This is a genomic window from Amycolatopsis thermalba (assembly GCF_023376025.1).
In the GTDB taxonomy this organism is placed as follows: Bacteria; Actinomycetota; Actinomycetes; order Mycobacteriales; family Pseudonocardiaceae; genus Amycolatopsis_E; species Amycolatopsis_E thermalba.
On record NZ_CP091196.1, the window covers coordinates 225,211 to 674,954 of the forward strand.

Below are 449,744 nucleotides of genomic sequence, written 5' to 3' on the forward strand. Positions count from 1 at the left end.
GAACGACACCGTGAACGCCGCCCACAGCACGACCACCGCCTGGCCGGCCCGGCGCAGCAGGTGCCGCGTCATGAGCCCGAGACCCAGGTGTCGAACAGCTGCAACCGCGACGACGCCTCGAAGTTCACCGCGTGCGCGTCCGGGCCGAGCGCCACCACCTGGGTCAGTTCGAACACCGGGATCGAGTACGCGTGGTCGACGATGAGCCGTTGCGCCTCCTCCGCCGCCGGCTTGCGGGCCGCCGGGGCGACGGTGGCGGCCTGCGCGTCCAGTGCGGCGTCGAGCGGGTTGCCCGGCTGGAGCCTGCTGCGGTTGCCCGCCTTGGTGGAGAAGGTGTTGCGCAGGATGTCCGGATCGGCGCGGGTCACGTTGTACCAGAGGAACTCGTAGTTCCCGGACTGCTGGATCTGCAGGGTCTCGGCGCTGGTGCGCGGTTCGAGCCGCAGGTCGAAGCCGATCCGGCGCAGTTGCTGCTGCAGCAGTTCCAGGACGCTCTGGCTCTGGTTGAACACCTGCGCGTACACGACCGTCGCCGCGAGCCGCTGCCCGTTCTTGACGCGGATGCCGTCCGGGCCGGGAACCCAGCCGTCCGCGTCGAGCAGCCGCGCCGCGCCCGCCGGGTCGTAGGCGAGCTGGGCGGACAGGTCGGCGTGCAGCGGGGTGGTCGAGGCCAGGATGCTGCTCGCCGGCCGGTAGTTCGGCGACAGGACGGTGTCGACGACCTCCTGGCGGTTCACGCCCTTGCTCGCCGCCTGGCGCACCGTCTCGTCGGTCAGGACGCCGCGCGTGACGTTGGCGTGCAGGTTGAACACGATGCCCGGGTTGGGCCGGGTCTGCGTGCCGAACCCGCCGCCCTGGAACTGCGCCTCGTCCACCGGCTGCACCTCGGTGGTCGCCTTGAGCTGGCCGGACAGCAGGCTGCCGGTGCGCACGCCGGGCTCGGGCACGATCTTGTAGTCGACCTTGTCGAGGTAGGCCTCACCCTGGTGCTGCCACAGCGACGAGCCCCAGTCGTAGCCGGGGCGCTTGGCGATGATGATGCCGGCGTTCTGCTTGAAGCTTTCGAAGACGAACGGCCCGGAGCCGATCAGCCCGTCGCCCTGGCAGCGCTGATCGGGCGTCTTCGCGTACGCGGCGGGCGCCAGGATACCGAGCGACATGGTCGAGCTGGCCTGCAGGAACTGCGCGCTCGGCGCGGAGAAGTCGATCCGCACGGTCTGCGGGTCGACCACCGTGGCGCCGGTGTACGCGGCGAGGTAGCCGGAGCCCAGCTGCGCCTTCGCGCCGAGGGCCTTGATGCCGTCGAAGCTGGTCTTCACCGCGGCGGCGTCGACCGGGGTGCCGTCGGCGAAGGTCGCGCCGGTGCGCAGGTGGAAGGTGAAGCTCGTGGAGTCGGCGTTGCTCTCCCACCGCTGCGCGAGCCACGGCTCGATCTCGCCGGTGGCCGGGTCCTGGTCGGTGAGGGAGTCGACGAGCTGGCGGCCCACGTTGAGGCTGACGTTGGTCGCGGCCTGCTGCGGGTCGATGCAGTCGGGGTTGGAGCCGACGGCGATCGTCAGGGTGCCGCCGGGCCGGGGCGGTCCCGCGTCCGCCGCCGTCGAGCCGGACGAGCATCCGGCCACGAGCAGCGCGGCGGCAGCGGCGAGGGGCAGGGTTTTCGCGGGGAGGCTGGGAGACACGAGATCAACGCTAGGCACGATTCCAGCGGTCGAACCGTGCTTCCCAGCCGGTGGGCGAAACCGCGGATTCCTTGACTCAGCAGCGATCCAGCATCTCGGTCAGCGCCGCCTTCTCCGCGCTGTCGATCGTCAGCTGCCACTCGTACTTCACGTCGATCCACATCTTCGCGTAGGTGCACCAGTAGCTCGTGAGCGGCGGCTTCCACTCGTCGGGCGATTTGTCGCCCTTCTCCTGGTTCACGTTGTCGGTGACGGCGATCAGCTGCGGATTGGTCAGGTCGTTGGCGAACGCCTCGCGCTTGGCGGTGGTCCAGGCCGACGCGCCGGTCCGCCAGGCGGCGGCGAGCGGCACGACGTGGTCGATGTCGACGTCGGAGGCGGCGGTCCAGGTCGCTCCGTCGTACGGGCTCTTCCACGTGCCGGAGGTGGCCGCGCAGCTGGAGTCGGTGACGACGTTCGTGCCGTCCCGCTTGAGCACGACCTCGCGGGTGTTGCAGCTGCCGCCCTGGTCGTCCCAGTGCGGGAACTTGTCCCGGGAGTAGCCGGTGGAGGTGCCGTCCGCCTTGACGGTCAGTGCCGCCAGTTCGGAGCGGGCGGTGGTCTCGGACGGGATGTTCGGCGGTTCGGCGACCGCGGTGCCGGTCGCGATGCCGGTGGTGAGCAGGGCCGAGAGGCCGAGGACGATCAGCGAGTTTCGGGCGATGCGCATGGTGCCGCCTTCGGGTGATCGGTGCGGACCTCCCGAAGGTCGGACATGAAGATGGCGAAAGCAATACCTGTGGGTGAGTTACCGACGACAGTAGGTCAACGATCAGTGATCGCCAGCAGGTCCTCGGTGTGCCGGTACCAGGTCCAGCGCGACACCGGCCGCGGGTGCGCGACCCCGTTCTGCACGACGTCGACCGGGTGGCAGCCCAGCTGGCAGGCCCGCCCGGACACCTCGGTGACCCGCCGGAACAGGCCCCGGACCACGCGCACGTCCACGCCCTGCTCCCCGGGCCGGACCACGAACGACCGCGCCGAGCCACGCAGCGCGACCGTGTCGTCACAGTAAGCCTCACCGGTGACCGGACCGATCGTCGCTTCACCCACCAGGACCCCGCCGCTGTCGTCGCGCACGAGCACGCGCGGCCGCGGCTCACCCTTGCGGGCGAGCGCGAGGGCCTCCGACGGGTCCGCGGGCAGCCCCCACAGCCGCGCCGCGGGCGAGCCCGGATCGGTGGGCACGTATCCCACCGGCGTGTCCCCCAACCGGTTCTTCCGCATGATTCGCACCACGACCGCGGCCAGGTCCGCATCCGTGCCCACGACGATCAGCGGCTCCCCGGAAGTGGCCTCGAGCAGGGGATCCACGTCGTTCCGGCCGGGCCGCGCGGGCACTTCCCGCACCCCTGGCTCGTTGCGAACGAGTGACGAACCAGACCCGCAAGCCAGCACCGTTCCCCGCGCCACCGGGTCCTCCGTTACGCTCATGCACCGGCATTTGCCTGCGCTGAATTTCCTGTTGCCGAATACCTGGAGTGTCACATGCCGGCCATCGTGCTCATCGGTGCCCAGTGGGGCGATGAAGGCAAGGGCAAGGCGACCGACCTGCTCGGCGACCGTGTCCAGTGGGTCGTCCGCTACCAGGGCGGCAACAACGCCGGTCACACGGTCGTGCTCCCGAACGGGGAGAACTTCGCCCTGCACCTCATCCCGTCCGGGATCCTCACGCCGGGTGTGACCAACGTGATCGGCAACGGCGTGGTCGTCGACCCCGGCGTGCTGCTCGACGAGCTGGACGGCCTGGAGAAGCGCGGCGTGGACACCAGCCGCCTGCTGCTCTCCGCCGACGCGCACCTGATCATGCCCTACCACGTGGCGATCGATAAGGTCACCGAGCGTTACCTCGGCAGCCGGAAGATCGGCACCACCGGCCGCGGCATCGGGCCGTGCTACCAGGACAAGATCGCCCGCGTCGGCGTGCGCGTGCAGGACCTGCTCGACGAGAAGATCTTCCGCCAGAAGGTCGAGGCGGCCCTGGAGTTCAAGAACCAGGTGCTGGTCAAGGTCTACAACCGCAAGGCGCTGGACGCCGACCAGGTGGCCGACGAGGTGCTGGCCGCCGGCGAGAAGTTCGCGCACCGCATCGCCGACACGCGCCTGCAGCTGAACAAGGCCCTGGAGAACGGCGAGACGGTGCTGCTGGAGGGGTCGCAGGGCACGCTGCTCGACGTCGACCACGGCACCTACCCGTTCGTGACCTCGTCGAACCCGACCGCGGGCGGGGCGAGCGCCGGCTCCGGCATCGGGCCGGGCCGGATCACGACGGTGCTCGGCATCCTCAAGGCCTACACCACGCGCGTCGGGTCGGGCCCGTTCCCGACCGAGCTGAACGACGCGATGGGCGAGCACCTGCGCAAGGCGGGCGGCGAGTTCGGCGTCACCACCGGCCGGTCGCGGCGCACCGGCTGGTTCGACGCGGTGATCGCCCGGTACGCCACGCGGGTCAACGGGATCACCGACTACTTCCTCACCAAGCTCGACGTGCTGTCCGGCCTGGAGCGCGTGCCGATCTGCGTCGGGTACGAGGTGGACGGCTTCCGCACCGAGGACATGCCGATGACGCAGACCGACGTGCACCACGCCGTGCCGATCTACGAGGAGCTGCCCGGCTGGTGGGAGGACATCTCGCACTGCCGGACGTTCGAGGAGCTGCCGGCGAACGCGCGGGCGTACGTGGAGCGGATCGAGGAGCTGTCGCAGGCCCGGGTGTCGGCGATCGGCGTCGGCCCGGGCCGCGAGCAGACGATCGTGCGGCACCAGTTCCTGTAACCGGTTCCACGGCCGGCGTGGCGGTGCCGGTAGCGGCCCCCACCACGCTCAACGGACGCGCTTGACGCGACTCCGCCGCTCCAACCCCGCGGCGGTGCGAGCTGCCCGGGTGGTGAGGCGGCTCCGCCGCCGAACTGAGCTGCGGGACGTGCGTGCCGGGTCGAGGCGAGGGCTCCCAGAAGCTGGGACGCGGAATCCACGCCACCCGGCCGCCGTTGCCGGTGATCATGAGCATCGGAGTGGCGCTGGCCGCGGTCGCCGGCGCGGACCCGGTGCCGCTGCTGGTCGCCGCGATGGGGCCCGCAGGCGGCGCGCGCCACCGGTGAACTCGCCGACGGCACCCTGCCGTTCCTGGCCGGGCCGAAGGTCCTGGCCGACGAGATCGTCCCGGCCATCACCGCCGCCGGCGGAAACCCGCGGGTCGTCGCGTTCGTCGCCGGGGTGGTGACCTCCGACATCGACCGGCTGCGCGCGACTGCCCTCGAACGACTGGCGTTCTACGACCGGATCCCGTCCTACCAGCGGGTCATCGGTCTGGCGGGCGCGTCGCGGGCCGGGGAAGTTGCGGTGATCGGCGACGAGGAGACCGTCGCGGCCGAGGTTCGCCGCTACTTCGACGCCGGCGCCACCGAGGTGGTGTTCACCCAGACCGACCTGGGCAGCGCCGACGATCAGCGCCGCACCTGGAAGCTGCTGGGGGAACTGGCCCGGTAGATCACGACAGCCGGGCGGTGAGGGTGTCGGACAGGGCCAGCTCTTCGAGGTCGAGCTCACGCAGCACCTTGCGCAGCACCTCGTCGTCGAGTTTGCCCTCGGCTCGTTGCGCCAGCATCGTTTCGCGCTGGACGAGCAGCAGTTCGCGGCGCGCCTGGACGAACGCGGCGTGCGGGCTGGACTCGCGTTCCTCGGCGCTGAGCGAGATCGCCGCGACCGCTCCCCGGTACCGCGTTTCGACCAGGGCCCGCAGCCGGTTGACGAGCCGTTCGGCCTTCTCCCGCGGGATGTCCAGCCGGTCGCACAGCTCGGGCGTCAGCTGGTCCAGGCGCTTCAGCGCGGCGTGCATCGCCGCCTCGCGGGCGGCCATCTCCTCCTCCGCGTCCTGCTCGGCGTCGTCCTTGTCGTGCACGTCGAGCTTGCGGATCACCGCGGGCAGCGTGAGTCCCTGGATCAGCACCGTCCCGATCGCGACGACGAACGCGAACAGCTGGATCTCGGCCCGCCCGGGGAACGGCTGGCCGGAGTGGGTCACCAGCGGCACACCGGCCGCGGCGGCGAGCGACACCACCCCGCGCATGCCCGCCCAGGACAGCACGAGCAGGTTCCGCGTCGGCGGCCGTTCGCGTTCGCGGCCGAACAACCGGAGGGCGTGCGGCAGGTAGGCGTTGAGGAACACGTACGGGAACCGGATGGCGATGGTGACCGCGAGCACGGCGATCGCGGACAGGAAGAGCTGCCAGTTGCCGCGCGCGTTCTCGTTCGCGCTCTCCAGCACGAACGGCAGTTGCAGACCCATCAGCGCGAACACGAGCGCTTCGAGCAGCACGTCGAACGACGCCCAGACGGACGAGTCCTGCACGCGCGTCGCCGGGCCCGCGTACAGCGACCGGTCGCCGAGGTACAGCCCGGCGGCGACCACCGCGAGCACGCCGGAACCGCTGAAGTCCGCGGAGAACGGGTGCAGGTGCTCGGCGACCACGTACACCGCGAACGGCACGATGATGCCGAACGCCGACTCCACCAGGGGGTCGTCGAGCTTGCGCCGGATGTAGGCGACGAGCACCGCCGCCCCGAGCCCGACGCCGATCCCGAGCACCGCGGCGACGAGGAACACCAGGATCCCGTGGCCGAGCGACCCCGCGGCGCCCAGCACCGCGGCGAGGCCGATCTTGTAGAGCGTCAGCGCGGCGGCGTCGTTGACCAGGCTCTCCCCGGTGAGGACGGTCATCAGGCGGCGCGGGAGGCGCTGGCGGCGGCCGATCGCGGCGGCGGTCACGGCGTCCGGCGGCGAGACGACCGCGCCCAGCACGAACGCCGAGGCCATCGGCAGGTCGGGCAGCAGCAGGTGCACGATGAACCCGACGACGAGCGCCGTGACGACGACGAGGACCACCCCGAGCCCGATGATCGGCCGGGCGGCGGCCTTGAACTGGGCGAACGAGCTCTCCCGCGCCGTGGAGTACAGCAGCGGCGGCAGGACCAGGGTGAGGATCAGCTCCGGCTCCATCTGCACCCGCGGCACGCCGGGGATGAACGAGACGGCCAGCGCGACCACGACGACCAGCAGGGGCGCCGACAGGTTGAACCGACGGGCGATCGCGGTGAGACCGAGCGCACCGGCGAGCACGCCCATCAAGGTCAGCAGCTCCATACCTGATCCTTACCCAGCGACACGCTCCCCACCCCGCGAGAGCGCGTCGTCTCGTGCACGGCCGAGCCGCGCGGCGAGCACCAGCGTGACCCCCGCGTACACGACGAACGGGCTGACGAGCAAGAACCGGCCGGTGATCGCGTCGATCGAGGGCGCCATCGCGACCAGCGCACCCGCCGGAGCCAGCCGGAGCATCGTCCGGTCACCGGTGCGCAGACCGAGGACCGCGTGCACCACGATCGCCGGCGCGAACCACACCCAGTGGTGCGACCACGAGATCGGTGACACCAGCAGGGCGGCGAACGCGTTGAGCACCACCGCCCGGGCCGGTTGACCCTGTGCGAGTACCCGTCTCATCCCGAGCACCGCCACTACGAGCACCGCGATGCAGGCCACCAGCCACACGGTGCTGTCCAGCCACGTCAGGCCGGTGCCCGGCCGTGCGATCGTTCCGCGCAGGGATTGGTTGATGCGAATGCCGAGGGGTCCGATGTGGTCGGTGCGGAAGATCGCCGAGGTCCAGTAGGACATCGAGTCCGCCGGCCGGGCGAGGTACGCGGCGATCGCACCGGCCACGAAGGTCAGCCCGGCCACGAGTGCCGCCCTGCGGTCCCGGTTGAGCAGGAAGAACAGCAGGAACGCCACCGGGGTCAGCTTGATCGCCGCGGCGATGCCGACCAGCAGGCCGCGCGGCCACCAAGGCCGCTCGGCCAGACAGTCGACCAGCACGAGAGCCATCAGCACCATGTTGATCTGGCCGTAACCGAGGGTGTCCCGCACGGGCTGGAGGCACAGCAGCGCCGGCGCGAACACGATCCCGGTCAGCAACCACGCCCACCGGTCGAGGCCGAGCGCCCGAAACACCGTCAACAGGCACAGCGGGAGCGGCGCCACTATCAGCAGGGCGGTGAACAGCAGGCTCGCCACCGGGTAGGGCACCAGCGCGAGGGGAGTGAACGCCAGGCTCGCGAACGGGGTGTAGGTGAACCACAAGTCGTTCACCAGGGTGTCGGCGTAGAGGAGGCCGTGGTTGAGCACGGTCCGCCCGGCCTCCTGGTAGACCGCGAGGTCCCCCTGGTTGCCCGGCTCGGTGGTCAGCACCTGCAGCACGGCGAGCACATCCATGACGACGACCGCACCCACCAGCACCCGCCTGGCGGCGACCAGCTCCGCGAGCAACCGGAGCCCCCACACCGGGGGACGCGGCCCTCGGTCCTCAACCTCGTGCATAGCCGTAGGACGCCGGTTGGCGGTAGCGGTTGTGTGTCAGCGATCATCCGGGACTCGGCACGCACGCGAAAAAGGGCCCCGGAAATCCGGGGCCCTTTCCGACGGTCCACGTCAGTGCATCATCACCGCGGGCGGGGCGCCCTCGGCGGCGTCCTCCTCCGGCGGCAGCGCCGGCTTCTTCGGCAGGAACAGCGCCGGGATCAGGCACAGCGCCACCAGCACCAGCGTCCAGGTGAACGTCGAGGCGAACGCGTCCGCGCTGCCCACCGCCGCCGCGTCGTGCGTCGCCGGGTTCATCAGCGCCGCCGTCGCCGCGAGCTGGCCCTCGCTGGTCGCCACGCCGAACTTCCCGGCGAGCAGGCTGGCCAGGATGATCGACACGATCGCCGACCCGACGGCGCCCGCGGTCTGCTGCACGATGTTCATCGCCGTCGAGGCGCGCGCCACCGTGCGCTGCGTCAGCGTCTGCAGCGCCGCGGTGCTGATCGGCATCATGCTCATGCCCATGCCGAGCCCCATCACGAACAGCGCGCCCATCAGCAGCAGGTACGACGTGTCCGCGCCGACCCGGGTGAACACCGCGACGCTCGCGATGATCAGCAGGATCCCGGGCAGCACGACCTTGCCCGCGCCGATCTTGTCGACCAGCCTGCCCGCGATCGGCATGGTGATCATGGCGCCGATGCCCTGCGGCGCCAGCAGCAGACCGGCCTGCAGCGCGCTTTCCCCGCGCACCAGCACGAAGTAGGTCGGCAGGATCAGCATCGACCCGAGGAAGGCGATCATGAACAGCGTCATGGTCACCATCGCGATGCTGAACGTCCGGTTGCGGAACAGGGTCAGGTCGACCAGCGGGTTGGCGACCTTCAGCGCGCGCACGACGAACGCGACGATCAGCACGATCCCGGCGAGCCCCGGCAGCCACACGTTGGTCGCGCCGACACCGCCGTGGTGCGGGATGTTCGACACGCCGTAGATCAGCGCCGCGAGACCCGGCGAGAGCATCACCATGCCGGCGAAGTCGAACTTCTCCGCCGGGCGCGGCTCGTCCTTGGGCAGCAGCTTCCACGCCAGCAGGATCGCGACCACGCCGATCGGCACGTTGATGTAGAAGATCCAGCGCCAGCTCACCGAGTCGACCAGCCAGCCGCCCAGGATCGGGCCGCCGATCGGGCCGAGCAGCATCGGCACGCCGAGCACGGCCATCACGCGGCCGACGCGGTGCGGGCCGGCGGTCTTGGTCAGGATCGTCATGCCGGCGGGCATCAGCATGCCGCCGCCCAGGCCCTGCAGGACCCGGAACACGATCAGCGACTCGATGTCCCACGCGGCACCGGCCAGCGCCGAGCCGACGAGGAAGAACGTGATCGCCAGCATGTAGAGCCGTTTGGTGCCGAACCGGTCGCACGCCCACCCGGTGACCGGGATGACCGTGGCCAGCGCCAGCATGTAGCCGGTCGCGATCCACTGGATGGTGTCGAAGGAGGTCTGGAACTCCAGCGTCAGGGCCTGGAGCGCGACGTTGACGACGGTGGTGTCGAGGATCGCCATCACGCTGCCGAGCACGACGACAGCGGCGACCTTGAGCACCGCGCTGTCGAGTTTGTCGGCGTCCGCGGGTCTTGGTTCCGAAGCAGTGGTCATGAAGTGGTCCGTCCAAGGTCTACGAGCGGGCAGGGCCGACCGCAGGAGGAAACCCCGAAGAAAAAGCGCAAATCCCCCTCAGTCCACTTCGAGACTAGCCGGGCGACAGGCTATGACGCGAAGACTTTTCACGTGGCCGGGATCACTTCAGCGCACAGCGAAAACGCGGGCACGGCGCGTGGCCGTGCCCGCGTCCATTCAGGACCGGACGGCGACCAGCGCGGTGTCCGGCTGGTCGGCGAACAGGCCGTCGATGCCGGTGGCGAGGAACGCGTCCAGCTCGGCGAACGCGTTTCCCCAGTCCGACGGGTCGGCCGACGAGCGCAGGTTCGTGGGCAGGAAGCTGTTCTCGTTGCGGAAGGTGTAGGGCACGACCTTCAGGCCGGCGTCGTGCGCGTCCTTCACCAGCGTGGTCGGCGTGCCGAGCGCGCCGGCCGCGGTCCGCGGGATGATCTGCGCCTTCTCCGGGCCGAGGAAGTCGGCGTAGGTGGAGATCTCCTTCAGCCCGGCCGGGGTGACCAGGTCGGCGTAGGTCCGCTTGTCACCGGCGGCGACGAAGTCGGCCGGCGCGCCGGTGGCCGAGGTGAGCTGCACCAGCGGCACCTTCACCTGCTTGCTCAGCGCCTTGAGGTTGGCCACCTCGAACGACTGGATGATCACCGGCGCGGTCCGCTTGTTCAGCCCGTTGCGGTTGAGCAGGTCGACCAGCTTCGGCTCGGTGGGGTTGCCGATCGAGGCGAAGTACGTGGAGTGCTTGATCTCCGGGTAGGTGCCCAGCGTGCGGTGCAGCTCGCGGCCGAGGCGCTTGGTGAGGTCCAGCACCTCCTGGTAGGTCGCGATCTGCCACCGGCCGTTGTAGATCCGGTTGTCCGGGCGGATGTCCGGGATGCGCTCGGTGGCCCGCAGCGTCTTCAGCTCGGCGAGGGTGAAGTCCTCGGTGAACCAGCCGGTGAGCGGGACGCCGTCGATGACCTTGGTGGTCTTCCGGTTCGCGAACTCGGGCGGGCGGCGACGTCGGTCGTGCCGCCGATCTCGTTCTCGTGCCGGGCGACCAGCTGACCGTCCTTCGTGGGCACGAGGTCGACGTCGACCCAGTCGGCGCCCTGGCGGTAGGCCAGCTCGTAGGAGGCCAGCGTGTGCTCCGGCCGGTAGCCGGGCGCGCCCCGGTGTCCGACGACCACTGGTTCGGCACGCTCCTTGTCAGCGGGGGCGGCTTGGCTCGCGCTGGTGACGCCGGCGGCGCCGACCAGGAACAGGCCGGACAGCGCCAGGGCGGCGAGTCTTCTCCGCACGTCAACCTCCTGGGGGGACGGAAGGGATCTCCGCGCCACTCTCACCGGCGAGTACTACGGCCGCCACACGGGCGGGGGACGGGTGGCTGGCGGGCGGGTGAACGGGGCGTGCCGCAGGTCAGCGTCTACGCTGAGGACCCGTGCGCGTCCTTGTGATCGGGTCCGGTGCCCGCGAACATGCCCTGCTCCTCGCCGTGTCCCACGACCCGGCCGTCACCGCGCTGGCCTGCGCGCCCGGCAACGCCGGCACCGCGGCGCTGGCCGAGCAGCTCGGTGTCGACGTGGCGGACCCGGCGGCGGTCGCCGAGCTGGCCCGGAGCTGGCGGGCCGACCTCGTGGTGATCGGGCCCGAGGTGCCGCTGGTCGCCGGCGCGGCCGACGCCGTGCGCAAGGCCGGCATCCCGGTCTTCGGGCCGTCCGCCGCCGCGGCCCGCATCGAGGGCTCGAAGGCGTTCGCGAAGGACGTGATGGCCGCCGCGAAGGTGCCCACCGCGCGCAGCGAGATCGTGGACAACCCGGCCAAGCTCGACGAGGCGCTCTCCCGCTTCGGCCCGACCTGGGTGGTCAAGGACGACGGGCTGGCCGCGGGCAAGGGCGTCGTCGTCACCCCGGACCGCGACGCGGCCCGCGCGCACGCGATGAAGCTGCTCGACGGCGGCCACCCGGTGTTGCTCGAGTCGTTCCTCGACGGGCCCGAGGTGTCGCTGTTCTGCCTGGTCGATGGCCGGACCGTGGTGCCGCTGCTGCCCGCGCAGGACTTCAAGCGCGTCGGCGACGGGGACACCGGCCCGAACACCGGCGGCATGGGCGCCTACGCGCCGCTGCCGTGGGCGCCCGCGGGCCTGGTCGACGACATCGTGCGCGACATCGTCCAGCCGGTCGTCGACGAGATGGCCGCCCGCGGCGCCGAGTTCTCCGGCCTGCTCTACGCGGGCCTCGCGATCACCTCCGACGGCCCGCAGGTCATCGAGTTCAACTGCCGCTTCGGCGACCCGGAGACGCAGGTCGTGCTCGCGCTGCTGGCCACCCCGCTGGCCGGGCTGCTGCACGCGACCGCCACCGGCACCCTCGCCGAGCAGCCGCCGCTGGAGTGGCACCCGGGCTCCGCGGTCACCGTCGTGATCGCCGCCGACGGCTATCCGGGCGTGCCGCGCGCGGGTGACGTGATCACCGGCGCCGAGGCCGAAGGCGTGCTGCACGCCGGTACCCGCCGCCGCGACGACGGCGCCGTGGTGTCGCACGGTGGCCGTGTGCTGTCCGTGGTCGGCGTCGGCGAGGACCTCGACGCGGCCCGCGCCCAGGCCTACGAGCGGGTCGCGAAGGTGCACCTGGCCGGCTCGCACCACCGCACCGACATCGGGCTCAAGGCCGCTCGCGGCGAGATCACCGTGCCCGGCGCTTCGGCGAATTCCAGCCCTAGCTGACACCCGGGTTGGTAGCCTTCCTACCGGAACTGGTCGGCTACCGTCCGTACCCGGGAGAGTGCGTTATGGCAGAGGACGACCTGCGTGGCGCCGGCCAGGGCCTCGCGCCCACGCTCGGCGTGCCCTCGGTGCCGCACGACCTGCGGGTGGACCCGGACAAGATGCTGCTGGTCGCGCAGGTGATCAGCGAGCAGGCCGACACCCTCGACGAGCGCATCCGCCAGCAACTGGCCGGCCTCGACATCAGCGCGCCCGCCCAGGACGTGATCAGCACCACGGCGGCCGACGCGTGGAACCGGCTGGTGGCCCGCGGCGACGACTCCTACGCGGCGCGGGTGCAGGCCTACGTGCGGAACCTGCGCGATCTGGCCGCGCAGCTGCAGCAGGCCGCGCAGGCCTACCAGGCCGGCGAGGAGGAGAAGGTCGCCGCGCTGTCCCACCGCCCGAAACGCTGAAGTGAGGTCTGGCGTGGCCACGTTCGACAGCAGCAAGTACGACATCCCGACGCTCGTCGCGAAGCTGCGGGACCAGCGGTTCGACGGCTACCAGCCGGAGCAGCTCGCGCAGGTCGTGGAGAAGTTCCGCGACGGCGCGGGGCCGTCGGGCATCACCGCGGCGGTGGAGGCGCTGAAGTCGATCTCCGGCGCGCTCGCCGAGACCGAAGCGGCGCTGCGGACCCAGCTCACGGCGCTCGGTGTGGAGTGGCAGAGCCGCGCTGGCGGGCAGGCGTCGTCGGTGGTCGCGCGCGAGGCCGGGTTCTCCGGCGAGGCGACGGCGAAGGTCGAGCAGGCCGCGCAGATGTTGTTCGAGCAGGCCGAGGCGTTCACCCGGACGCGGAACAAGCTGCCCGCGCCGGAGGACCTGCGCAAGGCGGGCGGCTACACCTTCGGGGACACGGTGTTCAGCTTGTTCGGGTTCGAGACCGACCACGCCGCCGACGTGCGCACCGCCGAGGAGGCCAAGGCCCAGGCGGTGGACGCGCTGAACGCCTACGCCCACGACACCGGGCACTACCTGGGCTCGGTGTCTACTGTGGACGCTCCGGCGCCGGTTTCGCTGCTGTCGGCGCCGGGGACCGGGGTGGTTTCGGGGGTGGGTGGCGCGGCGGCGCCGGTGCCGTCGCTCCCGGACACCACGCCGACGCAAGCCCAGGGGACGAAGGACACGACCCCGGACACCTCGGGGATGGGCTTGGCCGGCGGCGGGGCTCCGGCTGTGGGCACCGCCGCTTCGACCGCGGGAGGCGCGGGGGTCGCTGGCGCGGCAGGCGCCGTCCGGTCCGGCACGGGCGGGACGACTGCTGGGCACCGCGGTGCAGCCGGGCCTCCCGCTTCCGGCGCGGCCGCTGGACGAGCCGGTGCCGGTGGGGCCACTGGACACCGCGGCGCGGCCAGTGCCGGAGGCGCCGCTGGGCGACCCGGCGCAGCCGGGTTCGCCGATCGCCAGGCGTCCGGCTCCGCTGGACAGCACGGCGCCGGTGCCGCGGGCAGCGGCCGGACGAGCTCCGGCAGCGGATCCGGCTTGACCTCCCGCCCGGGCGTACCCGGCTCCGCCGGGCAACCGGGCACCGGGGAAGCCCACGGCGCTGGAGGACGCTCCGCTGCTGTTCCCGGAGGGAACGCCCGGGCCGGGTCGGCCTCCGGAAGCGGCACAGGCGCCGGGGCCGGAAACGCGGCCACCCCCGCCGAGGAAGCGCTCGGCAAGGGGCGCTCCGCCGGTGCCGCGCCGCCCTCCGCCACGGCTCCCACCGCCGTCGGGCCGGGGTTCGCTGCCGTGCGGGCCCCCTCGGGGCTCAGTGGGCTCGCCGAGGCCGCCCCCGCGCTCGGTGCGGCCGGGGCGAGTGGCGCGCTCGCCGGTGAGGGTGACCGGCAGAGCCGCGTCGGCCGGAACACCGCCGGTCACCGCATCCACCAGATCCCCGCCGACGACCTGCCCGAGGAGGAGGAAGCCCGCCTGGCCCGGCGCGGCGGCCACACCCCGGACCCGGTGACCACCCGCGCCATCCTCGAACCCGCCGCACCGCGCGACGGCGAGGAAGAAGTCCGGCGCTTCGGCGTCGACGACAACGACCTGTTCACCGACCGGCGGGACGTCGCACCGGACACGATCGGCGACCGATGAGCCTCGTCCTGACGACGCTCGAGTTCGACGTCCTGTGGCAGAGCCTGCGCCTGCCGCGCGCCCACCCGGCCCTGCGGATGCCCAGCGCGGGCCCCACCCACACCGAGCGACGCCAACTCGAAGACCGCGCCTGGGAGATGCTCGCCGACCGGGGACTGGCGCGCGGGCGGCGGGCCGTCGGGGAGATCGTCGACATGGCGACCCTGCTGGCGAACCCGCAGGTCTCGATCGACGTGTGGGTGTGGACCGGCCGGGAGATCCGCGGCCTCGCGGCGAGCAACGGCAACCAGGCGCTGCTGGCGGTGGTGGACTCGGGCGAGGTGTGGCTCATCCCGGCGCGGCCGAACGCGCTGGCCGAGTCCGCGGTGTCGGTGGCCGGTGAGCAGCCGGGCGGGGTCGGGCACTCGGTGACCCTGCCCCACGGCACCCTGCGGGCCGCCGACGCGGACGCGAAGGGCGACCCGAAGTCGCTGGTCACCGCGCTGGAGGACCGTGGCGTCGAGCTGTGGGAGGCGCAGGAACTGGCCGGCATGTTGGTGGGGATGACCACGCGCGGGCAGTTCGGCGTCGAGCGGCAGGGGCGGCGCGCGGGCCGGGTGGTGGCGTTCTACGACACCGACGCGGGCCGGTACCTGCTGCAGGTCGGCGGGCAGGGCTGGGCGACGGTCGCACCGGCCGACAACCAGCTGCTGGCGAGCCGGGTCGCGGAGCTGCTCGACGAGGTGTGAACCACCGGATGGTGGAACTTGCCGGAAACCGCGTACGCGTCGCGATGATCGTCCTACAGTGAGCGACGTGCCTGAAAGCGATCCGGACTCGTTGGAGTATGTGGCCGGGCAGGTCGAGGCCATCCACGAGCACTTCAAGAAAGCCAAGGACAAGGTCACGGGCGTGACCGGGGACAACCCGTTCGGCGCCATCAAGCACCCGGACGAGCTGGAGCCGGGCGAGCACCCGTCGGACGGCATGGTGAACGCGCTGGGGACGTTCCGCGACGGCGTGCACAAGCAGTTCGACGCGGCCGCCGAGCTGATGACGTCGACCGGCAGCGCCCTGCGCGACGCGGCGCGGGCGCTGCGGGAGACCGACGACGCGGCGCGTGACAGCGCCACCGTCAAGGACGGAAGCCTGCGGGCCTGACATGGTGGCCGCACCGGGCATGCCGCCCGAATGGAACGATGTGCAGACCCGGGCGCAGCAGGTCGAGAAGCTGAACCCGGCGGGGATCCAGGCCGTCGCGGACCAGTTCACGCAGGCGTCGAAGGACTCGGGGGACCATTCGGCGGCGCTGCGCAACGCGACGGCGGCCCTGGGCGGCGGCACGTGGACCGGGCCGGCGGCTGACGCGTTCTTCGCCTACGTCAAGCAGATCGGCGACGCGGGCGGAAAGGTCAACGACCACCTCGACGAGGTCGCGCGGGAGCTGTCGAACCTGCAGACGTCGCTGGCCGACGTGAAGGGCCGCATCGACACGATCAAGCAGCAGGCGCAGACCGACATCGAGAAGGCCAACGGCGACGCGGTGACCAACGCGAACGCGGCCGAGGCGATGGAACGCGAGGTGCGCGAAGGCAAGGAGGGCGCCACGATGCCCTCACCGACGTCGGCCGAGATCATGGCCGCGAACGCGCGGAAGACCAGCGGGATCGCGGCGGGCGCGCGGGACCAGATCCAGGGCCTGCTCAACGGGGCGAACGAGCAAATCAACCGGGTCATGGCGCTGGTGAAGAAGGACGTCGAGGGCGGGTACGCGTCGGTGCCCCCGCTGGGTAGCAAGCCGAAGACGATGAAAAGCACCGGCGGGCTGCGCTCCGGTGGTGGCGGCGGGGGCGGCGGTGGCGGGGGCGGCGGTCTCGGCCCGAGCGGTGGCCCGCCGAGCAGCCAGCCGCCGGGCAACGTGCGGCAGTGGATCGAAGAGGCGATCCGCATCCTGCAGGCGGCCGGCATCCCGGTCACCGAGGCCGACATCGACAAGATCTGGACGATCATCGAGAAGGAGTCGGGCGGCAACCCCAACGCCATCAACCTGTGGGACAGCAACGCGAAGGCGGGACACCCGTCGAAGGGGTTGATGCAGTGCATCGACTCGACGTTCAACGCGCACAAGCTGCCCGGGCACGACGACATCTACAACCCGGTGGACAACATCATCGCCGGGGTGCGGTACACGTTCGACCGGTACGGCGGGTTCGCCGGACACCCCGGCCTGAAGTCAATGGCCTCCGGCGGCGGCTACCAGGGCTACTGAGCGCGCAGCGCCGTCTTTGAACCCAAGGTAGCTGGGTGGTCATCCCGTCGCCTGACACGTGACGATCACCTTGAGCCAGGGCCGCAACCCGGGCTCTCTCCGGCGGCCGTCCATGCCAACCTTGCGGCCCTGGCTCAAGGTGATATGCACAAACCGGAAGGCGACGGGATGACCACCCAGCGACCACCTCGCCAAGGCGAGACGAGGCACCCCTTGGTCATCCCGGAGCCTGCCCGTCCGGCGAGGACATCTTTTGATCTTTGAACCGGCGGCTTGGGCAGGCGGAGAGCCCGCCCTGCGGGCGGTTAAAGCGCCTCACGGCGCCGGAAGGTCACCTTACGACCACCCCCGCCCCCGATGCCTGATTGTGTTTCAGTCGCCGAGCAGGCGTGTCAAGGCGGGAAAGAGTACCTTGACACGCCTGATCGGCGACCAAAGCAGGCTGTGGATCGGGGGCGGGGGAGGTCTGGTTGGGGTAGTCGGTCCTGCTGCGTTGCCAGGCGGGGGTTGTGCAGGGCTGCCGCACGGTTGGTTGCCTACCCGGTCCACTCCCGTTGCCGGCCGCCGGTCTGCAGGGCTGCCGCACGGCCAGCCGCCTGCCCGGTCCACTCCCGTTGCCGGCCGCCGGTTGTGCAGAGCTGCCGCACGGCCAGCCGCCTGCCCGGTCCACTCCCGTTGCCGGCCGCCGGTCTGCAGGGCTGCCGCACGGCCAGCCGCCTGCCCGGTCCACTCCCGTTGCCCAGCCGCCGGTCACGCGTGCAGTGCCGCCCCGGGCCAAGCCACCCCACCCCCCTCCCCAGGACCAACCTAGGCTGGCCCCATGGTCGTCTCAGCTTCGTTTCCCGGTCCGGCCAAGCGGGCGGACGTCGCGCCCTTTCACGTCATGGAGGTGCTCTCCGCGGCGGCCGCCCGGCAGCGGACGCACGGGGACGTCGTCAGCCTGGCCGCGGGCCAGCCCAGCGCGGGCGCGCCCAAGCCGGTGCTCGAAGCCGCCGCACGGGCGCTCACCGGGCAGAACCTCGGCTACACCGTCCAGCTCGGCATCCCCGAGCTGCGCGAAGCCATCGCCGGGCACTACGACCGTCGCTACGGCATGACCGTCAGCCCGGAGGACGTCATCGTCACCACCGGGTCCTCCGGCGGCTTCATGCTGTCCTTCCTGTCCGCCTTCGACGCTGGTGCCCGCGTCGCGATGGCCCGGCCCGGCTACCCGGCCTACCGCAACCTGCTGTCCGCCCTGAACTGCGAAGTCGTCGAGTTCGCCACCGATGAGCGCACCCGCTTCCAGCCGACCGTCGACCTGCTCGACGAGCTCGGCCCGATCGACGGGCTGATCGTGGCGAGCCCCACCAACCCGGCCGGGACCGCGCTGCCGCCGGGCGAACTCGCCGCCATCGCCGGCTGGTGTTCGGCCCGCGGCGTGCAGCTGATCAGCGACGAGATCTACCACGGCATCTCCTACGGCACCGAACTCGGCTGCGCGTGGCAGTCCACCACGGAATCCATCGTGCTGGGCTCGTTCTCCAAGTACTTCGCCATGACGGGCTGGCGGCTGGGCTGGATGCTCGCCCCGAAACGCCTGCACCGCGCGATCGACGTGCTCACCGGCAACCTCAACATCTGCGCCCCGGCGCTCGCCCAGCACGCCGCCGTCGCCGCGTTCGAGCCGGAGTCCTACGCCGAGCTGGACGGGCACGTCGCGCACTACCGCCGCAACCGCGACCTGCTGCTGGACGGCCTGGCCGGCATCGGGCTGACCCGCGTCGCCCCGGTCGACGGCGCGTTCTACGCCTACGTCGACGTCTCCGAGCACACCACGGACAGCCTGAGCTGGTGCCAGCGGCTGCTCGCCGACACCGGCGTCGCGATCACGCCGGGCATCGACTTCGACCCGGTCGACGGCGGGAAGTTCGTCCGGTTCTCCTTCGCCGGGTCGGAAGCCGACGTCACCGAGGGTGTCGCGCGGCTGGGCCGGTGGCTCTCCGGGGGAACCCCCAGTTTTCCCTGAACGTTGACCAGAACACGGGCGCCCCGGCACGAACCCGTGCGAGGCTGCTCGTAGCGGGCCGAACGAGCCCGCGTGGCACAACCGGAGGGGAATGCCATGTTCTGGAAGATCGTCGGCGCGCTGCTCGTCGCCTGGCTCGCGTTCATGGTTATCGGCTCGGTGATCGGGTTCGTGTTCAAGGCCATCCTGTGGATCGCCGTGATCGGTGGCGTCGGCTTCCTGGGTGCCGCCGCCTACAGCGCGATCAAGAACAACAAGGAGCGCAAGCAGATCCGGCCCTAGAGCACGGCCCGCGCCGCCTCGGCGCCGTCCCAGAGGTGCGCGCGCAGCCCGGCCGCCCGCGCGCCCTCCACATTGGACTGACGGTCGTCGAAGAAGACGCAGTCGCCCGCCGGTACGCCGAGGCGGGCGACGAGCAGTTCGAAGATCTCCGCGTCCGGCTTGGCCACACCCACGTCGCCGGAGAACACCCGGACCCGGAAGTGCCGCATCCAGTCCTGCCGCTCGGCGAACCGGGCGAACGAGGACGGCGCGTTGGACAGCAGCGCCAGCGGCACCCCGGCCGCGCTCAGCCCGGCCAGCAGTTCCAGCGACGACTCCCGCACGTCCGACCAGCCGCGGATGTCGATCTCGGTCAGCTTGTCCGATGTGGACTCGTCGACCGGCACGCCGAGCGCCTCCCCGATCCCGCCCCAGTACTCCAGGTCGGAGCTGCCCCGGTCGTAGGCGTCCCGCAGCCGCCAGTACTGCGGCTCGAACTCCGCCAGCGGCACGCCCAGCGTGGCGGCCAGCTTCGGCAGCGCGGTCGTCCGGCCGCAGATCACCTCGCCGTAGTCGAACACCACCCAGCCGGTCACGGGTGACCACCGGCCTTGATGCGGCGCAGCGCCTCGTCCACGTCGGCGGCCGAGACGTCCCGGTGCAGCACGAACCGCACCTTGCCGGCCATCGGCAACGCGAGCACGCCCTGCGCCCGCAGCGACTCCAGCGTCACGGCGATGTCGGCGACCGGCGCGAGCACGATGTTCGTCTCCGGGGTGTCGGCCTGCCAGCCCAGGTCACGCAGCCCGTCGGCCAGCCGGCGGGCCTTGTCGTGCTCCTCGGCGAGGTCCGGGACCCGGTCCAGCGCCACCAGGCAGGCCGCGGCGAGCACGCCGATCTGCCGCATGCCGCCGCCGAGCATCTGCCGCATCCGGCGCGCCCGCTCGACGAACTCCCGGCTGCCCGCGACGACCGACCCGGCGGGCGCGCCGAGCCCCTTGCTGAAGCACGCGGACACGCTGTCCACACCGACGGTCAGCGCGGCGGGCGGCAGGCCGAGCGCGACGGCCGCGTGCCACACGCGGGCGCCGTCGAGGTGAACCTGCAGCCCGGCCTGGCGCGCGGTGGACAGCAGCTGGGCGTGCTCGTGCGGCGGGATGACCGCGCCACCGGCCGCGTTGTGGGTGTTCTCCAGGCACAACAGCGTGGTGCGCAGCGCGTAGTACGGGCCGCTGCGGGACCCGATGGCCGCCGCGACCGTCTCCGGCTTGGGCCGGCCGGGGCCGCCGTCGTGCGGCAGCGCCTCGGGCATGCCACCGGCGAGCCAGGCGGCCGAGCCCAGCTCGTTGTTCAGCACGTGCGCGTTGTTCGGCGCGAGGAACCGGTCACCGCGCTGGAGGTGGACGGACAGGGCGATGAGGTTGGCCATCGTGCCGCTGGGCGTCCACAGCGCGGCCGGCATGCCGAGGACCGCGGCGGCGCGCTCCTCCAGCTCGCGGACGGTGGGGTCGACGTCGATCACGTTGTCGCCGACCTCAGCGGACGCCATCGCTCTGCGCATCTGCTCATCCGGACGGGTGACGGTGTCCGAACGGAAGTCGATCAACTGGGTGGCTGCTGAGGTCACAGTCAGATCACATCACACCGTTCAGATGATCTTCAAGAAGGTGCAACCCGCCGGGTGGGCGGTTCCGTCTTTACGCCGAGACCGAGGAGCGGAGAGCCTAAACGCGTGGACGAACGCGACGAGCAGGACTTCGCGGAGTACTTCGCGGCCAAGCGCGACTCCGTGCGCCGGACCGCGTACCTGCTCTGCGGCGACTGGCACCGCGCGGACGACCTCGCGCAGACGGCGTTCGTGGCGCTGCACCGGAAGTGGAACCGCATCCGGGACCGCGCCGCGACCGACGCCTACGTGCGGCGGACGCTGGTCCGGGCGTCGATCGACGAGTCGAGACGGCCCTGGCGGAGGGAGCGGCACGTGGCGGAGCTGCCCGAGCCCGAGCCCACCGGATCCCGGCTGGACGAGCAGGTCGCCACGCGCGCGGACCTGCTGGCCGGGCTGCGCGCGGTGCCGGCGAAGCAACGGGCCGTGCTCGTGCTGCGCTACTTCGAGGGCCTGGACGTGGCCGGGGTGGCGAAGGCCCTCGGCTGCAGCGAGGGGAACGTGAAGAGCCAGACCGCGCGCGGGCTGGCGAACCTGCGCGAAGCGTTGGGTGAGGAGGTGGAAGCCGGTGGATGAGCACGAGCTGCGGGAGCTGTTCCGGTCCGCGCCCGGTGAGCCGCCTCCGGCGGGCTTCGACGTGCGGGACGTGCGGGCGGCCTCGGCGCGGGTGACCGCGCGGCGGCGTACGACGCTCGCCGTGGCGTCACTCTGCGTGGTGTTCGCCCTGTTCGGCGCCGGAATCGCCGGATTGGTCCAGTCCCGGACCACCCAATCGACTCAAGTCCAGGGGCAGGAGCAACCGGCGAACGCGCCGGAGCGTCTCCCGTCCGTTGCGCCACAGCTTTCCGGCCCCTCCGCCATGCAGGGAGGAGAGGGCGCCGGGGAGAACGGCCCACGGGCCGACAGCACCTCCGGGTGCGACAAGGTGGACCGGGAGCTCGCCACCGCCCTCGCTGGCGAGCTTCCGGCCACCGGGATCACCGGGCCGCGCGCCGGGGACGTGTGCACCCCGGGGTCGCGGACGGCGAGCTACGGCGTCACGGAGAACGGCCGCACCGGTTCGGTGTCGGCGACCGTGCTACCGCCGGGGGCCAGCGTCCAGCTCGCGAAGCTCGCCGACGGCGCCGTGGTCGACCAGCGGCTGGCCGCGGGCGGCGGGACGGTGATCGTGCTGAGTGTGCCGAACCCGGGCAGCGCCGCGCCGCTGGCGGACGACGTCGCGAAGATCGCCACCGCGCTCGCGCAGAGGTTCTAGCTGGTTAGATGGGCGGCCATGACGTCCGGAGCGAGCACGCCGAAGGGTGAGCGCAGGCGGGCGGCCCTCATCGAGGCCGCGGCCGAGCTGCTGGTCGAGGGCGGCTTCGACGCGATCCGGCACCGCGCAGTCGCCGAGCGGGCCGGGCTGCCCCTGGCGTCCACGACGTACTACTTCGACTCGCTCGACGACCTCATCAGCGCCGCCGCCGAGCACCACGGCCGCACCGAGCTGGCGAAGGGGCACGCGCAGCTGGACGAGCTGCCGACCGCGCCGCGCGGCATCGACAGCGTGGTGGAGCTGGTGCTGGACCAGCTGCTCGGCGAGGACGCGGGGTACGAGGCGGTGCTGCTGCGGTACGAGCGGCTGGTGGCGACCGGGCGGCGGCCGTACCTGCGGCCGCTGATGCGGGCGCTCGGCGCGGAGCTGCGGGAGCTGCTGACCGAGATCTTCGCCCGGTCCGGGCTGGCGATCGAGCGGGACCGCCTGGAGGAGCTGATCGCGCTCGTCGACGGTGCCGTGGTCAACGCCTTGATCGAGGTGGACCCGGATCCGCGGGCGGTGGCGCGGGCGAGGCTCGCCCGCGCGCTCTCTAAGCTTGGGGCGTGACGAAACCGCAGATCCCGAACGTCCTCGCCGGTCGCTACGCCTCTCCCGAGCTGGTCTCGCTGTGGTCGCCGGAGAACAAGGTGAAGCTCGAGCGCGAGCTGTGGATCGCGGTGCTGCGCGCGCAGCGGGACCTGGGCGTCGAGGTGCCGGACGGGGTCGTCGAGGACTACCAGCGGGTGCTGGACCAGGTCGACCTGGGCAGCATCGCCGAGCGGGAGCGCGTCACCCGGCACGACGTGAAGGCGCGGATCGAGGAGTTCAACGCGCTGGCCGGCCACGAGCACGTGCACAAGGGGATGACGTCGCGGGACCTGACCGAGAACGTCGAGCAGCTGCAGGTCCGGCGGTCGCTGGAGCTGCTGCGCTCGCGGGTCGTCGCGGTGCTGGCCCGGCTGGCGGCGCTGGCGGCCGAGCACGCGGAGCTGGTGATGGCCGGCCGGTCGCACAACGTGGCCGCCCAGGCGACGACGCTGGGGAAGCGGTTCGCGACGGCGGCCGACGAGCTGCTGGTGGCGTTCGACCGGCTGGACGACCTGATCGGGCGGTACCCGCTGCGGGGGATCAAGGGCCCGGTGGGGACGGCGCAGGACATGCTGGACCTGCTGGGTTCGGCGGAGACGCTGGCCGAGCTGGAGCAGCGGATCGCCGCGCACCTGGGGTTCTCGCGGACGTTCACCAGCGTCGGGCAGGTTTATCCGCGGTCGCTGGACTTCGACGTGCTGTCGGCGCTGGTCCAGGTGGCGGCGGCGCCGTCGAGCCTGGCGAAGACCATTCGGTTGATGGCCGGGCACGAGCTGGTGACCGAGGGGTTCAAGCCCGGGCAGGTCGGCTCGTCGGCGATGCCGCACAAGATGAACACGCGGTCGTGCGAGCGGGTCAACGGGCTGGCCGTGGTGCTGCGCGGGTACCTGTCGATGATCGGCGAGCTGGCCGGCGACCAGTGGAACGAGGGGGACGTGTCGGATTCGGTGGTGCGGCGGGTCGCGCTGCCGGACGCGTTCTTCGCGCTGGACGGGCTGCTGGAGACGTTCCTCACGGTGCTCGACGAGTTCGGCGCGTTCCCGGCCGTGGTGGCGCGGGAGCTGGAGCGGTACCTCCCGTTCCTGGCGACGACGAAGGTGCTGATGGCGTCGGTGCGCGGCGGGGTCGGCCGGGAAACCGCCCACGAGGCGATCAAGGAGCACGCGGTCGGGGTGGCGCTGGCGATGCGCGAGAAGGGCGCGGACAACGACCTGCTGAACCGCCTAGCCGACGACGCGCGACTGCCACTGGACCGCGACGCACTGGAGCGGTTGCTGGCGGACCGGATCTCGTTCACCGGCGTGGCGCCGGCGCAGGTGGCCGCGGTGGTGGCGCGCGTGGAGGACGTGCTGACGCGGTTCCCGGAGGCGTCGAAGTACGTACCGCAGCCGATCCTCTGAGCTGGGTGGGGTTCGTTCGGGCGGATGGGGTTCGCTGGGTCGGATGGGGCTCGCTGAGTCAGGCGGGGTTCGCTGAGTCGGGCGGGGTCCGCCGAGGCCGGGAGGGCTCGCTGGGTCACGCGGGGTTCGCTGAGTCGGGCGGGGTCCTCCGAGGCCGGGAGGGCTCGCTGAGTCAGGCGGGGCTCGCCGAGACGGACGGGGTTCGCTAGGCCGGACGGGGTTCGCTGGGGCCGGACGGGGTTGGCTGGGGTCCGGCGGGGTCCGCTGGAGCCTGTCCCTGAGCCGGCCGGGCCGGTGTCGTCGGCGCGATGGCGATGAACGGTCCATTCATCGCCGCACAAGAGCGCATTTCGCACGCTCACGAGATGCCCAACGCCGCGCGACGGCGTGAACGGCCCATTCATCGCCGCACGAGATGCGCCACTCGTGCCTCCGCGAACGGACCGCTCGCGCGCTCTGGCGATGAACGGTCCGTTCATCGGCACACGACAGTGCACCTCGTGTGCTCACGACTCGCCCGCTGGTGGCACGCGGGCTGCGCAGGATCCCGGCGGGAACCTATTTTGGTCGGGGGGTAGGAGGAGGAGAGAGCACCGAGCAAGGCGGCCTCATCTCCCACCAGCCGCTCCGTGGTGGGGCATCATCTGGAAGATGCGCGCCGAACGTCTCGTTGCCCTGCTCTTCACCCTGCAGAGCAGGCGTAGCGCGACCGTGCCGGAACTGGCCAAGGCTCTCGGCGTCTCGGAGCGCACCATGCACCGTGACATCGCCGCTCTGCAGGCCGCGGGCGTTCCACTGTGGACGGAGACCGGGCGGTACGGCGGTGTCCGGCTCGTCGACGGGTGGCGGACCCGGCTGGACGGGCTCACCTCGCGCGAGGCCGTCGCCATTTTCGCCATGGGCGTGCCCCGCGCGCTGGCCGAACTGGGGCTCGGCACCGCCGTCTCCGCCGCCCACGCCAAGGTCAAGGCCACCCTCCCCGCCCCGCTGCGCGAGCAGGCCCAGCACCTCGCCCAGCGCTTCCACCTCGACGCCCCCGCCTGGTTCAAGTCCGAAGAAGACGCCGAGCACCTCGCGACCATCGCCCAGGCCGTGTGGGAACAGCGCCGCGCCGCCGTCACCTACCGGCGCGGCGACCAGCCCGTCGAACGCCTCCTCGAACCCCTCGGCCTCGTGCTCAAGGCCGGCGTCTGGTACCTCGTCGCCCGGATCGACCACGCCACCCGCACCTACCGGGTCAGCCGGATCACCGCCGTCGACCTCACCGACGAACCCTTCGAGCGGCCCGTGGACTTCGACCTCGCCGGCTGGTGGCAACGCTCCTCCACCCAGTTCGAGCGCTCCCTGCACCGCCACCCGGTCCGGCTGCGGCTGTCCCCGCGGGGCACCAAACACCTACCCGACGTCGTCGACCCCGACCTGGCCATCGCCGCCCTCGACGCGGCCGGCCCGCCGGACGACGACGGCTGGGTCGAAGTCACCGTCGACCTGGAAGAACCCGACATCGCGGCGAGCATGCTGCTCGGTCTCGGCCCCCACGTCGAGGTCCTCGAACCACCCGCCGTGCGCGCCGCGTTCGCCGACGCCGCACGGCGGATGGCCGATCTTCACCGATAGGCACCCGGGTTCGCGGGCTTGCCCGCGTCCTGGACCTCCACCACATACCGCCAGGCGTCCGGCCGGCTGCCGTCCACGTCGTCGAACCCGTAGATCTTCGCCAGCTGCCCGCTGTTCAACGTCTGCCCGGTGAACCGGTGCCGCTCCGGGTCCGCGGCCAGCGACGCCACCGCCCGGCCGACGAACACCGGCGACTCCGAGATGCCGAAGTGCGGCTCCTTCGCCAGCGCGTCCCGCCAGGTCTCCTCGGTCACCCCGAAGTGGTCCAGCATCGCCTCCGACCGCAGCCACCCCGGCGTCATCGCCACCGCCGTCACGCCGTGCGGCGCCAGGTCGTGCGCCTCCGCCTTGACGATGCTGTGCGAAGCCGCCTTCGCCACGTAGAACCCGATCGACGTGCCCTCGCGGTAGCGCGAGTTGTACTCCTCGGTGCCGTCCGTCATCTCGACGACCAGCCCGCCGCGCTCGCGGATCACCAGCGGCAGCAGGAAGTGGCTGGTGATGATGTGCGCGTCGACGCCCAGCCGGACCGATCGCAGCGCGTGGTCCAGCGGCAGCTCCCACACCGCCTGGCCCCAGCCGATGTACTCGTCGCCGCCCCAGATGCCGTCGACCAGGATGTCCAGCCGCCCCTGCTCCCGGTCGACCCGCTCGGCCAGCGCCCGCACCTGGTCCGGGTCGAGGTGGTCGACCCGGATCGCCGCGCCCGTGCCGCCCGCCTCGGTGATCCGCTCCAGCGTGCCCTCGATCGTCTCCGGCCGGTTCACCTCGGACCGCTGCGCCCCGGAGGTCCGCCCGGTGACGTACACGAACGCTCCCCGGCGCCCCAGCTCGACCGCGATCGCCCGGCTCGCCCCGCGCGTACCGCCCGCGACCAGGGCGACCTTCCCACTCAGTTCGTTGCTCATGCGTCCACCGTCGCGGTGAACCCTGTCAGTTCCCGTCATGGTTGCCGTCACCCGCGGGTAAGGGGCTGGTCATGACGATCTGGTGAGCTGGGTGACATGGACGCCCGTCTGCTGGTCTCGCTGTCCGGCATCGGTCCGCGGACGCTGCACCGCTGCGCCGAACTCGCGGCCGAGCTGGACCGCCGAAACGTCCCCCTGTCCCTCCTCTTCGCGCCGCGCGCCGAAGGGTCGCCGGCCGTCGCCACCTGGGTGCGGGACCGCACCCGCCGCGGCGACGGTCTCCTGCTGCACGGCTACGACCACCGCGTCCCGCCCAGCCACCGCGCGGTGAGCCTGCACCGCAAGGCCGAGTTCGCCGGCCTGCCCGCGCACGAGGCGCGGCTGCGGATGATCGCCGCCAAGGCCGCGCTGGAGAAGCTCGGCCTGGCGGCGGACGGGTTCGCGCCGCCGCGGTGGCTCGCCTCCCCGGGCACGCTGGCCGCGGCCGGGGAGCACTTCGCGCTGTGCGCCGACCTCGCCGCGGTGCACGACCTGCGCACCCGCACCGTCCACCGGTCGCGGGTGCAGTCCTTCGCCGCGCACCACCACCGCACCGAGACGGTGCGGGCGTTCGCCCTGGTGCTCGCGTCGGCGCGGGCCGCACGACGTGGTGGTCTCGTGCGCCTCGGGATCGACGCGGTCGACCTGGCCCGGCCCGGCCTCCGGCAGGCCTTCCTCGACGCGGTCGACGTGGCGCTGGAGAACCGGGCCTTCGGCACCACCTACGGGAGCTTGACGTCCTCGCCGCGCGTCGGCACCCGCACCTCGGTGCCCTCCGGCGCCAGGTTGGTGAACAGTCCGTAGTGCATGGCCGGGTTCGCGAGCACCGCCTCGTGGATCGGCACGGCGACCCGCGGCGCGACGGCCCGCAGGTAGTCCACCGCCTCCCCGGCCTTGAGCCACGGCGCGCCGGTGGGCAGGCCGAGCACCTCGATCCGCTGCTCGGGCACGAAGAACGAGTCGCCGGGGTGGTAGAAGGCGCCGTGGTCGACGACGTAGCCGACGTTCGGGATGACCGGGATGTCGGAGTGGATCACGGCGTGCTGCCCGCCGACGACGTTGACCGCCGCGCCACCCGCCTCGAACGCGTCGCCGGGGTGGACGACCTCGTGGTCGAGGCCGAGCTTCTGCACGGTTTCCGCCGAGCCGGGGTCGACGACCAGCTTCGCGCCCGGGTTGGCCTCGAGGAGTTTGGGCAGCTTCTCGCTGTCGATGTGGTCGTAGTGCTGGTGGGTGATCAGGATCGCGTCCAGCTCGCGCTCACCCTCGAAACCCGCCGAGAACGCGCCGGGGTCGAGCAGGATCCGCGCGTTGTCCGTCTCCAGCAGGACACAGGCGTGTCCGAAATGGACGATTCGCATGTATGTGCTCCTCCGCATGAATGGCAGCCCCAAGCCTAGGCCCGCCGGATTCGCGTCGCCACGATCGCGCAGGGTGACGGCGAGACGGCGAACCACTCTCGGGGTAGTGAGCTCGGCCACCACGTGTGCCATGCTGGCGTTACTGAACAGTAGTTAGGAGGCCAACGATGACCGCCGTGGAGCCGAAGCCGGCCGTCCAGGACACGTTCGACTCGCTGAACCCGGCCACCGACGAGGTCGTCGGGACCCACCCGGTGCACACCGCGGAGGACGTCCGGGCCGCCGTCGCCGCCGCGCGGGCCGCCGCCGGCTGGTGGGCGGGCCTCGGCTTCCAGGGCCGCGCCGAGCGCCTGCACCGCTGGAACGGGATCATCACCCACCGCCTCGCCGAGCTGTGCGACGTCGTCAGCGCGGAGACCGGCAAACCCGCCGGCGACGCGCAACTGGAGGCCGTGCTCGCGATCGAGCACATCCACTGGGCCGCCCGCCACGCGCGCAAGGTGCTCGGCCGCAAGCGCCGCCCGGCCGGCCTGCTGCTGTCCAACCACACCGCGAGCGTCGAGTACCAGCCGCTGGGCGTGGTCGGCGTGATCGGGCCGTGGAACTACCCCGTCTACACGCCGCTGGGCTCGATCACCTACGCCCTCGCGGCGGGCAACGCCGTGGTGTTCAAGCCGAGCGAGTACACCCCGGGCGTGGGGAAGTGGCTGGTCGACACGTTCGCCGAGGTGGTGCCCGAATTCCCGGTGCTGCAGCTGGTCACCGGTTTCGGCGCGACCGGCGCGGCGCTGGTGGGCGCCGGCGTGGACAAGATCGCGTTCACCGGTTCGACCGCGACCGGCAAGAAGATCATGGCCGCGGCCGCCGAGACCCTGACGCCGGTGGTCATCGAGGCCGGCGGCAAGGACCCGCTGATCGTCGACTCCGACGCCGACCTGGACGCGGCCGCCGACGCCGCCGTGTGGGGCGCGTTCTCCAACTCCGGGCAGACCTGCATCGGAGTGGAGCGGGTGTACGTGCACGAACGGGTATACGACGAGTTCGTGGACAAGGTGGTCGCGCTGACCCGCCGCGTCAAGCCGGGCGAGCAGTACGGCCCGATGACGATGCCGTCGCAGCTGGACGTGGTGCGCAGGCACATCGCCGACGCGCTGGCCCGTGGCGGGCGGGCGCTGACCGGCGGCGCGGACGCGGTCGGCGACCGGTTCGTCGAGCCGACCGTGCTGGTCGACGTGCCGGAGGACTCCGCGGCGGTCCGGGAGGAGACGTTCGGCCCGACCATGACGATCGCCAAGGTGCGCGACATGGACGAGGCGGTCGAGAAGGCCAACGCCACGGTCTACGGGCTGGGCTCGACGGTGTTCTCGCGGCGCAACGCCGCACGACTGGCCCAGCGGCTCAAGGCCGGGATGATCTCGATCAACGCGCCGTTCTCGTTCGCCGGGACGGCGTCGCTGCCGTTCGGCGGGGTCGGCGACTCGGGCTTCGGGCGCATCCACGGCCCGGAGGGGCTGCGCGAGTTCGCCCGCTCGAAGGCGGTCGCCCGGCAGCGGTTCGCGGTGCCGATCAAGCTGACGACGTTCGCCCGCACCGAAAAGACGGACAAGCTGGTGAGCAAGCTCGTGACCGGGTTGTACGGCCGCAAGCGCTGACCGGAAACCGCGGGTATTTGTCGCCGGACTGTGTGAACTTTTCGCCAACGGGTAACCATCCGTATGCGAAAGATCATCGGTATCGCGGCCGGAGCGGCGCTCCTGGGCACGATCGGGATCGCCGCTCCCGCCGCGCAAGCAGCGGAAACCCCGTGCAGCGCGAAGGCGAAGGCCTGTCTGCAGCTGCACACGAACCAGGCCTGGCTGACGGACAACGGTCAGGTGACCCGCGGGCCGGTTCCGGTCACCGTGGGCAAACCCGGCTACGAGACGCCGGTGGGCACGTTCAAGGTCCAGTACCGCGACATCGACCACTACAGCAAGGCCTACGACGCCCCGATGCCGTACTCGGTGTTCTTCACGACCACCGGGGTGGCGTTCCACGAGGGCAGCCTGCGGGAGCAGTCGCACGGGTGCGTGCACCTGTCGCACGCCGATGCGAAGGCCTTCTACCAGACCCTGCGCACGGGTGACGTGGTCGAGGTCGTGAACTGAGTCCGGTATTTCGGACGAGGCGGGGTATCGTGCGAGCATGCCCCGTCTCGTACCGGCCGTGCTCCGGGCCGCGGACATCCTGGAACTGTTCCTCGACGAGCAGGTCCGGCTGTCGGCGACCGAGATCGTCGAGCGCCTGGACCTGCCCCGCTCCACCACGCACGAGCTGCTGACCACCCTCGTCGCCCGGAAGTACCTGGACCGCCAGGCGGGCGAGGAGACGATGTACCGCCTCGGGCCGAAGGTGCTCGAACTGGGGGCGCGCTACCAGCAGCGGCTGGAGTTCGGCGTCGAGGCGGAGGCGGTGGCGCGGCGGGTGGCGGCGCAGTGCGACGAGACCGTGCACGTCGCCGTGCTGGACGGGCTCGAGGTCGTGTACGTGTCCAAAATAGACTCCACGCACTCGGTGCGGCTGATTTCCGCGGTCGGCCGCCGCCTGCCCGCGAACTGCACGGCGGTGGGCAAGGTCCTGCTCGCCGGGCTGTCCCGGGAGGAGGTCGCCCGCCGCCTCAAGGGGCACCGGCTGCCCGCGCTCACCGAGCACAGCATCACGTCCCGCTCGGAGCTGCTCGCCCAGCTGGACGCGGTCCGGGTGATGGGTGTCGCGCACGAGCGCAGCGAGTCCAATCCGGACGCCGGCTGCGTGGCGGCCCCGGTGGTGGACTCGCGCGGGGAGTGGGTGGCGGCGATGAGCATCTCGATCCCCACCTCGCGCCACGACGACCAGGCGTGGCGCCGCTGGGAGAAGCTGGTGCGGGAGGGCGCCGCCGAGCTGTCCCACCGCCTCGGCGGCCGCCCTCCGGAGCTGTAAGGCCAGATCATCCGGCAAGTGCGGGCACGCCGCCGGACCAGGCACGCGGGCCGCCACCGCCGAGACGCATTCGCGCCTCGGTGACCACCGGCCCCCGCAGCTCGTGCGGCACGTCCGGGAACACCACCGGCGCGGGACCCGGGTCCCGCCGCCGAGTGGTATCAGCGCCTCGACGGCGTGGCCCCGTAGCTGTTGCCCAGCAGCTAAAACCCCAGCAGCTCCTCCGGCACGTCCTGGAACGCGACCGGGCGCAGGAACCGCTCCACCGCCGCCGCGCCGACCGACGTGTGCAGCGGCGCGGTGGTCGCCGGGTACGGGCCGCCGTGGTGCATCGCGTGCGTCACCGCCACCCCGGTGGGCCAGCCGTTCCACACCACGCGCCCGACGTGCTCCGCCAGCTCGTCGACCAGCTCGGCCGCGACCGGGTCGGCGGCCTCGGCCTGCACGGTTCCGGTGAGCTGTCCGTCGAGGCTCCGGACGACGTCCAGCATTTCGGATTCCGAGGAGTACTCCACCACCAGCGAAGCCGGGCCGAAGCACTCGGTCCGCAACGCCTCGCCGTACTTCAGCACGGCTGCCGCGGTCGTGGCGAGCAGCGTGGGCGCGTCACCGCCGTCGACCAGCGTGCGCACCTCCTCGTGCCCCACGAGCTTGCCCAGCGTGGCGGCGTACCCGCCGGCGATCCTGTCGTTGAGCAGCGGCGCGGCGGTCACCTGACGCACCCGCTCGGCGGCCAGCTCACCCAGCCCGGACCCGGCCGGGACCACGAACAGGCCGGGCTTCGTGCACAGCTGACCGGCGGCCATGGTGAACGAGTCCACGTACGCGGCCGCGATCTCCGCGCCCCGCGCCCGCGCGGCCGCCTCGGTCACGAACACCGGGTTCACGCTGCCCAGCTCGCCGTAGAACGGGATCGGCTCGGGCCGCGAGACCGCCAGGTCGTAGAGCGCCCGTCCGGCCGTGGGCGAACCGGTGAAGGCCGCGGCCCGGATGCGCGGATCGGTCAGCGCGGCCCGGCCGTCCTCCTCGCTGTGGATCACCGCGAACACGCCCTCCGGCAACGCGGCCCGCACGATCTCCGCGGTCGCGGCGGACAGCCGCGGATGACCGGGGTGCGCCTTCAGCACGACCGGGCAGCCGGCCGCGAGCGCCGACGCGGTGTCCCCGCCCGCGACCGAGAACGCGAACGGGAAGTTGGAGGCCGCGAACACCAGCACCGGGCCGATCGGACGACGGGCCAGCACCAGCTTCGGCCGGGGCGCGGGCAACCACCGCGGGTCCGCCTCGTCGACCACCGCGCGCGGCCGGACCTCCTTGGCGAGGAACCGGAGCTGGAAGGTGGTGCGGGCGACCTCGCCACGCAGCCGGGCCTCCGCGATGTGCGTCTCCTCGTGCGCGATCGGCACGAGCTCGTCCGCGGCGGCGTCGATCTCGTCCGCGATCTTCTCCAGCGCGGCGGCGCGGTCGGCGCGGGCCCAGGACCGGGCCGCGCGGGCGGCGGCGTCGAGCGTTTCGTCCAGGGTCATCGGGTCAGCTCCTCGATGCTCAGCGGGCCGGGCACGGCCAGGTCGGCGGCGGGCAGTGTCGAACCCACGGCGTCGGGCGCGTGCCGGTGCAGCAGTTCCAGGCCGATCTCCGCACGACGGACCCGCTCGCGCACCAGCGCGATCGCGGTCGGCGTCAGGTGCGTGCCGCTGGGGTAGATGTTCGGCGCGTTGCGCAGCCCGAACTTGAGGTAGACCGGCGCGGCGACCCGCACGATCTCGGCGATCTCGAAGTGCCGGACGAACCCGCCGAGGTCGTCGGGCGCCTCGATGTAGACGTCCAGCGGCAGGTCCACGGCGGCCCGGATCGCGGCGAGCTGGGCCAGGCTCAGGTCGGTCGGCACGTTGTACGTGGTGGCCCCGGCCTGCTCGGCGAGCCGGATCGACGCCGGGTTCGCCAGGCCCATCTGCACGCTGACCTTGAACCGCATGTCGACCGGCAGCTCACCGGCCGCGCGCATCCGGTCGGCGACCGTCAGCACGCCCAGGTCGGTCACCAGCACGCTGCGGATCCCGGCCTCGGCGGAGCGGCGGATGTCCTCCAGCACGTGGACCAGCTGCTCGGTGCCGCGCGCCTGCGGGGCGAACGGTCCGCCACCGGAGGCGACGGCCGCCGCGCCGGTGTCCCACGCCGCCACCGGGCGCGCGAACAGGCTCACCTCGACCTCGCGCGCCCGCGCGAACCCGGCCATCGCGGCCAGCTCGGCCTGCGTGAGGAGCATGCCGCCGCTGCCCTGCGACACGCGGTGCACCACGACGCCACGCGCGTCGGCCTCGGCGTAGACGGCCTCCAGCGCCTCCGGGCCCTCGACGCTCGGGATCTCGACCCGGTACTGGGCGCCGTCCGGGAAGCGCTTCGGGCTCGTCGGCAGCTCACCCGGGTCGCCGGGCGGCAGGCCGAGGGTGCGCAGGAAGTCGCGGGTTCTGTCCACGGTTCACCACCGTTGTTCGAAATTTCGGATGCGGTACGTAATCCCAGACGACGTTAGGCTCCGCCCGCCCCGCGGTCAAGACGGTTGACACCACCCGGAGGCCAACCTTAGGTTCGACGAGCCGAACGTCATCCGAGATATCGGACGAGCAGACAACGGAGTCACCGTGTCCCCAGCCACGCTGCGCACCACCCCGGACAGAACCGCCCTGCGCAAGATCACCCTGCGCCTGCTGCCCTTCCTCGGGCTGCTGTACGTGATCGCCTACATCGACCGGTCGAACGTCGGGTTCGCGAAGCTGACCCTGCAGTCCGAACTCGGTCTGTCGGCGACCGTCTACACGCTCGGCCAGGTGTTCTTCTTCGTCGCCTACGCGCTGCTGGAGGTGCCGAGCAACCTCGCACTGCACCGCTACGGCGCGAACCGCTGGATCGCGCGGATCATGCTCACCTGGGGCCTGGTCACCGTCGCGACCGCGCTGGTGACCACGACCTGGCAGTTCTACCTGGCGCGGTTCGCGCTCGGCGCGGCCGAGGCCGGGTTCTTCCCCGGGGTCATCTACTACCTGACCCGCTGGTTCCCGGAGAGCCACCGCAGCAAGGCCATCGGGCTGTTCATGCTGGCCGGGCCGGTGTCGTTCATCATCGGCAACCCGGCGATGGGCGCGCTCAACGACCTGCACGGCGTCCTCGGCCTGGAGGGCTGGCAGTGGATCTTCGTCGCGACCGGCATCCCGGCCGTGCTGCTGGCGCCGATCGTGCTGTGGGTGCTGCCGAAGTCGCCCGAAACCGCCAGGTGGCTGAGCAATGACGAGCGCACCTGGCTGACCGGCGAGCTGCGCCGCGAGGCCGAGGCCGCCGGCGCCCAGCCGCACAGCCCGTGGGCCGTGCTCAAGGACTCGCGCGTGCTGGCGATGGCGTTGTTCTTCCTGTGCTTCCCGCTGGCGACCTACGGCCTGGCGTTCTGGCTGCCGACGATCGTGAAGGGCTTCGGCGGCCTGTCCGGGTTCGGCGTCGGCGCGGTGTCGGCCATCCCGTACGTGTGCGTCGCGATCGGACTCCTCGTGGTGCCGCGGCTGGCGAACCGGCGCGAAGCGCCCTTCGGCTGGCTCGCGCTGATGCTCGGCTTCTCGATCGCCGGGTTCCTCGTGGCGGCGACCGCGAGCGCGCCGTGGTTGCAGATGGTCGGCCTGTGCGTGGCGTCGATCGGCGGCTACGCGGCCCAGCCGGTGATGTGGGGCCTGGTGCCGAAGTTCCTCGCCGGCGCGACCGCGGCCGCCGGGATCGCCGCGATCAACGGCATCGGCAACCTCGGCGGCGGCTTCGGCCCGATGGGCATCGCGGCGATCGTGGACGCCACCGGCTCGGCCGCGACCGGGCTGTACTTCCTGATCGGGGTGTCCGTGCTCGGCCTGTTCGGCACGTACGGGCTGCGCCGGGTGCTGCGCCGCCGCACGACGGCCGCACAGTCACCGGCACCGGTCACGCACTAGGTGTACCTGGCCAGGGCGTTGGTGGCGGCTGCCTGGTGTTGACACGGGGAGAGCCTCCGGTTGGGGTGTGGCTTGTCCAGGCCCACACCAGGCCGGAGGCTCTCGTGTCACACCGTGATGCCCGCACGCCCGGACTAGCTGGGACTGGCGTTCCGGCCGGACGGTGTCGCGGGTGCCGGCTCGCCACCAGGTGCCGCCGCTGTCGGCGCTGGACCCCTTGACCGGGCAGGTGGCCGGACGAACGCGATCGGCCCCGCGAGCTGGTGCACACGGACGCCAAGAAGAACGGCCGGATCCCCGAGACGGCGGCTGACGGGCCCACTGCCGCGCCCAGCAGGAAGCCCCTGGCAAAACGGCAAAGTCGAACGCTACAACCGCACGCTGCGGGCCGAGCGGGGCCTACCGGCAGATCTTCACCAGCAACACCGAACGAGCGACCACGCTCGCGCCCGGCTCAAGCACTTCAACGCTCAACGCCGCCGCCACCCACTCGGCGGCCACCCACCCATCAGCCGACTGCCACCGACCCAACGGCCAAGTGCACCTAGAAGGAGAAGCAGCCGAGCGCGGCGTTGCCGTTGCGGGCGGCCGTGGCGAAGAAGGTGCGCAGGGTGTCGTAGTTCTCGCGGAGGTACTCCAGCTCGTCCTCCGCGTGACTGTCCCAGATCCCGGGGTAGACGTTGCGCGCCATCATGTCGGCGGGGTCGTAGTGCGCGGCGAGCTTCTCGAACGGCGCCGCGTCGAGGGCGTCGGCGATGCTGCGGACCAGGTCGGCGTCGAAGCCGGTGTACTCCTCGCCGTCGTAGTCGATGGGCTCACCGTCCATCCGCAGGTCGACGTCCACACCGGCGCGGTCGAGGAGGTACTGGAGGCCGTCCCACGCCTTCTCCACGAAGCCGTTGAGGGCGTCGTCCTCGCTGGCGATCTCGTCGTACAGCTCTTCGGCCTTCTCGCCGTCGTTCAGAACGCCGTCCAGCTGCTGCGGCGTGACCTCGACGTACCCCAGTGTCATACCCATGGGTGAAACGGTATCCAGGTCACACCCGCCACCACCCTCGGCGGGGTGCCGCCACATCACAGCTAGACTCGGGGAGTACCGCCGACCTGCGATTACTGGAGCGACCCGCCGTGGCCCGTGTGGTGGTTGACGTCATGCCCAAGCCCGAGATCCTCGACCCGCAAGGTCAAGCCGTCGCCGGGGCGCTGCCGCGGCTGGGCTTCACCGGGGTCACCTCGGTGCGCCAGGGCAAGCACTTCGAGCTGGAGGTCGACGACTCGGTCGACGACGAGACGCTCGCCAAGATCGCCGAGGGCTTCCTCGCCAACCCGGTGATCGAGGAGTGGACCGTGCGGAGGCTCCCGTGAAGATCGGTGTCATCACCTTCCCCGGCACGCTGGACGACGTGGACGCGATCCGCGCCGCCCGCTACGCCGACGCCGAGGCCGTCAGCCTGTGGCACGGCGACGAGGACCTGCGCGGCGTCGACGCGGTGATCGTCCCCGGCGGCTTCTCCTACGGCGACTACCTGCGCTGCGGCGCGATCGCCCGGTTCGCCCCGGTGATGTCGTCGGTCGTCGACGCGGCCAAGGGCGGCATGCCGGTGCTGGGCATCTGCAACGGCTTCCAGATCCTGTGCGAGGCCGGGCTGCTGCCGGGCGCGCTGGTGCGGAACGAGAAGCTGCACTTCGTGTGCCGCGACCAGTGGCTGCGCGTGGAGAACAACACGACGGTGTGGACCACCCGGTACGAGGCGGGCGCCGAGGTGCTGGTCCCGCTCAAGTCCGGCGAGGGCGGCTACGTCGCCGACCAGTCCACTTTGGACGAGCTGGAGGGCGAGGGCCGCGTGGTGTTCCGCTACGCCGGCGAGAACCCCAACGGCTCGCGCAACGACATCGCGGGCATCTGCAGCGCCAACGGCCGCGTGGTCGGCCTGATGCCGCACCCCGAGCACGCGATCGACGCGCTGACCGGCCCGAGCGACGACGGGCTGGGCATGTTCCTCAGCCTCGTCGACAGCCTGGTCAAGGCCTGATTTCCCGGAGGCATCCGCCTCCGGGAAACCTCAGCCCACATGCGCGGCGGTGACCAGCCGCGAGTAGGGGCCGTCCGCCGCGAGCAGTTCGGCGTGCGTGCCCAGCTCGGTGATCCGCCCGGCCTCCAGCACCGCGACCCGGTCGGCGGCCGCCGCGGTGTGCAGGCGATGCGCGATCGCGATCACCGTCCGGCCTTCCAGCACCCCGCTCAACGAGCGCTCCAGGTGGCGCGCCGACGAGGTGTCCAGCAGCGAGGTCGCCTCGTCGAGCACCACCGTGTGCGGGTCGGCCAGCACGACACGCGCCAGCGCGAGCTGCTGCGCGACCGCCGCCGGCACGGCCAGCGCACCCGAGCCGAGCTTCGTCGCCAAGCCGTCCGGCAGCCCGTCGAACCAGTCCCGCAGCCCGACGGCGGTCAGCGCCCGCACCAGCTCGTCGTCGGTCCAGGACCCCGCCGGCAGCGTCAGGTTCTCCCGCAGCGTCCCGGAGAACACGTGGTGCTCCTGGGTCAGCAGCAGCACCTCGCCGCGCAGCACGTCCTCGGCCAGCTCGGACACCTCGGCGCCACCGATCGTCACCGAACCCGAACCGGGCGCGGCGACCCCGGCCAGCAGACGGCCCAGCGTCGACTTGCCCGCACCGGACGGGCCGACGATCGCCAGCCGCTGCCCCGGCGGCACCCGCAGGTCGATGCCGTGCAGCACCTCCCGGCCGGTCGAGTAGCCGTAGTGCACGTCGCGCACCACGATCTCCTGGCCCGCCGGCTCCGGCCCACCGGCCCGCTCCGCGTCACCGCGCACTCCCAGCACCCGGCGCAGCGCGGTGCCGGAGACCTGCAGGTCCTCGACCCACCACATCGCCTCTTCGAGCGGCCCGGCCAGCGCCTGGACGTAGACCACCATCGTGGTGATCGTGCCCAGCCCGACCAGCCCCTCGCCGTAGGCCCAGCCGCCGAGCAACAGCATCGCCGCGACCGGCGCGACCTGCGCGATCTGCAGCCACGGGATCCAGCCGACCGTCACGCCGCGCAGCCGCTGCTCGCCCCGGATCGCCGCGCCCAGCGTGCGGTGCCCCAGCGCGATGCGCCGCCCGGTCAGCCCGAGCGCCTCCGCCGTGCGGGCGCCCTCGGTCGTCTCGTGCAGGCTCGACTGCACCTCCGACCACTTGTCGAGCATCTCCTCGACGATCCGCGGCGCACGGCGGACGTACCAGCGCAGGGTGAGGGCCACGATCGGCACCGCGACCAGCAGCCCGAGCGACAGCAGCGGCGAGGTGATGATCATCGCCGCCAGGGTCAGCACGATCGTGATCAGCGCGATCGAGATCTCCGGGATCGCGTTGCGGACCGAGAAGTCGATCCGGTCGGCGTCCGTGGTCGCGCGGCTGATCAGGTCACCGGTGCCGGCCGCCTCGACCGTGCCCAGCGGCAGCCGCAGCGCGCGCTCGACGAAGCCCTCCCGCGTCTCGGCCAGCACCCGCTCGCCGAGCATCCCGGCGCGGAACCTCGCGAACCGCTTGAGCACCGCCTGCACCACCAGGATCACCACGAACGCCAGCGCGAGCAGGTCGATCCGGCCGTCCCCGGCCACCGCGAGGTCCACCAGGTGCCCGAGGATCTGCGGCCCGGCCAGCCCGGCGATCGCGGCCAGGCCGAACAGCCCGATCACGACGCCGAACTCACGCCGGTTGGTGCGCAGCAGGTCCCGCGCCCAGCGCCGGGCCTCGGCGCCGGTCGCGAGCACTAGCTTGAAGCGCATGTGGTCACCTCGTCCGCCACCGCTTTCCACAGTGGACTTTCCGTGAACACGACGGTCGTGCGGCCGCGGCGCAGCTCGCTGACCCGCTCGGTGATGCGGGCCTCGGTGTGCGCGTCGACGGCCGAGGTCGGTTCGTCGAGCAGCAGGGTGTCGGCGTCCAGGGCCAGCGCGCGGGCCAGGTTCAGCCGCTGCCGCTGACCGCCGGAAACCTCCCGGCCCCGCTCGCCGATCAGCTCGTCCAGCCCGTTCGGCAGGCCTTCGACGATGTCCTCGGCGTCGGCGGCTCGCAACGCCTCCGCCGCCCGCTCGGCCGGGACCAGCTGGTCACGCAGCACACCGGAGAACCACAGGTCCTGGTTGTGCGCGTAGACCACCCGGGACCGCAGCTCCGCCAGCGCCACGTGGTCGGCGGGCACGCCGGACACGAGCACCCGCTCGCCGGGATCGGGGTCGGCGAACCGGGCCAGCCGCGCGGCCAGCGCCTCCGCCTCGGGCCCGGCGTCCACGACGGTCAGCTTCCCGGCCACCGCGGTGAACCCGGACGTGGTGTCGTGCAGCTCCAGCGGCCCGTCCGGCAGCGCGACCGGCGCGTCCGGCTCGGACAGCAGCGGCCGCAGGCTCAGCACCCCGCACACCTTCTTCGCCGACACCAGCGCCGAGGAGAACGCGGCGGTGAACTCGGTCGCCGTGCTCACCGGCACCACCAGGAACACCGACGACGAGTAGAACGCCACCAGCTCGCCCACGCTGATCGTGCCCGCCGCGACGAACCGCGCGCCCAGCCAGGTGATCGCCACCGTGACCAGGCCGGGCAGCAGCACCTCGGCCCCGACCAGCCACGACTCGCTGCGCGCCACCTCGACCCCGGCCCGCCGGACGCGCTGGCTGGCGTCGCGGAACCGGCCGAGGAACTGCTGCTCGCCACCGACACCGCGGAGGATCCGCAGGCCGGACACGATGTCCGCGGCCAGCGCGTTCACGCTCGACAGCTCCTCGCGCTGCGCGCCCTTGCGGCGCTGCAGCGGCGCGACCAGCTTGCCCATGCTCAGCGTCGCGAGCGGGACCCCGACCAGCGCGATCGTGCCCAGCACCGGCGACATGCCGATCAGCACCAGGCTGACGGTGAGGAAGGCCACCACCGAGCCGAACAGCCGCCCGGTCACCTCGAACACGTTGCCGATGTGGTTGATGTCCGAGGACGACACCGCCATCACGTCACCGGTCCCGGCCTGCGGCCGCAGCGACGCGCCGAGCCGGGCCGTGTGCTCGACGACCGCCCGCTGCGTCGCGGCCGCGCCGTGGATCCACATGGTGTGGGCGGCGAAGATCAACGCGCCGCCGCACACCGCCTGCGCCACGCCGAGCAGCAGGACCAGCCCGACACCGCCGAGCAGTGGCTCGCCCGCGCGGATGTCCTCGACCACCGTGCCGATCACCAGCGGCAGCAGCGCCCCCGGCAGCAGCCAGAGGGCACCGAGGACGCACGCGGACAGCGCGAGCCACGGCCGCGCCCGCAGGAGCGCGCCCAGGAATCGCAGCGGCGTGAGCCGGGAGGGAAGGCGCATGACACCTGACGGTAGGTGCCCCAGCTCACCTCACGCGACCGATTTTCTGCCGGTCAGAGGGCTGCAAGTACCCTGGAGGCCGTGACCGACACCCTGGCCATCGACACGACCGAGCGGGCCGCGGAGACGCCGGACCTCCCGCAGCCCTACCGCGAGCTCGGGCTCGCCGACGACGAGTACGCGCGCATCCGCGAGATCCTGGGCAGGCGGCCGACGGACGCCGAACTGGCCATGTACTCGGTGATGTGGAGCGAACACTGCTCGTACAAGTCGTCGAAGAAGCACCTGCGCTACTTCGGCGAGACCACCACCGAGGAGATGCGCTCGAAGATGCTCGCCGGGATCGGCGAGAACGCCGGTGTCGTCGACATCGGCGACGGCTGGGCGGTCACCTTCAAGGTCGAAAGCCACAACCATCCGTCCTATGTGGAGCCCTACCAGGGCGCCGCGACGGGTGTCGGCGGGATCGTGCGCGACATCCTCGCGATGGGCGCGCGGCCGCTCGCGGTGGCCGACTCGCTGCGCTTCGGCCCGGCCGACGCGCCGGACACCCGCCGCGTGCTGCCGGGCGTGGTGGCCGGCGTCGCCGGGTACGGCAACTGCCTGGGCCTGCCCAACATCGGCGGCGAGGTCGCCTTCGACGCCAGCTACGCGGGCAACCCGCTGGTCAACGCGCTGTGCGTGGGCGCGATGCGCACCGAGGACCTGCACCTGGCGTTCGCGTCGGGCACCGGCAACAAGATCATCCTGTTCGGCGCGCGGACCGGTCTGGACGGCATCGGCGGGGTGTCGGTGCTGGCCAGCGACACGTTCTCCGGTGACGAGAACTCCGGTGGCCGCAAGAAGCTGCCGAGCGTCCAGGTCGGCGATCCGTTCACCGAGAAGGTGCTCATCGAGTGCTGCCTGGAGCTGTTCGCGCAGAAGCTCGTCGTCGGCATCCAGGACCTCGGCGGCGCCGGGCTGTCCTGCGCGACGTCGGAGCTGGCCGCGGCCGGTGACGGCGGGATGCACGTCGAGCTGGACAAGGTGCCGCTGCGCGCCGAGGGCATGACCCCGGCCGAGATCCTCTCCAGCGAGTCGCAGGAGCGGATGTGCGCGGTCGTCGAACCGTCCAAGGTGGACGCGTTTCTCGCGGTGTGCGCGAAGTGGGACGTCATCGCCACGGTCATCGGCGAGGTCACCGACGGTGACCGCCTGGTGGTCACCTGGCACGGCGAGACCGTGGTCGACGTGCCGCCGCGCACCGTGGCGCACCAGGGCCCGGTGTACGACCGGCCGGTCGCCCGTCCGTCCACTCAGGACGCGCTGCAGGCGGACACGCCCGACGGCCTGCGTCGTCCGTCCACTCCGGACGAGCTGCGGGAGACGCTGCTGGCGGTGGTGTCCTCGCCCAACCAGGCGTCCAAGGAGTGGGTGACCGACCAGTACGACCGGTACGTGCGCGGCAACACCGTGCTGTCGCAGCCGTCGGACGGCGGCATGATCCGGATCGACGAGGAGACCGGCCGCGGCGTCGCGGTGTCGACCGACTGCAACAGCCGGTTCGTGTACCTCGACCCGTACGCGGGCGCGCAGATCGCGCTGGCCGAGGCGTACCGGAACGTGGCGACCACCGGCGCCACCCCGCTGGCCGTGACGGACTGCCTGAACTTCGGCGCGCCCACTGACCCGGGCGTGATGTGGCAGTTCGAGCAGGCCGTGCACGGGATCGCCGACGGCTGCGCGCAGCTGGGCATCCCGGTGACCGGCGGCAACGTGAGCTTCTACAACCAGACCGGCGAGACGGCCATCCTGCCCACCCCGGTGGTCGGCGTGCTCGGCGTGATCGACGACGTGCGGCGGCGCATCCCGACCGGGATCGGCGCCGAGGCGGGCGAGACGCTGCTGCTGCTCGGCGAGACCCACGACGAGTTCGGCGGTTCGGCGTGGGCGCACGTGATCCACGGGCACCTGGGCGGGCTGCCGCCGAAGGTGGACCTGGAGCGCGAGCGGCTGCTGGCGGAGATCCTGGTCGCCGGTTCCCGGGACGGCATGATCTCGGCCGCGCACGACCTGTCGGACGGCGGCCTGGCGCAGGCGCTGGTGGAGATGGTGCTGATCGGCCAGTGCGGCGCGCGGGCCCTGCTCGACGAGGACGCCGACCCGTTCGTGCAGCTGTTCTCGGAGTCCACCGGGCGGGTGCTGGTGGCGGTGCCGCGGACCGAGGAGCTGCGGTTCACGGAGATGTGCACCGCCCGCGGGCTGCCGTGGCGCAAGGCCGGCGTGGTGGACCCCGAGGCGGGCGGCCTGGAGATCCAGGGCGTGGCGACCTTCGGTTTCGAGGAACTGCGCGACGCGTTCGAAGGCACGCTGCCGAAGCTGTTCGACTGACGGTTCAGCCGCCGACCCGGATCCGGGCGCGTCCACCGGCGAGCGGTTCGAGCGACCAGGCCGCGGGAAGCCGCACTTCCCGCGCCTGGTCGACCTCGGTGTTGTAGAGCGACACGGCCTCGGCCGCCAGCCGGAGGTCGACGTGGTCGGCGAACCGGGCCCGGCGGAGGTCCACCGCGGCGGCCCTCGTGTCGCGGAACGAGACCGGCCCGTCGAACGATCCGTCCGCGATGCTCACCTCGGCCTCGAAGGTGGCGCCGTCGAAGTCCACCTCGTGCCGCGCGTGCACGCCCTCGAGCTTGACCTTCTGGTGGAACACCGCACCGGCGACGGTGATCGGTCCCCGCGAGTCGAGCGCGGTCAGGTAGACGCGACCGTGGAACTCGGCGTCGGCGAAGCTCGTGCGGTGCAGGAGCTGCGCCTGCTGCAGGTAGAGCCGGCCGACGGCTCGGCCCTTGAGGTGGAACCGGTCCAGCCGGGCGCCGGCCAGATCGAGGTCGTACACGACGGCCTCCGGTCCCCGCGGCGGCAGCAGTTCCTGGATCTGCCGCTGCGCCGCGAGACGCACCTGCTGCTCGCGGCGGGCCTCGGCCTCGTCGGTGTCGTCGCCGTAGCCGGGGTGCGGGAAGGGGCGCCGGAGGTAGGAGCAGAGCACGTCGAGGACCGTCTGGGTGTACTCGGGGTTGCTGCGCGCCAGGCCGGCGAGCGCGTGCAGCGCGCCGACCCGGACCTGGTCGGCCTCGTGGCCCAGGAGTTCCACCGATTTCGCGAAGCGTTCGTCGGTGACGCGTTCGCGGTCGCGTTCGGCGCGGAGCAGCTCCAGCTCGTGCCGCTCCCGTTCGGTCCGCTGCCGGTTCTCCTCCACGCGGCGGCGCCGGTCGTTGAGCCACAGCGCGTACAGCGCGATCACCGCGCCGCTGGCCAGACCGCCGGTGCGCAGCGCGTCCGCCCGGCTGGTCGCGGGGTCGGTGAGCAGCCAGGCGCTCACGGCGATCAGCAAGCCCACCGCGACCAGGATCGTGACGAACAGCGGCCCCCGACGTTCCGGCATGCCCGGAACCCTAGATCAAACTCTTCTGCAACAGCAGCGTGTCCAGCCAGCGCTCGTGCTTGTAGCCGACCCTGCGGAGCACCCCGACGTCGACGAACCCGCGGCGGCGGTGGAGCGCGGGGGAGGCCGGGTTGCGCTCCGGGTCCGCGACCACCGCGATGACCTCGCGGATCCCGCTCTCCCGGCAGCGGGACAGCAGCGCGTCCAGCAGCACGCCGCCCACGCCCCGGCCCGTCGACCACGGCGCGAGGTAGATCGAGTTCTCCGCGGTGCGGCGGTAGGCCGGGCGCGTCTTCCACGGCGAGCAGTACGCGTAGCCGGCGACACGGCCGTCCACCTCGGCCACCAGGAACGGCAGACCGGCGTCCGCGATCGCCGTGAAGCGGCGCGTCCACTCGGCCAGGTCCGGCGGCTCCAGCTCGAACGTCGCGGTGCTGGCGCGCACGTACCCTTCGTAGATCGCGGCGATCGCCGGGAGGTCGGCACCCGTAGCCGGTTTCACTATAGGGGAATCAACCACTACTATAGGATACATGGATCTCGGGGCACTCGGACGGCGCGTTCAGGCCGCTCGGACCGACCGCGGCCTGACCCTGCAGGCGCTCGCGGAGCGGTCGGGGGTCAGCGTGAGCATGTTGTCCGCCGTCGAACGCGGCTCGAAGGCGCCGACGGTCGTCGTGCTGGACCGGATCGCGGACGGGCTCGGGCTGCCGCTGGCGGACCTGCTCACCGAGCCGGCCCGGATGATCGTGCGCCGGGCCGCGGACCAGGACGTCGTCGACGAGCCGGGCGGGTGGCGGCGGACCATCCTCACGCCCGTCGTGCCCGGGGTGAACTTCGAGTGGATCCGGTCGACGCTGCCGCCCGGCTGCGAGGCCGGCACGTACCCGCCGTACGCGGCGGGCTCGCACGAGTTCATCTTCGTGCAGGAGGGCGTCGTCACCCTGACGATCGACGACGAGACCCTGGAACTGGAAGAGGGTGACAGCCTCTACCTCCCGGCGGATGTCACCCTCTCCTACGCCAACCGCGCCGCGACGCCCTGCACCTACTACGTCGCGGCGCTGATCATGCGGCCCAGGCGCCCCGGCCTGGGCCGCCGATCCGGCTAGAACACGCCGAACACCGAGATGCAGAAGCCCTCGCCGTCGAAGTTCTCCGCGAAGAACAGGCCGGTGACCTGCTCGCCCTGCTGGGTGCCGGTGAGGTCACCGGACACCATCGTGTCGGTGGCGCTGTCGTAGGTCGGCGTCACGTTGGCGCGCTTCTCGGCGGCCTCCCGCGCGTCGTCCTTGTTGTCCTGCGTCGCGTCGGAGCAGACCAGCGAGGTCACGCCGGCGACGTCACCCGCGGCCATCTTCGCCAGGAAGTCCTCGACCATCGCCTTGCCGTTGCTGCCCCCGGTGCCGCCGGTGGACGACGAGCTGGACGACGTCGACGTGCGCGTGCTCGTCGAGCGCGAGGTGGACGTGCGGGTCGAGGTGCCGCTGCCGGACGCCCGCGTCTCCAGGTCCTTCCAGCACCACTTGCCGTTCTGCTTGGCCAGCGTGCCGGTGCCGGTGCCCTCCTCGCCGCCGGCGCTCGCGGTGAAGTCGACCGTCGCGGTGTCGCCGTTCTCCTTGACCTGCCCGATCGTGATGCTGTCGACGTCGTTGACGTCGTCGATCGCGGCCTGGACCGACCGGTCGGCGTCCGCGCACTTCAGCGCGGTCAGCGCGGCCTTGTCGTGGTTCTTGATCCCGTCGATCACCTGCTGCGCGACCGCCTGGGGGCCCTCTTCCTTCGAGTCACCGAGGAAGAAGCCCGGCACCCAGAACCCGGTGATGCCCAGCGCCGCCAGCACGACGACCAGACCGACCGACAGACCGATCCACAGGCCCTTCTTGCTGCCGCCACCCCCGGGCGGCGGCGCGCCGTAGCCGAACTGCGCGGTCTGCGGGTAGTTCGGGTCGTAACCCGGGTACTGCTGCCCGTAGCCCGGCTGCTGCTGCCCATACCCGGGCTGCTGCTGGCCGTACTCGGGCTGGCCGTAGGGCTGCTGGCCCGGGTACTGCTGGCCGTACTGCCCACCCTGCTGCGGGAAACCCCCGGACTGGGGGCCGCCCGGCTGCTGGCCGTACGGATCTGGTTGCTGGCCGTAATCCGGCTGTCCCGGCTGCGGTGGGTAGGTCATCGACGTCGCCTTTCCTGGATCGCTACGCCCCGCTCGGACGTATCGACGCCGAACCTGGTTCCCCCACGCCCGGACATCGCACTGATCACGGGCATTGTGCCTGGCGAACCGGGCAAATGCGAAGGAGACTCCCACCACGGACGGCGGGAGCCCCCTTCCGCTCAGCCCTTCGAGGTGGCCAGCACCTGCAGCCGGTCGTAGGCCCCGTTGAAGGTGTTCTGGTCGATCGGCGTCGAGGAGTACTGCCAGAACGTGTAGAAACTCCAGTTGAACGGCAACGTTCCCACGCTCGCGGCGTAGCGCGCGATCCACAGCGGGTTCGTCGCCGCGAACGCCCCGTCGACGCACTGGCTCCACCAGTTCGTGCTCGTGTAGATCACCGGGTACCGCCCGGTGCGGGCGTGGTAGGTGTCACTGAAGTCCTTGATCCACGCGGTCATCGCGCTCTTCGACAACCCGTAACAGGTCGAGCCGTACGGGTTGTACTCCATGTCGAGCGCGCCCGGCAGCGTCTTGCCGTCCGCCGACCAGCCCCCGCCGTGGTCGACGAAGTAGTTGGCCTGCGCGGCGCCGGACGCGGTGTCCGGGGTGGCGAAGTGGTAGGCGCCGCGGATCATGCCGATGTTGTAGGAGCCGTTGTACTGCTGGGCGAAGTACGGGTTGGTGTAGTAGGTGCCCTCGGTGGCCTTGACGTAGGCGAAGCGCTTGCCCTGGCCCCAGTAGTTCGCCCAGTCGACGTTGCCCTGGTGGCCGCTGACGTCGATGCCCTCGACCGACGCCGCCGCGGTCACGTCCCCGGCGGCGATGGCCTGCGTCTGCGCCGTCGAGTGGTCACCCTCGACGCGCGCGATCTGCGAACCCATCGGGTGATCGTAACGAGCGACGTAGTCGTCGACCGACATTCCGCTGATGGTGGCCGGAGCCGCGCCGGCCGGAGCCAGGGCGCCGAGCACGAGCACGGCGACCGACGCGGCGGTGGCGGACGTGGCGAACCGCCACCATCTCTTGCGTGGAGCAGACATGAGCGGAGTCCCTTCCATTGCCCTCGCGGAGGACGGTCTGGTTTGCAGGGAGACCGTCCAGGCCGTGATTCTTGATGACGATCCGCGGCGATGTCACCAAATCCCGTGAATTTCCGATGACCGGTGGGTGATTTGCGCATGTCGCCGGTGACGGACCGACTTTCGTAGTAACCCGACCGGATTACCGCGTCAGCTGTTCGAGGCGAAGGCCTTGACCTGGTCCAGCGTCCCGTTGAACAGGTTCTGGTCACCCGGCAGGACACCCGAGTCGGCGAACTGCCAGATGGACTGGTACGACCACCCGGCCGGCAGCGGACCGACGACCGGCTGGTAGCGGGCGATCCACAGAGGATTGTTCCGCCCGAACCCGGCGTTGTTCCCGGTGCACTTGTTCCACCAGTTCGTCGAGGTGTAGATGACCGGGAAGCGGCCGGTGCGGGCGCGGTAGGTGTCGGAGAAGTCCCGGATCCACTCGCCCATCCGGACCGGATCGAGGCCGTAGCAGGCCTCGCCGTAGGGGTTGTACTCCACGTCGAGCGCCCCGGGCAGCGTCCGCCCGTCCGGCGACCAGCCGCCCCCGTGGGCGAGGAAGTACTCGGCCTGCTGCCGTCCACCGGAGACGTCCGGGCGCGCGAAGTGGTAGGCGCCGCGGATCATCCCGATCTGGTAGGAACCGTTGTACTGCTGGGCGAACCGCTTGTTGATGAACCCGGTGCCCTCGGTGGCCTTGACGTAGACGAACCGGCCGCCGGCCCCCCACGCGCCCGGCCAGTGCACGTCACCCTGGTGCCCGCTGACGTCGTGCCCGATCGCACCGGCGTCCGCGGTGAACCGGGGCGGATCACCCCTGCCCTCGACGGCGGCGATCTGCGATCCGGCGAAAGTGCTTTCCGCCTTCGAGTAGTCCGGTGTGGACGCGGCGGACGACGCCGCGCCGCACACGGCCGTCGTCCCCAGTGCCATGGACACGAGCAGCGTGCCCAGGCGCAGCTTCGAACTCCAGATTTGCACGGCGACTCCCATCCTCCGATGGTCGTCACCATGCCTCGATGGAGCGCTTTTTGCGAGTCGGCTTAGCTCGAAAGCGTGATGCGACTGGCTTAACCGAGCGGAATGTTTAGTCTTTTTGCTCCTGCTCCAGCGCGGCCACCAGGTGCTCGGCCGGCACCACCGCGGTCACCACGTCGTGCGGGTTGATCGCCACCGGGTGGCCCGCGAGCAGCGGCACCATGTCGCGGCCGAGCACGGCGCGGGCGTGCGGCCACTCCGGCGGCACCAGCGACTTCGACGTGTAGGCCGGCACCAGCACGCGGCCGTCGGAGTTGTGGAACCCGATGACCGTGCGCTGCATCGGGGCGAGCGCGTAGACGAACAGGGTCGAGTCGAGGATCACCGGCGGCAGGTCGCTGGCCGGCCGGTGGTTGGTGCGGACCAGCTGCAGCAGCCGCTCCAGGTCGTTGCGCGGCTCCGGGAACCCGAGCGCCTTGGGCGAGGGCCGGTAGCGGTCGTTGGGGTGGAAGTCCTCCACGATGTTGCCGCTGCCGTTGACCGGGTAGGCGCCGACGACCGCCCACGACGGCACCGGGCCGTTGGGGTCGAACGCCTCGTCGATCACGTAGAGCCAGCTGTTCGGATTCGCCCTGGCGTTGGCGCGCATCTCCTCGGTGATCTTGGGCTTGCCCGGCTTGTGCTCGGGCTGAGGATTGGGTAGAAGCCGATCCGCTTCGTCCCGCTGCGCCATGTGCGAACCCCGTGTTTCCGCGTCGCCGTGCTCATGTCTGCTGCAGTGCACTCTACTGTTTGACCATGCCCGCACCGCGTCCGGTTGACCCCGTGGAGTTGAGAGCCGCGCTGCAGGCCGTTACGGCTTGGTTGAGCGGAGAAGCCGACCGGCCGGCCCGGCCCGAGCTCGCCGCGGCCGTCCGGCTGAGCCTGCGCACGCTGGCCCAGGACGCGCCCGGCCGGAGCGTCGAGGTGCGGGTGCCGCCGTTCGCGGCCGTGCAGTGCGTGGAAGGGCTCCGGCACACCCGCGGCACCCCGCCCAACGTGGTCGAGACCGACCCGCGGACGTGGCTGGAGCTGGCCACCGGCCGTCTGGAGTGGACGGAGGCGGTGCGGGAGGGCCGGGTCACCGCGTCCGGGACCCGGGCCGACCTCTCGCACTGGCTGCCGATCGTCCGGCTCTAGTGTCCTGAGTCGTTAATTCGAGTTCAGCTGTAGGGTGCGGCATGCCGAATCCGAAGCTGCCTGAGTTGGCCTTGTCCGTTGATGAGGCACAGACGTTGCGGAACTGGGTGCAGCGGCGGAAGACGGCTCAGGCGTTGGCGTTGCGGTCGCGGATCGTGCTGCGGTGCGCCGAGGGCGGCTCGAACAGCGAGATCGCCGCGGAGTTGGGCGTCGGGCGCGCGATGGTCGCGAAATGGCGTTCCCGGTTCGTGGCCCAACGACTGGACGGCCTGGTCGACGAGCCACGTCCGGGGCGCCCGCGCACGATCACCGACGAGCAGGTCGAGGCGGTGATCACCAAGACGCTGGAGTCCACGCCGGCGAATGCGACGCACTGGTCGACCCGGTCGATGGCTGCGGAGTCCGGGTTGACCCAGACCGCGGTGACCCGGATCTGGAATGCGTTCGGTCTGCAGCCGCATCGCCGTGAGGCGTGGAAGTTGTCCAAGGATCCGTTGTTCGTGGACAAGGTCAAGGACGTGGTCGGGCTTTACCTCGCGCCGCCGGAGCGGGCGGTGGTGCTGTGCGTGGACGAGAAGTCCCAGATCCAGGCGCTCAACCGCACCGCCCCGATCCTGCCGATGATGCCGGGAACGCCGCAGCGTGCCACGCACGACTACACCCGCCACGGCACCTCCAGTCTGTATGCCGCACTGGACATCGCCACCGGCAAGGTCATCGGCCGGCTGCACGCGCGGCATCGTGCGATCGAGTTCAAGAAGTTCTTGATCGCCATCGACAACGAAGTACCCGCGGACCTGGCAGTGCATCTGGTTATGGACAACGTCTCGACCCACAAGACCCCGGTGATCAAACGCTGGCTGGCAGCTCACCCGCGGTTCACCGTGCACTTCACTCCGACCTCGAGTTCCTGGCTCAACCTCGTCGAACGCTGGTTTTCCGAGCTGACGACCAAAAAACTCCAACACGGCAGCCACACCAGCGTCCACGCGCTCAATCGCGACATCCGCGCATGGATCGAGACCTGGAACAACGAACCACGGCCCTACGTCTGGACCAAGACCGCCGACCAGATCCTTGACTCCATCGCACGCTACTGCACGCGAATTAATAACTCAGGACACTAGAACCCCGCACGCAGCTCGCACCGCCGCGGGTTCTCAGCCGTCTCCTCGCGAGGACAGCGCCGACGTGGTGAATTGGCATTCATGAGGAGGCGATCCCACAGCGAGGGGGCGGCTGAGGTTCCGCCACCCGCACCGCCAAGCAAGCCGCAGTCGTAGTTTTACGGGTTTTACGGTTTGCGGCCCACGCCGCCGGCGATGCACTGGCGGACGAGGTTGAGCGGCTGGAGCCGCGGACCGTCCGGCCACCAGTCGTCGCACAGGACCAGGCCCGGCTCGACCATCTCCAGGCCCGGGAACAGCGCCTGGATCTCCTCCCTGGAGCGGAACCGGCCGCTGCCCATCGGGCTGTGGATGAACTTCTCCTCCATCTTGACGGCCAGCTCCGCGTGCTCCGGCGTGCCCGGGTTGTAGAAGTGCGCGATGGACACGTACGAGCCGGACGCGAGGGCGTCGATGTAGGTGGCCATCTTCTCGCCGCCGTCGTCGCCCAGGTAGTGGTGCCACGTGCCGACGTGCAGCAGCGCGATGGGCCGCTCGAAGTCGAGGAAGTCGCGGATCTCCGGGTGCTCGATGATCTGCTCGGGCTGGAAGATGTCCGCCGCGACGAAGTGGGTGTTCTCGTTCTCCTCGAGCAGCGCCCGGCCGTGCGCGAGCACCACCGGGTCGTTGTCGACGTAGAGCACCTTGGCCTCGGGGTTGACCCGCTGCACCACCTGGTGGGTGTTCTCCGCCGTGGGCAGCCCGGAGCCGAGGTCGAGGAACTGGTCGATGCGGGCCTGCATGGCCAGGAAGCGGCAGGAGCGGATCAGGAAGTCGCGGTTGGCCCAGGCGAGGTCGTTCACCTGGGGCGCCACGGTGCGGACCTGCGCCAGCACCTGGCGGTCGATCTCGTAGTTGTCCTTGCCGTTGAGCGCGGCGTCGTACACGCGCGCGATGCTCGCCCTGGTCGGGTCCACACCTACGGGGACTGCACTCGGATAGGGAGCGGTGGCACCGGACATCGCGGTCTCCCGGGCATATCGAATACGAATGAAATTTTCGGACCCCCGTAGGGTAAGGGGCGTACCGCGGCCCGTAAATGCACACCGCACTTGACTGCGGCACACCGCGCTGTAAGTTGGATGGCTGGTGATTTCTGCGAGGAAGGGTCCTTGATGGCTCCCATCGACCTCCCCGGCTCCGAACAGCCCACCGGCCCGACGGCCCGCCGGATGATCCTCGGTACCCAGCTCCGCCGCCTGCGCGAGAAGTCGGGCATCACCCGCGCCAAGGCGGCGTGGGAGATCCGCGCGTCCGAGTCGAAGATCAGCCGCATGGAGCTGGGCCGCGTCGGCTTCAAGGAACGCGACGTCACCGACCTGCTGACCATGTACGGCGTGCACGACCCGGCCGAGCGGGAGTGGGCCGTCAAGATGGTCAAGGAGTCCAACCAGCCCGGCTGGTGGCACCCCTACAACGACCTCGTCCCCAGCTGGTTCGACAACTACATCGGTCTGGAGGAGGCGGCTTCCCGGATCCGCACGTACGAGCTGATGTTCGTGCCCGGGCTGCTGCAGACCGAGCGCTACGCGCGTGCGGTGATCAGCCACGGCGACCCGGACAGCCGGGACGAGGGCGTCGAGCGCAAGGTGGGCCTGCGGATGCGCCGCCAGAAGCTGCTCAACGGGCCGAAACCGCCGCGGCTGTGGGCCGTCCTCGACGAGGCCGTGCTGGAACGCCCGTTCGGCGGCGCCGGCGTGCTCCGGCAGCAGATCGACCACCTGCTGGAGCTGATCGAGATGCCCCACATCACGATCCAGGTGATCCCGTACGACATGAGCGGGTTCGCCGCGGAAAGCGCCTTCTCGCTGCTGCAGTTCGCCGAGCCGGACCTGCCGAACATCGCCTACGTCGAGCACCTCAACGGCGCGCAGTACCTGGAGAAGCCGGAGGACCTGGAGGTCTACGGCCGCGCGTTCGATCGCCTGGCCGTGGACGCGGAAACACCCGATCGGACGCGTCAGATGCTGGTGAAGAAGCGGGAAGAGCTCTAGGCGAAATGGGTGACGACGAGTAGCCGGAACAAGGCCAACCAGGACAGGTTTCATCACCCGATCGAATTACTCTACCCGCGCCGTTACTCACGCTCCGATTTGGGATTAGCCTCGGCCATGCACGTGCATTTACGCGTGCAGTCACCAGTGGTAGCTTGATCGCCACAAGGCCAGTGCACGTGCATTTGCACCACGCAGATGCACTGACCCGGAAGGTTGGGGAAGTATGGCTGAGCACATCGTGAACGGCATGCCCGCCGACGCCCTCACCGGCGCTTCCTGGCGCAAGAGCGCCCGCAGCGGCGCCAACGGCAACTGCGTCGAGTTCGCCCAGCTGCCCACGGGCCAGATCGCCGTCAGAAACTCCCGCTTCCCCGAAGGACCCGCGCTCATCTACACCCGCGCCGAACTGGCTGCGTTCGTCGCGGGGGCGAAGGACGGCGAGTTCGACGATGTCCTCAACTGACGCCAAGACCGTCGACGACCGGCTCCAGGACCTCATCTCCCGCGGCTACCAGTTCGTGCACCCGCGCGACGCGAAGGGCGCCGTGATCGCGGTGGTCGGCGTCCGCGCCCACGACTCCGTGATCGACGTCGTCCGGCTCAACGCCGAGGACGACGTGGTCGCCACGCGGATGCCCGGCGACGAGGAGGACATCCTCGCGCCCAAGACCGTGCTGTGGCGCACCGCCGGTGACGCCACGCCGGTGCTGGACCAGCTGCTCGCGCTGCCGGACGCCACCGCGGCCCCGGAGCACGGGACGCCCGCCCGCGGCGGCTGCTGGGTGCCCACCGGCACCGGCCGCGCCACCTGGCTCGCCGCGAGCTGACCGAGCCGCTCCCATGAGGGGGAGTCGACGCCCGGTGGTCAGTGGCCAGCGCCACTGACCACGGGGCGTCACTTCGATCGGCCACGACCTACACTTGAGTAGGCCTGCCCTCGTCTCCAGGGAGCACTTTCGTGGTTTCCCACCACACCGACGACCAGCCCGAACGCGAGCCGCGAGAAGAGTGCGGTGTCTTCGGCGTCTGGGCCCCCGGTGAAGAAGTCGCCAAGATGGCCTACTACGGCCTGTACGCGCTCCAGCACCGTGGGCAAGAAGCCGCCGGCATCTCGGTCTCGGACGGCAAGCAGATCGTGGTCTTCAAGGACCTCGGACTGGTCAGCCAGGTGTTCGACGAGCAGGTGCTCTCCTCGCTGCAGGGGCACATCGCGGTCGGGCACTGCCGGTACTCCACCACCGGGTCCTCGACCTGGGAGAACGCCCAGCCGATGTTCCGCCACACGGCGACCGGCAGCGGCATCTCCTTCGCCCACAACGGCAACCTGGTCAACACCGCCGAGCTGCGGGACCGCACCCTCGACGCGGGACTCAAGCCGCACCGCGAGCTGACCGGCTCCTCCAGCGACTCCGACCTGGTCGTCGGGCTGCTGGCGGACGCCTCCGCGGACCGGGGCACCGAGGCGGCCGCCCTGGAGCTGCTGCCCACCCTGCGCGGCGCGTTCTGCCTGGTCTTCGCCGACGAGTCCACCCTCTACGCGGCCCGCGACCCGCACGGCGTGCGCCCGCTGGTGCTCGGCAGGCTGGAGCGCGGCTGGGTGGTCGCGAGCGAGACCGCGGCGCTGGACATCGTCGGCGCGTCGTTCGTCCGCGAGGTCGAGCCCGGTGAGCTGATCGCGATCGACGCCGAGGGCCTGCGGTCCTCGCGCTTCGCCAGCCCGGAGCCCAAGGGCTGCATCTTCGAGTACGTCTACCTGGCCCGGCCGGACACCTCCATCGCCGGCCGCAGCGTGCACGCCACCCGCGTGGAGATCGGCAAGCGGCTCGCCGCCGAGCACCCGGCCGAGGCGGACCTGGTGATCCCGGTGCCGGAGTCCGGCACCCCCGCCGCGATCGGCTACGCCCAGGCCTCCGGCATCCCGTACGGGCAGGGCCTGGTCAAGAACGGCTACGTCGGCCGCACCTTCATCCAGCCCTCGCAGACCATCCGGCAGCTGGGCATCCGCCTCAAGCTGAACCCGCTGCGCGACGTGATCCGCGGGAAGCGGCTGGTCGTGGTGGACGACTCGATCGTCCGCGGCAACACGCAGCGCGCCCTGGTGCGGATGCTGCGCGAGGCCGGCGCGGTCGAGGTGCACGTCCGGATCGCGTCGCCGCCGGTGCGCTGGCCGTGCTTCTACGGCATCGACTTCGCCTCGCGCGCCGAGCTGGTGGCCAACGGGGCCGACCTGGAGGGCATCCGGCGGCTGATCGGCGCCGACTCGCTCGGTTACGTGTCGCTGGACAGCCTGGTCGCCGCGTCCGAGCAGCCGAAGACGCGGCTGTGCACGGCCTGCTTCGACGGCCGGTACCCGATCGAGCTGCCCGACGACGCCCTCATCGGCAAGTACGTGCTGGAGGGGCTGGACCCGGCGGATGCCCGGACCGTCACCCAGGCCGGGTACGGTGCTGAGGATGCCGTCCGGCGTCCGTGAGTTCAGTCGAGTCCAGGAGTCCGCTTGCCGTGAGCGAGTCCACGAGCGCCACCTATGCCGCAGCCGGCGTCGACATCGAAGCCGGTGACCAGGCAGTCGAGCTGCTGAAGCCGCACGCCGAGCGCGCGAGCAGGCCCGAGGTGCTGGGCGGGGTCGGCGGGTTCGCCGGGTTGTTCTCGCTCAAGCTCGACCGGTGGAAGGAGCCGGTGCTCGCTTCTTCGACCGACGGGGTGGGCACGAAGATCGCGGTCGCGCAGGCGCTCGACAAGCACGACACGGTCGGCATCGATCTCGTCGCGATGGTCGTGGACGACCTGGTGGTCACCGGCGCCGAGCCGCTGTTCCTGCAGGACTACATCGCCGTCGGCCGGGTCGTGCCGGAGAAGATCGCCGCGCTGGTCGCGGGCATCGCCGAGGGCTGTGTGCAGGCGGGTTGCGCGCTGCTGGGCGGGGAGACCGCCGAGCACCCGGGCCTGATGGGCGAGCACGACTACGACATCTCGGCCACCGGGGTGGGCGTGGTCGAGGCGTCCGAGGTGCTCGGGCCGGAGCGGGTCCGCCCGGGTGACGTGGTCATCGGCATGGGCGCGTCCGGGCTGCACTCCAACGGCTACTCGCTGGCCCGGCACGTGCTGCTGGAGATCGCGCGGATGCCGCTGGAGGGGCACGTCGAGGAGTTCGGCCGCACCCTCGGCGAGGAGATGCTCGAGCCGACCCGGATCTACGCCAAGGACTGCCTGGCGCTGGCCGCCGAAGCCGACGTGCGCACGTTCGCGCACATCACCGGCGGCGGGCTGGAGGCGAACCTGGCGCGGGTGATCCCGGCCGGGCTGCGTGCCGAGCTGGAGCGCAGCACGTGGACGCCGGCGCCGGTGTTCGCGCTGATCCAGCAGCGCGGCAAGGTCGAGCGGGCCGAGATGGAGAAGACGTTCAACATGGGCGTCGGCATGGTCGCGGTGGTGGGGTCCGAGGACGTCGACCGGGCCCTGGCCGTGCTGACCGCGCGGCACGTGCCGGCGTGGGTGCTGGGCGAGGTCCGCACGACCGAGGACGCCGACGCCCCGCGCGCGGTGCTGGCCGGTGACCACCCCCGGTTCTGACCTGCAGGTTTCCCGCCGGCTGGTGATCCCGGCCGCCGAGCTGCGGGAACGCTTCTCGCGCTCGTCCGGGCCCGGTGGCCAGGGCGTGAACACCACGGACTCGCGGGTCGAGCTGTCCTTCGACGTGGCCCGCTCCCCGTCCGTCCCGGACGACCTGCGACCACGGCTGCTGGAGCGGCTGCGGTCGCGCCTGGTCGACGGGGTGCTCACGATCACGGCCGGCGAGCACCGCGCGCAGCTGGCCAACCGCGAGGCCGCGCGCGAGCGGCTGGTCGCGGTCCTGCGGGCGGCGGCCGCACCACCGCCCCCGCCCCGGCGCCCGACGAAACCGTCCCGCGGCGCGAAGGAGCGGCGGCTGGCGGAGAAGAAGCGCCGGGGCGACGTCAAGCGCGGCCGCCGCGGCCGGTTCGAGGACTAGCTCCGCCGAGCCGCGGCCGAGCTCAGTCCAGGCAGAACTCGTTGCCCTCCGGATCGGCCATCACGATGTGCCCGAACCCCAACGGCGGGCTCGGCTCATGACGTGCCAACCGCCTCCCGCCGTGGCCGGTCAGCCGTTCGGCTTCCGCTTCCAGCGCTGCCATCCGCGCGGCGCCCTGGAGGCCCGGCGCGGCGCGCACGTCGAGGTGCACGCGGTTCTTCGCCGTCTTGCCCTCCGGCACCTTCTGGAAGAACAGCCGCGGCCCGTTGCCGTCCGGATCGAGCACGGCCGAGGCGTCGTTGCGCCGCTCCGGTGGCACGCCCATCGCCTCCAGCGCCTGCTCCCACGACTCGAAACCGGCGGGCGGGGCCTGCAGCTGGTAGCCGAGGGCCTCCGCCCAGAACGCCGACAGCGCTGCCGGGTCGGCGCAGTCGAAGGTGATCTGGATTTCGCGGGCCACGTCAGCTCGCCTCCTGTCGGATCCGGGTGTGCAGGTGGAGGTCGCGCAGCAGGCACACCTCCGAGAGGTGGTGGATCAGCTCGCGGTTGATGTGCAGGACCAGCGCGGCCATCGGCCACTCGGCGTACGGGCCCTCGGCCTCGCCGCACGGGCGCGCCAGGCCCTCCTCGCCGAGGGACTCGACACCGGCCATCCACATCGCGTACTCCGCGTCGAGCTGGGCCAGCGCTTCGCCCGCGGTCGGCGCGTAGTCGAACGACTGGTAGTCGGTCGGCGTGCGGCCGAAGTGGGCGGCGTTGCGCATGGCGAGCACGCCGACGATCACGTGCCCGAGCCGCCAGGCGATGGTGGTGACCGGGGCCGGGTCGGGTTCCGGGAACGCGAAGTCGATGGTCATCGCCCCGGAGCCGCCCTGCACCGGCGCGGTGCTCGTGCCGCGCGGGCGCACGTTCCAGCTGCCGGGCGCCGGTTCCCAGAAGTACTCGTCGTCGGTGAGCCCGGCGAGGCGGTCACGCAGCTGGTGGGTCCAGTGCCAGTCGATCTGGTCTCGAAGCAGTCGGTTGAGGTCCATGGCGACAGCATGCAACGGATAGCGGACAGATACGTTCCGCAATCTGTGGAACCATTTCACCCATGAGCGTGGAAGTCACCGTCGAGCGCGTGCTGCGGCTACTGGCGCTGCTGCAGCGGCGGCCGTCCTGGACCGCGGCCGAACTCGCCGCGGAGCTGGGCGTCACCGACCGGTCGGTGCGTCGCGACGTGGAGCGGCTGCGCGCGGTCGGCTACCCGGTGCAGGCCACCGCGGGCGTCGGCGGCGGCTACCAGCTCGGCGCGGGCACGCGACTCCCGCCGCTGCTGCTCGACGACGAGGAGGCCATCGCGACGGCGGTGTCCCTGCGGCTCGCCTCCGGTGGCACGGTCGCCGGGGCCGGGGAAGCGGCGCTGCGGGCGCTCGCGAAGCTCGACCAGGTCATGCCGCCGCGGCTGCGCGCCGAGGTGCGGGCGGTGCACGGCGCCACCGAAACGCTCGTCGCCGGGATCGAGATCGACGCGGAAGTGCTGGTGACGCTCGCCCGGGCGTGCCGGGACGCGGTGCGGGTGCGGTTCCGGTACGCCGGCCGGAGCAGCGAGGACCACGAACGCACGGTCGAGCCGGTGCGCATGGTCGCCACCAACCGCCGCTGGTACCTGATGGCGTGGGACCTCGACCGCGACGACTGGCGCACGTTCCGGCTGGACCGGATGCGTGAGGTGACGGCGACGACCTGGCGCTTCCGGCCGCGAGAACACCCCGACCCGGTCGCGTACGTGCAGCGATCGGTCTCCGCGGCGCCCTACCGCTACCTCGCCAAGGTGCGGCTGCGGGCCAGCGCCGCGGAGGTGCGGGACCTGGTGCCGCCGCAGATCCGCGCGTCGAAGAAGACCGCGACGGGTGGTGCCTGCTCGTCGCCGGGGGCGACGACCTGGACTGGCTGGCCGTGCACGTCGCCCGGCTCGGCTTCGAGGCGGAGCTGCTGGAGCCGCCCGAGCTGCGGGAGGCCGCGGCCCGCCTCGCGCGACGGGTCGCCGCGATGGCCGGAGAAGGTGATCCCGGGTCAGCGGGCCATTGACAGCGCGCTGTCCAGCAGCCGCTGGATGTGCAGGCCGCGGTGGACGTCGCACGGGTGGGACGTGGTGCCGGTGTCGATCAGCGCGGCGAAGTCGTCCAGCATCGCGGTGTAGGACTGGCCGGCGCCGCCCTCCTTGCGGCCCAGCGTGCGGTACCCGTGCTCGCCGTACACGGCGAACTCGACCACCGTCGGCCGCAGCGGCAGCCGCAGCGACAACGTCGCCGAACTGAGCGCGCCGCCCTCGTGCTGGAACACGATGTGCCACAGGTCGTGGGGCCCGCGGTGCGCCGAGCGCACCCGCTCGATCGGGCCGAGCGCGGCGTCGAGCAGGTCGACGGCGTGCGGCCCGACGTCGGCCAGGGTGCCGCCGTCCTCCTGCCGCCACGGCGAGGCCGAGTACGGGCCGCCGAGCAGACCGCCCGACAGCCACCGCACGCCACCGCCGCTCCAGCTCCCGGCGGCGGCGAGGCCGGCCAGCCAGTCCCGCGTCGCGGTCGCGTAGCGCAGGGTCAGCATCACCAGGCTCACCACCCCCGCGCCGGACACGGCGTCGGCCAGCCGCTCGGCGCCCGCGACATCGGCGGCGATCGGCTTCTCCAGGATCACGTGCTTGCCCGCCTTGACCGCCTCGACCGCCAGTTCGGCCTGCGTGGCGGGCGGCACCGCGAAGGCGACGGCGTCTACCTGGCCGAGCAGCTCGTCCAGGCTGGTGCAGACCTCGGCGTCGTAGGGCTCGGCCAGCTCACGGCCGGCCTCCACGCGGCGCGTGAACACCGCGCTCAACCGCGTCGCGGGGTGGTCGGCCAGGCCGGGCGCGTGGACGGTGCGGGCCCACGGACCCGCGCCGACCAGCCCGACGCGCAGTGGCTCGTCCACGATCAGCCGTAGGAGTAGAAGCCGCGGCCGCTCTTCTTGCCGAGCAGCCCGGCGTCGACCATGCGCAGCAGCAGCGGCGGCGGCGAGTAGAGGGGCTCCTTGAACTCCTCGTACATCGACTCCGCGATCGCCTTGATGGTGTCCAGGCCGATCAGGTCGGACAGGCGCAGCGGACCCATCGGGTGCGCGGTGCCCAGCTCCATGCCGCGGTCGATGTCCTCGGCCGAGGCGAAGCCCGACTCGATCATCCGGATCGCCGACAGCAGGTACGGCACGAGCAGCGCGTTCACGATGAACCCGGCCCGGTCCTGCGACCGGATCACGGTCTTGCCCAGCGAGCCGGTGGCGTGCTCGTCCGCGCGCTTGACCGTGTCCTCACCGGTCAGCAGCGACGGCACCAGCTCGACCAGCGGCAGCACCGGGACCGGGTTGAAGAAGTGGATGCCGATCACCTGCTGCGGACGGCTCGTCGCCATGCCCAGCTTCATGATCGGGATGGAGGAGGTGTTGGAGGCGAAGATCGCGTCCGGCCGCTCGACGATCTTGTCCAGCGAGCGGAACACCTCGACCTTGGCCTGCTCCTGCTCGATCACGGCCTCGATCACGAGGTCGCGGTCGGCGAAGGAGGCGATGTCGGTGGTGAACGTGAGCCGCCCGAGAGCCGCGTCGGCGTCGTCGGTGGACAGCTTGCCCGCCTTCACCGCACGCTGCAGCGACTTCTCGATGCGGGCACGCCCGGCGTCCAGCGCCGGCTGGCTCACCTCGGTGACCGCCACGTCCGCACCGGCACGGGCGTGCACCTCCGCGATCCCGGAGCCCATCAACCCGGCTCCGACCACGCCTACTCGCTGGATGTCCGCCATCGCACCTCTCCAGTTCCGGCGCCCGACGACGCATGACACAGCACACGAGGGCGGGTTCCGGTCACGACCGGACCCACCCTCGTGTGCTGGTCAGACGTCAACGACGGTAGTCGTCGTACTCGTCGGCGTACGGGTCGTACGGGTCCTCGTACTTCTCGTCCTCTTCCCGAGGATGAGAATTGGAGGACTGTCCTGACAGCTCGCGCTGAAGCGCAGCGAAATCTGTGTCGGGAGTGCTGTACTTGAGCTCTCGCGCCACCTTCGTCTGCTTGGCCTTGGCCCGGCCGCGCCCCATGGCTCGACCCCCTCGCACAGGGAACGGGGCGGCCGGGGGAATCGGCGGCCCCGCATCGTCTCGACAATTGGTTCCTGGTGACACCGTACCCTGTCCGAGGGGTCCAATGCGACGTGGCTTCGTGTGCTTGTCACGACAGTGTCGGCTGTTGCGCCGGTCGGTGGTCGCGAGCGGGCGGCGACGTGCCACGATTCAACGGTGCTCCGACCGTTCGTGGCCTACCTCCGGGTGTATGAGCCCCTGTCCGCGTTCGGCGACCCTCCCCCCGCGGGGCTGCGCAAAGCCGTCGAGCAGGCCCAGCTGAGCCGCGCGGCGGCCGCCGAGCGGGAACAGCTCATGTGGTTGAAGTCACAGACCACCAGCCCGGTCCGGCTGCTGCCGGGCGAGTTGCCCGGCGGGCGGGCGCTGCCGAACCTGGACGTGCTGGTGCTCGACCCGGCCGACGTCCCGACCGACACCGGCGCGAAGGTCGGGCCCGGCCCGCTCGTGTGCCCGCTGGAGGTACGGGCCCGCTCGGCCGCCGCGCTGGTGAGCTTCCTCGGTGACGCGCACCCGTCGCTGCACGCCGCGGTGCTCGACTCGACCGGGGTGAGCGAGGAGAAGCTGAAGGCCAGGGCCAGCTCCGCGCTCGGTGATCTGCCGCAGGCCGCCGTGCACGTCCTGTCCACCACCTGGACCGTGCCGCTGCCGTGGTTCGCGCTGGTCGACCCGAAGCACCGCAGGCTCAACCTGGGCTCCGGCCCGGACGACCCCGAGCGCGAGGTCTCCTGGCGCGTCGCGATGGGCGACGCGACCCAGCGGGTGGCCGAGGCGCGGGAACTGGTGGAGGAAACCCTCGGCGACTCCGGCCCGGCGCGCATCCTGGCCGAGACCGCCCGGTGGCTGACGAACTTCGACCCGGCCTCGGCGGTGGAGCTGGACTACGGCGGGCTGGTGCAGCTGATCGCCGACCCGGTCCTGGAGTCCGACACCAGCGCCGAGGAGGTGCACAGCATCATGGACGCCCTGCGTTCCGGCGACGTCGAGCAGATCGCCGAGCTGTTCACCGACCTGCGCGACTACTGGAGCGAGCTGGCGGCGCGGGAGCACTTCAACTGATCAGTCCGTGACCGCGCCACCGCTGACGGACAGCCGCACGCCGGTGACGAACCGGGCGTCGTCGGAGGCCAGGTAGCGCACGGCGGCGGCCACGTCGTCGGGCTCGCCGAGCCGCCCCAGCGGCACCCCGGCCAGGTAGGCGGTGCGGTCCACCCCGGCGTGCCGCTCGACCGGCACCCAGCCCGGCGCCACGGTGTTCACGGTGATCCGCCACGCGGCCAGCTCCTTCGCCGCGGCCCGGGCGAGCCCGAGCTGCGCCGACTTCGCCGTCACGTAGGCCGCGGCCCCGGCCGGCGCCGTCCGTTCCGACTCGGCTCCGATGTGGATGATCCGGCCGCCACCGCGGGCTTTCATCCCGGGCAGCACGCGGCGCTGCAGCAGGACCGGGCTCTTGACGAAGAACTCCAGGTGCGCGAGGTAGTCCGGCCAGTCCAGGTCGGACACCGCGGTGTCCGGCTGCGGCCCGGTGGCGTTGCAGACCAGCACCGCGACCGGGCCCAGCCCGTGTTCGACGGCGCTGATCAGCCGGTCGACCTCGGCGGGGTCGGTCACGTCGGCGGCGAAGGCGGCGGCGCGGCCACCGGTCTCGGCGATCTCGGCGACCACCTCACCCGCGCCGTCGTGATCGCTGCGGTAGTTCACCGCGACGGCGAACCCGTCGCGCGCCAGCCGCCGGGCCACGGCCGCGCCGAGACCGCGGGACGCGCCGGTGACCAGGGCGACGTCAGCCGGCATCGTCCGCGCGTTCGGCGGCCAGCAGGTCGTCCACGGAGGCCGAGCCCTTCGCGTAGCGGGCGGCGATCTCGGCGTTCAGCTGGTCGACCACGGCCTGCACCTCGCGCCGCCGCTGGGACACCGAGGACTCCTCGCCGTTGTAGTCCGCGAGGGTCTCGGCGAGCTTGTCGTCGGAGAGGGCGCCCACGTCGGTCAGGTCGGCGTTGCCCACCAGCGCCTCGGCCTGGCGCCGGTACTCACCGGCACGCGAGGGCTCCAGCTGCTGGTACCGCCCCGACCCGCGGGCCGGGCGCAGCGCGTTGTCGGACAGGATCGTGGCCAGCTGGTCGACGATGCTGCCCCCGCCGGAGCGCCGCCGCTCCTGCTCGGCCCGCACGATGTCGATCCGCGCGTGCAACAGCCGCCGCAGGTAGGAGAGATCGGTCTCCTCCTGGGCAGCCTCGTCCCGGCGCTCGCGCAGCTGCTCGAGCGACAGGCCGGCGAGGCCGTGCACGTAGCCGGGGTCCAGGACACGGTCGATGCGACGGCGTCCGCCCGGCCGGACTTCGATCACCGGGACATAGTGCTCCATGCCGGGCCCCGGCGCCAGGCCGGGGCGGTATCACCCGCGCAGGCGAGCCGCGGCCTCCCGGCCCGGCGCGGCGCCCTCGGCTGGCACCGAATCGGGATCGACCGCCGCCTGCACCACCCGGTCCTCGTCCCCGGCGAGCAGCTCGGCGTCGACCGGGGTGGACCGCTTGACCAGGGCCAGCGCGATCGGCCCCAGCTCGTGGTGCTGCGCGACGCTGCCGACCCGCCCGACGACCCGGTCGCCGAGTTTCACCGGATCCCCGGTCTCCGGGTAGATCTCCGGCGAGCCGTCCAGGTGCAGCAGCACCATCCGGCGCGGCGGGCGGCCGACGTTGAACACCTTCGCCACCGTCTCCTGCCCGCGGTAGCAGCCCTTCGCGACGTGCGCGGCGCTGCCGATCCAGTTCACCTCGTGCGGGATCGTCTTCGCGTCGGTGTCCACGCCCAGCCGCGGGCGCAGCGACTCGACCCGCAGCGCGTCGAACGCCCACGTGCCGGCCGGGCGGGCGCCCGCGTCGGTGATGCGGCGCCACCAGCCGGCCAGCTCGTCGCGCGGCACCGCCAGGTCGACGCTGGACCGGCCGGGCCACGGCATGCGCCGGGCGAAGCCGCCGCCCACCGGCACGACGGAGTACGGCTCGGCGCCGAGTTCGATGTCCAAAGCGGACAGCACCCGCTCGGCCTCCGGGCCCAGCACGGTGAGGATCGCCAGTTCGCCGCTGACGTCGGTGATCTCCACCTGCGACCAGAACTTCATCGCTTCGAGGTACTCGCGCAGGGTCTGCTTGCCGCCCTTGGGCAGCGCGCTGGTGGCCTCCGGCCCCGGATCGGTGTCCAGGTACACGGCCTCCCCGGCGTGCGCGAGGACCATGTGCGTGTCGACGTGCCCCTGGCTGTCCAGCACCAGCGCCTCGGTGCCGCTGCCCCCGGCCAGCTCCGTGACGTGCTGGGAGATCACCAGGTGCAGCCACGACAGGCGCTCGGGGCCGGTCACCTTCAGCACCTCGCGGTGCGAGCGGTCGACCACGGCCACGCCGCGCGCGGCGGTGCGTTGCTCGGCGAACGGGTCGCCCCAGTGCCAGGGCACGCCCTGCTCGGGGTGGTCGTCCGGCGGCGCGACGGCGCCCGGCGCGGTGAGGAGCGGAGAAACGAGCGGCATACCCCGATGTTAGGTGAGTACGGTTGGCCCATGCGCGTACTCGCTTTCCTGGACGGGACCCTGGCCGACCCCGACACCCCGCACATCCGGGTCGAAGACCTCGGCCTGATGCGCGGCGACGGCGTCTTCGAGACGATCCTGGTCGCCGATGGCAAGGCGCGCGAGCTGCGCCCGCACCTGGACCGGATGGCCAGGTCGGCGTCCATGCTGGACCTGCCCGAACCGGACGACGCGGCCTGGCAGCGCGCCGCGCGGACGGTGATCGACAACTGGTCCGGCAGCCGCGAGTTCGCGCTGAAGCTCGTCTACACGCGCGGCGTCGACCCGGAGGGTGAGCCGACGGCCTTCGCGCTCGGGATCGAAATCGACCCGAAGGTGTTGCGCGCCCGCGAAGACGGGGTCGCGGTGGTGACCCTGGAACGCGGCATCGACCCGGGGCTGGCCGAGCGCGCGCCGTGGCTGCTGCTGGGCGCCAAGTCCCTGTCCTACGCGGTCAACATGGCCGCCGGGCGGGAGGCGGCCCGCCGCGGCGCGGACGACGTCATCTTCACCGCCAGCGACCTCCACTCGGTGCTGGAGGGCCCGACCTCGAACGTGATCGTGGCGCGCGGCGGCACGCTCTATACGCCGCCGCCCGGGATCGGCATCCTGCCCGGCACCACGCAGGCCGCGGTGTTCCGGGCGGCCGAGCGGGCCGGGTGGTCGACCAAGATCGAGATGATCCGGACGCCGGACCTGTTCAGCGCGGACGGGGTGTTCCTCGCCTCCTCGGTGCGGAAGCTGACCCGCGTGCACACCCTGGACCACCAGCCGCTGCGCGACTCCTCGGCGATCCACGCCGAGCTGGCCCAGGCCTACGAAGACCTCTACGCGTAGGGGCGGAAGCGGATCGTCGTGCCCGGCCGGGCCTGCGCCAGCGCGGGCAGCGCACGGGGCACGACGACGGCGATCACCGGGTAGCCGCCGGTGGTCGGGTGGTCGGCGAGGAACACGACCGGCAGGCCGTTGGGCGGCACCTGGATCGCGCCCGTGATGACGCCCTCGCTGGGCAGCTCCGCGCCCTCGCGCGCGTCGGTGCGGCGCAACGCGGGGCCGTCCAGGCGCAGACCGACGCGGTTGGACTCGCTGGTGACCGTCCACGGCGCGGACAGCTGGTGGGCGGCGTCGCCGAACCAGTCGTCGCGCGGGCCCAGGACGACCGGGACGAGCAGGTCGGGCGGGTTCGGCGGGGCGGTGACGGTGTCGGCGCCGTCCGGGATCCCGCTCGGCTCGCCCAGCGGCAGCACGGCGCCCGGCTCCAGCGGCGGCGGGCCGATCTCGGCCAGCACGTCGCGGGACCGGCTGCCCAGCTCGGGTTCGACGTCGATGCCGCCGGAGACCGCGAGGTAGCAGCGCAGACCGGTGTCCGGCCGTCCGATGGTCAGGGTCTGCCCGGCGGTGAGGTGGACCGGCACGTGTGAGCCGGCCGGGCGGCCGTCCACGGTGACCGCGACGGGCGGGCCGGTGACAGCGACCGTGCAGGACGCGCGGGCGGTCACGGCGAGCCCGCCGAGCAGCGCCTCGATCCCGGCCGCGTCCTCCGGGTTGCCCGCCAGCCGGTTCGCCAGCCGCAGTGCCGGGACGTCGAGGGCGCCGGACGGCGGCACGCCGAGGTGGGCGTGCCCGGGGCGGCCGAGGTCCTGCACGAGCGCGAGCGGACCGGTCGCGACGACCTCCAGCGCGCGGCTCACCGGATCCTCCGGAACCGGACCCGGTCGCCGGGCGCGAGCAGCGCGGGCCGCGACGCGCGGCTGTCGAACAGGACGGCGTCGGTGTGCCCGAGCAGGCGCCACCCGCCGGGCGACGAGCGCGGGTAGACGCCGGTGAACTCGCCGGCGATCGCGACCGACCCGGCCGGGACCCGCGTGCGTGGAGTGTCCAAACGCGACTGCCGGAGCGGTTCGGGCAGGCCGGTGAGGTAGCCGAAGCCGGGGGCGAAGCCGGTGAACGCGACGGTGTAGGTGGCGCCGGTGTGCAGCTCGACCACCTCGTCGACGGTGATCCCGGCGGTGCGGGCGACCAGGTCGAGGTCCTCGCCGTCGTAACGCACGTCGATGGTGATCTCCCGCGACTCGCCGCCGTCGGCGGATTCGAGGCCGGCCGACTCGACGAGCTTGCGCGCCTGGGCGAGCCCCGTGGAGCCGGGCCGCGCGGCGATGAGGACGGTGCGCGCGCCGGGCACGACCTCGACGAGATCGGGCAGGCCCGCGGCGACCACGACGGCACGGACCGCACTCATCTCGTCCAGCGACTCGCACTCGACGAGCGCGGCGTCCGGGCCGTAGCGCAGCCAGCGCACCGGCGCTAGCCCACGACGCGCTTGAGGTAGAGGGAGATGTGCGGCTGCATGGACTGGCCGACCATGGCGCGCTCCTCGACGTAGCCGAGGTCGCCGTTGTTCACCAGGCCGTAGAGCCGCTGCGCGCCGGTGACCTCCTTGGCCGTGGAGGTGCGCACGACCGCGTCGGTGCCCAGCTCCCAGGACGTCTGGGTGCGCGGCTTGCCGTAGAAGACCTCGATGATGCCGGTGTTGTGGGCCAGCAGCAGTTCGAGCGTGTCGTCGGCCTGCGGGCGCCACCAGCCGACCTCGCGGGCGGCGGCGCGGACCACGTTGCCGTCGTCGTCGAGCAGCCAGGAGCGGGCCTCGTGGTAGAGGAACGGGCGGCCGTCGTGCGCGATGGTGAGCTGCTGGGCGATCCGGCGGGGACCCTCGATGGTCGGGTAGTTGACCTCGCCCTCGCCGCGCCACACGCCGACGAGCGGCAGCAGCGCCAGGCAGGCGTCGTTCAGGTTCGCGCCCTCGCGCAGGTTCGCGGTGTCCACCGGGATCGGCAGGTCGTCGAACTGCGGCAGGTTGCGCCCGCGCGTCGACTCGGCCCGCTCGGCGGCGGCCGCGACGGCGTCATCGCCGGAGGTCATCGGTCAGCGCTGGTCGGCGTACAGCCGGTAGACGACGTACACGGTGAACCAGAGGATCGCGATGGCGGCGAGCACCAGCAGCGTCGTAAACAGGATCTCCACGCCCAGCAGGATAGCCGCTGCCAGGGCGTTCATTCGCCCCGCACCCGCGTGGCGAGCACCACGCCCGCGGCGAGCGTGACCATGCCGGCGACGGCGAGCAGCACCAAGACGACCAAGACCGGGGTCGAGCCGGCGAACCCGGCCGCTGACCGCGCGCCGCGGAGGCCGCGGGCGGCAGGAATCAGACACCTCCCGCACGATGGCCCACTCGCGGCCGCGCGAAAGGGCCCAGCCGCGGCCACACCAGAGGGCCGGGCGCGCCCGCACGAGTTAGCCGCTCGTATCCGCACGAGAGGGCCAGTCGCGGCCGCTCTGCACGAACGGGCCACTCGCGGCCCCACGAAAGGGCCCAGCCGCGGCCGCCTGCCGCGGGGCCCTGCAGGTACTGCGAGGGCCGTGTTCTTGAACCACTTCCTGACGTCCCCGCCGAGCTGCTGAAGCTGACCGAAGGCCCACCCGTGGAACGCGGGTGGGCCTTCGGAAAAGGCGGGTGTCAGCCGACCGAGATGGCGACCTGGTGCAGGCCGGGGCCTTCGGCGGTCACCGAGGCCTCGCCGTTGCCCGAGCGGTGCAGGGCGCGCACCGTCCAGGCTCCGGGCGCGGCGTAGAACCGGAAGTCGCCCTCGGGGGAGGCCTGGACCTCGCCCGCGAAGTCGCCGTCACCGTTCAGCAGGCGCACGTAGGCACCGCCGATCGGGCCGTCGCTGCCGGTGACCTTGCCGGCCACCACGACCTGCCCGTTCGTGTCGATGTCCGCGGGCGTCGCCGTCTGCACCGGCGCGCCGCAACCGTCAGCACTCATCGTCACTTCCCCGTTCCGGTTTCGATCGGCACGCCGACCAGCGAGCCGTACTCGGTCCACGATCCGTCGTAGTTCTTCACGTCCTCGAGCCCGATCAGCTCGTGCAGCGCGAACCAGGTGTGGCTGGACCGCTCACCGATGCGGCAGTAGGCGATGGTCGCCTTCGAGGTGTCCAGGCCGGCCTCCGCGTACAGCTCCTTGAGCTCCTCGGCGGTCTTGAAGGTGCCGTCCTCGTTCGCGGTCTTGGCCCACGGCACGTTCAGCGCCGTCGGGATGTGACCGCCGCGCTGCGCCGACTCCTGCGGCAGGTGTGCCGGCGCCAGCAGCTTGCCGGAGAACTCGTCGGGCGAGCGGACGTCGACCAGGTTCTTGGTGCCGATCGCGTCGACGACCTCGTCGCGGAAGGCGCGGATCGAGGTGTCCGGCTCCTTGGCGACGTAGTTGGTGCGCTCGCGCTTGACCTCCTCGGAGGTCAGCTCGCGGCCGTCCAGCTCCCACTTCTTGCGGCCGCCGTCGAGCAGCTTGACCTTGTCGTGGCCGTACAGCTTGAAGTACCAGTAGGCGTACGCGGCGAACCAGTTGTTGTTGCCGCCGTACAGGACGACCAGGTCGTCGTTGGAGATGCCCTTCTCCGACAGCAGGGCCTCGAACCCGGCCCGGTCGACGAAGTCGCGGCGGACCGGGTCCTGCAGCTCGGTCTTCCAGTCGATCTTGACCGCACCGCGGATGTGGCCGCCGTCGTAGGCGGTGGTGTCCTCGTCCACCTCGGCGAAGACCACGCCGGGGGTGTTCAGGTTCTCCTCGGCCCACTGCGTGGTGACCAGGACGTCTTCACGGCTCATGAGAGCACTACTCGCTTTCTTCTTCTCGTGGGTGGACTTGTCAGGAAGCCTGGCTCGGCGCCACGCGCCGGATCAGGAGGTACATCTCGCAGCCGAGGCAGAAGTTGAAGGCCGCGTTGAGGAAGGCCGCGAACAGCGCGAACGCCGTCGCGACGATGCCGAGCGCGGTGACCCCGGTGGCGTAGCCGATGGTGCCGACCAGGGCGAACACGAACCCGACCCCCTGGGCGAACCGCAGCGGCGCCGCGTCCTCCCGCTCGGACGTCGGCGCGAGCCGCGGCGCCACGAGGTAGCGGTAGATCAGCGAGTACGGGGCCGGTTTCAGCCCGACGAACGCACCGATCGCGAACACGACCGTCTGAACGGCCAGCAGCGGCCACCATCCGGTGATGAGGACCACCGCGAGCACGATGGTGGTGATGACGGCCGCGAAACGCGGTCCACGGGGATCGACGGCTGGGCCTGCTGACATGTCACCTCCCTGGCGGGGCGCGCGTGAGCGCGCGTCGGAACGGGATTTTTCCGGCGGGGGAGTGCGGGTACGGCCGAGGCGGACCCGCTAGAGCAGACACAGGCTGCTGCGCACGCGGCAGAAGTCGACCGCGCGACGTTGCGTCAGCAGAGTGAGTGGCAGCCTGCACACGAGCGTCAGGCTACCCGGACGTCCCTGAAAGTGGGAGGGGTGTCCACCCAGTGAGAGCATTCCCACCATCCAGGAAAATAATTTCGCGCAGCTCAGCGGACGTGACGCCATCGGGGCGGGCACCGCGGTCGACTGGAACAGGTTCTAGTTCTGTTGATCCGGCCCCGCCCACTGGCGGCCGCGCCGCCTACTCCGCGACGCGCGAGGGCAGGTGCGGCCGCAGCGCCTCGAGCAGCGCGGGAGCCTTCGGCACGCCGCCGACGCGCAACAGCTCGGTGCCGTCGGCGCGGTAGGCGATCGTGGTGGGCGTGCGCAGCACACCCAGCGCCTGCGCGACCTCCGGCTGGTTCGTCACGTCCAGGTCGACGTGGTTCAGGCCGTCGGTGCGCTCGGCCAGCGGGCCGAGCAGGGCGCGGGTGTGCCGGCACGGGGTGCAGAACGTGGTGGAGATCTGCACCAGGGTGACCTCGGCGCCGGTGTCCAGCGCCGCCGCGACGGGCGCGGGCAGGCCGGCCGCCGGCGCGCGACGAGCCGACCGGACGCGCCCGTTGCGCGCCTTGAGCAGCCCGCCGGCGACGGCCGCGACCACCAGCGTGCCGAGCACGACCCACACGCCCGTCATCAGCGCCTCACCCTCCGGTTGAGCTGGTCGCCCCGCTGAACGTCACGTTCTTGGCCTCGCCCTTGATGGTGACCGAACCGCTGTTCACCTGTACCGCCGTCGGGGTGACCTCGAACGGGAGGTTGCCGGTGTCGATCGTGGCCTTGAAGTTCGGCAGCAGGGCCTGCTGCACTGCTTCGGGAACAACGGTCGTCTCCTTGTCATTCCCGTACTGCAGCCGCTTGGGGACGATGTCGATCGCGGTGCCGTGCAGCTCGATCATGGCGAAGCAGAAGATCTCGATGCGCTGGCCGGCGATCTGCACGTACCCGGAGATCCGAATGCCGGCCTTCGACTGGTCCTGCTCCTCCTCGGTCGTGCCGTCCTGGCCCTGCTGGTCGCCGGCGCCGCTGTCGGTGCCGCTCTCGGCGTCCTGGCCGGTCTCCACGTACTCGATGCTCGACGGCTCGATCCGCAGGTCCTCGATCTTGGTCAGCGGGTCCACCTTGTTGATGTCGCTGGCCTTGATCGTCACCTGGGCCTCCAGGCGGCCGATCCGGATCGCGTCGGTGTTGCCGTTCACCAGGTCCGACAGCGGCGCGGTGACGTCGTAGAGGTCGGCCGTCACACCCACGTCCCGCAGGTCCTTGATCGGCACCCCGGACGCGGACAGCGCGATGTGGCCGTAGTCGCCGCCGATCGCCTGGGTGGTGAACGGGAAGCCGTGGATCGTCACGGACGGGTCGTCGGTCAGCTTCAGCTGTTCACGGGCCTTCTGCGACACCGTGTGCTCGGCGAACGCGGCGAGCCCGAAGTCGGCCCCGACCAGCAGCGCGAGCAACACGACGAGACTGATGACGATGCGCCGGGCGCGGCGTCCACGGCGGCTCGGTCCCGCTGGTGGCACGGCTCGATCCTGGGTCGCAGGTCTGCTCACTCTTGGTGTCCGATCTGTCTCGTATCCGGGTCCTGGACAGCCCGAGGCTATGGGTCACCAGTGTGACGTCACTGTGACGGAGGCTGCAGAGCAGGTGGTTTCTCCCTGTTCACCCGCTAGTCTTGTCCGCTAAGACCAGGGGCGCTCAAGGCTACGGACTAGCAAGAAGGCGGTGTGGCGATGAGCCTGGACCTGCTCGTACTCACTTCCGAGGCGGAAGCCACCGCAGTCCTTCCAGCCCTGGACCTGCTTCCGCACACGGTACGCGTCCGCGCACCGGAGGTGACCGCGCTCCTCGACGCGGGCCACCGGGACGTCATCCTGCTCGACGCGCGCACCGACCTCGCGTCCGCCAAGAGCCTCTGCCGCCTGCTCAAGGGCACCGGCGACGACGAGGGCAGCACCCCGATCATCGCGGTCATCGGCGAGGGCGGCCTGGTCGCGGTCAGCGCCGAGTGGCGCACCGACGACATCCTGCTGCCCACCGCGGGCCCGGCCGAGGTCGACGCCCGGCTGCGGCTGGCGACCACCCGCGACGGCGGCGCCACCCAGGTGGACACCGAGCTGCGGGTCGGCGACCTGGTGATCGACGAGGCCACCTACACCGCGCGCCTGCGCCGCCGCACCCTCGAACTCACCTACAAGGAGTTCGAGCTGCTCAAGTACCTCGCCCAGCACGCCGGCCGGGTCTTCACCCGCGCCCAGCTGCTGCAGGAGGTCTGGGGCTACGACTTCTTCGGCGGCACCCGCACGGTGGACGTGCACGTGCGGCGGCTGCGCGCCAAGCTCGGCCCCGAGCACGAGCAGATGATCGGCACCGTGCGCAACGTCGGCTACAAGTTCGAGCGCCCGGCCAAGGCCGGCGCCAAGCCCGGCGTGACCTCGCTCAACTTCGACGCGAGCGAGCTGTCCACCGAATTCTCCACCCCCTGATCCGGGAGACCGTGCATCCGTGCTGACCGTGGTGTGGGTCGACGAGCTGGACGAGCGGACCACCCGCGAGGTCCGCGAGCTGCTGCTGGCCGCCCGTGAGGTGGACGGACGACCGGACGTGTCCCCCGGCGAGCCGTTGCCCGGGGAGTTCGCGTCCGGGCCGCACCTGCTCGCCCGTGCCGACGGCGTGCTGGCCGGGTACGCCCACCTGGACGTCTCCGGTGACGCGTTCGGCCGCCAGGTGGCCGAGCTGATCGTGCGGCCGGACTCTCGGCGCCGGGGCGTGGGCACCGAGATGCTGTCCGCGCTCGCCGACCGAGCCGGCGACGCGCCCTTGCGGATCTGGGCGCACGGCGACCACCCGGGCGCCGCGGCCCTGGCCGAACGAGCGGGCTTCTCGCGTGCCCGCGAACTGCTGGTCATGCACACCCCGGTCGACCCGGACTGGCCCGAACCCCGGCTGCCCGAGGGCGTCTCGCTGCGCACCTTCGTGCCCGGCCGGGACGAGCAGGCCGTCATCGAGGTCAACGCCCGCGCCTTCGACTGGCACCCGGAGCAGGGCCGGCTCACCGTCGACGACCTGCGGGCCGAGGAGGCCGCGGACTGGTTCGACGCGGACGGGTTCTTCCTCGCCGAAGACGGCGCGGGCAAGCTGCTCGGTTTCCACTGGACGAAGGTCCACCCGGCCAACCCGCGCCGCTTCGGTGGCCGGGAGACCGGCGAGGTCTACGTCGTCGGCGTCGACCCGGGCGCGCAGGGCGGCGGGCTGGGCAAGGCGCTGACCCTGGCCGGCCTGCGTTACCTCCGGGACCGCGGCCTGCCGCAGGTGATCTTGTACGTGGAGGGGGACAACGCGCCCGCGATCGCCGTCTACTCGCGGCTCGGCTTCGCCCGGCACGAGGTCGACGTCCAGTACGAACGGTGATCGCCGTTCCGTTACGTTAACCCTGCGCCAACCTTCCATCACGGATCGCGTACCCGCAGGTCACGGCCCGGACACGACGCCCGTTCGAGTGACGTTGTCCCGCTCACATTGGCGCCCTTGTTCACTTTGCGTTCATCTGTACAGAGGGGCACGTCCACCCGTGCTGCCTAATGTCCGGTTGCGACGAATGGCTTTCAATAGCTGGAGGACATGAAGTGAAGATCATGCGGCCGATGGGTGCTCTCGGCATCGCAGCGAGCGCTGCCCTCGTGCTCGCGGCCTGTGGCACGGACCCGGCCTCGACCGGCAACACCCAGACCTCGGGTGCGGCGACCGCGCCGACCGCGACCGCCAACGTCGAGTGCGGCGGCAAGTCGCCGCTGACCGGCGAGGGTTCGACGGCCCAGAAGACCGCGGTGGACATCTTCGCCCAGCAGTACACCAAGGCCTGCGCCGGCCAGATCGTGAACTACAACGCGACCGGCTCCGGCTCCGGCGTCAAGCAGTTCACCGCCAAGCAGGTCGACTTCGGCGGCTCCGACTCGCCGCTGAAGACCGGTGACGAGCAGACCAAGGCCAACGAGCGCTGCGCCGGTGGCGAGGCGTGGAACCTGCCGCTGGTCGTCGGCCCGGTGGCCATCGCCTACAAGCTGGACGGCGTCTCCTCGCTCACCCTGAACGGCGAGGTCGCGGCCAAGATCTTCAACGGCCAGATCACCAAGTGGAACGACCCGGCCATCGCCGCCCTCAACTCGGGCGTCAACCTGCCGGACAAGCCGATCCAGGTGTTCTCGCGGTCGGACGAGTCGGGCACCACCGACAACTTCCAGACCTACCTCGAGGCCGCCTCGAAGGGTGCCTGGACGCAGGGCACCGGCAAGGCCTTCAAGGGCGGCGTCGGCAACGGCGCCCAGGGCTCCAACGGTGTCGCCTCGGGCATCCGGGCCGCCGACGGCGCCATCGGCTACATCGAGTCGTCCTACGTCAAGGACGGCCTGAGCGCCGCCAAGCTGGACAGCGGCTCCGGCGCCGTCGAGCTGACCCCGGAGAACGTGGCCAAGGCGCTGGACGCCGCCACCTTCCGCACCCCGGGCAGCAACGACCTGGCCATGGACCTCAAGGCCATCTACGCCAGCAACACCCCGGGTGCCTACCCGCTGCTGCTGACCACGTACGAGATCGTCTGCTCGAAGGGCTACGACGCCGACACCGCCAAGGCGATGAAGGCGTTCCTGACCGTGGCGGCCACCACCGCCCAGCAGCCGATCGCCGAGAAGGGGTTCGTGCCGCTCCCGCAGTCCCTGCAGGAGAAGGTGCTGACCTCGATCAAGGCGATCTCCTGAACGATCACCGCAACCCCTGATCGGTTTGCACTGAGTAACTGATGAGCGAGTCACTCGCAAAGGCGGACGCCCACCGGCGACACCGGTGGGCGTCCGCTTGCGTCTAGACCACTCCCGGAGGCCCCCGATTACGGCGCAACCACCGGCCACTGAGCGAACCCCCTCACTGGCCACACCGAACAAGACCGCGAAGGTGCGGCCGGGTGACCGCATCTTCAAGAACCTGAGCACCGGCGCGGGCATCTTCGTCGTCGCGCTCATCGCGCTGATCGGGATCTTCCTGCTGGTGCAGGCGATTCCCGCGCTGGGCGCGAACAACGCCAACTTCTTCACCTCCCGCATCTGGCACACCGGCGATCCGGCGAACCTCGAGTTCGGCATCCTGGACCTGCTGCTGGTCACCATCTACACGTCGCTGTTCGCGCTGGTGCTCGCGATGCCGATCTCACTGGGCATCGCACTGTTCCTCACCCAGTACGCGCCGAAGCGGCTGGCGCGGCCGTTCGCCTACGTCGTCGACCTGCTGGCCGCGGTGCCGTCGATCATCTTCGGCCTGTGGGGAATCCTGGTGCTGGCTCCGCAGCTGGCGCCGATCGCCCAGTGGCTGAACGAGACGCTCGGGTTCATCCCGATCTTCGGCACCGGCAACGTGTTCCCGAACTTCCAGGGCACCATCTTCACCGCGGGCGTGGTGCTCGCGGTGATGCTGCTGCCCATCATCACCTCGCTGTCCCGGGAGGTGTTCGAGCGCACGCCGACCGCCCAGGTCGAGGGCGCGCTGGCGCTCGGCGCCACCCGCTGGGAGGTCATCCGGACGACGGTGCTGCCGTTCGGCAAGTCCGGTTACATCGGCGCGTCGATGCTCGGCCTCGGCCGGGCTCTGGGCGAGACGATCGCGCTGGCCGTCATCCTCTACATCCCGGCGGGCAAGCCCTTCGACTGGAGCCTGTTCGACGGGGGCGCGACGTTCGCGTCGCAGATCGCGGCGAACTACGCCGAGTTCAACAACCCGAAGTCCGCCGGTGCCTACATCGCGTCCGGTCTGGTGCTGTTCGTCCTGACCTTCGCGGTGAACTTCGCGGCCCGGTCGATCATCGGCCAGCGGAAGGCGGACTGATGACCACGACACTGTCCGAGACCGAGCAGCTGGCCTCACCGCCGGCGTTCCAGCACGTCAGCACGGGCCGCAAGGCGAAGAACGCGCTGGCCACGGTGCTCGTGTGGCTGTCGTTCCTGATCGCCGTCGCGCCGCTGGTGTGGGTGCTCTACACGGTGATCGCGAACGGCATCAAGCGCATCCCGTACAGCAACTGGTGGGGCCAGGACTTCGGGTCGGTGCTGTCCGACGAGGTCGGCGGTGGTGTCCTGCACGCCATCATCGGCACGCTCGAACAGGGCCTGATGTGCGCGATCATCTCGGTGCCGCTGGGCCTGCTGGTCGCCATCTACCTGGTCGAGTACGGGCGGAACACGCGGCTGGCCAAGATCACCACGTTCATGGTGGACATCCTCTCCGGTGTCCCCTCGATCGTGGCCGCGCTGTTCATCTACGCGCTGTGGATCACCACGCTCGGCCTGCCGCGCAGCGGTTTCGCCGTGTCGCTGGCCCTGGTCCTGCTGATGATCCCGGTCGTGGTGCGGTCCTCGGAGGAGATGCTGCGGATCGTGCCGGACGACCTGCGCGAGGCCTCCTACGCGCTGGGCGTGCCGAAGTGGAAGACGATCATGAAGATCGTGCTGCCGACGGCGCTGTCCGGCATCATCAGCGGGGTCATGATGGCGCTGGCCCGCGTCATGGGCGAGACCGCGCCGCTGCTGGTGCTCGTCGGTTACTCCGCGTACGTCAACTGGGACCTGTTCGGTGACAACCAGGCCTCGTTGCCGCTGCTGATGAACACCGAACGGGCCACGAACTCGATGGAACCGGGTAGCGTCGGTTTCGACCGCATCTGGGGCGCCGCGCTGACCCTCGTCCTCATCATCGCCCTCATCAACCTGATCGCCACGGTGGTCTCCCGCCTGGTCGCCCCGAAGAAGAAGTGAGCGTTCCGCTATGGCCAAGCGAATCGACGTCAAGGACCTCGACATCTACTACGGCAAGTTCCACGCCGTCGACAGCGTCACGCTGTCCGTGCCGCCGCGGAACGTCACGGCCTTCATCGGCCCGTCGGGCTGCGGCAAGTCCACCGTGCTGCGCACGCTGAACCGGATGCACGAGGTCATCCCGGGTGCGCGGGTGGACGGGCAGGTGCTGCTCGACGGTGAGGACATCTACGCGTCCTCGGTCGACCCGGTGCAGGTCCGCCGCACCATCGGCATGGTCTTCCAGCGGCCCAACCCGTTCCCGACGATGTCCATCCGGGACAACGTGGTGGCCGGGCTGAGGCTCGCCGGCACGAAGAACAAGAAGAAGCTCGACGAGATCGCCGAGCGGGCCCTGCGCGGCGCGAACCTGTGGAACGAGGTCAAGGACCGGCTCAACAAGCCGGGCGGCAGCCTCTCCGGTGGTCAGCAGCAGCGCCTGTGCATCGCGCGGGCCATCGCCGTGCGCCCGGACGTCCTGCTGATGGACGAGCCGTGCTCGGCGCTGGACCCGATCTCCACGCTCGCGATCGAGGACCTGATCGCCGAGCTGAAGAAGGACTACACCATCGTGATCGTCACGCACAACATGCAGCAGGCGGCGCGCGTGTCGGACCAGACGGCGTTCTTCAACCTGGCCGGCGTCGGCCAGCCGGGGCGGCTCGTGGAGATCAACGACACGGAGAAGATCTTCTCGAACCCGAACGAGAAGGCCACCGAGGACTACATCTCGGGCCGGTTCGGCTGATCTCTTTCGACGAGACCCCCTCGGCTGCCTCGCCGAGGGGGTCTCGTCGTGTCAGGGGGTTCCCGCCACCGGCAGCGCGACCGGGTCCGCCGGGGCGGTGAGGGTGGCCAGGAGCTGGAGCGCGGTCGCGGCGTCGGAGCCCGCGGGCGCGCTGTAGATCATCATGGTGAGGTCGGGATCGTCCGGGGCGCTCATCGCCACGTAGTCGAGCGCCAGCTCGCCGGCCCGGGGATGGGCGAACCGTTTGCGGCCGCGGGTCTTGCCGCGCACCCCGTGCCCGGCCCACAGGCGGCGGAAGTCGGCGCTGTGCAGGGAAAGTTCGCCCACCAGCTCGGCCAGCAGGGGATCGTCCGGGTGGCGTCCGGCATCGAAGCGGAGGTTCGCGACGGTGTCGCGCGCCTTGCTCTCCCAGTCGGGGTAGAGATCACGGGCCGCGTCGTCGAGGAAGACCAGCCGGGCCATGTTCCGCTCGGCCGCGGGCAGGGCGGGGAAGTCGGCGACCAGGACGCGGGCCAGATCGTTCCAGGCCAGCACGTCCAGGCGGCGTCCGATGAGGTAGGCGGGAACCGTGGTCAGGGCGTCCAGCGCCTGGCGCATCTCGGGACCGACCTGCTGGCGGCGGGCGGGCCGTTTCCGGGCCGTGGGCTGGGCGAGGTTGTGCAGGTGGGCGGTTTCGTCCGCGTCGAGGTGGAGCGCGCGGGCGACGGCGTCCAGGATGTCGGCGGACACGTTGCGGGCGCGGCCCTGTTCCAGGCGGGTGTAGTAGTCGACGCTCACGCCGGCGAGCAGCGCCAGCTCCTCCCGGCGCAGGCCCGGGACGCGGCGCCGCCCGCCGAAGGTGGTGGCACCGGCCTCCTCCGGGCTCAGGCGGGCGCGCCGGGTCTGGAGGAACTCGGTGAGCTGCTGTGCGCGGTCCATGGTTCCCAGTATCCGCGGGAACGGCGCCGCCGAGCCTGGTTCCGGCAGACCCAGGCTCGGCGAACCGCGGCTGGACGAAGCCCTGGGTCCGGGCGGGCGGGCGCCGCAGGATGGATCACGTTCACCCCGAGAGATCAGGAGTTTCCGCCATGTCGAACACCCTCACCATCATCGCCGGCTTCACCGCCAAGCCCGGGCAGGAGCAGCGCCTGCGCGACGAGCTGACCGCGATGATCGAGCCGTCCCTGGGCGAGGAGGGCTGCCTGGGCTACCAGCCCTACGCGCACCCGGAGGACCCCAGCCGGATGATCATCGTCGAGGAGTGGGCCGACAGCGCCGCGCTCGACCACCACTTCTCGCTGCCGCACTTCGAGCACGTCGCAGGGGTTCTGGAGGAGATCCTCGCCGAGCCGTTCACCCTGCGCCGGTTGACCGGCGTTCCCGCCGTGGACTGACTGGGGACTCCGGGCACGTGAGGCAATTCGATGGGCGCTGTCGGTGGGTGCCGACAGCGCCGCCCGGGTCCTGGAGGACCTCCCGCGGACCGACCCGGGCAGCCCCGCCACGTGCGACGGAACCAGCGGGCACTGTCGGCGGGTGCCGCCTCCTCGCCCGGGCCCTGGAAGACCAGCCTCCCCGCCGCGGACCGACCCGGGTGGCTCCCCACCACGTGAGGCGAAACCGGCGGGCACTGGCGGTGGGTGCCGACAGCGCCGCACTCGACCACCACTTCTCGCTGCCGCACGTCGCGCGGGGTCCTGGAGGACCTCCCGCAGACTGACCCGGGTGCCTCCCGGCACGTGCGACGGAACCAGCGGGCACTGTCGGCGGGTGCCGCCTCCTCGCCCGGGCCCCTGGAAGACCAGCCTCCCCGCCGCGGACCGACCCGGGTGGCTCCCCACCACGTGAGGCGAAACCGGCGGGCACTGGCGGTGGGTGCCGACAGCGCCGCACTCGACCACCACTTCTCGCTGCCGCACGTCGCGCGGGGTCCTGGAGGACCTCCCGCAGACCGACCCGGGCAGCCCCGCCACGTGCGACGGAACCAGCGGGCACTGTCGGCGGGTGCCGCCTCCTCGCCCGGGCCCCTGGAAGACCAGCCTCCCCGCCGCGGACCGACCCGGGTGGGTCCCCACCACGTGAGGGAAATCCGGTGGGAACTGTCGGTGGGTGCCGCTAGCGTCGAGGTCGTGGTTCAGGTTTTCGTGGACGGTGTCGGCGGGCGGTTGCCCAAGCCCCGGGTGCTCGCGGCCGCCGGGCGGGCCCTGGGGGCCATCCCGCCGCCGCTGCAGGTGCTGATCGGGATCGTCAGCGTGCAGGTGGGCGCCTCGCTCGCCAAGCAGCTGTTCGCGGTCGCCGGGCCGGCCGGCACGGTCACGCTGCGGTTGTTCTTCGCCGCGGTCGTGCTGCTGCTGGTGTGGCGTCCGGTGCTGCGGATGGGCCGCCGCGCGCTGCCGGTGGTCCTCGCCTACGGCGTCGTGCTCGGCGTCATGAACCTGACCTTCTACCAGGCGCTCGCGCGGATCCCGCAGGGCATCGCGGTCACCATCGAGTTCCTCGGGCCACTGGCGGTCGCGCTGGCCGGCTCGCGGCGCTGGATGGACGTGCTGTGGGCGATGGTGGCCGCGGGCGGTGTCGTGCTGCTCGCCGAGACGCGGGGCGACCTGTCGATGCTCGGCATCGTGTTCGCGTTGATCGCGGGCGCCTGCTGGGGGCTCTACATCCTGCTCAGCGCGTCCCTGGGCAAGCGCACCGAGGAGGGCAAGGGCCTCGCGCTGGGCATGGCGGTCGCGGCGGTCGCGGCGATGCCGGCTGGCGTGGTCGACAGCGGCACGAGCCTGCTGTCGCCGTGGGTGCTGCTGATCGGGCTCGCGGTGGCGCTGCTGTCGTCGGTCATCCCGTACTCGCTCGAGCTGGAGGCGCTGCGCAAGATCCCGCCGCGGGTGTTCGGCATCCTGATGAGCCTGGAACCGGCCGTCGCGGCGCTGTCCGGGCTGCTGGTGCTGGGGGAGGCGCTGCACCCGCTGCAGTGGCTCGCGATCTGCTGCGTGGTCGTGGCTTCGATCGGGGCGACCCGCTCGATCCGCGATGCGCCCTGATCAACCTCGGTAGGCTGGCCGCATGACCGTGCTCGACGAAGTCGGCCACTCAGCTGCGCTGCTTCGGACGCTCCAGCGCGAACTCATGGTCTACAAGTTCGGCATCGACGAGCTGATGACCAAGCTGCGCATCCTGTCCGAGGAGTTCGACTTCGCCAACCAGCACGACCCGATCGAGCACCTGGCGAGCCGCGTCAAGTCGCCCGAGGCGATCCTCGACAAGCTCGCCCGCAAGGGCATCGCGCCGAGCATCGAGGCGATCCGCGAGCACATCGAGGACGTCGCCGGCATCCGCGTGGTGTGCCCGTTCGTGCCGGACGTCTACCTGGTCGCCGAGATGCTCGGCCGCCAGGACGACGTCGAGATCGTCCGGACCAAGGACTACATCGCCGCGCCCAAGCCGAACGGCTACCGCAGCCTGCACCTGATCGTGCGGATCCCGGTGTTCCTGTCCGACCGGGTCGAGCGGGTCAAGGTGGAGATCCAGATGCGCACGGTCGGGATGGACTTCTGGGCGGCGGTCGAGCACAAGCTGTTCTACAAGTACGCCGGCACCGCCCCGGCCGACTTCGCCGACGAGCTACGCGCCGCCGCGGAGACCGCTGCCGACCTGGACGCGCGGATGACCGCCCTGCACCAGCGTCTGCAGGGCGGTCAGTCCTAGTCGCGTCAGAGGTCCTCGTCGTGGGCGTAGCCGGGCATCTTGCCGGTCGCCACGAACACCATCCGCTTGCCGACGGACACCGCGTGGTCGGCGAACCGCTCGTAGAACCGGCCGAGCAGGGTGATGTCGACGGCGGCCGCGACCCCGTGCTCCCAGTCCTTGTCCATGATCACCGTGAACAGGTGGCGGTGGATCTCGTCGACCCGGTCGTCCTCTTCCTCGAGCGCACGGGCGGCCTCGACGTCGCGGCTCTTGATGACGTCGGCGACCTTCTCCGCCAGGCGGACGTCCAGCTCGCCCATCTCGGCGAAGTACATCCGCACCGGCTCGGGCAGCGTGGCCTGCGGGTGACGGCGCCGCGCCGCCTTGGCGACGTGCAGGGCCAGGTCACCCATCCGCTCCAGGCTCTCCGCGGCGTGGATCACGGCCAGCACGGTCCGCAGGTCGGTCGCGACCGGCGCCTGCAGCGCCAGGAGGGCGTAGGCCTTCTCCTCGTTCTCGGCACGGGCGTCGTCGATCTTCTGGTCGTCGCCGATCACCTGCTCGGCCAGCGACAGATCCGCTTCGAGCAGTGCCTGCGTCGCCTTCTTCATGGCGGCCGCGGCCTGGAGCGACATGTCCGCCAGGTTCGCGGCCAGGTCTTCGAGTTCGACGTGGTAAGCCTCGCGCATGACCTCACTCTACGACCCGTTCGGGGCAATCGCCGCATCGCGAAGTGAACCGGGCATGAACCGGGGCTAACGAGTTGTCACGAGTCCGACGAGGACGAACCGGACGACTTCGACGAGCTCGGCGGCGGGGTCTGGGTCGCGCTCGCGGCCGCCTGCGCGGCCTCGTACTCGGGGGTGCCGGGCAGCGGCTTGTTGTCGATCATGGCCTGGAACAGCTCCTTGGACTTGGTCTCCAGGAGCACCTCGTTGCCGCGGGTGTTCGACTCGCCCGTGGTCGGCACGGTGAGGAACTTGAGCTTGCTGGTGTCCATGCCCTTCATCGACTGGGCCAGCGTGAGCATCTGGTCGACGCCGATGTTGTCGCCGAAGGTGGCGCGCGCGAAGGCGGTCACGAAGTTGGTGAGCTGGGTGGGGTCGGTGATGACGCCCTGTGACATGGCCTTCTGCAGCAGCGCGGTGAGGAACTCCTGCTGCCGCTTGATGCGGCCGTAGTCGGAGGTCAGGTCGCCCTGGACGTGGCGGGCGCGGACGTAGCTGAGGGCCTGGTCGCCGGAGATCGTGACGTCGCCGGTCTGGGAGATCACCATGCCGAGCACGGAGTCCTTGATCGGTTTGTCGACGTGCACGGTGACGCCGTGCACCGCGTCGACCATGTCCTTGAACCCGCCGAAGTCGATGCCCACGAAGTGGTTCACGCGCAGGCCGGTGAGCTGCTGCACCCACTTGGTGAGGCACTTCGGGCCGCCGACCGCGTAGGCGGTGTTGAGCTTGACCTTGGTGGCGGCGCCGACGACCTCGCTGGAGTAGGTGCCGGTCTTGGCGTCGTAGCGCTCGCACGCGGGCCGGGAGATCTCCAGGTCGCGCGGGAAGGAGACGACGACGGCGCGTTTCCGGTCGGCCGGCACGTGCGCGAGCATCACGGTGTCGGAGCGGGCGCCGCCGACCGCGTCCGCGTCGCCCACGTTCTCCTCGGCGGTGGCGCCGGCGCGGGTGTCGGAGCCGACGATGAGGAAGTTCTCGTCACCGGTCTGGCCGGCGGCGTTCTGGATGTCGGAGGAGTTCTCGTCGAGGGCGGCGATCTCGGTGAACTTGCTGTTGAACCAGGTCTTGGTGCCCCACAGGGCGCCGGTGGCGAGGAAGATCAGGCCGGCGAGCACGGCGCAGGTGATGCGGGTGATGCGGATGGAGCGGTCGCTGCGGCGCTGTTTCTTCTCCTGCAGGCGGGTCTGGGGCGCGGCCTTCTCGCCGTCGTCGTCGGACTTCACCGGCGCGACGACGCGCTGCAGGCGGGTGCGGGTTTGCTCGATGAGGGCGACCGGGCGGGCGATGAACCGCTCGCGGCGCTCCTGGCGCTTGGCCTCCTCGGCGGCGAGTTCCTCGTGGGCGGCCGCGAAGCGGGCGAGGGTGTTGTCGATCTTGCGGCGGACCTTGGTGTGGTCGCCGACGGGCTCCAGCTCGTCGGTCATGGTCAGCCGGTCGGCCGGAGTGACCGGCCGAGCCCGCGGCGGTCGGCGGGGGCCACCGGGGCGTTCGACGGGTTCGCGGAGCTGGGTGGCACTCGCGTCGGCGGCCTCGGGATGCCCGGTGGAGCGGGTGGTGTCGGGGTGCCCGGCGGCGCGGCTGCCCTCGGGGTGCCCGGCGGCGCGGCTGCCCTCGGGGTGCCCGGCGGCGCGGTTGGCAGGCGGCGGCGTCCCGCGACGGTTGGCGGGCGGGGGCGTGGCGGGGCCGGGCCGGGGAGGCACCTCGGCAGCGTTCGGCTGCGGCGCCTCGGCGAAGCCGCTGGGGTGGCGGGGCGCGTCGGCGCGGCCCGAGAGCTGCGGCGCCTCCACGAAACCGCTGGGGTGGCGCGGCGCATCGGCGCGGCCGGAAGGCTGGGAGGTCTCCAACGGATTGCCGCCGCGACGGGCGGGCGCGTCGGCGCCGTTCAGCGGCGGAAGCTCGGCGAAGCCGCTGGGGTGGCGAGGGGCCTCGGCGCGGCCGGAAGGCTGCGGCGTCTCGGCGCGGCCCGAAGGCTGCGGCGCCTCCGCGAAACCGCTGGGGTGGCGGGGCGCCTCGGCGCGGCCCGAAGGCTGCGCTGATGCGAAGCCACTCGGGTGGGCCGGCGCTTCGGTGCGGCTGGATGGCTGCGGCGCGCCGGGGCGGCGGGCAGGAGCTTCGGCGCCGTTCGGCGCCGCGGTGAAACCAGTGGGGTGCCGCGGGGCCTCGGCCCGAGACGAGGGCTGCGGTGCCTCCGTGAAACCGCTCGGGTGCCGCGGGGCTTCGGCGCGGGCGGAGGGCTGCGGCGCTTCCGCGAAGCTGCTCGGTTGGCGGGCCTCGGTGCGGGTTGGTGGTTGTGGGGTGCCACCGGGGCGAGCGGGGGCCCCGGTGCCGTTGACGTGGGGGGCGGCATCGGGGTGGCGGCTCGGCGCGGTTGTTCCGTTGGCGGGTTGCGCTTCCGCGAAACCGGTCGCGTGGCGCCCCGGTGCAGCGGCTCGGCTGGAGGTCTCCGGGGCCGCGAAGCCACTCGCGTGGCGCGACTCGCCGCGGCTGCCGCTGGGGTGCGCGGCACCGTTCGACACCTCCGGGGCCGCCGCGAAGCCACTCGCGTGGCGCGACTCGCCGCGGCTGCCGTTCGGGTGCGCGGCACCGTTCGACACCTCCGGGGCCGCCGCGAAGCCACTCGCGTGGCGCGACTCGCCGCGGTTGCCGTTCGGGTGCGCGGCACCGTTCGACGGCTCCGGGGTCTCTCCGAAACCACCCGCGGGGCGGGGCTCCGGGCGTGGCGGGCTCGCGAAGCCGTTCGGAGGCTCCGGTGCCGCGGCGCGTCGTGAGGGGGCGGCTCGGCGGGGTTGCTGCGTCGGCGGGACCGGCGCCGCGGGCGTGCGTCCGGTGGCCGGGGAGCGGCGTTGTGGCGGCGGCTCGGGCGCGCGGGGCTCCGGACGCGCCGGGGGTGCCGTGCGCCGCGATACCGGCGGGACCTGCTCCGGCGGGGCCGTGTGCGCGTTCGACCGGCCACCATCGAACCGGGGGCGGTACCCGGTGTGCTGCGCGACCAGGTCCGAAACGTTGATGCCGCCGTGCGTGTCCAGTGAGCGTCGGCGTCGCCGGCCGTTCGAGGTTGAGCCGTCGTCGGCTCTGTGACCGGGGCCTGCGGCGTGGTCGTCTGGCACCCGGTCTCCTCTCTCGGTCACGCCGGCCCGCCGGGAGGGGACCGTCTCAGTGATGATCGCCGGGACGGCGAGCATCGTTATCGTAGAGATACTCGCCGGTCCTGACGACACCCTCCTGCTGATTTTTTTACATAGCGTGCGCCAAAGCGGGCCGAGTGCGACAAACGGGGTGACGCCGCACACCGGCAAAACGGGGAATCGCCCCCTCGCAATTACTGACAGTGCTCAAGCACGCGGACACCATCGCGTTCCCGGTACGCGACCCGGTTGCGTCCGGCGTGCTTCGCGGCGTAAAGGAGGTCGTCGGCCATCCGCAGCTGCTCCGGCCCGCTCACCGGCTCGTGCGACAGCCCGACGCTGATCGTCACGCCCAGCCCCGGGCAGATCTCTGACCAGGCGTGTTCGGCCACCCGCCGCCGGGCGTGCTCGGCGATCCGCAGCGCCGTCCCCGGCTGGACCTCCGGCAACACGAGCATGAACTCCTCACCGCCGTACCGCGCGCAGAAACCCGGCGCCGGCACGCCCTCGCGCAACAACTCGGCCACCCGCCGCAGCACCTGGTCGCCGATGAGGTGACCGAACGTGTCGTTGACGCGTTTGAACAGATCGATGTCGATCAACGCCACCGCCAGCGGCGTACGCGCGTCGCCGAGCAGGTCGGCGAGCCTGCTGTCCAGGTAACGGCGGTTGTAGACCGCGGTCAGCGCGTCGCGCAGGCTCTCCTCGCGGGCCTGGGCGCGTTCGCGGCGGAGCCGGTCGAATTCGCGGCGCAACTGCTCCGGGATCGGCGGACGGGCGGTGCGCGCGATGCCCAGCGCGGTCCTCAGGTGCTCGTAGGCCGTGCGGAAGTCGCCCTGCGAGGCGTGCAGTTCCGCGATAGCCTCGTGCAGGCTCAGCAGGTCGGTCTCGTCCGGCCGCGCCCGCTCCGAGGTCACCCGTTCCACCTCCGTCATTCAAGTCTTGTCGTCCGGTAAGACGCGCGCCTTGAGCAATCGATACGGGCCAACACGAATATCGCTCAATGGGACGACCGGGGATCGCTCTCCGTGGCGGACGCGTCGTCCGGGCGGCCGAACGACGCGTCCGTTTTCCGCCAGCGGCACCGTCGGCTGATCGTGAAGCTGAACGTGTGACACACGTGGAAATCGAGCCGAACATCCTGTACTTCGGCACTCCGGTGGTGCTCGTCAGCACAACCGGCGACACCGTGAACCTCGCCCCGATCTCGTCGGCCTTCTGGCTCGGCTGGCGCGCGATCATCGGCGTCGGCGCCCGCTCGCAGACCGCGCGGAACCTGCGCCGCACCGGGGAATGCGTGCTGAACCTGCCGTCCGTCCACGAGGTCGACGCGGTGGACCGGCTCGCCCGCACCACCGGGACCGCCGAGGTGCCGGAATCCAAGCTGCGGCGCGGATACCGCTACGAGCCGGACAAGTTCGGCGTCTCCGGGCTGACCCCGGCGCCGTCGGCGACGGTGGCGCCCCCGCGCGTCGCGGAGTGCCCGGTCGCCATGGAGGCCGTGGTGGAGGCGATCCACCCGGTCGCGGCCGACGACGAACAGCAGTGCGGCAACATCCTGTGCTTCGAGCTGCGGGTGCAGAAAGTCCACGTGCACGACGAAATCCGCATGCCCGGCACCACCGACCGCATCGACCCGGACCGGTGGCGGCCGCTGATCATGAGCTTCCAGGAGTTCTACGGCCTCGGCGGGAAACTGCGCCGCTCGGAACTGGCTCAGATCCCGGAAAACTTCTACCGCAGCCCGGACATCGACCGCGCCCGGCTGGAATCCGTCCGCGGCGCGTGACGGTGTGCGGCCCGGGAAAACCGGGCCGCACACCGGAGAACTACGCGACGACGGTGATCCGGTCGGCCGCGGGCGGCGCGACCGGCGAGTGCGCGCCGAAGTACGCGATCAGCGCGTCCAGGTCCACCGGGCCGCCGGCCAGGTCGGTGCCCTTGGTGAACTCGGTGAAGCCGTCCCCGCCGCCGGCGAGGAAGTTGTTCACCGACACCCGGTAGCTCGCCGCCGGGTCGACCGGGACGCCGCCGACCGTGATGTTCTGCACCTTCGACCCGATCGGCGCGGACGCCGAGTACGTGTAGCGCAGCGTCGAGGAGATCTGCAGGATCCGCGTGCCGCCGGCGGTCCACTGCTGCTCGAGCACGTTCTTCAGGTTCGCGCCGGTCAACGTGATCGTCTGCATGATGTTGCCGAACGGCTGCACGGCGAACGCCTCGCCGTAGGTGACCACACCGTCGCCCTCCCCGGCTGGCGAGGACGCGTAGTTGAGGTCGGCGCGGATGCCGCCCGGGTTGGTGATGGCGATCTGCGCGCCGTTGGCGGCGGTCGCCTCGAGCTGGGCGTCGGCGATGACGTCGCCCAGGGTGGACTCACCGGACGGGGCGCCGGCCGCCTTCAGGTCGCCGGTGATGGTGCCGATCCGCTCGTTGGCGATCGGCGCGGCCTTGGTCACGGCCTCGTCGACCAGCTTGGCCACGGCGGGGTCGGGCGTGACGTCGCGGGTGACGATCTCGTTGTGCGCGACGGTGGCGCTGCGGACCACGTCCCGCGTCCGCTTGTCGATCTTGAGGTCCACGACCGACAGCAGACGGCCGAACGACAGGCCCTGGATCACCGGGCGCGGGTTGCCCGCCGGGTCCGCGATCGAGCAGTTGTACTGCTGGTGGCTGTGGCCGGTGAAGATGGCGTCGACGCTCGCCGACACGCCCTTCGCGATCTGGCTGGCCGGGCCGGGGTTGACCGTGCACGAGTCCGGGCCGCCGCCCCGCGTGTTGTCGCCCTGGTGCAGGAGCACGACCTGGGCCTTGATGCCGAGGCGGTCGAGCCAGCCGGCGGTGCGGTTGATGGCCTCGACCTCGTCGCCGAACTCCAGCCCCTTGATCGCCTCGGCCGGGACGACCGTGGGCAGGTCCTCCAGGGTGGCGCCGATGACGCCGATCGGCTGGCCGCCGGAGAACTCCACGGTGAACGGCAGCAGCGCGGGCGCGCCGTTGTCGAAGTACACGTTGGCGCCGAGGAACGGGAAGTCCGCGCCCCGGAACTCGTCCCGGAACTGGCAGCCGTCGGTGGGGTGGCAGCCGCCGAACTGCATGCGCTGCAGCTCCTGGTAGCCCTCGTCGAACTCGTGGTTGCCGACGACGGAGGCCCGCACGCCCATCTCGTTGAGGAACTCGATGGTCGGCTCGTCGTGGAACAGCGCCGAGGCCACCGGCGAAGCGCCGACGTTGTCACCCGCGGACAGCAGGACCGAGTTCTTGACCTCGCTCTCCAGCTGCTTGACGTGCGTGGCCAGGTAGGCGGCGCCGCCGGCGTTCACCGTCGAGCCGTCGGGCAGGGTGACGCGCCCCGACGAGCCGGACGGCGGTTCGAGGTTGCCGTGGAAGTCGTTGAAGGTGATCAGCCGGACGTCGGTGGTGCCGGGCGGCTGGGCGGCGGACGCGGGCGCGGCCGTGACCGTGACGGCGGCCAGCGTCGCGGCGGTGACCGCTACGCAGCGTCGCAGCACGCGAGATGAAGGGGACATCGTTCCTCCGGTAAGGGGCATACCGGCGCGATCTAACCTTCGCTGAGCAACGATCACCAGGCCCGAAAGGTGGAAGCCCGGTGAAAAGTCGGGCACGCGGTCGGCCATTCGACCGGGACGGTGAGCGCGGGCGGGCTTCTCGCCCGATTCGGCGGACCCGGTGGTTCCTCCCCAGCTACCGCACGCCCGGTTCGGGCGGATCCGGGCGATGTTCGGGCCGGCCGTGACGTTCGTGCCGCTGGGGTTGTTCGCGCGGCTGCTGTGGAAGCGCGGGTTCACCGGCGCGGTGCGCTCGGCTGGATCGCCGCGACGCTGTTCCTCGTGCTGCGGTCAGCCGTCCAGCCGGTCCGCGAGCCGGCGCGGCGCGAGCGGGTCCACCTCACCGAGGCGCGCCAGAGCCGCGGCCCGCTGGTGGGCCTTGCGCCTGGCCGCCCTGCGGTCCTCCCAGGTGACGACCACGCCGGCGGCCAGGAAGACCAGGACTACGAGCCCGAGGACGATCGCGAACTCCACGCCGCCTCCTTTGGCGTCGTGCTTGTGTGGCAGATCACATACCGTACCCGGGTTGTGGTGAATGCGCCACCTTCGCCCGATTGGCCGCGAACCAGCGGTGGTCCGGGGTGCACCAGCGGGAGAAGCGCAGGCCCGCCTCGGCGAGGCGGGCGCGCAGCTCCGGTTCGCTCAGCCGGCGGGTGGTGAACGGCTGCTCCCACGACCGGCCGCGCGCCTGGTAGCGGACGGTGGCGCTGAGCAGCGGCCCGTCGCGGACCACGCCGGTCAGGCTGACCAGCACCTCGCCGAGGTGACCGCCGCCCTCGGCGACCGTGTCGAACCAGGACGGCGGGTGCCACTCGATGACCGCGACACCGTCGTCAGCGAGGTGCCGCGCCACGGTCGCCAGCAGGGCGTGGCTGTCCGGCTGGTTGACCAGGTGGCTGGCCAGCAGCACGACCGGGAAGCGCCGCCGGAGGCCGAGATCCTCGATGCGGGCGCGGACCCTCTCGGCGCCACGCACGTGCGCCAGCATCTCGGCGGAATCGTCGACCGCGGTGACGGGGTGGCCCAGCTCGATCAGCCGGTGGGCGATGCGGCCGGTGCCGCTGCCCAGGTCGAGCACCGCGGCGCCGGCCGGGGCCACCCGGTGCACGATCTCCGCCTCCCCCGCCGGAGGCAGCAGGCGGTAGACCTCGACCGGGCAGCCGTCGGCAGTGGTGTCCATGCGACGAGTGTTCGCCGGTCAGGGGTGCAGGCGCCAGAGGGACACCACCTCCTGGGATCGCGCCTTCGCGAGCGGGTCCGCCCCTGGATGCCGCCGGCGGGGTGCGTCCAGGCGGTCCGCCACCGTCAGCCCGGCCGCCTCGAAGCGGGTCAGCAGCTCCGCGCGGGTACGCAGGCCGACCAGCTCCGCCAGGTCCGACAGGACCAGCCACGCCTCGCCGCTGGGAGTCAGGTGCGCGGCCGCTCCGGCGAGGAAACCCGCCAGCATCCGCGAGCCCGGGTCGAACACGGCGGCGTCCAACGCCGACCGCGCCGCGCCGGGGAGCCACGGTGGGTTGCACACCACCAGGTCCGCGCGGCCCGGCGGGAACAGGTCCGCCGCCACCACCCTGACCTGCGGCAAACCGAGGTGCCGCACGTTCTCCCTGGCACACGCGACCGCGGCCGGGACGATGTCCGTCGCCACCACCTCCGGCACCCCGCGGCGCGCCAGGACCGCGGCCAGGACCCCGGTGCCCGTCCCGATGTCGAAGGCCGTCCGGACGCCGGACAGCGGCGCGCGGGCCACCAGCGACACGTAGTCCTGCCGGGTCGGGGAGAACACGCCGTAGTGCGGGTGGATCCGCGCGCCCAGCGCCGCCACCGGCACGCCCTTCACCCGCCACTCGTACGCGCTGAGCATCCCGAGCAGCTCGGTCAGCGGCACCAGGCCCGGCTCACCACCGGCGGCGCGGACGGCGGCCCGCACGTCCGGCGCGCGGGGCAGGTCGACGCGCAGGTCCGGGCCGACCTCGACCAGCAGCATGCCCAGCACGCGCGCCCGGTTCCGGCGCGACTGGCGGTAGCGGTAGAAATCCGGCGAGCGCGCGGGCAACCGCTTGCCCATCGCGGCGAGCAGGCGGCGGGCGGCCACGAAATCGTCGCGCCACAACAGGCGGACGCCTTGCGAGGCGAGCCGGACGGCAACTTCAGGGCGCAGATCGGCGCCGGCTTCGATCGGGGGTTCCACGAGAGGCTCCAGTGCTGGGAGCCGTCTTCGGACGCACGGCCGTCCGAAGACGGCTCGAAGTGGGGGTCACGACGGCCGTCACTCGGACGACGCCCACCAGTCCAGGGCCACGCATACGCAGAACACGCCCGCAGCCTAGCCCGCCTCCCGCGGCGGGAGCACGCAGAATTCGTTGCCCTCGGGGTCGGCCAGCACCACCCACGGCAGGTCCGGATCGTCCGACAGCACGCGTGCGCCCAGCTCCGTCAGCCGCGCCACCTCGTCGGCCTGGGTGCCCGCCACCGGCGCCAGGTCCAGGTGCAGCCGGTTCTTCACGACCTTGTCCTCGCCGACCGGCTGGAACACCAGCATGCACTGGTCGTCGGTCCCGATGTTGACGTATTCCACGCCCTTGTCGTCCTGCCAGCGCCGGATCTCGTCGTAGCCCAGCGCGCGGGACCAGAACCGCGCGAGCGATTCGGCGTCGTGGCAGTCCACGGCGACGGCTAGTATCCGGCTTCGCATGGTTTCCTCCCGGCCCACCAGAGAACAGCTCGCCGCAGCAGCGGGGACGACGATCCCGGACGTGCTCGCACCCGGCCTCGACGTGCTGTTCTGCGGGATCAACCCCGGCCTCTACTCCGGCGCCACCGGGTACCACTTCGCCCGTCCCGGAAACCGCTTCTGGCCGGCGCTGCACGCGTCCGGCTTCACGCCACGCCGCTTCGACCCGAGCGAGCAGGACGAACTGCTCGCACTGGGCCTCGGCATCACCAACGTCGTCAACCGGGCCACCGCGCGCGCCGACGAGCTGACCGCCGACGAACTCCGCGCCGGCGGCGTGCGGCTCGCCGAGAAGGCCGCGGAGTACCGGCCGCGCTGGCTCGCGGTCGTCGGGATCACCGCCTACCGGACGGCGTTCGGCCGCCCGGCGGCGACGGTGGGGCGCCAGTCGCATTCGCTGGGTGAAACACGCGTGTGGGTGCTGCCCAATCCGAGTGGTCTCAACGCACACTGGACGCCGACGACACTCGCAGAAGCCTTCGCCCACCTGCGCCACGCGGTTTACTCAGAGTAGTTCACGACACAAGCGGGTGAACCCGCGTCACGCGGACGGCCCTGGCGGGTCACACAATTGACGGGTGTCGGTCGTGGCCGGTTCCAGCAGGGAGGATCGGGTCGAGGCGCCACAGTAGCCCGGGCGGACGTCGAGGGGGGCGGGCCGCCCGGGCTGTGCGTGCTCCCACGACCGGCCTTGCCGAGACGGAGTTTTGTGATGACGCGCAGTAACGACCCCACGCGGGTGCCGCAGGGACCATCGGCCGGCCGCAGTGTGGGTGTCGCGGCGGTCGACCCGGTGCCCATCTACCGCGAGGGTCTCTCGGGGCTCGTGCAGCGCACGCCGGGGATGCATTGGGCCGGACAGGCCATCAACCCGCACGGGGCGCTGCAGCTGGCCGAGCAGATCCACCCCGACGTCATCCTCGTCGACTCCGGGCTCGACCCGCACGGTCACCTCAGCAAGCTGCTCATCGCCGGTGATCCGGCGCTCATCGTCATCGCGCTGGTGCGCGAGGCCAACCGCACGCCCGCCTTCCTGCACGACGCCATCGCGGCCGGCGTGCACGCCGCGATCCCGCGCTCGGCCGAGTCGCGGCGCCTCGTCGAGGGCATCCGCCGCGCCTACCTGGACCGCCGCTACGTCGACCCGTCGCTGGCGACGCTGGTCTCCGCGGCCCGCCAGTCCGCCAGCGCCGCCGCGGTGCGCCGCGCGCAGATGCCGCTGTCCCGCCGCGAGTACCAGGTGCTGCAGCTCGTGGCGGAAGGGCTGGAGAACGCGGGGATCGCGAAGGTCCTCTACCTGTCCGTGGAGACCGTGCGCACGCACGTGAAGAGCATCCTGCGCAAGCTGTCCGCTCGCGACCGGACACACGCCGTGACGATCGCCTTCCGCGCCGGGATCCTCGTGGCTCAGCCCGACGACGGCCCCGAGCAGCGGCTCACGCCCGGTTCGTCGGCTCCCGGGGTGGTCGAGTACCGCTCCCGGTAGCGCGATCCGTGCGTCACAACCGGCTGGATTCGCTTGCCGCGGTTACCCACAGGTAATATCCTGATGTTACCGGCCAGTAGGGGACCAGCATGCGCCCAGCCGGAAACCCGATCGACAACGGAGCGACGACATGGGCCACTACAAGTCCAACGTGCGAGACCTCGAGTTCAACCTGTTCGAGGTGCTGAACGTGCAGGAGCGCCTCGGCAAGGGGGTCCTCGCGGACTCCGACGAGGAGACCGCGCGCGGCGCGCTGCAGGAACTCAACAACCTGGCGGTCGGCCCGCTGGCCGAGTCCTTCGCCGACGCCGACCGCAACCCGCCGGTGTACGACCCCAAGACGTTCTCGGCCAAGCTGCCGGAGTCGTTCAAGAAGAGCTACCAGCAGCTCTGGGACGGCGAGTGGTGGCGGCTGGGCCTCACCAACGACCTGGGCGGCCTCGGCCTGCCCCCGACCGTGCAGTGGGCGGCCGCCGAGCTGATCCTCGGCGCCAACCCGGCCCTGTTCATGTACATGGCGGGCCCGAACTTCGCGATGATCCTCGACCGCAACGGCACCGAGGAGCAGAAGCGCTGGGCGCGGATCATGATCGACCGCGCGTGGGGCGCCACGATGGTCCTCACCGAGCCGGACGCCGGTTCGGACGTCGGCGCCGGCCGCACCAAGGCCGTGCTGCAGGAGGACGGCAGCTGGCACCTGGACGGCGTGAAGCGGTTCATCACCTCCGCCGACCAGGACATGACCGAGAACATCATGCACCTGGTGCTGGCCCGCCCCGAGGGCCCGGGCATCGAGGCCAAGCCGGGCACCAAGGGCCTGTCGCTGTTCCTGGTGCCGAAGTTCCACTTCGACACCGAGACCGGTGAGCTCGGTGAGCGCAACGGCGTGTTCGTCACCAACGTCGAGCACAAGATGGGCCTCAAGGTCTCCACCACCTGCGAGCTGACCTTCGGCCAGCACGGCACCCCGGCCAAGGGCTGGCTGCTGGGCGAGGTGCACGACGGCATCGCGCAGATGTTCCAGGTCATCGAGTACGCCCGGATGATGGTCGGCACCAAGGCGATCGCCACGCTGTCCACCGGCTACCTGAACGCGCTGGAGTACGCCAAGGAGCGCGTGCAGGGCGCGGACCTGACCCAGATGACCGACAAGACCGCGCCGCGGGTCACCATCACGCACCACCCGGACGTGCGCCGGTCGCTGATGCTGCAGAAGGCCTACGCCGAGGGCCTGCGCGCCGTGTACCTCTACACCGCGTCCTTCCAGGACCAGGTGTGGACCAATGAGGGCGATGAGAACTCGCTGAAGCTGGCCGAGCGGGTCAACGACCTGCTGCTGCCGATCGTCAAGGGCGTCGGCTCCGAGCGCGCCACCGAGCAGCTCGTGCAGTCGCTGCAGACCCTGGGCGGGTCCGGCTTCCTGCAGGACTACCCGATCGAGCAGTACATCCGCGACGCGAAGATCGATTCGCTGTACGAGGGCACCACGGCGATCCAGTCGCAGGACTTCTTCTTCCGGAAGATCGTCCGCGACAAGGGCCAGGCGCTGGGCTACATCGCGAACGAGATCACCAAGTTCATCGAGTCGGAGGCGGGCAACGGCCGGCTGAAGAACGAGCGTGAGCTGCTCAAGCGCGCCCTGGAGGACGTGCAGGGCATGCTCGGCGCGATGATCGGTTACCTGACCTCGTCGCAGGAGGACGTCAAGAACCTGTACAAGGTCGGCCAGCACACCGTCCGCTTCCTGATGTCGGCCGGTGACCTGCTGGTGGGCTGGCAGCTGCTGCGCCAGGCCGAGGTCGCGCTGACCAAGCTGGACGGCGCCTCGGCCCGGGACCAGGCGTTCTACCAGGGCAAGATCGCGGTGGCGTCGTTCTTCGCCAAGCAGGTGCTGCCCGAGCTGACCGCGCGCCGCGCGGTCGTCGAGGCCGCCGACAACGACCTCATGGAGGTCCCGGAGGCGGCGTTCTGATCTCCCCGTAATCCCCTGCGAAAGGCCCTCTCGCTCCGAGCGAGGGGGCCTTTCGCGTGTTCGCGCCAAGGTTTTCGGCGGGTGGTGCCGAAATCGGCGAGGAGACCACGATGGGGAAGTACCTGCGGGCTTTCGCGGACCGGCTGGAGGGGAACGGCGAGTTCGTCGATGGTCAGGCGCCGGCCCCCGGAGGGGGTGGGTGCCGTACGACAGGGAGCGGCGCCCGCCGGGGACGGTCCGGAAGCCGATCCACGAGCGGCTCGAGGTGCGCCCCTTCCTGGCCGCGCCCGCAGCTGGCGCGTCCGGTGGCGGCGGTGGAGGCCGAGCCACTTGTCGATCTCGGGGCAGGCCCTCCGGGCGCAGCGCGTAGATCCGGCGTTGCCCGTCCGGGCGAACTTCGACCAGGCCGGACTCCCGCAGGATGCGCAGGTGGCGGGACACCGCGGGCTGGGTCAGGCCGGGCAGCGCCGCGACCAGAGCGCCCGCGGCCGGCTCACCCTCGGCCAGCAGGTCCAGCAGCGTACGCCGGCTGGGCTCGGCCACCGCGGCGAAGACGTCCACCTGCGGGGTATCACACCAAGCGTATATAAGCGTCCGCAAATATGCGGGTTTGAAAGCGGCGCGGGAAGGTACTCCGTGAGCACACCGAAGCTGAAGGAGTTGCGATGACAATCGGTGGAATCATCAGCGCGATCGTCGTGGGTCTGATCATCGGCGCGCTGGGTCGGCTGATTGCACCCGGCAAGCAGGGCATCCCGATCTGGCTCACGATCATCGTCGGTATCGTCGCCGCGTTCATCGGCACCGCGATCGCGCGGGGCATCGGCTATGCCGACACCAAGGGCTTCGACTGGCTCGAGCTGATCACCCAGGTGGTCATCGCGGCGATCGGGGTCTCGCTGGTCAGCGGCTTGTACGGCCGGCGGAAACTGAGTAGGTAACCGCACACGAACGTGCCCCGGGAAGGTCCGCCCTCCCGGGGCACGTTCGTGTGTCAGGACCGGAACGCGGCGCAGCCCACGGCCACGAACGACTGCTGCGGTGAGCGCCACAGCACCTCGGCCCACCGGTTGTCGGTCAGCTGCTTGCCGTCGGACCCGACGCAGGTGTACGTGCCGCCCTTGACCACCTGCCCGCACGGCAGGTCCCGCTCCGGCGAGTGCACGCACGTCGTGTAGTTCGTGCAGGTCAGCGTGTGCAGCAGCGCCGAGCCGACGTCCGCGCCCGCCCGGATGTTCAGCTTGCAGCTGTTCTGCGTCGAGGCGTGCACCAGCGCCGGCTCGCCCTCCGCGGCCGCGACCGTCCCGGGCAGCACCACCACCGCCGTGGCCGCCACCAACACGGCCAGGGACTTCTTCATCAAGATCCTCCCTCTCTCGCAAACGGTGACGGAGCGTATCGGAACGTACGCGCAGTGATCGCGCCGGTATGTTCCCCCGATGGACCTCGACCACCAGGGCCTCACCCGGCTGCCGGAACTGCCCGCGGGCCTGGAGTACCTGAGCGCCTACGACAACGAGCTCAGCGAACTGCCGGACGAGCTGTGGGACCTGGACCGGCTGGCCGTGCTGAACCTCGCCGCGAACCGGCTGACCACGATCCCGGCCGCCATCGCGCGGCTGACCGCGTTGCACACGCTCGACCTCGGCCACAACCAGCTCACCGAGCTGCCCACCGAGCTGGGCGACCTGCCGAACCTGACCGAGTACCTGTACCTCTCGGACAACCGCCTGACCAGACTGCCGGACGAGCTGACCCGCCTCGGCCGCCTGCGATACCTGAGCGCGACGGACAACGGGCTGGAGTCGCTGCCCTCGGACCTCTCCGGCCTGCGCGAGCTGCGGGAGCTGCGGCTGTACCGCAACGACCTGCGCGAGTTGCCGGACAGCATCGGCGAGCTGAGCGCGCTGCGGGAGCTGCACCTGCGCGGCAACCACCTCACCGAGCTGCCCGCCTCGATCGGGAAGCTGCGCGACCTGCGGTACCTGGACCTGCGGGAGAACGAGCTGCGCACCCTGCCGGACGGACTCGCCGAGCTGCCGCTGGTCAAGCTCGACCTGCGCTGGAACCGGTGGCTGGAGACCCCGCCCTGGCTCGACGACCTCGACGACTGCCTCGTGCTGCGCTAGGTCAGGCGATCACGGCCAGGAGGGTGGTCACGGCCCCGGCGAGGTCGGGGTCGCCAGCGGTGTCCGCTCGCCGGCGGGCCTCCTCGACGGAGATGCCGCGCGTGGCCAGGCGCCAGAAGTCGCCAGGGCGCATGGTGACCGTGGCCGCGGGGTCGCCCCCGTCGGCCATCCGCCACCGCTGTCCGTCCGACCGGGCGTGCCAGGTCCCGCCATCGTCGAGGACCACCCGCACCACCGTGCCCTCCGGTCGCACCACGTCCCGCAGCGTGTGGGGCAGCGCGCGCATGAACGCATCGAGCACGGGACCGACCAGCTCCGGCTGATCGGCGCCGGGGCGTCCCACCGCGTCCCGGATCTGCTGCTGGTGCACCCAGAACTCGGTGTACTCGCGCGCGATGTCCAGCCACGCCGGGCTCGGGCCGTCCCCGGCCCACGACACGTCCAGGGCCGCGGAAGCGGTCAGGTCGTAGGTCTCCCACAGCCGGTCCAGGTCCGGGCCGAGGGCGGTGAGCAGCTGGACGATCAGCTGGGGGCTGCACTGCCGCATCGCCCGGACGAACTCGTCGTTGACCCGGGCGAGGTAGGCGGGCAGGGTCTCGTCGTTGGCGAACTCGGCCCCCGGGAAGTGGTCCCGGCCGCCGGACAGCCGCCGCATGTAGTCGTTGAGGATGTGCCCGGCGACGTCGTGCACGGTCCAGCCGGGACACACCGTGGGCGCCGACCACTCCTCGGCGCTCAGCGAACCCAGCAACGTCAGCAACTCGTGACGCTCGCGGCCGAACAGCGGCCGCACGTCCAGCACCGGACCGAAGATCTCCATGCCGCCGGATGGTGTCATCGCACCCGGCGTCACCGCTACCGAGTTGTCGCGTCCCCCGGCTCGGAACTCACCCCGAACCCGCACACCACGGCCGGTTTCGGCGCGTAGGTGACCGTCCGGGTGTCGCGGCGGACCTCGGCCCCCGTGGTCACGTCGTAGAGCACCCGGGTGTCGCTCGTGGTGAAGCCGGGACGGCCGCTGGACGGGCTGCAGTCCGGGCCGCCGGGCTGCAGCGGCGGCGGCCGGAAGTCCGAGTACGCGCCGGTCGAGGACTCCACGCGGTACTGCTTGGTGCCCCAGATCTTCACCGTCACGCTGCCGCCGGACACCGACGCCTGGATCGCCACCCCGCTGCGCAGGGAGTCGGTGAACTTCAGGTCCACCGCGGACCCGTCGGCGGTGATCGCGATCGCGTCCCGTCCGGCGGGGTAGCGGTCCAGGTAGTAGGTGTGCTCGGTGTGCCCGGCGTCGGTCAGGCCGGCGAGGTACGCCGCGTTGTACAGGGTAGTGGTGAACTGCGACGAGCCGCCGCCGATCACCTCCGGGCCGAACCCGTCCTCGTTCACCGGCGCCGGCACGTACCCCTGCGACTGGCTGCGGGCGCCCACCCGGGCGTTGAGGCTGAACGTCTCGCCGGGCCGGAGGATCGTGCCGTGCACCTTCTCCGCCATGACCCGCGCGTTCGTCGCGGCCGGGCCGGACAGGCCGCCGGTGCTGAACTCGCCGATGACCTCCTTGATGCCCAGCGCGTTCGCGTCCTCGGTCGTCGTCCGCGGGCGGGTCGTCTGGTAGCGCACCGCCAGGTCCCGGCCGTCCGGTTTGGCGAGGACGTCCATCAGCGGGTGGAACGTCCGGTTCCAGTCGATCTTGCGCGTGTCCTCGGACGGCTGGACCACGGGCGCGCCACCGGCGAACACGATCTGCGCGTCCTTGCCGCGCTTCTCCGTGGTCGCCAGCGGATCGCGCACCGCCTGCTGCAGCTTCACCGGATCGGCCTCGACCCGGAGGGCGCCGCCGTCGGCCGGGCTGAACTTCAGGGCGGCGGCGATCGCGCTCGGCTTGAGCACCGCGTCGGCGCCCTCGCCGTGCAGCGTGACCGGCTTGGCGACCGCGGGCACGACCAGCCGTTCCAGCGCCGAGTGCACGCCGGCCGAGGTGACCTTGACCGGCGTGAGCACGACCGGCAGCCGGACGCCGCTCTTGTCCAGCCAGGTCGCGCGCAGGATGTCCCCGGCGCCCTTGACGTCGGCCAGGTCCTGCCCGTTGCGCGGCTCGATCGGGTACGGGTGCACGCCGCCGTCGGTGCCGGGGAGCGTGACGAACCCGATGCTGCCCTCGGTCGGCGGGTGGTTGATGCGCTCGGCGGCCAGGCGCGCGATCGCGGAGTGCAGCTCGTCCGGATCGGTCGCGGTGACCACCCCGACCTCGCGGGTGCGGAAGAACGAGGTGATCCGGTCCACCGGGTCGAGCGGCTGGCGCCCGGCCTGCGCGACGGTCGAGGACCAGTCGACGGACAGCCCGGACTGCGCCGGGTCGAGCGTGGTGCGCACGTCGCCGGCTTCGACCGGCACCGGCGCGTTCAGGCGCGGGCCCAGCTCGCGGCGCAGCTTCGTCTCGGCGTCGTCGCGGCTCAGCCCGCCGACCTCGACCCCGGCGACCGTGACCCCGCGCGGCACGTCACCGGCGCTGACGATCAGGTCCGCGGCGTAGAGGATGACCCCGACGCCCAGCAGGCAGCCCGCGACCATGAACGCGCGCGCCAGGAAGCGCTTGCCCGGCGACGGCGACGCGGCAGGCGCGTCACCGACCTCGAGCAGCTCCCCGACCAGGGCGTCCTCGGTCGCGTCGAGCGGTTCGTCCAGCAGGAACTCGGCGGGCGGACGCGGGCCGACCGCGGTTTCGGCGTCCCGGAGGGAATCGGGGTCCCGCTCCGGCCAGTACTGGTCCTCCCGCCCCACGCTTCCTCCCGGACGCGTTACAAGTACAGGCCCGTCCCGTGGTCCGTGCGCTCGGTGGCCACGGCGTGAATGTCGCGCTCCCGCATCACCAGGTACGCCTCGCCCTGGACCTCGACCTCGAGCTGGTCCTCGGGGTTGAACAGCACGCGGTCGCCGACCTTCACGTTACGCACATTACTGCCTACCCCCAGTACGTCGCCCCACGCGAGACGGCGCGCCACCTGGGCCGTCGCCGGAATCACGATGCCACCGCTGCTGCGGCGCTCACCCTCCTCCGCGGAGACCCGGACGAGGACGCGGTCGTGCAGCATCTGGATTTCCAGCTTCGCCGCGTCGTCCGGCAAGTTCTTGGCTTCCGACACGCCGGTAATGCTACGTGCCCTCAGCGGGCCGCGGAGATCAGCGGTTGCCGTCCACGCAGGGTGAAGTCCCGGTGCGCGGTCCCGCCCTCGCGCACGAGCACGCGGCTCGCGGTCGCCTCGAAACCGGGCGCGGACACCACCAGATCGACGAACTGCTCGGGCAGTCCGGCGACCGCGTAGCGGCCCTCGTCGTTGGCTGTCGTGCGGACGAGCTGGTGCCCGCGGCCGTCCATCACCGTCACCGCGGCGCCCGGCACCGGCCGCCCGTCGTCCGCGTGGACCGCGCCGGTCAGCGTGGGCACCGGCTCGCCGAAGTGCCGGTCGTGCACCGGGACCGCGGTCGGGCGGGGCATCTCCAGGGCCGGGTCCTCCACCGGTGGCTCCTCGACCACGCCGGCCCGGCGGCGCTGCAGGAGGCTGTGCCCGGCGATCAGGACGACGCCGAGCAGCACCCACGCGCACAGCACCAGGATGGGCCGCAACACACCCTTGCCGTCGAAGTAGAAGATGCCGCGCAGGGCCTCGATGAGGTTGCCCATCGGGAAGAACGGGTGCAGCGCGCGGAAGAACCCGGGCACCATCTGGATCGGCACCGCGCCACCGCTGGAGGGCATCGACAGCAGCACGAACAGGCCCATCGCCACCCCCGGGAACCACTGCTTGACCAGCGGCACCAGGCCGAACGAGGTGAGCGAGACCGCCTGCGTGAGCAGGAACGCCACCGGGATCGCGACCGGGTCGTTCGGGATGACGTCCATCGCGACGCCGCCGGCGTAGCCGATGAGGGTGAGCAGGGCGCCGAAGCCGACCAGCGTGGCGACCTTCGCGCGGCGGCTCAGCGTGACCGCCCGCAGCAGCATCATCACGACGATGTAGCTGGGGATGTTCCAGATCAGCACCAGGTAGAACATGCCGGTGCCCATCGTGTCGCCGGACTCGGTGGGCGCGAGGTCGGTGACCGTGAGCGCGTGCCCGGTCTGCGCGGCGATCGGGGCGAAGGCCTGGTTGAGGACCGATTCGAGCATGTAGCCGTCGGCCTTGGCGACGAACAGGGTCGGGTGGACCGGGTCGGCGGAGTAGGCGGCGGTGGCGTCGCGGTCGAGCACCGCCTGGCGGGCCTGCTCGGCGGTGGCGACCGGCTGGACGTCGAAGGCGCCCGGGCTCGCCTGGTTCAGCGCGGCCTCGATGCGCGCCGCGGCGGTCTGGTCGGCGACGGCGACCTCGATGTGGTGCGGGGACGGCGAGTGGAACGCGAGCAGGTAGCAGAAGACGAAGCCGAGGGCGAAGAAGACCGGGAACCACAGGCTTTCGGCCAGGGTGCGGAGCTTTCCGGGTTCTTGTTCCTGGGTGTCGACATGTTCCGCCATGCTGTCAGCTTATCACTTTTTGCAGGCGCTGCAAAAATGCAGTACTGTAAGAATCGTGAGCCCGCCCACCGGTCTGCGCGAGCGCAAGAAGGAAGCCACCCGCGAAGCGCTGCGCCACGCGGCCGTCACGCTGTACCGCCGGCACGGGCCGGACGGGGTGACGGTCGAGGACATCTGCGCGGCCGCCGGGGTGTCACCGCGGACGTTCTTCAACTACTTCGCGACCAAGGACGAAGCCGTGTTGTCGCTGGACATCGCGGCCACCACGCTGGGGCAACGCATCGTCGACCGGCCCGCGGACGAGCCGCCGCTGACGGCGTTGCGGGAGGTGTTCGCCGGGCGGTTCGCCGAGCTGGCCGCCACCGAGGTGTGGAGCGAGCGGACGCTGCTGCTGCGCGAGCACCCGGAGCTGATGCCCCGGGTGGCGCAGGCGAACCGGGCGCTCGAAGAAGCCGTGGCGCAGGCACTGGCCACCCGCACCGGGCTGGCGGCGGACGACCTCTACGTGCGGGCCACGGCCGCGGCCGTGATCGGCGCGAACCGGGCCGCCATCGGGTGCTGGCAGCCCGGTTCGGATCCGGACCTGGTCACGTTGTTCCACCAGGCCATGGACGTGCTGGCGGGCGCCTTCACGCCCCCGCGAGGATCAGCTGGAGGCGGTCCGGCCCGTCCGGCGTGATCCGGATCGGCACGCCCCAGTCCTGCCGGGTCACCCGGCACACCGGGTGCTCGGCCTCGGAGTCGCAGCTCGCGGCCTGCGCCACCACCTGCAGCACGCCCTCGGTGTGCCCCTCGGCGATCTTCAGCGTGCGGGTCAGCTCGGTGCCGGTGCCCTCGCCCTCGGCCAGCAGCTCGGGCGGCGCGGCGGTCACCTGCAGGCGGGTCGACGGGCCGAACCGGTCGTCGAGTTTCTCGCCCGGCGGCGGGGTGAAGACCACGGAGAACTCGACGGTGCCCGGGGCCAGCTCGGTCGGTGGGCGGCGCACGGCGAGCGCGTCACCGGCGACCCGCTGCCCGTCCGCGGCCGGCGGCAGCGCGGTCAGGCGGTGCGCGGCCGACTCGACCACCAGCAGCGCCTCGCCGGTGAGCAGCAGGCCGGACGGCTCGGCGAGGTTCTCCGCGAGAGTGGCGACCTCGCCGCTCGCCGGGTCGTAGTGGCGGACCGCGCCGTTGTAGGTGTCGGCGATCGCGATCGTGCCGTCGGCCAGGACCGCGACGCCCAGCGGGTGCTGCAGCAACGCGTCCGCGGCGTCGCCGTCGCGGTGGCCGAAGGAGAACAGGTCGGTGCCGATCGCGGTGTGCACTTCGCCGTCTTCGACGTAGCGCAGCGCGGAGGTCTCGGCGTCGGCGAGCCAGAGCCGGTCGCCCTGGACGGCCAGGCCGGAGGTCTGCGCGAAGAAGGCTTCGGCGAGCTTGCCGTCGCGCAGGCCCTCGACGGTGGTGCCGGCGAAGCGGGAGATGCGGCCGGTGCGCGGGTCGAACAGGCCGAGCGTGTGGTTGCCCGCCATCGCGACGACCGCGCCGCCCGCGGGCTCCCACCAGACCACGTCCCACGGGCTGGTGAGGTCGATGGACAGCGCGTCGCCGTCGGTGTCGCCGTCGCGCCACTGGGTGCCGGTGCCGGCGACGGTGGTGACCTCGCCGGTGACCAGGTCGACGCCCCGCAGCAGGTGGTTGGCCGTATCGGCGACGAGCAGGTGGTACCCGGCCTGGTCGGCGACCTCGGCGGGCAGCAGCGCGAGGCCGGACGGCTCGGCGAAGCTCGCGACGTCGAAGGCGCCGTCGGCGCGGCCGCGCTCGCCGCTGCCGAAGCGGCGGATCAGGGTCTCGCCGTCGGAGGCGAACTCGGCGATCGAGTGGTTGCCGGTGTCGGCGACCAGGATGCGGCCCTCGGCGGTGGCCACGGCCTTGCTCGGAAAGCGCAGGTCGGCGGGCTGTTCCTCGACCGGCACGTACGGGCTGCCGCCGCGGCGCAGCGTGCCCTGCGCGTCGTGGGTCTCGACCAGCTCGGCGATGACCCGGCGCAGCGCCTCGGCGTGCCCCTCACCGGCGGCGGTGTGCACGACGTAGCCCTGCGGGTCGACGATCACCAGCGTCGGCCAGGCCTTCACGGCGTACTGCGACCAGGTGGTCAGGTCGGGGTCGTTGAGCACCGGGTGGTGCACCTCGTAGCGGCGGACGGCCGCCTCGATGGCCGCGGCCTCGCCCTCGTGCAGGAACTTCGGCGAGTGCACGCCGATCGTGACCAGCACGTCGGCGAACTCCTCCTCCAGCGGGCGCAGCTCGTCGAGGACGTGCAGGCAGTTGATGCAGCCCGAGGTCCAGAAGTCGAGCAGCACGATCTTGCCGCGCAGCTGCGCCAGGGTGACGGTTTCGCCCCCGGTGTTCAGCCACACGTCCCCGGCGAGTTCGGGCGCGCGCACCCGCGCCCGGCGTTGCTCTGATGCCACGCAACGGTTCAACGACCTGCGGGAATCCGGTTGTTCCCCGGGCCGGAGATGTGGAATCTCACAGGGCCGGCTCGCGGTACGGGTCGTGCTCGGCGAGCAGCTTCTCCAGCCGAGCCTGGTCGACCCGGCTCATCAGGTAGCTGCTCTCCTGCCGGTCGCGCACGACCTTCGCCAGCGTGAACGCCGAGGTGATGGCGTAGAGCATCGCGATCGCGAGGAAGGCGCGGACCCAGCCGTCAACGGGCAGGTAGGCGACGCCCACCGCGACCGCGGCGAGCGAGATGCCGAACGAGATCGCCGACTGCGCGAAGAACGCGCCCGTGGTCGGCGAGGTGGTTTTCGTCGTCATTGATCCACGGTCGCGGTTGGCGATCCGGAAGTCTTGAGTGCTTCTACTCAAACCGTTCCAGTGCGGCCGCGATCTCGGCGGGGGCGGTCAGCGGGGCGAGGTGGTGGGCGTCCAGGCGCTGCACGGGCCAGCCGCGTGCGGCGGCTTCGCGGGCCTCCTCGTCGTAGGCGGCGCTGAGCTGGAGGTAGGCGCTGGGTGGGAGGGCGGCCTCGGGCGCGGGTTCGGTGAAGTAGGCCAGCGGGACGCGGGGCAGCTCGGCCAGGAACTCGTCGCGGGTTCGCTGGTCGGGCAGCAGGTCCTCGACCGTGCCCGGGGGGAACCACTCGTGCCAGGGCGGGAGCCGTCCGTCGGTCGCCAGTCCGCGCAGGCGCTCGGCCAGCTCGGGCGGTGCGGTGTCGAACCAGCCGCGGCCCGGGTGCGGCAGCAGGGCGTCGACGAAGATCGCGCGTGGGGCGTGCGTCCGCGCGGCGATGCCGGGCAGCAGCGCTCCGGCGCCGCTGTGCGCGACCAGGATGCCCGGTTCGGCGGCCGCGTCGAAGAGCTTCGGGTAGTACGGGCCCGGTCCGTCCAGCGCGCCGAGCAGGGACGGCGTGGTGACCCGGTGACCGCGCGACCGCAGTTCGGCCGCGACCCGCTGCCAGGTCGCGGGTCCGACGAGCGGGCTGTGCACGAGGACGAAATCACTCATCAGGGTCCAATCAGACAATTCGTTGCGAGCTGCTCCCACACTTCATTGATCACTACCATAAGAGGCATGGACGAGGCGTTGCGCGCGGTCGAGAACAGTCTGGACCGCCCGTCCGCGGCGCGCGTCTACGACTACTTCATCGGCGGGACGACGAACTACGCGATCGACCGGGAGTTCGCGCAGAAGATCCGCCGCAGGCTGCCGTTGATCGGCGAGTACATGAAGACCAGCCGCCAGTTCCTGGCTCGCGCGGTGCGGGAGTGCGCGCGGCTGGGGGTCCGGCAGTTCGTCGACATCGGTTCGGGCCTGCCGACGGCCGGGAACGTGCACGACGTCGCCGACGCGGCGCGCCCGCAGCGGGACAGCCGGGTCGTGTACGTGGACAACGAGCCGGTCGCGCTCGCCCACTCGCAGCTGCTGCTGGCCGACACCGCCGACCCCGCGCGGCACGTGGCGATCGCGGCGCACTTCATGCACGCCGAAGACCTGTGGGAGCGGGTGCTGGACACCGGCATGATCGACGCGCGGCAGCCGGTCGCGCTGGTCATCAACGCGGTGCTGCACTTCATCAAGGACGCCGACGACCCGGACAGCCGCGTCGCCTACTTCCGCGGCCGCCTCGCGCCGGGCTCGCTGCTGGTCCTGTCGCAGATGACGAACGAGAACCCACGCAGCGACGAGGAGCGGCAGGCGCTGGCCGACCTGGTGGAGTACTACGAGGGCACCACCAACCCGGGCCAGCTGCGCACGAGCGCCGAGTTCGCCCGCTTCTTCGGCGACTGGGAGCTGCTCGAACCCGGGCTCGTGTACGCGCCGTCGTGGCACCCGGACCGCGACACCCTGTTCCGGCGGGCGCCGTCGGAGTCGCGCGTCATCGGCGGCGTGGCCCGCAAGCCCTGAGCGAACCCGGTTTCGGGGGCTTCCGGGTCGTGCCAGGTCAGGGGCATGTGGGTGGTGCTCGTGCGCGGTGTGGTGATGAGGGAGGCCGTGGCGGTTCACCCCGCGGCGCGCCGCCCCGACCTCGCGCCGCGCTACGTGCACGACCGCGACCCGGCGACGCGGGGTGCCCTGCCCGCCGCGGAGTTCGCCGCGCGGCAGCGGGCCCTGGTCGCCGGCGAGCGGTGGCTCCTGGACGGGAACTACGGCGGTAGCCTGGAGATCCGGCTCGCCGCCGCGGACACCGTCATCGTGCTCGATCCGCCGCGGCGGATGTGCCTGCGCCGCGCCGTCCTGCGCGCCCTGCGCGACCGGGGCCGGGACAAGCAGGCGCCGGGGTGTCCGGAGCGCCTGTCGTTCGAGTTCCTGGTCTGGATCTGGCGCTTCCGCCGCCGCTCGCGGCCCCTGGCCCTGCGCAAGATCGCCGAGCACGCCACCGGCGCCCGGCAGCTCCTGCTGACCACCCCGCGCGAGGCCGAACTGTTCCTCGCCGCCCTGGCCCGGGAGAAATCCGCCGGTTCGGAACGTTGACCGGGTATGGCTGTCGTGTTGCTGTTGTACATCGTCGCCGAGGTGGCTGCCGTCTGGGCGGTCAGTTCGCTCATCGGCTTCCTGGGCACCCTGGGGCTGCTCGTCGTCGGGGCGTTCCTCGGGTCGTGGCTCGCCCGGCGGGAAGGGGCGCGCGCCGCTCAGGCGTTCCTCGCCACCGCGCGGGCCGGGCGCTCCCCGCACGCCGAGATCACCGACGGCATGCTCGTCGCCTTCGGCGGGTTGCTCATCATGATCCCGGGTTTCCTCTCCGACCTCGCCGGGCTGGCCCTGCTGCTGCCGCCGACCCGCGGCGTCGTGCGCCGGGCGTGGCTCAAGCGCGCCGAACGCCGCATGCCGAACCGGTTGATCGTCGTCGACGGCGAGGTGGTCGACAAGGAGACCACCAACCGCCCGATCATCGAGGGCTAGGCGGCCCCGCTCGCCAGCCCACCACCACCCTCAACGGAGGCGCTTCGCGCCGCTCTACCCGACTCGGGGAATATCGAAGTAACCCGACAGCCGTACCGCGGGCGCGTACTCGCCCTTCACCTTGACCTTCCCGGTCACGAACATCGCCGCCACCGCGGCGTTGCCCGTCGCCACGCGGAAGAAGTCGTCCGGCGCGATGGTGATCGTCGTGTCCGGCTCGCGCCCCAGGTCCGTCCCCGAGTAGCACCGGCCGTCCTCGATCACCGTCTGGAACCGGTCGTAGCCGCCGATGCCGGAACCGCCCGGGAACCGCCAGCACACCACGAGACTCGAGTACCGCGCCTTCTCCGCCAGGAAGTGGTCCGACATCCGGCGGAAGATCTCCTCCAGGAACACCATCCGCAGTTCGGGGTGCTCGGCGATCGCCCGGAGCTGCTCCTTCGACGCGCGGCGCACGACGTCGGCGAGGGTTTCGGTGGACAGCCCGCTCAGGTGCACCCCGGTCTCGGCCGAGCCCAGCATGTGCAGAGTTTCGAGCAGCTGGATGAACTGCTCCGCGGACAACCTGCTCAGATCGATCTGGCGGGCGAACGCGTCGACCACTGTGCCGGACACAGGCGGAGATTCTACCGGCGAACGGGTGAAGAGGTAGCGTTTCGGCGTGACGGAAGACGTGAAGGCCCCGCGCTCGCGGCGGTTGCCCAGGGCCGTGCGGGAACGGCAGATCCTGGACGCCGCCGTCGAGGTGTTCTCACGGCACGGCTACCACTCCGCGTCGATGGACGAGATCTCCGAGGTCGCCGGCGTCTCCAAGCCGATGATCTACTCCTACCTGGGCGCCAAGGAGGACCTGTTCGCCAAGTGCATCCGCCGCGAGGCCGGTCGCCTGATGGAGGCGGTCCGCGACGGCCTGCGCTCGGAACTGCCGCCGGACATGCAGCTGTGGCACGGCCTGCGCTCGTTCTACCGCTTCGTCGCCGAGTACCGGGACTCGTGGACGGTGCTGCACCGCCAGGCGCTGACCGTCGGCGGCCGCTTCGCCGACGAGATCACCGTGCTGCGCTCGCGGGCCATCGAGGTGGTCACCGCGCTCGTGGTCACCGCGGGCATGAAGAAGGGCCTGGGGGACCGGGCCGAGTTCTCCGGCCCGGCCCTCGCCGTGGCGCTCGTGGGTGCCGCCGAGTCGCTGGCCGACTGGTGGCTCGATCACTCCGAGGTGTCGGACGGAGTGCTCGCGTCGTGGCTGATGAACCTGGTGTGGCTGGGGTTCAACGACCTCATCGAGGGTTCGGTGTGGCGCCCGGAGGAGTGATCGTCCCCTCCAGGTGCGGCTTCGGTTTCTTCGCGGCCCACAGCTCGAAGGCCCACCCGTCGCCGGTCTGCCACGACGTGAACGCGACCTTCGCCGGCAGCAGCACGGGCAGCTTGAACTTCACGTCGACCGTGTAGGCCTCCGGCAGCCTGCCCTCGAACGCGGCCAGCACCCGCGCCTTGGTCCACATGCCGTGCGCGATCGCCGACGGGAAGCCGAACAGCCTCGCGGTCAACGGGTGCAGGTGGATCGGGTTGCGGTCGCCGGACACCTCCGCGTAGCGGCGCCCGATGTCGCCGGGCACCCGCCAGATCGCCTTGGGCGCGGGCGCCGCGAGCTGCTCGCGCTTGCCGCCGCCTTCGCCGCCACCGCGCCGCAGGTACGTGCTCACTTCTGTCCAAATCGGACCGTCGGCGGTGGTGTACTCGCTGATCACGTCGAACTGGCGGCCCTTTTCGTGCGGGCGCAGGTTCTCCGCGCGCACCCGCACCGTGCCGGTGTCGGTCAGCCGCACCGGGCGGTGCTGCGTGATGCGGTTGGCGACGTGGACCATGCCCAGCAACGGGAACGGGAAGTCCGGTTGCGTCATCAGCGCCATCTGCAGCGGAAACGCGAGCATGTGCGGATAGGTCACCGGCAGCTCGTCGCCCAGCCGGAACCCGCAGACCTGGTTGTAGGCCGCGACGTGCGCCGGGTCGAACTCGACCCCCGCGCGCACGTATTCGGTGTCCGGCAGGCCGCCGCCACCGCTGTGCGGCAGCAACGCCTTGGCGTACAACGGCGCCAGCTTCGGCGCCTCGCGGAGTTCACGAACGTCACTGCCCGTCATCACGCCCCCAGCAGTGCCTGGCCGCACACGCGGACCACGTTGCCGTTCACCGCGGCCGAGGCCGGGTTGGCGTACCAGGCGATCGTCTCGGCGACGTCGACCGGCAGCCCGCCCTGACCCAGGCTGGACAGCCGCCGCCCGGCCTCGCGGATGAACAGCGGGACCGCCGCGGTCATCTGCGTCTCGATGAACCCGGGCGCGACGGCGTTGATGGTGGCGCCGTACTCGGCGAGCTTCGGCGCGCCGTCGGCGACCATGCCGATCACGCCGGCCTTGCTGGTGCCGTAGTTGGTCTGGCCCACGTTGCCCGCGATGCCGGCGATCGACGAGACGCCGATGATGCGGCCGTTCTCGCGGAGCACCTTCTCGCTCAGCAGCTTGTCGTTGACGGCCAGCTGCGCGACCAGGTTGACCGTGAGCACCGCGTCCCACGCGCCCTCGGTGAGGTTGCCGAGCGTCTTGTCGCGGGTGATGCCGGCGTTGTGCACGACGATGTCCACGCCGCCGTGCCGCTCCTTCAGGTAGGACGCGAGCTTGTCCGGCGCGTCCGCGGCGGTGATGTCCAGCTGCAGCGCGGAGCCGCCGACCTTGTTGGCGACCGCGGACAGGTCGCCGCCCTGCGCCGGGATGTCCAGGCCCACGACGTGCGCGCCGTCGCGGGCGAGCACCTGGGCGATCGCCGCGCCGATACCCCGCGAGGCGCCGGTGACCAGGGCGACCTTGCCGTCGAGGGGCTTGTCCCAGTTCTCGATCGCGGGCACCGCGGGCGTGCCGGTGGCGCCGACGCGGATCACCTGGGCGTCCACGAACGCGGACTTGGCGGACAGCACGAACCGCAGCGTCGACTCGGCGGCCTCCTCGGCGCCGGGCGCGACGTAGACGAGCTGGGCGGTCGCGCCGCGCTTGAGCTCCTTGCCGACCGAGCGGACGAACCCTTCGAGCGCGCGCTGGGCGATCCGCTCCCGGCCGTCGACCAGCTCAGGCGGGGTGCCGAGCACGACGACCCGGCCGCAGTAGCCGATCTTGCGGATCACCGGGTGGAAGAACAGGTACACCTCGCGCAGCTGCGCGGGGTCGGTGATGCCGGTGGCGTCGAACACCAGGCCGCCGTAGCGCTGGTCGCCGCCCGCCTGCTCGGTCAGCACCGTGATGCCGGCCGCCGCGAGCTGGTTCGGCACGGTCTTTTCGAGCCGTCCGCCGGGCGCGGCGCCGAAAAGTGCGGGACCATCGAGCGGGGGCCGGCCGGGGCGGTACCGGCGCAGCACCGGCGGGTTGGGCAGCCCGAGCTTGGGCACCAGGAACTTCCCGATCGGCGTCTTGGTGAACTGCTGATACCGGTCGGCCATGACGTGCCTCCTTACCGAGCTTACCTACTCACGAGTAGGTTACACTGTCATCCGAGGCTCACCACCGCAGTGGGAGGAATTGATGGACGTTCGTCGCGTCGCCATCGTCGGCGGCAACCGCATCCCGTTCGCGCGGTCGAACGGCCGCTACGCCAACGCGTCCAACCAGGACATGCTCACCGCCGCCCTGGACGGCCTGGTGAGCCGCTTCGCGCTGCAGGGCGAGCGCATCGGCGAGGTCGCCGCGGGTGCCGTGCTCAAGCACGCGCGGGACTTCAACCTGGCCCGGGAGAGCGTGCTGGGCAGCAAGCTGTCGCCGGAGACGCCGGCCGCGGACGTCCAGATGGCGTGCGGCACCGGTCTGCAGGCGATCGTCAACGTCGCCAACAAGATCGCGCTCGGGCAGATCGACTCGGCGATCGCCGGTGGCGTGGACACCACCTCGGACGCCCCGCTCGCGGTGAACGACGACCTGCGCCGCATCCTGGTGCAGCTCAACTCCGCGAAGACGGTCGGCCAGCGGCTCAAGCTGCTGACCAAGCTTCGTCCGGGTCAGATCGTGCCGGAGATCCCGCGCAACGCCGAGCCGCGCACCGGGCTGTCGATGGGCGAGCACGCGTCGCTGACGGCCAAGGAGTGGGAGATCTCGCGCGAGGAGCAGGACGTCCTGGCCGCGACCAGCCACCAGCGCCTCGCCGCCGCCTACGAGCGCGGGTTCTTCGACGACCTGGTGACGCCGTACCTCGGCCTGTCCCGCGACCAGAACCTGCGGCCGGACTCGACCGCGGAGAAGCTGGCCAAGCTCAAGCCGGTGTTCGGCGGCCCCGACGGCACGATGACCGCGGGCAACTCGACCCCGCTGACCGACGGCGCGTCGACGGTCCTGCTGGCCACCGAGGAGTGGGCCGCCGAGCGGAAGCTGCCGGTCCTGGCGTACCTGACGTTCTCGGAGACCGCGGCGGTGGACTACGTGCACGGCGGCGAGGGCCTGCTGATGGCCCCGGCGTACGCGGTGCCGCGGATGCTGGCGAAGGCCGGGCTGACGCTGCAGGACTTCGACTTCTACGAGATCCACGAGGCGTTCGCCTCCCAGGTGCTCGCGACGTTGAAGGCGTGGGAGAGCCCGGCCTTCGCCAAGGAGAAGCTGGGGCTGGACCAGCCGCTGGGGCCGATCGACCGGTCGAAGCTGAACGTGAACGGCTCGTCGCTGGCCGCGGGACACCCGTTCGCCGCGACGGGCGGCCGCATCGTGGCGACGCTGGCGAAGCTGCTGCACGAGAAGGGCTCGGGCCGGGGCCTGATCTCGATCTGCGCGGCAGGCGGCCAGGGCATCACGGCGATCCTGGAGAAGTGACCGCGAAGGGCCACCCTCGGCGAGGGTGGCCCTTCGTCGTCACACCGGCAGGACGTCGCGGGCGGAGGCGGCCGTCGACTGGATCTGCTTCGTCGCCTTGTGCGCCTTCTTGCTCGCCTTCTCCGTGGCCTTGTGGGCACGCTTGCTCGCCTTGTCGGCGGCGCGGCGGGCGCGCCAGCCCAGCGACGGCTTGCCCTCGGTGTCGGCGGCCGCGATCAGCAGCCCGCCGGCCAGGCCGGCGTTCTTGAGCAGCTGGATCAGCTGCTGCTGCTTCTCCTGCGGGTCCTTGGCCTCCCAGAACGGGTGCCCGGCGACGGTCGTCGGCACCAGGCTGCCCAGCAGCGCCAGCGCGGACAGCCGCGGGAACTTGCCGAGCGCGAACAGGGTCCCGGCCGCGATCTTCACCCCGGCGTCGATCTTGACCAGGCTCACCGGGTCGGTGGGAACGGCCTCGGGCAGCTTGTCCCGCTGCTCGCCGACCTTGTCGAGCACGGGCTTGACCGCCTCGGCGTGCCCCTCGGGCTGCCTCAGGGCGTTGATACCGCCGTAGATGAAGATGCTCGCCAGCATGGGGCGGGCCAGTCGACGCAAGATCACGATCCTCGCCTTCCTCGGATGCGACATGTCACGTCGAGGATCTACCCATTCCCGCGTCTGTTCATCCCTAAGCTTTTCTAGCTCTCACACTAGAGTAAGCTAGAAAGAGATAGCGACACGCCGATACCGGAATCTCCGCAAATATCGGGGTCGCCCTAGACACGCCGATACGTTGGCAGAGTGGACCCGATCCGCAACCCCTTCGCACCGGGCGCCGGGCAACGGCCGCCGGAGCTGGCCGGCCGTGAACGCGAGCTGACCGCGTTCGAGGTGGTGTTGCAGCGGGTCGCCCGCGGCCGCCCGGAACGCAGCCTCGTGCTGACCGGCCTGCGCGGCGTCGGCAAGACCGTGCTGCTTGGCGAGTTGCGGTCGATGGCCGTGAAACACCGGTGGGGCGCGGGCAAGATCGAGGCGCGCCCGGACGCGGAGCTGCGACGGCCGCTGTCGGCGGCCCTGCACCGCGCGATCCGGGACCTCGCGGTGCGGCACCGGGCGCCGGACCGGGTGGAAGAGGTCCTCGGCGTGCTGAAAGCGTTTGCGCTGCGCTCCAACAAGGCGGACGCGAAGCTGCGGGACCGGTGGCAGCCGGGCATCGACGTGCCGGCCGCGCAGGGCCGGGCCGACTCCGGGGACATCGAGATCGACCTGGTCGAGTTGTTCACCGACGTGGCCGAACTGGCCGCGGACGTCGGCACCGGCGTGGCCCTGCTGATCGACGAGATCCAGGACCTGCAGCCCGACGACGTGTCGGCGCTGTGCGCGGCGTGCCACGAGCTGTCCCAGTCCGGCGCGCCGCTGGTGGTGGTCGGCGCCGGGCTGCCGCACGTGCCCGCGGTGCTGTCGGCCTCGAAGTCCTACTCCGAGCGGCTGTTCCGGTACGTGCGCATCGACCGGCTCAACCGCGCGGAGGCCGACCGCGCGGTGCTGGCGCCGATCGAACGCGAGGACGCCGGCATCGAACCCGAGGCGCTGGACGCGTTGTTCGACGCCTCCGGCGGCTACCCGTACTTCATCCAGGCCTACGCGAAGGCCGCCTGGGACGCGGCACCGGACGACCCGATCACCGTGCAGGACGTGCAGGTCGCCGCCCCCGAAGCCGAGCAGGAACTCGCGGTCGGCTTCTTCGGGTCCCGCTACGAACGCGCCACGCCGGCCGAGCGCGAGTACCTGCGCGCGATGGCGGAGCTGACCCAGGGCCGCGACGAGAGCGCGGGCACCTCGGACGTGGCGGTCTACCTGGGCCGCAAGCCCTCGTCACTGTCCCCGGCGCGGGACTCGCTGATGAAGAAGGGGCTGGTGTACTCCGCGGAGCGCGGGCACATCGCCTTCACCGTGCCGCACTTCGGGCACTACCTGCTCAGCCGAGCCGTGGACTGACCAGCTCCGGTTCCTCCGCGGCGACCCGCTCGTCGTAGGCCGCGTGCGCCGCGGCGATCTCCTGCTGGTGCTCTTCGGTCCAGGTCACCAGCGACTTGATCACCCGGTGCAGCGACATGCCCAGCGGGGTCAGCTCGTAGTCCACCCGCGGTGGCACCACCGGGTAGACCGTCCGGCTGATGATCCCGTCCCGCTCCAGGTGCCGCAGCGTCACGGTGAGCATCCGCTGGCTGACCCCGTCGATCGCCCGCCGCAGCTCGGAGAACCGCATCGTGCGCCGGTCGAGCAACGCGATCACGAGCAGGGACCACTTGTCCGCCACCCGGTCGAGGATGTGCCGGACGTCGCAGTCCGCGCGGGTGTCCCACTGCCTGACCTCGTCGTCTTCGGTTCCCGTGCAGTAACCGAGTGCCTTTGAAGTGCCGTCTTCCACAGTCGTCAATGGTCACACAAGATTCGTCTGTTACCAATCGAAACCTTGGGAGCGGATCTCGTGTCCACCACCGTCGAAGCGCGACCGCGCTTCACGCCCCGAACCTGGGGGATGCTGTTCGTCCTCTGCGGCGCGATCTTCCTGGAGGGCATCGACGTCGCGATGCTGAACGTCGCGCTGCCCGCCATCCGCGCCGACCTCGGCCTGTCCACCGGTGAGCTGCAGTGGGTGGTCAGCGCCTACGTGCTCGGCTACGGCGGGTTCATGCTGGCCGGTGGCCGGGCCGCCGACCTGTTCGGCAGGCGCCGCATGTTCCTGGTCTGGCTCGCCGTGTTCCTGGTCGTCTCCGCCGTCGGCGGGCTCGCCGGCGAGGGCTGGCTGCTCATCGTCGCGCGGTTCGTCGCGGGTGTCGCCGCCGCGGTGATGACCCCGGCCGGCCTGTCGATCATCACCACCAGCTTCGAGGAGGGCCCGCAGCGCAACCGGGCGTTGCTGGTCTACTCCGGCACGGCCGCGGGCGGCTTCTCGCTCGGGCTGGTGCTCGGCGGGCTGCTCAGCGCCGTGGACTGGCGGCTGGTGCTGTTCGCGCCCGCCGTACTGGCGCTGATCATCCTGGTGCTCGGCGTCGCGTTCATCCCCGCCACGCCCCGCGAGCGCACCGCAGACCGGCGGGTCGACGTGCTCGGCGCGGTGACCATCACGGCCGCCATCGTGCTGCTGGTGCTCGGCGTCGAGCGCTCCACGCACGTGTCCGCGGGCTGGACCACCGCGACGGTCGCCGCCGGGCTCGCGTTCGCCGCCGTCTTCGTCCTGGTCGAGCGCCGGTCCGCCGCCCCGCTGGTGCGGCTCGGCCTGCTCCGGTCCGGGGCGCTGGTGCGCGCCAACCTGGCCGGTCTGCTGTTCGCCGCGGCCTTCTTCGGGTTCCAGTTCATCGCCGTGCTGTACCTGCAGGAACTGCGCGGGTGGAGTTCGCTGCAGACCAGCCTGGCGATGCTGGCGATCGGCGCGGACGCCGTCCTCGCCCCGACCCTGACCCCACGGCTGGTCGAGCGGTTCGGCAACGCGAAGGTCATCGTGGCCGGCCTGGTGCTCGCCGTGGTGTCCTACGCGTTGTTCCTGCCGATCGGCACGGACACCGTCTACCTCGCGATGTTCCCGACGATGATCGTGCTCGGGGTGGCGTTCGCGCTGGCCTACGGTCCGCTGACGATCGTCGCCACCGACGGGGTCGCCGAGCGCGAGCAGGGGCTGGCCGGCGGGTTGCTGTACACGTCGTTCCAGTTCGGCGCGGCGCTCGGGCTCGCCGCCTGCACGGCGGTGCTCACCGGGGCGTCCGTGGGCGTGGACGGCTACCGGACGGCGCTGGTGGTGCCGATCGCGGCCGCCGCGGTGGCCGCCGTGATCAGCGCGTTCGGATTGCGGGTGGCGCGATGAGCCGGACCGTGCGCTCCTTCGCCGAACTCGAAGCCGAGTTCAACGCCTACGTCGGCTCGATCGGGTACGCCACCATGGTCACCGTCGACTCGCGGAACCGGCCGCGCACGCGGATCCTCATCCCGGTCTGGGAGAACGTGGACGGGCAGCCGCGCGGGTGGCTGGCCACCTACCGGACCCCGGTCAAGGCCGCCCACCTGGCCCGCAACCCGCACACCTCGTTCTCCTACTGGAAGCCGGGGAACAACTCGGTGGCCGTCGAGGCGGTGGCCGAATGGGTCGACGACCTGGACGTGAAGTCGCACGTGTGGCGGCTCTACCGCAACACGAGCCCGCGCGGCGCCGGGTACGACCTGGGCGCGTTCTGGCGGTCGCCGTCGGATCCGAAGCTGCACGTCCTGCGCCTGGAGCCGTGGCGGATCCAGGTGATCCGCGGCGCCGACCTCCGCAGCCGCATCTGGGAGTCTCTACCGCTTTCTAGTGACCAAGCTAGAAAGGGCGATCTTCCGCAAGATTGGGCTGCGGCCGATGATTCGTAGGCAAGTGCCCTAGGTCACCGGACAATCGTTGGCAACCTTGTGAAAAAAGGTGCATACTGGAAGCACAGCCACCGAGATGCACGAGGGATGCGAACACCGATGAGCAACATCGCCGCCAAGCTCCGAGCCCGCCGCGCCGAGGCGCGCACCCGCCGGGCGCTGAGCCGCGCGATCGACACCGCCGGCTCCGTGACGGTCCGCCAGGAGCTGATCGCCATCGCCCAGGCGCGTCAGTCCAACTTGCGCTGAAGCGTGAGCTAGACCACAACTAGATCAGGTTGTAACGCCACCAGGGGAAGTGGCGATACCCCAGATGACCCCGTGATGCTGGCGGACCCCCGACCTGGCAGCATCACGGGGTTTCCAATTTCCCGGGTCCCCACGGGCGAACATCCCCGCAGATGTCACGGGCACCGCCCTGCCTGACGGTCGCGACACAGTGGCCGTTCTGGCTGAAAACCACCTCGAAAAACCACTTGCGCCCGATCCCGGCGGGAGTAGTGTTTGACTCAGTCAACGAGTTTGTTGAGGTGGTCAATGAGCGACCAGGCACTCCGGGACCGCGTCACGCAGGTCCGCGCCTTCAACCGGCTCTACACCGGTCTCATCGGGGTCCTCGAAGAAGGGCTCGTCGGCAGCGACTACAGCCTCGGCGAGGCCCGGGTGCTCTACGAGCTGGCCCAGGAGGGCGTCACCGAGGTCGCCGAGCTGCGTCGCCGCCTCGATCTGGACCCCGGGTACGCCAGCCGCCTGCTCGCCCGTCTGGAAAGCCGCGGCCTGCTGGTCCGGGAACGCCACGAGACCGACGGGCGCCGCCAGCTCGTCCGGCTCACCGACGCCGGCCGCGCCGAGCAGCAGGTCCTCGAGGACCGCACCACCGCGCAGATCGGCGAGCTGCTGGGCCGCCTCACCGACGACGACCAGCACCGCCTGGTCACGTCCATGCGCACGATCAGCCACCTCGTCGGCGACCGCCAGCCCGCCCCGGCGCTCGTGCTGCGCCCGCCCCGGCCCGGCGACTTCGGCTGGGTCGTGCAGCGCAACGGCGCGATCTACGCCCAGGAGTACGGCTGGGACGCCACCTACGAAGCCCTCGTCGCGCGGATCATCGCCGACTACGTCGACCACCACGACCCGGCCCGCGAGGCCGGGTGGATCGCCGAGCTGGGCGGGGAACGCGCCGGCTGCGTGTTCTGCGTGCGCGGCTCGGACGACAAGACCGCGAAACTGCGCCTGCTGCTCGTCGAACCGCACGCCCGCGGCCACGGCGTCGGCAAGCGCCTGGTGGACGAGTGCCTGGCCTTCGCGCGGGCGCACGGCTACACCGCGATGGAACTGTGGACCAACAGCGTCCTGGTCGCCGCGCGGCACATCTACCGGCGGGCGGGGTTCGAACTCGTCGACTCGCAACCCCACCACAGCTTCGGACACGACCTCGTCGGCGAAACGTGGCGGCGGGAGCTGTGACCCGATGTTCGTCGTCTACTGCGAAACCTGCGACACCCGGACCCTGATGGGGATCGACGAGGTGGAGTGGGTGCACAACCTGATGCCCGGCGTCATCTCGGTGACCACCGCCTGCCCGCGCGGGCACCCGACCGTCGTCCTCACCGGCGACAAGTTCCGCCCGAAGGCCGATCCGCGCATCCCGGACCGCATCCCGCCGCTGTGGGTGCGCGCCTACCGACACCCGGCGAAGTGGTGGGCCCGGCTGCTCGGCCGCCTGCTCCGCAAGTACGAGATCCAGCGCGACCTGCACGAAGCGCTCTACCGCTTCTGATCGCGGCCCATCGTGTAGAACTCCGGGTTGGGCCGCAGCGCGGTCAGGTGCGCCAGCCGGTTGGACATCGCGAACAACGCGGTGATCGCGCCGACGTCCCAGATCTCGTCCTCGGTCAGCCCCGCCTTGCGCGCGGCTTCGAGGTCGGCTTCGCCGAACATTTCGGGCTTGCGAGCCAGCGCGAGCGCCAGATCGACGATCGCGCGGCCCCGCTCGTCCAGTTCGACCTGCCACGGGTTCGTGGCGACCCGGTCGGCCAGCTGCGGATCCTTTGCACGGATCCGCAGGATCGCGCCGTGGGCGACCACGCAGTAGGTGCAGTGGTTCGCCCCCGACGTCGCCACCACGACCAGCTCCCGCTCGGCCTTGGTCAGGCCGTCGGTGCGTTCCATGAGCGCGTCGTGGTAGTCGAGGAAGGCGCGCAGCTCAGCCGGCCGGTGCCCCAGCGCCCGGAAGACATTCGGCACGAAGCCCGACTTCTCCGCGATCACGCCGATGCGCTCCCGCAGGTCCTCGGGCAGGTCTTCCAGCTCCGTGACACCGAACCGGCTGTCCACGTCATCCTCCTAGTGGGCCGCGCCGATGGGGCGCAGGTCCTTGTCGTGCTCGTCGGCGTGGTAGTCGGTGCCCTCGGTGTCGTCCGTGCCGTTGAACACCTTCAGGCTCCGGGCAATCACCGTGACGATCACCGCCACCACCAGGTTCGCGATCAGCGCCACGAACCCGGGGTAGATCTGGATCATCGAGCCCGAGAACGGGTGCCAGCCGAAGATCGACAGCTTGTCCAGCGCGAGCGCGGAACCGCCGAAGTGCGCCTTGCCCGTCTTCGGGTTCGGGATGCCGTAGAGCATGATGATGCCCCACACCATGCCGACGATCCAGCCGGCGATCAGGCCCCACCGGTGCAGCCACCGCGTGTAGAGCGCGATCGCCACCGCGGGCAGCGTCTGCAGGATCAGCACGCCACCGATGAGCTGCAGGTCGATCGAGAACTGCGGGTCGATGAACAGGATGAACGCGACCGCGCCGAACTTCACGACCAGCGACGCGAGCTTGGCCTGCTTGGCCTCCTGCGCCGGGGTGGCGTCCCGCTTCAGGTACTCCTTGTAGATGTTGCGGGTCCACAGGTTCGCCGCGGCGATCGACATGATCGCGGCGGGCACCAGCGCGCCGATGCCGATCGCGGCGAACGCCACACCCGCGAACCACGACGGGAACTGCGTGTCGAACAGCACCGGCACCACGGTGTTGGAGTCGGGGTTGCCGGTGGCGGCGTTGGTGATCGGCTTGACGCCCGCGGTCAGCGCGACGTAGCCGAGCAGCGCGAGCAGGCCCAGCAGCAGCGAGTACGCCGGCAGCGCGATCATGTTCCGCTTGATCACGCTGCGGCCGCGCGAGGCGAGCACACCGGTGAGCGAGTGCGGGTACAGGAACAGCGCCAGCGCCGAACCGAGCGCCAGGGTGACGTACTGCAGCTGGTTGTTCGCGGTCAGCAGGATCGAACCGGACGGGTTGCCCGTCTTCGGATCCGGCGTCTGCAGCTTCTGCTGGCTCACGTCGAAGATGTGCGACCAGCCGCCGAGCTTGGCAGGCAGGTAGAACACCGCGACCAGGATGACGACGTAGATCAGGCCGTCCTTGACGAACGCGATCAGCGCCGGCGCGCGCAGGCCCGACTGGTAGGTGTAGAGCGCCAGCACGAGGAACGCGATCAGCAGCGGCAGGTGACCGGCGATGCCGGCGCCGTTGAGACCCATCGTCCGCAGCACCGCTTCCAGGCCGACCAGCTGCAGCGCGATGTAGGGCATGGTCGCGACGATGCCGGTGATCGCGATCAGCAGCGCCAGCGTCGGCGAACCGTAGCGGCCGCGCACGAAGTCGGCCGGTGTCACGTAACCACGCGAGCGGGACACCGACCACATCCGCAGCGCGGGCAGGAAGACGATCGGGTACAGGATCACGGTGTAGGGCAGGGCGTAGAAACCCAGCGCGCCGGCGCCGAACACGAGCGCGGGCACGGCCACGAAGGTGTAGGCGGTGTAGAGGTCACCGCCGACGAGGAACCAGGTGATCCACGAGCCGAACTTGCGGCCGCCCAGCCCCCACTCGTCGAGGTGGTCCAGCGAGGCCGCCGCGCGCCACCGGGACGCGACGAAACCCATCACGCTGACCACCAGGAACAGCAGGACGAAAACGCTCAGCTCCACCCACTGCAGGCCGCTGCCGGGTGCCTGTGCCAGTGCCATCACTTCTCACCCTCGTCCAGCTCTTCCACGGCGAGCCGGTCCGGCTTGCCCTTCACCACCGGCTTCCCCTTGGTCATCACGTAGACGATCGCCACGGAGACGACCCCGACGAGCACGAAGAGGAACTGGTACCAGTAGAAGAACGGCAGTCCCAGGACCCGCGGCTTGTCGAAGTTGAACCACGGCGTGACGAGCATCAGCAGTGGTAACAGCAGGAGCAGGTTCCACGGGCTGATCTGGAGCCCGGTGACCTTCCCGGCGGCTTTGCCAGACATGTGACCTCACTTGGACGGGACAGGGCGGGCTTGACCTTAAGTGCTGAACCACCCGTCGTCACGCTCCCCGGATATCGATTTGATCAGGGCAACACCCGACGAAGGCAGGTTGCCCGGCTCCGGTGCGGCCGATATGAATGAGGCCGCCGCGGCGTACGCGCGCGGTAGCGGGCAGTGACGAAGGGGCGAGCATGACACGGACGCGCTGGGCGGTGGTGATCCCGGCTCTGGCCGGCACCCTGCTGGCGGCGGGCACACCAGCGATCGCGGCACCGGCCGGACCCGCGCTGAACTCGACCGGCATCCCGGATCGCTACGCACAGCAGGCGCTGGACTGGCACACCTGCACCACGGACGAGCTGTCGGGGCAGACCCCGCCGGCCGGCGCCGAGGGCATCGAGTGCGCGACCTACTCCGCACCGCGCGACTGGTCGTCGCCGAACCAGGGCATCGACGTGACGATCGCGGTCAGCCGGCTCAAGGCGACCGGCGAGGCGACGGAGAGCACGTTCGTCAACCCGGGCGGGCCGGGCGCACCGGGCCGGATGTTCCCGGCGCGGCTGCGCAACCAGACCCAGGTGCGTGAGCACCAGGAGATCATCGGGTTCGATGCGCGCGGCACCGGCAAGAGCACGAACATCACCTGCGGCGGCGCGATCGGCACCGGCGCCGACCTCGACCCGCGGGACCGCAGCCGGGAGAACCTGAAGCTGATCCTGGACGCCACCGAGTACGCGGCCGACTCGTGCCAGGTGAAGTCCGGCGACCTCGGGCCGTTCATCAACACCCGGCAGACGATCAACGACCTCGACCTGCTGCGCGTGCTGCTGAAGCGGCAGAAGATCAACTGGGTCGGGTACTCGGCGGGCACCTGGATGGGCGCGCACTACGCGCAGGCCTTCCCGAACCGGACCGGCAAGTTCGTGCTGGACTCGAACACCGAGTTCACCACCACCTGGCAGAAGTCGTTCGACTGGCAGCCGCTGGGCTTCGAGCGGCGCTGGCGCGAGGACTTCCTGCCGTGGATGGCGAAGTACGACAGCCTCTACCACTTCGGCACCACCGCCGAGATGGCGCGGCAGACGTACGAGCAGGTGCGCTACGCCCTGACGCAGAACCCGGTGGAGGTCGACCGCACGAAGCTGTCGGCCAACGCGCTGGACTCGTTCATCGTCTCCGAGCTGTACAACAAGCGGTTCTTCCCCGAGCTGGCCGACTACCTGGTCAACGTGCGGAACCTGACTCAGGGCACGGCGTCGGCGCAGCAGCAGACGGCGCTGCTGGACCAGGTGAAGACCGTCACCGACGCGGTCGGCCCGCAGCCGCTGATGGTGCCGAGCGACTACGACGACGCCTACGACGCGAGCTTCTGGACGATCCCCTGCAACGAGGGGCCGTGGTTCGGCAACCGCAACACGGCGGTGCGGCAGTCCGCGCAGCTGGGGCCGAAGTACCCGCTGCTGGGCTGGGGCTGGCTGATCCAGCCGTGCATCTTCTGGAACAACAAGCCGGAGCCGCTGCCGGTCCTGGACGGCCGGGGTGTCCCGCCGGTGCTGATGGTGCAGGCGACGCACGACCCGGCGACGCCGATCGAGGGCGCCGAGCGGGCGCACCGCGCGTTCCAGGGGTCGCGGATGATCACCGTGACCGACGAGGGTGACCACGGGATCTACGCTGGCGGCAACGCGGCGGTGGACAAGGTTGTGGAAGATTTCCTCGTGGACGGGGTGGTGCCGCGGGACCAGACGCTGCCTGGTATGCCGCTGCCCGACCCGACCGCCTAGTTCTTGGTCTCGAGGACCCCGCCGGGCTCGTTCCCGGCGGGGTTCTCCGGTTCTCGGGTCAGTTCCCGGAACCGGCCCGTGCAGGTGCACAGGACCAGGTAGACCAGGGTCAACAGGAACATCAGCCCGCCTGCCAGCAACATGACGACCTCCTCTCGGCCAGGTACCACTGAGACGTGCGACACAGCGGATGAGTTGCCGGTCCGGCGGTTTTCTTGCCTCCGTTCTTCTGGTAGTCCCCAGCCTGTGCACAGAGTTGTCCACAGGCTGGGGACAACTGGGCGGATAGACTGTGGCCATGGTGCGAGTCCCGCTGACCGAAGCCGAACGCGAACGCGGCGAGCGTCTCGGTGCCGCACTGCGAGCCGCGCGGGGTCCGCGCAGCATGGCCGAGGTGGCTCTGGAGGCGGGCGTCTCGGTGGAGACGCTGCGGAAGATCGAGACCGGGCGGATTCCCACGCCGGCGTTCTTCACGGTGGTCGCCCTCGCGGACGCGGTCGGACTCCCACTGGACGCCCTCCGCGACGCGATCAGCGGCGTACCGACGGGGTAGCCGAGCACGCACGACGCAGCCCGCCAGAACGCAGAACTCGCCCGCCGGAGCGTGGAACTCGCTCGCCGGAGCGTGGAACTCGCCCGCCAGAGTGTGGGACTCGCCCACCCGAACGTGGAACTCGCCCGCCGGAGCGTGGAACTCGCCCGCCGGAGCGTGGAACTCGCCCGCCGGAGCGTGGAACTCGCCCGCCGGAGCGCGGAACTCACCCACCCGAGCGTGGAACTCGCCCGCCGGAGCGCGGAACCCGCCCACCCGAACGTGGAACTCGCCCGCCGGAGCGTGGGACTCGCCCGCCGGAGTGTGGGACTCGCGCGGCTGAACGTGGGACTCGCGGTTAGGACAGGTGCTCCAGCACCTGAGCGAAGTCAGCCATGCTCCGCTCCAGCACCGACACGTAGGTGATCCCCAGCTTCTCCCGCATGTCCGAGAGCTGGGCGACGATCTCCGGCACCGAGCCCACCAGCAGCGTCGGCAGCTCACCGATCGCCTCGACGCTCATGTCCGGCGCGAACCGCTGCAGGTCCGCCAGCGCCGCGCGCCGGTCGTCGGTCACCACGACCAGCTGCACCAGCACGTTGATCTCCGCCTCGCGCGTGCCGAGCCGGGAGCGCACGAACGCCACCCGCTCCGCGAACGCGTCCGCGTCGGCGAGCCCGACCAGCCCGCCCTCCTTCGCCGTGGGCGCCCCGGTCAGCGCGATCGTGTCGGCGTGCTCGGCGGCCATCGTCAGCATCCGGTCGCCCCAGCCGCCCAGCAGCAGCGGCGGCCCGCCGTCCTGCGCCGGCCGCGGCTGGTAGTCCGGGTCCGCGAACAGCCTGCGCAGCTCCACGACCGTCCGCTCGACGTGGTCGATCCGGCGCCCCGGCCACGGCAGTCCGGCCGCTTCGAACTCCTCGCGCACGTACCCCGCGCCGAGGCCGAGTTCCAGCCGCCCGTCGCAGAACTGGTCGGTGGTCGCGACGTCCCGCGCCAGCACGGCGGGGTGGTAGAAGGGCGCGTTGAGCACGAAGGTGCCCAGCCGCACCCGGGAAGTCGTCTCCGCCGCGAGCGCCAGCGCCGGGAACGGCGCGGGCATCCCGAGGTGGTCGGCCACGGTCACGACGTCGAACCCGAGATCCTCGGCCCGCCGGACCTTGTCCACGAACTCCGCCCGCGTCCCGGGCTCCATCATGTTCACGCCGAATCGCATCCCCAGCATGGTCCGACCATAGGGCCGGAAACGACGGAACGGCCACCCCCGGCCGAAGCCGGGAATGGCCGTTCCACGGGGAAAACTCAGCCCAGGCGCTGCTTCAGCGCCGCCAGCTCGTCGTGCAGGCTGGAGGGCACCCGGTCGCCGATCTTGGCGAACCACTCCTCGATCAGCGGGATCTCCTGGCGCCACTCCTCGGGCTTGACCGCGAGCGACTCCTGGACGTCCTCGAGCGGCTCGGCGATGCCTTCGAGGTCGAGGTCCTCGGCGCGCGGCACCAGGCCGACCGGGGTCTCCACCGCACCGGCGCGACCCTCGAGGCGCTCGACGATCCACTTGAGCACCCGCGAGTTCTCGCCGAAGCCCGGCCACAGGAACCGCTTGTCGTCGCCGCGGCGGAACCAGTTCACGTAGAAGATCTTCGGCAGCTTGCCGGCGTCGGCGTTCTTGCCGGTGTCCAGCCAGTGCTGGAAGTACGCACCGGCGTGGTAGCCGAGGAACGGCAGCATCGCCATCGGGTCGCGACGCACCTCGCCGACCTTGCCGGCCGCGGCGGCGGTCTTCTCCGACGACATGGTGGCGCCCATGAACACGCCGTGCTGCCAGTCGCGGGCCTCGGTCACCAGCGGGACCGTGGTGGCGCGGCGGCCGCCGAACAGGATCGCCGAGATCGGCACGCCCTTCGGGTCGTCCCACTCCGGCGCCAGCGTCGGGACCTGCGCGATCGGGGTGCAGAACCGCGAGTTCGGGTGCGCGGCCGGCTCGTCCGACTCGGGCGTCCAGTCGCGACCCTTCCAGTCGGTCAGGTGCGCCGGCGGCTCCTTGGTCATGCCCTCCCACCACACGTCGCCGTCGTCGGTCAGCGCGACGTTGGTGAAGACGGTGTTGCCGGCCTCGATGGTCTTCATCGCCACCGGGTTGGTCTTCTCACCGGTGCCCGGCGCGACGCCGAACAGGCCGAACTCGGGGTTGATCGCGTACAGGCGGCCGTCCTCGCCGAACCGCATCCACGCGATGTCGTCACCGATGGTCTCGGCGCGCCAGCCCGGGATGGTCGGCTGCAGCATCGCGAGGTTGGTCTTGCCGCACGCGCTCGGGAACGCGGCCGCCACGTAGTAGGCCTTGTTCTCCGGCGAGATCAGCTTGAGGATCAGCATGTGCTCGGCGAGCCAGCCTTCGTCACGGGCCATGACGGAGGCGATCCGCAGCGAGTAGCACTTCTTGCCCAGCAGCGAGTTGCCGCCGTAGCCCGAGCCGTAGCTCCAGATCGTCCGGCTCTCCGGGAAGTGCGAGATGTACTTCGTGTCGTTGCACGGCCACGGCACGTCCTTCTCGCCCGGCTCCAGCGGCTTGCCGACCGAGTGCAGGGCGGGCACGAACTCGCGCTCGGTGCCGTCCTCCTTGACGAACTTCTCCAGCGCCTTGGTGCCCATGCGGGTCATCACCCGCATCGACGCCACGACGTAGGCGAAGTCGGTGACCTCGATGCCCAGCTTGGGGTTCTCGTCGCCGAGCGGGCCCATGCAGAACGGGATGACGTACATCGTCCGACCACGCATGCAGCCCCGGTAGAGCTCGGTCATGGTGGCCCGCATCTCGTCCGGGTGCATCCAGTTGTTGGTCGGCCCGGCGTCTTCTTCCTTTTCGGAGCAGATGAAGGTCCGCTCCTCGACCCGCGCGACGTCGCTGGGGTCCGAAGCGGCCCAGAAGGAGTTCGGCTTCGCCGTCAACGGGACGAACGTGCCGGCCTCGACCAGCTCGTTGTTGATGCGCTCGGCCTCCTCGTCGGAGCCGTCGCACCACACCACTCGGTCAGGGGTGGTCAGCTCGGCGACCTCCCGTACCCACGCAAGCACACCGCTGTGCGACGTCGGCGCCTTGTCCAGTCCCGGGATGGCTACTGCAGTCATTCCTTCTCCTGACTTCGACGGCAGGAACGCCCGCCCGGAATCTGGTCCGGGAAGCGCTCCGTCGCCGGCGACCGAATGGCTTCGCACACCGGCTGCCCTACCGGTGTGCTGGAAATACTGGGATTCCCCGAGGGTAGCCGGATGGACGGCAGGTAACCGAGGCCTGACCTGTCGGTTCTCTCACAAGAACGATCAGGGAATCGATTCAGATATCGCTGAACCGGCGTAGCGTCGAAAGTTCTTCGGCTCGCGCGTGATCTTGCTGATATCCGCGGCGGGGTGATTTGCCCGAAAACGCGGTCGGGCCCCGGCCGTCCGCGGGGACGACCGGGGCCCGTTTCCGCCCGCTTCCGGAAGGTTCAGTTCTGGGAGATCCACTGACCGGTGCCGGAGTCGATCTTGGCGACCCCCTCGACCGCCTGGGCGCCGCCGCCGCCCCAGAGCTGGTCGCTGTCCGGCGGCACCTCGGCGGTGAACCCGCTCGTGGTCTCGGTCCACTCGCCGGGGCCGGTGTGCTGGTAGGTGGTCGTCTCGCCGTCGGGCGTGATGATCGTCTGCACGTCGGCCCGGCCGTCGCCGTCGACGTCGGTGAAGACCCGGGTGTTGCCCTGGTCGTCGGTCACGACCGCGCTGTCGGCGGTGCCGTCGTTGTCGCTGTCCACCGTCGCCGGGCCGACCTCGACCGTGCCGTCGGACATGTCCGCGGTGATCTCGCCGGCGCGGCCGGTCTCGGTGGCGTCCGGCTCGCCCGCCTCGGAGTCGTGGTCGGCCACCCAGTCGCCGGTGGTCTCGTCGTAGCGGGCCAGGTCCACGACGTTGCCCTCGGTGTCGGTGTGCACGTACTGGTCGGCGTGCCCGTCGTCGTCGGTGTCGACGTACGCGGTGATCGTGCCGTCGGCGTTGTCGAGGCGGACCGTCTCGTTGACCCCGTCGTGGTTGAGGTCCATGTTCTCTTCGGCCGTGTAGGTCTGCCCGTCGACCGTGATCTCCAGGTCACCGTCGGAGGTCGTGGCGTCGGTGGGCTCAACCCCGCCGGTCTCATCGATCCACACGCCGAACTCCCAAGTCTCGTACCACTACGGTCACACAGTTGGACTCACGTTATTCCCGTTCGGTTCCCCGGCACAACCGAGCACGTCAGCCCTGCTCACGCAGCGTCCGGATGCGCCCGAGCAGGGTCTCGGCGCGATCCCGGCCGTCGCCGACCTCCTTGAGCCTCCGGCTCACCGCGGCCAGCTTCTTCGCCCGCTCCTGCGCGCCCATCTTGATCGACTTGTCGACCTGCTTGAGCTCGGCCTCGATCGCGTCGATCCGGCGGGACAGGGCCTCGTCCAGCGCCAGCGACAACTGCTGCTCGGCCTCGATCAGCTGCTCGGCGACCAGCTGGTCGAGGATCGAGCGCGCCTCCGCGATCGACTCGACCAGCCACTGCTTGAGGTGCTGCTTGTCCGCGGCGTGCCGCCGGGTGCGGGCCATCCACCAGCCGGCGCCCAGGCCGACGACGATCGTCGCGGGCAGCACCACCGGGTTGAGCAGGGCGACCCCGGCCAGCGGCAGCGCGGCGATCTTGCCGGCGCCGACCCCGCCGGAGATGCCCATGAAGATCAGCAGCTTGTCCTCGGGTGTGGACGGTTTGCGGTCCGGCGGCCGCAGCACCACCTGCGGCCCGCCCGCGCGGAGGAACTGGGCGCGGATCACGTCCAGCTCCTCGGGCGCGAACAGCTCGGCGAGCGCGATCTCGGTGACCCGGTTCAGCCGCTGCGCCATGGTCGCCGACACGCGCTGGGAGATCATCTGCAGCGCCGCGTCCACCTGCTGCGGCAGCTGGGCCAGCTGGTCGCGCTTGGCGTTGTCGATCTGGGCGCGGAAGTAGGACTGGGCGTCGCGGACCTGCCTGCTGGTCTCGTGGCCGAGGTCGACCCGGGCGCGCTGGATCTCGCCGCGCAGCTTGAGCTGCCAGCCGCGGGTGGACGTCTTGCGCTCGGCCGCCAGCTCGTCACGGCGCTCGCGCAGCCGCTCGGCCTCGGCCTCGCCGGAGGACAGGGCCCGCTGCTCGGCCAGCAGACCGGCGTGCACCTCGCCGAGCGCGCTGGACAGGGCCCGCAGCGTGTTGGCCTCGCCGAGCATCGCGGACCGGCCGACGACGAGTTCCTGCAGCGCGGCCTGCAGTTCGATCACGCCGGACCGCTCGCGCAGCATCACCGCGGCCTGCTCGTTGGGCGCCTTCGCGGCCATCTCGAACATCCGCGCCGACACCGGGTGGAACACCGCGTCGGCGAATCGGGGCGCGTGCTCGGCCAGCAGCCGCCGGTCGGCCTCCAGCACCTCCCGCCAGCCGCGGAAGGCGTCCGTTTTGGACAGTGCGAACACGACGGTCTCCACGCGGCCGCCGACGCGGCGCAGGAACTCCAGCTCACCGGCGGTGAACGGGGCCGAGGCGTCGACGACGAACAACAGCGCGGTCGCGTTGGCCGCGGCCTCGGCGGCCAGCTCACCGTGCATCGAGTCGAGCCCGCCCACGCCCGGGGTATCGACCAGCGAGAGCCGCTCCAGGATCGGGACCGGGCCGGTGACCTCGACGTACCGCGGCGGCAGCTGGCCGTCGGGCAGCTCGTGCGTGGCCGACACCCAGCGGACCAGCTCGGGCAGCGGCACGGCAACCGGCGCGAGCTGACCGGGGTAGCAGGCCTGCGCGCCCCACTCCGGGGCGTGGTCGAAGACGAGGTAGCCGGCGGTGGCGACGTCGGCGTCCACCGGGGACAGGCCCGGGGTCGCCAGCAGGGCGTTGACCAGGGAACTCTTGCCGCGGTTGGTCTCGCCGACCACCACGACCTGCGGCTTCTTCGGCCGCGAACGGCGGACCTCCTCGACCCACCCCGCGGCTTTCGGATCGCTCTCGCGCAACAGGGCCAGCAGCGTTTCGCGGGCCTGCTTGACCTGGGTGGGCAGGGACGAAAGCGGCGGAGCGGTCACGAGCGGACCTTAGCGCTTCGTGTAGACCGTCACGACGGGCGCGCGCAGCAGGCGGCCGCCGTCGGTGAACCCGACCACCTCGGTCTCGGCGACCACGCCGTCCAGCGCCGGGTCGTCGGTCTTGATCGCGCCACCGGCCTCGTGCACGGACGGGTCGAACCGCTGCCCGTCCGGCCGCACCGCCTCCACCCCGACGCGGGCCAGCCCTTGTTCGAGGCGCTCGACCACGCCTCCGCTGCGCGCCCGGTCCAGGGCGTAGAGGCAGAGCTGGATCAGCTCCTGCCGGTCGGCCCGCGCCTGTTCCAGCGCTTCCGGGCCGGCGGCGGCCAGATCGGATACACGGTTCACATCGGTGTTGGACGGGGGTTGCGCCGCTGTGGTTCCCTCGACCTCGTCGATGATTTTCGCCAGTTGCGCGCCGGGGATCTGCCCGGTCGGGGAGTCGTCCGCGGACCGGCGCCGGAACCAGGAAACCACGCTCGTCACCCCTCGGTCATCTCAGCTGCTGCCAGATGAGGAAGTACGCCCGGTGCACGACGTGCGCGACGCGGCTCTGCGCCGGCGTCGCGCCGAAGGACGCGAACGACCGCCACCAGCCGGCGCGTTCCAGCGCGTGCGCGGCCAGTTCCGGCCGGGACGCGCCGGGCAGGCCCAGCTGCTCGTCGATGTCGGCGTTGCTGCCCACCCGCAGGACCTCCTCGGCCAGGTCCTCGGGCATGTCGACGGCGCCGGCCACGACCAGGGTGAGCGCCTCCAGCAGCCGCAGCTGGTGCGCCTCGGGTTTGGCGAGCAGCACCTCGATGGCGTCGTGCACGCGTTGCCGCTCGGCCGGATCGCCGGAGGCGTGGGCCAGCGCGGTGACCGACGCGAGCGCGGCCGCGGCCTTGATCCCGTCGGCGCGGGCGGCGAAGACCGTGTTCAGGCGGGCGCGGACGGCGTCCAGCCCGGAGGCGGCGAGCAGCAGCCTGCGCAGCGCGCCCGCGGTGATCGTCTCGTCGGCGCGGATCGCGTCGATGGCGCGGCGGATGCCGTACAGGTCGAGCTTCTCCAGCAGCCGCAACCGGGTGCCGGCCGGGACCTCGCAGTCCCAGCTGGTGAAGATGTCGGCCGCCATCAGCATGGTCTCCCGCGTCGCGTCGTCCAGCGCGGCCAGCTGGCGCAGCGCGTCGGCGTCGGCGGAGGTGAAGTTGCCCGACTCGGCGGACTCGGCGATCAGCCCGATCACCGGCAGCACGTCGGCGACCCGCGGCTTGAGCAGCAGGCCCTGCTTCTCGGCGAGGATCGACGCGGCCCGCCACACGTCACCGCCGGACCCCTCGACGGACTCCGGCGGGATGGTGTCGGCCTTGTTCAGCACCGCGATCGCGTTGACCGGGCCCGCCTCGCGGCTGGCGGTGGCGGCGGTGAACGCGGCGAGCGCCTGCTGGTCGTCGGCGCGCACGCCCTGGGTCACGACGTAGAGGACGGCCTCGGCGCCGGCGACCGCGTTGCGTGAGGTCTCGTCCAGCTCGTCGCCGCCGTCCGCGGACTCCACGGCCTGGGCGGCGCCGAGTAGCTGCTCGGTGCGGGAGACCGACGCGGCGTCCAGCGAACCGAGGCCCGGGGTGTCGATCACGGTCATGTCCTGCAGGACCGCGCTGGTCAGGTACGCCTCGATGTGCGAGACCTTGCTGATGTCCACGCCCAGCTCGGCCGGGATCGACCCGTCCGGCGCGAACGGCAGCACCTGCTTGTGGCCGCCCGCGAACACGACCTCGATGCGGTCCACCGTGCCGTACTGGAAGCGGGTCACCAGGCGGGTGCACTCGCCCACGTCGGTCGGCGCGACCCGCCGCCCGATCAGCGCGTTGACCAGCGTCGACTTGCCGGATTTGATGCGCCCGGCGACCGCGACCTGCAGCGGCGCGCCCAGGCGGCGCAGCACCTCGGCGAACCCGGCGGCGGTGCGGGCGGAGACCTGCGGCTGCAGGCGGCGGCAGAGGTTGGCCACCGACACCGACAGCGGACCGGCCAGGCGGCCCTGATCCGTCGTCGCCGTCACGTCGCCCCTCCCGGTGCCCTGCGGTTGTGCCCTCGAATCCTGCCATGACCTCGGTCCGAAGTCCCACGTCCGGTGATACCCCGGGATGACGCGGAGTGGACCGGCGCCGACCTAGGGTGAACGGTGTGCGGCGACTGAGCTTGTGGATGAGGGCGCACCCGATGGTCGGGGACGTCCTGCTCGCGCTGTTGCTGCTGCTCATGGACCTGCTGACACTGGTCGCGCAGGCGAACCGGTACACGGGGCCGGCGTGGTACGTCGCGCTCCCGCTGGACGTCGCGATGGTGGCCCCGGTGGCGTTCCGGCGCAAGTACCCGCAGGTCATGGCCTACGTGATCCTGGTGATGACGGTGCCGCACAGCGCGCTGCTACTGGGGTTCGGCAGCGCGACGGCGAGCTGTGTCGCGCTGTACACGATGGTCGTCTACGTCGGGCGGCGGCAGGCCGCGGTGTACCTGGTCGCGCAGGCCGTGGTCAGCCTGCTGCAGGTGTGGGCGGGCTGGTCACCGGGCGGCTGGCCGCCGCTGGTGTTCATCAGCCTGGTCTTCGCGCTGTGCTGGGTGCTCGGCGAGTTCGTCGGGGCGCGGCGGGCCTACCAGGCGGAGATGGAGGCGCGGCTGCACCTGCTGGAAACCGAGCGCGACCAGGCCGGGCGGATCGCGGTGGCCGAGGAGCGCGGGCGGATCGCACGGGAACTGCACGACGTGGTGGCGCACGCGGTGAGCGTGATCGTGGTGCAGGCCGACGGGGCGTCGTACGCGCTGCGGTCGAACCCGGAGCAGGCGGAGCGGGCGGTCCGCACGATTTCCGAGACGGGCCGGCAGGCGCTGACCGAGCTGCGGCGGCTGCTGCAGGTGCTGCGCAACGAAGAGGTGGACGGGGAGCCGCGGATCCCGCAGCCGACGGCGGAGTCGCTGGCGGACCTGGCGGAGCGGGTGCGGGCCGCGGGGGTGCCGGTGGAGCTGTCGATCGACGGCGAGCTGGCCGAACTGCCGGCCGGGGTGTCGCTCGGGGTGTACCGGATCGTGCAGGAGTCGCTGACGAACACGCTCAAGCACGCCGGGCCGGGGGCGCGGGCGCAGGTGCGGGTGCGGCGGACTGAGAACCTGGTGGACGTGGAGATCGTGGACGACGGGGCGGGCAAGGCACGGGCGCTGGTGCCCGAGCCGGACCTGCCGGGAGGCAACGGGGTGATCGGGATGCGCGAGCGGGCGCACCTGTTCGGCGGGATCCTGCGGGTGGGGCCGCGGCCCGGGGGCGGCTGGCGGGTGCACGCGAGCTTCCCGGTGAGGCTCGACCCGTGATCCGCGTGGTGGTCGTCGACGACCAGGAGCTGATGCGGGTCGGGTTCCGCATGGTGCTGGGCGCGCAGGAGGACATCGACCTGGTCGGCGAGGCCGGGAACGGGTCGGACGCGGTGTCGCTGGCCGGTTCGCTGCGGCCCGACGTGGTGCTGATGGACGTGCGGATGCCGGTGATGGACGGCGTCGAGGCGACGAAGCGGATCGTCGAGGCCGGCACGTCGCGGGTGCTGGTGATGACGACGTTCGACCTGGACGAGTACGTGTACGCGGCGCTGCAGAACGGGGCGAGCGGGTTCCTGCTGAAGGACACGCCGCCGGATCACCTGGTGTCGGCGTTGCGGTCGGTGGCGTCCGGGGACGCGGTGGTGTCGCCGTCGGTGACGCGGCGGCTGCTGGACCGGTTCATGAGCGGCGGCGGCCCCCCGCGCGACGAGGCCGAGCTGAACGTGCTGACCGAGCGGGAGCGCGAGGTGCTGGTGCTCATCGCGAAGGGCCTGTCCAATGTGGAGATCGCGGACAAGCTGTTCCTCTCGGAGGCGACGGTGAAGACGCACGTGGGCCGGATCCTGGCGAAGCTCGGGCTGCGGGACCGGGTGCAGGCGGTGGTGCTGGCGTACGAGACGGGCCTGATCCGGCCGGGCCAGACCTGAGGCGGAGCCGGAGCAGCGATCGCGGGCGGGAACTGCCTGCTCACGGCGCGCCGGTGAGCTGCTTGGCCTCGGCAGCTTCCCCCACCTGCGCCGGCCACCGATCGGCCCTGGGCGGCCGCCGGGGGCTTGGCGAGCGCGTCAGCGGTAGGGCGCCGGGTCCACCTCCGCCGGGGTCTTGCCCGCCTTGTGCACCTCGGCGTACCAGCGGCCCCAGTCGGGGCGGGTGCCGTCCGTGTCGGTCACGCCGTATTCGTGCATGAGCGTCCACGAGGCGAGCGTCTTCCCCGCGAAGCGCGCCACCTCCGGGTCGGCCACCAGGGCGGCCACGCCGCGGGCCAGGTAGTACGGCGTCTCCGAGACCGCGAAGTCCGGGCCGCCCGCACCGGCCACCGCGTCGCGCCAGTTGGACTCCGTGACGCCGAAGAGGTCCAGCATCGCCTCCGAGCGCAGGAAACCGGGCGTGACCGACAGGCCGACGCAGCCCTTCCCGGCCAGCTCCGCGCCCAGCGCCCGGCCGAGCGCCCGCACCCCGCACTTCGCCAGGTAGTACGGGATGCCCGCGCCCACGTACTCGTCGTCGTCGCCGTCGGTCACCTCGATCACGATCCCGCCGGGGCGCCGCACGACCAGCGGCAGCAGCCGGTGCAGCGCGATCAGGTGCGTGTCCAGCGCGTTGTGCACCAGGGTCAGCGCGTCGTCCAGGCTGGACTCCCAGTACGGCCGCTCGAAGTCGACGAACGGGTCACCGCCCCACACGTCGTCGACCAGCACGTCCAGCCCGCCCGCCTCCGCCTCGACCCGGGACCGCAGCGCGTCCACGTCCGCGACCGACGTGAAGTCGCACCGCACCGGCACGCCCCGGCCGCCCGCCGCGTCGACCAGTTCGGCCGTCTCCTCGATCGTCTCCGACCGCTTCATCGGCGACGCCGACTCGCGCGTCGTACGTCCCGTGACGTACACCGTCGCGCCGCCGCGCCCCAGCTCCACCGCGATCGCGCGACCACATCCGCGGGTCGCCCCCGTCACGAGCACCGTCTTCGCCGTCATACCGGGACCATAACGCCCGACCCCGACAAAACCGGGTGCCGAAGCTCAGGGGCGATTCAGGGTCATCACCGATCGCGCGCGCCCGGAAATCACGGGAGGCTACTACCGCAGTCGGGTGGGAAGTTGCAACCACAGGATGACGCGCACGCGTACCCCGATCGGTCAGCATGAGAACCGCACGGGGAACACAGGCTTTGACCAGCAGGGGAGCAACCATGATCGAGGCACGCGGCCTCACGAAACGCTACGGCAAAACACTCGCCGTCAACGATCTGTCATTCGACGTCGCCCCCGGCGAGGTGACCGGTTTCCTCGGTCCCAACGGTGCCGGGAAATCGACCACCATGCGGATGATCCTGGGCCTGGACAATCCGACCAGCGGCCAGGTGACCATCGGCGGAAAACGTTACACGGAACTGAAGAATCCACTTCGGACGGTCGGCGCGCTGCTCGACGCCAAGTGGGTGCACCCGAACCGCTCGGCCCGCGCGCACCTGGCCTGGATGGCGAAGTCCAACCACCTGCCGATGCGCCGCGTGGACGAGGTGCTCGAAATCGTCGGCCTGACCAGCGTGGCCGGCAAGCGCGCGGGTGGCTTCTCGCTGGGCATGTCGCAGCGGCTGGGGATCGCCGCGGCCCTGCTCGGCGACCCGGAGGTGCTGCTGTTCGACGAGCCGGTCAACGGCCTCGACCCGGAGGGCATCCTCTGGATCCGCAAGTTCATGCACCGCCTGGCCGACGAGGGCCGCACCGTCTTCGTCTCCAGCCACCTGCTGTCGGAGATGGCGCTGACCGCCTCCAACCTCGTGGTCATCGGCAAGGGCAGGCTGATCTCGCAGAGCACCACGACGGAATTCGTCGCGCGGGCCAGCGAGAACACGGTCAAGGTGCGCAGCCCGCAGCTGGACCAGCTGCGCTCGCTGCTGCCGGCCGACAGCGCCACCGACACCGACACCGGCATCCTGGTGTCCGGTTTGGACAGCGAGAAGATCGGCGAGCTGGCCGCGGGCAACGGCATCGTGCTGCACGAGCTGAGCCCGCAGACGGGTTCGCTGGAGCAGGCGTTCATGCAGATCACGGGCGATTCCGTGGAGTACCACACCGGTCTGGCGACCGAGCACCGGCACGCTCTCGAGCCGGCGAACTAGGGGAGACGCGAACATCATGACTTTGCTTGCCGTGGAACGGATGAAACTGTTCACCACCCGATCGCCGTGGTGGTGCGCGCTGGTGGCGCTGGCCACCACGATCGGGTTCTCCGCCCTGATCGTCGGCAACGCCGACGACGGCGGCGAGTTCACCGCCACCGTCGCCTCGACCCAGTTCGGCTACAGCTTCGGCATGGCCGTGATCATGGTGCTGGCCGCGCTCGCGGTCACCACCGAGTACCGGTTCGGCACGATCCGCACGACCTTCCAGGCGGTGCCCAACCGCGCCGCCGCGCTGACCGCGAAGGCGACCGTGGTCGCGCTGGTCGCCCTGGTCATCGGTGAGCTGAGCGCGTTCGGCTCGTGGGCGCTGGCGCTGCTGCTCAAGCCGAACGCCCCGCTCGCGCTGGACACCGGCGCGGACTGGATCAACGTGGCCGGGGTCGGCGTGGTCTACGCGTTCGCCGCGGTGATCGCGGTGGCCGTGGGCATCCTGCTCCGCCACAGCGCCGGCGCGATCGCGCTGCTGCTGATCTACGCGCTCGCCGTCGAGGACCTGATCCGGATGATCCCGGGCGTCGGCGACGACATCTACCAGTGGCTGCCGTTCAACGTGGCGAACAAGTTCCTCACCGGCGACGGCTTGTCGAACGTGGGCCGCAACACCGATGCGGGCGCGCCGATGTCCACCGCCGTGCTGTCGCAGGGCGGGTCGCTGGCCTACTTCGCGGCGGTCGCCGTGGCGCTGCTCGCCATCGGGATCGGCACCGCGCGGCGACGCGACGCCTGACGAAGACCACCACAGGGAAGCTCCGGTGGGGACCGGAGCACGGGGAAGGAACGGCCCGGGCCACCGAATTCGGGGGGTGGCCCGGGCCTTCGCCGTTACCGCACGCGGCGACCGCGGGAAAGGTCGAATCGATTAATCGGATGAGGCCGTTACGACCGCTGGGTTAATTGCGCGTAAAGGGCCTGTGGTCAGGGTCACAGGAAGCGGACGCACTGCCTCTGACCAGGCACTCTGGAATTACCACGTCAGGCGACTCCACGGAGGTGACCCTTGACGGTGGATGTTGATGCCGAAATCGCCGCCCCGCGCACCGCTGCGTATCCGCCCGCTCTGGAACCGCTCGACGCGCTCGAGTGGTCGCAGGCCGTGGAGCTGCCCCGGATCGCGGCCACCGCGACCAGACCGGCCGAGATCCGGCGGGCGTGGATCCATCGCGCCGCCGAGGAGGAAGTGCTCGCGTTGTTCCGCGCGGTGAGCGCCCGGGGCGGGATGATCCCGGCGCCGTGGTGGCTGCGGGCCCTGGCGGAGGGCAGGCTGGACTCGCGGGCGACCGGTTTCCGCATCGAGGACCGGATCGCACAGCTGCTGTCCCGCCGCCCGGGCTGGGAGTACGTGCCGTGGGCCGCCGACGGCGAGTCCGGTTACTGGGAGTTCATGCCGTCGGAGAACGGCCGCTCCGGGCACAAGATCCCCACCACGATCCTCAACACGAGCCGCCACGACGGGTGGATCGACGTGTTGCCGGCGCACACGGGCAGCGCGCCGTCACCGATCGCGGTCGCCGGGGTCGGTGGCCTGCGGTCCCGCTTGGGGGAGTTCGAGGCCGTCCGCTGACGGCGGTTCCACAAGTAGCGGTGCCGCCTGCACCCGGCACCGCTAACCGCACCGCCAAGCAAGCCGTTCCCCCTGCGACAAGTAACTTGGGCGGGTGGAGAGCGAGCACCAACCCCGCCTGCGGAGTGTCGTCAGCTACGTGCAGCGTGGCGGCCGGATGACGGTCGGCCAGCAGCGTGCCTGGGAACGCCAGTGGGCGGACATCGGGCGCAAGGTGGCCGAGCTGCCGCCCGGTCCGATCGACTTCGCCGAGTGGTTCGGCCGCCCGGCGCCGGTACTGCTGGAGATCGGATCCGGCATGGGGGAGACCACCGCGCAGCTCGCGGCCGCCGAGCCGGAGGTCAACTACGTCGCCGTCGAGGTGTACGAGGCGGGTCTCGGGCAGCTGATGCTGCGTGCCGAACGGCTCGGCCTGGCGAACCTGCGCCTGCTGCACGGCGACGCGGTGGTCGCGCTGACCGAGCACATCGCGCCGGACTCGCTGTCCGGTGTGCGGATCTTCTTCCCCGACCCGTGGCCGAAGAAGCGCCACCACAAGCGCCGCCTGGTGCAGCCGGACTTCGTGAAGCTGGTCGCCTCGCGGCTCGCGCCGGGCGGGATCCTGCACCTGGCCACCGACTGGGAGCACTACGCCGAGCAGATGCTCGAGGTGTGCTCGGCCGAGCCCGCGTTGCGCAACCGGTTCGACGACTGGGCGCCGCGGCCGGGCTGGCGTCCGGTGACGAAGTTCGAGCAGCGGGCCGACCAGGAGGGCCGGATCAGCCGGGACCTGATCTTCGAACGCGTGGGCTGACCGGCCGCCCCTCCCCCGACGAAGGGGCGGCCGGACTTGCTCATTCGTCGGCCAGCGGTTCCGCGCGCACCCGGTTCAGGGCCGGCGTGCAGACCGACGCGGCGAGCACGGCCACGGCGAACCCGAGCACCACCGGCGCGGCCAGCCACGGGCTGATCACCGCCGAGGCGGCCCGGGATTCCTGAATGATCGAGAACAACCCGAGCCCGGCGATCATTCCCAGCACCCCGGATCCGATCGTGGCGACGAGCGCGGGCAGTGCGGCCTCCATCCGCAGCGCCCTGGCCAGCAGCCGGGTCGGCGTGCCGGCCGCCATCAGCGCCCCGAACGTGCGGCGGCGGTCCATCACCGATCCGGCGGTCGCGATCGCCGCGCTGCACCCGGCCAGGATCGCCGCGACCGTCACCCCGATGACCGTGACGCGGCGCAGGTCGTCCAGCTGGCTGCGCTGCTCGTCCAGGTACAGCTCCCGGCTGTACACGCTCTCCCCACCGGCCGCGCCGACCAGCGCGGTCCGCACCATCTCCCGGTCGGCTGGGGTGGTGTCGACGGCGATCCGCGCGTACTCCGACACGATCCCGGCCGGCATCACCGCCGGGTCGATCAGCACCGGCGCGTACCCGTCGTCGTCGGTCTGCACCATCGGCTTGACCGTGGTGCCCGGCGCGAACGGCACGCCAGGGGCTTCGTAGGTGCCGGACACCTGGAAGCCGCCCAGGTCCAGCTCGTGGGTGCTGTAGATCCCTGGCCCGGTGCAGGTGGCCGAGAGGCGGTAGAGCTTGATGCCGTCGGCGCAGGACACGACCACGCCCGAGTAGCTGGACCCGTTCACCGACTTCAGCGTCACCTGGGGCATCGACACCGCGCGGGCCGGCAGGTTGTAGCGCGCGAGCGTGGCGTTGGCCTGGCCGGTGATCGCGGCGGACCGCTCACCGTAGGCGTCCATCGACAGCACCGAGTCCCGGAACGTCCCGCCGCCGCCGGTCATCGCGTCGAAGCTGGGCATCAGCGTCAGCGCCATCGACCCGGTGAACACGGCGAGCACGACCCCGGCCGAGGCGCGGTAGGCGCCGCGCGGGTCGTTGCGCAGCCGCCGCCCGGCCAGCAGCGCGGACGGCCTGCGCCACCGGCTCACGAAGAACCCGCCGATCACCGCGGTGACGTACGGCCCGACCAGCATCGCCGAGGCGATCATCAGCCCGAGCCCGAGCAGGACCAGGTTGACGTCGTCGCCCTTCTCGATGGCGAAGAAGAAGAACAACGCCGTCGCGGGCAGCGAGAGCAGGCGCCACCACCGCAGCGGTTTCGGCGTGTGCTGCACGACCGCCCCCACCGGGTTGCTCACCACGCGCCGCAGCCCGAACACGGCGGCCAGCAGCACCAGCGCCGGCACGGCGACCATCACCAGCACGGTGAGCCCGAGCGGCACGCGGAAGTCCCCGGCCAGCCAGGTGCCGCCGTCCCACGGCACGAGCCGGGCCAGCGACCACAGCAGCGGGCTGATCGCCCAGCCGATCAACGCACCCGCGACCGCGGCGATCCCGGTTTCGGCCGCGGTGATCGACACGACCTGCCCCGGCGTCGCCCCCGCCAGCCGCAGGGCGGCCAGCCGCTGCTCCCGCCTGGCCGCGATCAGCCGCGCCGAGGAGGCCACCAGCACCAGGCTCGGCACCAGCAGCACCACGACACCGACCCCGGCCAGCAGGGTCAGCAGCTCGTCCACCCGCGCGTCGGAAGACGGGACGAACCCGGTCCGCTGGTTCGCGGTCACCGGCATCGTCTCCGGCGTGTGCCCGACGAGCGCGACGAGCTGGTCCGGGAACCGCAGGGCGTCCTCGCCGAGGGTGCCGACCACCTTGCCGGGGAACCGGTCGGCCAGTTGCGACGCCGGGATCCGGTGCATCGCCTGGAACAGCTCCGGCGACACCAGCACCTCACCCGGCGCCGGGAACTTCGGCACCCCGGCCGGCAAGCTCACCCCGCCGCCGAGCTGGGCCACGTCGACCCGGTCGATCTGCCTGCCGTCGAAGAAGTCGGTGCTGGTCGCGATCGACAGGGTCGGGGCGCCGTCAACACGCGAGCCGTACGCCTCCTGCCACACCGCGCGCTCGGCGCGGGCCTGCGTGGCGTAGGGCAGGCTCAGCAGCAGGAGCACCAGACCCGTGGCCACCGCGACCCCCACCGCGGTGAGCAGGGTGGCGGTCCGGGTCCGGCGGTCGGCCCGCAGCACCTTGAACGCCAGCTGGACCGGGCTCACGAAAGCACCCCCACCTGCTCCGCGATCCGCCCGTCCCGGATGGTCACCGTGCGCGGCAGCGACGCGGCCAGTTCCACGTCGTGCGTCACGATGACCACCGAGGTGCCCGCGTCCGAGGCCGCGGCCAGCAGGGCGTCCATGGTGTCCTTGCCGGTGCGGGTGTCCAGCGCGCCGGTCGGCTCGTCGGCGAAGATCACCTTCGGCCGGTGGGTGAGCGCGCGGGCGATCGCCACGCGCTGCGCCTGCCCGCCGGACAGCTCACCGGGGCGGGATCCCTCCCGGCCGCGCAGCCCGAGCCGGCCCAGCCACTCCCGCGCCGCGCCGATCGCCTCGCGGCGCTTGGCGCCCCCGAGCAGCATCGGCAGCGCCACGTTCTCCTCGGCGGACAGTTCGGCGACCAGCATTCCCTGCTGGAACACGAACCCGAACTCGGTGCGCCGCAGCTCGCTGCGCTTGGTTTCGGACAGCTGCTCGATGCGCTGACCGTTCAGCGTGATCTCGCCGCCGTCCGGCCGCAGGATCCCGGCCAGCACGTGCAGCAGCGACGTCTTGCCCGATCCGGACGGGCCGACGACCGCGAGCGCCTCCCCGGCGTGGATGTCGATGTCCACCCCGGCCAGCGCGACCTGCTCGCCGTACCGCTTGACGAGCCCCCGCCCGGACAGCACGACGCTCCCTTGTGGAGTCATGAACGTATCCCCTTTCGGTGTTCCCGCACAGCAGGTTCACAGGCCGGGCGGGGTGCCCGGATCGGCCGATCGGCCGATCCGGGGTGGCCGGGCGGCCAAGGTGCGTGAGCTCGCCCAGCCGCTACCGTTCGGTTGTGCCGTTCTCCGATCGCGTCACCTCGGCCTGGCGATGGCTGGGGCTCGAAGGCGTTCTGCTGGTCGCCGCCTTCCTGTGCGATCTGGCCGTCGTGCTGCCGGCCAGTGTGGACTCGGTCGGGCCACACGGCCGTGACCTCCTGCTGCTGCCCGGGATGATCGCGCTGGGCGCGTGCGCGCTGTGGGCGCGGACCCGGCCCGCGGTCGCCGTGTTCGCCGGTGCGGCGACGCTGTTCGCCTCGACGTTCCTGATCCGGGAGACCGACGCGGCGGCCTACACCACGCTGCTGAGCAACGTGTCGCTGAGCGAGACCGTCGCCGGGCTGGAGCTGGTGTTCTTCTGCGTCCGCCGGGTGCGGTGGGCGGAGTCGGTCGTCGGCACCGGCACGCTGGTGCTCGCCGGGTTGTTCGCGGCCGGCTACCGCAACGGCTCGGACGACCGCGGGATGGGCGAGACGCTGCTGCTCGGGATGGTGCTGCTGGTCGCCGCGGTGCTGGCCGGGCTGCACTTCCGGCGCGGCCAGGCCCCGCGCAAGGAGAGCCCGGCGCGCGACCTGGTGCGCGAGCAGTGGCCGCTGATCGGCGGGCTCAGCCTGCCCGTGTTCCTGGAGCTGTACCAGCTGCTGGACGGCGGCATCCGCGCGCTGCCCGCGCTGATCTGCTCGCTGGCCGCGGCCGCCATGACCGTGTACGCGACCCGGCGTCCGCTGCCCGCGGCGCTGCTGCTCGCCGGGATCATCTTCGCCACGTCGGCGGCGCTGTGGGTCGCGCCGTGGCAGTACCAGCTGGGCTACGGCGCGCTGCCGTTCACCGAGATCGTCGCCGGGATCATCGTCGTGGTCCTGCTGGTCCGGTCGGTCGAGCCGAAGCGGGCGTGGGGCGCGATCACGCTGATGTCGGCCGGGGTCGCGTTCACCACGCTGACGAACCTGGCCAGTGGCCGCGGCCGGATGACCATGGCCGACCTGCGGGACGTCGTCATCGCCGCGGTGCTCGTGCTGGGCATCTCGGTGGCCGGCGGGCTGTACCTCCGGGCGCGCGACTCCGAGCGGCGCAAGGTGGTCGAGGCCGCGGTCGCCGACGCGCAGAACTCCGAGCGGATGGCGCTGGCGCGGGAACTGCACGACCTGGTGGCGCACCACGTCACCGGCATCATCGTGCAGGCGCAGGCGGCGAAGGTGATCGCCGACCAGAACCCGAAGGTCGCGCTGGAGGTCATCGAACGCATCGAGGCCGCGGGCACCGAGGCGATGACCGCGATGCGTCGGCTGGTGGGCAGCATGCGCGCGGGCGCGGACGCGGTCACCGACCAGGCCACCATGGACCTGGACGCGGACCTGCGGCGGCTGGTGGAGTCCGGGCACCACGGGGTCCCGGTCGAGGCGGACGTGCGGGTGCCCGCGGACCTGCCGCAGGAGGTGGCGCGGTCGGCGCTGCGGCTGGTCCAGGAGTCGCTGACGAACATCGGCAAGCACGCGGCCGGCGCGACGCGGGCGTGCCTGCTGGCCGAGGTCCGCGGCGGCGAACTGCACATCCGGGTGGCCGACGACGGCCGCCAGGTGGCGGCACGGCCGGCCGGCGGATCGGGGGGATACGGTCTGATCGGGATGCGCGAGCGGGTCGAGCTGCTGCACGGCCGGCTCACCGCGGGCCCGGCACCGGACGGGGGCTGGGTGGTGGAGGCGTGGTTGCCGGTGGAGGAAGAAGCTTGATTCGCGTACTGATCGCCGACGACCAGAGCATGGTGCGGATGGGGTTCCGGATGATCCTCGACGCGCAGGACGACATCGAGGTGGTCGCCGACGTCGAGGACGGCGTGTCGGCGGTGACGAAGGCGCGCGAGCTGCGGCCGGACGTGTGCCTGCTGGACATCCGGATGCCCGGGCTGGACGGGCTGGAGGTGACGCGCCGGCTGGCCGGGCCGGACGTGGCCGAACCGCTGAAGGTGGTCGTGGTGACCACGTTCGACCTCGACGAGTACGTGCACACGGCGCTGCGCAACGGCGCGAGCGGCTTCCTGCTCAAGGACGCCGGCCCGGCGCTGCTGATCGAGGCGATCCGGGCCGCCCACCGCGGGGACGCGCTGGTGTCGCCGCAGGTGACGGTGCGGCTGCTGAAGCACTTCGAAGGCGCGTCCGCCCGGCGGTCGGCGCAGCCGCCGAAGGAACCGCTGACCGCGCGTGAGCTGGACGTGGTCAAGGCGGCGGCGCGGGGCCTGACGAACACCGAGATCGGCGCCGAGCTGTACATGTCCCTGTCCACGGTGAAAACGCACCTGGCCGCGGTGCAGGGCAAGGTCGGGGCACGCAACCGCGTCGAGGTCGCGGCCTGGGCGTGGCGCAGCGGGTTGATGGACTAGCCGCGCAGGGTGCAGGCTTTGCGACCATGAAGCGCAGTGCGGCGCTGGTGGCCGCGGTCGTCGTGACAACCGGTCTCACCGCCTGCTCGACCACGGTCAGCGGCAGGCCGACGCCGGCGCCGCGCACCACGAGTGAGGCGCCCACCCCGCTGGACGCGCTGAACGCGTGCACCCTGCTCGACCAGTTGCTCGCGGGGCAGGGGTTCACGCCAGGGCAGCGGATCGGCGTCCGGAACGAGTGCGGCGCGACCAAACCCGGTTACGGCAGCGTGAGCATCGCGCTGGATCCGGAGCGCGCGGACCCCCCGGGGACACCGTTCGACGTCAACGGCCGGAAGGCGCTGATCGGCCAGTTCACCGGCCCCGGGACGTGCGAGGTCGTGCTCGTCGTGACCGAACACGCCCGCGCCTCGGCGACCGTCGTGTTGCTCTCCGGCGATCTGCAGGACGAAGCGTGCGCCGCGGCGGAAGACCTGGCGACGAGCCTGGAACCGCTGCTGCCGCGGTGACTCACTGCGCCGTCCAGCCGCCGTCCACGGGGAGCAGGGCGCCGGTGATGAAGCTCGCCGCGTCGGAGGCCAGGAACGCGACCGCTTCGGCGACCTCGCCGGGGTGGCCGATGCGGCCGATCGGGTGGGCCGGGCCGAACGAGGCGAGCATCTCGCGACCGTTGTCGACCACGCCGTCCATGATGTCGGTGTCGATGACGCCCGGCAGGACGGCGTTCGAGCGGATGCCGGCCGGCCCGCCTTCGATCGCCAGCACGCGGGTCATCTGGGCCAGCGCGCCCTTCGACGCAGCGTAGGCGGTCTGCGTCTCGAACGCGACCACCGACGACACCGACGCGATCGAGACGATCGAGCCGCCGCCCGCGGCCGCCATCACCCGGAACGCCTCCCGCGCCTGCACGAAGTTCCCGCGCGCGTTGACCCGCAGGATCGCCTCGAAGTCGGCCACGCTGGTCTCGGTGATCGGCTTGTTCAGCGTCCGGCCGGCGTTGTTCACCAGCACGTCCAGCCGGCCGAACCGCTCCACCGCCAGCCGCATCGTCGCGCGGGCCAGCTCCTCGTCGGCGACGTCCCCGGTCAGCACGGCCACGTCGTCGGCGGCCAGGTCGCGCACCGAATCCCGCAGGTCGGTGACGACGAGGCGGGCGCCCCGCGCCCGCAGCAGTTCGGCGCAGGCACGGCCGATGCCGCGGGCGGCACCGGTGACGACGGCGACCCGTCCGGTGAGATCCAGTTTGTTCATGCTCCCGACGGTGGCCCCGACCGGCCGGGACGTGGCAGGGCGCGGTCTTCCTGGGAGCGCTGCACCCAGGTAGCGCCGCCGCGACCGGCTTACGATCGCGGTATGGCACGGTCCGAACTCGGCGAGTTCCTCATCGCCCGGCGGTCCCAGGTGCGCCCGGACGAGGTCAACCTCCCCAGCACCGGGCAGCGCCGGGTGCCCGGTCTGCGCCGCGAGGAGGTGGCGTTGCTGGCCGGCGTCAGCGTCGACTACTACGTGCGCCTGGAACAGGGCCGCGAGCGCACCCCGTCGGCGCAGGTGGTCGACGCGCTGGCGGCCGCGCTCCGCCTCGCCGAGGACGGCCGCGAGCACCTGTTCCGCCTCGCCGGGCTCAGCCCCCGCACCCGGCTCACCGCGGTGCCCGCCCGGGTCGATCCGAGCCTGCTGCAGCTGATGAGCGCCTGGCCGGACAACCCCGCGATCGTCTACAACCTCGCCTACGACGTGCTCGCCTCCAACGCCATCGCCGACGCGCTCTTCCACGACTGGGCCCATTCGCGCAACCTGATGCACGTCGTGTTCACCGACCCGGCGGCGCGCACGTTCTACCGGGACTGGCACGAGGTCGCACGCAACTCGGTCGCCGGTTTCCGGCTCGGCTACGGCAAGAACCCGGACGACCCGCGGGTCCGGCAGGTCCTCGCCGAGCTGCTGGAGCGCAGTCCCGAGTTCGCCGCGATGTGGACCGATCACGACGCGCGTGGCAAGAGCCTGGCGCACAAGGAGTTCGTGCACCGCGAGGTCGGCCCGCTGACGCTGACCATGCAGACCTTCGACGTGCGGTCCAGTCCGGGGCAGGAGCTGGTGGTCTACCACGCCGAACCGGGCTCGCCGAGCAGCGAGGCGCTCGCCCTGCTCGGGTCGCTCGCCGCGACCTCCCGGCGCGCGACCTAGAATCCCAGGATGCCGCATCGTTTTCGCGCCCCCGTCGTCCTGCCCTGCGATCCGGACTGCTCCGTCATCCGCGACGGTGTGGTCGACGTCGGCGACGACGGGCGGATCGCGTTCTGCGGTTCCGCCGCCGAAGCACCCGGCGATCTGCCGTCCACCCACCTGACCGGGATCCTGCTGCCCGGCCTGATCAACGCGCACGCGCACAGCCCGATGACGCTGCTGCGCGGCATGGGCGGGGACCTGCCGCTGCTGCGCTGGCTGCACGAGATCATCTGGCCGGCCGAGGCGAAGCTGCGGGCCGAGGACGTGCGCGCCGGGATGCTGCTCGGGTCGGTGGAGATGCTCCGGCACGGGGTGACGACCAGCGCGGAGATGTACTTCTACGCCGAGCAGATGGCCGAGGCGGTGCTGGAGACCGGGGCGCGGGCGGTGCTCGGCGGGCCGATCATCGACCTGCCCGGCGTCGACTGGCGGCGCATGATCGAGGTGACGGACCGCTGGATCGACACCGACGGCCTGCGGTTCGGCCCGGGTGAGCGGATCGAGTTGTCGTACGCGGCGCATTCGGCGTACATGCTGCCGGTCGAGGCGCTGCGGAAGGTGACCGAGTCGGCGGCGGCGCGGGGCGCGCTGGTGCAGATCCACGTCGCCGAGGCGGCGGACGAGGACGCCCGGCAGCGCGCGGAGTTCGGTTCGGTGCCGCGGCTGCTGGAGGAGATCGGCATGTTGCGCGGGCGGGTGCTCGCCGCGCACGCGGTGCATCTGTCCGATGAGGACATCGCGTTGTTCGCGGCGCGCGGGACCGGGGTGGCGCACTGCCCGGGGTCGAACGCGAAGCTGGCGTCGGGGATCGCGCGGCTGACGGACCTGCGGGCGGCCGCGGTGGCGGTCGGGCTCGGCACGGACGGCCCGGCCAGCAACGACGACCTCGACCTGTGGGAGGAGGTCCAGCTGTCGGCGATGCTGGCCCGGCTGTCCACGAAGGACTCGACCGCGCTGCGGGCGAAGGACGCGCTGCTGCTGGCCACCCGCGGCGGCGCGGACGCACTGGGCCGCGACGACCTGGGCGCGCTGGAGCCCGGCCGCTGGGCCGACTTCGTGCACGTCGACCCGGACGGCCCGGCGTTCGCGACCGGCCTGGACGAGCCGGACGAGCAGGTGATCTCGAACCTGGTGTGGGCGTCGGGCTCCCGGCAGGTGCGGGACGTGTGGGTGGCCGGCGACCAGGTGGTCACCGACGGCGAGCCGGTGCGGGTCGAGCGGAGCAAGGCACAATCCGCCGCGCGCGACTCCGCCGCGCGGCTGCGGGCCTAGCGGACGGGGTCAGCCGGCGAGCCGGTTGCGGGCCTGACCGGACTGGGCCAGCCAGCGAGCCGGTTGCGGGCCTTGCCCACGCTGGACCAGCCGGCGAGCCGGCCGGTTGCGGGCCTAGCGGACCCGGCCGCGGCTGGCGGCCGCCCGGCTGACCGGGACGACACGCGGAGCGGGCTCGCCGGTTCGCTTTGCGACCGCACTGCCGCTTCGCGCGACCGGGGCGGCCGTCGGCGACCCGCGCCACGGCCCGGCGCGCCGCCACCCGAGCGGCCAGCCGGCGAGCAGGCTCGGCCCCGTCCCCGGAGCGCGGCGCCACCGCCCGCCGCGCGCGACTCCGCCGCGCGGCTGCGGGCCTGACCGGGCCGGGCCAGCCGGCAGGCGGGCCGGGCGGTGCGCGCCACGCCCGGCGCCGCACCGCCGTCAGCGGAACAGCTCCGCGTGGGCCACCGCCCACTCGGCGAACCGCATCCCCGGGCGGCCCAGCACGCGGGACACCGTGGGCGAAGCCGGCTGCGGATCCCTGGCCAGTTCCGCGCATCCGTCCAGGTACCAGGCGGCGCTGTCCGCGCCCATCACCGCCGACAGCTCGGCCAGCGCCTCCGCGTGCGAGACCTCCACCAGCGGGATCTCCCGCCCCAGCGCCTGCCCGATCTGCGCCACGAGCTCGGCGCGGGTGAGCGTCTCCGGCCCGGTCAGCCCGTACGCCACGTGCTCGTGGCCGTCCTCCAGCAGGGCCTTCGCCGCGACGGCCGCGATGTCCTCCAGCGCGATCGGCGCGTTCGCCGCCCGCGGGTACGCCTCGCGCACCTCGCCCCGGTCGCGGATCTGCTCCGCCCAGACCGTCGTGTTCGTCATGAACTCGCCCGCCTCCAGGTGGGTCCACGGGATGCCGGACTGCTCGACCGCCTTCTCGATGTCGTACCACCAGCTGCCCTCGGGACCGGCGAGGTCGACGATCCGCGTCACCCCGGCCTCCCGGGCGAGCGCGGTCACCTCCCGCACCGTCTTCGTCAGCGGCGCCAGGTACATCCGGTCCACGCCCGCCAGCGCGCGGGGCAGCGTCTCGACGCGGCCGAGGTAACCCTCGACCACCTCCACCTCGGGTGGCAGGGCCGCCCGGGCCGGGTCCGTGGTCAGCGCCCGCACCTGCGTCGCTCCCGCGGCGAGCAGCTGATCGACCACCAGCCGGCCCACGTTGCCCGTCGCGCCCGTCACCAGTATCCGCATGAGCCCTCCCAGCAATGGAACATCGATGTTCCACAACAGTACTCAAATGCTCTATTTTGGCAAGGCGGTAGTTTGTCCCGGTGAGCACCCGCGACCGCACCCGCAGCGCGATCCTCGACGCCGCCGCGACCGTCCTGGGCCGCGACTACCAGGCGAAACTCGCCGAGATCGCGGACGCGGCCGGCGTCGGCCGGACCACCCTGCACCGCTACTTCCCGGACCGCGCCACGCTGATCGAGGCCACCATCGAGGACTCCGTGGCCGCCATCGAGTCCGCCGTCGGTGACGCGGCGATCGACCAGGGCCCGGCGCTGGACGCCATGCGCAGGCTGGTCGCCGCGATGCTGTCGGTCGGGGACCGGCTGGTGTTCCTGTTCGGCGACCCGCGGGTGCTGGCCGAGCACGACCCGAACGGGAGCCCACCGCCGGACGACCCGCTGATCGCCCTCATCGAGCGCGGCCAGGCCGACGGCGTGTTCGATCCGGCGCTCACTCCACAGTGGATTCAGCGGGTGCTGTGGGCGCTGGTCTACACCGGGTACACCGAGGGCGAACAGTGCGGCGTGCCCCGGCACGGCATCGTGGACACCGTGGTGAAAACGTTGCACAGCGGGATCGGCCGATCATGATCTTCGCGACCGGTTAACCGGCGCTCACGCGTTCGTTCACCTCACGTTCCCGCGCGGTGTCTTACATCGGCGCACGTGTGGGGAGTTCTCGACGCCGAGCCGGCAGGGCTCGGCAAAGCCGCAGGTCACATAGGTGACATACTGACCAAATTGGACAATTCCGCGCTTGCCGGAATCGTCCCGACGGCGGAGGTCTACGGGGACGCCGGCCTGGCGGGCAAGCTCGGCGAATTCGCCGGCCTGGCGCGGATCGCCGCGCGCGTGCTGCGGGAACGGGTCGACCTGACGGGCACCGCGCTGCTGGACACGGCCACGCTGTTCCGCGAGATGGAGCTCGACAACGAGGCCGCCATCCGGCGGGCCGGGCAGTGAGCGCGGAGCTCGGCTCCACCGACGACCCCCGCGCGCTGGTCCCCGGATCACCGGAAACCATCGTCGAGCACGCGCGGACCCTGCTCGACCAGGCGAAACAGTTCGACGGCGTCGGCTCGAAACTCGCCGGGTTCAGCGTCCCCGGCTGGCAGGGCGCGGCCGCCGACGCGTTCGGCGAGCTGGTCGACTGGCTGCCCCCGCAGTGGCTGAAGGCGGCCGACAGCCTGACAGCCGCCGCGGGCGGTCTCGACCACTACGCCGACACGCTGCGCTGGGCCCAGGAACAGGCCCAGGAGGCGATCGAGCTGTGGGACTCCGGCCGCCGTGCCCTCGACCGGGCCGCCGAGCAGGCCGTCGAGGACGCCGCGGAGGAAGCGGTGCAGCAGGCCGAGCAGCTGCGGCAGCAGGGCGAGCAACTCCAGGAGCAGGCGCGGGAGGTGCTCGACCGGGCCCGCGAACAGCTCGCACGCCAGGCCGCCGAAGCCGCGCGGGCCATCGGCACGATCGAGGCCGCGGCGGGCAGCGCGATCGGCGGGCTCGTCGACGCGATCGCCAGCGGCTGGGACGCCACCGGCAGCTCGTCGATCAAGACGTGGGAGTACGGCAACAAGTTCATCCCGCCCGAGCACGGCAAGCTGGGCCGCTACCGCTACTACGCTTACCTGCTGCACCAGGTCGCCGAGGGCAAGCTGCGGAAGGGCGATCTCACGCTCACCGGCAGGCTCGAAACGATGGTCGGCATCGAGACCAACTTCCAGGCCGCGCTGAACAACAAGGGCCTCATCCTCGAGATGGAGACCATCGACGGCATCAAGAGCACCGCGACCGGCCGCGTCGACTACGGCGTCCTCGGCCTGGACGGCAAGGCGGAGGCCATGTTCGGCGTCCGCGGCCGGGCCGGGCTCAAGGCCACCAAGGAGGTGGTCGAGGCCAAGGCGGGGGTGTTCGCCGGGGCGCGCGGCAGCGTGCGCGGCGCCGTCGACGTCGGTGGCGTCGGCGCGGGCGGGACCGCGGAGGGCTGGGCCGGTCTCGGCGCGGAGGCCGGGTTCACCGTCGGCGAGGGCGAGGACGGCAAGTTCCACATCAAGGGCAACGCCGGCCTGGCGCTCGGGCTCGGCGGTGAGCTCGGGTTCGACCTGCAGGTCGACGGCCACAAGGTCGCCGAGACCGCGAAGTCGGCCACGAACGCGATCGGCAACGGCATCGAGGCGGCCGGCGAAGGCATCAAGGACTTCGGCGAGGACGTCGCGGACGTCGGCAAATCGCTCAAGGGGTTGTTCGGATGACACTGCCCGTTTCCGTCCACTTCGGACTGCCGGACGGCTGGGAGCCCGTGCCGGCTCGGGACGCCGCCTTCGCCGCGGTGCGGTCGGACACCGCGGGGATCATGCTGACCGGCGGGATGTGGCCGTCGGCGGTGCCGTTGCGCGAGGTGGCCGCCGGGTCCGCGGCGGACCTGCGCGAGACCGCCGCCGAGGTGACCGTGCTCAGCGGCGACGAGATCGGCGGCGACGGTTTCGTGCAGGAGCTGCGGTTCACGGCCGGCGGCGAAACGTTCGTGCGCAGCGAGGTGTACCTCGCGATGGGCGAGGGGGCGGGCCAGCGCGCCGTCGTCCGCGCGGTGCTGACCTGCACCCGGGCCGAGTTCGACGCGCTGGCCGGCGACTTCCGCGAGTTCGTCGGCTCGCTCGGCCCCGACGACTAGCGCGGGCGGGGCCGGACGGTGACGTCGGTGACGTGCGAGTCGGGGCTCGCGGTGACCGCGGAGAGCACCGCCGCGGCGACCGAGTCCGGCCGCAGGTACTGCGTGGGGGCGTACTCCTTGCCCTCGCCCGCGACGATCGCCTGCTGCATCTCCGTGTCGGTCCGGCCCGGGTAGACCGAGGTGACCCGGATGCCCGGCTCCTCCTCGCGCAGCGCGTCGGCGAACGCGCGCACCGCGTGCTTGCTCGCCGCGTAGGGGCCCCAGCCGGCGCGGGCGGACAGGCCCTGACCGGAGTTGATGATCACGACGTGCCCGTTCGCGGCGCGCAGGGCAGGCAGCAGCAGGCGGGTCAGCTCCGCCACGGCGACGACGTTGACCTCGAAGTTCTTCCGCCACGCCGCGGGCGCGGACTGCTCGACGGTGCCCAGTTCGGCCGTGCCGGCCGAGTGGACGAGCACGTCCAGCCGGTCGATGCCGGCGACCGCCGCGCGCACGCCGTCGAGGTCGCTCAGGTCCACCGGCCACGGCTCCGCGTTCGCCGACTCGGCGGCCTGCTCGCCGAGCGCGTCGACGTCCCGGCCGCCGAGCAGCACGCGGTGGGTGGGGGCGAGCGCACGGGCGATAGCGGCACCGATCCCGCGCGAGGCACCGGTGACGAGAGCGAGGGGATTTTCCGGCATGCCCCTACGTTAGGCGGTTGTTCCCGGCCGGCTGGAGGAGATCCCGTTGTCGCAGTCCCTCGCGTCGAGGCGAGCCCGTCACGAGCGGGTGTCCACGGCGTTGTCCCGGCTCGGCGATGCGAGCGTGGCCGCGTTACTGGACGGCGCCCGGCCGCTGGGCACCGGTATCGGCGGCACGACCTGGCTGGCCGACGTCGAGGGCGTGCCGGTGTTCGTGAAGCGGGTGCCGGTCACCGAGGTGGAGCTGGCGAACCCGCGCTCGACCGCCGACCTCTTCGGCCTGCCGGTCTGGTCGCACTACGGGGTCGGCTCCCCGGGCGGCGGCGCCTGGCGTGAGCTGGCCGCGCACGTCCTGACCAGCGACGACGTGCTGGCGGGCGGCAGCGAGAACTTCCTGCTGCTGCACCACTGGCGGGTCCTCGGCGGCGGCCCGCGCCCGCAAGTGACCGCGGCCGAGCGGGAGGAGTCGATCGCGTTCTGGCACGGCCACCCGGGCGTGCGGCGGCGGCTGGAGGCGCTCGCCGCGGCGCCGGCCGACCTCGTGCTGTTCCTGGAACGGATGCCGCACGACCTCCGCGCCTGGATGCACGAGGGCGCGTGCGGGATGGCCGAGCGGGAGCTGACGGCGATCACCCGGGCAATGAGCCGCCTCGGGTTGTGGCACTTCGACGCGCACTTCGGCAACACCCTCACCGACGGCGAACGGCTCTACCTCACCGACTTCGGCCTGGCGTCCAGCCCGCGCTTCGACCTCACCGGCGCCGAGCGGCGCTTCCTCGCCGACCACGCCACCCACGACCGCAGCTACGTGCTCACCCACCTGGTCAACTGGATCGTGCGCGAACTGGGCGGCATCGCCGACGTCCGGCTGCGCAACGAGGCCATCCGCACCGGCGACCTCCCCGCGCTGCCTCCCGCGGCGGCGGACGTCGTCCAGCGGCACGCCCCGGTCGCCGCCGTGGTCAACGCGTTCTACTTCCGCCTGCACACCGAAACCCGGATGGCGCCGTACCCGCGCAACGTGATCGAGCACGTGCTGCATTGATCTTGACGAACCACCCGTAAGTGGCATGCAATTCGGGGATGTCGACGAGGACGATCGCCGAGGGTGACCGGGTGCTGGGCAAGGTCGCGCTGCGGATCATGCCCTTCCTGGCCCTGCTGTACTTCGTGAACTACCTGGACCGCGTCAACATCGGCTTCGCGGGGCCGAACGGGATGAACGCCGAACTCGGTCTGTCCGCGACCGCGTTCGGGTTCGCCTCCGGGATCTTCTTCCTCGGCTACCTGACGCTCGAGGTGCCCAGCAACCTCGCGCTGCACCGGTTCGGCGCGCGGCGGTGGCTGGCGCGGATCATGGTCACCTGGGGGATCGTCGCGACGGTGCTGGCGTTCGTGCCGAACCCGACGACGCTGGTGATCATGCGGTTCCTGCTCGGCGTCGCCGAGGCGGGCTTCTTCCCCGGCATCATCCTGTACCTGACGTACTGGTTCCCGGCGGCGCAGCGGGCCAAGGCGGTCGCGTTGTTCATGGCCGCCGTGCCGGTGTCCTCGGCGATCGGGTCGACCGTGTCCAGCCTGCTGATCGCGCACGGGCACGGGGTGTTCGGGCTGTCCGGCTGGCGGTTCATGTTCCTCGTCGAGGGCATCCCGGCGATCCTGCTCGCGTTCGTGACCTGGTTCTACCTGACCGACCGGCCGGAGCAGGCGAAGTGGCTCACCGAGGACGAGCGCCGCTGGCTGACCACCGAACTGGACAACGAGCGCAAGGCGACCGAGGCCGCGCACCACTGGCCGCTGCGCAAGGCGCTGACCCACCCGCGCATCCTCGGCCTGGCCTTCGTGTACTTCGCGATCGCGTACGGCCTGTACGCGCTCGGGTTCTTCCTGCCGACGATCATCGCCGGGTTCGGGCAGCAGTTCGGGACGAAGCTGTCGACCGTGGAAGCCGGTCTGGTCACGGCCATCCCGTACGTGATCGCCGCGGTGGTGATGGTGTTCTGGGCGCGGCACGGCGACCGCACGCGGGAGCGGAAGTGGCACGTCGCGCTGCCGATGATCGTCGGCGGCGTGGCGATCCCGATCGCCCTGTACCTGGGCAACCCCTACGCGGCGATGGTCGCGGTGACGATCTGCGCCGTGGGGGTGTGCGCGGCGCTGCCGACGTTCTGGGCGCTGCCCTCGACGTTCCTCTCCGGCGCGGCGGCCGCCGGCGGCATCGCGTTGATCAACTCGCTGGGCAACATCTCCGGTTTCGCCGCGCCGTACGTGACGGGCTGGCTGCGGGACCTGACGGGATCGCAGCGGACCGGCCTGTGGGTGGTCGGGCTGTGCATGCTCGCCGGGGCGTGCGTCGCGTTGGTGCTGGGCGCGCGGCCGAAGCCGGACCGGACTCAAGCGGTCGACTCGCTCCCCTGAACGTGGAACTCGCGCGCGGGAGCGTGGAACTCGCGCGCCGGAGCGTGGAACTCGCGCGCCTGAACGTGGAACTCGCGCGCGGGAGCGTGGGACTCGCGCCGGCATGACGGAGCCCCGGGGAAGCGCGTTCCCCGGGGCTCCGTCAACTCACCTTCAGCGGCGCTTGCGCCACACCGAAACCACCGCCGGGCGGGGCAGGTTGCTGCCGCCGTCCGGCCAGTGCGACTGCGGGTTCGTCACCGTGCCGCCCTCGCCGGGGTGCTGCACCGCGACCGTGACGAAGTCGCTCGTCACGTTGGGGCCGCAGGTTTCCGCGCCGATCGGCACCGTGAGGAACTGCTTGACCTGGCCGCGGTTCGGGCCGTCGACCGGCACCGCGAACAGGCCGTCGTTCATGCCCAGCGCGTTGCCGTCGGTGGAGATCCACAGGTTGCCGTAGGGGTCGAACGCCACGTTGTCCGGGCAGGAGATCGGGCTGACCTGGTCCTTCGGGAAGCCGCCGAAGTAGGTGTCGGCCGTGGCCGGGTCACCGCAGACCAGCAGCAGCCGCCAGGAGAACGTCGTCGAGGCCGCGTCGCCGCGGTCCTCCTCCCACTCCAGCACGTGGCCGTTCTTGTTGCCGACGCGCGGGTTCGCCTCGTCCACACCGGCCTTGCCTGCCGCGCCGCGGTCGCTGTTGTTGGTCAGCGCGGCGTAGATGCGGCCGTTGACCGGGTTCGGCTCGATGTCCTCGGGGCGGTCCATCTTCGTCGCGCCGGCCTTGTCCGCGGCCTGGCGGGTGAAGACGTACACCTCCTCGGCGGTGAACCCGTCCACGAAGGACTTGTCCCCGCTGGCCAGCGGGATCCACTCGCCGCGGCCGTCGAACTCGCCGTCCGCGGGCAGCTTGCCGGTGCCGTCGATCTGGCTCGCCGGGCTGTCGCCGGTGAACTTCGCGACGTACAGCGTGCCCTCGTCGAGCAGCGCCGAGTTGTGGCGGCGGGCGTGGGCGCTGGTGCCCGGCTTGTACTTGCCCTTCGACACGAACTTGTAGATGTACTCGAAGCGCTCGTCGTCGCCGGAGTAGACCGCGACCCGGCCGTCCTTGGTGATCTTGACGTTGGCGGCCTCGTGCTTGAAGCGGCCGAGCGCGGTGTGCTTGATCGGGGTGGAGTTCGGGTCGTTCGGGTCGATCTCGACGACCCAGCCGAACCGGTTGACCTCGTTGGGCTCCCGCGGCACGTCCCAGCGCTTGTCGAAGCGCTCCCACTTGCGGGTCGAGGTGCCCTTGCCGATGCCGTAGCGGGTCAGCCGGGCCTGCTCCACCGGGTCGGTGACCTTCTCCGAGTTGGCGAAGTACTGGTGGAAGTTCTCCTCGCCGGACAGGACCGTGCCCCACGGCGTGACGCCGCCGGCGCAGTTGTTCTGGGTGCCGCGCACCTTGGTGCCGGTCGGGTCGGCGGAGGTCTTCAGGTACTTCGAGCCGGCGGCCGGGCCACGCACCTCGAACGTCGTGTCCAGCGTGATGCGGCGCCCGTAGCGGCTCGGCACGACTTCCAGGCCGCCGTCGCGCTGCTTCTCCACGAGCACGACCGACAGGCCGTGGGCCGCCCAGCCGATCTTGACCTGCTCCTCGGTCGGGTTGGCCGAGTCGTACTGGCCGGCCGGGAACATCTGCGTCTCGGTCGTGTACTCGTGGTTCACGACCATCAGGAAGCGCTTGCCCTGCCGGTCCTGCGGGATCAGCCCGACGAAGTCGTTGTTGTAGCCGAACTGCTTCGCCTGCGCGGCCGCGGTCTGCTTGGCGATGTCGAACTTCGGCGCGCCGGTGACCACCGGGTCGCCCCAGCGGATCACGACGTTCTGCTCCCAGCCGTCCGGGATGACGACCGCGTCGGCCTTGTTCGGCGCGACGGGCGTGAAGTCCGTACCGGGCACGGGGCGGCCGGGGCGGTTGCCGTGGCCGGCCAGCGCGGGCGGCACGGCGGCGGAGGCGGTGGCACCGGCGTTCAGCGCGGCGAACCCGCCCGCCGCGGCGGCCATGACGGCACTGGCCTTGAAGACGCCGCGCCGGGACATGCCCTTGACGACGTCACCGAAGTACTCGTTCGACGACTCGTTGGGCGCCTCGTGAGCACACTGGTTGCCACAACGGTAGATGCACGTGGTCGCGGCTCTGCCGCTCGTGTGGGTAAGGAGGGGCAGCAGCCGCCCGGGGGTGAAGGACACCTGGTCTCCAGTCACTCAGTCAGGGGAAACGCTGGTGACGTTAAGCGACCGAGGCCAGGTGTCCTCAAACTACAGGTGAACGGTAGTCAAAGCTCTTCCCCGACGAGAGCTGCCTCACGCGGCACCCGGTGCGGATCCGCGCTGTTCGTCCGGATCGCGAGGAGCCCGCCGGCCAGCACGCACAGGATCGCGGCGATGACGAACGGGGCGTGCTCCGAGCCGAGCCACTCGGCGACGTGCCCGACGAGGGTGGCGGCCACGGCGCCGCCGAGCCAGCGGCAGAAGTTGTAGCCCGCGCTGGCCACCGGCCGGGGCGCGTCGCTGATCGACATCGCGGTGCCGGTGAACAGGGTGTTCAGCAGGCCGGAGACCAGCCCAGAGGCGATCACGCCGACCACGATCACCGGCTTGCTCGGCACCACGAGCACCACCATCAGCACCGCGTAGCCGAGCACCGACACCACGGTCGCGTGCCGCTCGCCGAGCCGGCCGGCCAGCTTCGGCGCGAGCACCACCCCGGCGACCGCGACGCACAGGCCCCAGCCGCAGAAGATCAGCCCGACCGCGACCGCGCTCCAGTCCAGCACGAACGGGGTCCAGGCCAGCACGGTGAAGAACGCGGCGGTGTAGAACGCGGAGCCGATCGAGGTGCGCAGCAGGCCGGCGTGCTTCAGCGCGCACAGCGGGTCGAGCAGCCGGATCGGGTCCCGCTTCTCGTGCTTGTCCCCGGCCAGGAAGATCGAGCACAGCACCAGGGCGGCGGCCATCAGCACGGCGGTGCCGACGAACGGGCCGCGCCAGGAGATGCTGCCGAGCAGGGCGCCGAGCAGCGGCCCGACCGCGAGGCCGACGCCGAGCGCGGCCTCGTAGAGCAGGATCGCGCCGGCCTGCCCGCCGGTGGCGGCGCCGACGATCACCGACAGCGCGGTGGCGATGAAGAACGCGTTGCCGAGGCCCCACACCGCGCGCAGCGCGACCAGCTGCTCGATCGACCCGGCCGCGGCGCACAGCGCGGTCGCGACCACGATCAGCGCCAGCCCGGTCAGGACCGTCCGCTTCGGACCGAACTTCGCGCTGGCGGCGCCGGTGACCAGCATGGCGATCACCTGGACGCCGAGGTAGGACGAGAACAGCAGCGTCACCTGGGACGGCGTGGCGTGCAGCCCCTCGGCGATGGACAGCAGGATCGGGTCCACCAGCCCGATCCCCATGAACGCGATGACCGCGGCGAACGCCGTGATCCACACCTGCTTGGGCTGGCCCTTCAGCGCGTCCAGCAGGCTCCCGTGACTGTGACTGCTCATGAGAGCAGTTCCTCCTTCTTGACCGGATCGATGAGCCTCCGCAGGGCCGGCAGCGCCGCGTCGATCGCGTCGCGGTCGGCTGGATCCAGGGCGGTCAGGCGCTCGCGCAGGAACTCCTCGCGGGCCGTGATCAGCGCGGTCATGTACCGCGCGCCGGACGAGGTCGCCTCGATCAGCACCGCGCGCCGGTCGTCCGGATCGGGCCGCCTGCTGACCAGGCCGAGCCGCTCCAGCCGGCGGACCAGGTCCGTCATGGACGGCTGACGCACGCCCTCCAGCTCGGCGAGCGCACTCATCCGCCGCGGGCCGCCGTGGACCAGCTCGCTCAGCACCGAGCCCTGGGTCAGGGTGAGCTGGTGCCGCGGGGTCAGCCGCCGGACCAGGTAGTAGAGGCGGAAGACCAGCGGGCGGAGCTCGTGCGCGAGCTCTGCTACTCCTGGATTCACTTAGCTAGCCTAAGCGTTATTGCTTAGGTTGTCTAAGTTAATCGGCTCACAGGGACGCGGACTTCACCAGCCACAGTCCGGTCAGCACGGCGCCCACCAGGGTCACCACCCCGGCCACCACGAAGGCACTGCCCAGCCCCGCCCCGGTCTGGACGACCGCTCCCAGCACCGCCACCCCGAGCACCGCCCCGATCTGCCGGGTCGTGCTGCTGATCCCGGACGCCAGCCCGCCCTCCCGCGGGCTCACCGCCTGGATCGCGGCCCCGGTCAGCGGCGACATGGCCAGGGCGAACCCGACGCCCACCATCGCCAGCCGCCACCACACGTTGCCGTAGCCGGTGCCCGCGTCCACGAAACCCAGCACCAGCAGGCCCAGCCCGGCCAGCACCAGGCCGCTGGTGACCACCACCCGGAAGCCGTACCGCGCGGCGAGCCGGCCGGCGAACGGGCTCACCACCACCATGCCGAGCGTCGCGGGCAGCGTCCGCAGCCCGGCCACCAGGATCGAGCTGCCCTGGACGTGCACGAAGAACTGGGAGAAGAAGAAGGACGAGCCCATCAGCGCGAAACCCACCACGACCATCGCCGTGTTCGACACCGTGAACAGCCGTTCCCGGAACAGCCGCAACGGCAGCATCGGCGCCGCGCGGCGAGCTTCCACGGCGACGAACCCGGCGAGCACCACCACCGCGACCGCGAAGCTGCCCAGGATCACCGGCGAGGTCCAGCCACGCGACCCGCCCTCGATCAGGCCGTAGGTCAGCGCGCCGACGCCCACGACCGACAGGACCGTGCCCGGCACGTCGATCGCCGGCGCCTCCGGGTTGCGGGACTCGCCCAGGACCCGCATGCCGACCACCAGCAGGACCGCGCCGACGGGCACGTTCACCAGGAAGATCGCCGGCCAGGAGAAGGCCTCGACCAGGATGCCGCCTGCCAGCGGTCCCGCGGCCAGGCCGATCCCGCTGAACCCGGCCCACAACCCGATCGCCCGGACCCGCTCGGCCGGAACCGGGTACGCGGCGCTGAGCAGGGCCAGCGACGCGGGGCTCAGCGCCGCGGCCCCGACGCCCTGCAGCACCCGCCCGGCGATCAGCCAGCCGATCGACGGCGCGAGGGCGCACACCACCGACGCGACCGTGAACACCGCCACACCGGCCAGGAACACGCGCTTGCGGCCGAACCGGTCGGCGAAGACCCCGCCGGACAGCAACAGCATGGCCACCAGCAGCACGTAGGCGTCCACGATCCACTGCAGCCCGCTGAGCCCGACGTGCAGGCGCTCCTGCATGTCGGGCAGCGCGGCCCCGACGATGGTGCTGTCCAGCAGCACCATGAACTGGCCGAGGCAGGCCAGCGCGAGCAACGCCGCCCGGCTCACGGCGGGAGTCTCGATCTTCGTCATGCCGCCGACGATAGTTCGATAATCCCGAACTGTCGAACAGTTTGCTAGACTCGGGCCATGCGATCGCTACCCCAGCCCGCACGCGAGTCGCTGACGCTCGCGCAGGTGCTGCACGCGCTGGGCGATCCAGTGCGCCTGAAGCTGGTGCTGCGCGCCTCCGGGGACCCCGAATCGACGTGCGCGGTGCTCGCCGACGGCCTGGACGTGCCGATGTCGACGCTGACCAACCACTGGCGGATCCTGCGGGAGGCGGGGGTGATCTCGATGACCGTGGACGGCAGGCACCGGCGGGTCCGGGTCCGCGCGGACGACCTGGGCGAACGCTTCCCCGGCCTGCTCGGCCCGATCCTGCGCCTGGCCGCGGACGAGTAGGTACGGTCACGGGCATGGACGCGGTGGTTTTCGACCTCGACGGGGTGCTCGTCGACTCCGAGCAGACCTGGGACGAGGTGCGCCGGGCGGTCGTCGCCGAGTACGGCGGCAGCTGGACCGCCACGGCCACCCGCGCCATGCAGGGGATGAGCACCCCGGAATGGGCGCGCTACCTGGTCGAACACCTCGGCGCGCGGCTCACGCCGGAGCGGATCGCCGAGGTCGTGATCGACGCGATGGCCCACCGCTACGCGGGCGGTCCGCCGGTGCTGCCCGGGGCCGCCGACGCCGTGCGCGCGGTCGGCGAGCGGTACCCGGTGACCATCGCCAGCTCGTCACCACCGGTGCTGATCGAGGCGTTCCTGACGGCCACCGACCTGACCGGGCTGGTCGAGGTCGCGATCTCCAGCGAGCAGGTCGCCGCGGGCAAGCCGGCCCCGGACGTCTACCTCGAAGCCGCCCGCCGGCTGGGCGTCGACCCCGCGAAGTGCGCCGCGGTCGAGGACACCACCAACGGGCTCAAGTCCGCGCTGGCCGCGGGGATGACCGTCTACGCCGTGCCCAACCCGCACTTCCCGCCGGATCCCGCCGTGCTGGAGCGGGTGCACCGGGTCCTGGACACCGTCGCCGACCTGCCCGCCGCGCTCCAGGCGTGAAGGAAGGGCCCGGTCCAGGACCGGGCCCTTCCTCGCGGAGAACTCAGCGCTCGATCTCGCCCGCGATGAACTTCTCCACCGAGTCGCGCGCGGTCGAGTCGTCGTACTGCACCGGCGGCGACTTCATGAAGTAGGACGAAGCCGACAGCAGCGGGCCGCCGACGCCGCGGTCCAGGGCGATCTTCGCGGCGCGCACCGCGTCGATGATGATGCCGGCCGAGTTCGGCGAGTCCCACACCTCGAGCTTGTACTCCAGGTTCAGCGGCACGTCACCGAAGGCGCGTCCCTCCAGCCGGACGTAGGCCCACTTGCGGTCCTCCAGCCACTGCACGTAGTCCGACGGGCCCACGTGCACGTTGGCCTTGCCCAGGTCGCGGTCGATCTGCGAGGTGACCGCCTGGGTCTTGGAGACCTTCTTGGACTCCAGGCGCTCCAGCTCCTTCATGTTCTTGAAGTCCATGTTGCCGCCCACGTTCAGCTGCATGGTGCGGTCGAGCTGGACCCCGCGGTCCTCGAACAGCTTCGCCAGCACGCGGTGCGTGATGGTGGCGCCGACCTGGGACTTGATGTCGTCACCGACGATCGGGACACCGGCGTCGGTGAACTTCTGCGCCCACGCCGGGTCCGAGGCGATGAACACCGGGATCGCGTTGACGAAGGCCACGCCGGCGTCGATGGCGCACTGCGCGTAGAACTTCTGGGCCTGCTCCGATCCGACCGGCAGGTAGGAGACCAGCACGTCGACCCGGGCCTCGCGCAGCGCGGCGACGACGTCCACCGGCTCCTCGTCGGACTCCTCGATGGTCTCCTGGTAGAAGCGGCCGAGGCCGTCCATGGTCGGGCCGCGGAGAACCGGCACACCGAGCGGCGGCACGTCGGTGATCTTGATGGTGTTGTTCTCGCTGGCGAGGATCGCGGACGACAGGTCCTGGCCGACCTTCTTGGCGTCGACGTCGAACGCGGCCACGAAGTCCACGTCACCGACGTGGTACTGGCCGAACCGCACGTGCATCAGGCCGGGCACCCGCGAGGCCGGGTCGGCGTCGCGGTAGTAGTGCACCCCCTGCACCAGCGACGCCGCACAGTTTCCGACGCCAACGATGGCCACTCGTACGCGGCCGCTGTTGTCGCCCATGCCGGTTTCTCCTTCGTTCAGTGATGTCTTGCCGATTTCGGATGCGGTCTCAGCTCTGAAGCCCGCGGTTTTGCTCGTCCTGCTCGTGCGCGATCAGTTCGTTCAGCCAGCGCACCTCGCGCTCGCTGCTCTCCAGCCCGAGGCGGTGCAGCTCACGCGTGTAGCGGTCGATCTTCTCCTCGGCACGAGCGAGCGCCGCCCGTAGCCCTTCACGGCGTTCCTCGACCCGGCGGCGCCGGCCCTCCAGGATCCGCATCCTGACATCAGCCGGTGTCCGGGAGAAGAAGGCCAGGTGGACCCCGAACCCTTCGTCCTCCCAGGTCTGGGGCCCGGCGTCGGCGAGCAGCTTCGCGAAGTGCTCTTTCCCCTCCGCTGTGAGCTTGTACACCGTCCGAGCCCGCCGGCCCCAGCCCTTGACGGGCTCGCCGGCTCCTCCGACGTCACTGTCGGCCTCTTCGATGAACCCCGCCCGCTGCAGCCGGCGCAGGGTCGGATACAGCGAACCGTACGAGAAGGTGCGGAACATGCCGAGCGTGTCGTGCAGCCGTTTGCGCAGCACGTAGCCGTGCATCGGTGCCTCGTGCAGCAGCCCCAGGATGGCGAACTCCAGCACGGTGCACCCCCTTTCGAGGACTTCCACGACACTCCGGCAACCTAACGCCCGATTATATCGGGCCGATACATCGAAGTGGTGCAGCCAACACCGATGATCACCCGATGCGACCCGAAACACACCCCTGAAGTTCACCAGAGCGTTATGGAACGTTCGGCGTGTCGCGCGCGTGGTCTACACCGTTAGGCCGCACAGCTCATGGCGCACACACGGCGGCCACGTACTCTGTCACCGTGCAGAACCAGCGACAGGTGGTGGACTACGCCCTGCAGCGCCGCGCGCTGCTGGCCGGCGTCCGCGCCGGTCGTGTCGGCACGCGCGACGTCTGCGACGCCGATCCGTACCTGCTCAGGGCTGCCCGGTTCCACGGCGAACCGAGCGGGGCCCCTGCCCGCTGTGCGGGCAGGACGGCCTGACGAACGTGTCCTGGGTGTTCGGTGAACAGCTCAGGCACGTCTCCGGCTCGGCCAGGACACCGGCGGAACTGGCCCGCCTGGCCAACCTGGTGGGGGAGTTCAACGTCCATGTGGTGGAGGTGTGCCGGGCGTGCCGCTGGAACCATCTGGTGCGTTCGTACGTCTCGGGCAACGGAACCCCGCACGGCCCGTCCCGGAGGACGGCCGGGCAGTGAGGGGACGTAGCGCAGCGCTGGCACTCGATCACAGAACGGCGCCCGGTGTACCGCCGGTCTGGGAGGCTCACTCGTGAACGACCACCGCAATCGCTCCTGGCCCGGTCAGGAGCCCGATGAACCCCGTCGTGCCCAGTGGCCGCGCGAGGGCGGCCCGGCCTGGCCGAGCGGTGACGAACCGCCACGACGTCCCGCGCCTCCCCAGCGCCCGCAGGCCCGCGGCCCGCAGGGTCCCCAGGGCCCCCAGTGGCCCGGCGAGGGCGGTGGCCCGGGCTGGCCGGGTGGTCAGGACCCGGACGCCCCCCGTGGTCCCCGCCGCGTCCCGCCCGCGGGCAACCGCATGCCTCCGCCGCCGCCGCGCCGTCCCGGGCCGCCGCCCGGAGCTCCCGGTCCGCAGAACCCCGCCGACCGGCCGATGCGCGGCCGCTACCGCCCGCCCGCCGGTCCGGCCGCCGCGGCGGCGGGTGCCGGTGCCGCCGCCGGCCGCCGCCCCGGCATGGGTGACTCCGAGCCGGGCCTGCTCACCCACGCCGAGCTGCGCGCCAGCGGGTACGACGACTACGACGACTACGTCGACGAGCCCCTGAACGACTCCGGCCCCGAGGACGACGCGCCCGAGGAGACCGGGAAGGGGAAGAAGGGCAAGGCGGCCCTGACGCCGAAGCAGCGCAAGAAGCGGCGCTGGAAGATCATCCGGCGCACCCTGTACGCCTTTTTCGGGGTGTTCGTCGTGCTGCCGGCGATCGCATTCACGATCGCCTACTTCCTGGTGGACGTGCCGACGCCGGAGGAGGTCCTGGCCCAGCAGGCCCAGGTGGTGACCTACTACTACAGCGACGGCTCGGTCATGGGCAAGGAGATCCCGGACAGCGGGAACCGCCAGCTCCTCAAGCCGGGCCAGATCCCGGACACCGTCAAGCACGCCGTGTACGCGGCCGAGGACGCGACCTTCGAGACCAACAACGGTTTCGACGTGATGGGCATCCTGGGCGCCGTCTACAACAACCTGACCGGCGGCTCCGGCGGTGGTTCGACCATCTCCCAGCAGTACATCAAGAAGGCCACCGAGAACGAGGCGCCCACGCTCACCCGCAAGGCGACCGAGCTGGTCAAGTCGTTCAAGATGAACCAGACGCAGTCCAAAGAGGACATCATCACGGCCTACCTGAACATCGTCTACTTCGGACGTGGCGCCTACGGCATCGAAGCCGCCTCGCACGCGTACTTCAACAAGACCGCGGCGCAGCTGACCCAGTCCGAGGCGGCGCTGCTGGCCGGTCTGATCCAGGGCCCCGGCAAGTCGGAGAACGCCGAGTACACGACGTGGCGCTGGAACTACGTCATGGACCAGATGGTCAAGTACAACTGGCTGTCGGACACCGACCGCAAGTCCGCCCAGTACCCGACGCCGCTGCCCAAGGACCAGACCAAGCCGCAGGCGATCACCGGCAACAACGCGTTCATCCAGGCGCAGGTCGAAGCCGAACTGGAGGCCGCGGGCTACTCCAAGGAGAAGATCCAGGCCAACGGCTACAACGTCTACACGACGATCGACCCGAACGCGCAGCGCCTGGCGGAGAAGGCCGTCAACGACGTGATGCAGGGGCAGCCGCCCGAGCTGAAGAAGGCGCTCGTCGCCGTGGATCCGAAGACCCGCGGTGTGGTCGCCTACTACGGCGGCCCCAACGACAAGACCGACTACATCGACTGGGCGAACACCGCACGGAACCCGGGGTCGTCGTTCAAGACGTTCGACCTGGTCGCGTTCCTCAAGATGGGCAAGGGGCTCGGCGAAACGTTCGACGGCAGCACGCACCGGCAGTTCGGGGTGCTGCCCAACGGCAACCCGCGCTACATCAACAACGCGGGCGCGTCCAACAGCTGTTCGAAGGAGTGCACGGTCGCGGAAGCGACGATGCGGTCGACCAACACGGTGTTCTTCGACATGGTCGCCAACGTGACCGGACCACAGGCGGTGGCCGACGCGGCCAAGGAGGCGGGGGTCACCTCGCTCAAGGCCGTCGACAACAACATCGCGCTCGGCGGTGGCTCGACCATGGCTTCGCCGCTGGACATGGCGGCCGGGTACGCGACCATCGCCGACAACGGCACCTACCTGGACCGGCACTTCGTGCAGAAGGTGACCACGCCCGGCGGGGACGTGGTGTACCAGCCGTCGAGCAACCCGAAGCCGGCCTTCGCCGAGGGTGACGCGAACAAGAGCAAGCAGATCGCGGGCAACGTGACCAACGCGCTCAAGCCGGTCATCCAGTTCTCGAAGCTCAGCTGCCCCAGCGGCCACGAGTGCGCCGGCAAGACCGGTACCCAGCAGTACGACGCCAGCGCCGGCAACGGCTCCGGGTCGGAGAAGGACAACTCGCAGGTGTGGATGGTCGGCTACACGCCGTCGATCTCCGCCGCGTCCTGGGTCGGTAGTGACAAGAACACGCCGCTGCGGGACAAGAACGGCGACGCGGTCTCCTCGACCGGGCTGCCTGCCAAGATGTGGCAGCAGTTCATGAACGACTACCTCAAGGGCAAGCCGAGCGAGAAGTTCCCGACCGTCTCGCCGATCGGCAAGAGCGCGACCGCCGGTGACGACGCGTCGTCCTCGACGAAGCCGACGAGCAGCAGGTCGAGCACGTCGTCCCCGACCACGCCGCCGTCGACCCCGCCGTCGACGCCGACCCACACCCCGGAATCGACGGAACCGACGACGAGCAAGTCCCGGCAAACGCCGACCTTCACCATCCCGGGTGGTGGTGGCGACGACTTCGGGCCGACCACCACCCGCGACAGAGGCTGATCCCCGGCTCACGCCGCGGGCCGTAACATCGCGCGGGTGTCCAGCCCGACCGACGAGACCACCTCGGCCGAACCCGCGCCGGCGTCACTCGACGCCGGTCAGCGGGTCGCGCCGTCCCGGACCGAGCCGCTGGTCGCGGCCGCGAGCAGACCGATCGGCGGTCCGCTCGGCGAGCACGCGGCGGTCGGGCGGCACTGGTTCTGGACACCCCAGCGGGTCGGGCTGGCCCTGGCCACGCTGGCGCTGGTGCTGTGCTGGTTCGGCAAGGCCAGCTGCATCCAGCAGTACGTCGACGACAGCGGGCAGACCCAGCTGGACTGGCGGTCCGGGCGCCCGTACGTGGCGATGTGCTACTCCGACGTCGTCCCGCTGTTCAGCGCCGAGCGGCTCGACCAGCCCGGCACGTTCCCGTACAAGACGAGCTGGATCGACGACGCCGGCACGCCGAACGCGCACGTCCGTTACATGGAGTACCCGGTGCTGACCGGGCTGTTCCAGTGGGCGAACGCGAAACTCGCGCAGGGCTGGAAGGCGATCGCCGACACCGGCTGGCTGCCCGGCGCGCTGCCGGTGGCGATCTACTTCAACATCACCGCGTTCTGGCTCGCGCTCGCCTGGCTGGTCACGGTGTGGGCGGTGGGCCGCACCGCGAACCGCAGACCGTGGGACGCGTGCCTCGCCGCGATCTCACCGCTGGTGCTGGTGCACGCGTTCACCAACTTCGACGCGCTGGCCACCGCGTTCGCCGCGACCGGTCTGCTCGCCTGGGCGCGGCGGAAACCGGCGGTGGCCGGGCTGCTGATCGGGCTCGGCGCGGCGGCGAAGCTGTACCCGTTGTTCCTGCTCGGGCCCCTGCTCATCCTGTGCATCCGGGCCGGGAAGCTGCGGCCGTGGGCGGTCACCGCGGGCACGGCGGTGGGCACCTGGCTGGCGGTCAACCTGCCGATCGCGCTCACGCTGAACGCGGGCTGGCAGGAGTTCTTCCGGCTCAACGCGCAACGCGGGATGGACCCGGACTCGATCTACAACGTGATCTCGTACTTCACCGGCTGGGCCGGCTTCGACGGGCCGCTCGCCGCCGGGCAGACGCCGACCTGGCTGAACGTCGTCAGCGGGGGGCTGTTCCTGGCCTGCTGCGCCGGGATCGCCTACGTCGGGCTGTCCGCGCCGGTGCGGCCGCGGCTGGCGCAGCTCTGCTTCCTGGTGGTGGCCGCGTTCCTGCTGACCAACAAGGTGTGGAGCCCGCAGTACTCGCTGTGGCTGGTGCCGCTCGCGGTGCTGGCGATCCCGCGGTGGCGGCTGCTGCTGGGCTGGATGCTGCTGGACGCGCTGGTGTGGGTGCCGCGGATGTTCTACTACCTGGGCACCGACCACAAGGGGCTGCCGCCGGACTGGTTCCTCGGGTTCGTCACGCTGCGGGACCTGGCCGTGATCGGGCTGTGCGTGCTGGTGGTGCGGGAGATCTACCGCCCGGCGGAAGACGCGGTACGCACGGCTGGCGACGACGACCCGGCCGGCGGAGTGCTCGACCGGGCCCGCGACGTGGTGGTGCTGAAGCGCCGCCGCGCCCGGCACGCGGTCTGAGCGGCGAAACCAGCCACGGCCAACAACCGCCCGTGTTCCCCCTCCAGCACCGCCGCCGCCGCGGGGGTCAGCCCAGCTTCTCCCGCAGGTAGGCGATGTCCTCGGCCTGTCCGTCGGCCGGGGTTTCGACCACCACGGGCGCTCCGGCGGCCGCCGCGACGGCCACCAGCGCCTCCGGGTCGATCGTGCCGCCGCCGTGCACCACGTTCGCGTGCTGGTCGCGTGCGGAGCCGAACTCGTCGCGCGAGTTGTTCAGGTGCACCAGGTCGATGCGGCCGGTGATGGCCATGACCTTGTCCACCACGTCGTCCAGCTCCCAGCCCGCGGCGAACGCGTGGCAGGTGTCCAGGCAGAACCCGGCGCCGAACTCGGCCACCTCGTCCCACAGCCGCGCCAGCACGTCCATCTCCCGCGCCATCGCGCCGTCGCCGCCCGCGGTGTTCTCGATCAGGATCGGCACCGCGAAACCGCCGTCGGCCGCCTGCCGTTCGAACAACTTGCGCCAGTTGGCCAAGCCCTCCGCGATGTCGTCGCCCTTGCCGATGTGACCGCCGTGCACGACCAGGCCCTTCGCGCCGACCTCCGCCGCGGCGGCCGCGTGCTGGGTGACGAGCTTGCGCGACGGGATCCGGATGCGGTTGTTCAGCGACGCGACGTTGATGATGTAGGGGGAGTGGATGAACACCTCCACCCCGGCCGCTTCGATGTCCGCCCGCGGCGGCTGCGCGACGGGTTTCTTCCAGCCCTTCGGGTCGGCCAGGAAGAACTGCACCACGTCGGCCGAGCGCTCCTTGGCCGCGGTCAGCGGGTCGTCGTCACGGACGTGCGCACCGATCTGCATGAGGCCACGCTACCGGCGGAATCCAGTCGGTTCTCCCCAACCGCACCGACGCTATGAAGTACCGTGAGCGCGGTCCGTGACACACCTGAGTGCTGGGGGACGCATGGGGAAGACCGCGCGCCGCGCCGGAGTGGCCGGGTTCGTGCTGACGCTGTCGGCCACGCTGGCCGCGCCGGGCGCGTTCGCCGAGGAAGCCGACCCCGCGCTGGCCGGCAGCTGTGACGCCACCCTGCGCGACGAGCCGGGCCAGGCACTCACCCTCGACGCGGGCGCCCCGCTCGACCAGCCCGGCGTGCTCACCGTCGGCACCGGCAGCGGCTCCGCGCCCACCGGCCCGGACCAGCGCGACCCGCTGCTGCCGCTGCCGGTGGCCGACCTGGCGAAGGCGCTGGACGTGGGCGACGCGCCGGTCGTCGGCGACGTGGCGACCGAGCAGCTCTGCCCCGGCGTGCAGGGCACGGTGAACACGCTGTCCGCGGCCACCCAGAGCCTCGTCTCCGGTCGGCCGCTCGTCCCGCCGTCCACCGGCGACCCAGCTCCGGACGACCCAGCTCCGGACGATCCGGCGCCGGAGGAACCCGCCCCCGGCGGACCGCAGCCCGGCGAGGAGACCCCGGCGCCCGGAACTCCCGTCGCCCCCGCTCCCGGCGCGACCGGCGGGATCGTGCCGGCCTCGTTCGTCACCGGTGGGTTCCTCATCGGTTCCGGGGGCGTCCCGCTGACGCCGCCGCTGTCCGCCCTGATCCGGCCCGGGGTCGTCCCGCCGGCCGCGCCCGGGCTCGTCCCACCGACTGGGACGGAACCGCCGGTGGTCACGCAGAACTCCGGGACCGCCGAGGCCATGCCGTCGCCGACCGCGCCGGCCCGGTTGCCGCTGATCATCGCGGTGTTCGCGCTCGCGATCGTGGCCGCCGCGCTCACCCGGGCCTGGATGCGCCGCGCCTGACGGCTACTTTCCGCCGTGCGGGCGTCACGCACCTGCTCTAGCTTCGTTGAACCAGTAGCGACGCGCTGGAGGACGAACATGCAGGGTCGGACACGCAGGACCGCCGCGGCGGGCGCCGCCGCCTTCGTACTGGCCGGATCGGCCGCGCTCGCCCTCCCCGCGACCGCGAGCGCGGAAACCCACACGGCCCAGTGCGGCGACACGGTCACGGCCAAACCGGGCGACGTCATCAAGACCCCGCTCGGCCTGAAGACCGTCACCGACGGGCTCACCTCGATCGTCGGCGGCCTGCTCGGCGGGCTGTGCCAGATCACCGTCAAGGTCGTGGACACGGTCGTCGAGCCGCTGCCGGTCGTCGGCGCCCCCGCCGCGAGCGCGGTCAACGGCGCCGTCGCGGGCACCACGAACGGCCTGACCAGCACGGTCGACCAGGCGGGCCGGGCGCTCGGCGGGGGTGGCGCGAGCCGGCCGCAGCCGCAGAACCCGCCGGGCACCGGCGGCCACCCGCAGACCCCGCCGGGCGGCACGCCCGGCCGCACCGAGGGCGTCGCGCCCGCCGCGATCCCCGGCTCGACCAGCCCCGTCCTGGCCGGCGACCCGTCGACGTTCAGCCTCCTGCCGTTCGGGTCGGGCAGCGCCTACGCGCCGATGCGCAACTACGCCGGGCTGCCGTTCGCGGTGTCCGCGCTGTGGGCGCCCTCGCCGGGGCTGAAGTACGGCGGGCAGATCCCCGGGTACGCGCCGCAGTACGGCGCGCTCGGCCAGCCCGCGCAGTCCGGCGAGCCGGTGCAGAACGCGGGCCAGGCCGAGGCGCTCCCGGGCGGCTCGGGCGGTGGTGGCAACGTCGCGCTACCGATGCTCATCGCCGTCGTCGCTCTGTCGGGTGTCAGCGCCGGTCTCGTACGCGCGTGGGTTCTACGGGGAGCTACCGCTTAGTATCCTTTGGGTCCGCTCGTCGTTGATCCCTTCCGGGGACACACGCCTGCGATCACTGGAGGACCGCGCTCGTGCGCAACACCAGCCTGATGAAGACCACCCGTAGAGCGCTGACCGTCGCCGCCGTCGCCGCGGCCATCGCCGGCGGCTCGCTCCTGACGGCGGGGACCGCGTCGGCGAGCACCGTGCTGTCGCAGGCGTGCACCGGCACCGTGATCGGCGCCCTCAGCGACAGCGTCGCCGTGCAGGGCAAGGACCTCGCGGGCGTGGTCAAGGCCGGCGCGCAGGAGCAGGAGTGGTTCCTGCACCTCAACGGCGTGGACCCGCAGAAGATCGCGGACACGGTCAGCAAGGCCGGCGCGATCACCGTCGGGCAGATCCCGGCGAACGCGGCCAGCGGCACGATCGGCGGTGACGCCATCGCCACCGCCGTCGCGACCACGCTGAAGAACGCGGGCGACCCGTACGCCGTCGGCCTCGGCATCGGCGCCGACCAGCAGAAGAAGACCCTCGACTCGATCTCCAACAAGGTCGCCGGCAACTGCGGGCTGACCACCTACGCGAACAACTACACCCAGCCCGGCCTCCCCGCCACGCAGCAGCCCGGCGGGGCCACGCCCGCGCCCGGAACCTCGCCGACCGCGACCAGCCCGGGCATCGCGGGCACCGGTTCGGCCACCGCCCCGCCGCGCAACTACGGCAACATCCCGGCCGCCGTCCCCGGTGTGGCCGGCGTCGCGGTGCCGCCGAGCGCGCTCTACCCGTCCTCCGCGACGCTGCCCGACCAGGCGCTGCCGCAGGTCGGCGTGCTGGGCGGCCAGTCCACCTCGGCAGGCGGCCAGGCCGACGTCCGCAACGCGGGCAACGCCAGCGCGATCGGCGGTGAACCGGCCGCGGGCAACGTCCAGCTGCCGATGCTGCTGGCGGTCGTCGCGCTGGCCGGCGTGAGCGCCGCGCTGGTCCGGACCTGGGTGCTGCGCAAACTGTCGTAGCCGCCCCGTAGACTCAACCTCGGCAAACCCTCCTGCCACGGAAAGCCCGTGGCCGTGAAGCCCACAGGAGGTGAGTGGTTGTGTCGCGCCATTACGAGGTAATGGTCATCCTCGACCCCACGCTCGACGAGCGTAAGGTCGCCCCGACCCTGGACACGTTCCTCAACGTCATCCGCACGTCCGGCGGAAGCGTGGAGAAGGTCGACGTGTGGGGCCGTCGCCGGCTCTCCTACGAGATCAAGAAGCACGCCGAGGGCATCTACGCCGTGCTCGACCTCAACAGCGAGCCCGACGCGGTGAAGGAGCTGGACCGGCAGCTGTCGCTGCAGGAGACCGTGCTCCGCACCAAGGTCGTCCGCAAGCCGGTCCCGCGCAAGGCCGCCAAGGCCGCGGCGAAGGCCTGAGGCGAATAGCCCATGGCTGGAGACACCGTCATCACCGTGGTCGGCAACCTGACGTCCGACCCCGAACTGCGGTTCACCCCGTCCGGCGCCGCCGTCGCCAACTTCACCGTCGCGTCCACGCCGCGCACCTTCGACCGCCAGACCGGCGAGTGGAAGGACGGCGAGGCGCTGTTCCTGCGCTGCAACATCTGGCGGCAGGCGGCGGAGAACGTCGCGGAGAGCCTGACGCGCGGTGCCCGCGTGGTCGTGCAGGGCCGCCTCAAGCAGCGGTCGTTCGAGACCAAGGAAGGCGAGAAGCGGACCGTCGTCGAGCTCGAGGTCGACGAGATCGGTCCCTCGCTGCGCTACGCCACCGCCAAGGTGAACAAGGTCAGCCGCGGCAGCGGCGGCGGTGGCGGCGGCTACGGCGGGAACAGCGGCGGTGGTGCCCCCGCCGACGACCCGTGGGGTTCCGCCCCGCCGGCAGGCGACAGCGGCGGTTTCGCCGACGAGCCTCCCTTCTGACCAACCACTCGTACTGAATTCCCAGGAGCATCACCGTGGCCAAGCCACCCATCCGCAAGCCCAAGAAGAAGGTCTGTGTGTTCTGCAAGGCCGAGCAGAAGGGCCACCCGGAACTCATCGACTACAAGGACACCAACCTGCTGCGGAAGTACATCTCCGACCGCGGCAAGATCCGTGCCCGCCGGGTGACCGGCAACTGCAGCCAGCACCAGCGCGACATCGCCACCGCGGTCAAGAACTCCCGCGAGATGGCGCTGCTGCCCTACACCTCGACCGCGCGCTGAGGAGGGACCACATCATGGCGAAGATCATCCTCACCACTGACGTGGCGAACCTCGGCGGCCCCGGCGACATCGTCGAGGTCAAGGACGGTTACGCGCGCAACTTCCTGCTGCCCCGCGGCTACGCCATCCAGGCCACCAAGGGCGCCGAGAAGAACGTGCAGACCATCCGCCGCGCGCAGGAGTCCCGCCGCATCCGCGACCTCGACCACGCTCGGGAGATCAAGGCCGCGCTGGAGGGTCTCGGCACCGTCGAGCTGACCGCCAAGGCCGCCGCGGGCTCGAAGAAGCTGTTCGGTTCGGTCACCACCGCCGACATCGCGAACGCGATCAAGGCGGCCGGCGGCCCGCTGCTCGACAAGCGCGTCCTGGAGACCGACGGGCACATCAAGACCGTCGGCAAGCACGCGGTGAACGCCCGCCTGCACCCCGACGTGCAGGCCTCGGTCCGCCTCGAGGTGAAGGCCGGCCAGTAGGTCGTCACGCAGTACCGACCGGGCAGGTTTCCGCAGCTCGCGGGGCCTGCCCGGTTTTTCCTGTTCGGCCGCGGGAACCGGGTGCGCTGCGCTAGCATCCAAGCGGGCGATCAATGCCGAGGCGAGAACGTAGGGGGTTCCTGGCCATGACCGGTGAGAAGCCGACCGACAGGCTCACGGAGGTACCGCCACCAGCACCGATCCAGGTGGGTGGCAACGGCAGCCCCGGCGGGTACCAGTTCTCCCCGGACGAGGTACGCGGCGTGATCAGCAAGTGGAAAGAGCTGCTGACCGACCTGCAGACGGACCTGTCGAACGCGAACACGATCGCCGAGGTCCGGCCGCCGGGACAGGAGTTCGCCAGCGGCGACTTCATCAACCGCGCCGCCAAGGTCTCCGGCGAGACCCTCCAGCTGCAGCACCAGCGAATGGTCGACTACGTCAAGAACTACATCGACGCCCTGGAGAAAGCGGCCGGGATCGTCGAGGAGCACGAGGACGAGGTCCACCGCAGCGTCGGAGGGTACCGGGCGGTCTGAGCATGAAACGCACCACTTGGCTCGCCGCCGCGCTGGTCGCCGCCGGCCTGCTGACCGGTTGCTCGCAAGGCGGCAGCACCGACGCGGCTCAGACGCCCACCGCCCCGCCGGTCGACCCGGCGCTGCGCGTGCCGTCGCCGCTGCCGTCGGGCACGCTGGTGAGCGACCCCTGCTCGGCGCTCTCGCCGGCCCAGGTCACCGAGATCGGGCTGGTCAGCCCGGGGGAGCCGTACCCGAGCCCGTCCGGACAGGGCTGCCGGTGGCAGTCGCAGGCGTACGACGCCAACAAGATCTTCATCGCCCCGCTCGGCAACCAGCAGACCGGGCTCACCGGTGTCTACGCCAACCGCGCGCAGGACAAGTACTTCGAGCCGGTCACGATCGACGGCTACCCCGCGGTCTTCGCCGCCAACGCCGACCTGCGCAGCCGCGGGACCTGCGCGTTGTGGGTCGGGGTCACCGACCAGCTCGTCGTGAACGTCAACTCGAGCATCCTGGACGGTCCGAACGTGACCGATCCGTGTCCCATCGTCGAGAAGGTCGCCGTCGCGATGGTGCAGCACCTGAAGGGGGCCGCGTGATGCACGTCCAGATCAGATTCGGCAGCAGGAGGGGTTGAGCCATGGTTGACGACTACACGGCGGGGCGCGTCGCATCGGGCGCGGCCGTCGGTGCGGCGATCGGGTCGGTCGTCCCGGGTGTCGGCACGGCGGTGGGGGCCGTCGGTGGCGCGATCGTCGGCGGTCTCGTCGGCCTGGCGAGCACGCCCGAGGCCGAGCACCACGAGGCGAACATCGGTGGCCGCACGATCGACGCGCGCAAGATCTGGGAGCAGATCAGCCCGGGTGACGCGTCCTCGCTCGTGGCCGGCGCCAACGCGGCGAAGAGCCTCAAGAGCGTGCACGAGGAACGCGGACGGCTCATCCAGCAGATCAACGACCTGATGGACAACGCTTGGAAGGGCATGGCCTCGGGTCAGGCGCAGGCGGGCGCGCACCCGCTGGGCATCTGGCTGCAGGACTCGGCCACCAACCTGGGCAAGAGCCACACCTACCTCAACGACCAGGCCAGCGCGTTCGACACGGTCAAGTCCAAGGTCCAGGAAGTGCCAGCCCAGCCGCCGGATGGCAACTTCCTCGACGGCATCAACCCGATGTCCGACGTCGACGAGCAGATCGAGCAGTACAACCAGCGCGGCAAGGCGAACGTCGACGCGTTCAACAACTACTACCAGGCCAGCATGACCAACGCGGGCGGGATGCCGCAGTACACCGCCTGGCAGGGCAACGTGTTCTCCAACGGCGGGTTGCCGGGCGGGATGCCGGGCGGCACCGGCGGCGCCGGGAACATGCCCAGCGCGTCCGGCATGCCCGGTGACTTCAAGCCGGCCAGCACCGGCAACCTGCCGCAGTTCAGCGCCACCGATCCGTCGGCCAACCTGCCGAAGGCGCCTACCGGCCCCGGCTACACGCCGGGCACCGGGTCGGGCCCGTACAACCCGGCCTTCGACGCGACCACCGCGGCGGGCTACACGCCGACCTCCACCAGCGGGTTCGGGCCCGGTAGCGGGGCCGGGTCCGGCGCGGGCGGTGGCGCCGGCGCCGGCGCGGGTGGTGGCGGTGTGGGCGCCGCCGGGTTCGGCGCCGGGTTCGGCCCGGGCGCGGGGATCGGTACGGGCGCGACGGCGGGCACGGGTGCCGGGGCCGGCGGTGCGGGCGCCGGTGGCGCGGGCGGGCGGTCCGCGCGCGGTGCGGGCCGCGCCGGCATGGCCGGGGCGCCGGGCATGGGCGGCCGCGGTGGTCACGCCAACGGCGAGGACGACGAAGAGCACGAGAACAAGTACATGGTGGGTGACGACCCGAACGAGCTGTTCGGCACCGACGAGCTGACGGCTCCGCCCGTCATCGGCGAATGAGGCCCGGGACGATGCCGGTGAGCCGGCCGCTGACGATCACCACCCCGACGCTGCTCAACCTGCTGCAGCGCCGGGGTGCGGAGCCGCACAACACGCTGTCGCCCACCGCGACCTGGTACGACGAGACCGCCCAGCGGATCATCGACCAGCAGGTCAACGCGGTGCTGACGCACCACGGCCTGATGGGGCCGCGGGGCATGGACCGCGAGTTCGCCGCGATGATCGAGTCGATCGCGCGGCCGAACGTGGAGTTCTACGGCTGGTTCGAGGGCACGTTCCCGGACGACGCGCCGCAGAACTTCACGGTCCTCGCCGGCAGCGGCGCCGGTGGCGGGTTCGTCCTGGCCCGCCACATCAAGGAGGACGTGGTGGTGATGCGGCCGCAGCGGCCGGACCAACTGCTCCCGGCGTTCGTGGACCAGATCCCGCGGGTGCCGCCCGGCGGCAGCAGCCCGCTGGTGGCGCCGAAGAGCGAGGTCTACGGCGGTGGCCGTCGGCCCTCGGGCGAGGACATGTCGATCATGCGTGGTGGTGGCGGCCGCTCCGTCGCCGATCCGGGCAAGGAGATCAAGCGCATCCTCGAGGGGCCGCGGGTGGCGGCCGGCAGCCTGTACGCGGCCGCGCGCACCCGGGCGGGCACGCGCAGGCGGTGCGACCGCGCGCTGAACTTCGTCGACACGCCCGACGGCCGCTGGCTGCTGGAGGAGCGGCCGGGCACGGGTGAGTCGCTGATCGTGCTCACTCCCGGTACGCCCCAGGCGATCGGCGAACGACTACACAACGCGATGCGCGCGCTGGGCTGATCAGTGCACCGGACCCCCCGCTCGGCCGAGTGGGGGGGTCTTCTACTGTCCGTAGGCTTGATCCACAGGCCGAGGCCAGCACGAGGCCGCGACACGCCGAAGATCGGGTGCGCGGCGACACGCCGAAGTTTTTTCAGTGAAGTTCTCCACAGGTTACCCACAGGGTTTGAACTGCGGTTTTCCTGCCGGTCAGATGAGTTGCCCCCAGGTTGTCCACAGGGGAAGCCGTACCTGTGACTGGTTCGGCCCGCTCCTCCACAAGCTGTCCACAGAACGGTCCCCAAGCAGGTTTGCACTGGTCCGTCCGAGCGATCTACGGTTCCCGCCGGAGTAGTCGCACTCAGTGGCCGGAAGACACGGTCCCACCGGTGCGGCGGGTCCCACGCTCCGGCCGGAGATCCGGCATAATCGAACTGGTGTTCGCTGTCTGGGAGGTATCCGCGCGGTGGCGCTGACTGACGACCGTGGTCCGGCTTATCCGTCCGATCCCGGTCCCGAGGACCCGGGGCCGCGGTACGGCGAGTTCGACCGTCAGCCGCCCCAGGACATCCCGGCCGAGCAGTCCGTGCTGGGCGGCATGCTGCTGTCCAAGGACGCCATCGCCGACGTCGTCGAGGTGCTCTCGCCCAACGACTTCTACCTGCCCAAGCACCAGGCGGTCTACGACTGCATCCTCGACCTCTACGCGCGCGGTGAACCGGCCGACCCGATCACCGTCTCCGCGGAACTGGAACGACGCGGCGAACTCGCGCGCGTGGGCGGCGCGCCCTACCTGCACACGCTGATCGCGACCGTGCCCACCGCCGCGAACGCCGGCTACTACGCGCAGATCGTCGGGGAGAAGGCCATCCTGCGGCGGCTGGTCGAGGCCGGCACGCGGATCGTGCAGTACGGCTACGGCGCCGCGAACGACGGCGGCGACATCAACGAGGTCGTCGACCGCGCGCAGGCCGCCATCTACGACGTCACCGAGCGCCGCACCAGCGAGGACTACGTGGCGCTGGAGGAACTGCTCCAGCCCACCATGGACGAGATCGACGCGATCGCCTCGCGCGGTGGGGTGTCGCAGGGTGTGCCGACCGGCTTCGCCGACCTCGACGAGGTGACCAACGGCCTGCACCCCGGGCAGATGGTCATCGTCGCGGCACGGCCAGGTGTCGGCAAGTCGACCCTGGGGCTGGACTTCGCGCGGTCGTGCTCCATCAAGCACGGCATGAGCAGCGTCATCTTCTCCCTGGAGATGAGCCGCATCGAGATCGTGATGCGCATGCTGTCCGCGGAGGCCCGGATCCGGCTCGCGGACATGCGCAGCGGCCGCATGTCCGACGACGACTGGACGCGGCTGGCGCGGCGGATGAGCGAGATCAGCGAGGCGCCGCTGTTCATCGACGACTCGCCGAACATGACGATGATGGAGATCCGCGCCAAGGCCCGGCGGCTCAAGCAGCGCAACGACCTGAAGCTCGTCGTGGTCGACTACATGCAGCTGATGACCTCCGGCAAGCGCGTCGAGTCGCGGCAGCAGGAGGTCTCGGAGTTCTCCCGTCAGCTCAAGCTGCTGGCCAAGGAGCTCGAGGTGCCGGTGGTCGCGATCAGCCAGCTGAACCGCGGCCCGGAACAGCGGACCGACAAGCGCCCGATGCTGTCCGACCTGCGTGAGTCCGGCTCGCTGGAGCAGGACGCGGACATGGTCATCCTGATCAACCGCCCGGACGCGTGGGAGCGGGACGACCCGCGCGCCGGCGAGGCGGACCTGATCCTGGCGAAGCACCGCGCGGGTCCGACCAGCACGATCGTCGTCGCGCACCAGCTGCACTACAGCCGGTTCGCGGACCTCGCCCAAGGCTGATGCCCGGGTATGCAGGGTCTCAAATCTGACTTCATTTTTTCACCGGTGATTTCATCTCGGTTTCATTTATGAAGTCTGTTTGAGACTGGGCTGTCTGGATGGTGTCTGCGCCTCGCCTACAGCTACTCGGTCTATGGGAACGGTGATGGCGGGTACGACAGGGCCGGAAGCATTTCGGGTTTCGGGAGTGTTCGGTCGCGGATGCGGAGAAGCTGACCGAGTGGCTGGCAATAGGCTCAGCAGACCCGACATCGGTCAGGAGGCTCGGATATTGCGGCGTACGGCGTCGAGGTAGTCGGTGATGGCCTGGTGGTTCTTGGTGAGGCATTCGATTTTTTCGACCATGCGATCGCGTTCGCGTTCGAGCGTTGCGACCATGTCTGGCGTGACGTAGGGCATGTGGATCGTGCGGGGGGTGTTCAGGCAGGGCAGGATCTGCTTGATGATCCGTGTGGGCAGCCCTGCGTCGAGCAGGCCTCGTACCTGGAGAACCCGGTCAACGACGTACTCCTCATAGTCCCGGTATCCGTTGGGCAGTCGATCCGACGCGATCAGTCCCTGCTCCTCGTAGTAGCGCAGCAACCTCATCGAAGTCCGGGTGCGCGTCGACAGCTCACCGATCCGCATATCCCTCTCCTCGCCCTCTGTGGCTGGCGTTCTGTGACTCGGCAGACACCGAGTTTGACCTTCACACTAATGTCACCCATCGACGATAGGGCTATGACGCGACCAGATACGCTGCCACCTCGCTCAAGAACGAACGCCCGGCTCCCGCTGGCGGGTCTTCTGGCCTTGGCCACCACCGGGTTCATCACGCTCCTCACCGAGACGATGCCCGCCGGGGTGCTTCCCGGGATGAGCCGAGACCTGGGTGTGAGCGAGAGCACTGCCGGGCAGAGCGTCACCGTCTTCGCGATCGGGGCGATCCTCGCCGCGATCCCGCTCACCAAGGCGACGATCGGCTGGCCGCGCCGACACTTGCTGCTGTTGGCGATCGCAGGACTCGCGATCGCCAACAGCGTCACCGCGCTCTCCGAGAGCTTCGCACTTACGCTAGCCGCCCGGTGCCTCGGCGGCATCGTCGGCGGGTTGCTCTGGGCGCTGTTGGCCGGGTACGCGGTACGGATGGTTCCCTCACATCAGCGCGGCAAGGCAATGGCGATCGCGATGGGGGCGCAATCGTTGCCCTGTCCGTCGGAGTTCCTGCTGCGGCGTTTCTGGCCAAGCTCGTCGAGTGGCGATACGCGTTCGGGATCATGACCGTCCTCACGCTCGCGTTGATCGTGTGGGTCATCGCGGCGGTGCCGAGCTTCCCCGGACAGCCCAAGGGCTCACGGCTCCCGCTCACCCGTACCATTCGCATTCCCGGCGTAGCGCCCGTGCTCTTCGTGACCCTCACGTTCGTGCTCGCCCACAGCATCCTCTACACCTACATCGCCCCGTTCCTCACACCGCTCGGCATGGCAGGTCAAGTCGACGCCGTGCTGCTCACCTTCGGCCTGGTGTCGCTGGTGAGCATCTGGATCGCCGGAGCGCTCGTCCATCGGCACCTGCGCCTCCTCATGATCCTCGCGTGCGCGCTCTTCGCGACATGCACGCTGCTGCTCGGCATCTTCTCCGGCGTGCCTTCGCTCGTCTACGCCAGCGCGGCGCTCTGGGGGCTCGCGTTCGGCGGCACCTCCACCCTGTTGCAGACCGCAGTCGCCGAAGCAGCAGGCGACGCCGGCGATGTCGCCCAAGCACTCCTCACCACCGGATGGAACGTCGGAATCGCCGGTGGTGGCATCATCGGAGGCCTCGTCCTCAGCGGATCGGATGCATCCTGGCTGAGTTGGGTCGCGCTCGCACTGCTCGTCCCTGCACTCGCCACTGTGCTCACGGCACGCAAACACGGGTTCACCAAGGGAGAACTCGGCAGCCGCTGAACCACCGCTGCCCGCGACCCGAGAAAGGCCACGGCTTTGAGACTGTCCTTCAGGACCCTGCGGTGAGAGAACGAGCAAAACCGCAGGTCGCTAAAGATCGACATGTCATCGGCGACGGGACCCTACACGGGTACTTCACCGCCCGGGACGGCGTGGAACTGGCCTACCGGGAGGTCGGTGCCGGGCGTCCGCTCGTGTTGATCCACGGCTTCTTCTCCACCTCGCGGGTCAACTGGGTCACCTACGGCCACGCCGAGCACCTCGCGGGGCTGGGCTTCCGCGTGATCATGCCGGACCTGCGCGGCCACGGGGAGAGCGGGAAGCCGCACGATCCGGCCGCCTACCCGCCGGACGTGCTCGCCGACGACGGGTTCGACCTGGTCGAGCACCTCGGGCTCACCGACTACGACCTGGGCGGCTACTCGCTCGGCGGGCGGACGACCATCCGGATGCTGGTGCGCGGCGCCCGGCCCCGCCGGGCGGTGGTGGCCGGGATGGGGCTGCGCGGAATCGAGCACACCGGCGGCGGCAACGCGCACTTCCGCAGGGTGCTGACCGGCCTGGGCACGTTCGAGCGCGGCACGCCGGAGTGGCGGGCGGAGGCGTTCTTCCGGCAGATCGGCGGCGACCGCGACGCACTGCTGCACGTCCTGGACACCTCGATCGACACGCCCCGCACCGTGCTGGAGCACCTGGACGTGCCGACGCTCGTGGTCGCCGGGATCGAGGACCCGCACCACCGGACCGCCCGCGACCTCGCCGAGGTGCTGCCGCACGGCCGGTACGTCAACGTGCCGGGCAACCACCTCAGCGCGGTCGCGCGCCCCGAACTCGGCCACGCGATCGGCGAGTTCCTCACCTCGTAGGCCGAGCAGCTCCGGCCGCTCAGGGCCTCACCCTCCCGTCGCCGCGCGGATGCGTTCGGCGAGTTCGCGGGACCGCTCGACGAGTTCCGGCGGGCCTTCGATGGTGTACGGCACGCCGACCATCGGCAAGGTCATCGCCAGCCACTCCCACGAGTCCACCGGCGTGACGAACCGGCAGCTGTGCTCGTCGAGGGGCTCCAGCGTGCCGGCTTCGGTCATCAGCCGTTCGGCGACCACCGGCGCCGGCGCGTCGAACCGGACGACACCGCGGTGCCTGCTGAGCGGGAAGTTCGCGCTGGACTGCACGAAGCTCACCGGGTCCGGCGGCAGCGGTCGCGGGACGAACGTCGTCCCGGGCACGGTCACGCCGGTGATCCGGTCGATCCGGAAGGTGCGCCAGTCCCGCCGGTCGACGTCCCAGGCCAACAGGTACCACCGCTTGCCCAGCAGCACCTGGCGGTACGGCTCGACCCGGCGTTCGCCGCGCTCCCCGGTCCGCGTCGTGTAGCCGAACCGCACGTCCTGGCGGGCGTGGGCGGCCGTGGCGAGCTGCTGGAGCACCCGCAGGTCGAGCAGGCCCGCCGCCCGCGACACCGCCTCCGTCGAGGCCAGCACCGCCGCGATCCGGTACCGCAACCGCGACGGCAGCACCTGTTCCAGCTTCCGCAGCGCGCCGTCGGCCGCGCCCGTGGCACCGTCGACCTGGGCCAGTGCGGCGAACCGCAGACCGACGACCGTGGCCACCGCCTCCTCGTCGGTCAGCAGCAGCGGCGGCATCGCGCGGCCGGCCACGAGCTGGTAGCGGCCGCCGGGGCCGGACACCGACGACACCGGGAAGCCCAGCTCACGCAACCGTTCGATGTCCCGGCGCAGGGTGCGTGGCGAGACGCCCAACCGGGTCGTCAGATCCGCGCCGCTCCAGGTGCGGCCGGTCTGCAGCAACGACAGCAGCTCCAGCATCCGCGCGCTCGGTCCGTGCACGAATCGATGGTGGCAGGAATCGCGGCCGGAATGTGGCCGCGATCGTTCCTAGCGTCGGGCGCATGACAGAACTACGGGTCGTGGGTGCCCGGGAGCACAACCTCCGGGACGTCACCGTCGCACTGCCGAAGCACGCGTTCACGGTGGTCACCGGGGTGTCCGGATCGGGCAAGTCCTCGCTGGTGTTCGACACCATCGCGGCCGAGTCCCAGCGGCAGCTCAACGAAACGTTCACCACCTTCGTGCGCAACCGGCTGCCCCGCTACGGCCAGCCCGACGTCGACGCGATCGAGAACCTGTCGGCCGCGATCGTGGTGGACCAGAAACGCCTCGGCGGTGGCCCGCGCTCGACGGTCGGCACGGTCACCGACATCTACTCGCTGATGCGGTTGCTGTGGTCGCGGGCCGGACGGCCGTTCGCCGGGTACTCGAACGCGTTCTCCTTCAACGACCCGCAGGGGATGTGCCCGCGCTGCACCGGCCTGGGCACCGCCCGGACGATCGTGGTCGACGAGCTCATCGACCGCGGCCGCTCGCTGAACGAGGGCGCGATCCGGTTCCCCACCTTCCAGCCCGGCGGCTGGATGTGGCGCACCTTCGCCGACTCCGGCCGGTTCGACCTGGACAAGCCGCTCGCCGAGTACTCGACGGCGGAGTGGGACGGGTTCCTGCACGGCTCACCGGACCACGAAGGCCTGTTGCCGCGGTTCGAACGCATCTGGCTGCCGAAGGACGCCGACGCGCTGAAGGGCCGCACCCGCGAGGCGTTCGAGCGGGTGGTGACCGAGGAGACCTGCCCGAAGTGCCACGGCGCGCGGCTGGCCCCCGAGGCGCTGGCGTCCACAGTGGCCGGACGTTCGATCGCCGAGTGCGCGGCGATGGAGGCCGAGGACCTGCTGGCCTTCGTGCGCACGCTGACCGAACCGGAGCCGGTGGTCGCGGGACTGGTCGCGCAGCTGGAGCGGCTCGTGTCGATCGGTCTCGGTTACCTCACGATGGACCGGCCGACCTCGACCCTGTCCGGCGGTGAATCGCAGCGCGTGAAGATGGTGCGGCACCTCGGCAGCAGCCTCACCGACATGCTCTACGTCTTCGACGAGCCGAGTGTCGGCCTGCACCCGGACGATGTGACGCAGCTGGTCGCCCTGCTGAAGAGCCTGCGGGACAAGGGGAACACCGTGCTGGTGGTGGAGCACGACCCGGACGTGATCGCCGCGGCCGACCACGTCATCGACCTGGGCCCCGGCGCCGGGCAGGACGGCGGCCGGGTGGTCTACCAGGGCGCGGTCGCCGGGCTGGCGGACACCCCGACCGGCCGCTACCTGCGGCACCGCCCGCGGATCAAGGAAAACCCGCGGCGGGCCGAACGCTTCCTGGAGATCCGCGGCGCCACGCGGCACAACCTGCGCGAAGTCGACGCGGACATCCCGCTCGGTGTGCTGACCGTCGTCACCGGTGTGGCCGGATCCGGCAAGAGCACGCTGGTGCACGGGTTCGTCCCGGACGCGGTGTCGGTCGACCAGAGCCCGATCCGCGGGTCGCGCCGGTCCAGCCCGGCGACCTTCACCGGGATCCTCGACGGCATCCGGCAACGCTTCGCCACGGCGAACGGGGTGAGCCCCTCGCTGTTCAGCGCCAACTCGGCGGGGGCGTGCCCGCGCTGCCACGGCCTCGGCGTGATCTACACCGACCTGGCCTTCCTCGACCCGATGGTCTCGACGTGCGAGGAGTGCCAGGGACGCCGCTTCGTCGTGGACGTCCTGCGGTACACCTACCGGGGTCGCACGATCAGCGACGTGCTCGACCTCAGCGCGCGGGACGCGCGGACGGTGTTCCCCGACGAGCCGATGCTGGACCGGCTGGTCGAGGCCGGACTGGGATACCTGTCGCTGGGCCAGCCGCTGAACACGTTGTCCGGCGGGGAACGGCAACGCCTGAAGCTGGCCGTCGAGCTCGCCCGCCCGGCCGGATCTACGTCTTCGACGAACCCACGACCGGACTGCACCCCTCCGACGTCGCCGGACTGGTCGACCTGTTCGACCGGCTGGTGGCGGGCGGCTCGACCGTCGTGGTCATCGAGCACAACCTCGACGTGATCGCCAGGGCGGACTGGATCATCGACCTGGGTCCGGGGCCGGGCAGGCACGGCGGGCGGGTGCTGTTCCAGGGGCCACCCGCGGAGCTGGCCCGTCAGCCGCGGTCGAAGACCGGGCGGCACCTGGTCCGGCTGTCAGGGGACCGCTAGGCCGGCCCGCCGGAGCGCCTCTTCCACGCGCAGCCGCTCCACGTCGCGTTCCACGCCTTCCGGCAGCTCGTCCAGCCAGTGCCGCAGGCCGAGCGCCGCGCAAGCCTGGACCAGCAACGCGTCGTACGCCTGGTGGGTGGCGCGGCGGCGCAGCATCGGCGCGTCCGGGGCCAGGTCCGCCAGGCACCGGTGCACGCGGCGCAGGTCCGCGGCGAGCTGCTCGATCGGCGGGCCGGCCGGCGCTGGTTCCGTGCGGCGCCGGAGGGCGGCGACCACCGCGGGGGTCTTGCTCGCGAGCCAGAACAGCACCGGGGGCGTGGCACACACGACCAGGTAGATCGCCACGTTGACCACCATGGTTCAGGATAGGCGCCCGCCGTCCGCGCCGCGCCAGTCTGTACCGGTTCCGCGCCCGGGAATACCCCGCGACCCCGGTGCGTCGGGTACCGTAGTAGTTGAACTTTCAAACATGGAGGCTGCGATGAGTGCGACTCCCGTGCTCTACCTGAGCCACGGCGCGCCGCCGCTCGCCGATGACGCGCTGTGGACCCGCCAGCTGGCCGACTGGTCGGCGAACCTGCCCAAGCCCACGGCGATCCTCGTCGTCTCGGCGCACTGGGAGGAGGCGCCGGTGACCGTCGGCGCGACCACGACGGTTCCGCTGGTCTACGACTTCTGGGGCTTCCCCGACCACTACTACACCGTCACCTACCCGGCACCCGGCGCGCCCGACCTGGCCGCGAAGGTGCGCAAGCTCCTGACCGGCCCGGGCACCGAGGTGCACGAGGCGCCCGACCGCGGCCTCGACCACGGCGCCTACGTGCCGCTCGTCGAGATGTACCCGGACGCGGACGTGCCGGTGCTGCAGATGTCCATGCCCACGCTGGACCCGCGGAAGCTGTTCGAGCTGGGCCGCAAGCTGCGGCCGCTGCGGGACGAGGGCGTGCTGATCATCGGCAGCGGGTTCTTCACGCACAACCTCTCCGCGATGGGCGTCGGCGTGGACGGCACCCCGCCGCGGTGGTCCGCCGAGTTCGACCAGTGGGGCGCGGAAACGCTGCGGGCCAACGACATCGACGCGTTGCTCGACTTCCGCCACAAGGCGCCCGCCGCGACGCTCGCGCACCCGCGCATCGAGCACTTCGCGCCGCTGTTCGTCAGCCTCGGCGCCGGTTCCGCGGACGCCGAGCCGGAGACCGTCATCGACGGCTACTGGTACGGCCTGGCGAAACGGTCCGTGCAGATCGGCTGACCCGCACGCGAAAAACGGGCCCGGGAGCACACGCTCCCGGGCCCGCTTCACGTCAGGGCATCAGCCCTTGATGTTGATCCCCTTGCCGCTGACCAGGTCGCTGACCTGCTCGAAGACGGCGGTCGGGTTGGAGTCCAGCTGCGCGATGGCCGGGACGTCGCCGGTGGGCAGCACGCCCTCGACGCTCGTCGGCAGCTCGGGCAGCTCGGGCAGGCCCGCACCCGGCAGCTCGGCCGGCAGCGCGGAGCGCTCCGCGCGGGCGGGCAGCGCCGGCAGCTTCGGCAGGGCGGTGGCGCCCATCTCCGGCATCGTGATCGGCAGGTCGATCTGCGGCTCCTGGCCGGCGACCGAGATGTCCGTCGCGTTGCGCACCGTCGTGCTGGTGACCGCGATCAGGCCCAGCGGGATGTCGTAGACCTGGGCGACGACGCCGACCGGAACCTGCTTGGTGATCCCGGACAGGGCCTTGGCCGGGCCGGACGTGGTGTCCGTGCCGCCCACGGTGCCGACCGTGGTGTTGTCGGCGAACGCGTGCGCGACCCCGCCCAGCGAGACGGCGTTGCCGAACACCTGCGCCACGGCCGCGGCCGGGACGTCGAAGATGTCGCCGGACAGCGCGCCACCCTCGCCCGAGGTGGTGATGTCGCCACCCGAGTTGGCCTCGGTGCTGTTCACACCGGCCGCGTGCGCGACACCGACCAGGCTCGCGGCGTTGCCGAAGACCTGGGCCACCGGCAGCAGCTGGGCCGCGACCACGTTGCCGGCGATCGAGCCGCCCTCACCGTTGGTCTCGGCGTCGCCGCCCGCGGTCGACACGACGTCGTTGGACGCGACGCCCTTGACCACGCCGCCCCACACCGCGGCGTCACCGAAGACGGTGGCCACGGCGCCGACCGGCGCCTCGACGATGTTGCCCGCGATCGAGCCACCCTCACCGGTGGTGGACAGGTCGCCACCCGCGGTCGAGTCGGTCACGTTCTCCGACTCGCCGAAGCCGTTGCCGATCCACGCCCCGCCGATGCCGTGCACCTGCGCGGGCAGCGACACCGGCGCCGCGCCGATGTTGCCGGACAGGAAGCCGCCCTTACCGGTCGCGTGGCCGATGCCACCCGCCGTCGAGGTGGTGTCGGTGGTGGCCGCGCCGGAGCCCTGGCCGATCCACGCGCCACCGATGCCGAACGCCTGCACCGGCGCCGAAACCGGCACCTGGACCAGGTTCGCGCTGGCCGCGGCGTTGTCGTCCTGGGTGTTGCCGCCGCCACCGGAGGTCACGGTCTTGGTCTCGGACGCCTCCCCGGCGCCCTGACCGATCCACGACCCGCCGACACCGAAGACCTCGGCGGGCAGGGCCACCGGAGTCTGCACGACGTTGCCCGAGCCGGTGGAGTCGTTGCCCTGGCTGCCGTTGTACCCGCCGGCCTTGACGTCCTTGGTCTCGGTCGCGCTGCCCGAGGCGTTGCCGATCCACGAGCCGCCGACGCCGAACACCTCGACGGTGCCCGCGGGCGGGGCGGACACGGTGTTGCCGCCGAGGAACGAGCCGTTGCCGGTGGTGTAGGTGCCCGAGCCGGCCTCGGCCTCGACGTCGTTGTCGCAGCCGCTGGCGTGCGCGTTGCCGATCCAGGTCCCGCCGACGCAGAACGCCTCGACCGGGAGCGCGACGGGCGCGTCGGCGATGTTGCCGGAACCGGCCGCGTCCTCACCGCTGGTGCTGGTGAAGCCACCGGCCTGCGCGTCGCTGCCGAGGTCCACGCCGCCGCCCTGGCGGTCCGCGCCGCCGCCGACGAGCGAGTTTCCGATCCAGGCCGCGGCGTTGCCCGCGACGGTCGCCGGAACCGCGGGCTGCGGCTGCGCGACGTTGCCCGCCAGGAACGAGTCGTCCCCGTCGGTCTGGATGTAGGTCGGGATGTCGTTCATGCCCGGCTTGGTGTCGCCGGCCTCGGCCTCGGTCTCGTAGGCGCCGGACGGGACGTCGGCGTCGCCACCCCAGGAGACGGCGTTGCCGGACACCTTGGCGGGCAGCGCCACCGGGATCCCGGCGACGTTACCGGTGCCCGCACCCTTCGAACCGTGCGTCTCGATCGAGCCGCCGGACTCCGCCTCGCTGGAGCCTTCGAAGTCGGTCTCGGCGTGGCCGAGGAACCAGCCCAGGGCGTTGCCCGACACCTGCAGCGGCGTCGCGCCCTGCGGGGCGACGACGTTGCCGGACAGGCCGCCGTTGGTGCCGTCGGTGACGATGTCACCGGTGGTCGACGCCTCCTGCGTCGCGCTGCCCGAGGTGTGGCCGCTGCCGACCAGGCCGAGCGCGTTGCCCGAGATCTGGATGGGTGCGGCCCAGTCCAGCGCGACGACGTTGCCGGCGAAACCGCCGTGCGAACCGTCGGTGTTGATGTCCGAGTCGTGCTCGTAGGTCTGCGTCGCGTCGGACTCGACCGCCGCGTCGCCCAGCACGCCGAGGGCGTTGCCGCTGATCAGGATCGGCACGGCGATGTTGCCCGAGACCTTGTTGCCGTGGAACGGGTCACCGTTGTCCTGCACCGAGGGGGTGGCGTCCTGCGCCACGGTGGCGCGCTGCGAACCGGGGTGGGTCGCCTGGCCGACGCGCTGCGCCGCACCGCTGGCGGCGTCGGTGGCCTTGGCGATGACGCCGTTGGCGGCGCCCATGGCCGGGGCGGCGGGCTTCAGCGCGCCGGTCTTGGTGACCGGGGCGGCCGCCTTGTTCACCGCGCCGGTGACCGGCTTGGTGCTGATCTCCTTGTCGACCTCAGGGAGGTCGACCTGCTTGCCCAGGGTGCCCAGGGCGTTGTCCTGGACCTTCACCGGGACGCTCAGGTTGACGTCCAGCGGACCGGCAGGACTGTCCGGGTTGATGTTCTCGTCGGCAGATGCGATGCCGGTACCCAGCATCAGCAAGCCACCCGTGACCAGCGCGGTCTGAATTCCGCGCTTTGCCCAGGTCTGCATCGAGGGTTTCTCCTTTTCTTCGGGTTCCCTTGCGGGGCTTGAAGTCGGTGCACTGACAGAGCACCGGGGATCGCGGGCATGGGTGAGGAAGCCCGCGAGGGCTGGAAAAAGCGGGGTGCTCTGGCTGTGCGCGCGACGCCGGTCCGAAGAAGGGGCACGGCGAACAGGGCGGCGCTTCGAGCTACCCCGCGCGAAAATCAGTCAGGAGTGACACCGGGCTGCTCGCCCGGCTGAACCGGCGTGTGCCGGGAAACGATGCGGACGGCACTGCGGTCGTCCACACCACGCACGGCCGGGCCGCCGGCGGGAACGCCGAACAGCAGGCCGTCGATGTGACCACCGGTGACAGCGCCACCGGGGGCGAACGGAACACCCGCGGGTGCGAGCGGTCCGCGCAGCGGCGAGTACGGGAACTGGTCCCGCCGGTCGCCGGAGGAACGGTCGGTGCCGCGGTCGTGCGGACCGACCTTGGACACCACGCCGTGCGGTACGTCCGGCACCGCCTTCGCGACCGGACCCATCACGGGCGCGGCTGCGGGGGCGGGCAGGACGTCGGCCGCGGGGAGCGCGGCCGACTGCTCGGCGTCGTCGAAGCCACGCAGGCCCGGCAGCTTGATCAGGCTCTTGCCGCCCGGGTGCAGGAAACCCCACACCTTGTTGCCGAACTCGGCGACCGCGGGCGGCGGGGTCAGCGCCTGGCCGATCACCTGCGGCGCGTCCTGCGGCTTGCGGCTGATGTGCTCGGCGGTGCCGAGGGTGCGCTCGACCGGACGCAGCACCGCGTCGCGGGTGAACGAGTGGACCGTCTGACGCAGGTCCGCCGCGGCGGCCTCGCCACGGGCCGGGTCCGCCGGGCCGCCGGCCATGCCGTACTTCAGCGCGGTGGCGGTGGCGTTGCCGACCAGGTCGGAGACGCCCCAGGTGAGGTCGTCGGTCGCGGTGACCACGCGGTCGGTGACCGGGGTCGCCTCGTCCCCGCTGGTGCGGGTGTCCGCCGGTGCGGGGGCGAGCTGGGTGGCGGAGGCGGTGGCGTCGCCGATCAGCCAGGCGGCCGTGGTGCCCAGGACGGCACCGGCGATCACGAGCAGGGCGCGGACGAGCCAGCGCACGGCCGAAGCCGTACCCCGTCCCATGGCCGCGTTCGCCTGCAACACCGTCTCCTGTCGAAGAAGTTGATCGCGATTTCCCGGTCGAGCCGTGTCCGAAACGTGCTCGCATTGATGCGGTAATCGCTTGCGCTGTCGAGATAACCAAAACTCGGGGGGCCCTCGCACCCTCGACACGACTTGATCGCACGATCGTGTGAAGAACACCGGGTGTGGCCGGACATCACGGGACGTGATCGGACCGGCCACACCCGCGGGGCGCCCAGAACGCGAGGGATCCTGGGCGCCCCAAGGGAAATCAGCCCAGCGCGCCCTGGACGATCGACGGGATCGCACCCGCCCAGGCGGAGCTGGCGAGACCCGCGGCACCGGCACCGGCCAGCGCGCCGGACTCGTTCCACGCGTTCACGTAGTCCGCACCCGTCGGGTGCGACGGCACCACGACGGGGGCGGTCAGTTCGTCCGCCGACGCGGTTCCACCGGCGAAGGCGAAAGCGCCGAGGGCGATGGCGAGAGCGGCGGCGCCACGCATCAGGGTCCTGCTCATGATCTGCACTCCTTCGTTGTGGGCGTTCGGTTCCGGTGAAAGCGCTATCCGAGCGCGCCCTGGACGATCGACGGGATCGCACCCGCCCAGGCGGAGCTGGCGAGACCCGCGGCACCCGCACCCGCCAACGCGCCGGACTCGTTCCACGCATTGACGTAGTCCGCGCCCGTCGGGTCGGACGGGACGACCACCGGCGCGGTCAGCCCGCTGTCCTCCCGGCCGCTGACCGAACCCGCCGCCCCCTGCACGATCGACGGGATCGCACCCGCCCAGGCGGAGCTGACCAGACCCGCGGCACCGGCGCCGAAGCACGCCCCGGACTGGTTCCACGCGTTCACGTAATCGGCGCCCGTCGGGTGCGAAGGCACCTGCGCGGGGCAGGTCAGACCGGACGGTTCCGCGCCGGTCGCCGCCGACGCCGTCCCACCGGAGACACCCATCGCGAGCAGGCCGGCCCCCACCAGCACCGCCGCGGCCGTCGTCTTGCGGAATTTGCTGAACATCGTCAGTGCACTCCTTTTCAATCGACCGGAAGTTCCACGCACTCCCGTCGCAACTGACGTTAAACGTCGAATGGAAGAATGCGCCAGATCGATTACCCGGAAGTGTGAAGAAAGCGCTTTCGGGCAGCACACAGAGCCGCTCCACTGCTGGTCAGAGCGGCTGTTCAGGGCACAAAGGGAAACGGTTGGAAAAGTCGTGCGGACGTGCCGGGAAATCGATCGGGAAACTTTCGGACGCGTTCCGCCCGGAGGAATCCGCGGTCGGCGGAATGGGATTCCGCGACCACGGCGAACGGCATCGGCGGCGGCGCCGGGCGCAGCGGGCAGACGCCGGCCGCGTCCGTGGCGTGCACCGGAGCCGCGCAGGCGCCGTGCACCGGTGCCGCCGGTTCGGGCGCGCCCGGTCCGGGTTCGACCGGTTTGGGTTCGACCGGTTTGGGCTCAGCGGGTTCGGGCTGCACCGGGGCGGGTTCCGACGCGGGGAGCGGCGCCGGTGAGGTGACCTTCGGCGGAACCGGTGGCGGCTCCGGCACTCGCGGCAGCACCGGAGCGGCCCGGCGATCGGGCACAGCCGGCGGCGGCTTCGGCGCGCTCGCCCGGGTGGTTCCGGCGGCCCGCGGCCGCACCGGTTCCGCGAACACCGGCGTGGTGCCGGTCACCGAAGCGACGATCCGGTCGGTTCGCAGCGGCGGCGCGATGATCCCGGTCACCTGCCGCACGACGTCGTGCACCGGCTCGGTCGTCCCACCGACCAGGCCGAGCAAGGGGGACAGCGGATCCGGCACCGCCTCGTCCGCCGACGCCGACGACGCGACGAGCCAGGACACCAGGGTGACCGCGAACGCCCCGGCGATGCCGAGCAGTACGCGCACCAGGATGTTCCCGGCCGTGGTCCGTCGCGTCATGGAGAAGCTGCCACTCCTCTCATCGCGCTGGGTGGTCAGCGCGATCACGCAGTGTCGATCTTGGTCGAAGATTGACATACCGTCGGAACTTGCGCTGACTCGATGACGGCACTTGCGCCTGATCGTGTGACGCTGCGCCCGCGGCCGCGGCTTCCGCGCGTTGCGCTGCCGTATTCGTCCCGCTCGATAGGGTGGATCCGTGACTGAGCCGCAGCCTCCGAAATACGGATTCCTCAGCGACGACTCGGTCGTCCCGCGCGGGCTCCGGGTCAGCGCCGCGTTCAGCTGGCGGTTGCTCGTGGTGGCCGCGGCCGCCTACCTCATCCTGCGGCTGCTCGCCTTCCTGTCGGTCGTGGTGATCCCGGTCGCGATCGCGCTGCTGCTCGCGGCCCTGCTCGCCCCGGCGGTGGCACGGCTGGTGCAGGTCCGGGTGCCGCGGGGGCTGGCGACCGCGATCGTGCTGATCGGCGGGCTCGCGGTCCTGGGCGGGATGCTGGCGTTCGTCGTCATCAACATCACCGATGGCCTGCCCGCGCTGACCAGCCAGGTCAACAACAGCCTCAACCAGATCCGGGACTGGCTGATCAACGACCTGCACCTCAAGCAGGAGCAGATCCAGCAGTTCCTGGACAACTCGATCAGCTTCCTGCAGGACAACCAGGCGGCGTTCACCAACAGTGCGCTCACCACGGCGACCACGGTCGGCGAGATCCTCACCGGCTTCGTGCTGACGCTGTTCGTCCTGATCTTCTTCCTCGCCGGCGGCGACAAGATCTGGAGCTGGGTGACGCTGGGCATCCCGCAGCGGGTCCGGCGCCGCGTGGACGTCGCGGGCCGGCGCGGGTTCGCCTCGCTGGTCGCGTTCGTCCGCGCCACCGCGGCGGTCGCCGTGGTGGACGCGGTCGGCGTCGGCATCGGGCTGGCGATCCTCGGCGTCCCGCTCGCGATCCCGCTGTCCACGCTGGTGTTCATCGGCGCGTTCATCCCGATCTTCGGCGCGGTGATCACCGGTGCGGTCGCGGTGCTGGTCGCGCTGGTCACCAAGGGTTTCGTCACCGCGCTGATCGTGCTGGCCATCATCATCGCGGTGATGCAGCTGGAGAGCCACATCCTGCAGCCGCTGCTGCTCGGCCGCGCGGTCAAGCTGCACCCGCTGGCCGTCGTGCTCGGCATCGCCGCCGGCCTGGTCGTCTACGGCATCCCGGGCGCGCTGCTTGCGGTGCCGCTGATGTCGATCGTCAACGCCGGTGTGCGCTCGCTGCTGCACGAGGTCGACCCGGACCCGGCCGAGGTCGACGTCCTGCACGACATCGAGGCCGTGCCCAACGCCGATCCCGCCGAGGCGGACGAGGAGCCCGGCGACCCAGGCAAGTCGTGAGCCGCCGGTTCGGGCCCACCGCGCGCGAACCGGCCACCCCGCTGTGGTGGGGCACGATCGGCCTGCGCGTGCTCACGCTGCTGTTCGCGGTCGGCGCGGTGATCGTGCACAACGACGGCTACCAGCGTCCGTGGCTGGCCTGGACCGTGCTCGGCGGGATGACACTGTGGACGGTCGCGACCGCCCTGGTCTACGCGCGGGAGGCGCTGCGGTGGCGGTGGCGGTGGTTCGTCTTCGCCGACGTGCTGGTCACCTGCGCCCTGATGCTGACCTCGCCGTGGATCCTGACCGACGAGCAGAACGCGGCGGTGGCCCCGCTGATCACGACCGTGTGGGTGGCCGGTGCGCCGGTCGCGGCGGGCACCCGCTTCGGCGGGGTGGGCGGGGTCGCCGCCGGCCTGGTGATCGCGGCCGCGACGGGGATCGCGCGGCAGGGGTTCACCCTCGACGTGGCGCGGGACGGTGTGCTGCTGGTCGCGAGCGGGCTGCTGATCGGCATGAGCGCGTCGACCGCGCGCAAGTCGGCGGCCGTGCTCGCCGAGGCGCTGCGCACCGAGGTCGCCAACGCCGAGCGGGAACGGCTGGCGCGCGACATCCACGACAGCGTCCTGCAGGTGCTGGCGCGCGTCCGGCGGCGCGGCGCCGAACTGGGCGGGGAGGCGGCCGAGCTCGCCGAACTGGCCGGGGAGCAGGAGATCGCGCTGCGCGCGCTGGTCACCACCGGGCCGCGGCGGCACAGCACCGGCGAGACCGATCTGCGGGCCGCGCTGCAGCTGCTCGGATCGTCGAAGGTCCAGGTCGCGGCGCCGGCGGGGGAGGTGAACCTGCCGTCCCGGACGACCGCGGAGCTGGTCGCCGTGGTCCGCGAGGCCCTGTCCAACGTCGACAAGCACGCCGGTCCGGCGGCCAAGGCGTGGGTGTTGCTGGAGGACGTCGGCGGTGAGGTCGTGGTGACCGTGCGGGACGACGGCCCGGGCATCCCCGCGGGACGGCTCGCGGACGCGGAGAGTGAGGGCCGGATGGGGGTTGTTCACTCGATGCGGGGACGCGTGGCCGAACTCGGTGGCACGATCTCCCTGGAGACCGCGCCAGGGCAGGGGACCGAATGGGAGATCCGGGTGCCGAGGACATGATCAGCGTGATGGTCGTCGACGACCACCCGATCTGGCGGGACGGCGTGGCACGCGACCTGACCGAGAACGGGTTCGACGTGCGGGCGACCGCGCCGGACGCCGCCGCCGCGGTGCGCATCGCGACCGCGGTGCGGCCGGACGTCGTGCTGATGGACATGAACCTGGGCAACACCTCCGGGGTCGACGCGACGCGGGAGATCACCACGTCGCTGCCGGACACCCGGGTGCTGGTGTTGTCGGCCAGCGGTGAGCACAGCGACGTGCTGGAGGCGGTCAAGGCCGGGGCGTCCGGGTACCTGGTGAAGTCGGCGTCGGTGCCGGAGCTGGTCGAGGCGGTGCGGCGGACCGCGGAGGGCGACCCGGTGTTCACGCCCGGGCTGGCCGGCCTGGTGCTGGGCGAGTACCGGCGGATGGCGGCCGCGCCGGCGGGCGGGGTGGCGCCGCCGCGGCTGACCGAGCGGGAGACCGACGTCCTGCGGCTGGTCGCGAAGGGTCTGACGGCGCGGCAGATCGCCGAGCGGCTGGTGTTGTCGCACCGGACGGTGGAGAACCACGTGCAGTCGACGCTGCGGAAGCTGCAGCTGCACAACCGGGTGGAGCTGGCGCGCTACGCGATCGAGCACGGGCTCGACAAAGACTAGGGATTTTCCCGGATCTCGTCCCGGGGTCGCCGGTCGTAGCGTGGTGGCATGGGCGAGGAGACCGGGACCAAGCCGATGAGCCCGCGCGACCTGCGGGTGTCGGACGCGGAGCGCGAGCACGTCGTGGAGGTGCTGCAGAAGGCGATCGGCCGCGGCATGATCGACCTCGACGAGTTCACCGAGCGGACCGACAAGGCGTTGGCGGCGCGCACGCGGGGTGAGCTGAACGCGGTGCTCGCGGACCTGCCCGGGCTGGTGCACCCGGAGGTGTACCCGGCCGCGCCGGCGGTGTCGTACTCGCCGGACCAGCGGCTGGAGCTGAACGCGAAGTACTCGGCGCTGGTGCGCAACGGCCGGTGGCTGGTGCCGCCGGAGGTGGTGGTGCGCAACCGGTACGGCTCGACGAAGCTCGATTTCAGCGACGCGCAGGTGGCGAGCCCGGTGGTGCGGGTCGAGCTGGACTGCAAGTGGGGCTCGGTCGAGGTGATCATCCCGGACCACGCGGCGGTCGACCTGAACGCGATCACCGAGATCAAGTACGGCTCCCTCCAGGACAAGACGGGTTCCGACGGCAGGCCCGGCAACCCGCGGCTGGTGTTCGCCGGCCGGCTGCACGGAGGCTCACTGGTGATCCGCCACCCGCGGCGGGGGTTCTTCGGCCATTAGGGGCGCGGCTGGGGGCGCCGCGGGGCGCGGGGGCGGCAGGCGCTGGCGGGCGCGCAAGCGCCGCAGCGGTGGCGAACCCGTGCGGACCGGGTACACGTGCGGGAGTGAGGCACGCTCGCCCGCAGGCGCAGAGTCGCGCGACCACTGGTGATCTCGGGCCGCGGGAGCCGCTTGGCCGGGGCGCCCTCGGTCAGCCGTCGCGAGAGATGCGCTCGTCCAAAGCAGGTGCCTCATCCGTGGGTGGGGCGGGCTCCCGGTCAGCCGCGTGCGGCGGTGCGTGCCTCGGCGGGAGTCGGGGCCGCCAGGGCGGCCTCCGCGGCCCGCTGGCAGTCCGCCAGACCCACCTGCGCCAGGCTGGCCCCCACCGTGCGGATCGCGCTCGCGTTCATCGACAGGCTCGTCATTCCCAGGCCCGTCAGCACGCGCGCCAGCAGGGGGTCCGCCGCCGCCTCGCCGCAGACGCCCGCTGGTTTGCCGCTCGCTCGCGCGGCCTTGCCGACCAGCGCGATCAGCCGCAGCAGCGCCGGTTGCCACGGGTCGTTCAAGCCCGCCACCGCCCCCAGCTGCCGGTCCGCGGCGAACGTGTACTGCGCCAGGTCGTTCGTGCCCACCGAGACGAAGTCGACCGCCGCCAGGATCTCCTCCGCCGCCAACGCCGCCGCCGGGACCTCGATCATCACCCCGGCCCGCGTGATTCCCGCGGCCCGCACGCGTTCGGCGAACCACGCCGCCTCCGCCGCGGTCGCCACCATCGGCGCCATCACCGACACCTCGGCGCCCGAATCCGCCGCCGCGCCCGCGATCGCCTCCAGCTGCCGGTCCAGCACGTCCGGCCGGTCGAACGCCACGCGCACGCCCCGCACGCCCAGCGCCGGGTTCGGTTCCGCCTCCGGGGACAGGAACGCGAGCGGCTTGTCCGCGCCCGCGTCCAGCGTCCGCACCACCACCGGCTTCCCCGCGAACGGCGCCAACACCGCGGCGTACGCGGCCCGTTGCTCGTCGACCGACGGCTCGGCCGGGGCGTCCAGGTAGCAGAACTCCGTGCGGAACAGGCCCACACCCTCGGCCCCCGCCTCCGCCGCGGCGGTCGCGTCCGCGGGTGAGCCGACGTTGCCGAGCACCTTGACCCGGTGGTCGTCCGCCGTCGCGCCGACCCCGTTCCACTCCGCCGCGCCCTCGCGCACCGCGGCCACCACCGGCGCGTCCGCCGCGACGACCTCGACCACGCCGGTGTCGCCGTCCACCAGCAGCGCCTCCGCCCGCAGACCGAGCACCCCGCGCACGGCCACCACCGCCGGGATCCCGAGCGACCGGGCCAGGATCGCGGTGTGGCTGGTCGGCCCGCCCTCCTCGGTCACCAGCGCCAGCACCCGCGCCGGGTCGAGGCCCGCCGTGTCGGCCGGTGCCAGGTCCCGCGCGACGAGCACGCTCGGACCGGCCAGGTCCGGCACCCCGGGCGGCGCCACGCCCTGCAGCTCGGCGATCACGCGGTCCCGGATGTCCTCGACGTCGCGGACCCGCTCGGCCATGTACCCACCGGCCGCGGCAAGCGCTTTCGCGAAGCCGTTCGCCGCCTCGTAGACCGCCCGCGCGGCCGGCTTGCCCTCCGCGACGACCAGCCGTTCCGCCTCGCTGACCAGCGCCGGGTCACCGGCCATCGCCGCGGTGGTCAGCAGGATCGTGGCGGCGTCGCCGGTCGCCTGGCCGGCAAGCGCTTCCAGCCGCGCGGCAACCGCCTGCGCGGCCGGCGCGATCCGCGCGGCCTCGGCCTGCGGATCGGACGGCGCGGGCCCGCTCGCGGGCGCGGCGGCGGGTTCGGCCACGGCGACGACCGGACCGCTCGCGCGACCCGGGCTCACCGGCACCCCGGACAGCCTCGTTTCCGACATGGTCTAGACCATACCCTCTCCGGATCCGTACCGGACCAGCGTTTCACGAACCCGCGACTTCCGCAGCCGTCGGGTAGGAGGGCTGCGCGCCGGGCCGGGTGACCGAGATCGCCGCGACCTGCGCCGCCCGCCGCGCCGCCGTCTCCAGGTGCTTGCCCTCCGCGATCGCCGCGGCCAGCGCACCGGTGAACCCGTCGCCCGCGCCGGTGGTGTCCACGGGCGTCACCTTCGGCGCGGCGACCTCGGTGGTCCCGTCGCCGGTGATCACCAGCGCCCCGCGCGCGCCCAGCGTCACGACCGCCGCGGACGGCCCCAGGTCGAGCAGCCGCTCCGGCGGCACCCCGTCACCGAGCAGCCACGCGGCCTCGTGCTCGTTGACCAGCAGCACGTCGAGCGCGGCCAGGGTCGCCGGGCTCACCGCGGCGACCGGGGACAGGTTGAGCAGGCTGCACACGCCCTGCTCGGCGGCGACCGCGACCGTCCGTTCGACCGTCGCGAGCGGGATCTCCATCGACGCGACCACCACCTTCGCCCCGTCCAGCGCGCTGTCCACCACGGACGGTTCGAGCGCGGTGTTCGCGCCGGGGGAGACCAGGATCGAGTTCTCGCCGTCCGGCGTCACGGTGATGTAGGCGATGCCGGTCGGCCGCGCCACCCGCCGCACCAGATCGGTGCGGACACCGGCGTCCCGCAGCGAATCGAGCAGCAGATCCCCGTAGGAGTCCTCGCCGACCGCACCGAGCAGGGCGACCTCGGCGCCGAGCCGGGCCGCCGCGACCGCGGTGTTCGCCCCCTTGCCGCCCGGGGAGACCACCGTGTCGCCGCCCAGCACGGTCTCGCCGGGCCCGGGCCGGCGCTCGGCGGGGACCACGAGATCAGCGTTGGCGGAGCCGACCACCAGAACGTCGCAAGCCATCCGGGCATTCTTTCCTATGCAAACGTGAAGATTCTTGTAACTTCTGGGGCGAATGGTGCGACACTAAGGTGAGCGTCCGCGGCGTTCACCCGATTGGGGCAATCTCGACATCGGGGCGTCCCACCAGGGTTCACGCGGGCTCTCACTTGGCGTCCGGCACCGGTTGCGCCACCGGAGGCCGGGCATCGGGTCGCTGGTACCGATCGCGTAGCCCCCCGAGCGATCGGTACCGGCGGCGCCCGATTCCGCCGGAAATGCGCGCTCACCTTCTAGAATGCCGGAATGGACAAGCCGACCCGACGGGGTCGCGAGCGCGCGGCGACCGATCAGGACATCCGCCGGACCGCACGCAAGCTCCTCGTCGAGCGCGGACCGGAAGCCGTGACGTTGCGGGCCATCGCCCGTGAACTCGGCATCACCGCCCCCGCCCTCTACCGGTACTACGGCTCACGTGACGACCTCGTCGAACACCTGCGCCTCGACGTCGTCGCCGACCTGGCCGCCGAACTCACCGAGGAGATCTCCGGCCTGCCCGACGACGGCGCGGTGCAGCTCTTCGCGATCTGCCGCGGCTTCCGGCGCTGGGCGCTCACGCACACCAAGGAGTTCACGCTGGTGTTCGCGTCGCCGACCGGCGAGGTCGGTTCGGCGGCCGGCAGCGTGGCGACCCTGAACCGGGCCAACGAGCCGTTCGGCCGGATCTTCCTCACCGCCGCCGGGCACCTGCTGGCCAACTTCCAGCTGGAGATCCCGCCGACCGAGGCGGTGCCCGTCGAGCTGCACGACGACCTGACCGCGTTCCAGGACGACCTGCTCGCGGTCCTGCGCGAATCGGGCGTCGACTTCCCGCCGGAGAAGCTCGACCTGGGCACCACGTACGTGATGATCCAGTTCTGGGCGCGCCTCTACGGGCACGTGACGCTCGAGGTGTTCGGCAACTACCCGATCCCGATGTCCAAGCCGGACGCCGTGTTCGACGCGCTGCTGGCCGACCTCGCCCGCGAGATCGGCCTCGACGCCTCCTAGAGCACCACGTTGACCAGGCGGCCCGGGACGACGATGACCTTGCGCGGGGTGCCGCCGCCCAGCAGCGCCACGATCTTCTCGTCGGCCAGGGCGGCGGCCTCGACGGCCTCCTTGGCCGCGTCCGCGGGCACCTGGATCCGCGCGCGGACCTTGCCGTTGACCTGGATCGGGTACTCCACGGTGTCCTCGGCCAGGAACTTCTCGTCGGCGACCGGGAACGGGCCGTGCGCCAGCGAGCCCTCGTGGCCCAGCCGGTGCCACAGCTCCTCGGCGATGTGCGGGCACAGCGGCGCCAGCATCAGCACCAGCGGCTCGACCAGCTCGCGCGGCGTCGACTCGGCGGCGCCGTAGACCTTGGTCAGATGGTTGTTGTACTCGATCAGCTTCGCGCCGGCGGTGTTGAACCGCAGACCCGAGTAGTCGTCGCGGACACCGGCGATGGTCTTGTGCAGGATCCGGCGGTCGTCATCCGTCGGCTCGGCCGCCGACACCCGCGGCTCACCGGTCTGCTCGGACACCACCAGGCGCCACACGCGCTGCAGGAACCGGTGCGCGCCGACGACGTCCTTCGTCGCCCACGGCCGGGAGTCGGCCAGCGGGCCCATCGACATCTCGTAGAACCGGAAGGTGTCGGCCCCGTAGTCCGCCGCCATCTGGTCGGGCGTGACCACGTTCTTCAGGCTCTTGCCCATCTTCCCGTACTCTTGCCTGACTTCCTTGCCCTGGTGGAAGAACTTGCCGTCGGACTCCTCCACCTCCTCGGCCGGGACGTAGAAGCCGCGCTCGTCGGTGTAGGCGTAGGCCTGGATGTAGCCCTGGTTGAACAGCCGCCGGTACGGCTCCTCGGCGCTGACGTACCCCAGGTCGAACAGCACCTTCTGCCAGAACCGCGCGTACAGCAGGTGCAGCACCGCGTGCTCGACGCCACCGACGTACAGGTCGACGCCGCCCGGGTCGTTCACGCCGTGCTCGGCCGGGCGCGGGCCCATCCAGTACTGCTCGTTGCCCGGGTCGACGAACCGCTCGGCGTTGTCCGGGTCGACGTAGCGCAGCTGGTACCAGCACGAGCCGGCCCAGTTGGGCATGGTGTTCGTGTCGCGGCGGTAGGTCTTCTTGCCGTCACCCAGGTCCAGCTCGACCTCGACCCAGTCGCTCGCGCGGGACAGCGGCGGCGACGGCTCGCTGTCGGCGTCCTCCGGGTCGAAGGTGCGCGGCGAGTAGTCGTCCACCTCGGGCAGCTCGACCGGCAGCAGGTGCTCCGGGATCGCTTGCGCCCGGCCGTCCTCGTCGTACACGATCGGGAACGGCTCGCCCCAGTACCGCTGCCGCGAGAACAGCCAGTCGCGCAGCTTGTACTGCACGGTGCCGGCGCCGTGGCCGTTCTCCTCCAGCCAGGCGATCATCGTCTTCTTGGCGTCGTCGACGTTCAGGCCGTCCAGGCTGAGTCCGTTTTCCTGGCGCGAGTTGATCGCGACCCCGTCACCGGTGAACGCCTTGCCGTCGAAGCCCTCGCTCGGCTGGACCGTGCGGACGATCTCCAGCCCGAACTTCTCCGCGAAGTCCCAGTCGCGCTGGTCCTGCGCCGGCACCGCCATGATCGCGCCGGTGCCGTAGCCCATCAGCACGTAGTCCGCGATGAAGACCGGGATCTCCTTGCCGTTGGCGGGGTTCACCGCGTACGAGCCGACGAAGACGCCCGTCTTGTCCTTGCTCTCCTGGCGGTCCAGTTCGGACTTCCGCGACGCGGCGCGGCGATAGGCGGCGACCGCCTCGGCCGGGGTGGCGGCGCCACCGGTCCAGCGCTCGTCCACATCGGACGGCCACGCGTCCGTGGTCAGCTCGTCGACCAGCGGGTGCTCCGGCGCCAGCACCATGTAGGTGGCGCCGAACAGGGTGTCCGGCCGGGTGGTGAAGACCTCGATCTCGTGCTCACCGGCGGCGAAGTTCACGCGCGCACCGTGCGACCGGCCGATCCAGTTGCGCTGCATCGACTTGACCTTCTCCGGCCACTCCAGCCGGTCCAGGTCGTCGACCAGGCGGTCGGCGTAGGCGGTGATGCGCATCATCCACTGGCGCAGGTTGCGGCGGAACACCGGGAAGTTGCCGCGCTCGCTGCGGCCGTCCGGCGTGACCTCCTCGTTGGACAGCACCGTGCCCAGCCCGGGGCACCAGTTCACCGGCGCCTCGGAGATGTAGGCCAGCCGGTGCTCGTCCAGGATCACCAGCTGCTCGGCGCGGGTCAGCTCGCTCCATGCCCGGCCGTCCGGAGAAGGCACAGCGCGGCGCCCTTCCGCGTACTCGGCCTCCAGCTCGACGATCGGCCGGGCCTTGCCCTGCTTCTCGTCGTACCAGGAGTCGTAGATCTTCAGGAAGATCCACTGGGTCCACTTGTAGTACTCCGGATCGATCGTGGCGATCCGGCGGCGCTCGTCGTGGCCCAGGCCCAGCCTGCGGATCTGCCGCAGGTAGGTCTCCATGTTCTGCTCGGTGGTCTTGCGCGGGTGCTGCCCGGTCTGCACCGCGTACTGCTCGGCGGGCAGGCCGAACGCGTCGAAGCCCATGGTGTGCAGGACGTTGCGCCCGATCATGCGGTGGTAGCGGGCATACACGTCGGTCGCGATGAAGCCCAGCGGGTGCCCCACGTGCAGGCCGGCCCCCGACGGGTAGGGGAACATGTCCTGCACGAAGAGCTTGTCCGAGGGAACGCTGGAGTCGGTCGCCAGCGAGCCGGCCGGGTTCGGTGCGTGGAAGGTGCCGTGATCGGCCCAGTAGTTCTGCCAGCGCAGCTCGACCCGACCGGCCAGGTCGGCGTTGTACCGGTGGCCGGGCGTTTCCTCGATTGCTTCACTCACCCAACCATGGTAAGCGGCCCGGCCCACCCGGCTATCGGCGCACCGCGAATGCGATGACCTGCGTGATCTGGTTCGCCGAGAAGTTGTCGTCGCTCACCAGCACCAGGGTCCGCTCGCCACTGGGCAGGCGCGGCCCCCAGGTCATGCCCTCGACGTTGTCGACCTTGGACAGCGGGTGGTCCGCCAGGTCGAGCAGCAGCTTCTTGCGGACCGGCTTGACCTTCGCGTCCGACAGCGAAGCCGTGTGCAGGACGTTGGTCGCGCCGTGGGTGTCGATCTCGTAGATCCGCACCTTGTTGCCGACGCCGGAGACGAACGCGCGCTCCATCACGAGGTAGCGCGACGGGTCGAGCGGGTCGGCGGCCAGGATCGAGGAGACGCCGGTGCTGCCGCCCGCGCCCGGCGCGAACACCGGCTCCTGCGGGTAGGCGTACTGGGCGAGGACCGTGCCGCCGCGGGTCTGCACGGTGATCCGGGACAGCGCGCCCTGCTCGGCCGTGGCCACCGGGCCGTCTTGCAGCAGCGGGCCCTCCAGCGCGCTGACCACCAGCGTGCCGCCCGCGGCGAAGGTCAGGCCCTCGAGCACCAGGTTCTGCCGCGGACCCGAGTCCGGCAGCATCCGCTCGTTGTCCGGGATCGGCAGGTCGCGCACGTGGTCGCCGTCCCGCTGCGCCACCCGGATCGACGGGTCGGCCAGCACGGTCGCGGTGCGGTCGCCCTCCTGGCTCCAGAAGTAGTCGCCGGTCCACGGGTCCGCGCGCAGCTCCTCGGGGTCCACGCCCTGCGCCGGGTAGGTGGTGCCGTCGGCGCGGCGCAGCGGGTGCGTGGCGGTGAAGGTCACCGGGCCGACGCCGGATTTGGTGACGTCGAACCGCGCGGTGTAGAAGCGGGCCGGCTGCAGCGCCGACCGGTCGTCGCTGAGGAACACGTACTGGCCGGTGCGCGGGTCGTAGTCGATGCTCGACAGCCCGCCGACGGTCGTCCCGTCGAACGCGAGCACGTTCGGCACGTGCTGCTCGCCGAGGAAACGGACCGGGGACGGGGCGGCCTCGGCGGGGACCGCGGTCAGGAGGAGGCAGCCGGCGATGGCGCCGGTGAGGAGTCTGGAGGACATGGCGTGCAGCACATCGGATGCGGGTGTCCAGCAGGTAGCGCGCAGATCACGCCTATCCTCGTGAGCGTGCTGGTAGTCGCGCTCATTCCTCTGGTGCTCGGTGTCGTCGTCGGCTGGGGTGGCCTGCTCGGCTGGCGGGAGAAGCTGCCGCGCGACCGCGGCGCCGGCGTGCGCACCGCCGCGACGCTGCGTTCCGACGAAGCCTTCCGGCTGGCGAACCGGGTCGCCGGGCTGCCCACGATGGTGGCCGGGGTGGTCGGGATCGTCGCCGGGATCGCCGGTCTGCTCATGCCGGGCACCGCGGGCGTGCTGATCGCCACCGCGATCGGCCTGGTCGGCATGTTCGCGCTGGTCGCCGGTGGTGGCGCGCTGGGTCACCGGGCCGCGGCGACCGTGCCGCCGCCCGCGCCCGCCGTGCCGGCCGGTTGCTCGGGCTGCGCGTGCGGCGGGTGTGCCGTGCAGGCATGACAGCCTCCGTGGGGGGTGGTGGTCGGGCGAGGGGCTGGCCCTAGTTCCGCTGCAGGTCGCCGGGGTGGGTGGCCAGCAACGCCGTCGGCACGCCCTGACGGCGCAGCACCTGACCCCACAGATCACGCTCCGGCGTGGCCAGCACGTCGCTGGGCAGCGCCGGGACGATCAGCCAGTCACCGCGGTCGATCTCGCCGTCCAGCTGGCCGGAGTCCCAGCCCGCGTAACCGGCGAACACGCGCAGGCCGCGCACCTTCGGCACCAGCGCGTCCGGATCGGCGTCCAGGTCCACCAGCGCCACCGGCCCGCGCACGCCGATCAGCCCGGGCACGCCGGACGCGGTCTCCCCGGCCCGCAACGCGGCCAGGCACAACGCGGTCTTCTTCTCCACCGGGCCGCCGACGAACACCGACTGCGGTTCCACCACGTGCCGCCCCCAGCTGGGCAGCACGTCGTCGACCGGCACGTCGCTCGGGCGGTTCAGGACGACCCCGAGCGTTCCCTCCTCCCGGTGGTCGATGATGAACACCACCGTGCGGCGGAAGTTGGGATCGAACATCGTAGGAGCGGCGACCAGGAGCGATCCCGGTTCAACCTCGGCGTCCGCTGGCACGCCCCCATGATCCCACTCCCGCAAAACCGGGCCACGGCGCCGGGAACAAGGGACGGCCCCCACCCGTTGGACTGGGTGGCCGGCGCACTCCGTGTCCCCCGGGCTCACTGAAGAAAAGCCTTTGTGGAATACCGTTCGGCAGGAGCCACACTGCGCAATGCCGCCGAGAGGCGACCAAGTGCGCCGGCCTCGAAATCCTCCCCTCCTTCCCCGCGTTTCGGCACCGTAGGCTGGTGAGCCGTGACAGCGAGTGCACAGCCCGTCCGGAAGGTCCCGCCGCGCGCGTTCTTCGCGATGGCGGGCTTCCGGACGCTGCTGTTCACCCGCTTCGCCGCCCAGTTCTCCGACGGCGTGTTCCGCGCCGGACTGGCCGGGGCGGTGCTGTTCAACCCCGAGCGCGGCGCCGACCCGCTGACCATCGCCGGCGGGTTCGCCGTCCTGCTGCTGCCGTACTCGTTCATCGGGCCGTTCGCCGGCGCGCTGCTGGACCGGTGGGACCGGCGCCGCGTGCTGATCGTGGCCAACCTGCTGCGCGGCACGGCGATCGTCGCGACGGCGGTCGCGGTCGGGCTCGGGTTCGCCGGGCTCGAACTGTTCGTGCTCGCGTTGATCGTCGAAGGCATCTCCCGGTTCGTCGGGTCCGGGCTGTCCGCGTCGCTGCCGCACGTCGTACCGCCGGGCACGCTGGTCACGGCCAACGCGCTGGCCACCACGCTCGGCTCGCTGGTCGCGGTCCTCGGCGGCGGTGTGGCGATCGGCGTGCGGGCGCTGATCGGCGCCGGGAACAGCGGGTCCGGCTGGACCACGGCCGTCGCGATGCTCGGCACGCTGGTCTCGGCCGCGATCGCCCGCCGGTTCGCCCGTGGCGCGCTGGGGCCGGACACGGTCGACGAGCCCACTGACGCTTTCCTCGCCGTGGCCCGCGGCCTGGTCGACGGGGCCAAGGCCGCGCTGGGCGCGCCCAGCGTCGTCGCCGGGTTCGTCGCGCTGCTCGCGCACCGGGCGTCCTACGGCATCTCACTGCTGATCACCGTGTTGCTGCTGCGGTTCAGCTTCACCGACCACGGGCTGCTCAGGGCCGGGCTGCCCGGGCTGGGGCAGCTGGCCGCGATGGCCGGCGCCGGGATCCTGTTCGCCGGTTTCCTCACCCCGCGGCTGGTGCGCGGCCTCGGCCGCCGCCGCGCGATCCCGGGAGCGCTGGTGATCGCCGCGGTCGCGCAGGCCGGGCTCGGCCTGCCGATGCAGCTGCCGACCGTGCTGGTCGCGTCGTTCGTGATCACCGCGGCCGGTCAGGTGGTGAAGCTGTGCGTGGACTCCTCGATCCAGCACGACGTGCGCGACGAGGCCCGCGGACGGGTGTTCTCGCTGTACGACACGCTGTTCAACATCACCCAGGTGATCGCCGTCTCACTCGCCGCCACGATCGTGCCGCTGAGCGGGCGGTCGGTGCCGCTGCTGCTCGTCGCCACCGCGTTGTACCTGCTCGGCGCGGCCGGATACCTGGTGATCGCCCGGCGCACGCGTACCGAGTGACGGAATTTGCCCGATTACGCCGACCGGACGAAGGCGGCCCACTAGAGTGGCCCGGGTGAGCACCCCGGGGGACGACCGCGCGCAGAAGGAAGCCCGCAACGCGGCGATGCGTGAGACCGTCGACCAGTTGATGGACAAGTTCCAGCAGCAGACCGCGCAGTTGCGGGAGGCGCAACAGGCCGCGTCCGCGCTGACCGCGGAACTGTCCTCGCCGGACGGTCTGGTCAAGATCACCATCGACGCCCAGGGCACGCTCGCCGACCTCAAGCTCGCCCCGACCACGTTCGACCGCACCCGGCCGGAGGCGCTCGCGCGCACGATCAGCGATCTGGTGCGCCGCGGGATGCTGGAGGTCAAGCAGCAGCAGGCCGAGCTGTTCCGGCCGCTGACCGCGGACCTGCCGGACCTGTCCGAGTTCATCGAGGGCGCGCCGTCGCTGGCCGGGCTGATGCCGGACATCCCGGACTTCCTCGAACCCGAACCGGAGCCCGCGCCCGCGCCGGACCCGGAGTCGCAGTCGATCATGCGCCGGGACGTGCCGGCTCCGCCGCCCGCACCGAAACCGGTGGCGCGTCGCCCGCGTCCAACCACCGACGACGACGAGATGCCCGACACCTGGATGACGCGGGGTGACCGATGACCGGACCTGGTACCGGCCACGACATGGACCCGGACACGGTCCGGACCGGCGCGGGGAAGTTCCCGCCAGCCGGCGACGCGCTCAAGGCGGCCGGCGACGCGCTCAAGGCCGCGCTCGACGCGCAGGGCGCCTGCTGGGGCAATGACGAGTCCGGCCAGGCGTTCGCCAAGGACTACGAGCCGGCGGCGAAGAACTGCGTCGCGGCCTTCGGCAACCTCGACAAGGCTCTGAAGGACGTCGCGAAGGCCGTCAAGAAGGCCGCGGACGCCACCGAGGGCACGCACAAGGACGCCGAGAAGGCCGTGCGGAACGCCGCGGGTCAGGTCTAGCCATGGGGATGGAGTTCCCCGAGGACGTCAAGTGGCTGCTGCCCATCGTCGTGGGCGAGCACTGGCCGGAGGGCGACGAGGACAAGCTGCGCGAGGTCCGCGACGCCTGGCTGGCGGCGCGGGACGCGCTCGGGCCCGTCGTCGACAAGGCCAACGGGGCCGCCTCGGAGGTGCTGAGCACCTGGACCGGCCAGCCGGCGGTCGAGTTCCAGAAGATGTGGGACAAGTTCGTCACCGGCGACGAGGCGTACTTCGTCAACCTGACCAAGGCGTGCGAGGCGCTGGCGAAGTCGGCGGACTCGACGGCGCTCGACGTCGAGTACACGAAGTACATGATCATCGCGTCGCTGATCATCCTGGCGATCCAGATCGCCGCCATGATCGCGGCCGCGGTGGTGACGTTCGGCGGGTCGACCGCGGGCATCGTGCCGGCGCAGATGGCCACGCGGATGACCGTGCAGATGGTCTTCCGGCAGCTCGTGCAGAAGATGCTGCAGGAGGGCTTCCGCAAGGTCGCGCTGCAGTTGCTGAAGCACCTGGCCAAGCAGGTCGCGATGAACGTCGCGATGAACCTGGCGCTGGACGTGGGTATCCAGGGCGTGCAGGTCGCCAAGGGTGACCGCAAGCTCGAGGACTGGGACTTCAACAAGACGGCCGGTGCGCTGGCCAGCGGTGTGGCGGGCGGTGTCGCCGGGGCGGCCGGGCACGCCATTCCGAAGGGTGCGACCAAGGGGTTGCAGGACAGCGTCGCGGGGCAGATCGCGGACCGGGCGGTGCGCGAGGGTGCGCGCGGCGCGGTCGAAGGCGTCGCCACGACGGTCGGGCAGGCCGCGCTGACCGGTGACCTCGGCAACCTGAAGATGCAGGACCTGGCGATGGGCGCGTCGGCGGGTGCCGTGGACCGCGCGACCGGGGGCGCCAAGGACCAGATCAACGAGATCAAGAACTTCAACGCCGACGTGCGGGCGGGGAACATCAAGGTCGACGGGTCGCCGGTGGATTCGGGTTCGTCGGATTCCGGTGGGTCGTCGGGTGGGTCGTCGTCGGATTCGGGCGGTTCGTCGCGCTCGGATTCCGGTTCTTCGTCGGGTGGTTCGTCTTCGAGTGGTTCGTCTTCGGGTGGTTCGTCTTCGGGTGGTTCGTCAGCAGCCCGTGAGCCGGCGATGGCGGGCGCGTCGTCATCCCACTCGGACGGTGCGTCCGGTTCGGTCTCGAACGCGATCGCGAACGACCGGGTGAGCGGCCAGTCCGCCGTCGTGGCGGACCGCCCGGCCCCCGGAACAACGGACGCGCCACGGTCCACTTCGGACGGCTCCGGACAGCAGGGCCAGTCCGCTCCGACTGCGCCACCGACCGCGACGCCGAACCAGGCCGGCGGCCCACCAGCCGGAACGGCCGGCGTCTCTTCGGCCGGCTCGGCGGGTTCGGCCGGTTCGGCGGGTTCCTCTGCAGGCTCCGCAGGTTCTTCGGCAGGATCCGCCGGTTCTTCGGCCGGTTCGGCTGGTTCTTCGGCAGGATCCGCCGGTTCCTCTGCAGGTTCCGCCGGTTCCTCTGCAGGTTCCGCCGGTTCTTCTGCGGGATCCGCCGGTTCCTCTGCAGGTTCGGCCGGTTCTTCGGCAGGATCCGCGGCCTCGTCAGCAGGCTCAGCCAGCTCGTCGGCCGGTTCGGCCGGCTCCGCAGGTTCCTCGGCCGGCTCCGCAGGTTCCTCGGCCGGCTCGGCTGGATCCTCCGCGGGTTCGGCCGCAGGTGCGGCCAGCTCCTCCGCCGGTTCGGCGGGTTCGGCCGCAGGCGCGGCCGGCTCCTCGGCGGGCTCCGTCGGTTCCTCGGCAAGCTCCGCGGGTTCGGCCGGATCCCCGGCGAGTTCGCCGCTCGGCTCGAGTGGTGGCGCGTCCGCGGCTTCAGCTGGGACGGCGCGGGGTTCGGCCGGGGCGTCGGACGGCGCTCCGGTGAGCGGCGCGGACCGGATGCCGGTCCCGGCCGGCGCGGGTCCGGTGCAGCCGGGCAGCGGTTACGGGCCCAACGACCCGCCGCCGACGCGTCCGGACGGCGTGACCGCCGCCGGCTACACCCCCGGCGGCTTCGGCCCGACCGGCGGCGCCCCCCAGCAGGGCGACCGAGGGCCCCAGCAGCAGTCGCCGCAGTCGCAGATGCCTCCCGCCGCGCCGATGCAGGGTTACCCCGGCGGCGCGCCACAGGGCTACGGGCCGGGCGGACAGCCACCCCGCGCCCCCCAGTACGGCCCACCGCAAGGCGGCCCCTTCCAGGGCGGCCCCAACCGGCCACCGCAAGCCGGCCCCGTGCAGGGCGCCCCGTTCCAAGGTGGCGGCCCTGCCCAAGGCGGGCCAAACCGTCCGCCCCAGGGCGGCCCCGGGCAGGGCACCCCGTTCCAGGGCGGCCCGGCGCAGCCACCCCAGGGCGGCCCCGTCCAAGGCAACCCCACGCAGGGCGGCCCGGCCCGGCCACCCCAAGGCGCACCCTTCCAAGGCGGCCCTGCACAAGGCGGCCCGGTGCAGAGCGCTCCCTTCCAAGGCGGCCCCACGCAAGGCGGCCCGAACCGGCCACCCCAGGGCGGCCCCGTGCAGGGCGCCCCCTTCCAGGGCGGCCCGGCGCAGCCACCCCAGGGCGGCCCCGTCCAGGGCGGGGCGAACCGTCCGCCGCAAGGCGGTCCCGTCCAGGGTGGGCCGTTCCAAGGGCAGCCGCCGCAGGGCGGTCGTCCGCCGGTGGGCGGTTACGGCAACACGCCACCCGAGGGCCCGCGGGGCCCGATGGGTGCGCCGCCGAACGGTGGTCCGCCGCGACCGCCCCAGGGCGGCTATGGTCCGCCGCCGCAGCAGCAACCGCCGCGAGGTGGGCAGCCGCCGGCGTACGGGCCTCCGACGCCACGCTCGCCGCAGGGTGGGTACGGCCCGCCGCCGCAGCAGGCACCGCAGGGTGGCCGTCCCGGCGCGCCCGTCGATCCGCGCTGGATGCTGGCGCGCCCGCCGGAGCAGCCGGCGCCGGTCCACCAGGCGGGTCCGCCCGCCGAGACGCCGGCACCCCAGCCCACACCGGGCGACACGGCGCTGCCCGCCGAGCGGACCCCCGAAGCACAGCAGACGCCCGCGACCGACCGCGGCCCGCTCGACACGGACCCGCGCCGCGAGGAGGCACCCGCCACCGAGCGCAGCCCGTTCGACCCCGCGCAAGACACGGCGGCCACCCCTGCCCGCGAGGAGACACCCACCTCGGAACGGACCCCGTTCGACCCGGCGCAGGACACCGCCACCCCAGCGCGCGAGGAGACACCCACCTCGGAACGCAGCCCGTTCGACCCGGCGGAAGACACCGCCACCCCACGCCGCGACGAAACACCCACCACCGAGCGCAACCCCTTCGACCCCGCGGAAGACACCGCCACCCCACGCCGCGACGAAGCACCCACCACCGAGCGCAACCCCTTCGACCCCGCGGAAGACACGGCCACCCCACGCCGCGACGAAGCACCCACCACCGAGCGCAACCCCTTCGACCCGGCCGAAGACACGGCCACCCCACGCCGCGACGAAGCACCCACCACCGAGCGCAACCCCTTCGACCCCGCGCAGGACACCGCCGCCCCGGCGCGCGAGGAGGCACCCACCTCCGAGCGCAACCCGTTCGACCCCGCGGAAGACACGGCCACCCCGCGCCGCGACGAAACACCCGCCACCGAGCGGAACCCCTTCGACCCGGCCGAGGACGCCCCGGCCCCGCCTCGCGACGAGGCGCCGCCCACCGATCAGCGCCCGCCCTACCAGGACAGCGCACCCCAACCGGACCGGGCTCCCGACGACGCGACGCCCCAGCGCGACCGTCCGGTGGTCGACGAGCCGTACATCGCGGACCCGAACTTCCGCACCCACGACCGCGCCGACTTCGACGCCCTCGGCGAAGCCCAGCTCGAGACCGGCATCGTCGACGAGCGCACGGGCCGGCTCACCCACGAGCACGAGTTCCTCGAAGCGCTGGCGATGCGCGACCTGGACGCGGCTCTGCGGCACATGACCGACAACGGCGCCTACGCCGTGCACAGCTACACCTCGAGCGCGGTCTTCGCCACGATCAACGAGGCCCTGCGCACCGGCCGGAACCTCGACGAGGTCATGCCGATGGTCCGTGCGCTCGTCTCCGGCCTGAACGAAATGCCGACCCACCAGGGCGAAACCGTGCGCCGGGTCAACGTGCGCGGCGAGGCGGCGGCCATCGTCGCGAGCCGGTACGAACTCGGTGCCGTCGTGGTCGAGTCGCAGTTCCTCAGTTCGAGCCGTGCCGACCTGGGCCCCGCGAAGTGGCCCGGCGACGTCGAGATGATCATCGAGGGCAAGACCGGTCGCTACATCGAGTCGATGGCCTCGAACAAGGCGGAACACGAGGTCCTGTACAAGCCCGGCACCCAGCTCGTCGTCAAGGAAAAGATCGAGGTCGAGACCCCCGGCGGCGGCAAGAAGTGGGTGATCCGGCTCGAGGAGATCACGCCGGACGACCCGCGCTACCTCCCGCCCGAGGCCGCCAAGCAGCACATGGACCGCAACCGCGACCTGGCCGAAATCCAGGCAGCGGAGATCGAGGCCGCGTCCAGGCGGGGCTTCGCGCGGATGGTGGGCGGCGAGGCCGCGGTGCCGGACACCCCGCCGAAGTCCGAACCGGAGACCAGCCCCAAGACGGAGACGCCGGAACCCCCGAAGATCGGCGAGCCGGCGAACGGCTGGGGCGACATCCGCCGGTCGTCCGACGTCGTGGGTGAGCCGGCGATCCACGCGCGCAGCACGGATCCCGTGGATCCGCGCGTCCAGACCACCGGTCCCAGCGCCCCGACCCGCAACGCCCACCAGGAGGTGCGGTTCCTCCGCGAGCACCTGCCGGAGATCGCGGACGTCAACACCCGCGGCTACTACGCCGACGGCATGCCGGAGGCCTACCGGAACAACTCGGCCGAGTCCGTGCTCGCGTTCGAGCTGCGGATGGAAGGCATCGAGGCCGAGGCACAGCCGGGCAGGCCGGATGACCCGCGCGGCAGGGACTTCCTGTCCCGGCAGCTCCGCGGCGAGTTCCACCAGCTGCCGGACTACAACAGCGTGGTGCGTGAGATGGCCGGGCAGCCGGTCGGCTCGCGGGCCGTGCTGTCGGTCGACACGCCGGATGGTCAGCGCGCGTTCAGCGTGGTCAACACCGAGCACGGCGTGGCGCTGGTCGACCCGATGACGAACCGGCTCGCCGACCTGCCGCCGAACCCGTCCGGTGTGCACCTGATGCAGACCCACACCGGGGACGGCACGCCGCTGTCCAGCAAGAGCGAGCCGACGCCGGCCGCCCAGCCGGAACCGCCGGTCAACCGGATCAGCGAGCTGCTCGGCGGGGGACCCGCACGCACCGAGCCGGTCTGGAACGCCGGCGACGGCAGCGCGCTGCGCAATCGGCTGGACGGCGAACGGCCGCAGCCCGGCGGCTGGAACCCGTTCCGCCGCTCCGAGGAACCCCCCGCGACGCACGGGCACCAGCAGCAGCCACCCCACCAGGGCGCACCCGTGCACCAGGCCGGCCCGCCGGTTCAGCACGGCTGGCCGCAGCAGCAGTACGGGCAGGGCGCGCCGCATCACCAGGTGCCGCCGATGCACAACCCGTACCAGCAGCCCGCGCCGACGCACCCGAACCAGCCGCCGCAGCAGGGCTGGCCCCAGCAGCAGTACCAGCAGGGCGCGCCGTACCAGCAGGCGCCGATGCACAACCCGTACCAGTCGGCGCCGCCGCAGCAGTACGGGCAGGGCGCACCGCACCAGGCGCCCGTGCAGAACCCGTACCAGCAGCCCACGCACCCGAACCAGGCACCGCCCCCGCAGCAGTACCAGCAGGGCGCGCCGCACCAGCAGGCGCCGGTCCACAACCCGTACCAGTCGGCGCCGCCGCAGCAGTACGGGCAGGGCGCACCGCACCAGCAGGCGCCCGTGCACAACCCCTACCAGTCGGCGCCGCCGCAACAGGGCTGGCCCCAGCAGCATCAGGGGCCACAAGCGCCCTACCAGCAGCAAGGGCCGTTCCAGCACCCGCAGCAGGGACCGTTCCAGCACCAGCCCGTCCCGCCGGTGCACCAGAACGTGCCGCTGCTGCAGAACCAGCTGGTGCCCTGGTCGAACTTGGCCGGCGCGACGCCGGGGCTGCACAGCCTGCCCGCCATCCACGCCGGCACGGCCGGCCCGCACGAGGGCGCTTACGTCGCGGCGCGGCACCCGGAGTTGCCGAACGTCAACCCGAACCGCAACGTGCCGAACGCCGTCGACAAGGGCTACTGGCACAACTGCAGCCGCTGTGTCGTGGCGTACGCGCAGCGGCTGATCGGGATCGACTCGCAGGCCGATCCGGTTCTGCCGAGGGACCTCGGCGCCTTCGACCGGATGAAGTGGCTGGAGGACCAGCTCGGCGCCAGGTGGGTGGACGGGATCGGCACCTACGACAACGCCATCGCGCACGTGGCGAACATGCGGCACGGCGACCACAGCGTGATCTACGTGTCGTTCAAGCAACCGGACGGTTCGGAAGCGGCGCACGTCGCCCTGGCCGTGAACACGCCCGAAGGCGTCACGTTCATCGACCCGCAGAACGGCGGGCTGATGGAGCTGCCGACCAAGCCGACGAGCGTCAGCCTCCTGCCGTTCGGGTCGCTCGCCACCAGCAACGGGGTCGCGGCGAACCCGCAGATGGCGTTGCCGTACGGGTCGTCGCAGGCGCCGCACACGCCTGCCCCGACCGTGCCGAACCCGCCGGTGCAGCAGATCCCGCAGGTCCACCACACGCCGACGACGCCGCTGCAGCACGGCGCGCCGACGCCGACCACACCGATCACGGTGGGGCCGGTCGCGCCGGTGCATCAGCAGCCGCAGCCGCCGGTGCAGCACCAGCAGCCGCCCGTGCAACAGCCGCCGATGCCCCAGCAGCCGCCCGTGCAACAGCCGCCGATGCCCCATCAGGCGCCGGTGCAGCAGCCGCCGATGCCCCATCAGGCGCCGGTGCAGCAGCCACCGATGCCCCATCAGGCGCCGGTGCAGCAGCCGCCGGTGCAGCAGGCGCCGGTTCAGCAGGCCCCCGTGCAGCACCAGCCGCCCGTCCAGCAGCCGCCCCAGGCGCCGGTGCACCAGCAGCCGCCGGTCGATCCGCGGGTGGCCCATGGGCAGTCGCCGCAGGTGACCGCGCCGGACGTGCCGGTCAACCCGCAACGCCCGCACGCACCTGGCGAGGCCGCGGGGCTTCCGGAAGACGGAATTCCGGACCCCGACCGGCGAGAAACACCGGAGCTCCGGCGCGACGACGCACCGGCGGAACCGGCACCCGCCCGCGACGAGACACCGGCCGAGCCCGAACCGTCGCGCGACGGCACCCCCGCCGAACCCGAGCACACCCGCGACGGCACCCCCGCCGAGCCGGAACCGTCGCGGGACGACGCGCCCGAACCGGAACGGCGCAGCGACGAGCCGGACCGGACCGCCGACGATCTGGCGCCGGGCGATGACACCGTCGTCGTCGACGGGCAGACCATGCGGATCGACGACGCGTTCCGGCGGCTGCTGGATGAGCACCCCGAACTCCGGGACGCCGTCGACAACAACCCGGGCCTCCGGCGCCTGCTGCTCACCAACCTGGGCCTCCTCGTCAACCTGATCACCTACCCGGACGCGATCCCGGTGGTCGAGGAAGCCTGGGAAGAGCAGCTGCCGATGCCGAACATCCCGGACCACGTCCAGGCGAACTTCGGCATCACCCCGGGAGACCACCCGCAGCAACCCGAGCAGCCCCAGCCGGCCGGCTACCCACCGGCCACCCCGGGCAGCCCGGCCAGCACCGCCGGCATCGGCGACCACCTGCAGCCCGGCTTCGACCACTCGCGCGCCGCCGACCCCGCCTACTCCGACGCCTACCTGCGCGATCAGCTCGCGCGGGCCGCGGCCGCCCGGCAGGAGCTGGACTCGGCGCTGGGCGGGATCGCCAACGCGGTCGGGGCACCGCCGTCCCCGCGTCCTCGCCCAGCTGGGACGAGCTCCAGCGCGACCTCGCCGGCTTCGACGGCGACGCCTCCCGCCTGACGGGGCTGGCGTCGGCCGGCATGCAGGTCGGCAGCGCCGACGACGCCTACCGCGCCGCCGCGCAGCTCGCCGGCACCCCGGGTCTGGAGGTCCTGTCCGCCGACGACCGCCTCGCCCAGGGTGGCCCGCTGGACATGCAGGTGCGCACATCCGACGGCACGGTCGGCGCGGTGAGCATGATGCCGCCGCTGCCGGGCATGCCCGCACCAGGCGCGGCCGGCACGAGCCGGGGCGGCAGTCACCGCAAGCTCGACGGGCCCCAGCAACCCCTGGTCGAGGACGTCGCCGAGATCCCGACGCCGCAGTACTTCAAGTGCTTCAACAAGACCTACAAGGTCGACCGCGACGGCGACGGCAACCTCACCGGTTTCCTGCTCAACGTGCGCACCGGCCAGTTCGAGGAGAACAGCGCGCACCTGGAGAAGGTCCTCCAGGACGAGCTGCCGTCGAACTTCCGCGCGCTGACCGAATCCGAGTTCATCGCCGAAACCGAGCGGGAGCGCGCCTTCTACCTGCGGGGCGAGGGCCCGGTGTTCGCGCTGTACGCCACCGTCGACGGGATGCGCAAGCAGGCCAAGGAAGAGGGCCGCTCGCTGACCGCGCAGGAGGAGTCCTTCATCGCCTCGGTGCAGCGGCGCACCTTCGGCATGTGGGAGGCGCAGCAGGCTGGTTTCCCGTGCACCTCCATCCTCGCGTGAGCTGGTTACAGTGAGCGGCACTACGGAGATGCGCAGGGAGGCGACGGCAAGCATGGAGCCGCACCGTCCGTTGCTCGTGCGCGTCGGCACGCTCGCCCGTGCCGACGCGCCGTCCGGATGGGAACGGATCGAGCTGCACTTCCGCCAGGTCGGCGACCACACCGAGCTGGAGCCGATCGCGTTCACGCGCGGCTCCGGCCACGCCTACCCGGCACCGGCCGAGCTGACCGCGGTGTTCGGCGAGTTGCGCGACGCCATGTACGAGCCGGGCGTGGGCGCCTGGCTGCAGGCCCGCTACGCGCTGCACCCGTCCGGCGAGTTCGACCTGGACGTCAGCACCACCGCGCGACCGTGGTGGCAGACCCCGCCGGATGACCTCGCCGCCGCGCTCGAGGCCGAACTGAAAGCGTTTCCCCGCGACCCGGAGCACCTGCCGGACTGGTGGCGCCGCGCCGCCGGACTGCCGCTGGGCACGAAGTTCCGGCACGCCCGCGTGGTCGACTCCTACGCCGACGGTGACGCGCCCGTCATGGGCCGTCCGCCGGTGCCCACGGACGAGGTGCCCGCGCTCCTGCGGTACCTGGAACGCCAGCCCGCGGTGCTGGTCGGCAGCGGTCTCGGGCCGGACATCTTCAGCGGTGGCACCGAATCCGACGTGCCGGAGAGCTACCACACCGACGGCACCTGGATCTGGCACGCGTCGGTGCCGCACTACCTGCGCAAGTACGGCACGCCACCCGAGCCGGACTTCCTCACGCACATCCGCGACCAGGACTTCCAGCCGCCGTACGTCGACAAACTGACCCGGCGCACCGCGGCCGCCGACCTGCTCGGCCGGTCCCGCCCCAAGGCCGATCCCGGCGAAGCGCTGCCGACCACCGGGGACATCGCCGCCGAGCTGGAGACCCGCACCGATCCGGCGCTGGAGGACCCCGCGCTGCTGGTGGTGCTGGCGCAGCGGCTCGCGGAGCACGGCGTGTGGCCCGCGGCCTACCGGCTGGCGTCGCGGGCCGACGGCGCGTGGTGCCTCAACCCGACCGACCGCGGCTGGGAGGTCGCGCGCTACGCCGGTGGGGCGCCGGTGCGCCCGCAGTACTTCGAGCGCGCCGAGGACGCGGCGCAGCACCTGCTCGGCGCCCTGCTGCTGCACCCGGCGCGGATGACGGGCGGTGCCGAGACGCCGCTGGAGACCTCCGCCGAACTGGCGGACTGGCCGATCCAGCCCGCCGAGGGTGACCCGCCGCTGACCCTGCTGCGCAACAAGCGCGTGGTCCGCCTGCCGGCCGGCACGGTCGTGCTGCGCTTCGGCGACGAGAGCGGCAACCTGGTCCACCACGACGAAACCCGCTTCGCCGCGACCTCGCTGCCGATCGAGCGGGATCGCGAGGAGCGGCGCTACCGGCTCCGGCGCACGCTCGCGGTCGTGATCGGCGTGGCGATCCCCTGGGCGAACCTGCCCGGCGGGGGCGTCGCGTACGTCCTGCCGAAACCGCTGAGCGAGCACGTGGCCGACGGAAGCCTGGAAAGGATCGAGTAGTGGAAGCGGCAGAAGCGGTCGCGAAGGTCGAGGAGTGGCTGCGCGAGGTCCACGGGCCGAGCGCGGACCTGCGCGTCGACCAGGCGAACCTCGTCCGGCGCCCGGAAGGCTGGTACGTCCCCTACAACTCGGCCGCGTTCCTCGACGGCGGCGACCCCGGCGAGCGGATCGTCCCGCCCCCGGCCCTGATCGTGCGGGACCCCGAGGGCGATCTGCGCCACGCGTCCCCGATCTTCGGCGGGCTCAGCATTCCCGCCCAGTACCCGGGCCGCGACCACTGGGCCGAGATGGTCGACCCCGAGTACGCCGGCTCCGGCCTCGGCCGCCTCGGCGTGCCGCTGGCGGCGATCATGGGCTGGCGGCGCTACCTGCCGGACGGCACGGAAACCGGCGAGACCCGCGCCAACCCCGAGTACCGGACGGGGCCGAGCCGCCGGGGCTACCCGATGCCGTGGACCACGCTCGACTCCCTCGTCGAGTTCCGCCACGTCGGCTGGCTGGACCAGCGGAAGTTCGTCCTCGGCCTGCTCGAGGAGAGCATGCTGGTGCCGCTGGCCGACGGCCGCGTGCGCCACCAGTCCACAACGGACGGTCGCCGCCGGGTCGAGCTGTGGACGTCGTCGCGCTTCTTCCCGCCGGGCAGCCGGGAGTGGTTCTGGCTGGACCCGGTCACCCTCCTCAGCCACGTACCGGAGGCCGACCTGGTCATCCACGGTCCGTGGCAGCTGCCGGTCGAGGTCACCACCGAGGAGATCCGCGCGGCGCACGCGGAGTTCCCGCGCTACAGCGACAAGATCGAGGTCACCGGCGAGTGCGTGGAGGCCTCGGCGGACCTGACGCGGTGGGCCACCGACACCGCGGCGCGGATCGGCCTGCCCGAGCCCGTCGAGCCGCCGGTGGATGCCGGGGACAGCGCCCGCGCCCACGGCTTCGAGCTGACCGGGGACGAGTGCTACCGGGTGGTCACGGGACGCTCCTGGGTGCGGCGCATGGCGATGGCGCTGCCGCCACGGCCGCCATACGACCCCGCCGCGTTCGGCCTCACCCCCGGGTACGACGACGACGGCAGGCCCACGTTGCGCGTCGATTCGTTCGGCAAGTTCGCCGACGTCGGGCAGGACACCAACTTCAGCTGGCAGCGGCTGCTCGGCGCGTACGTCGGCTTCGCGCTCGGCGAGGCTCTCGGCGCGCCGGTCGACCGCCTCAGCCGCGAGGAGATCGTGCGCGCGCACGGTCCGGACCAGCTGACCGATCTCTCCGCGCCGGGGCGGATCGGCCCGCTCACCCAGCGGCTGCTGTTCCTCACCGAGGCCGTCCTGCGCGGCGGCGCCGACGCGGCCCGCGAGGCGACCACCCGGTGGCTGCACACCCAGGGCGAGACGGTGCCGGGCATCGACGGGTGGCTGCCGAACCTGGACGAGCTGCACGCCGTCCGCGACCCCGATCCGGCCGACCTCCGCTCCGGCCCCGCGGTCCTGCTCGGCGCCCTGCCCGGGGTGCTGACCATCGGCGGCCGGGGCGAGGTGCCCTTCGGCGCGTCCGAGGCGGCGGTCCGGGCCTTCGCGGCGCTGCCGGAATCGGACGAGGGCGACCTGACCTTCGCCGTCTTCCTCGGCCTGCTGTTCGAGCGTTCGCTGGAGCGCGAGTTCAGCCCGGCGTTGTGGGTGTCGGCCGGTGCCGTGCTGCGGGACCGGGAGGGCCCCGGCTGGGACGCGGTGCGTGACCTGGCCGCGCGGTCGCTGATCGCCATTCCGGAGCAGGGGATGTACTACCTCCCCGACCCGGAGGAGGTCGGCGACGGCCGCGACACCCCGTCCGTCCTGGGCCGCGCGCTCGCCGCGGTGACCGGGTTCGAGAACAACCCCGAGGTCGCGCTGCTGCGCGCGGTGAACCACTCCGGGCGCAGCGCGCTGACCGGGGCGATCGCCGGTGCGCTGGTCGGCGCCCGCAACGGCGTGCCCGGCCTGCCGCCGAAGTGGGTGGACCAGCTGGAGCTCAAACCGCTGATCGAGCGGGTCGTCACCGACGTCACCCGCCGGTTCGAGGGGATCCCGGAGGGGGAGGAAGGACAGCGATGGCTTCGGCGCTATCCGGCGATCCGGCCGTGACGGTGCAGCACTTCACCGACTGGAAGACCGTGCTGGACCCCGAGTTCCGGCGCAACGAGTTCCCCGGGCTCGCCACACCTGAGCCGGCGATCGTGCGGTGGATCGAGGTCGACGAGCGCGAGCAACCGACCGGCAACGTCCGGGAGAACCCCGCGCACCGGCCCGGTCCGGAGTGGTTCGGCGGTCCGAAGGCGACCACGCCCGCGGCGAAGCTGATGGGCATGCGCCGGGTCGGCTGGATCGACGACGCGACCCTGCGGCGGCAGCTGCTCGACTGCGAGGTCCTCGTTCCGCTGGGCGGTGACGGCGAGCCCGTCCGCAGCCGAACCCGCGACGACCGGGTCGTCATCCCGGCCTACAGCGCGACGGTCACGATCCCGGCCGGCATCCACCGGTGGCGCCGGATCCGGCCGCGTGACCTGCTGCGGCCCGGCTCGGGAGAGACCCGGCTGGACCTGGATCCCGGGCACGCCCTGTCCATGGCCGTCGACTTCGCGGAGGAGATCAGCGGCATCGAGCCCGAGCCGGGTCGATATGCCGACGAGGTCGCGCCCGAGGTTTCGCCGCACGTCACCGAGCTGGCCACCCGCCTCGGCGCCGAGTACGAGCTGGGCGGCGAACTGGTCGTGAAGCGGCTCACGGCGGTCGCCGGCTGGGCCCGGAAGAACGGGTACGAACTCAGCGCCGACGAGTGCGAGCGCTACGCGCGTGCCTACGCCCGGTGGGTGCGCAACCTGCGGCTGCGCCACGACGGCCAGCCCGTCGAGTGGCCCGCCGACCTCGCCGGGAACGGCCTGGTCAACCACTACGACGACAGCGGACGGCCCGCGCCGCGGCCGTGGACGATGGGCAAGTTCCAGGACACCGGCACGCCGTCGGGGTTGTTCGCGTGGCACCGCGTCGTCGGCGCCTACGTCGGGTTCGCCGTCGGGGAGTGCCTCGCCCTGGGCAACGGTGACGTGCTCGGCCCGATGACCCGGCAGATGCTGCGGCACACCGAAACCGTCCTGCGCGGCCTGCCGTTCATGAACGCCACGGGCGACCTGCCGCCCGGGTTCCCGCCCGCGCCGAAGCCGGACAGCTGGCTCGCGGTCGCGCTCGGGGCCGGTCCGGAGGCGCCGCCGAACCCGCTCACCGCCGTGCTCGCCGCGACCATGACCGCCGGCCTGGAGCTGGAGAGCACCGGCCTGCCGTACCAGCTGACGGTGGCGCGGGCACTGACCGGCGCCGACGGCGAGACCGCCACCGCGATCGAACTCCTCGTGCGGATCCTGAGGAAGGTGCTGGTCAACGGCGAGCCGCCGTGGCCGTTCCACGCCGTCCTGGGCGAGTTGCGGAAGTCGGGGCAGGCGCCGTTCGACGAGATCGCCGCGATCGTCCTCGCGCTGCGCGACGGCCGCGACATCCCGGACGCCGAGCAGATCGAGACGCTCGGCGACCCGGCGAGCCCGCTCGCGGTGGCCGGCCGGGCCGTGTTCACCGCCGCCAAGCGGCACCACGACCCGTTCGCCGCGATCCAGGTCGCCGGCCTGCAGTCGGCCGACCCGCCGCTCACCGCCGCGCTCACCGGAGCGCTGATCGGCGCCCGCGTCGGCGTGCCCGGCCTGCCCGCGGACCTGGTCGGGGCGCTGACGCCGCTGGGGCTGCTGGACAACCTCGCCAACGACGTCTACCTGTACTTCAACCTGTACGGCGTCGCGCGGAGCAGGTCGTTGCAGGAGACCTGGCCGCAGCGGTATCCGAAGGACTGACGGTCGTGCGGTATCGAGTGGAGTTGGCGGAGCGGCCGGACGGGCTGTACGCCGTGTGGCAGGGGCGCGTCTTCCCGGCGCAACGCTCCAGCGCGGACGGCACCGTGCTGCTCGTGACCCCGCCCGGCGAGGACGCTCCGCCGGACTTCGACGAGGAGTACTCCGGGCGCCCGGCGAAGGTCCTGCCGGAGGCCGAGGTCGCCGCGACGTTCAGCCTGCAGACGCACTGCCTGTTCGACGACGACATCTACCGCGTCGCCCCGGGCGAGGGGCTGACGCTGCGCTGGAACGGCACCGACGAGGTGCGGGCGCAGCAGCTCGGCCTGCATGAGTTCAGCGTCGAGGCCACGGAAGCCGAGATCACCGCGATCTGGCAGGAGCGGCACGACTTCGCCGCCGGTGCGCGACAACTCGGCGCCGGGGATCCGCAGGAGCTGGTGCGCCAGATCGCGCGGCTGCTGCGGGACGTCGTGCCGGACGGCTGGGAGCGGATCGCCGCGCAGTTCCGCCAGGTCGGGGACTACGCGGAGATCGAGATCCGGGCGGCCGGCGAAGGCGAGTCGGTGTCGCTGCCCGCGTCGCCGCGGCTCGGGCAGCTGTTCAGCGACCTGCGGGCCGCGATGTACCAGCCGGGCGTCGGGACGTGGTTCAAGGGCACGCTGACGCTGGTCGCGCCCGCCGAGTTCACGTTCGACTACGACTCCGCCGCCGAGCCGAACTGGCGCCAGTCACCGGCGGGGCGTCCGACGGCCCGGGCGTACGAGGCGGAGCTGGAGCACTTCCCACGGGACCGCAAGCAGGTCCCGGACTGGCTCGCGGCGAAGGCCGGGCTGCCGGTGGACGTGGCGTTCCGGCACGCGGCCGTCGTCGACGGGCCCGGCGAGCCGCCCGTGGTCAACCGGCAGGCCCTGCCGCCGGACGAGGCCCGCGCGTTGTTCGACTACCTCTACCGGGCGCCCGTGGCCGTGGCCCGGCCGAACCGGCTGCCCGACCTGTTCGCGCCGGCGATCCCGCCGGACGTGCCCGACGCCTTCCACACCGACGGGGTGTGGATCTGGGCCGCGGCGGTGCCGCACTACCTGCGGAAATACGGTCTGCCGCCGCAGCCGGAGCTGGCCGCGCACGTGCGGGCGCAGGGCTACCGGGTGCCGACCGTGCCGGCGCACGTGCTCGCCGCGGCGGAGGCGGAGCTGCTGGGCAGGCCGCTGCCGCCGCAGCCCGAGGCCGGTGAGGTGGACGCGGTCACGCTGACCGACCGCGGCGGCGACCCGCCGTACGGGCTGCGGGCGTCGGAGGTGCTGGCCGTGCTGGAGCGGCGGCTGGCGGAGTACGGGATCGCGCCGTCGGCGTACCGGATCGGCGCGCGGGCCGAGGGGGCGTGGAGCCTGCGGCGGACGGAGTCGAGCTGGGAGGTCACCGGCCCGGACGGCGCGGAGCCGGCGGCGTTCGCGCGGGTCGAGGAGGCGGCGCGGTTCCTGCTCGGATCGCTGCTGCTGTACCCGGTGCGCGTGGTCGACGACGAGGGCGACTGGCCGATCGCGCCGCTGCGCGGTGAGCCGCCGCTGACCTTCTACCGCGCGAAGCGGCTGATCACGCTGCCCGCCGGAACGGTGTTGGTCCGGTTCGGCGGCGAGGCCGGAAACCTGGTGCACGACGAGACGGCGCGGTTCCCGGAGACGTCGCTGCTGCCGGAGCGGGAGGGTCAGCGGGCGCGGTACCGGGTGACGCGCGCGGTCCGCGTGCTGACCGGCGTGACCCAGCCGTGGGGAACGATGCCCGGCGGGGCGGTGGCGTACTTCCTGCCGCACCCCGTCGGGCACCACGTCGAGACGGGCGGGTTGGAGCGGCTTTAGCGCTTGCTGCTCTTGATCAACGCAGTCAGCTGGTCGAACCTCGCGTTCATCTGGTCGACGACCTGCTCGAACCGCCGGTCCACCTGCTCGAACCGCCGGTCCACCTGCTCGAACCTCGCGTCCACCTGCTCGAACCGCAGGTCCACCTGCTCGAACCTCGCGTCCACCCGCGCGAAGCCCTCGTCCACCTTCCGTTCGAGTCGATCCAACCGAGCGCCCTGCTCGAGCTGGGTTTCGCGCAGCGCGTGGAGCACCGTGATGTGCCCTCTCAACTGAGCTGAGACGTCGCCGACTTCCTTCGAGGCTGCGACGGCGAGCACACGGGCTTCGCGGGCGGTCTCCAGTGCTTCGATGGCGAGCCTCCGGGTGTCCTTCTGTTCTTCGGTCATGCGCGGCAAGTTATCCACCCGGAATCAGCCCCTTTCAGCGCGAGCGCGCCATACCGCGCGATACCCCGTCAATCATCGCGGCATCCAGAGCGTCACGCGAGTTCCGCTGCCCGGGCTCGACTCCACCCGCGCCTGGCCGCCTGCCTCCGCGAGGCGCGCCGTGATCGACTCGCTGATGCCGAAGCCCGGCGGGCGGTCCGCCTCGTCGAAGCCGGCGCCGTGGTCGCGGATGATCACCGCCACCCCGCCGTCCCGCTCCTCGGTCCGGACGACGACCCGGTCGGTTCCCGAGTGCTTCAACGTGTTCCGCAGCGCCTCGCGGGCCGCGTCGCGGATGGCGGCCTGCCGGACCTCCGTCAGGGTGTCCGCGTCCAGCTCCGCCATGACCAGCTGGGCGCGCAGGCCATCGCGGGCCATTTCCGCGGCCAGGGCCGCCAGTTTCTCCCCGAGGGGGCCGCTGCCTTCCGCGCCTTCGATCGTCTGCCGCACCTCGATCGCCTGCGCGCGGGCCAGCCGTCGCACCTCGCTCAACTGGTGTTCGCTGCTGCCGGAGCCGGGCAGGGCGATCGTCTCCAGCGTCTGCAGCACCGTGTCGTGCAGCATCCGGTGCTGCCGCGCGCGCTCCGCCTCACGGCCGTGCCGGATGCCGTACGCCAGCGCCAGCCGCGTGCCGAGGCCGAGCAGCACCAGCGCGCCGGTCGCCGTCACCAGAACGCCGACGATCGTCCCGACCCCGGCGAAGGCTTGTTTCACGTTGAACACGCCGCTGTTGAGCCACCACGCCACCCCGGCGAGCGGGATGCTCACCAGCATCAGCCCGAACCCGTACCCGAGGCCCAACGCCAGCGTCAGCAGCGCCACCCCACCCAGGAGGTGCTTGCCCGGCACCGCCATCGCCGTCGCGAAGGCCGGCGACGGCACCGTCGCCGCGACCACCACGTTGGCCGCGAGGGTGAACACCACGTCGAGCACCAGCAGCCGCGCCGCACCGCGACCGTGGAACGGCGCCGACCGGAACAACCACCGCAGCCCGTACAGGTTCAGGGCGATCGAGCACACCGCGACCGCCACCACCGGCGCCACCCCGCCGTGCCCGGCCGCGAGGAACGCCACCAGCGACCCGGCCACCGCCAGCACGCGGTACACCAGCGGGACCATCGCGACGTACCGGGTGGCGCGGAGCAGCAGGTTGTCCCGCGCCGCGAGGTCGACCGGCCCCGCCATGCGCCGCATCCGCGCCAGCGGGGACACCGGCGCCGGATCGGCGATCTCGTCGTCCAGCCCGCCGGTCGCACCGGCCATCGCGGGCGCGCCGCGCCGCAGCAGGGTGCCCAGGTAACTCGCCGCTCGCGGTGGGGACATCACGACCTCCCGGTCGTCTCGACGCCCCCTGAAGTTACAGCCCGTTCTCCGCGGCCCAGCGGCGCAACTCGGCGACGGCCTCGTCGTGGTCGAGCGGTCCGCGGTCCAGGCGCAGCTCCTTCAGGTGCTTCCACGCCTTGCCGACCATCGGGCCGGGCGGCAGGCCGAGGATCTTCATGATCTCGTTGCCGTCCAGGTCGGGCCGCACCTTGGCGAGGTCCTCCTCGGCCTGGATGCGCGCGATCCGCTCCTCGAGCTCGTCGTAGGTGCGCTGCAACGCGGCCGCCTTGCGCTTGTTGCGGGTCGTGCAGTCGGCGCGGACCAGCTTGTGCAGCCGCGGCAGCAGCTCACCGGCGTCGGTCACGTACCGGCGCACGGCCGAGTCGGTCCACTCGCCCTTGCCGTAGCCGTGGAACCGCAGGTGGAGGAACACCAGCTGGCCGACGTCCTCGATGACCTGCTTCGGGTACTTGAGGGCGCGCAAACGCTTGCGGGCCATCTTGGCGCCGACCACCTCGTGGTGGTGGAAGCTCACCCCGCCGCCCGGCTCGAACCGGCGGGTGGCCGGCTTGCCGATGTCGTGCAGCAGCGCGGCCAGCCGCAGCACGAGGTCCGGCTCGGCGTCCGGGTCGTCCCGGCGTTCCAGCGCGATCGCCTGCTCCAGCACGGTCAGCGAGTGCTGGTAGACGTCCTTGTGCTGGTGGTGCTCGTCGATGGCCAGCCGCATACCGGGCACCTCGGGCAGAACGTGCTCGGCGAGCCCGGTGTCCACCATCAGCTCCAGCCCGCGCCGCGGGAACCGGCCGAGCAGCAGCTTCGACAGCTCGGCCTGCACCCGCTCGGCGGTGATGCGCTGGATCTCGCCGGCCATCTCGGTCATCGCGGTGACCACGCGCGGCGCCGGTTCGAACCCGAGCTGGGCGGCGAACCGCGCGGCCCGCAGCATGCGCAGCGGGTCGTCGGCGAAGGACTCCTCCGGGGTCGCGGGGGTGTCGAGCACCTTCCGGCGCAACGCATCCATGCCGTCGTGGGGGTCGACGAACTGCTTGGTCGACAAGTCGATCGCCATCGCGTTGACCGTGAAGTCGCGGCGCTTGAGGTCACCCTCGATCGAAGCCCCGAAGGTCACCTCGGGATTGCGGCTGACCCGGTCGTAGACGTCCGCGCGGAACGTGGTGATCTCCAGCGTCGAGCCGCGCTTGGTGACGCCGACGGTGCCGAAGGCGATCCCCGCCTCCCACACCCCGTCGGCCCAGCCGCGGACGATCTTCAGGATCTGCTCCGGGCGTGCGTCGGTGGTGAAGTCCAGGTCGGCGGACAGGCGGCCGAGCAGCGCGTCCCGCACGCTGCCACCCACCAGGTACAGCCGGTGCCCGGCCTTCGCGAACAGCCCGGCCAGCTCGTCGGCCAGCGGCGAGATCCGCATCAGCTCGGTCACCGCGTTCCGCTTCGCGGTCAGTTCGTTCACCGGGATCGAACCGCCTCGGGGGTGGACTCAACCATGACAGACACGAGGAACCAGCCTACCCATCGACCAGGAGTGAACAGTCAACTACGCAGTAGCGGCCGGAATCGGCCGCCACGCACTAGCATCGCAGCATGTCTGGATCGGCCGGTCGCTCCGGCGGCGGTAAGCCGCGACGCCGGTCGCGACGCCGCCGCGGCCGGCGGATGACGACCTCCGTGGAGACCTCCGCCGGCGGTCTGGTGGTCGACCCCGCCCGGGAGAACGCGGTGCTCATCGGCAGGCTGGACCGCCACGGCAAGCTGCTGTGGTCGCTGCCGAAGGGCCACATCGAGGACGGCGAGACGATCGAGCAGACTGCGGTGCGCGAGGTGAAGGAGGAGACCGGGATCTCCGCGGACGTGCTGCGGCCGCTGGGCACCATCGACTACTGGTTCGTGGCCGAGCGACGGCGGGTGCACAAGACGGTGCATCATTTCCTCCTGGAAGCCACCGGCGGCGAGCTGTCCGACGAGGACTCGGAGGTCACCGAGGTGGCCTGGGTGCCGATCGCCGATCTGGAGACCCGGCTCGCCTACACCGACGAGCGGTCCCTGGTGCGCAAGGCGCGGGAGCTGTTCGACGACGACACGCGAGCGACAGAAGGAGCGTCGGAGTGAAGCGGTTCGCCGCCACCGGGTTGGTTGCGTTCCTCCTCGCGATGTTCGTCCCGGTCACGGGGAGTGCCCAGACCGAGGCACCCAGTCGGCTCCGGCTCGACGTGGCGCAGGTCAACCCGCGCGTGATCACCATGAACTCGGTGACGCTCAACGTCACCGGCACCGTCACCAACGTGGGCGACCGGCGGATCAGCGACCTGCAGGTCCGGCTCGAGCTGGGCGAGCGGCTCACCACCGAGCGCCAGGTGCGCACCGCGATGAGCGGCGCGGCCGCGGCCGCCGCGTCGAGCACCGACTGGGTGGACGTCGAGCCCGCGACGCTGGATCCGGGGGAGAGCGCCCAGCTCAGCGTCACCGTCCGGCTCGACGGCACGCGCGGCAACCTGCGGGTGAACAGCGCGGGCCTGTACCCGCTGCTGGTCAACGTCAACGGCACCCCGGCCTACGGCGGCGCGGCCCGGCTGGCGTCGATGAGCATGCTGCTGCCCGTCCTGTCCGCGCCGGGCAAGAGCGCGACCGGCCAGAACAGCTCGCCGGCCCCGTTCACGATGCTGTGGCCGATCGCCGACACCCGGCCGCGGATCGTGGCCGCGCCGCTGGGGGGCACCGCGGTGCTGTCCGACGACGTCCTGGCGACCGAGCTGCGTCCCGGCGGGCGGCTGTACGGGCTGGTCGAGTCGGCGGCCGCGGTCCGCGACGACCCCCAGCTCAGCCGCGCGCTCTGCTACGCCATCGACCCCGACCTGCTGGACACCGTGGACGCGATGTCCCGCGGCTACCAGGTCCGCACCGGGACCGGGACCGTCGGCGGAACGGGCGCGGAGGCCGCGAAGACGTGGCTGCGGTCGCTGCGGGAGCTCGTCACCGGGCAGTGCGTGGTCCAGCTGCCCTACGCCGACGCCGATCTGACCGCGCTGACCAAGGTCCGCGGCGGTGACCTGCTGCCGTTCGCGCTGGACACCGGCGCCCGGGTGCAGGAGCTGCTCGGCGTGACGCCGCAGAACGGCGTGCTGTGGGCCGACGGCGCGCTGGACCAGAGCACGCTGACCGCGCTGAGCGCCGCCGGTGTGCGCACCCTGATCACCGACCCGGTCGACTCGTCGACCGGCAGCCAGTCGTCCGGCGCGGTCACGCTGGACGGCACCGCGCTGCGCGCCCAGCAGGTCGACTCGCTGGTCCTGTCCGGGCTGGCCGGCACGTCCGGCAGCACCGAGGTGACCGCCGCCACGCCGGTGGACGACCCGGACATCGCGACCCAGAACGGCCTGGCCGCGCTCGCCTTCCGCGGCGGCCTCGCCGGTGGCACGTCCCGCCCGGTGCTGGTCGCGCCGCCCCGCCGGTGGACGGCGACGCAGGACGAGCTGACCGGCTTCCTGCGCAACGTCGGCGACTTCGTGGACCGGAACATGCTGGCCCCGCAGCCGCTGCCCGCGCTGCTGGCGACCGCGAGCACGGGCAGTGCCCGGATGAGCTACGACTCCGAAGACCTCGCCACCGCGACCCCGACGTCGGTCACCGACGAGATGTCCTCGATCGAGACCACGATGACCGACCTGCAGGGCGCGATGCAGATCGACCCGGCCGCCCAGGTGGAGCCGGCCGAGCTGCTCGAACCGCTGCGGTTCGCGCTGGTCCGCAGCACGTCGGGGGCCTGGCGCGCGTGGCAGGGCGCCGCGGAGGCCTCGGCCGCCGACGCCCGCGCCGAGCTGGACGGCCTGCTCGGCCGCGTCACGGTGGACACCCCGCCGGTGCCGATCTCGATGGCGTCCGGGTCGGCGCCGCTGCCGGTGTCGTTCAACAACCGGCTGCCGGTGCAGATCGCGGTGCGGATCCAGCTGAGCAACACGCCCGGCCTGCGCGTCGAGCAGGTGCCGGACCGCCTGGTGCCGGCCGGCCTCGGCGGCAGCGAGCGGATCCCGGCGGAGGCCCTGCGCGCCGGTGTGTTCAACCTGACCGTCTCGCTGACCACCCCCGGCGGCACGCCGCTGGGCAACCCGGCGCGCTTCGAGCTGCGGTCCAACGAGTACGGCGTGGTCACGCTGGTCCTCACCATCGCCGGCGCCGCGGCCCTGGTGCTGCTCTCCGCGCGGCAGATCTACCGTCGCGTCCGGGCCCGCAAGGCCTGACCGACTACTCTGGGGCACCAGAACCGGACCGGCGAGGATTGGGCGCGCGTTGGACAGAGACCCGGGGTGGCCACCCGAGCGTCCCGCCGACCGCGGACCACGGCGCCCGCCGCCGGATCGCGCTCGGCAGGAGCAGACCCGCCGGATCCCGCCTGCGGCGAAGGGCAAGCCACGGCCCCCGCAGGTGAACCGCCAGCAGGGCCAGCTGCCACCGCCGCAGCCGCCGCAGCCGCCACGCCGTCAGCCACCGCCGCCGGATCGCAGGCAACCGCCGCCGACCGGCCGCCAGGCCCCGCCCGACCGCCGCCAGCCGGTGCGGCCGTGGCGTCAGGAGCGGCCGCGCCACCAGGACAGCATGCCGTTCGGTGCGCCGCCGTTGCCGCCGAACGACCCGGACGCGACCATGCTGATCCCGCGGATCAGCGGCGTGCAGGGCGGCAACCGCTGGCCGGTGGCAGACCCGGACGTGCTGCGCCCGTACGACGCGCTCGCGACGCGGATGATGCCGCGGATCTCGACCTCGCCGTCGACGTCGTTCGGCGAGGGGCCGGGGCTCGACGCCACCGGGTTCATCCCGCCGGTCGAGGCGCCGGAGAAGCCGGCCGCGCCGTCGCTGGCGAGGTCCAGCAGCCGGATCGCGATCGCGTCGCTGATCAGCCGGATCACCGGGTTCTTCTGGAAGATCATGCTGGTCTGGGCGGTCGGCACCAGCGTGGTGAACGACTCGTTCAACATCGCCAACACGCTGCCCAACATCGTCTTCGAGCTGCTGCTCGGCGGCGTGCTGAGCAGTGTCGTGGTGCCGCTGCTGGTGCGGTCGCAGGACGACAAGGACGGCGGTCTGGCCTACACGCAGCGGATGCTGACCGTGGCGTTCGTGCTGCTGGTGATCGGCACGATCGTCGCGGTGGCCGCCGCGCCGTGGCTGACCTCGCTGTACCTGGACGGCGACCCGGGCAAGACCAGCTCCGAGCTGACCACGGCGTTCGCGCGGCTGCTGCTGCCGGAGATCCTGTTCTACGGCCTGTTCGCGCTGCTGTCGGCGATCCTCAACGCCAAGCAGATCTTCGGGCCGCCGGCCTGGGCGCCGGTGGTGAACAACCTGGTCGTGATCTTCACGCTGGCCGTGTTCATGCTCACCCCGGGTGAGATCACCTGGAACCCGGTCGAGATGAGCCAGCCGAAGCTGCTGCTGCTGGGCATCGGCGTAACCATGGGCATCGTCGTGCAGGCCGTCATGCTGGTGCCGCCACTGCTGCGCACCGGGTTCCGGTTCAGGTGGCGCTGGGGCATCGACAAGCGCATGAAGGAGTTCGGCGGGCTCGCGCTGTGGATCCTCGGTTACGTCGCGGTCAGCCAGATCGGCTTCACCGTCAACACCCGCGTGCTGACCAGCGGTGACCCGGGCGGTGTGACGATCTACTCCAACGCCTGGCTGCTGTTCCAGCTGCCGTACGGCGTCATCGGCGTCTCGCTGCTGACCGCGATCATGCCGCGGCTGTCGCGCAACGCCGCCGACGGCGACACCCGCAAGGTGGTCGCCGACCTGTCCTACGCCTCCCGCATCTCCACGGTGATGCTCGTGCCGATCGCCGCGGTGATGTCGGTGATCGGCACCTCGGTCGGTGTCGCGTTGTTCAGCGGCGGGGAGAACTCGACCGCGGACGCGTCGCGGCTGGGCGAGGCGCTGGCCATCTCGGCGTTCGGCCTGCTGCCGTACGCGCTGGTCATGCTGCAGCTGCGGGTGTTCTACGCGATGAAGGACGCCCGCACGCCGACGCTGATCATGGTCGTGATGACCCTGGTCAAGATCCCGCTGCTGTACCTGTGCCCGGTGCTGCTGTCGGACCAGAACATCGTGCTCGGCGCGATGATGGTGAACTCGCTGACGTTCGTGGTCGGCGCGATCATGGGCCAGGTCTGGCTGTGGGTGAGCCTGGGCAACCTGCGCAGCAGGCGCGTGCTCGGGGTCATCCTGTTCACCGTCGTGGCCAGCGGGCTGGGCGTGCTGGCCGCGATCGCGGTCGGCTGGGTGGTCCCGGACCTCGGCGAGCGGCTGACCGCGTGGATCAAGCTGATCCTGCAGGGCATCGTCGGCCTGGGTGTGTCGTTCGGCGTACTCGCGCTGCTCAAGGTGGACGAGCTGGCGCCGGCCACGAAGAGAATCACCCGTTTGATCAAGCGCGGGTAACGAACCACTCACGGATAACCCTGTCTCACCCCACGTGTTCACGTACCCTCGATCTCAGACGCGGGAGAGAGAGCGTGGGGTGAACGAGAAGCGGAGCGAGCAGTCCGGTCCGATCCGGACGGGCGTCCGCGCGAGGGGAGGCTCCCTCGCGCCGGGCAGCGTCGTCGGAGACGGCCGGTACCGGTTGCTCGCCCAGTTCGGCATCGACGAGCGGGCGGGCGCCCACCTGTGGCGTGCGCGGGACGGCCAGCTGCGGCGGGACGTCGCGCTGACGCTGCTCGTCGGCGACCCCGCGGACGCCGAAGCCGCACGTCAGGCCCGCAAGACGCTCGAGCGCGCCACGCACGCGGCCAAGTTCAACCACGAAGCGGTCGCCCGCGTGCTCGACGTGCTCACCCTCGGCAACGGCATCACCTCCGGTGAGGGCCTGCTGGGCGTGGTGGTCACCGAGTGGACCAAGGGCACCGACCTGATCGACCTGGTCGCCGACCGGCCGGTCCAGCCGCTCGCCGCGGCGCGGATGGTGCAGCGGCTCGCCGAGGCCGTGGAGCGGGCCCACCACTCCGGTCTCGTGCTCGGCCTGGACCACCCGCAGCGCCTGCGCCTGACCACCGAGGGCTCGCTGCGCCTGGCCTTCCCCGGCCCGCTGCCGGACGCGACGCTGCGCGACGACGTGAAGGCCATCGGCGGCATCCTGTACCTGCTGCTCACCGGTCGCTGGCCGCTGCCGGGCGGGCCGGCCGCGATCCCGGCCGCGCCGCACGCCCCGAACGGGCGCCTGGTACCGCCGCGCTCGCTGCAGCCGTCGGTGCCGCAGGAGCTGTCGTCGCTGGCGGTGCGCACCGTCGAGGACGGCGGCCCGGGCGGCATCCGCACCAGCGCGGCGATCGTGCGCGCGCTGGAGATGGCCGCCGAGGCCGAGGAGCGGACCCAGCTGATCAAGGCCCAGATGGAGGCCGACGGCGACGGCACGATCTGGACGACGAAGAAGCCGGTCAAGGACCGCGCGCGGCGGCGCAAGCTCGCGCTCGGCGTCACCGTGCTGGTCGTCGCGGCGGTCGCCATCCTGGCCTGGCTCGGCATGCTGGCGATCAGCTTCTTCCAGGACGACCCCAGCTCGGGCGGGCCGCCGATCAACGTGGCGAACCCGACCCCGACGGCGTCCGCGTCGGCGCCGGTCAACCCGTCGCCGAACCCGCCCCCGTCGACCGGTGGGCAGGCGCAGATCGGCGCTGCGGTCGGGCCGGAGAGCGTGACGGTCTACAACCCGGACGGCAACGGCGACAACACCAGCCGCGCCCGCAACACCGTGGACGGCGACCCGGGCACGATCTGGCGGACCGACCAGTACCGGCAGCAGTTCCCGGCCATCAAGGAGGGCGTCGGGCTGCTCGCGAGCTTCGACAAGCCGATCAACCTGGCGAAGATCACGGTGGCCGCGGACAGCCCGGGCACCTCGATCGAGGTCCGGGTGGCCGACTCGCGCAACCCGGAGCTGGCCGACACCCGGGTGGTCGGCACGGCCACGCTGAACGGGCAGACCACCGACATCACTCTTCCGCAGCCCCAGCAGGCGCAGTACGTGATCATCTGGATCACTCAGCTGAGTGACACGGACAAGGGCTACCAGTCCCAGATAGGCGAATTGACCTTCCTGCCCGCCCAGTAGTGTGCTGCGGGTGACCGCAGCTGCACCAACGGACGCCGACCTCATCGCGGCGCACGCGTCGGGCGACCCGCACGCGTTCAGCGAACTGGTCCGGCGGCATCGGGACCGCATGTGGGCGGTGGCTCTGCGCACCCTGCGCGACCCCGAGGAAGCCGCCGACGCCCTCCAGGACGCCTTCATCTCCGCCTTCCGCGCCGCCGCGAACTTCCGCGCCGAATCCCAGGTCACCACCTGGTTGCACCGGATCGTGGTGAACGCGTGCCTGGACCGGGTCCGGCGCAGGCAGGCCCGCCCGACGGTGCCACTGCCCGAGACCGGCGTGAACGAACCGGCGACCCCGCGCGACTCGATGGCCGACCGGGAGACCCGGCTGGTCATCAAGGAGGCGCTGGCGCAGCTGCCGGAGGACCAGCGGATGCCGATCGTGCTGGTCGACGTCGAGGGGTACTCGGTCAGCGAGACCGCGCGGATGCTCGGGATCGCGGAGGGCACGGTGAAGAGCCGGTGCGCCCGGGGCCGCGCCAAACTCGCCAAAGTTCTCGGCCATCTCCGGAACCCGGATGCAATAGCGAACGTCCCAACTTCCGAAAGCAAACGGGAGCGCGGCGGCCGGTCTGGGGCACAGCGCGAGAGGGAGGGACGATGACGGACGAGAGTCGGGGGATCGAGGCCGCCGGCCCGCCCTGGTCTGTCGACCTGCTCGCGGACCTGCACGCCGGCGTCCTGGACGACGACGAAGCCGCCCGGTTGTGGCCGCGGGTGCAGGCCGATCCCGAGGCGCGCGCGATCATCGAGGCACTGGAGGCGACCACCGCCGACCTGGCCGGCTTGAGCGCGGACGTCCCGCCGATGCCCGCGGAGTACGCCGCCCGCCTGGACGCGGCGATCGCCGAGGAGGCCCGGCGGGCGTTCCCGCAGCAGCAGTCCGGCGTGGCGCCGGTGGTGAGCCTGGACGCGGCCCGCCGTCGCCGCAACAAGCGCATCGGCTGGATCAGCGGGGTGGTGGCCGTGGCCGCCGCCGCGGTGGCCGCCGTCGCGATCGCCATCCCGAGCGGCACCTCGCCGTCCCCGGGCGGCAACGTGGCCGCGCCGCCGCCGGGCCAGAGCGACGCACAACCGCCGCTGAACCTGCGCAGCGACCAGACCGCGAGCGCGGTCGGCCAGCTGCAGGGCACCTTCGACTACGGGCCGCTGGGCAACGCCGACGCGCTGCAGGCGTGCCTGACCGCCGCGGGCTTCGCCGACACCGCCAAGCCGATCGGGGTCCGCCAGGGCTCGATCGACGGGCAGCCGGCCGTGCTGACCCTGCTGACCACCGGTCAGCTGGCGAAGTTCCGGCTGGTCGCGTTCGCCCCGGCCTGCGGCGCGAACGACGCCGGGGTGCTGGTGGACAAGGTGATCGGGTAGGCGCGTTTTACGTCACGGGCGACGCGTGTCACCTCGGGAACACCGGACCCTACGATCGTGTTGAGCCTGGTACGCAGGTCACGACGAGCGGAGGTCTACGGGTGGCAGCGGAAAACGTTCGGAACCTCATCATCGTGGGGTCGGGTCCGGCCGGGTACACGGCCGCGGTGTACGCCGCACGTGCCCAGCTCGAACCGCTGGTCTTCGAGGGTTCCCAGTTCGGCGGCGCACTGATGACCACCACCGAGGTCGAGAACTACCCCGGTTTCCGGGACGGCATCCAGGGCCCCGACCTGATGGAGGAGATGCGCAAGCAGGCCGAGCGCTTCGGCGCGGAGCTGCGCGCCGAGGACGTGGAGAAGCTCGAGCTGGAGGGCGACGTCAAGTACGTCACCGCCCACGGCACGCGCTACGCGGCCAAGGCCGTCATCCTCGCCATGGGCTCGGCGGCGCGCTACCTGCACGTGCCCGGTGAGCAGGAGCTGCTCGGCCGCGGTGTCTCCGCCTGCGCCACCTGTGACGGCTTCTTCTTCCGCGACCAGGACATCGCCGTCCTCGGCGGTGGCGACTCCGCGATGGAGGAGGCCACCTTCCTGACCAAGTTCGCCCGATCGGTGACGATCGTGCACCGGCGCGAGGAGTTCCGCGCCTCCAAGATCATGCTCGAGCGCGCCCGCGCCAACGAGAAGATCAAGTGGGCGCTGAACAAGCAGGTCGTCGAGGTGCTGGGTGACACCACCGTCGCCGGCCTGAAGCTGGCGGACACGGTCACCGGCGAGGAGTCGGTGCTCGACGTCACCGGCTTCTTCGTCGCGATCGGCCACGACCCGCGCAGCGACCTGGTCAAGGGCCAGGTCGAGCTGGACGCGGAGGGTTACGTCCTGACCAAGGGCCGCACCTCCTACACCAACCTGCCGGGCGTGTTCGCCGCCGGTGACCTGGTCGACCACACCTACCGGCAGGCCATCACCGCCGCCGGCTCGGGCTGCTCCGCGGCCATCGACGCCGAGCGCTGGCTGGCCGAGCACGCCGGCAACCCCGACGCCGAGGTCGCGCCCGAACTGGTGGGCGGCGGCTACGGCTCCGCGAACTGACCGACCGCAAGCCCGTACCGAACTAGGGAGATGAAATGTCCGACACCGTCAAGGTGACCGACCAGTCCTTCGCCGACGACGTGCTGACCAGCGACAAGCCGGTTCTCGTCGACTTCTGGGCGACCTGGTGCGGGCCGTGCAAGATGGTCGCCCCGGTGCTCGAGGAGATCGCCGCCGAGCACAAGGACAAGCTGACCGTCGCGAAGCTGGACATCGACGAGAACCCGGGCACCGCCCGCGACTACCAGGTCATGTCGATCCCGACGCTGATCCTGTTCCAGGGCGGCAAGCCGGTGAAGCAGATCGTCGGCGCCAAGCCGAAGGCCGCGCTCCTGTCGGACCTGTCCGACGTGCTCGCCTGACGCAGGCAACCTCGACCCGGGGGTGAACGTCTTCTGGAGACGGGCCCCCGGGTTTTTCCATGCCACCCGCCCGGATGACGCACCGACCGGCCCTGCGCGGTCACGGAGAGTTCTCAGGGCAGAATGGGTACCCGAGGCTAGCCCGATATCTGTTTGTGCCGCATCGGTTTTCGATCGATGCCCAAGGAAAGAGCGAGGAGTGCATGCGGGTGCTCCGCCGCGGCGACGTCGGGGACGACGTCGCTGAGATCAGGTCGATGCTGGCCTCGATCGGACTGCTCCGGCCGGACGCCGGCAACCTGTTCGACCACGAGGTCGAACGGGCCGTCCGCGGCTTCCAGCAGCGCCGTGGCCTGCTCATCGACGGTGTCGTGGGCCCGGCCACCTACCACGTGCTGCGCGGCGCGACCTTCCACCTGGGCAGCCGCCCGCTGGCCTACCTGATCTCCTCGCCGGTGCACGGCGACGACGTGTTCGCGCTGCAGGACCGGCTGACCGAGCTGGGCTACGACGCGGGCCGCCCCGACGGCGTGTTCGGCCCGAAGACCGAGCAGGCGCTGCGCAGCTTCCAGCGCGACTACGGCCTGGTCATCGACGGCATCTGCGGCCCGGCGACGGTCCGCGCGCTGCGTCAGCTCTCGCCGCGTGCCCGCGGTGGCCGCCCGGTGCTGCTGCGTGAGCAGGAGCAGGTCCGCCAGTCCGGTCCGCGTCTGCGGGGCAAGCGCATCGTCATCGACCCCGGTCACGGCGGCGCCGACGCCGGGGTGGAGATCGGCGGCCTGCGTGAGGCCGACATCGTGTGGGACCTGGCGCGCCGGCTGGAGGGCCGGATGAAGGCCACCGGCATGGAGGCGCTGATCTCGCGCGGCCCGGACCACGGTCCGGCCGAGGCCGAGCGCGCCGCGTTCGCCAACAACGCGGGCGCCGACCTGTTCCTGTCGCTGCACTGCGACAGCAACTCCTCGCCGCACGCGCAGGGCATCGCGTCGTTCCACTGGGGCAACGGGCTGGGCACCACGTCCACCGTGGGTGAGCTGCTGGCCGGCTACCTGCAGCGCGAGGTGGCCGCTCGCACGGGCCTGCTGGACTGCCGGACGCACGCCAAGACCTGGGACATCCTGCGGCTCACCCGGTGCCCGGCGGTGCGGATGGAGATCGGCTACCTGAGCAACCCGGGCGACCGCGCGAAGCTGTCCGACCCGGCGTTCCGCGACATCGTCGCCGAGGGCATCCTGATCGCCGTGAAGCGGCTGTACCTGCTCGGCGAGGGCGACCAGCCGACGGGCACCTTCACCTTCGCCGACGTGCTCGCGCACGAGCTCGCCAAGGCCGAATAGTCACCGACACACAGGGGTTGTCCACAGGAAGCTGTGGACAACCCCTGCCTTGTGGACGGTTTCTGTGGATAACTCGGCTCAAGCGCGCGCGGTACTCGGCTCCGCGGTCGTGATGGTCACCTGGCCCAGGAGCCGTTCGAGGGCCGCTTCGACGTCTTCCTTCCAGGACAGCGCCGAGCGGATCTCCAGGCGCAGCCGGGGCCACTTCGGGTGCGGCCGCACGGTCTTGAACCCGACCGCGGTGAGGAAGTCGGCGGGCACCACACAGGTGTGCCCGAGCAGCTCGTTGTCGGCGTCGTCCGGGCTCGCGTCGCCGAAGGCCTCGATCGCCCGCACCCCGCGGCGCGTCATGTCCTTGGCGACCGCCTGGACGAGCGTGCGACCCAGCCCGCCGCCGCGGAACTCCGGCAGCACCTGGAAGCTCGTCAGCAGCACCGCGTCCGCGCTGGGCGGCGACGTGGGGAACGCGACCGAGCGCGGCACCAGGTTCGGCGGCGCGTACAGCACGAACCCGACGGGCAGCGAGTCGCTGTAGATGATCCGGCCGCAGGAGCCCCACTCCAGCAGCACCGAGGAGACCCAGGCCTCCTTTTCGACCTCGGTCTGGCCGAACTCCTCCGCCTGCGCGCGCAGGTGCGGCGCGAGCTCCCAGTACACGCACCGGCGGCAGTTCTTGGGCAGGTGTTCCAGGTTGTCGAGGGTGACGCCCACGACTCGACGCGACACCTGATCCCCTCCCCGGATTCGCGGCGGCCGGCCTGAGGTGAGGCAGGGCGTGGCGGATCGCCACAGCCTGCTCGGCCGCATCCGAGGATAGGCGCCTGTGACCCACGCCGAAAGGCCGGGAACATCACAAGGACGAGTGGTTACACTCGGGAAACTGACCATCCGACAGAGCGAAGTGCGATGACTGCGAATCCACCCGAGCACACTGGCCGCCGAGACCTCGATCCCCACCTCGCCCGTTACGCCGCCCGCACGGCCGGCATGACGGCGTCGGAGATCCGAGCTCTCTTCGCGGTGGCCAGCCGCCCCGAGGTGGTCTCGCTCGCCGGCGGCATGCCGAACCTCGCCGCGCTCCCGCTGGACAGCCTGTCCTCGCAGGTCGGGGAGATCATCGCGGAGGACGGCCTGGCCGCCCTGCAGTACGGCTCCGCGCAGGGCGTGCCCGTGCTGCGCGAGCAGATCTGCGAGGTCATGGCGCTGGAGGGCATCAACGCGCACTCCGACGACATCGTGGTGACGGTCGGCTCCCAGATGGGCCTGGACATGGTCACCCGGCTGTTCTGCGACCCGGGCGACATCGTGCTGGCCGAGGGCCCCTCCTACGTGGGCGCGCTCGGCTCGTTCGCCGCCTACCAGGCCAAGGTCGTGCACGTCGTGATGGACGACCAGGGGCTGGTGCCGGAGGCGCTGCGGGAGGCCCTCGCGCAGGCCGAGAAGGCCGGCCAGCGGGTCAAGTTCCTGTACACGATCCCGAACTTCCACAACCCGGCCGGCGTCACGCTGGCGGTCGAGCGGCGGGCCGAGATCCTCGCGATCTGCCGGGCCCACGGCGTGCTGGTGGTCGAGGACAACCCGTACGGGCTGCTCGGCTTCGACGGCCAGACCTACCCGGCGCTGCGGTCGCTGGACCCGGACAACGTCGTGTACCTGGGCTCGTTCTCCAAGACGTTCGCCTCCGGCCTGCGGGTGGGCTGGGTCCTGGCGCCGCACGCGGTGCGGGAGAAGCTGGTGCTGGCGGCCGAGTCGGCCACGCTGTGCCCGCCGACGTTCAACCAGCTGATCGTGTCGCGATACCTCGCCACGCACGACTGGCAGGGCCAGATCAAGACCTTCCGCGAGAACTACCGGGAGCGGCGGGACGCGATGCTGTCCGCCCTGGAGCAGCACCTGCCGGCCGGCTGCAGCTGGACGAACCCGGACGGCGGGTTCTACGTGTGGGTGACGGTGCCGGAGGGTGTCGACACCAAGGCGATGCTGCCGCGCGCCGTCACGGCCCGGGTCGCGTACGCGTCCGGGACCGGTTTCTACGCCGACGGTTTCGGCAGCAGGCAGATGCGGTTGTCGTACTGCTACCCGACGCCCGAGCGGATCAAGGAGGGCGTGCGGCGCCTGGCCGCGGTGCTCGAGTCCGAAATGGACCTGGTGCGCACGTTCGGTAACGTCAGCATGCGCGCGATCCCCGGCCCGGAGACGCCGGCGCCGGACACGGCCTGATCGCCGCGCTGCTGAGTCCTATTTAGACTGTTGATTGAGGAGAGTGCCGGCGTGGTTATGCCGACCGTCGCCGTTCTCGCGGGCGGGCTTTCGCATGAGCGCGATGTCTCGCTGCGGTCCGGCCGCAGGCTGTCCGCCGCGCTGCGGGAGCAGGGACTGACCGTCGTGGAGTGGGACACCGACGCGGGCCTGCTCGACCGGCTGCGGTCCGAGCGGCCCGACGCGGCCGTCGTGGCGCTGCACGGTGGTCAGGGGGAGAACGGGTCGGTGCAGACCGTCCTGGAGATGCTGCGGGTGCCGTACGTGGGCACCAGCTCGCACGGGTGCCGCCGGGCGTGGGACAAGCCGACCGCGAAGGCCGTGCTGTCCGCCGCCGGGTACGCGACGCCGGACTGGGTCGTGCTGCCGCACAGCACGTTCCGCGAGCTGGGCGCGCAGGGCGTGCTGGACGCGATCGTCGACCACCTGGGCCTGCCGCTGATCCTCAAGCCCGACCAGGGTGGCTCCGCGCTCGGCGCCCAGGTCGTGCGGGACGCCGCCGAGCTGCCGGCCGCGATGGTCGGGTGCTTCGCCTACGGCGACACCGTGCTGGCCGAGCGGCTGATCGAGGGCGTCGAGGTCGCGGTGGGGGTCGTCCAGCGGGACGGCGAGCCGGAGGCGCTGCCCGCGGTGGAGATCGTGCCGGAGAGCGGTGTCTACGACTACACCTCGCGCTACACGGCCGGACTGACCGACTTCTTCGCCCCGGCGCGGCTGCCGGAGGAGTCCGCGAAGGCGGTCGGCGAGCTGGCCGTGGCCGCGCACAAGCTGCTCGGGCTGCGGGACATCTCGCGGACCGACGCGATCGTGGCCGCCGACGGCACGGTCCAGTTCCTCGAAGTGAACTCCTCGCCGGGGCTCACCGAGACGTCGACCGTGCCGATGGCGATCGAGACCGCGGGCACGTCGCTCGGGGCGGTGTTCGCCGATCTCGTCGCGCGGGCGATCCGCCGATCCGCCTGAGGCGCTTCCGGAAACCACTGAGGGCCACCTTCCCGAGCGGGAGGTGGCCCTCGGTGTTGTCAGATCAAATCATCACCGTGACGAAACGACCTGGGGTCATTCCTCATCGGTTTTCGGGGCCTGATTTGCCCGATTCGGGTCCATGATCGATACGATCCGCTCCAGATCGTCGATCGAGCCGAACTCGACGACGATGCGTCCCTTGCGGCGGCCGAGGTCGACCTTGACGCGGGTGTCGAAGGTGTCGGACAGCCGGTTCGCCAGATCCTGGAGACCGGGCGCCTGCATCGGCTTGCGGGGAGCGGCCTTGGGCTTGGCCGGCGCCTCGCTCTTCTTGAGGGTCACCGCCTCTTCGGTCGCGCGGACCGAGAGCCCCTCGGCGACGATGCGGGTCGCCAGCTCCTCCTGCGCCTCGGGGTCTTCGAGGGAGAGCAGGGCGCGGGCGTGCCCGGCGGAGAGGACCCCGGCCGCGACGCGGCGCTGCACGGGGAGGGGGAGCTTGAGGAGCCGGATGGTGTTGGTGATGACCGGGCGGCTGCGGCCGATGCGCGAGGCCAGCTCCTCGTGCGTCACCTCGAACTCGTCGAGCAGCTGCTGGTAGGCGGCCGCCTCTTCGAGCGGGTTCAGCTGGACGCGGTGGATGTTCTCCAGGAGGGCGTCCCGCAGCATCGCCTCGTCGGCGGTCTGCCGGACGATGGCTGGGATGTTCTCCAGCTCGGCCCGCTGGGACGCACGCAGCCGACGCTCGCCCATGACGAGCTCGTACTCGCCGCCGCCGAGTTCGCGGACCACGATCGGCTGCATGAGGCCGAACTCGCGGATCGAGTGCTCCAGCTCGGCGAGCGCGTCCTCGTCGAAGACCTGCCGCGGCTGCTTCGGGTTGGGCTTGACCGCGCTGGTCGGGATCTCGCGGTAGACGGCACCGGCCACCTCGCCGCTGGGGACGACCTCGCTGTTGGCGGCGAACCAGTCCTTGTCGCCGTTGCGGGACGGCGTCTCGGGACGGGCCGGGCTGGGGGTGTTCTCGCCGGCGGGCGGTCCGGTCGGGATCAGCGCGGCCAGGCCGCGCCCCAGGCCACCCCTGCGTTCGGTCATAACGTGCCCCTCCTCGATCCGTTGCTGCTGCCGCGCTCGGCCAGCTCACGTGCGGCGTCGACGTAACTCATCGCTCCCCGCGAGCCCGGGTCGTACGCCAGCACGGTCTGCCCGTAGCTGGGCGCCTCGGACACCTTCACGTTGCGGGGGATGACGGTCTTGAGGACGACGTCGCCGAAGTGGTCGCGCACCTCGGCGGTCACCTGGTCGGCCAGCTTGGTGCGGCCGTCGTACATGGTGAGGAGGATCGTGGAGACGGCCAGGGCGGGGTTGAGGTGCTTCTGCACCAGCTCGATGTTGCTGAGCAGCTGGCCGAGGCCTTCGAGCGCGTAGTACTCGCACTGGATCGGGATGAGCACCTCGCGGGCGGCGACCATGGCGTTGACCGTGAGGAGGCCGAGCGAGGGCGGGCAGTCGATGAAGACGTAGTCCATGCCGAGCTGATCGACCACGTCCCCGGCGAGCGCCTCCTTGAGCCGCGATTCGCGGGAGGGCATCTCGACGAGTTCGATCTCGGCACCGGCGAGGTCGATCGTGGCGGGGACGCAGAACAGGTTGGGGGACTGCTCGCTGACGGCCATCGCTTCGCCGAGGGGGAGGTCGCCGAGGAGGACGTCGTAGATGGAGGGGGTGCCGGAGCGGTGGTCCACGTTGAGCGCAGTGCTGGCGTTGCCCTGCGGGTCGAGGTCGATGACGAGGGTCTTGAGGCCGTGCACCGCGAGGGCCGCGGCGAGGTTGACGGCGCTGGTCGTCTTGCCGACGCCGCCCTTCTGGTTGGCGACGGTCAGGACGCGGCGCTGATCGGGCCGGGGGAGGGAGTTGGGGTCGGGGTGCAGCACGCGGGCGGCGCGCTCGGCCTCTTCGGCAATGGGGGTCCAGTCTGACGCAGGCGGGGTCACCGGCCGAGCCACCTTTCCGCAATCGACGCTGTTGGTTTCACGTGGAACATGGGTCGCATCATGCTGATCTGGCCTTTCCAAGCCATCCTGTCATCCCGCACGGCGCGGGCGACGGGCACTTCGTACGCGCTCCACCCGCACCACGGTCGTCGGCGTTTCGAGCACGCCGACCCCGCACTCAGAGACCGTTGGAGCACCCCCACCGACGCGGGCAACCGCCTTCGCATCACGGGCAACTTCGTCCCGGGCGCTAGCTCCCTTGACTGCGAGCATCATGCCACCCTCCCGGACGAGGGGGAGGCACCAGCCCGCCAAACGCGCGAGGGGAGCCACGGCACGCGAGGTGACCACATCAGCCGCGCCGACACGCTCCCGCAGCGCCTTCTCTTCGGCCCGCCCACGCACGACGGTGACGTCCAGCTTGATGCTCTCGGCGACTTCGTTCAACCAGTCGGCCCGCCTCGCCATCGGCTCAACGAGAACGAGGTCGAGATCCGGCCGGGCGATCGCGAGCGGCACCCCAGGAAAGCCAGCCCCGGAGCCAACGTCGATGACTCGCACGCCGTCGCCGATCTGTTCCCCGATGACGGCCGAGTTCAGCAGGTGCCGATCCCAGAGCCGCTCAACCTCCCGCGGCCCGATGAGCCCGCGTTGGACCCCGTACCGCTCGAGCATCTCCGCGAACTGGACGGCCTGCCCCAGCCCGTCCCCGAACACTCGCCCCGCCACCTCGGGCACCGGCACCACTCGCCACTCCTCGGGTTCCACGTGAAACGACAACGCCCCCAATTCTCCACGACGAGAACATCAACACGGGGAGGCAGACCACAACTGTGGACGGTTTCACGTGAAACTGCCCCCACCCGCAGCGACGGTTCCACGTGAAACATCCTGCGCCACCCGCCGGCAGGCCGGAGGCCGAGACCGCGCGCGACTCGCCACCGCCGCGCCGTCCGGCGAGGGGGTCCAACGAGGTGAGCCAGCTTCACCGGACGCAACCCTCACGCCTCGGGCATCGCCACCCGAGCGGCTCCACCGAAGTGGGTCACCTCAACCAAACGCCAATCCATCCGGAGCTACAACACTGCGCGCCGCTCCCCGCCCCACGGTCGTCGCGAGCGCCGAAGAAGAAGCCGTCGCCGAGCGGGCCGACTTCTCGGCCGCAACGGTCGCACCTCGGCATCACCAGCCGCGGCCTCGTCTCACCACCCACCGCGACCGCCGCCGCTGCCGCGAGCCTCCCGACCGCGGGGCAAAGAAAAAGGCGGCCCACCCAAAGTGGGCCACCTCCTCAACTAAACGGCTGCGCACTACAACACCGCGCCACGCCGCGAGCTACGGCCGTCGCCGCCGCCCGAAGAAGAAGCCGTCACCGGGCGGGCCGACTTCGCGGCCGCAACCCTCACGCCTCGGGCATCACCACCAAGCGGCCCTACCTCACCACCCACCGCGACAGCCGCCGCAGCATCGCCCTCCGGACCGCAGGGCATAGAGAAAGGCGGCCCACCGAAGTGGACCGCCTCCTCAACCGGACGCCTGCGCATCCGGCACTGCAACACCGCGCGCGACTCCGCGAGCCACCGTCGTTGCCAGCGCCCAAAGAAGAAGTCGTCACCGGGCGGGCCGACTTCGCGGCCGCAACCCTCACGCCTCGGGCATCACCACCCGCCTCACCTCACCGCCACCCCACAACCGCCACATCGCTCTCCCGACCGCAGCGCATAGAAAAAGGCGGCCCACCGAAGTGGACCGCCTCCTCGACCGGATCGCTTACGCGTCCGGCATCACCACCACGCGCCGCTTGGGTTCTTCGCCCTCGCTTTCGCTCTTGACGCCTCCCACGGCCGCCACCGCGTCGTGCACGACCTTGCGCTCGAACGGGCTCATCGGCTGCAGTCGTACCTTCTCGCCGGTCGCCTTGACCGTCTCGGCCGTCGTGCGGCCCAGCTCGGTCAGCTCGGCACGTCGGCCGGCCCGCCAGCCCGCGATGTCGAGCATCAGCCGGCTCCGGGTGCCGGTCTCCTGCTGCACCGCCAGCCGCGTCAGTTCCTGCAGCGCCTCGAGCACCTGGCCGCGCCCACCGACCAGCTTCTCCAGGTCGTCGCCGCCGTCGATGCTCACGATCGCGCGACCGCTTTCCACGTCGAGGTCGATGTCCCCGTCGTAGTCGAGCAGGTCCAGCAGCCGCTCCAGGTAGTCGCCCGCGATGTCGCCCTCGCGAACCAGCAAGTCCTCCGTCGACGACCCCGTCGCCTCCGCAGCGGGCGCCTCGTCGTCAGCGTCGATCGCTTCGACCGTCTCCGCCATCGTCATCTCCTTTCACCGGGCTCCAGCGCTCAGCGGCGCTTCTGCCCCGAGCCCTTCTGTCCTGAGTTCTTGCCGCCCTGCGCCGGCTTCTTGCGCTTCTGCGCCGAGCCGTTCTGCGGGCGTTGCCCCTGCTGCGGGAAGCGGTGCGGCGAGCCGGCCTTCGAGCTCGGCTTGTTCTGCCCGGCGGCCTTGCCGTCACCGGCCGCCGTCTCGTCGTCCGCCTTCTTCTGCTGGACCGGCTTCTGGCCCGGCTTCGGCTTCGCACCCGGGCGCGGCGCCAGCGAGTTGCGCTTCTCGGCCGCCTCGGCCTTCTTCTGCGCCTCTTCCTTGTCGATCCGCGTGTAGACCAGGCGCTGCTGCATCAGGGTCCAGCCGTTGTTCGCCAGCCAGTAGACGAGCAGACCGATCGGGAAGAACGCACCGAACACGAGCACACCGAGCGGGAAGATGTACATCGTCAGCCGCTGCATCATCTGCGTCTGCGGCGTGATCGACTCGGGGTTCAGGTTCTGCCGCTGCGCCGAGTGCCGCGCCGTCAGGTGGGTCAGGATCGCCGCGAGGATCATCAGCGGGATCGCGACCGGCGCGACGTGCCAGTGCCAGCCGCCACCCTGGCCACCCAGCATGGTGGCGTTGTGGATGGCATCGCCGATGTTGACGCCGAACAGCTTCGCGTGAACGTAGGACTCGACGCCCGCCTGGTCGAAGAAGTAGTTCTCCGTCTTCGGGCTGCCGTCCGCGGGCTGGATGGAGAACGCACGCAGCACCCAGTTCAGACCGATGAACACCGGGATCTGCAGCAGCATCGGCAGGCAGCTGCCCAGCGGGTTGACGCCGTGCTCCTTCTGGAGCTTCTGCATCTCCATCGCCTGGCGCTGGCGGTCGTTCGCGTACTTCTTCTGAATTTTCTTCAGTTCCGGCGCGAACTCCTGCATCTTCTTCATCGACCGGACCTGGTTCACGAACGGCTTGAACATGATGCCGCGAACCGTGAAGGTCAGGAAGATGATCGCCAGGAGCCAGGTGATCGCGTTGTCGGCCCCGAAGACGAACCCGAAGACCTTGTGCCAACACCACAGGATGAAGGACACGGGGTAGTAGATGAAGTCGAGCACTGAGCTACTCCTCGGTTGACAAACCAGGTCTCTGGTGGCGCCACGAGAACACCTCAGGCACCGGATCGCGGCCGGGCATCGTCCACGGGCCGCAGCGCAACAGCCGGCGGAGGGCCAGATAACTGCCCTTCGCGGCGCCGAAACGGGTCAGGGCCTCGACCGCGTACGTGCTGCAGCTGGGGTAGAAGCGGCAGCTCGGCGGGAGGTAGGGCGAGATGAAACGGCGGTAGAACCGCAGCGGGAGCAGCAGGACCTGGGCGACCGGCCCGGGGCGCTCGACCGTCTGCGATGCATCGGTGGTGGCGTCATTCACCGGCGTGGCCCCTCGTTTCCGCGGCCGTTCCCGATCCGCGTGTCGCCGGGCCGTCGGACGGGCGACCCGGGAGCAGGCTCAGCCGTTTCAGCGCCGCGTCCAGATCGGCGCCGAGTTCGGCGCTGGACGCGGTGGCCGCCGGCGGCAGGGCCCTCACGACCAACGAACTGCCGGGCGGCACGGTTCCGAGGCGCTGCAGGACGAGATGCCGCAGGCGCCGGGTCACTCGGTGGCGCACCACCGAGTTGCCCACGGCCTTGCTCACCACAAAACCCGCCCGCGGCGTTCCCGCGGACGGGTCGGTGGACTGCACCGCGTGCACCACGAGGCGACGCCGACCTGCCCGAGCACCCCTGCGCATGACCTCGCGGAAGTCCTCACTGCGCCGCAACCGGGCGGCACGGGGCAGCACGACGCGCCTCGAAGCGGCGCTATCAGGCGGACAGCTTCTCGCGGCCCTTGCGACGGCGGGCCGACAGGATGGCGCGACCGGCACGGGTACGCATCCGCAGCCGGAAGCCATGGGTCCGGGCGCGTCGACGGTTGTTCGGCTGGAAGGTGCGCTTACCCTTGCTCACTGCTTACTCCTGGTCTCGACATACTCGGCGGCAAGCTGGAGCCACCGATCAGCTCGGGGGTGTCTCGAATCGCGCGCATGCGAACAAACCCGTCGCGCGCGGGAGACCTATCGAGAGTACGCACCCCGCTCGAGGGCCCGGCAACCGGCCCCCGGAACCACTCGGGGGGACCGAGTGGCGACGCGGCGTGAAGCATGGAATCCTGGCCCCCACGGTGCCTTGTGGGACGGCACGGGCCTTTGTTAGCGTGTCTCCTCTTGAGTCACCCGTTCGAGGTGCTCGGCGCCGCCGTCGGAAGGTGTGGAGGCTCTGGCTGGCGTAGGTTCGCACCCGCAGGTGGAGTGACTGCGGGCCGCCGTACATTAGTACACAGTTGTGGACAACTCTGTGGATACTTGCTGCGCGCGGTGACCAGGGGGCCCGCGCGATACCGCTCGACGGGGTGAGCCGGCCGCCCGCCTCGGTGATTATCCGCAGGTCGGTGGGGTCTTCTGGGGTGACGAGGGGAGGGGACGAAGTAGGTGTCCGAGCACCAGTTGAATCTGGGCGTGGTCTGGGACCAGGTGGTCCGGGAGCTGTCGGACGGCACTCTGTCGCCGCAGCAGCGGGCCTGGATGCGAGTCACCCGCCCGATCGGCCTGCTCGACGGCACGGCCCTGCTCGCCGCTCCGAGTGACTTCGCCAAGGAAGCGATCGAGCGCGCCCTGCGGGACCCGATCACGCACGCGCTGTCGCGCCGCCTCGGCCGCCCCGTCTCGCTGGCGGTGAAAGTCGACACCGCCGAAGTCAGCCCGCCGCCGCCACCGCCGGCCCCGTACCCGTCACCCGCCCGGGTGGAAACGGCGCCTGTCGCCGCCACCGAGGTGCCGGTGATGCCGCCGAAGATGCCACCGCTCGACGACGGCATGCTGCCGCCGCTGCGCCGGGTGCGCTCCCACCCCCCGGAACCCGTGAAGCCCGTCCTGCCCGAGGACGACGGTGACGAGGAAGTCGACGAAGAGGGCGAGGCACTGGCCGCGGCGCACGAGATCTGGCCGATGTTCTCCGGCCAGCCGAGCGCCGGCCAGCCCTACACCGCCCCGGCCCAGCCGGAGACGTCGAAGACGCGGCTCAACGAGAAGTACACGTTCGACACCTTCGTCATCGGCGCGTCCAACCGCTTCGCGCACGCGGCCGCGTTCGCCGTCGCCGAAGCACCGTCCCGCGCGTACAACCCGCTGTTCATCTGGGGCGAGTCGGGGCTGGGCAAGACGCACCTGCTGCACGCCGTCGGCCACTACGCGCAGCGGCTGTTCCCGGGCATGCGCGTGCGCTACGTCTCGACCGAAGAGTTCACCAACGACTTCATCAACTCGCTGCGCGACGACCGGAAGGTGGCGTTCCAGCGGCGCTACCGGGACATCGACATCCTGCTCGTCGACGACATCCAGTTCCTGGAGGGCAAGGAAGGTACTCAGGAGGAGTTCTTCCACACCTTCAACACGCTGCACAACTCGAACAAGCAGATCGTGGTGTCCTCGGACCGGCCGCCGAAGCGGCTGGAAACCCTGGAGGACCGGCTGCGCACGCGGTTCGAGTGGGGCCTGATCACCGACATCCAGCCGCCCGAGCTGGAGACGCGCATCGCGATCCTCCGCAAGAAGGCGGCGCAGGACCGGCTGGCCGTGCCGGGTGACGTGCTCGAATTCATCGCCTCGCGCGTCGAGGCGAACATCCGGGAGCTCGAAGGCGCGCTCATCCGCGTCACCGCGTTCGCCTCGCTGAACCAGCAGCCGGTGGACGTCAGTCTCGCGGAGATCGTGCTGCGCGACCTGATCCCGGACTCGCAGGCGCCGGAGATCAGCGCGCCGACGATCATGGCGACCACGGCCGAGTTCTTCGACGTGACGGTCGACGACCTGTGCGGCCCCGGCAAGACGAAAGCCCTTGCCACGGCGCGGCAGATCGCGATGTACCTGTGCCGCGAGCTGACGGACATGTCGCTGCCGAAGATCGGGCAGACGTTCGGCGGCCGCGACCACACGACGGTCATGCACGCGGACAAGAAGATCCGCAAGGAGATGGCCGAGCGGCGGCGGATCTACGACCAGGTCCAGGAACTCACCGCGCGCATCAAACAGCGCGCCCGCCAGTAGCCCGCGCCGCGCACTCCGCTTCGACCGCCGCGATCGCGCGCGCGATCGGCCACTGCTCTTCGCTGCCGCGACGGACGCAGCCGACGAAGCGCCGCGACGGACGCGGGTTGCCGTGCAAGGGAATGCGCACCACGTCGTGCTGCGGCGGCAGGGGAGCGAGCCGCGGCACGAGGCACACGCCGAGCCCGGCGGCGACGAGCGCGGACACCGCGAACCACTCCTTGGCCTCGTGCGCGATCCGCGGCGTGAATCCGGCGGCGGCGCAGGCGACTTGCAGAAGTGGGTACGTGTCGTTGTGACGCGGCTTGACGATCCACGGCTCCCGGGCGGCGTCGGCGAGTTCGACCGCGTCCTGCCGCGTCAGCGGATGTCCCGCCGGGACAAGGAGATCCTGCGGGTCGTCGAGGAGCGGCCACTGCGTGAAGCGCGGGTCGTCGACGGGCGGCGCTTCGGGCGTGGGCAGCACGACGGCGAGGTCGGCCGCTTCGGCGAGCAGCAGCTCGTAGCAATCGGCGCTCTCCTCTTCTATTACGCGCGCCGTCAGCCGCGGGTGCTCCACGCGCAGCCGCGTGACCGCCGGCCCCAGCAACGCGGCGACCGCGGAGGAGACACCGCACAGCCTCACGGCGCCGACCTCTTCGCCGGCGGTCAGGTCGGCGCGCGCCCGTTCCCATTGCGCGAACAGCGAATCCGCGTGCTCGAGCAGCACCACCGCGGCGGGGGTCAACCGGACGCGGCGTCCCTCGCGGCGCAGCAGTTCGACGCCGACTTCCTTGGCGAGCAACCGGAGTTGTTGTGAGACCGCCGAGGGGGTCAGGTGCAGCGCGTCCGCCGCAGCCGTGACGGTGCCGTGCTCGGCGAGGACGCGGAGGACGCTCAGGCGCCGGAGGTCGATCATGTAGCCGAGGCTAAAGAGTCACGTGCACGAAGTCTCGATGGATCTGCACCGGTTCCGCGCCAAGACTCGACGGCATGGGAGCCGCACTTCTCGTCCTCGGCAGCGTCGTGAGCGTGCAGACCGGACAGGCGTTCGGCAAACAGCTCTTCGCCGCGGCCGGTCCGGGCGGGGTGGTCGTGCTGCGGCTCGTCTTCGCCGCGATCGTCCTGCTCGCGATCCACCGTCCGGCGTTGCCGTCGTGGCGGAACCTGCCGCCGGTGCTGGGTTTCGGCGCCGCGATCGCCGGGATGAACCTGATCTACCCCGCGCTGGGTTTCCTGCCGATGGGTGTGGCGAGCGCCTTGCAGTTGCTCGGTCCGCTGACGGTCGCGGTGGCGACGGCACGCCGCGCGCGCGATGTCGGCTTCGCGCTCGTCGCCGCCTTCGGGGTGTGGCTGTTCCATTCGCCGTCCGGGACGACACTTCCGGCGGCGGGTGTGGCGTTCGCTCTGCTGTCCGCCGCGTCGATGGGCGGATACCTGGTGCTGAGCCGGAAAGTCGGCGCGAGTGTCCCGGATGGATCGATGCTCGCGTTCGCCGTGACGGTGGCCGCGGTCCTCGCGCTGCCCTTCGGCGTGACCGCCCCGGTGTGGCGACCTTCCTTGCTGCTGGCCGGTTTCGGCGTCGCGGTGCTGTCGGCCGTGATCCCGTACTCGCTCGACCTCGCCGCACTGCGCCGGGTTCCAGCGCGCACGGTCGCGGTGCTGGAGAGCCTCGAAGCGGCGGTGGCCGGAGTGGCCGGCGCGCTCGTGCTCGGCGAGCGGCTGCCGTTCGTCGCGTGGGCCGGAATCGCTTGTGTGACAGCGAGTGCGGCCGCGGCGGGCCGCGCTGCGACGCGGAATCTGTGATCCCCGTAACGAGAACGCATCGATCGCCGCGACCCCGGTCACCCACTGGGTGGGTTCTGCGGCGACCGCGTCTGTGCGCGGCCATGGGGACGAACATCCCCACAACTGGGGACAGTTCTGTGGACAGCTGGGGACAACTGTGGATCATCTGGGGAGCGCCCGAAGTTGTCCACGGACCGCCCGAGTTGTCCACCGGAAGTACTCCACAGCTGTCCACACCCCGCCGCGCGAGCGGACCTGCGACAACGGCAGTAGTCCCCAGAATCCACAGCCCCTATTACTGTCACTGCCCTTGGTTTTTTCTCAAGAAGTCCTTCGGAGAAAAACAGGGGGCTGTGGACATGGGGACAGAGCTCCGGACGAGATCGTCTTGTCGACAAGTCGATGGCGTGCCCCGAGTGACGGCGGTGCCGCTCACGTTCTAACGTGGGTATCCACACCCAGCCCGCTCGTCGTTGGCGACATCGGCACCGGGCCACACCACACTGTGAGATCCCTGGTCAGCGCGCTGCTCGAGGCCTGCCCGGGGACGTTTGTCGATCTTCTCGGGCCGCGATGAGGGGCTCGGCTGTCGAAAGGATGGGCACATGAAGATCCGCGTCGAGCGCGACGGGCTCGCGGACGCCGTCGCGTGGGTGGCACGCAGCCTGCCGTCGAGGCCACCGGTCCCGGTCCTGGGCGGGGTGCTGCTCGACGCCGGATCGGACGGCTCGACCGACGCCCTCACCGTCTCCGGCTTCGACTACGAGGTGTCGGCGACGGTCGGCGTCCCGGCGACGATCGCCGACGGGGGACGCCTCCTGGTGTCCGGGCGGCTACTCGCCGACATCACCAAGGCGCTCCCGGCCCAGCCGGTCGAGATCTCCGTCGACGGCTCCCGCGCCTCCATCACCTGCGGCAGCGCCCGGTTCAGCCTGCCGACCATGCCCGTCGAGGACTACCCGCAGCTCCCGGCCCAGCCGACGTTCGCCGGTGAGGTCGCCGGTGAGGCGTTCGGCCAGGCCGTCACCCAGGTCGCCGTCGCGGCCGGCAAGGACGACACCCTGCCGATGCTGACCGGCATGCGGCTGGAGATCTCCGGCAACTCGCTCACCCTCGTGGCCACCGACCGCTTCCGCCTGGCGATGCGCGAGTTCGCGTGGGAACCGGTCGAGGGACTGGCCGACGCCGCGGTCCTGGTCCCGGCGCGCACCCTCGCCGAGGCGGCCAAGTCGCTCGGCACCGCGGGCAACAAGGTCTCGGTCGGGCTCGCCAGCGGCGAGGGCCTGCTCGGCCTGTCCGGCAACGGCCGCTACACGACCACCCGGCTGCTCGACGCCGAGTTCCCGCCATACCGGCAGCTCCTCCCGAACCAGCACTCCTCCCGCGCGGTGATCGAGGTGTCCCCGCTCTCCGAGGCGATCAAACGCGTGTCGCTGGTGGCCGAGCGGGGTACCCAGGTCCGGCTGGAGTTCGGGGACAACTCGCTGCGCCTGTCGGCCGGCGGTGACGACGAGGGCAGCGCCGAAGAGGAGCTGCCGGTGGAGTACGAAGGCGAGCCGGTCACGATCGCGTTCAACCCGGGCTACCTCGTCGACGGCCTGGGCGCGCTGCACCACGACCGGGCCGAGCTGACCTTCACCACCCCGAACCGTCCGGCTTTGATCAAGCCGGCCGACGAGCAGGGCCAGGTCGTTCCTGGTTACCTCTATCTACTGATGCCGGTCCGCCTACCCGGCTGACCGCGACGGAGAAAGCACGAAGGGGAGTTCCATGGTTCAGCTGGGACTGGTCGGCCTCGGCCGGATGGGCTTCAACATGCGCGAGCGGCTGCGCGCCGCCGGGCACGAGGTGGTCGGCTACGACCGCAACCAGGCGGTCTCGGACTCGACCTCGCTCGCCGACATGGTGTCCAAACTGGACGCGACGCGCATCGTCTGGGTGATGGTCCCGGCGGGCGGGCCGACCCGCGAGACGGTGGCCGAGCTCGGCGAGCTGCTCGCCGAGGGCGATCTGGTGATCGACGGCGGCAACTCCCGGTTCACCGACGACAAGCACAACGCCGAGGTGCTGTCCGCGAAGGGCATCGGCTACCTCGACTGCGGTGTCTCCGGTGGCGTGTGGGGCAAGGAGAACGGCTACGGCCTGATGGTCGGCGGTGACAAGGCGCTCGTCGAGCGCGCCATGCCGATCTTCGACGCGCTGCGCCCGGACGGTCCCCGCGAGGAGGGCTTCTCGCACGCCGGCTCGGTCGGCGCCGGTCACTACGCGAAGATGATCCACAACGGCATCGAGTACGGCCTGATGCAGGCCTACGCCGAGGGCTTCGAGCTGCTCGAAGCCGCGAAGGTGGTCGAGGACGTGCCGGCCGTGATCAAGGGCTGGCAGCGCGGCACCGTCGTCCGGTCCTGGCTGCTCGACCTGCTGGTGCGCGCCCTGGACGAGGACCCCGAGCTGGACGACCTCGAGGGTTACGTCGAGGACTCCGGCGAGGGCCGCTGGACCCTGGAGGAGGCCATCAACCACGCGGTGCCGGCGCCGGTCATCTCGGCCGCCCTGTTCGCGCGGTTCGCCTCGCGGCGGAAGGACTCGTCCGCGATGCGGGCGGTCGCCGCGCTGCGCAACCAGTTCGGCGGTCACGCCGTGAAGAAGGTCGGCGAGTAGGCACTGCGCCGTGCACGTACGGCATCTGCAGGTCACCGACTTCCGTTCCTGGGAGCACGCGGACCTGCCGCTCACACCCGGTCCGACGGTGCTCGTCGGCCAGAACGGCCGCGGGAAGACCAACCTGCTGGAGGCGATCGGTTACCTGGCGACCCTCGGGTCACACCGGGTCGCGACCGACGCCCCGCTGGTGCGGCACGGTTGTGAGCGGGCACTCGTGCGGGCGGCCGTGGTCAACGAGGACCGCGAGCTGACCGTCGAGCTGGAGATCAACCCCGGCCGGGCGAACCGCGCCCGGGTCAACCGCGGCGCGGTCGGCAAGCCGCGCGACATCCTCGGGATCCTGCGCACCGTCTTGTTCTCCCCGGAGGACCTGGCGCTGGTGCGCGGCGACCCGGGCGAGCGCCGCCGGTTCATGGACGACCTGCTGGTGCAGCGCGCGCCCCGGTACGCGGGGGTGCGCGCCGACTACGAGCGGATCCTCAAGCAGCGCAACGCGCTGTTGAAGACGGCGGGCAAGAAGAAAGGTGCCGCGCGCGACGACCCGTACGCGCTGTCGACGCTCGAGGTGTGGGACAACCACCTCTCGGTGGTCGGCGCCCAGCTGCTCGCCGCGCGTCTCGACCTGGTCGCCGACCTCGGTCCGCACACCACCGCGGCCTACGCCGGGGTGGCGCCCGACTCGCGGCCGGCGACGATCTCCTACCGGTCGAGCCTGGGCGCGGCCCTGCCCGAGGGGTACGGGGTGCCGGACGGGAAACGCGCCGAGCCGGAGGTGCTGACCGGTATCCTCGTCGAGGCGATGGCGCAGGTGCGGCAGCAGGAGCTGGAACGAGGGATCAGCCTGGTCGGCCCGCACCGCGACGAGCTGGAAATCATCCTGGGGGAGGCCCCCGCGAAGGGCTACGCGAGCCATGGGGAATCCTGGTCGTTCGCCCTCGCGCTGCGGCTGGCGTCCTACGAGCTGCTGCGGCGGGAAGCGGGGGAACCGGTGCTCCTGCTCGACGACGTCTTCGCCGAGCTCGACCGGCGGCGCCGGTCGCGGCTGGCCGAGGTGGCCGCCGGTGCCGAACAGGTGCTGGTCACCGCGGCGGTGGACGAGGACGTGCCCGGGGAACTGGCCGGGGTCCGGTTCACCGTCGCCGACGGGGAGGTGAAGCGTGCCTGATGAGCAACGGCGAGTGACCGGGACCACAGGAGTTACCCACCGATCTGGGGACAACTCTGTGGATAGTGTGGATAACACGGTGAACGCGTTATCGCCGCGCGTGACCAAGCGGCCGAACGAGCGATCTTCAACCGCGTCAGAAGCGGCGCAAACTCCCCAGAAGAGTGGATCAGATACGGACGGTGATGGCCCGGCTGGGCCGAACGGGAACACTACCGGACGTGATCTGGTCCGCTCCGCCCTGGCCGCCGCTCGCGCCAAGGCCGACGCCCGGGGCACCGAGCCGGGCCGTCGCAAGTTCGAGCTGAGCGGCCAGAACCCGCGCCGCCGCCGCTGGTCGGGGCCGGGCCCGGACGCCCGCGACCCGCAGCCGCTCGGCAGGCTCGTCGGCAGGCTGGTGTCCGAGCGGGGCTGGCAGGAGCGCGTGACCAGCAGCCGCGTCTTCGGCGAGTGGGCTCGCCTGGTCGGCGAGGACGTCGCCGAGCACGCCCAGCCGGTGACGTTGAAGGACGGCGAACTCACCGTCCGCGCCGACTCGACCGCCTGGGCCACGCAGCTGCGCCTGCTCCAGGGCCAGCTCATCGCCAAGATCGCGGCCAAGGTCGGTCACGGCGTGGTCAAGCGGATGCGCATCCACGGTCCGACCGCCCCGAGCTGGCGGAAGGGCCCGCGGCACGTGCCCGGTCGCGGGCCGCGCGACACCTATGGGTGACTGAGCGCGTCATATCGCGGCTCGACCCCGGCCGGATAGCGCCGGACCCGTCCTCGCTCGCGTTCGGGCCTCTGTGACGAAATCAGGGGTGTCCTTGCGGCATGTCAGCGGAGCTGGCCAAGTAGAATAAACACGAGTGGGGAGCCCCTTGGGCAAGACTGAGGAGAAAGCAGGCTCGTGGCAGCTCAGCAGAACGACTACAACGCGTCCTCCATCACGGTGCTCGAGGGTCTCGAGGCGGTCCGCAAGCGACCCGGCATGTACATCGGTTCCACCGGTGAACGCGGCCTGCACCACCTGATCTGGGAGGTCGTGGACAACTCGGTCGACGAGGCCATGGCCGGTTACGCGACGAAGGTCGAGGTCACGCTCCTGGCCGACGGCGGCGTCCGCGTCGTCGACGACGGCCGCGGCATCCCGGTCGAGGAGCACCCGGTCCACAAGAAGTCGACCCTGGAGATCGTGCACACCGTGCTGCACGCCGGGGGCAAGTTCGACAGCGAGAGCTACGCGGTCTCCGGCGGCCTCCACGGCGTCGGCGTCTCCGTCGTGAACGCCCTGTCCAAGGCGCTCGACGTCGAGGTCTCCCGCGACGGCAAGAAGTGGCGCCAGCACTTCGACCACTCCAAGCCCGGTCCGCTGCAGGAGGCCGGCCCCGCCGAGGGCACCGGCACCTGCACCACGTTCTGGGCCGACCCGGACATCTTCGAGACCACCACGTACAACACGGAGACGGTCTCGCGCCGCCTGCAGGAGATGGCCTTCCTGAACAAGGGCCTGAGCATCACGTTGCGCGACGAGCGGGTCACCGAGGCGGAGACCGAGGCCGACGCCGACGGCAAGCAGGCGCGGGTCAAGGAGCGCGTCTACCACTACCCGGGCGGGCTCGAGGACTTCGTCAAGCACATCAACGGCTCGAAGGACCCGATCCACTCGAGCATCATCTGCTTCGAGGCCAAGGGCGAGGGCCTCGAAGTCGAGGTCGCGATGCAGTGGAACAACTCGTTCACGCCCTCGGTGCACACCTTCGCCAACACCATCAACACCCACGAGGGCGGCACCCACGAGGAGGGCTTCCGCGCCGCGCTGACCCGGGTGGTCAACGCCTACGCGCGGGACAAGAAACTCCTCAAGGAGAAGGACGAGAACCTCTCCGGCGACGACGTGCGCGAGGGCCTCACCGCGATCATCTCGATCAAGCTGGCCGAGCCGCAGTTCGAGGGCCAGACCAAGACCAAGCTGGGCAACAGCGAGGCCAAGTCGTTCGTCCAGTCCAAGACCAACGAGTGGCTGTCCGACTGGTTCGAGCGCAACCCGAGCGAAGCCAAGACGATCATCAACAAGGCGCTGTCCAGCGCGCAGGCGCGGATGGCCGCCCGCCGGGCCCGCGACCTGGTGCGCCGCAAGGGCGCGCTGGAGATCGGCGGCCTGCCCGGCAAGCTCAAGGACTGCCAGTCGACCAACCCGGAGGAGTGCGAGCTCTACATCGTGGAGGGTGACTCCGCTGGCGGGTCGGCCAAGGAGGGGCGGGAGTCGCGGTTCCAGGCGATCCTGCCGATCCGCGGCAAGATCATCAACGTGGAGAAGGCCCGGATCGACCGGGTGCTCAAGAACAACGAGGTCCAGTCGCTGATCACCGCGCTGGGCACCGGCATCCACGACGACTTCGACATCTCGAAGCTGCGCTACCACAAGATCGTGCTGATGGCCGACGCCGACGTCGACGGCCAGCACATCCGCACCCTGCTGCTGACGCTGCTGTTCCGGTTCATGCGCCCGCTGATCGAGCACGGCCACGTCTACCTCGCGCAGCCGCCGCTCTACAAGATCAAGTGGCCGCGGTCGGAGCCGGAGTACGCGTACTCGGACAAGGAGCGCGACGGCCTGATCGCCGCCGGCGCCGAAGCCGGCCGCAAGCTGCCGAAGGACGACGCGATCCAGCGGTACAAGGGTCTCGGCGAGATGAACGCCGAAGAGCTGTGGGAGACCACCATGGACCCGGCCCGCCGGCTGCTGCTGCAGGTCACGCTGGACGACGCCGCCGCGGCGGACGAGCTGTTCAGCGTGCTGATGGGCGAGGACGTCGAAGCCCGGCGCTCGTTCATCACCCGCAACGCCAAGGACGTCCGCTTCCTCGACGTGTAGCGCGCCCCGACTCCGCCTTGCCCATTCGTCAGTAGAAGGACCCCATGACGGAAACCATGCCGCCGGAACACGACCGCACCGAGCCGGTCGACATCCAGCACGAGATGCAGCGCTCGTACATCGAATACGCGATGAGCGTGATCGTGTCGCGCGCCCTGCCGGACGTGCGCGACGGGCTCAAGCCGGTGCACCGCCGGGTGCTGTACTCGATGTACGACTCGGGTTTCCGGCCGGACCGCGGGTACAACAAGTGCTCGCGCGTGGTCGGCGACGTGATGGGCAACTACCACCCGCACGGCGACTCGGCGATCTACGACGCCCTCGTGCGGCTGGCCCAGCCGTGGGCGCTGCGGTACCCGCTGATCGACGGCCAGGGCAACTTCGGCTCGCCGGGCAACGACCCCGCGGCGGCCATGCGGTACACCGAGTCGCGCCTCGACCCGCTGGCGATGGAGATGCTGCGGGACATCGAAGAGGAGACCGTCGACTTCTCGCCGAACTACGACGGCCGCACGCAGGAGCCGGACGTCCTGCCGTCGCGCATCCCGAACCTGCTGGTCAACGGCACGTCGGGGATCGCGGTCGGCATGGCGACCAACATCCCGCCGCACAACCTGCGCGAGGTCGCCGACGGCGTGATCTGGGCGCTGGACAACTGGGAAGCCGGCGAGGACGAGACACTCGCCGCGCTCATGCAGCGCATCAAGGGGCCGGACTTCCCGACGAAGGGCCTGATCCTGGGCACGTCCGGGATCGAGGAGGCCTACCGCACCGGCCGCGGCTCGATCCGGATGCGCGCGGTGGTCGAGGTCGAAGAGGACACCCGCGGCCGGACCACCCTGGTCGTCACCGAGCTGCCCTACCAGGTCAACCCGGACAACCTGGTGGAGAACATCGCCACCCTGGTGCGCGACGGCAAGCTGACCGGCATCGCCGACATCGCCGACGAGTCGAACAGCCGGCGCGGCATGCGGATCGTGGTCACGCTCAAGCGGGACGCGGTCGCCAAGGTCGTGCTGAACAACCTCTACAAGCACACCCAGCTGCAGTACAACTTCGGCGTCAACATGCTGGCCCTGGTCGACGGGGTGCCGCGCACGCTGCGGCTGGACCAGGTCGTCCGGCACTACGTCAAGCACCAGATCGAGGTCATCGTCCGGCGGACCCGGTTCCGCCTGCGCAAGGCCGAGGAACGCGCCCACATCCTGCGCGGCCTGGTCAAGGCGCTGGACCAGCTGGACGAGGTCATCGCGTTGATCCGCCGCTCGCCGACGGTCGACGAGGCGCGCACCGGCCTGATCGAGCTGCTGGACATCGACGAGATCCAGGCCACCGCGATCCTGGACATGCAGCTGCGCCGCCTGGCCGCCCTGGAGCGCCAGAAGATCGTCGACGAGCTGGCGAAGATCGAACTCGAGATCGCCGACCTGCAGGACATCCTGGACAAGCCGGAGCGGCAGCGTCAGATCGTCAAGGACGAGCTGACCGAGATCGTCGACAAGTTCGGCGACGACCGGCGCACCCAGATCATCCCGTTCGACGGCGACGTGTCGGTCGAGGACCTGATCGCGGTCGAGGACGTGGTGGTCACCATCACGCGCACCGGCTACGCGAAGCGGACCAAGACCGACCTGTACCGGTCGCAGCGCCGCGGCGGCAAGGGTGTGCAGGGTGCCCAGCTCAAGCAGGACGACATCGTCCAGCACTTCTTCGTGTGCTCGACGCACGACTGGATCCTGTTCTTCACCAACAAGGGCCGCGTCTACCGCGCGAAGGCCTACGAGCTGCCCGAGGCGAACCGCGCCGCGCGTGGCCAGCACGTGGCGAACCTGCTCGCGTTCCAGCCGGACGAGACGATCGCGCAGATCATCGAGATCCCGAACTACGAGGTCGCGCCGTACCTGGTGCTGGCCACGAAGAAGGGCCTGGTCAAGAAGACGCGGCTGAGCGAGTTCGACTCGAACCGCTCCGGCGGCCTGATCGGCATCAACCTGCGCGAGGGCGACGAGCTGGTCGGCGCGGTGCTCGCCGGGCCGGAGGACGACCTGCTGCTGGTGTCGGCCGAGGGCCAGTCGATCCGCTTCCACGCCACCGACGAGACGCTGCGCCCGATGGGCCGCCCGACCTCGGGTGTGCTCGGCATGCGGTTCAACGACGGTGACGAGCTGCTCGCGCTGAACGTGGTCAAGCCGGACAAGTTCCTGCTGGTCGCGACCGACGGCGGCTACGCCAAGCGGACGCCGATCGAGGACTACCCGGTGCAGGGCCGCGGCGGCAAGGGCGTGCTGACCATCCAGCACGACCGCAAGCGTGGCAGGCTGGTGGGGGCGCTCATCGTCGACGCCGACGACGAGCTCTACGCCATCACCTCCAGCGGCGGGGTCATCCGCACGCCGGCGGACCAGGTGCGCAAGGCGGGCCGGCAGACGAAGGGCGTGCGGCTGATCAACCTCGGGGAGGGGACGACTCTTCTCGCGGTGGCACGCAACGCTGATGAGCCCTCGGGCGTCGGTAATGGTGAAGGCAACGGAGGAACCGAAGAACCCGTCTCGGAAGAGAGCTAAGTGACGACACCGGAGAACCCCGAACAGCACGGTGCGCAGACCGGTGACGCGGGCACGCCGCCCTGGCAGCGGCTGAGCCGTGACGCCGGTCAGGGCACGACCACCGAGTCGAGCGGTGGTTACCGCGATGGGTGGTCGTCGGAAGGCCAGGCCGAGAAAACTGTGTTGTACTCGAACGGTGACGACAATCCCGTCGTCAGCGGTTCGGCGGCGCAGGGTCTGTTCGGCAACCCCGCGGCGCGCGACGACGCGTTGGCAGGGTTGAGGGGGCAGGAGACGGTGAGCGTGGCCAGTGCCGGCACCAAGGGACGTTCGGCGCCCAGCGCCTTGCGCCGCCCCGGTCGCGGCCCGCGCCGGGCGAGCCTGCAGATCAAGCGGTTCGACCCGTGGTCGGTGCTGAAGCTGTCGCTGGTTCTCGGTGTCGCGCTGTTCTTCGTGTGGCTGGTGGCCGTCGGCGTGCTGTACACGGTGCTGGACGGCATGGGCGTCTGGGACAAGCTGAACGGCACGTACTCGTCCCTGGTGTCCGGCGAGGGCGCCGGCGTGACCAACGAGCCACTCATCAGCGCCGGCCGGGTGTTCGGCATCGCAGCCATCCTCGGCGCGATCAACATCGTGCTGCTCTCGGCGCTGGCCACGGTGAGCGCGTTCATCTACAACGTGTCCGCCGACCTGGCCGGAGGCCTGGAGGTGACCCTGTCGGAACGCGAGTAGAAGGCATGTTGTAGTCTTCTCTCCGTTCGAGGGCCCATAGCTCAGGCGGTTAGAGCGCTTCGCTGATAACGAAGAGGTCGGAGGTTCAAGTCCTCCTGGGCCCACAGCAGCTCAGCCCCCGTCTCCCAACCAAGGGAAACGGGGGCTGAGCGTCATTCTGAGCGACATTGCCCGCAGATCCGTGCTTGGAGCGGTCAGCTCGCGAAGATCCGGTCCATCGCTTCGGCGCCGTGCTCGATCACCGGTCGGAGCTGGTGCCGGTAGACCAGCTCGGTCACGGCCGTCCCGTTGTGGCCCATCAGGCGCGAAATCTGCTCGATCGGTACGCCGCTGTCTGAGAGCAGCGAGACGAAGCTGTGCCGTAGCTCACGAGGCGTCCAGTCCTTGGCTTCCAGCCCGGCCTTTTCGACCACCTTCCGGAACGCGCGGCGGACGTTGGCGGCGTCCAGTTCGGTCCCCACGGCGGAGGAGAACACCAGGCCGGTCTCCTGCCACCGGTCGCGCGCCAACGTCCGCATGTAGTCCTGCTTGGCCTGGTGTGCCCTCAGCGCCTCGACACAGCGCTTCGGCAGGGCCAGCGACCGGCGAGACTTCCGCGTCTTCGTGTCGCCGTGCTCGCGGACCGAGCGCCACACCATCATGTGCGGCGGGATGGGCGGGTTGCCGTCCGGGCGGCCGACGAGATCGACGTGCGACCAGGTCAGTGCTCGCATCTCCTCGGTCCGCGCGCCAGTGAGGAGCGACACAACCACGTAGGCGCGCATCGGCGTCCCCTCAGCAGCCCGCAGCACGGCTTCCGCCTGTTCGAGCGTCAGGGACTTCGAGGGACGTCCCGCCCGGCCCTCGGGGACCTCGCAGAGGAGCACGACGTTGCGGCGCACCTTCTCGCGCTTCTGGGCTCGCTCGATGCTGCGCCGGAGCAGCGACAGCACCTCCCGGAGCGAGCGAGTGGACAGCACTTTCGCTCGATCGGCCAGCCAGCGGTCCACGTCGTCGGCTGTCAGCTCCCGGAGCTTCCGGGCGCCTAAGCCGGGGATGATGTGCGTGTTTGCCAGGTTGGTGAGCTTGTCCACCGTGCCGGTGCTGCGCCGTGGCAGGCCGTATGCGAGGAAGTCGCGGACCGCGTGTGCGACGGTGTACTTCCGGTCTTCGGTGATGCCCTCTTCGAGGTCCTTGAACAGCTCTTTGAGCTTGCTCTTGGCCTCGGTCTTGGTCTTGGCGTAGGCCCTTCGCGTCCGGCGCTTTCCGGCCGGGGTGTAGCCGATGGTGACCTCAGCGCGCCAGCGCTGCCGGGATTCCTCCCAGAACAGTCCCCCGTCGCCGTTGCTACGCTGCTTCGCCACTCATGACCTCCGATTCGTCGATGAGGAGTTGGACGTAGTCGCTGATCGCCCGGGCCGGGATGAGCCGGGCCCGGCCCTGTTTGACCGAGAGGAGGCGTCCCGCACGGATCTGCTCGTAGATGACGGATCGGCTCATCGACAGCAGGCGCATGGCCTCGGTGATGCGGTAGAGCTGCCGCTCAGGCACCGGTGGCGTGTCCATCGCATTCCTCCTTCATGCGGGCGGTCAGGCGTTGTTGCCGACGACTTTGAGGGGGGTTGCCGTCCCAGCCGTACCAGCGTCGTTTTTGCTGGTCAGGGGCGGTACGGCTTTTTTGCTGGTACGGCTTGAGCCGTACCACTCGTCAAGCCGTACCGGGTCTGAGCTGCGGTTATGAGGCTGGTACGGCTGGGACGGCTCACCCCCTGCCGAGGTGTCGAGATCGGGTGCGTAGCGGTTCCAGGCATCGGCGAAGTCCGCGCGCTGGTAGCCCTTGGCTTGCCCGCTGCCGGGGAAGCGGATGGTGGCCGAGCGGATGCCGTACTCCTTGAGCAGCGAGCCGAGCTTCATGGCGGTGAGCCCGGTCGGCCCGAACTCCCGCCACGGGGACTCCTCCAGTCCGCGCAGGCGGTGCAGCAGCTCGGCCGTGGGCAACGCGAGGTCGTCGGCGAAGGCGGTGCGGCAGTCGATGAGCAGCCGCAGCCGGTCGGAGATTTCCCCGGTCTCGTTGTGCTCGCGGGTCATCTCCACGGCGGCGGCGCGGGCGCGTTCCGGCCAGTCGCCCCCGGCGTGGTCGGCGACGGCCACCAGCGGTTCCCAGGTGTCGGCTGCCCGGTCCTCAACCGGCATGGCGGGCTCGGCTCGCTCGAGGATGGCCATGTCCCCGCGCAGCCACTCGGTGAGCTGCTGCGCCAGCGCGCGGAGCGGTTCCCGGTCGCGGCGGGCGCGGTAGGGGAACGTCTTCTCCCCGGCGGCGCGGCGGCGCATGTGCACGACCACGGCGCGGTCCTCGATGGTGTCGGGCATCGCGCCGATCCCGGCGAGCGCGGCCATGGCGAAGGTGGGGATGGTGACGACCTTGGAGGTGGCGGCGTCGTAGCGCAGAGCTGGCCGGCCGCGCTGGTGTCCGGCGTTGAGCAGCCCGCGCAGGTCCTCGTTGTCCCCGGCCTTCGGCCCGAAGATGGTGTCGGCCTCGTCCACCAGCAGCACCGGCGGGTCCGGGGTGATCGAGCGGTACACCGCCGCGGGGCTGGCGTTGACCGTGATCAGCGGGTCGTGGCTGGTGGCTTCCACGATGTCGAGCAGCCGCGACTTGCCGCACCGCCGCTCCGGTGCCCGGATCACCAGCCGCGGCGCGTGCGCCCACGCGGGTTGGACGTGGGTGGCGGCGATCCAGAGCACCACGGCATCGGTGGCCTGGTCGGAGGGCATCACGACGTACCGGGTCAGCGCGTCGTGGAGCTGGGCGAGCAGCGTCGCCCCGCGATTTGGGGTCATCAGGCAGCCTCCAAGCTGTCGTGGACGGTGGTGTCGAGGGAGGCGACGACGGAGCGGACGAGCCATTCAGCGGCGGGCGGGGTGACGCCGTTGCCGAGCTGGCGCACCTGCTCGCGCTTGCTGCCGGTGATCACGTAATCCGGGGTGAACGCCATGGCGGCCTGGATCTCGGCGACGGTGAGCATCCGGAACGAGGCGTTCGCGACAGCCGGTGGCAGGTCTCCGCGGTTGTGGGTGGTGCCGTCGGTGCCGACCGCGAACCGCGCGAGGTCCAGCCCGGCCCGGTGGGGCTGGGATGCGGGGCGCTGGCGGACGAGCATGTGGTGGTTGCCGCTGGCGCAGACGGTGGCCAGGGGCTCGCGGACGTCGCGGGCGGTGGAGCCGCCCCCGCGCAGCTCGGCGATGAACGCCAGCCCGTAGCGGTCGCGGGTGGTGAGCGTGCCGATGGGGTCGCTGGCCGGCCCGGCGGTGGTGGCGGTGCCGTAGTAGGGCACCACCAGGGCGTCCTGGTGCCGCGTGGTCTGCGTCCGGAACGGCTCGCCGGTGTGGCGGGCTTCTTTGCCGTCGCGGCCTTCCAGCGGCACGATCAGCCCTTCGGCCTCCCTCGTGGTGCGGGTCCGGAACGGCTGGCTGGTCGGGTAGCTGGTGTCGTTCCACGAGCCGCCCGCAGTGACCAGTTGCGGCGTGGCGTAGCGCAGCATCCCGGCCCGGATGCGGGCGAGGGTCTTGGCGGACAGGGGCTTGTCGCGGTCGCCGATGCGCTGCCCGGGCAGGCTCCAGTCGATCGCGGCCGCCGCAGGCAGCACGTAGGGCTCCACGATCTGGTGACGGCAGGTGGCCGATGGGCAGCGGTAGAGGTACTGCTGCCGGTAGCGGCCGACCCGTGCGGTGCCCTTCCACGCCTGGATCGCCCGCACCTCCCGCTCGCAGGTGGGGCACCACGCCTTCGGGCGGATGTCGAGGTTCGGGGCGGGGTTGCCCTTGCGCCAGAACACCACGTACATCCGGTCCCGCGACTGCGGCGCGCGCGGCGCGGCGATCGCCGGGGCGTGCATGGAGTTCAGCGACACGATCTTGTGCTCGTAGCCGTAGGAGTCCATCGCCAGCAGCCACGCCCGAAACGGCGCCCACTTCGCCGCATCGACCACGTTCTCCACGATCACGGCGTCGTAGCGGTGCACCTCGGCGAAGCGGGGCACGTCCCACATCGTCGCCCGCGACCGCTCCGCCACGTGGTCCGGCACGGGCTCGTCGAACAGGCTCGGCTGCACGCTGGCGCGCTTGCGGCCCTTCGCGATCGAGTGGTTGGTGCACTCCGGGCTTGCCCACAGGATGTTGGTGCGCCGGTAGCGGCGCGGCTCCACTTGGGAGATGTCGGCGCAGTCGTGCTCGCAGCCGGGGAAGTTCGCGGCGTGGGTCTCGATCGCCCGCGGACTGTGGTTGGCAGCCATCACCAGCTCCACACCCGGCACGGCGGTCGCGCCGAGCCCGGAACCCCCGGCGCCGCAGAACAGGTCGGTCACGGTGAACATCAGGCAGCCACCTCCAAGTGCGTCGGGTTGGCCGTCGTAGCGGCCTCATAGCGGGTCCACAGCTCGTCGATGGCGGCGGTGTCGTCGGCCAGCTCACGCAGCACCGCCGTGGGCGAGCCGGCCACGGCCTGCTCGATCCGGCGGGCGTGGGCGAGCAGCGCACGTCGCCACGCGGCCTCCAACAGGACGCCCTTGAGGTGGTCGGCCAGCCCGGGCACGGGGGCGTCGCGGAAGGTGTCGGCCAGCCAGCCGGACAGCCACTCGCGGCGCTTCTCGCCCGGTGCCTGCCCGGTGGCGATGGCGTGGGTGTAGAGGGTGACCGGGGCCGGGGTGTGCTCGGCGGCCACGACCTCGATGGCGAGTTGGAGGACGTGGGCGGACATGCCGCCGGTGAAGTCGGTGGCGCGCATCCCGGCCAGCAGCCGCCGCGCCGGGCGGGCGGGCAGCTGCATCAGGCAGCCGAGGAACTGGCGCTCCGGGTCGGTCAGGGCGTCGGTCGCGGTGGCGGTAGGCATGGGGAACCTTTCGCGAGTGCTGACGGTCTTGGGACTGCCGGGCCGCCCGGAGGCGAGTCGGACGGGCGGCCCGGCAGGGTCGGTGGGCTACTTGCGCTTGCGGGCTTCGAGAACGGCCTCGCACTGCGGGCAGGCCGGGCTGGTGAGCCACGGCGACTTGGCGTCCCGGCCGGGGATGATGAGACCGCAGAGGGTCTTGACGTCGCCGGTCCACCAGGACTTGGAGCCGCGGTGCACGAGTCCTTTGTTGCTTCCCATCGGTGGCGTGTCCTTTCGCGACAGTGGGCTACTTGTTGGCGCAGTCCGAGCACATGACCTGGTCGGCCGGGATGCGGGCTCCGCACTTGCAGGTGGCGACGAACCGGGCGATCAGGCGGGCGAGGCGGGTGGTCATCGAACCTCCGAAAGTGACTGTGTGTGACGATCGGTGGCGTGCGGGGGTAGGGAATCGGGAGGGAGCGGGCGAGGGAATCCGGTGGCGGGTAGGGAAAATTCCCTCGGCGCGTCCCTGGGTGGCTTCCCTAGGGGTGATCTGCGGTTTCAGTGGTGAAGGGAGCGAGGGAGTGGAGGGAGAACCCGCCCGCGCGGCGGGCTTGCGGGCGGGTTCTCCGGCCGGGTCAGGCGTTCCCTCCCTCGCGGGCGGCCAGCGCCTGCTGGACACGCTCGGTGAACACCATGAGGACGCCGACCTTGGTGACCTTGCAGCCGTGCTCGGCGAGCTGGTCGCGCAGGTTCTCGGCGGTGAGCCCGATGTAGGGCCGGTAGCCGGGGGCCAGCTCGCGCAGCCGCGCGCACACGTCGGTGGCCTTGGCCTTGTCCTCGCCGGGCAGCAGCACGGCGGCCACGTCGGCGAGCAGGTCCCGCTGCTGCGGCTGCTCGATCGCGGCCCGACGCACCCGGCCGCCGCGCAGCTCGACACCGCGGGCGACGATCGCGGCCTTCTGCTCGCTGGTGAGGTGGAAGGCGCGCAACAGCCCGGGCTGGTCCATGAACCCGACCGTGACCGACGTGCCGACGTCGTTGAGGGCCACGATCTTGCCGCCCTTCTTCACCGCGGGCTTGAGTTCCAGCGCTGAGAGCCCGTTCTCGTACGCCTTCTCGCCGAGCACGACGTTGTTGCGGGTCTTGTCGCCGATGGCGTGGCAAGCTTTGTTGGTGGTGACGGCGATCAGGTCCCGCGGGAGGGACAGGTCCGACGGGGTGGGGGTGGCGAACCCGAGCACGATGCCGTACTTGCGGGCGGCGGAGAAGAACCGCACGACCAGGTTGACCACCTCGCGCCGGTCTTCGGGCTTGTCCTGCCGGAAGAAGCTCTGGCACTCGTCGATGATCACGATCCGGGGCCGCAGCCGGTCGTCCTTCTCCGCCGCTTCCCGGGTCAGGGAGTTGATGCCGTACTCCCGGAAGAGCTGGCCGCGTTCGGCGAGGGAGTCGTGCAGGGCATGGATGTGGTCCATGCACGCCTGGACGTTCTCCGCGGTGTCGCCCATGGAGATGGTTGAGGCGACCGGGCGCAGCCACTCGTAGTCGTTGTTCTCGGCGAAGCAGAACACGTCGATGTCCACCACCGGGTCCAGCACCGCCCCGGCGAGCAGGTCGTTGATCTGCTCGGACTTGCCGGAGCCCATGATCCCGGCCCACACGAAGTTGCGCTCGAATACCGGGGTGTCGACCTGGTTCCAGCGGGCATCGATGCCGACCGGGAACCCGGTCCAGAAGTCGGTCTGACCGCCATCGAGCAGCGGGTAGTCCGGCACCGGCTTGCGCAGCGACCCGGGATCGAGGACCAGGCACTTCATCGCCATCGGGTCGTTGTCGTCGACTTCGACCCACACCTCTTCCGGGCGTCGGCCGAGGTTGTGTGCGAGCACGGTCTTGCGGGCGTTGATGCTGGTCGCGGGCACCCCGGCCGGGAGCCGGAGGACGAATTCCCAGCCGTGGCTGACCGGCAGTGGCGGCTGCACCCAGGTCGGGGTGATGGCGGTGCCCCAGCCCTCCTTGAGCTTCTTGTTCAGCGCCGGGTGCCCGAGGTTGCGCAGCGCGTTCATGATCACCGACTCGTCCACCTCGACTTCGGGGCCGCCCGCGGCGGTCGGGGCCGAGCGCAGCCAGCCGGGCAGGTCGACGTGCTTGCGGCCCTGGTGGTGCAGGTAGTAGAACCCGGCCGCGGTGCCCCCGGTCAGCAGGAACGCGCCGTAGGTGACCACGAACCACACCGCGAACGCGATCGCATCGACTACCGCGGTGATGGGGCCGATGACATCGGCGATGTGCCCGGAGCTGACCGCCAGGATCATCCCGAGGACCAGCAGAAACCCGGCCACGCCGACGATCCCGAGCGCCCCGGCCTTGATCCACTGGCCGGGCGCGGCCACCCAGTCCATGACCCGCTGGTGGCGGCGCTGCTTCTCCGCCACGTCACGGGCCTCCCACTCCAGCAGCCGCTCGTGGTTGCCTTCCATCTCCGCGGCCAGCATCTGCCGCTCGTAGCGGGATGCGCCGTGGGTGTCGCGCCACCGCTTGAGCACCACCACGGCCCCGGCGATCGGGTAGCCGAACACGTGCCGCCCGGTGGCCTTCACCGCCGCCTTCGTGAGGTCGTGGAAGGCGACGGTCTTCACCGCCCGTCCGGCGGTGACCAGGTCGCGGCGGTAGCCCTTGTACCGCTCGATCGCCTGCCCGCGCTGGGTGAACAGCCGCTGGTACTCCTCCTCGGAGATCAGCTCACCCTCAACCACCTCCGTCTCCGACGGGCTCGGGGTGGCGTCGGCGCGGCGGGTGGGCAGGTAGTGCACCTGCGCCAACTCGTCCTGCTCGTGCTGCTGGGTCACTTGCGGCCTCCCTTGGTGTGTTCGTCGCGGAGCTGGCGGGCGCGGGCGGCCGACACGCGCAGCGTCTTGCGGATCGACTCCGCCGAGCGCGGGTTGACCGTCCCGGCCTCGATCGCGGCGGCCAGCTCGGCGCGGAGCTGCTCCATCGACCGGCCGGGCTTGCGGTCGATCACCGGCCGGTCCGGGCTCGACTCATGCAGGTCAGGGCCGTGATCGAGGGTGGCGACCGACCCGCCCTCGATCGAGTCCCCGGGCTCCTGCTCGCCCTCGATCGAGGGCGTCACGCCGGTGGCGGTGGCCGCGCCGGTGGTGGCGAGCAGGTCGGCCAGCTCGCGGTCCCAGTCGGTGGACTCGGCCACCGGCAGGCCGGGCACGGTCGCGGGCTTCAGGCCGCGCCGGGTGAGGGTGTAGCGGCCGGGGGCGTAGAGCAGCCGGGCCGACCCGTCCGCCTCGATCTCGGCCACCGCGCGCTTGACGGCGGCCTTGCGGATGCGGGCGACCTTGCGGGCGGCGGCCCGCTCGATCCGGGCCTCCCGCCGCTGCTGCCCGGACTTCGGGGCGGTGGCGAGGGTGAGCTGGTGGGCGACCACCCCTGCGATTGAGGCGGTGCCCATGACCACGCCGTGGTCCCAGGCGGTGGTCAGGCCGTGGGTGAAGTTGATGCCGAAGGCGACCGCGCCGAACACCAGCACCCCGGCCACCAGCCCCCACACCGAGCGGTCCGGGTGGCGCCGCCGCTCGATCACCACCGCGATCGCGAACGCCCACATCCCGAATTCGGTGATCCCGGGCAGCAGCGCGCCCAGCTCGGAGGCGAACACCTCGATGCCGTAGCGGGCCATCGCCGGGGCCGCCAGCACGAACGACAGCAGCGCGATCGGGTAGATCAGCAGCTCAACCACGTGCCGGCCAAGCCACAGCCGCAGGCCACGCACCACGGCGGCGCGCCGGGCGCGCCGGGCGGCGGTGGCCTGCTGCTGGGCCTCGCGGCGGGCTTGGGCATCCGCGCGCTTGATCTGCGCGGCCGCCTGCCGCTCGGCGATGCGCACCTGCGCGGCCGCGGCGGCGTCCTCCCGGCGGATCATCGCCTCCGTGCGCTTGTTCTCCCGCCGCTCCTCATACCAGCTCACTGCCACATCCCCCTTTCCAGCTCGGTCATCAGGTCACGCGCCGACACCAGCGGCAGCACACCCCGCACCCGCGCCACCCGCGCCCGGTTCGTCGCGCGCGCCCAGGTGCGGGCCTCGATCAGGTCCGGCCAGCTCCCGGCCGCCACGGTCTCTCCATTCGGGACGGTCACCACAACCGTCCACGCCTGCGCCACATCAGCGATCCGGGTCACCCTCATTCCGGCACCTCCCCGTCCTGCGCGGCACCGGCGCGGGCACGCAGGGCACGCTGCTGGCGGCGCAGCCGCAGCTCGTTCGCCACCCACCCCAGGGCGGCCAGCAGCGACAGGGCGTAGAAGCCGTCCCAGACGGTCGCCCCGAGGCCGAGCGGGAACAGCACCCCGCCCAGTTCGAGCAGGTGCCAGCCCACCCACGACACCGCCTGCGTGGTGCGAGTCGGGGTGCCCGGGCGCTGGTAGATCGCCACGTCGGCCGAGCGGCGTGCTTGGACCTCGCGGTCGGTCTGTCCGGTGTGGCCGGTGGTGGGCTTGGGCTCAGGCGTGAACATTGATGGCCTCCTCCCGGGTGGTGGTGGGGTGGTGGAAGAACTGGTTGACCGGACCGGCCGGGGGCTTGCTCGCGTGCTTCGCCACGAAGCCGTCCAGGCGGCGCATCGTGATCTCCAGGACCTTCGCGATCAGCACCAGCGGAACGCGGACCAGGTGCAGCAGCAGGAACAGCAGCACCGCGCCGGTGAACACCAGCAGCGCCAACGTCCCGAACCGGCGCAGAACCTCGAACATCGACATCACCGGCCACCCCGCTCGATCTCTTCGGCGTGGGCGGTGAACGCCGCCGCAGCGTTGCCCACCAGACGGAAGAGCGCCAGCGCCTGGCTGTAGGCGGCGTCCGCGACGACGGCCTCGGCATCGTGACTGCCCACGCGCCTCTCCGCGCCCTGCCGGATGACATCGGCCCAGTCCGACACCGCCAGCTCCGCCTCGGCAAGCTTGCGCACAGCGCGACTACGAGAATCGGTCATCACCGCTCACCTGCCCCAGCCGGAGAACAGCACGGTCAGCGCGTGCACCACGTTGTCCAGCGCGTGCCGGGCCTGGTAGGGGTGCTGCACGATCCACACCACCGCGGCCACGAGCAGGCCGAGCCAGAGCAGCTTGCGCAGGGTGTTCTTCTTGGGCAGCACGTTCAGCTTGGTCTTGCTCATGCCGGTACCTCCGTGTCGGCGTCGGTCAGGGAGAACAGGTCGGTTTGGCCGGCGGGCTGCCACGCCCCGTCCCGCCACACCGCATCGGCGGCGATGCCTTCCTCGGCGCGGATCACCGGCTCGGTCTTCTCCAGCCACTTCCGCTTGGCCGTCTCGGTGGCCTCCCGCCACCGCTTGCCGGTGGTGTCCTCGTAGCGGCGGATGCACAGGGTTTTGACCTGGGCCGGTGTGGTGCCGACCGCGATGCGGGCGCTCACGCGGTCTCCTCCAACTCGGCGCGGGCCAGCTCGGCGGCCCGCATCCACTCCAGGGACGCCGCTTCCGTCCGGTGCCACTGAGCGCGCGGGGCGTCGCGGTCCGCCCACAGTCGCGCGCGGTAGTGGTGACTGTCGGCCAGCACCGCCAGCGCGTGCGCCACCCGTGCAGCAGCAGCGGCGGAGACCAGCCGGTTGAGCCGGAAGGGGTCGTAGGTGACCAGCTCGTCCCCCTCAACCACGTGCAGGTCCGGGGCAGCGCCGCACAGCTCACACGGCACGTCCGCCTCGGTGCGCGGCTGGTCGCAGACCAGGCAGCGGAACACGAGTTCGGTGCTCACCGGCCCTCACCCCCGGTGGCGGTGATGACCCACTCCACGAAGCTGCGGGAGGCGACCGGGTTCTCCGGGCCGAGGTGGGCGCGCAGGTAGCGGGTGATCTGCGAGACCGACTGGCCCTCGCGGTGGCGGCGGGCGATGATGTCGACCGGCGCGGCCACCAGCTGCACGCGGAAGCCGGTGCGCTGTGAGGCCTGGTGGTAGATGGCCTGTGCGACCATGGGTGTCTCTCCGTTCTGGTCAGGAAGTGGCTGGGTGGGGAGTCCCGGCGCGGCCGCGTGCTTGGCGGTTCGGGCCGCGCCGGGGACCTCGGTGATCAGCAAGCGGGTCATCGGGCCTCCCTCTCTGCCGAGGAAGGGTCGTGGCCCGAGCCGCAGTGGCCGGCGGCGTGGGTGCCGCGCATGCGGGGGCAGCGGCACTCGCGCAGCAGCTCGTACTCGGCGTCGGTGATCGGCTGCGGGCGGCGGGCGGTCCGCACCGGCTTGTACGGGGCGGGCATCAGCCCTCCTCCGGCTCGATACGGACGCCGTTGATCCACACCTGGCCGCCCCGGCACACCATGTTCGAGCCGCGTTCGGGGTGCGGGATCGGGCGGTCGGACAACCGGCGGCCGGTGGCGGCGTCGGTGACGGTGTGGCCGTTGACCGACACGCCGTTGCGGGAGTAGTAGACCCGGCCGTTGACGACCACCGGGCCGCTGATGCGGTCGACCTGCAAGAAGTCCATTGTGTGTCTCCTGGGTAGTGGTGGTTAGCGGATGGGCTTCTTCGAGCCCAGCGGCCCCTGGACGGTGACCGAGCGGGAGCCGGCGAACTCGCGCAGCCGGATCCAGGCGATGTTGCTGCGCTGCGTGTAGCTGGTGACGCACCACTCGCGCCCGTCGGTGTCGGTGACGTACTCGCCTTCGCGGTACTTGGCGATCCAGACCTTGGCGGCCATTGAGGACAGTTCCTTCCGGTCAAAGCGATTCGGGGTCAGCGGTGGGTGCAGGGTCAGAGCTGGGCGGCGATGCGGCGGGAGCAGGCGGGCTTGCCGCAGCAGTTGGAGGTCTTGTCGACCCGCTTGCCGCACCCGGCGCACGTGCCGGTCCGGTTCAGCGCGGTGAGCTGGACGGCGCCCGTGTTGGCCTTGGGGTTCTTCTTCAGCTTCATGGGGTTTCTCCTGGTCAGTCGTGGTTGCGGGTGGCGAGGTAGGTGGTCAGCAGCGAGGCGGCCACGCCGATGAGGCGGTGCGCGGCCTGGTCCATCTCCATCAGCGCCGTCCCCGGGCCGCCCTCGTCCACCACGCCCTCACGGCGCTTGACGGTGGCGTGCGCGAGGTAGCCGCCCTTGCCGATGAACTTGCTGCGCAGGAACCGCTTGAACGGCTCGCGCCGGTCGATCACGTAGTGGGTGACCGCGTTGACCGCCGTGCCCGCGGCCAGCGCGCGCAGCGGCAGCCGGTAGCCCAGCGCCGAGGTCACCGCGACCGAGGCGACCGTCTGACCGGCGGTGTAGGTGGTGACGTGGCGGGCGCAGTGCTTCGCGCCCTCCCACCCGGGCAGGCCCTTCTTGCTGGCGTCCTCGCTGGACTGCACGATCTGGTCGCAGTAGGGGTGCACATCCGAAAACACCGCCTGCAACGCCCCGAACAGCGCGAGCGCCCGCACCGAACGGTGCCGCATCACCGCTCACCTCCCCGGCGGGAGCGGCGTGCCTGGTCGGCGATCTCGCGGTAGTGCTCCGCCCGGGCTTGCGCGCCCTGGCGCGTCACCGCGTGCTCGGTGCCGTCCTGCGCCTGCTGGTCGTGCGCCTCGGCGAGCCGGTCGTAGAAGTCCTCGACGCTGGTGTAGCGGATCATCACGCCGCCTCCCCCGTGACCGCATCGAGCCGGACCGGCAGCGACCGCAGTGCTTGCTGAGCCGCCCGCCGGGCGGTGCGCCGGGCCCGGACCTCGTCGGTCAGCTCACGCGAGATCCGGAACGCCTCAACACGCTCGGCGGCGGCCCACTCGCGCTCCATCTCTTCGATCAGTGCATCGATCTCGGCGACTTCCGCCGCGACCGCCTCATCCCGCGCCACCGCGGAAATGTCCTCATCGACCAGCGGAAACAGCGCATCGAGCGCTTCCGAGCTGGCGATCCGTGCGAACTTCATTGCTCTCCTGTTCGTTGGGGTGATGTCTTGAGACATCTCTATGTCGCAAGACGTTAGGGAGGCGGCGGGGTCTTGTCAACCCCGTGTCGTAAGACATCTGGGTAAGGTGGACGAGTGGCTGATACGGCTGAGTCGAGCGGCAAGCCGCCCGCAAGCAGGCAGGTGGCGGACGCGTTGCGGGTGCAGATCGAGGCGGGGGAGTACCCCGTGGGATCGCCGTTGCCGCCCTATCGACAGCTAGCCAGTGAGTACGACGTGGCGGTCAACACGGCGATCGCGGCCGTGCGGCTGCTGCGCGACCAGGGATTCGTCACGATCAAGCGGAACGCTGGAGCGCGGGTCCGCGACCGGTCGGCCGATGTGAACGAGAGCGAAGCGCTCTTGGCGATCCGGGATGACGTCGCGGGCTTGCAGTCCGAGCTTGCCGGTGCCGCCCGCCAGCTCGCAGACATCGAGAAGCGCCTGACTGAGCTGCTTGATCGGCAGTCCCAGCGTTAAGCGCTGAGCTGCCGGACGAACGTGGCGATTCCGTCGATAATCGCCCCGATCCCGCTGCCAATGCTCTTGGCCCAGGTTGCCGCGTCGGCCGGGTGCTTGACGACGATCGCCAGCAGGGCGAGCACGACCAGGGCGGTGACAACCTTCGGGAGTAGCCCGCTGCCGGTCTTCAGTCCCGGGAACGTCCTGCTTGGCCATGCTGACTCCTTTCGTTGTGACTCTCGGCTTTCGGAGCGCCGGCGTTGCTCATGCATCAAGAGTGCGGCCAAGCCGGGATTCTGAGAACTGTCACGAAAGCGCCCTACTACTGAACTTTCGCCGAACCTGAGGCCCTGAACTTTCACTGAACTTCGGCCCGGGAGGAGGGGCGTTGCGAGCGTTGGAATGGGAGGCTGAGGGCATGGAGTTGAACGGTTCGCCCGCCACGATCGAGCAAATGAAGGCGCTCGCCTTGACCAACTACGGGCACTTCACGTCCATGTTGGTTCAGGACGGCTCTGTGAAGGGGTTGTCCCTCCACATGCAACGTCTCGCGCGAGACTGCCGCCAGCTGTTCGATGTCGAGCTGGACACCGATCGGGTGCGAGAGTTCATCCGGCGCGCGCTCGCTGCGTCGGAACCGGCCACAGTCGTGCGGGTGACGGTGTTTGATCCCGCGTTCGACCTGGGGACCATCGGATCAGACGCTGATCCGCACGTGCTGGTGACGACTCGGCCGGCAAGCCTGGCGACACCTGCGCCCTGGCGCCTGCAAGCCGCGTCGTACCGGCGCGAGATCCCCGCGGTCAAGCACGTCGGGCTGTTCGGAGCACTGCGCAGGCGTCGGGCTGCTCAGCGGGAGGGGTTCGACGATGTCCTGTTCCTGAACCCTGATGGCACGATTTCCGAGATCGCGACCTCGAACATCGGGTTCATCCGCGATGGACGGGTGGTGTGGCCGCGTGCCGAGTGGTTGCAGGGCATCACCATGACGCTGATCAACCAGGCGCTCGATGAGCCCGTGGCGACGGAGCCGCTGACGCTATCGGACCTGTCGGGCATGGAGGCCGCATTCGCAACGAACGCAGCCACCGGCATCAGGCCCATTGCCTCAGTCGACAGCACGGAATGGCCTACGGATCACAAGGTGCTGCACGAGCTGCGGGAGCTGTACGCGGACATTCCTTCCGAAGCTGTGTAAGCGGGTGACAACAGCCCGCTACGCTCCACAGAGAAGGCCCAGTCCGTGGGGGAGTAGCTAGTGGCGACGGTTCAGCGCTGGTCAGGGATCGAGGTGCGCGCGCTTCGGGAGGCGAAGCGCATGAGCATTCGCGAGTTCGCGGCACACCTCGGTGTGAGTGAGCGGATGATCTCGAAGTGGGAGGCGGGCCGGGAGAACATCCGGCCGCGCCCCGTCAACCAGGCAGCCCTCGACACGTGTTTGGCGCGGTCGGATGCTGACACCCGTGCTCGCTTCTCGCACCTGACCGGCGGCTCCCTTGTGCCGGTCGATGCGGCCGGGGAAGCGATGCCCGACCTCATCGGCAGCAGCCGCGTGAGGCATCCCGCGGACGGCAGCACGATGGTGAAGGTCGACGGCAGCGTCTTCCTGTCCGGCCCGAGCAACGAACCGATCTGGGTGCCGGACTTCTACATCGACGTCTACCCGGTCACGAACGCTCAGTACGCGCAGTTCCTCACGGCGACCGGGCATCCCGCGCCACAGCGGTGGAGCGAGGAGAACGTGGAGAAGCTCGGTGACCACCCCGTGGTGTTTGTGACCTGGAATGACGCGACGGCCTACGCGGAGTGGGCTGGTAAGGCCCTGCCAACGAGCCAGCAGTGGGAGAAGGCAGCCCGCGGCACGCGGGGCGCCGTCTACCCGTGGGGTGATCAGCCGACGCCGGCCAAGTGCAACGTCCGGGAGAACGGCGTCGGCTCGACCACGCCCGTGGACTGCTACCAGACCGGCATCAGCCCTTACGGCGTTTACGACATGTGCGGCAACGTGTGGGAGTGGTGCTCGACCGAGACACGTCACGGCCGCTACGAGTTGAAGGGCGGGGCGTGGACCAGTCCTTTCGACCGCGCCACTCCGTCATCCTTCAATGATGCTGCCGCGAGCATGTGCGATGACGACACTGGTTTCCGCTGCGCGACGCCCGCCGAGACACTTGAAACGTTGCTCGGTGGCTGAGCGAGTGACACCGGTACCTCATCGCTGTCACACCTGTCACTTTGTTACTCGCTGGCACTTGAGCTGCGGAAACAGGAGTGACAGGGGAGTGACAACTCGCCCCACACTACTTTCCTGTCACAGGGTCACTGAGGCTGGAACATAGGGGGCTACCCCCAATGGTTCAGCCTCTTTCGCCTGGTCAGGGGGCCTGCCGGTGGGCGTCAAAGTGAGCGACAACCGCCCCGTAGACCGACGTACGTCGGCGGACTTCCACGGACGTTCCTGACCAGGGCGGATGCGGTACTCCCCAAGATCAAACGGGGTCCAAATCTGGCCTGATAACGAAGAGGTCGGAGGTTCAAGTCCTCCTGGGCCCACTCGACAGACTCAGGCCCCGTCTCCTTCCCGGAGGCGGGGCCTGAGTGTCGTTCTGGGACCTTTGTTTTCGGATCCGCGCTCGGAGCGGATCAGCTCGCGAAGATCCGGTCCATGGTTTCCGCGCCGTGCTCGATCACCGGCCGGAGCTGATGCCGGAGATCATGCCCTCGACGATGACCAGCCGGGCCTGCGGGTTGGTGTCGAGTGCCATGAGCTCGGCGTCGCTCCACCGAGTCCTGCGCGCGGGCTGGTCGGGCATGGAGGACAGCGGACGGGCGCAGGCATGATCGGTTGTTCCGTCGGTGGCGTGCGGCGCGAGACAGTGGCGTGCCACGGTGAGGCTGTGTCTGGTGACTCGAACTGGCCGAACCCGCGGATGGCGCTGGTCATTTCGGTCATTTGGACGCTGATTCAGGTTGGGCACGCCGCCCTGTTCCTGGTTCGCGGCGAGCGCACCTGGGTGGACTGGCTTGTCGCCGTCGGTGGCGTCCTGGTTTCCGCGGTGTGGTGGAGCATCTACGTCCAGGCACGACGGCACCGGTCCTGATCACGCGGCCGTTCGGGCCGGTGTCCGCGCGGGGTGTCTTGGTCAGCAACACCGTCCAGCGCGCCCCGGACGCTACCTGGCTGACCCTCCTCGGCGTCACGCGCGCCATTACGATCGGCAAGAGTGGTGCCGGCGGCGCAGGGCCGCATCGGCGGTGTCTGAGGGGGCGACCGGGATGTCCGATGAACCGTCCGGTCTCGCTGCGGTGCTCACCGCCGCCGAGCGGGCGTCGCCGGTGAAGTCGGTCGACGTGGTCGCCGGGTACCTGGAAGAGCGGTTCGCCGCGTCCGACGTCTCGTTCCTGCTGGTCGACCTCCTGGGCCGCGAACTGGTCCGGTTCACCACGCACGGGAAGTCGCTGCGAGGCGAGGACGCCGAGCGCCTCGACCTGGCGGGCAGCGTCTACGAACGCGTCCTGTCCAGCCAGGAGCCGCACCGCGAGCACCGCGACCAGTGGCACGTCGTCGTGCCCGTCACCAACCGCGGCGATCCCGTCGGCCTCCTCGAGATGACCCTTCCGGACCTCGACGACTCCGCGCTGGAGCAGATCCGCGAGGTGGCGCTCGCGCTCGCCTACCTGATCGTCACCGACCGCCGCTTCACCGACCTCTACCAGTGGGGCGAGCGCACCACACAGGTCAGCCTCGCGGCCGAGATCCAGCACCAGCTGCTGCCCACCGCCGCCTGCTGCGAGGCCGACCAGTTCACGGTCGCCTGCGCGCTGGTGCCCGCCGACAACGTGGGCGGCGACACCTACGACTACGCCCTCGGCCACGACACCCTGAACCTGTCCATCACCGACGCGGTCGGCCACGACGTCCAGTCCGGTCTGGTGGCCACCCTGCTGCTGGGCGCCCTGCGCGGCGCCCGCCGGGCGAACCAGTCCCTCGCCGACCAGGCCGCCGCGGCGGACCAGGCCGTGCGGGAGCACGCGAAGACGCCGTACGCGACCGGGCAGCTGTTCCGCATCGAACTGGCCGACGGGCGCGCCGACGTGGTCAACGCGGGACACCCGCTGCCGCTGCTCCTGCGCGACGGCACCGTGCGGGAGCTGCCGTTGCACCGCGACACCCCGTTCGGCACGGGACTGCAGGAGAAACCACGCGAGGTCCAGAGCGTGGACCTGCGGCCGGGCGACCGGCTGTTCCTCCTGACCGACGGGATGTTGGAACGGGAGGCGGCGTCGGTGGACCTGCGCCGTCTGGCGCTCGAGACCGCCGGGCGGCATCCGCGGGCGGTGGTGCAGACGCTGACCTCGGCCGTCGTCGACGCCGCCGGCGGGCGCCCGAAGGACGACGCCTGCGTGATCTGCCTGGACTGGCACGGCACCACCGCGAAGGGTGATTCGGACACGTTCGTGCGGTGACTCTGGTAACGACCGGGTCACGAAACACGAATCCCCTGGTTAGGGTCCCCCACGGACCACCGACCGATGGGAGCGTTTCCGATGTTCAGGCGCCTGCGTCGCCGTGACGGCCGGCAGGGGGAGCCGGTCACGTTCGCGGCCGGGGCCGGTCTGGTGAGCGTCCGGTTGCGCGACGAGCTGGGCAACCCGCTGGCCGGTGCCGAGATGACCCTCCGCCACAAGCGCGGCCCACGGGTGTTCCGCGCCGTGTCCGACGACTACGGGCTGGCGGTGGTCACCGCGGCCACCGGGACCTACCAGGTCACGATCAGCGCGGGCGGATACCGCGAGGTCACCCACACCGTCGACGTCGCCAGCGGCGACCACACCGCGCTCGGTGAGGTGGAGCTGCGCCCGGACGCGAGCGTCCGCTTGCCGGGTCCGGGCCGGTGGGTGATCGACCCGGACCACACGTCGATCCGGTTCGTCGCGCGGCACATCGGCCTGTCCCGCGTCCACGGCCGCTTCACGCGCTTCCACGGCAGCATCAACGTCGGCGAGCGGATCGAGAACTCCTCGATCGAGGTCGTCATCGACGCGGCGAGCATCGACACGGCCGCCGAGAAGCGGGACGAGCACCTGCGCTCGCCCGACTTCCTCGACGTGGACCGCTTCCCGAAGATCCACTTCTTCAGCGACCGGGCGCAGCGCGTGGCCGGCGACCGCTGGCACATCGACGGCACGCTCAACCTGCGCGGCGCGAGCCGGGGCGTCCGCCTGGACGCCAGCTACCTGGGCCTGCGCTCGTGGAACGGCGACCGGCTCGGCGCGATCGCCAAGGCCGAGCTGCACCGCGAGGACTTCACGATCAACTGGCAGCAGACGCTCGCGAAGGGCCTGGTCGTGGTCGGCTCGACGATCGAACTCCGCCTCGACGTGCAGGCCGTCCGGGGCGTCTAGGCCGCGACGTCGGCGACCACGCAGGCGATGTTGTCCGGACCGCCGCGCCGGTTGGCGAGGTCGACCAGCGTGCTGAGGCCCGCCGACGCCCTGAGCACCGAACTGCGCGCCGCCACCACCCCCGGCGAGCAGCAGGTCCGGCTCCGCGGGGTGCCGGTGCAGAGCCCGGACCAGGGTCGCCGGAACCGCGGTGCCGTGGACGTGGTCCTGCGTCAGCTGGAACAGCTCGCCCTCGCGCAGCAGGTGCGCCCGCGAGTCGCCGACGTGCAGGACGCCGAGCCGCGAACCGGACCAGAGCAGCGCGGTCAGGGTGGTGCCGGCGTCCTCGAGGTGCCGGACCGCGGCGCCGGCCACGCGGAAGGCGTCCCCGAGTGCGTCCAGCGGATCGCCGGTGGCCAGCGCGTCCAGCGGTTTGACCGTCTCGATCGCGGCGACGCTCGCCTGGTGCCCGCCGGGGCCGAACCCGTCGGCGACGGCGAGCAGGTGCGGACCGGCGTAGGCCGCGTCCTGCTTCGTTTCGCGCACCAGACCCGCACGGCGTGGACGAGTCCCGTCATCGCAGTGTCCTTTCCGGACAGTTGCGCGACGAGGAAGGCGACGAGCCGCCCGCGCGCCGCGACGTCGGCTTCGACTTCGCGCCAGTAGGCGAGGACCTCCGCGGCTGGATCGGGTCCCGCCAGTGCCCGGGAAATCCGTGCCAACGGCATTCCGGTCCGGCGCAGCCAGCCGATCAGCCGGGCCCGCTCCAGCTGGTCCGGTGCGTAGCGCCGGTAGCCGGACACCGGATCGACCGATGCGGGCCGGAGCAGGCCCAGTTCGTCGTAGAGACGCAGCGCCTTCGGGGACAGTCCCGCCGCGCGGGCGAACGCCCCGATCGTGAGCAGCCCCATGTCGACCTCCTCGTACCAGGCATTCTGCCCGGCGGAAGCGACTGTGCGGCTTGCCCCAGGGGCAAGGTCAAGCTTGGTTCCACGTGGAACGGCCAGGACAGACGGGGAGCTCTGCCGCGTCTGACCTGGCCGTGTCTGGGGTGGGGTTACTGTTCCCTGCGCTGCCGCGCCTCACCGAGTGCCGCTTCCTCCCGCGCCCGGTCGGCTTCGGCTTCCTTCTCGCTGACACGCTGCTGCGCGTCGGCCTTCTCCTGCTGCGCGCGGCCTTCCCGCTGGGCGGAGTCGTTGCCGAGGAACGTGCCGGCCGTCTCCTTGACCTTGCCCTTCAGGCCCTCGACCGCGCCCTTGATGCCTTCCTGGCGGTCTTCCTTGTCGGTCATTTCCTGCCCCTCCTTCGTCTCCGTCACGAGTCGGCTACCCGGGCGGCACGGGCGCTAATCACCCGGGCCGGGCCCGTGCGCACCGCGCGAACCTCCCCCTGGCGGGTGCAGTAGCATCGTGTGGTCAGCTGGACCGTCGAAGAGGGGCCGGAACGTGAAGAAGCTGCTGGCGCTCGCAGTCGTCGCGGGCGGGGTGCTGTTCGTGATCAAGCGCAACAAGGACGCGAAGGCTGAGGCCGACCTGTGGCGCGAGGCCACCGCCCCGACCGAGCGCCCGCTGGCCGCGGTCTCGACGAACGGCAGCGCCCCGGCGAAGACCGCCGAGGCGGGCACGAACAACTGAACTTCCCGCGGGCTTGGGGGCCCGCGTCCGGGGCTGTAGCTCAATTGGTAGAGCGCTGCTTTTGCAAGGCAGAGGTCAGGGGTTCGATTCCCCTCAGCTCCACACAGTCGCCGTGACGTCTCCGGCGAACCCGCCGCGGTGACCGTTGCCGCCGGTGTTTGGAGCTCACGTAGAGTTGCGGCGATGGCAGGCAGAGGCACGAACCGGCGGCGTGGTCCCGCCCGTCCGGTTCCCGGCCGCTACCCCGTCCGCTTCGGGCTCGCTGAACTGCTCGCCGACGTCGATCGGCCCAATGGTTGGCTCCTGACCGTCGACGAGGTTGCCCAGTCCTATGTGGACCTCGATGATCCGACGCACCTGGAGTTCGAGTACGTGCGGCGCATCGGGGACGTCATCGACTGCCTCGCCGACGGGCCGTTCGACGCACTCCACCTCGGCGGCGCCGGCTGCACCATTCCGCGCTACATCGCGGCCACGCGCCCGGGAAGCAGGCAGCTCGTCTTCGACGCGGACGAACCGCTCATCGACCTCGTCCGTGAGCAGCTCGACCTGCGCGCCGTGCCCAACCTGCGGGTGCGCATCTCCGACGGCCGCGAAGGCGTTGCCACGCGACGGGACGCCTCGGCCGATCTCGTCGTCGCGGATGTCTTCCAGCGCGCGAAGATGCCGGGCGACGTGGCGACCCTGGAGTTCACCACCGACGTCGCCCGGGTGCTCCGGCCAGCGGGCACCTACCTGATCAACGTCGCCGACGGGCCGGGACTCGAGTTCGCCCGCCGGGTCGTCGCCACGATCGGCGCCGTCTTCCCGCACGTCGTCATGCTCGCCGACTCCGGGGTCCTGCGCGGCCGCCGGTTCGGCAACCTCGTGCTGGTCGCCTCGCGCGCGGAACTGCCCGTCGACGCGATCAGCCGCCGCGCGGCGTCCGCGGCGTTCCCCGCCCGCGTCACCAGCGGTGCGGACCTCGACCGGTTCCGCGGCACCGCCACGCCGATCACCGACGCCGAGGCACTGGACACCCCGCGCCCGCCGTGGAACGTCTTCGGCCTGCCGCCTAAGACCTGATCTCGGCCAGGTGGTTGTAGGCCGACGCCCGGGAGATCCCCAGCGCGGCGGCCACCTCCGGCACGGCCTTCTGCAGCGCGAACAGCCCGCGCTCGTCCAGCGCACGAAACAGGTCCAGCCGCTCGGCGCGCGTCATCCGGCTCACCGGCCGCCCGAGCTTCAGCTCCTCCTCGGCCACCACCGCGCGGATCAGCTGGCCCACGTCGTTGGTGAACGTGGTGGTCGCGTCGGGCAGGGCGGTCACCGCCGCCAGCTCGCCGAGCAGCACGGCCGCGTGCCGCAGATCGGTCACGTCGAGGTTCACGCACAGCGCCCCGAACACCTCCCCGTCGCGGTCGCGCAGCAGCATCGTGGACGCCTTGATCACGCGCCCGGCCGGTGTCCGCGTCAGGTAGTTGATCTGGTCGCGCGCGTCCCGGCCCTGCTTGAGCAGGCTCAGCCCCAGCTCGCTCATCGAGCCGCCGGGCGCCCGGCCGGTGACGTCGCCGGCGACCGCGACGACCGAACCCTCCGGCCGGCGGTAGTCGTGCAGGACGACCTCGCAGTTCCCGCCGAAGGTGGCGGCGAGGCCGTCGAGCACGGGTCGGAGCGCGGCGAGCACCGCGTCGGCATCACTCACCTGGGCATGATGTACAGAACTTGGATCGATTGTCTAGCGCGCCTCGCTGATCAGGATGTCCACCGCCGCGTCGTTGCGCGTCGTCTCCCGCACGATGTCCTCGTCCGGCGGGTAGAAGCCGGGCAACGCGCTGGTCGGGTACATCTCGAAGGTGAAGCTGAGGATCTTGTGCGTGCCCCACATCCAGTCGTTGACGTCCCCGTCGGTGATGTAGAGGTCGCTGGACTGCTGGGCGGTGTACCGGTTGGTCGCCGCCATGCGCTGCCCGACGTCGCGGAACCGCGCGTTCTCCTCGGCCGTCATGCCCTCGCCGGTGTCGTCCTCGGTGTGCCCGAACGGCCACAGCACCAGCTCGGAGTAGGTGTGGAAGTCGATGTGCGCCTTGATCCGCTGCTGCCCGCCTGCCGCGCGCGAGTCGACGAACCGCGACACGGCCTGCGTCTCCGGCTCGGAGAAGGCCGACGGGCCGCGGTAGGTGTCCGAGGCGGGCCGCGTGCTGGAGCCGTCGCAGCAGCCCCACTTGTAGCCCCAGTTGCGGTTGAGGTCGGTGCCGATCTTGCCGCCGTCCACGGGCCTGCGGTTCTTGCGCCAGTACTTGTAGTCGGTGTCCGAGATGTCGTACTCCGAGCCGTCCGGGTTGACGTTCGGGATCACCCAGATCACGTGGCCGTCGACCAGCGACCGGATGTTCGGATCGGTCGCGTAGCCGCCGGTGAAGCGCTGCACGATGTGCAGGCACATCTCGGTGGTCAGGTGCTCGCGCGCGTGCTGGTTGCAGGTGAACAGCACCTCGGGCTCACCCTCGTCGGCGGCGGCGTTGTCGCTGATCTTCACCAGGTTCAGCTCGCGGCCCTCGTAGGACTTGCCCACGCTGGACAGCACCGCGATGTCCGGGTGGTTCGCGGCCGCCTTCTGCAGTTCCGTCGTGACCTCGGCGTAGGTGTGGTAGCCCTCGTCCCCGGCCGGGAAGTCCGCCGCGGCCGCTCGCGCCGGTGTGGTCCCGGCCAGCAGGGCGGCTCCGGTCACCAGGGCCAGCACGCCGCCCGCGGCCCGCCGTGAATACATTTCGCCTCCGCACGAACACGTAGAGTAGCTTCTTCTACCCTGCTGTAGCGGCGCGCCCGCCACAACCCGGCGGAGGTCGGGTGGTTCACTGATCGGGTTATGCGACGAGTCCTGCCCGCCCTGCTCGCGGCCGCCGCGCTGGCCGGTTGCTCCGCCCAGCCGGCCCCCGAGGCGCCGCCGTCCCCGAGTGCGCCGGCCACCACGGCCGTGCAGCTGCCGCCGGAGCCGACGCCGGCCCGCGCCGCACCCTGCCCGTACCTGGAGAACTCGTTCGTCGCGGACTCGAACGGGCAGCGGGTGTCGAAGGTCGAGATCTCCGCCGACCAGCCGCATCCCACGTGCTTCTTCTACGCCCTGTCCGGCAAGCTCCAGCTGACCGTGCGCGTCTACACCGGGGATCCGGCGGTGGCGAACGCGCTCGTCGACCAGGCGGCTCCGGTGGCCACGAGCAACCCCGCGGCTGAGCCGCCAGGGTGGCAGGGTGGTTACGCGTCGAAACCGGACGGCGCGGTATATGCCGTGGCCAGGGACGGTACAGCGGTCATCGTGACCACGAACCAGCAACAGACGGTGAAGGCGAGAACCGTTGCCCGGCAGGCGATCTCGCGCCTTTAAGACCGGCGGGGTGCAGTGTCAAGTTGATCTTGTATTACCCTGATCGCACCTCGCAGCCGGGGAGGACCAGCACGTGACCGGTCGAGACCTGCGGCCGGCGTGCCACGGGCTGCGAGAGCCCCCGTGTACCTCGATGTGAAGAAGGACAGACATTCGTGGCTGACACCCTCAAGGAAATCCTGCTCGACTCCAGCAGGCGTCCGGCCGTTGTGACCGACCTGGAGACGCTGGTCGACGAAGAGGTCTCGGACAAGGGCGGCGTGTCCGGTGCCGTCATCAAGACCGGCTTCGCCGCGGTCAAGAAGATCAAGCCGGGCATCATCGGCTCCGCCGTCGACAGCCTGCTCGACGACTTCGCCGCCGCGCTCGAGCCGTTCTACGCCGACTTCAAGGGCCAGGGCGGCACCAACAGCACTGACTTCGGCTCGTACCTTGCGGGTCGTGGCTCGGAGGCCGCCGACGCGCTGCTGAGCGTGACCGACGCGCGCGCCGCCAAGAGCAGCCGCGACAGCATCAAGAAGGTCTACGAGAAGCTGCGCCCGAACGGCAAGAAGAACGTCGAAGAGGCGCTGCCCCGCCTGGGCAAGCTGATCGACAAGCACGCGGCCGCCGCCTGAGGCAGACGCGCAGAACGGCCGTTTTCCCAACGGTAGCCGTTGGGAAAACGGCCGTTCGCCTGTGCGGGGTCTGGCGTGACCGGGTCAGCGCAGGCGGAAGTGCCGCTCGGCCTCGCGGTCGAGCGGCACCTCCGGTGGAACGTGTTTAGTTCTGCTTCTCCGCCGGCGACGGGCTCGGCGCGTGCTGGCCGTTCGCCGTCGACTCCGGAGTGGCCGGCTTCGGCGCGGCCCGCGGCGGCTCGGTGGCCACCGGCGGCTCCTGCTTGCCGCGCAGCGCGACCGCCGCACCCGCGGCGGCCAGGACGCCCAGCACCAGGAAGAGCGGCCACTTGCGGCTCTTCTTCGTGCCCTTGGCGGCGAGCTTCGCCTCCTCCAGCGCGGCCCGGAAGTCCTTCTTGGCCTGCTTGAAGTCCTTCTTGGCCTTCCGCTTCGACTCACCGGCGGCCTTGGCGGCCTGGACGGCGGCCTTGCGGGCCTTGCGGCCCGGCTTGCGCAGCTCGGCGAGCCGCTCCGCGGCCTCCTTGCGTGCCTGCTTGCTCGCCTTCGCCAGGTCCTTGCGGGCCTTGCGGCCCCGCTTGGCGGCTTCCTTGCGCGCCTCCTCGGTGCTCTCGGAAAGCCGTTTCTCGGCCGCCTGCGCGGCCTGAGCGGTCACCTCGGCGCCTGCCTTGCCGACCTCGACGGCCCGCTTGCTCAGGCCGAGCAAGCCGGCCTTGACCGACTCACCCACCGAGTCCGCAGCTCGGGTCATGGCCTTTCACCTCGTCAATCGTTTCGTCTCACGTTCCATCCCCGTAACCATCCTGCCCGTTTCCGGCCGATCTCGCTGCGGATGGCACGATGAAGCGGTGACCCAGAGCAGTGAATCCCTCGTTGGTGCGAAGGCGACCGCCGTCCTGCACACCAACGCCGGGGACATCCGGATCAACCTTTTCCCTGATCACGCCCCCAAGACGGTGGCCAACTTCGTCGGCCTCGCGGAGGGCACGAAGGAGTACCAGCGCCCGAACGCCAAGGGTGAGAACTCCGGCCCGTTCTACGACGGCGCGATCTTCCACCGCGTCATCTCGGGCTTCATGATCCAGGGCGGCGACCCGACCGGCACCGGCCGCGGCGGCCCGGGCTACCAGTTCGGCGACGAGTTCCACCCCGAACTGCAGTTCGACCGGCCGTACCTGCTGGCGATGGCGAACGCGGGACCGGGCACCAACGGCTCGCAGTTCTTCATCACCGTCGCCAAGACGCCGCACCTGAACTTCAAGCACACGATCTTCGGCGAGGTGGCCGACCAGCAGTCGCGCGACGTCGTGGACTCGATCGCGAACACCGCGACCGGGCCCGCGGACAAGCCCCTGCAGGACGTCGTCATCGAGAAGATCGACATCGAGCGCGAAGGCTGAGCCGGGGTAGGTTGGAGGCATCGTGAACGTGCCTCCTCACCCGCCTGCCTCGCAGCCGCCCCAGCAGTCGGCCCTGCCCGGTTGCTGGTGGCACCCGTCGCGACCCACCGGGCTCAGTTGTGTCCGGTGCGGCCGTCCGGCGTGCCCGGAGTGCCTGCGTGAGGCCTCGGTCGGCTACCAGTGCATCGACTGCGTGCAGACCGGGCGTCGCGAGCAGAACATCCAGCGGTACACGCCGCGCACGGTCGCCGGGGCGCAGGTCTCGCACCGGCCGGTGGTCACGCCGGTCCTCATCGTGGTCAACGTGCTCGCGTACGTGGTCACGGTGGCGCAGTCGGGCAGCCTGACCCGCAACGACACGTCGTCGCTGTTCGGTGACGGCGTGTTGTGGCCGCGTGTGATCGCCGGGGCGGACGAGTGGTGGCGGCTGGTCACGTCCGGTTTCCTGCACTACGGGCCGATCCACCTCGCGGTCAACATGCTCGCGCTGTGGATCCTCGGGCGGGACATGGAGACACTGCTGGGCCGCGTGCGCTTCATCGCGCTGTACGTGGTGTCGCTGCTGGGCGGCGCGGTCGCGGTGTACCTGTTCGACGGTGTGGACCGCGGCACCGCGGGTGCTTCCGGGGCGATCTACGGGCTGCTGGGCGCGATGCTCGTCGCGGTGATCCGGTTGCGGCTGAACCCGGCGTACGCGATCGGCACGATCGTGCTGAACCTGATCATCACCGTGTCGCTGCCGAACATCTCGCTGCTCGGCCACCTCGGCGGCCTGGTCGTCGGCGCGGTCGCCACCGCGGCGATGGTGTACGCGCCGGCGAAGGGTCGCCAGTACTGGCAGGGCGGCGCGGTGGCGGTGCTGCTGATCGCGTTGCTGGTGCTGGTGTTCGTGCGCGACGCGCAGCTGGCGGACCTGGTCTGCTGGTACCGCGGCGACCGGTTGTTCTGCGCCGAGCCGTCCGGTTAGGGCTTCAGCGCGGTCAGCGTGTCGAGCACGTCCCGCGGATCGGCGCCGAGTTCGAGCCAGCCGAAGACGTACAGCTGGTCGCCCGCCTCGATTTCCAGCGTCGCCGAGTCGCGGCCGAGGCGGCGGGTGGTGCGCACGCGAGCGGTCACCTCGGGCCAGTGCAGGTCGTGTTTCCCGGTCGTGGTGCGGATTCGCAGCCCGCGCGGATCCGCGGTCAGGCGCGGCCGCACGAGCAAACCGTGCAGCGACAACGCGGTCAGCGCGACCGCCGCGACGGCGAAGAGGACCGTGCCCATCCGGTCGCTCGCCAGGATCGCGGCGGCCGCGGCGAAAACGGCGGCGACACAACCGGTTCCGACCAGAACCGGTCGCGGAGCCCAATGCGGAGACGAGTTATCCACAGTGGTTATCCACACTGGGGATGAGTCACAGTGCTGTAATTACGGGTCAAGCGGCTGTTCGGGGCAATCGTTGTGATCTTCCGCTCAGCGCCAGCGCATCGTCATGAGCAGACCGACGATCATCAGCGCGAAGCCGACCGCGAAGTTGCCGTTGCCGAGGTCCGCCATGAACGGGATCTTGTCGCCCGCGATGTAGTTCACGACCAGCCAGACGAGCCCGAGGATCATCAGCCCGAACATCACGATCTTGTAGAGCAGGCTGGACGGCCCCGCGGCGCGCACCTTGACCGGCGTGCGCCGATCGGCCGGCGGCGTGTACGCCGTCTTCTTGCGGACCTTCGACTTGGGCATCGGAACCTCGCGTGTTCGTCTCTGACCAGGTGGTGCGCATCCACCTCTACCGTCACACGTTAACGTAAGCGTCCCCGAGAGAGGAGCGCGCGTGGCAGTCCTCGACGCCCCGCCACCGAAGAAGTCCGGTGGCGGTTTCGCCAGGGCCGTGCGGACCGTCGGCGAACTGCTGATCACCGCCGGGCTCGTCGTGCTCCTGTTCGTCGTCTACGAGCTGTACGTCACCGATTTGTTCTCCGCGCGCAAGCAGGCCAGCGCCACCGTCGCGCTGGACCAGGACTGGGCGCAGGGCCGCACGCTGCACGCCGACCTGATCGACGGCGAGGCGTTCGCGAAGATGTACATCCCGAGCTTCGGCGCGGACTACCACTTCACGATCCAGGAGGGCACGGACGCGAAGGCGCTGGAGGTCGGGCCGGGGCACTACAAGGGCACCGCGCTGCCGGGCGAGCCGGGCAACTTCGCCGTCGCCGGGCACCGCGTCGGCAAGGGGGCGCCGTTCAACGACCTCGACCTGCTCGCCTCGTGCGACGCGATCGTGATCGAGACGCAGAGCGACTTCTTCGTCTACCGCGTGCTGCCTCACCAGGACGAACTCGCGAACTGGAACGCCGACAAGGCCGCCCGCCCGCAGTGCGCGAACGTGGGCACCCTGCGCACCGACGCGCCGGACGGCGGCCCGTACGGCAAGACCTTCGGCCGGGAGATCGTGACACCGGACCAGGGCGAGGTGGTCGCGCCGGTGCCGCACCGGACGGCCGACGTGCTGCCGACGGCCCAGCAGGTCTCCCTGCTCACGCTGACCACGTGCCACCCGCGGTTCTCCGACAAGCAGCGGCTGATCGTGCACGCCGTGCTGACCAACCAGTACCCGAAGACCCCGGGTGCCACCTACGAGCAGCTGCTGCAGGCGATCGGAGGCGTGTGATGTACGGCTGGATCTGGCGCAGGCTGCCCGGCCCGGCCGGGGTCAAGGCGGTGACCGCGCTGGTGCTGGTGCTCGGCGTGATCGCGTTGCTGCTGTTCGTCGTGTTCCCCTGGCTGGAGCCGATGCTCCCGTTCAACCAGGTCTCGGTGAACTAGCTCCGGGCCCGGGCCGGTCAGCCGGGCGGCGGCCGGAGGCCGTCCATCAGGAGGTTCAGCAGGCGGCCGGCCTTGGCTTCGTGCGCGGGCCGGGGGGCCACCGTGAAGATGCCGATGAGAGAGGCGGCGATGTCGTCGGCGGTGACATCGTTGCGTAGGTCGCCTGCCACGCGGCCGGCGTCGAGCACGGTGGTGATGGCCGCCAGTAGCTCGGTCCGGGTCTGGGCATGGGCTATCTCGCCCGACTCGATCATCGCGAGCAGCGTGTCGAGCATGCCGTTCTTGGTCGCGATCCAGGCCCCGAACAAGTCCATCCAGCGCCGCATCGCCGCGGCCGGGGGCAGCCGGTCGAGCAGTTCACGGGCGCCGGTCGTCAGCCGCGCCACCTGGTCCCGGTAGACCGCGTCGACCAGCGACTCCCGGGTCGGGAAGTGCCGGTAGAGCGTCGCGATGCCGACGCCCGCCTCGCGGGCGATCGCGCGCATCGACGGCTCGGCGTCGGCCGACGCGAACATGCGGGTCGCCACCGCGAGCAGCTGGTCGCGGTTGCGGGTCGCGTCCGCCCGTGGCGCGCGCCCCTCCGTCTCAGGCAAAACGGATCACGCTCCGCTTGTGTTAGGGTTGGTCAGGTAAACGGAGCATAGTCCGTTTCGCTGCGTCCGAAGGAGCCCGGCGTACATGCAGCAACAGAGCGATCAACCGGCGACGGGCAGGAGCAGGGCGGTCCAGCTGGATTCGTTCGGGGGGCCCGAAGTCCTGACGATCCGTGCGATTCCCGCTCCGCGGGCCGGCCGGGGGCAGGTCCGTGTGCGGGTCACCGCGGCCGGCCTCAACCCGATGGACTGGATCATGACCGCCGACGCGGACACCGCCGCCCGGTTCGGGTTGAGCCTCCCGGCCGGGTTCGGTACCGACTACGCGGGAGTGGTCGACCAGGTCGGCGCCGGGGTGACCGGCTTCGCGCCAGGTGACCGGGTGTTCGGGGGCGCGTTGTCCCGCGCGGTCGCCGACTTCGTGGTGGTCGACGCGGCCGGGGCCGTCGCCGCGAACGAGGTCCACCACACCCCCGACGGCGTCGACGACCGCACCGCCGCCACCCTCACGATCGCCGGCCGCACGGCATCCGCCGCCCTCGCCGCGGTGGCTCCCGGCCCGGACGACACCGTGCTGATCGGCGGCGCGGGTGGCGGGGTCGGGGTCTTCGCCGTCCAGCTGGCCCGGATCGCCGGAGCGCGCGTGATCGGCACCGGATCAGCGGCATCGGCCGAGTACCTGCGCGGTCTCGGAGCCGAGCCGGTCGCCTACGGCGACGGCCTGGCCGACCGCGTCCGAGCCCTCGTTCCCAGCGGTGTCACCGCCGCCATCGACCTGCACGGGACGGAGACACTGCACGCGGCGAGGGAACTCGGCGTTCCGGACAGCCGCATCTGCACCATCGCCACGAAAGCCGACGGCGTCGCGGCGGCCAACGGCGCGAACGCCGCTCCCGGCGCCCTGGACGAGATCGCCCGCCTGGTCGCCGCGGGCCGGCTCCGGGTGCCCATCGCAGCGAGCTTCCCGGTGGACCAGATCCGCCGGGCGGCCGAACTCCAGGCAGGTCGGCACGTGCGCGGCAAGGTCGTCATCGACCTCCGGAGGTGCTAGCCGCGCGAGACGCGGATCATCTCCTCGCGCTCGACGACCTTCACGCGTTCCCGGCCCTGCGGCTCGCCCAGGGCGCGTTCGTGCGCGTCGAGCTTGCCCCAGCCCTCCCAGGTGGTGAACGGGACGCCGCGGTCGGCCAGGAACGACGTGATCGCGTCCGGGTCGGACTGCTTCGGCGCGGTCAGGGAGTCCGCGTCGGCGAGCAGGTTGCGGATCGTCTCGGCCGCGTCGCCCTTGGTGTGGCCGATCAGGCCGACCGGGCCGCGCTTGATCCAGCCCGTCACGTACACGCCGGGCACGTGGTCGCCGTCGATGTCCAGCACGCGACCGGCCTCGTTCGGGACGGTGCCGCTGTCGTGGTCGAACGGGACCTCCGGCAGCTCGGAGGACAGGTAGCCGACCGCGCGGTACACGGCCTGGACGTCCCAGTCGTGGAACTCGCCGGTGCCGCGGACGTTGCCGTCGCCGGTCAGCTCGGTGCGCTCGGTGCGCAGGCCGGTGACCCGCTCGTCGCCGAGGATCTCCGTCGGCGAGTGGAAGAAGTGCAGGTGCAGGCGCTTGGGCCGGTCACCCTGGTCGCGGATCGCCCACTCCTGCAGCGTCTTGACCACCATGTCGACCTGCTTGGAGGACCGGATCGCGGCGATCGAACCGTCGTCGAACTCGATGTCCTCGGGGTAGACGATGACCTCGACGTTCGGCGAGTGGTCCAGCTCGCGCAGTTCGAGCGGGGTGAACTTGGCCTGGGCGGGCCCGCGGCGGCCGAACACGTGCACGTCGGTGACCTTGCTGGACTTCAGGCCCTCGTACACGTTCGGCGGGATGTCGGTGGACAGCAGCTCGTCCGCGGTCTTGGCGAGCACGCGGGCCACGTCGAGCGCCACGTTGCCGACACCGAGGACGGCGACGCTGGTCGCCTCCAGCGGCCAGGTGCGCGGAACGTCCGGGTGGCCGTCGTACCAGGACACGAAGTCGGCGGCGCCGTAGCTGCCGGGCAGGTCGATGCCCGGGATGTCCAGCGCGCGGTCGCTCATCGCGCCGGTGGCGAAGATGACCGCGTCGTAGAACTCGCGCAGGTCGTCCAGCTTGATGTCGGTGCCGTAGCCGACGTTGCCGAGCAGCCGGATGCCGGGCCGGTCGAGCACCTTGTGCAGGGCGGTCACGATGCCCTTGATGCGCGGGTGGTCGGGCGCGACGCCGTACCGGATCAGCCCGAACGGCGCCGGCATGCGTTCGAAGATGTCGATGCTGACGTCGGTGTCGGACTTGTCGAGGATGTCGGCGGCGTAGATGCCGGCGGGGCCGGCGCCCACGATGGCGACGCGAAGAGGACTACGGCTCACCCTTGCCACGGTAAAGATAGGTGACCCTTACTTTCACTGTGATGTGAATTGCGGTCCAGCATGTGGACGCCGGTAGTCTTGAGCCCATGCGCGTTCTCGTCGTCGACAACTACGACAGCTTCGTCTACAACCTGGTCCAGTACCTGGCCCAGCTCGGCAACGAATGCACTGTCTGGCGCAACGACGTCGTCGACCTCGACCGCGTGCCCGAGTTCGACGGGGTGCTCGTCTCGCCGGGGCCGGGCACGCCGGAGCGCGCCGGCCAGAGCGTCGACGTGGTGCGCAAGTGTGCCGGCACTCACACCCCGATGCTCGGCGTGTGCCTCGGCCACCAGGCCATCGGTGTGGCGTGGAACGCGACCGTCGACCGCGCGCCCGAGCTGCTGCACGGCAAGACCAGCCAGGTGCACCACGAGGGCGGTGGCGTGCTCGCCGGCCTGCCCGACCCGTTCACCGCGACCCGCTACCACTCGCTGACCGTGCTGCCGGAGACCATCCCGGCCGAGTTCGAGGTCACCGCGCGCACCGAGTCCGGTGTGGTGATGGGCATGCGGCACCGCGAGCTGCCGGTGGAGGGTGTGCAGTTCCACCCCGAGTCGGTGCTGACGCAGGGCGGGCACCGGATGCTGGCGAACTGGATGGCCACGGCCGGTCACCCGGTCCAGCCGGCGGTGGTGGACGCCCTGGAGCGTGAGGTCGCGGCGTTGCAGAAGGCCGCCGCTGCGTGATCCGGCTGCTGGGGGTCGGCAAGCGCTACGGTGACGCCCCGGTGCTGACCGGGGTGGACCTCGAGGTGCGGCCGGGCAGCGTGGTCGGCGTGGTCGGCACCAACGGCTCCGGCAAGTCCACGCTGCTGCGGATCCTCGCCGGGCTGTCCCGGCCCTCGTCGGGCACGGTCACCGGCCGTCCGCGCGTCGGGTACGTGCCCGACCGGTTCCCGGCGTCCACCCGGATGAGCGCCGTGGCCTACCTGCGCCACCTCGGCCGGATCTCCGGAGCGTCCGAAGCGGACCCGCGGGCGCTGCTGGACCGGCTGGCGCTGGCCGGCGGCCCGAACACGCCGCTGCGGCACCTGTCGAAGGGCAACGCGCAGAAGGTCGGCCTGGCCCAGGCGCTGCTCACCGAACCGGACCTGCTGGTGCTGGACGAGCCGTGGTCGGGGCTGGATCCGGACGCGCACGAGGTGCTCGGCGAGATCATCGCCGAGACCAGCGCCCGCGGGGCGAGCGTGGTGTTCACCGAGCACCGCGACGAGCGCGCCCACGCCCACGCCACCGAGGTCTTCCGCCTCACCGGCGGGGTGCTGCGGGTGGTGGACCGGGCCGCCCGCGTGGTGCTGCGCGGATCCGGTGCGGCCGACCTGCCCGGTGTGCTCGCCACCCGCCGCGACGGCGACCACGTCGAACTGACCGTCGCGGCCGAGAACACGGACGAGCTGCTGCTGAACGCGCTGAGCGGCGGCTGGTCGGTGGTGCGGGTGGACACCCCGGCGGTGCGCCGGTGATCCGCTACCAGCTCGCGTTGCTCGCGCACTCCCAGCGCTGGCTGCCGCCGCTGCTGGCGTACCTGATCCTGCTGGGTGTCCTCTTCAGCGACGCCGGTTCCGAGACCCGCCCGCTGTACGCGGTCAGCGCCGGCGCGTTGACCGTGGTCGCGTGCTGGCTGACGATCGCCCTGGTCGACGCCGAGGACCCGACGCAACGGCTGATCACCCAGGTGCACGCCGGCCGGCTGTCCACCGTGCTCTCCGGGATCGTCGGCGCGGTCGCGCTGTGCTCCGCCGTCCTGATGGTGATCCCGCTGGTCTGGGCCGCGCTGGTGCACCCCGGGTTCTCCGCGGGCGTGCTGGTCGACGGCGTGGTCGCGCACGTGGCCTGCGCCGCGGCCGGCGTCGCCGTCGGACTGCCGTGCTCGCGCCTGCTGCTCCCGCGGATCGGCTACACCATGCTGGCCGCGCTCGCGCTGCTCGGGATCGTGCTGCTGGTCCGCTGGGTGCCGGTGGTGAACCCGATGCTGCGCGGGTTGCTGGGTTCCGGGCCGGGCTCCGCGGTGGCGCTCGGCCTGCTCGGCGGGGTGCTCCTGCTGGCGGTGAGCGCCGCGGGCACCGGCTGGGCCGTGCACCGCCGGGCCTGAGTATCGTGCCGGAACGCCGGTTGTCGGGGGTGTTCGTGGCGTCGGTGATGTTGGTGGAGGACGACGAGGCGCTGGCTGAGGCGTTTTCGCTCGCGCTCAGCGGGCTCGGGCACGACGTGGTGGTCGCGGACTCCGGGGAGCGCGCACTGTCGGAGCTGTTCGACGGCGCCGCGGTCGACCTCGTTCTGCTCGACGTCATGCTGCCGGACGTCGACGGGTTCGAGGTCTGCCGTCGCATCCGGGCCCGCAGCCAGGTGCCGGTCATCATGCTGACCGCGCGCGGCGACCCGGTCGACGTCATCGTCGGGCTGGAGGGCGGCGCCGACGACTACGTGGTGAAACCCGTCGAGCCGCGCGTCGTCGACGCCCGGATCAAGGCGATCCTGCGCCGCGGGGCCGCGCCGTCCATCCCGAAACTGCAGATCGGTCACCTCGAGGTGGACACCGACGGCCTGACGGTGCGCGCCGACGGGGCTGAGCTCCACCTCACCGCCACCGAGCTGAAACTGCTGGTCGAGTTCGCGAACCACCCGGGGCAGGTGCTGAGCAGGCAGATGCTGCTCAAACGGGTCTGGGACTACGGCTACGTGGGCGACTCGCGCATGGTCGACGCCGCCGTGGCCCGGTTGCGGGCGAAGATCGAGAAGGATCCGGCACATCCCGAGCTGATCCGGACCGTCCGCGGCCTCGGCTACCGGCTGACCCGACCATGAGGCCGCACTTCGGTCTGCGTGCACGCATCGCGGCCGCGGTCGTGGTGGTCACGACGGCCGCGACCGTGGCGATGGCTCTGGCGGCCTACCACCTCCAGGCGAACGACATGACGCAACGCTTCCACTCCGCGTCGCGCGCGGACTTCGAGTCGGACCTCGCCCAGGCGCGGTTCGTCGCTCGGAACCTGCCCACCGAGGGGGTGATCGACTACATGCTCCGCGAACACGCCGTCGCGTGGAACGTGTTCGACTACACCCGCGAGCAGGTGCTGGTGCACGGTGCCGAGCCGCCGGTGACGATCCCGGGATGGCTGCTGTCCGCGGCGCGCGCCGGCGACGCACCGCTGGGCACCGAGCCCGAGAACTCACCGTTCCTGGTGCTGGCCGGTTCGCCGATCATGGACGTGGTGCTCGTCGAGTACTACACGCTGGACGCGCTGCGGGCGGACCTGTCCAAGTTGCGGCGCAACCTCGCCGGGATGGCGTTGCTCGTGACGGCGCTCGGCATCGCGGGCGGCATGGTGGCCGCCCGGCGGATCCAGCGGCCGGTGCGTGCGGTCGCGAACGCCGCGATCCGGCTGGGCGATGGCGAGCTGGACACGCGCCTGGTCGTGCGCGGCGGTGACGAGCTCGCGGACCTGGCCGGGTCGTTCAACGCGATGGCCGAGCAGGTCGGGCGGTCGATCGTGGAGCTGCGGGCGAAGGAAGAACAACAGCGCCGGTTCGTCGCCGACGTCGCACACGACCTGCGCACCCCGGTGGCGACCGTGGTCGCCGCCGCCGACGGGGTGGACAGCGACAACCCGGACGCCCGCGAGCGCGCCGCCCGGCTGCTGTCCGTGCAGTCGCGGCGGCTCGCGAGCCTGGTCGAGGACCTGCTCGAAATGTCGCGGTTCGACGCGGGAGTGGCCGACTTCCACGCCGTCGCCGTGGACCTGGCCGACCTGTGGGCGGAGGCGATCGACCTCGTCGGCGGTGGTGACGGGACCACCCTGCGCGCGGTGGGCGACGTGATCGTGCGCGCCGATCCGCGGCGGGTGCACACCATCGCCCGGAACCTCCTGACCAACGCGCTCACCCACGGCGACCCACCGGTCCGCGTCACCATCGACGGAACGCGGCCCGGGCTGGTCACGGTGGAGGTCGCCGACTCCGGCCCGGGCGTTCCGGTGGAGTTGCGCGAGCTGGTCTTCGACCGCTTCGCCCGCGGCGACCGGGCCCGTACGGCGACCTCCGGGAGCGGGCTCGGACTGGCGATCGCCCAGGAGAACGCCCGCATCCACGGCGGCCGCATCACGGTGTCCGAACGCGACGGTGCGGTTTTCACCGTGTCGCTGCCGCGGGGTCAGTGAATCCCGAGCGTGGTCTGCCCCGGTGCCAGTGTGTCGCCGCACTGCCGCAGGCCCCACGCGTTGACCCGGCTCTCCGTCACCGGAACCGTCTCCGCCGCGTATTCCCGCGCCGCGGCGAGCAGGACGGGGTCACCGGCCACTTCCCGGCGCACGAAGTCGCCGCCGTACTCGGCGGGGGCGGGGTACTCGTAGAGCGGGACGTAGTCCCGGGCCAGGCGCGGGTCGCCGGCGAGCCCGGTCAAGCCGCCCCAGTACATCCGGAAGTGCACGAACGTCGGCTTCACCTCCTCGAACACGTGGTCGCGCATCCCGGCCATGTCCCAGTCGCGGTAGAAGTCCGCGATCTTCGCGTCGACCAGGCCGGCCATGTCGACGACGTGCAGACGGCTGGTCATGGCCGTGCCACCGAGGTCGGGCTCCAGCACCGAACCTTCGCGCACGCCCAGGATGTCCGCGTACTGGTTGAACATGCGCCCGAAGCGGTCGGCGATGAAACACATCGGCAGCGTCGGCGTCCGGCTGAACCGCTCGGCGGCCTGCGCGAGCGTCACACCGGACGGCAGCAGCGTGGCGACGAGCGCGACCGTGATCAGGGTGCGGCCACGTGCTCGCGCCGTCCGGAAGACCTCGACGACCGCGAGCGAACCGATCAGCGCCAGCAGAGCCCAGACCGGGGTGGCGAACCGGAACTGGCCCATCCAGTCCGGCTCCAGCACCGCGTACGCCACCGACGCGAGCCCGAGCGGCACGAGCAACGCGACGAGCCCGTCCCGCCACGACGAGGAGCGGGACAGCGCGATCCCGACCAGGACGACCAGCACGAGCACGGCCGGCGCCCCCAGGTACTGCACCAGGTCGCCGTCGCGGGTCAGCTGCCCGATCTCCGGTACGCCCTGCTTCTTCGCCACGGCCGTGTTCGGCACCAGCCGCCCGAACTCGAGGTAGCGCCAGAGGAGGTATCCGCCGTACGGGACGGCGAAGGCGGCGACCGAGAGGAGGGCCTGGCGGACGCTCGTCCACAGCACCTGCCTGCGCAGGTGGATCAGCAACACCAGCGGGAGGACCGCCGCGTAGACCGCGCCCTCCGGCCGGGTGAGGGCCGCCCCCGCCGCGAGCGCTCCGGCCGCCACCGCGAGCTTCGGCGTGCGCAACCGTCCACGCAGGACGGCGCGGAAGACCATCACGGCCAGCGCGACGACCGTCAGCGCGTACAGCGAGTTCTCCAGCCCCGAAAACGACCAGATCACGAACGACGGCACGGACGCGAGCGCGACCGCGGCGAGCAGTGTCACCACCCACGGCCGGCGCGTCACCACCGTCGCCGCGGAGTGGATCGCGATCAGGATGCCCGCGCAGCACAGCAGCGCCAGCGCCTTCGGGAACAGGACGTAGTCCGGGATGCCGAGGATCGCGCCGCGGTCGAACAACCCCATCAGCCTGCCGAGCGCCAGCAGGGCGGTCCACGTGGGGTTCGAGTACCCCTCCACGGCTTCCGCGCCGGGTTGCACGACCGGTCCCAGCCCCTCGGCGAAGCCACGGGCGTAGCCGAACGTGATCGCCGCGTCGTCGACGATCCAGTTCCCGTACCGCGCCGCCTGCGCCGCGATCAGGGCAGTCCCGCCGGTGACCGCCACGACCGCCTGCCAGCGCTTACCGCGATCGGCCATCTCGCGCGGTGCGGCGTCGGATTCCCGGATCCGGGCAGGGGGCATCGGAGGAGCGGAGACCATGACCGCAAGCTATGCGGGTTTTGTGCCAGTACTGTCACAGCCGTTCGATGATCGTGTGCCAAAACGAAGGGCCCGCCTCCCCGGTGGGGAAGCGGGCCCTTGTCGGTCGAGCTCTACGGGCCGCCCGGGATCGGGAACCTCGGCGAGCTGGTCGGCGATGTCGTGTCGTCGCCACCACCGCCACCGCTGTCGGACTCGCCGATGAGCAGCGTGATCTTCTCGCTCTTGGTGATCTGCGTGCCCGCCGTCGGCACGCTGCCGGTGACCTTGCCGTTCATGTCCTCGTCGGACAGCTTGTCGGACCGGTACTCCACCTGGCCGTCCCAGCCGAGCTGCTGCAGCCGCTGCAGCGCCTCGTTCTGGGTCAGGCCACGCAGGTCCGGCATCGAGATCTTCTGCTGCGATCCGTTCGACACCGTCAGCGTGACCGTCGAGCCCTCGCGCTGCTGGCCCGCGTTCGGCTTCTGGTTGAGGACCTGGCCCTCCGGCTGGTCGGAGTCGGTCTCCTGCTTGCTGACCTTGAAGCCGAGGGCCTCCAGACCCGCCTTCGCCACGTCGTACTGCTGGCCGGTGTAGTCGGTGACCTCCACCATGTTCGGCGTCTTGCCGACCTTGATGGACACCGTGCTGCCCTGCGCGATCTGCGTGTTCGCGGTCGGGTTCTGGCTCTGGACCTTGCCGTACTGGTCCTCGTCGTCGACGTCGACTTCCTGCACGTTCGGGTCCAGGAGCAGCCCGGCCTGGTTGAGCAGCGCGGTGGCCTCCTCCCGGGTCTTGCCCAGCAGGCTCGGCACCGCGACGTTCGCCGGCGCGCGGCCGATGAACAGCGTGATCCGCTGGTCCAGCGAGACGCTCACCCCGGCGGCGGGGTCGGTGTTGATCGCCTTGCCCACGGCGTCGGCCGAGCAGGTCTCCACCCCGTTGGGCTGGCGGAAGCACGGCTTGTCGGCCAGCACGATGTTCTGGAAGCCCCTGTCGTGCAGCGTCTGTTCGGCCTGCGCCGCCTGCTGGCCCTTGACGTCGGGGATCATCGCCGTTGCCGGTTTCGAGTCGAACGCGTCGCTCAGCCACAGGATGAACGCGACCAGGCCGAGGCCGATCAACGTGAAGATGACGGCGGCGGTGATCCGCCTGCGCTTGCGGCGTTTCTCGTCCTCTTCGACCGCATCGGGGTCGTAGTCGTAGTCGGCCGCGTGCCCGGGCGCCCCGCCGATCACCTGCGTGCGCTCGTCGGCCGTCATCACCATCGGCGCCGACGGCCGCTGCCCGGACAACGTGCGGACCAGGTCCGCGCGCATCTCGGCAGCCGACTGGTAGCGGTTGGCCGGGCCCTTGGCCAGCGCCTTCAGCACGATCGCGTCGAGCTCCGGCGACACCGCGGGGTTCACCGCCGACGGCGCCTTCGGGTCCTCCCGCACGTGCTGGTAGGCCACCGCGACCGGCGAATCACCGGTGAACGGCGGCTCACCCGTGATCAGCTCGAACAACACGCACCCGGCGGCGTAGACGTCGCTGCGCGCGTCCACACCCTCGCCACGCGCCTGCTCCGGCGACAGGTACTGGGCCGTGCCGATCACCGCGGCCGTCTGCGTCATCGCGGCCTGGCCGTCGTGCATCGCCCGCGCGATGCCGAAGTCCATCACCTTGACCGCGCCCTGGTCGGTGATCATCACGTTGGCCGGCTTCACGTCCCGGTGCACGATGCCGTGCCGGTGCGAGAAGTCCAGCGCGGCGCAGACGTCGGCCATGACCTCCATGGCCCGCTTCTGCGACAGCGGGCCCTCGGTCTTGACGATGTCGCGCAGCGTCCGGCCGCGCACGTACTCCATCACGATGTAGGGCAGCGGACCGTACTCGGTCTGCGCCTCACCGGTGTCGTACACAGCAACGATCGCCGGGTGGTTCAGCGCCGCGGCGTTCTGCGCCTCGCGGCGGAACCGCTCCTGGAACTGGGGATCGCGGGCGAGGTCGGCACGCAGGATCTTCACGGCGACCTCGCGGCCCAGCCGGACGTCCGTGCCGTGGTGGACCTCGGACATGCCGCCGTAACCGAGCGTGTCGCCCAGTTCGTAGCGGTTGGACAGCATCCTGGGTGCAGTCATCGGAAAAAGCCGTTCCGTTCCGTCCAGCTCATCATGCCTCGTAGGTCGTCTCGTCGGGGGGAGGGAGTTGCCGCGTGCCGGGAACCATTTCGGTCGTGCCGACCTGACCGCCCGGAACCCGGCCCGTCCCGCTGTCGCCGCCCCAGTCGGGCAGGAGCACCAGCAGGACCACCACGATCCCGGCCACCAGCACGGCCAGCAGCACCCACACGGCGATCGGCACCCGCCGCCGCGGTGGCACCGGCATCGGCAGCACCCCGCTCGGGTGCGGCATGCCGGGTGGGCTGACCGGCTGCATCGCCGGCTGGGACACCGGGCCGACGGCTGCCACCGGGCCGACGACCGGGGCATAAGTCTGCACCAGGCCGCGCGGGGTGGGTAACGCGTGCCCGTTGCGGACGGCGGCGATGGCGGCCGCGAACTCGCCGCCGCTGTTGTAGCGCTGCCGCGGGTCCTTGACCAGGGTCGCCTCGATGACCGCGCGGGCGTGCGGTGGCACGTCCGGCGGCAACGGCGGCGGCAGGTCGCGGATGTGCATCATCGCGACCGTCACCGCGTTCTCGGACAGGAACGGCCGGTGCCCGGCCAGGCACTCGTAGCCGCACACGGCCAGCGAGTACACGTCGCTCGCCGGTTCCGCGTCGTGGCCGAGCGCCTGCTCGGGCGCGATGTAGTGGGCGGTGCCCATCACCATGCCGGACCTGGTCACCGGCGCCGCGTCGGCGGCCTTCGCGATGCCGAAGTCGGTGATCTTCACCGTGCCGTTCGGGGTCACCAGGATGTTGCCCGGCTTGATGTCCCGGTGCACCAGCCCGCGTTCGTGCGCGGCCTGCAGCGCGTTGCCCGCCTGCTCGAGGATGTCCAGCGTCCGGTCGGCCGCCAGCCTGCCCTCGCGCATCAGGATCCCGGCCAGGGGTTCGCCGTCGACGTGCTCCATCACCAGGAAGGCGATCGCGTGCTCGCCCGCGACCGTCTCGCCGTAGTCGTGCACGGCCGCGATGCCGGGGTGGTTCAGCGAGGCCGTCGTGCGGGCCTCGGTGCGGAAGCGGTGCAGGAACTCCGCGTCCTGGGACAGCTCCGCCTTGAGCACCTTCACCGCGACGATCCGGTCCAACCGGGTGTCGCTGGCCTGCCACACCTCGCCCATGCCGCCGACGGCGATGCGGTGGACGAGCCGGTAACGATCGGCCAGCAGCTGACCGGTGGACAGCATGCGCTACCCACCCCCGAGCTGGGCGTTGATCGCGGCACGGCCGATCTCCGCGGCCACGGTGCCACCGGTGGCCTCCAGGCCGCGGTTACCACCGGACTCCACGATGACCGCGACGGCGATCTGCGGGTCGGCGGCCGGCGCGAACGCGGTGTACCAGGCGTGCGGCGGGGTGGCCTTCGGGTCGGTGCCGTGCTCGGCGGTACCGGTCTTGGACGCGATCTGGATGTTGCCGCGCTTGCCGCCGCCCTTGGTGTTGGCCTCGGAGGCGATCATCATGTCGCGCAGCACGGCCGCGTTCTCCGCGGACAGCGCCGGCGTGCCGGTCAGCTCCTGCGGCGAGAAGGTCTCCAGGTCGGACAGGTCCGGCGCGAGCAGCTTCTTGATCAGCTGCGGCCGCATCGCCATGCCGCCGTTGGCGATCGTGGCGGACAGCATCAGGTCCTGCAGCGGGGTCAGCCGCACGTCGCGCTGGCCGATGCCGCTCTGGTACAGCGCGGCCTGCGAGTCCAGGTCGCCCAGGCTGGAGGGCGCCACGTTCATCGGGATCGACAGCGGGGTGCCGATGCCGAAGTTGACCGCGATCTGGCGCAGCTTGTCCGCCCCCAGCTGGCCGGCGAAGGTCGCGAACGGCACGTTGCAGGAGTGCGCCAGCGCGTCCTTGAACGTCGTGCCCGGACAGGCCGCGCCGCCGTAGTTCTCCAGCGTGACGTTGGTGCCCGGCAGCTTCACGTTCGGCGCGTTGCTCACCGGGGTGTCGGCGGTGGCGCCGTTCTCCAGCTCGGCGGCGGCGACCAGCAGCTTGAACGTCGACCCCGGCGGGTAGGTCTCCGAGATCGCCCGGTTCAGCATCGGGTTCTTCGGGTCGTCGTTGAACCGGGTCCACGCCTCCTGCTGGGCGGTGCTGTCGTGCGAGGCGAGGGCGTTCGGGTCGTACGACGGGGTGGAGACCATCGCGAGGATCTCACCGGTCTTCGGGTTCATCGCGACCGCGGCGCCGGTGTAGCCCTTCGAGGTCATCGCGTTGTACAGGGCCGACTGCACGGCGGGGTTGATGGTCAGCTGGACGTTGCCGCCACGCGGGTCCCGTCCGGTCACCATGTCCGACAGGCGGCGCACGAACAGCCGCGGGTCCTCGCCGTTGAGGATGTCGTCCTCGGCGCGCTCCATGCCGCCCGAGCCGTAGCGCACCGAGTAGTAGCCGGTGACCGGCGCGTACATCGGGCCGTCGGTGTAGCGGCGCTCGAACTTCAGTTTGTCGTTCGTCGCCACGACGTCGGCGAGCACCTGGCCGTCGTACTGCGACACGATGCTGCCGCGCTGCCGGGAGTACTGGTCCAGCAGCACCCGCTGGTTGCGCGAGTCGGTGCGGTAGTCGTCGGCCTTCACCACCTGGATGTAGGTGATGTTGGCCAGCAGCAGCACCACCATGGTGATCATGGCGATGCCGACGCGGCGCATGGGCTTGTTCATGCCGTCGGTTCCCCTGTCGCGTTGCCCCCGGCCGGCGGCCGCTGCACCATCACCGTGTGCGCCTCGGCCAGCGGAGCCTGTTGCTGCGGCTGCTTGGGCCGGGGCTTCTGGGCAGGCCGCCGCGCCGCGTCCGAGATGCGGAGCAGCAGGGCGACCAGGATGTAGTTGGCCAGCAGCGACGAGCCGCCGTAGGACAGGAAGGGCGTCGTGATGCCGGTCATCGGGATCAGCTTCGTCACCCCGCCGACGATCACGAACACCTGCATGACGATCGCGAACGACAGGCCGCAGCCGAGCAGCTTGCCGAACGTGTCCCGCACCGCCAGCGCGCTGCGCATGCCGCGGGTGGCCAGCAGCAGGTAGACCATCAGGATCGCGGCGAGGCCGACGAACCCGAGCTCCTCGCCGAGTCCGGCGGTGATGAAGTCGGTGTTGGACTCCGGCACGATCTCCGGGCGCCCGGCGCCCAGCCCGGTGCCGCCGACCCCGCCGGTGCCGAGGCCGAACAGGCCCTGCGCGATCTGGTAGCCGCCGCCCGGGTCGGAGTAGGTCTCCAGCGGGTCGATCCAGTTCGCCACGCGCTGCTCGACGTGCGTGAACAGCTGGTAGGCGATCAGGCAGCCGAGGATGAAGAAGCTCAGGCCGGTGACCACCCAGATCGCGCGTTCGGTGGCGACGTAGAGCATCACCAGCACGATGCCGAAGATCAGCAGCGAGGTGCCCAGGTCCTTCTCGAACACCAGGACCAGGAGGCAGACCCCGGCCGCGATCAGCAGCGGGCCCAGGTCACGCGCACGCGGCAGCTCGACGCCGAACACCTTCCGGCCCGCGATCATGAACAGGTCGCGTTTGGCCACCAGGAAGGAGGCGAAGAAGATCATCAGCAGGATCTTCGAGAACTCCGCCGGCTGGATCGAGAAGCCCGGCAGCTTCAGCCACACCTTCGCGCCGTTGACCTCGGACAGCGAGCTGGGCAGCAGCGCGGGCAACGCCAGCGCGACCATGCCGACCAGGCCCGCGGTGTAGCCGTAGCGGGTCAGGGTCCGGTGGTCCTTCACCAGGACCAGCACGGCCAGGAACAGCACCAGCGCGAGCGCGGTGAACAGCACCTGCTTCGGCGCGTCCGCGGTGAAGTCCCTGCTCGCCTGCGTCGCCTTCTCGGCGTTGGCCAGGTCGATCCGGTAGATCATCACCAGGCCGAGGCCGTTGAGCAGCGCCACGCACGGCAGGATCAGCGGGTCCGCGTACGCCGCCCACCTGCGCACGGCCACGTGGGCGACCGAGAACAACCCCAGGTAGGCCAGCCCGTACCAGACGATCGACCAGGACAGCTCCTGCTCCTGGTTCGCCTGCACGAGCACGAACGCGCAGGTGACGATGAACGCGGCGAAGCCCAGCATGGCCAGTTCCGTGCCACGCCGGGTCGGCATGTCCCGCGGGGGGTTCGTCGCGTAGAGGGAGGCTGCCGGATCGGACAGCGATGGCTGGGACATCAGCCACCGCCACCTGGCACCGTCGTCGTCGCGCAGTCCCTCCCCGCCTGCTGGCTCGTCGATTCGCTCGGCACGGTCGGCACGCCGGGAATGGTGGTCTGGGTGCAGTCCCGCAGCGTCTTGTAGCGCAGGAAGTTGTCGATGTAGTCGCGCGCGTCGGCCAAGCTGTCCTTCTTCACACCGTTGCGCACCGCGGCCTGCGCGTCCTGCTGCAGCTGCGGCACGGTCAGCTTGTCGCACACCTGGTCGCCGGACGGGCACGAGCCCTCGGCCTGCTGGTGCAGCGGGACGCCGAGGATGCTGCCGGGCACGCCGCGGAAGATCGCGACCTCCTGGTTGGCGCCCTCGCCGACGTAGTACTGGCTCAGCACGAAGTAGCGGGTGGCGATCGCGCCCGCGCCGAGCACCACCAGCACCAGCAGGATGCCGACGACCCAGCGCCACTTGCGGCGTTTCTTCGGCTCCTCCGGCGGCGCGATCATCTGCGGCGGCGGGGGCGGGGGCGGCTGGGTCAGCGCGCGGGCCCTGGCCGCGGGGGAGTCGCCCTGGAGTTCGTACTGGTCGCTGCCGTCCCCGGCGGCGCCGCCCACGATGGGCGCGTCCTCGCCGTAGTCGACGTCCACCACGTCCGCGACGATGACCGTCACGTTGTCGGTGCCGCCGCCCTTGAGCGCCAGCTCGATCATGCGGTCGGCGCAGTCCTGCGGGTCCGGGATGCGGATCGCCTCGGCCAGCGTCTCGTCGCTGACCATGCCGGACAGGCCGTCGGAGCACAGCAGGTACCGGTCGCCGGCGCGGGCTTCGCGCACGGTCAGGCTCGGCTCGACCTCGTGCCCGGTGAGGGCCTTGAGCAGCAGCGAGCGCTGCGGGTGGGTCGCGGCCTGGTCGGCGGTGATGCGGCCCTGCTCCAGCAGCTCGTTGACGAAGCTGTCGTCGCGGGTGATCTGGGTCAGCTGGCCGTTGCGGAACAGGTAGGCGCGCGAGTCGCCCACGTGGACCATGCCCAGGCGCGAGCCGGAGAACAGCATCGCGGTGAGCGTGGTGCCCATGCCGTCGAGGTCCGGGTCGTTCGCCACCAGCTCGCTGATGGCCGCGTTGCCGCCGGCCACCGCGTCTCTGAGCATGGTCAGCAGGTCGTCGCCGGGCTCGTCGTCGTCGAGCGGGGCGAGGGAGGCGATCACGACCTTGCTGGCCACCTCACCCGCGGCATGGCCACCCATGCCGTCGGCGAGTGCGAGCAGGCGGGGACCCGCGTACACCGAGTCCTGGTTGCTGGACCGCACCAGGCCACGGTCGCTGCGGGCCGCGTAGCGAAGAACGAGTGTCATGGGCGAAGCTCGATCACCGTCTTGCCGATCCGGATGGGGACACCGAGTGGGACTCGGAGGGGTGCAGTGACCTTAGCCCGGTCCAGATAAGTCCCGTTGGTCGATCCCAGATCTTCCACGTACCAGTCCGCACCGCGCAGTACGAGACGGGCGTGCCGGGTCGAGGCGTAGTCGTCGTCCAGCACCAGGGTGGAGTCGTCGGCGCGGCCGATCGTGATCGGCCTGCCGTCGAGCGTGATCCGCGTGCCGGCCAGCGCCCCGTGGGTGACGAGCAGCTGGCGGGGCGTCTTCGCGTTGCCCCGCGGCTTCTTCTGCTCCTTGGCCCGGCGCAGCCCGGGCATCGCCACCTTCAGGCCCGAGGCCGCGTAGAGATCCGAGCGCACCACCCGAAGGGCGGCCAGCACGAACAGCCAGAGCAGCACGAGAAAGCCCACTCTGGTGAGTTGAACGACCAGCTCCGGCACGTGTCTCCGCCTTCTGTTCTCCCGACCGTGGCACGCGTGCGCCGCGGCGTCCCGCAGGAGTCATTCTGCGGGACACGGGATTTCGGGTGCGAACCCGGTCAGGCGCAGGTTACCGGCGCGTGTGTCAGCCCTGCGTGCGGAACACCAGCGAGGAGTGACCGACCCGGATCACGTCGCCGTCCGCGAGCTGCCAGGTCTGGACGGGGGTGCCGTTGACCGTGGTGCCGTTCGTGGAGCCGATGTCGGCGAGCGTCGCGCTCTGGCCGTCCCAGGTGATCTCCAGGTGGCGGCGGGAGACCCCGGTGTCGGGCAGGCGGAAGTCGGCGTCCTGGCCGCGGCCGATGACGTTGCCGCCCTGCTTGAGGGTGTAGTTCCGGTTCGAGCCGTCGTCGAGCTGCAGGACCGCCTGGACCTGGCGCCCGGCGCCCGGAGCGGCCGGCGGCGGGGCGTAGCCCTGCTGCGCGTACGGGTCCGGCGCGCCCTGCGGGGGCCCGTAACCGCCCGGCGGGGTGCCGTAGCCGGGCTGCTGCCCGTAGCCCTGGTCGTAACCCGGCTGCTGGCCGTAACCGCCCTGGTCGTAGCCCGGCTGCTGTGCGTAGCCCTGGTCGTACCCGCCCTGGGGCTGGCCGTAGCCCTGGTCGTAGGCCGGCTGCTGGCCGTAGCCGCCCTGGTCGTAGCCGGGCTGCTGCCCGTAGCCCTGGTCGTAACCCGGCTGCTGCCCGTAGCCGCCCTGGTCGTACCCGGGCTGCTGGCCGTACCCCTGGTCGTAACCCGGCTGGCCATAGCCACCCTGGTCATAACCGGGCTGTCCCTGCTGTCCGTAGCCGTACTGGCCCTGCTGGCCGTACGGGTCACCCTGGTCGTATTGGCCTTGGCCGTAGCCGGGGGGCTGGCTCATTGCTGGGTCTCCTGCGTTGCTGGGTCGTGCTGACCGTCCTGAACCCGCGACGTTACGCGCGCTGACGTCGGGGTCGACGGATGAACGGGTCTTGAATTGTCCAGTATGCAGCGCGTCGTTGCGCTCGAGCGAAACTACGACGTCACCATAGGTGTCCCATCCGTGTTCGGCGAGGTGCTCCTTCACGGCTTCGGTGAGCACCCGGGTGACACGCAACTCATCGCCGGCCATCCGGTCGTAGTCCGTCGGCCCCAGCGACACGATGTAGTGGTTGGGGGCGAGCAGCCTGCCACCGGCCAGCTCACGAACGTTGTCCTCGCCTTCGCGTTCCAGGGCCTGCGCCACCTCTTGGGTGACGACGTTGCCGCCGAACATGCGTGCGAAGGTGTTGCCCACCAGGGATTCCAGGCGTCGATCGAAGCGCTCAACGCGACCCACGGAACCCAAGCCCTCCTTCGCACCATGTGCTTTCGCATCGATCCTATCGGGATCCGCGCCCTTCGACACGACCCCCGGTGAAGGGCCCCGAAACGGCCTGCTAAAGTTCTCTTCGCTGTCGCAGCAACTCGGGCGAGTGGCGGAATGGCAGACGCGCACGGTTCAGGTCCGTGTGTCCGAAAGGACGTGAGGGTTCAACTCCCTCCTCGCCCACCCGACAACCCGGGCCCTGGATTTCCAGGGCCCGGGTTTTTTCGTTGCACGATGTATCTCACCCGGTCGCGGTGAGGAGCGCTCCCGCGGCGTGACCCTCCGTGCCGCCATCAGGATGTCTCCGTAGCAATCATTGGTGCTTTGTGACGCGGTGGGGAGCACTATGGTGCGGTAGTTCCGGTGTCGAGTGATGGGGAGCTGGTACGTGCGGAACCGGTTCGAGGGGGACGCCCACAACGCGGTGCAGGTCGGCAACTTCACCGGCACCATGCAGTTCGGAGCGGCGCGCTCGGAGCCGCGGGGGTACAGCCTCCTGCCGCCCCTGACGGCGCACTACACGAACCACGAGGACCCGCTGAAGAAGCTGGACGCGATCTTCGCGCGCCGCACCGGCCGCCCGATCGTGGTGATCGTGAAGGGCCCACCCGGTTCCGGTCGCACCGAACTGGCCGTGCGGTGGGTCCACCGGCACACCGGCGACTACCCGGACGGCGGGCCGTTCTTCGTCCGCCTGGGCGGCGGGCTCAGCGACAGCGACCAGCTGCTCACCGGCTTGCGCACGCTGCTGCTGGCCACCGGTGAGTTCCGCGCCGAGGATCTGCCGCACAGCCTGGAAGGCCTGTCGGCGCTGTGGCGCGACTGGTGCCGCGGCAGGTCGATCGCGCTGGTGATCGACGACGCGGTGCTGGCCAGCCAGGTCCGCGCGCTCATGCCGGACGAAGGAGACTCCGCGGTGCTGATCACGCAGGCCCGCGAGCTGGGGACGCTGCGGGTGCACACCGTTCCGGAGGAGGTGGACATCGAGCCGATGAGCGCGGAGGCGTCCCGCGAGCTGCTGGCCCGGATCGCGGGTGAGCGCCTGGTCGCCGCCGAGCCGGACGCGATCGATCAGCTGGTCGAGGTGTGCGGCGGCTCGACCATCGCGCTGTGCGTGGTGGGCATGATGCTCGCCGACGCGGACACCGACGAGCCCGCCGCCCGGCTCGCTCGGCGGGAGCGGGTCCTGCACGAGCTGTCCCGGGACCGCGAGCTGTCGGTCCGGGCCGTGCTGGACGCCGCCTACGAGCGGATGGACGAGCTGACCCAGCGGGTGTACGGCGTGCTGGGGGCGCATCCCGGGTCCGCCGCGGTCAGCTCCCGAGCGGTCGCGGCGGCGCTCGGGGAGGCCGACGAGGACGCCCGTGACGGGCTGCGCGGCCTGATCCGTGCCCGGCTCGTCACCCGCGCCGACGAGGAACGCGTCCTGATGCTCGGGCTCGTGCGTGACCACGCCCGGACCAAGCTGAGCAGGCCGGTGATGGGCGCGTTGATCGAGCACTACTGGGCGCACGCGGTGTCGGCGGCCCGGGTGGTCAGCCCGGGCCGGATCTGGAACCGGCTGCTCGACGACCTCCGGTTGTTCGACGACCGCGCGACCGCGCTGACCTGGCTGGCGGACGAGCACCCGAACCTGTGCGCCACCGTCGACGAGGCCTACCGCGCCGGGGTGCTCATGCGCACCGCACAACTCGCCCTCGCGTTGTGGGTCCTGCACGAGCGCGGCGGGTACGGCCAGGACATGATCGAGGTGAACCAGCGCGGTGTGGCGGCCGCCGAGGCGCTGCGTGATCCGCTGCTGGTGTCCGTGCTCCGGACCCAGCTGGGGTTCGCCCACCGCCAGCGAGGGGAGTACGAGACCGCCGCCGAAGTGTTGCGTTCCGCGCTGGACGCCGCCCGGGAGGCCGGTTCGCTCGAGGCTGAGGCCACCGCCTTGGAGGGCCTCGGGCTGGTGCTGCTCGACGAGAGTGACCCGCGGGCGGGCGACGTGCTGCGGGAGAACCTGGACCTCGCCGGGCGCATCGCCGACGAGCGCCGCCTCGCGCTGGCCCGTATGCACCTGGCCAAGGTGCTGGAGCCGGACGAGGCGCTGGCGCTGCTCGACCTGGCCCGCGCCTACTTCGCGGCCCACCGGGATCAGGGCAACGTGGTCAAGACCGATCTGTGGCGCGGCCGGAAGCTGTGCGCCGCGGGACGTCTCGCCGAAGCCAGGGAGCTGCTCGGCGGGGTGACGAGTGTCACCGGCTACCACCGCGAACGGGGCGAGGCGCGGCTCGCGCTCGCCGACGTGGCACGGGCCGAGGGCGCCGATCCCGTGCCCGACCTGCGCGAAGCCGAGCGGATCTTCACCCGGTTCGGCTTTCCGCGTGAGGCGGAGATGGCCGCGGCGCGGCTCGCCGGGCTGTCCTGAGCACCGTGACCCGCGCCTGGTGCGGGCGCCCGCCCACCCGTACGCGGAGCGACCCCGGGATGGCACCGACCGGCAGCTGGTAGAGCGCGGACGCGAACGCGTCGGCCGGCCCGGTCAGGCCGTCGAACCGGACGAGCCCGCCGTCGTCGGTGCCCGCGAACCAGCCGTCCTGGCCGCGCGCGAGCGCCAGCGCGCAGCCGGGCAGCGACCGCAGCTGCGCGGAGATCCAGCTCTCCGGATCCCGCGGGTGGTGGTGCACCACGATGTCGGCGTTGTCGAGCAGCCGCGCGCTGGTCTCGCGGACGTCGACCACGAGGTGTGTCCGGTCCGGAGCGCGCCGGGGTTCACGCAGGGAGTCCGCCGGGAAGCGGGTCACCACGGCTTCGCCGCGACGGAACTCGACCCGGGCCAGGTGAGCGCGTGGTTCCGGGATCTCGACCTCCGGCACGGGCAGGACGCGCAGGTCCGCCCGCACGGGGTCCAGGCCGAGGTGGCGGTAGATCGTCTCGGACAGCACCGTGCCGGAGGTGCCGGGCAGCGAGGTGGTGCACGAGGTGATCGCGGCCGTCCGGAGGGGATCGTGCCCGGCGATGACCTCCTCGATCTGGCGGACCGGGTCCTCGGTGAGCCGCGGCGCCACGGCGAGCAGCCGGGCGATCGGGGAATCCGGAGCGACGGCCTCCGCGGGGGCCGAGACGAGGATCACCGGTGTGCCCAGCGCGGCCGAGTAGAAGCTGACCGAGCCGTGGTCGCCCAGGGTGAGGTCGGCGGCGACCAGCGCCTGGCACCAGAACCGCTCTTCGGGGAGGGCGAGGACCCCGGCGCGCCGGCAGTGGTCCAGCCACATCCGCACCTGCCAGGACGAGTGGTGCGCGGAGATGTTGGGGTGCAGCGCCACCGCGATCCGGTAGGCGTCCATGTCCAGGCTGGTCGCGAGGCGCTGGGCGAGCTGCAGGTCGTTGCCGAGCAGGGACTCGCCGCCCCAGGTGGACGAGATCACGATCAGCTTCGTGCCCGGGTCGACTCCCAGTGCCTGCCGGTACGCCTCGCGCAGCGGGAGGCTGGCCAGCATCCGGTCGAAACACGGGTCACCGGCGACGAGCGCCACCTCGCGGGCCTCCGGGCAGGCGGCGGTCAGCCGCTCCAGCTGTTCCTCGTGGGAGAGCACGACCACGGACGGCACGACGCGGCCTTCGTGCGTCAGCCAGTCCGCGGACAGGCCGAACACCCCGCTGCGGCCCTCCGAATCGAGGTACTTGTTGTAGCCCATGCCGTGCGGCACGACCATCAGCGGCGCCTTCACCTTGTGCAGGTCGCCGCCGTAGCTCGCGGCTATCGCCAGGTCCGCGGGGCGCTCCAGGGCCTCCGCCCAGGGCAGCACGTCGATCCCGGCCTTCGCCAGGTACTCGTGCGTGCCGTTGGTGAACGCGCTCGACCCGGGGCAGGTGAAGATCGTCTGCACCCGCGGATCCGTGGCGAACAGCGGCAGGATGTCGAACAGGCGCGTCGCCGCCGTGGTGTTGTGCACGATCGCCAGCACGGTGCGCTCGGTGCGCACAGTGCTCCACTCGACCGACACGACGGTTGATCCTAGAAGCTGATGTTGCCGTTGATGTCCCGCGCCTGCACGACGTTGCCGTGGACCGTCCCGGAGATCTGGTTGTTCGCCCCGTCCCCGTGCTGGCTCCACGCCTCACGCAGGGCCTCGGCGAACCGCGGGTCCTCCCGGCCGGCCTGGTCGAGGCGCTCGGCCAGGACCTCGACGGTCTCCGGCGCCTCGGGCGTGGCGGTCTCCAGCACCGCCGTCGCCTCCGGGTCGTCGGCGAACCGGCGCTTGATCAGCTCGTACAGGCCCTGTACGGCCTTCGTCGCCGCGGCGGTGGCGATGGACACGAGGATCGGTTCCGGCATGATCCCAGCGTAGTCACGGCGTCCAGTCCGCGTTGGCGCCACAGAGCAGAACGCACGGCACCTCCCCGGGCACGGCCCCGGCCAGCCACGCGGCGAACGGCACCGCGGCCGCCGGTTCGACGGCCAGCCGGAACTCCTCCCACAGCCGGTCCCGCGCCGCGACGATCTCCGCCTCGCCCACCACCAGCGACCGCACGTCCGGCCCGGACAGCACCGCGAACGGCACCTCGCCCACCCGGGTCGCGCCCAGCGCGGACGCGGCGATGGAGTCCACCTCCGCGTCCACCGGGTGGCCGGCGGCGAGCGCCTGGTGCAGGCACGAGCACCGCTCCGGCTCGACCGCGACCGTCAGCCGCCCGCCGGAACCGAGCGCCACCCCGGCCGCCAGCCCGCCGCCGCCCACGGCCACCGCGATCGAGTCCACCTCGGGCGCGTCGGCGACGATCTCCGCCGCCACCGTGCCCTGACCGGCCACCACGACCGGGTCGTTGTACGCCTCGACATAACGCACGCCCGGCGCGGCCGCGGCCTCGTGAGCGGCGGCCGCCGCCTCCGCGTAGCGCGAACCGGCCCGCACCAGCCGGGCACCGGCCGCCTCGATCCGCCGGGCCTTGCTCGCCGGCACGCCCTCCGGCACGAACACCGTCGCGGGCAGGCCGAGGATCGACGCCGCCGTCGCGACCCCGATGCCGTGGTTGCCGCCGGACGCGGTGACCACCTGTTCCGGCCGCTCACCGGTGAGCAGGGAGTTCAGCGCGCCACGCAGCTTGAACGAGCCGGTGCGCTGCAGGTGTTCGAGCTTCAGCACGAGCGGACGGCCGTCGACCTCGGCGCGCAGGATCGGGGTGTGGCGGACGTACGGGCGGATGCGCTCCGCGGCGCTGGCGACGTCGGGGACGACGGTGGTTGTCATGTCTCCACTGTGCGCAACCCGGCCGTAAGCCGCCAGCGCTTTCCGATTGCCCGGCATTAGCGATACTTACGGCATGCTCGTCGCCGAACGGCTGCGCGTCCTGGTCGAGGTCGCCCACGCCGGATCCATCGCCACCGCGGCGCGGAACATGGGCTTCACCGCCTCCGCGCTGTCCCAGCAACTGTCCCGGCTGGAACGCGAGGCCGGGTGCGCGCTGCTGGACCGCCGCGCGACCGGCACGGTGCTCACCGAAGCCGGGCGGCGGCTCGTCCGGCACGGGGAAGCGATCGTCGGGGAGCTGCGGGAGGCGGAGCAAGCGCTTGCGGCCCTGCGGGACGAGCCACCGGCGGCGTTGACCGTGGGCACCTTCGCCACCGCGGGGCAGGTGCTGTTGCCGCAGGTCGTGGGCGAATTCCGGCGGGCCAACCCGGCGACCCGGCTGCGGCTGGTGGACCTGGAACCGCCGGACGGCTACGACCTCGTGGTCTCCGGCGACCTCGACCTGCTGATCACGCACCGCTACCCGGGGCGGCGGTTACCGCCCGCGCGCGGCCTGACGCGGGTGCCGCTGCTGGCCGACCGGCTGCGGCTGGTGCTGCCCGCCCACCACCGGGCGGCGCGAACGGACGAGGTGAAGCTGATCGACCTCGCCGACGACGACTGGATCTCGGCCGACCGCTCGTGCCTGGACCTGCTGGCCGCCAAGGACGGGGTGGAGCCGCGGATCGCCTACGAGACCCGGGACTACGCGGCGATCCTCGCGCTGGTGCGGGCCGGGCTCGGCGTGGCGCTGGTGCCGGCGAGCGTGGCGCGCGGCGCGGACGGGATCGTGGTGCGCGACCTGGCCGGGAGCGCGCTGGACCGCGAGGTCTACGCGGTGCACCGCCCCCGGCCGGCCGCGCACACTTCGGCCGTGGTGAGCCTGCTGACGCGCGTGGCGTCGCGGCTCAGTTGACGCCGACCAGGTCCACCACGAAGACCAGCGTCTCGCCGGGCTTGATGACGTTGCCCGCGCCACGGTCGCCGTAGGCCAGGTGCGGCGGGATGACCAGTCGGCGGCGGCCACCGACCTTCATGCCCTGCACACCCTGGTCCCAGCCGGGGATGACGTGCCCGGCACCGAGCGGGAAGCGCAGCGGCTCACCCCGGTCCCAGGACGCGTCGAACTGCTCGCCGGTCGCGTGCGAGACGCCGACGTAGTGCACGGACACGACGTTGCCCGCGGCGGCTTCGGCGCCGTCACCGACGGCGAGGTCGGTGACCTCCAGCTCAGCCGGGGGCGGCCCGGTCGGCTTCTCGACCTCGGGGCGTTCGAGTGCCATGCGTATTCCTCCCTGTCGTTGCGGTCGCTGCACGGTACCCACCGGCCGCGGGCGACGCATGTTCAGCTCGGCACCACGACCACGCCGACGTAGTCGACCGGCTCTTCGCCCAGGTTGGCGTAGGTGTGCGGCTCGTCGGCGGTCATCCGGGCGGTCGATCCGGCCGGCACGGTGACGGCCCGCTCGCCGACGCTGAGGTGCAGCTCACCGGCCAGGACGTGGATGAGTTCGTGGGTGCCCGCGGCGTGGCCCTCGCTGTCGTGCCGTTCGCCCGGTTCGAGGTGCCAGCGCCACAGTTCGGCGGGCGCGGGCGCGTCGGTACCGGACAGCAGGCGGCCGGTGCCGCCGGAGGGGCCCTGCCACAGCACCGTGTCGGTGTCGGTGACCGAGATCGCAGGCGGTTCCCCGCCTTCGAGCAGTGCGGTGAGCGAAACGCCGAGCGCGTCGCTGACCCGGATCAGCGTGGCCAGGTTCGGGTTGCCCCGGCCCTGCTCCAGCGCCACGACCACGCCCTTGCTCAGCCCGGCGCGGGCGGCCAGCGCGTCCATGCTCCACTGCCGCGCCGTGCGGTGGGCGCGGATGTTGCGGGCGAGGGCGGCGGCGGGGTCGCTCATGGTCGGTCACTTTACTGCACCATGTGGTCGGTAGAATGACCGTTCATGACTGACGTGCTGAACGGGATCCGGGTCGATCCGGAGGTCTTCGCGCTGCGGCCGGACTTCGCGGTGCTGGCCGTCGTGGTCGAGGGCCTGCCCAGCGGGCCCAGCGACGAGGACTCGGCGAAGGCGCTGGCCGTCGCGGCCGAATCGGCTGGTGACGATCCCCACGTCGAGGCGTGGCGGGAGGCGTACCGCGCGTTCGGGGCGAAGCCGAACCGCACCCGGCCCTCGGTGGACGCCCTGCTGCGCCGCGCCAGCGCCGGGCTGCCACAGGTCAACCGGGTGGTCGACCTCTACAACGCGGTGTCCGTGCAGCACCGGCTGCCGGTCGGCGGCGAGGACCTCGACTGTTACGTTGGGTTGCCGCGGCTGGTCCGGGCGCGGGGCGACGAGGCCTTCGACACCGTCCGCAACGGCGAGCCGGACACCGAGGTGGCCGACGCGGGCGAGGTCGTGTGGCGGGACGACGCCGGGGTGACCTGCCGTCGCTGGAACCACCGCCAGTGCGTGCGCACCCGGCTGCGGGAGGACAGCGAGCGCGGTCTGTTCCTGCTGGAACGGCTCGAGCCGATGTCGCTGGACGCGCTGTCGGACGCGGCCGACGACCTGGTGTCGCGGCTGACCGCGCTGGCCCCGGGCGCCACGGTGGCCCGCACACTGATCAGGGAGAACGCGTGAACCTCGACGACCTGGCCCCACGCACGCGCGCGGTGGCCGCCGGACGGCCGGACGAACCGGGTGAGCCGCTGAACACGCCGCTGGTGCCGGCGAGCACCTACCTCGCCGGGGCGGGCTTCAAGTACGCGCGCGAGGACGGCACGCCGACCTGGGTGGCGCTGGAGGAGGCCGTCGGCGCGCTCGAAGGCGGGCACGCGACGGCGTTCGCGTCGGGCATCGCGACCGCGGCGGCGGTGCTGGACCTGCTGGACGTGGGCGCCGAGGTCGCCGTGCCGGTCTACAGCTACGCGGGCACCCGCGGCCTGCTCGACCACGCGGCGGGCAAGGGGCGGCTGAAGGTGCGGCGCATCGAGCCGTCCGACCGGGAGGGCTGGCTGGCCGCCGCCCGCGAGGCCGACGTGGTGTGGGTCGAGTCGCCGACCAACCCGACGCTCGACCTGATCGACATCGCGCCGCTGACCGGGCAGCGCGCGCGGGTGGTCGTGGACAACACGTTCGCCACGCCGCTGGGGCAGCAGCCGCTGTCGCTGGGCGCGGACATCGTCGTGCACAGCGCGACCAAGCTGATCGGCGGGCACAGCGACCTGCTGCTGGGCCTGACCATCGCGGCGGACGCGGGTGTGGCCCAGGAGCTGCGCGACGCCCGCACCCGCAACGGCGCGACCCCCGGGGCGCTGGAGGCGTGGCTCGCGCTGCGCGGGCTGCGGACGCTGCCGGTGCGGCTGGCCGAGCAGTCGCGCACCGCGGCCCTGCTGGCCGAGCGGCTCGGCGAGCACTCGGCGGTGACGAAGGTGCGCTACCCCGGCCAGGGCACGATGATCGCGTTCGACCTGGCCGACGCGGCCGCCGCCGACCGCCTGTGCGCGTCGCTGCGGCTGATCCGGCACGCCACCAGCCTCGGCGGGGTGGAGAGCATCGTCGAACGCCGTGCCATGTGGCCGGGCGACGCGCACGTGCCGGCCGGCCTCGTGCGGTTCAGCGTGGGGCTGGAAGACCCCGAGGACCTCTGGCGGGACCTGGCTCAGGCGCTGACCTGAGCCCGCCGGACGAGCGGGTCCGGGTCCAGGTGCCAGGCGTGCACGACACGCGGGTGGATCCGGATCCGCTCGTTGCTGAACCACGGCCCGCCGTACGCGGGCGGCTCGATGCCGGTGATCAGCTCGGCCGTGCCGCGGATCTCGATGCCCCGTCCCCAGCCGGGCTTGATCGCGCCGGGCTCGTCCGGCGTCATGTCGTCGACGACGAACGAGACTTCCGGGTTCTGCTGCAGGTTGCGCCACTTCTGGCTCTTGCTGAGGTCCGGCCCGCCGATGTCGATCGTGCCGTCGTCGTTGAGCTGGAACCCCAGTGGCCGCACCTGCGGACGCCCCTTCGCGTCGACGGTGCCCATCCGGCCGAGGGGCTGGTTCGTCAGGTAAGCGCGCTCGCGCTCGGTGAAGATCATGACTGCACCATAGAACCTCCAGGTAAGTGGAGGTCAAGGAAATCGAGCTGTGGCGCGGCCCGGACCCGGTTAGGGTTCGATCATCATGTCTCACATCGCCATGGTTGGGGTCGCCCCCGTCAGTCACGTTCTGCCCAGCCTCGAGGTCATCCGTGAACTGGTCGCTCGGGGCCATCGGGTCACCTACGCCAACGATCCCGTGGTCGCCCACCTGATCGAGCCCACCGGCGCCGAACTGGTGCCGTGCACCTCGACGCTCCCGGTGGCGGACAACGACTGGCCCGCAGATCCGATCGCCGCGATGGACCGGTTCCTCGACGACCAGATCCAGGCTCTCCCGCAGCTGCGGGCCGTCTACGACGAGGATCCGGCGGATCTCTACCTCTACGACATCGGCGCGTACGCGGCGCGTGCCCTCGCCGAATCGCAGGGGCGGCCGTTCGTGCAGTTGTCGCCGACCTTCGTGGCGTGGAACGGCTACGAAGAGGAGGTCGCCGCGCAGTTGCGGGCGCTACCGGGCGCCGACGCCCACCGCGCGAAGTTCGCCGAGTGGCTCGCCGGGTGCGGTGCGACCACTTTGGACAGCGACGCCTTCTCCGGCCGGTCGCCGCGCACCCTGGCGTTGATTCCGCGGGCGATGCAGCTGAAGTCCGAGCGGGTGGACGACAGCGTGACCTTCGTCGGCCCGTGCCTCGGCGCCCGCGCGGAGGAGGGCGGCTGGACGCGGCCCGCGGACGCCGAGAAGGTCCTGCTGGTGTCGCTCGGCTCGGCCTTCACGCGCCAGGCCGGGTTCTACCGCGAGTGCCTCGCCGCGTTCGGGGACCTGCCCGGGTGGCACGTGGTGCTGCAGATCGGCAAGTACGTCGACCCGGCCGACCTCGGGGACGTCCCGGCGAACGTGGACGTCCGGTCCTGGGTGCCGCAGCCGGCGATCTTGGTGCAGGCCGACGCTTTCATCACGCACGCGGGCATGGGCAGCAGCGCCGAGGGGTTGCACGCCGGCGTGCCGATGATCGCGGTGCCGCAGGCCGCCGAGCAGTTCATGAACGCCGACCGCCTGGTCGAACTCGGCGTGGCCCGGCGACTCGACACGGCGGACGCGACGGCCGAGAGCCTCCGTGCCGCCCTGCTCGAACTCGTCGCCGATCCCGAAATCGCCCGCGCGTCGGCCCGACTGCGGACCGAAACCCGCGCCGAGGGCGGTTCCCCGCGGGCGGCCGACCTCCTCGAGGAGCTGCTCGGCTAGCTGTATGAGGCCGTGACATTGGTGACGCCGGTGTGGAGCCGGGTCGCGGGTGGCTGATCTCCGGCAGCAGTGTGTGGTCGATGGTAGTTGTAGTGGATGTTCCAGATCGCTAACGCCTCGGTGCGTTCCTGCTCGCTGGTCCAGACCCGGGCGTAGAGGAACTCTTCGGCCAGGATCCGGTTGTAGCGCTCGACCTTGCCGTTGTGGCGTGGGGTGTAGGGCGTGATCCGCTGGTGGCGGGCGCCGCGTAGGACGGTGGCGAAGTCGCGGGCGCGGTAACAGGAGCCGTTGTCGGTGACCAGGCGGTGGATGTGGGTGAAGCCGTGGCGGGCGAAGAACGCCCGCGCGCGGTGGACGAACCCGATCGCCGTGCGGGCCTTCTCGTCGGGCAGGGCTTCGGTGTAGGCCAGGCGGGAGTAGCCGTCGATGGCGGAGTGCAGGTAGGTGTAGCGGGCCCGCTGACCGCGGGTCTTGCCGCGGGCGACCAGACGGTCCTGGTCGCTGCCCTTGCCGTGGACGCGCCAGCCGCCGCCGTCGGGGATCTGGCCGGTCTTCTTCACATCCAGGTGGACCATGTGCCCGGGCCAGCGGGCGATGATCCGCTGGGGCGCCCGGTTGGTGGCGCCGGTGGGATCGAGGAACCGGCGCCGGTTGAGACCCAGCTGCAGCAGGTGGCGGCCGACGGTGCGAACCGAGATGGTCACGCCTTCGGCGGCCAGCTCGGTGGCGATGCGACGGGCGGACCATTTCCGCTGTCGCCGTAGCTGCTCGATCCGGGCCACGACCTCGGCTGGGGTGGCGGTGGGATGGCGGTGCGGCACGCTCGGGCGGTCGAGCAGACCGGTCTCACCGTAGCGGCGCCAGCGGTTGACCCACTTGGAGGCGCATTGCCGCGAGATGCCCATCTCGGCGGCGACATGGGCGATCGGGCGGGTCTGGCAACGCTGCACGAGCCGGCGACGGCCCTCGACGGACAGCGGGGCATTACGGTGGTGCATGGACGGGTCTTTCTCTCGGCGGATGAGTGGGTCGCACTTCTCATCCTGCCGCCGAAAGACCCGTCCCCTCGTCTCAAGCCCCCGCAGCCGACACCAACGTCATGACCCGCAACAGCTAGCTGTCCAACCTGTGGAGGTTGGTGACGCGGTGGGTGCGGACACACCAGGACGGATGATCTTGATGTAGGGAGGACCTCCGGGCGCGGTGTGGAGCTGTCCAGGAACCGCACCTCGAAGCCCGGAGGCGTCGTGCCGCACCGTAATGCCTCGCACGGCACGCGAATTTGCGCGGCCGGGGTGCACAACGTGCTGGTCGGTTCGGCATCTCGCGGTTGATCGACCTCGACCCCCACCGGAGAGCTACATCGAGGTCATCAGCACTGCCGAGGGCGAGGAGAACCAGCACGCCCGCGCCGGGTTCGTCCGCCGCGCCACTGCCCCGCCGTCGAATGGGCCTACGCCACGGTCGACGACTCCTCCGCCGAGGGTGTCGCCTCGCTACCGGCCTGGCTCCACGGCTACAGCCACCACCGGCCCCACACCGCGCTCGGCGACCACCCACCTGTCCACCGCGTCAGCTGGTGGGCCCGGACACCCTTGCCACGGGCCCACGCGGCCACTAACGTACAACCATGTGGTTGTAAGTCAACTCGACGACACGGAGATCGACCGGATCTTCCACGCACTCGCGGATGCCACCCGGCGCGACATCGTCACCCGGGTGCTCCGGCGGGAGGAGTCGATTTCCCAGCTCGCCCGCCGGTACGACATGAGTTTCGCCGCCGTGCAGAAGCACGTGGCGGTGCTCGCGCGGGCGTCGCTCGTCGTCAAACAGCGGAGCGGGAGGGAGCAGCTCGTGCACGGCAATCCCGAGGTTCTGCGCAAGGCAGCCCGGCTGCTCGACGAATACGAACGGATCTGGCGCCACCGCGCCCAGGCCATCGCGGACATCCTGTCCGAGGAGGACGAATGACTGTCATCAGCTCGCACAAGGACACCGAGGCGTTGACCCTCACGATCGTCGCCGAGTACGACGCGGCGCCGGACCGCGTCTGGCGCGTGTGGGAGGACCCGCGCAAGCTCGAGCGGTGGTGGGGCCCGCCGAGCTGGCCCGCGACGTTCGAGCAGCACGACTTCAAGGTCGGCGGCCGCTCCCGCTACTTCATGACCGGCCCGGACGGCACGAAGTCCGGCGGCTGGTGGGAGATCACCGCGGTCGACGCCCCGCACCGGCTGGAGTTCGACGACGGCTTCGCCGACGACGAGGGCGAGCCGAACAGCGAGATGCCGGTCATCCACTGCGCGGTCACCCTCGAGGCGAACGGCTCCGGCACCCGGATGACCACGGTCAACTCCTTCGCCAGCCTGGAGCAGCTGGAGAAGCTGATCGAAATGGGCATGGAGGAGGGCATGAAGCTCGCCGAGGGCCAGATCGACGCCATCCTCGCCGAGGACTAGTTCCGGAACTCCCACAGGATCATCGACGGCACTCCGGCGCCGGCGGCCCGCGCGGCCGCCGGCGCCAGTCCGGCCAGCGACCACGGCCACGCCTCCCACGGGCCCGGCTCCGACGCCGGGATTTCCCGCGACGGCGCCACCGGTTCCTCGCACCGGCGCAGTTCGAACCCGGCGGCGAGCGCGGCCCGCAGGTAGTCGCCCGTGCGGTGGCAGTGCGAGCGCACCCGCGCCGGGGAACCGTCCGCGCGGCGCACCGCCGGGACGTGCCCGCGGGCCACCTGCTCCGGGTGCACGTCGGCGATCACCAGGCGCCCGCCCGGCCGCAGCACGCGCGCGAACTCCGCGAACACCGGGCCGAGGTCCGGCACGTGCGTCAGCGCGAGCGAGCACGTGACGAGATCGACCTGGGCGACCGGCAGCGCGGTCAGGGTCCCGAGGTGGAATTCCGCCTCCGGCACGCGTTTCCGGGCCTGTTCGAGCATCCCCGCCGAGCCGTCCACCCCGATCACCCGGTGCCCGCACCCGGCCAGCACCGCCGCCACGCGTCCGGTCCCGCAGGCCGCGTCCAGCGCGACGCCGGGCGGCATCCGGCCGGCGACCGCGCGCACGAACGGTTCGTCGAAGTCGAACGCCGGATTGGGCGCGTCGTACGTGGCGGCCCAGAGGTCGTAGCCCTCGGCGGGATCGACGTGCGTGACCTCGACACCGTCCGGGGACTCGTCCAGCAGCCGCCGGATCTCGGCCAGGCGCTCCGCCACGAACGCGCGGTCGTGCTCGCCGCGGAAGGATCGCAGCAGCGCCAGGCCTTCCAGTCCGAGGACGTAGGCCAGTGGGTGTTCGTACGCCACGCCCGGACGGTAGCGATCACCCGCGATGAGCCACCACGGAATTTCAGTCCAGCAGGTGCTCCAGCACGACCCGCTCGTCCGCGCCGACGTACTCCGCGTAGTAGTCGTACAACGCGCGCCGCGCCAGCCGCGCCGCCAGCGGGCCGTCGCCCTCCTCGACCGCGCGCAGCACTTCCTTGTGGTGCGCCACCGACGCCTCCATCAGCGCCTGCCGGTCCGTCGAGTTCTCCAGCTTGCCCGCGATCAGGTCCAGCACCACGCCGCGCACGACGTTGCCGCACACCACGATCAGCGTGTTCCGCCCCGCCCGCGCGACCACGTCGTGGAAGGCGACGTCGGCGCGGCTGAAGGTGGCGTAGTCGTCCAGGCTCGCGGTCATCGCCGCCAGCGCCGCGCGCAGCTCCGCCAGGTCCTCCTCGGTGCGCAGCTCCGCGGCCAGCCGGTAGGCCGAACCCTCCACGATCATCCGGAACTGCAACAGCTCGGCCAGCCCGAGCGTCTCCGCGCGCGCCAGCCGGTCCAGCGACTTCCGCAGTCGCGCCGGGGACGCGGGCAGGATTTCCGGCCCGCGTGGATCGCCGGGGCGCGACCGGATCACCTCGCCCGCCTGCAGCACCCGCAGCGCCTCCCGGATGGTGGAGCGGCTGACGCCGAACTGGGCCATCAGCTCGCGTTCCCCGGGCAGGCGCTCGCCGGGCCGGAGCCGGCCGGTGAGCACGGCCTGCTCGATCTGTTCCACGATCCGCTCGTACGCGCGGACCGGGCTGACCGGCTCGAACTCCATCGTCGTCTTGACCTTCACCCCGTCTGGTGCAAACCTAGGCTACTGGTCGGACCAGCATACTGACTCGGGGTGAGGATGAAAGTCCGAATTTCCGCGGCACTGGCGCTACTGCTGGTGATCTCGGCCTGTTCCGCCGGGTCCACGGCCTCGGTGAGTTCGGGCCCGGACACCCTCGCCGTCGGGTTCACCGCCGAGCCGGCCAACTTCGACTTCACCCGCACCGACGGCACCGCCATCCCGCAGGCCCTGCTCTACAACGTCTACGAGGGCCTCGTGAAGCTCGACAGCAGTGGCAAGATCGTGCCGCTGCTCGCCCGGTCCTGGACGGTGAGCGAGGACCGGCGCACCTACGACTTCCAGCTCCAGCCCGGCGTGACGTTCAGCAACGGCGCGCTGTTCACCGCCGAGGACGTGAAGTTCTCGATCGACCGGGTCAAGACCGACTGGACGATTTCCATCAAGTCCAAGATGGACGTCGTGGACCGCGTCGAGGTGGTCGATCCGCTGCACGCCCGCGTGGTGCTGAAGAAACCGAGCAACGGCTGGCTGTTCGACATGACCGGCCGCGTCGGCGCGATGTTCAGCCCGACCGGGGTCGCGGACCTGGCGAACACCCCGGTCGGCACCGGGCCGTACGAAGTGCAGTCCCGGCGGCGCGGCGATTCGATCATCCTCGCCGCGAACCCCGCTTACTGGGGCAAGCCACCGGCCTACCGGACCGTGATCCTCAAGTACATCAAGGATCCGACGGCGCTGAACAACGCGCTGCTCAGCAACGGCATCGACGTCATCGCGCAGATCACCGCGCCGGACTCGATCCCGCAGTTCGAGAACGACACCCGCTTCACCGTCCTGCAGGGCACCACGAACGGCGAGGTCGTGCTCTCCTTCAACGGCGCGAAGGCCCCGTTCAACGACGTACGCGTCCGCCGCGCGCTCACCCTCGCCATCGACCGGAAGGCGTTGCTGGACACCGCGTGGGCCGGCCGCGGCACGGTGCTCGGCAGCATGGTCCCGCCCACCGACCCCTGGTACGAGGACCTGTCCGGCTACTACCCGCACGATCCCGCGCGGGCGAAGGCGCTGCTCGCGGAGGCGGGGCAGACGAACCTGTCGATCCGGCTGCGCATCGCGAACCTGCCGTACGCGACGGCCGCCGCGCAGGTCGTCGCCTCCGATCTGGCCGACATCGGCGTCCGCGTCACGATCGAGCCGCTGGACTTCCCGGCGGTGTGGCTCAAGCAGGTCTTCACCGACCACGACTTCGACGCCTCGATCGTCCAGCACGTCGAGGCCCGCGACATCACCACCTTCGGCAACCCCAAGTACTACTGGGGATACGACAACCCGCAGGTCAAGCAGCTGATCGCGGCCGCGGACGCGGGGACACCCGAGGAGCAGGCCGCGAACATGCGCCAGGTCGCCCGCACCATCACCGCCGACGCCGCCGCCGACTGGCTGTTCCTGTACCCGAACGTGGTCGTGGCGAAGAAGAAGGTGACCGGGCTGGCCGCCAACCAGGTCAGCGAGTCCTTCGACCTCACGGGGTTGGGCTGATGGCCGCCGCGATCCTGCGCCGCGTGGCGATCCTGGTGGCCAGCGTGCTGGTGGCCTCGATCGTGGTGTTCGCGTTCATGGCCGTGCTGCCCGGCGATCCGGCGCAGGTCGCGCTCGGCATCAACGCCACCCCGGAGCTGCTCGCCAAGACCCGCGCCGACTTCGGGCTGGACCGGCCGCTGGTCGAGCAGTACCTGAGCTGGATGGGCGGGGTGCTGCAGGGCGACTTCGGCCGCTCTTACGTGACCGGTGAGGCGATCGGGCCGCAGCTGGTCGACCGGCTCGGCGTGACGCTGTGGCTGGTGGGCGCCGGGATGCTCGTCGCGGTCGTGCTCGCGGTGCCGTTCGGCGCGCTCGCCGCGGTGTGGCACCGGCGCTTCGGTGGCACGGCGATCTCCGGACTGTCCCAGCTGGGTGTGGCGGTGCCCGCGTTCCTCGCCGGGATCCTGCTGGTGCAGGTGTTCGCCGTGCAGTTGCGGTGGCTGCCCTCGGGCGGGTGGACGCCGCCGAACGCCGACACCGGCGAGTTCCTGCGCGGCCTGGTCCTGCCCGCGCTGTCGCTCGGGATCGTGCAGGGCGCGGTGCTCACGAGGTACGTGCGGTCGGCGGTGCTGGACACACTCGGCCAGGACTACCTGCGCACCGCCCGGTCGAAGGGCCTGCGCCCGTACCCGGCGCTGATGCGGCACGGCATGCGCAACGCGGCCGTGCCGGTGGTGACCGTGCTCGGGCTGCAGCTGACGACGCTGCTGATCGGCGCGGTCGTGGTGGAGCGGGTGTTCGTGCTGCCCGGACTGGGCAGCATGCTGCTGGACTCGGTGTCCGCGCGCGATCTGCTGTCGGTGCAGGGCATCGTGCTCGTGCTGGTGGTCGCGGTGCTGGTGGTCAACTTCGTGGTCGACCTGCTGTACGTGGTGATCGACCCCCGGCTGAGGGCGGCGCGATGAGTGCACCGGTCACGGGACGGACGTCGCCGACGCTGGTCGCCGGCGCGGTACTGGTCGGGCTGGTGGTGCTCGCGGCGCTGGTGTCGTTCGCGTGGACGCCGCACGATCCGCTGAAGGTGGAGTCGACCGCGCGGCTGCTCGGCCCGACCGGCGACCACTGGTTCGGCACCGACAAGTTCGGCCGGGACGTGTTCAGCCAGATCCTGGTCGGCGCGCGCACCACGCTGTACGTCGGCGTGATCGCGGTGGGCGTCGCCGCGCTGGTCGGCACGCCGCTGGGCATCCTCGCCGGGATGTCGAAGCGGTGGCTCGGCGAGTTCGTCATGCGCGTCAACGACCTGGTGCTCGCGTTCCCCGCGCTGCTGCTGGCGATCATGCTCGGCGCGGTCTACGGCGCGAGCACGGTGACCGCGATGATCGCGATCGGCGTCGCGACCATCCCGTCGTTCGCTCGGGTGGCCCGCTCCGGCACGTTGCAGGTGATGAGCACCGAGTACGTGCTCGCGGCGCGGTCGGCGGGCCGGTCGCGGTTCTTCATCGCGCGGCGGCACGTGCTGCCCAACATCGGCGGGCTGGTGACCGTGCAGTGCTCGGTGTCGTTCGGCATCGCGGTGCTGGCCGAGGCGGCGCTGTCGTTCCTCGGGTTCGGCACCCGGCCGCCGACGCCGTCCTGGGGCCGGATGCTGCAGGAGTCGCAGGAGCTGCTGACCGTGCAGCCGCGGCTCGCGCTGGTGCCGGGCCTGGCGATCGCGATCGCGGTGCTCGGGTTCAACCTGCTCGGCGACGGTCTGCGGGACCGTCTGGACCCCCGGCTGGAGCGGCGATGACCCTCGAAGTGTCCGAACTGTCGGTGCACGCCGGCGCGCAGCCGCTGGTGCGCGAGGTGTCGTTCACCGTCGGCCGGGGTGAGCGGGTCGGGCTGATCGGCGAGTCCGGGTCCGGCAAGTCGCTGACCGCGTCCGCGGTGATGGGCCTGCTGCCGGAGGGACTGCACGCGACCGGTTCGGCGAAGCTGACCGGCACCGAGCTGCTGGGCGCGTCCGAGCGCGAGTTGTCGCGGCGCCGCGGACGGGACCTGGCGATGGTGTTCCAGGAGCCGATGACCGCGCTGAACCCGCTGATGCGCGTGGGCCGCCAGGTCGCCGAGTCGATCCGGCTGCACACCGGCAAGTCCCGGCGCGCGGCACAGCAGGACGCGGTCGCGTTGCTGGACGCGGTGAAGCTGCCCGATCCGGCCCAGCTCGCGCGGGCCTACCCGCACCAGCTCTCCGGCGGGCAGCGGCAGCGGGTGATGCTGGCGATCGCGCTGGCCAACGACCCGGCGCTGCTGATCTGCGACGAGCCGACCACCGCGCTGGACGTGACGGTGCAGGCGCAGGTGCTCGACCTGATCCTGACCGGGGTCGCGGAGCGGGAGACCGCGTTGCTGTTCATCACGCACGACCTCGCGGTGGTGGCGAAGGTGTGCACGCGGGTGCTCGTGATGTACGAGGGCCGGGTGGTGGAGGAGGGGTCCACTTCGGACGTTCTCACCCAGCCGCGGCACGACTACACGAAGAAGCTGCTGGCCGCGTCGGACCTGGAGGCGGCGTGATCGAACTGCGGGACGTCCACCGCCGCTACCGGCGGCCGCGTGAGGTGCACGCGCTGCGCGGGGTGTCGTTCACCGTCGAGGCCGGGCGGCGGTTCGGCATCGTCGGCGAGTCCGGCTCCGGCAAGTCCACGCTCGTCCGCCTGCTGGCCGGGCTGGACCGGCCCACCTCCGGCGAGATCTCCTTCGAGGGCAAGCGGATCGACGGCCTGCCCGAGCGGAAGCTGGGCTTCCTCCGCGAGGCGCTGCAGGTCGTGTTCCAGGACCCGATGGGCTCGCTCGACCCGCGGATGCGCGTGCGGGACATCATCTCCGAGCCACTGGGCCGCCGCGATCCGGACCGCGTCGCGGAGCTGCTGACCGCGGTCGGACTGCCCGCGGACGCGGCCGGCCGGTACCCGCACCAGTTCTCCGGCGGGCAGCGGCAGCGCATCTCGATCGCCCGCGCGCTCGCGCCGCGGCCGCGCGTGCTGATCGCGGACGAGCCGGTCAGCGCGCTGGACGTGTCGGTGCGCAAACAGATCCTCGACCTCCTCGCCGAGCTGACCGAGCGTTTCGCGCTGACGCTCGTGTTCGTTTCGCACGACCTCGCCGTGGTACGCCGGGTCTGCGACACGGTCGCCGTGATGCGGCGCGGGGAGCTCGTCGAGCTGGGCGCGGTGGAACAGGTCTACGACGATCCGCGACATCCCTACACGCGGGAACTCGTGGCGGCGGCGCCGAACCTGCGTGCGGAACTGGCCAGGCTGCAGGGAGGACGATGATGTTCGACCCCTATCCCGACGGGCTGCCGATCGGGTCCGACTGGGTGTCCACACCGGACACCACGGAGATCAGGTTCCCCTACGACGGCTGCGTGGTGGCGCGGGCGCCGGTGGGCACGGCCGAGCTGGCGCACCTCGCGGTCAGCGAGGCCGTGCTGGTCGCGCGGGAGGTGGCGAAGCTGCCGTCGCACGTGCGCCGCGAGGTCCTGCTGGGCGTGCACCGGTCGCTGCTGGAGTGGCGCGACGAGCTGGAGGGGCTGCTGGTCGTGGAGACCGGCAAACCGCTCGTCGACTGCCGCGTCGAGGTGGCCCGCACGCTGGTGACCTGGCAGGCCGCCGCCGAGGAGGTCGCCCGGCTGCACGGCGAGACCGTGCCGCTGGACGTGGCTCCCTCCGGCGAGGGGCTGACCGGGTTCTGGGTGCGCAAGCCGATCGGTGTGGTGGTCGGCATCGCCGGGTTCAACTACCCGTTGTTGCTCGCCTCGCACAAGATCGCCCCGGCGATCGCGGCCGGGTGCCCGGTGATCGTGAAACCGGCGCCGCAGACGCCGCTGTCGACGCTGTGGCTGGTGCACCTCGTGCGTGAGGCGGCGGCCGCGGTCGGCGCGCCGCTGTCGATGGTCCAGCTGGTCACCGGGGACGCCGGGGTCGGATCGGCGCTGGTCACCGACCCGCGGATCGGCGCGGTGTCGTTCACCGGCTCGGCGGCGGTCGGGCACCGGATCGCGCGGGACGCCGCGCCCCGCAAGACGTTGCTGGAGCTGGGCTCGAACGCCGCGCTGGTGGTGGCCGCGGACGCGGACCTGGACGCGGCGGTGGACGCCGTGCTGCGCGGCGGGTTCTACGCGTCCGGGCAGGCGTGCATCTCGGTGCAGCGGCTGCTGGTCGTGGACGCGGTGGCGGAGGAGTTCACCGAGCGCCTGCTGGCCCGGCTGCCGGAGGTCGTCATCGGGGACCCGCGGGACGAGAAGACGCGGGTGTCGGCGCTGATCGACGAACGGTCCACCCGTCGCGTGCTCGACTGGATCTCCGCGGCGGTCGCGGCGGGCGCGAAGGTGGCCGCGGGCGGCGACGCGGTCGACGGGATCGTCCGGCCGACCGTGCTGACCGACGTGCCCGACGGCGTGGACTGCTGGGACGAGGAGATCTTCGGGCCGGTGGTGTGCCTGCGCCGGGTGCCCGACGTCGAGACGGCGTTCGCGCTGGTCAACGACTCGCGGTACGGGCTGCACGCGAGCGTGTTCACCCGCTCGCTGCGCACGACCGTGCGGGCGATCGACGAACTGGAGGTCGGTGGGGTCGTGGTGAACGAGGTGCCCGGGTTCCGGTCGGACATCATGCCGTACGGCGGCGTGAAGGACTCCGGCATCGGACGCGAGGGGCCGCGGTTCGCGATCGAGGAGCTGACCGTGACCCGGATGGCGGTGATCCGGGCGTGAACTACGAGAAGCTGTTCCGGCTCGACGGGAAGCGGGCCGTGGTGGTCGGCGCGGGCAGCGGCATCGGCCGGGAGTCGGCGCTCGCCCTGGCCGCGCACGGCGCCGAGGTGATCTGCGCCGACCGCAACGCCGGTGCCGCGGACGAGACCGCGCGGGAGATCCGGGGTGAGTCCTACGAGATCGACGTGCTGGACTCGGCGGCCGTCGAGCGGGCGGCGGCGGAGCTCGGCGCGGTGGACGTCGTCGTGCTGACCGCGGCGACCAACGTGCGCAAACGGCTGCTGGACTACCGGCGCGAGGAGTTCGACCGGGTCGTCGCGCTCAACCTGGGCGCCACGTTCGATGTCGTCCGGGCCTTCGGCGCGGGCATGGTCGAGCGCGGGCGGGGCAGCATCATCGGGTTCTCCTCGATCCGCGGCACCACCGTCGAACCAGGTCAGGGGCCGTACGCGGCGACCAAGGCCGGGCTCGTGCAGCTGTTCCGGACCGCCGCGGCCGAGTTCGGCCCGGCCGGGGTGCGGGTCAACGCGATCGCGCCCGGCGTGGTCGAAACCCCGCTGACCGAGCAGATCAAGGCCAGCCCCGACTGGTACGCCGCGTACGCCGGCAAGAGTGCGCTCGGCCGCTGGGCCAAGGCGTCCGAGCTGGCCGGGGCCGTCGTCTACCTGGCCTCCGACGCCGCGAGCTTCGTCACCGGGGCCGTGCTGGCCGTCGACGGTGGCTGGACCGCGGTCGACGGCCGCTACACACCGCCGGAATGAGGAGGGACCCCGTGGAGCCGACCGGCCTGTCCGCGACCGAACTGCTCGCCGCCTACCGCGCCGGGACGTTGTCCCCGGTCGAGGTCACCGAGGCGGTGCTGACCCGCATCGACGCGCTCGAACCGTCCCTGCACGCGCTCTACGCCTACGACCCGGCGCAGGCACGGGACGCGGCGAAGGCGTCCGAGCAGCGGTGGACCGCGGGCGAGGCGGGGGCGCTCGACGGCGTGCCGCTCACGTTGAAGGAGAACATCGCGACCCGGGGGACGCCGGTGCCGCTGGGCACCGCGGCGACCGAGCTGGTCCCGGCCCCGGCGGACGCGCCCGCCGCCGCCCGCGTCCGCGAGGCCGGCGCGGTGATGCTCGGCAAGACCACCATGCCCGACTACGGCATGCTGACCTCGGGGTTGTCCAGCTTCCACGCCGCGAGCCGCAACCCGTGGGACCTGTCGCGGACGCCCGGCGGGTCGAGCGCGGGCGCCGCCGCCGCGGCCGCCGCCGGGTACGGGCCGCTGCACGTGGGCACCGACATCGGCGGGTCGATCCGGCTGCCTGCCGGGTGGTGCGGACTGGTCGGGCTCAAGCCGAGCTTCGGGCGGGTGCCGGTGCACCCGCCGTTCCCCGGGCGGGTGGTCGGCCCGATGACGCGGACGGTGGCGGACGCGGCGTTGCTGATGGGCGTGTTGTCCGCGCCGGACAGCCGGGACCACCTGAGCCTGCCGCCGGCGGAAATCGCCTGGTCACAGTTGGATTTCGACGTCACCGGACTGCGGCTCGGGCTGCAGCTGGACGCCGGGGCCGGGCTGCCGGTGGAGGACGACGTGCGGGCCGCGGTGCTCGACGCGGCGCGGCGGTTCGAGGCAGCCGGCGCGATCGTCGAACCGGTCGAACCGTTCCTGACCAGGGAGATGCTGGACGGGCTGGACGACTTCTGGCGCGTGCGGGCGTGGTGCGACATCAGCGCGCTCCCACCGGAACGGCAGGCGCTGGTGCTGCCCTACATCGCGGCCTGGGCGCAGGGCGGCGCGGAGGTCTCCGGCGTCGCGGCCTACCGCGGGTTCGCCCAGATGGACACGATCGCCGTCGCCGCGTTGCGGGCCGGTGAGCCGTACGACTTCGTGCTGTCGCCGACCTGCCCGGTGTCCGCCCCGCCCGCCGAGTGGGCCTCGCCGACGAACGACCCGGCGCGGCCGTTCGAACACATCGCGTTCACCGTGCCCTACAACATGTCCGGGCAGCCCGCGGTGTCGTTGAACTGCGGTTATACGAGTGAGGGACAGCCGGTCGGGCTGCAGATCGCCGGACGGCGGTTCGACGACCTCGGTGTGCTGCAGGTGGCTGCAGCATTCGAAGGAATTCGCGATCCGCAGCGGTCGCCGGGGGTGTGATTACGCGCCATCTGCGGGACGATCGACCCATGCGGATGGTGTACACCGGAGCGGACGAGGAAGAGTTCATCGACGCCCGGCAGCGGCTGCTCGTCGAGCTGGACGCCTGGTCGCAGATGCGGCAACGGGTGGTGGACCCGGTGGTCGCGGGCGCGATGCTGGACTTCCGCTTCGAACGGGACGGCCTGCTCGGCCGCTGGACGCGCGACATCCTCCGCAACGCGCTGCTGGTGTGGTTCCCGCGCAAGGTCGTGCTGCTCGACCCGCACTCCTCGGCCGTGCTGTCCACGGTCGAGGCGCTGATGGACTTCTTCGACGACGCCGACCTGCTGGACGAGCGCAGCGAGCAGCCGGCGGTGCTGCGGACCTACCTGACCGCGATCGCGGACCGGTTCGACACGGCCATGAACGAGCCGTCGAACTTCGGGCTGGCGAAGTTCTGGGCGGTCGCGATGGCCGAGCACGGCATCGACCCGCTGAACGAGGTGGCGGCGCAGGCGTTCATCGACCGGGTGCGGCGGGGTGAGGTCGAGGTCGACCAGACGTTGCTGCACGACCTGGCCTACCGCCACTACCAGGGCGACCCGGACGCGGAGGCGGCCGCGCCGTCCCCGGTGTTCCCGCTCGCCTCGGCGGAGCGGCTGGCGGCGGAGGCCGAGGTCACGGCGGTGGTGCCGCAGCTGCGCCGGTTCGTCGAGTGGATCGGCGAGGGCCGGGACCTGGCCGAGATCAGCGCACCGGCCGAGTTCGTCACGATGGCCAAGCGCGCTGGGGTGGTGCGGGTCTACCGCGGACGGCTGGTGCCGGTGAAGAAGGCCGCGCGGCGGCTGGCGGACCCGGTGGAGTTGTGGCGGGCGGCGGTCGGATCGATCCTGGCCAACCCGCTAGCCGCGGAGATGATCACCGAGCTGGCCGCGGAACCGGCGACGATCCCGATGCTGGTGGAGATGCTGGGCGGCGACGGGAGCACGATCCTGCGCGTGGTGGCCCGGCTGGCCGAGTACGGCCTGGTGGAGATCTTCCCGGCGGGCGAGGAGCACTACGAGGACCTGCTGGACTTCGCGGGGGTGGACTACCTCGACGAGGTGCCGGAGGAGGAGCGGCAGGTGGTGCGGCTGCTGCCGCTCGGCGTGCAGGCGGCGTACGAGCTGCGGGTCGCGGAGGGCGAGCCGGTGCTGACGGTGGCGGACCTGGCGGGCGAGACCGCGGAGGTCCTGTTCGCGCGCCTGGCGCCGCTGGACGCGCAGGTCCTGGACGAGGGCGCCGCGACGTGGCTGCGCGCCCGGGACCCGGAACGCGCGATCGCCGAGCTGTCCGCGCTCGCCCGGCGGACGGATGATTTCGAGCACCGGATGCTGACGTTCCGCCTGCTGGCGCGCCTGGGCGGAGACGGCGTCGCGGCGATCGCCGGGTTGCGGGACCATTCGGCCGCCGGCCCCGCGGCCTTGACGTGGCTGTTCGACGCGGGCCTGATCGACCGCAGCGAGGTCGCCGGCCGGGACCGCACGTACAGCAAGGTGGACCTGCTGGCGGCGGACATCCGGACGGAAGGACGGGAGAAGGCCCTCGCCGACTTCGCGTCACAACCCCGCCCGGACCAGCTGCTGTTCCTGGCCGGCGCGACGATCTGCGGCCACCCGAGCGCACGCGAGGTACTGGAGTCGGTCGTGGTAGCGCACCCCGACCGAGCCGTGTCCAACGCGGCGCGCAAAGCCTTGGACTGGCTGCACGACGAGCCGTTCTAGGCGAGGTTTTCGAGAGCGGCCAGCCAGCGGGCGAAATGCGGGCATTGCCCACGGAGCGACTCAACGCCGAGGCTTTCGATGACGATCGGTCCGTGCAGGGTCTTGATGTACCCCGGCGAGTATCTCTTCAGGCGCTTCGAGGGTGCGGTGTCGACGCCGTCGTTGACCAGTTCAGGACCACCGGCCCGGATCACGTCATCTCGGAGCTTCGACGCCAGGCCGGGGTCGTCCTCCAGGTCGCCGAGCTCGTCGGCGGCGGCGAAAACCCAGGCTTCGAGCTCGTGCAGGACGAGGTGCGGGAGAAACCTTTCGTCACCGATGTCGGCGCACAACGCTTTCTCCACATGCGCCACCCGGGTGTAAGCATCTCCGTGGGGGCGATCCGCCATACCTGGGCTCGAATCCGGAAACGCGTAGTAGTCGATCAACGTGGTCAGCACGTCGAGGCTGGAGTCGCGCAGGAGAAGCTGGATCTCCCGCTTCAACCTGCTCCAGCCGGTGATCCCGCCCTTGTGGTTCGGGCCGCCCCCGGGCCGTTTGGTGGTGAACAGCGACTTGCTCACCGACCAGCCTCGTTCGGCGAGATACGGCTCCAGGACCTGGTTGACGACGATCTCTTCGGTCTGCCCTTCCACGAGCAGATGCAGACGACGGAACCGGTTAACCATGCGCGGAGGCGCCTCGATCTCCCGGCCTGCCACCGATCAGGTTCTTCTCCCAAAGCTCCCCGAGGGAGTACTCGGCGAGCCACGCTTCCAGTTTGTCCCGGTCCGGCCGGTTGAACGTCGATCCGCCGTTCTCCCGCTCGACCACGATCAGGTCGTCGACCTCGAACTGGTTCATCAGCGTGACCGACTGCGTGGCGATCAGGACCTGACTGCGGGTCGACGCTGCGCGGAGGAGTCCCGCCAGCTGGACTATCGCAAACGGGTGCAGGCCGAGTTCCGGCTCGTCCAGAACCACGAGCGCGGGTAACTCGGGTTGCAGGAGGAGAGTGGCCAAGCAGACGAAACGCAGGGTTCCGTCGGACATCTGGTTGGCGGAGAACACCGCGTCGGTGTCCTTCTGCCGCCAGCGGAGCCGGATGCGGTCCGTTCCTTCCGGCTCGAGCACGAAGTCCCGGAAGAATGGCGCCACCTGGCGAATCGCCCCGATGATGCGGTTGTAGGCAGGCCGCTCGTGCTCGCGCAGGTGCAGGAGGACGGCGGCGAGGTTTCCGGCGTCGTTGCGGAGGTTGAGGTTGTCCGCTGTCGAGCTGAACTGCTTCACGGGAGCATCCGCGCTCGTGTCGTGGAAGTGGTAGACGCGGCAGCCTTCGAGCAGTTGCAGGACGTACGCGGGTATCCCGCCGGTGTGCCCGGTCAGCCGGGTCTCCCGTTGTCCGCGACCGATGATGTCGTTGTAAGGCCGCTCGTATCCATCGCCCTGGAAGTAGACGACTTCGCGGTCGAAGATGAGCTCGTCGTTCGCGGCAGGCACGAGTACGGCCTCATAGGCGTTCGGCGAGGCATCCAACCGGATGCGGATGTGGTCGGAGGTGCCCGCCACGTCAAGCAGTGCGGAGGCGCCGCCGTTCAGGTTGACGAAGTAGTTCAGCTCCTCGGCGACAATCCGTCCGAGCATGCCCAGTGCTTGGACGAAATTGCTCTTACCCGCGCCATTGGCGCCCACGAGCACGTTCAGCGGACCGAGTTCGACCGCGGCAGAGCGGATCGAGGTGAAGCCCTCGATCTCGATCCGTTCCAGTCGCCGCCCCGGCATGTCCTCAGCCTACTGTCCGTGGTGAGACGCTTATGGCATTGCCGTCTCACGAGCGGGTCGAAACAAATCAGCCCTTCGCCGCGATCGCCTCTGCCAGTGCCAGTACTCGCTGTGCGTTGTCCACGTGCAGGTTCTCGATCATCCGCCCGTCCACCGTCACCACGCCGCGTCCCTCGGCCTTCGCCTCCTCGAACGCGGTGATGATCTTCCGCGCGTGGGCGATCTCGTCCTCCGACGGCGCGAACACCCGGTTGCACGGCTCGATCTGGCCGGGATGGATCAGGGTCTTGCCGTCGAACCCGAACTGCCGTCCCTGCAGGCACTCCGCCTCGAAACCCGCCAGGTCCCGCACGTCGTTGTAGACGCCGTCCAGGATCACCTTGCCCGTCGCCCGCGCGGCGAGCAGGCACAGCGACAGTCCACCCAGCAGCGGGGCCCGGCCGGGCACGAACTCGGCGTGCAGCTCCTTCGCCAGATCATTCGTGCCCATCACGAGCACCGTCAGCCGCTCGCTGGCCGACGCGATCTCCTCCGCGTGCAGCATCGCCACCGGGGTCTCGACCATCGCCCAGATCTTCGTCTTCTCCGGCGCCCCGCCCAGCTCCAGCGCGCGCTCGATGTTGTGCACCTCGGCCGCCGAGTTCACCTTCGGCACGACCACCGCGTCCGGGCCGGCCTGGGCCGCCGCCCGCAGGTCGGCGTCGTGCCATTCGGTGTCCAGGCCGTTGACCCGGATCGTCACCTCGCGGGCCCCGTAGGAGCCCACGGCGGCGCACACGCGTTCCCGCGCCGCCTCCTTCGCGTCCGGGGCGACCGCGTCCTCCAGGTCCAGGATCAACGCGTCCGCCGGCAGCGTCTTCGCCTTCTCCAGCGCCCGCTCGTTCGCGCCGGGCATGTACAGCACCGACCGCCGCGGCTTCACTTCACTCATGCCAGTGCTTCCTTCGTCGCCTCGTCGTACGCCTGCTTCAGCTCGGGGTCGCGCTCGGCCAGCTTGTCCGCCAGCTCCGCGACCACCCGGCACTGCTTGACCGAGGCGTCGTCCTGCATCTTCCCGTCGATCATCACCGCGCCGGTGCCGTCGCCCATCGCGGCGATCACCTTCCGCGCCCACGCCACGTCCGACGGCTCCGGCGAGAACACCCGCCGCGCGATGTCCACCTGCACCGGGTGCAGCGTCCACGTGCCGACGCAGCCGAGCAGGAACGCGTTGCGGAACTGGTCCTCGCAGGCCACGACGTCGCGGATGTCCCCGAACGGCCCGTAGTAGGGCAGGATCCCGTGCATCGCGCACGCGTCGACCATCCGGGCGACCGTGTAGTGCCACAGGTCCTGCTGGTAGGTCGTGCGGCCGGTGTGCAGGTCCTCGCCGACCGGGTCGGTCCGCACCAGGTACCCCGGGTGCCCGCCGCCGACCCGGGTGGTCTTCATCCGGCGGCTCGCGGCGAGGTCCGCCGGGCCGAGCGAAATGCCCTGCATGCGCGGGCTCGCGCCGGCGATCTCCTCGACGTTCGCGACCCCGCTGGCCGTCTCCAGGATCGCGTGCACCAGCAGCGGCTTCCGCAGCCCGGCCCGCGCCTCCAGCTGGGCCAGCAGCCGGTCGACGTAGTGGATGTCCTGCGCGCCCTCGACCTTCGGCACCATGATCACGTCCAGCTTGTCGCCGATCTCGGTGACCAGCGTGATCAGGTCGTCCAGCACCCACGGCGAGTCGAGGCTGTTGATCCGCGTCCACAGCTGGGTGGCGCCGAAGTCGTTGGCCCGCGCGATCTCCACCAGCCCCCGGCGCGCGGCCTCCTTGCGGTCGGCGCGCACCGCGTCCTCCAGGTTGCCGAGCAGGACGTCGACCTTCTTCGCCAGGTCGGGGACCTTCGCCGCCATCTTCTCGTTGCTCGGGTCGAAGAAGTGGATCATCCGCGACGGCAGCGCGGGGATCTCACGAACGGGATCCGGCGCCCCCACGGCGAGGGGCGCGAAGAAGTCCTTCGGCGAGCGCATCGGTCCTCCCTTGGCACGGCCGGTGTAACCAGCGAGTAACCCTAACCGCGAATCCAGGGGAACCGCTGCGGCGAAGCTCACCTCGGAGTGAACGTGCGAACGCGGAACTGGGCGGTGCCGGGCTACACCGAATTCCACCGACTGGGCGACGGCGGATTCGGCGAGGTCGTGCTCGCCAGACACGATCCGTCCGGCACGCTCGTCGCGATCAAGTACCTGTTCAGCGAGCACCTCGGCGACCCGTCGCGGCTCGCCGCGTTCCGGCACGAGGCCGCGCTGCTGAGCCGCGTGGTGTCGCCGCACGCCACCCGGCTGTACGAATTCCACGAGGGCCCGCACGGTGCGGCGATCGTGATGGAGGCCATCCACGGCGTCTCGCTGCGCGAGGTCCTCGGCCACGACGGCGTGCTGCCGCCCGAATCGGCGCTGGCGGTGCTGAAGGGCTCGCTGCTCGGACTGGCCGACGCGCACCGCGCCGGTGTCGTGCACCGCGACTACAAACCGGCGAACGTGCTGGTCGGGCCCGGCCGGGAGAGCAAGCTCGTGGACTTCGGCATCGCCGTGCTCGCCGGTCAGCCCGGCGTGCCGGCGGGCACCCCGGCGTACATGGCCCCCGAGCAGTGGCGTGGCGCGCCCGCGACCCCGGCGACGGACGTGTACGCGGCGACCTGCGTGTTCTTCCAGAGCATCACCGGGCGGCAGCCGTACGACGGCGCGACCACCGGTGAGCTGCAGGCCCTGCACGAGAACGCGCCGGTGCCGGTCGACGCGGTGCCGGAACCGGTGCGCGGGCTGATCGCGCGCGGCATGGCGAAGGACGGGGACCGGCGGCCGTCGGCGGCGGCGGAGTTCGTCGCCGAGCTGGAGGTCGCCGCGGTCGCCGGGTACGGCCCGGGCTGGGAGCAGCGCGGTCTGGGCAGGCTGGCGCAGCGGGCGGGGGCGCTGCTGGCCCTGTCGCCGCTGGCGCTGCTCGGCGCCGGGACCGCGGCCGCGCCGGGGGCGGCCGCGGGCGGGCTGGCGGCGGTCGGCACCGGCATGGGCCTGGGCGCGAAGATCGGCGCCACGCTGGTCGCCGTCGCGGTCGGGGTCGGCGCGGTCGTCGGCACGATCGCGGTGATCGGCAACGGCGAACCCGCGCCGCCGGTCGCCGCGGCGCCACCGGCCGAGCAGCAGACGGCGGTGCAGGTGAGCCTGCTGACGCGCACCGAGCCCGGCGCCGGGTTCCACGTCGACGCGCAGTACGCGGCGGTGAGCGGCGTGCCGGACCGCGCGCTGCAGGACCGGATCAACGCCGCGCTGGTGCGCCCGCTGGACGACTTCATCCACTATGTGCAGTCCGGGCTGCTCGACCCGACCGAGGACCCGGTCGTCCAGAACACGGCCACCATCGGTCGGCAGGACCAGAAGATGGTCTCGGTGCGCTACGACCTCATGGTCCAGTCGAGCCAGTTCGGCAACCACGGCGGCTACGCCACGACGTGGCTCAACATCGACTTGTCGACCGGGCAGGTGGTCACGGCCGGGGACGTCTTCGACGGCATCGCCACCGACCAGAACGCGATGAGCGCGCTGGAGTCCCGGATCCTCGCCCGGTCGCCCGGCGGCTACTGCGACGGTAGCGAACCGTTCGGCGAGCGCACCCCGCTCGGGCCGCAGGACCTGCGGCCGTGGGGCGTGCTGGACGTGCCCGCGCTCCAGGCCGGCCTCCGGGCCGACGGCGTCGTGTTCGGGCTGGCGACGGACGCGCGGAATTATCCGATGGCGTGCGGGTACTACGAGGTAGTGGTGCCCTACGCCGAGGTCGCCGACCTGATGACCCCGCTGGGACGGGAACTCCTTCCTTGACACGTGCGTTGTCCATAGTGGAACGTGAAGGATATTGCTCCGTTCGGCGGTACGGGAACCCTGGGCGTCACGTCGTTCAGCGGTCCGTCACCCATTCGGAAGCAGTGTCGGGCTGAAGTCCGGATACCGCTCATCGACCGGTCACCGACCGTTGAGCGCCGCCGATCGCAGGCGCTCCCGTTGTCCACCGATCAACCGGCCCACCCCTGGTACCTCTTTCATGTGCCTCTTTTCACGAGGTGCGGGTAGGGAATCAGCGGTAAGAGGAGGCGGATCGTGGCGGTTACACCAGGGCACACCGGAAACTCGGTGGTGGCCGGCGGACGATCGTTCCCCACCCGCGTGGTGCCGCCCATCGAGCTGCCGGCCAGCGTCAGCCAGCTGGCCCGCGACGCCGCCGCCCAGCTGGGCTGGCACGGCGTGGTCCTGCCCGAGGTGACGATGCTCGGCCGCCGCGTGTGCGTCGTGGCGAAGCTGCGCACCGACACCCACGCCGAGCGGATCGCGATGGGCGTCGCCCCGGTGACCGACCGCGCGACCGTCGCCACCTGGACGTGGCCGGAGTTCGCGCCGACCGCCCCGGCCCCCGCCGCCGAGATCGTCGGCGTCCTGGCCGTCGCCCGGCACTGGCGCACCGCGATGGCCTCCGCCGTGCCGTTCAGCCGCTACGGCGACGCGGCGATGGTGCTGCCGACCTCGGCCGTGCTGAGCCGCGACTACCTGGACAACTGCCTGCCGCGCGCCCGCTCCTACGGCGTGGCCGTGGTCACCGCCGACGAGGACGCCCGGGTCGACCTGGACATCGACGTGCGCCGCGAGCGCATCCTCCTCCCCGAGGACGCGGTGTCCCGCTGGGTGAACGAGATGGTCTACGAACAGCTCCTCGCCTCCTACGACCTGCCGGTGGCCTGACCCCGGCCTAGAGTCGGAACCATGCGAGTCGTCATCGCCGGAGGGCACGGGAAGATCGCGCGTCACCTGGAGCGGCTGCTGGCCGGCACCGGGGACGAGGCGGTCGGCATCATCCGCAACGTGGAGCAGGCGCCCGCGCTGCGCGACCTCAGCGCCGAGCCGGTCGTGCTCGACCTGGAGTCCGCCGCGGGGGACGAGGTCGCCGACGTGCTGAAGGGCGCGGACGTCGCGGTGTTCGCCGCGGGCGCCGGCCCCGGCAGCGGCGCGGCCCGCAAGGAGACCGTGGACTTCGGCGCCGCGCGGCTGTTCGCCGACGGGGCCGAACGCGCGGGCGTCCGGCGGTTCATCCAGATCGGCTCGATCGGCGTCGACCGCCCGCCCCGCCCCGGCGCCGACGAGGTGTTCGCGACGTACCTGCGCGCGAAGAAGGCCGCCGAGGACGACTTGCGCGCCCGTGACCTGGACTGGACCATTCTGCGCCCCGGTAGCCTCACCGACGAGCCCGCCATCGGCGAGGTCCACCTGGCCGACACCGTCGACTACGGCCAGGTTCCGCGCGAGGACGTGGCCGCGGTGCTGATCGCGCTCTTCGAGGAGCCGCGCTCGTTCCGCCGCACCCTGGAACTGGTGACCGGCAACACCCCGATCGACGAGGCGATCACCCGCCTGTAGAGCGTCCACAAGGGACGGCTAGGGGAGCGGGCCCAGCACGCGGTCCACATAGGAGTTCCGGAACACCCCGGCCGGATCGCAGCGTCGCGCCACCTCCACGAAGTCGTCGAAGTGCGGGTAGCGCTCGCGCAGGGCGGTGGCGTCCAGGCTGTGCATCTTGCCCCAGTGCGGGCGCCCGCCGACCGCCGCGACGATCGACTCGAAGCCGGCGAAGTACTCGCGGTAGGGCATGCCCACGAACTGGTGGATCGCGATGTAGGCGGAGTCGCGGCCCTGCGCCGTGGACAGCCAGATGTCGTCCGCCGCGGCGACCCGCACCTCCACCGGGAACGCCACCGGGTTCTCCAGCCGCGGCACCAGCGCCCGCAGCTCGCGCAGCACCTCGTGCACTGATTCACGTGGAACCGCGTACTCCGACTCCACGAACCGCACCCCGCGGTGCGTCACGAACACCCGGTGCGAGGTGTCCGAGTACTCGCGCGCGGACAGCACCGCCGACGCGAACCGGCCGAGCGGCTGGACCAGCCGCGGCACCGCGCGGCCGATGCGGCACAGCGTGCCGAACGCGACGTTCTCCACGATGTCGTAGTCGAAGAACTCCCTGGCCCGGCCCAGCGGCTGCGTCGCCGACCCGGCCGGCAGCCGGTTGTTGCGCTTGACCAGCGCGTTCTTCCCGTACGGGAACCAGTAGAACTCGAAGTGGTCGTTCTCCGCGGCGAAGGTGTCGAACCCCTCCAGCACCTGTTCCAGCGGCTCCGGCCGCTCCTGCGCGGCGAGCGCGAACGCCGGCTCGCACTGCAGGGTCACGTTCGTGATCACGCCGAGCGCGCCGAGCCCCACTCGCGCGGCGGTGAACAGGTCCGGCTGCCGGTCGGCCGAGCAGGTCACCACCGAACCGTCGGCGAGCACCAGCTCCAGCTGGACGATCTGGGTCGCCAGCCCGCCGAGCCGCGCGCCGGTGCCGTGGGTCCCGGTCGACACCGCGCCCGCGATGGTCTGCGCGTCGATGTCGCCGAGGTTGGTCATCGCCAGGCCCAGCCGGTCCAGCTCGGCGTTGAGCTGCCGGAGCGTGGTGCCCGACCGCACCGTCACGCGGCGGGTTTCCGCGTCGACCGAGGCGATCCCGGTCCACCCGCGGAGGTCGATCGCGTCCGAGTCGGCCACCGCGATCGGCGTGAACGAGTGCCCGCTGCCCCACGCGCGGACGCGACGGCCGTTCACCGCCACGTCCGTGACGACCTCGGCGATCTCGGCCGCGCTGCGCGGGGTGTGGATGCGCTGCGGGTCCGCGCTCGCGGTCCCCGCCCAGTTGTGCCACCGGCTCATCAAGTACTCACCCGTCCGTGTCGAGTGACGAAACCGTAGGTGAAAGGTATTCGCGTTTCAAGTCGTTCTGACGTACGGTCCTAGCATGGCGACCACCGCGACCACCTACGACACGGCGACGAAGGATCTCGATCCGCCGCTCGCCGTCGTCGATCTGGCCGCGTTCGACGCCAACGCCGCCGATCTGGTCCAGCGCGCCGCGGGCACGCCGATCCGCCTGGTCAGCAAGTCCGTGCGCTGCCGCTACCTGATCGAGCGCGCGCTCGCCACGCGCGGGTTCGCCGGGCTGATGTGCTACTCGCTGGCCGAGGCGCTCTGGCACGCCGGCCTCGGCACGAGCGACGACATCCTGGTCGCCTACCCGACCGCCGATTTCGGCGCCCTGCGCGCGCTCGCGGCCGACGAGCGGGCGCGAGCCGCGATCACGATCATGGTCGACTCCATCGAGCACCTGGACCTGGTGGACGCCGCGCTCGGCCACGACCACCCGGAGATCCGGGTGTGCCTGGAACTCGACGCGTCCTGGCGTCCGCTGCCGTTCGTGCACGTCGGAACCCGCCGCTCGCCGGTCTTCACCGCGAAGCAGGCCGGAGCGCTCGCGCGCCGGATCGCGGCGCGGCCGGGCTTCCGCCTGGTCGGCGTCATGGCCTACGAGGGCCAGATCGCCGGGCTGGGCGATGCCACCGGGAGCCGTCTCAACGACCTCGCCGTGCGCTGGATGCAGCGCCGGTCAGCGGCCGAGCTGGCGCGCCGCCGGGCGGCCGCCGTGACCGCGGTGCGGGAGGTCGCCGACCTGGAGTTCGTCAACGGCGGTGGCAGCGGCAGCATCGAGCTGACCCGCGCGAACCAGGTGGTCACGGAGGTGGCGGCCGGATCCGGGCTGATCGGCTCGACCCTGTTCGACGGGTACTCCCGTTTCCGTCCGCGGCCCGCGGTGCTGTTCGCGCTCCCGGTTGTCCACAAGCCCACCCGCTCGATCGCGACGCTCTACTCCGGCGGCTTCGTCGCCTCCGGCGCCGCCTCGGCGACCCGCCTGCCGTCCCCGTACCTGCCGGCGGGGCTGCGCCTGCTGCCGTTCGAGGGCGCCGGCGAGGTGCAGACGCCCGTGACCGGCAAGGCGGCGCGTGACCTGCGGGTCGGCGACCGGGTGTGGATGCGGCACGCGAAGGCGGGCGAACTCGCCGAACGGTTCACCGCCTACCACATCGTGGTGGACGGCCGGGTGGAGCGCACCGTGCCCACCTACCGGGGCGAACACCAGAACTTCGGCTGAGTTGTCCACATGTCCACACATCTGTGGACAACTCAGCCGACTGCCCCCAAGGCCTCCCGCAGCTCCTTGAGCGTCCGCCGTGTCAGCTCGGCGAAGTCCTGCTCGTCGGCGGGCTCGATCCAGCGCGCGTAGCTGGTCCGGAACGCGAGGTACCCGATCTCGGCGGCGAGGTCCGCGGTGAGGTCCGGGACACCGCGTTCGCGGAGGGCGTCCGCCATCGCGGCGGTGAGCGCGGTGCTCTTCAGCAGCTCCCGCTCGCGTAGCTCACGGTTGTCGGCGATCACGGCCTGACGCTGTCGCGACCACTCCCGCCGCTCCGGCCCGAACGCCGTGGCAGCGGCTTCGAGCCCCGCGCCGACCGCGTGGAGCGGCGTCGCGGAAGCGGGAGCGCCGGCGATGCCGTCGGAGATGAGCCGGCTCAGCACTTCCTCGCCGCGGAACAGCACTTCGCGCTTGTCGGCGAAGTGCCGGAAGAAGGTCCGCTTGGTCAGCCCCGCGCGGTCGGCGATCTCCGCGACCGTCGTGCTGTCGTACCCGCGCTCGGCGAACAGCTCGAGCGCGGCCCGCGTCAGGCGCTCTTGCGCGTTCGGCTCCCACCGGCCCATACCGGACAGTCTAGGTGATGACACTTGGTGTCATGCGGTGCTACAGTGATGGCACCAGGTGACATCACTGGAATCCAGGAGGATCTCATGCGAGTTTTCGTCACGGGCGCGTCCGGGCACATCGGTTCGGCACTCGTCCCGGAGCTGCTTTCGGCTGGTCACGAGGTCGTCGGACTGGCGCGGTCGGACGCGTCGGCGGCGAAGCTGACCGCGGCCGGAGCCCGGGTGCGGCGCGGCGACCTGCGCGACTTGGACGGCCTGCGGGAGGCGGCGGCCGGAGCGGACGGTGTCATCCACCTCGCCTTCGACCACGAAGCCATGACCGCTGGGGACTTCGCGTCCGCGGGCGACACCGACCTCGCCGTGGTGCGGGCGTTCGGCGAGGCACTGGCCGGCACGGGCAAGCCGCTGGTCGGGACCTCGGGCACCGCGATCATCGCCGGGCTCGGGCTGGACCGCGCCGGCACCGAGGACGACGTGCTCCCCGGCGGCTACCGGGTCGACTCGGAGAACGAGCTGATCGCCTACGCCGACCGCGGCATCCGCACCTCGGTCGTGCGGCTCCCGCCGACCGTGCACAGCTCACTGGACAAGCACGGCTTCCTCACGGTGCTGATCGCCGCCGCGCGGAAGGCGGGCCGGTCCGGCTACCTCGGCGACGGCGCCAACCGCTGGCCCGCCGTGCACACCCTGGACGCCGCGCGGGCCTACCGGCTGGCGCTGGAGAAGGCCCCGGCCGGCAGCCGGCTGCACGTGGTCGACGACGAGGGCGTCCCGGTCCGGGTGATCGCCGAGACCATCGGCCGCCACCTGGGCCTGCCCACCGAGTCGATCCCGGCCGACCGGGCCGAGGCGCACTTCGGCTTCCTGGCCCGGTTCGCCGGCCTGGACATCCCGACGTCGTCCGCCCGCACCCGCCAGGTGCTGGACTGGAAGCCGGAGCACCCCGGCCTCCTCGCCGACCTCGGCCAGGGCCACTACTTCGAGGCGGAGTGAGCTATTCCCCCAGTCGCGAGGCCAGGTACAGCTTGATGAGGTGCTTGGTCTCGCCGACGATTTCGGCGTCGCCGTCGGGGTCGCGGTGGAAGGCGAGCTTCAGCAGCCCGTCCGCGGCCTCGATCGCGACCGTCATCGCCAGCGACAGCCGTGGCGTGTTCAGGTCGATGTACTTGCCCACCAGGTCGGCCAGCGAGTCCGCGATCACCCGGTTGTTGTCCCGGCTGTCGTCGAGCAGCTGCCGGTCCACCACGTCACCGAAGTGGACCTTGGAAAAGCCCGGCACGGTCCGGTGCATCTCCAGGTAGATGTCCAGCACCGAGTCGACCACGTCCCACCAGTGCCGCGGGTCCTCGCGGCTCAGCCGCTCGCTCACCGCGTGCACGAACCGGTCGAGGTTGCGCTGCGTCAGCGCCCGCACGACCGCCCGCTTGTCCGGGAAGAACTGGTACAGCGAGCCGACGGCGACCCCGGCGCGCTTGGCGATCAAGGTGGTGGTCAACGCGTCATAACCGACCTCGTCGATCAGCTCGGCGCTCGCGTCCAGCATCTGCTCGACCCGTTTCGCGCTGCGCTGCTGGACGGGCTGCCGGCGAAGCGGGGTCGTCGTCGCCTGGGTCTCCGACACGTTGTGCTCCTTCTGGTGCTCTGAACAGGGACTTTAGCGCCCCGGACCACTTCCCCCGATGGCGGGAAGGGCTAGCATTTGAGAAATTTTCACGTTAGCCCCGATGAAGGGACCGCGCTCGTGGAGAACCTCGACTTCCCGCCCGGTTTCCTGTGGGGCGTGTCCACCTCGGCCTTCCAGATCGAGGGCGCCACCAGCGAGGACGGGCGCGGTCCGTCGGTCTGGGACACCTTCGCCCCGGGGCAGGCCGACGTCGCGTGCGACCACTACCACCGCTGGCCGGAGGACGTGGCGCTGCTGACCGAGCTGGGGGTCGGCGCCTACCGCTTCTCCTTCGCCTGGCCGCGGATCCAGCCGCCGGGGTCCGGCGCGCCGAACCCGAAGGGCCTGGCCTTCTACGACCGGCTGGTCGACGCGCTCTGCGAAGCGGGCATCGCGCCGGTGGCGACGGTCTACCACTGGGACACCCCGCAGCCGCTCGAGGACGCCGGCGGCTGGCTGAACCGGGACACCGCGCTCCGGTTCGCCGAGTACGCCTCGGTCCTCGGCGAGCGCTTCGCTGATCGCGTGCGGATGTGGATCCCCCTCAACGAGCCGATGGTGACGACGGTGTTCGGGTACGCGATCGGCGAGTACGCGCCCGGCCGGACGCTCCTGCTGGACGCCCTTCCCACCGCACACCACCAACACCTCGCCCATGGCCTCGCGGTCCAGGCTCTGCGGGCCGCGGGTGCGTCGAACATCGGCACCGCCAACCATCATTGTCCAGTTTGGCCTACTTCAAACTCGTCAGCTGATCATGATGCCGCGCGCCGGCTGGACGCGTTGCTCAACCGGACCTTTTCGGACCCGGTGCTACTCGGGAGTTATCCCGCCGAAATCGTCCCGTACCTTCCCGCCGGACATGCCGATGACCTGGTGAACATCGCTCAACCGCTGGATTTTTACGGCGTCAACTATTACGAGCCGCACGGCGCCGCCGCGCCCGGCGAGGGCAATCCGCTGCCGTTCGAACTTCGCCCGATCGAGGGTTTTCCGCGGACCACCAACGACTCCCCGATCGTGCCGGAAGCCCTGCACGAGCTGCTGGTCGGCCTGCGCGACCGCTACGGCGAGAAGCTGCCACCGGTGTACCTGACCGAGAACGGCGCGAGCTTCGACGGCATTCATGATCGGGAACGCATCGAGTTCCTGGACGCGCACCTGCGGTCCGTCGCCACTGCGATAACGGCGGGAGTTGAAGTCCGTGGGTATTTCGTTTGGTCGTTGATCGACAATTTCGAATGGTCCAAGGGATACGCGCCGCGATTCGGCCTGGTGCACGTCGACTACGAAACCCAGCGCCGGACCCCGAAGGACTCCTTCTCCTGGTACCGGAAGCTGGTGCGGTCATGACGGAAACGCGGACGCCGGGCGCGCTCGGCGAGCCGACGGTTCCCGTCCGGCCCGGCTGGATCAGCCTGCTCTTCGGCGCGAACACCGGGCTGTGGCTGGGCATCTACGCCCCGATCCAGGTGCTGCTGCCCGAGCAGGCCGCGCACCTGGACGCCGCGCACAAGGAACTGGTGTTCGGCATCGTCACCGGCGTCGGCGCGGTGGTCGCGCTGCTCACCAACCCGCTGGTCGGGCTGGCCTCGGACCGCACGCGCTCGCGGTTCGGGCGACGGCACCCGTGGACGTTCGCCGGCGCGGTGTGCGGGGCCCTCGGCCTGGTGGTGCTGGCGCTGGCGCCGAACGTGGCGGTCATGGTCGCCGGCTGGTGCCTGGTGCAGGCCGGGCTCGGCGGCATGCTCGCGACGCTCACCTCCGCGGTGCCGGACCGGGTCCCGGTCGGCCAGCGCGCGCGGATCGGCGGGCTGGTCGGCATCAGCCAGATGCTGGGCACCGTGCTCGGCGCCGTGCTGGTGACGGTCCTGGTCACCAGCCTGCCCGGCGGCTACCTGGCGTGCGCGGTGGTCGTGGTCCTCGGCGTGGCGGCGTTCGTGCTGCGGACCGCGGACACCACCGCCGTCGCGTCCGGCCGGCCGGCCACCGGATGGCGCGTGGACCTGCGGGGGCTGTGGGTGTCGCCGCGACGGCACCCGGACTTCGCGTGGGCCTGGGGTTGCCACTTCCTGATCAACCTGGGCAACTCGCTCGGCACGTTCTTCCTGCTGTTCTTCCTGACGGACGCGGTCCACCACCCGGATCCGGACACCGGGCTGCTGATCATGATGGGCCTCTACGGCGTCGCGCTGGTGATCGGCGGCCTGGTGGTCGGGCCGCTGTCCGACCGGACCGGCCGCCGCAAGCCGTTCGTGCTGGGCGCGGTGGTCGTGATGGCCGCGGCGGCGCTCGTGCTGGTGCTGTGGCAGACCTGGCCGGCGGCGCTGGCGGCGTCCCCGCTGCTCGGCATCGGATTCGGCGCCTACTGGGCGGTCGCGCTGGCGATCCTCACCGAGGTGCTGCCCGCCGCGCAGGATCGCGCCAAGGACCTCGGGGTCATCAACATCGCGAACGCGCTGCCGCAGGTGATCGCACCGCTCGCGGCCACGGTCATCCTGGCCGAACTGGGCGGGTATCCGGGGCTGTTCGCCGCGTCGGCCGTCGCGACGCTCGCGGCCGGGGCGTCCGTCCTCGGCGTCCGCTCGGTCCGCTGAAATCACCGAAGGCTCCTCCGGAGTCCGGAGGAGCCTTCGGCTCCGTACCTTTTGGGCCCGCGGGCCGGTGCCGGTCGGGGGAGGGGAGTGCAACGGCACCGGTCCGCGGAGTTTCGGGGCCCGCGGGGGCGGGGTCGGTCAAGGTGCGATCTGCAACTTCGCGACCTCGACCATGATCGACAACATAGCGGTGACGGGAGTGTTCCGCCAGAGGTTGTGGCCTAGTTTTTTCGATTAATCGCCGAGTGGTCAGCGGTTCGCGACCTGCGGCATCAGCGCGTGGCGACCGGTCGACTCACCCGGCGTCGTACCGCGCGGCTGAGGCGGAACCGGGTTGGTCTTCCGGCGCCACGGGCGGCGCAGGTCCCGCTGCGGGGCGAGGCCACCGGCGACGAGGTGCTCGTGCGCGACCTGCCACACCGAGCACGGCGCCTTGCAGCGGTGCCACCGGGTGGAGCAGGTGGGGCAGTCGCCCCGCTCGTCGGGCTCGTGGGCGGTCAGCATCGCGCGCCAGCCCTCGGTCAGCCGCGGCAGCTCCGACCGGGCCACCGAGACCAGGGACTGCGCGTCCGCCCTGGTGGCGAGGTCGGCGAGCATGTCGAGGCGTTCCCACACGGCATTGCGGAGTACCTGCCCAAGGATCTGATCCACGGAACTCACCGTCACCTTTCCGCCAGTTTGGCGGCTTCGTTCAACGCCGCCTGGAGCTGGCCGAGCTGACCCGCGGTGAGGCGGGCCGTTTCCCCGGGCGGTCCGACGAGGACCACCTGGTCGTCCTGGACGAGCACGGTGACGCAGCGGTCGCGGTTGATCATGTCGCCGCACTGCACCCGCCACACCAGCTGGCCGCCCTCGTAGCGGCGCAGCTGCGCGGCACGCGGGTCCGCGGCCGGCATCGCCGACCGGCTCGCGACCGGCGCGCCGGACGGGGCGAAGGACCGCCGGTGGACCTGGGCGCGTGGTGCCGAGATCGAGTTCATGAACTCCACCGCGTGTCTCCGCTCTGTGTCGGGCTTGCTGTCCGTGTTCGTCGTAGCTCTGCGTGATCGCTGCCTGTATCCGCTCGGTCACGCCGAACCCGAGAACTAGATTGCGATGAACCGCAGCCGAAGAGAAGGCGAACCGCGGTCACAGCGGCGACCGGCGCGGGCGGGCCGGTGAACGGTCGTCGGAGTTCACCCCGACCGATCAGGGGTCCCGAAACGACGTTTCCCACGGTTCAATGGGTATGCCTACGCTGCGAATCGACGCCCGGACTGGACGGTGAGGGGGCGCAATGGACGCCGGTGAGAACACTGATGGCCGCCAGGGACATCCGATCAGCTCGGATGCCTGGGAGAAGCGGGAGATGAGGGAGGCCCTGGCCGCCCGCAACATCAGTGCCGTGTACCGGAACCTGCGCAAGGAGGGCATCTCCCAGCGCCAGATCGCCGCACTCACCGGCCAGTCCCAGTCGGAGGTCTCGGAGATCCTCAAGGGCCGCCAGGTGATGGCCTACGACGTGCTCGCCCGGATCGCCGACGGCCTGGGTGTCCCCCGTGGATACATGGGCCTCGCCTACGACGAGGCCACCGAGATTCAGGTCGTCGGCGCCGCCGACGAGCAGCAGGCTGAGGAGGACGAGTCCGTGAAGCGGCGGAACTTCCTCGCGCACGCCGCCCAGGTCACGATGGGGGCGGCCATCCTGGGATCGTCGCCCAAGGCATGGGCGGCGAGCCCCGCGAGGACGCCGGCACCCGGCCACATCGGGATGACCGATGTGCGCCAGGTCGAGGCCGCGACCAGAGCGCTGCGCGCGCTCGACTACCAGTACGGCGGCGGGTTCTGCCGCGACGCCGTGGTGGCCCAGCTGTCCTGGGGGCAGCAGATGCTCGACTCCTCGGCCGCCACCCCGGTCCGGTCGCGCCTGTTCGTGGCGCTGGCCGACCTGCACAGCCTGGCCGGTTGGACGTCGTTCGACAGTGGACTGATGGACTCCGCGCGCGGGCACTTCGCCAACGCGCTGGAGCTGGCGAAACAGGGCAACAACGACCACCTGGTGGCCAACATCCTGTACCGGATGGGCCGGGTCTACCTGCACCAGGAGGCGCCCAACGACGCGCTCAAGCTGTTCCAGCTGGGACAGATCGCGGCGCAGGAATCCGGCTCCGAGCTGGCGATCTCCGTGCTCGCGGCGAACCAGGCGTGGGCCTACGCGATGATGGGCAACGAGGAGCAGTCGCTCAAGCTGCTCGGCCTGGCCAAGGACGAGTTCGCCCGGGCCAACGTGGCCGAGGCCGAGGACTGGGTGAAGTTCTTCAACGAGACCGACGTCTACGCGATGATCGGCACCGTCCACACGGTGTTGGCCCGCGGCGTCGACACGAAGCACACGCAGTACGCGATCCCGGCGCTGACCAGGGCGATCGACGCCTACGGCGAGGACATGCAGCGCAGCAAGGTGTTCAACCAGGCCGCGCTGGCCACCAACCACCTCATCGACGGCGACATCGACCACGGCGCCCGGATCGGCCGGCTGGCGCTGGAGTCCGCGGACGGCCTCAAGTCGGCCCGCGTGAAGGACCGCATGGTGCCGATGCAGGAGGAAGCGGCGAAGCGCCGCAACAACCCGGACGCCCGCGACCTGGACGAGCGCATCAGCTCGTTCTTCGCCGCCTAGGAAGATGCGCGCCGTCGCGGACGAGTTGGGTGGTCGGTTCACCAAGGAGAAACTGGCCGCCGCGCTGGCCGAGGCGTGCGCCCTGCTCGGGCTGGACCACCGGGGCGCCGAGCTGCTCCGGTTCACCAACAACGCCGTCTACCAGCTGGCCGGCGCGCCCGTCGTGATGCGGATCGTCGGGTCGCGGGCGCTGCGGCACCGGGTCGCCAAGGTCGTCCGGGTCGCGCGGCACTTCGAGGCCCACGACGTGCCCGCGATCCGCCTGCTGCCCGGGGTCGACCAGCCGATCCACGTCGGCGAGCACGTCGTCACGGCGTGGGTCCGGGTCCCGCCCGGTGAGCGCCGCGCGACCGCCGCCGACCTGGGCAGGCTGCTGCGCCGCGTGCACGCCCTGCCCGCGCCGGAGGGCGTCGGCGAGTGGGCGCCGCTGGCGGACGTGCGTGCCCGCGTGGCCGACGCCGAGGAACTCGACCCGGACGACCGGCGGTTCCTGCTGCGCCGCAGCGCCGAGGTCGAGGCCGCGCTCGGCGAGCTGGACTTCCCGCTGGAACGGAGCCTGATCCACGGCGACGCGCACCCGGGCAACGTGATCGTCGGCCCGGACGGCCCGGTGCTGTGCGACTTCGACTCCTCGTGCGTCGGCCCGCCGGAATGGGACCTCACGCCGCTGGCCGTGGGCCGCGAACGGTTCGGTGACCCGGCGGGCCGCTACCGCATGCTCGCCGACGTCTACGGCTTCGACGTCACCCGCTGGGACGGGTTCGCCGTGCTGCGGGCCGCCCGCGAGCTCAAGCTGGTGACCAGCGTGCTGCCGATCCTGCGCAGCCACCCGCACGTGCGCGGTGAGCTGCGTCGGCGGCTGGGCGACCTGCGCGCGGGCCGCGCCGGCACCGAATGGGCCCGCTACCGCTAGTCCACATCCTGGGAAATACGTGGACATTTACCGACCGCAGGAGACCGCTCGTCGTATGTGCGGAGGCATGTGCGGGCAGTAGGAAATTCGGCCCAGCTAGTCACCCTGCCTGGATTAATCGATCCCCCACCCGTGCAAGTTGCAGCTACTAACGGTTAGCTGACCGGGGCGCGGGTGAGCACGACGGCGAACCCGAAGGCGAGCCCCATGACGGTCAGCTCGAGCGTCGCCCACGTCGCCAGCGCGGTCCGCTCGTGCCGGATGATCCGCGGCATCAGCTTCCACCGGACCATCGCGCCGAGCACGCCGATCCCGGCCGCGCACCCGATCTTGAGCACGACGAGCTGCCCGTACGGCGTGGTGAACAGCGCGGTGACCAGGTCGATCGTCGGGTTGAGCAGGATCTCCACGACCGCGTTGAACAGGCCGGTCGCCACGGTCAGGGCCAGGCACAGCGTGGCCAGCTTGGAAAACCGCGGCAGCGCGTGCGCGAGCAGCGTCCGGTTGCCGGCGAGCAGCACGACCATCGCGCCGAGGCCGCCGGTCCACGCGACCGCGCCCATGACGTGCAGCTCCATCGAGATCATCGTGTAGTCGTGGTAGTCCCAGTTCGCCGCGTGCCCGGTGACCGGCAGCGGCAGCAGGGCGAACAGGCCGAGCCCGACGCGCACCTCGGCCGGCACCTTCTCGCCGTGCCGCAGCGTCAGCACCCCGAGCCCGACCTGGACCAGCGCGAGCACGGCGACGACGAGCAGCGCTTTGCCCGCGCCGACTCCGACCACGTAGTCCCAGATGTCGGCGAAGCTCACCGTGGGCACCTGCGGCCGGTACTCGGCGGTCTGCAGCACGAGCGTGACCAGCGCGGTCATCGTCCAGACCAGCGACGCGGCCAGCGCGATCGGCCGGGCGCGCCGCATGATCGGCTCGGTCAGCTTCGGCCGGTCGTAGCCGACCAGCACGGACAGCAGGGCGACCCCGATCGTCGTGACCGCGGCCATGTCGAGCAGCACGCGGACGATCGGGATGGCGGCCGAGACCACCTCGCTGACCTCCGCCACACCCGGCACCGGCGCGGTGGCCGTCAGCGCGACGCCGATCAGCGCACCGGCCAGCGCCGCGGTGACGATCGCGACGATCGCCTGGTAACGGACTTGCGAGGTGGTCCCGGCCGCCGTAGTCATGCCGCGACGCCTCCCCACTGCGCTCCTTGGGCCGCGGCCGGCCCTGCGATGCTCGTGCGTCGTTGTCGCGGGGTCACGCCTTGTCCCTGCCCATCCGCAGCGCCAGCGTCAGCCCGATGGCCAGCAGGACCACCGCGCCGACGATCCACACCCACACCGGGACCCCGCCACCGGACTGCGCGGCGGGCTGCGCCGTGTCGGTCCCGGTCGCGGCACTGGCCGTCGCCGGGGTGCCGGTGCCGGCCTTGGTGAGGGTGAACGGCACCTCGCCGGTCACCGGGTGCCCGTCGGCGGACAGGATCCGGAACCCGACGGTGTACTGCCCGGCCGGGCCGAGCGGCCGCACCGCGACGGTGACCACGTTGCTGCTGATCCGCACGTCACCCTCGGCCCACTGGGTGCCGCCCGGGCCGGTGACCGAGACCTGGTTGACGTTGCCGCCCTGCACCGGCGCGTCGAAGGTCAGCGTGACCTGCGACGGCGCGGTGTCGAGCGTGGCGCCCTTGGCCGGGTCGGAGGAGACGAGCACGTTGTGCGCCAGCGCCGGGGTGGCGGTGACGACCATCGCGACCAGCGCGGCGGCGATCGTGACGAGCAGGCGGCGCATTACTTCGACACCTTCCGGCCGCGCAGGACCGCTCCGGCGCCGACGCCGAGGCCGAGCGCGCCGACGACCAGTCCGGCGCCGCCGAGCCAGCGGGCCGTGTCGTCGGTGGAGTCCGCGGCCGCGGCGGTGGCGGCGGCGGTCGTCGCGTCGTGCGAGTGACCGTCGGCCGACGCCTCGGCCAGCTTCACGGTCGGAGCCGGGTGCTCCGGCTCCTCCGCTCCGGGAGCCTGGACCTGGTCCCACGCCACGACGGTGCCGTTGTCGTAGGTCTGGATGGCCGGCAGCACCAGTTCGTCCACCGCGGGCAGCGAGCCCGCGGTGATGCCGAAGTCCTGGTACTGGGTCTCGCCGGGGCCGATCTTCGTGCCTGGCTGCGCGGTGAAGACGATCTTCGTGACCGCCTCGGTGACGTCCAGGCCCTTGCCGTTCTTGACCGGCGACGGCAGCGGGGTCTTGGTGACCTCCGCCGTCCAGCCGGGGATCGGCTGGTAGCGCACCGAGCTGATCGCGTACTCCGGCTTGAAGTCGATCTCCACCTTGACGGTGGCGGCGGTCTCCTCCTCGTTCGGCACGCGGAAGGTGATCGCCCCGTACCCGCCCTGCCGCGGGTCCGAGCCGAGGACGTTGGCGGTGACGTGCGCGGACGCGACGCCCGCGCCGAGCAGGCCCGCGATACCGACGGTGCCGGCCAGCACGAGCCCGCGCCGGATGACGGCGTTGTTCGTCATGATGCTCCTGAAAGAAGAGAGTGGGTCAGCGCGCTGCGCTGAGGTGAAGGGGGTTGCGCGTCGCGAGCACGGGCGGGCCTCGCCTCGCGTGCATGCGGCTCAACAGCACCAACACCTGCGGCACGCCGGGCGCCGGAGCGGGCGCGGCGGGCAGCGGGACCGGTGGGGGAAGCGGTCCGAACAGGACCGGCAGCAGCAGGGCCAGCCGCGCGGCGGCGACGTGCAGCAGCGCTTCGGCGTACGCCAGCAGCAGGCCGGTCAGCAGCGTGGCGGCGACGTGCGCGGCGAGCATCGCGCCGGGCATCGACGCCGGATGCGGCATCAGCTCGTCGAGCACGACGTGCATCAGCAGCTGGGCCGCGCCGAGCACGGTGAGCACGCCGAGCGGGCCGCGGGTGCGGTCGGCCAGCGCGGTGCCGATCCAGCCGACGAGCAGGACGAGCAGCAGCGTCAGCGCGGTGTCCGGCACGCCGCCGTGGGCGAGCGCGTGCGCGCTGACGGCCAGGCCGCCGGAGGTGAAAGCGAGCAGGACTCCGCGCACGCTGCGTAACGCACCGTGTCGCCGGGGTCGTCTGCTCACCGATCCAGGGTATGAGACGGGTGCTGATCACCGCGACCGCGTCCCGGGTGGTGAACGCGGCCGACCAGCCGGATCGGTCTCGATCGGACAGTCAGCCGGTGTCGGTGGTTGAGACTCGTACGTTTTTCGGCAACGGTAAGTAGGCCGGACGAGTGAACGACTGATCGGGAGGAGGCGGCCGCACGGGATGAACCTGTTCGAGTACGTGGCCGATCGCTGGAGCAGACTCGGGTTGCAGGCCTGGCTCCACGTCAGCGCCGTGGTGCAGTGCACGATCATCGCCGCCGCCATCGGTGTCCTGATCGGCGTCGCGGTCTACCGCAGCCCCATCGGATCGGCCCTGGCCACCGCGCTGGCCAGCACGGTCCTCACCATTCCGTCGTTCGCGCTGATCGGGCTGCTGATCCCGATCGTCGGCCTGGGGGTCGCGCCCAGTGTGATCCCGCTCGTGCTCTACGCGCTGCTGCCGATCGTGCGGAACACCATCGTCGGGCTGAGCGGGGTCGATCCCGCGGTCACCGACGCCGCGAAGGGCATCGGGATGAGCCGGTTCGGCGTGCTCACGCGCGTCGAGCTGCGCCTGGCCTGGCCCGCGATCCTCGCCGGCATGCGCGTCGCGACCCAGATGCTCATGGGCATCGCGGTGATCGCCGCCTACGCGAAGGGCCCGGGCCTGGGGTCCGAGGTGTTCGCCGGGCTGACCAACGCGGGCAGCACCAACTCCATGAACCAGGCCCTCACCGGCACGATCGGCGTGGTCGTCCTCGCGCTGATCCTCGACGGCATCTACGTCCTCATCGCCCGATTCACCGTTCCGAGGGGTGTCCGTGTCTGAAACCATCGAATCGCCGGCCAAGGCGGACTCCGGCGCGGTGTCCGGCGTCGAGATCCAGCTCGAGCACGTCACCAAGCGCTACCCCGGCTCGCGCCAGCCTGCCGTCGACGACGTCACCATGACGATCCCGGCCGGGAAGATCGTGATCCTGGTCGGCCCGTCCGGCTGCGGCAAGACCACCACGATGCGCATGATCAACCGGCTGATCGAGCCGACGTCCGGCCGGATCACCATCGGCGGCGAGGACGCGCTGAGCCTCAACCCGGACCGGCTGCGCCGCAAGGTCGGCTACGCGATCCAGCAGGCCGGGCTGTTCCCGCACTTCACGGTCGCGCAGAACGTCGCGGTCGTGCCCGGGCTGCTCGGGTGGGACAAGAAGAAGATCGCCGACCGCGTCGACGAGATGCTCGACCTGGTCGGTCTCGACCCGGCGCAGTTCCACGACCGGTTCCCGCGCCAGCTCTCCGGTGGCCAGCAGCAGCGCGTCGGGGTCGCCCGGGCGCTCGCCGCGGACCCGCCGGTGCTGCTGATGGACGAGCCGTTCGGTGCGGTCGACCCGATCACCCGCGGCAACCTGCAGGACGAGCTGCTGCGGCTGCAGTCCGAGCTGCGCAAGACGATCGTGTTCGTGACCCACGACTTCGACGAGGCCGTGAAGCTCGGCGACAAGATCGCGGTGCTCGGCAACCAGTCGAAGATCCTGCAGTACGACACCCCGGACGCGATCCTGGCCAACCCCGCCGACGACACGGTTGCCGGGTTTGTCGGCGCCGGCGCCTCGCTCAAGCAGCTCACCCTGCTGCGGGTGCGCGACGTCGAGCTGAAGCAGGACGCGATGACCGCGTCGATCACCGATTCGCCCGCCGAGTTGCGCGAGCGGATGACCTCGCGGCGCAACACCTACGCGCTGGTGCTCGACCACCGCCGCCGGCCGGTCCGCTGGGTGCACGTCCGCGACCTGGGCAGCGCGTCGTCGCTGGCGGACGTGGGCAAGCCGATCGGCGACTACGTGAGCCTGCAGTCGACGCTGCAGGACGCGCTCGAGGCGATGCTGGTCGAGGGCGGCGGCGTGCCGGTCACCGGCGCGCGCGGCGAGTACGCCGGCATCATCGAGCTGGACACGGTGATGGGCACCATCCAGCGGCTGCGCGAGGAGCACTCCGACGACGGGGGACCGGCGTGACCACAGCCGTCGACAAGGGGTTCACCACCGAATCCGGTTCCCGCCGCGCCGAACGGGCGCGGCTGCTGGTGCAGCCCGCGGTGGTCGTGGTGGTCGTCGCCGCGGTCGTGGCCTGGGCGCTGCTGCGGGACAACGACGCCATCGAGGCGCAGAACCTGAACGCCGCCCGGCTGCTGGAGGCGACGTGGCAGCACCTGCTGATCACGGTCGCGGTCGCGGTCATCGTGGTCGGCGTCGCGGTGCCGCTCGGCGCGGTGCTCACCCGCTCCTGGGCGCGGCCGGTCGCGCCGGTGTTCCTGACGATCGCGAACATCGGGCAGGCCGCGCCCGCGCTCGGCGTGATCGTGCTGTTCTTCCTCTGGACCAGCTGGGAAGGGTTCTGGTGCGCGGTCCTGCCGATCGCGTTCTACTCGCTGCTGCCGGTGCTGCGGAACACGATCGTCGGCATCAACTCGGTCGACCCGGCGCTGATCGACGCGGGCCGCGGGATCGGCATGTCCGGCCGGGCGGTGCTGTTCCGGATCGAGCTGCCGCTGGCGGTGCCGCTGGTCCTGGCCGGGCTGCGCACGTCGCTGGTGCTGGCGGTCGGCACGGCGACGCTGGCGTTCTTCGTCAACGGCGGCGGGCTCGGCGAGCTGATCGACACCGGCTACAAGCTCAACCGCGTCCCGGTGCTGGTCACCGGCGCGATCCTGGCGGTCGGCCTGGCGCTGCTGATCGACTGGCTGGGCGCGGTCATGGAACGCGTCTTCGGACCGAGGGGGTTGTCGTGAAGCACCGGCTCAAGGCGATCGTGGGCGCCGCGTTGCTGACGACGTCGCTGACCGCGTGCGGTCTGGACGTGAACGCGGCGCTGCCGTACGAGGTGAAGCCCGGATCGATCCGGCCGGTGCCGAGCCTGGCGGGCGTGAACATCGCGGTGGGGTCGAAGGACTTCACCGAGAACATCATCCTGGGCTACATGGCCGAGCTGGCGCTGTCGGCGGCCGGGGCGGACATCACCGACCTGACCAACATCAGCGGGTCGAACTCCGCGCGGCAGGCGCTGATCAACGGGCAGATCGACATCTCGTGGGAGTACACCGGCACCGCGTGGATCTCCTACCAGGGCAACACCGAGCCGATCCCGGACGAGAAGGCCCAGTTCGACGCGGCGAAGAAGGCGGACGAGGAGCGGTTCGGCATCACCTGGCTGGACTACTCGCCGGTGAACGACACCTACGCCTTCGCCACCACCGAGGCGTACGCGCGGCAGCACAACCTGCGGTCCACTTCGGACATGACGGAGTTCCTGAAGCAGCACCCGGAGCAGGCGATCTTCTGCGTCGAGACCGAGTTCGCGAGCCGCCAGGACGGAATGCCGGGGGTGCAGAAGACGTACGGGTTCCCGACCACGGAGGTCAAGACGTTCGGCACGGGCACGATCTACTCCGCGGTCGCCAGCGGCACCTGCAACTTCGGCGAGATCTTCACGACGGACGGCCGCATCGCGGGCCTGAACCTGCGGGTGCTCACCGACGACAAGCGGTTCTTCCCGCAGTACAACGCGGCGGTCACGATGAAGAAGGAGTTCCTGGACGCGCACCCGGCCGTCCGCGGAGTGCTGGAACCCGTCGCGAAGGCGCTGGACAACCAGCAGATGATCGAACTGTGCAAGCAGGTGGACGTCGACGGCCGCGACGCGGGTGAAGTGGCGCGGGACTGGATGATCTCGAAGGGCTTCATCCAGTAGCCGGGCTCAGACGCCGAGGCGCTTGAGCAGCTGGCCCTCGATCCGCTCCAGCTCGGCCGTCACCGCCTGGTGGGCGGCCTTGCGGCGGGACCCGGGCATGCGTTCGGCCGCCCGGATGGCGGCGGTCAGCTGCTCCAGCGTCGCCTGGGAGTCCTTCGCGAAGCGGACGTCGTCCTCGGTCGCGCGTTCGGCCTTGCGCACCTCGGCCAGCGCCTCGGACGTGCCGGCGATCCGCGCCAGCAGGTGCGCGCCGCGGCCGGTGAACTCCGACAGCCGGTCGAGCGGCACGCCGAGCCGTCGCGCCTGGTAGTGGTCGTAGGCGTCGCGGACCGCGCTCGCCGCCTTGACCGCGAGCGGTGCCAGCGCGGGGGCCACCGCGGGCACCACGATCTTCGCCACGGCGACGGCGTTCCTGGCCTTCTTCGGCGTGATGCCCGTCTCGGCCGGCGTCCTGGTCTTCTTGCGAGCCATGGGCTGAATGTAGCGGCAGGCACGGGCGGGAGCATGTCCGGCACGTAATGCGCCGCTCACACTCGGCGCGGAACTGTCGGTGGTCCTCTCTAAAGTAGGTGTCATGGAAACTGAGGTGCTGCTCGAGGCCGGCGCGGTGAGCCGCTGCCGTCGTCGCGTGCACCTCGACCACGACCCCGCGATGCGCGAGGTGCCGCTGGCCCCGCCCGACCCGTCGGCGGAGCAGCGCATCGCCGACGCGGCCGCCCACCGGATCGAGATCCGCGACCGGCTGATCGCGGCGAACCCGGGCGCGAGCTGGGTGGTCGTCGACCGCGAGCTGCCGCCGCCGGGCCGCGCCGCCGCCACCCAGCAGGCGATGGCGCGGGGTGCCGACTACATCTGGGGCGCGCTGCTGCCCGCCGACCGCGCCGGCCACCGCCGCGGCGGGTCCGAGCTGCTGGTCCGCGCCGACGGCGGGTACCTGCCGGTGCTGGTGGTCCGGCACCGGATCACCGACCCGGGCGCGGGCGCGGTCACCACCCCGCCGCACGACCTGGACCCGCGTCACGCGATCCCCGACCCGGCGCGCCGGGTCCGCTCCCACCCGCGCGACCAGATGCGCCTGGCCCACCTGCGCCGCATGCTCGAGGCGCACGGGGTGGCGTCCGGCCGTCTCGTCGGCGGCGTCATCGGCCTGGACGCCGACGTGGTGCTGTGGCACGACCTGACCGCCGCCACCTGGCCGAACGGGCGCACCGCGCTGACCGAGTACGACCTGCGGTTCGCCGACCGGCTGGCGATCGCCGAGGCCGCCCGCTCCGGCGGCCCCGCGCTGGCCGAACCGTCGCGCGTGCTGGAGTGCCGGACGTGCCCGTGGTGGCCGACGTGCGAGGCCGAGCTGACCGCGATGCGGGACGTGAGCCTGGTCGTCCGCGGTGAGGACGCGATGGAGCTGCGCCGCGCCGGGGTTTCCACAGTGGACAAGCTCGCCGCGCTCGACCCGGACGACGAGCCGCCGATCATCTGGACGTCCGGCCCGTTCGCCGACGCCGTGGCACTGGCTCGGGCGTGGCTCGCGGACCTGACGATGGTGCGCCGCGTCCGCGAGGTCGAGGTGGCCCGCGCGGACGTCGAGGTCGACATCGACATGGAGTCCTTCGGCGAGTCGGGCGCCTACCTGTGGGGCTGCCTGCTCAGCGGCGCGGACATCGGCGTCGAGCAGGGCTACCGCGCGTTCGTCACCTGGCAACCGCTGCCCACCGGCGACGAGGCGCGGTCGTTCACGGAGTTCTGGACGTGGCTGCGCGAGGTCCGGGAACGCACCCTCGCCGCGGGCCTGACGTTCCGGGCCTACTGCTACAACGCGATGGCCGAGAACCGCTGGCTCTTCGGCTCCGTCGAGCGGTTCGGCGACTTCCCCGGCATGCCGGCCAAGCGGGAAATCCAGTCCTTTGTGGATTCCGACGAGTGGGTGGACCTGTTCCGCAGCGTGTCCGACCAGTTCCTGTGCGCGCGCGGCAAGGGGCTGAAGGTCGTCGCCCCGGTGGCCGGGTTCACCTGGCGGGACCCGGAAGCCGGTGGTGAGGCGTCGATGCGCTGGTACCGCCAGGCGGTCGGCATGGACGGCGGCGAGCCGGACCTGAGCCAGCGTGACCGGCTGCTGCGCTACAACGAGGACGACGTGCGAGCCACCCACGCGCTGCGCCACTGGATGACCACCACCGCGAACAGCATCCCGTTCATGGGCGATCTGTAGGCGCCACGCGCAGATATCGGCTGAGGTGGGTGGCCGCGTCCAGCATCGCCACCCCCTGCGCGGTCAGTTTCTCCTGCCACGCCGTCAACGCGTCGGCTAGCGCCTCGGTGCCGCCGGCGGCCCGGATCTGCCGCACCACCGCGGCGATGTGTTCCAGCAGGTAACCGCCGCGCCGCAGCAGGTGCCCCAGTTCGGCGTCGCGCACGTCGGCGGCCTGGTAGAGGCGGTACCCGGTCGCCGGATCCCGGGTGGGCGCGACGATGCCCGCCGCCTCCCACTTGCGCAGGGTCGCCGGCGTGACCCGGAGCCTCCGGGCGAGTTCGCCGATCGTCCGCGGTGCGGCGTCCGGAACGGACGGGGTCTCGGTCAGGTGGCCGATCGCCGTGCGCACCGAATCCAGGGTCTCGCGGTCGCGCAACAGCTGGGCGTGGCCGCGGTCGACGAGCGTCAGCGCCTGGTCGAGCCGTCCGTCGTTGACCGCGTTCATGATCTGTCCGGCCACCGCGTGCCCGTAGGCCCGGACGAGCGCCAGGAACGCCCGCAGCGCCGCCGCGTGCACCTCCGTGTAGATCCGGTACCCGCTGGGCGTGCGGCCGGCGGGCGGGAGGAACCCGTCCCGCTCGTAGTTGCGGACCGCCTGGGTCGAGATGCGGTGCTCGCGCGCGAGGTCGGCCGGTTTCAAGGTGACCACATGTTGGAGACTTTACCCCACCTGTTCCGGGGAAATCGCTGGTGAAGTCTCAACCGTTGTTTCAAAGATACGATTGAGGCTCATGGACATTCGAGAACTGCTCACCCCGGCCGTCGACTTCCTGGCCCTCGGCGAGCCCACCCACCTGGAGTCGGCCTTCGCCCGGATCCGCAACGAGCTCTTCGCGCAGCTGGCCGATCTCGGGTTCACCGGGATCGCCCTGGAGACCGATCGCGTCGCCGCGCTCACCGTGAACGACTACGTCCAGCACGGCGTGGGCACGCTCGACGCGGTGCTGCGCGACGGTTTCTCGCACCGCTTCGGCGAACTCGACAACAACCGGCGGCTGGTCGAGTGGATGCGTGAGTACAACGAGACCGCCGAGCGGCCGCTGGCCTTCCACGGCTTCGACGTCTCCACCGAGATGATGAACGCGCCCAGCCCGCGCACCTACCTGGAGCACGCCCGCGACTACCTGGGCCTGGACCACGACATCGCGGGCCTCACCGGCGACGACGAACGGTGGAGCCGCACGGAGGCGGTGATGGACGCGGCTTCCTCGCCCGGCGCCACATCGGAGGCCGACCGGCTCCGGGTGCTCGCCGATGACATGCTCGTCACCCTCCACGCGAGCGCGCCGATGCTGATCGCGGCGACCTCGCGCGCCGCGTGGCACCGGGCCAGGATCCACCTCACCGCGGGTCTCGGCCTGCTGCGTTACCACCGGCAGGCCGCCGAACCCGGCGCGGACACCGCGCGCTGGACCCGCATGAGCGCGTTCCGCGACGCGATGATGGCCCAGAACCTGCTCGACATCCGCGACATCGAGCGCGGCCCGGTGCTGGTCTTCGCCCAGAACCGCCACCTGCAGCGCAACGAGAGCCACATGCGCATGGGGCCGATGGACGTGAACTGGTCCAGCGCGGGCGCCATCGTGTCGTCGCTGGTGGGCGAGCGGTACCGGCTGATCGTCGGCAGCCTGGGCCGCAGCAGGGCGATCGAGCTGGGCGAGCCCCGGCCGGAGACCTTCGAGGGGCTGCTGCAGCGCCGCATCGGGACCTGGGGTGTGGTGCCGGCGCGGGACATCGCGCCGGCGGACGTCCGCACCGACACCAACCCGATGCAGGGCTACTTCCCGCTGGACCAGGACACGGTGGACGGCGCCGACGCGATCCTGCACGTCAGCGCCGGCACCGACACCCAGGCCCTCGCCCTGCGCGGCTAGGTTCTTCACAAGCGGCGGAGCCGCTTGCGCGGGCCGTCAACCGGCACCGCCGCGGGTTCTGAGGCGGCTCCTGGCGAGGACAGCGCCGACGTGGTGTATCGGCCATACATGAGGAGGCGATCCCACAGCCAGGGGCCGTCTCAGGTTCCGCTACCTGCGCCGCTACGCAAGCCGCTTCCGGAACACCCTTTAGCGGGGGGCCATCCTCAGCGAGCCGTCCATGCGGATGACCTCGCCGTTGAGGTAGTCGTGCTCGACGATGTTCACCGCGAGCTGGGCGTACTCGTCGGGCCGGCCGAGGCGCTTCGGGAACGGCACGCCCGCCGCCAGGCCGGCGCGGAACTCCTCGGAAACGGTGGCGAGCATCGGGGTGTCGATGATGCCCGGCGCGATCGTCATGACCCGGATGCCGTGCGAGGCCAGGTCGCGGGCGGCGGGCAGGGTCATCCCGGCCACGCCACCCTTCGACGCCGAGTACGCGACCTGCCCGATCTGCCCGTCGAAGGCGGCGACCGAAGCGGTGTTGATGATGACGCCGCGCGCGCCGTCTTCGACGGGCTCGGTCTTGGCGATCGCTTCGGCGGCCAGGGTCGTCACGTTGAAGGTGCCGATCAGGTTCACCTCGATGACCTTGCGGAACAGGTTCAGGTCGTGGGTGCCCTTCTTGGACAGGATCCGCGCGGACGGCCCGATCCCGGCGCAGTTCACCACGACCCGCAGCGGCACCGCGCCGCCCGCGGCCTGCTCCACCGCCGCCGCCACCTGGTCACCGTCGGTGACATCCGCCTCGACGTAGGTGATCCCCTCGACCTTCTCCGCCTTCTCGATCCCGGCGGCGAGGTCCAGGGCGAACACGTGCGCGCCCCGCGCGGCGAGCGCCTTCGCCGTGGCGCCGCCGAGGCCCGACGCGCCACCCGTGACGATCGCGGCAGTGTCCTTGATCTGCATGAACGGTTCCTTCCGTGGCCGGCCACTCTGCTCTGCCCATGAGGTTAACGCTCGTTTGCGTGGCACCGGCGTGGCCCTCCTCACCCGTCGCGCGACGTATTCGGCGCGGACGACTTCCGTTAGGACTGCGGTCAACTCCGGCTGTCACCGTCGGCTCATGAGCGGAGCTCGCATCGTCGTGATCGGCACCGGATACGTCGGACTGACCACCGGGGCCTGCCTCGCCGCCCTCGGACACCAGGTGACCTGCGTGGACGTGGACGACGTCAAGGTGGCCCGGCTCGCCGCGGGACGGGTGGACATCCTGGAACCCGGCCTGGAGGAACTGGTCACGCGCGGGCTCGCCGCGAGAAGGCTGCGGTTCGTCGTCGGGTCCCGCAACGCGGTGGCCGGTGCGGACGCGGTCTACCTGTGCGTGCCGACCCCGATGGGCGCGGGCGGCGCCGCCGACCTACGGGCCGTCGAAGCGGTGATCGGCGAGATCGCCGACGTCCTGCCGTCCGGGTGCGCGGTGGTCACCAAGTCGACCGTCCCGGTCGGCACCGCCCAGCGCATCCGCGCCCTGCTCGGCCGCGACGACGTGCCGGTGGTCGCCAACCCCGAGTTCCTGCGCGAGGGCACCGCGGTCGCCGACTTCCTGCACCCGGACCGGATCGTCGTCGGCTCCGACGACGAGGACGCCGCCCGGCGCATCGCCGACCTGTACCGCGACCTGTCCGCGCCGAACGTCATCACCGACGCGGCCAGCGCCGAGCTGGTCAAGTACGCGGCGAACTGCTTCCTCGCGATGAAGCTGTCCTACGTCAACGCGATCGCCGAACTGTGCGACCGGCTGGGCGCGGACATCGTGTCGGTGACCGAGGGGATGGGCTACGACCGCCGCATCGGCCGGTCGTTCCTCAAGCCCGGCCCGGGCTGGGGCGGCTCGTGCCTGCCCAAGGACACGCACGCGCTGGTGCAGGTCGCCGAGTCGGTCGGGTTCGACTTCTCGCTGCTGACCGCGGCGATCGTGGAGAACATCGCGCAGCGGGACCGGATCGTCGCGAAGATCGCCGGCGCGGTGGGCGGCAGCCTGGCCGGTTCCCGGATCGGGGTGCTGGGCCTGGCGTTCAAGGCCGGCACCAACGACCTCCGCGACTCGCCCGCGCTGTCGGTCACCTCGATGCTCGCCGCGCACGGCGCCGAGGTCACCGCCTACGACCCGGCGGTGCGCGCGGCGCTGCCCGGCATGACCGTGGTCGACGACCCGTACCAGGTGGCCAAGGACGCCGACGCGATCGTCGTGCTCACCGAGTGGGCCGAGTTCACCAAGCTGGACTGGGGTTACACGGCGGACCTGATGCAGGGCGACGGGGTGGTGGACACGCGGAACCTGCTGGAGCCGCGGACCATCACCGGCGCCGGACTGTCCTATGTGGGGCTCGGCCGCCCCCGCCCGGCCCGCGTCGCCCTGCCCGGCTGACTCACGGCTGCCAGAGCCAGAACTCGATGCCCTGGTTGTCCACGCAGTCGGCGGTCAGGCCGTACGGCTTCCGGTCCACTTCGGTCACCTGACCGCCGGCGGCCCGGACCCGCTCCACCGCGGCGGGCACGTCGTCCACGGCGTACATCAGCTTCCAGCCGACCTGCCGCGGCCCGCCCCACAGGCCACCCTCCAGGCCGGGTCCTTCGAAACCCCAGGCGCCTTCGACGGAACCACGCGAGAACTGCCAGCCGAGCACGCTGCCGTAGAACGCCTTGGCGGCCTCGTCGTCGGGGACCTGGAACGTGAAGTACATGGCCTGGCCGTGCCGCGCGGTGTCCTGGCCGCTGGCGCGGACCGGCGCCTGGGCGAGCAGCCACCGCTGGCCGAACGGGTCGCGGATCGAGCCGGAGCGGCCGTGCCCGCGGTCGGAGACCGGGTCGAGCACCTGCGCGCCCCGCTCGACGGCGCGCTCCACCGCGGCGTCCACATCGGACACCTCGATGCGGACGCTCGCGCCACCGGCCGCCGAGACGTGACCGATCTCGGGGAACTCCTCGGCCAGCATCAGGACGGTGTCGCCGATCACCAGTTCGGCGTGCCCGATCCGGCCGTCCGGCATGACGATCGGGTCGCCGCGGCGCTGCGCGCCGAACACCTCCACGTAGAAGTCCAGGGCCCGCCGCGCGTCGGACACGGCGAGATACGGGGTCAGCGAGTGCAGTTCCGCCCGTGCGGGTGCTTCCGTGCTGGTCATCTCTCCTCCGTTCAACACAGCGCGACGCAGGCGCTCGCGCAGCTCGGCGGCGAACCGCGGATCGGGGTCGACCGGCTGGACGGGGGCGCGGAGGGCGTCGAAGGGGTCAGTCATTCCGCACCTCCTTCTCCCGGTAGGCGGCCCGGAACGCGGCTCGCGCCCGGACCAGCAGCGCTTCCGTGGCGTGCACGGTCCGGCCCAGCAGCCGGGCGACCTGCGGCACCGGCAGCCCGTCCAGGTACCGCAGCGTCAGCGCGGCCCGGTGGTGCGCGCCCAGCGACTCCAGCACCTCGCGGGCCAGCAGGGCGTCCAGTTCGGCGTCCCACGGGTCCACCGAGGCGGCTTCCGTCTCGTGCACCACGCGCAGCCCGCGCTCCTCGCGTTCCCGCCGCCGCCAGTGGTCGACCAGCTTGTGCCGGGCGACCCCGATGAGCCACGGCGTGCTCACCGGCGGGGCGCCCGGGTTCCGGCACGCGCTCACGGCGCCGAGGAACGTCTCCGAGGTCAGCTCCTCGGCCACGCCCCGGTCGCCGCAGCGCGCGAGCAGGTAGCCGTACACCTCCGGCAGCGCCGTCTCGTACAGGTCGAGCAGCGCGAAGGCCGGGTCCGGTCGTACCCGCGGTTCGCTCACACCCCCATCGTCGTCCGGGACGGCGCTTCTCCGACGTCTCCGGGCGGATTTTCAGCCGCGCGGGTCCGGCAGCCGGCGCGCGCTCACCGCCACGCCTACCATCATGACCGCCTGCACGCCGGTGACCAGCAGCAACGCACCCGCCACGCCCCACGTGCCGGTCAGCGCGACGAACAACGTGCCCAGCGTCGCGACCCCCAGCGCGAGCGAACTCTGCTGGGTCGTGGTGAGCATCCCGCTGCCCGCGCCCGCGCTCTCCGACGGCACGCGGGACAGGACGACCCGGACCAGCGTCGGCCCGGCGAGCCCCTGCCCGGCGCCGGTCACCAGCATGCCGGGGGTCAGGGCGAGGACGGTGACGTCCGGCCAGGACAGCAGCACCGCGCCGATCAACGCGAGCAGCCCGACCACCTGCACGGTGGTGCCGAGGACGATGACGTGGTGGCCGAGCCGGGCCACGAACCGGCTGCTGAGCAGGGACATCACCAGGAACGCGACGGCCATCGGGGTGAGCGCGAGGCCCGAGGCGAGCGGGCCGAGGTGCAGCCCGTCCTGCAACACGAGTGCGTAGACGAACAGGAACCCGCCGAAGCCGAGGAAGAACGGCACCGCGACGGACAGCCCGCGGCCCACGCTCGGCATCCGCACCAGCGACGGCGGCAGCAGCGGCGTCACCCCGCGCGCTTCGAGCCGCCGTTCCACGGTCACGAAGGCCGCCGCGGCGAACGGGAACGCGGCGAGCAGCACCCAGCACCACGCGGGCCAGCCCAGCGCGCGGCCCTCCATGAGCGGGACCAGCAGCGTGAGCAGCGTCAGCCCGAGCAGTCCGGTGCCCCAGCCGTCCACGCCGAGCGGGTTGCGCGCCCGGGTCTCCGGCAGCAGGCGGCGGGCCAGGACCAGGCCGAGCACCCCGATCGGCACGTTGACCAGGAAGATCGGCCGCCAGCCGCTGCCTGCCAGGTCGGCGGACACCAGGACGCCGCCGAGTAGCTGCCCGACGACCATCGCGATTCCACCGGTCGCGCCGTAGTAGCCGATCGTGCGCGAGCGCTGCTCGCCGGTCGTGGTGGCCTGGATGATCGAGAGCACCTGCGGCACCATCAGCGCGGCCGCGGCGCCCTGGGCCACGCGGGCCGCGACGAGGACCCCGGCGGTCGGCGCGATCCCGCAGACCAGCGAGGTGAGGGTGAACGCGGCCAGGCCGAGCGAGAACACGCGGCGGTGGCCGAACGCGTCCCCGAGCCGCCCGCCGACGACGAGCAGCAGGGCGAACGCGATGCCGTACCCGGCGACGATCCACTCCAGGGTGGCGGTGGTCGTGTGCAGGTCGGCATTGATCGTGGGCAGTGCGACGTTGACGATGAACAGGTCGATGGGCGCCAGCGCCGCCCCCAGCAGGACGGTGGACAGCCCGCCTCGGGTCAGTGCCGGCCGGGTCTCGGCGGCGCCAGGGTTGTCGTCATGACTACCACGATCAACGCGGCTGGAGACTGGTACCAGTGAGTGCTTATCCAGGTATCCGGACTACCTGGTAACAGGGTCGGTGGCGTGTCAGGCTGGGATCATGACCACCGCCCTGGCCGCCTCCACCGATGAGATCCGCCGTCGTGAGCTGGCGTCGTTCCTGCGCAGCCGGCGGGAACGGATTTCGCCCGAGCAGGTCGGGTTGCCCTCCGGCGGCCGTCGGCGCACGCCCGGGCTGCGCCGCGAGGAAGTCGCGCAGCTCGCCGGGGTGGGCGTCACCTGGTACACCTGGCTGGAGCAGGGCCGCGACATCCGCGCGTCGGAGCAGGTGCTGAACGCGATCGCGCGCACCCTGCGGCTCGACCCGTACGAGCGCAGCCACCTCTACACCCTCGCCGGCCTGCCGGAACCCCCGATCGAGGTGGACCGCACGGTCGTCACGCCCCAGGTCCGGGCGATGCTGGACCAGCTGGAGCCGTTCCCCGCCGTGGTGCAGAACGCGCGCACCGACATCCTCGCCTACAACGCCGCCTTCGACTGGCTGATGGACGTGGACAGCATCCCGTTCGAGGACCGCAACTCGCTGCTGCAGTGCTTCACGAACCCGAGGTGGCGCGCGCGGCTGCGGGACTGGGCGGACGGGATGCCGCGCACGGTCGCGCAGTTCCGCGCCTCGATGGCCGAGCACATCGCCGAACCGGGCTGGAAGGCGCTGGTCAAGCGGCTGCGGCAGGAGTCCCCGGAGTTCGAGGCGGTGTGGAACCAGCACGACGTGCAGCCGCTGTGCAACCTGACGAAGGTGTTCGTGCACCCGGAAGCCGGCCTGCTCACCTTCGACTTCACCCACCTGTGGTTCGGCAGGCACTCCGAAGTCCGGCTGACCACCTACACCCCCGCGGACAGCGAGACGACCGCCGAGTTGCGGGCGCGTTGATCTTGCGGAACCGGTAGGCGGGCTGGTTCCGTCGTACCCCGGAGGATTGGGGGACGGATGACCGAGGGCAACCCGCTGGTGGCGCAGGCGCAGTCCCAGACGACGGCGGTCACTGGCATCGGGATTCTGGAGTCGGCGCAGGACCTGTCGAACGGGGTGAAGGACGGGTCGTGGGTCGAGGGTGGGCTGGGTGCGTTGGGCACTGGTCTCGAGGTTCTGTCGATGGTGATCGATCCGCTGGGGACGCTGGCTCAGTACGGGGTGGCGTGGTTGATCGAGCACGTGCGGCCGTTGAAGGAGGCGTTGGACTGGTTGGCGGGGGATCCGCCGGTGATCCAGTCGTTTTCGGATACCTGGGCGAATGTGGCGGCCGAGGTGGGTGTGGTCGCGGGGGATTTGAAGAACGAGGTCGAGGGTGGTACGGCGGGGTGGGCCGGTCAGGGGGCGGATACCTATCGCCGGTCGGGGGCGGAGCAGGCGGAGGCGCTGGCGGGTGCGGCGGCGTTGGCGGATGGGATCTCCACCGGTGTGATGATCATGGGCACGGTGGTGGGTTTCGTGCGCGAGATGGTGCGCGACATCGTGGCCGAGCTGGTGGGGAAGCTGATCACGTGGGCGTTGGAGGCGGCGTGCACGTTGGGGTTTGCGACGCCGTTGATCGCGGCGCAGGCGACGGCGGCGATTTCGTCGGCGGTGACTCGGATTGCGGATTTCATCCGGAAGCTGGTCAAGACGGTCGGGAACGTGTCGCCGCGGATCAGCCGGGTCATCGGCAAGCTGGATGAGATCATCCAGAAGCTGAGCAAGATCGGCCGCAAACTCGGCGGCGGTGATGGCACCACTCCTTCGGCCGCGTCCGGCGGCGGTGGGAAGGTCGACACGCCGGACCTGGACAGCCCGACCAGCCCGGACGCTCCCAACAGCCCCGACGGCGCGGACGGCACCCCAGGCACCACCCGGCCCGGCGACGGCTCGGGAACTCCGCTCCGCCAGGACGCCGCGGATCCCGACCTGCGTTCCCAGGAGCCGGTCGGTCGTTGCGGCCGGCGTGAGCCGATCGACATGGCGACGGGCGAGATGTACCTCGTCCAGAAGGACGTGCACCTCCCCGGCGTACTGCCGCTGGTCCTGGAACGCGTCCACGTCTCGTCCTATCGGTCCGGGCGTCTGTTCGGCCCGTCCTGGGCGTCCACACTGGACCAGCGTCTGGAGTTCGACGAGCACGGCGTGTGCTACGCGGGGCCGGACGGCGTGATCCTCGTGTACCCGGAACCGCCGGCCGACGGCGAGGTCTACGCGGCCGCCGGAGCGCGGTGGCCGTTGTCGCGCACCACCGACGGTGGATACACGATCAGGCAGTCGCAGACGGGCCGGGTTCTCCGGTTCGCCCCCGCCCGCGCCGGCACCGCCGAACTGAGCGCCATCGAGGACCGGTCCGACCGGATCGAGTTCGACCGCGATCCCTCGGGTGTGCTGCGCGCGGTCCGGCACTCCGGTGGTTACCAGGTCGACGTCCTGGTGTCCGAGGGGCGGGTGGCCGAACTCCGGCTGCACGATCCGCGGACGGACGGGATTCCGCTCGTGCGGTACGCCTACGACGACGGCCACCTCACCGAGGTCGTCAACTCGTCCGGCCGTCCGCTGCGGTTCGCCTACGACCACGCCGGGCGGATCACGCGGTGGGACGACCGCAACGGTGAGTGGTACGCCTACACCTACGACCACCGGGGGCGGTGCGTCCGGACCGAGGGCTCCGGCGACGCGCTCGCCGGCACCCTCGACTACGACACCGACAACCGGGTGACGACCGAGACGAACTCGCTGGGCGAGGTCAGCCGGTACCACTTCAACGAGTTCAACCAGCTCATCCGTGAGATCGACCCGCTGGGCAACGAGACCCGGTTCGAGTGGGACCGCTACCACCGGCTTCTCGCCCACACCGACCCGCTGGGCCGGACCACGCGTTACCGCTACGACGAACTCGGCAACCTCGCCGCGGTCACCCGTCCGGATGGCACCCAGGCGCTCATCGAGTACAACGAACAGGGCCTGCCCGCGACCGCCGTCGATCCGGACGGGTCCGTCTGGCGCTACGAGTACGACGAATCGGGCAACCGCACCGTCGTCGTCGACCCGACGGGCGCCATCACCAGGTACGGGTACGACGAATCGGGGCACCTGGCCACGATCACCGACCACTTCGGCAACGTGGTGCGCCGGGCGACCGACGCCGCGGGACTGCTCACGGCGGTCACCGAGCCGGATGGCGGTGTCACGCGATACCAGCGTGACCAGTTCGGGCGGGTGTCCGTCGTGCTGGACCCGGTGGGCGGCGAGACGCACCTCCGCTGGACGGTCGAGGGCAAGCTGTTGTCCCGTACGCATTCCGACGGCGCCACCGAGCGGTGGTCCTACGACGGCGAGGGCAACGAGGTCGATCGGATCGATGCGAACGGCAACGTGACGCGTGTCGAGACGACCCACTTCGACCGGTTCGCCGCCCAGACCGGGCCGGACGGTTCCCGGTTCGAATTCCGCTACGACAGCGAAATGCGGCTCCGCGCGGTCCGCAACCCGCTGGGCGCGGAGTGGACCTACGAGTACGACCAGGCGGGGCGGCTCGTCGCCGAGACCGACTACAACGGCCGCACGATCCGGTACGAGCGGGACGCGGCGGGCCAGCTCGTGGCGCGCACGAACGGCGCGGGCGAGACCACGCTGTTCGTGCGGGACGCGTTGGGCAACATCGTCGAGCGGCGGTCCCGCGACGGCGTCGCGACGTTCGAATACGACCCGGCGGGGCGGTTGATCCGGGCCCGCAACGAGCACGCGGACGTCCGTTTCGAACGGGATCCGGCCGGCCGGGTGCTCGTGGAGACGATCAACGGCCGCTCCACGGTGTTCGCCTACGACGCTGCCGGGCGTCGGACCTACCGCCGGACGCCCTCGGGTGTGGAGAGTTTCTGGGACTACGGGACGACCCATCGTCCGGTCTCGCTCCGCACGGGTGGGCGGACGTTTTCGTTCGGTTTCGACGCTGCCGGTCGTGAGGTGGAGCGGCTGCTGGACAGCGGGACCACGCTCGCGCAGACCTGGACTCCGGCACACCGCCTGAGCTCGCAGACCGTGGCGAGCGTGACGGACCGCTCCCAGGGGGCGATGCGGAACCTGTACCAGCGCCGGTACCACTACCGCCCGGACGGGTTCGTCCGCGCGGTCGAGGACGACATCGCGGGTGTGCGGCAGTTCGAACTCGACGCGAACGGCCGCGTGGAGCAGGTCACCGGCACTGCCGGCAGCGAGCGCTACGCCTACGACCCCGCGGGCAACATCCGGGCCGCCGGCTGGGCGGGCGCCGAGGACCAGGGCCCACGCGAGTACCAGGGTTCGCTCGTCCTCTCGGCCGGTCGCGTGCGGTACGGGTACGACCGGCAGGGGCGGGTGACGTTCCGGCAGAAGAAGCGCCTGTCCGCGAAACCCGACACGTGGCACTACACCTGGGATTCCGACGACCGGCTGGTCGCCGTGGTCACGCCGGACGGCACGCGGTGGCGCTACCTCTACGACGCGCTCGGCCGCCGGATCGCGAAACTGCGGCTGGCCGCGGACGGCACCACGGTCGTCGAACGAACCGACTTCTTCTGGGACGGCACCGTCCTCATCGAACAGATCGACAGCGATGCCACCGCGATCTCGTGGGAGCACGACCCGGGCGGGCGGCGGCCCCTCGCGCAGATCGAGCGGGAGTTCGGCGCGGACGGCGCGCGGCAGTGGGTCGACCGCGCCTTCTACTCGATCGTCACGGACCTGGTGGGAACACCGACCGAGCTCGTCGATCCGCACGGCGGCCTCGCGTGGCAAGGCCACCGGACGCTGTGGGGCGCGGCGTTGTCCCGGCTGCGGAACCGGGCCGCGACACCGCTGCGGTTCGCCGGTCAGTACCACGACGACGAAACCGGTCTGCACTACAACGTCCACCGCTACTACGACCCGGAATCCGGTCGGTACGCGAGCAACGATCCGCTGGGGCTCGAGGGCGGGTTCAACCCGCAGGCGTACGTGCCGAACCCGACCAGCTGGGTGGACCCGCTCGGGCTCACCGCGGCGGACGGCTGCGGCCCGGATGGACCGGATGGCGCCGACGAGGAGTACGTACCGCTCTACAAGGCGCCGCAACGAGGTCTGGGGCAGCAGCAGTACGACCACGGCTACAACGCGGACGACTACGGCGGGACCGGGCCGTGGGCGGCGGGCGCCTTCTTCGCCCGGGACCGGGAACTCGCCGACACCTATGCCGGTCACTACGGTGAAGGCGTCATCGAGATCCGGATTCCGGCGTCGGAGTACGCGGATCGGTTCGCCCGGTACGAACAGCCGTACCAGGGTGGGCCGCTGACCGAGGTCGAGATCCCCGCGTCTCGAGTGGAAGAACTCAACCAGTACCCGAGAAAGTGGCATCGATGATGAACGACGCGGAGTGGGCGGCTGCGAAGGAACGCTTCCCGATCGGCTCGGCGGTGGAGGCCGTGGTCGAACAACACCTGCCGTTCGGCATGGTCGTGTCCCTGCCCGGGAACGTGCCCGCGTTGATCGACGCCATCAGCTACCGGCCGGGCGGCAACGACGTGTTCGACCATTCGAAGTGGCCCGCGGTGGGCGAACCGATCCACGGCACGATCGCCGACCACCGGGACCGCAACCGGCAGATCCAGGTCCGGGTGGGGCCGCCGGTGTGGGAAAAGGCCGGGGGTGATCGGTCCTGACGGTCGAGTGGTCGTTGCGCGCCGAGGACCTCGACGAGATGCGCAGCCTGCGCCGGGCGCGCAACGTGGTCGCACCCGCCGTGGCGATCGCCCACCGCGTGCGGAGCGAGGAGGTGCGGAGCGAGGAGGTGCGGCGCGAGGAGGTGCGGCGCGAGCTGGACGCGTGGCGCGCGGTGCTGCCGCGCCTGCCCTGACCGGCCGTGTACCGCCCGAGTCGTAATCCAAGAGCCGCTTTTCGACGGACGCGCTGTGCTGTCGTCTGCCGTAGCTTCGGGGGCGTGCGTGATCCGCGCCGGTGGCCGGCCCTCGTGGACGTGGTGCTCACCCTCGTCCCGCTGGCGTTCGTCCTCGGGGCGACCACCGTGGCCGGCCGGTCCCAGGGGCATCCGCTCGACCTGCCCGGCTACCTGTGGCTCACCGGCGCCGCGCTGCCGCTGGTCGTGGTGCGGCGGTATCCGTTGCCGGTCTTCCTCGTCACCGCCGCGCTGACCTGGGCCTACTACAGCACGGGCCACCCGGGCGGGCCCGCCGTCGTGGTGCCGACCATCGCGCTCTTCGTGCTCACCCGCGTCCGGGGCCCGCTCGTCGCGGGGGTCGCCGGGGCGGTCGTCATCGTGGCCGGGCTGGTCGTCTACCTCGCCCGCGGCGGCGAACTCGTGCTCGACGCCCGCGCCGGGTTGTTCGTCGTGTGGCTCGTCGCCGTCGTCGGCATCGGGACCGCCGTGCGCAACCGGGTCGCGGCCAAGCGCGCGACCGAGCAGGAGGCCGCCGAGCGGCAGTCCCGGCTGGCCGAGCAGGAGCGGCTGCGCATCGCGCGCGAGGTGCACGACGTCGTCGCGCACAGCCTGGCCATGATCAACGTCCAGGCCGGCGTCGCGGTGCACGTCGCGGACCGGCGGCCGGACCAGGCCGTCGCCGCGCTGCAGGCGATCAAGGAGGCCAGCGCCGCCGCGCTCGCCGACCTGCGCGCCACGGTCACCGTCCTGCGGTCTGGCCAGGGCCTCGGCCCCGCGCCCAGCCTGCGGCAACTCGACGAGCTGCTCGACCACACCCGCGCGACCGGCCTCACCGTCCGCGTCCACGGCTCGCCCGGCGACCTGCCCGCCCCGGTCGACGGCGCGGCCTACCGGATCCTGCAGGAGTCGCTGACCAACGTGGTCCGGCACGCCAACCAGCCCCGCACCGTCGACATCCGCTTCGCCCGCCACGACGGCCGGTTCTCCCTCGTGGTGCGCGACGACGGCCGCGGCGCCGAGACTCCCGCGATCGGCAACGGCCTGCGGGGCATGCAGGAACGCGCCGCCACCCTCGGCGGCAGAGCCGAGGCCCGCGTGGTCGACGGCGGCTTCGAGGTCCGCGCGGAACTACCCCTGGAGGAGACGTGATCCGGGTCGTGCTCGCCGACGACCAGGCGCTGGTGCGCGCCGGGTTCCGCGTGCTGCTGGAGACCGAGGACGGGTTCGAGGTCTGCGGCGAGGCCGCGGACGGTGCGCAAGCGCTTGCGCTCGCCCGGGAACACCGGCCGGACGTGGTCGTCATGGACATCCGCATGCCCGGCGTCGACGGGCTCACCGCGACCCGCGAGATCACCGGCGATCCCGACCTCGCCGCGGTGAAGGTCCTGGTCCTGACCACCTTCGACGTCGACGAGTACGTCTTCCAGGCGCTGCGCGCCGGCGCGAGCGGGTTCCTGCTCAAGGACACCGACCCGGTCGAACTGCTCCGCGCGCTGCGGGTGGTCGCCTCCGGCGAGGCGCTGCTCGCCCCGACCGTCACCCGCCGCCTGATCAGTGAGTTCGTCGGCCGCCCGGAGAACCGGCGCATCGACACCGCCGCCGTCCGCCAGGTCACCGACCGCGAACGCGAGGTGCTGGCCCTGGTCGCCGGTGGCCTGTCCAACGACGAGATCGCCGCGCAGCTGGTGATTTCCCCGGCCACCGCGCGCACGCACGTCAGCCGCATCCTGACGAAACTCGGCGCGCGTGACCGCGCCCAGCTCGTGGTGCTCGCCTACGAGTCCGGCTTGGTCACCCCGCGCGGCTCACGGTGACGCAGCACCGCCACCAGCCGCACCAGGAACACCACGCCGAGCAGGCCGACGAGGCCGATCTGCACCCACATCCCGGGCCTCCTTCCCGCCCCCGATGCTCTGCTCAGCAGGCGCGCGAGAGTGGGAGGAGGTTGCGTGACACGCGGATCTCACCCGATGGGTTCACCTGCGAGGATGCGCGTCAGCGACCAGACGCGGTGCGGGTCGAGGTCCACCGGGCGGGGCGCCGGATCGGGCCGCAGCCGGCTCAGCAGGACCTGCTGGACCAGCGCGGTCGGCACGCCGCGGGTGGCCAGCCGCCGCCAGAAGACGTGGTCCTCCAGCCCGTCGGCCAGCGGATCCTCGGTCCAGCCGCCGAACGAGTCGAGCAGCTCGCGCCGCACCAGGTACCCGCTGCCGAGGTAGGGCAGCTCGGCCAGCCGGCGCTCCTCCGGCGGCAGCGCGCCCACCAGGCCCTCGATCGGGTCGGCGACCGGGCAGTGCACGACGTCCACCCCGTCGGACGCGGCGACCAGCCGTTCCAGCAGCCGGCGCGTGGCCCGCATCCCGCCGTCGAGCACCAGCAGCCACGGCGCGGACGAGCGTTCCAGCAGCTGGTTGCGCGTGTAGCCGCGGCCCAGCGGCAGCTCGTGGCGCAACAGGTCGGCCGGGCGCGGAGCGGGCCGCGGCGCGACACCGTCCTCGCCGACCAGGATCCGCCGCGGGAGCACGGTGCCGGCGAGCAGGTCGCGCACCAGCGGGTCCGGATCGGGTTCACCCGGACGACGGACCAGCAGCACGTCGACATCCGTCCGATCGGCGTCCGGGAACACCGTCGGCACCACCGAGGGCAGCCATTCCACCCCGGACGTGCGGCGCGCGTCCGCGGTCTGCTGCCCCATCCGGGTGGCCAGGGGCGGGTTCTCGGCGGGGGCGCCGAGCGACCGGGTGCCGGCGAACCGCACGTCCCACGACGGGGTGTCGATCGCCAACGGCCGCGGCTCGTCGATGCCGCCGGTCTCGGCGAGCGGCGCGCTCGCGGGCACGCCGGGCGAGGCGGTCAGCACCCGCTCGGCCAGCTCGACCAGCGTCTTCGCGGACGCCAGCGGGTCCAGCGCGGTGCGCACGAACTCGTACCCAGCCTGACGCAGGTCGCGTTCCCGCTGCGGGTCCGCGGCCAGCGCGGCGGCGGCCGCGCCCAGCGACTCCGCCCGCGTGACGACCAGGTGCGTGCCGGGCACCAGCGGCGCGAGGTCCGTGGACGGCTCGGTCAGCACCACGCAGCCGTTGCACAGCGCCTCCAGCACCCGCACCCATTCCAGCGCGCGGGACCGCTCGCGGTGCAGGTTGAGCAGGAACCGCGAGTTCGCCAGGTGCTGGAACTTCGCCTCGCCGGGCAGGAAGTCGACCCGGCGCGGGCCCATCGGCTCGTGCGGCGGGGTGAGCAGCCGGACCCGCAGGTCCGCCAGGTCCGAAGCGTAGGAGGCGAGCAGCATCGACCGGCGCCGCTCGGCGGTGCCGAGGTAGGTCACGTCGATCTCGCGGGCGCTGTCCGGGTCGCCGCCCCACGCGTCCCACAGCGGCGAGTAGCCCAGCTGGAAGTGCTCGACCGGGATGCCGCGACGGCGCAGCTCGGCGGTCGAGTCGTGGTTGATGTCCACCGCACCGGCCAGGGTCGGCACCAGTGACGCGCTGCGCTCGAACGTCGCCGTGCCCGGGTGCTCGACGCAGAACGCGATCGTGCGGCGCCGCTGCTCCTCGGTCGGCTGGTCGGCCTCCGGCGTCACCACGAAGTACTCGTGCGGCACCACGACGTAGACCGTGTCGGCGTCCGCGTCCGGGTAGCGGCCGGTCGCCGTGGTCGCGCGGAACCCGGCGCGGCGCACCGCGTCGGCGACGACCTCCAGCAGCTCGGCCATGAACCCGGAGCCGCCGGTCGCGGACACGAAGCAGAGCTGGACGGTCATGAAGTCCGCCGCCGCACGGCCCGCAGCGGCGCGGTGACCCGCCAGCTCACCGTCGCCCGCGTCGCGTCCAGTTCCCGCGCCAGTTCGGCGGCCCGCTGCTCGGCGGCGAGCGTGCCGCTCTCGGCGACCGGCGCCTCCGCCGGGGCCGCGCCGGAGAGCTGCAGCTCGGCGTCGAGCAGCCGCAGCCGCAGCCGGTCCCGCTCGGCGCGGGTCTCGGCCAGCTCGGCGCGCAGCGAATCGCGTTCGGCGCGGGCGACCAGGACGTCCCGCGCCAGCGCGTCGGCCTGCTCGGCGCGTTCGGTGACGCCGGAGAGCTTCTCGACCTGCTTCACCAGCTCGTCGCGGTGCCGGGCCAGCTCGCGGATCTGCAGCTCGGACTCGCGCAGCTCGGTGCGCAACCGTTCGCGCTCCTCGGTGAACGCGACCCGCTCGGCCCGCAGCCGGGTCAGCTCGGCTCGCACCGCACCCGGTAGCTCGTCGGTCATCCCCGCTCCTTCACCAGCTCGGTGAGCACGTCGGCGTACTCGGCGGCGTAGCCCGCCGGGTCCAGCCAGCCGTGCAGCTTCTCGTAGGCGGCCGCGGCGATCGCGCGCCGCCGGTCCGCCGGGGTGTCCAGGGCGCGCAGCAGCGCGACGGTGAGCGCGTCCGCGTCGTTGGGCTCGAACAGCCAGCCGCTGTGCCCGTCGGTGATCATCTCGCGCGCGCCGAACACGTCGCTGGCCACGACCGGCAGGCCGCAGCACACGGCCTCCAGGATCGAGCGCGGCAGCGACTCCACGTCGGAGCTGTTCACGAACATGTCCGCGGCCTCGAACCACGGCGTCGGGTCGCGCTGGATCGGCACCAGGTCGACCCAGTCGGTCAGGCCGGCCCGCTCGGTGAACTCGGCCAGCGCCAGCCCGTACGGCGACGGGTGGTGGCCGACGATGCTCAACCGGATCCCCGGGTGCGCGCGCCGGACCCGGTCCATCGCGCTGATCAGCAGGCCCTGGCCCTTGCGTGGTTCCAGCACGCCGACGTTGAGCAGCAGCGTGGTGTCCTCGGGGATGCCGAGTTTCCGCCGCGCGGCGCGACGGTCGCGTTCGGACACCTGACCGCCGTACGTGACCATCGGCGTGCCGTAGCGGATCGTGCGGCAGCGCGCCGGGCTGGAGAACGGCAGGAACATCTCGCGCGTGGCGTCGGCGACGAACAGCAACCGGTCCGCCTCGCGCAGCGTGCTCACCCACCGGTCGCGCACCGGCGGCAGCAGACCGGCCGGACCCCAGTTCTGGTACGAGAAGTCGTTGAGGTCGAAGCTTTCGTGCAGCACCCACGCGGTCGGCAGCCCGGCCCGGATCGCCGCGTCCGCGCCGGGGAACGCGCCCAGCGTGTTGACCAGCGCGACCGAGGCGTCGGTGCCCCGCGCGAACTGGGCCAGCTCGGCGATGTGCCCTTCGTAGGAGGCGACGTCGTGCACCCGGTACGGCGAGGTCAGGTGCACGTCGATGCCGTGCGCCTCGCAGTCGGCGCGCAGCTCGCCGTCCAGTTGCGTGATCACCGTGATGCGCCAGCCGTGCCGGGTCGCGAGCCGGTCCAGCAGCTCCTGCAACCACAACTGCCCGCCGCCGACCGCGAGGCTGTGCGTGAAGACCAGCACGTGCCGCGGATCGGTGGTGCCGCGTGGGCGGGTCAGCGCCGCGCGCGTGCGTTCCGCGAGGTGGGCGGCCAGCTTGACGTCGGAATCCTCCGCGGCGGGGTTGGACAGCACGACCTCGCGCGCCTCGGAGGTCCACTCGCCGGACAGCTCGCCGCGGACGCGCACCCGCACCGACAGCGCGCGGTCCTCCCCGGCGGGCAGGTCGATCGGCACCCGCGCCTCGAACCCGCTGACCCCGGCGTCCGGGAAGTCCGGCAGGTGGTCGGCCACGTCCGGCCGCGGCAGGCGGGTGCGCGCGCGGATCGGCTCGCCGCCGTCGACGAGGACCTCGACCAGCGACGGCGCCCGCGAATCGAGCAGCACCCAGCCGCGCACGAACACCACGTCGCCCTGCGGGTTGTCGCCGTGCTTCGGGGTGTCGATCTCGTACAGCCGCAGCGGTTCCTCGTCACCGAAGCGGCCGACCTCGACGACGGCGCTGGTCAGCGCGTCCCCGTTCGCGGCGCGCACCACGACCTCGTGCCGCCCGGTCGGCACCGGATCCGGCGTGCGGATCAGCAGGCCGGTCGTGCCCGGCGGCTCGGTGCCGGTGTCCTGCCGCCGCACCCCGGCCTCGGACGCTCCGATGTGGACGGTCACGGTCTCGCCCGCGGTGACCCAGCCGCGCAGCTCGAACAGGTGCCCCACCGGCCGTCCCGGCCGCACCAACCCGGCCGCTGTGTTCATCGTCCCGCCTTCAACGTCTCTTCGGCGTCCTTGACCAGGATCAGCACGTCCTGGTGACCGTCCCAGCCCGCCTCGACATACCCGGCCAGGCGTAAGCGCGGGGTGAGGACGTGCCCGGCCACCCACTCCGGCGTGCTCAGCGAGATGCCGTACCCGGGCTGGCCGGGGTAGTCCGCGTAGCCGAACCCGTGGTCACGGTGGTCCGCCAGCACCCGGGCGTGGTCCCGCGCGGTCAGGCCGTACTCGCCGCCGTTGGCCATGCGCCACGCGACGCGGCGGCCGTGCGTGGTCACCACCGCGACCCCGCCCGGCGCGAGCGCGCGCTCGAAGTAGCCGAGCAGCGCGTCCCACGCCGCGATGTCCAGGTGGGTCAGCACCGAGCCGGACCAGATCAGGTCGATGTCGCTGACCTGCGGGATCTCTTCGATGCGCACCGACGCGGGGAGCCCGATCGCGCCGAAGAACCGCACGCAGTGCTCGACGCCGTCGGCTTCAATGTCCGAGGCGATCAGTTCGGCGTCCGGGAAGGCGGCGCGGAACGTGCGCAGCACCCGGCCGTAGCCGCAGCCGAAGTCGAGCACCCGCCGCGGCGCCGGCCGCCCGGCGGCCTCCAGGCCGTGCAGGCACGCCCGCAACGCCTGCCCCGCCACCGCGAAGTAGTGCTCGGTGTTGCCGCGGAACATCGAGTCGCCGGGCGCGATGATCCGGTCGACGCGCGCCATCGTGTGGGCGACCCGCGCGTCCAGCTCGGTCGGTCCGGCGGGGTGCCGTCCGGTTTCTTCGGCGAGACGGCGGCGCCAGGCCAGGCGCATCGCGTCCCGTTCGTGGTCCAGACCAGGTCCCGTGGTGATGCCGCAGCGGCGGATCGCCTGGAACTCCGCCTCGCGCTCGGCGGCGGCGTCGACGAACGCGGTCGGCCGGTCGAGCAGGACACCGAGCCACGCGGCCAGGTCCCGCACCGTCGTGCCGGGCGCGGCGCCGGTCCAGCCCGCCCGGGCCAGCTCGTCGGCGAGCAGCAGCAGGCCGCGGTCGATCACCTGCTCGGCGGTGGTCCCGGCGCGCACCCACTCCAGGTCGATCGCCCGCGGCGGGTCGGTCACCAGCACGTTGGCCGGGATCAGGTCCCACGACGGGTCCGCCCGCACCAGCTCCGCCCACGCGGTCAGCAGTTCCGCGGCGCGCCACGGCTGCTCGATCAGCACCTCGGGCAGGGCCGGGGCGTCCACCACGACGTCCGTCCACTCGCGCACGGCGACCGGGCCGGGTTCCTGCGGCAGCAGGGGAGTGCGGTGGATCTCGCCGCCGACCACGTCCGCCCGGGTGCACCAGCGGGCCGCGCGGTCGGTGTTGAAGTAGGTGGCGAGCACGTCTTCCGGCCACAGGTCCACGGCGGGTTCCCCGGCCGAGGCGAGGAACAGCAGACCGTCCACGGTGTCCAGTCCGAGCCCGCCCTCGACCAGTTCGGCCCAGCGCTCGTCCCGGCCGGCCAGCTCGACCGCCAGCCGCGGGTGGTGCTCCAGCAGCTCGGCGGTGATCACGGCACGCGTGATCCGGTGGTCGGGCAGGCAGCCGAGGACCTTGTGGACGGTCAGCCCGGCCTCGGTCAGCTGCCGCTCCCAGTGGCGGCGCGACTGCCCACCAGGCCGGCTGACGCCCAGCCGGTTCGGCACGGCCAGGCACAGCACGCCGCCGGGCTTGACCCGGTCCGCGTGCTCGACGCCGGCCGCGACGACCAGGTCGTACTGGTCGCCGGGAACCGCGTCGAGCACCCGCACCCCGGGCAGATCGGCGGTCCGGGCCCGCACGACGTCCGCGTGGTCCGGCTCGACCGCGTCGACGCGCGCCACCCGCTCACCGAGGTATCGCGTCACCGCGCCGTGCCCCGCGCCCACCTCCAGCACGTGCGCGTCCGGCGGCAGCCGGAGCGCCCGCAACACGTTCGCCCGGCCGTGGTCGAGCTGGTCCCGCTCGGCCGGAGCCAGCGCCGCGAAGTGCAGCTCGTCGGACAGCGCGGTGTGATCGGCGGCGTGGCGGATGATCTCGGCGACCAGGTCGCTCACGATCAACCCGCCGGATAGGGCAGCAGCATCGAGCGGACGGTCCGCTGGTAGGCGCCCGACAGGGCGGCCTCGTCGGCCAGGTCGCCCTGGGTCACGTTGACGCGGATCAGGTTGTTGCCCGACACCCAGGTGCCCCGGTACACGATCGGCGAGGCGACCAGCTTGTGGAACACCACCTGCGGCGGGATGTTCGGCAGCTGGTCGTTGATCAGCACCAGGCCGTTGCGGACGTAGTACTGGCGCAGCTGGCCGGCGAGCGCGGTCGCGGTGGCCGAGCTGTCCAGCGGGATGACCGTCACCGAGATCTTCTCGTTGCCGGGGCCGCTGGCGTCCGGCTGGCGCTGCGAACCGCGCCAGGCGACCTCCTCCACCGAGCGGCCGCTCAGCAGCGCCGCCTCACCGGAGTCCATGATGCCCAGGTCGACCAGCCTGGTGACCGGCAGCAGACCGCTCTGGCCGTCGGCGGTGCCCTCGGTCGGCGGGATCTTGTCCAGCAGCGCCTGGTTGGGCGAGTTGCTCGCGACGCTCGACGTGGGCGGCGCCTGCGTGGTCGTCGGGCCGGCCTGGTCGTCGTCACCGCCGGAGGTGGTCAGGAAGATCGTCAGACCCGCGGCGACCAGCACCACGACGACCGCGACCGAGATCCAGACGGCCTTGCCCTTGCCCTTGGACGGCTTGTCGTCGAACGCCTCCGGGCCCTGCGCGACCGGGCTGATCGGCGGGAAGTCGGAGCCGCCCCACGGCGGGCTCACGTCGGACTCGGGCGCGTTCCACGGCTGCTGCACCGGCTGCGGACCGGAGTGCGGGAAACCCCCCGGCGGGGAGGCGGGGAAGCCCGCGGGCGGCGACTGCGGCGCGGGCGGGTTGGCCACGTACTGGGTGCGCTCCGGGTCGGCCGGCGGCCGGGCCTGCCAGTTCGGCGAGACGGCCTGCGTCGGCTCGGCGGAGAAGTTCTGCTGCTGGGGCGGCTGTGGCGTGCCCTGCGGCGGGCTGATCGGCGCGATCACCTGCGTCGAGTCGGCGGAGTTGTCCTGCTGGGGCGTCGGCTGCGGGGGCGTCGGCTGCGGGGGCTGCGGCGGTTGCGGCGTGCTTTCGCTGTAGGACACCGCGGACGAGAGCACCTGGTCGCGGCGGACGCGGTAGTCGTCCGCGGAGAGACGTCCCGAGGCAAGCTCTTCGTCCAGCTTGCGCAACTCCTCCTGCCAGGACACCCGGTAGCCCCCTAATCTGCTCTGGACGAGGCGGAACGCGTCCGCCGGATAGCGCTACGGTGACGACGCACATTGTGCACGCCTACCCTGCTCATCGCCGGTGAGGGTCGTTTCGTGACCTTGTCCGGGGAGGCTGTGGATCGAGGAGGGGGCGAAATGGCGGCACGCTGGCCTGCCGTGGCCGCGGTCGCCGGGGGTACCGCGCTCATCGGGCTGCACGGGTGGTCGTACGGGAACTGGATCAACGACGACGCGGCGATCACGTTCGCGTACGCGCGTGACCTGGTCGACGGCGCGGGGCCGGTGCTCCAGCCCGGCGCGGAGCCGGTCGAGGGGTTTTCCAACCCGGCCTGGCTCGTCCTGTTGATGCTGGGCAAGGTGTTGCGCCTGTTCGACACGGGCGCGATCTTCGGGGTGCCCGACTACGTGCTGTTCCCGAAGGCGCTCGGATTGGCGTGTTGCGCGGGCGTGCTCGCGGCGTGCCACTTCGCGGTGAAACGCGTCACGCGATGGGCGTGGCTGGTGACGTTGTTCGCCGGCGGGTTGCTGGCCGCGATCCCGTCGTTCGTGATCTGGTCGCTGTCCGGGCTGGAGAACCCGCTGTACGCGCTGGCGGTGGCGTGGCTCGCGGCGCTGCTGTTCCGGGCGGTGGCGGAGGGGCGGGTGCCCGACGTGCGGATCGGGTTGTGCGCCGGGCTGCTGGCCGTGCTGGCGGCGCTGACCAGGCCGGACGGCGCGATCTTCGTAGTGGTGTACCCGGTGGTGGCGCTGGTCTTCGCGCAGCGGCTGGTGCCGGTTCTCATCTCGGTGCTGGCGTTCGCCGTCCCGTACGGCGGCTACTTGCTGTGGCGGCACGCGGAGTTCGGGCGGTGGGTGCCGAACACGGCGGTGGCGAAGAACCAGCAGCCGCCGTCGTGGTCGGACGCCGGGCGTGTGGTGGAGCCGGTGGAGTACCTCGGCTGGCCCGTGGTGCTGGCCGGGCTGGCGACCGTGGCGCTGGCGTTTTGGCTGGTCCCGGCGCTGCGGCGGCCGCTCGTGGCGTGGCTGGTGCCGCTGGTGCTGGCGCTGGCCGCGTACTGCGTGCTCAACCCGGAGCCGGGCGGCGAGTTCCGGTTCGCGACTCCCTTGTGGACGATGGCGGCGCTGGTCGCGGCGCTGTCGGCGGTCGAGGTGATGCGGGCGCTGTCGGTGCGGTGGCGGACGGTGCTGGCGGTCGTGCTGGTGGCGGCGGCGGTGCCGAGCGCGCCCGCGCTGGCCGATTCGGGTCGCGGGTTCGCGAACGGGCCGGTGGTGCCGCTGTGCCAGATCGCGGAGCGGTACGGGCGGCTGTTCAACGGGTACGCGGACACGATCGGCCTGCGGGCGGGGTCGGTGCTGCTGCCGGACATCGGCGGGACCGCGCTGACCAGCCGGTTGCGGGTGGTGGATTCGGTCGGGCTGGCCGACGCGCGCATCGCCGACCTGGTGTCGACGGGCGATTTCGCGGGGCTGCGGGATCACCTGTTCGACGAGGTCAAGCCGACGTTCATCCACACGCACGTGCCGTGGAGCGACGTGACGGGGCTGACGTCGGACGCGCGCCTGGCCGTCGACTACGCGGCGGTGGTGCTGGACCGGACGGGCAAGAACGGCGACTGGGTGCGGCTGGACGCCCTCGACGGGGACGACCTGGTGAACCTGCGCGCGTACGCGCGGGTGACCGTGCCGCGGGTGGAGACCGAGCGCGCGGCGGCGGTGACCGGCCGCTGCGGTGACGTGCTGCGGCCGGGCCAGGTGCCCTAGTTCGGCGGGAGGGCCGTGGCCAGGGAGGTCTTGGTCTGGGCGAGGCGTTCGGCCAGGGCGGCCGGGTCGCCGTCGAGGCCCTGGGAGACCCAGATCGCGACGGCGTAGCTGCCCGAGGTGTACCACGTGCCGCTCATCTGCCCGGCCGAGTTGCTGCCGGTGACGGCCTTGGCGTCGGTCGAGCCGGAGGGGACGGTCTGCAGGCCGGCGCTGAGGGAGTGCTCGTAGAGGCCGCGGGTGATGGTGGCGGCTGCGGCGGGCGAGCCGGCGGGGACGACCAGGACGAGGTAGCCCTGCGGGCCCTGGGCGGAGCCGCGGAAGATGACCTGGCCGGCGCCGTTGTCCTTGAAGAGCTGGCCTTCCTCGCGGGAGTACAGCTTGAGGTCGATGCCCTGGTCGACGGTCAGGGTGCCGTTGTTGGAGCTCGGGGTGCCCGGCAGGGTCGGCAACCGAGCCTCGACGGCCTCCGGTGAGCTGGCGGCGGAGGTGGTCGGCCCGGCGGTCGTGGCGGTGGTGTTCTGGTCGCGCAGGAACCACACGCCGGCCGCGACCATGGCGATGACCACGACGACGCCGAGGGTGATGAACAGCCAGGTCGGCTTGCGCTTGGGAGGCGCCTGGAGCCGCGGCGCCGGGTCGAAGGGCATGGGCTGCTGGCGGGGCGCGTGCAGCGGAGGCGGCGGAGCCATGCTGGGCAGGGCCCGCGCGGGCGGCGGCACGGGGTTCGTGATGACGGTGGGCGCGTCCTCGATGGAGGGGAAGCGCATGGAGTCGGTGGCCCGCTCGTCGGCCGGGCTGGGGGCGCTGGTGGGCTTGTCGGTGGCGAGCAGCTGAGCCGAGATGCTCTGGGTGGGCCCCTCTTCGGTGGCAAGAGCACCAAGCTGCGGCTGCTGACCCGGCTCCTCACCCGGCTGCGGCTGACCTGGCTGCGGCTGCTGGCCCTGCTGCGACTGACCGGGCTGCGGCTGCTGCCGCTGCTCCGGCTGGCCCGGCTGTGGCTGCTGGCCCTGGACCGCACCCGGCTGCTGCACCTGGCCAGCCGGTACCTGGCCCAGCCCGGCATCAGCCGGACTCTGCCCAGCCTGCGGCTGGCCACCCTGGGCCGGACCGGGTGGAACCTGGCCATGCCCGGTGTCAGCGGGGCTGTGTCCACCCTGCGGCTGCCCGTTCTGCGGCTGCCCGTCCACGCCTACGGGCTGCGTGATCTGCCCCTGCTGCCCCTGCGGCGGGTGCCCCTGCCCCCAGTGCGGCGGCACCACACCGTGCGGATCGTGCGGCGGCCACGGAGCCTGCCCCGGCTGCGGCGTGAACCCCGGAGCGGCCGGATTCGCACTCTGCCACTGGGGCGCCCCATCAACCCGCCCCCGCGGCGAGGCCACCGACGCCGGAGCCACGTTCCCGGACGCGGCGGCGAGCAGCTCGTCGCGCATCTTGCGATGCTGGTGCTGGGTGATGGTCCCGTTGGCGAGCTCAGCGTCCAAACGGCGCAGCTCATCCTGCCAACTCATCCCGGGGCTCCTCGGTCAACTTGCGCGCGGTGGACGTCACCGAGAAGATAGCGCGATCAAGCCCCCGGCGGTGGCGGATGTGTCCGATCCGCCCGCCTAGCCCTTCGGCAGCAGAGGCTCAACCCTCTCGGCGAAGGCCTGCGCGTTCGGACAGCCCTGAGCGTCTTCACTGGCCCGCGCCATGGTCGCCAATACCAGGGCGAGGGCGTGCTCCCCGACCCCGACCGCAATCGCACAACCGCCGGTGGGGATGTCGGCTTGCAAGGCGTCTCGGCCGTTGATCGAAATTTCCCGCGCGCCGGTGTTGTCCGCGGCGAATCCGCTGAGCCCTTGAGTGGAATCGAGCGCGAGGCTGTAGGTGATGAATTCCGGTTTCGAGGCTGTGCATTGGTTCCGGGGGCTCTTGTTCTCGCCGGGGTTGAAGCCTTGACCGGCGTTGAGCTGGTCGAGGAGCTGGCAGGCGTTGAGCCCGGCGAACACGCCCGAATTTCCCGAGCTCGAGCTGGGAGCCGGACCGGGCGCGGGCAACGCGCTGCCGGAGACAGTGCTGGTGCAGGCGGTTCCTGCCGCCAGTGTGCAAGCGACGGCCGCGATGGTCCGGGCAGATCGACGGTTCACCGAGATTCCTGGTTCCTGAGGGTGTTGAGCGCCTTGGTAGCCGACTCGTCCGAGGCGTCGTACTTGCTGATCGCGGTTTCGATGGCTTGACGAAGCGTTTCCAGGGTGTCCCGCGCCGCGTTGAACACCTGGACCAGTGACTGATCGTCAGAGTCCATCGCACTGAGGAAATGTGCGGCGGCTCGCTGTGCGTACTCGTCGTTGCCGAACTTGGGGGCACGTTGCAGCAGATGCACGCGTTGGCCGACCTCGCCCAACCGGGTCTGCATCTGCGTCACCGCGCGGCGCAGGTGGCTGCCCGTCTCCTCGTCCACCGCCCACCTGCCCGCCTGCGCGTCCGCCAGCATGCGCTTCGCGTCGGTGGCCATCGTGGTCAGTTGCTGCTCGCCGCCGAAGACGTTTGCTACCTGGGTTGCCACGTCGGTCGGGTTGTCGGTCATGAGCCCTCCCTCGCTCGAGCAGCACGATAGCGTCCGGCTCGCCCCGCTGTCACCGAGTCGGTGCGGAGTGCTACGCCGCCTCCTCCAGGTATGCCGCCGCCTGCAGGGTGAACAGTGCCGCGTAGTCCCCGCCCTGTGACATCAGCTCATCGTGCGTTCCTTCCTCCGCCAGGCGGCCCCGGTCGAGCAGCAGGATCTTCTCCGCCTGCCGCACCGTCGAGAAGCGGTGCGAGATGTACAGCGTCGTCCGGCCTTCGGACAGTGCTCGTAGCCTCGTGAACAGGTCGTGCTCCGCCGCGGCGTCCAGCGCGGACGTCGGCTCGTCCAGGATCAGCAGCGGCGCGTCCCGCATGAAGGCCCGCGCCAGCGCGATCTTCTGCCACTCGCCGCCGGACAACGAAACCCCCTGGTCGAACCACCGGCCCAGCGGGCTGTCGAAACCCCTCGGCAGCCGGGAAATCCGCCCGGCGACCCCCGCGCGCTCCGCCGCCTCCTCGATCCGCGGCCGGTCGGCCAAGCCGCTCAGCTGCCCCAGCCCGATGTTCTCCGCCGCCGTCCCCTGGTACGTCACGTAGTCCTGGAACACCGCCGAGATCCGCGCCCGCAACTCGTCCGGGTCGAACTCCCGCAGGTCCACCCCGTCCAGCAGGATCCGGCCCTCCGTCGGGTCGTAGAGCCGGCACAGCAGCTTGATCAACGTCGACTTCCCGGCCCCGTTCCGCCCCACCACGGCCACCGTCTCACCCGGCCGGATCTCGAACGACACCCCGTCCAGCGCCTTCTCCGCCGCCCCCGGGTAGCTGAACGACACGTTCTCGAACGACACGTGCCCCCGCACCGGCTCCGGCACCGGCCGCGCCACCGCCGGCGCCGTGATCCGCGGCGCGGTCCCCAGGAACTGGTACAGCGTGTCCAGGTACAGGTTGTTCTCGTACATCCCGGAGAACCCGCTGAACAACCCCTGCACCGACGTCTGCACCGCCGCCGCGGCCGCCGTGTACAGCGCCAGGTCCCCGATCGACAACCGCCCGGCCACCGCCTCCAGCGCGATGTACAACGCGATCCCCGAACCGGCCAAAGTGGACAGCAGGCTCCACGCCGTCCCCACCAGGTTCCGCCGCGTGGTCAGCCGCCGCTCGCGCGCGTAGTAGTTCTGCCCCAGCCGCCGGAACCGGTCCACCAGGTACGGCCCGAGCCCGAACAGCTTGGTCTCCTTGGCGTAGGTGTCGGTCGTGACCAGCGAGTTCAGGTAGTCCATCCGCCGCCGGATCGGGGACATCCACAGCGCCAGCAGGAACGCCCGCGACCCGTACTTCGACTGCGAGATGAACGCCGGCACCGGCGCGGCCAGCGCGACGACCGCCAGCAGCGGGCTCACCGACACCAGCAGCACCACCATGCTCGCGAACGTGATCGACGTCCGCACCAGCCCCAGCGCCGAGGTCAGCATCGCCACCGGACGCTGCGGCGCCTCCTGCGACGCCTGCCGCAGCTGGTCGTAGGACTCCGAGTCCTCGAAGAACTGCAGGTCCAGCTTGCTCGCGTGGTCCATCACGCGGTGCCGGATGCTCAGTGTCATCCGCTCCTGCAGCAGCTGCTGCGCCGCGTTCGTCAGCGCGGTGCTGATCGCCGTCGCGGTGAACACACCGAACTCCAGCACCGCCAGCTCGACGATCCGGGTCGTCGAGCCGTGGCCCTGCACCGCCGCCACCACCGCGTCCAGCAGCAGCTTCGCCACGTACGCGGTGGTCGTCGGCAGCAATCCGCTGATCAGTGTGGACAGTCCGATCAGGATGGTGATCACCGGGCTGGCCTGCCAGGCCAGCCGGACCACCCGCGGCAGCCCGCGCACGGTGCCGCTCGCCGACTGCCGGAACCGCGCCAGCCGGGACCGCAGGTCCGTCGGCTCGTCCCGCACCGGGTCCGGGATGTCGACCGGCCCGGTCAGGCCGCTCTCCGCGACCGTGCTGCTGGCCCGCCGCATCTGCCGCCGCAGGCCGATCGACGGCCCGCCCCCGTGCATCACGCGCTCACCGCCCCGTGCAGGAACACGTCGATCAGCTCCGCCGTGGTCAGCACGGCCTGTTGCTCGTCGCGGCGGCGCGAGAACAGCAGCGACAGGAAGACCGCCGCCAGCTTCTCAGCGGGCAGGCGCAACCGGTCCTCGGGCGTGAACAGTTCCGCGACGGCCTCGCGCATCGCGGTGAAGGACTCCATTCGCGAGCCCTTCCGGTGCCCACCGCGCTTGAGGTGGCCGGAGGAGTGCAACGCCGACATCAGCGCGCCCATCCGTTCCAGGTGGGCCGACAGCGCCTCGGCGGCTTCGGTGAGCCGGTCCGGCAGCGGCTGGTCGAGCGGGATCTCGGCGATCGCCTGGAGCACGCCGTCCGGGTTGAGCGCCTCGGCGACACACGCGTCGATCAGCTCGTCCTTGTCGGTGAAGGCGCGGAAGATCGTGCCCTCCCCGATCCCGGCGGCCCGCGCGATCTGCGCGGTCGTCACGGCGGCGCCGTGTTCGACGACCAGCGGCAGCACGGCCCGCACGATCATGCGGCGACGGTCTTCCGCGCTCATGCCGGGCGCGCGGCGTCTGGGAGCTTCGGTCATGACGACCAGTGTGCGGAGTGAGCGCTCACTCCGTCAAGCGGTCAAAGAGCGGGGCCGCGCCCGAACGACGCGGCCCCGACCCTCAGTACGTGATCGCCATGGCCGGATCGGCCAGCAGCGCGCCGACGTCGGCCAGGAACTTCGAGCCCTGCTGCCCGTCGACCAGCCGGTGGTCGAAGCTCAGCGCCAGCTGCAGCACCTTCCGCACCGCGAGCTGCCCGTCCACCACCCACGGCGCGTCCTTGATCGCGCCGAAGGCCAGGATCGCGGCCTCGCCCGGGTTGATGATCGGCGTGCCGGTGTCGACGCCGAACACGCCGACGTTGGTGATCGTGATCGTGCCGTTCACCATGTCCGCGGGCGGGGTCTTGCCCTCGCGCGCGGTCGTGGTCAGCTCGTCCAGCGCCCGCGCCAGCTCCGGCAGCGACATCGCGTCCGCGTCCCGGATCTTCGGCACCACGAGCCCGCGGGGCGTCGCCGCGGCGATGCCCAGGTGCACGTAGTCCTTGTAGACGATCTCGCCGGCCGCCTCGTCCCACGACGCGTTCACGTCCGGCGTCCGCTTCGCCGCCATGCACACGGCCTTGGCCGCGAAGGCCAGCGGCGTGAGCTTCACCCCGGCGAAGTCCGGGTGCTTCTTCAGCCGCTCACGCAGCTCCATCATCGGCGTCACGTCGATCGTCAGGAACTCCGTGACGTGCGGCGCGGTGAAGGCGCTCTCGACCATCGCCGCCGCGGTCGCCTTGCGGACGCCCCGGATCGGCACCCGCCGCTCGCGCTCACCGGCCGTTGGCGCGGGAGCGGCCGGGCGCGCCGCCCGCTCCACGTCCTCACGCGTGATGATCCCGCCCTCGGCGGACCCGGTGATCGTCGACAAGTCGACACCGAGGTCCTTGGCGAGCTTGCGCACCGGCGGCTTCGCCAGCGGCACGTACCCGCCGCGAGCCGCCGCGGGCGCGGCCGGAGCCTGAGCCGGAGCAGAAGCCGGTTGAGCCGGGGCCGAACGAGCCGGAACCGGAGCGGCGGCCTTGCGCGGCCGTCGCCGGGCCTCGGTCGCCTTCGAGCCGTAGCCGACCAGCGGCTTCATCTCCTCCTCCGCCGGGGCGGCCGGAGCGGGCGCGGACGACCCGTTCACCGCCTGGGCCGGAGCCGCCGACGATCCACCGGGATCCACGTCGACAGTCAGCAGCGGTGCCCCGACCTCGACGGTGTCCCCGGCCTCGGCCAGCACCTCGGTGACCACACCGGCCCACGGGATCGGCAGCTCGACGGCGGCCTTCGCGGTCTCCACCTCGACGACGATCTGGTTGACCTGGACCTCGTCACCCGGCTGGACGCGCCAGTTCAGGATCTCGGCTTCGGTCAGGCCTTCGGCGGTGTCGGCGAGCAGGAACTGCTTGTACTCGGGCACCCCGCCTCACCAGCCCATCGCGCGGTCGACGGTGTGCAGCACGCGGTCCAGGTCCGGCAGGAAGTGCTCCTCCAGCTTGGACGGCGGGTACGGCGTGTCGAACCCGGTGGCCCGCAGCACCGGCGCTTCCAGCGAGTAGAAGCACTCCTGCTGCACGCGCGCGGCGATCTCCGAGGTGATCGACGACTCCGAGGACGCCTCGGTGACCGCGACCAGCCGTCCGGTGCGGCGCACCGACTCGAACACCGGCGCGAGGTCGAGCGGCGAGATCGTGCGCAGGTCGATGACCTCCAGCGACCGCCCTTCCTCGGCCGCCGCGGCAGCGGCGTCCAGGCACACCTTGACCGACGGCCCGTAGGCGACCAGCGTGCAGTCGGTGCCCTCGCGCACGACCCGCGAGGCGAACAGCGGCCCGCCCGGCGTCGTCGTGTCCACTTCGGACTTCAGCTGCCCGTTGTGGTAGAGCCGCTTCGGCTCGAAGAACAGCACCGGGTCGTCGCACGCGATGGCCTGCTGGATCATCCAGTACGCGTCGGTCGGGTTGGAGCACGACACGACCTTCAGCCCGGGGATGTGCGCGAACAGCGACTCCGGCGATTCGGAGTGGTGCTCAACGGCACCGATCCCGCCGCCGAAGGGCACGCGCACGACCACCGGCACCTTGATCTTGCCCTGGGTCCGGTAGTGCAGCTTGGCCAGCTGCGAGGAGATCTGGTCGAACCCGGGGAAGATGAACCCCTCGAACTGGATCTCGCACACCGGCCGGAACCCGCGCACGGCCAGGCCGACCGCGGTGCCGATGATGCCGGACTCGGCCAGCGGCGTGTCCAGCACGCGCTGCTCGCCGAAGTCCTTCTGCAGCCCGTCGGTGATGCGGAAGACGCCGCCGAGCTTGCCGACGTCCTCACCGAGGATGATGACCTTGTCGTCGGCCTCCATCGCGGCGCGCAGGCCCAGGTTGAGGGCCTTGCCGATGGTCAGCTTCTGCACGGCGGGCACCGCACCGTCCACAGGGGACTTGACGGGGGCGGCCATCAGCGCTCACCCGCTTCCACGAAACCGGCCAGGTAGGACAGGTACTCGTCGCGCTGGGCGTCGAGCACCGGCGACGGTTCGGCGTAGACGTTCGCGAACACGCGTTCCGGCGGCGGTTCCGGCATGTTGAAGCAGAACTCGCGCAGGTCCGCGGCGAAGGCGTCGGCCTCGGACTGGATCTGGTCGAACCACTCCTGGTCGGCGAACCCGTTGCGCGCCAGGTGCACCCGCACGCGCTCGATCGGGTCCTTGTGCTTCCACACCTCCAGCTCCTCGGAGAGCCGGTAGCGGGTCGGATCGTCGGTGGTGGTGTGCGCGTCCATCCGGTAGGTGAACGCCTCGATCAGCACCGGGCCGTTGCCGTGGCGGCACTCCTCGAGCGCCCAGCGGGTCACCGCGAGGCAGGCCAGCACGTCGTTGCCGTCGACGCGGATGCCGGGGAAGCCGTAGCCGCGGGCGCGCTGGTACAGCGGGAGCCGGGACTGGCGCTCGGTCGGCTCGGAGATCGCCCACTGGTTGTTCTGGCAGAAGAACACCAGCGGCGCGTCGTACACCGCGGCCCACACGAAGCCCTCGTGCACGTCGCCCTGCGAGGTGGCGCCGTCACCGAAGTAGACGATGGTCGCTTCGCCGTCGTCGTCACCGACCTTGCCCTCGAACTTCTGGCCCATCGCGTAGCCGGCGGCGTTGAGGACCTGGTTGCCGATCACGATGGTGTACGGGTGGAAGCCGTGGGCCTGGAAGTCCCAGCCACCGTGGTCGGTGCACCGGAAGATGCCCAGCAGTTCCTTGAAGTCGACACCGCGGGTGTAGGCCACGCCGTGTTCCCGGTAGCTCGGGAAGGCCATGTCCTGCGGCTTGAGCGCGCGGCCGGAGCCGACCTGCGCGGCCTCCTGGCCCAGCAGCGGGACCCAGATGCCGAGCTGGCCCTGGCGCTGCATGGCGTTGGCTTCCCGGTCGGCCCGGCGGACCAGCACCATGTCGCGGTAGAGCCCGCGCAGCGCTTCCGGGTCGACGTCGGAGATGTAGCGGTCGAACTGCGGCGAAGCGATTCGCTCGCCTTCGGGGGTGAGCAGCTGAGTCACCTCAGCGCCACCCGCGTCCGTGTTTCGCAAACCGGCGATCACCTGCTCCCGCGATGGTTGGGCGGCCTGTGCGGCCGGTCCTTCGCCGGGCTCCGGGTGCGTCCACTGTTCGGGGGACGGCATGCGCGTTCTCCTCGGTGTCCTGCCACGAGGCCGCTTGTGGCGGCCGCTGATGGCTGGCCGCCGGCCACCGACGATTCGGGTCCGAAGCGCGGCAGCCGTCGGCCGTGACGGCTTACGGGGAACATCCTGACACGAACCAGCCCCGGGAGTGCAGGTCCGCGCCTGATTTGTTGCGGTGGAAGCGGGCTCTGAGCTGGGGAAACGCTCGGACGCCCGAAGGACGGCCCACCGACAGTCTGCCGTGCGGCAGCACGCTCACCTGCTCGGAAGTGACAGACGGGCCACCTCCGTCGCGCGGAACGCTCCGGAGGTGACCCGCATAGGCCGATCCAGTGACCTGCGTCACGCCACCCGGTTAGAGGTTGGCCTTCGTGAACTGGTACTGCTGTGCCGCCTGTGAACTGAAGTTGTACTTGAGGGTGGCCAGCCCGAACGGCTTCGCCGGGTCGACCTTGAACAGCGTGCTCGACCGCGGCGGGTTGCGGGTGTCGGCCGGGCCGTACTCGTAGTCGCCGGCGAGCCCGTCGAACGACACCGTGCCCAGCTCGCTGGACGCCTTCAGGATGCCGTCGCGGGACAGGTCGCCCAGCTCGACGGCCTTCTCCAGCACCGCCGTCATCGCGCGGGCCTGGTTGTAGCCGAACGCGAAGTAGTAGTCCGGCTCCTGCTGCGGCGCGAACTGGTTCTTCCGGTTGACCATCTCGGTCATGCCCGGCACGGAGTTGTCGCCCCACTCGGTGCCCTCGGCGACGATCGTGACGTACTGCTGCAGGTACGGCGCGATCGCGGACTTGGCGAACGCCGAGGTGTAACTCGGCGACTGCCCGTACCACCTGGGCGCGAACCGGGCCTGCGCCGCGGTGCCCCAGATCTTGGCCGCGTCCGTCGGGGTCGCGGTCAGGAACACCATCTGGCAGCCGGCTCCGGCGAGCGCGCCGATCTGCCCGGCGTAGTTCTCCGTGCCCGCCTTGAAGCGCTGCGTGTTCGCCACGGTGAAGCCGTAGTGCTTCGCGGCGAAGTCGATGCCGGCCTGGCCCGCCTCGCCGTAGACGTCGTCCTGGACCATCGTGCAGATCCGCGAGTCCTTGGTGCCGCCACCCTCGGTGAGGTAGTGGTCCATCGCGTTGATCGACTGCACCTGGTACGGGCCGCCGACCGGCAGCAGGTTCTCCTCACGCACCCACAGCGCGTCCAGCGACGCGGGCGCGGCGAGCATCTTGTCCGCGCGCAGCTGCGGCAGCACGGCCAGCGTCGACGGCGTGCCCAGCAGCTGGGTGAACGCGACGACGTCGCCCTTGACCTTGTTGTACTGCTGCACCGCGACTTCCGGCCGGTACTGGGTGTCCTCCTGGACCAGCTCGACCTTGTACTTGCCGGCGACGCCGCCGCGGGCGTTGAGCGCGTCGAACCAGACCTTGTTGCCCGAGGTCAGCGGCTGTCCGATGACCGCGACGGGCCCGGACAGCGGGGACAGCACGCCGAGCTTGATCGTGGTGCCGTCGAACCCGGTGGTGGCACCCGGGTTGCCGGCCTGCCCGCCACCACCGCCTTCGTCGTCGCCCGCGCCACCGCACGCGGCGAGCACGAGTGTCGCCGCGGCCAGCACCGCCGCGATCCGCGTTCTCTTCATGGACGCCTCCTCGACTGGGTTCTGTTTGATAAGCGGCGGAGCCGCTTGTTGTGGGCCGTGCGCTTGCACCGCCGCGGGTTCTGAGGTGGTTCCTGGCGAGGACAGCGCCGACGTGGTGACCTGGCGGTCATGAGGAGGCGATCCCACAGCCGGGGGCCGCCTCAGGTTCCGCCACCCGCACCGCCACGCAAGTCACTTCGACAACCTCCCTAGTAGGAAAACGGCCAGGCCTTGAAATAGGTCTTGATCCGCAGCCAGATGCCCGCGAGCCCGCGTGGTTCGAGCACCAGGAACAGCACGATCAGCAACCCGAAGATGGCCTGGTTGAGGGCGAACACACTGATGAACCCGGAATCGCCCACGCTCGTCTGGACGCCGGGGATGACGTCGCTGTAGCGGTCGATCAGCGCGGGCAGCGCGCCGACGAACAGCGCCCCGAGCACCGATCCGAAGACCGTGCCCAGGCCACCGACGATGATCACCGCGATGTACTGGATGGACAGCAGCAGGTTCCACTCGTCCGGGCTGACGAACTGCTGGTAGGACCCGAACAACGCGCCGGCCACCGACGCGATCGCGCTGGAGATCATGAACGCGCCGATCTTGTACCGGCCCGCCCGCACGCCGATCACCTCGGCGGCCTGGTCGCGGTCGCGCACCGCCTGCAGCGCGCGGCCGGGACGGGTGCGAACCAGGTTCTTCACCAGCAGCGCGACCAGCCCGACCAGCGCCCAGACCAGCCAGAACCAGCCCTGGTTGCGCGAGTAGCTCTCGCCGAAGATCGACAGGTCGGAGAAGTTCACCGGCCCGATCGCGGCGTCGGCGGTGACCGAGGTGCCGGAGTTGCCGCCGGTGAAGTCGTCGAGGTTGCGCCACAGGTGCTCGCCGACGAACACCAGCCCGAGCGTGACGATCGCCAGGTAGTGCCCGCGCAGCCGCAGCGTGAACGGCCCGATCAGCCCACCCAGCAGGGCCCCGATCCCACCGGCCGCGAGCAGCCACAACGGGAACGGCAGGCCGAAGTCGCCGCCCACCTTGGCCGTCACGTAGGCGCCCGCGCCGATGAAGAACGCGTGCCCCAGCGAGATCTGGCCGCAGTAGCCGGTGAGCAGGTTCAGGCCGATCGCGCCGACCGCGGTGATGCCGGCGTAGATGAGGATGGACAGCCAGAAGTCGTCCTGCACCACCGTGGGCAGCACCAGGAAGGCCGCGATCATCAGCGCCAGCCCGAACTTCGACATCGGCGAGCCGAACAGGCGCAGGTCCTGGGCGTAGTCGCGGACGAGGTTGCGGTGCGGTTTGGGCATCAGATCCTCCGGACGTCCTTGGTTCCCAGCAGGCCGTACGGCCGGATCAGCAGGATCACGATCATCAGCAGGTAGGGCACGATGATCGACACGTTGTCGCCGGCCCAGGAGAACAACTGGTCCTGGTAGCCGCGGGTGAGCGCCTCGGCCAGCCCGATGACGATGCCGCCGAGCACCGCGCCGGCGGGCGAGTCGAGTCCGCCGAGGATCATCGCCGGGAACGCCGCGAGCGCGATGAACCCGATCGACGGGGACAGCCCGCCCGGCCCGGCCGCCATGGTGATGCCGGCGAGCGCGGCCAGCGCCGAGGCGATGGCCCAGGACACCGCGTACACCCGGCGGGCGCTGATCCCCTGCGCCAGCGCCGCTTCCGGGTCGAACGCGGTGGCCCGCATCGCCAGGCCGAGCGAGGTGAAGCGGAAGAACAGGAAGAACCCGACGACCACCGCCGCGGTCAGCCCGATCGTCCACAGGTCCCGCACGCCGAAGACGATCCCGCCGGCTTCGAGGGTTTGGATGTTCCACGGGTTTTCGACCTGGAGGTTGTCGAAGCCCCAGATCGCGGTGATCAGCGGTTCGAGCACGAACAGCAGGCCGATGGTGATCATGATGACCGCGAACGGCGGCTGCCCCACCATGCGCCGCAGCACGATCCGCTCGAACCCGGCGCCGACCAGCGCGGCCGAGGCGCACGCCAGCAGGATCGCCACGCCGAACGCGATCGCGAGGTTGTTGGCGAAGGTGAAGCCGAGGTAGGCGCCGAGCGCGAGCAGCCCGCCCTGCGCGAAGTTGATGACGCCGGTCGACTTGTAGATGACCACGAAGCCGAGCGCGACCAGGGCGTAGGTGGATCCGAGTGCGAGCCCGGCGAAGCAGTTCTGCAGGAATGTCGTCACCGGTACATCGCCTCGATCTCCTCGGCGAAGCGCTGCTCGATCGCGCGCCGCTTGACCTTCTGGGTGGCGGTCAGCTCACCGTCGGTGTGGTCGAGTTCCTTGCCGATCAACGCGAATCGCTTGATCTGCTCGACCTGCGAGAACTCCCGGTTGGTCTCGTCGACCACCTGCTGGATCAGCGCCCGCACCTCGGGTTTGGCCGACAGGTCCGCGTACGTGGTGTACGCGAGGTTGCGCCGGGTCGCCCAGTTGCCGACCGTCTCGGCCTCGACGCCGATCAACGCGGTCAGGTACTTGCGACGGTCGCCGATCACGATCGCCTCGCGCACGAACGGCGAGACCTTGAGCCGGTTCTCGATCTCCGACGGTGAGATGTTCTTGCCGCCCGCGGTGATGATGATGTCCTTCTTGCGGTCGGTGATCCGCAGGAAGCCGTCGTCGTCGATCTCGCCGACGTCGCCGGTGTGCAGCCAGCCGTCCGCGTCGACCGCCGCCGCGGTGGCCTCCGGATTGCGGTAATAGCCCTGGAAGACCCCGGCCGAGCGGGTGAGGATCTCGCCGTCCTCGGCGATCCGCACCTCCACGCCGTCCAGCGGTTTGCCGACCGCGCCGAGCCGCACGTCCCTTTCCGGCGTCAGCGTCGCGAGCGCGGTGTTCTCGGTCTGCCCGTAGCCCTCGCGCACCGGAACCCCGATCGCCCACAGGTATTCCAGCACTTGCGGCGCGATCGGCGCGGCGCCGGACAGCGCGGTGTGGACCCGGACCAGGCCGAGTTTCTCCCGCAGGGCGCGGAAAACGAGGATCTCGCCCAGCCACACGCGGATCCGGTCGGCCGCGGACAGCCGCCCGGCCATCCGGCGCGGCGCGATGCGGCGGCCCTGCTTCAGCCAGAACCGGTAGAGGCCGCGCTTGAGGCGCGAGGCGTCGGCCATCCGGATCTCGGTGCCGGCCAGCATCTTCTCCCACACGCGCGGCACGCCGAGGAACACGGTCGGCTGCACGTCGCGCAGGTCGTTGAGGAACGACGGCCCGCCCTCGCCGAAGTTGACCACCGACCCGGCCCACACCGAGTCGATCACCGAGGTCAGCCGTTCCGCGATGTGGCACAGCGGGAGGTAGGACAGCACCTCGTCGTCCGGGCCGCCGCCGAGCGCGGAGAGGAACGTGCGCCCGGCCGCGACCAGGTTGGCGTGCGAGATCATCGCGCCCTTGGGCGGTCCGGTGGTGCCCGAGGTGTAGACGAGGATCGCGGTCGCCGCCGGATCGAGCCGGGCCACCGCGTCCGCGTAGTCCCGGAGAGCGTTGTCCCGCGGGCGTTCCAGCTGCTCGAACGTCATCAGGTCGGGCAGCGCCTCGACCCGCACGCCCCGCGGGTCCATCACGACCAGGTGCCTCAGCTCGGGCAGCCTGCCGCGCACCGCCAGCGCCTTGTCCAGCTGCTCCTCGTCCTCGGCGATCAGCACCTTCGCGCCGGAGTGCGACAACAGGTACTCGACCTCGGCCTCCGGGGAGGTCGGGTAGACGCCCATGCTGATCGCGCCGATGCCCTGCACGGCCAGGTCGGCGACCACCCACTCCGGCCGGTTCTCGGCGTGGATCGCGACCCGGTCGCCCGGTTCGACGCCCAGCTCCCGCAGGCCGGCGGCGACGTTGGCGACCCGCTCGGCGTACTCGGCCCAGGTCCACTCGCGCCAGCGGCCGCGGTGCTTCTCCCGCATCGCGGTCTTGTCGCCCATCGCGCGGGCGTGTTCCAGCAGGCGCGCGGGCAGGGTCCGCACGTCCGGGGGAGCGGTCAGTGTCGTGCTCATCGCGCACCGCCCAGGTAGGCCTCGATGACGGCGGGGTGGTTCTGGATCTCCGACGGTTTGCCGGTGGCGATCGCGACGCCGAAGTCCAGCGCGAGCACCCGGTCGGCGAGGTCCATGACCAGGCGCATGTCGTGCTCGACGAGGATCATCGCCAGGCCCAGCTCGCGGCGGACCTCGACCAGGTAGCGCGCGGTGTCCTCGGTCTCCTCCAGGTTCATGCCGGCGACCGGCTCGTCGAGCAGCAGCAGCGACGGCTCCATCGCCAGCGCCCGCCCCAGTTCGGCGCGTTTCGCCACGCCGTAGGGGAGCAGCCCGGCCGGCATCCGGCGGTACGGCTCGAGTTCGAGCAGCTCCACGATCTCCTCGACGGCCGCGCGGTGCCGGACCTCCTCGCGCTTGGCCCGGCCCCACCAGAGCATCCCGGTGCCGAAGCCGGTGCGCATGAGGTGGTGGCGGCCGAGCATCAGGTTCTCGATGAGCGTGAGGTGCTCGAACAGGCCGAGGTTCTGGAAGGTGCGGGCCACGCCCATCGCGGCGATCGCGGCGGGGTGGCGGCCCACCAGCTTCTCGCCGTCGAGCGTGATCGAGCCCTCCTGCGGGCGGTAGACCCCGTTGAGGCAGTTGAAGATCGACGTCTTGCCGGCGCCGTTCGGGCCGATCACGGCGAACAACTCGCCGCGGCCGACCTCGAAGCTGACGCCGTCCAGCGCCGTGACCCCGCCGAACCGCAGCGTCAGGTCGCGGACCTCGAGGATCGGGCGATCGGTATCGGCTTCGTCCTCCCGGGCGGGTGCGGGGTCGCTGGTGGTCACGCGCTCCATCGCTTCTTCCTCCGGTAGCTCTTGACTTCGGCGAAGCTGCGCCGCTCCTCGTGCTGGGCGGCGCCGAGGTAGAACTCGCGGATGTCCTCGTCGGCGAGGAGGTCGGCGGCGGGGCCGTCCTTCACGACCTTCCCGGTCTCCATCACGTAGCCGAACCCGGCGATCGACAGCGCCATCACGGCGTTCTGCTCGACCAGCAGGACGCTGGTGCCCTGGCCGTTGATCTCGACGATGATGTCCCGCACCTGCTCGACCAGCTTGGGCGCGAGACCGAGCGACGGCTCGTCGAGCAGCAGGAGCTTCGGCGAGGCCATCAACGCGCGGCCGATCGCGAGCATCTGCTGCTCGCCGCCGGAGAGGTAACCGGCGATCGAGCGGCGGCGGTCGGCGAGCACGGGGAACAGGTCCATCACCCGGGCGTAGGACTCGCGGACCTCGGTGCGGGAGCGGCGGGTGTAGGCGCCGGTGCGCAGGTTCTCGTCGACGGTGATCTCGGCGAAGATCCGCCTGCCCTCCATCACCTGCGCGATGCCCTTGCGCACCACGTCGGCCGGGTCGGCGCCGGTGATGTCCTCGTCGCGGAAGCGGACCGTGCCCTTGGTGATCTTGCCGCGGTGCGGCACGAGCAGGCCGGTGATCGCCCGCAGCAGGGTCGTCTTGCCCGCGCCGTTCGCGCCCAGCAACGTGACGATCGCGCCGTCGGGGACCTCCAGGCTGAGCCCCCGCAGGACGAGCACCACGTCGTCGTACACCACTTCGAGGTTGTTCACCGACAACACGGGTGGTGACAAGGCGTGCCCTCCGTTCCTCGTCGAACCGGGCAAAACGTACGCAATGTGGGTGATTGAGATCACATTGAATACGGAAGGTGGCTGGCGGTCACCAGTGGCGGCCAATGCGGAGCCGAACTGTGACCTGAAGGCGGCTGGCAGAATGGCCCGGGTGGAGCAAACGACCGTGCGTGAAACCGTCCGGCGCCTCTGGTCCGACGAGGTGCTGCCGAGCCTGAGCGGCCTGGTGGAGATCCCCGCCCTGTCGCAGGCGTTCGACCCCGACTGGGCCGCCAACGGGCACCTCGCCGCCGCGGTGCGGCACGTGCAGAACTGGATCACCGGGCGCGGGCTGCCCGGCGCGACGATCGACGTGGTGCAGGTGGACGGCCGCAGCCCGGTGCTGCTGGTCGACGTCCCGGCGACGCCCGGCGCGGAGGACCGCGGCACGGTTCTGCTCTACGGCCACCTCGACAAGCAGCCCCCGGTCGGCGGCTGGGCCGAGGGGCTGGGCCCGTGGACTCCGGTGGTGCGCGACGGCAGGCTGTACGGCCGCGGCTCGGCGGACGACGGGTACGCCGGCTACGCGGCGACGGCCGCGCTGGAGGCCGTACACGCGGCCGGCGGCGCGCACGCGCGTTCGGTGATCCTGCTGGAGACCGGCGAGGAGTCGGGCAGCCCCGACCTGCCGGTGTACCTGGAGCACCTGTCGGAGCGGCTGGGGCGCGTGACGTTCGTGGTGTGCCTGGACTCCGGCGGCAACGACTACGAGCGGCTGTGGCTGACCACGAGCCTGCGCGGGCTGGCGCAGGTGCACGTGACGGTGCGGGTGCTGGAGGCGGCGGCGCACTCCGGGCTGGCGAGCGGGGTGGTGCCCAGCTCGTTCCGGGTGCTGCGGCAGCTGCTGGACCGCATCGAGGACTCGGCGACGGGCGAGATCAAGCTGGCCGAGCTGAACGTGGCGATTCCGGAGAACCGCCGCGCGGAGGCGGCCGCGACGGTCGCGGTGGCGCCGGGCGCGATCAGCGGTTCGTTCCCGCTGCTGCCCGGGATGCGCCCGGTGTCCGACGACGAGCTGGAGCTGCTGCTGAACCAGTCGTGGCGGCCCACGCTGTCGGTGATCGGCGCCGCGGGCCTGCCCGAACCGGCGAACGCGGGCAACGTCCTGCGCGACCACACGACGCTGGCGCTGAGCTTCCGCCTCCCGCCGACGGCCGATTCCGCGGCGGCGCTGAACGCGATCGAGAAGGCGCTGACCACGGACGTGCCCTACGACGCGGTGGTGGAGCTGTCCGGAGTGGAGGCCGCGGACGGCTGGAACGCGCCGGACGCGTCGCCGTGGCTCGCTTCCGCTCTGGAGCAGGTGAGCGACGAGGTCTTCGGCGCCCCGTGGCGCAGCGTCGGGCTCGGCGGGTCGATCCCGTTCATGGGCCTGCTGGGCGAGAAGTACCCGGAGGCGCAGTTCCTGGTCACCGGAGCGCTGGGCCCCGACTCGAACGCCCACGTCCCGAACGAGTGGCTGCACCTGGCCCAGGCGCAGCGGCTCACGGAGGCGGTGGCGCACATGCTGGACGCCCACGCCCGCGGCTGACCACGACCACCAGCCACACCAGCCCGCCGAGGAACACCGTGACCCCGGCGCCGATCACCAGCAGCGACGCCCGCTGGTCCGGCGCCGGGAGCCGCCCACCCGACAGCCCCGCGTCGACGAAGGCGCTGGTGGGCACGAGGGTCTCCCCGTTGACGGCCACCACCCTGGCCCGGACGTCGGACACCGGGATCGCGCCGCCGTTCGGTCCGGAGAGGTGCATGCGCGAGTCGGCGGAGTTGTTCCGCCAGTCCCCCAGGACGAACACGCTGCCGGCCGGCACCTGCGCGGTGAAGCGGTAGGTGGGTCCGTCGCGCAGCAGGTACTCCTCCTCGACGGGCACCCCGTTCACCAGCAGCCGCTCCGACTCGTCACAACAGACCACCACGTCCCCGCCGAGGCCGACCACCCGCTTCACGAACAGCCGCGGGACCTCCCACGACGCGCCGTTGAACACGATGAGGTCGCCGTGGCGGACATCGCCGTCGGCGTCCACGAGGGTGAGCTGGTCGCCCTGCCGCAGCGTCGGTTCCATCGACGAAGCGGGAAGCTCGACGCTGTCGTAGCGGAGCATCGACCACAGGCCGGCCACGGCTGCCGTCACGAGGCCGAGGCTCATCACGGTGCCCGGCAGCCACCAATGGTTCTTCACGACCGGAGATCGCCCCGGCTGCCGCGATCGTTTCCCGATCCACGCGTGCTTCCAGACACGCAGGGTCACCCGTGTGTTACCAATTGGTTACCGGGTAGACCCGAAATGCGGCCGTAACCACTCGATGCTGTGCGTGACGAGCTCCAAGTGGCAGGATGCGTGCACTCGATAAGTATGACCTACTAGGAGTAAACCGTGTCGCGTCGATCGTTACGCAATGCGCTTGTTCTGTCGGCCACGCTCGCCATCGCGGCGACCGCCACGGCCTGCGCGCAGGAGGTCAACACCGGCGGCGACACCCAGGCCGGCGGGGAGATCAGCCTCAAGGAGACCGGCTTCCTGACCACCTGCACGCACCTGCCCTACGCCCCGTTCCAGTTCACCGAGGGTGACAAGACCGTCGGGTTCGACGTCGACCTCGTGAATCTGGTCGCGGAGAACCTCGGCGTGCAGCAGAAGATCTTCGACACCCCGTTCGAGGGCATCGAGTCGGGCGAGTCGCTCAACACCGGCCAGTGCGACGTGGCCGCCGCCGCGATGACGATCACCCCGGAGCGGCAGGCCGTGATGGACTTCTCGGTCGGCTACTTCGACGCCAACCAGGCGCTGCTGGTCAAGAAGGGCTCCGGCATCGACAGCCTGGAGAAGCTGCGCGGCAAGAAGCTCGGCGTCCAGCTGGGCACCACCGGTGAGGACTACGCCGAGGCGAACAAGGCCCAGTACGGCTACGAGATCGTCCAGTTCGAGGACCTCGCCCTGGAGCAGACCGCCGTCAAGACCGGCCAGATCGACGCGGGCATCAACGACAACTCGGTGCACTACGAGTTCCTCAAGACCAACCCGGACGTCGAGGTGACCGCCGAGTTCAAGACCGGCGACCAGTACGGCGTCGCGGTGCGCAAGGGCAACGGCGCGCTGCTGGCGAAGGTCAACGAGGTCATCACCGCCGCCAAGGCGGACGGTCGCTACGACGCCATCTACCAGAAGTGGTTCAACAGGCTGCCGGAAAGCAAGTAACCGGACGCCACTTCTGCGAGGAGTTCCACCGTGGCGATGTCTCGCCGTAAACGCGCCCAGCTCTTCCGGGGCGCGCAGTACGCGCTGCTGGTGATCGTCATCCTCATCGCGGCCTTCGTGGCCGACTGGGGCGAGATCCAGCGCGCGTTCTTCAACGTCGACGCGGCCCGCGCGCAGTTCCCCGGCGTCATCACGACGGCGCTGGTCAACACCGTCGTCTACACGGCGCTGGGGTTCGCGTTCGGGCTGGCCGTCGGTCTCGTGCTGGCGCTGATGAAGCTGTCGCCGGTCGGGCCGTACCGCTGGATCGCGACCGTCTACATCGAGTTCTTCCGCGGTGTGCCGGCGCTGCTGGTGTTCATCACCCTCGGCTTCGGCGCACCGCTCGCGTTCGGGCTGAAGTTCGACATCTACTCCACCGTCATGCTGTCGCTGGGCCTGGTCGGCTCCGCCTACATCGCGGAGACGATCCGGGCGGGCATCCAGGCGGTGCCCGCCGGTCAGCGGGAGGCGGCGCGGTCGCTGGGCATGTCCCAGGCGCGGGCGATGATCTCGATCGTCATCCCGCAGGCGTTCCGCATCATCCTGCCGCCGCTGACCAACGAGCTGATCCTGCTCACCAAGGACTCGTCGCTGATCTACCTGCTCGGCCTGGCCCGCGACGAGTACGAGCTGACGAAGTTCGGCCGCGAGGGCCTGAACGCGACCGGGTCGCTGACGCCGATCCTGCTCGCCGGGCTGTGCTACCTGATCATCACCATCCCGCTGGGCTACCTGTCCCGGTACCTGGAGCGGCGCACCGGGCGCAAGAGCGAACGCGGACTGGAGGTCGAGGCGTGACCGGCGACGTGATCGTCCAGGTGAGCGGGCTGCACAAGGCGTTCGGCAGGCTGTCGGTGCTCAAGGGCATCGACCTGGAGGTGCGGCGCGGGCAGGTCGTCTGCATCATCGGGCCGTCCGGGTCGGGCAAGTCGACGCTGCTGCGCTGCGTGAACCTGCTGGAGGAGCCCAACGAGGGCACGGTCGTGGTGAACGGGTTCGAGATCACCGACCCGGACATCGACATCGACCGCGCGCGGCGGGGCATCGGCATGGTGTTCCAGTCGTTCAACCTGTTCAGCCACCTGCCGGTGCTGGACAACCTGACCATCGCGCAGCGCAAGGTCCTCAAGCGGGACAAGGCCGAGGCCGAGAAGATCGCGCTGGAGAACCTGCGCAAGGTCGGGCTGACCGGCAAGGAGCGCTCGCTGCCCGCGCAGCTGTCCGGTGGCCAGCAGCAGCGCGTGGCGATCGCGCGGGCGCTGTCGATGGACCCGGACGTGATGCTGTTCGACGAGCCCACGTCCGCCCTGGACCCGGAACTGGTCGGCGACGTGCTCGCCGTGATGCGCCAGCTGGCCCGCGACGGCATGACGATGCTCGTGGTCACCCACGAGATGCAGTTCGCGCGCGAGGTGGCGGACACGGTGCTGTTCATGGACGGCGGCGTGGTCGTCGAGCAGGGCCCACCGGCCCAGGTGATCGGCGACCCGCAGCACGAGCGGACGCAGACGTTCCTGTCGCGCGTGCTGAACCCCACCCACATCGACGAGTAGTAGCGCGGGACCCCCCTCGTCCGCGACGATCGCCCAAGCCAGCGGCGATCGTCGCGGGAGGAGGCACGGATGCTCGCCCTTCCTGCCGGTCGTTTCCGCGCCAGGCCCCGCCGCACCGCCTTGGCAGACCCTGAGCCGCCCGGATCGAGCGGGCAAGCGGACCCAGCGGCGACCGCGGTCGGCGCCGGAGTTGCCGCTGCGTCCATCCAGGTGGCGATAGGCTTCTAGCGCACCGGCCCGGGAACCCGCGGCGTCGCCTGTTCGTCGGAGCTCTGTGGGCAGGCGGGTGAAGGAGGGGGAGTCACGGATGCCGGTAGGCCAGCCGGGGCAGGTGGAGCGGGAGCTGCCGCCCCTGGATCCCTTCCGCGGGGTGCCGGACCGGCGCTACCACCTCGCCGCGGACGAGCTGCTCAAACCGTTGCTGGAGCCCGGCAGCGGCGGGCTGCTGCGCTGGCGCAAGCAGACCAGCAACGCCCCGATCGTCGCCGTGGAAAACGCTTACATCACCGGCCGGCTGGATCTGCGCGGGGCGGACCTGGACTGCCTGTTCCGCTTCGAGAACTGCCGGTTCGAGTATCCGCCGGACGTGCGCGAGGCCAAGATCCTCGGGCTGGTCTTCCGGCGCTGCTGGCTGCCCGGCCTCAAGGCCCGAAACCTGCGCAGCCGCAACGACGTCCGCCTCATCCGCTGCGTCGTGCAGGTCCTGCCGGGCAGCGACGACGGCGAAACCGCCGTGCAGCGCGGTGACACCCGCGAGCGCGGCGTGCCGGACGCCGCCATCAACCTGACCGACGCCGTCGTCGAAGGGTCGGTCGTCCTGACCCGCACCGCGGTGGACTACCCGCAGGGCCGCGCGATCCAGGCCGACCGGCTGATCATCGCGGGCGCGCTGCTGGCCTACCGGATGCAGGCCGAGGGCGAGGTCCGCCTCCCCGGCATGCGCACCGGCGGCAACGTGAACTTCTCCGGCGCCAAGCTGCGCAACCCGGACGGCTTCGCGCTCGACGGGAACGGCGCGCACATCGGTGGCAGCCTGCTGTGCGAGGTGGACAATTACGGCGCCGCCAGCACGCGCCAGCCGTTCTCCGCGCACGGGGTGCTGCACCTGCCCAGCATGCGCGTCAACGGCGACATCGTGCTGCGCGCCGCGGAGCTGGTCAGTGAGCAGCAGGGCCGGATCGTGGTGGAGGCGTGGAAGTCCAGCGACCCCTACGTCGATCCGTGGCCGGCGCTGGTCGGCGACCGGTGGCAGGTGGACGGCAACGTCGAGCTGTCCGACGGGTTGTCCGCGGTCGGCACGCTGCGCATGATCAACGCGAAGATCGGCGGCACGCTGCGCCTGGCCCGCGCCCGCATCACCGTGCCGCGCGGTTCGGTCGAGCCGTACTACGACCGCGCGCTGCACCTGGACGGCTCGCAGATCAGCAGTGACCTCGAGGCGACCGGCCTGGAGATCCCGTCCGGCCAGCTGCGGATGGCCGACGTGACGGTCCGCGGCAACCTGCTCGCCGGGCGGGTGCACCTGCGGCACGCGGACCGCGACGTGCTGTCCGCCCGCCGCATGACGGTGGCCGGCAACTTCCACCTGCACGAGGCGACCATCGAGGGCACGCTGCGGCTGCAGGGCATCGAGGTCGGCGGCAGCGTCTACCTCTACGGCACCGACGTCACCGAACCGGCGGTGCGCAACCGGACCAGCTTCTCGGTGGACCTGCGCACGGTGCGGGTCGGCCGCGACATCACCCTCACCAACGCCGGGGAGCAGCCGTTCCACGCCGAGGGTGGCGTGAACATGGACGGCGCCACCGCGGGCCGCCGCATCGACTTCACCGGCGCGGTGCTGGGTTCGTACAACAAGCACGCGATCGCGCTGGACGCCAGTGACGTGGGCGCGGACGAGTTCCTGCTCAACTTCGCCGCGCCGGCGACCGGCAGCATCGTGCTGCGGCACGCGCACTGCCAGACGCTGGAGGACAACGAGAACTTCTGGCGGGCCGAGGGCGGCATCGAGCTCGAGGACTTCCGGTACGACGTGCTCAAGCGCCCGATCGACATGAAGGACGACGCCGCGGTGCGGGACCGCATCGAGCGGCTGCGCACCGCGATGGCCGGCTACCGGCCGGGACCGTACGACCAGCTCGCCGCGATGCTGCGCAACAGCGGCAACGAGGAGCACGCGTCGACGGTGCTGTTCAAGAAGCAGCAGTACCGGTACGAGGCGCTGGCCCAGGGCTATCGGGTGCTCGGGCCGGGGGTGCGGTTGTGGAGCTGGTTGCAGCGGTGGATGGTCGGTTACGGCTACCGGCCGGTGCGGGCGCTGGCGTGGCTGATCGCGTTGCTGGCGGCGGGCAGCATCTACTTCGGCACGGGCACGGACTCGTGTGTGAACGATCCGGTGCGGTACATGGTGAGCGGTCCGCGCTGCGCCGTCGACCAGCAGGAGACCGGCCTGGAGTGGAACCCGGTGCTCTACACGCTGGATCTGCTGGTGCCGATCGTCGATTTCGGCAACAAGGGCCGCTGGTACATGCACGACCTGGACAAGTGGGTCTCGAACGGTTTCACGGCGATGGGCTGGATCCTGGCGACCACGGTCGCCGCCGGAGCCGGCCGAATGATCCGCCGAGAAACCTGACAACCACACCATCAGGTGAATTTTGGGAACAAACGCAGCGCGCGGCAGGTGGCTGAGCAGGCAGGCGGCTCGCGCGGGGGGCCCAGGGGGGCGAAGCCCTCCCTGGCGGGGGTTTGGGGGTCCGACCCCCAATGCAATGGCGAGCAGCCCCGGCGAGCCGCGAAGCGCGAGCAGGGGTCTGCCAGCTGGCGGGGGTTTGGGGGTCCGACCCCCAATGCAATGGCGAGCAGCCCCGGCGAGCCGCGAAGCGCGAGCAGGGGTCTGCCAGCTGCGAGCGGACGACGGGATTCGAACCCGCGACCCTCACCTTGGCAAGGTGATGCGCTACCAGCTGCGCTACGTCCGCGTGCCCCGGTTCACCGGGACGTCGCACAGTCTATACGGGTGCGGTTCGCCGGGTTGACGGGGTGGCCATCTTGGGGTGATCTTGGGCCCGGGAGGTGTGTGTCGCCCTGTCGGAGGGAACCTGGTCACTCCGGGAGTACAAGGGGTGACGGCGAGCGTTTCGCTCCGTATGGTGTCTCCATTCAACCGAACGGGTTAGTCCCGCGGGGGAGGAGGTGGCTGGCCGCATGACGGACGACGCGGCGGTGCCGGAACAGCGCACGGCATCGGAGGACGAGCAGGCTCTGTTGAGCAGGCTCCGCTCCGGTGAGGATGCCGCGTTCCGCGAGCTGTTCGAGCTGCACGCTTCCGCCGTCCGCAGGCTGGCCCGGAGCCTGGCCGCCGATTCGTCCGAGGCGGAGGACATCACGGCCGAGACGTTCTTCCGCGTGTTGCAGGCGTTGCGCCGCGGGAACGGCCCGAGGGAGCACATCCGCGCGTACCTGCTGACGGTGGCGCGCCGGGTGTCGTGGGAGTGGCACGGCGCGCGCCGCGATGTGCCGGTCACCGATGACGAGCTGACCCACCGCGCGGGGGCGGGTGCCGACGCGCACGCGCGCACCGCGGAGCACAGCCTGATCACCACGGCGTTCACGAGTCTGCCGGAGCGGTGGCGGACGGTGTTGTGGCAGACCGAGGTGGAGGGTGAGCAGCCGGCGGTGGTGGCGCCGCACTTCGGGTTGAGCGCGAACGCGACGGCGGCGCTGGCGCGGCGGGCCCGGCAGGGTCTGCGTGCGGCCTACCTGCAGGCGCACCTGGCGATGAACCGGATTTCCGACGTCAGCTGCCGCGGGGTGATCGAGAAGCTCGGCGGCTACACCGCGGGCAGTGTGACGGGTGCGGAGGCGCGGCGGATCCGCGGTCACCTGCTGGGGTGCGCGTCGTGCCGGGCGATGCACGCCGAGTTGCGGGACGTGTGTTCGTCGCTGCGGGCGCACGCCGGTGCGGTGGCGATGCTGGTGCCGGCCACGGCGGCCGTCGCGGGCGCCGCGGCGGGTGGTGGCGCGACGTCCGGGGTGCTGACCACGGTGAAGACGATGCTGGTGTCGAAGCTGAAGATCGGCGTCGCGCTGGCTTCGACGACGGCCGCGGGTGTGGTGGGGTTCGCGGTCGGGCCGGCGATGGTCGACGAGTCGCAGCCGATCGGCCTGCCCGAGCAGGGCGGGGTCGAGTTGCGGATCGCCGAGCCGGAGTCGCGGCTGAGCCCGCCGCCGCAGGTGCTGATCGCGCCGGACGAGGTCACGCTGCCCTATCCGGGCGCACCGGTGACGCACACGGTCGTGGACCAGCCGCGGTCCGAGACGCCGGTCGAGCAGACGAGGGCCGTCGAGCCGCCGGCGCGGCAACAGCCGGGCACGGCGGACGGGACGGGCGCGGTCGGCGGCCGGTCGGATGCGGTCGAGCCGACCGGGTCGTCGTCGACCGGCAGCGCGCGGGACGACCTGCCGACCACGGACGGGACCCCGCTGTCGAGCGACGATTCGCCGACCCGGGACAAGCCGGGCAAGGGCTGGGGCCGGGACAAGGACAAGCCGACGCAGGCGGAGTCGCACGGGCCGCCGTCGTGGTCGTCCCCGTGGTGGCTGTGGGGGTCCGACCGGGATCGGGAGCCCTCCGGCCAGGGGTCATCCAAGTAGTCGATCTCCGTCCGCGTCTCGCGCGGCGGCCCGCGACCACGCTACGGTTGGGCGGGCGTACGACCGTAGCGGGAGGCAGCGAACATGAACCGCGTGGTGCGGGGAGGCGACGGCCGCGAGTGGGTCGTCCGGGCGCAGATGGAATGGCGCCGCCCGGCAACCGCCGAGGACTTCGAGCGCGACATCTCCGGCAGCTACACCTCGGGCATCGCGATGCTCGCCGTGTGCGTTCTGCTGGCCGTCATCCTCGTCGCCTGGCTGCCCGACTCCGTGGTGGTGCCGCCGTGGGTGATCTACGGCCTGCTGCTGATCGCGGTGTTCTTCCCGCTGCGGTGGGTGCTGAACCGGCCGTGGACGGTCGTCGCGGAGACCGACGGCGGCGTCACCGGCGACCCGCCGCCGGAGCGCTGGGTCGGGATCATCTCCGGCATGTTCCGCGTGCGCAGTGAGCTGACCAGGCTCGCGAAGACCATCCAGCGGGAGGCGGGCCCGGACTTCGAGGGCCCGCTGCGGCCGATGGAGTAGCGATGCCGGAGTTGCCCGAGGTCGAAGCGCTGGCCTACCACCTGCGGGAGCACGCGGTGGGGCGGCTGGTCAGCCGCGTCGACGTGGCGTCGCTGGCCGTGCTGAAGACGTTCGACCCGCCCTACACCGACCTGCACGGGCGCGAGGTGACCGGGGCCGGCCGCTTCGGCAAGCACCTCGACCTGGACTGCGACGGCCTGCACCTGGTGGTGCACCTGGCCCGCGCGGGCTGGCTGCGCTGGGCGGACAACCTCTCGCCGACGCCGCCGAAACCGGGCAAGGGCCCGATCGCGCTGCGGGTCCACTTCGGAGACCGCGGCTTCGACCTCACCGAAGCCGGCACGAAGAAGGGTCTGGCCGTGTGGGTGGTCCGGGACCTGCGGGAGGTGCCCAGCATCGCGCGGCTGGGCCCGGACGCGTTGTCGCTGCACCGGGACTCGCTGGCCGAGCTGCTGGCGGGCCGGACCGAGCGGCTCAAGTGGGTGCTGACGGACCAGTCGGTGATCGCCGGGATCGGCAACGCCTACTCGGACGAGATCCTGCACGCCGCGCGGCTGTCCCCGTTCGCGACCGCGGGCAAGCTGTCCGACGACGCGCTGGACCGGCTGGCCGCGGCGGTGCACGAGATCCTGACCAGCGCCGTGGAGCGCTCGGTGGGCCAGGACGCGGCCCGCCTCAAGGGCGAGAAGCGGTCCGGCCTGCGGGTGCACGCCCGGACCGGCCTGCCGTGCCCGGTGTGCGGGGACACGGTGCGTGAGGTGTCGTTCGCCGACAAGTCTTTCCAGTACTGCCCCACCTGCCAGACGGGTGGCAAGCCGCTGGCGGATCGTCGCCTGTCGCGCCTGCTCAAGTAGCGTGTCACCCCGCAGGGTGGCGAAGTCTGCACAGAAAGTGCGCTGAAGAGCTTGCACCGGGCGTCACGAGCGCAGAGCATTGACGCCGTGCCCGGTCTGCCGATCTCGCAAATCATCCCGTGGAGCGTGGCGGGTGTGCTGCTGATCGTCCTGATCGTGGTGCTGGCTCGGACGCGCAAGCCGAGCAGCTCGATCGAGGACGCGGTGCTCGAGGCCGTCTACCACATGTCCCGCGCGACCCCGGACCTGCGCGAGGGCTTCGACCAGGCCAGCGCCGACCGCATCACCTCGCAGCTGCTCGAACTGCTCAAGTGCGTCGCCGTCGGCATCACCGACAACGAGGGCACGCTGGTGTCCTGGGACGGCGAGGCCAACGACCACTACCTCGACCTGGCGAACGCGGTCATGTTGTCGATCCGCAAGGCCCGCCGCGAGGTCGTCTCGCACGACGACGTCCCGTGCGACCACCGCGGCACCTGCAAGATGAAGACCGCGGTGATCGTGCCGCTGCTGGTCGAGGACGAGGTCGAGGCCGCGCTCATCGTGGTCGGCCGCAGCTCCGGCAAGCGCCTGATCCAGATGGCCGACGCGGTCGCGCAGTTCGTCACCACCCAGTTCGAGCTGGCCCGCTTCGAGGAGTCCAAGCACCAGCTGCAACAGGCCGAGATCAAGGCGTTGCGCGCGCAGATCTCGCCGCACTTCATCTACAACGCGCTCAACACCATCTCCGCGCTGATCCGCACCGACCCGGAGGAGGCGCGCGAGCTGCTGCAGGAGTTCGCCGACTTCACGCGCTACTCGTTCCGCACCTCCGGCATGTTCACCACGCTGGCCGACGAGCTGCGCAACATCGACCGCTACCTGACCATCGAGCGCGCCCGGTTCGGCGGCCGCTTGGAGGTGCGCCTGAAGATCGCGCCCGAGGTGCTGTCGGTCGTGGTGCCGTTCCTGATCATCCAGCCGCTCGTGGAGAACGCCGTGCAGCACGGCCTGGCGAACAAGCCGACCGGTGGCATGGTCACCGTGACCGCGTCCGACTACGGCACCGAGGCGCTGATCAGCGTCGAGGACGACGGCATCGGCATGGACCCGGCGCGGCTGGCCGACCTGCGCAACTCGCACCGCACCGGCGCGCACGTCGGGCTGGGCAACATCAACGCCCGCATGCGTCAGCTCTTCGGCGACGAGTACGCGCTGATGGTCGAGACCGCGCCGGGTGCCGGGATGAAGGTGACGCTGCGGGTGCCGAAGTTCGCGCCCGGCGTGCGCACCGACCTGCCGGACTACGCGGACGCCCCGCCCGAGCCGGCGCGCAACGGCCGTCTGCACAAGTCCGAAGGAGTCCGTAACCTGGCGCCATGACCAGCGTGACGGACAGGCTGAGCAGCAAGATCTCGCGCATCGGCGACCGGGGCGACCGCAAGGACGTGGTGGCCGTCGTCAAGCTGCACGGGGTGATCACCCCGACGCCCTCGCCGCTGGCGCGCGGCACCATCAACCTCGCGGCCGTCGAGTCGGCGCTGACCCGCGCGTTCGACCACGACCGGCTCAAGGCGGTCGCGCTGCAGATCAACTCCCCGGGCGGCGCGCCGACCCAGTCCGGCCTGGTCGCCGAGCGGATCCGGCAGCTCGCGGCCAAGAAGCCGGGCGTGCCGGTGATCGCGTTCTGCGAGGACGTCGCGGCCTCCGGCGGCTACTGGCTGGCCTGCGCGGCGGACGAGATCTACGCGCACCGCACGTCGATGGTCGGCTCGATCGGCGTGATCAGCGGCGGGTTCGGGTTCACCGGCCTGCTGGAGCGCTTCGGCATCGAGCGGCGGGTGCACACCGCGGGCGAGAACAAGAAGCGGCTCGACCCGTTCGCCCCGGAGAAGCCCGAGGACGTCGAGTGGCTGAAGAAGATGCACTCCCAGCTGCACGAGATGTTCGTGGACTGGGTGAAGGAACGCCGCGGCGACCGGCTCGCCGACACCGAGGAGCTGTTCACCGGTGACGTCTGGCTCGGCGCGAAGGCCGTCGAGCTGGGCCTGGTCGACGGGATCGGCAACCTGCGGGAGGTCGTCGAGCAGCGCTGGCCGGACGCCGAGATCACGATCGCCGAGCCGAAGAAGCCGCTGCTGGCCCGGCTGGGGATCGGCGCACCTGCGGCCGCCCAGGCGCTCCTGGACGCGGTCGCACAGCGCGTAGCGTGGTCACGCTACGGGATTTGAGGCCTTGCAGTTGGCCACGCACGCAACTGGCACCGCCGCGGGTTCTCAGGCGGCTCCTCGCGAGGACAGCGCCGACGTGGTGAACTGGCGTTCATGAGGAGGCGATCCCACAGCGAGGGGCCGTCTGAGGTTCCGCTACCCGCACCGCCAAGCAGGCCGGGTCGAACATTCATTCGCGGTATGGACATCGCATCGTGCAGTAGGCAGGATGCGAGTCACTGTGAGTGCGCAACAAGACACCAGACTGCTCGTCCTGGCCGTGGACGACGAGCCGCACGGGTTGAACCTGCTGGTCGACACCCTGCGGAACAACCCCCACATCGGCCGCGTGTTCACCGCGGTCGACGCTTCCGAGGCGCTGCGCGTGCTGGCCTCGGACGATCCGGAGGTGCGTGAGCGCAAGGACCGCGGCCTGCCGCCGATCGACGCGGTGTTCGCCGATCTCCAGATGCCCGGCCTGTCCGGCATGGAGATGGCGCGCGTGTTCTCGGCGATGAGCCCCGCGCCGGTGCTGGTGTTCGTCACCGGGCACGCGCACGAGGCCGTCAACGCGTTCGACCTGGGCGCAGTGGACTACCTGCTCAAGCCGTGCAACCAGCACCGGCTGGACCGGGCGGTCGAGCGGGTGCTGGAGAAGCTGAAGACGGTGGCCCCGCCCGGTCCGGGTGCGGCCGCGCCCGCCGCGCCGGACGACGACGAGGTGATCCCGGTCGAGCTCGCCGGGACCACGAAGCTCGTGCCGCGCTCGTCGGTGCGCTGGGTCGAGGCGCAGGGCGACTACGCGCGCCTGTTCACCAAGGACGGCAACAGCCACCTGGTCCGCATCCCGCTGACCCAGCTGGAGGAGCGCTGGGAGAAGGCCGGGTTCGTGCGCATCCACCGGTCGTTCCTGGTCGCGCTGAACCTGATCACCGAACTGCGCATGGGGCAGGGCGGCTACCAGGTCGTGATCGGCAACGAGGAGAAGCTGCTCCCGGTCTCCCGGCGGCACACCCGTGAGCTCAAGGACCGACTCACGGGTGGTCGATGACCGAGGACTTCCACCGTCGCGTCGACGGGGTGCGGGAACCGGACCCGACGTTGGGCAAGAACTACCAGCCCGCGTCGGTGGAGCCGGTGTCAGCCGTGCCGCCGCCCGAGGCGCCACCGGAGCCGGCGAAACCACCGAAGCGGCAGCGGGTGGTGCTGGCCGATCCGCGGTCCCGGCGCACCACGCCGACGCTGCGCGCGCGCCTGGAGCTGGAGCAGCAGACCAGCTGGGGTGAGCTGCTGATCCGCGACCTGGTCAAGCACCAGCTGCGCACCGCGATCGGGTTGAGCACGCTGGTGCTGGTGCTGCTCGGCGCGCTGCCGCTGGCCTTCTACCTGTGGCCGGGGTTCGCGGCGCTGCGCGTGATCGGCGTGCCGCTGGCGTGGCTGCTGCTGGGGCTGCTGCCGTTCCCGTTGCTGCTGCTCGCGGGCCTGGCCTACAACCGGCTGGCCGAGCGGCACGAGCGGGACTTCGTGGACATGATCGAGTCGTGACCGGCCGTCGGGACCGGTCCCGCCGCAGGGGACAATCCGGATCGTGCACCTGAACCCGTGGGCGCTGAGCGGCATCGCGACCGTCGCCGCGCTGACCTTCTACCTGGGTCACCGCTCGTCCCGGTTCGCCAACACCACGCACGACTTCCTGGTCGCGCGCCGCACGGTCCGCTCGCGCCGCAACGCCGCCGCCATCTCCGGTGAGTACCTGTCGGCCGCGTCGTTCCTCGGGATCGCCGGGATCATCCTCAAGGACGGCGCCGACGGGTTGTGGTTCCCGATCGGTTTCACCGCCGGGTACCTCGCGCTGATGTTGTTCGTCGCCGCGCCGCTGCGCCGCTCGGGCGCGTACACGCTGCCGGACTTCCTGGAGGCGCGGCTCGGGTCGGTCGCGCTGCGCCGGTGCGGCACGTTCTTCGTGGTGTTCATCGGGATCCTCTACATGGTCCCGCAGCTGCAGGGCGCCGGGCTGGCGCTGACGACGGTGCTGGACGCGCCGGCCTGGGTCGGCGCGGTGACGGTGAGCGTGCTGGTCGGCGTCAACGTGATCGCGGGCGGGATGCGCGCGATCACCGTGGTGCAGGCGTTCCAGTACTGGCTCAAGCTGTTCGCGATCGCGGTGCCCGCGTTCGTGCTGTGTGCGGTGTTCCTGGCCGGTGGCAAGCCGGGGCCGGCCGGTTCGCTCGGTTCGCCGGCGCCGCCGGTGTTCGCCTCGGCGACCACTGTGGACATTCGCACCGATGTCGCCTTCGAGGTCGGCACGCTGACGCAGGTCCAGATCCGGCACCCCGGCGAACCGGCCCCGCACGACGAGATCTGGCTGCGGGGCTCGACGCAGGAGCTGCCGCGGGGCACGCAGGTGTGGTTCGCGGCAGGCACCCCGGTGCCGACGGTGAGCGACGCGAAGGTCACCAACTCCGAGTGGCTGCATCCGGGGTCGGAGGGGTTGCGGGACCTGCTGCAGACGTATTCGCTGATCTTCGCGACGTTCCTCGGCACCATGGGTCTGCCGCACGTGCTGGTCCGCTTCTACACCAACCCGGACGGGCGGGCGGCGCGCCGGACCACGGTGCACGTCCTGCTGCTGCTCGGGCTGTTCTACCTGTTCCCGACGATCCTCGGGGCGCTGTCCCGGATGTACGTGCCGGAGCTGCTGGTGACCGGCCAGACCGACGCCGCCGTGCTGCGGCTGCCGTCGGCGATGGTGCCGGGGGTGGTGGGGCAGGTGCTCGGCGCGGTCGTGCTGGCCGGGGCGTTCGCGGCGTTCCTGTCCACGTCGTCGGGGTTGCTGGTGAGCCTGGCGGGTGTGGTGTCGACGGACCTGTCGAAGGGGCGGGTGCTGGATTTCCGGATCGCCGCCGGGGTGGTCGGGCTGGTGCCGCTGGCGCTGGCGTTGTTCCTGCGGCCCAACGACCTGTCGCTGAGCGTGGGGATGTCGTTCGCGCTGGCCGCGTCGACGTTCTCGCCGCTGCTGTTGCTCGGCGTGTGGTGGCGCGGACTGACCTGGCCGGGCGCGATGGCGGGGATGATCATCGGCGGCGGGCTGGTGCTGGGCGCGCTGGGGGTGGACATGGCCAGCCGTTTCACCGGGGACTGGGCACCGTGGTTCACCGACCAGCCCGCGCTGATCACGGTGCCGGTCGCGTTCGCGGTGACGATCCTGGTCAGCCTGGCGACGCCGAACGGCAAACCGGCGGACGTCAACGCGGTGATGCTGCGACTGCACGCCCCCGACCGGCTCGGCTTCATGCGGGACCGCGCGGTGGCGCGGTTCGGCCAGGCGGAGGAACGCTCCCGCATGGGCCGCGGCCGGCACCGCAAGTAACGGCGGCCGGGGTTCGCACGGGAGGTGCGGGCTCGGTCGCGGTGAGTTCTGCCTCGGTGGGCCGTGGGCCGGGGGACGGCTGTGCGCATGCCTCGCCGGAACGGCGGGAAGGTGCGGACCTGGGCGCGGTGCGGTTCGCATCCGGCGGGCCGTGGGCCAGTGCGGCTGGTGGGCGTGGCCGGGGAGGACCGCGCCGGAACGGTGAAGGTGCGGCGTGGTTCGCGTCGCGATGTGGGCAGTGGAGCGCCGAGAGGGCGGTTGCCTGACGGGGCGCGCGGCCGGGACTGGCCGCGCCCGAACGGTGGGAAGGTGCGGACCTGGGCTGGCCGCGGTTCGCATCCGGCGGGCCGTGGCCATTCGGGCGCGGCCGGGACTGGCCGCGCCCGAATGGCGGGAAAGCGCGGGCGCGGCGTGTCGCGTCGGTGGTGCCGGGCAGCGGCGCCCCCGAACGCTGCGTGACCTCACCTCTGACCCGGAAGAGTTTCACTCGCTTAGCGGTTTCGTTTACCGTCCGTTGACTTCTCATCCCATCTTGGCCGTTTGGTGATTCGGCAAATGGACATTCCTACGTCAAACCGGCGTAAGATCGTCAACTCTCCGTAAGATCATTCACTCAAAAGGATTAACAACAACTCTCACGTTTCACGGCAAGATCTACCCGCGTCACACGACCGGAAGAGGTAGCGACCATGGAAAGGGAGGTTGTCCCGTGAGCACCAGCGACCAGGACCTCGTCGACGAGACGGGTCCGGGTGACAACTGGCAGAAGGTGCAGGCGAGCCCCGAGTTCGCCGAGCTCCGCAAGAGGTTGCGGGCCTTCGTCTTCCCGATGACCGTCCTCTTCCTCGTCTGGTACCTCGTCTACGTCCTGCTCGCCGACTACGCCCACGGCTTCATGTCCACGAAGCTGATCGGCAACTTCAACGTCGGCCTGCTCATCGGCCTGCTGCAGTTCGTGTCGACGTTCCTCATCACCGGGCTCTACGTGCGGTACGCCAACCGCAAGCTCGACCCGATCGCCGACAAGCTCCGTGGTGAGATCGAAGGAGGCGCGCAGTGACGAACCTCGCGCAGGGCGTCGAGGGCAGCAACCCGACGCTGAACATCATCATCTTCGCGATCTTCGTCGCGATCACCCTCGTCATCGTGTTCCGCGCCAGCCGCAACACGAAGACCGCCTCCGACTACTACGCCGCCGGCCGCTCGTTCACCGGCCCGCAGAACGGCATCGCGATCTCCGGTGACTACCTGTCCGCGGCGTCGTTCCTGGGCATCGCCGGCGCGATCGCGGTCAACGGCTACGACGGGTTCCTCTACTCCATCGGGTTCCTCGTCGCGTGGCTGGTCGCGCTGCTGCTGGTCGCCGAGCTGCTGCGCAACACCGGCAAGTTCACCCTCGGCGACGTGGTCGCGTTCCGGATGCGGCAGCGGCCGATCCGCGCGGCGGCCGCGGTGTCCACGCTCGCGGTGTCGTTCTTCTACCTGCTCGCGCAGATGGCCGGCGCCGGCGGCCTGGTCAACCTGCTGCTCGGCATCCGGAGCGACTGGGGCCAGAACGCGGTCATCGCGATCGTCGGCATCCTGATGATCGTCTACGTGCTGATCGGCGGCATGAAGGGCACCACCTGGGTGCAGATCATCAAGGCCGTGCTGCTGATCCTCGGCGCGCTGGCGATGACCCTGTGGGTGCTGGCCAAGTTCGGCTTCAACCTCTCGAACCTGCTGCAGGGCGCCGTCGAACGCGGCGGCGCGAACGGTGACGCGCTGCTCAACCCGGGCAAGCAGTACGGCAAGACCGACACCAGCAAGCTGGACTTCCTGTCGCTGGGCATCGCGCTGGTGCTGGGCACCGCGGGCCTGCCGCACGTGCTGATGCGCTTCTACACGGTGCCCACCGCGAAGGACGCGCGGAAGTCGGTCGTCTGGGCGATCGTCCTGATCGGCATCTTCTACCTGTTCACCCTGGTGCTGGGCTACGGCGCCGGTGCGCTGGTGGGGCCGCAGACGATCAACTCGGCGCCGGGCACGACCAACTCGGCCGCGCCGCTGCTCGCGCTCGAACTGGGCGGGCCGATCCTGCTCGGGTTCATCGCCGCGGTCGCATTCGCGACGATCCTCGCGGTGGTGGCCGGCCTGACGATCACCGCGTCGGCGTCGTTCGCGCACGACGTCTACGCCAACGTGATCAAGAAGGGTCAGGTGGACAGCAAGGCGGCCGAGGTGCGCGTCGCCCGCATCACCGCGGTCGTGATCGGCGCGCTGGCCATCGTCGGCGGCATCCTCGCCAAGAACCAGAACGTGGCCTTCCTGGTCGCGCTGGCCTTCGCGGTGGCGGCCTCGGCGAACCTGCCGACCCTGCTGTATTCGCTGTTCTGGAAGCGGTTCAACACCCAGGGCGCGCTGTGGAGCATGTACGGCGGCCTGCTCGTCACCGTCGTCCTGATCGTCTTCTCGCCGGCGGTGTCCGGCGGGCCGAAGCCGATGATCAAGGGCGTGGACTTCCACTGGTTCCCGCTGGAGAACCCGGGCCTGGTGTCCATCCCGGTGTCGTTCCTGCTCGGCTTCCTCGGCACGATCCTGTCGAAGGAGCACGACGAGAAGAAGTACGCCGAGATGGAGGTCCGGTCGCTGACCGGCGCAGGCTCGGAGAAGGCGACCGCGCACTGACCCGGGCGCAACCCGAGAAGGGGCCACCTCCGATGCCGGGAGGTGGCCCCTTTTGCTGGCTCACGTGCAGTTGATGGGTGCGCGTGTCAGTATGTGAACGTGCAACCAGGTGACATCCCGACCGCGTCCGTCTCCGAGCTCCCCACGGACGGGCTGGTGTTGCTGGACGTCCGCGAGCAGGACGAGTGGGACGCCGGACACGCCCCGGGCGCGGTCCACATCCCGCTCGGCGAGCTGCCGGCGCGCACCGACGAACTGGCCCAGCTGCCCGACGACCGGCCGCTCTACGTGGTGTGCCGCACCGGCGGCCGCTCCGCGCGGGCCGCGGCCTGGCTCAACGCGAGCGGCTGGGACGCGATCAACGTGGCCGGCGGCATGAAGTCCTGGGCGACCGAGGGCCGCCCGGTCGTCGGCGAGCACGACGGTCCACCCGAGGTCCTGTAGGTCCCATGCACCCGACCCCGAGGCCCTACCGAGCGCGACCGCGGGTCCGCTGGGTGGCGAACCCTCCGCCGGGTGCGATCCGTCCCCGCCCGGCCCGCGCCGCCGAGCGCTACGACGGTCCGCCGTCCTACCACGTGCCGCCGCGCTGGGGCTTCCCGCACCTGGCCTGGCGGGTGCCGACGGCGGTGCCCGGCACGCCGTCCGGGTACCCCAGCCCGGTCGAGCGCGTGCGGGTGCTGCACCGCAACGCGGTCACGATCCTGTGGTTCCTCGCCGGGCTCGCGGCCGTCGCGGCGGGCGCCGAGTTCTGGCGCTACGCGCTGCTGGTGGCCAGCCGCACGACGGCCCTGCACGCGACGACCGTGGCGTTCTCCGACGCGCTGGAGATCATCGCGTCGTTGCTCACCGTGGTGTTCGGGCTCATCGCCATCGCGGCGACGCTGTGGTGGCTGCTGATCGCCCGCGGCGCCGCCGCCGAGGCCGCCGGACAGGAACCGGCCCGCTCGACGCGGGAGGTCGTGGCCGGGGTCCTGGTGCCGGGCGTGAACCTGGTGATGGCCGGCTCCATCCTCGCCGAGCTGGAACACCTGGTGCTGGGCCGCGCCCCGGCGCGCCGCCCCCGCCCGTCGCGGCTGGTGCTGGCCTGGTGGGCGGCCTGGGTGGTCAACGAGGTGCTGATGGTGCTGGTCATCGTGTGGCGTCTCAAGGACGGCGTCCAGGCGATGGCGGACGGCGTGCTGCTGACCGGGCTGCTGAACACCTCGGCCGCCGTGCTGGCCGGGCTGACCGCGGTGCTGGTCTACCGCCTGACGACGCTGCTGGCCCCGGTCCGCGCCGACCGGCTGCGCCCGCTGCAGGTGCGCTCCGTGAGGGGCGCGCCGGCGCCGGAGCTGCGCACGGCCCGCCCCACCGGCGCGGCCCGCTAGAACGTCACCGGCAGGTTCTTCAGCCCGCGGATCACGAACTCCGGCCGCCGCTCCGGGTCGCCCGCCAGGCGCAGGCCGGGGAGGCGGCGGGTCAGGGCCGACAGCGCGGCGGCGATCTCGATCCGGGCCAGCGGCGCGCCGATGCAGTAGTGGATCCCGGCGCCGAAGCCCAGGTGCGTGCCCTCGGTGCGGCCGACGTCGAGCGTGTCCGGATCGGCGAACACCTCCGGGTCGCGCGCGGCCGCGCCGAGCAGCGCGGCGATCTTCTCGCCCTTCGCGACCCGGAATCCGGCGATCTCCACGTCCTCGGTCGCGGTGCGTTCGAACAGCTGCAGCGGCGAGTCGAAGCGGATCAGCTCCTCCACCGCGGTCGGCATCAGGTCCGGGTCGTCGACCAGGCGTTTCCACTGGTCCGGGTGCCGCAGCAGGGCCCACACGCCGTTGCCGATCACGTTGACCGTCGCCTCGTGGCCGGCCATCAGCAGCAGCACCGCCGTCGCGACCACCTCGTCCTCGGTGAGTCCCACCCGTCGCCCACCGCCACCCTCAACGGAGCCGCTTCGCGGCGCGGCCTCTTCCCCGTGCAGCAGGTCCGTGATCAGGTCCTCGCCCGGCTCCCGGCGGCGCCGTTCGGCCAGCTCCCGCAGGAACTCGACGAACTCGGTCGCCGCGCGCTCGGCCGCCACCCGGCCCTCCTCGGGCAGCCCGTACTCGTACATCTTCACGATCGCGTTCGACCACGGCACCAGCCGCGGCCGGTCGGCCTCGGGCACGTCGAGCAGCTCGGAGATCACCGCGACCGGCAGCGGCTGCGCGAGCGCCTCCAGCAGGTCACCCGAGCCGGCCGCGGCGAGCTTCGCCACCAGGTCGTCCGCCAGCTTCATCACCGTCGGCCGCAGCCGCTCCACGTGCCCGCGCCCGAACGCCGACGAGATCGACCGCCGCAGCCGCGTGTGCACCGGCGGTTCGTTCTCCAGCAGCGAGTTGCGGTGCAGCAGGTTGAACGACACGAACTGCTCGGCCGGGCTCGCGTCGGTCCAGATCCGGCCCAGCCCGCGGTGCCGCAGTACCGCCGACGCGGCCGCGTGGGACACCGCGATCGCCAGGCCCAGCCCGTCGTGCCGGTGCACCGGCGCCTGCGCGCGCAGGCGGGCGAACTCCGGGTAGGGGTCGGCGAGGAAGGCGGGGTCACGGGGATCGAACACGACCCGAGCCTAATCCCCCGATCCGGCGGGCCGTGCCCGGTTCGGTAGCGTCTGCGGCCTGTAGTCGAGGAGGCGAGATGGGCAAGGGCGCGCGCAAGCGGGGTCCGAAGAAGGACAAGGCACCGAAGATCCGCGACGTGTTCGTGGGGCAGCCGTTCGAGGGGCTGGCCGCCGAGCCGGAGCTGATCGCGCTGCGCGAGTTCGTGCCGTCGGCCACCGCGCCGCTGTCCCTTGTGGACGCCGGGGACCGGAAGATCACGCTGGCGACCGTGCTGCCGATGGCCGCCGCCGCGTTCGTGCGCACCGACGGCGAGGTGTTCGTCGGGCTCCAGGTGCAGACCCGGTCCAGCGACGTGAGCCGCGACCTGGGCCGCGCGATCCGGTGGGCGCTGACGGCCGAGCCGGGCGACGTGCTGCCGGTGCCCGACACCACCAGCCCGCCGCAGGAGGGCGAGCGCCTGCAGGACCTGCTGGTGGCCGACGCCGAGCTGGACGTCACCCTGCACCCGAACTTCGACTGGTGGCTGCCCGAGGACACCGATCCCAGCGGCGAGGTCAAGGTGTCGCTGGAGCGGGCCAACGAGGCGATCATGCCGACCGAGCGGCTGGGCACCGGCTCGTACTGGGTGCTCGCCGGGGAGAAGGCGCACCTGCGCTGGGTCCGCCGCGAGCCGGAGGGTCGCCTGATGCAAGCGCTTGCGCGGCTGTCCGCGGCAGGTGAGCTGTCGCTCGGCGAGGGTTCCCGCTACGCCGGGTCGTTCCGCGCGCACGGCCTGCTGGTTCCGGTCTGGGACCTGGACCCGGAGGCCCACGCCCGCGAGTGGGTCGAGCCGGCCGAGCAGCTGGGCGCCCGCCTGGACGAGGCGCTGAAGTCGGTGGACGCCGAGCCGCTGACCGCCGCCGAGCGCCGGGCCCGCGACGGCCTGGTCGGACGGCAGCTGACGCTCCGCTAGTGATCCTGCACCTCTGCGCGGCCGGCGAGTGGACGGGCGCGGACTACCGCGCGCCGTCCCTCGACACCGTCGGGTTCATCCACTGTTCCGACCCGGGCACGGTGGCGATCCCGGCGAACGCGCTCTACGCCGGGCGCACGGACCTGGTGCTGCTGGAAATCGACCCGGCGCGCCTGGACGTCCCGCTGCGCTGGGAGGCCGGCGCCCCTCCGCACCCGGACGGCATCCTCTTCCCGCACGTGTACGGCCCGATCCGCGCCGAGGCCGTGGTGGCCGTGCACCCCTTCCCGCCGAGCCCGGACGGCACCTTCGAGCTGCCCGCGAGCCTCGCGCAACGCGACCCCCGCTGAGACGTCCCCCGGAGAGCGCCGGACAACCGGAGGGGGCCGTCATGCGTGGAGTGGGCGAAGGGGCAAGACGCTCGATCGAGGGAGGCGATACGGTGACCTCGGCCGCGATGGCCATTGCCTGGGGAGGCGGCCGCGCGGCGGGGAGGGGGTCAGCGGTGAGCGACGAGCTGGCGGACTTCGGCGAGTTCGTGCAGGCCAGCTTGCCCGGGCTGCTCCGGTACGGCCACGTGCTCACCGGCAATCCACACGACGCCGCCGACCTGGTGCAGACCGTGCTGGAGAAGGTCGGCTCCCGCTGGGCCCACGTGCAACGCAAGACGGCCGATCCGCTCGCCTACGTCCGCCGCGCGATGGCGAACGCGCACATCAGCCGCTGGCGGCGCCTGAAGCGGGAGAGCCTGGTCGCCGACGTGCCCGAGCAGCGCGCCGCCGCACCGGTGGACCCGTTCGAGCACGAGCCGCTGTGGCAGGCCCTGCGCGAGCTGCCGCCGCGCCAGCGCGCGGTCATCGTGCTCCGCTACTACGAGGGCCTGTCCGAGGCCGAGATCGCCTCCTCGCTGGGTGTCAGCACGGGCACGGTGAAGAGCCAGGCCAGCAAGGCGATCGCGACGCTGCGGACCAAGATCGGCACGATCACCGGAGGGAGGGACGACTGGTGAACCCCGACGACGAGCTCGGCGACGAGCTGCGGCGGCTGTTCGACGACGACCGGCTGGCGATCACGCCCGCGCCGGGAGCCGAGAGCACCATCGTGCGCGGCGCCCGCCGTCGTCGTCGGCAGCGCACCGCCGTGGCCGCCTCCGGGGGCGTCCTCACCGCCGTCCTGCTGGTGACCCTGGGGCTCGTGGCCGAACGCCAGGACCCCGGCGTGCACCAGGCCGCCCGCCCCACCACCAGCGCCCCGTCGACCACCACGGACGGGCCCGGGCCGGTTGTGGTGCCGCCGTCGTTCCCCGAACTGCCCGTGCAGCCGGCTCCGCCGACGTCGACGACCACCGCCACTCCCGCGCCGCCGCCGAGCGGCACCTCCCGGCCCGCGCCGCCGAGCAGCAGCGGCGCCAGCGCCCGTCCCGAGCCGGCCACCACCGCCGTCCTCGGCCCCACCGGGTACCGGCAACTGCGGCTCGGGATGAGCTTCGACGAGGCCAAGGCCACCGGAATGCTCGCCGACACGGACACCGCGCCCACCGAATGCATCGGCTACCGGCTCATCGAGGGCATGGCGAACATCGCCACGGTCACCATTTCGCCGGCCGACGGTGTGGTGGTCTTCGCCGCGACCGGTGCACGCACTCCGGAAAACGTCGGCATCGGTTCCACCGTCGCGGAACTGAGGAATGCCTATCCTGATCTGACGGCCGGTGCGGGCAATTACCGCGCCGCCACCGGATCGGGCGCGAACTACACGTTCTACGTCGATTCCACCGACACCGTGGTGAGCTGGGAACTGGGCGCCGCGCCGGCTTGCTGACACGACGGAGCCCGGGCCGAAGCCCGGGCTCCGTGCCGTCAACAGGCAGGCGCGCTCCGCGGTATGGCGGTCCTACAGGGCGCCACCGGCGACCGGCGGCATCTCCGGCGCGCCGTCGTCGCCGACGGACTCGCGGGCCAGCCAGGTCTCCACCTCGAACATGTTGCCGTTGGCGCGCTTGACCACGTTGACCAGCGTGGACATCTGCGACACCTCCTCGACCTGCTCCTTGAGGAACCACTGGAGGAACTGCTCGCCCTGGTAGTCGTCCTCGGCGCGGGCGGCCTTCATCAGGGTGCGGAAGTCGGCCGTGACCTCCTTCTCCTGCTCCAGCGCCAGCTCGACCAGCTCGAGGGGCTCGGCGAAGTCGTTGCGGACCGGGCCGGTGGGCGGGATGTCCACGTGGTGGTCGGTGTCGATCAGGTACTGCACGATCGCCAGCGCGTGGTTGCGCTCCTCCACCGCCTGGCGGTAGAAGTGCCTGGCCAGCTGGGGCAGGTCCGCGTTGTCGAACCAGACCGCCAGCGCCACGTACTGCTGGGAAGCGTGGAACTCGTTCTGCACCTGCTGCTGCAGGAGCTCGTAGAACTTGGAGCGCGGTTCTTTCTTCAGCATCGCCATGACTCAAGAATAGGCCATTTCGCTGATCGTTAACCATTCGGACCTGGTGATTCCCCTTTCGTTTGGGTAGGCTTACCGAGATTAGGAAGTGCTTATTTAGGGCGTGCTAATTCAGCTTAGCCTTTCCTAATTCACGATCGGGTCGCGGACGACGGGGCACGACATGCAGCGCGGCCCGCCCCGGCCGGAGCCCAGCTCGGAACCGGCGATGGCCAGCACCTCGATGCCGGCGTCCGCGAGTCGCGCGTTGGTCTCCACGTTGCGCTCGTAGCCCACCACCACGCCGGGCGCCAGCGCCAGCGTGTTGTTGCCGTCGTCCCACTGCTCGCGTTCCGCGGTCACCGGGTCGAGGCCGGTGTCGATCACGCGCAGCTTCTCGATGCCCATCGCCTCGGCCGCGGCGTGCAGGAACGGCTGCGGGCCGTCCACGCGCAGCGAGCCGTCGCCGTCCGGGCGCAGCGTGAACGCCACCAGCTCGTCGCGGGCCAGCGGGTACATCACCACGGCGTCCGGCGCGACCATCGTGCAGACGGTGTCCAGGTGCATCGTGGCGCGGGCCTGCGCGATCGGCACCGCGAGCACGGTGTGGGCGATGTCGTCGGCGAACAGCGAGCGCGCCAGCGACTCCGCGCCGGCGGCCGTGGTGCGCTCGCCGATGCCGACGGCCAGCACGCCCGGCGCGAGCAGCAGCACGTCCCCGCCCTCGACCGGCGCCGAATGGGCGCCGTAGGCACGCGAGGCGTGGGCGAACCGCGGGTGGTAGGCGTAGACGAGGTCGAGCAGCGCGGTCTCGCGGCGACGGGCCGGCATCGCCAGCGACGAGATCGCCACCCGGTCCGCGATCCACACCGACGAGTCGCGGGTGAACAGCAGGTTCGGCAGCGGGTCGACCGCGAAGTCGTGCGGGTGGTGGATCTTGCGGACCAGCGACGCGCCCTCGGCGGCGGGCAGCTCCTCGAACGTCAGGCCGGCCATCAGGACCTCGGCCAGCGTCGTCGCGTCCACATCGGACAGGTGCGAGCGCAGCGCGTCCCCCAGGTCCTCGCCCAGGCGCCGGTCGTCGACCGCGGCGTGCACCCCCGCGGCGTGCGCGCGCGGATCGGCCAGCGCCTCCCGCAGCACGTCGGCCAGCAGGAGCACCTCGACGCCGCGGCCGCGCAGGACCCCGGCGAACGCGTCGTGTTCCTCCTGGGCGCGGCCGACCCACGGGATCGAGTCGAACAGCAGTTTGTCGTTGTTGCGCGGGGTGAGCCTGGTGAGCTCGTTGCCCGGCCGGTGGAGCAGGACGGCGCGCAGCGGGCCGACCTCGCTGTCCACCCTGGGGGTTTCGGTGGTCACGGGCTGAGCGTAATGGTCAGGGCAGCCAGCTGACGTGTCCGCGCAGCAGCGAGTACCCGACGAACGACACCACGTCGAGCAGCGTGTGCGCGACGACCAGCGGCACCAGCCGGTTGGTCCGCTGCCACACGCGGCCGAACACCAGGCCCATGACGAAGTTGCCGACGAACCCGCCGAAGCCCTGGTAGAGGTGGTAGGACCCGCGCAGCACGGCGGCGGCGACCAGCGCGGTGTTCTCGCGCCAGGCCAGCTGCCGCAGCCGGGTCAGCAGGTAGCCGACGACCAGCACTTCCTCGGCGAAGGCGTTGCCGAACGCGGACAACGTCAGCGCGATCGGGCGCCACCAGGTGTCGTCCAGCCGGGACGGGACGACCGCGAGGTTGACCCCGAGCTTCCAGCCGACGAAGTACAGCACCAGACCCGGAACGCCGATCAACGCGGCCAGCCCGGCGCCCCACAGCAGGTCCCGGCCGGGGCGGTCGCGGTCCAGGCCCACCTCGGCCAGCTTCATCCCGCCGCGCCACAGCAGGTACGCGCCGAGCGCGCCCCACCCGACGAGCTGCACCGCGGACAGCAGCTGGGCGAGCAGGTCCAGCAGGTCGGCGGCGCGCTGCGGGACGTTCAGCGCGACCTGCTGGTCGGACAGCGGTTCCGGCTGCAGCAGCGAGTCGATCAGCGACAGCAGGCTGCGCGCGCCGGACAGGCCCAGCGTGATCGAGAAGACGACGACCAGCTCGATCTTCAGCCGACGTGCCGTCGCGGCGTCCACCGGTTCGGGCAGCGCGGGACGTTCGGGGCGGAGCCAGGAGCGGAGCACGTCCGCACGCTACCGTCTGGTGACATGGCCAAGATTGCTACCGCGGACCGCGTGGACCGTGCCGAGCTGCTGGAGTTCCTCCGGCCGCGGCACCGCGCGATCCTGATGACCACGCGCGCCGACGGCACCCCGCAGCTGTCCCCGGTCACCGCCGGGATCGACCCGGAGGGCCGCTTCGTCGTGGCGACCTACCCGCAGCGCGCCAAGACCCGCAACGCCCGCCGCACCCCGGCCGTGTCGGCGTGCGTGATCTCCGACGAGTGGAACGGGCCGTGGGTGCAGTTCGACGGCCGGGCCGAGGTGCTGGACGTGCCCGACGCGGTCGAGCCGCTGGTGGAGTACTTCCGGTCGATCTCGGGCGAGCACCCGGACTGGGACGAGTACCGCGAGGCGATGGTCAAGCAGAACAAGGCCCTCATCCGCGTCACCATCGAGCGCTGGGGCCCGATCGCGACCGGCGGTTTCCCGCCCGAACTCGCCTGACCCGCGAGTCCCACCCTCCCGCGCGCGAGTCCCACGCTCGTGCGCGCGAGTTCTGCGTTCGTGCAGGCGAGTTCTGCGTTCGTGTGCTGCGTCAGGGCTGGACGCGCATCTGGTTCTTCGCCAGGAACGGGCAGCCGACCAGCCGCCGCAGCTCGATGCTCAGCTGCGCCGGGCTGTGCACCGGCTGGGCGAAGGCCAGGCGCACGTCGTGGTCGCCGTCGCCGGACTCGACCCGCAGCCGCAGCCCGAACTGGTCCAGGCCCAGCGGGCGGATCCGGCCGCCGCGCAGTTCCTCCGGGATGTGCCGGGCGAGCTGGCCGACGACGTCGGGATGATCGCTTTCCAGGTGCCGCAGCCAGCCGGACTCGTAGCCGGCGAACGGATCCGCCGCGGCGGCGTTGAACATGTGCGGCCGCAGCGAGTGGGTGCCCTCGGCGTCGGCTAGGACGAGTGAGGCTGGCGTGAGCCGCAACAGGCTCAGGCCGTGGCCGAGGTCCAGCAGGCGCGGATCGGGCCGCGTCTCGGCGATCGACACCGCCCTGGCGCGGGCCGACTCCGGGCTGAGGTGCCGCAGCCAGCCGGTGATCCACAGCAGCCCGCGGACGGGTTCCCGCAGGTCGACCGGCGCGTGGTCGGCGAGTTCGAACACCACGGCCAGCTCGCCGCGGTCCGCCGCGCTGGTGCGGGCCAGCAGTGGGTGGTCGTCCGGCAGCAGGACGCTGACGCTGCCGCTGGGGTGGACGTGGTGGAGCTCGGGCACCACGCGATCGCTGCCGGTCGGGTCGCCCGCGGTGGGCAGCAGCGCGCCGGGGCCGTTCCGCACGGCGATGGTCTTCGCGCGCTCGGCGGGGCTGGGTGCGGGCGGACGTCGGATCTCGGTCACTGGCCACCTCCTACTTAGGTGAGCCTAACCTGAGTGATCGACGAAGGGAAGTGGAGCGGTAACACCGCTGGTCGCCTGATCGACTCGGAGGTGTGGAACCCACCCAGCAACGCGTGCTCGCCTACGAGCCGCGCCCCGGCGAACCGGCCGCTGCGGACTCGCTCGAAGTCGAGATCGTCGAGAAGCAGCGCAGTCGTCTGATCGGCTCGACGGTCGTCATCGTCGTGGCGGCCGGGCTGCTGCTGGCCCTGACCACCGACGCGCCGTCGGCCGGCCTCGCGGCGTTCTTCGCGGCGGTCGCCGGGTACCAGCTGTGGCTGCTGGTCTTCCGGGTGCTGCCGTGCGGGCGGCTGCTCGCGTACCCGGCGGTCGTGCTCACCCCCGGTCCGGGACAGTTGCTGGTGGCCGGGTCGAAGGTCAGCGTCGCGCTGCCCGGGCCCGAACCGCGCTGGCTGGTCGTGCGGCTGCCGGAGTCGAAGCGGATCCTGCTGGCCGGCCTGCGGCGCGTGTACTTCGTCGGCCCGGACCCGCGCGGCCGCGTGCTGGTCGGCCTGCCCGGCGGGTTCACCGGGCGGTTCGGCCGGATCACCACCGCGCCGGCGCCGGGCTCGGTGGAGCCGCCCGCGCAGCCCCGGCCGATGGTGGCGGCACTGCGGGACCCGGTGGTGACCACGTTCCTGCGTGAGACCCGGCGGCGGTCGTGGGGGATGGCCGGGTTCTTCCTGCTGCTCGCGGCGGGGCTCTTGGTGGTGAACCAGGCCTATCTCGACCTGCCGTACACGGGTGGTTTCGTGACCGTTCTGGCCGTGCTCTACGCCGTCGCCGGCCTGATGCTGCCGGTGCGCACGGTGACGCTGTCCACGGCGGTGAAGGAGCGGCCCTGGCAGGAACTCCACGCGACCCTGGACACCGTGATCACGCCGAACGCCGCGGGCGGCACGGGCAAGGCGGAGGGCCGGGTGATGCTCGCGGACGGCGAAGCGCGCGTGCTGTTCCAGCGGGCGCCGCTCGACCTGCTGGTCAACGTGCGCGACACCCAGCGGTTGTGGCTGCTGGGGACGCCGGAACGGGGCACGAAAGCCGTGGCCGGCCTGCCCGGGTATCCCGTTCTCGGGCTGGTGAACCTGCGGTGAACTGTCCGGGGGGCGTACGTGGTTGTCCGGTCCCCGTACGCTACTAGCGTGTCCCATGTGTCAAGCGCTGTGGAACTCACGCCCCCCGGCCCCCGCGGAATTCCGCCCCTCTTCGCACGGCTCGTAGACGACTCGGCGCTCTTCCCACCCGGCACGGCCACCATGCCGGACGCGCTGCGGAACTACCTGGCCGGCCGCGAGGGCGACCACGCGGGCCTGCTCGGCGTCTTCCTGTGCCAGGCGTCGCGCCTGCCGGAGCTGATCACCGAGCTGATCAAGATCAAGCCGAAGCAGCCGTTGCCGCTGTCGCTGATCATCGACACCGGTCTGGGCGGCGTGCCTAAGGCGATCTCGATCGTCGAGTCCCGCAGCGAGCTGCTGTCGCTGCGCATGGTCGAGATGCCGGCGCCCTCGGACGTCGACGAGGTGTGGCTGGAGCGCGTCTCGGAGTTCGTGCCCGAGGACGTGATCCGCGTGGTCGAGCCGCGCCGGGGCGTGGGCTGGCTCGACGGCGTGCGGCGCGTGATCGAGCACGGCAGCTGGCCCAAGATCCGCTGCGGCGGCCAGTCCAGCGAGAACTTCCCCAGCATCGACGAGGTCGCCGACTTCCTCGCGGTGCTGTCCGGCTCGCCCGGCGCCTCCTTCAAGGCGACCAACAGTCTGCACCGCGCGGTCCGGCACGACGATCCGGACAACAACATCACCCACCACGGCTTCCTCAACCTGCTCGTCGCGGTGGCGCGCAGCCTCTCCGGCGGTGACGTCCGCGACGCGCTCGCCTCCACCGACGGCGAGGCCCTCGCCGCGGAGGCGAAGTCGCTGTCCGAACCGGCCGCGAAGGCCGTGCGCGCGCTCTTCGCGTCCTACGCCTGCGACAGCTTCGAGGCACCGATCACCGACCTCGAGGCGCTCGGCCTGCTGTAGTGAGCGCCGAAGGCTCGCTGACCCTCGACCGCGGCCTGGCGTTGCTGCAGGCCGTGGCCGACGCCGACGGCGACGCGGCCACGATCTCCGAGCTGGCCGTCGCGATCGGCGCCAGCCGCGCCGCCGTCTACCGGTTGCTGGTGCCGCTGGCCGCGCGTGGGCTGGTGTGGCGCGACGGCAGCAAGGTCCGGCTGGGCATCGGCGTGCTGCGGCTGGCCGGGCAGGTGGTCCCGCAGCTGCGGGAAGCCGCGCGTCCGGCGCTGCGCGAGCTGGCGGAGAAGGCCGGCGCGACCGCGCACCTGTCGATCGCCGAGGGTGACCTGGTCGAATCGGTGGTGACGGTCGAGCCCTCGTGGACCGACTTCCACGTGTCCTACCGGGTCGGCGCCCGCCACCCGATCGGTGTCGGCGCCGCGGGCAAGGCGCTGACCCTGCGTCGCGGGAGCCGGGGCTGGGCGGCGGTCACCGGCGAACCCCAGCGCGGGACCTCGGGCGTCGCCGCGCCGGTGCGCGGCGTGCCGGGCCTGCGGGCGGTCGTCGGCGTGATCGCGCTGGGCCCGCTCAACGCCGAAACCGTGGGCCCCCAGGTGGTGGACGCCGCCGCCGCGGTCGCCGAGGCGCTGCGCGGCGGTTAACGCGCGCGGCGGTATTCGGCGGCCGCCGCCTCGTACTGCCGGTGCTCGGCCTCGTGGTCCGGATCGGGTCGCGGCGATGCGTTCGCCGCGCACCACCAGGTAGCCGCGGACGTGCCCGTTGCTGTTGCGCGAGCCCGGCGGACGTACTGGCCCGCGGTCCGCCGGGCGACGATCGCGCTGACGACCTAGGCGAAGGCCTGCACGACCGCCAGCAGGGCGAACACCGCGAACGCGAACCCGGCGATGCGCTGCAGCAGCTTCGGCTTGAGGCGGCCGCGCACCTTGTGCCCGATGAACACCGCGACCGAGGCGACCGTGATCAGGGCGAGCAGCGAGCCGGCGCCGACCATCAGCGGGTGGCCGTACCGGGCGGTCAGCCCGGCGGTCGCCAGCTGGGACGCGTCGCCCCACTCGGCGGCGAACAGCACGCCGAACGACGTGGCCGCGGAGCGCAGGAACGTCACCGGCTTCACCCCTTGGCGCGCCGCGTCCTCGCCGCTCTCGTCGGCCGCGGAGAAGCCCTCGCGCAACAGCAGGAAGGCCCCGAGCCCGAACAACGCCGCGACGACCGCCGCGACCAGGCCGTCCGGTAGCAGGGTGAGCGCCCGGCCGAACAGCACCGCGATCGTGGACTGCACGGCGAACGCGAGGGAAACCCCGAGCAGGACCGGCCACGCGCGGAAGCGGGTGGTCAGCACGAGGGTGGCGATCATCGTCTTGTCCGGCAGCTCCACGGCCAGGACGAGCACGTACGCGCTCAGCAGCGCCAGCAGTGCGGTACTCACGGTGATTTCCACTCCCCTTTCACTGCAACGATAAAGGGGAGTTCCGGCAATTGCCAGCAGATCGGTTTCGCGAATTGCCGGTTTTCGGTTCGCCAGAATTACTTCTGGCTCGGGCGCAGTTTTTTCTTCGCCGCACCGAAACCTGCCTTGAGCTGGGGAAGAACCGGTCGTCAATCCTGGTCGGATAGCCCGTCGCGCGGCGATGGCGGCGGGTGACCGGGGATTGTTGTCGAGGTATTCGTGAAGTGGTTCGCAAGGCCTGTGGTGCCGGTCACCGCGCTTGATTCGGAACGAGCGCCTCGCTTGTCAAAGCCGCGTTGGGCACCGGGACCTTGGTCCCGGCACGATCAGGACCGCGGGACCTGATGCCGGACCACGGAAGCGAGCAGTCTGAATGACGTGGACGTGCTCCAGCTGGCGCGGTGGCAGTTCGGGATCACCACCGTCTACCACTTCCTCATGGTCCCGCTCACCATCGGACTGTCGGTCCTCGTCGCGGGGATGCAGACCGCCTGGGTCCGCACCGGTGAGCAGCGCTACTACCAGATGACCAAGTTCTGGGGGAAGCTCCTGCTGGTCAACTTCGCCATGGGCGTGGTGACCGGCATCGTCCAGGAGTTCCAGTTCGGGATGAACTGGAACGCCTACTCCCGCTTCGTCGGTGACGTGTTCGGGGCGCCACTGGCGATGGAGGGCCTGGTCGCCTTCTTCGTCGAGTCGACGTTCCTCGGCCTGTGGATCTTCGGCTGGGACCGGCTGCCGAAGAAGGTGCACTTGGCCTGCGCCTGGGCGTTCTCGCTGGCCACGATCGCCTCCGCGTACTTCATCCTCGCCGCGAACTCGTGGATGCAGCACCCGGTCGGCGCCGAGATCGTCGACGGCAGGCCGACGCTGAACTCGATCTGGGCGGTGCTCACCAACAACACCGCGCTCGCCGCGATCCCGCACACCATCGCCGGCGCGTTCTCCGTCGCCGCGGCGTTCCTGGTCGGCATCGCCGCCTGGCACCTGTGGCGCAAGCGCAAGACCGACGACGAGCACCGCGCGGTGTGGCGGTCGTCGATCCGCCTCGGCGGCTGGACCGGCATCGTCGCGTTCGCGGTGCTGGCGATCACCGGCGACTTCCAGGGCAAGCTGATGTTCGAGCAGCAGCCGATGAAGATGGCCTCGGCCGAGGCGCTCTGCCACACCGAGCAGCCGGCCAGCTTCTCGATCATCGCGATCGGCGACGTCACCTCGGAGAACTGCGAGGACGTCAAGACGTTCAACGTGCCCGCGCTGCTGTCCTTCCTCGCGCACAACGACTTCAGCACCGAGGTCAAGGGCGTCGAGGACCTGGTGACCGAGTACCAGGCCCGCTACGGCACGAACTACCCGGACGACCCGCAGCTCGGCGAGCTGGCCGGCAAACCGATCGACTACGTGCCGAACCTCCCGGTGACCTACTGGGGCTTCCGGATCATGATCGGCTTCGGCGCGATCTCAGCGGGCACCGGATTGCTGGCACTGTGGCTGACCCGCAAGAACCGGATCCCGGACACGAAGTGGTTCCCGCGCCTGGCGCTGCTGAGCATCGCGACGCCGTTCATCGGCAACAGTGCGGGCTGGATCTTCACCGAGATGGGCCGCCAGCCGTTCGTCGTGGTGCCCAACCCGTCCGGTGTGGACGGTGTGTGGATGTTCACCGCGCAGGCCGTGTCGCGGATCTCCACCGGTGAGGTGTGGACCTCGCTGATCGCGCTGACCAGCCTCTACGCCGTGCTCGGCGTGGTGGAGGTGTTCTTGATCCGCAAGTACGTCCGCGGCGGCATCGACGGTGTGATCCCGCCCGAGAAGACCGACAACGAGGGCAAGGACGAACTTGCCTTCGCCTACTAGGGGACGGCCATGAGCCTGGAAACGATCTGGTTCTGCATCATCGTCGCCTTCTGGCTGGGGTACCTGTTCCTGGAGGGCTTCGACTTCGGCGTCGGCATGCTGCTGCCGGTCCTCGGCCGCGACAACACCGAACGGCGGGTCATGATCAACACGATCGGCCCGGTGTGGGACGGCAACGAGGTCTGGCTGATCGTCGCCGCCGGCGCGATGTTCGCGGCCTTCCCCAGCTGGTACGCGTCACTGTTCTCGGCCACCTACCTGCCGCTGCTGCTGGTGCTGCTCGCGCTCATCGGCCGCGGGGTGGCGTTCGAGTACCGCGGCAAGGTGGACTCGGCACGCTGGCGCCGCAACTGGGACCGCGTCATCGTGCTCGGCTCGTGGATCCCGCCGCTGGGCGTCGGCCTCATCCTGACCACCACGGTCCTCGGCCTGCCGCTGGACGAGCACGGCAACCGGATCGGCGGCGCGTTCGAGTCGGTCCGCTGGGACACGCTGCTCGGCGCGCTCGCGGTGGTCGGGTTCGCGCTGGTGCACGGCGCGGCGTTCCTGGCGCTCAAGACCGCGGGTGACCTGCGGGAGCGGGCGCGGCTGTTCGCCGTCCGCGCGCTGCCGGTCGCGTTGCTGCCGCTGTTCGCCCTGCTGGCGGTCGTGCAGTGGCGGTCGGGTGCACTGTGGACACTCGTGGCGCTTGCCGTCGCGGTGGTGGCCGCGGTGGTCGCCTGGCGCAAGCTGGTGGCCGACCGGGACGGGCAGGCCTTCGCCGCGCTGGGCGTCACCATCGCCGCGGCCGTGGTCACGCTGTTCGGGTCGCTCTACCCGGACGTGCTGCCCTCGACGCTCGACCCGGCCAACTCGCTGACCGTCGCGGAAACCGCGTCCAGCCCGTACACGCTCGAGGTGATCACCTGGGTCGGCGCGTTCGGCGCCCCCGCCGTGCTGGTCTACCAGGGCTGGACGTACTGGGTGTTCCGCAAGCGGATCAGCGCCGCCCACATCCCGCCGGTGCACACCCCATGAGCTTTCCCGGACGCTCCGTCCTTCCCGCATCGGTGTCCGCAGCGGACACCACGCGTCCGGGAAAGGGTCCGCTCGGCGCGCTGCCCTTGTTGTCCGCGGCGGCGCGCCGGGCGCTCGCCCTCTCCGGGCTGCTCGCGCTCGGCAACGCCGCGGCGCTGGTGGCGCAGGCCTTCCTGCTCGCCTCGGTGTGTGCCGCGGTGGTCGCCGGGCACGACATCACCGCCGGCCGGCTGGTCGCGCTGGGCGGGGTGGTCGTCGGACGCGCGCTGATCGCGTGGGCGCTGCGGGTGGTCGCCGCGCGGGCCGCGGCCGGGGCCAAGGAGGAGCTGCGGGCCAAGGTCGTCGACCACGCGCTGCGGCTCGGGCCGGAGTGGATCGCGCGCCGTGGGCCGGGCGAGCTGACCGCGGTGACCACCAAGGGCCTGGACGCGCTGGACGCCTACTTCACCGAGTACCTGCCCGCGCTGGTCACCGCCGCCGTGGTGCCGCTCGGCGCGGGTGCGGCCGTGCTGTTCGCGGACTGGCCGTCCGCGGTGATCATCGCGCTGACCGTGCCGTTGCTGCCGATGTTCGCGATCCTCGTCGGCAAGTACACCGCCGACCGGTCGGCGGCCGCGACCGACGCGCTGCAGCGGATGTCCGGCCACCTGCTGGAACTCGTGCGCGCGCTGCCGGTTTTGGCCGCGTTCCGCCGCGCGGAGGCGCAGGCCGAAGCGGTGCGGCGGGTGTCGGAGAAGCACCGGCGGGCGACCCTGAAGACGTTGAAGGTCGCGTTCTCCTCGGCGTTCGTGCTGGAGCTGGCGGCGACGCTGTCGGTCGCGCTGGTCGCCGTGGTCATCGGCGTGCGGCTGGTGGGCGGTGACCTGTCCCTCGCGATCGGGCTCGGCGTGCTGATCCTGGCGCCCGAGTGCTACCAGCCGTTGCGGGCGGTCGGTGCGGCCTTCCACGCCAGCGAGGACGGGGTGGAGGCGGTCCGCCGCGTCACCGACGTGCTCGCCGAACCGGTCGCGCCGGAGGGCACCGCGATTCCCGGCCGGGGTGAGGTGCGGGTCGCGGGTCTGCGGGTGGCGCGGCGCGGGGGTTTCGCGCCGGACGGCGAGACGTTCACGCTGCGCCCCGGCACGCTGACCCGGCTCGATTCACCGAGTGGCGCTGGCAAGTCGACGACGCTCGCCGTCCTGCTCGGCTTCGTGCGGCCCTCCGCCGGGACGGTGCTGATCGACGGTGTCCCGCTGAGCGAGGTCGACATGTCGGCTTTCCGGCGGGACATCGCGTGGGTGCCGCAGAACCCGGCGTTCACCGGCGGCACCGTGCGGGCCGAGCTGGACCTCGCGCTGGACCAGCCGCCTGACCCGGTCGAGGTCGATGCGCTGCTCATCGAACTCAACCTCGCCGGGCTGGCCGACGCGCCGGTCCACGAACTGTCCACCGGACAGCGCCAGCGGGTCGCGGTCGCGCGGGCGCTGCTGCGCGTCCGGCACGGCGCGTGGCTCCTGCTGCTCGACGAGCCCACCGCGCACCAGGACGCCGCCAACGCCGCGCTGGTCGAGGCCGCCATCGCGTCCACCCTGCCGCTGGGCACCGCCGTCCTCCTGGCCGCGCACCACCGGGAAACCCACCTGCCGGCCACACACGCGGCGACGACCGCGCCGCACGTCACGGTTGCCGACGCCGCGGAGCCGCAGCCGCTCCGGGGAGTGGTGAGTCGCCGGTTCGTCGGCGGCGCCGCGGTCGGGGCGCTCGCGTTGCTCGCCGGGGTGGCGCTGACCGCGACCTCGGGCTGGCTCATCGCCAAGGCGTCGTTCCAGCCGCCGATCCTGACGCTGACCGTCGCGGTCGTCGGGGTGCGGGCTTTCGGGCTCGGCCGCGCGGTGCTGCGCTACCTGGAGCGGCTGATCACGCACGACGCCGCGTTCCGCATCGCCGGGCAGCTGCGGGTCCGCCTGTGGCGGGGGCTCGTCCGGCTCGGCCCCGCCCGCACGCTCGGCCTGCGGTTCGGCGAGGGGCAGCGGCGGCTGGTTGCCGACGTCGACACCGTTCGCGACCTGCTGCCGCGCGTGGTGACCCCGCCGCTGGTCGCGGTGCTGGTGCTGGCCGGGGCGATCGCCGTGCAGACGATCCTGCTGCCGGTGGCCGGGCTCGTGCTCGCCGCCGCCGTGCTGGTCGGCGCCCTCGCCGCGCCCGCGCTCGCGCTGCGGCTGGAGCGCCGGGCGACCACCGCGCTCGCCGAGGGGCGCCGGACGGTCAGCGCCCAGGTGCTCGGCCTGTTCGGCGCCGCCGCCGAGCTGATCGCGTTCGGCGCGCACCGCCGCCGCCGGAAAGACCTCGCGCGCGCCGACGACCGGCTGGCTCACCAGGCCCGGCGGCAGGCGTTCGGGGCGGGCGCGGCCGACGCCTTGATCACGCTGGTCACCGGGGCGGCCGCGGTCGCCGGGGTCGGCCTGGCCGCGGGCTCGGGCATCGACCCGGTGCTCGCGCCCGTCCTCGCCCTGGTGCCGCTGGCCCTGGCCGAGGTCCTCGCGATGCTGCCGCCGGTGGCCCAGCACTGGGACCCGCTGCGCACGTCGATGGACCGGATCGCCGACGTCGAGCGCTCGCAGCCGCAGCCGCCCGTGGCACACGGCCCGATCGCCTTCGAGCACGCCGACCTCGGCTGGACCACCCCCGTGCTGCGGGACGTGGACCTGCGGATCCCGGCGGGCACGCACGTCGCCGTCGTCGGCCCGTCGGGTGCCGGCAAGTCGACCCTGCTCGCCGCGCTGCTCGGGTTCCTGCCCGCCCAGCGCGGACGCCTGACCACCGCCGCCGAGGTGGCCTGGGCGCCCCAGGAACCGCAGCTCGTTTCGACGACGGTCGCGGAGAACCTGCGCCTGGCCGACCCGCACGCCGACGACGACCGGCTGCGCGAAGCCCTGCGCCTGGCCTGCCTGGACCTGCCGCTGGACACCGTCCTCGGCGACGCCGGCAGCGGCCTGTCCGGCGGTCAGGCGCAACGGCTCGCGGTCGCGCGGGCGCTGGTCGCGGCCCCGCGGGCGGACCTCGTCCTGCTCGACGAGCCGACCGCGCACCTCGACGAGCCGACGGCCCGCCGGCTGCGGGCCAACCTGCGTACCGCCCTGGCCGGCCGTACGGTCGTGCACGTCACCCACCACGCCGAGGAGGCGGCCGAGGCCGACCTCGTCCTCGACGTGCGTGACGGGCGTGTCAGCGTGCGGATGCCGGCCCTGGAAGGCGGCTACGCTTGACCCTGCTCATGGAACCCACCCTCGCCGCCCGCGCGCTGTCCGCGGCCACGGAGATCACCACCGCCGCCCTGTCCGGCGGCGACCCCGACGCGGTCCTGGACTCGGTCGTGCACCAGGCCGCCGAGCTGGCCGGGGCCGACCTGTGCCTGGTGATGGTCCGCGCGGACGACGGCAAGGTGTCCGTCGAAGCCGCCTACGGCACGCACAACGAGGACCCGCGCGGCGTGGTGCTGCCCGCCGAGTCCGCGGCCGGGCAGGTCGCCCGCGGCGGGGTCACGGTGGTTGCCGACGACATGACCACCGATCCGCGCACGGCCCCGTACGTGCCGGCCGAGCTGCGCCGGTTCGGCCCGTTCGCCGCCGCGCCGTTCGGCTCCGGCGGGCGGGTGCTGGGCGCGCTCGCGGTGTACCGGGAGCGGTCCGGGCGGCCGTTCGACGAAGCCACCGTCGAGGTGCTGACCGCGTTCGCCGCGCAGGTCGGCGTCGTGCTGGCGCTGGCCGAGGCCGCGAACGACCGGCACCGGATCACGCTCTACCAGGAGCGCGAGCGCATCGCCCGCGAGCTGCACGACGTGATCGTGCAGCGGTTGTACGCGGCGGGCATGCAGCTGGACCGGGTGCGCCGCCGGATGCGCAAGCGGTTCGCCTCGACCGACGCGACCCGGCTCGGCGAGGCCATCGACCAGCTCGACCAGACCATCGAGGAGATCCGGCACACCGTGCGCGAGCTGCGGTCCCCGGAGCCCGCGACGGCGGAGAAACCGCCGGCCACCGACCTGGCCGAGTCGGCGCGCGCCGAGGTGCGGATCGCGGGGGAGCTGCTCGGCTTCCCGCCCACGCTGGAGCTGTCCGGCGAGCTGGCCGACATCCCCGCCGAGCGGGCCGACCACATCCGCGCCGCGCTGCGCGAGGCACTGTCCAATGTGGTCCGGCACTCCGGGGCGAGCGAGACCAGGGTGACGCTGGTGCGCGACACCGACGGGGTGAAGCTGCGCGTCCGCGACAACGGCGCCGGCGTGCCGCAGGACGTGCAGACCCGTGGCCTGCGGCACCTGGAGGAACGCGCCCAGCGCGCGGGCGGGAAGTTCTACCTCAACTCCTCGCCGAGCCTGGGCACGCTGGTGGCGTTCGAGCTGCCGCTGGACAAGCGGGCCAGCTGATCGCGGGACGCCGCCGCCACGTCGGCCGCGACCCCCAGTTCGCCCAGCATCTCCGCGGCGGCGGCCATCTCGTCGGTGCGGCGCCTGGCGTGCTTGACGCTGCCGGTCACCAGACGCTCCACCGTGGACTCGTCGGCGCGCGTCAGCTCGTCGACGATCACCCCGCGCAGCCAGTCCTCGACCCCCGCCGCGCGGGCGGCCTCCAGCGCCTCGACCACGGCGGCCGACATGCCCTTGAAGAACACGCTCCGCAGCAGCTTCCGCTCCGCCGCCACCCCCGCCTCGCCGGGCAGCACCTCGACCGACGCGCCGAGCGCGCCCAGCAGCTTCGACACCGCGTCCGCCGCCGGACCGCTGGCGAGCATCGGCACGCGCAGTCCGCGGCCGGGGACGGGGGCCATGATCGCGACGTCGGCGAAGCCGATCCCGGCGTCGGCGGCGATCGCGGCGAGCTCACGCTTCTTGCCGGGGGAGGCGGTGTTCAGGTCGGCCCAGACGCCACTGACCTTCGGCAGGCCGGCCCGCAGCGCGCCGACCGCGGCGGCCGAGCTGTTGACGCTGAGCACCAGGTCCGCGTCCTCGGCGGCGTCGGCTTCGGCGGAGAACTCCGACGGCACCACCGGGTCGTACCCGCGCACCACGGCTCCGGCCGCCCGCAGGTCGCGGGCGAACTCACTGCCCGCCTCCCCGAGACCGAGAACGGCGACAACGGTCATAACGGGCTCCTCCTCGACAACCGACTACCATTCCGAGTAGACGATGTTCACGACAAAATTGTCAACAAACCGAGCGCGGGGAGCGGGCGTGGGAGAGCGGGCCGAAGTCGAGAAGCCGGTGGTGGACGCCATCCGCGAAGCGATCATCCGGGGTGAGTTCGTGCCCAACCAGCGGCTGGTGGAGGCCGACCTGTCCGCGCAGTTCGCCGCGAGCCGCGCCAACGTCCGCATCGCGCTGCTCGAACTCGCCAACGAAGGCCTGGTCGAACGGGTGCAGAACCGCGGCGCGCGGGTGCGGGCCGTGTCGCTGGAGGAGGCCATCGAGATCTCCGAGGTGCGCATGGTGGTGGAGAGCCTGTGTGCGGAGAAGGCCGCCGAGCGCGTCACCGGCGAGGAGATCCGCGAGCTGAAGGCCCTCGGCAAGGCGATGCGCAAGGCCGTCGCGTCCGGGGACGTGATGGGGTACTCGGGGCTGAACCAGGAGCTGCACCGCCGGGTGCGGGAGATCTCCGGTCAGCACACGGCGGGCCAGGTGCTGGAGCGGCTGCGGGCGCAGAGCGTGCGGCACCAGTTCCGGCTGGCCATGCGCCCCGGCCGGCCGTCGGTCTCGCTGCCCGAGCACCTGGCGATCATCGACGCCATCTGCGCCCACGACCCGGCCGCCGCCGCGGCGGCGATCCGGAAGCACCTGAGCAGCGTCATCGAGGCGCTGCGCGAAGCCGAACAGTCCTGAGCCGTACCCTTGACGCTTGCCGCCATAATTGTTAACAATCTTGGCGAGCAAAATGGCGCAAAGGAGCGGCATGGCAGACCACCCGGTACCCACCCAACGTGCCCGAGACCTCGTCCGCGGCGCCTATGACGTGCACATCCACGTCGCGCCGGACGTGATGCGACGGCGGATCGACGACCTGACGCTCGCCGAGCGCTTCGCCGAAGCCGGGCTCGCCGGCTTCGTCCTGAAATCCCACTACCTGCCCACGGCCGAACGCGCCGCGGTCGTCAACCGGGCCCGCCCCGGCATCGACGCCCGCGGCGCGATCACGCTCAACGCCTCGGTCGGCGGCATGAACCCGATCGCGGTCGAGATCGCCGGCCGCGGCGGCGCCACGTTCGTCTGGCTGCCCACCGTGGACAGCGCCAACCAGCGGCAGTGCCAGGCCCGCGAGCCCGAGGGCGCGAAACCGCCGATGTGGGCGCAGGTGCAGGCCGACCTCGCCGCCGCGGGAATGGCCGCGGACCCGGTGGACGTGCTGGACGCCGACGGCAAGGTGCTGGAGAAGACCCGCCAGGTGCTCAGCCTGGTCGCCAAGCACGACATGACGCTCGCGACCGGCCACCTGCACCAGGACGAGTCGGCCGCGGTGATCGACGCCGCGATCGAGGAGGGGGTGCGGCGGATCGTCGTGACCCACCCCGAGTTCACCTCGCAGCGCATCGGCATCGAGCGGCAGCGCGCGCTGGCCGAGAAGGGCGCGCTGCTGGAACGCTGCTTGACCACGCCCTACACCGGCAAGGTGAGCTGGGACGTCTGGCTCGGCAACATCCGCGCGACCGGCCCGGAGCACTCGGTGATCTCCAGCGACCTGGGGCAGCCGTTCAACCCGCCGGTCGAGCACGGCCTCGCCCTGGCCGCGGACCGGTTGCTGGAGTACGGCTTCACCGCGGACGAGGTGCACACGATGATCGTCGTGAACAGCCGCCGCCTGGTGGGGGCGGACGCATGAGCCTCACCGCGGACGCGATCACCAAGCAGTTCGTCAAGGACGACTCGGCTGTGGTCGCGCTCCGCGAGTTCAGCCTCGACATCGAGCCGGGCAGCTTCGTGACCCTGCTCGGCCGCAGCGGGTGCGGCAAGTCCACACTGCTCAACCTGCTCGCCGGGCTGACCGAACCGAGCACCGGCGAGATCCGGTACCACGACCGCAGGCTCACCGGGCCGGACACGAGCATCGGCTACCTGACCCAGCACGACACGCTGATGCCGTGGCGGGACGTGCTGCGCAACGTGGAAATGCCGCTGGAGATCAGGGGAGTGGACGCGCACACGCGCCGGGAGACCGCGCTCGACCTGGTGCGGCGCGTCGGCCTGAGCGGGTTCGAGAAGCACTACCCGCGTGAGCTGTCCGGCGGCATGCGGCGCCGCGCGAGCCTGGCGCGGATGCTGGCAGGCGCGCCGGAAACCCTGCTGATGGACGAGCCGTTCGGCGCGCTCGACGCGCAGCTGCGCACCGAACTGCAGGAGGAGCTGCTGCGGCTGTGGCAGGGCAGCGGCCAGACCGTCGTGTTCGTGACGCACGACATCGAGGAGGCGCTGCTGCTCGGCGACCGGGTCGTCGTGCTCGGCTCGCTCGGCACGATCCTGCTCGACCGCCCGATCACCCTCGCCCGCCCCCGCTCGGCCGACGACCTGCGGGTGGATCCGGAGTTCGTGGCGCTGCACCGGGAACTCGCCGGAGCCCTGAAGGAGGCCGTCGCATGACCCTCACCGCAACCGGGCCCGTGCGGGTCAGCGTGGACCGCACCTGGTGGCAGCGCAACGGCACCACGACCACGGTGTGGGCGCTGCGCGTCGCGTTGCTGGCCGCGTTCCTGGTGCTGTGGCAGATCGCCGCGGACCGCTGGATCGACAGCACGTTCACCAGCAAGCCCAGCGACATCGTCCGGCGGCTCGGCGAGTGGAGCGCCGACGGGACACTGTGGACGAACACCTGGATCACCGTGCAGGAGATCGTCTACGGGTTCCTGCTCGGCGCGGTGACGGGCGCGATCGCCGGGTTCGTGCTGGCGTCGCTGAACCTGCTCTACCGCGTGCTCGACCCGTTCATGATGGCGCTGTACTCGATCCCGAAGGTCGCGCTCGCGCCGCTGTTCATCGTGTGGTTCGGCATCGGGATGCACATGAAGGTGCTGCTCGCCGCGGCGACGGTGTTCTTCCTGGTGTTCCTCAACACCGCGGCCGGCGTGCGCGAGGTCGACCGCGGGCTGGTCGACGCGGTGCGCCTGATGGGTGGCAACCGGCGGGACATCGCACGCAAGGTCGTGCTGCCGGCGTCGATGACCGGGGTGCTCACCGGGCTCAAGGTGGCGATCCCGTACGCGTTGATCGGGGCGGTGATCGGGGAGCTGGTTGCGTCCAACCGCGGGCTGGGTTACCTGATCAACGACGCGGCGGCGCAGTTCGACACCGCCGGGGTGTTCGCCACGCTGGTCGTGCTGAGCGTCGTGGCGGGGCTGCTCAACGTCCTGGTCGGGCTGATCGGCCGTCGCGTCAACCGCTGGAAGCCGATCGATGGGTGACCGGCGGACGTTCCTGAAAGCGCTTGCCGCGAGCCCGCTGCTGCTGGCGGGGGCGTGCGCGACGCGTGAGTCGACCACACCCTCCGGCGTGCTCAACGTCGGCCAGATCAGCGATTCGGCGGCGTTCTTCCCGCTGTTCATCGCGGAGAAGCGCGGCTACTTCGCGGCCGAAGGCCTGACTCTGGGCGAGCGCCCCCGGCTGAGCACCGGCGCGAAGGTGGCGGCGGCGCTCAAGTCGGGCAGCATCGACCTCGGCGCCGGGGTCATCACGGACGCGTTCAACCTGGCCAAGATCGACGACGGCACGCGGATCGTGACGAGCCTGGTGACCGAGTACTACGTGGACATCGTGGTGCCGCCGTCGTTCCCGGAGGCGGGGTCGCTGGAGGAGAAGATCCGCGCGCTGGTGGGGAAGAACATCGGCATCACCGGGCCGGGCAGCGGCACCGAGGCGCTGGTGAAGTACCTGTTCGGCAGCATCGGCCGCAACGCCGAAACCGACGCGACGCTGGTGAACCTGGGCAGCGCCGCGACGTCCGCGATCGGTGCCCTCAAGTCGAACCGGGTGGACGCGCTGGCGTTCTTCCAGCCGATCGGGCAGCAGGCGGAGGCGGCCGGCGCCGGGCGCATCCACATCTCGCCGGCGGCCGGGGACGTGCCGAGCCTGACGGGAGCGTTGCACGGCTGCGTGTTCAGCACCCGGAAGCTGCTGGCCCGCAAGAAGGACGAGTTCGCCGCGTTCCAGCGGGCGATGGGACGGGCGCTGGCCGACGTGCACGGCGACCCGGCCGGCGCTCGCGAGCTGCTCGGGCAGTACCTGAAGTCGACGGATCCGGCGGCGCTGGACGCGTTGCTGCCCATCCTGCGGCACGAGATCCCGGTGTCCCCGGACGTCCAGCAGACCTCGTACGACACCGCGCGGAAGTTCCACCTGGACAGCGGACTGGTGAAGACGGCCCCGGACTACGGCGCCGTGTTGCTCTAACACCCACGCGCGAGTCCCACGCTCGGGCGCGCGAGTCCCACGTTCGGGGGCGCGAGTTCCACGCTCCCGCGCGCGAGTTCCACGCTCGGGCGCGCGAGTTCCACGCTCAGCGGCCGCGTCCGGTGCGCCGCTGAGCGGAGGGCGCGTCCTCAGCCGACGCCTTCGACGGTCTCCAGCATCACCTTCAGCAGCCCGGCCAGCTCCGCCTGCTGCTCCGGTGCCAGGTTCGCCAGCGCGACCTTCTCGCCTTCGAGGTGTTCGGGCAGCAGCCGGTCGATCAGCTCCACGCCGCGCTCGGTCAGCCGGACCTGCACCACGCGCCGGTCGCGTTCGCTCGCCGTCCGGGACACCAGGCCGAGCCGTTCCAGCCGGTCCAGCCGCTTGGTGATCGCGGCACCGGAGGACAGCATCTCGCGGCTGATCTGGCCGGGGTTGAGCACCTCGTTGCGCCGCAACGCGCACAGCACGTCGAACTCGGCGCGGTTCAGGTCGTTGGCCAGCAGGAGGTCGTCGGTCGCGCGGCGGATCAGCGAGGCCAGCCGCAGCACCCGGCCGACGACGGCCATCCCGGACGTGTCGAGGCCGGGGTGCACGTCCTGCCACTGCTGCCGCACTCTGTCGACGAGATCACTCACCGCTGAGCTCCTTCGCACGCAAATCGTTCGTTAGTATTTTACTCGTGAATTATTTCGGTCGCCACGACCTCTTCCGCGCGCTCTCGCCGCGCGGCTGGTGGCACCTGCGCCCGGCCGACCGGGCCCTGGTGTCCGCGTTACGGGCCATGACCGGGGCGAACATAGTCCTGGTCGCGGTTGTGACCGCAGGGCACACCGAGCTGGCCCCCGCCGCGGCGTTCGGCGGGATGACCGCGGTGCACGCCCGCTTCGAGCCGTATCCGGTGAGGGCCCGGCTGCTCGCCGTGATCGGCGCAGGTCTGACGGCCGCCGTCGGCCTCGGGGGGACGGCGTCGGCGGCCGGCTTGGGCCCGGTGCCGGTCGCGATCATGGTCGCCCTGGTCGCGGCGGCCGCGAAACTGTTCACGGACGGTATCCGGTCGGGGCCGCCCGGCGGGCTCATGTTCGTCTTCGCCGCGGGGACCACGTCGGCCGGGCCGGTGGGCTGGCCGGGCGTCGCCGCACAGGTCGGGGTCGCGGCCGCGGGCGCGCTGGTCGCGTGGGTCGTGGCGGTGTCCGGGTGGCTGTTCTTCGACCACGACGACCGGCCGACCTCGTGGCGCACGGGGCTGCGGGCCGCGCTGGACCGGTCCTCGCCCGAGTGGCCGCGTGCGGTGAAGGTGTTCGCCGGGGTGCTGGCGGCCGGTCTGCTCGCGCACGCGCTCGGCCTCGGGCACCCGTACTGGGCGACGGTCGCGGCGGCCGCCGTGCTGCAGGCCACGCACCTGCAACACACGATGCACCGCTTCGTGCAGCGCGTGTCGGGCACGGTCGTCGGTGTTCTGGTGGCCGCGTTGTTGCTGACGCTCGACCTGCCGCAACCGGTGAAGCTCGCGGTGATCGTGGTCGCGCTGCTCGGCGCGGAGCTGACGGTCATCCGCAACTACGCGCTCGCGATGGTGTTCGTGACGCCGCTGGTGCTGCTGCTCGGCTCGATGGCGGCGCCGGTCGACACGCTGGCCGTCACCGCCGACCGGCTGGTGGACACCGTGCTCGGCGCGGCCGTCGGCCTGGCCGCCGCGCTGGTCCGGCCGGGCCGCGGCTACCAGCTGGCCTGACCTACTTCGAGCGCCGCGCCACCCACGCCACCGCCTGCGTGCGGCGCTGCATGCCCAGTTTGGACAGCACCGACGTGACGTGGTTCTTCACGGTCTTCTCGGCGAGGAACAGGCGCTCGGCGATTTCCCGGTTGGACAGGCCCTCGCCGATCAGCTCCAGCACCGTGCGCTCCCGGTCGGTCAGGCGCGCCAGCTCGTCGTCGGCGGGGTGGCGCAGCTTGTCGAGCACGCGGGCGGTGGTGACCGGGTCGAGCAGCGACCGGCCGGCGGCGACCTCGCGCACGGCGTTGACCACGTCCTGGCCCCGGACCTGTTTCAGCAGGTAGCCGGAGGCGCCGGCCATGATCGCGCCGACCATGGCCTCCTCGTCGTCGAACGCGGTGAGGACCAGGCAATACGGCGGGTTCGACCGCGCCCGCAACTCCCGGCACAGCGCGACGCCGTCACCGTCGCCGAGCCGCACGTCGACGACGGCCACGTCCGGCTCGACGTGCATGGCCACCGCGATGGCCTCGTCGGCGCTACCCGCCTCGGCGACGACCTCGATGTCCGGTTCGTCGCTCAGCATTTCCCGCAGGCCGCGCCGCACGACCTCGTGATCGTCGACGAGCAGCACCTCGATGGCCATACCCCGAGCCTAGTCAGCCGGAGCGGTCTTCGACCGCCTTCGCGATGCGGCGCTGCCGGCTGTAGGAGAGCTTGTCGAAGGCGGCTCGTGCCCTGGCGGCTTCGAGCGCGTCGGCCAGGTCCGGTTGAGCCGGGTCCGGAGCTTCACGCCGCCGCCTCCCAGATCCGTCGCGAACTCGCTATCGGGTCGCTCGTCACCGAGACCGGCACGTCCCAGATGCGGGTGAGCCGGTGGTCCTTGTCGTATTCCGGCCAGCCCGGGTCGCCGGTCGTGGCGAAGGAGACCCACGCCTTGCGGATCTCCTTCGACAACGTGTCCGCTTCCGGCGGGGCCGGGTTGCCCAGCAGCATTTCGGCGAGCGGGCCGGTGAAGTTGCCGAACGTCAGCGGAACGTCGAGCGCGTGGCAGGACCGCAGCATCCCGCCGAACGCGGGCGACGGCCAGGTCAGCTCGTAGCACCAGCTGCGGCCGGGGTGGTTCTGCGCGGACCACAGCGACGGCAGGCGGAAGGTGCGGTCGGACAGGATCAGGACGTGCAGGTCGGCGTCCCACAGGCCGGGGTGGGCGGCCCGGTACTCGGCGATCGCGCCGGCGGGCAGGCCCACGGCGTCGGCGGTGGCGGCCGGGTCGGCGCCGGAGAGGTCCTGGCCGGCGACGAAGAGGGTGAACTCGTCGTGGTTGAAGCCGGCGACGAGGTCGACTTCGGCGCGCAGGTTGCGCCACGGCAGGTCGGTGACCAGCTCACCGTCGACGATGGGGCCGAACGGCGTGATCTCGCCGGGCACCATCTGCACGGCGTGGATGGCTTCGGAGGGCACCTGCGCGAAGCCGTCGAGCGTGGCCGGGACACCGAGGGCCGCCGCGATGCGCTCGGTGGTGCGCCGCACGCGGTTCTCGGAGAGGAACCCCTGCGCGATGCTCTGCCCGATGGCCCGCCGGAAGAGGCCGCGCCCGGCGTCGGAGGCGGTCAGCGCCGCGACGGACGTGCCACCGGCGGACTCGCCGAAGATCGTCACGTTGTCCGGGTCGCCGCCGAAGTTCGCGATGTTGTCCTGGACCCAGCGCAGCGCCGCGAGCTGGTCCAGGAAGGCCCGGTTGGCGGGCGCCCCGGGCAGCCAGCCGAACCCCTCGAGGCCGACGCGGTAGTTGAACGTCACGACGACCACCCCGGCGCGGGCGAGGTTGGCGCCGTCGTACTCGGGCTGCCGCGCGGTGCCGATGAGGTAGGCGCCGCCGTAGATCCAGACCATGACGGGCAGACCGCTGCCACCGGCGTCCGGGGTCCACACGTTGACGCTGAGGAAGTCGTCCCCTTCACCCGGCTGCCAGGCCGACGGCATGCCGGGAAACAGCGACCCCTGCGGCGGCGAGGCCGAAAACCGGTCCGCGGGTCGCGTCCCGTCCCACGGCTCGGGCCCGGTGGGCGCCTGGAACCGCGCGGCACCGGTCAACGGTCCGGCGAACGGAATGCCCTTGAAGGAACTGACCACCCCGTCGGTCACGCCGCGGACGGCCCCGGACCTGGTCTGCACGATGGGATCCACCGGTCGTGGATATCACAGGTTCTGCGACCAAGTCACCCACCGGCGACGCCGTCCTGGTCAGCGGAAGGCGGGCACCGGGGTGCTCGGTGCCCGCCAGGTCGCCACCGTCAGACGCAGGATTCCGGCGTGGTGCGCAGTACCGGATCGTCCTGCGGGGCCGAGGTGATGGTGTAGGTGGTCACCTCGCGGGCGGTCCCGTCGTGGATCTCGTAGAGCACCCGCTGTCCGCTGTAGGTCATGGCGGAGGTGTTGTCGTCCATCAGCGCGGCCAGCGTGATGAGGTCCCGGCCGCCGGAGGAGTTGTCGGCGCATTCGTAGCCGAGCCGGGTCGTGACGCCGCCGCCCTCGTACAGGTACAGCTTCTCACCGTCCGTTGTGGACAGAGTGCGCGGGCCGGTGCCGTCGTGGTCCCAGACGCCGTACCAGAGCGTGTTGGCGCCGGCGGTTTCGAGCACGATCACCTCCTGCCTGCCGTCGCCGTCGATGTCGGTGACGCGCATCGGCGCGGGATCCCCGGGCAGGTCGACGGCTGTCGTCACGCCGCGCACGGTGAACTCCAGCCGCTGCGTGTAGTCGCCGGTCGTGGTGAGTGTCGCCAGGTCCGGCGTGCCGTCGCCGTCGAGGTCGACGGCGGCCCGTTGTGGTTGCGGGGCGGCGGACGCCGCTCCGGAAGCGAGCACCGCCGATGCCAGAGCCGCCGCCAGAACGGCAGCACACCGCAGAGTTCTCATGATCGAAAACCTCCCGTCCGTCGGCCGGGACAGCCATCCCGGCGCCCGAACCGCCCGCCGTCGTGAACGAATGACGAAGTGCGGTCTCTCGAGGTTCACGCTTTCCGGGAGTGGGACGTGCACCGCGAGTGCCATGTGCCATAGCGGGGCAACCTTCCGCCCCACTACGGCGTAACTACTCCGGTGCCGGGAACCGCGACTCGTTGCGGTTCACCTTCGCCTCGGCGGCTTCCAGGAGGTCCACGCCGAGCACGTCGGCCAGCCGGGCGAGGTAGATCGTCACGTCGGCCAGCTCGTCGAGCACCGCGGCGCGCGTGGCCGGGTCCTCGAGCACCGAAGCCGACTCCGCCGGCGTCAGCCACTGGAACAGCGCCGTCAGCTCGCCCACCTCGCCGGACAGGGCCATCACCAGGTTCTTCGGCGTGTGGAATCGTTGCCAGTCCCGGGCGGCGGCGAACTCGGCCAGCCGCCGTTGCAGATCGTCGAGCGTCACAGGGCGCAGTATCCGGTGCCGCACGACCCGATCGGGTTGCGGTATCACTGTGGGTATGTCGCCGATCCCCGAGCTCCAGCAACGCCAGATCGATCGTTGGTGTGAGCGGCGGGTTCCGGCAGGTCAGCGCGACGAGTACACGGTCATGTCCCGCTGGCGCGGGCGCATCGTGACCCTCGTCGAGCGGCGGGCCGGATGGGTGGGCGACGGGCCGGCCGAACGGCCCTTCGCCCAGCTCCGTTACGGCCTCGACGAGATGTGGTCGCTCTACTACCTCGCCGACGCGGGCCGCTGGCGCCCGTACCCGCGCAGCGTTCCGGAGATCTCGCCCGTCCCCCTTCTGGACGACCTCGATCGTGGCGCCGAGACCGGCTACTTCTTCCAGTGGCTCAGCCCCTGCTGATGCTCACGCAGCGTCAGGGAAGACGACGCTGTTGGGTGACGTTCTCCTTCCATCGGGTGCGGCAGGATTGTCCGCATGACCTCGGCCCCGGATCTGCGTGCCTATCTGCGCACTCTCGATGCGGAGACGCTGGCCGAACTCCTCCTCGAACAGGCCGATCGTGACCCGCGGTTACGACACGAGCTGGAGCTGCGGGCGGTCGCGCACGGCAAGGTGGGCCCCGTCCTGGACACGCTGCAACGACTCCTCGACGCGGGCACCCAGGCCGACCTGACCCCGCTGGCCCGCCGGATGGCCGACAGCGACGCCACCGGCGCCGAGCTGCGCCGCGCGATCGGCCTGTACGCCCGCGCCTGCGCGGTCCACCGCCCCGACCCGCGCGAGCTGGCCGACTGGATCCTGGACACCCAGCTCGACCGGCCCGGCTGGCCCGAGATCAACCTCGCCGACTTCGCGCCCGCCCTCGGCGACGAAGGACTCGCGCACCTGAAGGCCGCGCTCACGAAGACCCCGCAGACCGACGCCACCCGCCGCCTGACCGAGCAGCTCGCCGAGGTCACCGGCGACGTCGACGCGCTACTGGCGATCCTGTCCGCCCAGCCGCCCACCCCGGCCACCGCGTTGCGCATCGTCCGCCTGCTGCGCTCCGCCGGCCGCCACGGTGAGGCCATCGCGCACGCCGCCCGCACCGTCGTGCACCCGCGCGAGGGCGTGCTCGCCCTGCGCCGGGCCGAGTTCCGCCGCCACCCGTCCCCGGACACCTACCGCGCCCTGCGCGCCGCCGCCGAGGAACTCGGCCGCTGGCCCGAAGAGCGCACCCAGGCGCTGGCCCGGCTCGCCGACCGCGATCCGGCCGCGGCGATCCCGGTCTACCGCCTGCACGTCGAGGAACTCATCGAGCTCAAGGACCCGGGCGGCTACCGCGAGGCGGCCCAGCGGCTGCGCGAGCTGCGCGCCCTGCACAAGCGCGCGGACCGGGTGCCGGAGTTCGGCGAGTACCTGGCCGGCCTGGTCGAGACCCACAAGCGCAAGACCCGCCTCCTCGTCGAGGTCCGCAACGCCCGCATCGCCGTGCCGAAGGTGGTGTCCGGCCGGAAAGCTGCCACCATGGGCGCATGAGCCCGGTCAGCCGGAAGCGCAAGCCCGCCAAGAAGAAGCCCGGCGTCTCCGACGAGCGCCGCCAGCTGCTCAAGACCGTGCTCGCCGACGCCGAGGACGCGCTGGCCGAGCGCGACCCGATCGAGGTCGAGCTGATGGCGTCGACGATCCTCGGCGACCTGTGGCACCCCTCAGACGAAGGTCGCGACGTCGTGCTCCCGCTGATCGACGACGCCGCGCGCCGGCCGAGCCCGGCCGCCCGCGCGCTGCTGCGGATGCTGCAGCACCTGGCGCTGACCGACGAGCAGCGCACCCGCGCCGGGGCGGCGGCCGAGACGTTCTCCGCCATGCCCGAACCGCCGTGGGACCTGGGCGACCTCACCGTCACCGAGTGCTGGCAGCAGGCCGACGTGTTCGGCGACGGCGCCACCCTGGTCCTGCGCGGGGACCGGTCCGGGCACGTCCACGGGCTGGTCGCCGAGGTCGAGCTCAGCGGCGGCGGACTGGGCGACGTCTACCTCACCGACCAGGTGGACGACCTGGTGGACAGCATGCGCGCGAGCGAGGAGGCCAGCGAGGTCCTGGTGACCGAGCGGATCCCGCTGCCGCGGGCGCGCCGCATCCTCGAAGACGCGGTCGCGGTCAACGACAGCGCCGCGGCCCTGCTGCCGGACGTGATCGCCGAGGACCCGCTCACCCCGCTGCGCGCACTGCTGGCCGCCCGGCTGCGGGCCATGCCGCCCGCCGATCCGCCGGTGGAGCCGCCCACGTTCACCGAGGCCGAGCGGGACGAGCTGGTGCGCGCCTTCCTCGCCGAGGCCGACGGCGTCCGCGACGACCGCTGGTTCACCGATTGCGTCCGGTTCCTCGTGGACTACGGCTGCGACGACGACTTCGGCCGCCCGCTGCGGGTCGGGCCGGGCAAGTTCGACCTCCTGCTGGAGGACGTGCTGGACGCCGAAGGCTTCCCGGCGGAGTTCCTGGAGACCCTGCCGGAGGTCCTGCCGCCGTGGGGCCGCTGGGCCGGCGAGCGGTCCGGGCTGCGCCCCGCCGCGATCGAGCGGCTGCTGGAGGAGCTGGACGAGATCACCGAGGAGTTCCGCGACCTGCTCGCCGAGGAGGACGCGGATTTCGATCATGAAACGGGCGGTGCCGCGCCGATCGCGCTGCGACGCGAGTAGGCCAGGATGTGCGGGGTGACGGATCTCCGCGCCTACCTGTCCTC

General features: G+C 71.4%; 442 protein-coding genes, 4 tRNA genes and 9 pseudogenes (2 of these 455 only partly in view). 239 read left to right on the top strand and 216 right to left on the bottom strand.

Translation table 11 applies throughout. The annotated features are described in order from the left end of the window. The 4 genes from L1857_RS01105 to L1857_RS01120 form a co-directional block, all read right to left on the bottom strand. A protein-coding gene (locus tag L1857_RS01105) for an ABC transporter permease (protein WP_249464284.1) crosses the window boundary here: on the bottom strand, positions 1–72 show its start. Its footprint begins 876 nt before the window's first position; 72 of the gene's 948 nt are visible here — the first part of the coding sequence; the start codon lies at positions 70–72; its stop codon lies beyond the left edge, outside the window. Beyond that, complete coding sequence (locus tag L1857_RS01110; protein WP_240323459.1) at positions 69–1,679, bottom strand: ABC transporter substrate-binding protein; 1,611 nt, start codon at positions 1,677–1,679, stop codon at positions 69–71. Before L1857_RS01110 ends, L1857_RS01105 begins: the two co-directional genes overlap by 4 nt. Before the next feature lie 76 nt (positions 1,680–1,755). Then, a complete protein-coding gene (locus tag L1857_RS01115; protein WP_094006535.1) occupies positions 1,756–2,388 on the bottom strand; it encodes an HNH endonuclease family protein in 633 nt (210 codons plus the stop codon). Positions 2,389–2,483: 95 nt separating this feature from the next. After that, positions 2,484–3,152: a hypothetical protein gene (locus tag L1857_RS01120; protein ID WP_205413437.1), complete on the bottom strand. Its 669-nt coding sequence runs from the start codon at positions 3,150–3,152 to the stop codon at positions 2,484–2,486. 54 nt (positions 3,153–3,206) lie between these two features. Here L1857_RS01120 and L1857_RS01125 point away from each other — a divergent pair, with 54 nt between their 5' ends. Together L1857_RS01125 and L1857_RS01130 are read left to right on the top strand one after the other, a co-directional pair. After that, positions 3,207–4,493, top strand: a complete 1,287-nt coding sequence (locus tag L1857_RS01125; protein WP_094006537.1) for an adenylosuccinate synthase — start codon at positions 3,207–3,209, stop codon at positions 4,491–4,493. A 444-nt stretch (positions 4,494–4,937) separates the two neighbouring features. After that, positions 4,938–5,207, top strand: a complete 270-nt coding sequence (locus L1857_RS01130) for an LLM class oxidoreductase (RefSeq protein WP_249464287.1) — start codon at positions 4,938–4,940, stop codon at positions 5,205–5,207. A 1-nt stretch (position 5,208) separates the two neighbouring features. On the opposite strand, the gene L1857_RS01135 is transcribed toward L1857_RS01130, so the two are convergent. The 4 genes and pseudogenes from L1857_RS01135 to L1857_RS01150 form a co-directional block, all read right to left on the bottom strand. Continuing rightward, complete coding sequence (locus L1857_RS01135) at positions 5,209–6,861, bottom strand: Na+/H+ antiporter (RefSeq protein ID WP_116115240.1); 1,653 nt, start codon at positions 6,859–6,861, stop codon at positions 5,209–5,211. 9 nt (positions 6,862–6,870) lie between these two features. Beyond that, a complete protein-coding gene (locus L1857_RS01140; RefSeq protein ID WP_116115242.1) occupies positions 6,871–8,091 on the bottom strand; it encodes a glycosyltransferase 87 family protein in 1,221 nt (406 codons plus the stop codon). A 111-nt stretch (positions 8,092–8,202) separates the two neighbouring features. Next, positions 8,203–9,735 (bottom strand): DHA2 family efflux MFS transporter permease subunit, encoded by a 1,533-nt coding sequence (locus L1857_RS01145; protein WP_116115244.1) that lies wholly within the window; start codon positions 9,733–9,735, stop codon positions 8,203–8,205. A gap of 198 nt (positions 9,736–9,933) precedes the next feature. Next, positions 9,934–11,000 (bottom strand): annotated as a pseudogene (locus L1857_RS01150) (glycerophosphodiester phosphodiesterase). 167 nt (positions 11,001–11,167) lie between these two features. Between L1857_RS01150 and purD the strand changes: the two are divergent. The 8 genes from purD (at position 11,168) to L1857_RS01190 (ending at position 19,110) form a co-directional block, all read left to right on the top strand. Beyond that, a complete protein-coding gene (gene purD, locus L1857_RS01155) occupies positions 11,168–12,451 on the top strand; it encodes a phosphoribosylamine--glycine ligase (protein ID WP_094006541.1) in 1,284 nt (427 codons plus the stop codon). A gap of 65 nt (positions 12,452–12,516) precedes the next feature. Next, positions 12,517–12,906 (top strand): PE domain-containing protein, encoded by a 390-nt coding sequence (locus L1857_RS01160; protein WP_094006542.1) that lies wholly within the window; start codon positions 12,517–12,519, stop codon positions 12,904–12,906. 13 nt (positions 12,907–12,919) lie between these two features. Continuing rightward, positions 12,920–14,572 (top strand): PPE domain-containing protein, encoded by a 1,653-nt coding sequence (locus L1857_RS01165; RefSeq protein WP_249464290.1) that lies wholly within the window; start codon positions 12,920–12,922, stop codon positions 14,570–14,572. Beyond that, positions 14,569–15,300 (top strand): ESX secretion-associated protein EspG, encoded by a 732-nt coding sequence (locus L1857_RS01170; protein ID WP_094006544.1) that lies wholly within the window; start codon positions 14,569–14,571, stop codon positions 15,298–15,300. Before L1857_RS01165 ends, L1857_RS01170 begins: the two co-directional genes overlap by 4 nt. Before the next feature lie 67 nt (positions 15,301–15,367). Continuing rightward, a complete protein-coding gene (locus L1857_RS01175) occupies positions 15,368–15,712 on the top strand; it encodes a hypothetical protein (RefSeq protein ID WP_233157349.1) in 345 nt (114 codons plus the stop codon). 19 nt (positions 15,713–15,731) lie between these two features. Next, positions 15,732–16,820, top strand: a complete 1,089-nt coding sequence (locus L1857_RS01180) for a transglycosylase SLT domain-containing protein (RefSeq protein ID WP_240323471.1) — start codon at positions 15,732–15,734, stop codon at positions 16,818–16,820. Positions 16,821–17,640: 820 nt separating this feature from the next. After that, entirely contained in the window at positions 17,641–18,828 is a 1,188-nt protein-coding gene (locus L1857_RS01185) for an aminotransferase class I/II-fold pyridoxal phosphate-dependent enzyme (protein WP_094009131.1), read from the top strand. A gap of 96 nt (positions 18,829–18,924) precedes the next feature. Further along, positions 18,925–19,110, top strand: coding sequence for a hypothetical protein (locus tag L1857_RS01190; RefSeq protein WP_094009132.1), 186 nt, complete (start codon positions 18,925–18,927; stop codon positions 19,108–19,110). On the opposite strand, the gene L1857_RS01195 is transcribed toward L1857_RS01190, so the two are convergent. Continuing rightward, positions 19,107–19,685: an HAD family hydrolase gene (locus L1857_RS01195; protein WP_094009133.1), complete on the bottom strand. Its 579-nt coding sequence runs from the start codon at positions 19,683–19,685 to the stop codon at positions 19,107–19,109. The genes L1857_RS01190 and L1857_RS01195 overlap by 4 nt on opposite strands. After that, positions 19,682–20,722, bottom strand: coding sequence for a threonine aldolase family protein (locus tag L1857_RS01200; protein ID WP_198958406.1), 1,041 nt, complete (start codon positions 20,720–20,722; stop codon positions 19,682–19,684). The genes L1857_RS01195 and L1857_RS01200 overlap by 4 nt, the downstream gene beginning before the upstream one ends. Positions 20,723–20,821: 99 nt before the next feature. On the opposite strand from L1857_RS01200, the gene L1857_RS01205 reads away from it, so the two are divergent. The 5 genes from L1857_RS01205 (at position 20,822) to L1857_RS01225 (ending at position 25,657) form a co-directional block, all read left to right on the top strand. Then, positions 20,822–21,331 (top strand): SigE family RNA polymerase sigma factor, encoded by a 510-nt coding sequence (locus tag L1857_RS01205; protein WP_116115445.1) that lies wholly within the window; start codon positions 20,822–20,824, stop codon positions 21,329–21,331. Further along, positions 21,324–22,010 (top strand): hypothetical protein, encoded by a 687-nt coding sequence (locus L1857_RS01210; RefSeq protein ID WP_094009136.1) that lies wholly within the window; start codon positions 21,324–21,326, stop codon positions 22,008–22,010. The genes L1857_RS01205 and L1857_RS01210 overlap by 8 nt, the downstream gene beginning before the upstream one ends. 18 nt (positions 22,011–22,028) lie before the next feature. Beyond that, on the top strand, positions 22,029–22,619 hold the full coding sequence (locus tag L1857_RS01215) for a TetR/AcrR family transcriptional regulator (RefSeq protein WP_249464293.1): 591 nt from the start codon (positions 22,029–22,031) through the stop codon (positions 22,617–22,619). Next, the gene (purB, locus tag L1857_RS01220; RefSeq protein ID WP_116115439.1) at positions 22,616–24,040 is read left to right on the top strand and encodes an adenylosuccinate lyase; all 1,425 of its coding nucleotides are present in this window, start codon (positions 22,616–22,618) and stop codon (positions 24,038–24,040) included. The genes L1857_RS01215 and purB overlap by 4 nt, the downstream gene beginning before the upstream one ends. 651 nt (positions 24,041–24,691) lie before the next feature. Further along, positions 24,692–25,657, top strand: coding sequence for a helix-turn-helix transcriptional regulator (locus L1857_RS01225; RefSeq protein ID WP_094009139.1), 966 nt, complete (start codon positions 24,692–24,694; stop codon positions 25,655–25,657). Here the strand turns inward: L1857_RS01225 and L1857_RS01230 are convergent. Next, the gene (locus L1857_RS01230; protein WP_094009140.1) at positions 25,648–26,565 is read right to left on the bottom strand and encodes an SDR family oxidoreductase; all 918 of its coding nucleotides are present in this window, start codon (positions 26,563–26,565) and stop codon (positions 25,648–25,650) included. The genes L1857_RS01225 and L1857_RS01230 overlap by 10 nt on opposite strands. 96 nt (positions 26,566–26,661) lie before the next feature. On the opposite strand from L1857_RS01230, the gene L1857_RS01235 reads away from it, so the two are divergent. Beyond that, the gene (locus L1857_RS01235; protein ID WP_094009141.1) at positions 26,662–27,408 is read left to right on the top strand and encodes a DUF2334 domain-containing protein; all 747 of its coding nucleotides are present in this window, start codon (positions 26,662–26,664) and stop codon (positions 27,406–27,408) included. On the opposite strand, the gene L1857_RS01240 is transcribed toward L1857_RS01235, so the two are convergent. Continuing rightward, positions 27,327–27,965: an MBL fold metallo-hydrolase gene (locus L1857_RS01240; RefSeq protein WP_094009142.1), complete on the bottom strand. Its 639-nt coding sequence runs from the start codon at positions 27,963–27,965 to the stop codon at positions 27,327–27,329. The two genes, L1857_RS01235 and L1857_RS01240, sit on opposite strands and share 82 nt — an antisense overlap. A gap of 167 nt (positions 27,966–28,132) precedes the next feature. Between L1857_RS01240 and L1857_RS01245 the strand changes: the two genes are divergently transcribed. The 3 genes from L1857_RS01245 to L1857_RS01255 all read left to right on the top strand — a co-directional run bounded on the left by L1857_RS01245 (position 28,133) and on the right by L1857_RS01255 (position 30,923). After that, positions 28,133–29,617 (top strand): aldehyde dehydrogenase family protein, encoded by a 1,485-nt coding sequence (locus tag L1857_RS01245; protein WP_094009143.1) that lies wholly within the window; start codon positions 28,133–28,135, stop codon positions 29,615–29,617. Between the two features lie 63 nt (positions 29,618–29,680). Next, positions 29,681–30,112 carry a L,D-transpeptidase gene (locus L1857_RS01250; protein WP_094009144.1) on the top strand — a complete coding sequence of 144 codons (432 nt, stop codon included), beginning with the start codon at positions 29,681–29,683 and terminating at the stop codon, positions 30,110–30,112. A 37-nt stretch (positions 30,113–30,149) separates the two neighbouring features. Beyond that, positions 30,150–30,923: an IclR family transcriptional regulator gene (locus tag L1857_RS01255; RefSeq protein WP_094009145.1), complete on the top strand. Its 774-nt coding sequence runs from the start codon at positions 30,150–30,152 to the stop codon at positions 30,921–30,923. Between the two features lie 203 nt (positions 30,924–31,126). On the opposite strand, the gene L1857_RS01260 is transcribed toward L1857_RS01255, so the two are convergent. After that, positions 31,127–32,449: an aldehyde dehydrogenase (NADP(+)) gene (locus L1857_RS01260; protein WP_094009146.1), complete on the bottom strand. Its 1,323-nt coding sequence runs from the start codon at positions 32,447–32,449 to the stop codon at positions 31,127–31,129. Beyond that, complete coding sequence (locus L1857_RS01265; protein ID WP_094009147.1) at positions 32,446–33,399, bottom strand: U32 family peptidase; 954 nt, start codon at positions 33,397–33,399, stop codon at positions 32,446–32,448. Before L1857_RS01265 ends, L1857_RS01260 begins: the two co-directional genes overlap by 4 nt. A 166-nt stretch (positions 33,400–33,565) precedes the next feature. Here L1857_RS01265 and L1857_RS01270 point away from each other — a divergent pair, with 166 nt between their 5' ends. Continuing rightward, positions 33,566–34,891, top strand: a complete 1,326-nt coding sequence (locus tag L1857_RS01270) for an MFS transporter (protein ID WP_094009148.1) — start codon at positions 33,566–33,568, stop codon at positions 34,889–34,891. 321 nt (positions 34,892–35,212) lie between these two features. After that, a pseudogene (locus L1857_RS01275) lies at positions 35,213–35,386 on the top strand (integrase core domain-containing protein); the annotation flags it as partial. A gap of 49 nt (positions 35,387–35,435) precedes the next feature. Here the strand turns inward: L1857_RS01275 and L1857_RS01280 are convergent. Then, positions 35,436–35,909 (bottom strand): YfbM family protein, encoded by a 474-nt coding sequence (locus tag L1857_RS01280; protein WP_158224485.1) that lies wholly within the window; start codon positions 35,907–35,909, stop codon positions 35,436–35,438. Positions 35,910–36,019: 110 nt separating this feature from the next. Here L1857_RS01280 and purS point away from each other — a divergent pair, with 110 nt between their 5' ends. Beyond that, a complete protein-coding gene (gene purS / locus L1857_RS01285; RefSeq protein WP_017985747.1) occupies positions 36,020–36,256 on the top strand; it encodes a phosphoribosylformylglycinamidine synthase subunit PurS in 237 nt (78 codons plus the stop codon). Beyond that, entirely contained in the window at positions 36,253–36,924 is a 672-nt protein-coding gene (gene purQ, locus L1857_RS01290; RefSeq protein WP_094009150.1) for a phosphoribosylformylglycinamidine synthase subunit PurQ, read from the top strand. Before purS ends, purQ begins: the two co-directional genes overlap by 4 nt. A gap of 30 nt (positions 36,925–36,954) precedes the next feature. On the opposite strand, the gene L1857_RS01295 is transcribed toward purQ, so the two are convergent. Then, positions 36,955–38,682, bottom strand: coding sequence for an ABC transporter ATP-binding protein (locus L1857_RS01295; protein ID WP_094009151.1), 1,728 nt, complete (start codon positions 38,680–38,682; stop codon positions 36,955–36,957). Then, entirely contained in the window at positions 38,667–40,247 is a 1,581-nt protein-coding gene (locus L1857_RS01300) for an ABC transporter transmembrane domain-containing protein (RefSeq protein WP_094009152.1), read from the bottom strand. Before L1857_RS01300 ends, L1857_RS01295 begins: the two co-directional genes overlap by 16 nt. A gap of 81 nt (positions 40,248–40,328) precedes the next feature. Here L1857_RS01300 and purL point away from each other — a divergent pair, with 81 nt between their 5' ends. Further along, a complete protein-coding gene (purL, locus tag L1857_RS01305) occupies positions 40,329–42,617 on the top strand; it encodes a phosphoribosylformylglycinamidine synthase subunit PurL (protein WP_094009153.1) in 2,289 nt (762 codons plus the stop codon). Positions 42,618–42,621: 4 nt separating this feature from the next. Here purL and L1857_RS01310 read toward each other — a convergent pair whose 3' ends face one another. Then, positions 42,622–43,668, bottom strand: coding sequence for a pentapeptide repeat-containing protein (locus L1857_RS01310; protein WP_094009154.1), 1,047 nt, complete (start codon positions 43,666–43,668; stop codon positions 42,622–42,624). 10 nt (positions 43,669–43,678) lie between these two features. Continuing rightward, on the bottom strand, positions 43,679–44,203 hold the full coding sequence (locus L1857_RS01315) for a GNAT family N-acetyltransferase (protein WP_094009155.1): 525 nt from the start codon (positions 44,201–44,203) through the stop codon (positions 43,679–43,681). On the opposite strand from L1857_RS01315, the gene L1857_RS01320 reads away from it, so the two are divergent. Next, complete coding sequence (locus tag L1857_RS01320) at positions 44,202–44,780, top strand: helix-turn-helix domain-containing protein (RefSeq protein ID WP_094009156.1); 579 nt, start codon at positions 44,202–44,204, stop codon at positions 44,778–44,780. The genes L1857_RS01315 and L1857_RS01320 overlap by 2 nt on opposite strands. Here L1857_RS01320 and L1857_RS01325 read toward each other — a convergent pair. The 4 genes from L1857_RS01325 to L1857_RS01340 form a co-directional block, all read right to left on the bottom strand. Continuing rightward, positions 44,777–45,841 (bottom strand): hypothetical protein, encoded by a 1,065-nt coding sequence (locus L1857_RS01325; RefSeq protein WP_094009157.1) that lies wholly within the window; start codon positions 45,839–45,841, stop codon positions 44,777–44,779. The genes L1857_RS01320 and L1857_RS01325 overlap by 4 nt on opposite strands. 161 nt (positions 45,842–46,002) lie before the next feature. After that, positions 46,003–46,863 carry a lysozyme gene (locus L1857_RS01330; RefSeq protein WP_094009158.1) on the bottom strand — a complete coding sequence of 287 codons (861 nt, stop codon included), beginning with the start codon at positions 46,861–46,863 and terminating at the stop codon, positions 46,003–46,005. Positions 46,864–47,052: 189 nt separating this feature from the next. After that, entirely contained in the window at positions 47,053–47,886 is an 834-nt protein-coding gene (locus tag L1857_RS01335) for a lysozyme (RefSeq protein ID WP_369806866.1), read from the bottom strand. Positions 47,887–47,980: 94 nt separating this feature from the next. Continuing rightward, positions 47,981–48,604 (bottom strand): type VII secretion system-associated protein, encoded by a 624-nt coding sequence (locus L1857_RS01340; protein WP_094009159.1) that lies wholly within the window; start codon positions 48,602–48,604, stop codon positions 47,981–47,983. A 65-nt stretch (positions 48,605–48,669) separates the two neighbouring features. Here L1857_RS01340 and L1857_RS01345 point away from each other — a divergent pair, with 65 nt between their 5' ends. Further along, positions 48,670–49,050: a sterol carrier family protein gene (locus tag L1857_RS01345; RefSeq protein WP_094009161.1), complete on the top strand. Its 381-nt coding sequence runs from the start codon at positions 48,670–48,672 to the stop codon at positions 49,048–49,050. 41 nt (positions 49,051–49,091) lie between these two features. Continuing rightward, positions 49,092–50,177 (top strand): IS630 family transposase, encoded by a 1,086-nt coding sequence (locus L1857_RS01350; protein WP_094009240.1) that lies wholly within the window; start codon positions 49,092–49,094, stop codon positions 50,175–50,177. 167 nt (positions 50,178–50,344) lie between these two features. Here the strand turns inward: L1857_RS01350 and L1857_RS01355 are convergent, their stop codons facing one another. Beyond that, positions 50,345–51,178 carry an SAM-dependent methyltransferase gene (locus L1857_RS01355; protein WP_094003150.1) on the bottom strand — a complete coding sequence of 278 codons (834 nt, stop codon included), beginning with the start codon at positions 51,176–51,178 and terminating at the stop codon, positions 50,345–50,347. A gap of 153 nt (positions 51,179–51,331) precedes the next feature. Between L1857_RS01355 and L1857_RS01360 the strand changes: the two genes are divergently transcribed. The 6 genes from L1857_RS01360 to arfB all read left to right on the top strand — a co-directional run bounded on the left by L1857_RS01360 (position 51,332) and on the right by arfB (position 56,204). Continuing rightward, entirely contained in the window at positions 51,332–52,210 is an 879-nt protein-coding gene (locus L1857_RS01360; RefSeq protein ID WP_094003151.1) for a helix-turn-helix domain-containing protein, read from the top strand. A 226-nt stretch (positions 52,211–52,436) separates the two neighbouring features. After that, a complete protein-coding gene (locus L1857_RS01365; RefSeq protein WP_094003152.1) occupies positions 52,437–52,676 on the top strand; it encodes a DUF397 domain-containing protein in 240 nt (79 codons plus the stop codon). Continuing rightward, the gene (locus L1857_RS01370) at positions 52,663–53,040 is read left to right on the top strand and encodes a hypothetical protein (protein ID WP_094003153.1); all 378 of its coding nucleotides are present in this window, start codon (positions 52,663–52,665) and stop codon (positions 53,038–53,040) included. Before L1857_RS01365 ends, L1857_RS01370 begins: the two co-directional genes overlap by 14 nt. 131 nt (positions 53,041–53,171) lie before the next feature. Beyond that, the gene (purF, locus tag L1857_RS01375) at positions 53,172–54,686 is read left to right on the top strand and encodes an amidophosphoribosyltransferase (protein ID WP_094003154.1); all 1,515 of its coding nucleotides are present in this window, start codon (positions 53,172–53,174) and stop codon (positions 54,684–54,686) included. A 29-nt stretch (positions 54,687–54,715) separates the two neighbouring features. Beyond that, positions 54,716–55,786, top strand: a complete 1,071-nt coding sequence (gene purM, locus L1857_RS01380; protein ID WP_094003155.1) for a phosphoribosylformylglycinamidine cyclo-ligase — start codon at positions 54,716–54,718, stop codon at positions 55,784–55,786. Beyond that, complete coding sequence (arfB, locus tag L1857_RS01385; protein WP_249464296.1) at positions 55,767–56,204, top strand: alternative ribosome rescue aminoacyl-tRNA hydrolase ArfB; 438 nt, start codon at positions 55,767–55,769, stop codon at positions 56,202–56,204. The genes purM and arfB overlap by 20 nt, the downstream gene beginning before the upstream one ends. Positions 56,205–56,226: 22 nt before the next feature. Here the strand turns inward: arfB and L1857_RS01390 are convergent, their stop codons facing one another. Both L1857_RS01390 and L1857_RS01395 read right to left on the bottom strand, forming a co-directional pair. After that, positions 56,227–56,664, bottom strand: a complete 438-nt coding sequence (locus L1857_RS01390; protein ID WP_116110248.1) for a VOC family protein — start codon at positions 56,662–56,664, stop codon at positions 56,227–56,229. Position 56,665: 1 nt separating this feature from the next. Beyond that, a complete protein-coding gene (locus L1857_RS01395) occupies positions 56,666–57,235 on the bottom strand; it encodes a DinB family protein (protein ID WP_094003158.1) in 570 nt (189 codons plus the stop codon). A gap of 62 nt (positions 57,236–57,297) precedes the next feature. Between L1857_RS01395 and L1857_RS01400 the strand changes: the two are divergent. After that, a pseudogene (locus L1857_RS01400) lies at positions 57,298–58,274 on the top strand (helix-turn-helix transcriptional regulator). Here L1857_RS01400 and L1857_RS01405 read toward each other — a convergent pair. The 3 genes from L1857_RS01405 to L1857_RS01415 all read right to left on the bottom strand — a co-directional run bounded on the left by L1857_RS01405 (position 58,260) and on the right by L1857_RS01415 (position 60,308). Beyond that, positions 58,260–59,150, bottom strand: a complete 891-nt coding sequence (locus L1857_RS01405; RefSeq protein ID WP_094003160.1) for a Gfo/Idh/MocA family protein — start codon at positions 59,148–59,150, stop codon at positions 58,260–58,262. The pseudogene L1857_RS01400 and the gene L1857_RS01405 overlap by 15 nt on opposite strands. A gap of 2 nt (positions 59,151–59,152) precedes the next feature. Beyond that, the gene (locus L1857_RS01410; RefSeq protein ID WP_094003161.1) at positions 59,153–60,013 is read right to left on the bottom strand and encodes a 3-hydroxybutyryl-CoA dehydrogenase; all 861 of its coding nucleotides are present in this window, start codon (positions 60,011–60,013) and stop codon (positions 59,153–59,155) included. A gap of 97 nt (positions 60,014–60,110) precedes the next feature. Then, complete coding sequence (locus L1857_RS01415; RefSeq protein ID WP_017985773.1) at positions 60,111–60,308, bottom strand: DUF3073 domain-containing protein; 198 nt, start codon at positions 60,306–60,308, stop codon at positions 60,111–60,113. Between the two features lie 198 nt (positions 60,309–60,506). Here L1857_RS01415 and L1857_RS01420 point away from each other — a divergent pair, with 198 nt between their 5' ends. Further along, positions 60,507–61,406 carry a DUF8083 family protein gene (locus L1857_RS01420; protein ID WP_094003162.1) on the top strand — a complete coding sequence of 300 codons (900 nt, stop codon included), beginning with the start codon at positions 60,507–60,509 and terminating at the stop codon, positions 61,404–61,406. Here L1857_RS01420 and L1857_RS01425 read toward each other — a convergent pair whose 3' ends face one another. From L1857_RS01425 to ygfZ, 3 genes are read right to left on the bottom strand one after another with little or no spacing between them, the layout of a single operon-like run. Then, on the bottom strand, positions 61,407–62,141 hold the full coding sequence (locus L1857_RS01425; protein WP_116110250.1) for an SDR family NAD(P)-dependent oxidoreductase: 735 nt from the start codon (positions 62,139–62,141) through the stop codon (positions 61,407–61,409). Next, entirely contained in the window at positions 62,131–62,694 is a 564-nt protein-coding gene (locus tag L1857_RS01430; RefSeq protein ID WP_094003164.1) for an RsiG family protein, read from the bottom strand. The genes L1857_RS01425 and L1857_RS01430 overlap by 11 nt, the downstream gene beginning before the upstream one ends. A gap of 48 nt (positions 62,695–62,742) precedes the next feature. Next, entirely contained in the window at positions 62,743–63,870 is a 1,128-nt protein-coding gene (gene ygfZ, locus L1857_RS01435) for a CAF17-like 4Fe-4S cluster assembly/insertion protein YgfZ (protein ID WP_116110251.1), read from the bottom strand. Between the two features lie 30 nt (positions 63,871–63,900). Here ygfZ and L1857_RS01440 point away from each other — a divergent pair, with 30 nt between their 5' ends. Then, complete coding sequence (locus L1857_RS01440) at positions 63,901–64,746, top strand: aminodeoxychorismate lyase (RefSeq protein WP_094003166.1); 846 nt, start codon at positions 63,901–63,903, stop codon at positions 64,744–64,746. On the opposite strand, the gene L1857_RS01445 is transcribed toward L1857_RS01440, so the two are convergent. The 8 genes from L1857_RS01445 to L1857_RS01480 form a co-directional block, all read right to left on the bottom strand. After that, positions 64,737–65,600 (bottom strand): 5-oxoprolinase subunit C family protein, encoded by an 864-nt coding sequence (locus L1857_RS01445; RefSeq protein WP_094003167.1) that lies wholly within the window; start codon positions 65,598–65,600, stop codon positions 64,737–64,739. The two genes, L1857_RS01440 and L1857_RS01445, sit on opposite strands and share 10 nt — an antisense overlap. After that, on the bottom strand, positions 65,597–66,208 hold the full coding sequence (gene pxpB / locus L1857_RS01450) for a 5-oxoprolinase subunit PxpB (protein WP_094003168.1): 612 nt from the start codon (positions 66,206–66,208) through the stop codon (positions 65,597–65,599). Before pxpB ends, L1857_RS01445 begins: the two co-directional genes overlap by 4 nt. A gap of 5 nt (positions 66,209–66,213) precedes the next feature. Next, complete coding sequence (locus L1857_RS01455; RefSeq protein WP_094003169.1) at positions 66,214–66,828, bottom strand: heme-binding beta-barrel domain-containing protein; 615 nt, start codon at positions 66,826–66,828, stop codon at positions 66,214–66,216. A gap of 595 nt (positions 66,829–67,423) precedes the next feature. Continuing rightward, positions 67,424–67,732: a DUF1416 domain-containing protein gene (locus L1857_RS01460; protein WP_094003170.1), complete on the bottom strand. Its 309-nt coding sequence runs from the start codon at positions 67,730–67,732 to the stop codon at positions 67,424–67,426. Between the two features lie 2 nt (positions 67,733–67,734). Beyond that, positions 67,735–68,574 (bottom strand): sulfurtransferase, encoded by an 840-nt coding sequence (locus tag L1857_RS01465; RefSeq protein WP_094003171.1) that lies wholly within the window; start codon positions 68,572–68,574, stop codon positions 67,735–67,737. A gap of 40 nt (positions 68,575–68,614) precedes the next feature. After that, entirely contained in the window at positions 68,615–69,046 is a 432-nt protein-coding gene (locus tag L1857_RS01470) for a DUF4395 domain-containing protein (RefSeq protein ID WP_094003172.1), read from the bottom strand. 358 nt (positions 69,047–69,404) lie between these two features. Then, complete coding sequence (locus L1857_RS01475) at positions 69,405–69,839, bottom strand: TlpA family protein disulfide reductase (protein WP_094003173.1); 435 nt, start codon at positions 69,837–69,839, stop codon at positions 69,405–69,407. Between the two features lie 7 nt (positions 69,840–69,846). Then, the gene (locus tag L1857_RS01480; RefSeq protein WP_162830662.1) at positions 69,847–70,725 is read right to left on the bottom strand and encodes an LmeA family phospholipid-binding protein; all 879 of its coding nucleotides are present in this window, start codon (positions 70,723–70,725) and stop codon (positions 69,847–69,849) included. Positions 70,726–70,935: 210 nt separating this feature from the next. On the opposite strand from L1857_RS01480, the gene L1857_RS01485 reads away from it, so the two are divergent. From L1857_RS01485 to pstB, 6 genes are all read left to right on the top strand, one after another. Beyond that, positions 70,936–71,688 (top strand): winged helix-turn-helix transcriptional regulator, encoded by a 753-nt coding sequence (locus L1857_RS01485; RefSeq protein WP_116110253.1) that lies wholly within the window; start codon positions 70,936–70,938, stop codon positions 71,686–71,688. A 19-nt stretch (positions 71,689–71,707) separates the two neighbouring features. Next, on the top strand, positions 71,708–72,613 hold the full coding sequence (gene mshD, locus L1857_RS01490; protein WP_094003176.1) for a mycothiol synthase: 906 nt from the start codon (positions 71,708–71,710) through the stop codon (positions 72,611–72,613). A gap of 215 nt (positions 72,614–72,828) precedes the next feature. Beyond that, positions 72,829–73,956 (top strand): phosphate ABC transporter substrate-binding protein PstS, encoded by a 1,128-nt coding sequence (gene pstS / locus L1857_RS01495; RefSeq protein WP_094003177.1) that lies wholly within the window; start codon positions 72,829–72,831, stop codon positions 73,954–73,956. A gap of 193 nt (positions 73,957–74,149) precedes the next feature. Then, positions 74,150–75,073, top strand: coding sequence for a phosphate ABC transporter permease subunit PstC (pstC, locus tag L1857_RS01500; protein ID WP_094003178.1), 924 nt, complete (start codon positions 74,150–74,152; stop codon positions 75,071–75,073). Beyond that, a complete protein-coding gene (gene pstA / locus L1857_RS01505; protein ID WP_094003179.1) occupies positions 75,073–75,999 on the top strand; it encodes a phosphate ABC transporter permease PstA in 927 nt (308 codons plus the stop codon). The genes pstC and pstA overlap by 1 nt, the downstream gene beginning before the upstream one ends. Positions 76,000–76,009: 10 nt before the next feature. Then, a complete protein-coding gene (pstB, locus tag L1857_RS01510) occupies positions 76,010–76,786 on the top strand; it encodes a phosphate ABC transporter ATP-binding protein PstB (protein WP_094003180.1) in 777 nt (258 codons plus the stop codon). 51 nt (positions 76,787–76,837) lie between these two features. Here pstB and L1857_RS01515 read toward each other — a convergent pair whose 3' ends face one another. Further along, the gene (locus L1857_RS01515; protein WP_094003181.1) at positions 76,838–77,704 is read right to left on the bottom strand and encodes a helix-turn-helix domain-containing protein; all 867 of its coding nucleotides are present in this window, start codon (positions 77,702–77,704) and stop codon (positions 76,838–76,840) included. A gap of 149 nt (positions 77,705–77,853) precedes the next feature. Here L1857_RS01515 and L1857_RS01520 point away from each other — a divergent pair, with 149 nt between their 5' ends. From L1857_RS01520 to L1857_RS01530, 3 genes are all read left to right on the top strand, one after another. Beyond that, a complete protein-coding gene (locus L1857_RS01520; protein ID WP_116110254.1) occupies positions 77,854–78,159 on the top strand; it encodes a putative quinol monooxygenase in 306 nt (101 codons plus the stop codon). A gap of 750 nt (positions 78,160–78,909) precedes the next feature. Continuing rightward, positions 78,910–79,803: an EamA family transporter gene (locus L1857_RS01525; protein ID WP_094003185.1), complete on the top strand. Its 894-nt coding sequence runs from the start codon at positions 78,910–78,912 to the stop codon at positions 79,801–79,803. A 22-nt stretch (positions 79,804–79,825) separates the two neighbouring features. Beyond that, positions 79,826–80,467, top strand: coding sequence for a GTP pyrophosphokinase (locus L1857_RS01530; protein ID WP_094003183.1), 642 nt, complete (start codon positions 79,826–79,828; stop codon positions 80,465–80,467). 5 nt (positions 80,468–80,472) lie between these two features. On the opposite strand, the gene phoU is transcribed toward L1857_RS01530, so the two are convergent. From phoU to L1857_RS01545, 3 genes are all read right to left on the bottom strand, one after another. Then, positions 80,473–81,138: a phosphate signaling complex protein PhoU gene (gene phoU / locus L1857_RS01535; RefSeq protein WP_116110256.1), complete on the bottom strand. Its 666-nt coding sequence runs from the start codon at positions 81,136–81,138 to the stop codon at positions 80,473–80,475. Between the two features lie 77 nt (positions 81,139–81,215). Next, positions 81,216–82,967, bottom strand: a complete 1,752-nt coding sequence (locus tag L1857_RS01540; RefSeq protein ID WP_283258000.1) for an LCP family protein — start codon at positions 82,965–82,967, stop codon at positions 81,216–81,218. Positions 82,968–84,499: 1,532 nt separating this feature from the next. Next, positions 84,500–85,240, bottom strand: coding sequence for a GGDEF domain-containing protein (locus L1857_RS01545; RefSeq protein WP_094003186.1), 741 nt, complete (start codon positions 85,238–85,240; stop codon positions 84,500–84,502). A gap of 176 nt (positions 85,241–85,416) precedes the next feature. Between L1857_RS01545 and L1857_RS01550 the strand changes: the two genes are divergently transcribed. Beyond that, positions 85,417–86,094, top strand: a complete 678-nt coding sequence (locus L1857_RS01550) for a flavin reductase family protein (RefSeq protein WP_240323133.1) — start codon at positions 85,417–85,419, stop codon at positions 86,092–86,094. A 40-nt stretch (positions 86,095–86,134) separates the two neighbouring features. Here the strand turns inward: L1857_RS01550 and L1857_RS01555 are convergent, their stop codons facing one another. The 5 genes from L1857_RS01555 to L1857_RS01575 form a co-directional block, all read right to left on the bottom strand. After that, positions 86,135–87,835 carry a bifunctional metallophosphatase/5'-nucleotidase gene (locus L1857_RS01555; protein ID WP_249464303.1) on the bottom strand — a complete coding sequence of 567 codons (1,701 nt, stop codon included), beginning with the start codon at positions 87,833–87,835 and terminating at the stop codon, positions 86,135–86,137. 330 nt (positions 87,836–88,165) lie between these two features. Beyond that, a complete protein-coding gene (locus L1857_RS01560) occupies positions 88,166–88,348 on the bottom strand; it encodes a hypothetical protein (protein WP_020422222.1) in 183 nt (60 codons plus the stop codon). Between the two features lie 34 nt (positions 88,349–88,382). After that, positions 88,383–89,054, bottom strand: coding sequence for a class I SAM-dependent methyltransferase (locus L1857_RS01565; protein ID WP_116110259.1), 672 nt, complete (start codon positions 89,052–89,054; stop codon positions 88,383–88,385). Between the two features lie 18 nt (positions 89,055–89,072). After that, positions 89,073–90,062: a methyltransferase gene (locus L1857_RS35300; RefSeq protein WP_283258001.1), complete on the bottom strand. Its 990-nt coding sequence runs from the start codon at positions 90,060–90,062 to the stop codon at positions 89,073–89,075. 135 nt (positions 90,063–90,197) lie between these two features. After that, on the bottom strand, positions 90,198–90,566 hold the full coding sequence (locus tag L1857_RS01575; RefSeq protein ID WP_116110261.1) for a VOC family protein: 369 nt from the start codon (positions 90,564–90,566) through the stop codon (positions 90,198–90,200). Here L1857_RS01575 and mug point away from each other — a divergent pair. The 3 genes from mug (at position 90,565) to L1857_RS01590 (ending at position 94,063) form a co-directional block, all read left to right on the top strand. Further along, positions 90,565–91,119 (top strand): G/U mismatch-specific DNA glycosylase, encoded by a 555-nt coding sequence (mug, locus tag L1857_RS01580; protein ID WP_094003192.1) that lies wholly within the window; start codon positions 90,565–90,567, stop codon positions 91,117–91,119. The two genes, L1857_RS01575 and mug, sit on opposite strands and share 2 nt — an antisense overlap. Before the next feature lie 198 nt (positions 91,120–91,317). After that, positions 91,318–92,091 (top strand): response regulator transcription factor, encoded by a 774-nt coding sequence (locus L1857_RS01585; protein WP_094003193.1) that lies wholly within the window; start codon positions 91,318–91,320, stop codon positions 92,089–92,091. A gap of 130 nt (positions 92,092–92,221) precedes the next feature. Further along, on the top strand, positions 92,222–94,063 hold the full coding sequence (locus L1857_RS01590) for an acyl-CoA dehydrogenase (protein WP_094003194.1): 1,842 nt from the start codon (positions 92,222–92,224) through the stop codon (positions 94,061–94,063). Positions 94,064–94,468: 405 nt separating this feature from the next. Here the strand turns inward: L1857_RS01590 and L1857_RS35645 are convergent. Further along, a pseudogene (locus tag L1857_RS35645) lies at positions 94,469–94,624 on the bottom strand (ArsR family transcriptional regulator); the annotation flags it as partial. A 104-nt stretch (positions 94,625–94,728) separates the two neighbouring features. On the opposite strand from L1857_RS35645, the gene L1857_RS01600 reads away from it, so the two are divergent. Beyond that, positions 94,729–95,004 (top strand): GlsB/YeaQ/YmgE family stress response membrane protein, encoded by a 276-nt coding sequence (locus tag L1857_RS01600; RefSeq protein ID WP_094003195.1) that lies wholly within the window; start codon positions 94,729–94,731, stop codon positions 95,002–95,004. A gap of 53 nt (positions 95,005–95,057) precedes the next feature. Here L1857_RS01600 and L1857_RS01605 read toward each other — a convergent pair whose 3' ends face one another. Next, the gene (locus tag L1857_RS01605; protein ID WP_094003196.1) at positions 95,058–95,423 is read right to left on the bottom strand and encodes a hypothetical protein; all 366 of its coding nucleotides are present in this window, start codon (positions 95,421–95,423) and stop codon (positions 95,058–95,060) included. A gap of 79 nt (positions 95,424–95,502) precedes the next feature. On the opposite strand from L1857_RS01605, the gene L1857_RS01610 reads away from it, so the two are divergent. Next, complete coding sequence (locus L1857_RS01610) at positions 95,503–96,192, top strand: leucine-rich repeat domain-containing protein (RefSeq protein WP_249464306.1); 690 nt, start codon at positions 95,503–95,505, stop codon at positions 96,190–96,192. Position 96,193: 1 nt separating this feature from the next. Here the strand turns inward: L1857_RS01610 and L1857_RS01615 are convergent, their stop codons facing one another. The 4 genes from L1857_RS01615 to L1857_RS01630 form a co-directional block, all read right to left on the bottom strand. Then, complete coding sequence (locus L1857_RS01615; RefSeq protein WP_116110263.1) at positions 96,194–97,012, bottom strand: maleylpyruvate isomerase family mycothiol-dependent enzyme; 819 nt, start codon at positions 97,010–97,012, stop codon at positions 96,194–96,196. A 35-nt stretch (positions 97,013–97,047) separates the two neighbouring features. Continuing rightward, positions 97,048–98,970 (bottom strand): VanW family protein, encoded by a 1,923-nt coding sequence (locus tag L1857_RS01620; protein ID WP_116110264.1) that lies wholly within the window; start codon positions 98,968–98,970, stop codon positions 97,048–97,050. A gap of 17 nt (positions 98,971–98,987) precedes the next feature. Next, positions 98,988–99,281, bottom strand: coding sequence for a GroES family chaperonin (locus tag L1857_RS01625; RefSeq protein WP_094003291.1), 294 nt, complete (start codon positions 99,279–99,281; stop codon positions 98,988–98,990). Positions 99,282–99,352: 71 nt separating this feature from the next. Next, positions 99,353–100,699, bottom strand: a complete 1,347-nt coding sequence (locus L1857_RS01630) for a carboxypeptidase regulatory-like domain-containing protein (RefSeq protein ID WP_116110265.1) — start codon at positions 100,697–100,699, stop codon at positions 99,353–99,355. Between the two features lie 55 nt (positions 100,700–100,754). Here L1857_RS01630 and L1857_RS01635 point away from each other — a divergent pair, with 55 nt between their 5' ends. Beyond that, entirely contained in the window at positions 100,755–101,378 is a 624-nt protein-coding gene (locus tag L1857_RS01635; RefSeq protein WP_094003201.1) for a TetR/AcrR family transcriptional regulator, read from the top strand. On the opposite strand, the gene L1857_RS01640 is transcribed toward L1857_RS01635, so the two are convergent. From L1857_RS01640 to L1857_RS01650, 3 genes are all read right to left on the bottom strand, one after another. Then, on the bottom strand, positions 101,329–103,122 hold the full coding sequence (locus L1857_RS01640) for an NHL domain-containing thioredoxin family protein (RefSeq protein ID WP_116110266.1): 1,794 nt from the start codon (positions 103,120–103,122) through the stop codon (positions 101,329–101,331). The two genes, L1857_RS01635 and L1857_RS01640, sit on opposite strands and share 50 nt — an antisense overlap. Positions 103,123–103,207: 85 nt before the next feature. After that, positions 103,208–103,498 (bottom strand): YiaA/YiaB family inner membrane protein, encoded by a 291-nt coding sequence (locus tag L1857_RS01645; protein WP_094003203.1) that lies wholly within the window; start codon positions 103,496–103,498, stop codon positions 103,208–103,210. A gap of 43 nt (positions 103,499–103,541) precedes the next feature. Next, positions 103,542–104,186 carry an alpha/beta hydrolase gene (locus L1857_RS01650; protein ID WP_116110267.1) on the bottom strand — a complete coding sequence of 215 codons (645 nt, stop codon included), beginning with the start codon at positions 104,184–104,186 and terminating at the stop codon, positions 103,542–103,544. 66 nt (positions 104,187–104,252) lie between these two features. Here L1857_RS01650 and L1857_RS01655 point away from each other — a divergent pair, with 66 nt between their 5' ends. From L1857_RS01655 to L1857_RS01665, 3 genes are all read left to right on the top strand, one after another. Beyond that, entirely contained in the window at positions 104,253–105,086 is an 834-nt protein-coding gene (locus L1857_RS01655; RefSeq protein ID WP_249464309.1) for an SAM-dependent methyltransferase, read from the top strand. A gap of 75 nt (positions 105,087–105,161) precedes the next feature. Further along, entirely contained in the window at positions 105,162–105,653 is a 492-nt protein-coding gene (locus tag L1857_RS01660; protein ID WP_198958106.1) for a P-loop NTPase family protein, read from the top strand. Between the two features lie 6 nt (positions 105,654–105,659). Beyond that, positions 105,660–106,082, top strand: a complete 423-nt coding sequence (locus L1857_RS01665; protein ID WP_094003206.1) for an FxsA family protein — start codon at positions 105,660–105,662, stop codon at positions 106,080–106,082. Positions 106,083–106,136: 54 nt separating this feature from the next. Here the strand turns inward: L1857_RS01665 and L1857_RS01670 are convergent, their stop codons facing one another. After that, entirely contained in the window at positions 106,137–106,697 is a 561-nt protein-coding gene (locus L1857_RS01670) for an SCP2 sterol-binding domain-containing protein (RefSeq protein ID WP_094003207.1), read from the bottom strand. A 46-nt stretch (positions 106,698–106,743) separates the two neighbouring features. Between L1857_RS01670 and L1857_RS01675 the strand changes: the two genes are divergently transcribed. Continuing rightward, entirely contained in the window at positions 106,744–107,394 is a 651-nt protein-coding gene (locus L1857_RS01675; protein ID WP_094003208.1) for a TetR/AcrR family transcriptional regulator, read from the top strand. Here L1857_RS01675 and L1857_RS01680 read toward each other — a convergent pair. Further along, positions 107,360–108,223, bottom strand: a complete 864-nt coding sequence (locus L1857_RS01680; protein WP_116110316.1) for a MaoC/PaaZ C-terminal domain-containing protein — start codon at positions 108,221–108,223, stop codon at positions 107,360–107,362. The two genes, L1857_RS01675 and L1857_RS01680, sit on opposite strands and share 35 nt — an antisense overlap. Then, entirely contained in the window at positions 108,223–109,569 is a 1,347-nt protein-coding gene (locus tag L1857_RS01685; RefSeq protein ID WP_116110270.1) for a 3-oxoacyl-ACP reductase, read from the bottom strand. Before L1857_RS01685 ends, L1857_RS01680 begins: the two co-directional genes overlap by 1 nt. An 82-nt stretch (positions 109,570–109,651) precedes the next feature. Here L1857_RS01685 and L1857_RS01690 point away from each other — a divergent pair, with 82 nt between their 5' ends. Continuing rightward, the gene (locus L1857_RS01690; protein WP_094003210.1) at positions 109,652–110,923 is read left to right on the top strand and encodes an acetyl-CoA C-acetyltransferase; all 1,272 of its coding nucleotides are present in this window, start codon (positions 109,652–109,654) and stop codon (positions 110,921–110,923) included. Positions 110,924–110,962: 39 nt separating this feature from the next. On the opposite strand, the gene L1857_RS01695 is transcribed toward L1857_RS01690, so the two are convergent. Continuing rightward, positions 110,963–111,520 (bottom strand): DoxX family protein, encoded by a 558-nt coding sequence (locus L1857_RS01695; protein ID WP_233157019.1) that lies wholly within the window; start codon positions 111,518–111,520, stop codon positions 110,963–110,965. A 180-nt stretch (positions 111,521–111,700) separates the two neighbouring features. Between L1857_RS01695 and L1857_RS01700 the strand changes: the two genes are divergently transcribed. Then, positions 111,701–112,897 (top strand): ATP-binding protein, encoded by a 1,197-nt coding sequence (locus tag L1857_RS01700; RefSeq protein ID WP_094003212.1) that lies wholly within the window; start codon positions 111,701–111,703, stop codon positions 112,895–112,897. Here the strand turns inward: L1857_RS01700 and L1857_RS01705 are convergent. Then, positions 112,878–113,330, bottom strand: coding sequence for a winged helix-turn-helix transcriptional regulator (locus L1857_RS01705; RefSeq protein WP_116110271.1), 453 nt, complete (start codon positions 113,328–113,330; stop codon positions 112,878–112,880). The two genes, L1857_RS01700 and L1857_RS01705, sit on opposite strands and share 20 nt — an antisense overlap. A 60-nt stretch (positions 113,331–113,390) precedes the next feature. On the opposite strand from L1857_RS01705, the gene L1857_RS01710 reads away from it, so the two are divergent. The 5 genes from L1857_RS01710 to L1857_RS01730 all read left to right on the top strand — a co-directional run bounded on the left by L1857_RS01710 (position 113,391) and on the right by L1857_RS01730 (position 117,083). Next, a complete protein-coding gene (locus L1857_RS01710) occupies positions 113,391–114,764 on the top strand; it encodes an MFS transporter (protein WP_240323134.1) in 1,374 nt (457 codons plus the stop codon). Further along, complete coding sequence (locus L1857_RS01715; RefSeq protein ID WP_116110273.1) at positions 114,761–115,303, top strand: pyridoxamine 5'-phosphate oxidase family protein; 543 nt, start codon at positions 114,761–114,763, stop codon at positions 115,301–115,303. Before L1857_RS01710 ends, L1857_RS01715 begins: the two co-directional genes overlap by 4 nt. A 99-nt stretch (positions 115,304–115,402) precedes the next feature. Beyond that, a complete protein-coding gene (locus L1857_RS01720; RefSeq protein WP_017985832.1) occupies positions 115,403–115,552 on the top strand; it encodes a hypothetical protein in 150 nt (49 codons plus the stop codon). 288 nt (positions 115,553–115,840) lie between these two features. Continuing rightward, the gene (locus L1857_RS01725) at positions 115,841–116,770 is read left to right on the top strand and encodes a bifunctional helix-turn-helix transcriptional regulator/GNAT family N-acetyltransferase (protein ID WP_116110274.1); all 930 of its coding nucleotides are present in this window, start codon (positions 115,841–115,843) and stop codon (positions 116,768–116,770) included. Between the two features lie 4 nt (positions 116,771–116,774). Next, entirely contained in the window at positions 116,775–117,083 is a 309-nt protein-coding gene (locus L1857_RS01730; RefSeq protein ID WP_116110275.1) for a hypothetical protein, read from the top strand. Here the strand turns inward: L1857_RS01730 and L1857_RS01735 are convergent. From L1857_RS01735 to L1857_RS01745, 3 genes are read right to left on the bottom strand one after another with little or no spacing between them, the layout of a single operon-like run. Further along, positions 117,071–117,640: a peroxidase-related enzyme gene (locus L1857_RS01735; RefSeq protein WP_094003218.1), complete on the bottom strand. Its 570-nt coding sequence runs from the start codon at positions 117,638–117,640 to the stop codon at positions 117,071–117,073. The genes L1857_RS01730 and L1857_RS01735 overlap by 13 nt on opposite strands. Positions 117,641–117,649: 9 nt before the next feature. Beyond that, a complete protein-coding gene (gene mctP, locus L1857_RS01740) occupies positions 117,650–119,329 on the bottom strand; it encodes a monocarboxylate uptake permease MctP (protein WP_094003219.1) in 1,680 nt (559 codons plus the stop codon). Continuing rightward, positions 119,329–119,604, bottom strand: coding sequence for a DUF3311 domain-containing protein (locus tag L1857_RS01745; RefSeq protein WP_094003220.1), 276 nt, complete (start codon positions 119,602–119,604; stop codon positions 119,329–119,331). The genes mctP and L1857_RS01745 overlap by 1 nt, the downstream gene beginning before the upstream one ends. A 191-nt stretch (positions 119,605–119,795) precedes the next feature. On the opposite strand from L1857_RS01745, the gene L1857_RS01750 reads away from it, so the two are divergent. Then, positions 119,796–121,388, top strand: a complete 1,593-nt coding sequence (locus L1857_RS01750) for an alpha/beta hydrolase (RefSeq protein ID WP_116110276.1) — start codon at positions 119,796–119,798, stop codon at positions 121,386–121,388. On the opposite strand, the gene L1857_RS01755 is transcribed toward L1857_RS01750, so the two are convergent. Continuing rightward, on the bottom strand, positions 121,385–121,531 hold the full coding sequence (locus L1857_RS01755; RefSeq protein WP_167481496.1) for a hypothetical protein: 147 nt from the start codon (positions 121,529–121,531) through the stop codon (positions 121,385–121,387). The two genes, L1857_RS01750 and L1857_RS01755, sit on opposite strands and share 4 nt — an antisense overlap. A gap of 155 nt (positions 121,532–121,686) precedes the next feature. On the opposite strand from L1857_RS01755, the gene L1857_RS01760 reads away from it, so the two are divergent. Then, positions 121,687–121,941 carry a helix-turn-helix domain-containing protein gene (locus L1857_RS01760; RefSeq protein WP_116110277.1) on the top strand — a complete coding sequence of 85 codons (255 nt, stop codon included), beginning with the start codon at positions 121,687–121,689 and terminating at the stop codon, positions 121,939–121,941. Between the two features lie 337 nt (positions 121,942–122,278). On the opposite strand, the gene L1857_RS01765 is transcribed toward L1857_RS01760, so the two are convergent. The 6 genes from L1857_RS01765 to L1857_RS01790 all read right to left on the bottom strand — a co-directional run bounded on the left by L1857_RS01765 (position 122,279) and on the right by L1857_RS01790 (position 130,060). Beyond that, complete coding sequence (locus L1857_RS01765; RefSeq protein ID WP_116110278.1) at positions 122,279–123,142, bottom strand: TIGR03621 family F420-dependent LLM class oxidoreductase; 864 nt, start codon at positions 123,140–123,142, stop codon at positions 122,279–122,281. Positions 123,143–123,219: 77 nt separating this feature from the next. Next, on the bottom strand, positions 123,220–125,046 hold the full coding sequence (locus L1857_RS01770) for a phosphoenolpyruvate carboxykinase (GTP) (RefSeq protein WP_116110279.1): 1,827 nt from the start codon (positions 125,044–125,046) through the stop codon (positions 123,220–123,222). 359 nt (positions 125,047–125,405) lie between these two features. Beyond that, entirely contained in the window at positions 125,406–126,098 is a 693-nt protein-coding gene (locus L1857_RS01775) for a DUF6802 family protein (protein WP_094003225.1), read from the bottom strand. An 85-nt stretch (positions 126,099–126,183) separates the two neighbouring features. Continuing rightward, positions 126,184–128,019 carry a dynamin family protein gene (locus L1857_RS01780; protein WP_094003226.1) on the bottom strand — a complete coding sequence of 612 codons (1,836 nt, stop codon included), beginning with the start codon at positions 128,017–128,019 and terminating at the stop codon, positions 126,184–126,186. A gap of 9 nt (positions 128,020–128,028) precedes the next feature. Then, positions 128,029–128,505, bottom strand: coding sequence for a nucleotide exchange factor GrpE (gene grpE, locus L1857_RS01785; protein ID WP_094003227.1), 477 nt, complete (start codon positions 128,503–128,505; stop codon positions 128,029–128,031). 7 nt (positions 128,506–128,512) lie between these two features. Next, complete coding sequence (locus L1857_RS01790) at positions 128,513–130,060, bottom strand: dynamin family protein (protein WP_094003228.1); 1,548 nt, start codon at positions 130,058–130,060, stop codon at positions 128,513–128,515. A 146-nt stretch (positions 130,061–130,206) separates the two neighbouring features. On the opposite strand from L1857_RS01790, the gene L1857_RS01795 reads away from it, so the two are divergent. Then, positions 130,207–131,364 carry a sensor histidine kinase gene (locus tag L1857_RS01795; protein ID WP_425266783.1) on the top strand — a complete coding sequence of 386 codons (1,158 nt, stop codon included), beginning with the start codon at positions 130,207–130,209 and terminating at the stop codon, positions 131,362–131,364. Continuing rightward, a complete protein-coding gene (locus L1857_RS01800; protein WP_116110283.1) occupies positions 131,361–132,014 on the top strand; it encodes a response regulator in 654 nt (217 codons plus the stop codon). The genes L1857_RS01795 and L1857_RS01800 overlap by 4 nt, the downstream gene beginning before the upstream one ends. 138 nt (positions 132,015–132,152) lie before the next feature. Here L1857_RS01800 and L1857_RS01805 read toward each other — a convergent pair whose 3' ends face one another. After that, entirely contained in the window at positions 132,153–133,061 is a 909-nt protein-coding gene (locus L1857_RS01805) for an SDR family oxidoreductase (RefSeq protein ID WP_094003230.1), read from the bottom strand. Positions 133,062–133,276: 215 nt separating this feature from the next. Between L1857_RS01805 and L1857_RS01810 the strand changes: the two genes are divergently transcribed. The 4 genes from L1857_RS01810 (at position 133,277) to trmB (ending at position 136,626) form a co-directional block, all read left to right on the top strand. Then, positions 133,277–134,209: an ABC transporter ATP-binding protein gene (locus L1857_RS01810; RefSeq protein ID WP_116110284.1), complete on the top strand. Its 933-nt coding sequence runs from the start codon at positions 133,277–133,279 to the stop codon at positions 134,207–134,209. Between the two features lie 16 nt (positions 134,210–134,225). Then, positions 134,226–134,999 (top strand): ABC transporter permease, encoded by a 774-nt coding sequence (locus L1857_RS01815; protein ID WP_116110285.1) that lies wholly within the window; start codon positions 134,226–134,228, stop codon positions 134,997–134,999. 270 nt (positions 135,000–135,269) lie between these two features. Further along, the gene (locus tag L1857_RS01820; protein ID WP_116110286.1) at positions 135,270–135,833 is read left to right on the top strand and encodes a hypothetical protein; all 564 of its coding nucleotides are present in this window, start codon (positions 135,270–135,272) and stop codon (positions 135,831–135,833) included. A 94-nt stretch (positions 135,834–135,927) separates the two neighbouring features. Further along, entirely contained in the window at positions 135,928–136,626 is a 699-nt protein-coding gene (gene trmB, locus L1857_RS01825) for a tRNA (guanosine(46)-N7)-methyltransferase TrmB (protein WP_094003234.1), read from the top strand. 40 nt (positions 136,627–136,666) lie between these two features. Here the strand turns inward: trmB and L1857_RS01830 are convergent, their stop codons facing one another. Together L1857_RS01830 and L1857_RS01835 are read right to left on the bottom strand one after the other, a co-directional pair. After that, positions 136,667–138,883 (bottom strand): FtsX-like permease family protein, encoded by a 2,217-nt coding sequence (locus L1857_RS01830; protein ID WP_249464311.1) that lies wholly within the window; start codon positions 138,881–138,883, stop codon positions 136,667–136,669. Further along, positions 138,880–139,572 carry an ABC transporter ATP-binding protein gene (locus tag L1857_RS01835; protein ID WP_094003236.1) on the bottom strand — a complete coding sequence of 231 codons (693 nt, stop codon included), beginning with the start codon at positions 139,570–139,572 and terminating at the stop codon, positions 138,880–138,882. Before L1857_RS01835 ends, L1857_RS01830 begins: the two co-directional genes overlap by 4 nt. 134 nt (positions 139,573–139,706) lie before the next feature. On the opposite strand from L1857_RS01835, the gene L1857_RS01840 reads away from it, so the two are divergent. Genes L1857_RS01840 through L1857_RS01850 form a run of 3 tightly spaced genes read left to right on the top strand, consistent with a single transcriptional unit; the run spans position 139,707 to position 142,575 of the window. After that, the gene (locus L1857_RS01840) at positions 139,707–141,419 is read left to right on the top strand and encodes a sensor histidine kinase (protein ID WP_094003237.1); all 1,713 of its coding nucleotides are present in this window, start codon (positions 139,707–139,709) and stop codon (positions 141,417–141,419) included. After that, positions 141,416–142,066: a response regulator gene (locus L1857_RS01845; RefSeq protein ID WP_094003238.1), complete on the top strand. Its 651-nt coding sequence runs from the start codon at positions 141,416–141,418 to the stop codon at positions 142,064–142,066. The genes L1857_RS01840 and L1857_RS01845 overlap by 4 nt, the downstream gene beginning before the upstream one ends. A gap of 26 nt (positions 142,067–142,092) precedes the next feature. After that, positions 142,093–142,575 carry a DUF3558 domain-containing protein gene (locus L1857_RS01850; RefSeq protein WP_094003239.1) on the top strand — a complete coding sequence of 161 codons (483 nt, stop codon included), beginning with the start codon at positions 142,093–142,095 and terminating at the stop codon, positions 142,573–142,575. 1 nt (position 142,576) lies between these two features. On the opposite strand, the gene L1857_RS01855 is transcribed toward L1857_RS01850, so the two are convergent. Next, entirely contained in the window at positions 142,577–143,317 is a 741-nt protein-coding gene (locus tag L1857_RS01855) for an SDR family NAD(P)-dependent oxidoreductase (protein WP_249464314.1), read from the bottom strand. Positions 143,318–143,419: 102 nt separating this feature from the next. Between L1857_RS01855 and L1857_RS01860 the strand changes: the two genes are divergently transcribed. Next, complete coding sequence (locus tag L1857_RS01860) at positions 143,420–144,250, top strand: helix-turn-helix domain-containing protein (RefSeq protein ID WP_094003241.1); 831 nt, start codon at positions 143,420–143,422, stop codon at positions 144,248–144,250. A gap of 9 nt (positions 144,251–144,259) precedes the next feature. Beyond that, entirely contained in the window at positions 144,260–145,564 is a 1,305-nt protein-coding gene (locus tag L1857_RS01865; RefSeq protein WP_249464317.1) for an amidohydrolase family protein, read from the top strand. 420 nt (positions 145,565–145,984) lie between these two features. Here L1857_RS01865 and L1857_RS01870 read toward each other — a convergent pair whose 3' ends face one another. Further along, positions 145,985–146,791: an NAD(P)H-binding protein gene (locus L1857_RS01870; protein WP_249464320.1), complete on the bottom strand. Its 807-nt coding sequence runs from the start codon at positions 146,789–146,791 to the stop codon at positions 145,985–145,987. Between the two features lie 80 nt (positions 146,792–146,871). On the opposite strand from L1857_RS01870, the gene L1857_RS01875 reads away from it, so the two are divergent. The 4 genes from L1857_RS01875 (at position 146,872) to L1857_RS01890 (ending at position 149,497) form a co-directional block, all read left to right on the top strand. Continuing rightward, positions 146,872–147,420: a TetR/AcrR family transcriptional regulator gene (locus tag L1857_RS01875; RefSeq protein ID WP_116110291.1), complete on the top strand. Its 549-nt coding sequence runs from the start codon at positions 146,872–146,874 to the stop codon at positions 147,418–147,420. Between the two features lie 150 nt (positions 147,421–147,570). Then, positions 147,571–147,792 carry a hypothetical protein gene (locus tag L1857_RS01880; RefSeq protein ID WP_094003245.1) on the top strand — a complete coding sequence of 74 codons (222 nt, stop codon included), beginning with the start codon at positions 147,571–147,573 and terminating at the stop codon, positions 147,790–147,792. Next, positions 147,789–149,078, top strand: a complete 1,290-nt coding sequence (locus tag L1857_RS01885) for a putative T7SS-secreted protein (protein WP_116110292.1) — start codon at positions 147,789–147,791, stop codon at positions 149,076–149,078. Before L1857_RS01880 ends, L1857_RS01885 begins: the two co-directional genes overlap by 4 nt. Beyond that, positions 149,075–149,497, top strand: a complete 423-nt coding sequence (locus tag L1857_RS01890; protein ID WP_116110293.1) for a hypothetical protein — start codon at positions 149,075–149,077, stop codon at positions 149,495–149,497. Before L1857_RS01885 ends, L1857_RS01890 begins: the two co-directional genes overlap by 4 nt. Here L1857_RS01890 and L1857_RS01895 read toward each other — a convergent pair. After that, on the bottom strand, positions 149,494–150,177 hold the full coding sequence (locus L1857_RS01895) for an SDR family oxidoreductase (RefSeq protein ID WP_094003248.1): 684 nt from the start codon (positions 150,175–150,177) through the stop codon (positions 149,494–149,496). The two genes, L1857_RS01890 and L1857_RS01895, sit on opposite strands and share 4 nt — an antisense overlap. A 46-nt stretch (positions 150,178–150,223) precedes the next feature. On the opposite strand from L1857_RS01895, the gene L1857_RS01900 reads away from it, so the two are divergent. After that, the gene (locus tag L1857_RS01900; protein WP_240323135.1) at positions 150,224–151,222 is read left to right on the top strand and encodes a BUD32 family EKC/KEOPS complex subunit; all 999 of its coding nucleotides are present in this window, start codon (positions 150,224–150,226) and stop codon (positions 151,220–151,222) included. Positions 151,223–151,260: 38 nt separating this feature from the next. Further along, positions 151,261–152,595 (top strand): MFS transporter, encoded by a 1,335-nt coding sequence (locus L1857_RS01905; protein ID WP_116110296.1) that lies wholly within the window; start codon positions 151,261–151,263, stop codon positions 152,593–152,595. Between the two features lie 153 nt (positions 152,596–152,748). On the opposite strand, the gene L1857_RS01910 is transcribed toward L1857_RS01905, so the two are convergent. The 4 genes from L1857_RS01910 to L1857_RS01925 form a co-directional block, all read right to left on the bottom strand. Further along, complete coding sequence (locus L1857_RS01910) at positions 152,749–154,803, bottom strand: PhoX family protein (RefSeq protein WP_094003251.1); 2,055 nt, start codon at positions 154,801–154,803, stop codon at positions 152,749–152,751. A gap of 86 nt (positions 154,804–154,889) precedes the next feature. Continuing rightward, entirely contained in the window at positions 154,890–156,107 is a 1,218-nt protein-coding gene (locus L1857_RS01915) for an MFS transporter (RefSeq protein ID WP_249464322.1), read from the bottom strand. After that, positions 156,104–156,553: a MarR family winged helix-turn-helix transcriptional regulator gene (locus tag L1857_RS01920; RefSeq protein WP_116110299.1), complete on the bottom strand. Its 450-nt coding sequence runs from the start codon at positions 156,551–156,553 to the stop codon at positions 156,104–156,106. Before L1857_RS01920 ends, L1857_RS01915 begins: the two co-directional genes overlap by 4 nt. Positions 156,554–156,599: 46 nt before the next feature. Next, entirely contained in the window at positions 156,600–157,958 is a 1,359-nt protein-coding gene (locus tag L1857_RS01925; RefSeq protein WP_094003254.1) for a DHA2 family efflux MFS transporter permease subunit, read from the bottom strand. 57 nt (positions 157,959–158,015) lie between these two features. Here L1857_RS01925 and L1857_RS01930 point away from each other — a divergent pair, with 57 nt between their 5' ends. Continuing rightward, positions 158,016–158,330, top strand: coding sequence for an ArsR/SmtB family transcription factor (locus L1857_RS01930; RefSeq protein WP_116110301.1), 315 nt, complete (start codon positions 158,016–158,018; stop codon positions 158,328–158,330). 14 nt (positions 158,331–158,344) lie between these two features. Continuing rightward, positions 158,345–158,986: an HAD family hydrolase gene (locus tag L1857_RS01935; protein ID WP_116110302.1), complete on the top strand. Its 642-nt coding sequence runs from the start codon at positions 158,345–158,347 to the stop codon at positions 158,984–158,986. 43 nt (positions 158,987–159,029) lie between these two features. Here the strand turns inward: L1857_RS01935 and L1857_RS01940 are convergent, their stop codons facing one another. Beyond that, a complete protein-coding gene (locus tag L1857_RS01940; protein WP_116110303.1) occupies positions 159,030–160,121 on the bottom strand; it encodes an inositol-3-phosphate synthase in 1,092 nt (363 codons plus the stop codon). A 49-nt stretch (positions 160,122–160,170) separates the two neighbouring features. After that, positions 160,171–160,734 (bottom strand): PadR family transcriptional regulator, encoded by a 564-nt coding sequence (locus L1857_RS01945; protein WP_094003258.1) that lies wholly within the window; start codon positions 160,732–160,734, stop codon positions 160,171–160,173. A 233-nt stretch (positions 160,735–160,967) separates the two neighbouring features. On the opposite strand from L1857_RS01945, the pseudogene L1857_RS01950 reads away from it, so the two are divergent. The 3 genes and pseudogenes from L1857_RS01950 (at position 160,968) to L1857_RS01960 (ending at position 165,755) form a co-directional block, all read left to right on the top strand. After that, a pseudogene (locus tag L1857_RS01950) lies at positions 160,968–161,365 on the top strand (DUF5318 family protein). A 415-nt stretch (positions 161,366–161,780) separates the two neighbouring features. After that, the gene (locus L1857_RS01955; protein WP_116110304.1) at positions 161,781–164,171 is read left to right on the top strand and encodes a transglycosylase domain-containing protein; all 2,391 of its coding nucleotides are present in this window, start codon (positions 161,781–161,783) and stop codon (positions 164,169–164,171) included. Positions 164,172–164,207: 36 nt separating this feature from the next. Continuing rightward, entirely contained in the window at positions 164,208–165,755 is a 1,548-nt protein-coding gene (locus L1857_RS01960; protein WP_116110305.1) for a glycosyltransferase family 87 protein, read from the top strand. 67 nt (positions 165,756–165,822) lie between these two features. On the opposite strand, the gene L1857_RS01965 is transcribed toward L1857_RS01960, so the two are convergent. After that, a complete protein-coding gene (locus tag L1857_RS01965) occupies positions 165,823–166,596 on the bottom strand; it encodes a deoxyribonuclease IV (protein WP_094003262.1) in 774 nt (257 codons plus the stop codon). Between the two features lie 103 nt (positions 166,597–166,699). Here L1857_RS01965 and L1857_RS01970 point away from each other — a divergent pair, with 103 nt between their 5' ends. The 12 genes from L1857_RS01970 to dnaB all read left to right on the top strand — a co-directional run bounded on the left by L1857_RS01970 (position 166,700) and on the right by dnaB (position 176,241). Next, positions 166,700–167,542: a hypothetical protein gene (locus L1857_RS01970; RefSeq protein WP_094003263.1), complete on the top strand. Its 843-nt coding sequence runs from the start codon at positions 166,700–166,702 to the stop codon at positions 167,540–167,542. Positions 167,543–167,620: 78 nt separating this feature from the next. Then, positions 167,621–168,478, top strand: coding sequence for a hypothetical protein (locus tag L1857_RS01975; RefSeq protein ID WP_249464325.1), 858 nt, complete (start codon positions 167,621–167,623; stop codon positions 168,476–168,478). A gap of 71 nt (positions 168,479–168,549) precedes the next feature. Then, the gene (locus L1857_RS01980; RefSeq protein WP_094003265.1) at positions 168,550–169,470 is read left to right on the top strand and encodes a hypothetical protein; all 921 of its coding nucleotides are present in this window, start codon (positions 168,550–168,552) and stop codon (positions 169,468–169,470) included. Positions 169,471–169,550: 80 nt separating this feature from the next. Further along, entirely contained in the window at positions 169,551–169,874 is a 324-nt protein-coding gene (gene rpsF, locus L1857_RS01985; RefSeq protein ID WP_020423406.1) for a 30S ribosomal protein S6, read from the top strand. A gap of 12 nt (positions 169,875–169,886) precedes the next feature. Further along, positions 169,887–170,378, top strand: a complete 492-nt coding sequence (locus L1857_RS01990; protein WP_094003266.1) for a single-stranded DNA-binding protein — start codon at positions 169,887–169,889, stop codon at positions 170,376–170,378. Positions 170,379–170,413: 35 nt separating this feature from the next. Next, positions 170,414–170,662 (top strand): 30S ribosomal protein S18, encoded by a 249-nt coding sequence (rpsR, locus tag L1857_RS01995; RefSeq protein ID WP_020423407.1) that lies wholly within the window; start codon positions 170,414–170,416, stop codon positions 170,660–170,662. A gap of 14 nt (positions 170,663–170,676) precedes the next feature. Then, entirely contained in the window at positions 170,677–171,135 is a 459-nt protein-coding gene (gene rplI, locus L1857_RS02000; RefSeq protein WP_094003267.1) for a 50S ribosomal protein L9, read from the top strand. Between the two features lie 146 nt (positions 171,136–171,281). Then, a complete protein-coding gene (locus tag L1857_RS02005) occupies positions 171,282–171,674 on the top strand; it encodes a hypothetical protein (protein ID WP_094003268.1) in 393 nt (130 codons plus the stop codon). Positions 171,675–171,676: 2 nt separating this feature from the next. After that, positions 171,677–172,255 (top strand): DUF3558 domain-containing protein, encoded by a 579-nt coding sequence (locus L1857_RS02010; RefSeq protein ID WP_094003269.1) that lies wholly within the window; start codon positions 171,677–171,679, stop codon positions 172,253–172,255. Between the two features lie 41 nt (positions 172,256–172,296). Further along, positions 172,297–173,589, top strand: a complete 1,293-nt coding sequence (locus L1857_RS02015; RefSeq protein ID WP_249464328.1) for a hypothetical protein — start codon at positions 172,297–172,299, stop codon at positions 173,587–173,589. An 11-nt stretch (positions 173,590–173,600) separates the two neighbouring features. Then, positions 173,601–174,392, top strand: coding sequence for an ESX secretion-associated protein EspG (locus tag L1857_RS02020; protein ID WP_094003270.1), 792 nt, complete (start codon positions 173,601–173,603; stop codon positions 174,390–174,392). Between the two features lie 445 nt (positions 174,393–174,837). After that, positions 174,838–176,241, top strand: coding sequence for a replicative DNA helicase (gene dnaB, locus L1857_RS02025; RefSeq protein WP_094003271.1), 1,404 nt, complete (start codon positions 174,838–174,840; stop codon positions 176,239–176,241). Positions 176,242–176,496: 255 nt separating this feature from the next. On the opposite strand, the gene L1857_RS02030 is transcribed toward dnaB, so the two are convergent. Beyond that, a complete protein-coding gene (locus L1857_RS02030; RefSeq protein ID WP_116110308.1) occupies positions 176,497–176,868 on the bottom strand; it encodes a MerR family transcriptional regulator in 372 nt (123 codons plus the stop codon). 228 nt (positions 176,869–177,096) lie between these two features. Between L1857_RS02030 and L1857_RS02035 the strand changes: the two are divergent. Both L1857_RS02035 and L1857_RS02040 read left to right on the top strand, forming a co-directional pair. Then, positions 177,097–178,166: pseudogene (locus tag L1857_RS02035) on the top strand (MFS transporter). A gap of 62 nt (positions 178,167–178,228) precedes the next feature. Continuing rightward, the gene (locus tag L1857_RS02040) at positions 178,229–179,032 is read left to right on the top strand and encodes an alpha/beta fold hydrolase (protein ID WP_240323136.1); all 804 of its coding nucleotides are present in this window, start codon (positions 178,229–178,231) and stop codon (positions 179,030–179,032) included. Positions 179,033–179,059: 27 nt separating this feature from the next. Here the strand turns inward: L1857_RS02040 and L1857_RS02045 are convergent, their stop codons facing one another. Beyond that, on the bottom strand, positions 179,060–180,013 hold the full coding sequence (locus L1857_RS02045; RefSeq protein WP_240323137.1) for a helix-turn-helix transcriptional regulator: 954 nt from the start codon (positions 180,011–180,013) through the stop codon (positions 179,060–179,062). A 62-nt stretch (positions 180,014–180,075) separates the two neighbouring features. Between L1857_RS02045 and L1857_RS02050 the strand changes: the two are divergent. Next, positions 180,076–182,258: pseudogene (locus L1857_RS02050) on the top strand (excinuclease ABC subunit UvrA). Here the strand turns inward: L1857_RS02050 and L1857_RS02055 are convergent. Next, positions 182,244–182,615: a hypothetical protein gene (locus L1857_RS02055; RefSeq protein ID WP_094003276.1), complete on the bottom strand. Its 372-nt coding sequence runs from the start codon at positions 182,613–182,615 to the stop codon at positions 182,244–182,246. The pseudogene L1857_RS02050 and the gene L1857_RS02055 overlap by 15 nt on opposite strands. Positions 182,616–182,739: 124 nt before the next feature. Between L1857_RS02055 and L1857_RS02060 the strand changes: the two genes are divergently transcribed. Beyond that, positions 182,740–183,510 carry a dioxygenase family protein gene (locus L1857_RS02060; protein WP_094003277.1) on the top strand — a complete coding sequence of 257 codons (771 nt, stop codon included), beginning with the start codon at positions 182,740–182,742 and terminating at the stop codon, positions 183,508–183,510. A 60-nt stretch (positions 183,511–183,570) separates the two neighbouring features. Here the strand turns inward: L1857_RS02060 and L1857_RS02065 are convergent, their stop codons facing one another. The 5 genes from L1857_RS02065 to L1857_RS02085 form a co-directional block, all read right to left on the bottom strand. Continuing rightward, positions 183,571–186,474 (bottom strand): beta strand repeat-containing protein, encoded by a 2,904-nt coding sequence (locus L1857_RS02065; protein WP_249464332.1) that lies wholly within the window; start codon positions 186,472–186,474, stop codon positions 183,571–183,573. A 197-nt stretch (positions 186,475–186,671) separates the two neighbouring features. Next, positions 186,672–187,583 carry a hypothetical protein gene (locus tag L1857_RS02070; protein ID WP_116110318.1) on the bottom strand — a complete coding sequence of 304 codons (912 nt, stop codon included), beginning with the start codon at positions 187,581–187,583 and terminating at the stop codon, positions 186,672–186,674. Between the two features lie 295 nt (positions 187,584–187,878). After that, entirely contained in the window at positions 187,879–188,127 is a 249-nt protein-coding gene (locus L1857_RS02075; RefSeq protein ID WP_094003296.1) for a hypothetical protein, read from the bottom strand. Between the two features lie 44 nt (positions 188,128–188,171). Then, the gene (locus L1857_RS02080) at positions 188,172–188,630 is read right to left on the bottom strand and encodes a hypothetical protein (RefSeq protein ID WP_094003279.1); all 459 of its coding nucleotides are present in this window, start codon (positions 188,628–188,630) and stop codon (positions 188,172–188,174) included. A 164-nt stretch (positions 188,631–188,794) separates the two neighbouring features. Continuing rightward, positions 188,795–189,535, bottom strand: coding sequence for a hypothetical protein (locus tag L1857_RS02085; protein WP_094003280.1), 741 nt, complete (start codon positions 189,533–189,535; stop codon positions 188,795–188,797). A 199-nt stretch (positions 189,536–189,734) separates the two neighbouring features. Here L1857_RS02085 and L1857_RS02090 point away from each other — a divergent pair, with 199 nt between their 5' ends. The 4 genes from L1857_RS02090 to L1857_RS02105 are packed head-to-tail and all read left to right on the top strand — an operon-like array spanning position 189,735 to position 193,353. Then, positions 189,735–190,913, top strand: a complete 1,179-nt coding sequence (locus L1857_RS02090; protein WP_249464335.1) for an AI-2E family transporter — start codon at positions 189,735–189,737, stop codon at positions 190,911–190,913. Next, positions 190,910–192,046 (top strand): MacS family sensor histidine kinase, encoded by a 1,137-nt coding sequence (gene macS / locus L1857_RS02095; protein WP_116110313.1) that lies wholly within the window; start codon positions 190,910–190,912, stop codon positions 192,044–192,046. Before L1857_RS02090 ends, macS begins: the two co-directional genes overlap by 4 nt. Then, positions 192,043–192,687, top strand: a complete 645-nt coding sequence (locus tag L1857_RS02100) for a response regulator (RefSeq protein ID WP_094003297.1) — start codon at positions 192,043–192,045, stop codon at positions 192,685–192,687. The genes macS and L1857_RS02100 overlap by 4 nt, the downstream gene beginning before the upstream one ends. A gap of 48 nt (positions 192,688–192,735) precedes the next feature. Continuing rightward, the gene (locus L1857_RS02105; protein ID WP_116110314.1) at positions 192,736–193,353 is read left to right on the top strand and encodes a DUF1707 SHOCT-like domain-containing protein; all 618 of its coding nucleotides are present in this window, start codon (positions 192,736–192,738) and stop codon (positions 193,351–193,353) included. A 257-nt stretch (positions 193,354–193,610) separates the two neighbouring features. Here L1857_RS02105 and ptsP read toward each other — a convergent pair whose 3' ends face one another. Together ptsP and L1857_RS02115 are read right to left on the bottom strand one after the other, a co-directional pair. After that, positions 193,611–195,242 carry a phosphoenolpyruvate--protein phosphotransferase gene (gene ptsP / locus L1857_RS02110; protein ID WP_094003284.1) on the bottom strand — a complete coding sequence of 544 codons (1,632 nt, stop codon included), beginning with the start codon at positions 195,240–195,242 and terminating at the stop codon, positions 193,611–193,613. Positions 195,243–195,285: 43 nt separating this feature from the next. Then, positions 195,286–196,158, bottom strand: coding sequence for a ribokinase (locus L1857_RS02115; RefSeq protein WP_094003285.1), 873 nt, complete (start codon positions 196,156–196,158; stop codon positions 195,286–195,288). Positions 196,159–196,440: 282 nt separating this feature from the next. Between L1857_RS02115 and L1857_RS02120 the strand changes: the two genes are divergently transcribed. Further along, positions 196,441–197,184, top strand: a complete 744-nt coding sequence (locus L1857_RS02120) for a TetR/AcrR family transcriptional regulator (RefSeq protein ID WP_094003286.1) — start codon at positions 196,441–196,443, stop codon at positions 197,182–197,184. Here the strand turns inward: L1857_RS02120 and leuS are convergent. Then, positions 197,181–200,036 (bottom strand): leucine--tRNA ligase, encoded by a 2,856-nt coding sequence (leuS, locus tag L1857_RS02125; RefSeq protein WP_116110402.1) that lies wholly within the window; start codon positions 200,034–200,036, stop codon positions 197,181–197,183. The genes L1857_RS02120 and leuS overlap by 4 nt on opposite strands. Before the next feature lie 31 nt (positions 200,037–200,067). Then, on the bottom strand, positions 200,068–201,150 hold the full coding sequence (locus tag L1857_RS02130) for an esterase-like activity of phytase family protein (RefSeq protein WP_116110443.1): 1,083 nt from the start codon (positions 201,148–201,150) through the stop codon (positions 200,068–200,070). Positions 201,151–201,216: 66 nt separating this feature from the next. Between L1857_RS02130 and L1857_RS02135 the strand changes: the two genes are divergently transcribed. Next, positions 201,217–201,618 (top strand): SdpI family protein, encoded by a 402-nt coding sequence (locus L1857_RS02135; protein WP_094003299.1) that lies wholly within the window; start codon positions 201,217–201,219, stop codon positions 201,616–201,618. 40 nt (positions 201,619–201,658) lie between these two features. On the opposite strand, the gene L1857_RS02140 is transcribed toward L1857_RS02135, so the two are convergent. Then, on the bottom strand, positions 201,659–202,255 hold the full coding sequence (locus L1857_RS02140) for a YqgE/AlgH family protein (RefSeq protein ID WP_255407826.1): 597 nt from the start codon (positions 202,253–202,255) through the stop codon (positions 201,659–201,661). 270 nt (positions 202,256–202,525) lie between these two features. Between L1857_RS02140 and L1857_RS02145 the strand changes: the two genes are divergently transcribed. The 9 genes from L1857_RS02145 to L1857_RS02185 are packed head-to-tail and all read left to right on the top strand — an operon-like array spanning position 202,526 to position 220,770. Next, positions 202,526–203,764: an MFS transporter gene (locus L1857_RS02145; RefSeq protein ID WP_116110404.1), complete on the top strand. Its 1,239-nt coding sequence runs from the start codon at positions 202,526–202,528 to the stop codon at positions 203,762–203,764. 55 nt (positions 203,765–203,819) lie between these two features. Further along, positions 203,820–204,404, top strand: coding sequence for a YbaB/EbfC family nucleoid-associated protein (locus L1857_RS02150; RefSeq protein ID WP_116110405.1), 585 nt, complete (start codon positions 203,820–203,822; stop codon positions 204,402–204,404). Next, positions 204,401–204,733, top strand: a complete 333-nt coding sequence (locus tag L1857_RS02155) for a hypothetical protein (RefSeq protein WP_167481520.1) — start codon at positions 204,401–204,403, stop codon at positions 204,731–204,733. Before L1857_RS02150 ends, L1857_RS02155 begins: the two co-directional genes overlap by 4 nt. Positions 204,734–204,735: 2 nt before the next feature. Then, positions 204,736–212,823, top strand: a complete 8,088-nt coding sequence (locus tag L1857_RS35305; protein ID WP_283258002.1) for a WXG100-like domain-containing protein — start codon at positions 204,736–204,738, stop codon at positions 212,821–212,823. Positions 212,824–212,843: 20 nt separating this feature from the next. Beyond that, positions 212,844–213,521 (top strand): hypothetical protein, encoded by a 678-nt coding sequence (locus L1857_RS02165; RefSeq protein WP_249464338.1) that lies wholly within the window; start codon positions 212,844–212,846, stop codon positions 213,519–213,521. Between the two features lie 28 nt (positions 213,522–213,549). Then, entirely contained in the window at positions 213,550–215,058 is a 1,509-nt protein-coding gene (locus tag L1857_RS02170; protein WP_249467343.1) for a TNT domain-containing protein, read from the top strand. After that, positions 215,058–217,166 carry an ADP-ribosylglycohydrolase family protein gene (locus tag L1857_RS02175; protein ID WP_116110408.1) on the top strand — a complete coding sequence of 703 codons (2,109 nt, stop codon included), beginning with the start codon at positions 215,058–215,060 and terminating at the stop codon, positions 217,164–217,166. The genes L1857_RS02170 and L1857_RS02175 overlap by 1 nt, the downstream gene beginning before the upstream one ends. After that, positions 217,133–218,917 (top strand): ADP-ribosylglycohydrolase family protein, encoded by a 1,785-nt coding sequence (locus tag L1857_RS02180; RefSeq protein WP_249464340.1) that lies wholly within the window; start codon positions 217,133–217,135, stop codon positions 218,915–218,917. The genes L1857_RS02175 and L1857_RS02180 overlap by 34 nt, the downstream gene beginning before the upstream one ends. Before the next feature lie 5 nt (positions 218,918–218,922). Further along, a complete protein-coding gene (locus L1857_RS02185; protein ID WP_249464344.1) occupies positions 218,923–220,770 on the top strand; it encodes a TNT domain-containing protein in 1,848 nt (615 codons plus the stop codon). Here L1857_RS02185 and L1857_RS02190 read toward each other — a convergent pair. The 3 genes from L1857_RS02190 to L1857_RS02200 form a co-directional block, all read right to left on the bottom strand. Continuing rightward, positions 220,767–221,159, bottom strand: coding sequence for a hypothetical protein (locus tag L1857_RS02190; RefSeq protein WP_116110411.1), 393 nt, complete (start codon positions 221,157–221,159; stop codon positions 220,767–220,769). The two genes, L1857_RS02185 and L1857_RS02190, sit on opposite strands and share 4 nt — an antisense overlap. Positions 221,160–221,231: 72 nt before the next feature. After that, on the bottom strand, positions 221,232–222,521 hold the full coding sequence (locus tag L1857_RS02195) for a sensor histidine kinase (protein ID WP_094003305.1): 1,290 nt from the start codon (positions 222,519–222,521) through the stop codon (positions 221,232–221,234). Between the two features lie 34 nt (positions 222,522–222,555). Further along, on the bottom strand, positions 222,556–223,989 hold the full coding sequence (locus L1857_RS02200; RefSeq protein ID WP_116110412.1) for a CCA tRNA nucleotidyltransferase: 1,434 nt from the start codon (positions 223,987–223,989) through the stop codon (positions 222,556–222,558). Between the two features lie 131 nt (positions 223,990–224,120). Between L1857_RS02200 and L1857_RS02205 the strand changes: the two genes are divergently transcribed. The 9 genes from L1857_RS02205 (at position 224,121) to L1857_RS02245 (ending at position 234,831) form a co-directional block, all read left to right on the top strand. Continuing rightward, positions 224,121–224,645, top strand: coding sequence for an NUDIX hydrolase (locus L1857_RS02205; protein ID WP_162830491.1), 525 nt, complete (start codon positions 224,121–224,123; stop codon positions 224,643–224,645). Further along, positions 224,642–226,771 carry a DUF6049 family protein gene (locus L1857_RS02210; RefSeq protein ID WP_116110413.1) on the top strand — a complete coding sequence of 710 codons (2,130 nt, stop codon included), beginning with the start codon at positions 224,642–224,644 and terminating at the stop codon, positions 226,769–226,771. The genes L1857_RS02205 and L1857_RS02210 overlap by 4 nt, the downstream gene beginning before the upstream one ends. Positions 226,772–227,126: 355 nt before the next feature. Then, entirely contained in the window at positions 227,127–228,962 is a 1,836-nt protein-coding gene (gene murJ, locus L1857_RS02215; protein ID WP_249464347.1) for a murein biosynthesis integral membrane protein MurJ, read from the top strand. Between the two features lie 79 nt (positions 228,963–229,041). Further along, entirely contained in the window at positions 229,042–230,631 is a 1,590-nt protein-coding gene (locus L1857_RS02220) for a protein kinase family protein (protein WP_094003309.1), read from the top strand. Between the two features lie 10 nt (positions 230,632–230,641). Further along, a complete protein-coding gene (sigM, locus tag L1857_RS02225) occupies positions 230,642–231,277 on the top strand; it encodes an RNA polymerase sigma factor SigM (protein ID WP_094003369.1) in 636 nt (211 codons plus the stop codon). Beyond that, positions 231,274–232,038, top strand: a complete 765-nt coding sequence (locus L1857_RS02230; protein WP_116110416.1) for an anti-sigma factor — start codon at positions 231,274–231,276, stop codon at positions 232,036–232,038. The genes sigM and L1857_RS02230 overlap by 4 nt, the downstream gene beginning before the upstream one ends. Before the next feature lie 101 nt (positions 232,039–232,139). Beyond that, positions 232,140–233,132: a thioredoxin-disulfide reductase gene (gene trxB / locus L1857_RS02235; RefSeq protein ID WP_094003311.1), complete on the top strand. Its 993-nt coding sequence runs from the start codon at positions 232,140–232,142 to the stop codon at positions 233,130–233,132. 35 nt (positions 233,133–233,167) lie between these two features. Further along, positions 233,168–233,494 (top strand): thioredoxin, encoded by a 327-nt coding sequence (gene trxA, locus L1857_RS02240; protein WP_094003312.1) that lies wholly within the window; start codon positions 233,168–233,170, stop codon positions 233,492–233,494. Between the two features lie 203 nt (positions 233,495–233,697). After that, positions 233,698–234,831, top strand: coding sequence for an N-acetylmuramoyl-L-alanine amidase (locus L1857_RS02245; RefSeq protein ID WP_094003313.1), 1,134 nt, complete (start codon positions 233,698–233,700; stop codon positions 234,829–234,831). A 78-nt stretch (positions 234,832–234,909) separates the two neighbouring features. Here the strand turns inward: L1857_RS02245 and L1857_RS02250 are convergent, their stop codons facing one another. Next, the gene (locus L1857_RS02250; RefSeq protein WP_027933192.1) at positions 234,910–235,557 is read right to left on the bottom strand and encodes a GNAT family N-acetyltransferase; all 648 of its coding nucleotides are present in this window, start codon (positions 235,555–235,557) and stop codon (positions 234,910–234,912) included. Between the two features lie 180 nt (positions 235,558–235,737). On the opposite strand from L1857_RS02250, the gene L1857_RS02255 reads away from it, so the two are divergent. Both L1857_RS02255 and L1857_RS02260 read left to right on the top strand, forming a co-directional pair. Continuing rightward, the gene (locus L1857_RS02255) at positions 235,738–237,051 is read left to right on the top strand and encodes an aminotransferase-like domain-containing protein (RefSeq protein ID WP_094003314.1); all 1,314 of its coding nucleotides are present in this window, start codon (positions 235,738–235,740) and stop codon (positions 237,049–237,051) included. A gap of 51 nt (positions 237,052–237,102) precedes the next feature. Then, positions 237,103–238,053, top strand: a complete 951-nt coding sequence (locus L1857_RS02260) for a D-alanine--D-alanine ligase family protein (RefSeq protein ID WP_094003315.1) — start codon at positions 237,103–237,105, stop codon at positions 238,051–238,053. A gap of 96 nt (positions 238,054–238,149) precedes the next feature. Here L1857_RS02260 and L1857_RS02265 read toward each other — a convergent pair whose 3' ends face one another. The 8 genes from L1857_RS02265 to rpmH form a co-directional block, all read right to left on the bottom strand. Beyond that, positions 238,150–239,148: a ParB/RepB/Spo0J family partition protein gene (locus L1857_RS02265; RefSeq protein ID WP_116110417.1), complete on the bottom strand. Its 999-nt coding sequence runs from the start codon at positions 239,146–239,148 to the stop codon at positions 238,150–238,152. Further along, a complete protein-coding gene (locus L1857_RS02270) occupies positions 239,145–240,047 on the bottom strand; it encodes a ParA family protein (protein ID WP_162830490.1) in 903 nt (300 codons plus the stop codon). The genes L1857_RS02265 and L1857_RS02270 overlap by 4 nt, the downstream gene beginning before the upstream one ends. 90 nt (positions 240,048–240,137) lie before the next feature. After that, the gene (gene rsmG, locus L1857_RS02275) at positions 240,138–240,794 is read right to left on the bottom strand and encodes a 16S rRNA (guanine(527)-N(7))-methyltransferase RsmG (RefSeq protein ID WP_116110418.1); all 657 of its coding nucleotides are present in this window, start codon (positions 240,792–240,794) and stop codon (positions 240,138–240,140) included. 1,023 nt (positions 240,795–241,817) lie between these two features. After that, entirely contained in the window at positions 241,818–242,354 is a 537-nt protein-coding gene (locus L1857_RS02280) for a Jag family protein (RefSeq protein WP_017985942.1), read from the bottom strand. A gap of 29 nt (positions 242,355–242,383) precedes the next feature. Then, positions 242,384–243,469, bottom strand: coding sequence for a membrane protein insertase YidC (gene yidC, locus L1857_RS02285; RefSeq protein WP_094003319.1), 1,086 nt, complete (start codon positions 243,467–243,469; stop codon positions 242,384–242,386). A 4-nt stretch (positions 243,470–243,473) separates the two neighbouring features. Beyond that, on the bottom strand, positions 243,474–243,782 hold the full coding sequence (yidD, locus tag L1857_RS02290; RefSeq protein ID WP_094003320.1) for a membrane protein insertion efficiency factor YidD: 309 nt from the start codon (positions 243,780–243,782) through the stop codon (positions 243,474–243,476). Continuing rightward, entirely contained in the window at positions 243,775–244,194 is a 420-nt protein-coding gene (gene rnpA, locus L1857_RS02295; protein ID WP_094003321.1) for a ribonuclease P protein component, read from the bottom strand. The genes yidD and rnpA overlap by 8 nt, the downstream gene beginning before the upstream one ends. Before the next feature lie 22 nt (positions 244,195–244,216). Continuing rightward, positions 244,217–244,360, bottom strand: coding sequence for a 50S ribosomal protein L34 (rpmH, locus tag L1857_RS02300; RefSeq protein WP_017985946.1), 144 nt, complete (start codon positions 244,358–244,360; stop codon positions 244,217–244,219). Between the two features lie 521 nt (positions 244,361–244,881). Between rpmH and dnaA the strand changes: the two genes are divergently transcribed. Then, positions 244,882–246,495, top strand: a complete 1,614-nt coding sequence (gene dnaA, locus L1857_RS02305; protein ID WP_094003322.1) for a chromosomal replication initiator protein DnaA — start codon at positions 244,882–244,884, stop codon at positions 246,493–246,495. Here the strand turns inward: dnaA and L1857_RS02310 are convergent. After that, a complete protein-coding gene (locus tag L1857_RS02310) occupies positions 246,473–247,393 on the bottom strand; it encodes a LysR family transcriptional regulator (RefSeq protein WP_116110419.1) in 921 nt (306 codons plus the stop codon). The two genes, dnaA and L1857_RS02310, sit on opposite strands and share 23 nt — an antisense overlap. A gap of 74 nt (positions 247,394–247,467) precedes the next feature. Here L1857_RS02310 and L1857_RS02315 point away from each other — a divergent pair, with 74 nt between their 5' ends. The 9 genes from L1857_RS02315 (at position 247,468) to L1857_RS02355 (ending at position 258,330) form a co-directional block, all read left to right on the top strand. Next, the gene (locus L1857_RS02315) at positions 247,468–248,280 is read left to right on the top strand and encodes an EamA family transporter (RefSeq protein WP_116110420.1); all 813 of its coding nucleotides are present in this window, start codon (positions 247,468–247,470) and stop codon (positions 248,278–248,280) included. A 587-nt stretch (positions 248,281–248,867) separates the two neighbouring features. Beyond that, a complete protein-coding gene (gene dnaN / locus L1857_RS02320; protein ID WP_094003325.1) occupies positions 248,868–250,001 on the top strand; it encodes a DNA polymerase III subunit beta in 1,134 nt (377 codons plus the stop codon). Between the two features lie 31 nt (positions 250,002–250,032). Further along, entirely contained in the window at positions 250,033–250,923 is an 891-nt protein-coding gene (gene gnd, locus L1857_RS02325; protein WP_094003326.1) for a phosphogluconate dehydrogenase (NAD(+)-dependent, decarboxylating), read from the top strand. Between the two features lie 10 nt (positions 250,924–250,933). Continuing rightward, positions 250,934–252,091 (top strand): DNA replication/repair protein RecF, encoded by a 1,158-nt coding sequence (recF, locus tag L1857_RS02330; RefSeq protein WP_116110421.1) that lies wholly within the window; start codon positions 250,934–250,936, stop codon positions 252,089–252,091. Positions 252,092–252,317: 226 nt separating this feature from the next. Continuing rightward, positions 252,318–252,803, top strand: coding sequence for a DciA family protein (locus L1857_RS02335; RefSeq protein WP_094003370.1), 486 nt, complete (start codon positions 252,318–252,320; stop codon positions 252,801–252,803). Between the two features lie 177 nt (positions 252,804–252,980). Further along, positions 252,981–254,948: a DNA topoisomerase (ATP-hydrolyzing) subunit B gene (gene gyrB / locus L1857_RS02340; protein ID WP_094003328.1), complete on the top strand. Its 1,968-nt coding sequence runs from the start codon at positions 252,981–252,983 to the stop codon at positions 254,946–254,948. 44 nt (positions 254,949–254,992) lie between these two features. Then, positions 254,993–257,512: a DNA gyrase subunit A gene (gene gyrA, locus L1857_RS02345; RefSeq protein ID WP_094003329.1), complete on the top strand. Its 2,520-nt coding sequence runs from the start codon at positions 254,993–254,995 to the stop codon at positions 257,510–257,512. Continuing rightward, positions 257,513–258,226 carry a DUF3566 domain-containing protein gene (locus tag L1857_RS02350; protein ID WP_094003330.1) on the top strand — a complete coding sequence of 238 codons (714 nt, stop codon included), beginning with the start codon at positions 257,513–257,515 and terminating at the stop codon, positions 258,224–258,226. A gap of 30 nt (positions 258,227–258,256) precedes the next feature. Then, positions 258,257–258,330, top strand: a tRNA-Ile gene (locus L1857_RS02355). Positions 258,331–258,420: 90 nt separating this feature from the next. Here the strand turns inward: L1857_RS02355 and L1857_RS02360 are convergent. The 23 genes from L1857_RS02360 to L1857_RS02470 form a co-directional block, all read right to left on the bottom strand. Beyond that, a complete protein-coding gene (locus tag L1857_RS02360) occupies positions 258,421–259,569 on the bottom strand; it encodes a site-specific integrase (RefSeq protein WP_094003331.1) in 1,149 nt (382 codons plus the stop codon). Next, positions 259,553–259,771, bottom strand: coding sequence for a helix-turn-helix domain-containing protein (locus tag L1857_RS02365; protein ID WP_094003332.1), 219 nt, complete (start codon positions 259,769–259,771; stop codon positions 259,553–259,555). Before L1857_RS02365 ends, L1857_RS02360 begins: the two co-directional genes overlap by 17 nt. A gap of 24 nt (positions 259,772–259,795) precedes the next feature. Then, a complete protein-coding gene (locus L1857_RS02370; protein ID WP_094003333.1) occupies positions 259,796–261,046 on the bottom strand; it encodes a DUF3631 domain-containing protein in 1,251 nt (416 codons plus the stop codon). Then, entirely contained in the window at positions 261,046–262,578 is a 1,533-nt protein-coding gene (locus L1857_RS02375) for a DNA cytosine methyltransferase (RefSeq protein WP_249464353.1), read from the bottom strand. Before L1857_RS02375 ends, L1857_RS02370 begins: the two co-directional genes overlap by 1 nt. Further along, positions 262,578–263,093, bottom strand: a complete 516-nt coding sequence (locus tag L1857_RS02380) for a hypothetical protein (protein ID WP_094003335.1) — start codon at positions 263,091–263,093, stop codon at positions 262,578–262,580. Before L1857_RS02380 ends, L1857_RS02375 begins: the two co-directional genes overlap by 1 nt. A gap of 87 nt (positions 263,094–263,180) precedes the next feature. Next, positions 263,181–263,351: a hypothetical protein gene (locus L1857_RS02385; protein ID WP_167481440.1), complete on the bottom strand. Its 171-nt coding sequence runs from the start codon at positions 263,349–263,351 to the stop codon at positions 263,181–263,183. A 359-nt stretch (positions 263,352–263,710) separates the two neighbouring features. Then, positions 263,711–265,924 (bottom strand): FtsK/SpoIIIE domain-containing protein, encoded by a 2,214-nt coding sequence (locus L1857_RS02390; RefSeq protein WP_094003336.1) that lies wholly within the window; start codon positions 265,922–265,924, stop codon positions 263,711–263,713. Continuing rightward, positions 265,921–267,054 carry a hypothetical protein gene (locus L1857_RS02395; RefSeq protein ID WP_094003337.1) on the bottom strand — a complete coding sequence of 378 codons (1,134 nt, stop codon included), beginning with the start codon at positions 267,052–267,054 and terminating at the stop codon, positions 265,921–265,923. Before L1857_RS02395 ends, L1857_RS02390 begins: the two co-directional genes overlap by 4 nt. Then, positions 267,051–267,272, bottom strand: coding sequence for a hypothetical protein (locus L1857_RS02400; RefSeq protein ID WP_143266130.1), 222 nt, complete (start codon positions 267,270–267,272; stop codon positions 267,051–267,053). Before L1857_RS02400 ends, L1857_RS02395 begins: the two co-directional genes overlap by 4 nt. After that, positions 267,269–267,601, bottom strand: a complete 333-nt coding sequence (locus L1857_RS02405) for a hypothetical protein (protein ID WP_094003338.1) — start codon at positions 267,599–267,601, stop codon at positions 267,269–267,271. Before L1857_RS02405 ends, L1857_RS02400 begins: the two co-directional genes overlap by 4 nt. After that, on the bottom strand, positions 267,588–267,842 hold the full coding sequence (locus tag L1857_RS02410; RefSeq protein ID WP_094003371.1) for a hypothetical protein: 255 nt from the start codon (positions 267,840–267,842) through the stop codon (positions 267,588–267,590). The genes L1857_RS02405 and L1857_RS02410 overlap by 14 nt, the downstream gene beginning before the upstream one ends. Further along, complete coding sequence (locus tag L1857_RS02415) at positions 267,842–268,051, bottom strand: hypothetical protein (protein WP_094003339.1); 210 nt, start codon at positions 268,049–268,051, stop codon at positions 267,842–267,844. Before L1857_RS02415 ends, L1857_RS02410 begins: the two co-directional genes overlap by 1 nt. Positions 268,052–268,081: 30 nt before the next feature. Then, positions 268,082–268,258 (bottom strand): hypothetical protein, encoded by a 177-nt coding sequence (locus L1857_RS02420; protein WP_167481439.1) that lies wholly within the window; start codon positions 268,256–268,258, stop codon positions 268,082–268,084. Then, the gene (locus tag L1857_RS02425) at positions 268,255–268,515 is read right to left on the bottom strand and encodes a hypothetical protein (protein ID WP_094003340.1); all 261 of its coding nucleotides are present in this window, start codon (positions 268,513–268,515) and stop codon (positions 268,255–268,257) included. Before L1857_RS02425 ends, L1857_RS02420 begins: the two co-directional genes overlap by 4 nt. Next, complete coding sequence (locus L1857_RS02430) at positions 268,512–268,853, bottom strand: hypothetical protein (protein ID WP_094003341.1); 342 nt, start codon at positions 268,851–268,853, stop codon at positions 268,512–268,514. Before L1857_RS02430 ends, L1857_RS02425 begins: the two co-directional genes overlap by 4 nt. Continuing rightward, positions 268,850–269,182 carry a hypothetical protein gene (locus L1857_RS02435; RefSeq protein WP_143266131.1) on the bottom strand — a complete coding sequence of 111 codons (333 nt, stop codon included), beginning with the start codon at positions 269,180–269,182 and terminating at the stop codon, positions 268,850–268,852. Before L1857_RS02435 ends, L1857_RS02430 begins: the two co-directional genes overlap by 4 nt. Then, the gene (locus L1857_RS02440; RefSeq protein ID WP_158224386.1) at positions 269,179–269,349 is read right to left on the bottom strand and encodes a hypothetical protein; all 171 of its coding nucleotides are present in this window, start codon (positions 269,347–269,349) and stop codon (positions 269,179–269,181) included. The genes L1857_RS02435 and L1857_RS02440 overlap by 4 nt, the downstream gene beginning before the upstream one ends. Beyond that, the gene (locus L1857_RS02445) at positions 269,349–269,576 is read right to left on the bottom strand and encodes a hypothetical protein (protein WP_094003343.1); all 228 of its coding nucleotides are present in this window, start codon (positions 269,574–269,576) and stop codon (positions 269,349–269,351) included. Before L1857_RS02445 ends, L1857_RS02440 begins: the two co-directional genes overlap by 1 nt. A 24-nt stretch (positions 269,577–269,600) precedes the next feature. After that, positions 269,601–269,789 carry a hypothetical protein gene (locus tag L1857_RS02450; protein ID WP_094003344.1) on the bottom strand — a complete coding sequence of 63 codons (189 nt, stop codon included), beginning with the start codon at positions 269,787–269,789 and terminating at the stop codon, positions 269,601–269,603. Between the two features lie 53 nt (positions 269,790–269,842). After that, positions 269,843–270,001, bottom strand: coding sequence for a hypothetical protein (locus L1857_RS02455; RefSeq protein ID WP_158224387.1), 159 nt, complete (start codon positions 269,999–270,001; stop codon positions 269,843–269,845). A 14-nt stretch (positions 270,002–270,015) separates the two neighbouring features. After that, positions 270,016–270,513, bottom strand: coding sequence for a hypothetical protein (locus L1857_RS02460; protein WP_094003345.1), 498 nt, complete (start codon positions 270,511–270,513; stop codon positions 270,016–270,018). Continuing rightward, positions 270,513–270,692: a hypothetical protein gene (locus L1857_RS02465; RefSeq protein WP_094003346.1), complete on the bottom strand. Its 180-nt coding sequence runs from the start codon at positions 270,690–270,692 to the stop codon at positions 270,513–270,515. The genes L1857_RS02460 and L1857_RS02465 overlap by 1 nt, the downstream gene beginning before the upstream one ends. Next, a complete protein-coding gene (locus tag L1857_RS02470; RefSeq protein ID WP_094003347.1) occupies positions 270,689–270,985 on the bottom strand; it encodes a hypothetical protein in 297 nt (98 codons plus the stop codon). The genes L1857_RS02465 and L1857_RS02470 overlap by 4 nt, the downstream gene beginning before the upstream one ends. A 114-nt stretch (positions 270,986–271,099) precedes the next feature. Between L1857_RS02470 and L1857_RS02475 the strand changes: the two genes are divergently transcribed. Further along, positions 271,100–271,483, top strand: coding sequence for a GntR family transcriptional regulator (locus L1857_RS02475; protein ID WP_094003348.1), 384 nt, complete (start codon positions 271,100–271,102; stop codon positions 271,481–271,483). On the opposite strand, the gene L1857_RS02480 is transcribed toward L1857_RS02475, so the two are convergent. Further along, positions 271,480–271,752: a hypothetical protein gene (locus tag L1857_RS02480; RefSeq protein WP_094003349.1), complete on the bottom strand. Its 273-nt coding sequence runs from the start codon at positions 271,750–271,752 to the stop codon at positions 271,480–271,482. The genes L1857_RS02475 and L1857_RS02480 overlap by 4 nt on opposite strands. Positions 271,753–271,883: 131 nt before the next feature. On the opposite strand from L1857_RS02480, the gene L1857_RS02485 reads away from it, so the two are divergent. Together L1857_RS02485 and L1857_RS02490 are read left to right on the top strand one after the other, a co-directional pair. Continuing rightward, positions 271,884–272,663, top strand: a complete 780-nt coding sequence (locus L1857_RS02485; RefSeq protein ID WP_094003372.1) for an aminotransferase class IV family protein — start codon at positions 271,884–271,886, stop codon at positions 272,661–272,663. A gap of 60 nt (positions 272,664–272,723) precedes the next feature. Continuing rightward, positions 272,724–273,659, top strand: coding sequence for an SUMF1/EgtB/PvdO family nonheme iron enzyme (locus L1857_RS02490; RefSeq protein WP_094003350.1), 936 nt, complete (start codon positions 272,724–272,726; stop codon positions 273,657–273,659). Positions 273,660–274,152: 493 nt separating this feature from the next. On the opposite strand, the gene L1857_RS35310 is transcribed toward L1857_RS02490, so the two are convergent. Then, complete coding sequence (locus L1857_RS35310; protein WP_255407829.1) at positions 274,153–274,278, bottom strand: hypothetical protein; 126 nt, start codon at positions 274,276–274,278, stop codon at positions 274,153–274,155. Between the two features lie 117 nt (positions 274,279–274,395). Between L1857_RS35310 and L1857_RS02495 the strand changes: the two genes are divergently transcribed. From L1857_RS02495 to L1857_RS02505, 3 genes are all read left to right on the top strand, one after another. Continuing rightward, positions 274,396–274,566 carry a hypothetical protein gene (locus L1857_RS02495; RefSeq protein WP_162831024.1) on the top strand — a complete coding sequence of 57 codons (171 nt, stop codon included), beginning with the start codon at positions 274,396–274,398 and terminating at the stop codon, positions 274,564–274,566. A 175-nt stretch (positions 274,567–274,741) separates the two neighbouring features. Then, a complete protein-coding gene (locus L1857_RS02500; RefSeq protein WP_094003351.1) occupies positions 274,742–275,932 on the top strand; it encodes a PP2C family protein-serine/threonine phosphatase in 1,191 nt (396 codons plus the stop codon). Positions 275,933–276,013: 81 nt separating this feature from the next. Further along, a complete protein-coding gene (locus tag L1857_RS02505) occupies positions 276,014–276,871 on the top strand; it encodes a YceI family protein (protein ID WP_116110423.1) in 858 nt (285 codons plus the stop codon). A 261-nt stretch (positions 276,872–277,132) separates the two neighbouring features. Here L1857_RS02505 and L1857_RS02510 read toward each other — a convergent pair. The 3 genes and pseudogenes from L1857_RS02510 to mbp1 all read right to left on the bottom strand — a co-directional run. Next, positions 277,133–277,396 (bottom strand): annotated as a pseudogene (locus L1857_RS02510) (hypothetical protein); the annotation flags it as partial. A gap of 161 nt (positions 277,397–277,557) precedes the next feature. Further along, positions 277,558–277,761 (bottom strand): annotated as a pseudogene (locus L1857_RS02515) (MerR family transcriptional regulator); the annotation flags it as partial. Positions 277,762–277,907: 146 nt separating this feature from the next. Further along, positions 277,908–278,141, bottom strand: a complete 234-nt coding sequence (mbp1, locus tag L1857_RS02520; RefSeq protein ID WP_094003353.1) for a microaggregate-binding protein 1 — start codon at positions 278,139–278,141, stop codon at positions 277,908–277,910. 154 nt (positions 278,142–278,295) lie between these two features. Here mbp1 and L1857_RS02525 point away from each other — a divergent pair, with 154 nt between their 5' ends. The 3 genes from L1857_RS02525 (at position 278,296) to L1857_RS02535 (ending at position 279,549) form a co-directional block, all read left to right on the top strand. Further along, a complete protein-coding gene (locus L1857_RS02525) occupies positions 278,296–278,484 on the top strand; it encodes a DLW-39 family protein (protein WP_094003354.1) in 189 nt (62 codons plus the stop codon). Between the two features lie 29 nt (positions 278,485–278,513). Further along, positions 278,514–278,586: transfer RNA gene (locus L1857_RS02530), tRNA-Ala, on the top strand. Positions 278,587–278,667: 81 nt separating this feature from the next. Continuing rightward, the gene (locus tag L1857_RS02535) at positions 278,668–279,549 is read left to right on the top strand and encodes a spermidine synthase (protein ID WP_116110424.1); all 882 of its coding nucleotides are present in this window, start codon (positions 278,668–278,670) and stop codon (positions 279,547–279,549) included. Here the strand turns inward: L1857_RS02535 and L1857_RS02540 are convergent. Then, positions 279,539–280,168, bottom strand: a complete 630-nt coding sequence (locus L1857_RS02540) for a helix-turn-helix transcriptional regulator (protein WP_094003356.1) — start codon at positions 280,166–280,168, stop codon at positions 279,539–279,541. The genes L1857_RS02535 and L1857_RS02540 overlap by 11 nt on opposite strands. Positions 280,169–280,201: 33 nt before the next feature. Then, a complete protein-coding gene (locus tag L1857_RS02545; RefSeq protein ID WP_369806738.1) occupies positions 280,202–281,446 on the bottom strand; it encodes a M14 family metallopeptidase in 1,245 nt (414 codons plus the stop codon). Between L1857_RS02545 and L1857_RS02550 the strand changes: the two genes are divergently transcribed. Next, positions 281,333–281,848 (top strand): DUF2020 domain-containing protein, encoded by a 516-nt coding sequence (locus tag L1857_RS02550; protein WP_116110425.1) that lies wholly within the window; start codon positions 281,333–281,335, stop codon positions 281,846–281,848. The two genes, L1857_RS02545 and L1857_RS02550, sit on opposite strands and share 114 nt — an antisense overlap. Positions 281,849–282,003: 155 nt before the next feature. After that, the gene (locus L1857_RS02555; protein ID WP_116110426.1) at positions 282,004–282,465 is read left to right on the top strand and encodes a DUF6918 family protein; all 462 of its coding nucleotides are present in this window, start codon (positions 282,004–282,006) and stop codon (positions 282,463–282,465) included. Positions 282,466–282,610: 145 nt separating this feature from the next. On the opposite strand, the gene L1857_RS02560 is transcribed toward L1857_RS02555, so the two are convergent. Next, positions 282,611–283,213: a hypothetical protein gene (locus L1857_RS02560; RefSeq protein ID WP_233157031.1), complete on the bottom strand. Its 603-nt coding sequence runs from the start codon at positions 283,211–283,213 to the stop codon at positions 282,611–282,613. Positions 283,214–283,310: 97 nt separating this feature from the next. Between L1857_RS02560 and L1857_RS02565 the strand changes: the two genes are divergently transcribed. Continuing rightward, positions 283,311–283,862, top strand: coding sequence for a peptidylprolyl isomerase (locus L1857_RS02565; protein ID WP_094003360.1), 552 nt, complete (start codon positions 283,311–283,313; stop codon positions 283,860–283,862). Between the two features lie 22 nt (positions 283,863–283,884). Continuing rightward, a complete protein-coding gene (locus L1857_RS02570; RefSeq protein ID WP_198958109.1) occupies positions 283,885–284,829 on the top strand; it encodes a rhomboid family intramembrane serine protease in 945 nt (314 codons plus the stop codon). On the opposite strand, the gene L1857_RS02575 is transcribed toward L1857_RS02570, so the two are convergent. Both L1857_RS02575 and crgA read right to left on the bottom strand, forming a co-directional pair. After that, on the bottom strand, positions 284,826–285,125 hold the full coding sequence (locus tag L1857_RS02575) for a PH domain-containing protein (protein ID WP_094003362.1): 300 nt from the start codon (positions 285,123–285,125) through the stop codon (positions 284,826–284,828). The genes L1857_RS02570 and L1857_RS02575 overlap by 4 nt on opposite strands. Before the next feature lie 189 nt (positions 285,126–285,314). Then, on the bottom strand, positions 285,315–285,581 hold the full coding sequence (gene crgA, locus L1857_RS02580) for a cell division protein CrgA (RefSeq protein ID WP_094003363.1): 267 nt from the start codon (positions 285,579–285,581) through the stop codon (positions 285,315–285,317). A gap of 91 nt (positions 285,582–285,672) precedes the next feature. Between crgA and L1857_RS02585 the strand changes: the two genes are divergently transcribed. Together L1857_RS02585 and L1857_RS02590 are read left to right on the top strand one after the other, a co-directional pair. Beyond that, on the top strand, positions 285,673–286,509 hold the full coding sequence (locus L1857_RS02585) for a class E sortase (RefSeq protein WP_094003364.1): 837 nt from the start codon (positions 285,673–285,675) through the stop codon (positions 286,507–286,509). Further along, positions 286,509–286,664 (top strand): hypothetical protein, encoded by a 156-nt coding sequence (locus L1857_RS02590; protein WP_191247053.1) that lies wholly within the window; start codon positions 286,509–286,511, stop codon positions 286,662–286,664. The genes L1857_RS02585 and L1857_RS02590 overlap by 1 nt, the downstream gene beginning before the upstream one ends. 17 nt (positions 286,665–286,681) lie before the next feature. Here L1857_RS02590 and L1857_RS02595 read toward each other — a convergent pair whose 3' ends face one another. After that, positions 286,682–287,257: a TetR/AcrR family transcriptional regulator gene (locus L1857_RS02595; protein WP_094003366.1), complete on the bottom strand. Its 576-nt coding sequence runs from the start codon at positions 287,255–287,257 to the stop codon at positions 286,682–286,684. A gap of 85 nt (positions 287,258–287,342) precedes the next feature. On the opposite strand from L1857_RS02595, the gene L1857_RS02600 reads away from it, so the two are divergent. Further along, the gene (locus L1857_RS02600) at positions 287,343–288,308 is read left to right on the top strand and encodes an NADP-dependent oxidoreductase (protein WP_116110427.1); all 966 of its coding nucleotides are present in this window, start codon (positions 287,343–287,345) and stop codon (positions 288,306–288,308) included. Here the strand turns inward: L1857_RS02600 and L1857_RS02605 are convergent. Beyond that, on the bottom strand, positions 288,305–289,621 hold the full coding sequence (locus L1857_RS02605) for a ferredoxin--NADP reductase domain-containing protein (protein WP_249467346.1): 1,317 nt from the start codon (positions 289,619–289,621) through the stop codon (positions 288,305–288,307). The two genes, L1857_RS02600 and L1857_RS02605, sit on opposite strands and share 4 nt — an antisense overlap. Positions 289,622–289,737: 116 nt before the next feature. Between L1857_RS02605 and L1857_RS02610 the strand changes: the two genes are divergently transcribed. The 5 genes from L1857_RS02610 to L1857_RS02630 are packed head-to-tail and all read left to right on the top strand — an operon-like array spanning position 289,738 to position 293,849. Further along, a complete protein-coding gene (locus L1857_RS02610) occupies positions 289,738–290,379 on the top strand; it encodes an aminodeoxychorismate/anthranilate synthase component II (protein ID WP_116110429.1) in 642 nt (213 codons plus the stop codon). Next, positions 290,376–291,155 (top strand): ABC transporter ATP-binding protein, encoded by a 780-nt coding sequence (locus L1857_RS02615; RefSeq protein WP_249464356.1) that lies wholly within the window; start codon positions 290,376–290,378, stop codon positions 291,153–291,155. The genes L1857_RS02610 and L1857_RS02615 overlap by 4 nt, the downstream gene beginning before the upstream one ends. Continuing rightward, a complete protein-coding gene (locus L1857_RS02620) occupies positions 291,152–291,784 on the top strand; it encodes a hypothetical protein (RefSeq protein ID WP_116110431.1) in 633 nt (210 codons plus the stop codon). The genes L1857_RS02615 and L1857_RS02620 overlap by 4 nt, the downstream gene beginning before the upstream one ends. 47 nt (positions 291,785–291,831) lie before the next feature. Next, the gene (locus L1857_RS02625) at positions 291,832–292,497 is read left to right on the top strand and encodes a response regulator transcription factor (RefSeq protein ID WP_249467349.1); all 666 of its coding nucleotides are present in this window, start codon (positions 291,832–291,834) and stop codon (positions 292,495–292,497) included. Further along, positions 292,494–293,849 (top strand): sensor histidine kinase, encoded by a 1,356-nt coding sequence (locus L1857_RS02630; protein WP_094003377.1) that lies wholly within the window; start codon positions 292,494–292,496, stop codon positions 293,847–293,849. Before L1857_RS02625 ends, L1857_RS02630 begins: the two co-directional genes overlap by 4 nt. On the opposite strand, the gene L1857_RS02635 is transcribed toward L1857_RS02630, so the two are convergent. The 8 genes from L1857_RS02635 to L1857_RS02670 form a co-directional block, all read right to left on the bottom strand. Further along, the gene (locus L1857_RS02635; RefSeq protein WP_233157036.1) at positions 293,843–295,579 is read right to left on the bottom strand and encodes a hypothetical protein; all 1,737 of its coding nucleotides are present in this window, start codon (positions 295,577–295,579) and stop codon (positions 293,843–293,845) included. The genes L1857_RS02630 and L1857_RS02635 overlap by 7 nt on opposite strands. Before the next feature lie 113 nt (positions 295,580–295,692). Beyond that, on the bottom strand, positions 295,693–297,681 hold the full coding sequence (gene pknB / locus L1857_RS02640) for a Stk1 family PASTA domain-containing Ser/Thr kinase (protein ID WP_205413220.1): 1,989 nt from the start codon (positions 297,679–297,681) through the stop codon (positions 295,693–295,695). Positions 297,682–297,712: 31 nt separating this feature from the next. Then, a complete protein-coding gene (locus tag L1857_RS02645; RefSeq protein WP_094003380.1) occupies positions 297,713–298,894 on the bottom strand; it encodes a serine/threonine-protein kinase in 1,182 nt (393 codons plus the stop codon). Between the two features lie 3 nt (positions 298,895–298,897). Beyond that, positions 298,898–300,364: a peptidoglycan D,D-transpeptidase FtsI family protein gene (locus L1857_RS02650; RefSeq protein WP_094003381.1), complete on the bottom strand. Its 1,467-nt coding sequence runs from the start codon at positions 300,362–300,364 to the stop codon at positions 298,898–298,900. Next, entirely contained in the window at positions 300,361–301,857 is a 1,497-nt protein-coding gene (locus tag L1857_RS02655; protein WP_094003382.1) for an FtsW/RodA/SpoVE family cell cycle protein, read from the bottom strand. The genes L1857_RS02650 and L1857_RS02655 overlap by 4 nt, the downstream gene beginning before the upstream one ends. Beyond that, positions 301,857–303,185 carry a PP2C family protein-serine/threonine phosphatase gene (locus L1857_RS02660; RefSeq protein WP_094003383.1) on the bottom strand — a complete coding sequence of 443 codons (1,329 nt, stop codon included), beginning with the start codon at positions 303,183–303,185 and terminating at the stop codon, positions 301,857–301,859. The genes L1857_RS02655 and L1857_RS02660 overlap by 1 nt, the downstream gene beginning before the upstream one ends. Continuing rightward, on the bottom strand, positions 303,182–303,649 hold the full coding sequence (locus tag L1857_RS02665; RefSeq protein ID WP_094003384.1) for an FHA domain-containing protein FhaB/FipA: 468 nt from the start codon (positions 303,647–303,649) through the stop codon (positions 303,182–303,184). The genes L1857_RS02660 and L1857_RS02665 overlap by 4 nt, the downstream gene beginning before the upstream one ends. A 124-nt stretch (positions 303,650–303,773) precedes the next feature. Further along, on the bottom strand, positions 303,774–304,985 hold the full coding sequence (locus L1857_RS02670) for an FHA domain-containing protein (protein ID WP_094003385.1): 1,212 nt from the start codon (positions 304,983–304,985) through the stop codon (positions 303,774–303,776). Between the two features lie 130 nt (positions 304,986–305,115). Between L1857_RS02670 and L1857_RS02675 the strand changes: the two genes are divergently transcribed. Beyond that, positions 305,116–305,198: transfer RNA gene (locus L1857_RS02675), tRNA-Leu, on the top strand. Between the two features lie 205 nt (positions 305,199–305,403). Beyond that, the gene (locus tag L1857_RS02680) at positions 305,404–307,425 is read left to right on the top strand and encodes a hypothetical protein (protein WP_162831025.1); all 2,022 of its coding nucleotides are present in this window, start codon (positions 305,404–305,406) and stop codon (positions 307,423–307,425) included. On the opposite strand, the gene L1857_RS02685 is transcribed toward L1857_RS02680, so the two are convergent. From L1857_RS02685 to L1857_RS02695, 3 genes are read right to left on the bottom strand one after another with little or no spacing between them, the layout of a single operon-like run. Next, positions 307,361–309,004 (bottom strand): hypothetical protein, encoded by a 1,644-nt coding sequence (locus tag L1857_RS02685; protein WP_116110434.1) that lies wholly within the window; start codon positions 309,002–309,004, stop codon positions 307,361–307,363. The genes L1857_RS02680 and L1857_RS02685 overlap by 65 nt on opposite strands. Before the next feature lie 11 nt (positions 309,005–309,015). Then, positions 309,016–309,336: a hypothetical protein gene (locus L1857_RS02690; protein ID WP_094003388.1), complete on the bottom strand. Its 321-nt coding sequence runs from the start codon at positions 309,334–309,336 to the stop codon at positions 309,016–309,018. 13 nt (positions 309,337–309,349) lie between these two features. Further along, positions 309,350–310,249: a serine/threonine dehydratase gene (locus L1857_RS02695; protein WP_094003389.1), complete on the bottom strand. Its 900-nt coding sequence runs from the start codon at positions 310,247–310,249 to the stop codon at positions 309,350–309,352. A gap of 73 nt (positions 310,250–310,322) precedes the next feature. Here L1857_RS02695 and L1857_RS02700 point away from each other — a divergent pair, with 73 nt between their 5' ends. Continuing rightward, positions 310,323–311,204 (top strand): LysR family transcriptional regulator, encoded by an 882-nt coding sequence (locus L1857_RS02700; protein ID WP_249464358.1) that lies wholly within the window; start codon positions 310,323–310,325, stop codon positions 311,202–311,204. On the opposite strand, the gene L1857_RS02705 is transcribed toward L1857_RS02700, so the two are convergent. Together L1857_RS02705 and L1857_RS02710 are read right to left on the bottom strand one after the other, a co-directional pair. Beyond that, complete coding sequence (locus L1857_RS02705; protein WP_116110437.1) at positions 311,197–311,571, bottom strand: FKBP-type peptidyl-prolyl cis-trans isomerase; 375 nt, start codon at positions 311,569–311,571, stop codon at positions 311,197–311,199. The two genes, L1857_RS02700 and L1857_RS02705, sit on opposite strands and share 8 nt — an antisense overlap. A gap of 62 nt (positions 311,572–311,633) precedes the next feature. Continuing rightward, on the bottom strand, positions 311,634–312,185 hold the full coding sequence (locus tag L1857_RS02710; protein WP_116110438.1) for a helix-turn-helix domain-containing protein: 552 nt from the start codon (positions 312,183–312,185) through the stop codon (positions 311,634–311,636). A gap of 45 nt (positions 312,186–312,230) precedes the next feature. Between L1857_RS02710 and L1857_RS02715 the strand changes: the two genes are divergently transcribed. Continuing rightward, a complete protein-coding gene (locus tag L1857_RS02715; RefSeq protein WP_116110439.1) occupies positions 312,231–312,908 on the top strand; it encodes a B3/B4 domain-containing protein in 678 nt (225 codons plus the stop codon). Further along, on the top strand, positions 312,905–313,945 hold the full coding sequence (locus L1857_RS02720; RefSeq protein WP_249464361.1) for a trans-sulfuration enzyme family protein: 1,041 nt from the start codon (positions 312,905–312,907) through the stop codon (positions 313,943–313,945). The genes L1857_RS02715 and L1857_RS02720 overlap by 4 nt, the downstream gene beginning before the upstream one ends. Here L1857_RS02720 and L1857_RS02725 read toward each other — a convergent pair. Next, a complete protein-coding gene (locus L1857_RS02725) occupies positions 313,930–314,352 on the bottom strand; it encodes a PPOX class F420-dependent oxidoreductase (protein ID WP_116110441.1) in 423 nt (140 codons plus the stop codon). The two genes, L1857_RS02720 and L1857_RS02725, sit on opposite strands and share 16 nt — an antisense overlap. Positions 314,353–314,452: 100 nt before the next feature. Between L1857_RS02725 and L1857_RS02730 the strand changes: the two genes are divergently transcribed. Beyond that, positions 314,453–315,598: a macrolide family glycosyltransferase gene (locus tag L1857_RS02730; RefSeq protein ID WP_116110442.1), complete on the top strand. Its 1,146-nt coding sequence runs from the start codon at positions 314,453–314,455 to the stop codon at positions 315,596–315,598. On the opposite strand, the gene L1857_RS02735 is transcribed toward L1857_RS02730, so the two are convergent. After that, a complete protein-coding gene (locus L1857_RS02735) occupies positions 315,595–316,596 on the bottom strand; it encodes an IS481 family transposase (protein WP_115945108.1) in 1,002 nt (333 codons plus the stop codon). The genes L1857_RS02730 and L1857_RS02735 overlap by 4 nt on opposite strands. Before the next feature lie 634 nt (positions 316,597–317,230). Here L1857_RS02735 and L1857_RS02745 point away from each other — a divergent pair. Both L1857_RS02745 and L1857_RS02750 read left to right on the top strand, forming a co-directional pair. After that, positions 317,231–317,569 carry an ArsR/SmtB family transcription factor gene (locus L1857_RS02745; RefSeq protein ID WP_116112734.1) on the top strand — a complete coding sequence of 113 codons (339 nt, stop codon included), beginning with the start codon at positions 317,231–317,233 and terminating at the stop codon, positions 317,567–317,569. Beyond that, positions 317,566–318,054, top strand: coding sequence for an SRPBCC family protein (locus L1857_RS02750; protein ID WP_094003398.1), 489 nt, complete (start codon positions 317,566–317,568; stop codon positions 318,052–318,054). The genes L1857_RS02745 and L1857_RS02750 overlap by 4 nt, the downstream gene beginning before the upstream one ends. Here L1857_RS02750 and L1857_RS02755 read toward each other — a convergent pair. After that, positions 318,051–318,902 (bottom strand): class I SAM-dependent methyltransferase, encoded by an 852-nt coding sequence (locus L1857_RS02755; protein ID WP_116112736.1) that lies wholly within the window; start codon positions 318,900–318,902, stop codon positions 318,051–318,053. The genes L1857_RS02750 and L1857_RS02755 overlap by 4 nt on opposite strands. A 43-nt stretch (positions 318,903–318,945) precedes the next feature. Next, the gene (locus L1857_RS02760) at positions 318,946–319,686 is read right to left on the bottom strand and encodes a FadR/GntR family transcriptional regulator (RefSeq protein WP_094003410.1); all 741 of its coding nucleotides are present in this window, start codon (positions 319,684–319,686) and stop codon (positions 318,946–318,948) included. A 75-nt stretch (positions 319,687–319,761) separates the two neighbouring features. Here L1857_RS02760 and L1857_RS02765 point away from each other — a divergent pair, with 75 nt between their 5' ends. The 9 genes from L1857_RS02765 to L1857_RS02805 are packed head-to-tail and all read left to right on the top strand — an operon-like array spanning position 319,762 to position 329,878. Beyond that, positions 319,762–321,243 (top strand): ABC transporter substrate-binding protein, encoded by a 1,482-nt coding sequence (locus tag L1857_RS02765; RefSeq protein ID WP_116112738.1) that lies wholly within the window; start codon positions 319,762–319,764, stop codon positions 321,241–321,243. Then, positions 321,243–322,190, top strand: coding sequence for an ABC transporter permease (locus L1857_RS02770; protein ID WP_116112741.1), 948 nt, complete (start codon positions 321,243–321,245; stop codon positions 322,188–322,190). The genes L1857_RS02765 and L1857_RS02770 overlap by 1 nt, the downstream gene beginning before the upstream one ends. Beyond that, positions 322,187–323,017 carry an ABC transporter permease gene (locus tag L1857_RS02775; RefSeq protein ID WP_249464364.1) on the top strand — a complete coding sequence of 277 codons (831 nt, stop codon included), beginning with the start codon at positions 322,187–322,189 and terminating at the stop codon, positions 323,015–323,017. The genes L1857_RS02770 and L1857_RS02775 overlap by 4 nt, the downstream gene beginning before the upstream one ends. Then, positions 323,014–323,784, top strand: a complete 771-nt coding sequence (locus tag L1857_RS02780; protein WP_116112746.1) for an ATP-binding cassette domain-containing protein — start codon at positions 323,014–323,016, stop codon at positions 323,782–323,784. The genes L1857_RS02775 and L1857_RS02780 overlap by 4 nt, the downstream gene beginning before the upstream one ends. Continuing rightward, positions 323,781–324,545 (top strand): ABC transporter ATP-binding protein, encoded by a 765-nt coding sequence (locus tag L1857_RS02785; RefSeq protein ID WP_249464367.1) that lies wholly within the window; start codon positions 323,781–323,783, stop codon positions 324,543–324,545. The genes L1857_RS02780 and L1857_RS02785 overlap by 4 nt, the downstream gene beginning before the upstream one ends. Then, positions 324,545–325,984 carry an aldehyde dehydrogenase family protein gene (locus tag L1857_RS02790; protein WP_094003405.1) on the top strand — a complete coding sequence of 480 codons (1,440 nt, stop codon included), beginning with the start codon at positions 324,545–324,547 and terminating at the stop codon, positions 325,982–325,984. The genes L1857_RS02785 and L1857_RS02790 overlap by 1 nt, the downstream gene beginning before the upstream one ends. Further along, entirely contained in the window at positions 325,981–326,745 is a 765-nt protein-coding gene (locus tag L1857_RS02795) for an SDR family NAD(P)-dependent oxidoreductase (RefSeq protein ID WP_094003406.1), read from the top strand. Before L1857_RS02790 ends, L1857_RS02795 begins: the two co-directional genes overlap by 4 nt. After that, complete coding sequence (locus L1857_RS02800) at positions 326,742–328,133, top strand: amidase (RefSeq protein WP_249464370.1); 1,392 nt, start codon at positions 326,742–326,744, stop codon at positions 328,131–328,133. Before L1857_RS02795 ends, L1857_RS02800 begins: the two co-directional genes overlap by 4 nt. Before the next feature lie 29 nt (positions 328,134–328,162). Then, a complete protein-coding gene (locus L1857_RS02805) occupies positions 328,163–329,878 on the top strand; it encodes a hypothetical protein (protein WP_094003408.1) in 1,716 nt (571 codons plus the stop codon). On the opposite strand, the gene L1857_RS02810 is transcribed toward L1857_RS02805, so the two are convergent. The 4 genes from L1857_RS02810 to L1857_RS02825 all read right to left on the bottom strand — a co-directional run bounded on the left by L1857_RS02810 (position 329,875) and on the right by L1857_RS02825 (position 333,637). Further along, entirely contained in the window at positions 329,875–330,579 is a 705-nt protein-coding gene (locus tag L1857_RS02810; protein WP_240323331.1) for a DUF4276 family protein, read from the bottom strand. The two genes, L1857_RS02805 and L1857_RS02810, sit on opposite strands and share 4 nt — an antisense overlap. Continuing rightward, positions 330,539–331,639, bottom strand: coding sequence for an AAA family ATPase (locus L1857_RS02815; protein WP_116112754.1), 1,101 nt, complete (start codon positions 331,637–331,639; stop codon positions 330,539–330,541). Before L1857_RS02815 ends, L1857_RS02810 begins: the two co-directional genes overlap by 41 nt. A 67-nt stretch (positions 331,640–331,706) precedes the next feature. Continuing rightward, complete coding sequence (locus L1857_RS02820) at positions 331,707–332,570, bottom strand: HpcH/HpaI aldolase/citrate lyase family protein (RefSeq protein ID WP_116112757.1); 864 nt, start codon at positions 332,568–332,570, stop codon at positions 331,707–331,709. Continuing rightward, positions 332,567–333,637 carry an HpcH/HpaI aldolase/citrate lyase family protein gene (locus L1857_RS02825; RefSeq protein WP_094003412.1) on the bottom strand — a complete coding sequence of 357 codons (1,071 nt, stop codon included), beginning with the start codon at positions 333,635–333,637 and terminating at the stop codon, positions 332,567–332,569. Before L1857_RS02825 ends, L1857_RS02820 begins: the two co-directional genes overlap by 4 nt. Positions 333,638–333,730: 93 nt before the next feature. Here L1857_RS02825 and L1857_RS02830 point away from each other — a divergent pair, with 93 nt between their 5' ends. The 3 genes from L1857_RS02830 (at position 333,731) to L1857_RS02840 (ending at position 337,066) form a co-directional block, all read left to right on the top strand. After that, positions 333,731–335,482, top strand: a complete 1,752-nt coding sequence (locus L1857_RS02830) for a serine/threonine-protein kinase (RefSeq protein WP_249464373.1) — start codon at positions 333,731–333,733, stop codon at positions 335,480–335,482. A 276-nt stretch (positions 335,483–335,758) separates the two neighbouring features. Continuing rightward, a complete protein-coding gene (locus L1857_RS02835; RefSeq protein WP_094003414.1) occupies positions 335,759–336,394 on the top strand; it encodes a hypothetical protein in 636 nt (211 codons plus the stop codon). 21 nt (positions 336,395–336,415) lie between these two features. Then, positions 336,416–337,066, top strand: a complete 651-nt coding sequence (locus L1857_RS02840) for an SDR family oxidoreductase (RefSeq protein ID WP_094003415.1) — start codon at positions 336,416–336,418, stop codon at positions 337,064–337,066. Between the two features lie 18 nt (positions 337,067–337,084). Here L1857_RS02840 and L1857_RS02845 read toward each other — a convergent pair whose 3' ends face one another. Further along, the gene (locus L1857_RS02845; RefSeq protein ID WP_116112764.1) at positions 337,085–338,392 is read right to left on the bottom strand and encodes a D-arabinono-1,4-lactone oxidase; all 1,308 of its coding nucleotides are present in this window, start codon (positions 338,390–338,392) and stop codon (positions 337,085–337,087) included. A gap of 85 nt (positions 338,393–338,477) precedes the next feature. Between L1857_RS02845 and L1857_RS02850 the strand changes: the two genes are divergently transcribed. Then, a complete protein-coding gene (locus L1857_RS02850; RefSeq protein WP_249464375.1) occupies positions 338,478–339,665 on the top strand; it encodes an alanine racemase in 1,188 nt (395 codons plus the stop codon). Positions 339,666–339,697: 32 nt separating this feature from the next. On the opposite strand, the gene L1857_RS02855 is transcribed toward L1857_RS02850, so the two are convergent. Beyond that, positions 339,698–340,270, bottom strand: a complete 573-nt coding sequence (locus L1857_RS02855) for a TetR/AcrR family transcriptional regulator (protein WP_116112770.1) — start codon at positions 340,268–340,270, stop codon at positions 339,698–339,700. An 87-nt stretch (positions 340,271–340,357) separates the two neighbouring features. On the opposite strand from L1857_RS02855, the gene L1857_RS02860 reads away from it, so the two are divergent. Further along, the gene (locus L1857_RS02860) at positions 340,358–341,266 is read left to right on the top strand and encodes an SDR family oxidoreductase (protein WP_249464378.1); all 909 of its coding nucleotides are present in this window, start codon (positions 340,358–340,360) and stop codon (positions 341,264–341,266) included. 1 nt (position 341,267) lies between these two features. Here the strand turns inward: L1857_RS02860 and L1857_RS02865 are convergent, their stop codons facing one another. After that, positions 341,268–341,894 carry a TetR/AcrR family transcriptional regulator gene (locus tag L1857_RS02865; protein WP_094003420.1) on the bottom strand — a complete coding sequence of 209 codons (627 nt, stop codon included), beginning with the start codon at positions 341,892–341,894 and terminating at the stop codon, positions 341,268–341,270. 120 nt (positions 341,895–342,014) lie between these two features. On the opposite strand from L1857_RS02865, the gene L1857_RS02870 reads away from it, so the two are divergent. Then, positions 342,015–343,289 (top strand): GH1 family beta-glucosidase, encoded by a 1,275-nt coding sequence (locus L1857_RS02870; protein WP_116112774.1) that lies wholly within the window; start codon positions 342,015–342,017, stop codon positions 343,287–343,289. Further along, on the top strand, positions 343,286–344,533 hold the full coding sequence (locus L1857_RS02875; protein WP_249464381.1) for an MFS transporter: 1,248 nt from the start codon (positions 343,286–343,288) through the stop codon (positions 344,531–344,533). The genes L1857_RS02870 and L1857_RS02875 overlap by 4 nt, the downstream gene beginning before the upstream one ends. A gap of 249 nt (positions 344,534–344,782) precedes the next feature. Here the strand turns inward: L1857_RS02875 and L1857_RS02880 are convergent, their stop codons facing one another. Continuing rightward, positions 344,783–345,184: a hypothetical protein gene (locus L1857_RS02880; protein ID WP_094003443.1), complete on the bottom strand. Its 402-nt coding sequence runs from the start codon at positions 345,182–345,184 to the stop codon at positions 344,783–344,785. An 11-nt stretch (positions 345,185–345,195) separates the two neighbouring features. Then, on the bottom strand, positions 345,196–345,522 hold the full coding sequence (locus L1857_RS02885) for a hypothetical protein (protein ID WP_094003423.1): 327 nt from the start codon (positions 345,520–345,522) through the stop codon (positions 345,196–345,198). Positions 345,523–345,809: 287 nt separating this feature from the next. On the opposite strand from L1857_RS02885, the gene L1857_RS02890 reads away from it, so the two are divergent. Next, positions 345,810–347,192, top strand: coding sequence for a helix-turn-helix domain-containing protein (locus tag L1857_RS02890; protein ID WP_116112779.1), 1,383 nt, complete (start codon positions 345,810–345,812; stop codon positions 347,190–347,192). Positions 347,193–347,196: 4 nt separating this feature from the next. After that, positions 347,197–348,105 (top strand): phosphotransferase family protein, encoded by a 909-nt coding sequence (locus L1857_RS02895; protein WP_094003425.1) that lies wholly within the window; start codon positions 347,197–347,199, stop codon positions 348,103–348,105. A gap of 155 nt (positions 348,106–348,260) precedes the next feature. Here the strand turns inward: L1857_RS02895 and L1857_RS02900 are convergent, their stop codons facing one another. The 4 genes from L1857_RS02900 to L1857_RS02915 form a co-directional block, all read right to left on the bottom strand. Next, positions 348,261–349,286 carry a copper resistance D family protein gene (locus L1857_RS02900; RefSeq protein ID WP_249464384.1) on the bottom strand — a complete coding sequence of 342 codons (1,026 nt, stop codon included), beginning with the start codon at positions 349,284–349,286 and terminating at the stop codon, positions 348,261–348,263. Positions 349,287–349,359: 73 nt separating this feature from the next. Continuing rightward, positions 349,360–349,893, bottom strand: a complete 534-nt coding sequence (locus L1857_RS02905; protein WP_094003427.1) for a copper resistance CopC family protein — start codon at positions 349,891–349,893, stop codon at positions 349,360–349,362. Then, positions 349,893–350,621, bottom strand: coding sequence for a YcnI family copper-binding membrane protein (locus L1857_RS02910; RefSeq protein WP_116112784.1), 729 nt, complete (start codon positions 350,619–350,621; stop codon positions 349,893–349,895). The genes L1857_RS02905 and L1857_RS02910 overlap by 1 nt, the downstream gene beginning before the upstream one ends. Before the next feature lie 25 nt (positions 350,622–350,646). Further along, positions 350,647–351,201 (bottom strand): hypothetical protein, encoded by a 555-nt coding sequence (locus L1857_RS02915; protein WP_233157040.1) that lies wholly within the window; start codon positions 351,199–351,201, stop codon positions 350,647–350,649. Between the two features lie 187 nt (positions 351,202–351,388). Between L1857_RS02915 and L1857_RS02920 the strand changes: the two genes are divergently transcribed. From L1857_RS02920 to L1857_RS02935, 4 genes are read left to right on the top strand one after another with little or no spacing between them, the layout of a single operon-like run. Continuing rightward, positions 351,389–352,036 carry an ABC transporter permease gene (locus L1857_RS02920; RefSeq protein ID WP_094003430.1) on the top strand — a complete coding sequence of 216 codons (648 nt, stop codon included), beginning with the start codon at positions 351,389–351,391 and terminating at the stop codon, positions 352,034–352,036. Positions 352,037–352,073: 37 nt separating this feature from the next. Beyond that, the gene (locus L1857_RS02925) at positions 352,074–353,219 is read left to right on the top strand and encodes a betaine/proline/choline family ABC transporter ATP-binding protein (protein ID WP_116112819.1); all 1,146 of its coding nucleotides are present in this window, start codon (positions 352,074–352,076) and stop codon (positions 353,217–353,219) included. Further along, on the top strand, positions 353,216–353,992 hold the full coding sequence (locus L1857_RS02930) for an ABC transporter permease (RefSeq protein ID WP_249464387.1): 777 nt from the start codon (positions 353,216–353,218) through the stop codon (positions 353,990–353,992). The genes L1857_RS02925 and L1857_RS02930 overlap by 4 nt, the downstream gene beginning before the upstream one ends. After that, positions 353,989–354,951, top strand: a complete 963-nt coding sequence (locus L1857_RS02935) for a glycine betaine ABC transporter substrate-binding protein (protein ID WP_116112791.1) — start codon at positions 353,989–353,991, stop codon at positions 354,949–354,951. The genes L1857_RS02930 and L1857_RS02935 overlap by 4 nt, the downstream gene beginning before the upstream one ends. Positions 354,952–354,957: 6 nt before the next feature. Here the strand turns inward: L1857_RS02935 and L1857_RS02940 are convergent, their stop codons facing one another. Further along, a complete protein-coding gene (locus L1857_RS02940) occupies positions 354,958–355,422 on the bottom strand; it encodes a DUF6474 family protein (protein ID WP_116112794.1) in 465 nt (154 codons plus the stop codon). 103 nt (positions 355,423–355,525) lie between these two features. Here L1857_RS02940 and L1857_RS02945 point away from each other — a divergent pair, with 103 nt between their 5' ends. Continuing rightward, on the top strand, positions 355,526–357,160 hold the full coding sequence (locus L1857_RS02945) for a TM0106 family RecB-like putative nuclease (RefSeq protein WP_116112796.1): 1,635 nt from the start codon (positions 355,526–355,528) through the stop codon (positions 357,158–357,160). On the opposite strand, the gene L1857_RS02950 is transcribed toward L1857_RS02945, so the two are convergent. Further along, positions 357,144–357,851 carry a TioE family transcriptional regulator gene (locus L1857_RS02950; protein WP_116112799.1) on the bottom strand — a complete coding sequence of 236 codons (708 nt, stop codon included), beginning with the start codon at positions 357,849–357,851 and terminating at the stop codon, positions 357,144–357,146. The genes L1857_RS02945 and L1857_RS02950 overlap by 17 nt on opposite strands. Before the next feature lie 82 nt (positions 357,852–357,933). Here L1857_RS02950 and L1857_RS02955 point away from each other — a divergent pair, with 82 nt between their 5' ends. Then, positions 357,934–359,076 (top strand): erythromycin esterase family protein, encoded by a 1,143-nt coding sequence (locus tag L1857_RS02955; RefSeq protein ID WP_116112801.1) that lies wholly within the window; start codon positions 357,934–357,936, stop codon positions 359,074–359,076. 189 nt (positions 359,077–359,265) lie between these two features. On the opposite strand, the gene L1857_RS02960 is transcribed toward L1857_RS02955, so the two are convergent. Continuing rightward, positions 359,266–360,024 (bottom strand): SDR family NAD(P)-dependent oxidoreductase, encoded by a 759-nt coding sequence (locus tag L1857_RS02960; protein WP_094003437.1) that lies wholly within the window; start codon positions 360,022–360,024, stop codon positions 359,266–359,268. 157 nt (positions 360,025–360,181) lie between these two features. On the opposite strand from L1857_RS02960, the gene L1857_RS02965 reads away from it, so the two are divergent. Further along, positions 360,182–361,486, top strand: coding sequence for a UDP-glucose dehydrogenase family protein (locus L1857_RS02965; protein WP_249464390.1), 1,305 nt, complete (start codon positions 360,182–360,184; stop codon positions 361,484–361,486). Between the two features lies 1 nt (position 361,487). On the opposite strand, the gene L1857_RS02970 is transcribed toward L1857_RS02965, so the two are convergent. Genes L1857_RS02970 through L1857_RS02980 form a run of 3 tightly spaced genes read right to left on the bottom strand, consistent with a single transcriptional unit; the run spans position 361,488 to position 364,299 of the window. Further along, positions 361,488–362,357, bottom strand: a complete 870-nt coding sequence (locus L1857_RS02970; protein WP_116112805.1) for a VOC family protein — start codon at positions 362,355–362,357, stop codon at positions 361,488–361,490. Then, positions 362,350–362,874 carry an RNA polymerase sigma factor gene (locus L1857_RS02975; RefSeq protein ID WP_116112807.1) on the bottom strand — a complete coding sequence of 175 codons (525 nt, stop codon included), beginning with the start codon at positions 362,872–362,874 and terminating at the stop codon, positions 362,350–362,352. Before L1857_RS02975 ends, L1857_RS02970 begins: the two co-directional genes overlap by 8 nt. Positions 362,875–362,925: 51 nt before the next feature. After that, the gene (locus tag L1857_RS02980) at positions 362,926–364,299 is read right to left on the bottom strand and encodes an MFS transporter (RefSeq protein ID WP_240323333.1); all 1,374 of its coding nucleotides are present in this window, start codon (positions 364,297–364,299) and stop codon (positions 362,926–362,928) included. A 139-nt stretch (positions 364,300–364,438) separates the two neighbouring features. Here L1857_RS02980 and L1857_RS02985 point away from each other — a divergent pair, with 139 nt between their 5' ends. The 6 genes from L1857_RS02985 to L1857_RS03010 all read left to right on the top strand — a co-directional run bounded on the left by L1857_RS02985 (position 364,439) and on the right by L1857_RS03010 (position 372,085). Beyond that, positions 364,439–365,272, top strand: coding sequence for a helix-turn-helix transcriptional regulator (locus L1857_RS02985; RefSeq protein ID WP_116112812.1), 834 nt, complete (start codon positions 364,439–364,441; stop codon positions 365,270–365,272). A gap of 57 nt (positions 365,273–365,329) precedes the next feature. Beyond that, the gene (locus L1857_RS02990) at positions 365,330–369,736 is read left to right on the top strand and encodes an RHS repeat-associated core domain-containing protein (RefSeq protein ID WP_249464393.1); all 4,407 of its coding nucleotides are present in this window, start codon (positions 365,330–365,332) and stop codon (positions 369,734–369,736) included. Beyond that, on the top strand, positions 369,733–370,035 hold the full coding sequence (locus L1857_RS02995) for an RNA-binding protein (protein ID WP_116109747.1): 303 nt from the start codon (positions 369,733–369,735) through the stop codon (positions 370,033–370,035). Before L1857_RS02990 ends, L1857_RS02995 begins: the two co-directional genes overlap by 4 nt. Before the next feature lie 14 nt (positions 370,036–370,049). Then, the gene (locus L1857_RS03000; protein ID WP_116109748.1) at positions 370,050–370,229 is read left to right on the top strand and encodes a hypothetical protein; all 180 of its coding nucleotides are present in this window, start codon (positions 370,050–370,052) and stop codon (positions 370,227–370,229) included. A 114-nt stretch (positions 370,230–370,343) separates the two neighbouring features. Then, complete coding sequence (locus L1857_RS03005; RefSeq protein WP_249467352.1) at positions 370,344–371,420, top strand: sensor histidine kinase; 1,077 nt, start codon at positions 370,344–370,346, stop codon at positions 371,418–371,420. Beyond that, the gene (locus L1857_RS03010) at positions 371,417–372,085 is read left to right on the top strand and encodes a response regulator (RefSeq protein ID WP_116109750.1); all 669 of its coding nucleotides are present in this window, start codon (positions 371,417–371,419) and stop codon (positions 372,083–372,085) included. Before L1857_RS03005 ends, L1857_RS03010 begins: the two co-directional genes overlap by 4 nt. 149 nt (positions 372,086–372,234) lie before the next feature. Here L1857_RS03010 and L1857_RS03015 read toward each other — a convergent pair whose 3' ends face one another. The 5 genes from L1857_RS03015 to L1857_RS03035 are packed head-to-tail and all read right to left on the bottom strand — an operon-like array spanning position 372,235 to position 379,649. After that, positions 372,235–374,031 carry a glycosyltransferase family protein gene (locus L1857_RS03015; RefSeq protein ID WP_116109751.1) on the bottom strand — a complete coding sequence of 599 codons (1,797 nt, stop codon included), beginning with the start codon at positions 374,029–374,031 and terminating at the stop codon, positions 372,235–372,237. After that, a complete protein-coding gene (locus L1857_RS03020) occupies positions 374,028–374,516 on the bottom strand; it encodes a hypothetical protein (RefSeq protein WP_094003450.1) in 489 nt (162 codons plus the stop codon). The genes L1857_RS03015 and L1857_RS03020 overlap by 4 nt, the downstream gene beginning before the upstream one ends. Continuing rightward, positions 374,513–376,396 (bottom strand): glycosyltransferase family 4 protein, encoded by a 1,884-nt coding sequence (locus tag L1857_RS03025; protein ID WP_249464396.1) that lies wholly within the window; start codon positions 376,394–376,396, stop codon positions 374,513–374,515. Before L1857_RS03025 ends, L1857_RS03020 begins: the two co-directional genes overlap by 4 nt. Beyond that, positions 376,393–378,456 (bottom strand): class I SAM-dependent methyltransferase, encoded by a 2,064-nt coding sequence (locus tag L1857_RS03030; protein ID WP_249464399.1) that lies wholly within the window; start codon positions 378,454–378,456, stop codon positions 376,393–376,395. The genes L1857_RS03025 and L1857_RS03030 overlap by 4 nt, the downstream gene beginning before the upstream one ends. 2 nt (positions 378,457–378,458) lie before the next feature. Then, entirely contained in the window at positions 378,459–379,649 is a 1,191-nt protein-coding gene (locus L1857_RS03035) for a hypothetical protein (RefSeq protein ID WP_116109840.1), read from the bottom strand. Between the two features lie 174 nt (positions 379,650–379,823). Between L1857_RS03035 and L1857_RS03040 the strand changes: the two genes are divergently transcribed. Beyond that, entirely contained in the window at positions 379,824–381,449 is a 1,626-nt protein-coding gene (locus tag L1857_RS03040; RefSeq protein ID WP_249464404.1) for a hypothetical protein, read from the top strand. Here L1857_RS03040 and L1857_RS03045 read toward each other — a convergent pair. From L1857_RS03045 to L1857_RS03110, 14 genes are all read right to left on the bottom strand, one after another. Beyond that, entirely contained in the window at positions 381,446–382,957 is a 1,512-nt protein-coding gene (locus L1857_RS03045; RefSeq protein WP_249464407.1) for a hypothetical protein, read from the bottom strand. The two genes, L1857_RS03040 and L1857_RS03045, sit on opposite strands and share 4 nt — an antisense overlap. A 96-nt stretch (positions 382,958–383,053) precedes the next feature. Next, complete coding sequence (locus tag L1857_RS03050; protein ID WP_429727724.1) at positions 383,054–383,575, bottom strand: DUF3558 family protein; 522 nt, start codon at positions 383,573–383,575, stop codon at positions 383,054–383,056. Continuing rightward, the gene (locus tag L1857_RS03055; protein WP_116109759.1) at positions 383,572–384,015 is read right to left on the bottom strand and encodes a hypothetical protein; all 444 of its coding nucleotides are present in this window, start codon (positions 384,013–384,015) and stop codon (positions 383,572–383,574) included. Before L1857_RS03055 ends, L1857_RS03050 begins: the two co-directional genes overlap by 4 nt. 70 nt (positions 384,016–384,085) lie before the next feature. Then, positions 384,086–386,038: an ABC transporter ATP-binding protein gene (locus tag L1857_RS03060; RefSeq protein ID WP_249467356.1), complete on the bottom strand. Its 1,953-nt coding sequence runs from the start codon at positions 386,036–386,038 to the stop codon at positions 384,086–384,088. Beyond that, entirely contained in the window at positions 386,038–386,589 is a 552-nt protein-coding gene (locus tag L1857_RS03065; protein ID WP_094003458.1) for a TetR/AcrR family transcriptional regulator, read from the bottom strand. The genes L1857_RS03060 and L1857_RS03065 overlap by 1 nt, the downstream gene beginning before the upstream one ends. Before the next feature lie 115 nt (positions 386,590–386,704). Then, on the bottom strand, positions 386,705–388,033 hold the full coding sequence (locus tag L1857_RS03070) for a dihydrolipoamide acetyltransferase family protein (protein ID WP_116109761.1): 1,329 nt from the start codon (positions 388,031–388,033) through the stop codon (positions 386,705–386,707). A gap of 6 nt (positions 388,034–388,039) precedes the next feature. Continuing rightward, the gene (locus tag L1857_RS03075; RefSeq protein WP_094003460.1) at positions 388,040–389,068 is read right to left on the bottom strand and encodes an alpha-ketoacid dehydrogenase subunit beta; all 1,029 of its coding nucleotides are present in this window, start codon (positions 389,066–389,068) and stop codon (positions 388,040–388,042) included. Beyond that, positions 389,068–390,276, bottom strand: a complete 1,209-nt coding sequence (pdhA, locus tag L1857_RS03080; protein ID WP_116109762.1) for a pyruvate dehydrogenase (acetyl-transferring) E1 component subunit alpha — start codon at positions 390,274–390,276, stop codon at positions 389,068–389,070. The genes L1857_RS03075 and pdhA overlap by 1 nt, the downstream gene beginning before the upstream one ends. Before the next feature lie 355 nt (positions 390,277–390,631). Next, entirely contained in the window at positions 390,632–391,906 is a 1,275-nt protein-coding gene (locus L1857_RS03085) for an ABC transporter substrate-binding protein (RefSeq protein ID WP_116109763.1), read from the bottom strand. Positions 391,907–392,115: 209 nt separating this feature from the next. Beyond that, a complete protein-coding gene (locus L1857_RS03090; protein ID WP_249464410.1) occupies positions 392,116–393,213 on the bottom strand; it encodes a branched-chain amino acid ABC transporter permease in 1,098 nt (365 codons plus the stop codon). Beyond that, positions 393,213–394,109: a branched-chain amino acid ABC transporter permease gene (locus tag L1857_RS03095; RefSeq protein WP_116109765.1), complete on the bottom strand. Its 897-nt coding sequence runs from the start codon at positions 394,107–394,109 to the stop codon at positions 393,213–393,215. Before L1857_RS03095 ends, L1857_RS03090 begins: the two co-directional genes overlap by 1 nt. Continuing rightward, the gene (locus tag L1857_RS03100; RefSeq protein ID WP_249464413.1) at positions 394,106–395,917 is read right to left on the bottom strand and encodes an AMP-dependent synthetase/ligase; all 1,812 of its coding nucleotides are present in this window, start codon (positions 395,915–395,917) and stop codon (positions 394,106–394,108) included. Before L1857_RS03100 ends, L1857_RS03095 begins: the two co-directional genes overlap by 4 nt. Then, positions 395,914–396,738: an ABC transporter ATP-binding protein gene (locus L1857_RS03105; RefSeq protein WP_116109767.1), complete on the bottom strand. Its 825-nt coding sequence runs from the start codon at positions 396,736–396,738 to the stop codon at positions 395,914–395,916. The genes L1857_RS03100 and L1857_RS03105 overlap by 4 nt, the downstream gene beginning before the upstream one ends. Continuing rightward, positions 396,726–397,517: an ABC transporter ATP-binding protein gene (locus L1857_RS03110; RefSeq protein WP_094003467.1), complete on the bottom strand. Its 792-nt coding sequence runs from the start codon at positions 397,515–397,517 to the stop codon at positions 396,726–396,728. The genes L1857_RS03105 and L1857_RS03110 overlap by 13 nt, the downstream gene beginning before the upstream one ends. Before the next feature lie 154 nt (positions 397,518–397,671). Here L1857_RS03110 and L1857_RS03115 point away from each other — a divergent pair, with 154 nt between their 5' ends. Continuing rightward, the gene (locus L1857_RS03115) at positions 397,672–399,099 is read left to right on the top strand and encodes a M20/M25/M40 family metallo-hydrolase (protein ID WP_116109768.1); all 1,428 of its coding nucleotides are present in this window, start codon (positions 397,672–397,674) and stop codon (positions 399,097–399,099) included. Here L1857_RS03115 and lepB read toward each other — a convergent pair. Beyond that, on the bottom strand, positions 399,053–399,748 hold the full coding sequence (gene lepB, locus L1857_RS03120; RefSeq protein WP_116109769.1) for a signal peptidase I: 696 nt from the start codon (positions 399,746–399,748) through the stop codon (positions 399,053–399,055). The genes L1857_RS03115 and lepB overlap by 47 nt on opposite strands. 195 nt (positions 399,749–399,943) lie before the next feature. Here lepB and L1857_RS03125 point away from each other — a divergent pair, with 195 nt between their 5' ends. The 4 genes from L1857_RS03125 (at position 399,944) to L1857_RS03140 (ending at position 404,995) form a co-directional block, all read left to right on the top strand. After that, positions 399,944–400,765, top strand: coding sequence for a basic amino acid ABC transporter substrate-binding protein (locus L1857_RS03125; RefSeq protein WP_094003470.1), 822 nt, complete (start codon positions 399,944–399,946; stop codon positions 400,763–400,765). A 30-nt stretch (positions 400,766–400,795) separates the two neighbouring features. Further along, complete coding sequence (locus L1857_RS03130; RefSeq protein ID WP_116109770.1) at positions 400,796–401,605, top strand: amino acid ABC transporter permease; 810 nt, start codon at positions 400,796–400,798, stop codon at positions 401,603–401,605. Continuing rightward, positions 401,602–402,360: an amino acid ABC transporter ATP-binding protein gene (locus L1857_RS03135; RefSeq protein ID WP_094003472.1), complete on the top strand. Its 759-nt coding sequence runs from the start codon at positions 401,602–401,604 to the stop codon at positions 402,358–402,360. The genes L1857_RS03130 and L1857_RS03135 overlap by 4 nt, the downstream gene beginning before the upstream one ends. 307 nt (positions 402,361–402,667) lie before the next feature. Next, positions 402,668–404,995 carry a translocation/assembly module TamB domain-containing protein gene (locus L1857_RS03140; protein WP_240323087.1) on the top strand — a complete coding sequence of 776 codons (2,328 nt, stop codon included), beginning with the start codon at positions 402,668–402,670 and terminating at the stop codon, positions 404,993–404,995. A 273-nt stretch (positions 404,996–405,268) separates the two neighbouring features. Here the strand turns inward: L1857_RS03140 and L1857_RS03145 are convergent. Further along, a tRNA-Gly gene (locus tag L1857_RS03145) sits at positions 405,269–405,341 on the bottom strand. Between the two features lie 226 nt (positions 405,342–405,567). Here L1857_RS03145 and L1857_RS03150 point away from each other — a divergent pair. From L1857_RS03150 to L1857_RS03205, 12 genes are all read left to right on the top strand, one after another. Beyond that, entirely contained in the window at positions 405,568–407,016 is a 1,449-nt protein-coding gene (locus L1857_RS03150) for a sigma-70 family RNA polymerase sigma factor (RefSeq protein WP_094003473.1), read from the top strand. An 84-nt stretch (positions 407,017–407,100) separates the two neighbouring features. Continuing rightward, entirely contained in the window at positions 407,101–407,541 is a 441-nt protein-coding gene (locus L1857_RS03155; RefSeq protein ID WP_094003474.1) for a DUF983 domain-containing protein, read from the top strand. 2 nt (positions 407,542–407,543) lie between these two features. Then, the gene (locus L1857_RS03160) at positions 407,544–408,395 is read left to right on the top strand and encodes an Fpg/Nei family DNA glycosylase (RefSeq protein ID WP_094003475.1); all 852 of its coding nucleotides are present in this window, start codon (positions 407,544–407,546) and stop codon (positions 408,393–408,395) included. Between the two features lie 78 nt (positions 408,396–408,473). Continuing rightward, entirely contained in the window at positions 408,474–409,757 is a 1,284-nt protein-coding gene (locus tag L1857_RS03165; protein WP_094003564.1) for a sensor histidine kinase, read from the top strand. After that, a complete protein-coding gene (locus tag L1857_RS03170; RefSeq protein WP_094003476.1) occupies positions 409,754–410,605 on the top strand; it encodes a S49 family peptidase in 852 nt (283 codons plus the stop codon). The genes L1857_RS03165 and L1857_RS03170 overlap by 4 nt, the downstream gene beginning before the upstream one ends. A 208-nt stretch (positions 410,606–410,813) precedes the next feature. Continuing rightward, a complete protein-coding gene (locus L1857_RS03175; RefSeq protein WP_094003477.1) occupies positions 410,814–411,635 on the top strand; it encodes a LytR/AlgR family response regulator transcription factor in 822 nt (273 codons plus the stop codon). Then, positions 411,632–412,129 carry a hypothetical protein gene (locus L1857_RS03180; protein WP_094003478.1) on the top strand — a complete coding sequence of 166 codons (498 nt, stop codon included), beginning with the start codon at positions 411,632–411,634 and terminating at the stop codon, positions 412,127–412,129. Before L1857_RS03175 ends, L1857_RS03180 begins: the two co-directional genes overlap by 4 nt. Positions 412,130–412,172: 43 nt before the next feature. Continuing rightward, entirely contained in the window at positions 412,173–413,954 is a 1,782-nt protein-coding gene (locus tag L1857_RS03185) for a sodium/solute symporter (protein WP_094003479.1), read from the top strand. Between the two features lie 709 nt (positions 413,955–414,663). After that, complete coding sequence (locus L1857_RS03190; RefSeq protein ID WP_094003480.1) at positions 414,664–415,014, top strand: DUF485 domain-containing protein; 351 nt, start codon at positions 414,664–414,666, stop codon at positions 415,012–415,014. Beyond that, entirely contained in the window at positions 415,011–416,621 is a 1,611-nt protein-coding gene (locus L1857_RS03195; RefSeq protein ID WP_116109771.1) for a solute symporter family protein, read from the top strand. Before L1857_RS03190 ends, L1857_RS03195 begins: the two co-directional genes overlap by 4 nt. Before the next feature lie 93 nt (positions 416,622–416,714). Beyond that, positions 416,715–417,065: a rhodanese-like domain-containing protein gene (locus L1857_RS03200; protein WP_094003482.1), complete on the top strand. Its 351-nt coding sequence runs from the start codon at positions 416,715–416,717 to the stop codon at positions 417,063–417,065. A 53-nt stretch (positions 417,066–417,118) separates the two neighbouring features. Next, positions 417,119–417,991: a DUF4328 domain-containing protein gene (locus L1857_RS03205; RefSeq protein WP_094003483.1), complete on the top strand. Its 873-nt coding sequence runs from the start codon at positions 417,119–417,121 to the stop codon at positions 417,989–417,991. Here the strand turns inward: L1857_RS03205 and L1857_RS03210 are convergent. After that, entirely contained in the window at positions 417,988–419,196 is a 1,209-nt protein-coding gene (locus L1857_RS03210) for a cytochrome P450 (protein ID WP_094003484.1), read from the bottom strand. The genes L1857_RS03205 and L1857_RS03210 overlap by 4 nt on opposite strands. Positions 419,197–419,273: 77 nt before the next feature. Between L1857_RS03210 and L1857_RS03215 the strand changes: the two genes are divergently transcribed. The 4 genes from L1857_RS03215 to L1857_RS03230 all read left to right on the top strand — a co-directional run bounded on the left by L1857_RS03215 (position 419,274) and on the right by L1857_RS03230 (position 421,970). After that, entirely contained in the window at positions 419,274–420,149 is an 876-nt protein-coding gene (locus L1857_RS03215) for a DUF5926 family protein (RefSeq protein WP_094003485.1), read from the top strand. Further along, positions 420,149–420,499, top strand: coding sequence for a DUF952 domain-containing protein (locus L1857_RS03220; protein WP_116109773.1), 351 nt, complete (start codon positions 420,149–420,151; stop codon positions 420,497–420,499). Before L1857_RS03215 ends, L1857_RS03220 begins: the two co-directional genes overlap by 1 nt. 155 nt (positions 420,500–420,654) lie before the next feature. After that, positions 420,655–421,158 carry a SigE family RNA polymerase sigma factor gene (locus L1857_RS03225; RefSeq protein WP_116109774.1) on the top strand — a complete coding sequence of 168 codons (504 nt, stop codon included), beginning with the start codon at positions 420,655–420,657 and terminating at the stop codon, positions 421,156–421,158. Further along, positions 421,155–421,970 carry a hypothetical protein gene (locus tag L1857_RS03230; protein ID WP_249464416.1) on the top strand — a complete coding sequence of 272 codons (816 nt, stop codon included), beginning with the start codon at positions 421,155–421,157 and terminating at the stop codon, positions 421,968–421,970. Before L1857_RS03225 ends, L1857_RS03230 begins: the two co-directional genes overlap by 4 nt. 72 nt (positions 421,971–422,042) lie before the next feature. On the opposite strand, the gene L1857_RS03235 is transcribed toward L1857_RS03230, so the two are convergent. The 3 genes from L1857_RS03235 to L1857_RS03245 all read right to left on the bottom strand — a co-directional run bounded on the left by L1857_RS03235 (position 422,043) and on the right by L1857_RS03245 (position 424,710). Next, positions 422,043–422,591, bottom strand: coding sequence for a ferritin (locus L1857_RS03235; RefSeq protein ID WP_094003489.1), 549 nt, complete (start codon positions 422,589–422,591; stop codon positions 422,043–422,045). 126 nt (positions 422,592–422,717) lie between these two features. Further along, on the bottom strand, positions 422,718–423,908 hold the full coding sequence (locus tag L1857_RS03240; protein WP_249467362.1) for an arginine deiminase: 1,191 nt from the start codon (positions 423,906–423,908) through the stop codon (positions 422,718–422,720). Positions 423,909–423,945: 37 nt separating this feature from the next. After that, complete coding sequence (locus L1857_RS03245; RefSeq protein ID WP_116109842.1) at positions 423,946–424,710, bottom strand: CPBP family intramembrane glutamic endopeptidase; 765 nt, start codon at positions 424,708–424,710, stop codon at positions 423,946–423,948. 60 nt (positions 424,711–424,770) lie between these two features. Between L1857_RS03245 and L1857_RS03250 the strand changes: the two genes are divergently transcribed. Beyond that, positions 424,771–425,229: a PPOX class F420-dependent oxidoreductase gene (locus tag L1857_RS03250; protein WP_116109777.1), complete on the top strand. Its 459-nt coding sequence runs from the start codon at positions 424,771–424,773 to the stop codon at positions 425,227–425,229. A gap of 91 nt (positions 425,230–425,320) precedes the next feature. Here L1857_RS03250 and L1857_RS03255 read toward each other — a convergent pair whose 3' ends face one another. Next, positions 425,321–426,112, bottom strand: a complete 792-nt coding sequence (locus L1857_RS03255) for a DUF2470 domain-containing protein (RefSeq protein ID WP_094003492.1) — start codon at positions 426,110–426,112, stop codon at positions 425,321–425,323. Between the two features lie 92 nt (positions 426,113–426,204). On the opposite strand from L1857_RS03255, the gene L1857_RS03260 reads away from it, so the two are divergent. The 3 genes from L1857_RS03260 (at position 426,205) to L1857_RS03270 (ending at position 428,804) form a co-directional block, all read left to right on the top strand. Further along, positions 426,205–427,245: a hypothetical protein gene (locus L1857_RS03260; RefSeq protein WP_249464419.1), complete on the top strand. Its 1,041-nt coding sequence runs from the start codon at positions 426,205–426,207 to the stop codon at positions 427,243–427,245. Positions 427,246–427,314: 69 nt separating this feature from the next. Further along, a complete protein-coding gene (locus L1857_RS03265; RefSeq protein ID WP_275895887.1) occupies positions 427,315–428,169 on the top strand; it encodes a hypothetical protein in 855 nt (284 codons plus the stop codon). Continuing rightward, a complete protein-coding gene (locus tag L1857_RS03270; protein WP_116109780.1) occupies positions 428,169–428,804 on the top strand; it encodes a helix-turn-helix domain-containing protein in 636 nt (211 codons plus the stop codon). Before L1857_RS03265 ends, L1857_RS03270 begins: the two co-directional genes overlap by 1 nt. A 185-nt stretch (positions 428,805–428,989) precedes the next feature. Here L1857_RS03270 and L1857_RS03275 read toward each other — a convergent pair whose 3' ends face one another. Further along, positions 428,990–429,577, bottom strand: a complete 588-nt coding sequence (locus tag L1857_RS03275; protein WP_094003566.1) for a TMEM165/GDT1 family protein — start codon at positions 429,575–429,577, stop codon at positions 428,990–428,992. 411 nt (positions 429,578–429,988) lie between these two features. Between L1857_RS03275 and L1857_RS03280 the strand changes: the two genes are divergently transcribed. The 4 genes from L1857_RS03280 to L1857_RS03295 are packed head-to-tail and all read left to right on the top strand — an operon-like array spanning position 429,989 to position 436,889. Then, entirely contained in the window at positions 429,989–431,467 is a 1,479-nt protein-coding gene (locus tag L1857_RS03280; protein WP_094003496.1) for a cytochrome ubiquinol oxidase subunit I, read from the top strand. A 9-nt stretch (positions 431,468–431,476) separates the two neighbouring features. Further along, positions 431,477–432,484 carry a cytochrome d ubiquinol oxidase subunit II gene (cydB, locus tag L1857_RS03285; protein WP_094003497.1) on the top strand — a complete coding sequence of 336 codons (1,008 nt, stop codon included), beginning with the start codon at positions 431,477–431,479 and terminating at the stop codon, positions 432,482–432,484. Further along, positions 432,481–435,729 (top strand): thiol reductant ABC exporter subunit CydD, encoded by a 3,249-nt coding sequence (gene cydD, locus L1857_RS03290; protein ID WP_249464422.1) that lies wholly within the window; start codon positions 432,481–432,483, stop codon positions 435,727–435,729. The genes cydB and cydD overlap by 4 nt, the downstream gene beginning before the upstream one ends. A gap of 8 nt (positions 435,730–435,737) precedes the next feature. Further along, the gene (locus L1857_RS03295) at positions 435,738–436,889 is read left to right on the top strand and encodes a GAF domain-containing sensor histidine kinase (protein ID WP_094003499.1); all 1,152 of its coding nucleotides are present in this window, start codon (positions 435,738–435,740) and stop codon (positions 436,887–436,889) included. Here the strand turns inward: L1857_RS03295 and L1857_RS03300 are convergent. Then, positions 436,817–437,605, bottom strand: a complete 789-nt coding sequence (locus L1857_RS03300) for a DUF1932 domain-containing protein (RefSeq protein WP_094003500.1) — start codon at positions 437,603–437,605, stop codon at positions 436,817–436,819. The two genes, L1857_RS03295 and L1857_RS03300, sit on opposite strands and share 73 nt — an antisense overlap. A gap of 88 nt (positions 437,606–437,693) precedes the next feature. Between L1857_RS03300 and L1857_RS03305 the strand changes: the two genes are divergently transcribed. The 5 genes from L1857_RS03305 to L1857_RS03325 all read left to right on the top strand — a co-directional run bounded on the left by L1857_RS03305 (position 437,694) and on the right by L1857_RS03325 (position 441,890). Beyond that, positions 437,694–438,338: a GntR family transcriptional regulator gene (locus tag L1857_RS03305; protein ID WP_094003501.1), complete on the top strand. Its 645-nt coding sequence runs from the start codon at positions 437,694–437,696 to the stop codon at positions 438,336–438,338. Between the two features lie 70 nt (positions 438,339–438,408). After that, entirely contained in the window at positions 438,409–439,332 is a 924-nt protein-coding gene (locus L1857_RS03310) for a DUF6282 family protein (RefSeq protein ID WP_116109783.1), read from the top strand. Then, positions 439,329–440,087, top strand: a complete 759-nt coding sequence (locus L1857_RS03315; RefSeq protein WP_116109784.1) for an ABC transporter ATP-binding protein — start codon at positions 439,329–439,331, stop codon at positions 440,085–440,087. Before L1857_RS03310 ends, L1857_RS03315 begins: the two co-directional genes overlap by 4 nt. Next, positions 440,084–440,905 carry an ABC transporter permease gene (locus L1857_RS03320; RefSeq protein WP_094003504.1) on the top strand — a complete coding sequence of 274 codons (822 nt, stop codon included), beginning with the start codon at positions 440,084–440,086 and terminating at the stop codon, positions 440,903–440,905. The genes L1857_RS03315 and L1857_RS03320 overlap by 4 nt, the downstream gene beginning before the upstream one ends. Continuing rightward, a complete protein-coding gene (locus tag L1857_RS03325) occupies positions 440,898–441,890 on the top strand; it encodes an ABC transporter substrate-binding protein (RefSeq protein WP_116109785.1) in 993 nt (330 codons plus the stop codon). Before L1857_RS03320 ends, L1857_RS03325 begins: the two co-directional genes overlap by 8 nt. Before the next feature lie 149 nt (positions 441,891–442,039). Here L1857_RS03325 and L1857_RS03330 read toward each other — a convergent pair whose 3' ends face one another. Beyond that, positions 442,040–442,525 (bottom strand): MarR family winged helix-turn-helix transcriptional regulator, encoded by a 486-nt coding sequence (locus L1857_RS03330; RefSeq protein WP_249464425.1) that lies wholly within the window; start codon positions 442,523–442,525, stop codon positions 442,040–442,042. A gap of 44 nt (positions 442,526–442,569) precedes the next feature. On the opposite strand from L1857_RS03330, the gene L1857_RS35315 reads away from it, so the two are divergent. Then, the gene (locus tag L1857_RS35315; RefSeq protein ID WP_283258003.1) at positions 442,570–443,622 is read left to right on the top strand and encodes an FUSC family protein; all 1,053 of its coding nucleotides are present in this window, start codon (positions 442,570–442,572) and stop codon (positions 443,620–443,622) included. Between the two features lies 1 nt (position 443,623). Here the strand turns inward: L1857_RS35315 and L1857_RS03340 are convergent, their stop codons facing one another. The 4 genes from L1857_RS03340 to L1857_RS03355 all read right to left on the bottom strand — a co-directional run bounded on the left by L1857_RS03340 (position 443,624) and on the right by L1857_RS03355 (position 447,018). Continuing rightward, positions 443,624–444,250, bottom strand: coding sequence for a response regulator (locus tag L1857_RS03340; protein ID WP_116109788.1), 627 nt, complete (start codon positions 444,248–444,250; stop codon positions 443,624–443,626). Positions 444,251–444,393: 143 nt separating this feature from the next. Next, complete coding sequence (locus L1857_RS03345; protein ID WP_205413185.1) at positions 444,394–445,794, bottom strand: carboxylesterase/lipase family protein; 1,401 nt, start codon at positions 445,792–445,794, stop codon at positions 444,394–444,396. Between the two features lie 107 nt (positions 445,795–445,901). Then, positions 445,902–446,525, bottom strand: a complete 624-nt coding sequence (locus L1857_RS03350) for an FG-GAP repeat domain-containing protein (protein WP_162830972.1) — start codon at positions 446,523–446,525, stop codon at positions 445,902–445,904. A 175-nt stretch (positions 446,526–446,700) separates the two neighbouring features. Beyond that, positions 446,701–447,018, bottom strand: coding sequence for a nucleotide pyrophosphohydrolase (locus tag L1857_RS03355; RefSeq protein WP_116109791.1), 318 nt, complete (start codon positions 447,016–447,018; stop codon positions 446,701–446,703). Positions 447,019–447,073: 55 nt separating this feature from the next. On the opposite strand from L1857_RS03355, the gene L1857_RS03360 reads away from it, so the two are divergent. From L1857_RS03360 to L1857_RS03375, 4 genes are all read left to right on the top strand, one after another. Then, on the top strand, positions 447,074–447,421 hold the full coding sequence (locus L1857_RS03360; RefSeq protein WP_094003512.1) for a DUF3024 domain-containing protein: 348 nt from the start codon (positions 447,074–447,076) through the stop codon (positions 447,419–447,421). A 75-nt stretch (positions 447,422–447,496) separates the two neighbouring features. Further along, positions 447,497–448,540, top strand: a complete 1,044-nt coding sequence (locus tag L1857_RS03365) for a hypothetical protein (RefSeq protein ID WP_249464428.1) — start codon at positions 447,497–447,499, stop codon at positions 448,538–448,540. Beyond that, on the top strand, positions 448,537–449,700 hold the full coding sequence (locus tag L1857_RS03370; RefSeq protein WP_116109793.1) for a hypothetical protein: 1,164 nt from the start codon (positions 448,537–448,539) through the stop codon (positions 449,698–449,700). Before L1857_RS03365 ends, L1857_RS03370 begins: the two co-directional genes overlap by 4 nt. A gap of 6 nt (positions 449,701–449,706) precedes the next feature. Beyond that, positions 449,707–449,744, top strand: partial view of a hypothetical protein gene (locus L1857_RS03375; RefSeq protein ID WP_094003515.1) — the 5' end (the start) only. It continues 988 nt past the right edge of the window; the window shows 38 of its 1,026 coding nt (coding positions 1–38); its start codon is at positions 449,707–449,709; the stop codon falls past the right edge of the window.

Excerpts from the sequence above, each read along its gene's own strand:
- L1857_RS01730 (WP_116110275.1), top strand. The coding sequence starts at position 116,775 with ATGTTCGTCGTCTACTGCGAAACCTGCGACACCCGGACCCTGATGGGG.
- L1857_RS01865 (WP_249464317.1), top strand. The coding sequence starts at position 144,260 with ATGCCGCATCGTTTTCGCGCCCCCGTCGTCCTGCCCTGCGATCCGGAC.
- L1857_RS02375 (WP_249464353.1), bottom strand. The coding sequence starts at position 262,578 with ATGTTCACCGTGACCGACCTGTTCTGCGGCGCCGGGGGTTCCGGGCTC.
- L1857_RS03060 (WP_249467356.1), bottom strand. The coding sequence starts at position 386,038 with ATGCACGGGGGCGGGCCGTCGATCGGCCTGCGGCGGCAGATGCGGCGG.
- L1857_RS01565 (WP_116110259.1), bottom strand. The coding sequence starts at position 89,054 with ATGGACACCACTGCCGACGGCTGCCCGGTCGAGGTCTACCGCCTGCTG.
- L1857_RS03310 (WP_116109783.1), top strand. The coding sequence starts at position 438,409 with ATGGCAGACCACCCGGTACCCACCCAACGTGCCCGAGACCTCGTCCGC.
- L1857_RS02790 (WP_094003405.1), top strand. The coding sequence starts at position 324,545 with ATGTTCGACCCCTATCCCGACGGGCTGCCGATCGGGTCCGACTGGGTG.
- L1857_RS03075 (WP_094003460.1), bottom strand. The coding sequence starts at position 389,068 with ATGGCCGCCCCCGTCAAGTCCCCTGTGGACGGTGCGGTGCCCGCCGTG.
- L1857_RS02460 (WP_094003345.1), bottom strand. The coding sequence starts at position 270,513 with ATGCGGCACCGTTCGGTGCGGGCGCTCGCGCTGTTCGGGGCGTTGCAG.
- L1857_RS01325 (WP_094009157.1), bottom strand. The coding sequence starts at position 45,841 with ATGACCTACCCACCGCAGCCGGGACAGCCGGATTACGGCCAGCAACCA.
- L1857_RS02825 (WP_094003412.1), bottom strand. The coding sequence starts at position 333,637 with ATGCGCTCGCCGAAGGACTTCTTCGCGCCCCTCGCCGTGGGGGCGCCG.
- pdhA (WP_116109762.1), bottom strand. The coding sequence starts at position 390,276 with ATGCCGTCCCCCGAACAGTGGACGCACCCGGAGCCCGGCGAAGGACCG.
- L1857_RS35305 (WP_283258002.1), top strand. The coding sequence starts at position 204,736 with ATGGGGATGGAGTTCCCCGAGGACGTCAAGTGGCTGCTGCCCATCGTC.
- gyrA (WP_094003329.1), top strand. The coding sequence starts at position 254,993 with ATGACGGAAACCATGCCGCCGGAACACGACCGCACCGAGCCGGTCGAC.
- L1857_RS01645 (WP_094003203.1), bottom strand. The coding sequence starts at position 103,498 with ATGACGACGAAAACCACCTCGCCGACCACGGGCGCGTTCTTCGCGCAG.
- L1857_RS02710 (WP_116110438.1), bottom strand. The coding sequence starts at position 312,185 with ATGAGCGACCCCGCCGCCGCCCTCGCCCGCAACATCCGCGCCCACCGC.
- L1857_RS02495 (WP_162831024.1), top strand. The coding sequence starts at position 274,396 with ATGGCGCTGGTCATTTCGGTCATTTGGACGCTGATTCAGGTTGGGCAC.
- L1857_RS02500 (WP_094003351.1), top strand. The coding sequence starts at position 274,742 with ATGTCCGATGAACCGTCCGGTCTCGCTGCGGTGCTCACCGCCGCCGAG.
- L1857_RS03150 (WP_094003473.1), top strand. The coding sequence starts at position 405,568 with ATGACGGACGACGCGGCGGTGCCGGAACAGCGCACGGCATCGGAGGAC.
- L1857_RS01680 (WP_116110316.1), bottom strand. The coding sequence starts at position 108,223 with ATGACGGGCAGTGACGTTCGTGAACTCCGCGAGGCGCCGAAGCTGGCG.
- L1857_RS02280 (WP_017985942.1), bottom strand. The coding sequence starts at position 242,354 with ATGGCGGAGACGGTCGAAGCGATCGACGCTGACGACGAGGCGCCCGCT.
- L1857_RS01190 (WP_094009132.1), top strand. The coding sequence starts at position 18,925 with ATGTTCTGGAAGATCGTCGGCGCGCTGCTCGTCGCCTGGCTCGCGTTC.
- L1857_RS01355 (WP_094003150.1), bottom strand. The coding sequence starts at position 51,178 with ATGTCCGGTGCCACCGCTCCCTATCCGAGTGCAGTCCCCGTAGGTGTG.
- L1857_RS02365 (WP_094003332.1), bottom strand. The coding sequence starts at position 259,771 with ATGGACACGCCACCGGTGCCTGAGCGGCAGCTCTACCGCATCACCGAG.
- L1857_RS02405 (WP_094003338.1), bottom strand. The coding sequence starts at position 267,601 with ATGTTCACGCCTGAGCCCAAGCCCACCACCGGCCACACCGGACAGACC.
- L1857_RS01135 (WP_116115240.1), bottom strand. The coding sequence starts at position 6,861 with ATGGAGCTGCTGACCTTGATGGGCGTGCTCGCCGGTGCGCTCGGTCTC.
- L1857_RS02985 (WP_116112812.1), top strand. The coding sequence starts at position 364,439 with ATGACCACCGCCCTGGCCGCCTCCACCGATGAGATCCGCCGTCGTGAG.
- mbp1 (WP_094003353.1), bottom strand. The coding sequence starts at position 278,141 with ATGACCGACAAGGAAGACCGCCAGGAAGGCATCAAGGGCGCGGTCGAG.
- pknB (WP_205413220.1), bottom strand. The coding sequence starts at position 297,681 with ATGACTGCACCCAGGATGCTGTCCAACCGCTACGAACTGGGCGACACG.
- L1857_RS02055 (WP_094003276.1), bottom strand. The coding sequence starts at position 182,615 with ATGGTGGTCAACGTGGCGATCTACCTGGTCGTGTGTGCCACGCCCCCG.
- L1857_RS02435 (WP_143266131.1), bottom strand. The coding sequence starts at position 269,182 with ATGACCCGCTTGCTGATCACCGAGGTCCCCGGCGCGGCCCGAACCGCC.
- L1857_RS03180 (WP_094003478.1), top strand. The coding sequence starts at position 411,632 with ATGACCGAGGACTTCCACCGTCGCGTCGACGGGGTGCGGGAACCGGAC.
- L1857_RS02760 (WP_094003410.1), bottom strand. The coding sequence starts at position 319,686 with ATGGAGTTCGAGCCGGTCAGCCCGGTCCGCGCGTACGAGCGGATCGTG.
- L1857_RS01760 (WP_116110277.1), top strand. The coding sequence starts at position 121,687 with ATGGTGCGAGTCCCGCTGACCGAAGCCGAACGCGAACGCGGCGAGCGT.
- L1857_RS01310 (WP_094009154.1), bottom strand. The coding sequence starts at position 43,668 with ATGCCGGAACGTCGGGGGCCGCTGTTCGTCACGATCCTGGTCGCGGTG.
- ygfZ (WP_116110251.1), bottom strand. The coding sequence starts at position 63,870 with ATGCCGCTCGTTTCTCCGCTCCTCACCGCGCCGGGCGCCGTCGCGCCG.
- L1857_RS02965 (WP_249464390.1), top strand. The coding sequence starts at position 360,182 with ATGAGCGGAGCTCGCATCGTCGTGATCGGCACCGGATACGTCGGACTG.
- L1857_RS01630 (WP_116110265.1), bottom strand. The coding sequence starts at position 100,699 with ATGGCGGAACATGTCGACACCCAGGAACAAGAACCCGGAAAGCTCCGC.
- L1857_RS02130 (WP_116110443.1), bottom strand. The coding sequence starts at position 201,150 with ATGTCCTCCAGACTCCTCACCGGCGCCATCGCCGGCTGCCTCCTCCTG.
- L1857_RS02635 (WP_233157036.1), bottom strand. The coding sequence starts at position 295,579 with ATGGTCTCCGCTCCTCCGATGCCCCCTGCCCGGATCCGGGAATCCGAC.
- L1857_RS02155 (WP_167481520.1), top strand. The coding sequence starts at position 204,401 with ATGACCGGACCTGGTACCGGCCACGACATGGACCCGGACACGGTCCGG.
- L1857_RS01180 (WP_240323471.1), top strand. The coding sequence starts at position 15,732 with ATGCCGCCCGAATGGAACGATGTGCAGACCCGGGCGCAGCAGGTCGAG.
- L1857_RS02205 (WP_162830491.1), top strand. The coding sequence starts at position 224,121 with ATGTCTGGATCGGCCGGTCGCTCCGGCGGCGGTAAGCCGCGACGCCGG.
- pstA (WP_094003179.1), top strand. The coding sequence starts at position 75,073 with ATGACCACGACACTGTCCGAGACCGAGCAGCTGGCCTCACCGCCGGCG.
- L1857_RS01750 (WP_116110276.1), top strand. The coding sequence starts at position 119,796 with ATGACACGGACGCGCTGGGCGGTGGTGATCCCGGCTCTGGCCGGCACC.
- L1857_RS03235 (WP_094003489.1), bottom strand. The coding sequence starts at position 422,591 with ATGGCGATGCTGAAGAAAGAACCGCGCTCCAAGTTCTACGAGCTCCTG.
- L1857_RS02805 (WP_094003408.1), top strand. The coding sequence starts at position 328,163 with ATGCGGATGGTGTACACCGGAGCGGACGAGGAAGAGTTCATCGACGCC.
- L1857_RS03320 (WP_094003504.1), top strand. The coding sequence starts at position 440,084 with ATGACCCTCACCGCAACCGGGCCCGTGCGGGTCAGCGTGGACCGCACC.
- L1857_RS01345 (WP_094009161.1), top strand. The coding sequence starts at position 48,670 with ATGCCCGCACCGCGTCCGGTTGACCCCGTGGAGTTGAGAGCCGCGCTG.
- L1857_RS02780 (WP_116112746.1), top strand. The coding sequence starts at position 323,014 with ATGACCCTCGAAGTGTCCGAACTGTCGGTGCACGCCGGCGCGCAGCCG.
- L1857_RS02005 (WP_094003268.1), top strand. The coding sequence starts at position 171,282 with ATGACCGGTGAGAAGCCGACCGACAGGCTCACGGAGGTACCGCCACCA.
- L1857_RS01610 (WP_249464306.1), top strand. The coding sequence starts at position 95,503 with ATGGACCTCGACCACCAGGGCCTCACCCGGCTGCCGGAACTGCCCGCG.
- L1857_RS02380 (WP_094003335.1), bottom strand. The coding sequence starts at position 263,093 with ATGCCTACCGCCACCGCGACCGACGCCCTGACCGACCCGGAGCGCCAG.
- L1857_RS02165 (WP_249464338.1), top strand. The coding sequence starts at position 212,844 with ATGCAGGTCGGCAGCGCCGACGACGCCTACCGCGCCGCCGCGCAGCTC.
- L1857_RS02065 (WP_249464332.1), bottom strand. The coding sequence starts at position 186,474 with ATGCAGACCTGGGCAAAGCGCGGAATTCAGACCGCGCTGGTCACGGGT.
- L1857_RS01925 (WP_094003254.1), bottom strand. The coding sequence starts at position 157,958 with ATGACGAAGATCGAGACTCCCGCCGTGAGCCGGGCGGCGTTGCTCGCG.
- L1857_RS02750 (WP_094003398.1), top strand. The coding sequence starts at position 317,566 with ATGACTGTCATCAGCTCGCACAAGGACACCGAGGCGTTGACCCTCACG.
- L1857_RS03250 (WP_116109777.1), top strand. The coding sequence starts at position 424,771 with ATGGCCAAGATTGCTACCGCGGACCGCGTGGACCGTGCCGAGCTGCTG.
- L1857_RS02655 (WP_094003382.1), bottom strand. The coding sequence starts at position 301,857 with ATGTCCCAGCCATCGCTGTCCGATCCGGCAGCCTCCCTCTACGCGACG.
- L1857_RS03215 (WP_094003485.1), top strand. The coding sequence starts at position 419,274 with ATGGGCAAGGGCGCGCGCAAGCGGGGTCCGAAGAAGGACAAGGCACCG.
- L1857_RS02735 (WP_115945108.1), bottom strand. The coding sequence starts at position 316,596 with ATGCACCACCGTAATGCCCCGCTGTCCGTCGAGGGCCGTCGCCGGCTC.
- L1857_RS02120 (WP_094003286.1), top strand. The coding sequence starts at position 196,441 with ATGGACAAGCCGACCCGACGGGGTCGCGAGCGCGCGGCGACCGATCAG.
- L1857_RS02505 (WP_116110423.1), top strand. The coding sequence starts at position 276,014 with ATGTTCAGGCGCCTGCGTCGCCGTGACGGCCGGCAGGGGGAGCCGGTC.
- L1857_RS02195 (WP_094003305.1), bottom strand. The coding sequence starts at position 222,521 with ATGTCCCCACCGCGAGCGGCGAGTTACCTGGGCACCCTGCTGCGGCGC.
- L1857_RS02875 (WP_249464381.1), top strand. The coding sequence starts at position 343,286 with ATGACGGAAACGCGGACGCCGGGCGCGCTCGGCGAGCCGACGGTTCCC.
- L1857_RS01330 (WP_094009158.1), bottom strand. The coding sequence starts at position 46,863 with ATGTCTGCTCCACGCAAGAGATGGTGGCGGTTCGCCACGTCCGCCACC.
- L1857_RS02995 (WP_116109747.1), top strand. The coding sequence starts at position 369,733 with ATGATGAACGACGCGGAGTGGGCGGCTGCGAAGGAACGCTTCCCGATC.
- L1857_RS01955 (WP_116110304.1), top strand. The coding sequence starts at position 161,781 with ATGCGCGGCCGCTACCGCCCGCCCGCCGGTCCGGCCGCCGCGGCGGCG.
- L1857_RS02625 (WP_249467349.1), top strand. The coding sequence starts at position 291,832 with ATGTTGGTGGAGGACGACGAGGCGCTGGCTGAGGCGTTTTCGCTCGCG.
- L1857_RS01665 (WP_094003206.1), top strand. The coding sequence starts at position 105,660 with ATGGCTGTCGTGTTGCTGTTGTACATCGTCGCCGAGGTGGCTGCCGTC.
- L1857_RS02630 (WP_094003377.1), top strand. The coding sequence starts at position 292,494 with ATGAGGCCGCACTTCGGTCTGCGTGCACGCATCGCGGCCGCGGTCGTG.
- L1857_RS02315 (WP_116110420.1), top strand. The coding sequence starts at position 247,468 with ATGGGAGCCGCACTTCTCGTCCTCGGCAGCGTCGTGAGCGTGCAGACC.
- L1857_RS01940 (WP_116110303.1), bottom strand. The coding sequence starts at position 160,121 with ATGGGCGACAACAGCGGCCGCGTACGAGTGGCCATCGTTGGCGTCGGA.
- L1857_RS02145 (WP_116110404.1), top strand. The coding sequence starts at position 202,526 with ATGGCGGGCTTCCGGACGCTGCTGTTCACCCGCTTCGCCGCCCAGTTC.
- L1857_RS01300 (WP_094009152.1), bottom strand. The coding sequence starts at position 40,247 with ATGCGCCTTCCCTCCCGGCTCACGCCGCTGCGATTCCTGGGCGCGCTC.
- L1857_RS01225 (WP_094009139.1), top strand. The coding sequence starts at position 24,692 with ATGCGCGCCGAACGTCTCGTTGCCCTGCTCTTCACCCTGCAGAGCAGG.
- L1857_RS01365 (WP_094003152.1), top strand. The coding sequence starts at position 52,437 with ATGGCTGAGCACATCGTGAACGGCATGCCCGCCGACGCCCTCACCGGC.
- L1857_RS01725 (WP_116110274.1), top strand. The coding sequence starts at position 115,841 with ATGAGCGACCAGGCACTCCGGGACCGCGTCACGCAGGTCCGCGCCTTC.
- L1857_RS02170 (WP_249467343.1), top strand. The coding sequence starts at position 213,550 with ATGCGCAGGGAGGCGACGGCAAGCATGGAGCCGCACCGTCCGTTGCTC.
- L1857_RS02960 (WP_094003437.1), bottom strand. The coding sequence starts at position 360,024 with ATGCAGATCAAGGACACTGCCGCGATCGTCACGGGTGGCGCGTCGGGC.
- L1857_RS02855 (WP_116112770.1), bottom strand. The coding sequence starts at position 340,270 with ATGGGCCGGTGGGAGCCGAACGCGCAAGAGCGCCTGACGCGGGCCGCG.
- L1857_RS02715 (WP_116110439.1), top strand. The coding sequence starts at position 312,231 with ATGACTGACGTGCTGAACGGGATCCGGGTCGATCCGGAGGTCTTCGCG.
- L1857_RS03140 (WP_240323087.1), top strand. The coding sequence starts at position 402,668 with ATGCCGGTAGGCCAGCCGGGGCAGGTGGAGCGGGAGCTGCCGCCCCTG.
- L1857_RS01930 (WP_116110301.1), top strand. The coding sequence starts at position 158,016 with ATGCGATCGCTACCCCAGCCCGCACGCGAGTCGCTGACGCTCGCGCAG.
- L1857_RS03295 (WP_094003499.1), top strand. The coding sequence starts at position 435,738 with ATGGAACCCACCCTCGCCGCCCGCGCGCTGTCCGCGGCCACGGAGATC.
- cydB (WP_094003497.1), top strand. The coding sequence starts at position 431,477 with ATGAGCCTGGAAACGATCTGGTTCTGCATCATCGTCGCCTTCTGGCTG.
- L1857_RS01890 (WP_116110293.1), top strand. The coding sequence starts at position 149,075 with ATGACACTGCCCGTTTCCGTCCACTTCGGACTGCCGGACGGCTGGGAG.
- L1857_RS01915 (WP_249464322.1), bottom strand. The coding sequence starts at position 156,107 with ATGAGCAGTCACAGTCACGGGAGCCTGCTGGACGCGCTGAAGGGCCAG.
- L1857_RS02860 (WP_249464378.1), top strand. The coding sequence starts at position 340,358 with ATGCGAGTTTTCGTCACGGGCGCGTCCGGGCACATCGGTTCGGCACTC.
- L1857_RS02370 (WP_094003333.1), bottom strand. The coding sequence starts at position 261,046 with ATGACCCCAAATCGCGGGGCGACGCTGCTCGCCCAGCTCCACGACGCG.
- L1857_RS02600 (WP_116110427.1), top strand. The coding sequence starts at position 287,343 with ATGCAGCAACAGAGCGATCAACCGGCGACGGGCAGGAGCAGGGCGGTC.
- L1857_RS01855 (WP_249464314.1), bottom strand. The coding sequence starts at position 143,317 with ATGAACAAACTGGATCTCACCGGACGGGTCGCCGTCGTCACCGGTGCC.
- L1857_RS02840 (WP_094003415.1), top strand. The coding sequence starts at position 336,416 with ATGCGAGTCGTCATCGCCGGAGGGCACGGGAAGATCGCGCGTCACCTG.
- L1857_RS01530 (WP_094003183.1), top strand. The coding sequence starts at position 79,826 with ATGACCGTGCTCGACGAAGTCGGCCACTCAGCTGCGCTGCTTCGGACG.
- ptsP (WP_094003284.1), bottom strand. The coding sequence starts at position 195,242 with ATGTCGGAAACGAGGCTGTCCGGGGTGCCGGTGAGCCCGGGTCGCGCG.
- L1857_RS01120 (WP_205413437.1), bottom strand. The coding sequence starts at position 3,152 with ATGAGCGTAACGGAGGACCCGGTGGCGCGGGGAACGGTGCTGGCTTGC.
- L1857_RS02660 (WP_094003383.1), bottom strand. The coding sequence starts at position 303,185 with ATGACACTCGTTCTTCGCTACGCGGCCCGCAGCGACCGTGGCCTGGTG.
- L1857_RS02310 (WP_116110419.1), bottom strand. The coding sequence starts at position 247,393 with ATGATCGACCTCCGGCGCCTGAGCGTCCTCCGCGTCCTCGCCGAGCAC.
- L1857_RS02895 (WP_094003425.1), top strand. The coding sequence starts at position 347,197 with ATGCGCGCCGTCGCGGACGAGTTGGGTGGTCGGTTCACCAAGGAGAAA.
- L1857_RS01215 (WP_249464293.1), top strand. The coding sequence starts at position 22,029 with ATGACGTCCGGAGCGAGCACGCCGAAGGGTGAGCGCAGGCGGGCGGCC.
- L1857_RS01185 (WP_094009131.1), top strand. The coding sequence starts at position 17,641 with ATGGTCGTCTCAGCTTCGTTTCCCGGTCCGGCCAAGCGGGCGGACGTC.
- L1857_RS03025 (WP_249464396.1), bottom strand. The coding sequence starts at position 376,396 with ATGAACACAGCGGCCGGGTTGGTGCGGCCGGGACGGCCGGTGGGGCAC.
- L1857_RS01870 (WP_249464320.1), bottom strand. The coding sequence starts at position 146,791 with ATGCGGATACTGGTGACGGGCGCGACGGGCAACGTGGGCCGGCTGGTG.
- L1857_RS01605 (WP_094003196.1), bottom strand. The coding sequence starts at position 95,423 with ATGAAGAAGTCCCTGGCCGTGTTGGTGGCGGCCACGGCGGTGGTGGTG.
- L1857_RS01245 (WP_094009143.1), top strand. The coding sequence starts at position 28,133 with ATGACCGCCGTGGAGCCGAAGCCGGCCGTCCAGGACACGTTCGACTCG.
- L1857_RS02775 (WP_249464364.1), top strand. The coding sequence starts at position 322,187 with ATGAGTGCACCGGTCACGGGACGGACGTCGCCGACGCTGGTCGCCGGC.
- L1857_RS03175 (WP_094003477.1), top strand. The coding sequence starts at position 410,814 with ATGCGAGTCACTGTGAGTGCGCAACAAGACACCAGACTGCTCGTCCTG.
- L1857_RS02245 (WP_094003313.1), top strand. The coding sequence starts at position 233,698 with ATGCGGGTGCTCCGCCGCGGCGACGTCGGGGACGACGTCGCTGAGATC.
- L1857_RS02030 (WP_116110308.1), bottom strand. The coding sequence starts at position 176,868 with ATGCGGATCGGTGAGCTGTCGACGCGCACCCGGACTTCGATGAGGTTG.
- L1857_RS02650 (WP_094003381.1), bottom strand. The coding sequence starts at position 300,364 with ATGAACAAGCCCATGCGCCGCGTCGGCATCGCCATGATCACCATGGTG.
- L1857_RS01765 (WP_116110278.1), bottom strand. The coding sequence starts at position 123,142 with ATGCTGGGGATGCGATTCGGCGTGAACATGATGGAGCCCGGGACGCGG.
- L1857_RS03015 (WP_116109751.1), bottom strand. The coding sequence starts at position 374,031 with ATGACCGTCCAGCTCTGCTTCGTGTCCGCGACCGGCGGCTCCGGGTTC.
- dnaN (WP_094003325.1), top strand. The coding sequence starts at position 248,868 with ATGAAGATCCGCGTCGAGCGCGACGGGCTCGCGGACGCCGTCGCGTGG.
- L1857_RS01720 (WP_017985832.1), top strand. The coding sequence starts at position 115,403 with ATGAGCAACATCGCCGCCAAGCTCCGAGCCCGCCGCGCCGAGGCGCGC.
- mug (WP_094003192.1), top strand. The coding sequence starts at position 90,565 with ATGGTTTCCTCCCGGCCCACCAGAGAACAGCTCGCCGCAGCAGCGGGG.
- L1857_RS02945 (WP_116112796.1), top strand. The coding sequence starts at position 355,526 with ATGGAAACTGAGGTGCTGCTCGAGGCCGGCGCGGTGAGCCGCTGCCGT.
- L1857_RS02075 (WP_094003296.1), bottom strand. The coding sequence starts at position 188,127 with ATGAGCAGGACCCTGATGCGTGGCGCCGCCGCTCTCGCCATCGCCCTC.
- L1857_RS02705 (WP_116110437.1), bottom strand. The coding sequence starts at position 311,571 with ATGGCACTCGAACGCCCCGAGGTCGAGAAGCCGACCGGGCCGCCCCCG.
- L1857_RS01770 (WP_116110279.1), bottom strand. The coding sequence starts at position 125,046 with ATGACTGCAGTAGCCATCCCGGGACTGGACAAGGCGCCGACGTCGCAC.
- L1857_RS01970 (WP_094003263.1), top strand. The coding sequence starts at position 166,700 with ATGGGGAAGACCGCGCGCCGCGCCGGAGTGGCCGGGTTCGTGCTGACG.
- L1857_RS01860 (WP_094003241.1), top strand. The coding sequence starts at position 143,420 with ATGGCACGGTCCGAACTCGGCGAGTTCCTCATCGCCCGGCGGTCCCAG.
- crgA (WP_094003363.1), bottom strand. The coding sequence starts at position 285,581 with ATGCCCAAGTCGAAGGTCCGCAAGAAGACGGCGTACACGCCGCCGGCC.
- L1857_RS01235 (WP_094009141.1), top strand. The coding sequence starts at position 26,662 with ATGGACGCCCGTCTGCTGGTCTCGCTGTCCGGCATCGGTCCGCGGACG.
- L1857_RS01280 (WP_158224485.1), bottom strand. The coding sequence starts at position 35,909 with ATGGGTATGACACTGGGGTACGTCGAGGTCACGCCGCAGCAGCTGGAC.
- L1857_RS02690 (WP_094003388.1), bottom strand. The coding sequence starts at position 309,336 with ATGCCGGAACCGATCCTCGTGTCCATCGCCACCGCCGCGGCGACGAAG.
- L1857_RS35310 (WP_255407829.1), bottom strand. The coding sequence starts at position 274,278 with ATGCCCGACCAGCCCGCGCGCAGGACTCGGTGGAGCGACGCCGAGCTC.
- L1857_RS01440 (WP_094003166.1), top strand. The coding sequence starts at position 63,901 with ATGCGCGTACTCGCTTTCCTGGACGGGACCCTGGCCGACCCCGACACC.
- L1857_RS01515 (WP_094003181.1), bottom strand. The coding sequence starts at position 77,704 with ATGGACCGCGCACAGCAGCTCACCGAGTTCCTCCAGACCCGGCGCGCC.
- L1857_RS02015 (WP_249464328.1), top strand. The coding sequence starts at position 172,297 with ATGGTTGACGACTACACGGCGGGGCGCGTCGCATCGGGCGCGGCCGTC.
- L1857_RS01545 (WP_094003186.1), bottom strand. The coding sequence starts at position 85,240 with ATGACGGAGGTGGAACGGGTGACCTCGGAGCGGGCGCGGCCGGACGAG.
- L1857_RS03105 (WP_116109767.1), bottom strand. The coding sequence starts at position 396,738 with ATGGAGCGCGTGACCACCAGCGACCCCGCACCCGCCCGGGAGGACGAA.
- L1857_RS02265 (WP_116110417.1), bottom strand. The coding sequence starts at position 239,148 with ATGACCGAACGCAGGGGTGGCCTGGGGCGCGGCCTGGCCGCGCTGATC.
- L1857_RS01320 (WP_094009156.1), top strand. The coding sequence starts at position 44,202 with ATGGATCTCGGGGCACTCGGACGGCGCGTTCAGGCCGCTCGGACCGAC.
- L1857_RS03085 (WP_116109763.1), bottom strand. The coding sequence starts at position 391,906 with ATGAAGAGAACGCGGATCGCGGCGGTGCTGGCCGCGGCGACACTCGTG.
- L1857_RS02470 (WP_094003347.1), bottom strand. The coding sequence starts at position 270,985 with ATGAAGTTCGCACGGATCGCCAGCTCGGAAGCGCTCGATGCGCTGTTT.
- pstB (WP_094003180.1), top strand. The coding sequence starts at position 76,010 with ATGGCCAAGCGAATCGACGTCAAGGACCTCGACATCTACTACGGCAAG.
- L1857_RS01340 (WP_094009159.1), bottom strand. The coding sequence starts at position 48,604 with ATGGCGCAGCGGGACGAAGCGGATCGGCTTCTACCCAATCCTCAGCCC.
- L1857_RS01795 (WP_425266783.1), top strand. The coding sequence starts at position 130,207 with ATGAGGGCGCACCCGATGGTCGGGGACGTCCTGCTCGCGCTGTTGCTG.
- L1857_RS01990 (WP_094003266.1), top strand. The coding sequence starts at position 169,887 with ATGGCTGGAGACACCGTCATCACCGTGGTCGGCAACCTGACGTCCGAC.
- L1857_RS01660 (WP_198958106.1), top strand. The coding sequence starts at position 105,162 with ATGAGGGAGGCCGTGGCGGTTCACCCCGCGGCGCGCCGCCCCGACCTC.
- L1857_RS01655 (WP_249464309.1), top strand. The coding sequence starts at position 104,253 with ATGGACGAGGCGTTGCGCGCGGTCGAGAACAGTCTGGACCGCCCGTCC.
- L1857_RS02990 (WP_249464393.1), top strand. The coding sequence starts at position 365,330 with ATGACCGAGGGCAACCCGCTGGTGGCGCAGGCGCAGTCCCAGACGACG.
- L1857_RS02590 (WP_191247053.1), top strand. The coding sequence starts at position 286,509 with ATGTACGGCTGGATCTGGCGCAGGCTGCCCGGCCCGGCCGGGGTCAAG.
- cydD (WP_249464422.1), top strand. The coding sequence starts at position 432,481 with ATGAGCTTTCCCGGACGCTCCGTCCTTCCCGCATCGGTGTCCGCAGCG.
- L1857_RS01615 (WP_116110263.1), bottom strand. The coding sequence starts at position 97,012 with ATGGAGATCTTCGGTCCGGTGCTGGACGTGCGGCCGCTGTTCGGCCGC.
- L1857_RS01600 (WP_094003195.1), top strand. The coding sequence starts at position 94,729 with ATGACAATCGGTGGAATCATCAGCGCGATCGTCGTGGGTCTGATCATC.
- L1857_RS02610 (WP_116110429.1), top strand. The coding sequence starts at position 289,738 with ATGCGCGTTCTCGTCGTCGACAACTACGACAGCTTCGTCTACAACCTG.
- L1857_RS02890 (WP_116112779.1), top strand. The coding sequence starts at position 345,810 with ATGGACGCCGGTGAGAACACTGATGGCCGCCAGGGACATCCGATCAGC.
- L1857_RS01685 (WP_116110270.1), bottom strand. The coding sequence starts at position 109,569 with ATGGCCGACCGGTATCAGCAGTTCACCAAGACGCCGATCGGGAAGTTC.
- L1857_RS01935 (WP_116110302.1), top strand. The coding sequence starts at position 158,345 with ATGGACGCGGTGGTTTTCGACCTCGACGGGGTGCTCGTCGACTCCGAG.
- L1857_RS01455 (WP_094003169.1), bottom strand. The coding sequence starts at position 66,828 with ATGACCTCCGGCGATGACGCCGTCGCGGCCGCCGCCGAGCGGGCCGAG.
- L1857_RS02105 (WP_116110314.1), top strand. The coding sequence starts at position 192,736 with ATGGGCGAGGAGACCGGGACCAAGCCGATGAGCCCGCGCGACCTGCGG.
- L1857_RS01170 (WP_094006544.1), top strand. The coding sequence starts at position 14,569 with ATGAGCCTCGTCCTGACGACGCTCGAGTTCGACGTCCTGTGGCAGAGC.
- L1857_RS01895 (WP_094003248.1), bottom strand. The coding sequence starts at position 150,177 with ATGCCGGAAAATCCCCTCGCTCTCGTCACCGGTGCCTCGCGCGGGATC.
- L1857_RS01590 (WP_094003194.1), top strand. The coding sequence starts at position 92,222 with ATGGGCCACTACAAGTCCAACGTGCGAGACCTCGAGTTCAACCTGTTC.
- L1857_RS02420 (WP_167481439.1), bottom strand. The coding sequence starts at position 268,258 with ATGAGCAAGACCAAGCTGAACGTGCTGCCCAAGAAGAACACCCTGCGC.
- L1857_RS02455 (WP_158224387.1), bottom strand. The coding sequence starts at position 270,001 with ATGAAGCTGAAGAAGAACCCCAAGGCCAACACGGGCGCCGTCCAGCTC.
- L1857_RS02410 (WP_094003371.1), bottom strand. The coding sequence starts at position 267,842 with ATGTCGATGTTCGAGGTTCTGCGCCGGTTCGGGACGTTGGCGCTGCTG.
- L1857_RS01905 (WP_116110296.1), top strand. The coding sequence starts at position 151,261 with ATGTCGACGAGGACGATCGCCGAGGGTGACCGGGTGCTGGGCAAGGTC.
- L1857_RS02255 (WP_094003314.1), top strand. The coding sequence starts at position 235,738 with ATGACTGCGAATCCACCCGAGCACACTGGCCGCCGAGACCTCGATCCC.
- murJ (WP_249464347.1), top strand. The coding sequence starts at position 227,127 with ATGCCGTTCGGTGCGCCGCCGTTGCCGCCGAACGACCCGGACGCGACC.
- L1857_RS01810 (WP_116110284.1), top strand. The coding sequence starts at position 133,277 with ATGATCGAGGCACGCGGCCTCACGAAACGCTACGGCAAAACACTCGCC.
- L1857_RS01755 (WP_167481496.1), bottom strand. The coding sequence starts at position 121,531 with ATGTTGCTGGCAGGCGGGCTGATGTTCCTGTTGACCCTGGTCTACCTG.
- L1857_RS02910 (WP_116112784.1), bottom strand. The coding sequence starts at position 350,621 with ATGACGAACAACGCCGTCATCCGGCGCGGGCTCGTGCTGGCCGGCACC.
- L1857_RS01115 (WP_094006535.1), bottom strand. The coding sequence starts at position 2,388 with ATGCGCATCGCCCGAAACTCGCTGATCGTCCTCGGCCTCTCGGCCCTG.
- L1857_RS01690 (WP_094003210.1), top strand. The coding sequence starts at position 109,652 with ATGGACGTTCGTCGCGTCGCCATCGTCGGCGGCAACCGCATCCCGTTC.
- L1857_RS01160 (WP_094006542.1), top strand. The coding sequence starts at position 12,517 with ATGGCAGAGGACGACCTGCGTGGCGCCGGCCAGGGCCTCGCGCCCACG.
- L1857_RS01315 (WP_094009155.1), bottom strand. The coding sequence starts at position 44,203 with ATGTATCCTATAGTAGTGGTTGATTCCCCTATAGTGAAACCGGCTACG.
- L1857_RS02080 (WP_094003279.1), bottom strand. The coding sequence starts at position 188,630 with ATGTTCAGCAAATTCCGCAAGACGACGGCCGCGGCGGTGCTGGTGGGG.
- L1857_RS02535 (WP_116110424.1), top strand. The coding sequence starts at position 278,668 with ATGGCAGGCAGAGGCACGAACCGGCGGCGTGGTCCCGCCCGTCCGGTT.
- L1857_RS02815 (WP_116112754.1), bottom strand. The coding sequence starts at position 331,639 with ATGCCGGGGCGGCGACTGGAACGGATCGAGATCGAGGGCTTCACCTCG.
- L1857_RS03350 (WP_162830972.1), bottom strand. The coding sequence starts at position 446,525 with ATGAGAACTCTGCGGTGTGCTGCCGTTCTGGCGGCGGCTCTGGCATCG.
- L1857_RS01335 (WP_369806866.1), bottom strand. The coding sequence starts at position 47,886 with ATGGGAGTCGCCGTGCAAATCTGGAGTTCGAAGCTGCGCCTGGGCACG.
- L1857_RS02100 (WP_094003297.1), top strand. The coding sequence starts at position 192,043 with ATGATCAGCGTGATGGTCGTCGACGACCACCCGATCTGGCGGGACGGC.
- L1857_RS03040 (WP_249464404.1), top strand. The coding sequence starts at position 379,824 with ATGGCGGCACGCTGGCCTGCCGTGGCCGCGGTCGCCGGGGGTACCGCG.
- L1857_RS03160 (WP_094003475.1), top strand. The coding sequence starts at position 407,544 with ATGCCGGAGTTGCCCGAGGTCGAAGCGCTGGCCTACCACCTGCGGGAG.
- L1857_RS01805 (WP_094003230.1), bottom strand. The coding sequence starts at position 133,061 with ATGACGGCGAAGACGGTGCTCGTGACGGGGGCGACCCGCGGATGTGGT.
- L1857_RS02485 (WP_094003372.1), top strand. The coding sequence starts at position 271,884 with ATGGAGTTGAACGGTTCGCCCGCCACGATCGAGCAAATGAAGGCGCTC.
- L1857_RS02800 (WP_249464370.1), top strand. The coding sequence starts at position 326,742 with ATGAGGAGGGACCCCGTGGAGCCGACCGGCCTGTCCGCGACCGAACTG.
- L1857_RS03090 (WP_249464410.1), bottom strand. The coding sequence starts at position 393,213 with ATGCCCAAACCGCACCGCAACCTCGTCCGCGACTACGCCCAGGACCTG.
- phoU (WP_116110256.1), bottom strand. The coding sequence starts at position 81,138 with ATGCGCGAGGCTTACCACGTCGAACTCGAAGACCTGGCCGCGAACCTG.
- L1857_RS01965 (WP_094003262.1), bottom strand. The coding sequence starts at position 166,596 with ATGCAGATCGGTGCGCACGTCCGTGACGACGACCCGCTGACCGCGGCC.
- L1857_RS02010 (WP_094003269.1), top strand. The coding sequence starts at position 171,677 with ATGAAACGCACCACTTGGCTCGCCGCCGCGCTGGTCGCCGCCGGCCTG.
- L1857_RS02550 (WP_116110425.1), top strand. The coding sequence starts at position 281,333 with ATGCGACGAGTCCTGCCCGCCCTGCTCGCGGCCGCCGCGCTGGCCGGT.
- L1857_RS03315 (WP_116109784.1), top strand. The coding sequence starts at position 439,329 with ATGAGCCTCACCGCGGACGCGATCACCAAGCAGTTCGTCAAGGACGAC.
- L1857_RS01835 (WP_094003236.1), bottom strand. The coding sequence starts at position 139,572 with ATGACTCCACAAGGGAGCGTCGTGCTGTCCGGGCGGGGGCTCGTCAAG.
- L1857_RS02190 (WP_116110411.1), bottom strand. The coding sequence starts at position 221,159 with ATGACCGAAGAACAGAAGGACACCCGGAGGCTCGCCATCGAAGCACTG.
- L1857_RS02445 (WP_094003343.1), bottom strand. The coding sequence starts at position 269,576 with ATGGACTTCTTGCAGGTCGACCGCATCAGCGGCCCGGTGGTCGTCAAC.
- L1857_RS02820 (WP_116112757.1), bottom strand. The coding sequence starts at position 332,570 with ATGAGTGAAGTGAAGCCGCGGCGGTCGGTGCTGTACATGCCCGGCGCG.
- L1857_RS02400 (WP_143266130.1), bottom strand. The coding sequence starts at position 267,272 with ATGAGGGTGACCCGGATCGCTGATGTGGCGCAGGCGTGGACGGTTGTG.
- L1857_RS01585 (WP_094003193.1), top strand. The coding sequence starts at position 91,318 with ATGACGCGCAGTAACGACCCCACGCGGGTGCCGCAGGGACCATCGGCC.
- L1857_RS02230 (WP_116110416.1), top strand. The coding sequence starts at position 231,274 with ATGACGGACGAGAGTCGGGGGATCGAGGCCGCCGGCCCGCCCTGGTCT.
- L1857_RS02115 (WP_094003285.1), bottom strand. The coding sequence starts at position 196,158 with ATGGCTTGCGACGTTCTGGTGGTCGGCTCCGCCAACGCTGATCTCGTG.
- L1857_RS01460 (WP_094003170.1), bottom strand. The coding sequence starts at position 67,732 with ATGAGTGCTGACGGTTGCGGCGCGCCGGTGCAGACGGCGACGCCCGCG.
- L1857_RS01475 (WP_094003173.1), bottom strand. The coding sequence starts at position 69,839 with ATGACGGGCGTGTGGGTCGTGCTCGGCACGCTGGTGGTCGCGGCCGTC.
- L1857_RS01140 (WP_116115242.1), bottom strand. The coding sequence starts at position 8,091 with ATGCACGAGGTTGAGGACCGAGGGCCGCGTCCCCCGGTGTGGGGGCTC.
- L1857_RS01485 (WP_116110253.1), top strand. The coding sequence starts at position 70,936 with ATGAGCCTGGACCTGCTCGTACTCACTTCCGAGGCGGAAGCCACCGCA.
- L1857_RS01815 (WP_116110285.1), top strand. The coding sequence starts at position 134,226 with ATGACTTTGCTTGCCGTGGAACGGATGAAACTGTTCACCACCCGATCG.
- L1857_RS02440 (WP_158224386.1), bottom strand. The coding sequence starts at position 269,349 with ATGCCCGCCCCGTACAAGCCGGTGCGGACCGCCCGCCGCCCGCAGCCG.
- L1857_RS01650 (WP_116110267.1), bottom strand. The coding sequence starts at position 104,186 with ATGAGTGATTTCGTCCTCGTGCACAGCCCGCTCGTCGGACCCGCGACC.
- L1857_RS02850 (WP_249464375.1), top strand. The coding sequence starts at position 338,478 with ATGGCGACCACCGCGACCACCTACGACACGGCGACGAAGGATCTCGAT.
- L1857_RS01470 (WP_094003172.1), bottom strand. The coding sequence starts at position 69,046 with ATGTCAGCAGGCCCAGCCGTCGATCCCCGTGGACCGCGTTTCGCGGCC.
- L1857_RS02695 (WP_094003389.1), bottom strand. The coding sequence starts at position 310,249 with ATGACAACCACCGTCGTCCCCGACGTCGCCAGCGCCGCGGAGCGCATC.
- L1857_RS02905 (WP_094003427.1), bottom strand. The coding sequence starts at position 349,893 with ATGCGCCGCCTGCTCGTCACGATCGCCGCCGCGCTGGTCGCGATGGTC.
- L1857_RS02645 (WP_094003380.1), bottom strand. The coding sequence starts at position 298,894 with ATGCTGTCCACCGGTCAGCTGCTGGCCGATCGTTACCGGCTCGTCCAC.
- L1857_RS02060 (WP_094003277.1), top strand. The coding sequence starts at position 182,740 with ATGAGTGCGACTCCCGTGCTCTACCTGAGCCACGGCGCGCCGCCGCTC.
- L1857_RS01240 (WP_094009142.1), bottom strand. The coding sequence starts at position 27,965 with ATGCGAATCGTCCATTTCGGACACGCCTGTGTCCTGCTGGAGACGGAC.
- gnd (WP_094003326.1), top strand. The coding sequence starts at position 250,033 with ATGGTTCAGCTGGGACTGGTCGGCCTCGGCCGGATGGGCTTCAACATG.
- L1857_RS02560 (WP_233157031.1), bottom strand. The coding sequence starts at position 283,213 with ATGACCCGAGCTGCGGACTCGGTGGGTGAGTCGGTCAAGGCCGGCTTG.
- L1857_RS02970 (WP_116112805.1), bottom strand. The coding sequence starts at position 362,357 with ATGACTGACCCCTTCGACGCCCTCCGCGCCCCCGTCCAGCCGGTCGAC.
- L1857_RS03325 (WP_116109785.1), top strand. The coding sequence starts at position 440,898 with ATGGGTGACCGGCGGACGTTCCTGAAAGCGCTTGCCGCGAGCCCGCTG.
- L1857_RS01575 (WP_116110261.1), bottom strand. The coding sequence starts at position 90,566 with ATGCGAAGCCGGATACTAGCCGTCGCCGTGGACTGCCACGACGCCGAA.
- L1857_RS01975 (WP_249464325.1), top strand. The coding sequence starts at position 167,621 with ATGCAGGGTCGGACACGCAGGACCGCCGCGGCGGGCGCCGCCGCCTTC.
- L1857_RS02180 (WP_249464340.1), top strand. The coding sequence starts at position 217,133 with ATGGCTTCGGCGCTATCCGGCGATCCGGCCGTGACGGTGCAGCACTTC.
- L1857_RS03100 (WP_249464413.1), bottom strand. The coding sequence starts at position 395,917 with ATGAGCACGACACTGACCGCTCCCCCGGACGTGCGGACCCTGCCCGCG.
- L1857_RS02385 (WP_167481440.1), bottom strand. The coding sequence starts at position 263,351 with ATGGGAAGCAACAAAGGACTCGTGCACCGCGGCTCCAAGTCCTGGTGG.
- L1857_RS03170 (WP_094003476.1), top strand. The coding sequence starts at position 409,754 with ATGACCAGCGTGACGGACAGGCTGAGCAGCAAGATCTCGCGCATCGGC.
- L1857_RS01410 (WP_094003161.1), bottom strand. The coding sequence starts at position 60,013 with ATGGCGGACATCCAGCGAGTAGGCGTGGTCGGAGCCGGGTTGATGGGC.
- L1857_RS02955 (WP_116112801.1), top strand. The coding sequence starts at position 357,934 with ATGGACATTCGAGAACTGCTCACCCCGGCCGTCGACTTCCTGGCCCTC.
- L1857_RS03020 (WP_094003450.1), bottom strand. The coding sequence starts at position 374,516 with ATGACCGACGAGCTACCGGGTGCGGTGCGAGCCGAGCTGACCCGGCTG.
- L1857_RS03365 (WP_249464428.1), top strand. The coding sequence starts at position 447,497 with ATGACCTCGGCCCCGGATCTGCGTGCCTATCTGCGCACTCTCGATGCG.
- L1857_RS01520 (WP_116110254.1), top strand. The coding sequence starts at position 77,854 with ATGTCGAACACCCTCACCATCATCGCCGGCTTCACCGCCAAGCCCGGG.
- L1857_RS03055 (WP_116109759.1), bottom strand. The coding sequence starts at position 384,015 with ATGACCGACAACCCGACCGACGTGGCAACCCAGGTAGCAAACGTCTTC.
- L1857_RS02765 (WP_116112738.1), top strand. The coding sequence starts at position 319,762 with ATGAAAGTCCGAATTTCCGCGGCACTGGCGCTACTGCTGGTGATCTCG.
- L1857_RS01625 (WP_094003291.1), bottom strand. The coding sequence starts at position 99,281 with ATGCTGCACGACCGCGTCCTCGTCCGGGTCTCCGCGGAGGAGGGTGAG.
- L1857_RS01745 (WP_094003220.1), bottom strand. The coding sequence starts at position 119,604 with ATGTCTGGCAAAGCCGCCGGGAAGGTCACCGGGCTCCAGATCAGCCCG.
- L1857_RS01255 (WP_094009145.1), top strand. The coding sequence starts at position 30,150 with ATGCCCCGTCTCGTACCGGCCGTGCTCCGGGCCGCGGACATCCTGGAA.
- L1857_RS03360 (WP_094003512.1), top strand. The coding sequence starts at position 447,074 with ATGTCGCCGATCCCCGAGCTCCAGCAACGCCAGATCGATCGTTGGTGT.
- L1857_RS01230 (WP_094009140.1), bottom strand. The coding sequence starts at position 26,565 with ATGAGCAACGAACTGAGTGGGAAGGTCGCCCTGGTCGCGGGCGGTACG.
- L1857_RS03155 (WP_094003474.1), top strand. The coding sequence starts at position 407,101 with ATGAACCGCGTGGTGCGGGGAGGCGACGGCCGCGAGTGGGTCGTCCGG.
- L1857_RS02450 (WP_094003344.1), bottom strand. The coding sequence starts at position 269,789 with ATGGCCGCCAAGGTCTGGATCGCCAAGTACCGCGAAGGCGAGTACGTC.
- L1857_RS01465 (WP_094003171.1), bottom strand. The coding sequence starts at position 68,574 with ATGAGCCGTGAAGACGTCCTGGTCACCACGCAGTGGGCCGAGGAGAAC.
- L1857_RS02900 (WP_249464384.1), bottom strand. The coding sequence starts at position 349,286 with ATGACTACGGCGGCCGGGACCACCTCGCAAGTCCGTTACCAGGCGATC.
- L1857_RS01370 (WP_094003153.1), top strand. The coding sequence starts at position 52,663 with ATGTCCTCAACTGACGCCAAGACCGTCGACGACCGGCTCCAGGACCTC.
- L1857_RS02940 (WP_116112794.1), bottom strand. The coding sequence starts at position 355,422 with ATGGCTCGCAAGAAGACCAGGACGCCGGCCGAGACGGGCATCACGCCG.
- L1857_RS01360 (WP_094003151.1), top strand. The coding sequence starts at position 51,332 with ATGGCTCCCATCGACCTCCCCGGCTCCGAACAGCCCACCGGCCCGACG.
- L1857_RS02730 (WP_116110442.1), top strand. The coding sequence starts at position 314,453 with ATGGTTGGGGTCGCCCCCGTCAGTCACGTTCTGCCCAGCCTCGAGGTC.
- rplI (WP_094003267.1), top strand. The coding sequence starts at position 170,677 with ATGGCGAAGATCATCCTCACCACTGACGTGGCGAACCTCGGCGGCCCC.
- L1857_RS03115 (WP_116109768.1), top strand. The coding sequence starts at position 397,672 with ATGGCCCGGGTGGAGCAAACGACCGTGCGTGAAACCGTCCGGCGCCTC.
- L1857_RS03370 (WP_116109793.1), top strand. The coding sequence starts at position 448,537 with ATGAGCCCGGTCAGCCGGAAGCGCAAGCCCGCCAAGAAGAAGCCCGGC.
- L1857_RS01850 (WP_094003239.1), top strand. The coding sequence starts at position 142,093 with ATGAAGCGCAGTGCGGCGCTGGTGGCCGCGGTCGTCGTGACAACCGGT.
- L1857_RS01350 (WP_094009240.1), top strand. The coding sequence starts at position 49,092 with ATGCCGAATCCGAAGCTGCCTGAGTTGGCCTTGTCCGTTGATGAGGCA.
- L1857_RS02700 (WP_249464358.1), top strand. The coding sequence starts at position 310,323 with ATGCTCGTCGCCGAACGGCTGCGCGTCCTGGTCGAGGTCGCCCACGCC.
- L1857_RS03065 (WP_094003458.1), bottom strand. The coding sequence starts at position 386,589 with ATGAGCGCGGAAGACCGTCGCCGCATGATCGTGCGGGCCGTGCTGCCG.
- L1857_RS01295 (WP_094009151.1), bottom strand. The coding sequence starts at position 38,682 with ATGCGCTTCAAGCTAGTGCTCGCGACCGGCGCCGAGGCCCGGCGCTGG.
- L1857_RS01260 (WP_094009146.1), bottom strand. The coding sequence starts at position 32,449 with ATGACCCTGGACGAAACGCTCGACGCCGCCGCCCGCGCGGCCCGGTCC.
- L1857_RS01425 (WP_116110250.1), bottom strand. The coding sequence starts at position 62,141 with ATGCCGGCTGACGTCGCCCTGGTCACCGGCGCGTCCCGCGGTCTCGGC.
- L1857_RS01250 (WP_094009144.1), top strand. The coding sequence starts at position 29,681 with ATGCGAAAGATCATCGGTATCGCGGCCGGAGCGGCGCTCCTGGGCACG.
- L1857_RS02920 (WP_094003430.1), top strand. The coding sequence starts at position 351,389 with ATGAACCTGTTCGAGTACGTGGCCGATCGCTGGAGCAGACTCGGGTTG.
- L1857_RS03300 (WP_094003500.1), bottom strand. The coding sequence starts at position 437,605 with ATGACCGTTGTCGCCGTTCTCGGTCTCGGGGAGGCGGGCAGTGAGTTC.
- L1857_RS02575 (WP_094003362.1), bottom strand. The coding sequence starts at position 285,125 with ATGGGCACGGTCCTCTTCGCCGTCGCGGCGGTCGCGCTGACCGCGTTG.
- L1857_RS01145 (WP_116115244.1), bottom strand. The coding sequence starts at position 9,735 with ATGACCACTGCTTCGGAACCAAGACCCGCGGACGCCGACAAACTCGAC.
- L1857_RS01125 (WP_094006537.1), top strand. The coding sequence starts at position 3,207 with ATGCCGGCCATCGTGCTCATCGGTGCCCAGTGGGGCGATGAAGGCAAG.
- L1857_RS01415 (WP_017985773.1), bottom strand. The coding sequence starts at position 60,308 with ATGGGGCGCGGCCGGGCCAAGGCCAAGCAGACGAAGGTGGCGCGAGAG.
- L1857_RS02085 (WP_094003280.1), bottom strand. The coding sequence starts at position 189,535 with ATGACGCGACGGACCACGGCCGGGAACATCCTGGTGCGCGTACTGCTC.
- trxA (WP_094003312.1), top strand. The coding sequence starts at position 233,168 with ATGTCCGACACCGTCAAGGTGACCGACCAGTCCTTCGCCGACGACGTG.
- L1857_RS01395 (WP_094003158.1), bottom strand. The coding sequence starts at position 57,235 with ATGGACCTCAACCGACTGCTTCGAGACCAGATCGACTGGCACTGGACC.
- L1857_RS01715 (WP_116110273.1), top strand. The coding sequence starts at position 114,761 with ATGAGCCGGACCGTGCGCTCCTTCGCCGAACTCGAAGCCGAGTTCAAC.
- L1857_RS02845 (WP_116112764.1), bottom strand. The coding sequence starts at position 338,392 with ATGAGCCGGTGGCACAACTGGGCGGGGACCGCGAGCGCGGACCCGCAG.
- L1857_RS01555 (WP_249464303.1), bottom strand. The coding sequence starts at position 87,835 with ATGTCCCCTTCATCTCGCGTGCTGCGACGCTGCGTAGCGGTCACCGCC.
- L1857_RS03340 (WP_116109788.1), bottom strand. The coding sequence starts at position 444,250 with ATGGCCATCGAGGTGCTGCTCGTCGACGATCACGAGGTCGTGCGGCGC.
- L1857_RS02020 (WP_094003270.1), top strand. The coding sequence starts at position 173,601 with ATGCCGGTGAGCCGGCCGCTGACGATCACCACCCCGACGCTGCTCAAC.
- L1857_RS03045 (WP_249464407.1), bottom strand. The coding sequence starts at position 382,957 with ATGAGTTGGCAGGATGAGCTGCGCCGTTTGGACGCTGAGCTCGCCAAC.
- mctP (WP_094003219.1), bottom strand. The coding sequence starts at position 119,329 with ATGGCACTGGCACAGGCACCCGGCAGCGGCCTGCAGTGGGTGGAGCTG.
- L1857_RS02725 (WP_116110441.1), bottom strand. The coding sequence starts at position 314,352 with ATGATCTTCACCGAGCGCGAGCGCGCTTACCTGACGAACCAGCCCCTC.
- L1857_RS02770 (WP_116112741.1), top strand. The coding sequence starts at position 321,243 with ATGGCCGCCGCGATCCTGCGCCGCGTGGCGATCCTGGTGGCCAGCGTG.